Source organism: Picosynechococcus sp. PCC 8807, from assembly GCF_001693295.1.
Lineage (GTDB): Bacteria > Cyanobacteriota > Cyanobacteriia > Cyanobacteriales > MRBY01 > MRBY01.
Genome location: NZ_CP016483.1, coordinates 1,367,226 through 1,824,511, shown reverse-complemented (window position 1 = coordinate 1,824,511; position 457,286 = coordinate 1,367,226). Strand labels below are relative to the sequence as shown.

At 49.3% G+C, this 457,286-nt stretch carries 434 protein-coding genes, 5 tRNA genes, 3 rRNA genes and 2 pseudogenes (2 of these 444 cut by a window edge); 189 read left to right on the top strand and 255 right to left on the bottom strand.

The features are described from left to right. On the bottom strand, positions 1-661 hold the 5' portion of the coding sequence (gene mltG, locus AWQ24_RS08790; RefSeq protein WP_232318796.1) for an endolytic transglycosylase MltG. Its footprint begins 428 nt before the window's first position; the window shows 661 of its 1,089 coding nt (coding positions 1-661); its start codon is at positions 659-661; its stop codon lies beyond the left edge, outside the window. Next, positions 651-1,241: a DUF3727 domain-containing protein gene (locus AWQ24_RS08785; RefSeq protein WP_030007472.1), complete on the bottom strand. Its 591-nt coding sequence runs from the start codon at positions 1,239-1,241 to the stop codon at positions 651-653. Before AWQ24_RS08785 ends, mltG begins: the two co-directional genes overlap by 11 nt. Positions 1,242-1,373: 132 nt before the next feature. On the opposite strand from AWQ24_RS08785, the gene AWQ24_RS08780 reads away from it, so the two are divergent. The 3 genes from AWQ24_RS08780 to metK all read left to right on the top strand — a co-directional run bounded on the left by AWQ24_RS08780 (position 1,374) and on the right by metK (position 4,190). Then, positions 1,374-1,721 (top strand): hypothetical protein, encoded by a 348-nt coding sequence (locus AWQ24_RS08780; RefSeq protein WP_012307328.1) that lies wholly within the window; start codon positions 1,374-1,376, stop codon positions 1,719-1,721. 89 nt (positions 1,722-1,810) lie between these two features. Beyond that, positions 1,811-2,803, top strand: coding sequence for a UDP-glucose 4-epimerase GalE (galE, locus tag AWQ24_RS08775; RefSeq protein ID WP_065716585.1), 993 nt, complete (start codon positions 1,811-1,813; stop codon positions 2,801-2,803). Between the two features lie 133 nt (positions 2,804-2,936). Next, positions 2,937-4,190, top strand: coding sequence for a methionine adenosyltransferase (metK, locus tag AWQ24_RS08770; protein ID WP_065710854.1), 1,254 nt, complete (start codon positions 2,937-2,939; stop codon positions 4,188-4,190). A gap of 38 nt (positions 4,191-4,228) precedes the next feature. On the opposite strand, the gene AWQ24_RS08765 is transcribed toward metK, so the two are convergent. Next, positions 4,229-5,428, bottom strand: a complete 1,200-nt coding sequence (locus tag AWQ24_RS08765; protein ID WP_062434541.1) for a YihY/virulence factor BrkB family protein — start codon at positions 5,426-5,428, stop codon at positions 4,229-4,231. A 685-nt stretch (positions 5,429-6,113) separates the two neighbouring features. Between AWQ24_RS08765 and AWQ24_RS08760 the strand changes: the two genes are divergently transcribed. Both AWQ24_RS08760 and AWQ24_RS08755 read left to right on the top strand, forming a co-directional pair. Further along, the gene (locus tag AWQ24_RS08760; RefSeq protein WP_232318795.1) at positions 6,114-6,650 is read left to right on the top strand and encodes a hypothetical protein; all 537 of its coding nucleotides are present in this window, start codon (positions 6,114-6,116) and stop codon (positions 6,648-6,650) included. Between the two features lie 213 nt (positions 6,651-6,863). After that, positions 6,864-8,012, top strand: a complete 1,149-nt coding sequence (locus AWQ24_RS08755) for a hypothetical protein (protein ID WP_157096844.1) — start codon at positions 6,864-6,866, stop codon at positions 8,010-8,012. Between the two features lie 29 nt (positions 8,013-8,041). Here the strand turns inward: AWQ24_RS08755 and larC are convergent, their stop codons facing one another. Next, positions 8,042-9,280, bottom strand: coding sequence for a nickel pincer cofactor biosynthesis protein LarC (gene larC, locus AWQ24_RS08750; RefSeq protein ID WP_065716582.1), 1,239 nt, complete (start codon positions 9,278-9,280; stop codon positions 8,042-8,044). Between the two features lie 13 nt (positions 9,281-9,293). On the opposite strand from larC, the gene AWQ24_RS08745 reads away from it, so the two are divergent. Continuing rightward, positions 9,294-9,965: an L-threonylcarbamoyladenylate synthase gene (locus tag AWQ24_RS08745; protein ID WP_012307321.1), complete on the top strand. Its 672-nt coding sequence runs from the start codon at positions 9,294-9,296 to the stop codon at positions 9,963-9,965. Between the two features lie 116 nt (positions 9,966-10,081). Here AWQ24_RS08745 and phoU read toward each other — a convergent pair whose 3' ends face one another. The 5 genes and pseudogenes from phoU to AWQ24_RS08725 all read right to left on the bottom strand — a co-directional run bounded on the left by phoU (position 10,082) and on the right by AWQ24_RS08725 (position 14,482). Beyond that, the gene (gene phoU, locus AWQ24_RS08740; RefSeq protein ID WP_065710849.1) at positions 10,082-10,750 is read right to left on the bottom strand and encodes a phosphate signaling complex protein PhoU; all 669 of its coding nucleotides are present in this window, start codon (positions 10,748-10,750) and stop codon (positions 10,082-10,084) included. Positions 10,751-10,909: 159 nt separating this feature from the next. Further along, complete coding sequence (locus tag AWQ24_RS08735; RefSeq protein ID WP_065716581.1) at positions 10,910-12,424, bottom strand: DEAD/DEAH box helicase; 1,515 nt, start codon at positions 12,422-12,424, stop codon at positions 10,910-10,912. Continuing rightward, positions 12,408-12,701, bottom strand: coding sequence for a hypothetical protein (locus AWQ24_RS16710; protein WP_315862037.1), 294 nt, complete (start codon positions 12,699-12,701; stop codon positions 12,408-12,410). The genes AWQ24_RS08735 and AWQ24_RS16710 overlap by 17 nt, the downstream gene beginning before the upstream one ends. A 162-nt stretch (positions 12,702-12,863) precedes the next feature. Beyond that, positions 12,864-13,289, bottom strand: a pseudogene (gene rnhA, locus AWQ24_RS16705) (ribonuclease HI); the annotation flags it as partial. A 53-nt stretch (positions 13,290-13,342) separates the two neighbouring features. Continuing rightward, on the bottom strand, positions 13,343-14,482 hold the full coding sequence (locus AWQ24_RS08725; protein WP_065716580.1) for a tetratricopeptide repeat protein: 1,140 nt from the start codon (positions 14,480-14,482) through the stop codon (positions 13,343-13,345). A 170-nt stretch (positions 14,483-14,652) separates the two neighbouring features. Here AWQ24_RS08725 and dnaX point away from each other — a divergent pair, with 170 nt between their 5' ends. Continuing rightward, positions 14,653-17,292 (top strand): DNA polymerase III subunit gamma/tau, encoded by a 2,640-nt coding sequence (gene dnaX / locus AWQ24_RS08720; protein ID WP_065716579.1) that lies wholly within the window; start codon positions 14,653-14,655, stop codon positions 17,290-17,292. Between the two features lie 44 nt (positions 17,293-17,336). After that, positions 17,337-18,428, top strand: a complete 1,092-nt coding sequence (gcvT, locus tag AWQ24_RS08715; protein ID WP_012307315.1) for a glycine cleavage system aminomethyltransferase GcvT — start codon at positions 17,337-17,339, stop codon at positions 18,426-18,428. Positions 18,429-18,436: 8 nt separating this feature from the next. Here gcvT and AWQ24_RS08710 read toward each other — a convergent pair whose 3' ends face one another. The 5 genes from AWQ24_RS08710 to AWQ24_RS16445 all read right to left on the bottom strand — a co-directional run bounded on the left by AWQ24_RS08710 (position 18,437) and on the right by AWQ24_RS16445 (position 22,874). Next, entirely contained in the window at positions 18,437-19,045 is a 609-nt protein-coding gene (locus AWQ24_RS08710) for a TerD family protein (RefSeq protein WP_065716578.1), read from the bottom strand. A 21-nt stretch (positions 19,046-19,066) separates the two neighbouring features. Further along, a complete protein-coding gene (prfC, locus tag AWQ24_RS08705; RefSeq protein WP_065716577.1) occupies positions 19,067-20,683 on the bottom strand; it encodes a peptide chain release factor 3 in 1,617 nt (538 codons plus the stop codon). Between the two features lie 41 nt (positions 20,684-20,724). Then, a complete protein-coding gene (locus tag AWQ24_RS08700; RefSeq protein WP_065716576.1) occupies positions 20,725-21,489 on the bottom strand; it encodes a PD-(D/E)XK nuclease family protein in 765 nt (254 codons plus the stop codon). Positions 21,490-21,554: 65 nt separating this feature from the next. Next, the gene (locus AWQ24_RS08695) at positions 21,555-22,142 is read right to left on the bottom strand and encodes a DUF4087 domain-containing protein (RefSeq protein WP_065716575.1); all 588 of its coding nucleotides are present in this window, start codon (positions 22,140-22,142) and stop codon (positions 21,555-21,557) included. A gap of 198 nt (positions 22,143-22,340) precedes the next feature. Beyond that, positions 22,341-22,874, bottom strand: coding sequence for a DUF29 family protein (locus AWQ24_RS16445; protein ID WP_232318794.1), 534 nt, complete (start codon positions 22,872-22,874; stop codon positions 22,341-22,343). A gap of 273 nt (positions 22,875-23,147) precedes the next feature. Between AWQ24_RS16445 and leuS the strand changes: the two genes are divergently transcribed. Next, a complete protein-coding gene (leuS, locus tag AWQ24_RS08685; RefSeq protein WP_065716574.1) occupies positions 23,148-25,706 on the top strand; it encodes a leucine--tRNA ligase in 2,559 nt (852 codons plus the stop codon). Between the two features lie 184 nt (positions 25,707-25,890). Here leuS and AWQ24_RS08680 read toward each other — a convergent pair whose 3' ends face one another. Next, positions 25,891-26,142: a hypothetical protein gene (locus AWQ24_RS08680; RefSeq protein ID WP_062434491.1), complete on the bottom strand. Its 252-nt coding sequence runs from the start codon at positions 26,140-26,142 to the stop codon at positions 25,891-25,893. 359 nt (positions 26,143-26,501) lie between these two features. Between AWQ24_RS08680 and pyrR the strand changes: the two genes are divergently transcribed. Continuing rightward, positions 26,502-27,035 (top strand): bifunctional pyr operon transcriptional regulator/uracil phosphoribosyltransferase PyrR, encoded by a 534-nt coding sequence (pyrR, locus tag AWQ24_RS08675; RefSeq protein WP_065716573.1) that lies wholly within the window; start codon positions 26,502-26,504, stop codon positions 27,033-27,035. Between the two features lie 74 nt (positions 27,036-27,109). On the opposite strand, the gene purH is transcribed toward pyrR, so the two are convergent. Further along, on the bottom strand, positions 27,110-28,660 hold the full coding sequence (gene purH / locus AWQ24_RS08670; protein ID WP_065716572.1) for a bifunctional phosphoribosylaminoimidazolecarboxamide formyltransferase/IMP cyclohydrolase: 1,551 nt from the start codon (positions 28,658-28,660) through the stop codon (positions 27,110-27,112). Positions 28,661-28,751: 91 nt separating this feature from the next. After that, complete coding sequence (locus tag AWQ24_RS08665) at positions 28,752-29,210, bottom strand: molybdenum cofactor biosynthesis protein MoaE (RefSeq protein ID WP_065716571.1); 459 nt, start codon at positions 29,208-29,210, stop codon at positions 28,752-28,754. A gap of 62 nt (positions 29,211-29,272) precedes the next feature. Here AWQ24_RS08665 and upp point away from each other — a divergent pair, with 62 nt between their 5' ends. The 3 genes from upp to AWQ24_RS08650 all read left to right on the top strand — a co-directional run bounded on the left by upp (position 29,273) and on the right by AWQ24_RS08650 (position 30,744). Next, complete coding sequence (gene upp, locus AWQ24_RS08660) at positions 29,273-29,929, top strand: uracil phosphoribosyltransferase (protein ID WP_065716570.1); 657 nt, start codon at positions 29,273-29,275, stop codon at positions 29,927-29,929. A 153-nt stretch (positions 29,930-30,082) separates the two neighbouring features. Continuing rightward, positions 30,083-30,385: a hypothetical protein gene (locus AWQ24_RS08655; protein WP_065716569.1), complete on the top strand. Its 303-nt coding sequence runs from the start codon at positions 30,083-30,085 to the stop codon at positions 30,383-30,385. 92 nt (positions 30,386-30,477) lie between these two features. Next, entirely contained in the window at positions 30,478-30,744 is a 267-nt protein-coding gene (locus AWQ24_RS08650) for a YggT family protein (protein WP_012307299.1), read from the top strand. A 5-nt stretch (positions 30,745-30,749) separates the two neighbouring features. Here AWQ24_RS08650 and AWQ24_RS16240 read toward each other — a convergent pair whose 3' ends face one another. The 7 genes from AWQ24_RS16240 to AWQ24_RS08620 all read right to left on the bottom strand — a co-directional run bounded on the left by AWQ24_RS16240 (position 30,750) and on the right by AWQ24_RS08620 (position 38,937). Next, the gene (locus AWQ24_RS16240; RefSeq protein ID WP_157096843.1) at positions 30,750-30,941 is read right to left on the bottom strand and encodes a hypothetical protein; all 192 of its coding nucleotides are present in this window, start codon (positions 30,939-30,941) and stop codon (positions 30,750-30,752) included. Between the two features lie 10 nt (positions 30,942-30,951). After that, positions 30,952-31,365 carry a type II toxin-antitoxin system VapC family toxin gene (locus AWQ24_RS08645; protein ID WP_065716568.1) on the bottom strand — a complete coding sequence of 138 codons (414 nt, stop codon included), beginning with the start codon at positions 31,363-31,365 and terminating at the stop codon, positions 30,952-30,954. 2 nt (positions 31,366-31,367) lie between these two features. Further along, a complete protein-coding gene (locus AWQ24_RS08640) occupies positions 31,368-31,610 on the bottom strand; it encodes a hypothetical protein (RefSeq protein WP_065716567.1) in 243 nt (80 codons plus the stop codon). Positions 31,611-31,640: 30 nt separating this feature from the next. Beyond that, the gene (locus AWQ24_RS08635; RefSeq protein ID WP_065716566.1) at positions 31,641-33,491 is read right to left on the bottom strand and encodes an ATP-binding domain-containing protein; all 1,851 of its coding nucleotides are present in this window, start codon (positions 33,489-33,491) and stop codon (positions 31,641-31,643) included. Between the two features lie 67 nt (positions 33,492-33,558). Further along, positions 33,559-36,174, bottom strand: a complete 2,616-nt coding sequence (gene acnB / locus AWQ24_RS08630; protein ID WP_065716565.1) for a bifunctional aconitate hydratase 2/2-methylisocitrate dehydratase — start codon at positions 36,172-36,174, stop codon at positions 33,559-33,561. A gap of 121 nt (positions 36,175-36,295) precedes the next feature. Beyond that, positions 36,296-37,747 carry a serine/threonine-protein kinase gene (locus AWQ24_RS08625; protein WP_065716564.1) on the bottom strand — a complete coding sequence of 484 codons (1,452 nt, stop codon included), beginning with the start codon at positions 37,745-37,747 and terminating at the stop codon, positions 36,296-36,298. A 65-nt stretch (positions 37,748-37,812) separates the two neighbouring features. Continuing rightward, the gene (locus AWQ24_RS08620; protein WP_065716563.1) at positions 37,813-38,937 is read right to left on the bottom strand and encodes a class I SAM-dependent RNA methyltransferase; all 1,125 of its coding nucleotides are present in this window, start codon (positions 38,935-38,937) and stop codon (positions 37,813-37,815) included. 131 nt (positions 38,938-39,068) lie between these two features. On the opposite strand from AWQ24_RS08620, the gene AWQ24_RS08615 reads away from it, so the two are divergent. After that, positions 39,069-39,662 carry a Uma2 family endonuclease gene (locus tag AWQ24_RS08615; RefSeq protein WP_065716562.1) on the top strand — a complete coding sequence of 198 codons (594 nt, stop codon included), beginning with the start codon at positions 39,069-39,071 and terminating at the stop codon, positions 39,660-39,662. Here the strand turns inward: AWQ24_RS08615 and AWQ24_RS08610 are convergent, their stop codons facing one another. The 13 genes from AWQ24_RS08610 to AWQ24_RS08550 form a co-directional block, all read right to left on the bottom strand. Continuing rightward, positions 39,663-40,244, bottom strand: a complete 582-nt coding sequence (locus AWQ24_RS08610; protein ID WP_030006946.1) for a Uma2 family endonuclease — start codon at positions 40,242-40,244, stop codon at positions 39,663-39,665. Between the two features lie 74 nt (positions 40,245-40,318). Then, on the bottom strand, positions 40,319-41,191 hold the full coding sequence (gene rsmH / locus AWQ24_RS08605) for a 16S rRNA (cytosine(1402)-N(4))-methyltransferase RsmH (protein ID WP_065716561.1): 873 nt from the start codon (positions 41,189-41,191) through the stop codon (positions 40,319-40,321). 76 nt (positions 41,192-41,267) lie between these two features. Continuing rightward, positions 41,268-42,044 carry an enoyl-ACP reductase FabI gene (fabI, locus tag AWQ24_RS08600; RefSeq protein ID WP_012307288.1) on the bottom strand — a complete coding sequence of 259 codons (777 nt, stop codon included), beginning with the start codon at positions 42,042-42,044 and terminating at the stop codon, positions 41,268-41,270. Between the two features lie 204 nt (positions 42,045-42,248). Further along, a complete protein-coding gene (locus AWQ24_RS08595; RefSeq protein ID WP_065716560.1) occupies positions 42,249-42,467 on the bottom strand; it encodes a hypothetical protein in 219 nt (72 codons plus the stop codon). Then, positions 42,457-43,167 carry a lysozyme gene (locus AWQ24_RS08590; protein WP_065716559.1) on the bottom strand — a complete coding sequence of 237 codons (711 nt, stop codon included), beginning with the start codon at positions 43,165-43,167 and terminating at the stop codon, positions 42,457-42,459. Before AWQ24_RS08590 ends, AWQ24_RS08595 begins: the two co-directional genes overlap by 11 nt. Positions 43,168-43,184: 17 nt before the next feature. Continuing rightward, complete coding sequence (locus AWQ24_RS16440) at positions 43,185-44,000, bottom strand: hypothetical protein (protein ID WP_198161441.1); 816 nt, start codon at positions 43,998-44,000, stop codon at positions 43,185-43,187. Positions 44,001-44,002: 2 nt separating this feature from the next. After that, a complete protein-coding gene (locus AWQ24_RS08580; protein WP_065716557.1) occupies positions 44,003-44,281 on the bottom strand; it encodes a hypothetical protein in 279 nt (92 codons plus the stop codon). A gap of 3 nt (positions 44,282-44,284) precedes the next feature. Further along, entirely contained in the window at positions 44,285-44,650 is a 366-nt protein-coding gene (locus AWQ24_RS08575; protein WP_157096842.1) for a hypothetical protein, read from the bottom strand. Beyond that, positions 44,650-45,009, bottom strand: a complete 360-nt coding sequence (locus AWQ24_RS08570) for a hypothetical protein (protein ID WP_065715700.1) — start codon at positions 45,007-45,009, stop codon at positions 44,650-44,652. Before AWQ24_RS08570 ends, AWQ24_RS08575 begins: the two co-directional genes overlap by 1 nt. Before the next feature lie 63 nt (positions 45,010-45,072). Continuing rightward, a complete protein-coding gene (locus AWQ24_RS08565; RefSeq protein ID WP_157096841.1) occupies positions 45,073-45,426 on the bottom strand; it encodes a hypothetical protein in 354 nt (117 codons plus the stop codon). 117 nt (positions 45,427-45,543) lie between these two features. After that, entirely contained in the window at positions 45,544-46,341 is a 798-nt protein-coding gene (locus tag AWQ24_RS08560) for a hypothetical protein (RefSeq protein WP_065716554.1), read from the bottom strand. Positions 46,342-46,343: 2 nt separating this feature from the next. Continuing rightward, positions 46,344-48,152, bottom strand: a complete 1,809-nt coding sequence (locus tag AWQ24_RS08555; protein WP_065716553.1) for a hypothetical protein — start codon at positions 48,150-48,152, stop codon at positions 46,344-46,346. Positions 48,153-48,240: 88 nt separating this feature from the next. Then, entirely contained in the window at positions 48,241-48,609 is a 369-nt protein-coding gene (locus AWQ24_RS08550; protein ID WP_065716552.1) for a hypothetical protein, read from the bottom strand. A 214-nt stretch (positions 48,610-48,823) separates the two neighbouring features. Here AWQ24_RS08550 and AWQ24_RS08545 point away from each other — a divergent pair, with 214 nt between their 5' ends. Beyond that, positions 48,824-49,414: a site-specific integrase gene (locus AWQ24_RS08545; protein ID WP_065716551.1), complete on the top strand. Its 591-nt coding sequence runs from the start codon at positions 48,824-48,826 to the stop codon at positions 49,412-49,414. On the opposite strand, the gene AWQ24_RS08540 is transcribed toward AWQ24_RS08545, so the two are convergent. The 4 genes from AWQ24_RS08540 to AWQ24_RS08525 form a co-directional block, all read right to left on the bottom strand. Next, positions 49,411-49,659, bottom strand: a complete 249-nt coding sequence (locus tag AWQ24_RS08540) for a hypothetical protein (protein WP_065716550.1) — start codon at positions 49,657-49,659, stop codon at positions 49,411-49,413. The two genes, AWQ24_RS08545 and AWQ24_RS08540, sit on opposite strands and share 4 nt — an antisense overlap. A 52-nt stretch (positions 49,660-49,711) precedes the next feature. Continuing rightward, on the bottom strand, positions 49,712-49,966 hold the full coding sequence (locus tag AWQ24_RS08535; RefSeq protein WP_065716549.1) for a hypothetical protein: 255 nt from the start codon (positions 49,964-49,966) through the stop codon (positions 49,712-49,714). A gap of 16 nt (positions 49,967-49,982) precedes the next feature. Next, positions 49,983-50,417, bottom strand: a complete 435-nt coding sequence (locus AWQ24_RS08530; RefSeq protein WP_065715694.1) for a hypothetical protein — start codon at positions 50,415-50,417, stop codon at positions 49,983-49,985. Between the two features lie 105 nt (positions 50,418-50,522). Next, on the bottom strand, positions 50,523-50,768 hold the full coding sequence (locus tag AWQ24_RS08525) for a helix-turn-helix domain-containing protein (RefSeq protein ID WP_065716548.1): 246 nt from the start codon (positions 50,766-50,768) through the stop codon (positions 50,523-50,525). A 139-nt stretch (positions 50,769-50,907) separates the two neighbouring features. On the opposite strand from AWQ24_RS08525, the gene AWQ24_RS08520 reads away from it, so the two are divergent. The 7 genes from AWQ24_RS08520 to AWQ24_RS08490 all read left to right on the top strand — a co-directional run bounded on the left by AWQ24_RS08520 (position 50,908) and on the right by AWQ24_RS08490 (position 56,805). Then, the gene (locus tag AWQ24_RS08520) at positions 50,908-51,813 is read left to right on the top strand and encodes a hypothetical protein (protein ID WP_065716547.1); all 906 of its coding nucleotides are present in this window, start codon (positions 50,908-50,910) and stop codon (positions 51,811-51,813) included. Between the two features lie 117 nt (positions 51,814-51,930). Beyond that, positions 51,931-52,170: a hypothetical protein gene (locus tag AWQ24_RS08515; RefSeq protein ID WP_065716546.1), complete on the top strand. Its 240-nt coding sequence runs from the start codon at positions 51,931-51,933 to the stop codon at positions 52,168-52,170. Next, entirely contained in the window at positions 52,160-52,435 is a 276-nt protein-coding gene (locus tag AWQ24_RS08510) for a hypothetical protein (RefSeq protein WP_065715691.1), read from the top strand. Before AWQ24_RS08515 ends, AWQ24_RS08510 begins: the two co-directional genes overlap by 11 nt. A 294-nt stretch (positions 52,436-52,729) precedes the next feature. Further along, positions 52,730-54,070 (top strand): transposase, encoded by a 1,341-nt coding sequence (locus AWQ24_RS08505; RefSeq protein WP_065716545.1) that lies wholly within the window; start codon positions 52,730-52,732, stop codon positions 54,068-54,070. A gap of 164 nt (positions 54,071-54,234) precedes the next feature. Next, on the top strand, positions 54,235-54,966 hold the full coding sequence (ntcA, locus tag AWQ24_RS08500; protein ID WP_232308876.1) for a global nitrogen regulator NtcA: 732 nt from the start codon (positions 54,235-54,237) through the stop codon (positions 54,964-54,966). Between the two features lie 52 nt (positions 54,967-55,018). After that, complete coding sequence (locus AWQ24_RS08495; protein ID WP_012307286.1) at positions 55,019-56,389, top strand: DUF3084 domain-containing protein; 1,371 nt, start codon at positions 55,019-55,021, stop codon at positions 56,387-56,389. 14 nt (positions 56,390-56,403) lie between these two features. Beyond that, entirely contained in the window at positions 56,404-56,805 is a 402-nt protein-coding gene (locus tag AWQ24_RS08490; RefSeq protein WP_012307285.1) for a pre-16S rRNA-processing nuclease YqgF, read from the top strand. A gap of 54 nt (positions 56,806-56,859) precedes the next feature. Here the strand turns inward: AWQ24_RS08490 and alaS are convergent, their stop codons facing one another. From alaS to AWQ24_RS08470, 4 genes are all read right to left on the bottom strand, one after another. Then, positions 56,860-59,493, bottom strand: coding sequence for an alanine--tRNA ligase (gene alaS, locus AWQ24_RS08485; RefSeq protein ID WP_065716544.1), 2,634 nt, complete (start codon positions 59,491-59,493; stop codon positions 56,860-56,862). Positions 59,494-59,628: 135 nt separating this feature from the next. Further along, the gene (locus AWQ24_RS08480) at positions 59,629-60,177 is read right to left on the bottom strand and encodes a Uma2 family endonuclease (protein ID WP_065716543.1); all 549 of its coding nucleotides are present in this window, start codon (positions 60,175-60,177) and stop codon (positions 59,629-59,631) included. A gap of 140 nt (positions 60,178-60,317) precedes the next feature. Continuing rightward, positions 60,318-61,448: a site-2 protease family protein gene (locus AWQ24_RS08475; RefSeq protein WP_041443516.1), complete on the bottom strand. Its 1,131-nt coding sequence runs from the start codon at positions 61,446-61,448 to the stop codon at positions 60,318-60,320. Between the two features lie 456 nt (positions 61,449-61,904). Then, positions 61,905-62,612, bottom strand: coding sequence for a hypothetical protein (locus AWQ24_RS08470; protein ID WP_065716542.1), 708 nt, complete (start codon positions 62,610-62,612; stop codon positions 61,905-61,907). 105 nt (positions 62,613-62,717) lie between these two features. Here AWQ24_RS08470 and AWQ24_RS08465 point away from each other — a divergent pair, with 105 nt between their 5' ends. The 4 genes from AWQ24_RS08465 (at position 62,718) to AWQ24_RS08450 (ending at position 66,138) form a co-directional block, all read left to right on the top strand. After that, positions 62,718-62,948 (top strand): type II toxin-antitoxin system HicB family antitoxin, encoded by a 231-nt coding sequence (locus AWQ24_RS08465; protein ID WP_065716541.1) that lies wholly within the window; start codon positions 62,718-62,720, stop codon positions 62,946-62,948. Beyond that, positions 62,948-63,169 carry a type II toxin-antitoxin system HicA family toxin gene (locus AWQ24_RS08460; RefSeq protein ID WP_065716540.1) on the top strand — a complete coding sequence of 74 codons (222 nt, stop codon included), beginning with the start codon at positions 62,948-62,950 and terminating at the stop codon, positions 63,167-63,169. Before AWQ24_RS08465 ends, AWQ24_RS08460 begins: the two co-directional genes overlap by 1 nt. 61 nt (positions 63,170-63,230) lie before the next feature. Continuing rightward, complete coding sequence (gene purL, locus AWQ24_RS08455; RefSeq protein ID WP_065716539.1) at positions 63,231-65,522, top strand: phosphoribosylformylglycinamidine synthase subunit PurL; 2,292 nt, start codon at positions 63,231-63,233, stop codon at positions 65,520-65,522. A 49-nt stretch (positions 65,523-65,571) separates the two neighbouring features. After that, complete coding sequence (locus AWQ24_RS08450) at positions 65,572-66,138, top strand: Uma2 family endonuclease (protein ID WP_012307278.1); 567 nt, start codon at positions 65,572-65,574, stop codon at positions 66,136-66,138. A gap of 41 nt (positions 66,139-66,179) precedes the next feature. Here AWQ24_RS08450 and AWQ24_RS08445 read toward each other — a convergent pair whose 3' ends face one another. The 3 genes from AWQ24_RS08445 to AWQ24_RS08435 form a co-directional block, all read right to left on the bottom strand. Further along, positions 66,180-67,802, bottom strand: coding sequence for a serine/threonine-protein kinase (locus AWQ24_RS08445; protein WP_012307277.1), 1,623 nt, complete (start codon positions 67,800-67,802; stop codon positions 66,180-66,182). A gap of 69 nt (positions 67,803-67,871) precedes the next feature. Beyond that, a complete protein-coding gene (locus tag AWQ24_RS08440; protein WP_012307276.1) occupies positions 67,872-68,315 on the bottom strand; it encodes a hypothetical protein in 444 nt (147 codons plus the stop codon). A gap of 287 nt (positions 68,316-68,602) precedes the next feature. Continuing rightward, positions 68,603-69,382, bottom strand: a complete 780-nt coding sequence (locus AWQ24_RS08435) for a COP23 domain-containing protein (RefSeq protein WP_065716538.1) — start codon at positions 69,380-69,382, stop codon at positions 68,603-68,605. A gap of 132 nt (positions 69,383-69,514) precedes the next feature. Here AWQ24_RS08435 and AWQ24_RS08430 point away from each other — a divergent pair. Together AWQ24_RS08430 and AWQ24_RS08425 are read left to right on the top strand one after the other, a co-directional pair. Then, positions 69,515-69,595, top strand: a tRNA-Leu gene (locus AWQ24_RS08430). A gap of 31 nt (positions 69,596-69,626) precedes the next feature. Beyond that, complete coding sequence (locus tag AWQ24_RS08425) at positions 69,627-69,959, top strand: hypothetical protein (RefSeq protein ID WP_065716537.1); 333 nt, start codon at positions 69,627-69,629, stop codon at positions 69,957-69,959. A 4-nt stretch (positions 69,960-69,963) separates the two neighbouring features. Here AWQ24_RS08425 and AWQ24_RS08420 read toward each other — a convergent pair whose 3' ends face one another. The 4 genes from AWQ24_RS08420 to AWQ24_RS08405 all read right to left on the bottom strand — a co-directional run bounded on the left by AWQ24_RS08420 (position 69,964) and on the right by AWQ24_RS08405 (position 76,126). Further along, positions 69,964-70,776 carry a segregation/condensation protein A gene (locus AWQ24_RS08420; RefSeq protein ID WP_065716536.1) on the bottom strand — a complete coding sequence of 271 codons (813 nt, stop codon included), beginning with the start codon at positions 70,774-70,776 and terminating at the stop codon, positions 69,964-69,966. 22 nt (positions 70,777-70,798) lie between these two features. Continuing rightward, positions 70,799-71,260 (bottom strand): LapA family protein, encoded by a 462-nt coding sequence (locus AWQ24_RS08415; protein WP_065716535.1) that lies wholly within the window; start codon positions 71,258-71,260, stop codon positions 70,799-70,801. Positions 71,261-71,411: 151 nt separating this feature from the next. Further along, the gene (pyk, locus tag AWQ24_RS08410) at positions 71,412-73,208 is read right to left on the bottom strand and encodes a pyruvate kinase (protein WP_012307271.1); all 1,797 of its coding nucleotides are present in this window, start codon (positions 73,206-73,208) and stop codon (positions 71,412-71,414) included. 203 nt (positions 73,209-73,411) lie between these two features. After that, positions 73,412-76,126: a cation-transporting P-type ATPase gene (locus AWQ24_RS08405; protein WP_065716534.1), complete on the bottom strand. Its 2,715-nt coding sequence runs from the start codon at positions 76,124-76,126 to the stop codon at positions 73,412-73,414. Positions 76,127-76,514: 388 nt separating this feature from the next. Here AWQ24_RS08405 and proS point away from each other — a divergent pair, with 388 nt between their 5' ends. The 3 genes from proS (at position 76,515) to AWQ24_RS08390 (ending at position 80,230) form a co-directional block, all read left to right on the top strand. Next, positions 76,515-78,320, top strand: a complete 1,806-nt coding sequence (gene proS / locus AWQ24_RS08400; protein WP_065716533.1) for a proline--tRNA ligase — start codon at positions 76,515-76,517, stop codon at positions 78,318-78,320. Positions 78,321-78,378: 58 nt separating this feature from the next. After that, the gene (locus tag AWQ24_RS08395; protein WP_065716532.1) at positions 78,379-78,819 is read left to right on the top strand and encodes a DUF29 domain-containing protein; all 441 of its coding nucleotides are present in this window, start codon (positions 78,379-78,381) and stop codon (positions 78,817-78,819) included. 211 nt (positions 78,820-79,030) lie between these two features. Beyond that, a complete protein-coding gene (locus tag AWQ24_RS08390; protein WP_065716531.1) occupies positions 79,031-80,230 on the top strand; it encodes an HhoA/HhoB/HtrA family serine endopeptidase in 1,200 nt (399 codons plus the stop codon). Between the two features lie 64 nt (positions 80,231-80,294). Here AWQ24_RS08390 and fmt read toward each other — a convergent pair whose 3' ends face one another. Continuing rightward, entirely contained in the window at positions 80,295-81,281 is a 987-nt protein-coding gene (gene fmt, locus AWQ24_RS08385) for a methionyl-tRNA formyltransferase (RefSeq protein WP_065716530.1), read from the bottom strand. A gap of 138 nt (positions 81,282-81,419) precedes the next feature. After that, on the bottom strand, positions 81,420-82,946 hold the full coding sequence (gene bchB / locus AWQ24_RS08380) for a ferredoxin:protochlorophyllide reductase (ATP-dependent) subunit B (RefSeq protein ID WP_012307265.1): 1,527 nt from the start codon (positions 82,944-82,946) through the stop codon (positions 81,420-81,422). A gap of 303 nt (positions 82,947-83,249) precedes the next feature. Between bchB and AWQ24_RS08370 the strand changes: the two genes are divergently transcribed. From AWQ24_RS08370 to AWQ24_RS08350, 5 genes are all read left to right on the top strand, one after another. Beyond that, entirely contained in the window at positions 83,250-83,654 is a 405-nt protein-coding gene (locus tag AWQ24_RS08370) for an Npun_F0494 family protein (protein ID WP_065716529.1), read from the top strand. Between the two features lie 54 nt (positions 83,655-83,708). Continuing rightward, on the top strand, positions 83,709-85,196 hold the full coding sequence (locus AWQ24_RS08365) for an AAA family ATPase (protein WP_062434376.1): 1,488 nt from the start codon (positions 83,709-83,711) through the stop codon (positions 85,194-85,196). Positions 85,197-85,374: 178 nt separating this feature from the next. Next, the gene (locus AWQ24_RS08360; RefSeq protein WP_030006969.1) at positions 85,375-85,887 is read left to right on the top strand and encodes a Fur family transcriptional regulator; all 513 of its coding nucleotides are present in this window, start codon (positions 85,375-85,377) and stop codon (positions 85,885-85,887) included. Positions 85,888-85,902: 15 nt separating this feature from the next. Next, a complete protein-coding gene (locus AWQ24_RS08355) occupies positions 85,903-86,922 on the top strand; it encodes an ABC transporter ATP-binding protein (RefSeq protein WP_065716528.1) in 1,020 nt (339 codons plus the stop codon). An 11-nt stretch (positions 86,923-86,933) separates the two neighbouring features. Further along, positions 86,934-87,410, top strand: coding sequence for a CRR6 family NdhI maturation factor (locus AWQ24_RS08350; protein WP_065717341.1), 477 nt, complete (start codon positions 86,934-86,936; stop codon positions 87,408-87,410). A gap of 94 nt (positions 87,411-87,504) precedes the next feature. Here the strand turns inward: AWQ24_RS08350 and AWQ24_RS08345 are convergent, their stop codons facing one another. The 7 genes from AWQ24_RS08345 to AWQ24_RS08315 all read right to left on the bottom strand — a co-directional run bounded on the left by AWQ24_RS08345 (position 87,505) and on the right by AWQ24_RS08315 (position 92,877). Beyond that, positions 87,505-88,002, bottom strand: a complete 498-nt coding sequence (locus tag AWQ24_RS08345) for a hypothetical protein (protein WP_065716527.1) — start codon at positions 88,000-88,002, stop codon at positions 87,505-87,507. Then, positions 88,002-88,352 (bottom strand): hypothetical protein, encoded by a 351-nt coding sequence (locus AWQ24_RS08340; protein WP_065716526.1) that lies wholly within the window; start codon positions 88,350-88,352, stop codon positions 88,002-88,004. The genes AWQ24_RS08345 and AWQ24_RS08340 overlap by 1 nt, the downstream gene beginning before the upstream one ends. Beyond that, positions 88,339-88,905, bottom strand: coding sequence for a hypothetical protein (locus tag AWQ24_RS08335; protein ID WP_065716525.1), 567 nt, complete (start codon positions 88,903-88,905; stop codon positions 88,339-88,341). The genes AWQ24_RS08340 and AWQ24_RS08335 overlap by 14 nt, the downstream gene beginning before the upstream one ends. 148 nt (positions 88,906-89,053) lie before the next feature. After that, entirely contained in the window at positions 89,054-89,791 is a 738-nt protein-coding gene (cysE, locus tag AWQ24_RS08330; RefSeq protein WP_012307259.1) for a serine O-acetyltransferase, read from the bottom strand. 113 nt (positions 89,792-89,904) lie between these two features. Then, positions 89,905-91,533: an AarF/ABC1/UbiB kinase family protein gene (locus AWQ24_RS08325; protein ID WP_012307258.1), complete on the bottom strand. Its 1,629-nt coding sequence runs from the start codon at positions 91,531-91,533 to the stop codon at positions 89,905-89,907. Between the two features lie 155 nt (positions 91,534-91,688). Next, positions 91,689-92,603, bottom strand: a complete 915-nt coding sequence (locus tag AWQ24_RS08320; protein WP_012307257.1) for a M23 family metallopeptidase — start codon at positions 92,601-92,603, stop codon at positions 91,689-91,691. Positions 92,604-92,667: 64 nt separating this feature from the next. Continuing rightward, positions 92,668-92,877, bottom strand: coding sequence for an Hfq-related RNA-binding protein (locus AWQ24_RS08315; RefSeq protein ID WP_062434363.1), 210 nt, complete (start codon positions 92,875-92,877; stop codon positions 92,668-92,670). Positions 92,878-92,918: 41 nt separating this feature from the next. Between AWQ24_RS08315 and dapF the strand changes: the two genes are divergently transcribed. After that, a complete protein-coding gene (gene dapF, locus AWQ24_RS08310) occupies positions 92,919-93,764 on the top strand; it encodes a diaminopimelate epimerase (RefSeq protein WP_065716524.1) in 846 nt (281 codons plus the stop codon). On the opposite strand, the gene AWQ24_RS08305 is transcribed toward dapF, so the two are convergent. Together AWQ24_RS08305 and AWQ24_RS08300 are read right to left on the bottom strand one after the other, a co-directional pair. Next, positions 93,761-94,999: a GAF domain-containing sensor histidine kinase gene (locus AWQ24_RS08305; RefSeq protein WP_030006977.1), complete on the bottom strand. Its 1,239-nt coding sequence runs from the start codon at positions 94,997-94,999 to the stop codon at positions 93,761-93,763. The two genes, dapF and AWQ24_RS08305, sit on opposite strands and share 4 nt — an antisense overlap. A gap of 155 nt (positions 95,000-95,154) precedes the next feature. Beyond that, a complete protein-coding gene (locus tag AWQ24_RS08300) occupies positions 95,155-95,907 on the bottom strand; it encodes a YebC/PmpR family DNA-binding transcriptional regulator (RefSeq protein WP_065716523.1) in 753 nt (250 codons plus the stop codon). Between the two features lie 171 nt (positions 95,908-96,078). Here AWQ24_RS08300 and AWQ24_RS08295 point away from each other — a divergent pair, with 171 nt between their 5' ends. Beyond that, the gene (locus tag AWQ24_RS08295) at positions 96,079-99,243 is read left to right on the top strand and encodes a hybrid sensor histidine kinase/response regulator (RefSeq protein WP_232318902.1); all 3,165 of its coding nucleotides are present in this window, start codon (positions 96,079-96,081) and stop codon (positions 99,241-99,243) included. A gap of 62 nt (positions 99,244-99,305) precedes the next feature. Beyond that, on the top strand, positions 99,306-100,898 hold the full coding sequence (locus tag AWQ24_RS08290) for a SpoIID/LytB domain-containing protein (protein WP_065716522.1): 1,593 nt from the start codon (positions 99,306-99,308) through the stop codon (positions 100,896-100,898). Here AWQ24_RS08290 and AWQ24_RS08285 read toward each other — a convergent pair. Further along, positions 100,895-101,191 carry a hypothetical protein gene (locus AWQ24_RS08285; protein WP_030006981.1) on the bottom strand — a complete coding sequence of 99 codons (297 nt, stop codon included), beginning with the start codon at positions 101,189-101,191 and terminating at the stop codon, positions 100,895-100,897. The genes AWQ24_RS08290 and AWQ24_RS08285 overlap by 4 nt on opposite strands. A 205-nt stretch (positions 101,192-101,396) precedes the next feature. Here AWQ24_RS08285 and hisF point away from each other — a divergent pair, with 205 nt between their 5' ends. Then, a complete protein-coding gene (gene hisF, locus AWQ24_RS08280) occupies positions 101,397-102,179 on the top strand; it encodes an imidazole glycerol phosphate synthase subunit HisF (protein WP_065716521.1) in 783 nt (260 codons plus the stop codon). Here the strand turns inward: hisF and AWQ24_RS08275 are convergent. Further along, the gene (locus AWQ24_RS08275) at positions 102,169-103,341 is read right to left on the bottom strand and encodes an S-layer homology domain-containing protein (RefSeq protein ID WP_083993512.1); all 1,173 of its coding nucleotides are present in this window, start codon (positions 103,339-103,341) and stop codon (positions 102,169-102,171) included. The genes hisF and AWQ24_RS08275 overlap by 11 nt on opposite strands. Positions 103,342-103,558: 217 nt before the next feature. Here AWQ24_RS08275 and AWQ24_RS08270 point away from each other — a divergent pair, with 217 nt between their 5' ends. Further along, on the top strand, positions 103,559-104,476 hold the full coding sequence (locus AWQ24_RS08270) for a LysR family transcriptional regulator (RefSeq protein ID WP_012307245.1): 918 nt from the start codon (positions 103,559-103,561) through the stop codon (positions 104,474-104,476). Between the two features lie 107 nt (positions 104,477-104,583). Here the strand turns inward: AWQ24_RS08270 and apcB are convergent, their stop codons facing one another. Then, positions 104,584-105,093, bottom strand: coding sequence for an allophycocyanin subunit beta (gene apcB, locus AWQ24_RS08265; protein WP_012307244.1), 510 nt, complete (start codon positions 105,091-105,093; stop codon positions 104,584-104,586). Positions 105,094-105,665: 572 nt separating this feature from the next. Between apcB and glnA the strand changes: the two genes are divergently transcribed. Next, positions 105,666-107,087 carry a type I glutamate--ammonia ligase gene (glnA, locus tag AWQ24_RS08260; protein WP_065716519.1) on the top strand — a complete coding sequence of 474 codons (1,422 nt, stop codon included), beginning with the start codon at positions 105,666-105,668 and terminating at the stop codon, positions 107,085-107,087. Positions 107,088-107,206: 119 nt separating this feature from the next. On the opposite strand, the gene AWQ24_RS08255 is transcribed toward glnA, so the two are convergent. Then, entirely contained in the window at positions 107,207-107,494 is a 288-nt protein-coding gene (locus AWQ24_RS08255; protein WP_012307242.1) for an RNA-binding protein, read from the bottom strand. 263 nt (positions 107,495-107,757) lie between these two features. On the opposite strand from AWQ24_RS08255, the gene AWQ24_RS08250 reads away from it, so the two are divergent. After that, positions 107,758-108,660 (top strand): histone deacetylase, encoded by a 903-nt coding sequence (locus AWQ24_RS08250; protein ID WP_065716518.1) that lies wholly within the window; start codon positions 107,758-107,760, stop codon positions 108,658-108,660. Here AWQ24_RS08250 and urtE read toward each other — a convergent pair. The 5 genes from urtE to crtD form a co-directional block, all read right to left on the bottom strand. Further along, positions 108,657-109,382, bottom strand: a complete 726-nt coding sequence (gene urtE, locus AWQ24_RS08245) for an urea ABC transporter ATP-binding subunit UrtE (RefSeq protein WP_030006985.1) — start codon at positions 109,380-109,382, stop codon at positions 108,657-108,659. The two genes, AWQ24_RS08250 and urtE, sit on opposite strands and share 4 nt — an antisense overlap. Before the next feature lie 120 nt (positions 109,383-109,502). Next, positions 109,503-110,027, bottom strand: a complete 525-nt coding sequence (locus AWQ24_RS08240; RefSeq protein WP_065716517.1) for a peptidylprolyl isomerase — start codon at positions 110,025-110,027, stop codon at positions 109,503-109,505. A gap of 90 nt (positions 110,028-110,117) precedes the next feature. Then, positions 110,118-110,387 carry a Txe/YoeB family addiction module toxin gene (locus AWQ24_RS08235; protein ID WP_062434333.1) on the bottom strand — a complete coding sequence of 90 codons (270 nt, stop codon included), beginning with the start codon at positions 110,385-110,387 and terminating at the stop codon, positions 110,118-110,120. Beyond that, positions 110,368-110,640, bottom strand: a complete 273-nt coding sequence (locus AWQ24_RS08230; RefSeq protein ID WP_065716516.1) for a type II toxin-antitoxin system Phd/YefM family antitoxin — start codon at positions 110,638-110,640, stop codon at positions 110,368-110,370. The genes AWQ24_RS08235 and AWQ24_RS08230 overlap by 20 nt, the downstream gene beginning before the upstream one ends. A 74-nt stretch (positions 110,641-110,714) precedes the next feature. Continuing rightward, complete coding sequence (gene crtD, locus AWQ24_RS08225) at positions 110,715-112,214, bottom strand: C-3',4' desaturase CrtD (RefSeq protein ID WP_065716515.1); 1,500 nt, start codon at positions 112,212-112,214, stop codon at positions 110,715-110,717. A gap of 169 nt (positions 112,215-112,383) precedes the next feature. Between crtD and ffh the strand changes: the two are divergent. The 7 genes and pseudogenes from ffh (at position 112,384) to ilvA (ending at position 119,807) form a co-directional block, all read left to right on the top strand. Next, positions 112,384-113,819, top strand: a pseudogene (gene ffh / locus AWQ24_RS08220) (signal recognition particle protein). Between the two features lie 52 nt (positions 113,820-113,871). Then, positions 113,872-114,246 carry a group 1 truncated hemoglobin gene (locus AWQ24_RS08215; RefSeq protein ID WP_012307234.1) on the top strand — a complete coding sequence of 125 codons (375 nt, stop codon included), beginning with the start codon at positions 113,872-113,874 and terminating at the stop codon, positions 114,244-114,246. A gap of 79 nt (positions 114,247-114,325) precedes the next feature. Then, on the top strand, positions 114,326-115,144 hold the full coding sequence (locus tag AWQ24_RS08210; RefSeq protein ID WP_083993511.1) for a Dam family site-specific DNA-(adenine-N6)-methyltransferase: 819 nt from the start codon (positions 114,326-114,328) through the stop codon (positions 115,142-115,144). A 122-nt stretch (positions 115,145-115,266) separates the two neighbouring features. Continuing rightward, the gene (locus AWQ24_RS08205) at positions 115,267-116,448 is read left to right on the top strand and encodes a HEAT repeat domain-containing protein (RefSeq protein ID WP_065716512.1); all 1,182 of its coding nucleotides are present in this window, start codon (positions 115,267-115,269) and stop codon (positions 116,446-116,448) included. 75 nt (positions 116,449-116,523) lie between these two features. Next, positions 116,524-117,588 (top strand): anthranilate phosphoribosyltransferase family protein, encoded by a 1,065-nt coding sequence (locus AWQ24_RS08200; protein WP_012307231.1) that lies wholly within the window; start codon positions 116,524-116,526, stop codon positions 117,586-117,588. A gap of 302 nt (positions 117,589-117,890) precedes the next feature. Then, entirely contained in the window at positions 117,891-118,214 is a 324-nt protein-coding gene (locus AWQ24_RS08195; protein WP_012307230.1) for a hypothetical protein, read from the top strand. Between the two features lie 81 nt (positions 118,215-118,295). Then, positions 118,296-119,807 (top strand): threonine ammonia-lyase, biosynthetic, encoded by a 1,512-nt coding sequence (gene ilvA / locus AWQ24_RS08190; RefSeq protein WP_065716511.1) that lies wholly within the window; start codon positions 118,296-118,298, stop codon positions 119,805-119,807. Positions 119,808-119,816: 9 nt separating this feature from the next. On the opposite strand, the gene AWQ24_RS08185 is transcribed toward ilvA, so the two are convergent. Then, positions 119,817-121,007: a glycosyltransferase family 4 protein gene (locus AWQ24_RS08185; protein WP_065716510.1), complete on the bottom strand. Its 1,191-nt coding sequence runs from the start codon at positions 121,005-121,007 to the stop codon at positions 119,817-119,819. A 497-nt stretch (positions 121,008-121,504) separates the two neighbouring features. Between AWQ24_RS08185 and trxA the strand changes: the two genes are divergently transcribed. After that, positions 121,505-121,828 carry a thioredoxin gene (gene trxA / locus AWQ24_RS08180; protein ID WP_012307227.1) on the top strand — a complete coding sequence of 108 codons (324 nt, stop codon included), beginning with the start codon at positions 121,505-121,507 and terminating at the stop codon, positions 121,826-121,828. 87 nt (positions 121,829-121,915) lie between these two features. Here the strand turns inward: trxA and AWQ24_RS08175 are convergent, their stop codons facing one another. The 3 genes from AWQ24_RS08175 to AWQ24_RS08165 all read right to left on the bottom strand — a co-directional run bounded on the left by AWQ24_RS08175 (position 121,916) and on the right by AWQ24_RS08165 (position 123,602). Beyond that, positions 121,916-122,374: a hypothetical protein gene (locus tag AWQ24_RS08175; protein WP_065716509.1), complete on the bottom strand. Its 459-nt coding sequence runs from the start codon at positions 122,372-122,374 to the stop codon at positions 121,916-121,918. A gap of 84 nt (positions 122,375-122,458) precedes the next feature. Next, positions 122,459-122,932, bottom strand: coding sequence for a hypothetical protein (locus AWQ24_RS08170; protein ID WP_030006998.1), 474 nt, complete (start codon positions 122,930-122,932; stop codon positions 122,459-122,461). Between the two features lie 64 nt (positions 122,933-122,996). Then, positions 122,997-123,602 carry a GNAT family N-acetyltransferase gene (locus AWQ24_RS08165; protein ID WP_041443511.1) on the bottom strand — a complete coding sequence of 202 codons (606 nt, stop codon included), beginning with the start codon at positions 123,600-123,602 and terminating at the stop codon, positions 122,997-122,999. Positions 123,603-123,871: 269 nt separating this feature from the next. Here AWQ24_RS08165 and AWQ24_RS16235 point away from each other — a divergent pair, with 269 nt between their 5' ends. Next, a complete protein-coding gene (locus AWQ24_RS16235; RefSeq protein WP_156785471.1) occupies positions 123,872-124,048 on the top strand; it encodes a hypothetical protein in 177 nt (58 codons plus the stop codon). A gap of 61 nt (positions 124,049-124,109) precedes the next feature. Here the strand turns inward: AWQ24_RS16235 and hemC are convergent, their stop codons facing one another. The 4 genes from hemC to mraY all read right to left on the bottom strand — a co-directional run bounded on the left by hemC (position 124,110) and on the right by mraY (position 129,453). Next, complete coding sequence (hemC, locus tag AWQ24_RS08160) at positions 124,110-125,075, bottom strand: hydroxymethylbilane synthase (RefSeq protein WP_065716507.1); 966 nt, start codon at positions 125,073-125,075, stop codon at positions 124,110-124,112. Between the two features lie 146 nt (positions 125,076-125,221). Continuing rightward, the gene (gene tyrS / locus AWQ24_RS08155) at positions 125,222-126,403 is read right to left on the bottom strand and encodes a tyrosine--tRNA ligase (protein WP_315862300.1); all 1,182 of its coding nucleotides are present in this window, start codon (positions 126,401-126,403) and stop codon (positions 125,222-125,224) included. A 93-nt stretch (positions 126,404-126,496) separates the two neighbouring features. Then, complete coding sequence (gene mrdA, locus AWQ24_RS08150) at positions 126,497-128,302, bottom strand: penicillin-binding protein 2 (RefSeq protein WP_065710770.1); 1,806 nt, start codon at positions 128,300-128,302, stop codon at positions 126,497-126,499. 56 nt (positions 128,303-128,358) lie between these two features. Next, positions 128,359-129,453: a phospho-N-acetylmuramoyl-pentapeptide-transferase gene (gene mraY, locus AWQ24_RS08145; RefSeq protein WP_065716505.1), complete on the bottom strand. Its 1,095-nt coding sequence runs from the start codon at positions 129,451-129,453 to the stop codon at positions 128,359-128,361. A 124-nt stretch (positions 129,454-129,577) separates the two neighbouring features. Here mraY and AWQ24_RS08140 point away from each other — a divergent pair, with 124 nt between their 5' ends. Together AWQ24_RS08140 and psbQ are read left to right on the top strand one after the other, a co-directional pair. Next, entirely contained in the window at positions 129,578-130,429 is an 852-nt protein-coding gene (locus AWQ24_RS08140) for an alpha/beta fold hydrolase (RefSeq protein WP_045441910.1), read from the top strand. A 123-nt stretch (positions 130,430-130,552) separates the two neighbouring features. Beyond that, a complete protein-coding gene (gene psbQ, locus AWQ24_RS08135) occupies positions 130,553-131,011 on the top strand; it encodes a photosystem II protein PsbQ (RefSeq protein WP_223209910.1) in 459 nt (152 codons plus the stop codon). A 92-nt stretch (positions 131,012-131,103) separates the two neighbouring features. Here the strand turns inward: psbQ and AWQ24_RS08130 are convergent, their stop codons facing one another. The 9 genes from AWQ24_RS08130 to AWQ24_RS08090 form a co-directional block, all read right to left on the bottom strand. Beyond that, on the bottom strand, positions 131,104-131,634 hold the full coding sequence (locus AWQ24_RS08130; protein WP_052349659.1) for a GspH/FimT family protein: 531 nt from the start codon (positions 131,632-131,634) through the stop codon (positions 131,104-131,106). A gap of 41 nt (positions 131,635-131,675) precedes the next feature. Next, positions 131,676-134,516 (bottom strand): prepilin-type N-terminal cleavage/methylation domain-containing protein, encoded by a 2,841-nt coding sequence (locus AWQ24_RS08125; protein WP_065716504.1) that lies wholly within the window; start codon positions 134,514-134,516, stop codon positions 131,676-131,678. Positions 134,517-134,585: 69 nt separating this feature from the next. Continuing rightward, entirely contained in the window at positions 134,586-135,128 is a 543-nt protein-coding gene (locus AWQ24_RS08120) for a Tfp pilus assembly protein FimT/FimU (RefSeq protein ID WP_065716503.1), read from the bottom strand. Further along, positions 135,103-135,642, bottom strand: a complete 540-nt coding sequence (locus AWQ24_RS08115) for a hypothetical protein (RefSeq protein WP_065716502.1) — start codon at positions 135,640-135,642, stop codon at positions 135,103-135,105. The genes AWQ24_RS08120 and AWQ24_RS08115 overlap by 26 nt, the downstream gene beginning before the upstream one ends. 2 nt (positions 135,643-135,644) lie before the next feature. Beyond that, positions 135,645-137,138: a hypothetical protein gene (locus tag AWQ24_RS08110; RefSeq protein WP_065716501.1), complete on the bottom strand. Its 1,494-nt coding sequence runs from the start codon at positions 137,136-137,138 to the stop codon at positions 135,645-135,647. Between the two features lie 281 nt (positions 137,139-137,419). After that, complete coding sequence (prmC, locus tag AWQ24_RS08105; RefSeq protein ID WP_065716500.1) at positions 137,420-138,295, bottom strand: peptide chain release factor N(5)-glutamine methyltransferase; 876 nt, start codon at positions 138,293-138,295, stop codon at positions 137,420-137,422. A 21-nt stretch (positions 138,296-138,316) separates the two neighbouring features. Then, positions 138,317-139,159, bottom strand: a complete 843-nt coding sequence (locus tag AWQ24_RS08100) for a Tic22 family protein (protein ID WP_099238604.1) — start codon at positions 139,157-139,159, stop codon at positions 138,317-138,319. Between the two features lie 408 nt (positions 139,160-139,567). After that, positions 139,568-139,641: transfer RNA gene (locus tag AWQ24_RS08095), tRNA-Pro, on the bottom strand. Between the two features lie 53 nt (positions 139,642-139,694). After that, the gene (locus AWQ24_RS08090) at positions 139,695-140,201 is read right to left on the bottom strand and encodes a GNAT family N-acetyltransferase (protein WP_030007011.1); all 507 of its coding nucleotides are present in this window, start codon (positions 140,199-140,201) and stop codon (positions 139,695-139,697) included. A 235-nt stretch (positions 140,202-140,436) separates the two neighbouring features. Here AWQ24_RS08090 and AWQ24_RS08085 point away from each other — a divergent pair, with 235 nt between their 5' ends. From AWQ24_RS08085 to AWQ24_RS08075, 3 genes are all read left to right on the top strand, one after another. Next, entirely contained in the window at positions 140,437-141,159 is a 723-nt protein-coding gene (locus tag AWQ24_RS08085; protein WP_030007012.1) for a hypothetical protein, read from the top strand. A gap of 85 nt (positions 141,160-141,244) precedes the next feature. Further along, a complete protein-coding gene (locus tag AWQ24_RS08080; RefSeq protein ID WP_065716499.1) occupies positions 141,245-142,132 on the top strand; it encodes an alpha/beta fold hydrolase in 888 nt (295 codons plus the stop codon). 84 nt (positions 142,133-142,216) lie between these two features. Beyond that, on the top strand, positions 142,217-142,531 hold the full coding sequence (locus AWQ24_RS08075) for a DUF6679 family protein (protein ID WP_012307207.1): 315 nt from the start codon (positions 142,217-142,219) through the stop codon (positions 142,529-142,531). On the opposite strand, the gene AWQ24_RS08070 is transcribed toward AWQ24_RS08075, so the two are convergent. From AWQ24_RS08070 to AWQ24_RS08065, 3 genes are all read right to left on the bottom strand, one after another. Beyond that, the gene (locus AWQ24_RS08070) at positions 142,528-144,180 is read right to left on the bottom strand and encodes an MBL fold metallo-hydrolase (protein WP_065710758.1); all 1,653 of its coding nucleotides are present in this window, start codon (positions 144,178-144,180) and stop codon (positions 142,528-142,530) included. The genes AWQ24_RS08075 and AWQ24_RS08070 overlap by 4 nt on opposite strands. Positions 144,181-144,310: 130 nt before the next feature. Further along, the gene (locus AWQ24_RS16665) at positions 144,311-144,433 is read right to left on the bottom strand and encodes a membrane protein (protein ID WP_041443506.1); all 123 of its coding nucleotides are present in this window, start codon (positions 144,431-144,433) and stop codon (positions 144,311-144,313) included. Between the two features lie 154 nt (positions 144,434-144,587). Then, positions 144,588-145,166, bottom strand: coding sequence for a DUF1997 domain-containing protein (locus AWQ24_RS08065; RefSeq protein ID WP_012307204.1), 579 nt, complete (start codon positions 145,164-145,166; stop codon positions 144,588-144,590). A gap of 254 nt (positions 145,167-145,420) precedes the next feature. Here AWQ24_RS08065 and psaC point away from each other — a divergent pair, with 254 nt between their 5' ends. Beyond that, the gene (gene psaC, locus AWQ24_RS15915) at positions 145,421-145,666 is read left to right on the top strand and encodes a photosystem I iron-sulfur center protein PsaC (protein ID WP_012307203.1); all 246 of its coding nucleotides are present in this window, start codon (positions 145,421-145,423) and stop codon (positions 145,664-145,666) included. Positions 145,667-145,901: 235 nt separating this feature from the next. Here the strand turns inward: psaC and AWQ24_RS08060 are convergent, their stop codons facing one another. After that, complete coding sequence (locus AWQ24_RS08060; RefSeq protein ID WP_065716498.1) at positions 145,902-146,456, bottom strand: hypothetical protein; 555 nt, start codon at positions 146,454-146,456, stop codon at positions 145,902-145,904. Between the two features lie 462 nt (positions 146,457-146,918). On the opposite strand from AWQ24_RS08060, the gene AWQ24_RS16050 reads away from it, so the two are divergent. Continuing rightward, a protein-coding gene (locus AWQ24_RS16050) for an IS5 family transposase (protein WP_157096829.1) occupies positions 146,919-147,712 on the top strand; the annotation gives its coding sequence in 2 pieces (ribosomal slippage) (positions 146,919-147,252 and positions 147,252-147,712; 795 coding nt in all). A 132-nt stretch (positions 147,713-147,844) separates the two neighbouring features. Here AWQ24_RS16050 and AWQ24_RS08050 read toward each other — a convergent pair. Further along, a complete protein-coding gene (locus AWQ24_RS08050) occupies positions 147,845-148,249 on the bottom strand; it encodes a universal stress protein (RefSeq protein ID WP_012307201.1) in 405 nt (134 codons plus the stop codon). A gap of 158 nt (positions 148,250-148,407) precedes the next feature. On the opposite strand from AWQ24_RS08050, the gene AWQ24_RS08045 reads away from it, so the two are divergent. Next, entirely contained in the window at positions 148,408-149,604 is a 1,197-nt protein-coding gene (locus tag AWQ24_RS08045) for a phosphoglycerate kinase (RefSeq protein WP_065716497.1), read from the top strand. Positions 149,605-149,687: 83 nt separating this feature from the next. Here AWQ24_RS08045 and AWQ24_RS08040 read toward each other — a convergent pair whose 3' ends face one another. The 5 genes from AWQ24_RS08040 to AWQ24_RS08020 all read right to left on the bottom strand — a co-directional run bounded on the left by AWQ24_RS08040 (position 149,688) and on the right by AWQ24_RS08020 (position 153,995). Next, positions 149,688-150,749 (bottom strand): D-alanine--D-alanine ligase family protein, encoded by a 1,062-nt coding sequence (locus AWQ24_RS08040; RefSeq protein WP_065716496.1) that lies wholly within the window; start codon positions 150,747-150,749, stop codon positions 149,688-149,690. A 29-nt stretch (positions 150,750-150,778) separates the two neighbouring features. Beyond that, positions 150,779-152,104 carry a (Fe-S)-binding protein gene (locus AWQ24_RS08035; protein WP_065716495.1) on the bottom strand — a complete coding sequence of 442 codons (1,326 nt, stop codon included), beginning with the start codon at positions 152,102-152,104 and terminating at the stop codon, positions 150,779-150,781. 136 nt (positions 152,105-152,240) lie between these two features. After that, positions 152,241-152,705, bottom strand: a complete 465-nt coding sequence (locus AWQ24_RS08030; RefSeq protein ID WP_143596765.1) for a hypothetical protein — start codon at positions 152,703-152,705, stop codon at positions 152,241-152,243. 143 nt (positions 152,706-152,848) lie between these two features. Next, positions 152,849-153,145 carry a hypothetical protein gene (locus tag AWQ24_RS08025; RefSeq protein ID WP_232318792.1) on the bottom strand — a complete coding sequence of 99 codons (297 nt, stop codon included), beginning with the start codon at positions 153,143-153,145 and terminating at the stop codon, positions 152,849-152,851. 106 nt (positions 153,146-153,251) lie between these two features. Next, on the bottom strand, positions 153,252-153,995 hold the full coding sequence (locus AWQ24_RS08020) for a hypothetical protein (RefSeq protein ID WP_065716494.1): 744 nt from the start codon (positions 153,993-153,995) through the stop codon (positions 153,252-153,254). Between the two features lie 188 nt (positions 153,996-154,183). On the opposite strand from AWQ24_RS08020, the gene nfi reads away from it, so the two are divergent. Then, on the top strand, positions 154,184-154,864 hold the full coding sequence (gene nfi / locus AWQ24_RS08015; RefSeq protein WP_062434234.1) for a deoxyribonuclease V: 681 nt from the start codon (positions 154,184-154,186) through the stop codon (positions 154,862-154,864). A 51-nt stretch (positions 154,865-154,915) separates the two neighbouring features. On the opposite strand, the gene AWQ24_RS08010 is transcribed toward nfi, so the two are convergent. Together AWQ24_RS08010 and lipA are read right to left on the bottom strand one after the other, a co-directional pair. After that, positions 154,916-155,428 carry a hypothetical protein gene (locus AWQ24_RS08010; RefSeq protein WP_030007023.1) on the bottom strand — a complete coding sequence of 171 codons (513 nt, stop codon included), beginning with the start codon at positions 155,426-155,428 and terminating at the stop codon, positions 154,916-154,918. 129 nt (positions 155,429-155,557) lie between these two features. Beyond that, positions 155,558-156,460, bottom strand: coding sequence for a lipoyl synthase (gene lipA, locus AWQ24_RS08005; protein ID WP_065716493.1), 903 nt, complete (start codon positions 156,458-156,460; stop codon positions 155,558-155,560). Between the two features lie 318 nt (positions 156,461-156,778). Between lipA and AWQ24_RS08000 the strand changes: the two genes are divergently transcribed. From AWQ24_RS08000 to AWQ24_RS07985, 4 genes are all read left to right on the top strand, one after another. After that, complete coding sequence (locus tag AWQ24_RS08000; protein WP_062436596.1) at positions 156,779-157,288, top strand: response regulator; 510 nt, start codon at positions 156,779-156,781, stop codon at positions 157,286-157,288. 85 nt (positions 157,289-157,373) lie between these two features. Continuing rightward, complete coding sequence (locus tag AWQ24_RS07995; RefSeq protein ID WP_065716492.1) at positions 157,374-157,574, top strand: hypothetical protein; 201 nt, start codon at positions 157,374-157,376, stop codon at positions 157,572-157,574. 60 nt (positions 157,575-157,634) lie between these two features. Continuing rightward, positions 157,635-158,852, top strand: coding sequence for an AI-2E family transporter (locus tag AWQ24_RS07990; protein ID WP_232308872.1), 1,218 nt, complete (start codon positions 157,635-157,637; stop codon positions 158,850-158,852). A gap of 57 nt (positions 158,853-158,909) precedes the next feature. Further along, a complete protein-coding gene (locus AWQ24_RS07985; RefSeq protein WP_012307188.1) occupies positions 158,910-160,172 on the top strand; it encodes an efflux RND transporter periplasmic adaptor subunit in 1,263 nt (420 codons plus the stop codon). 12 nt (positions 160,173-160,184) lie between these two features. Here the strand turns inward: AWQ24_RS07985 and AWQ24_RS07980 are convergent, their stop codons facing one another. Then, positions 160,185-160,685, bottom strand: a complete 501-nt coding sequence (locus AWQ24_RS07980) for an HNH endonuclease (RefSeq protein WP_065716491.1) — start codon at positions 160,683-160,685, stop codon at positions 160,185-160,187. A 147-nt stretch (positions 160,686-160,832) separates the two neighbouring features. Here AWQ24_RS07980 and AWQ24_RS07975 point away from each other — a divergent pair, with 147 nt between their 5' ends. The 4 genes from AWQ24_RS07975 (at position 160,833) to AWQ24_RS07960 (ending at position 163,639) form a co-directional block, all read left to right on the top strand. Continuing rightward, entirely contained in the window at positions 160,833-161,756 is a 924-nt protein-coding gene (locus AWQ24_RS07975) for a TIGR01777 family oxidoreductase (protein ID WP_065716490.1), read from the top strand. Between the two features lie 84 nt (positions 161,757-161,840). Next, the gene (locus tag AWQ24_RS07970; protein WP_012307185.1) at positions 161,841-162,125 is read left to right on the top strand and encodes a DUF2470 domain-containing protein; all 285 of its coding nucleotides are present in this window, start codon (positions 161,841-161,843) and stop codon (positions 162,123-162,125) included. Positions 162,126-162,399: 274 nt separating this feature from the next. Then, positions 162,400-162,633, top strand: coding sequence for a hypothetical protein (locus AWQ24_RS07965; protein WP_223209913.1), 234 nt, complete (start codon positions 162,400-162,402; stop codon positions 162,631-162,633). 136 nt (positions 162,634-162,769) lie between these two features. Next, positions 162,770-163,639, top strand: coding sequence for a M48 family metallopeptidase (locus tag AWQ24_RS07960; protein WP_030007031.1), 870 nt, complete (start codon positions 162,770-162,772; stop codon positions 163,637-163,639). A gap of 137 nt (positions 163,640-163,776) precedes the next feature. Here AWQ24_RS07960 and AWQ24_RS07955 read toward each other — a convergent pair whose 3' ends face one another. Together AWQ24_RS07955 and holA are read right to left on the bottom strand one after the other, a co-directional pair. Further along, positions 163,777-164,262: a DUF4168 domain-containing protein gene (locus tag AWQ24_RS07955; RefSeq protein ID WP_065716489.1), complete on the bottom strand. Its 486-nt coding sequence runs from the start codon at positions 164,260-164,262 to the stop codon at positions 163,777-163,779. A 120-nt stretch (positions 164,263-164,382) separates the two neighbouring features. Next, entirely contained in the window at positions 164,383-165,363 is a 981-nt protein-coding gene (gene holA, locus AWQ24_RS07950) for a DNA polymerase III subunit delta (protein WP_065716488.1), read from the bottom strand. Between the two features lie 68 nt (positions 165,364-165,431). On the opposite strand from holA, the gene AWQ24_RS07945 reads away from it, so the two are divergent. After that, entirely contained in the window at positions 165,432-165,953 is a 522-nt protein-coding gene (locus tag AWQ24_RS07945) for a photosystem I assembly protein Ycf3 (protein WP_065716487.1), read from the top strand. A 52-nt stretch (positions 165,954-166,005) separates the two neighbouring features. Continuing rightward, a complete protein-coding gene (gene gatC, locus AWQ24_RS07940; protein WP_062434216.1) occupies positions 166,006-166,299 on the top strand; it encodes an Asp-tRNA(Asn)/Glu-tRNA(Gln) amidotransferase subunit GatC in 294 nt (97 codons plus the stop codon). Between the two features lie 50 nt (positions 166,300-166,349). Here the strand turns inward: gatC and AWQ24_RS07935 are convergent, their stop codons facing one another. Both AWQ24_RS07935 and AWQ24_RS07930 read right to left on the bottom strand, forming a co-directional pair. Further along, on the bottom strand, positions 166,350-166,697 hold the full coding sequence (locus tag AWQ24_RS07935; RefSeq protein ID WP_065716486.1) for a type II toxin-antitoxin system HicB family antitoxin: 348 nt from the start codon (positions 166,695-166,697) through the stop codon (positions 166,350-166,352). Further along, complete coding sequence (locus AWQ24_RS07930) at positions 166,694-166,948, bottom strand: type II toxin-antitoxin system HicA family toxin (protein ID WP_065717338.1); 255 nt, start codon at positions 166,946-166,948, stop codon at positions 166,694-166,696. The genes AWQ24_RS07935 and AWQ24_RS07930 overlap by 4 nt, the downstream gene beginning before the upstream one ends. Before the next feature lie 229 nt (positions 166,949-167,177). Here AWQ24_RS07930 and queF point away from each other — a divergent pair, with 229 nt between their 5' ends. The 5 genes from queF (at position 167,178) to psbC (ending at position 171,784) form a co-directional block, all read left to right on the top strand. Further along, on the top strand, positions 167,178-167,582 hold the full coding sequence (gene queF / locus AWQ24_RS07925) for a preQ(1) synthase (RefSeq protein WP_065716485.1): 405 nt from the start codon (positions 167,178-167,180) through the stop codon (positions 167,580-167,582). Next, entirely contained in the window at positions 167,579-168,451 is an 873-nt protein-coding gene (gene lgt / locus AWQ24_RS07920) for a prolipoprotein diacylglyceryl transferase (protein WP_065716484.1), read from the top strand. The genes queF and lgt overlap by 4 nt, the downstream gene beginning before the upstream one ends. A 36-nt stretch (positions 168,452-168,487) precedes the next feature. Next, positions 168,488-169,045, top strand: a complete 558-nt coding sequence (gene cobU, locus AWQ24_RS07915; RefSeq protein ID WP_065716483.1) for a bifunctional adenosylcobinamide kinase/adenosylcobinamide-phosphate guanylyltransferase — start codon at positions 168,488-168,490, stop codon at positions 169,043-169,045. A 314-nt stretch (positions 169,046-169,359) separates the two neighbouring features. Continuing rightward, positions 169,360-170,418: a photosystem II D2 protein (photosystem q(a) protein) gene (gene psbD, locus AWQ24_RS07910; RefSeq protein ID WP_012307174.1), complete on the top strand. Its 1,059-nt coding sequence runs from the start codon at positions 169,360-169,362 to the stop codon at positions 170,416-170,418. Next, on the top strand, positions 170,402-171,784 hold the full coding sequence (psbC, locus tag AWQ24_RS07905) for a photosystem II reaction center protein CP43 (RefSeq protein WP_030008145.1): 1,383 nt from the start codon (positions 170,402-170,404) through the stop codon (positions 171,782-171,784). The genes psbD and psbC overlap by 17 nt, the downstream gene beginning before the upstream one ends. A gap of 100 nt (positions 171,785-171,884) precedes the next feature. Here the strand turns inward: psbC and AWQ24_RS07900 are convergent, their stop codons facing one another. Genes AWQ24_RS07900 through AWQ24_RS07870 form a run of 8 tightly spaced genes read right to left on the bottom strand, consistent with a single transcriptional unit; the run spans position 171,885 to position 177,655 of the window. Further along, positions 171,885-172,748 (bottom strand): NAD(P)-dependent oxidoreductase, encoded by an 864-nt coding sequence (locus AWQ24_RS07900; RefSeq protein WP_065716482.1) that lies wholly within the window; start codon positions 172,746-172,748, stop codon positions 171,885-171,887. Positions 172,749-172,785: 37 nt separating this feature from the next. Then, entirely contained in the window at positions 172,786-174,243 is a 1,458-nt protein-coding gene (locus tag AWQ24_RS07895) for a hypothetical protein (RefSeq protein WP_232318791.1), read from the bottom strand. A 57-nt stretch (positions 174,244-174,300) separates the two neighbouring features. Further along, positions 174,301-174,756 carry a methyltransferase domain-containing protein gene (locus AWQ24_RS16545; RefSeq protein ID WP_232318790.1) on the bottom strand — a complete coding sequence of 152 codons (456 nt, stop codon included), beginning with the start codon at positions 174,754-174,756 and terminating at the stop codon, positions 174,301-174,303. Beyond that, a complete protein-coding gene (locus AWQ24_RS16540; protein ID WP_232318789.1) occupies positions 174,753-175,004 on the bottom strand; it encodes a hypothetical protein in 252 nt (83 codons plus the stop codon). The genes AWQ24_RS16545 and AWQ24_RS16540 overlap by 4 nt, the downstream gene beginning before the upstream one ends. 53 nt (positions 175,005-175,057) lie before the next feature. Continuing rightward, positions 175,058-175,768, bottom strand: coding sequence for a biotin/lipoate A/B protein ligase family protein (locus AWQ24_RS07885; RefSeq protein ID WP_232318788.1), 711 nt, complete (start codon positions 175,766-175,768; stop codon positions 175,058-175,060). Next, positions 175,768-176,796, bottom strand: a complete 1,029-nt coding sequence (locus AWQ24_RS07880; RefSeq protein WP_065716480.1) for a mannose-1-phosphate guanylyltransferase — start codon at positions 176,794-176,796, stop codon at positions 175,768-175,770. Before AWQ24_RS07880 ends, AWQ24_RS07885 begins: the two co-directional genes overlap by 1 nt. A gap of 13 nt (positions 176,797-176,809) precedes the next feature. Beyond that, entirely contained in the window at positions 176,810-177,016 is a 207-nt protein-coding gene (locus AWQ24_RS07875) for a hypothetical protein (protein WP_012307167.1), read from the bottom strand. A gap of 39 nt (positions 177,017-177,055) precedes the next feature. Continuing rightward, on the bottom strand, positions 177,056-177,655 hold the full coding sequence (locus tag AWQ24_RS07870) for a tRNA-(ms[2]io[6]A)-hydroxylase (protein ID WP_065716479.1): 600 nt from the start codon (positions 177,653-177,655) through the stop codon (positions 177,056-177,058). 151 nt (positions 177,656-177,806) lie between these two features. On the opposite strand from AWQ24_RS07870, the gene AWQ24_RS07865 reads away from it, so the two are divergent. After that, positions 177,807-178,052, top strand: a complete 246-nt coding sequence (locus AWQ24_RS07865) for a hypothetical protein (protein WP_012307165.1) — start codon at positions 177,807-177,809, stop codon at positions 178,050-178,052. A 12-nt stretch (positions 178,053-178,064) separates the two neighbouring features. Next, positions 178,065-178,913, top strand: a complete 849-nt coding sequence (locus AWQ24_RS07860; RefSeq protein WP_065716478.1) for an alpha/beta fold hydrolase — start codon at positions 178,065-178,067, stop codon at positions 178,911-178,913. Between the two features lie 146 nt (positions 178,914-179,059). Here AWQ24_RS07860 and gcvP read toward each other — a convergent pair whose 3' ends face one another. Continuing rightward, complete coding sequence (gcvP, locus tag AWQ24_RS07855) at positions 179,060-181,954, bottom strand: aminomethyl-transferring glycine dehydrogenase (RefSeq protein WP_065717336.1); 2,895 nt, start codon at positions 181,952-181,954, stop codon at positions 179,060-179,062. Positions 181,955-182,180: 226 nt separating this feature from the next. Between gcvP and AWQ24_RS07850 the strand changes: the two genes are divergently transcribed. The 4 genes from AWQ24_RS07850 (at position 182,181) to purQ (ending at position 185,459) form a co-directional block, all read left to right on the top strand. Continuing rightward, positions 182,181-183,320, top strand: a complete 1,140-nt coding sequence (locus tag AWQ24_RS07850; RefSeq protein WP_157096840.1) for a response regulator — start codon at positions 182,181-182,183, stop codon at positions 183,318-183,320. 22 nt (positions 183,321-183,342) lie between these two features. Further along, positions 183,343-184,362: a permease gene (locus AWQ24_RS07845; RefSeq protein WP_030008153.1), complete on the top strand. Its 1,020-nt coding sequence runs from the start codon at positions 183,343-183,345 to the stop codon at positions 184,360-184,362. Positions 184,363-184,454: 92 nt separating this feature from the next. Then, on the top strand, positions 184,455-184,709 hold the full coding sequence (purS, locus tag AWQ24_RS07840; protein WP_065716476.1) for a phosphoribosylformylglycinamidine synthase subunit PurS: 255 nt from the start codon (positions 184,455-184,457) through the stop codon (positions 184,707-184,709). Between the two features lie 57 nt (positions 184,710-184,766). Beyond that, on the top strand, positions 184,767-185,459 hold the full coding sequence (purQ, locus tag AWQ24_RS07835) for a phosphoribosylformylglycinamidine synthase subunit PurQ (protein WP_065716475.1): 693 nt from the start codon (positions 184,767-184,769) through the stop codon (positions 185,457-185,459). Positions 185,460-185,544: 85 nt separating this feature from the next. Here the strand turns inward: purQ and AWQ24_RS07830 are convergent, their stop codons facing one another. Next, complete coding sequence (locus AWQ24_RS07830; protein WP_065716474.1) at positions 185,545-186,207, bottom strand: hypothetical protein; 663 nt, start codon at positions 186,205-186,207, stop codon at positions 185,545-185,547. A gap of 697 nt (positions 186,208-186,904) precedes the next feature. Between AWQ24_RS07830 and AWQ24_RS07825 the strand changes: the two genes are divergently transcribed. Further along, the gene (locus tag AWQ24_RS07825) at positions 186,905-189,178 is read left to right on the top strand and encodes a ribonuclease R family protein (protein WP_065716473.1); all 2,274 of its coding nucleotides are present in this window, start codon (positions 186,905-186,907) and stop codon (positions 189,176-189,178) included. An 85-nt stretch (positions 189,179-189,263) separates the two neighbouring features. On the opposite strand, the gene AWQ24_RS07820 is transcribed toward AWQ24_RS07825, so the two are convergent. Genes AWQ24_RS07820 through AWQ24_RS07805 form a run of 4 tightly spaced genes read right to left on the bottom strand, consistent with a single transcriptional unit; the run spans position 189,264 to position 191,603 of the window. Continuing rightward, entirely contained in the window at positions 189,264-189,953 is a 690-nt protein-coding gene (locus AWQ24_RS07820) for a hypothetical protein (protein ID WP_232318787.1), read from the bottom strand. Between the two features lie 43 nt (positions 189,954-189,996). Continuing rightward, on the bottom strand, positions 189,997-190,410 hold the full coding sequence (locus AWQ24_RS07815; RefSeq protein WP_065716471.1) for a DUF1824 family protein: 414 nt from the start codon (positions 190,408-190,410) through the stop codon (positions 189,997-189,999). A gap of 49 nt (positions 190,411-190,459) precedes the next feature. Next, positions 190,460-191,128 carry a hypothetical protein gene (locus AWQ24_RS07810; protein WP_012307154.1) on the bottom strand — a complete coding sequence of 223 codons (669 nt, stop codon included), beginning with the start codon at positions 191,126-191,128 and terminating at the stop codon, positions 190,460-190,462. Positions 191,129-191,150: 22 nt separating this feature from the next. Further along, the gene (locus AWQ24_RS07805) at positions 191,151-191,603 is read right to left on the bottom strand and encodes a tetratricopeptide repeat protein (RefSeq protein ID WP_065716470.1); all 453 of its coding nucleotides are present in this window, start codon (positions 191,601-191,603) and stop codon (positions 191,151-191,153) included. A gap of 118 nt (positions 191,604-191,721) precedes the next feature. Between AWQ24_RS07805 and AWQ24_RS07800 the strand changes: the two genes are divergently transcribed. Next, the gene (locus AWQ24_RS07800) at positions 191,722-194,235 is read left to right on the top strand and encodes an O-antigen ligase family protein (RefSeq protein ID WP_065716469.1); all 2,514 of its coding nucleotides are present in this window, start codon (positions 191,722-191,724) and stop codon (positions 194,233-194,235) included. Here AWQ24_RS07800 and AWQ24_RS07795 read toward each other — a convergent pair. Next, the gene (locus AWQ24_RS07795) at positions 194,232-195,746 is read right to left on the bottom strand and encodes a site-2 protease family protein (RefSeq protein WP_030008128.1); all 1,515 of its coding nucleotides are present in this window, start codon (positions 195,744-195,746) and stop codon (positions 194,232-194,234) included. The genes AWQ24_RS07800 and AWQ24_RS07795 overlap by 4 nt on opposite strands. A gap of 161 nt (positions 195,747-195,907) precedes the next feature. Between AWQ24_RS07795 and AWQ24_RS07790 the strand changes: the two genes are divergently transcribed. The 5 genes from AWQ24_RS07790 to glgA all read left to right on the top strand — a co-directional run bounded on the left by AWQ24_RS07790 (position 195,908) and on the right by glgA (position 201,160). Continuing rightward, positions 195,908-196,573, top strand: a complete 666-nt coding sequence (locus tag AWQ24_RS07790) for an MBL fold metallo-hydrolase (RefSeq protein WP_065716468.1) — start codon at positions 195,908-195,910, stop codon at positions 196,571-196,573. 195 nt (positions 196,574-196,768) lie between these two features. Then, positions 196,769-197,425: an ATP-dependent Clp endopeptidase proteolytic subunit ClpP gene (gene clpP / locus AWQ24_RS07785; RefSeq protein ID WP_030008130.1), complete on the top strand. Its 657-nt coding sequence runs from the start codon at positions 196,769-196,771 to the stop codon at positions 197,423-197,425. Positions 197,426-197,466: 41 nt separating this feature from the next. Beyond that, positions 197,467-198,798: an ATP-dependent protease ATP-binding subunit ClpX gene (gene clpX, locus AWQ24_RS07780; RefSeq protein ID WP_012307148.1), complete on the top strand. Its 1,332-nt coding sequence runs from the start codon at positions 197,467-197,469 to the stop codon at positions 198,796-198,798. 5 nt (positions 198,799-198,803) lie between these two features. Then, complete coding sequence (locus tag AWQ24_RS07775; RefSeq protein WP_065716467.1) at positions 198,804-199,652, top strand: alpha/beta fold hydrolase; 849 nt, start codon at positions 198,804-198,806, stop codon at positions 199,650-199,652. Positions 199,653-199,723: 71 nt separating this feature from the next. Then, a complete protein-coding gene (glgA, locus tag AWQ24_RS07770; RefSeq protein ID WP_065716466.1) occupies positions 199,724-201,160 on the top strand; it encodes a glycogen synthase GlgA in 1,437 nt (478 codons plus the stop codon). A gap of 8 nt (positions 201,161-201,168) precedes the next feature. Here the strand turns inward: glgA and menD are convergent, their stop codons facing one another. Continuing rightward, positions 201,169-202,896, bottom strand: a complete 1,728-nt coding sequence (gene menD / locus AWQ24_RS07765; protein WP_065716465.1) for a 2-succinyl-5-enolpyruvyl-6-hydroxy-3-cyclohexene-1-carboxylic-acid synthase — start codon at positions 202,894-202,896, stop codon at positions 201,169-201,171. Between the two features lie 71 nt (positions 202,897-202,967). On the opposite strand from menD, the gene AWQ24_RS07760 reads away from it, so the two are divergent. Beyond that, the gene (locus AWQ24_RS07760; RefSeq protein ID WP_065716464.1) at positions 202,968-203,531 is read left to right on the top strand and encodes a Uma2 family endonuclease; all 564 of its coding nucleotides are present in this window, start codon (positions 202,968-202,970) and stop codon (positions 203,529-203,531) included. Here the strand turns inward: AWQ24_RS07760 and AWQ24_RS07755 are convergent. Next, a complete protein-coding gene (locus AWQ24_RS07755; RefSeq protein WP_012307143.1) occupies positions 203,528-203,935 on the bottom strand; it encodes a hypothetical protein in 408 nt (135 codons plus the stop codon). The genes AWQ24_RS07760 and AWQ24_RS07755 overlap by 4 nt on opposite strands. A 306-nt stretch (positions 203,936-204,241) precedes the next feature. Between AWQ24_RS07755 and AWQ24_RS07750 the strand changes: the two genes are divergently transcribed. Continuing rightward, positions 204,242-205,072: an HAD family hydrolase gene (locus tag AWQ24_RS07750; protein ID WP_045442534.1), complete on the top strand. Its 831-nt coding sequence runs from the start codon at positions 204,242-204,244 to the stop codon at positions 205,070-205,072. On the opposite strand, the gene mreD is transcribed toward AWQ24_RS07750, so the two are convergent. From mreD to AWQ24_RS07720, 6 genes are all read right to left on the bottom strand, one after another. After that, positions 205,045-205,587, bottom strand: a complete 543-nt coding sequence (mreD, locus tag AWQ24_RS07745; protein WP_045442536.1) for a rod shape-determining protein MreD — start codon at positions 205,585-205,587, stop codon at positions 205,045-205,047. The two genes, AWQ24_RS07750 and mreD, sit on opposite strands and share 28 nt — an antisense overlap. After that, positions 205,568-206,368: a rod shape-determining protein MreC gene (gene mreC, locus AWQ24_RS07740; RefSeq protein ID WP_062434141.1), complete on the bottom strand. Its 801-nt coding sequence runs from the start codon at positions 206,366-206,368 to the stop codon at positions 205,568-205,570. Before mreC ends, mreD begins: the two co-directional genes overlap by 20 nt. Positions 206,369-206,400: 32 nt before the next feature. After that, positions 206,401-207,450, bottom strand: a complete 1,050-nt coding sequence (locus AWQ24_RS07735) for a rod shape-determining protein (RefSeq protein ID WP_012307139.1) — start codon at positions 207,448-207,450, stop codon at positions 206,401-206,403. 236 nt (positions 207,451-207,686) lie between these two features. Then, a complete protein-coding gene (locus AWQ24_RS07730; RefSeq protein ID WP_030008139.1) occupies positions 207,687-207,956 on the bottom strand; it encodes a TIGR02450 family Trp-rich protein in 270 nt (89 codons plus the stop codon). Between the two features lie 51 nt (positions 207,957-208,007). Continuing rightward, on the bottom strand, positions 208,008-208,883 hold the full coding sequence (locus tag AWQ24_RS07725; RefSeq protein ID WP_065716463.1) for an ABC transporter permease: 876 nt from the start codon (positions 208,881-208,883) through the stop codon (positions 208,008-208,010). Further along, a complete protein-coding gene (locus tag AWQ24_RS07720; protein ID WP_012307136.1) occupies positions 208,873-209,331 on the bottom strand; it encodes a hypothetical protein in 459 nt (152 codons plus the stop codon). Before AWQ24_RS07720 ends, AWQ24_RS07725 begins: the two co-directional genes overlap by 11 nt. Before the next feature lie 153 nt (positions 209,332-209,484). Between AWQ24_RS07720 and obgE the strand changes: the two genes are divergently transcribed. Next, positions 209,485-210,549: a GTPase ObgE gene (gene obgE / locus AWQ24_RS07715; RefSeq protein WP_065717334.1), complete on the top strand. Its 1,065-nt coding sequence runs from the start codon at positions 209,485-209,487 to the stop codon at positions 210,547-210,549. On the opposite strand, the gene AWQ24_RS07710 is transcribed toward obgE, so the two are convergent. The 23 genes from AWQ24_RS07710 to AWQ24_RS15905 form a co-directional block, all read right to left on the bottom strand. Further along, on the bottom strand, positions 210,512-211,147 hold the full coding sequence (locus tag AWQ24_RS07710; protein ID WP_315862299.1) for a putative colanic acid biosynthesis acetyltransferase: 636 nt from the start codon (positions 211,145-211,147) through the stop codon (positions 210,512-210,514). The genes obgE and AWQ24_RS07710 overlap by 38 nt on opposite strands. Before the next feature lie 17 nt (positions 211,148-211,164). Continuing rightward, a complete protein-coding gene (locus AWQ24_RS07705) occupies positions 211,165-211,575 on the bottom strand; it encodes a hypothetical protein (protein WP_065716462.1) in 411 nt (136 codons plus the stop codon). 33 nt (positions 211,576-211,608) lie between these two features. Then, on the bottom strand, positions 211,609-211,998 hold the full coding sequence (locus tag AWQ24_RS07700) for a hypothetical protein (RefSeq protein WP_065716461.1): 390 nt from the start codon (positions 211,996-211,998) through the stop codon (positions 211,609-211,611). Between the two features lie 35 nt (positions 211,999-212,033). Further along, positions 212,034-212,633: a YdcF family protein gene (locus tag AWQ24_RS07695; RefSeq protein WP_065716460.1), complete on the bottom strand. Its 600-nt coding sequence runs from the start codon at positions 212,631-212,633 to the stop codon at positions 212,034-212,036. 36 nt (positions 212,634-212,669) lie between these two features. Then, positions 212,670-213,470: a glycosyltransferase family 2 protein gene (locus AWQ24_RS07690; RefSeq protein ID WP_065716459.1), complete on the bottom strand. Its 801-nt coding sequence runs from the start codon at positions 213,468-213,470 to the stop codon at positions 212,670-212,672. Further along, positions 213,463-214,644, bottom strand: a complete 1,182-nt coding sequence (locus AWQ24_RS07685) for a glycosyltransferase (RefSeq protein ID WP_065716458.1) — start codon at positions 214,642-214,644, stop codon at positions 213,463-213,465. The genes AWQ24_RS07690 and AWQ24_RS07685 overlap by 8 nt, the downstream gene beginning before the upstream one ends. A 30-nt stretch (positions 214,645-214,674) precedes the next feature. Continuing rightward, on the bottom strand, positions 214,675-215,760 hold the full coding sequence (locus AWQ24_RS07680) for a glycosyltransferase (protein ID WP_198161437.1): 1,086 nt from the start codon (positions 215,758-215,760) through the stop codon (positions 214,675-214,677). 54 nt (positions 215,761-215,814) lie between these two features. Continuing rightward, complete coding sequence (locus tag AWQ24_RS07675; protein ID WP_198161435.1) at positions 215,815-217,020, bottom strand: hypothetical protein; 1,206 nt, start codon at positions 217,018-217,020, stop codon at positions 215,815-215,817. A gap of 133 nt (positions 217,021-217,153) precedes the next feature. After that, complete coding sequence (locus tag AWQ24_RS07670) at positions 217,154-218,290, bottom strand: glycosyltransferase family 4 protein (protein ID WP_065716455.1); 1,137 nt, start codon at positions 218,288-218,290, stop codon at positions 217,154-217,156. Between the two features lie 15 nt (positions 218,291-218,305). Further along, complete coding sequence (locus tag AWQ24_RS07665) at positions 218,306-219,100, bottom strand: FkbM family methyltransferase (RefSeq protein WP_065716454.1); 795 nt, start codon at positions 219,098-219,100, stop codon at positions 218,306-218,308. A gap of 98 nt (positions 219,101-219,198) precedes the next feature. After that, positions 219,199-220,149 carry a glycosyltransferase family 2 protein gene (locus AWQ24_RS07660; protein ID WP_065716453.1) on the bottom strand — a complete coding sequence of 317 codons (951 nt, stop codon included), beginning with the start codon at positions 220,147-220,149 and terminating at the stop codon, positions 219,199-219,201. Between the two features lie 100 nt (positions 220,150-220,249). After that, positions 220,250-220,669: a type II toxin-antitoxin system VapC family toxin gene (locus AWQ24_RS07655; RefSeq protein WP_065716452.1), complete on the bottom strand. Its 420-nt coding sequence runs from the start codon at positions 220,667-220,669 to the stop codon at positions 220,250-220,252. Then, a complete protein-coding gene (locus tag AWQ24_RS07650; RefSeq protein WP_065716451.1) occupies positions 220,666-220,911 on the bottom strand; it encodes a hypothetical protein in 246 nt (81 codons plus the stop codon). The genes AWQ24_RS07655 and AWQ24_RS07650 overlap by 4 nt, the downstream gene beginning before the upstream one ends. A 33-nt stretch (positions 220,912-220,944) precedes the next feature. Next, positions 220,945-221,835: a glycosyltransferase family 2 protein gene (locus AWQ24_RS07645; protein ID WP_198161433.1), complete on the bottom strand. Its 891-nt coding sequence runs from the start codon at positions 221,833-221,835 to the stop codon at positions 220,945-220,947. A gap of 17 nt (positions 221,836-221,852) precedes the next feature. Further along, positions 221,853-223,073, bottom strand: a complete 1,221-nt coding sequence (locus tag AWQ24_RS07640) for a glycosyltransferase family 4 protein (protein ID WP_065716449.1) — start codon at positions 223,071-223,073, stop codon at positions 221,853-221,855. Between the two features lie 286 nt (positions 223,074-223,359). After that, positions 223,360-224,523: a glycosyltransferase gene (locus AWQ24_RS07635; protein WP_065716448.1), complete on the bottom strand. Its 1,164-nt coding sequence runs from the start codon at positions 224,521-224,523 to the stop codon at positions 223,360-223,362. Between the two features lie 31 nt (positions 224,524-224,554). After that, entirely contained in the window at positions 224,555-225,514 is a 960-nt protein-coding gene (locus tag AWQ24_RS07630; RefSeq protein ID WP_065716447.1) for a GDP-mannose 4,6-dehydratase, read from the bottom strand. Next, positions 225,511-226,761 carry a glycosyltransferase family 4 protein gene (locus AWQ24_RS07625; protein WP_083993510.1) on the bottom strand — a complete coding sequence of 417 codons (1,251 nt, stop codon included), beginning with the start codon at positions 226,759-226,761 and terminating at the stop codon, positions 225,511-225,513. Before AWQ24_RS07625 ends, AWQ24_RS07630 begins: the two co-directional genes overlap by 4 nt. Positions 226,762-227,020: 259 nt before the next feature. Then, positions 227,021-228,580 carry a lipopolysaccharide biosynthesis protein gene (locus AWQ24_RS07620; protein WP_065716445.1) on the bottom strand — a complete coding sequence of 520 codons (1,560 nt, stop codon included), beginning with the start codon at positions 228,578-228,580 and terminating at the stop codon, positions 227,021-227,023. Between the two features lie 299 nt (positions 228,581-228,879). Continuing rightward, positions 228,880-229,443 carry a Uma2 family endonuclease gene (locus AWQ24_RS07615; RefSeq protein WP_065716444.1) on the bottom strand — a complete coding sequence of 188 codons (564 nt, stop codon included), beginning with the start codon at positions 229,441-229,443 and terminating at the stop codon, positions 228,880-228,882. 71 nt (positions 229,444-229,514) lie between these two features. Beyond that, positions 229,515-229,946 carry a DUF29 domain-containing protein gene (locus tag AWQ24_RS07610; RefSeq protein ID WP_065716443.1) on the bottom strand — a complete coding sequence of 144 codons (432 nt, stop codon included), beginning with the start codon at positions 229,944-229,946 and terminating at the stop codon, positions 229,515-229,517. A gap of 98 nt (positions 229,947-230,044) precedes the next feature. Continuing rightward, positions 230,045-231,352: a glycosyltransferase family 4 protein gene (locus AWQ24_RS07605; RefSeq protein WP_065716442.1), complete on the bottom strand. Its 1,308-nt coding sequence runs from the start codon at positions 231,350-231,352 to the stop codon at positions 230,045-230,047. Between the two features lie 415 nt (positions 231,353-231,767). Further along, a complete protein-coding gene (locus AWQ24_RS15905) occupies positions 231,768-232,259 on the bottom strand; it encodes a hypothetical protein (RefSeq protein ID WP_071932319.1) in 492 nt (163 codons plus the stop codon). A gap of 551 nt (positions 232,260-232,810) precedes the next feature. Here AWQ24_RS15905 and AWQ24_RS07600 point away from each other — a divergent pair. The 4 genes from AWQ24_RS07600 (at position 232,811) to rplI (ending at position 238,840) form a co-directional block, all read left to right on the top strand. Next, positions 232,811-234,103 carry an SLBB domain-containing protein gene (locus tag AWQ24_RS07600; protein WP_065717333.1) on the top strand — a complete coding sequence of 431 codons (1,293 nt, stop codon included), beginning with the start codon at positions 232,811-232,813 and terminating at the stop codon, positions 234,101-234,103. A gap of 47 nt (positions 234,104-234,150) precedes the next feature. Beyond that, a complete protein-coding gene (locus AWQ24_RS07595) occupies positions 234,151-236,421 on the top strand; it encodes a polysaccharide biosynthesis tyrosine autokinase (RefSeq protein ID WP_012307114.1) in 2,271 nt (756 codons plus the stop codon). A 343-nt stretch (positions 236,422-236,764) separates the two neighbouring features. Beyond that, on the top strand, positions 236,765-238,324 hold the full coding sequence (locus AWQ24_RS07590) for a diguanylate cyclase (protein ID WP_065716441.1): 1,560 nt from the start codon (positions 236,765-236,767) through the stop codon (positions 238,322-238,324). A gap of 57 nt (positions 238,325-238,381) precedes the next feature. Then, the gene (gene rplI / locus AWQ24_RS07585; RefSeq protein WP_012307112.1) at positions 238,382-238,840 is read left to right on the top strand and encodes a 50S ribosomal protein L9; all 459 of its coding nucleotides are present in this window, start codon (positions 238,382-238,384) and stop codon (positions 238,838-238,840) included. Positions 238,841-239,003: 163 nt separating this feature from the next. On the opposite strand, the gene cysH is transcribed toward rplI, so the two are convergent. After that, the gene (cysH, locus tag AWQ24_RS07580; RefSeq protein ID WP_012307111.1) at positions 239,004-239,753 is read right to left on the bottom strand and encodes a phosphoadenosine phosphosulfate reductase; all 750 of its coding nucleotides are present in this window, start codon (positions 239,751-239,753) and stop codon (positions 239,004-239,006) included. 275 nt (positions 239,754-240,028) lie between these two features. Next, on the bottom strand, positions 240,029-240,925 hold the full coding sequence (locus AWQ24_RS07575; RefSeq protein WP_065710699.1) for a rhodanese-related sulfurtransferase: 897 nt from the start codon (positions 240,923-240,925) through the stop codon (positions 240,029-240,031). Between the two features lie 131 nt (positions 240,926-241,056). Here AWQ24_RS07575 and AWQ24_RS07570 point away from each other — a divergent pair, with 131 nt between their 5' ends. Beyond that, positions 241,057-242,286, top strand: a complete 1,230-nt coding sequence (locus AWQ24_RS07570; RefSeq protein WP_065716440.1) for a CCA tRNA nucleotidyltransferase — start codon at positions 241,057-241,059, stop codon at positions 242,284-242,286. Between the two features lie 82 nt (positions 242,287-242,368). Here AWQ24_RS07570 and cysC read toward each other — a convergent pair whose 3' ends face one another. Further along, positions 242,369-242,902: an adenylyl-sulfate kinase gene (gene cysC / locus AWQ24_RS07565; RefSeq protein WP_012307108.1), complete on the bottom strand. Its 534-nt coding sequence runs from the start codon at positions 242,900-242,902 to the stop codon at positions 242,369-242,371. A gap of 76 nt (positions 242,903-242,978) precedes the next feature. Between cysC and AWQ24_RS07560 the strand changes: the two genes are divergently transcribed. The 5 genes from AWQ24_RS07560 to AWQ24_RS07535 all read left to right on the top strand — a co-directional run bounded on the left by AWQ24_RS07560 (position 242,979) and on the right by AWQ24_RS07535 (position 247,198). Further along, positions 242,979-243,215 carry a hypothetical protein gene (locus tag AWQ24_RS07560; RefSeq protein ID WP_065716439.1) on the top strand — a complete coding sequence of 79 codons (237 nt, stop codon included), beginning with the start codon at positions 242,979-242,981 and terminating at the stop codon, positions 243,213-243,215. 30 nt (positions 243,216-243,245) lie between these two features. After that, positions 243,246-244,226: a hypothetical protein gene (locus tag AWQ24_RS07555; protein ID WP_065716438.1), complete on the top strand. Its 981-nt coding sequence runs from the start codon at positions 243,246-243,248 to the stop codon at positions 244,224-244,226. 42 nt (positions 244,227-244,268) lie between these two features. Continuing rightward, on the top strand, positions 244,269-245,732 hold the full coding sequence (locus AWQ24_RS07550) for a phosphoglucomutase/phosphomannomutase family protein (RefSeq protein ID WP_065717332.1): 1,464 nt from the start codon (positions 244,269-244,271) through the stop codon (positions 245,730-245,732). An 84-nt stretch (positions 245,733-245,816) separates the two neighbouring features. Next, positions 245,817-246,350, top strand: coding sequence for a hypothetical protein (locus tag AWQ24_RS07545; protein ID WP_065716437.1), 534 nt, complete (start codon positions 245,817-245,819; stop codon positions 246,348-246,350). Between the two features lie 485 nt (positions 246,351-246,835). Further along, the gene (locus tag AWQ24_RS07535; protein WP_030007142.1) at positions 246,836-247,198 is read left to right on the top strand and encodes a hypothetical protein; all 363 of its coding nucleotides are present in this window, start codon (positions 246,836-246,838) and stop codon (positions 247,196-247,198) included. Between the two features lie 164 nt (positions 247,199-247,362). Here AWQ24_RS07535 and AWQ24_RS07530 read toward each other — a convergent pair whose 3' ends face one another. Continuing rightward, positions 247,363-247,713, bottom strand: a complete 351-nt coding sequence (locus tag AWQ24_RS07530) for a hypothetical protein (protein ID WP_152550995.1) — start codon at positions 247,711-247,713, stop codon at positions 247,363-247,365. Positions 247,714-248,019: 306 nt separating this feature from the next. On the opposite strand from AWQ24_RS07530, the gene AWQ24_RS07525 reads away from it, so the two are divergent. The 3 genes from AWQ24_RS07525 (at position 248,020) to AWQ24_RS07515 (ending at position 250,607) form a co-directional block, all read left to right on the top strand. Beyond that, positions 248,020-248,493, top strand: a complete 474-nt coding sequence (locus AWQ24_RS07525; protein WP_083993571.1) for a cupin domain-containing protein — start codon at positions 248,020-248,022, stop codon at positions 248,491-248,493. A gap of 67 nt (positions 248,494-248,560) precedes the next feature. Beyond that, on the top strand, positions 248,561-249,700 hold the full coding sequence (locus tag AWQ24_RS07520) for a hypothetical protein (protein ID WP_232318786.1): 1,140 nt from the start codon (positions 248,561-248,563) through the stop codon (positions 249,698-249,700). Continuing rightward, positions 249,690-250,607, top strand: coding sequence for an oxidoreductase (locus AWQ24_RS07515; protein WP_065716433.1), 918 nt, complete (start codon positions 249,690-249,692; stop codon positions 250,605-250,607). Before AWQ24_RS07520 ends, AWQ24_RS07515 begins: the two co-directional genes overlap by 11 nt. Before the next feature lie 9 nt (positions 250,608-250,616). Here the strand turns inward: AWQ24_RS07515 and AWQ24_RS07510 are convergent, their stop codons facing one another. Continuing rightward, the gene (locus AWQ24_RS07510; RefSeq protein ID WP_065716432.1) at positions 250,617-252,074 is read right to left on the bottom strand and encodes a PPC domain-containing protein; all 1,458 of its coding nucleotides are present in this window, start codon (positions 252,072-252,074) and stop codon (positions 250,617-250,619) included. A 465-nt stretch (positions 252,075-252,539) separates the two neighbouring features. Between AWQ24_RS07510 and AWQ24_RS07505 the strand changes: the two genes are divergently transcribed. From AWQ24_RS07505 to AWQ24_RS07495, 3 genes are read left to right on the top strand one after another with little or no spacing between them, the layout of a single operon-like run. Continuing rightward, positions 252,540-253,922 (top strand): efflux RND transporter periplasmic adaptor subunit, encoded by a 1,383-nt coding sequence (locus tag AWQ24_RS07505; RefSeq protein ID WP_065716431.1) that lies wholly within the window; start codon positions 252,540-252,542, stop codon positions 253,920-253,922. 13 nt (positions 253,923-253,935) lie between these two features. After that, positions 253,936-254,652, top strand: coding sequence for an ABC transporter ATP-binding protein (locus tag AWQ24_RS07500; protein WP_065716430.1), 717 nt, complete (start codon positions 253,936-253,938; stop codon positions 254,650-254,652). A gap of 2 nt (positions 254,653-254,654) precedes the next feature. Then, entirely contained in the window at positions 254,655-257,024 is a 2,370-nt protein-coding gene (locus tag AWQ24_RS07495; RefSeq protein ID WP_065716429.1) for an ABC transporter permease, read from the top strand. Between the two features lie 8 nt (positions 257,025-257,032). Here the strand turns inward: AWQ24_RS07495 and AWQ24_RS07490 are convergent, their stop codons facing one another. Next, positions 257,033-258,214 (bottom strand): DUF1176 domain-containing protein, encoded by a 1,182-nt coding sequence (locus AWQ24_RS07490; RefSeq protein ID WP_065716428.1) that lies wholly within the window; start codon positions 258,212-258,214, stop codon positions 257,033-257,035. Between the two features lie 63 nt (positions 258,215-258,277). After that, entirely contained in the window at positions 258,278-259,180 is a 903-nt protein-coding gene (locus tag AWQ24_RS07485; protein WP_157096838.1) for a hypothetical protein, read from the bottom strand. A 559-nt stretch (positions 259,181-259,739) separates the two neighbouring features. On the opposite strand from AWQ24_RS07485, the gene AWQ24_RS07480 reads away from it, so the two are divergent. Continuing rightward, positions 259,740-260,039, top strand: a complete 300-nt coding sequence (locus AWQ24_RS07480) for a hypothetical protein (protein ID WP_030007153.1) — start codon at positions 259,740-259,742, stop codon at positions 260,037-260,039. Positions 260,040-260,189: 150 nt separating this feature from the next. On the opposite strand, the gene AWQ24_RS07475 is transcribed toward AWQ24_RS07480, so the two are convergent. The 4 genes from AWQ24_RS07475 to AWQ24_RS07460 all read right to left on the bottom strand — a co-directional run bounded on the left by AWQ24_RS07475 (position 260,190) and on the right by AWQ24_RS07460 (position 263,622). Next, on the bottom strand, positions 260,190-260,402 hold the full coding sequence (locus tag AWQ24_RS07475) for a hypothetical protein (protein WP_065716426.1): 213 nt from the start codon (positions 260,400-260,402) through the stop codon (positions 260,190-260,192). A gap of 27 nt (positions 260,403-260,429) precedes the next feature. Further along, positions 260,430-260,627 carry a hypothetical protein gene (locus AWQ24_RS07470; protein ID WP_012307091.1) on the bottom strand — a complete coding sequence of 66 codons (198 nt, stop codon included), beginning with the start codon at positions 260,625-260,627 and terminating at the stop codon, positions 260,430-260,432. 48 nt (positions 260,628-260,675) lie between these two features. Beyond that, on the bottom strand, positions 260,676-260,885 hold the full coding sequence (locus AWQ24_RS07465; RefSeq protein WP_012307090.1) for a chlorophyll a/b-binding protein: 210 nt from the start codon (positions 260,883-260,885) through the stop codon (positions 260,676-260,678). Between the two features lie 214 nt (positions 260,886-261,099). Next, on the bottom strand, positions 261,100-263,622 hold the full coding sequence (locus tag AWQ24_RS07460; RefSeq protein WP_065716425.1) for a sigma 54-interacting transcriptional regulator: 2,523 nt from the start codon (positions 263,620-263,622) through the stop codon (positions 261,100-261,102). Between the two features lie 113 nt (positions 263,623-263,735). Here AWQ24_RS07460 and AWQ24_RS07455 point away from each other — a divergent pair, with 113 nt between their 5' ends. The 9 genes from AWQ24_RS07455 to AWQ24_RS07415 all read left to right on the top strand — a co-directional run bounded on the left by AWQ24_RS07455 (position 263,736) and on the right by AWQ24_RS07415 (position 274,168). Then, a complete protein-coding gene (locus AWQ24_RS07455) occupies positions 263,736-264,698 on the top strand; it encodes an aldo/keto reductase (protein ID WP_065716424.1) in 963 nt (320 codons plus the stop codon). A gap of 64 nt (positions 264,699-264,762) precedes the next feature. Then, a complete protein-coding gene (locus tag AWQ24_RS07450) occupies positions 264,763-265,230 on the top strand; it encodes a hypothetical protein (RefSeq protein WP_065716423.1) in 468 nt (155 codons plus the stop codon). Positions 265,231-265,387: 157 nt separating this feature from the next. After that, entirely contained in the window at positions 265,388-266,575 is a 1,188-nt protein-coding gene (locus tag AWQ24_RS07445; RefSeq protein WP_232318785.1) for a CapA family protein, read from the top strand. Between the two features lie 111 nt (positions 266,576-266,686). After that, positions 266,687-267,166, top strand: a complete 480-nt coding sequence (locus AWQ24_RS07440; protein WP_065716422.1) for a hypothetical protein — start codon at positions 266,687-266,689, stop codon at positions 267,164-267,166. 196 nt (positions 267,167-267,362) lie between these two features. Beyond that, positions 267,363-267,713 (top strand): hypothetical protein, encoded by a 351-nt coding sequence (locus AWQ24_RS07435; protein ID WP_065716421.1) that lies wholly within the window; start codon positions 267,363-267,365, stop codon positions 267,711-267,713. Between the two features lie 240 nt (positions 267,714-267,953). Further along, on the top strand, positions 267,954-268,559 hold the full coding sequence (locus tag AWQ24_RS07430; RefSeq protein WP_012307083.1) for a fasciclin domain-containing protein: 606 nt from the start codon (positions 267,954-267,956) through the stop codon (positions 268,557-268,559). Between the two features lie 205 nt (positions 268,560-268,764). Next, a complete protein-coding gene (uvrA, locus tag AWQ24_RS07425; protein ID WP_065716420.1) occupies positions 268,765-271,590 on the top strand; it encodes an excinuclease ABC subunit UvrA in 2,826 nt (941 codons plus the stop codon). 124 nt (positions 271,591-271,714) lie between these two features. Next, positions 271,715-273,451 (top strand): AIPR family protein, encoded by a 1,737-nt coding sequence (locus AWQ24_RS07420; RefSeq protein ID WP_012307081.1) that lies wholly within the window; start codon positions 271,715-271,717, stop codon positions 273,449-273,451. Between the two features lie 147 nt (positions 273,452-273,598). Next, on the top strand, positions 273,599-274,168 hold the full coding sequence (locus AWQ24_RS07415) for a Uma2 family endonuclease (protein ID WP_065716419.1): 570 nt from the start codon (positions 273,599-273,601) through the stop codon (positions 274,166-274,168). Positions 274,169-274,184: 16 nt separating this feature from the next. Here the strand turns inward: AWQ24_RS07415 and ribD are convergent, their stop codons facing one another. Next, a complete protein-coding gene (gene ribD / locus AWQ24_RS07410) occupies positions 274,185-275,300 on the bottom strand; it encodes a bifunctional diaminohydroxyphosphoribosylaminopyrimidine deaminase/5-amino-6-(5-phosphoribosylamino)uracil reductase RibD (protein WP_065716418.1) in 1,116 nt (371 codons plus the stop codon). A gap of 200 nt (positions 275,301-275,500) precedes the next feature. On the opposite strand from ribD, the gene AWQ24_RS07405 reads away from it, so the two are divergent. Beyond that, entirely contained in the window at positions 275,501-276,688 is a 1,188-nt protein-coding gene (locus tag AWQ24_RS07405; protein ID WP_065716417.1) for a methyltransferase domain-containing protein, read from the top strand. A gap of 36 nt (positions 276,689-276,724) precedes the next feature. Continuing rightward, a complete protein-coding gene (arsS, locus tag AWQ24_RS07400) occupies positions 276,725-277,723 on the top strand; it encodes an arsenosugar biosynthesis radical SAM (seleno)protein ArsS (RefSeq protein ID WP_012307077.1) in 999 nt (332 codons plus the stop codon). A 109-nt stretch (positions 277,724-277,832) separates the two neighbouring features. On the opposite strand, the gene AWQ24_RS07395 is transcribed toward arsS, so the two are convergent. Further along, a complete protein-coding gene (locus AWQ24_RS07395) occupies positions 277,833-278,459 on the bottom strand; it encodes a DedA family protein (protein WP_012307076.1) in 627 nt (208 codons plus the stop codon). A gap of 176 nt (positions 278,460-278,635) precedes the next feature. Between AWQ24_RS07395 and AWQ24_RS07390 the strand changes: the two genes are divergently transcribed. The 4 genes from AWQ24_RS07390 (at position 278,636) to opcA (ending at position 284,681) form a co-directional block, all read left to right on the top strand. After that, positions 278,636-280,018 carry an efflux RND transporter periplasmic adaptor subunit gene (locus AWQ24_RS07390; protein WP_065717330.1) on the top strand — a complete coding sequence of 461 codons (1,383 nt, stop codon included), beginning with the start codon at positions 278,636-278,638 and terminating at the stop codon, positions 280,016-280,018. 436 nt (positions 280,019-280,454) lie between these two features. Then, positions 280,455-281,600 (top strand): transaldolase, encoded by a 1,146-nt coding sequence (gene tal / locus AWQ24_RS07385; protein WP_065716416.1) that lies wholly within the window; start codon positions 280,455-280,457, stop codon positions 281,598-281,600. Positions 281,601-281,695: 95 nt separating this feature from the next. Then, positions 281,696-283,225: a glucose-6-phosphate dehydrogenase gene (gene zwf / locus AWQ24_RS07380; protein ID WP_012307073.1), complete on the top strand. Its 1,530-nt coding sequence runs from the start codon at positions 281,696-281,698 to the stop codon at positions 283,223-283,225. A gap of 118 nt (positions 283,226-283,343) precedes the next feature. Continuing rightward, positions 283,344-284,681 carry a glucose-6-phosphate dehydrogenase assembly protein OpcA gene (gene opcA / locus AWQ24_RS07375; protein ID WP_065710675.1) on the top strand — a complete coding sequence of 446 codons (1,338 nt, stop codon included), beginning with the start codon at positions 283,344-283,346 and terminating at the stop codon, positions 284,679-284,681. 17 nt (positions 284,682-284,698) lie between these two features. On the opposite strand, the gene AWQ24_RS07370 is transcribed toward opcA, so the two are convergent. Then, positions 284,699-285,361 carry a Crp/Fnr family transcriptional regulator gene (locus AWQ24_RS07370; RefSeq protein WP_012307071.1) on the bottom strand — a complete coding sequence of 221 codons (663 nt, stop codon included), beginning with the start codon at positions 285,359-285,361 and terminating at the stop codon, positions 284,699-284,701. Positions 285,362-285,506: 145 nt separating this feature from the next. Between AWQ24_RS07370 and AWQ24_RS07365 the strand changes: the two genes are divergently transcribed. Beyond that, positions 285,507-286,250, top strand: coding sequence for a hypothetical protein (locus AWQ24_RS07365; protein WP_065716415.1), 744 nt, complete (start codon positions 285,507-285,509; stop codon positions 286,248-286,250). Between the two features lie 305 nt (positions 286,251-286,555). Here the strand turns inward: AWQ24_RS07365 and AWQ24_RS07360 are convergent, their stop codons facing one another. The 11 genes from AWQ24_RS07360 to AWQ24_RS07310 all read right to left on the bottom strand — a co-directional run bounded on the left by AWQ24_RS07360 (position 286,556) and on the right by AWQ24_RS07310 (position 298,086). After that, complete coding sequence (locus tag AWQ24_RS07360; protein WP_030007174.1) at positions 286,556-287,665, bottom strand: ABC transporter permease; 1,110 nt, start codon at positions 287,663-287,665, stop codon at positions 286,556-286,558. 37 nt (positions 287,666-287,702) lie between these two features. Then, positions 287,703-288,197 (bottom strand): salt stress protein, Slr1339 family, encoded by a 495-nt coding sequence (locus tag AWQ24_RS07355; protein ID WP_065716414.1) that lies wholly within the window; start codon positions 288,195-288,197, stop codon positions 287,703-287,705. Positions 288,198-288,255: 58 nt separating this feature from the next. Next, positions 288,256-288,843: a leucyl/phenylalanyl-tRNA--protein transferase gene (aat, locus tag AWQ24_RS07350; RefSeq protein ID WP_012307067.1), complete on the bottom strand. Its 588-nt coding sequence runs from the start codon at positions 288,841-288,843 to the stop codon at positions 288,256-288,258. 51 nt (positions 288,844-288,894) lie between these two features. Then, positions 288,895-289,563, bottom strand: coding sequence for a response regulator transcription factor (locus AWQ24_RS07345; protein ID WP_012307066.1), 669 nt, complete (start codon positions 289,561-289,563; stop codon positions 288,895-288,897). Beyond that, complete coding sequence (locus AWQ24_RS07340; RefSeq protein ID WP_065716413.1) at positions 289,529-291,040, bottom strand: cell wall metabolism sensor histidine kinase WalK; 1,512 nt, start codon at positions 291,038-291,040, stop codon at positions 289,529-289,531. The genes AWQ24_RS07345 and AWQ24_RS07340 overlap by 35 nt, the downstream gene beginning before the upstream one ends. Beyond that, complete coding sequence (locus AWQ24_RS07335) at positions 291,040-291,402, bottom strand: hypothetical protein (RefSeq protein WP_065716412.1); 363 nt, start codon at positions 291,400-291,402, stop codon at positions 291,040-291,042. Before AWQ24_RS07335 ends, AWQ24_RS07340 begins: the two co-directional genes overlap by 1 nt. Before the next feature lie 107 nt (positions 291,403-291,509). After that, the gene (locus tag AWQ24_RS07330; protein WP_065716411.1) at positions 291,510-292,502 is read right to left on the bottom strand and encodes a phosphotransferase family protein; all 993 of its coding nucleotides are present in this window, start codon (positions 292,500-292,502) and stop codon (positions 291,510-291,512) included. Between the two features lie 2 nt (positions 292,503-292,504). Then, positions 292,505-294,337 (bottom strand): ABC transporter ATP-binding protein, encoded by a 1,833-nt coding sequence (locus AWQ24_RS07325; RefSeq protein ID WP_065716410.1) that lies wholly within the window; start codon positions 294,335-294,337, stop codon positions 292,505-292,507. Positions 294,338-294,343: 6 nt separating this feature from the next. Next, positions 294,344-295,510: a glycosyltransferase family 4 protein gene (locus AWQ24_RS07320; RefSeq protein ID WP_065716409.1), complete on the bottom strand. Its 1,167-nt coding sequence runs from the start codon at positions 295,508-295,510 to the stop codon at positions 294,344-294,346. Continuing rightward, positions 295,507-296,748 carry a glycosyltransferase family 4 protein gene (locus tag AWQ24_RS07315; protein WP_065716408.1) on the bottom strand — a complete coding sequence of 414 codons (1,242 nt, stop codon included), beginning with the start codon at positions 296,746-296,748 and terminating at the stop codon, positions 295,507-295,509. The genes AWQ24_RS07320 and AWQ24_RS07315 overlap by 4 nt, the downstream gene beginning before the upstream one ends. 36 nt (positions 296,749-296,784) lie before the next feature. Further along, on the bottom strand, positions 296,785-298,086 hold the full coding sequence (locus tag AWQ24_RS07310; RefSeq protein ID WP_065716407.1) for a glycosyltransferase family protein: 1,302 nt from the start codon (positions 298,084-298,086) through the stop codon (positions 296,785-296,787). A gap of 380 nt (positions 298,087-298,466) precedes the next feature. Between AWQ24_RS07310 and AWQ24_RS07305 the strand changes: the two genes are divergently transcribed. The 3 genes from AWQ24_RS07305 to AWQ24_RS07295 all read left to right on the top strand — a co-directional run bounded on the left by AWQ24_RS07305 (position 298,467) and on the right by AWQ24_RS07295 (position 304,466). Beyond that, positions 298,467-298,856 (top strand): hypothetical protein, encoded by a 390-nt coding sequence (locus tag AWQ24_RS07305; protein ID WP_065716406.1) that lies wholly within the window; start codon positions 298,467-298,469, stop codon positions 298,854-298,856. A gap of 987 nt (positions 298,857-299,843) precedes the next feature. Beyond that, positions 299,844-303,380 (top strand): pyruvate:ferredoxin (flavodoxin) oxidoreductase, encoded by a 3,537-nt coding sequence (nifJ, locus tag AWQ24_RS07300; protein WP_065716405.1) that lies wholly within the window; start codon positions 299,844-299,846, stop codon positions 303,378-303,380. A 69-nt stretch (positions 303,381-303,449) separates the two neighbouring features. Next, positions 303,450-304,466 carry a dihydroorotate dehydrogenase-like protein gene (locus tag AWQ24_RS07295; protein WP_062433959.1) on the top strand — a complete coding sequence of 339 codons (1,017 nt, stop codon included), beginning with the start codon at positions 303,450-303,452 and terminating at the stop codon, positions 304,464-304,466. Positions 304,467-304,472: 6 nt separating this feature from the next. On the opposite strand, the gene AWQ24_RS07290 is transcribed toward AWQ24_RS07295, so the two are convergent. Then, a complete protein-coding gene (locus tag AWQ24_RS07290; RefSeq protein ID WP_065716404.1) occupies positions 304,473-305,063 on the bottom strand; it encodes a triacylglycerol lipase in 591 nt (196 codons plus the stop codon). Positions 305,064-305,128: 65 nt separating this feature from the next. On the opposite strand from AWQ24_RS07290, the gene AWQ24_RS07285 reads away from it, so the two are divergent. The 3 genes from AWQ24_RS07285 to AWQ24_RS07275 are packed head-to-tail and all read left to right on the top strand — an operon-like array spanning position 305,129 to position 306,816. Continuing rightward, positions 305,129-305,797 (top strand): HEAT repeat domain-containing protein, encoded by a 669-nt coding sequence (locus AWQ24_RS07285; protein ID WP_030007187.1) that lies wholly within the window; start codon positions 305,129-305,131, stop codon positions 305,795-305,797. 3 nt (positions 305,798-305,800) lie between these two features. After that, positions 305,801-306,337, top strand: coding sequence for a peptidase C15 (locus tag AWQ24_RS07280; protein WP_065716403.1), 537 nt, complete (start codon positions 305,801-305,803; stop codon positions 306,335-306,337). After that, positions 306,334-306,816: a DUF4112 domain-containing protein gene (locus tag AWQ24_RS07275; RefSeq protein ID WP_065716402.1), complete on the top strand. Its 483-nt coding sequence runs from the start codon at positions 306,334-306,336 to the stop codon at positions 306,814-306,816. The genes AWQ24_RS07280 and AWQ24_RS07275 overlap by 4 nt, the downstream gene beginning before the upstream one ends. Here the strand turns inward: AWQ24_RS07275 and surE are convergent. The 5 genes from surE to AWQ24_RS07250 all read right to left on the bottom strand — a co-directional run bounded on the left by surE (position 306,813) and on the right by AWQ24_RS07250 (position 311,150). Next, positions 306,813-307,496 (bottom strand): 5'/3'-nucleotidase SurE, encoded by a 684-nt coding sequence (gene surE / locus AWQ24_RS07270; RefSeq protein WP_065716401.1) that lies wholly within the window; start codon positions 307,494-307,496, stop codon positions 306,813-306,815. The genes AWQ24_RS07275 and surE overlap by 4 nt on opposite strands. Further along, the gene (locus tag AWQ24_RS07265; RefSeq protein WP_012307050.1) at positions 307,496-308,260 is read right to left on the bottom strand and encodes an ABC transporter ATP-binding protein; all 765 of its coding nucleotides are present in this window, start codon (positions 308,258-308,260) and stop codon (positions 307,496-307,498) included. The genes surE and AWQ24_RS07265 overlap by 1 nt, the downstream gene beginning before the upstream one ends. A 53-nt stretch (positions 308,261-308,313) precedes the next feature. Next, positions 308,314-308,940 (bottom strand): signal peptidase I, encoded by a 627-nt coding sequence (lepB, locus tag AWQ24_RS07260; protein ID WP_065717329.1) that lies wholly within the window; start codon positions 308,938-308,940, stop codon positions 308,314-308,316. A gap of 205 nt (positions 308,941-309,145) precedes the next feature. Continuing rightward, positions 309,146-310,369, bottom strand: coding sequence for a DNA double-strand break repair nuclease NurA (locus tag AWQ24_RS07255; RefSeq protein ID WP_065716400.1), 1,224 nt, complete (start codon positions 310,367-310,369; stop codon positions 309,146-309,148). Between the two features lie 76 nt (positions 310,370-310,445). Next, positions 310,446-311,150, bottom strand: coding sequence for an SIMPL domain-containing protein (locus AWQ24_RS07250; protein WP_065716399.1), 705 nt, complete (start codon positions 311,148-311,150; stop codon positions 310,446-310,448). A gap of 253 nt (positions 311,151-311,403) precedes the next feature. Here AWQ24_RS07250 and AWQ24_RS07245 point away from each other — a divergent pair, with 253 nt between their 5' ends. From AWQ24_RS07245 to AWQ24_RS07235, 3 genes are all read left to right on the top strand, one after another. Further along, positions 311,404-312,288, top strand: a complete 885-nt coding sequence (locus AWQ24_RS07245) for an RnfABCDGE type electron transport complex subunit D (RefSeq protein WP_065716398.1) — start codon at positions 311,404-311,406, stop codon at positions 312,286-312,288. Positions 312,289-312,296: 8 nt separating this feature from the next. After that, a complete protein-coding gene (locus AWQ24_RS07240) occupies positions 312,297-313,637 on the top strand; it encodes a DUF2330 domain-containing protein (protein ID WP_065716397.1) in 1,341 nt (446 codons plus the stop codon). A gap of 127 nt (positions 313,638-313,764) precedes the next feature. After that, on the top strand, positions 313,765-314,226 hold the full coding sequence (locus AWQ24_RS07235) for a thiol-disulfide oxidoreductase DCC family protein (RefSeq protein WP_065716396.1): 462 nt from the start codon (positions 313,765-313,767) through the stop codon (positions 314,224-314,226). 59 nt (positions 314,227-314,285) lie between these two features. Here the strand turns inward: AWQ24_RS07235 and AWQ24_RS07230 are convergent, their stop codons facing one another. Then, positions 314,286-314,492, bottom strand: a complete 207-nt coding sequence (locus AWQ24_RS07230) for a hypothetical protein (RefSeq protein WP_012307043.1) — start codon at positions 314,490-314,492, stop codon at positions 314,286-314,288. Positions 314,493-314,663: 171 nt separating this feature from the next. On the opposite strand from AWQ24_RS07230, the gene AWQ24_RS07225 reads away from it, so the two are divergent. Genes AWQ24_RS07225 through AWQ24_RS07215 form a run of 3 tightly spaced genes read left to right on the top strand, consistent with a single transcriptional unit; the run spans position 314,664 to position 316,421 of the window. After that, positions 314,664-314,876, top strand: a complete 213-nt coding sequence (locus AWQ24_RS07225; RefSeq protein WP_012307042.1) for a DUF2555 domain-containing protein — start codon at positions 314,664-314,666, stop codon at positions 314,874-314,876. Then, on the top strand, positions 314,877-316,088 hold the full coding sequence (gene coaBC, locus AWQ24_RS07220) for a bifunctional phosphopantothenoylcysteine decarboxylase/phosphopantothenate--cysteine ligase CoaBC (protein ID WP_065716395.1): 1,212 nt from the start codon (positions 314,877-314,879) through the stop codon (positions 316,086-316,088). Positions 316,089-316,109: 21 nt separating this feature from the next. Beyond that, positions 316,110-316,421, top strand: a complete 312-nt coding sequence (locus AWQ24_RS07215) for a DUF2499 domain-containing protein (RefSeq protein WP_012307040.1) — start codon at positions 316,110-316,112, stop codon at positions 316,419-316,421. On the opposite strand, the gene AWQ24_RS07210 is transcribed toward AWQ24_RS07215, so the two are convergent. Both AWQ24_RS07210 and AWQ24_RS07205 read right to left on the bottom strand, forming a co-directional pair. Further along, on the bottom strand, positions 316,418-317,896 hold the full coding sequence (locus AWQ24_RS07210) for a carotenoid oxygenase family protein (protein ID WP_065716394.1): 1,479 nt from the start codon (positions 317,894-317,896) through the stop codon (positions 316,418-316,420). The genes AWQ24_RS07215 and AWQ24_RS07210 overlap by 4 nt on opposite strands. A 74-nt stretch (positions 317,897-317,970) precedes the next feature. Then, a complete protein-coding gene (locus tag AWQ24_RS07205) occupies positions 317,971-319,725 on the bottom strand; it encodes a hypothetical protein (protein ID WP_065716393.1) in 1,755 nt (584 codons plus the stop codon). 44 nt (positions 319,726-319,769) lie between these two features. Here AWQ24_RS07205 and AWQ24_RS07200 point away from each other — a divergent pair, with 44 nt between their 5' ends. Next, on the top strand, positions 319,770-320,663 hold the full coding sequence (locus AWQ24_RS07200; RefSeq protein WP_232318888.1) for a glycosyltransferase family 2 protein: 894 nt from the start codon (positions 319,770-319,772) through the stop codon (positions 320,661-320,663). A 7-nt stretch (positions 320,664-320,670) separates the two neighbouring features. On the opposite strand, the gene murQ is transcribed toward AWQ24_RS07200, so the two are convergent. The 4 genes from murQ to AWQ24_RS07180 all read right to left on the bottom strand — a co-directional run bounded on the left by murQ (position 320,671) and on the right by AWQ24_RS07180 (position 324,468). Further along, complete coding sequence (murQ, locus tag AWQ24_RS07195) at positions 320,671-321,576, bottom strand: N-acetylmuramic acid 6-phosphate etherase (RefSeq protein ID WP_065716392.1); 906 nt, start codon at positions 321,574-321,576, stop codon at positions 320,671-320,673. 47 nt (positions 321,577-321,623) lie between these two features. Beyond that, positions 321,624-321,938, bottom strand: coding sequence for a Dabb family protein (locus AWQ24_RS07190; RefSeq protein ID WP_012307035.1), 315 nt, complete (start codon positions 321,936-321,938; stop codon positions 321,624-321,626). A gap of 46 nt (positions 321,939-321,984) precedes the next feature. Then, positions 321,985-323,643, bottom strand: a complete 1,659-nt coding sequence (locus tag AWQ24_RS07185; protein ID WP_062433913.1) for a CTP synthase — start codon at positions 323,641-323,643, stop codon at positions 321,985-321,987. A gap of 228 nt (positions 323,644-323,871) precedes the next feature. Further along, on the bottom strand, positions 323,872-324,468 hold the full coding sequence (locus tag AWQ24_RS07180) for a hypothetical protein (RefSeq protein WP_062433910.1): 597 nt from the start codon (positions 324,466-324,468) through the stop codon (positions 323,872-323,874). 102 nt (positions 324,469-324,570) lie between these two features. Here AWQ24_RS07180 and AWQ24_RS07175 point away from each other — a divergent pair, with 102 nt between their 5' ends. Continuing rightward, on the top strand, positions 324,571-324,894 hold the full coding sequence (locus AWQ24_RS07175) for a hypothetical protein (protein ID WP_065716391.1): 324 nt from the start codon (positions 324,571-324,573) through the stop codon (positions 324,892-324,894). Positions 324,895-325,046: 152 nt separating this feature from the next. On the opposite strand, the gene psbA is transcribed toward AWQ24_RS07175, so the two are convergent. Further along, positions 325,047-326,129, bottom strand: coding sequence for a photosystem II q(b) protein (gene psbA / locus AWQ24_RS07170; RefSeq protein WP_012307032.1), 1,083 nt, complete (start codon positions 326,127-326,129; stop codon positions 325,047-325,049). Positions 326,130-326,242: 113 nt separating this feature from the next. Here psbA and cofG point away from each other — a divergent pair, with 113 nt between their 5' ends. Then, a complete protein-coding gene (gene cofG, locus AWQ24_RS07165) occupies positions 326,243-327,259 on the top strand; it encodes a 7,8-didemethyl-8-hydroxy-5-deazariboflavin synthase subunit CofG (RefSeq protein ID WP_065716390.1) in 1,017 nt (338 codons plus the stop codon). Between the two features lie 17 nt (positions 327,260-327,276). Here cofG and AWQ24_RS07160 read toward each other — a convergent pair whose 3' ends face one another. Beyond that, a complete protein-coding gene (locus AWQ24_RS07160) occupies positions 327,277-330,048 on the bottom strand; it encodes an SGNH/GDSL hydrolase family protein (RefSeq protein WP_065716389.1) in 2,772 nt (923 codons plus the stop codon). Between the two features lie 130 nt (positions 330,049-330,178). Between AWQ24_RS07160 and AWQ24_RS07155 the strand changes: the two genes are divergently transcribed. Together AWQ24_RS07155 and ppc are read left to right on the top strand one after the other, a co-directional pair. Continuing rightward, entirely contained in the window at positions 330,179-330,367 is a 189-nt protein-coding gene (locus AWQ24_RS07155; RefSeq protein WP_143589350.1) for a hypothetical protein, read from the top strand. A gap of 146 nt (positions 330,368-330,513) precedes the next feature. Then, the gene (gene ppc, locus AWQ24_RS07150) at positions 330,514-333,501 is read left to right on the top strand and encodes a phosphoenolpyruvate carboxylase (RefSeq protein WP_065716388.1); all 2,988 of its coding nucleotides are present in this window, start codon (positions 330,514-330,516) and stop codon (positions 333,499-333,501) included. Between the two features lie 78 nt (positions 333,502-333,579). On the opposite strand, the gene AWQ24_RS07145 is transcribed toward ppc, so the two are convergent. Next, the gene (locus AWQ24_RS07145; protein ID WP_012307027.1) at positions 333,580-333,816 is read right to left on the bottom strand and encodes a NifU family protein; all 237 of its coding nucleotides are present in this window, start codon (positions 333,814-333,816) and stop codon (positions 333,580-333,582) included. A gap of 174 nt (positions 333,817-333,990) precedes the next feature. Between AWQ24_RS07145 and AWQ24_RS07140 the strand changes: the two genes are divergently transcribed. From AWQ24_RS07140 to AWQ24_RS07120, 5 genes are all read left to right on the top strand, one after another. Beyond that, on the top strand, positions 333,991-334,731 hold the full coding sequence (locus AWQ24_RS07140) for a HEAT repeat domain-containing protein (RefSeq protein WP_065716387.1): 741 nt from the start codon (positions 333,991-333,993) through the stop codon (positions 334,729-334,731). A gap of 34 nt (positions 334,732-334,765) precedes the next feature. Further along, on the top strand, positions 334,766-335,395 hold the full coding sequence (locus AWQ24_RS07135; RefSeq protein WP_065716386.1) for a flavin prenyltransferase UbiX: 630 nt from the start codon (positions 334,766-334,768) through the stop codon (positions 335,393-335,395). Between the two features lie 171 nt (positions 335,396-335,566). After that, on the top strand, positions 335,567-336,691 hold the full coding sequence (locus AWQ24_RS07130) for a PQQ-dependent sugar dehydrogenase (protein ID WP_232318900.1): 1,125 nt from the start codon (positions 335,567-335,569) through the stop codon (positions 336,689-336,691). Between the two features lie 53 nt (positions 336,692-336,744). Continuing rightward, positions 336,745-337,314, top strand: a complete 570-nt coding sequence (locus AWQ24_RS07125) for a Uma2 family endonuclease (protein WP_065716384.1) — start codon at positions 336,745-336,747, stop codon at positions 337,312-337,314. 80 nt (positions 337,315-337,394) lie between these two features. Continuing rightward, the gene (locus AWQ24_RS07120) at positions 337,395-340,043 is read left to right on the top strand and encodes a trans-splicing intein-formed DNA polymerase III subunit alpha N-terminal partner DnaE-N (RefSeq protein ID WP_065716383.1); all 2,649 of its coding nucleotides are present in this window, start codon (positions 337,395-337,397) and stop codon (positions 340,041-340,043) included. On the opposite strand, the gene AWQ24_RS07115 is transcribed toward AWQ24_RS07120, so the two are convergent. Beyond that, positions 340,030-340,806 carry a UPF0104 family protein gene (locus AWQ24_RS07115; protein ID WP_232318887.1) on the bottom strand — a complete coding sequence of 259 codons (777 nt, stop codon included), beginning with the start codon at positions 340,804-340,806 and terminating at the stop codon, positions 340,030-340,032. The two genes, AWQ24_RS07120 and AWQ24_RS07115, sit on opposite strands and share 14 nt — an antisense overlap. Positions 340,807-341,132: 326 nt before the next feature. Between AWQ24_RS07115 and purD the strand changes: the two genes are divergently transcribed. Beyond that, positions 341,133-342,398, top strand: a complete 1,266-nt coding sequence (gene purD, locus AWQ24_RS07110) for a phosphoribosylamine--glycine ligase (RefSeq protein WP_065716382.1) — start codon at positions 341,133-341,135, stop codon at positions 342,396-342,398. Between the two features lie 70 nt (positions 342,399-342,468). After that, positions 342,469-344,487: a two-component system sensor histidine kinase NblS gene (gene nblS, locus AWQ24_RS07105; protein WP_065716381.1), complete on the top strand. Its 2,019-nt coding sequence runs from the start codon at positions 342,469-342,471 to the stop codon at positions 344,485-344,487. Here the strand turns inward: nblS and AWQ24_RS07100 are convergent. The 4 genes from AWQ24_RS07100 to AWQ24_RS07085 form a co-directional block, all read right to left on the bottom strand. Continuing rightward, a complete protein-coding gene (locus tag AWQ24_RS07100; RefSeq protein ID WP_065716380.1) occupies positions 344,484-345,041 on the bottom strand; it encodes a CAP domain-containing protein in 558 nt (185 codons plus the stop codon). The genes nblS and AWQ24_RS07100 overlap by 4 nt on opposite strands. 26 nt (positions 345,042-345,067) lie before the next feature. After that, positions 345,068-345,547, bottom strand: a complete 480-nt coding sequence (locus AWQ24_RS07095) for a Mov34/MPN/PAD-1 family protein (protein WP_065716379.1) — start codon at positions 345,545-345,547, stop codon at positions 345,068-345,070. A gap of 87 nt (positions 345,548-345,634) precedes the next feature. Next, a complete protein-coding gene (gene thrC / locus AWQ24_RS07090) occupies positions 345,635-346,744 on the bottom strand; it encodes a threonine synthase (RefSeq protein WP_065711667.1) in 1,110 nt (369 codons plus the stop codon). Between the two features lie 165 nt (positions 346,745-346,909). Beyond that, the gene (locus AWQ24_RS07085) at positions 346,910-348,550 is read right to left on the bottom strand and encodes a Ppx/GppA phosphatase family protein (protein WP_065716378.1); all 1,641 of its coding nucleotides are present in this window, start codon (positions 348,548-348,550) and stop codon (positions 346,910-346,912) included. A 92-nt stretch (positions 348,551-348,642) separates the two neighbouring features. On the opposite strand from AWQ24_RS07085, the gene AWQ24_RS07080 reads away from it, so the two are divergent. Next, on the top strand, positions 348,643-349,524 hold the full coding sequence (locus tag AWQ24_RS07080) for a 4-hydroxybenzoate solanesyltransferase (protein WP_012307014.1): 882 nt from the start codon (positions 348,643-348,645) through the stop codon (positions 349,522-349,524). A gap of 160 nt (positions 349,525-349,684) precedes the next feature. Here AWQ24_RS07080 and rrf read toward each other — a convergent pair. The 10 genes from rrf to ruvB form a co-directional block, all read right to left on the bottom strand. Then, a 5S ribosomal RNA gene (gene rrf / locus AWQ24_RS07075) occupies positions 349,685-349,802 on the bottom strand. A 79-nt stretch (positions 349,803-349,881) separates the two neighbouring features. Beyond that, positions 349,882-352,693, bottom strand: a 23S ribosomal RNA gene (locus AWQ24_RS07070). A 206-nt stretch (positions 352,694-352,899) separates the two neighbouring features. Then, positions 352,900-352,975 (bottom strand) — tRNA-Ala (locus AWQ24_RS07065). Between the two features lie 39 nt (positions 352,976-353,014). Further along, positions 353,015-353,088 (bottom strand) — tRNA-Ile (locus AWQ24_RS07060). A 121-nt stretch (positions 353,089-353,209) separates the two neighbouring features. Beyond that, positions 353,210-354,698: ribosomal RNA gene (locus AWQ24_RS07055) — 16S ribosomal RNA — on the bottom strand. The 16S, 23S and 5S rRNA genes sit together here with 2 tRNA genes alongside, the layout of an rRNA operon. Before the next feature lie 508 nt (positions 354,699-355,206). Then, positions 355,207-356,652, bottom strand: a complete 1,446-nt coding sequence (gene gltX / locus AWQ24_RS07050; RefSeq protein ID WP_065716377.1) for a glutamate--tRNA ligase — start codon at positions 356,650-356,652, stop codon at positions 355,207-355,209. Positions 356,653-356,821: 169 nt separating this feature from the next. Further along, positions 356,822-357,034: a photosystem I reaction center subunit IV gene (locus AWQ24_RS07045; RefSeq protein WP_012307012.1), complete on the bottom strand. Its 213-nt coding sequence runs from the start codon at positions 357,032-357,034 to the stop codon at positions 356,822-356,824. Between the two features lie 99 nt (positions 357,035-357,133). After that, a complete protein-coding gene (locus AWQ24_RS07040) occupies positions 357,134-357,751 on the bottom strand; it encodes a DUF6391 domain-containing protein (RefSeq protein WP_062433864.1) in 618 nt (205 codons plus the stop codon). Between the two features lie 62 nt (positions 357,752-357,813). Further along, positions 357,814-359,310, bottom strand: a complete 1,497-nt coding sequence (locus AWQ24_RS07035; RefSeq protein WP_012307010.1) for a site-2 protease family protein — start codon at positions 359,308-359,310, stop codon at positions 357,814-357,816. A gap of 103 nt (positions 359,311-359,413) precedes the next feature. Then, positions 359,414-360,505: a Holliday junction branch migration DNA helicase RuvB gene (gene ruvB, locus AWQ24_RS07030; protein WP_065716376.1), complete on the bottom strand. Its 1,092-nt coding sequence runs from the start codon at positions 360,503-360,505 to the stop codon at positions 359,414-359,416. Positions 360,506-360,667: 162 nt separating this feature from the next. Between ruvB and AWQ24_RS07025 the strand changes: the two genes are divergently transcribed. Continuing rightward, positions 360,668-361,897 (top strand): sugar phosphate nucleotidyltransferase, encoded by a 1,230-nt coding sequence (locus AWQ24_RS07025; protein ID WP_012307008.1) that lies wholly within the window; start codon positions 360,668-360,670, stop codon positions 361,895-361,897. On the opposite strand, the gene AWQ24_RS07020 is transcribed toward AWQ24_RS07025, so the two are convergent. After that, positions 361,874-363,331, bottom strand: a complete 1,458-nt coding sequence (locus tag AWQ24_RS07020; protein ID WP_065716375.1) for an ankyrin repeat domain-containing protein — start codon at positions 363,329-363,331, stop codon at positions 361,874-361,876. The genes AWQ24_RS07025 and AWQ24_RS07020 overlap by 24 nt on opposite strands. Before the next feature lie 158 nt (positions 363,332-363,489). On the opposite strand from AWQ24_RS07020, the gene AWQ24_RS07015 reads away from it, so the two are divergent. Further along, positions 363,490-363,960, top strand: coding sequence for a DUF4079 domain-containing protein (locus tag AWQ24_RS07015; RefSeq protein WP_065716374.1), 471 nt, complete (start codon positions 363,490-363,492; stop codon positions 363,958-363,960). Here the strand turns inward: AWQ24_RS07015 and AWQ24_RS07010 are convergent. Then, entirely contained in the window at positions 363,944-364,720 is a 777-nt protein-coding gene (locus tag AWQ24_RS07010) for a DUF1997 domain-containing protein (protein WP_143589351.1), read from the bottom strand. The two genes, AWQ24_RS07015 and AWQ24_RS07010, sit on opposite strands and share 17 nt — an antisense overlap. A gap of 145 nt (positions 364,721-364,865) precedes the next feature. Between AWQ24_RS07010 and AWQ24_RS07005 the strand changes: the two genes are divergently transcribed. Together AWQ24_RS07005 and AWQ24_RS07000 are read left to right on the top strand one after the other, a co-directional pair. Further along, on the top strand, positions 364,866-365,528 hold the full coding sequence (locus AWQ24_RS07005) for an SDR family oxidoreductase (RefSeq protein ID WP_065710620.1): 663 nt from the start codon (positions 364,866-364,868) through the stop codon (positions 365,526-365,528). Between the two features lie 146 nt (positions 365,529-365,674). Further along, positions 365,675-367,678, top strand: a complete 2,004-nt coding sequence (locus AWQ24_RS07000) for a DICT sensory domain-containing protein (RefSeq protein ID WP_065716373.1) — start codon at positions 365,675-365,677, stop codon at positions 367,676-367,678. Positions 367,679-367,965: 287 nt separating this feature from the next. Here AWQ24_RS07000 and AWQ24_RS06995 read toward each other — a convergent pair whose 3' ends face one another. From AWQ24_RS06995 to AWQ24_RS06985, 3 genes are all read right to left on the bottom strand, one after another. After that, entirely contained in the window at positions 367,966-368,547 is a 582-nt protein-coding gene (locus tag AWQ24_RS06995) for a thioredoxin family protein (protein ID WP_012307002.1), read from the bottom strand. 62 nt (positions 368,548-368,609) lie between these two features. Then, positions 368,610-371,669, bottom strand: a complete 3,060-nt coding sequence (locus AWQ24_RS06990; RefSeq protein ID WP_065716372.1) for a PAS domain S-box protein — start codon at positions 371,667-371,669, stop codon at positions 368,610-368,612. Positions 371,670-371,798: 129 nt separating this feature from the next. Next, entirely contained in the window at positions 371,799-373,403 is a 1,605-nt protein-coding gene (locus AWQ24_RS06985) for an iron ABC transporter permease (RefSeq protein WP_198161536.1), read from the bottom strand. A gap of 184 nt (positions 373,404-373,587) precedes the next feature. Here AWQ24_RS06985 and AWQ24_RS06980 point away from each other — a divergent pair, with 184 nt between their 5' ends. Continuing rightward, on the top strand, positions 373,588-373,830 hold the full coding sequence (locus tag AWQ24_RS06980; RefSeq protein ID WP_041443478.1) for a hypothetical protein: 243 nt from the start codon (positions 373,588-373,590) through the stop codon (positions 373,828-373,830). 15 nt (positions 373,831-373,845) lie between these two features. Here AWQ24_RS06980 and AWQ24_RS06975 read toward each other — a convergent pair whose 3' ends face one another. Further along, positions 373,846-375,621: a S8 family peptidase gene (locus AWQ24_RS06975; protein WP_065716370.1), complete on the bottom strand. Its 1,776-nt coding sequence runs from the start codon at positions 375,619-375,621 to the stop codon at positions 373,846-373,848. 85 nt (positions 375,622-375,706) lie between these two features. Continuing rightward, on the bottom strand, positions 375,707-376,498 hold the full coding sequence (locus tag AWQ24_RS06970; protein ID WP_065717327.1) for a YaaW family protein: 792 nt from the start codon (positions 376,496-376,498) through the stop codon (positions 375,707-375,709). A gap of 106 nt (positions 376,499-376,604) precedes the next feature. Between AWQ24_RS06970 and AWQ24_RS06965 the strand changes: the two genes are divergently transcribed. Beyond that, complete coding sequence (locus tag AWQ24_RS06965) at positions 376,605-377,579, top strand: NAD(P)/FAD-dependent oxidoreductase (protein WP_065716369.1); 975 nt, start codon at positions 376,605-376,607, stop codon at positions 377,577-377,579. An 11-nt stretch (positions 377,580-377,590) separates the two neighbouring features. Here the strand turns inward: AWQ24_RS06965 and hmpF (AWQ24_RS06960) are convergent, their stop codons facing one another. Together hmpF (AWQ24_RS06960) and hmpF (AWQ24_RS16615) are read right to left on the bottom strand one after the other, a co-directional pair. After that, entirely contained in the window at positions 377,591-378,865 is a 1,275-nt protein-coding gene (gene hmpF, locus AWQ24_RS06960) for a pilus motility taxis protein HmpF (protein WP_250637205.1), read from the bottom strand. Positions 378,866-378,897: 32 nt separating this feature from the next. After that, complete coding sequence (gene hmpF, locus AWQ24_RS16615; protein ID WP_250637204.1) at positions 378,898-379,284, bottom strand: pilus motility taxis protein HmpF; 387 nt, start codon at positions 379,282-379,284, stop codon at positions 378,898-378,900. A gap of 469 nt (positions 379,285-379,753) precedes the next feature. On the opposite strand from hmpF (AWQ24_RS16615), the gene AWQ24_RS06955 reads away from it, so the two are divergent. The 6 genes from AWQ24_RS06955 to modA all read left to right on the top strand — a co-directional run bounded on the left by AWQ24_RS06955 (position 379,754) and on the right by modA (position 386,730). Continuing rightward, positions 379,754-380,941, top strand: a complete 1,188-nt coding sequence (locus AWQ24_RS06955; protein WP_065716368.1) for a response regulator — start codon at positions 379,754-379,756, stop codon at positions 380,939-380,941. A gap of 258 nt (positions 380,942-381,199) precedes the next feature. After that, the gene (locus AWQ24_RS06950; protein WP_012306993.1) at positions 381,200-381,595 is read left to right on the top strand and encodes a response regulator transcription factor; all 396 of its coding nucleotides are present in this window, start codon (positions 381,200-381,202) and stop codon (positions 381,593-381,595) included. Between the two features lie 61 nt (positions 381,596-381,656). After that, positions 381,657-382,193: a chemotaxis protein CheW gene (locus AWQ24_RS06945; RefSeq protein WP_030006571.1), complete on the top strand. Its 537-nt coding sequence runs from the start codon at positions 381,657-381,659 to the stop codon at positions 382,191-382,193. Between the two features lie 140 nt (positions 382,194-382,333). Continuing rightward, positions 382,334-385,042, top strand: a complete 2,709-nt coding sequence (locus AWQ24_RS16535; protein ID WP_065716367.1) for a methyl-accepting chemotaxis protein — start codon at positions 382,334-382,336, stop codon at positions 385,040-385,042. Positions 385,043-385,147: 105 nt separating this feature from the next. After that, positions 385,148-385,942, top strand: coding sequence for an MlaE family lipid ABC transporter permease subunit (locus tag AWQ24_RS06935; RefSeq protein WP_012306990.1), 795 nt, complete (start codon positions 385,148-385,150; stop codon positions 385,940-385,942). Further along, positions 385,939-386,730: a molybdate ABC transporter substrate-binding protein gene (modA, locus tag AWQ24_RS06930; protein WP_065716366.1), complete on the top strand. Its 792-nt coding sequence runs from the start codon at positions 385,939-385,941 to the stop codon at positions 386,728-386,730. Before AWQ24_RS06935 ends, modA begins: the two co-directional genes overlap by 4 nt. On the opposite strand, the gene AWQ24_RS06925 is transcribed toward modA, so the two are convergent. Both AWQ24_RS06925 and AWQ24_RS06920 read right to left on the bottom strand, forming a co-directional pair. Then, positions 386,720-387,316, bottom strand: a complete 597-nt coding sequence (locus tag AWQ24_RS06925; protein WP_065716365.1) for an Npun_F5749 family FMN-dependent PPOX-type flavoprotein — start codon at positions 387,314-387,316, stop codon at positions 386,720-386,722. The genes modA and AWQ24_RS06925 overlap by 11 nt on opposite strands. Positions 387,317-387,358: 42 nt before the next feature. Beyond that, entirely contained in the window at positions 387,359-387,682 is a 324-nt protein-coding gene (locus AWQ24_RS06920) for a DUF2605 domain-containing protein (protein ID WP_012306987.1), read from the bottom strand. A gap of 191 nt (positions 387,683-387,873) precedes the next feature. Here AWQ24_RS06920 and AWQ24_RS06915 point away from each other — a divergent pair, with 191 nt between their 5' ends. The 5 genes from AWQ24_RS06915 (at position 387,874) to AWQ24_RS06895 (ending at position 392,302) form a co-directional block, all read left to right on the top strand. Further along, the gene (locus AWQ24_RS06915) at positions 387,874-388,536 is read left to right on the top strand and encodes a TIGR00266 family protein (RefSeq protein WP_062436573.1); all 663 of its coding nucleotides are present in this window, start codon (positions 387,874-387,876) and stop codon (positions 388,534-388,536) included. Positions 388,537-388,545: 9 nt separating this feature from the next. Beyond that, positions 388,546-389,223: a TIGR00266 family protein gene (locus tag AWQ24_RS06910; protein WP_012306985.1), complete on the top strand. Its 678-nt coding sequence runs from the start codon at positions 388,546-388,548 to the stop codon at positions 389,221-389,223. Positions 389,224-389,262: 39 nt separating this feature from the next. Further along, positions 389,263-389,961, top strand: coding sequence for a TIGR00266 family protein (locus tag AWQ24_RS06905; protein ID WP_062433810.1), 699 nt, complete (start codon positions 389,263-389,265; stop codon positions 389,959-389,961). A 98-nt stretch (positions 389,962-390,059) separates the two neighbouring features. Next, positions 390,060-390,989, top strand: a complete 930-nt coding sequence (locus AWQ24_RS06900; RefSeq protein ID WP_065716364.1) for a substrate-binding domain-containing protein — start codon at positions 390,060-390,062, stop codon at positions 390,987-390,989. Then, the gene (locus tag AWQ24_RS06895) at positions 390,989-392,302 is read left to right on the top strand and encodes a cell wall metabolism sensor histidine kinase WalK (RefSeq protein ID WP_012306982.1); all 1,314 of its coding nucleotides are present in this window, start codon (positions 390,989-390,991) and stop codon (positions 392,300-392,302) included. The genes AWQ24_RS06900 and AWQ24_RS06895 overlap by 1 nt, the downstream gene beginning before the upstream one ends. Before the next feature lie 198 nt (positions 392,303-392,500). Here AWQ24_RS06895 and guaA read toward each other — a convergent pair whose 3' ends face one another. Beyond that, positions 392,501-394,123 (bottom strand): glutamine-hydrolyzing GMP synthase, encoded by a 1,623-nt coding sequence (gene guaA, locus AWQ24_RS06890; RefSeq protein WP_012306981.1) that lies wholly within the window; start codon positions 394,121-394,123, stop codon positions 392,501-392,503. 279 nt (positions 394,124-394,402) lie between these two features. On the opposite strand from guaA, the gene moaA reads away from it, so the two are divergent. Then, positions 394,403-395,392: a GTP 3',8-cyclase MoaA gene (gene moaA / locus AWQ24_RS06885; RefSeq protein ID WP_065716363.1), complete on the top strand. Its 990-nt coding sequence runs from the start codon at positions 394,403-394,405 to the stop codon at positions 395,390-395,392. Positions 395,393-395,539: 147 nt separating this feature from the next. Then, positions 395,540-395,986 carry a hypothetical protein gene (locus AWQ24_RS06880; RefSeq protein ID WP_062433798.1) on the top strand — a complete coding sequence of 149 codons (447 nt, stop codon included), beginning with the start codon at positions 395,540-395,542 and terminating at the stop codon, positions 395,984-395,986. A gap of 34 nt (positions 395,987-396,020) precedes the next feature. On the opposite strand, the gene AWQ24_RS06875 is transcribed toward AWQ24_RS06880, so the two are convergent. Continuing rightward, the gene (locus AWQ24_RS06875; protein ID WP_012306978.1) at positions 396,021-396,629 is read right to left on the bottom strand and encodes a rhomboid family intramembrane serine protease; all 609 of its coding nucleotides are present in this window, start codon (positions 396,627-396,629) and stop codon (positions 396,021-396,023) included. A 73-nt stretch (positions 396,630-396,702) separates the two neighbouring features. Continuing rightward, on the bottom strand, positions 396,703-397,209 hold the full coding sequence (locus tag AWQ24_RS06870) for a DNA uptake protein (protein WP_065716361.1): 507 nt from the start codon (positions 397,207-397,209) through the stop codon (positions 396,703-396,705). 272 nt (positions 397,210-397,481) lie between these two features. On the opposite strand from AWQ24_RS06870, the gene AWQ24_RS06865 reads away from it, so the two are divergent. Together AWQ24_RS06865 and AWQ24_RS06860 are read left to right on the top strand one after the other, a co-directional pair. Further along, positions 397,482-398,000 (top strand): NYN domain-containing protein, encoded by a 519-nt coding sequence (locus tag AWQ24_RS06865; protein ID WP_012306976.1) that lies wholly within the window; start codon positions 397,482-397,484, stop codon positions 397,998-398,000. A 391-nt stretch (positions 398,001-398,391) separates the two neighbouring features. Then, positions 398,392-399,993: a 2-isopropylmalate synthase gene (locus AWQ24_RS06860; RefSeq protein WP_065716360.1), complete on the top strand. Its 1,602-nt coding sequence runs from the start codon at positions 398,392-398,394 to the stop codon at positions 399,991-399,993. Positions 399,994-400,195: 202 nt separating this feature from the next. Here AWQ24_RS06860 and AWQ24_RS06855 read toward each other — a convergent pair whose 3' ends face one another. Then, entirely contained in the window at positions 400,196-402,538 is a 2,343-nt protein-coding gene (locus tag AWQ24_RS06855; RefSeq protein ID WP_065716359.1) for a sensor domain-containing diguanylate cyclase, read from the bottom strand. Between the two features lie 595 nt (positions 402,539-403,133). On the opposite strand from AWQ24_RS06855, the gene AWQ24_RS06850 reads away from it, so the two are divergent. Both AWQ24_RS06850 and leuC read left to right on the top strand, forming a co-directional pair. Continuing rightward, positions 403,134-404,252, top strand: a complete 1,119-nt coding sequence (locus AWQ24_RS06850) for a HAMP domain-containing sensor histidine kinase (protein ID WP_012306973.1) — start codon at positions 403,134-403,136, stop codon at positions 404,250-404,252. A gap of 49 nt (positions 404,253-404,301) precedes the next feature. Then, positions 404,302-405,705, top strand: a complete 1,404-nt coding sequence (leuC, locus tag AWQ24_RS06845) for a 3-isopropylmalate dehydratase large subunit (RefSeq protein WP_062433780.1) — start codon at positions 404,302-404,304, stop codon at positions 405,703-405,705. 239 nt (positions 405,706-405,944) lie between these two features. Here leuC and fba read toward each other — a convergent pair whose 3' ends face one another. From fba to AWQ24_RS06830, 3 genes are all read right to left on the bottom strand, one after another. Next, on the bottom strand, positions 405,945-407,018 hold the full coding sequence (fba, locus tag AWQ24_RS06840) for a class II fructose-bisphosphate aldolase (protein WP_030006557.1): 1,074 nt from the start codon (positions 407,016-407,018) through the stop codon (positions 405,945-405,947). A gap of 292 nt (positions 407,019-407,310) precedes the next feature. Next, positions 407,311-407,778: an SsrA-binding protein SmpB gene (gene smpB / locus AWQ24_RS06835; RefSeq protein ID WP_012306970.1), complete on the bottom strand. Its 468-nt coding sequence runs from the start codon at positions 407,776-407,778 to the stop codon at positions 407,311-407,313. Positions 407,779-407,929: 151 nt separating this feature from the next. After that, the gene (locus AWQ24_RS06830; RefSeq protein ID WP_083764441.1) at positions 407,930-410,239 is read right to left on the bottom strand and encodes a ribonucleoside-diphosphate reductase subunit alpha; all 2,310 of its coding nucleotides are present in this window, start codon (positions 410,237-410,239) and stop codon (positions 407,930-407,932) included. A 280-nt stretch (positions 410,240-410,519) separates the two neighbouring features. Between AWQ24_RS06830 and AWQ24_RS06825 the strand changes: the two genes are divergently transcribed. Next, entirely contained in the window at positions 410,520-412,124 is a 1,605-nt protein-coding gene (locus tag AWQ24_RS06825) for a radical SAM protein (protein WP_065716358.1), read from the top strand. 6 nt (positions 412,125-412,130) lie between these two features. On the opposite strand, the gene trpC is transcribed toward AWQ24_RS06825, so the two are convergent. Then, positions 412,131-413,015: an indole-3-glycerol phosphate synthase TrpC gene (gene trpC / locus AWQ24_RS06820; protein WP_065717326.1), complete on the bottom strand. Its 885-nt coding sequence runs from the start codon at positions 413,013-413,015 to the stop codon at positions 412,131-412,133. A 96-nt stretch (positions 413,016-413,111) separates the two neighbouring features. After that, a complete protein-coding gene (locus tag AWQ24_RS06815) occupies positions 413,112-413,228 on the bottom strand; it encodes a photosystem II protein Y (RefSeq protein ID WP_012306966.1) in 117 nt (38 codons plus the stop codon). A gap of 204 nt (positions 413,229-413,432) precedes the next feature. Here AWQ24_RS06815 and AWQ24_RS06810 point away from each other — a divergent pair, with 204 nt between their 5' ends. The 3 genes from AWQ24_RS06810 to sat all read left to right on the top strand — a co-directional run bounded on the left by AWQ24_RS06810 (position 413,433) and on the right by sat (position 418,076). Next, positions 413,433-414,377, top strand: a complete 945-nt coding sequence (locus tag AWQ24_RS06810) for a permease (RefSeq protein ID WP_198161519.1) — start codon at positions 413,433-413,435, stop codon at positions 414,375-414,377. Between the two features lie 514 nt (positions 414,378-414,891). Beyond that, positions 414,892-416,826 carry a DNA primase gene (dnaG, locus tag AWQ24_RS06805; protein ID WP_065716356.1) on the top strand — a complete coding sequence of 645 codons (1,935 nt, stop codon included), beginning with the start codon at positions 414,892-414,894 and terminating at the stop codon, positions 416,824-416,826. Between the two features lie 83 nt (positions 416,827-416,909). Next, the gene (sat, locus tag AWQ24_RS06800) at positions 416,910-418,076 is read left to right on the top strand and encodes a sulfate adenylyltransferase (RefSeq protein WP_065716355.1); all 1,167 of its coding nucleotides are present in this window, start codon (positions 416,910-416,912) and stop codon (positions 418,074-418,076) included. Positions 418,077-418,163: 87 nt separating this feature from the next. On the opposite strand, the gene gyrB is transcribed toward sat, so the two are convergent. The 5 genes from gyrB to AWQ24_RS06775 all read right to left on the bottom strand — a co-directional run bounded on the left by gyrB (position 418,164) and on the right by AWQ24_RS06775 (position 423,476). After that, on the bottom strand, positions 418,164-420,086 hold the full coding sequence (gene gyrB / locus AWQ24_RS06795) for a DNA topoisomerase (ATP-hydrolyzing) subunit B (RefSeq protein WP_065716354.1): 1,923 nt from the start codon (positions 420,084-420,086) through the stop codon (positions 418,164-418,166). A gap of 287 nt (positions 420,087-420,373) precedes the next feature. After that, positions 420,374-420,967, bottom strand: coding sequence for a hypothetical protein (locus AWQ24_RS06790; protein WP_065716353.1), 594 nt, complete (start codon positions 420,965-420,967; stop codon positions 420,374-420,376). A 23-nt stretch (positions 420,968-420,990) separates the two neighbouring features. Beyond that, positions 420,991-422,331 carry a DUF4335 domain-containing protein gene (locus tag AWQ24_RS06785; RefSeq protein WP_065716352.1) on the bottom strand — a complete coding sequence of 447 codons (1,341 nt, stop codon included), beginning with the start codon at positions 422,329-422,331 and terminating at the stop codon, positions 420,991-420,993. A gap of 9 nt (positions 422,332-422,340) precedes the next feature. Then, positions 422,341-422,976 (bottom strand): DUF3038 domain-containing protein, encoded by a 636-nt coding sequence (locus AWQ24_RS06780; RefSeq protein ID WP_012306959.1) that lies wholly within the window; start codon positions 422,974-422,976, stop codon positions 422,341-422,343. A gap of 197 nt (positions 422,977-423,173) precedes the next feature. Beyond that, entirely contained in the window at positions 423,174-423,476 is a 303-nt protein-coding gene (locus AWQ24_RS06775) for a DUF2288 domain-containing protein (RefSeq protein ID WP_062436565.1), read from the bottom strand. Positions 423,477-423,624: 148 nt separating this feature from the next. On the opposite strand from AWQ24_RS06775, the gene AWQ24_RS06770 reads away from it, so the two are divergent. Next, a tRNA-Gln gene (locus tag AWQ24_RS06770) sits at positions 423,625-423,696 on the top strand. A gap of 114 nt (positions 423,697-423,810) precedes the next feature. Here the strand turns inward: AWQ24_RS06770 and AWQ24_RS06765 are convergent. The 3 genes from AWQ24_RS06765 to AWQ24_RS06755 form a co-directional block, all read right to left on the bottom strand. Next, on the bottom strand, positions 423,811-424,137 hold the full coding sequence (locus tag AWQ24_RS06765) for a YbjQ family protein (protein WP_065716351.1): 327 nt from the start codon (positions 424,135-424,137) through the stop codon (positions 423,811-423,813). A gap of 63 nt (positions 424,138-424,200) precedes the next feature. Beyond that, complete coding sequence (locus AWQ24_RS06760; protein WP_065716350.1) at positions 424,201-424,599, bottom strand: TIGR03792 family protein; 399 nt, start codon at positions 424,597-424,599, stop codon at positions 424,201-424,203. 37 nt (positions 424,600-424,636) lie between these two features. Beyond that, complete coding sequence (locus AWQ24_RS06755) at positions 424,637-425,674, bottom strand: hypothetical protein (protein ID WP_065716349.1); 1,038 nt, start codon at positions 425,672-425,674, stop codon at positions 424,637-424,639. 198 nt (positions 425,675-425,872) lie between these two features. Between AWQ24_RS06755 and AWQ24_RS06750 the strand changes: the two genes are divergently transcribed. Beyond that, the gene (locus tag AWQ24_RS06750) at positions 425,873-426,754 is read left to right on the top strand and encodes an ABC transporter permease (protein WP_065716348.1); all 882 of its coding nucleotides are present in this window, start codon (positions 425,873-425,875) and stop codon (positions 426,752-426,754) included. Positions 426,755-426,822: 68 nt separating this feature from the next. Here AWQ24_RS06750 and AWQ24_RS06745 read toward each other — a convergent pair whose 3' ends face one another. Further along, positions 426,823-427,947, bottom strand: coding sequence for a TMEM43 family protein (locus AWQ24_RS06745; RefSeq protein ID WP_065716347.1), 1,125 nt, complete (start codon positions 427,945-427,947; stop codon positions 426,823-426,825). Positions 427,948-428,266: 319 nt separating this feature from the next. On the opposite strand from AWQ24_RS06745, the gene AWQ24_RS06740 reads away from it, so the two are divergent. Further along, entirely contained in the window at positions 428,267-429,418 is a 1,152-nt protein-coding gene (locus AWQ24_RS06740) for an alanine--glyoxylate aminotransferase family protein (protein WP_065716346.1), read from the top strand. A 175-nt stretch (positions 429,419-429,593) separates the two neighbouring features. Beyond that, positions 429,594-430,613 (top strand): methyltransferase, encoded by a 1,020-nt coding sequence (locus AWQ24_RS06735; protein WP_065716345.1) that lies wholly within the window; start codon positions 429,594-429,596, stop codon positions 430,611-430,613. A 129-nt stretch (positions 430,614-430,742) separates the two neighbouring features. On the opposite strand, the gene AWQ24_RS06730 is transcribed toward AWQ24_RS06735, so the two are convergent. From AWQ24_RS06730 to AWQ24_RS16425, 5 genes are all read right to left on the bottom strand, one after another. Further along, positions 430,743-431,684 (bottom strand): DUF1517 domain-containing protein, encoded by a 942-nt coding sequence (locus AWQ24_RS06730; protein ID WP_065716344.1) that lies wholly within the window; start codon positions 431,682-431,684, stop codon positions 430,743-430,745. 84 nt (positions 431,685-431,768) lie between these two features. Next, positions 431,769-432,344, bottom strand: coding sequence for a hypothetical protein (locus AWQ24_RS06725; protein WP_065711662.1), 576 nt, complete (start codon positions 432,342-432,344; stop codon positions 431,769-431,771). A 5-nt stretch (positions 432,345-432,349) separates the two neighbouring features. Further along, entirely contained in the window at positions 432,350-432,985 is a 636-nt protein-coding gene (locus AWQ24_RS06720) for a ParA family protein (protein ID WP_065716343.1), read from the bottom strand. A 106-nt stretch (positions 432,986-433,091) separates the two neighbouring features. Continuing rightward, positions 433,092-433,835 carry a nucleotidyl transferase AbiEii/AbiGii toxin family protein gene (locus AWQ24_RS06715; protein ID WP_065716342.1) on the bottom strand — a complete coding sequence of 248 codons (744 nt, stop codon included), beginning with the start codon at positions 433,833-433,835 and terminating at the stop codon, positions 433,092-433,094. Then, positions 433,832-434,065, bottom strand: coding sequence for a hypothetical protein (locus AWQ24_RS16425; RefSeq protein ID WP_065716341.1), 234 nt, complete (start codon positions 434,063-434,065; stop codon positions 433,832-433,834). Before AWQ24_RS16425 ends, AWQ24_RS06715 begins: the two co-directional genes overlap by 4 nt. Before the next feature lie 81 nt (positions 434,066-434,146). Between AWQ24_RS16425 and AWQ24_RS06705 the strand changes: the two genes are divergently transcribed. Then, a complete protein-coding gene (locus AWQ24_RS06705) occupies positions 434,147-436,849 on the top strand; it encodes a CBS domain-containing protein (protein ID WP_065716340.1) in 2,703 nt (900 codons plus the stop codon). Here the strand turns inward: AWQ24_RS06705 and AWQ24_RS06700 are convergent, their stop codons facing one another. From AWQ24_RS06700 to AWQ24_RS06685, 4 genes are all read right to left on the bottom strand, one after another. Then, positions 436,850-437,326 carry a cupin domain-containing protein gene (locus tag AWQ24_RS06700; protein WP_065716339.1) on the bottom strand — a complete coding sequence of 159 codons (477 nt, stop codon included), beginning with the start codon at positions 437,324-437,326 and terminating at the stop codon, positions 436,850-436,852. It lies immediately after the preceding gene. Positions 437,327-437,410: 84 nt separating this feature from the next. Next, the gene (locus AWQ24_RS06695; protein WP_083993504.1) at positions 437,411-437,791 is read right to left on the bottom strand and encodes a HEPN domain-containing protein; all 381 of its coding nucleotides are present in this window, start codon (positions 437,789-437,791) and stop codon (positions 437,411-437,413) included. Continuing rightward, positions 437,788-438,111, bottom strand: coding sequence for a nucleotidyltransferase domain-containing protein (locus AWQ24_RS06690; protein WP_065716337.1), 324 nt, complete (start codon positions 438,109-438,111; stop codon positions 437,788-437,790). Before AWQ24_RS06690 ends, AWQ24_RS06695 begins: the two co-directional genes overlap by 4 nt. Before the next feature lie 99 nt (positions 438,112-438,210). After that, the gene (locus AWQ24_RS06685; RefSeq protein WP_065716336.1) at positions 438,211-439,941 is read right to left on the bottom strand and encodes a diflavin flavoprotein; all 1,731 of its coding nucleotides are present in this window, start codon (positions 439,939-439,941) and stop codon (positions 438,211-438,213) included. A 118-nt stretch (positions 439,942-440,059) separates the two neighbouring features. Here AWQ24_RS06685 and AWQ24_RS06680 point away from each other — a divergent pair, with 118 nt between their 5' ends. From AWQ24_RS06680 to AWQ24_RS06665, 4 genes are all read left to right on the top strand, one after another. Next, positions 440,060-441,199 (top strand): chromate transporter, encoded by a 1,140-nt coding sequence (locus AWQ24_RS06680; RefSeq protein WP_065716335.1) that lies wholly within the window; start codon positions 440,060-440,062, stop codon positions 441,197-441,199. Between the two features lie 65 nt (positions 441,200-441,264). Next, positions 441,265-441,567, top strand: a complete 303-nt coding sequence (gene ureA / locus AWQ24_RS06675; protein ID WP_012306939.1) for an urease subunit gamma — start codon at positions 441,265-441,267, stop codon at positions 441,565-441,567. 185 nt (positions 441,568-441,752) lie between these two features. Next, entirely contained in the window at positions 441,753-442,373 is a 621-nt protein-coding gene (locus tag AWQ24_RS06670; protein ID WP_303396470.1) for a MotA/TolQ/ExbB proton channel family protein, read from the top strand. Further along, on the top strand, positions 442,363-443,070 hold the full coding sequence (locus AWQ24_RS06665) for a biopolymer transporter ExbD (protein WP_065716334.1): 708 nt from the start codon (positions 442,363-442,365) through the stop codon (positions 443,068-443,070). Before AWQ24_RS06670 ends, AWQ24_RS06665 begins: the two co-directional genes overlap by 11 nt. Here the strand turns inward: AWQ24_RS06665 and tmk are convergent. From tmk to AWQ24_RS06635, 6 genes are all read right to left on the bottom strand, one after another. Beyond that, positions 443,024-443,683, bottom strand: a complete 660-nt coding sequence (tmk, locus tag AWQ24_RS06660) for a dTMP kinase (RefSeq protein ID WP_065716333.1) — start codon at positions 443,681-443,683, stop codon at positions 443,024-443,026. The two genes, AWQ24_RS06665 and tmk, sit on opposite strands and share 47 nt — an antisense overlap. Further along, positions 443,683-444,900, bottom strand: coding sequence for an FAD-dependent oxidoreductase (locus tag AWQ24_RS06655; RefSeq protein WP_065716332.1), 1,218 nt, complete (start codon positions 444,898-444,900; stop codon positions 443,683-443,685). Before AWQ24_RS06655 ends, tmk begins: the two co-directional genes overlap by 1 nt. A 57-nt stretch (positions 444,901-444,957) precedes the next feature. Beyond that, a complete protein-coding gene (locus AWQ24_RS06650) occupies positions 444,958-447,186 on the bottom strand; it encodes a molybdopterin oxidoreductase family protein (protein ID WP_065716331.1) in 2,229 nt (742 codons plus the stop codon). 207 nt (positions 447,187-447,393) lie between these two features. Beyond that, the gene (locus AWQ24_RS06645; protein WP_065716330.1) at positions 447,394-448,998 is read right to left on the bottom strand and encodes an MFS transporter; all 1,605 of its coding nucleotides are present in this window, start codon (positions 448,996-448,998) and stop codon (positions 447,394-447,396) included. Between the two features lie 326 nt (positions 448,999-449,324). Beyond that, positions 449,325-449,798, bottom strand: coding sequence for a photosystem II reaction center protein Psb28 (psb28, locus tag AWQ24_RS06640; RefSeq protein WP_065716329.1), 474 nt, complete (start codon positions 449,796-449,798; stop codon positions 449,325-449,327). Between the two features lie 74 nt (positions 449,799-449,872). Continuing rightward, the gene (locus AWQ24_RS06635; RefSeq protein WP_012306931.1) at positions 449,873-449,992 is read right to left on the bottom strand and encodes a PetM family cytochrome b6-f complex subunit 7; all 120 of its coding nucleotides are present in this window, start codon (positions 449,990-449,992) and stop codon (positions 449,873-449,875) included. 207 nt (positions 449,993-450,199) lie between these two features. On the opposite strand from AWQ24_RS06635, the gene dcd reads away from it, so the two are divergent. The 3 genes from dcd to AWQ24_RS06620 all read left to right on the top strand — a co-directional run bounded on the left by dcd (position 450,200) and on the right by AWQ24_RS06620 (position 453,970). Then, positions 450,200-450,796, top strand: a complete 597-nt coding sequence (gene dcd / locus AWQ24_RS06630; protein ID WP_062433702.1) for a dCTP deaminase — start codon at positions 450,200-450,202, stop codon at positions 450,794-450,796. 133 nt (positions 450,797-450,929) lie between these two features. Next, entirely contained in the window at positions 450,930-452,984 is a 2,055-nt protein-coding gene (gene thyX, locus AWQ24_RS16700) for an FAD-dependent thymidylate synthase (protein WP_065716328.1), read from the top strand. Positions 452,985-453,220: 236 nt separating this feature from the next. Then, positions 453,221-453,970: a response regulator transcription factor gene (locus tag AWQ24_RS06620; protein WP_012306928.1), complete on the top strand. Its 750-nt coding sequence runs from the start codon at positions 453,221-453,223 to the stop codon at positions 453,968-453,970. Positions 453,971-454,004: 34 nt separating this feature from the next. Here the strand turns inward: AWQ24_RS06620 and AWQ24_RS06615 are convergent, their stop codons facing one another. The 3 genes in view from AWQ24_RS06615 to AWQ24_RS06605 are tightly spaced (at most 52 nt apart) and all read right to left on the bottom strand, a layout consistent with a single transcriptional unit that may run on beyond the window. Continuing rightward, a complete protein-coding gene (locus AWQ24_RS06615) occupies positions 454,005-454,682 on the bottom strand; it encodes a hypothetical protein (protein WP_157096837.1) in 678 nt (225 codons plus the stop codon). A gap of 36 nt (positions 454,683-454,718) precedes the next feature. Further along, positions 454,719-455,483, bottom strand: coding sequence for a hypothetical protein (locus AWQ24_RS06610; RefSeq protein ID WP_157096836.1), 765 nt, complete (start codon positions 455,481-455,483; stop codon positions 454,719-454,721). Positions 455,484-455,535: 52 nt separating this feature from the next. Further along, positions 455,536-457,286: the 3' portion of a hypothetical protein gene (locus tag AWQ24_RS06605; RefSeq protein ID WP_065716325.1), read on the bottom strand. Its footprint extends 982 nt past the window's final position; only the last 1,751 of its 2,733 coding nucleotides appear in the window; its start codon lies beyond the right edge, outside the window — the gene reads right to left on this strand; the stop codon is at positions 455,536-455,538.

Sequence of the window (457,286 nt, the reverse complement as noted above, 5' to 3'; positions counted from 1 at the left end):
GCACCGTTTCGGCCTCATAGAGGGGCAAGACCACCGCCTCAAATTGGCCTAACATCTGCTCAATAATCGCTGGGGGGCTGGGCTGGGCGGTATCGAGAAAATAGGTGTCGGGAAATAAAAAGCCTTCTAAGGAGGTTAAATCTGCTGGCAACCAGGGAAATTGCTCGCGGGGGATGGTCTGGGTCGCCGCAATAAACTCCGTGGCCGGAAAAAACCCCAAAGCTTCAAAACGGTTTGCCATCTGTTGGATCGTCCAACCTTCGGGGATGGTCACGCTCGTCTGTACCACGTCCCCTGACCAAATTTGCTGGGCGATCGCCGGGAGATCTTGGTTGGGCGGAAATTGGTAGGTACCCGCCTTGAGACTGCCGCCTCGATCCGTGAGCCTGAGCCACTTTACCCAGATCTGCCACGCCTTGGGCGATTGGATTAAACCCAAAGCCGTTAAATCTTCGCCAATTTGGGCTGCGCCTGTACCGACTGGAATGTCGAGTTGTACCGTCTGGTCAGCATTTTCCCCAGGGGCGATCGCCCACCGCCACCAGGCCCAACTCTGCCAAAAGGCGATCGCCACTGTCAGGGCGAGGATCCCAGAAAACCAAGGAAAGCCCCGTTTTCGCTGTGCTAAGGGTTGCGTTTTGGGGGGCGCATTAGTCGGCATCTTGGAGCAGGAGCGTATCAACTAAACTTTGGATCATCGGATCCCCAGGTTCGAGGATCTCCATTTCTTCATCCTCAGTCACCTTCACAAAAATAGGAATCGGCTCTAGGGGCGTGTAGATGCTATACAGTTGGTCGAGGTGGTAGAAGCGCGCTAATTCCTGTAACTCTTCGGCCTCTAGCTCTTCGTCTTCAAAGTCATCATCTTCAATCTCTAAAGAGAGAATTTTATCCTCTTCCAGGGGGGGCAACTCACCACGAACGGTCATCACATGGGCTGTATCCTGGAGGATTAAATCATGTTCTGCCAAAACAGCCTTGGCATCGGGGAAAATTTCTGCAAGTTCCTCTGGATCTTCAACCAGTTCCGTTTCCGGTAAATCGCTCTCCTCGGCTTCATCTTCGTCCCAAGCGAGGATCACCACTGGCTGGTCTACTGGCATCAAAAAATAGTATTCAGTGCCATCCTGGGTAATTTCATTCTCAACGTAACAATCTAGCGATCGCCCCATGGCATCGGTGAGGGTAACGATGTCCTGAGCATCAAGCTCCCGTCCGGAATCAAAAGAAGGCGAAGACATAGACAGTGGCTGGCAAAAAAGGAACAGAAATAATTTCTCTCAGAATATCACGCAGTGGGCCAAAGTTTTGATTTGTACAGGCCCCCTAAACTCCCACTATGATGTTTTCAATGCGCCCATTGTGATCTGCCCATGTCCAAAGCCCCAATTACTGTCCAATCCGAGGTTACAGCCCCCCTCACAAAAACCGTCCAGGAGCAAGAATTTGAAGAGAAACGCCTCCAGGATATGTTGCTGCTCATTGAAACCATGTTTTTGCGGGAAGAGACCACGGTCAAACTGGTTTTAGAATGCCTCTACGACATTGGCTCGGTGAATTTAATCAACAAAAAAGTCCGCCGCCGCCCCCTCAATCGCTTGGCGAAATACATTGCCCGATTTTCTAAGCCTATTTTTCGGATTTTGGCCTGGCGTTGGTTTATGAAAAATTGCCCGACTCTCCTGGTAAATTGGCTCCATGGGAAGGTGTCTAAATTCTAGTTTCTGAATTTGAGAAAGGATTTGATGCCGAACCAGTTAATTGCACGAATGTTCTAGCGGTCATTTAGAAGATAAACAGGGGGACAGCCATGGCAGACAAAACAGTTTTAGTCACGGGGGGAGCGGGTTACATTGGCTCCCAGGCGGTATTGAGTCTGCAACGGCGCGGTTATCGGGTCATTGTGCTAGATAACTTGGTCTATGGTCACCAAGATTTAGTGGCGTCGGTGCTCAAAGCGGAACTGATCGTTGGGGACACAGGCGATCGCCCTTTGTTAGATCAAATTTTTACAGATCACAAAATCGATGCGGTGATGCACTTTGCCGCCTATGCCTACGTGGGGGAATCGGTCACAGCGCCCGCCAAATACTATCGCAATAACGTGGTCGGGACTTTAACACTCCTGGAGGCGATGATCGCAGCGGGAGTCAAGCAGTTTGTCTTTTCTTCTACCTGTGCCACCTACGGCGAACCAAGCGAAATTCCCATCCCCGAAGCTCATCCCCAAAACCCAATCACCCCCTACGGCATGAGCAAGCTGATGGTGGAAAAAATGCTCTGGGATTTTGACCGGGCCTATGGCTTGCGGTCGGTGATGTTCCGTTATTTCAACGCAGCGGGAGCTGATCCCAATGGTCACCTAGGAGAAGACCACAACCCCGAAACCCACTTGATCCCCCTGGTGCTCTTTGCGGCCCTCGGTCAACGGGAGCATATTTCCATTTTTGGCACCGATTATCCTACCCCCGACGGCACTTGCGTCCGGGATTATATCCATGTGAGTGACCTCGCCGATGCCCATGTTTTAGGTCTGGAATATTTACTGCAAGGCGGGGCAACCAATGCCTTTAACCTCGGCAATGGCAACGGTTTTTCGGTTAAAGAGGTAATTGAGGCCGCCCGCAAAATTACCGCCAAAGAGATCAAGGCGATCGCCACCGACCGTCGCCCCGGTGATCCCCCCAGCCTTGTGGGAAGCAGTGAAAAAGCCCGTACAGTTCTGGGTTGGCAACCCCAATATGCTGACCTGGAAACTATTTTGCAACATGCTTGGCACTGGCACCAACGGCGGCATGGTTAACCTAGCGGTCAGGAAAATTGGCGATCGCCCAGCAGAAACTCCCGAATTCTGAAAGAGAAAGGAACTCAACCAGATAAAATAAAAAGCCACTACCCCGCTTGTCCACTTTCTAAACTCAAGAGGATATACAACATTGTCTCGTCGTTATCTCTTTACCTCCGAATCCGTCACCGAGGGACATCCCGATAAAATTTGTGACCAAATCTCCGATGCAATTTTAGATGCCGTACTTGCTGCTGATCCCAGTAGCCGTGTTGCTGCTGAGGTTGTGACCAATACCGGTTTGGTGCTGATTACGGGTGAACTAACAACCCAAGCGAATGTGAATTTTATCCAGGTGGCTCGCCAAAAAATCAAAGAAATTGGCTACACCAATGCCGATAATGGCTTTTCTGCCAATAGCTGCTCTGTGATGGTTGCCCTGGATGAACAATCCCCCGACATCGCCCAGGGGGTCACCAGCGCCCAGGAGCAACGGGACAAACTCAGTGACGACCAACTCGATGAAATTGGTGCCGGAGACCAGGGGTTAATGTTTGGCTATGCCTGCAACGAGACACCCGAATTCATGCCCCTCCCCATTAGTTTGGCCCATCGTTTGTCTCTGAAATTGAGCCAAGTGCGCAAAAGCGGTGAACTGCCTTACCTCGGCCCCGACGGTAAAACCCAAGTAACGGTGATCTACGAGGACGGCAAACCCGTGGGGATCGATACGATTTTGATTTCGACCCAGCACACAGAGACCATTGGGGCACTCACAGACAATACGGAGATTCAGGCCAAGATCAAGGCGGATCTGTTGGAAAAAGTAATTAAACCTGTTTTTGTCGGGGCAACGGTGGGTTTAAGTGACAGTACGAAGTTCCTGGTAAACCCCACTGGTAAGTTTGTCATTGGTGGCCCCCAGGGAGATTCTGGACTTACGGGCCGCAAGATTATTATCGATACCTACGGTGGCTATTCTCGTCACGGGGGCGGTGCTTTCTCCGGCAAAGATCCCACTAAGGTAGACCGCAGTGCTTCCTATGCTTGCCGTTATGTGGCGAAGAATATTGTCGCAGCGGGCCTTGCGGAAAAATGTGAGGTGCAGGTGAGCTACGCGATTGGGGTGGCTCGTCCAGTGAGTGTGATGATCGAGACCTTTGGTACTTGCACTGTGGATGAGGATCGGTTGCTCGAAGTCGTGCAGAAACATTTTGAACTGCGTCCGGCGGGGATTATCCAGGCTTTCGATCTGCGCAATTTACCGAGCCAACGTAATGGGCGTTTTTATCAGGATGTGGCCGCCTATGGACATTTTGGTCGGACAGACTTAGATCTTCCCTGGGAACGTTTGGATAAGGTAGATATTCTCAAACAGGAACTGGCCACGGCAACAGTTGCCTAGTTTTCTTGCGTACTGACGTCCTAAACCTAAAAAGCTAATTAAATTTCCCCTGGTGCTTCTTCTGGCAGTGGGGGATTTTTGTTGAGTTGGCGATCGCCGCGTTTGAGGGCATCTGCAAGCATGGCTTCGCCGACAACGACATTAAGCTGATCCCCTAGGAGCATCACCAGGGCGCTGAGTTGGAGCCAGAGCATCAGAATAATCGCCGTCCCCACAGCCCCATAGACACGGTTATATTGGCCAAAGTTGGCAACATAGAGGCGAAATAGAGAAGAGATAATCGCCCAGGAAACAGCTCCCAGAACGGCACCGGGCAAAATGGGCATCCCTTTAATCAGGCGACTAGAACCCATGCTGTAGATAAAAGCAAAGGCAATGGAAACGATCGCCAAGGCGACGGGTAAACTCAAGAAACGCCAGAGAATAACCAACAGATTTGCCAGATCATAGTTGATCTCCATATCGACAATCAGATTTTGGATAAAGAGAATCGAAAAACACAGGGCGAAAAAGGCAATGAGGGCGATCACTAAACCAAAGGACATCTGTTTGAGCTTGCGCAGGGGATGACGCCGATCGGGGGGGCTCGTCAGAATGTTAATCACCATCGCAATAATGCCCGTCCCTAACCCCAATGCTAACGGGAAACTCAACAGCCGCCAGAGGGTGACCAGCACGTTGACCCCCGTCGTATCTACAGGTAAGCGCACAATTAAATCGAGTCCGACTTTAATGACGCTATCGCCCACCAGCACCAAAAATGAGGCAAAAATCAAAAGGGCGATCGCCCCCAGGGTAATAAAAATCGACATCAACTTTGCTTTCCAGAAAGGACGCCGTTGTTCCGGGGGGATTTCGTGGATTTGATCGAGGGCATTCATTGCCGCACTCAGCGCCCCGGACGAGACCCAGATCGTCGCTACAAAACTCACCGAAAATAAACTTCTACTGGGAGTTTTGCTAATTTCTGCCGCGAACTCCCGCAGGAGCGTCCATACCGACACCGGCATCACATCTTCGTAATAGCTCGCCAACTGTAGAATGGTTTGGTTATCGAGGGTGGCCGTGAATAAGCCCAGGGCCGTCAACGCCATAATGATCGTCGGGAACAAAGACAGCATGACGTTAAAGGCAATCTCCGCCGAAAGCCCCAACAGTCGCCGTCGTAACGCCTGGCGGATCGTCCAATACAGCGTTCGGTGATTAAGAAATAAAAAAAATCGCAAAAAACGTTTCATCGCCTGACCGATCGGGGCAACATATCTTTTGAAGCGTGTTTATGCAGCTGCATTTGCTGAAACATTTTGAGATTCCAAGAAGTACAGTACCACTACCTATTAGTTTATCGGTCAAAACTCCCTTGGCGATCGCCTCGCTTCTCCCCCCAAAGCACAAAGCCACGTCAGGCCGCTGTCGCACTACCCAAAAATTATCTGGTCAGCTGACAGGATTATCAAGTACATCTTTATGACGAAAATCACGCCTAAAGTTTACCAATGGTGCGATATTTGATAGATTGTTGCCGAAAAAAAAAATCTTTTTCAATCTTAATAAAAAGTAGTGAGAAAATATCAATAAAAAAAATATAGAAATACGACCCAAAACTTTTTATTTTTCTCTGGGTTATAAATCCTTTAAAAGAGTCAAATGATCCCCGAATGTGGGGAATTACCCCTCAACCCCATCGGGTCAAGCCTTACTTTCTAAAGCGATTTTTCTGGTTGATGGCTTAAATCCTCTGTTTTTAAGGACAATTCTCTTATTGAATAGTTTTTAAATCAGTTAAAAAATAAGATAAAGAAAAAATTAAATTTTTTAAGCCATTTGTTATTACTTTTTATAAAAATAAGCCGTTGTTGCAGGGAAAAATAGCGACAATATTATTAGCCCTACATTACTTTTTCGATGGTGGAGGTAACTGATATGTTACACCCTACAATGCACCAATCCCTAAGTCTGTTGCTAGTCCCCCTCGGTTTAGTCCTGGCCACAGCCCTAGGCCCCCAGAAAAATCTCAATGCCCAATCCTGCAACGTCTATATGGGTCAAGCGGTGACTGGCGCGAGTATCAATGTGGATCGTTGTTCCATCCGGCGGGCCAGTGAACGAAGTGTTAACTTTACGTACTACCTCGGCCAAATGAAAATTAATGCCCAGGCCCATTGTTGGGATAACACCTGGACGAGCTTCCATGATGGTGTGACCCATGGTCCCAGATCCACGGCCACCCAAAATATGCTGAACTTTGTCTGTGATGGTAATCCTGGTAATACGGGCGCGAATGATACTGCTTTTGTCTTTGCTCCCCCCTCGAATGTCCGCACTTACCCCAATGGGCCAATTTTGTGCACCGTGCGATCGCGCCAAACCATCAACCTCTACGGCAACCAAGGAAATTGGTTCTATACCGATGTCTGCGGCGGCATGGGGATGATTCACTCTAGCCAAATTCGCTTCTAGGAACGGATAGTTAAGACTCAATGTTGAGGCCCAATCTTGGGCAAGGGGTGGGGAATTTTTGGCCTTGGGTTGACGCCTCGCTCAATGGAAAAATTATTTCGGTAATTTTTCGGCGGTTTCGTAAAAGATCAACAACGCAATGTAACAAACCCCAGGGGAGAGATACACTACATGGTAGCGCTGGGGTTATTTGATCAAATCAGTGAGGAAAGCATGCCCATCAATAACGCACCACAATTAGAGCGTCTACTCTCTTTAGTCAAGGAAGGTCAGCTTACCCAGGAAGAGTTTGGTGTACTCCAGGCTCACTTTGACCTCAAAATAACTCCCACCCCTCAAGGTACGACGAATCAGGCGACTGCAGCCCCAAAGTCTCCATCGACGGAAGAAAAAACCGCCGATTCTTTTTGGAAGAAGCCGATTTTTGGCAACAAGAGCTTGGTGGAGAAGGTCACAAACTATTTTGCGAAGCCTGCGGTTCCCCCTTATTCTCTTGATCGCTATGGGCAGCTTTGGAAGCAACTTGAAACGAAGGCGATCACTCTCCAGGGCTTGGAAAATCGAAAATTCGGCAATCAGGAGTTCCTTGATTTCTTTCGGATTCGGATTTTAATCGATCTGAACATGGGCACCTTTAAAAACCTCAAGAATACGATTGATTTGTTTGAGGTGATGTTATTTTCCCTTGAAAGCTTTGTCTTGATTAACGAAACGGAATTTCTGTATCGCAGCCCGACTCAGCTTAAGGTCTACGAGGCGATCGCCGATATTTTAGACCATCACACCGACAGCACCGAAATTGTCCTCGAAATGAAAGCGAGAGTCACCCCTTTCCTCAAGGAATTTAAAACCGATGAGGGCCTGCGGGTCACCAAAAACTATATTTTGGCGATTAAAGAGGTTAGTCGCTACAAAAGTGGCGTGAAGTTGCTGAACATTTTGAGAAACCTGAAATCCCGCTATTCTCTGCTGTTATCAACCTTTAAACTGGCCCAGGAAGTGTTAACACAGCCAATTGGCACCGATCTAGAGGTTTTGGAACAGCGGGTTTCGGAGATCGAGGAAACGGTTTACACGCTGTGTTCGGCGATGGGGATGCCGAGGAACCAAAATAACCTTTTGGGCCACGTCAAAGTGTTTCACTTTCTCGCATTGAACTATCGCAATAAAAATGCAGGGGCTGAGTTTAAGGCTCTCCTGGGGGATCTCAGAAAGTGGGAGCAAATTGCCGGGGAGTTACAGACGATTAAAGACACCTATCCCCCCAATGATTATGATGTGCCGGATATTTTTAAGCAGGATTTCCCCGGTTTACCCCTTTATCAGAAATACCAGCGTTTTTTGAATATTCGTAAGGCATAGGGGACGACGGTGCTGGATTTTTTGAGGGGTCAAGACTCGGTGTGGAATTGGCAAAGGGCTTGTTGGGCGATCGCCTGCCAGGATTGTCCAGTTTGTTGGGCGATCGCCTTAACGTCTTCGTATTCCGGTTGGACGTTGTAGATTTTGTCGCCCCGGTAGCCGATTTTCAGTTGAATCTCTCCAGCAGGGGTGGCAACAGTTTCAAAGCGCCGCTGGAGAATTGACCGGGTTTGGGTGTGGCGACGGATGCCGAGGGTGCTGGTTTCGGTAAACAGAATTGCTTCGCAAATCTCGACCAATGCCACGGGACAAATCACCGTTAGGAGAGTGCCTAGGCGATTTTTTTTCATCGTGATCCCCTGGGTGAAAACGTCTAACGCCCCGGCCGCTTGTAATTTTTCGCAGGCATAGGCGATCGCCTGGGGATTGAGATCATCAATTTGGGTTTCGAGGGTAACTATGGTTTCCAGATGGGGCGTTTCTGGCTGGTGGCCGATCCAGAGCCGCAATAAATTCGGCAAGGGTAAATCAATGGTGCCAGAACCCAGGGCAATTTTTGCGAGGGTCATGGCGGGTGGCCGACAAAAGTCCGTTGCTAAAGTGGTGGCGATCGCCGCGCCGGTGGGAGTGACTAATTCTTTTTCGATGCCATTGCTATAAACCGGAACCTGGCGTTGTTGCCAGAGTTGGAGCACCGCTGGTACCGGGACGGGCAAAATTCCGTGGGCTGCTTTCACCGTGCCGCCACCAGTGGGCATCGGCGCACAATATAATTCATCAATTTCTAACCAATCTAGTCCTAAACAAGTCCCCACAATATCTACCAGGGCATCGGTCGCACCAACTTCGTGGAAATGTACTTGCTCTGGGGTTGTACCGTGAACCGTTGCTTCGGCGATCGCCAAATTCTGAAAAATCGCCAAACTCCAGCGTTCAACCCGCTCTGGTAAGCCTGCCCCTTTAATCATGACCTGAATTTCTGGCAGATGGCGGTGGGGAGCATGGTCAGCATGATGGTGATGAGTCTGATCCTGGGAATGATCATGGTCATGGTGAGCTGCCTTAGTTTTGAGATCCACAAAGACCTTTGTCGCCCGCTGTCCTTGACGAATCACCGTTTCCGCCCGAAGATCGTATTCAGCGGCGATTCCCAAGCGATTTAGCTGATTTTTGAGATATTCCAGCGGTACGCCCCCATCTACCAATGCACCGAGACACATATCTCCTGCAATCCCCGTCGGGCATTCGAGATAGGCAATTTTTTTCATAGCGGCAAAAACAATGGCTAATTATTATTCACTCCACCCGAAAAATCCCCAACAACGGGATTTAGAGGCGATCGCCCAACAACTCCGGGCTGGGGCCGTGATGTTATATCCAACAGATACAGTGTACGCCATTGGTTGTGATCTCACCGCAAAGCAAGCCGTGCAAAAAGTGCGCCAGCTCAAGCGCCTCGCCAATGACAAACCCCTCACTTTCCTCTGCTCGTCCCTGTCGAATATTTCTGAATATGCCCTCGTCAGTGACGAAGCCTACCGGATTATGAAACGGGCAATTCCTGGCCCCTATACCTTCTTACTTCCCGCCACAAAACAGGTGCCAAAGCTGGTGATGAGCCCCAAACGCCGCAGCACCGGGATCCGCGTCCCCGATCATGCCATTTGCCAGGGTTTACTCCAGGCCCTCGGCAATCCGATTATTTCCACCTCGGCCCACTTGCCTGATGAAGATGGTGAACCTTTTACCCTCGGCCTCGAAAAAGCGCGCCTCTTTGATGCCCTAGAACCCCTTGTGGATATCATCATCGACAGTGACAGCGAGCCCGGCACCAAGACTTCTACAATTCTCGACTTTTGCGATCGCCAACCGACCCTCATCCGTAAAGGCCTCGGCTGGGATGCCCTCGAAGGCTGGCTTGACGTGGTTGATCTCTCCGACGCCACCCAATAAACCCACTATCCTTCCCTGGGGAAGGTGGCCGCTAGGCCGGAAGGGGTTACTTCCCTTGAGGGGAGCTAGAGGGGTGTCAATACTTGAGAAAAGCTAGAAGGGTATTCTTTCTATCGTTAGCCCCGTTGTCCAGTAATGATATAAGAAACGCGCTGGGCAATATTTGTCGCGTGGTCCGCCATCCGTTCTAGATCTCGGATAATCAACGCCATCAGAATAAACGGTTCAATCACCCCAGGCTGATTTTGCTGCTGGGCCAGGGCTGCATAAATGCGATCATAATCATCATCGACCCGATCATCTAATCTCTTTACATAAGCACCGGCATTGGGATCTAAATCCGCTAGGGCCACCAAGCTTGTGGACAACATCAACTGGGCATGTTCCGACATCCCTTCAATATCCGCCATTAGAATGTGGGTCGGATAGGGGACTAAACGCATCGACTTTTCCGCCAAATCCTCAGCATAATCAGCGATCCGCTCCAAATCTCGCACCAACTGCATAAACGCACTCACAAACCGACAATCTTGACTCACTGGGGCCTTCAGAGTCAGCATTGCCGAGCAATCAGCTTCAATCCGGCGATAGTAGCGGTCGATTTCTTTATCTAAGGCCCGGAGCGTTTCATAGGCCTCTAAATCTTCTTTAAACAGACAATTATGACCCAAACGAAAGGCTTGCTCGACCAGCGCCCCCATCCGCAAAACTTCTTGTTCTAAACGTTGTAAGGAACGTTCAAATTGCGTTCGTTCTCTTTGGGGTGGCTGATGAAACAATTGCATAGATTTTAAATTGCGTTTCTTTATATCGCTTTTTATAGAGACTATTCTTACATTATAATTCCAAAGTTTAAAAAAGATTAAGTTATAATTTGGTTAACGATTTTTCTGAGCAGTTTTCTTTGTAAAAAGAGGCACTTTATGGGCAAAATCAAGGGCATTTTAGTCGTTAGGAAGACCTAGATCTGGTGGAACTTTGGGGGGTGTGGATTCTCCTGGAGAGTTTGCTCTGTAAGGATTCTGGGATTCTGCAACCCGTGGTAAATTGCTGTTTAAATTAACAGAGGTAAGTGGTTGCTTTGTTTGGTTAAGGGGAGAACGTCGCCGTTGGGAAAGTTGCTCTTCATTTGTATTTTCTGCTACCAATTCATACAAAAGGGCCAACTTTGTCGATGATTTACCTTTGCGTAAAATTCGCCCTAAACGTTGTACATATTCTCGACTCGAACCACTACCGGAGAGAATAATCGCCACCCGGGCATTGGGCACATCAACCCCCTCATTCAAAACATGGGAAGTCACCAGGATATGGTATGTTTCGCGACGAAATTTTTCGAGGATTTGGTGCCTTTCCTTGACTGGAGTCTGGTGGGTAATGGCGGGAATTAAAAAGTCCTGGGAGATACGATAAACAGTGGCGTTATCGTTGGTGAAAATCAGAATTTTTTCGGGGTAATGACGCTCGATCAACTGGGCGAGGGTGCGCAATTTTCCGGCGGTGCCAGCGGCGATATCTTTGGCCTGACGGTGGGCTAACATAGCACGGCGACCCGCAGCAGAACGACAACTGAGCGCAACAAAATTTTGCCAACCTTCCAGGGAACCCAGATAGATATTATTGTCCTGGAGAAATTGGTTACGGGTGGCGATGAGTTGTTGATATTGGTCGGCCTCGGTGGTGGTCAGAGGAATTTTGAGTTGAATAATTTGGTGCTCGGCTAGGGCTTTCCCGGAAAGGGAACTGGGGGTACGGTCATATACGACAGGCCCAATGAGGTGTTTTAGATCCTGCTCACGGCCATCGCTCCGGTCGGGGGTGGCGGTTAAACCGAGACGATAGGGGGCAATGGAATATTCGGCGATCGCCCGGAAAAAGTCACTGGGTAAATGGTGACATTCATCGAAAATAATCAGGGCATATTGGTTTCCGAGGGTTTCTGCGTGGATCGCGGCGCTGTGGTAGGTGGCAATCAAGATAGGGGTGCGATCGCGGGAACCACCCCCCAACAGACCCACATCAATGTTCGGAAAAGCGGTGCTGAGCTGGGCATACCATTGGTGCATCAAATCGAGTGTAGGCACCACCACCAAGGTTGTGCGGGGGGTGCTGGCCATGGCCAGTTGGGCGAGGTAGGTTTTTCCGGCAGCAGTAGGTAAGACCACAACCCCCTGGCGATCGCCTTTTTTCCAGGCTAACAAGGCTTCCCGTTGGTGGGGATAGGGTTCGAGGGGAAAGGCCGGATCAAAATCTAGGGGTGAAAATTGTTGGGCTGCATCGATAAAATCTACCCCTTCGTTTCGTAACCGTTCCACGAGGGGGCGATAATCCTGGGCCGAGAGCTTAAATTTTTCAATGCGATCATCCCAAGTGACGAAATCTAGCCAAGTTTTACCCTGGGGTGGGGGATGGAGGATCAGGGTGCCCCGGTCATAGGTGAGTTTAGGTCGTCGTCTCATCACCGATAATGCGGTCGAGTTGCCAAAGGATCTGATTACCTTCTCGTTTGACCCGGGAGACAATCCAATTGCGCCAAGTCCATTCATGGCCCCGACTGGTGACGGCACTGGCATTTACATCCATTAGATCTGCCAACTCAGAACTACTAATAAAATAACCATTTTCCGCAATTTCATCGGCAATACGGAGACTTTCGATGAGGTCTGTTAAGCGCTTAACTCGTTCATGGTAGGGCAGGGTAATGTCTTCAGGGGCAAGGCTGGTGAGATCTGTCATGGGCTCTTGGGGAGATGGATTCGGCGTTACAACGTTAGATTTTGGGTAATCTATCGTCAATTGTGGCGGGCTGTTGGTGCTCGTACCTCTAGATTTTGGTAGATCTTTGGTTGCATTGGGGCTGCGTAGGTTAGGGGCTTGACCCCGGGCAAAGCCATTGGCGATCGCATCGGCCCGTTCATTCCCTGCCTCACCGCTATGGCCTTTGACGTGACACCAAGAGATGGTCGGTTGGTTCAGTTGGTTCAGTTGTTGCCAGAGGTCTTGATTTAAAACGGGGTTGCCAGTGGCGGTTTTCCAGCCCTTTTTTTGCCAGCCTTTAATCCATTTGGTGATGCCGTCGATGACGTATTTACTATCGGTAAAGAGGCGTACTGGTTCTGGCTGGGGACAGTCGCGGACAAATTCGAGGGCCTGGATTGCGGCTTGCATTTCCATGCGGTTATTGGTGGTTTCGGGTTGGCGATCGCCCATTTCCAGAACGGTGCCATCGGTAAACTGGATCACCACTCCCCAGCCACCGGGGCCGGGATTGCGAATACAGCCACCGTCGGTATAAATGCGGTCAATTGTGCGTTGTTGTGCCATGAAATACGGGGAAAGAACAATGGAGATGGGGACAGAGCAGTGGCCGCGCTTAATTATTCAGCCCAAGGATCTGTCGGTAGCGGTGAGGACGGGGCATTGAGCACTGCTTCGATGGCCTCTAAACGCTCCTGGGCCTGGGCAAAATCCGGCGCAAGATGCAAGACGCGACGGTAGTTGATTTGGGCGTTTTCTAGTTTGTTGAGTTGTTCGAGGGTGAGGCCCCGCTGGTACCAAGCTTCGGTGAGGTCTTCTTGCAATTCGATGGTGGTATTCCAGCTCTTGAGGGCCGCTTGCCACTGTTCAAGGGCCATGAGCACATAACTGTGATCGCGCCAAATGAGAACGTTATCGGAGGCTAACAGAATTGCTTGTTTGAGAGATTCGAGGGCTTGGTCATATTGCTTGAGGCGACCAAAGGCACTGCCCCGGTTATGCCACACGGCCGCGATAGTTGGATTAAGTTCAATTACCTCATCCCAGGCGGCGATCGCCCCGGCAAAGTCCCCCTGATCGGCTTTTGTCAGACCAGCCTGAAATAAGGCCTCGATTGTTTGAGTGGTGTCCTCGGTCGTGGTTTCTTGGGTGAATTCCTCTGGTGCCTCTTGGGTTGGCGGTTCTGATGCTTCTGGATTGATCGTTTCCGGAGTTTCAGGCAGGGGCTCCGCCATCATTTCTGCTTCGGGGGTGACAACTGGCTCTGTTACTTCTGGGGACGCTTCTTGGGGTTGTGCTGATGTTGGGGTATTTTCTGGGGCCACTTCTTGCTCAGCGAGTTGATCGGCACCAGCATATTCCCAAATTTCAATGGCGATTTTTCCGCGTCCGGTCACTAATTGTTGCCCTGTATCCCCGAAAGCACGGGCGAAACGCTGTAGCTTTGGTGAGTTTTTAAAGGCATTACTGATATAGAGCAGTCGTGTGCCAACCTGTTGTTGTTGGGGGGGTTGTGCCTGTGCTAGTATTTGCGTACTGTAGCGTTCTAACCATGCTTCCCAGGCGGTGACTTTACCGCGAATCCCCAAATCAGCGATAAATACTTCTAGGCGATCAGGCTGCCATCCCCGCGAGATTCCCTGGAGGAGCTGCGCCAATAAAAATTCAAAATCTGCGTCGGTGAGGGGGGGAAGGTCTACGGTGGGTGTTTGGCCCCGACCCTGAGAGGGAGAAAATAGCTTTTTTAACCAACCCGCCATATCCTTAATAATCCTTTTGCTTGCTCTAGTCGTTCTTGTACTCACCCATTTTATGTTGTTAACCCCCAGATATTAGACATTGGACGTTAGATATCGATTCTTTATCGTTGCTGCTGGATCCATAACTGTTTACTGATCGCCGTCCTTTACCGAATTTTTCGTTGTTTCCCATGGCCTACGAACCGCTCCACCACAAATATCGTCCCCAGACTTTTGCGCAGTTGGTTGGCCAAGAGGCGATCGCCACAACCTTGAGTAATGCCCTCGAACAGCGACGCATTGCCCCAGCCTATTTATTCTCAGGGCCACGGGGAACAGGGAAAACCTCCAGTGCGCGGATCTTGGCTAAGTCTCTAAATTGTCTAAATGCAGCCCAACCGACGCCCCACCCTTGCGGCGAGTGTGAAGTTTGTCGGGCGATCGCCAACGGGTCAGCCTTAGATGTGATTGAAATTGACGCCGCGAGTAATACGGGCGTTGATAATATTCGCGAACTCATCGAGCGATCGCAGTTTGCCCCAGTGCAATGTCGCTACAAAGTTTATGTAATTGATGAATGTTTAACCGGAGATACTTTAGTCACTACTCGCAAAGGGTTAATGCGGCTTGATGATCCAAATCTTAAGGGTCAGGACGTTTTAAGTTTTTCTGAAACGACGGGTAATTGGGAATATAAAAAAGTTCTCCGTTGGCTCGATCAAGGGCAAAAACGAACCTTAACGATCAAAACTGCCAATAGAAAAATTCGTTGTACAGATAACCATTTAATTCGGACAGAACAAGGATGGGTTCAAGCCAAAAACGTCGTCGCCGGAATTAAAATCCTCTCTCCCACACAACAAGTTAATCAATGGACTACAAATTTCGAGACAGTTGAAGCCGTCACATGGGGCGAAATTGACTCTGTTTACGATATTGAAGTTGAAGAGAATCATAATTTTGTCGCTAATGGGCTATTGGTTCATAACTGCCATATGTTGAGTGTGGCGGCGTTCAATGCTCTATTGAAAACCCTCGAAGAACCCCCTGCCCACGTTGTATTTGTCCTGGCAACAACGGATCCCCAAAGGGTTTTACCAACGATTATTTCCCGTTGTCAACGGTTTGACTATCGACGCATTCCCCTCGATGCGATGGTCACCCACCTACGGAAAATTGCCCATTTAGAAAATATCGATATTCCCCTCGAATCGGTGACGTTAATTGCGCAAATTGCCAACGGAGGGTTGCGGGATGCAGAAAGTTTATTGGATCAGCTGAGTTTGTTGTCCGGTGAAATTACTCCTGATAAGGTCTGGGATTTAGTAGGGGCCGTGCCGGAGCGGGATCTATTGCAATTACTCCAGGTGATTCACAGCAATGATCCAGAGGCAGTTATTCAACAATGCCGGAGCCTGTTAAACCGAGGTCGGGAACCCCTGGTTGTGCTGCAAAATTTGGCGAGCTTTTATCTAAATTTGCTCATTGCCAAAACTGCCCCCCAACGGGGAGATCTGATCGCTGTGACCCAACCGACTTGGGAAATCCTGTGCCAGGAAGCCAACCAGTGGGAGCTTTCCACCATTTTGCAGGGACAGCAACACCTCAAAGAAAGTGAATATCAACTCAAAAATACGACCCAACCGCGTCTGTGGTTAGAAATTACCCTGTTGGGATTACTTCCCGCTGCTTTTGGACAGACCCAAACTACTCGAACCGCGACCACTCCTTTAAATACTCAGATCAATCTACAAACGCAGCCTACCGCGACACCGCCGACTTCTCCGCCACCTCCACAGGACATCCCCCATCCCTTTGGGGAAACACCCCCTGCAACCAATGGCCACGGCTCTGGAACGCCCCCCTCTCCGGTAGACACTCAAGTTCACCAAGTTCCTCCCAAACCCGAAGTTCCCCAAGTTCCGGCCCCTGTACCAGAAGCAAAGGCGATCGCCAAAGCGCCACCGTCCCAGGATGTAATCCCTCCAACGGTTCAGCCCACCGAGCCACCCCCTTTATCACCGTCACCTCCTGCAACCACCAGCCCGACAATTTCGGCCCTGGAACGGGAAGAATTGTGGCAAGGCATTGTGCGCCAACTGCCCCTGTTGAGCCAGTCTTTGTTTCGAGACCATGGCAAACTGCTCCAGCTTACGGATCACAGCGCTCTCATCGGCATTAAAAGCGCCAACTTACTCAAAATTGCCAAAAATAAAACCCTCCAGCTTGAGGCGGCCTTTGAGAAAATCTGTGGCAACCCCCTTAAGGTGACCTTACAAGTGGGCCATGGTTTAGAAAATGGCCAGGGAGGAACATCAGTAACCCCGATTTTATCTACGCCTGCACCAGCACCAACAGTTATTTCTCCGGCGCAAAATCCTATCGAGATGCCTCCGCCCCCGGTTGCGGAAACCCCGCAGCCCATGGCCCCACCGCCCCTAGGGTCGCCAACCAAACCAGCACCAGATCCAAAACTTCCGGAACCAACACCAACGGCGCACCGCAAAGCGGATCTCGGAGAGATCACCCCGCCAGCCCCAGCGGTTCCTCCCCTCGTTGAGTCAGCATCAGCGTCTGAACCCACAGCCACAGCAGAGATCCCAGAAACGACCGATGATATTCAGGCGATCGCCCAACAGTTTGCAGAATTGTTTGACGGAGAGGTGATCGAACTGACTCACTTTGTCCCCCCAGAAGAAACGGACGTGCAGGTTGTGCTTCCTCCCGAACCCGAAAAACCCCCACCACCTGTTCCCGAACCGCCGACCATCCCCGTTGTTCAAGGTCGTCCACCCGTGCCAGTGGCCCCAGACGATGAGATTCCGTTCTGAGAACCTCGTATCATTGATGGTGATGTCTCTTGGATGAAGCCCCTATGACTTTACAGCGCACGCCCCTCCATGACCTCGCCATTGCAGCGGGTGCCAAATTTGTACCGTTTTCCGGTTGGGAGATGGCCGTGCAATACAAAGGCCTAAAGGTGGAGCATCAGGCGGTGCGCACAGAGGTGGGAATGTTTGATATTTCCCACATGGGCAAGTTTCAGTTGGCTGGGGAAAACCTCATTGCAGCCATGCAAAAACTGGTGCCTTCAAATCTGGCACGACTTGCTCCCGGTCAAGCGCAATACACAGTGCTACTCAATGACCACGGCGGCATCATCGATGATGTGATCTATTATCACCAGGGCGATCGCCAGGGCTTTTTGATTGTGAATGCGGCCACCACCCAGAAGGATTGGGACTGGTTAACGCACCATTTGACAGCGCAGGGGATCACTTTAACCGATGTCTCCCAAGAAAATATCTTGCTGGCGATCCAAGGCCCCCAGGCGGAGAAAGCCTTGCAACCTGTTGTGGAAAATTTAGATTTGGCGACCCTAAAGCTGTTTAACCACGGCCAAGGACAAATTTTCGGGGAAACGGCTTTTATTGCCCGGACTGGCTACACTGGCGAAGATGGCTTTGAGGTGATGGTCGCGCCGACAGCAGGGAAAAAACTTTGGAGCGCTTTAATCGATGCGGGGGTGATGCCCTGTGGTTTGGGAGCACGGGATACGCTGCGACTGGAGGCCGGGTTACACCTCTATGGTCAGGACATGGACGACGACACAACCCCTTTGGAAGCGGGTTTGGGGTGGCTGATCCACTGGCAAGAAAAAGATGCGTTTATCGCTAAGGATATTTTGCAGACCCAAAAAGCAGCAGGTGTTCAACGGCGTTTGGTGGGCCTAGAGATGCAGGGGCGCGGTATCGCCCGCCATGACTATTCTGTTCTCGTCAATGGTGAAGCAGTGGGCCTTGTGACCAGTGGTACGATGTCCCCCACCCTCGAAAAGGCGATCGCCTTAGCTTATCTCCCGTTGGAATTTAGCAAAGTAGGTCAAGCTGTCACCGTAGAAATCCGCGGGAAACAGTACCCAGCCCAGGTGGTGAAAAAACCTTTTTATCGTGCCAGCAAAAAATAGCTGATCAGTTAGCGATATTTTTTGAGCAGATTTTCAGAATCCTGGGGGTCAAGGCCATCACCAAGGGCAGTCATGGCCCAGCCATTTTCCTCCCGACGTAACTCGGCCATCAACATCCCCGTTTTGCCTTGGTAGGTTTCCCCAGACAGTTTGTAATGGGCGATCTCTTGGTTGTTGCTCAGGTCAACGAGGCGCACGAAGGCATTTTTAATCTGGCCAAATTCCTGGCCCCGTTGTCGGCCTTGGTAAATGGTGACGGTAAACAACAGACTCTGGATCGTCGCAGGCACCTGCTCTAAATCGACAAAAATTTGCTCGTCATCCCCTTCGCCGGCGCCAGTGAGGTTGTCCCCTTGGTGGGCGATCGCCCCGGATTTGTGATTAAGATTGGCGTAATACACAAAGTCACTGGCACTGTTGAGTTTCCCTTGGGAATCTAAGCACAGAACCCCGGAGTCGAGGTCAATGCTACCGGCGGGCTTTTTAAAAATGCCGAGAAAACCGCCCCCTGAATTGCTGGTTGCCATGTCCCAGCCGAGGCCAAGCATCACTTTCTTGAGGCCAGGGGCTTCTTTTTTGAGGGAAATGCGGTTGCCTTTTTTCAGTTGAATTGCCATGGGCTTTTACCAAGCGAAACATCATTTAACAGAAGAACCAATGGGGGCGATCGCCGACAATTTTAGGTGCGGATGATCCCCTTGAATTTGGTGAAGATTCCACTCATTTTTAAAGAGAATCACTGGCCGTTCCCAGAGATCTTTGACGATCATCGTATTAAAGATTTTGCCCGCTTTTTCCAGGGCTTCCCAACCATTGGTGACCCAACGCGCCACACTATAGGGGATCGGTTCGAGCTTGCTATCTACGCCATATTCGCTTCTGAGACGATGTTGCACCACCTCAAATTGCAGTTGTCCCACCGCTGCAAGGATGGGTTCCCGCTTAAATTCATCGGCGGAATACATGATTTGCACGGCGCCTTCCTCCTGGAGTTCCTTCACTCCTTTTTGGAATTGTTTAAACTTCGAGGGGTTCGGATTTTTTAAATAGGCGAATAGTTCCGGCGAGAAGCAGGGAATGCCTTCATATTCCAATTTTTTGCCGCAATAAATCGTATCGCCAATGGCAAACACCCCCGGATTGTTCAAACCAATTACATCCCCCGCATAGGCTTCTTCGAGGGATTCGCGGCCCTGGGCAAAAAGCTTCTGGGGACGAGATAGACGCACTGTTTTTCCGGTGCGGGCATGGCTGACGGTCATATCCTTTTCAAATTTCCCGGTACAGACTCGCACAAAGGCAACGCGATCGCGGTGTTTGGGATCCATATTTGCCTGGAGCTTAAAGACAAACCCAGTAAATTCCGGGTAAGTCGGTTCCAAATCACCGAGGCTAGAAGCACGGGGCTCCGGCTTCAAGGCATATTCTAGGAACGCACTGAGGAAAAGTTGCACCCCAAAATTGGTCATTGCACTGCCAAAGAAAATGGGGGTTTGTTTGCCTGCGTGAATCGCTTCTAGGTCAAAGTCGGCACCAATTTCTTCGAGAATTTCTAATTCTTCCTGGAGTTGCTCGTAAAGATCTGCCTCTAAAATACCTGCGAGGGCCGGATCATCAATTTTATAAACGGTTTCCGTGGCGGCCTTGGTGCCGTGGGCTGTCCGTTCAAATAGATGCACTTCCTTTAACCGTCGGTCATAAACTCCCTGAAATCTGTCTCCCATGCCAATGGGCCAATTTACCGCATAGGTTTGCAGACCCAGTTCCTGTTCAATTTCATCGAGGAGTTCTAGGGGTTCCCGCCCCGGACGGTCTAGCTTATTGATAAAGGTAAAAATGGGCAGCGATCGCAGTTTGCAGACCTCAAATAATTTACGGGTTTGGGTCTCTAGACCCTTGGCCGCATCCACCAGCATTACCGCATTATCCGCTGCTGCGAGGGTACGGTAAGTATCTTCACTAAAGTCTTGGTGACCAGGGGTATCCAGCAGATTAATTTGATAGCCGTTATATAAAAATTGCAGCACCGTCGAGGTAATGGAAATCCCCCGTTGTTGTTCCATCTCCATCCAGTCAGAGGTCACTTTGCGCTGTTCCCGGCGGGCTTTGACGGCCCCGGCTTCGTGAATGGCACCTCCGTACAACAAAAGTTTTTCGGTGAGGGTGGTTTTACCTGCGTCCGGGTGGGAGATGATCGCAAAATTCCGTCGCAATCGGACGGCTTCTTCTAGCTCTGTGTGCAATTCTGTCGCCATAAATCTGGTCTGGGGTTTGTGCTTCTGGATGAATGGTGCGTCTACAATTGTACTGCTTCAATCTCCCCCAGAAAGTCCTCTAGGCTTTTCCCGCTGAGAAAATCCAAGGTTTCAGCCCTAGACAAATGCTGGTGGGGTGGGCAATGGGGACAAATTTGGCGATCGCCATGGTGCAAAGGCGTACCGTCTTGAAAGTATTGCTCTAAATCCCGTTGCAGTTGGGTCAGCAGGGCGACCAGTTCAGTGTGAATGTGCTGATGCCAAGTCTGATCATATTGAAACGTCAGGGATTGGGGCGGTTGCCCTGGGGCGATAAACCAGTAAGTCATCGCGAGTTGCTCCGGCGGATAACCCGTGGTCTCGGCCATGACATAAAGATAGAGCTTCGTTTGCCAGTGGTCTTTTAGATCATCGCTTTGACGGGGTTGACGGTAGGTTTTCCAGTCGTAAATTTGGAGGGTATCAGCACCAAAATTGATCCAATCGCAAATAATCGTGAGCAGGAAATCGTCCATCATCAGGGTGCGGCGGTATTCGGCGGCAGTTTGTTGCTGTTGGTCGAGGAGTTGGGGTTGGGCGGTGAGCAGGGCTTGGAGACTCTGGTGGAGATTGGGGTCGGTGGTAATTTGCGCTGGGGGCAAGCCTAGCTGGAGTTGTTGCATCGCCTGGTGAAACCGGATGCCCCATTGCTGATTTTCCAGATAATTGGGGTTGTTGGGGGCCGTCAGTTGCTCTAGGTAAAGGGCTTGGAAGGCTGGCGGGCAGCGTTGGAAGCGTTCGAGGTGGGCTTGGGATAGATAAAACATGGAAAATTTGAAGGTTTTTTGAGGGCGATCGCCTTTCCCCTAGATTACAAAATCGGACATGAATTTTAAGGGAAAAGATTTGCCCAGCGATTGAGGGCTGGATCCTGCTGACAAATGGCGATCGCCTGGGCGCGCACATTGTGGATGTCATTGATCGTGCCTGTTGCTGGGTTTGCCTGCACATCCATACAAGCGCAACCATAACCGTAACTGCCGACATTGGTCACCACCCACTGATCCGGCGCAAAATTCGGCCAGTCCCAATCTGTTGCTACCTGGTGTCCCCCTTGAACGCCAATGATCCATTCCCGGTCGGCATCATAGAGAGAAATATTGCCTGGGGTCGGATTCGAAAACCAGCCACAGCGGGTTTCAAAGCTGGTGGAGGTTTGAGCAATGGGTTGTGGCGGCGATTGGGGTTGTGTCTGGGGTTGCGGTTGCGGCGGCCTTGATGTTGCGATGCCGCCACCTGTGCCTATTTCAGCAACGCCTTCATCACTAGCCCCAGAACGGGTTGCCGTATTGGTTGGTGGATCTTGGGCGGTCACGTCTTCTGTCGGGGGCGTTTGCGGATCAGATCCAATGGTTACTTCACAGGCGCTTAAACCCAACAACACAGCGACAATCCCTAGCCGATAAATGTGCTTCACCATGGGTAATCTTCTCCAACATTTCCAGTGATTGACGAAAAACTGTCTATTTCAAAAAGTGATTCCCTAATTATCTAGCATCACCTGAGTTTCTTTCAAATAATTTTTTACTTAATTTTTGGAAATCAAGAAGATTAAAGATTCAAGTTTTTTAAATTATCAGATAATACTTGACTAGACTGTAAATATAAAAAAAACAAATCACGCCTTGCCTAAAATAACAAATATCGACCAAGGACATTCTTTTGGTAGTTGGCGTACAGCAGCTTTATTTTCTTTTTTAAGAATTTTGATAGCACCTTGGTAAGCTGATTTTAACTGGATCTCCATTTCTGCTGGGTCTAGCTCCTGGGAATCTAGCATTTTGATTGCTTGGATTTTCTTACGGGTAAAATCAATAATGACCTTCAGGTTATCAAGATCTGGGTCAAGTCTATATTCTGACTTTAATAAAGCGACCAATAAAACTTGTAAATATTGCTGCAATTCTTGCTGTTTTAATATCGCTGATTCATCCTGGGCAAACCACTGATCTAATTGGTCTTTTGCGGCGGTTCGATGTTCTGGTTTGATATGTTGAAAAAATGTTCCAAGGGTAACAATGAGAGCACTAAAATCATCTCCATAACCCACCACTGGCAGAAAATCGGTGACCGCATCCAGGGGCATGATGAAATAAGCCAGTACCGCAATGATCGCCCCTTTGATCTGAATCGGTGTTTCTGGATCTTTCAAGCAAAAGTACAAAACCAAGGCATTTTCCAGGATCGGCTTGCCGATGTTACGGGGTTGTTTCTTGATCTTTGCCCAAAAGGAAGGTTCATCAAATTGGCGATCGCTTGGCGACATCTTTTCTCCTGTGGCCCTATTGTCCATTGTGCCCGATCTTTTTCCGAGGCGAGAATAAAGGCGATCGCCTACGGAAAAATCCTCTTCTTTTCTGGGCAGCAACCCACCCATTCGGAGGTTAAAATAAGCCACTGACCCTTACAACACGGAGAACCAAGAGTGGAAACGCGATACAGTGCCGCTGATATTGAAGCAAAATGGCAACAACAATGGTTAGCGCTCGGCTTAGACAAAACCCCTAGCCAAAGTGACAAGCCAAAATTTTACGCTCTGTCGATGTTTCCCTATCCCTCCGGCAAGCTCCACATGGGTCATGTGCGCAACTACGTGATCACCGATGTCATTGCCCGCTACAAAAAAATGCAAGGCTATCGGGTGCTCCATCCCATGGGTTGGGACGCCTTTGGATTGCCCGCAGAAAATGCTGCCATTGATCGCGGTATTCCGCCCGCAAAATGGACTTATCAAAACATCGCTCAAATGCGCGAGCAGCTTAAACAGTTGGGCCTTTCTATCGACTGGGATCGGGAAGTCGCTACTTGTTCGCCAGACTATTACAAATGGACGCAATGGCTCTTTTTGCAATTCTACAAAGCCGGTCTCGCCTACCAAAAAGAAGCTGCAGTAAACTGGGATCCCATCGATCAAACGGTTTTGGCGAATGAACAGGTAGACGCAGAAGGCCGTTCCTGGCGATCGGGGGCGATCGTTGAGAAAAAACTACTACGCCAATGGTTCCTGAAGATCACCGACTACGCCGAAGAACTTCTTCAGGATCTCAACACCCTGGATGGTTGGCCAGAGCGAGTGAAGTTGATGCAGGAAAATTGGATCGGCAAATCCACTGGAGCCCACCTAGAATTTCCCGTCGTGGACAGTGATGAAAAAGTGGCTGTCTTTACTACTCGCCCGGATACGGTATTTGGAGTCACCTACGTTGTCCTCGCGCCGGAACATCCCCTTGTCGCAAAGGTGACAACCTCTGAACAACAAACCGCCGTGGATGCGTTTATCGCTGAGGTAAGCAAAGAAAGCGAGCAGGATCGTACCGCAGATGATAAGCCAAAGAAGGGCGTTGCGACCGGGGGCCTGGTGACCAATCCTTTCACGGGGGAAGCAGTGCCCATTTTAATCGCCAATTATGTGCTGTACGAATATGGGACAGGGGCGGTAATGGGGGTTCCGGCCCACGATAGCCGTGACTTTAAATTTGCCAAGGAGAATAATTTACCGATCAAAGCGGTGATTATCCCGGAAGAAAGGGATGCCACCGCAGCACTAACGGAAGCCTATACCGAGCCTGGAATTATGGTGAATAGCGGCCAGTTTGATGGCTTAGTTTCTACCGAAGGGAAAAAGGCGATCGCCAAATTTGCCGCCGAAAACGGTTTCGGTCGAGAACAAATTCAGTATCGCCTGCGAGATTGGCTGATTTCTCGACAGCGGTATTGGGGCTGTCCGATCCCGATGATTTACTGTGATGACTGTGGTGTGGTGCCTGTGCCGGACAGTGATCTCCCCGTTGTATTGCCCGAAGATGTGGAATTTTCGGCGCGCGGTGGTTCACCCTTGGCTCAGATGGCCGACTGGCAGGCGGTGGACTGTCCCTGTTGCGGGAAAGCAGCCCGCCGGGAAACCGACACGATGGATACTTTTATTGATTCATCTTGGTATTTTCTGCGCTATACCGACGCGGGCAATACTGAAAAACCCTTCGCCCTCGATCCAGTCAACGATTGGATGGCCGTGGATCAGTACGTGGGCGGCATTGAACACGCGATTCTCCACCTGCTCTACTCCCGCTTTTTCACAAAGGTGGTGCGCGATCGCCAACTGGTGAGCGTAGATGAACCCTTTAAGCGTTTGTTAACCCAGGGAATGGTGCAGGCGCTGACCTACAAAAATTCCCGCACGAATAAATATGTACCCGCTGATCAAGTTGATCCCAATGATCCCAAAGATCCAGAAACCGGCGAACCGCTCACAGGCTTCTACGAAAAAATGTCGAAGTCGAAATACAATGGCGTCGATCCAGCGTTGGTCTTAGACAAATACGGCGCAGATACGGCGCGGATGTTCATTCTCTTTAAAGCGCCCCCCGAAAAGGATCTCGAATGGGACGATGCTGATGTGGAAGGGCAATTCCGCTTTTTGAACCGGATTTGGAATTTAGTCGCTAGCTACGAAGCGGCAGAAACTAGCGTTAAAGCGACAGGCGAACTGTCTAAGGCAGAAAAAGATCTGCGCCGGGCCGTGCACACTGCGATCAAAGAAATCCAAGAAGACCTCGAAGGGGACTACCAATTTAATACGGCGATCGCCGAACTGATGAAGCTCAATAACGCGATCAAAGACGTGAAATGCGTGGATTCTCCTGTGTACAAAGAGGCGATCGAAACGCTGATTTTACTACTGGCTCCCTTTGCGCCCCACATCGCCGATGAACTTTGGTCAAATCTCGGTCACAGTGAATCGATCCACACCGTTCCCTTCCCACAGTTGGATGAAGCGGCCCTGACAGTGGACGAAATTACCATCGTGATCCAGATCCTCGGTAAAACCCGGGGGACAATCCAAGTACCAGCAGGGATTAGCAAAGCGGATCTAGAGAAAACTGCCACAGCTTCCGACATTGCCCAACGCTATATTGCGGGCAAAGAAATTAAGAAAGTGATCGTTGTCCCGAACAAATTGGTGAACTTTGTGATTCCTAAGTAATCGGCCAAATTGATTTGTAAGGAAATAGAGGGTGCCGTGAAAGTTAGCTCACTGGCCCTCTTTTTTTATGGCGATTTCTGTGGCTAATTTCCTCACTGAGCATAAAAAAACTCTCCCTTAATCCACAACAATGACGGGGAGAGCCTCAAAAGCTCAATGGAATTTTTTTAAAAAGAAGACCCACTTAACCCGTTGTCGCAGCGGCAGACAAATGCTCTGGCATCGGGACATTGGCGCGATAGTGGGGATCAATCCAAGCTTTGGGGAGCGATTCCCCCGAAGGGAAAATAAGTTCAGCTTTCGGATAAAATTCCGGATCTTGCATTTCTTCCCCGGCATGGGCACGGGCCCAAACTTTCGTTTTGAACGGATCCCATAATTCGGGCAGGTTCAGCACTTCGATCAAGACCTGTTCTGGGGCGTGGTTGAGAAACATTGGAAACCTCCGTGGCAACTTCAAAGTGGTTGAGGTGCAACAAGGCTCAGGCGTGTCTGGGATTTATCGACAAAATCTACGTTTCATTTAAGGTTAATCAGCTTAATATCTGGCCTAAGCCCAGGATTGATTAAGTAAAAGGCGATCGCCTTTCGGCAGCAGCTTTTATCTTATTTGCTAGGTCAAAAAGCAGAAAAATCGAGCGTTACTGCCCCCTAATCTACCTCTAGCATGGCATTTCCGCCGCTAAAACGCCGTGCTTTATGAATTTTTCTAACGGTTACAGCCCCGTCTCTTGTTGATTCCCATCGACCCGAAACAAGCTCTACAATGGCAATACTTTTGCTTAGAATGAGCCCATGACAAAGAGCGTCATCGAAATTTTATCCGCCGAAGAGATGCGTCGCACCATCACCCGTCTCGCCTCACAAATTGTCGAAAAAGCGGGGGATTTGACTGACTTAGCCTTGCTGGGAATCCATACCCGTGGTGTTCCCCTTGCTGAAAATATCGCCAAGCAAATTGAAACCCTCGAAGGCATTGCGGTGCCCGTCGGTGCCCTTGATATCACGTTTTATCGCGATGACCTCGACCAAATTCGGGTACGCACACCCTCAAAAACAGATATTCCCTTTGATCTGAATGGCAAGAATCTCGTCCTGATTGATGATGTGATTTATAAAGGTCGCACCATCCGCGCCGCCCTCAATGCCGTGAATGATTATGGTCGTCCGGAAGTGATCCGCCTAGCGGTTTTAGTGGATCGGGGTCACCGCCAACTGCCGATTCAGCCAGATTTTACCGGGAAAAAGCTCCCCACCGCCAAAGACGAAAAAATTAAAGTTTATCTCCAGGATTTAGATGGCCGCGACGCTGTAGAACTGATCAAGTAGGCTCAAATAGGCAATAAAAAAGGTGCATCAAAAGTTTTACGACACACCTTCTCGCTTTATTTCAGTAAAAAATCCTAGTGGAGGAAATGGCGGGCACCTGTGAACATCATGATCAGCCCCAACTCATTAGCCGCCTTGATCGAATCTTCGTCCCGAATGGAACCACCCGGTTGAACGATCGCCTTAATCCCTGCTGCGGCCGCACTCCGTACCGAATCGTCGAAGGGAAAGAAAGCATCACTGGCCAGGTACGCACCCTGGGCCTTTTCGCCCGCCTGTTCAAAGGCAATTTTTGCGGCACCGACTCGGTTCATCTGGCCTGCGCCCACACCGACGGTGGTGCGATCTTTGGAAACAAGAATTGCGTTGGATTTAACGTGCTTGCAGAGCTTCCAGGCGAAGAATAATTCCGCGAGATCCGCTTCGCTGGGCTGCTTCTCCGTGACGCACTGCCAATCCTTGGGGTCTTCAATTTGAATGTCGGCATCCTGAGCTAAAAAGCCACCGGCGATCGCCTTTAGGGTTTGGGTCGGGCCAGTGAGCAGATCGGGGAGGGTTAAAACCCGCAGATTTTTTTTCTTCGCGATAATTTCTCTGGCTTCTGGGGTGCAGTCAGGGGCGACCACACATTCTAAAAAGACTTTCCCCATGGCTTCGGCAGTAGGGCCATCGAGGGGTTTATTGAGGGCGACAATGCCCCCAAAAGCAGACACAGAATCAGCGGCAAAAGCTTTTTCGTAGGCTTCTTGTAACGTCGAACCCAGGGCAACACCACAGGGATTAGTGTGCTTGAGAATTGCCACGGCAGGATCGCCATCGGGGAATTCCGCAATGATCCGTCGTGCCGCTTCGAGATCCACAAGGTTGTTGTAGCTGAGTTCCTTGCCCTGGAGTTTTTCAGCGGCGGCCCAACCACTAATTTGGGTGCCGGTCTTGTACCAAGTGGCTTTTTGGTGGGGGTTTTCGCCGTAACGGAGGGTTTGCACTGCTTCACCACTCATTCCCAATCGTTGAGGTAAGTCAGCTTCAGCATTCACCGTGCTAGCAAAATAACTGGCGATCACCTGGTCGTAGGCACAGGTGAGGGCAAAGGTTTCCCCGGCCATGCGTTGCCGAAATTCAAGGGTTGCGGTGCCGCCATTAGCACGAAGTTCCGTTAAATATTCGTCGTAATAGCGGGGATTAGAAATGACCGTAAGGCTCCCAAAGTTTTTCGCCGCTGCCCGGAGCATGGCGGGGCCACCGATATCAATTTGTTCAACGGCTTCGGGAACAGTTACACCCGCTTTGGCAATGGTCTGCTCGAAGGGATAAAGGTTAACCGCGACGAGGCTGAGGGGCCGAATATTATTGTCGTCTAAGTCTTGTAAATGTTCGGGGAAGTCCTGACGAGCGAGGATGCCCCCGTGGATCTTGGGATGGAGAGTTTTTACACGGCCACCGAGGATTTCTGGGGAACCGGTGTAATCGCTGACTTTGGTGACGGGGACGCCTGCATCCTTGAGGGCTTTGGCGGTGCCGCCGCTACTGATGATGTCAAATTCAAATTCTTCTACGAGTTGCCGGGCAAATTCAACGATGCCAGTTTTGTCTGAGACGCTCAATAGTGCTAAACGACGTGCCATATCCGCGATTTCCTTATGTGAACCAGCGTCCCATCATACGCGATCGCCTAAACTTTCTTCAAACAGTTACAAGGGCATCTGTCAGGAAGGATTAACAGTCCTCAGCAGTGCGGCAACCCTGCACCCACTCGCTGGTGCCCCCGGCAAAAAATTCCTTCTTCCAGATCGGGGCATTGTGTTTGATCGTGTCGATGCCATAGCGACAGGCCGCGAAGGCTTCGGCCCGGTGGGGACAACTGGCGGCGACAAGGACGCTAATTTCGCCGATTTCCAGTTTGCCGATGCGGTGGTGAATCACGACTCGATTTGTGTCGGGCCACTGTTGGCGGATGTCGTGGGCGATCTGCTGGAAAATGGCGATCGCCATCGGTTCGTAGGCTTGGTATTCGAGATAATGGACAGCCTTACCATCGCTGCGATTCCGGACAGTACCGCTCATCACCACCACAGCCCCACTACCGGGGTCTTCGGCGAGACGGTACACCGCATCAAAGGAGAGGGGAGCAAAGGCGATCGCAAACTGATCGTGGGGATAGGTGGGGACGCGCATCGGGTTTCACACAAAAGCTTATGCTAGTCTAAAGGACGGTTCTTTCTTGATGCAAAACGTCTATGGCTTCGCAACTCCGGGTTTTTGTGCCTGATCATCCCCTCCTCAAGCATTGGTTGGCGATCGCCAGGGAAACCAATACCCCCACCCCCCTGTTTAAAACGGCCATGAAAGAACTGGGGAAATGGCTCACCTACGAAGCCTGTCGCTATTGGCTGCCCACCCTCGATGCCGCCGTTGAAACCCCTCTCGCCCAGGCCCCAGCCACCTTAATCCATCCCCAAACGCCGATTATTGCAATTCCCATTCTGCGGGCCGGACTTAGTTTAATGGAAGGAGCCCAGGAGGTGATCCCCAACATTGCGGCCACCTATCACCTCGGCTACAAGCGAGACGAAGCAACCCTTGAAGTGGCTTGCTATCTAAATAATTTACCAGAGCAATTTGCCCCAGAAACTCGCCTGCTGCTCCTCGATCCGATGTTGGCGACGGGGGGGACGATCACGGCGGCCATGGCTGAAGTGACAAAACGCGGCATTGCCATGGAGAATGTGCGCATTGTTTCTGTGGTTGCGGCTCCGCCAGCTCTCCAGAAACTGAGTTTAGACTATCCCGCCCTACAAATTTATACGGCAATGATCGACCAAGAACTAAATGATCAAGGCTTTATCGTGCCCGGTCTCGGAGATGCCGGCGATCGCACCTTTGGTACTCACTGACCTCTAACGCTGACTCGCCAAGGGACAAGGAACAAATCTCCTGGCAAGGGTCATTCCCTGGCAAAAATCTTTGCAAACGCACCCTAGTCAAGAGCGATCCCCAACCGTTAAGCTTAAGGTAGCACTGAGAAGAATCAAGGGTTTTGGTTTCCTATGAGTCAACGCGATGGATTTGGGACGGGGTTCCTGTTAGGCACTATTTTTGGTGGTGTTGTGGGGGGCATTGCCGGGGCGATCGCCGCTTCGAAAGTCAAAAACAATTGCGCCCCGCGTCAGACCGAGTGGTCAGAGGAAGAAGAACCCCTCAGCTTTGACACCGAAGAAGGGATGGAAATGGCCCGTCGCAGCCTTGAAAACAAAATTGCCCAATTGAACGGTGCCATTGACGATGTCCGCCAACAAATGACGGTGTTGCATCCCCACAATGGTCAGGAGCCACTGAACCCCCATTCTTGATATCCGTACCCAAGCAATTTTGCAACATCGGTTAAGATGAACGACAAAGACCCCATTGTCAGGTCTTCAGTTTTTTATACGGTAACAGGAATATGGCAGCCGAACTATTACGAGTCAGCCTCGGAAACTTTATCCAGATTTATCTTCTGCTTCTTATTGTCCGCATTCTTCTCAGTTGGTTTCAGACCGCAGATTGGGCAATGCAAGTGATGGGTTTTCTGAGCCCTGTGACCGACCCCTACCTTAACCTGTTCCGCTCGTTTATTCCGCCCCTGGGAGGCTTGGATCTATCTCCTATTGTGGCAATTTTCTTACTCCAGGCGGTTGGTGGCGTCCTGGGCGGTGGTGCTTTATTCTAAAGGTCTTAAAATTTTCGGCGATCGCCCCCATTGTGATTTTCTCCAGTTGGGGGCATCTGCTTTGACAGATTTTTTAAAGTTTTTTCCACAAAAACAGTTCTTTTTCCACAAAAATCCGAAAGTTTTCCACAAGAAACCCGGCTGAATCTTAAGGAAAGATAAAGAATTCCTTTGGCGATCGCCTGATATTTTTCCACTGTCGAAATCTTACTGAGGGACGCAAATGACGCCCAGACCTGCCATCTGTCGAATATGCTCATCAAAGGCAAAAATCTCTGGTATTTGAAGCAGCTGAGACATAACTAACAATGAGCAGTCTGTGTAGCTCCATTTCTTATCATCGTATTTTTTAAAGGTTTCCCAAATGGCATCATCATCACTGTCAGACAAATGACAATATTGATGTTCTGTACGCAAAATCTCACCCAATTGCACGGAAGCCTTTCTAGAAACTCGTGTACGGAACCATGTCACGGTTTCATCAAAGACTGTTTCTAAAATCACCCACTCCTTTTCTGGGTAACTCTCTACATATTTTCTTGCTGCTTTGTTATGGGTCTCTGTTTTGATGAAAAAGGCAATCAGTGCAGAAGTATCAACAAGGATTTTTGGTTTGGACATTTCTAATATAAGTCTCGATCCAGATTTTCTGCATAGTTTGTCGAACCTGTTTCATCTGTCGACTCTGAAGGATGAGGATTTGTAACCTCAAAAGCTCCACATAACTCCCATGTCTTTGTTTTTACAGAAGACCTTTTTTCTAAATATTCATTAATTGCTTGCAGAAGAAGAGATTGAAGAGGCTGATCTTGCTCGGCTAACTTTTGCATCATATCCTCTGGAATATTTATAGTGAGTTTATTCATGGCTATTATCTGATCTTTCCAGAACTATGTTTAATTATTAAGATGATGTCTATTCATGTATCCAGCAGATATACACATTTCAGCAAACTCATGAAGATTTGAGTCTAGATTATAGACAGTTAAGTTTTTCTGGCTTCTAGTAACAGCAGTATAGAGTAATTCATATTTTGTTTTTTGTTGTTCTTTTGAAGTTGAAGGATTAAAAATCACAAATATATTGCTAATTTCCCATCCCTTAAAACTGTGAATAGTAGATAATTTTATTTTTCCATTCCTCATCCAAAAATTGGTTTTATATCCTCTGCTCAATTGAGTTAAATTCTGCTCCAATTTTTCTCCACTATATGATTCTCGCAACTTCTTATATTCATCATAAGTTTCAAATGTTGAATCATATGGCAAATGTAAATCTGGAGAATTTTGAAGTAATTCTTGAACTCGCCAACCATCATCATCATATCTTTGATGACTTTCATTCATGAGACCAGTTGTACAAACTAAGATTGCGATATCTCCACGAGCATTTTCTGGACTTTTGATTAATTGTGAAAGATCAGCCTCTAAAGCATTTAAACAGATATCAATATTTCTGCAATCAAACCATGTATTGCTGATGAGTATATTGGGCTGAAAAGACTCTTCTGTCTCTACTTGTGAGGATTCTTCTCTATTCTCTTTTTGTATATATGAAGCTAACTCATTCGCAATTTTAACTACTGAGTCTGGTAGTCTCCTGCTTTTCTTTAGTTCATTAGGGCGACCTATTAATGGTATTGACTCTTTCCCATATATATTTTGTCTTCTGTCTTCACAAAAAAATAAATGATAGCGATTATTACAAACAGACTTTAGTGTCTCAATCCATTTCCTTTCGAAATCTTGTCCTTCATCAATAAGCAAGACATCTATTTTTTCTTGTCTATTTCGACGATCTTTAGACGTATCTTCATTTGGAAAAAAACGATGAAAATGTCCGATTTCAATATGGTTTAAACAATGACGACTTTTTTTCTCTCGTGCTAGGCAAACGATAAGATCCCGGAGGTAGTTTGCCATTGTAATATTGAAACATACTACTAAGACATTTTTCTGTTCTAAAGCAGCGCTAACAGCTTTATGGGCAATCAAGAATGTTTTACCAGAACCAGCAGAGCCTTTTAATCTTTTTTCTTCCCCTAGAATATTTGGAAGAAGTCTCATTTGATCAGGATCAGGCTCTCCTGAAAAAAACTCTTGAATATTACCATATTCCGGATATGCTAAAGCATTAGCTAAACGCGAATTAAGATCTATTTCTTTCGATAATTTATCAATATCTAAATTAAGTTGCAGTGTGTGCTGGTTCTTGAGATATAATTGCAGATTATTAATTTCTTCAGAACCCATGAGATTACAGTATTTACGCTTTTTCTCAGGAATATTTTCAATTATTGATTTTATTTTGTCCCTTGAAGATTGATGAAAATAAACAAAATTCTGAATATATCCATAAACATTCTTATTTAAAATTTGTTTACTACTTAGGATAGGGATTTCCCAATTAAAAATAGATTGTTTGTATTTTTCTACTTGTTCTAAGGGGCATTCATTTTGTTTGGGTATCCATCTCTCTCCATCAAATACTTCCCATTCATAATATTTACCATCAGACTCAACTCGATAAATATCTAAATTCCAGTCTTTTACTTCAAAAATTGCTATTTTTCTATTCTCACTAAAAATAATGATGTCAGGTCTCAGTCCATTTAGATATGGTTGCACATAAATTTTCCAACTATCATCCAAAATCTCTAATAGAGCCTCCATTAATGTTCGCTCACCATCCGTTAGTGGAGGCTGAAAATTATTGATTTCATCAATGTCAGGAATTAGAGTTGTCATTTTGACTTTGTTTGACTAAAAAAGGTGAGCCATTTTTGACTCACCTCAATTATAAAATTAGATTCGTCTATTTCGCCCCTACTGGCATACCGAGGAAGTCTTCGATCTTCGGCATATCCTCAAGGGCAATCACGCGACCCTCATCCTCAAAGCCATCAATCTCATTGAAGTTGAGGTAACGGTACAGATCACCCTTAAACGGATCAATCTTTTCAGAGACGATCGCCTGATATTCTTCCACCGTGGGGATCTTACCGAGGAGCGCACAAACCGCTGCCAACTCCGCAGAACCAAGGTAAACTTGTGCCCCCTTGCCCATGCGGTTATTGAAGTTACGGGTGGAGGTGGAAAAGACCGTTGCATTATCCTCCACGCGAGCTTGGTTCCCCATACAGAGGGAACAACCAGGCATTTCTGTCCGTGCCCCTGCCGCCGCAAAGACACCGTAAACCCCTTCATCCCGGAGTTGCTTTTCATCCATACGCGTGGGCGGACAAATCCAGAGACGACCTTTGACAACACCTGCCCCTTCAAGAATTTTCGCAGCGGCGCGATAGTGACCGATATTGGTCATACAGGAACCGATGAACACCTCATCAACCTTGTCCCCGGCACATTCAGACATCAGTTTGACGTTGTCAGGATCGTTCGGAGCCGCAACGATGGGTTCCTTGATCTCATTTAGGTTCACCTCGATCACATCCGCATATTCCGCATCAGGATCAGCAGACATCAAGGAAGGATTCGCGAGCCATTCCTCCATCTTCGCAATCCGACGCAGCAGAGTCCGGGCATCGGAATAACCACGGGCAATCATGTTCTGCATCAGGACAACGTTAGACCGTAGATATTCCGCCACAGTTTCTTCGCTGAGTTTAATCGTCGAACCAGAACAGGAACGCTCGGCAGTGGCATCAGTCAATTCAAAGGCTTGCTCCACCTTGAGATCCGGCAGACCTTCCATTTCCATGATCCGACCGTTAAAAACATTGATCTTGTTCTCTTTGCCGACGGTCAGTTTGCCCTGTTGCATCGCCACCCAGGGAATCGCATTCACGATATCGCGGAGGGTGACACCGGGTTGCAATTCGCCCGTAAATTTCACGAGGACAGATTCCGGCATATCAAGGGGCATGACACCGAGGGCCGCTGCAAAAGCCACCAAACCAGAACCCGCCGGGAAAGAAATCCCCAAGGGAAAACGGGTATGGGAGTCACCACCAGTCCCCACGGTATCGGGTAATAACATCCGGTTCAACCAAGAGTGGATAATGCCATCACCGGGTTTGAGGGCAACACCGCCACGGGTCGCAAAGAAGTCGGGCAGTTGCTTGTGGGTAACGACATCAACTGGCTTCGGATAGGCGGCAGTGTGACAGAAAGTTTGTAGGGTCAAGTCCGCATTGAAACCGAGACAAGCCAGCTCTTTTAGCTCATCGCGAGTCATCGGGCCAGTGGTGTCTTGGGAACCCACGGTGGTCATGATCGGCTCGCAGGATGTCCCAGGACGAACCCCTTCTAAACCGCACGCTTTACCCACCATTTTTTGTGCCAAGGTAAACCCTTTGTGGGTATCTTCTGGCAGGGAGGGACGCACAAACACCGTCGTCGGTTCTAGTCCGAGGGCTTCACGGGTTTTGTCGGTGAGTGCCCGACCGATCAGCAAAGGAATTCGACCACCAGCCCGCACTTCGTCGAGGATCGTTTCAGGCTTCAGTTCAAAAGTCGAGATTGTTTCACCCGCTTCGTTGGTAATTTTGCCTGCGTAGGGATGAATGGTGATCACATCGCCTGTTTTGAGCTTGCTGACATCACACTCAATGGGCAGTGCACCGGAGTCTTCAGCGGTATTGAAGAAAATCGGGGCAATTTTACCACCGAGGATATAACCCCCTGCTTTTTTGTTGGGGACAAAGGGAATGTCGTGACCGAGGTGCCATAGTACAGAGTTGATCGCTGATTTCCGGGAGGAACCGGTACCGACCACATCACCGACATAGGCAACGGGATGACCTTTTTGTTTCAGTTCGGCAATGGTTTCTAACCCCTCTGGCATTTTTGATTCCAACATTGCGAGGGCATGGAGGGGAATGTCGGGGCGGGTCGTGGCGTGGGGCGCGGGAGAAAGGTCATCGGTGTTGGTTTCGCCGGGAACCTTAAAGACAGTAACGGCGATCGCCTCGGGAACTTTGGGCTTGCCAATAAACCAAGCGGCTTCTGCCCAGGCATCAATTACTTGTTTGGCGTAGGGGTTGGTATCAGAGAGTTCGAGGACATCGTTAAAGGCATCAAAAACCAACAGGGTTTTACTCAGGGCAGTGGCGGCGGCACTGGCAATATTGCTGTCGGGGGATTTGAGGAGTTCGACGAGGGATTGGACGTTATAGCCACCGACCATTGTGCCGAGGAGTTCGACCGCGCCTTGGGGGCTGATCAGGGGACAGGTAATTTCTTTTTTGGCAATGCCTGTGAGGAATCCGGCTTTCACATAGGCGGCTTCATCAACACCGGGAGGCACGCGATCGCGCAATAAACTCAGCAGTTCTGCTTGTTCTGCTTGTTCTGCTTCGGGGGGATTTTTGAGGCGATCGCAGAGTTCAGAGGTTTGTTCTGCGGTTAGCGGTAAAGGGGGAATTCCCAATTGGGCGCGTTCGGCGGCGTGTTTGCGGTAGGCTTCTAGCATAGGGAGATCTATCGGTTATCTAACGTTTTAGATACTCTATTGTAATGCCCGCTGTAATGGCGCTATGGGTGAACAATCTCAGTCTTGGATTGTCCATAGAAGTAAGGCAAAGCTGGGCTGTTTAAAGAATTTTTTGGAGCAAACGGTAAATCAGGGTAAACAAGGCGATCGCCGCCACCAAGCCCGCCCCAACTAAAACAGCAATCATTGCCAGGGTGGTAAATTCCATAGTTTGCACCAGGAAAAAAGCTGCCCCCAGGGTAATGACACCGAGGATCACCATTTCCTTCAGTTCGAGGATGCGTCGGGCGATCGCCAAAATGATTAACCCCATGGCCGCCCCCCAAACGCCCATGCCCACATTGCCCGCCAGGAAAGTCCCCACAAGGAGCATTAATAATACTCCCTGAAAGCCCGTAAACCCTACCCCAATCAGGAGTGGCACCACAGAACCAGTGGCGGCCTGGTTCCCAGTCGAGGCTTTCGCAGGAGGTGGCGTTTTTTTAGGTGGCGCAAGGGGTGGCTGTTTTTGTTGTTTAGGGGATTTTGCCGGGGCTGGGGGCTGTACCCTTGTGGCGGCGGTGGCAGGTTGAGCGGAGCCTTGTTGCTGGTTAGGCAAGTCTAAAAGTTTGAGGGCGACCTGGGCAGATTTTGGGCGATCGCCTGGGGTGGGTTCCAACATCAAATCCAAAAGTGCCCCAAAGCGCGGTTCAATTTTTTGGATAAATTTGCGCCACTGCCATTTATTCTGATATCCATCAAACAATGTTTCCGGCGTTTCCCCCGTGAGCAACACAATACAGGTCACTGCCAACGCATAGAGATCCGTCGCTGGATAAACCTGCGCCCCCCGCATCTGTTCCGGTGGTGCATAGCCCGGTGAATAAATCCCCGTCGAACGTTGGGACGCACTGGCCGCCCCTGCCCCTGCCGTGACTTCCTTTACTGCCCCGAAGTCGAGCAGATAAAGTTCTCCGTCCACATGGCGCATAATATTCGACGGTTTAATATCCCGGTGGATCGTGCCCTGGTCGTGGACAAAGGCCAAAACCTTCAACATCGACACGAAAATTTCTTTAACTTCCGTCTCTGGTAACTTGCCCCGTGCCGCTAATTCCTGTTCTAGATCTTTCCCCTCGATGTACTCTTGCACGAGATAAAAATACTGGGCCGTTCCCTGACCCTGGGGTTGGGGCACGATCAACGGGAAAAAGGCAAACAAATCCGGAATTTGGGGGTGACGGTTGCCGATTCGTTCTAAAACATGGGCCTCCCGCTCAAACAATTCCTGGGCCATGGCCAACTGCTGATCATCTAAATTCCCCATGGGCTGAAACTGTTTCACCACGCACAGGCGCATGGTCGGCGTATAGCGATCGCGCGCCAAAAAAGCCGTCCCAAAGCCCCCCTGACCAAGAAGTTTTTGGGGAAGGTAGCGGCCACCCAAAATTAAATGCATCCCGCAACTGGTGCAATATTTCTGCTGGGCTGTTTTTAGGTGGGTTGGATCATCGAGATCACTAAAATGATTTTGGGGATGGTGACATCCGGGACGAGTGCAGAGGATCTCCATGCCAAGGTTTAAAAATGAGGTGAAAAAAGAGCGTCAATTTGCCCCCCATCCTAACAGAGAACCCTTTAGTAGAGTTCGTATTTCAGCAGGCGACATTCCAAGCCACCGTTATAGACCACAAAGCGTCGCGACGCCCGCAGTCCGACTCGTTTCGCCAGTTCTGCATTGCCCGTGAGAATGTAGCCCGTCCAGCCCTTAAACCGCTGTTTGAAAATATCGCCAATGCGTTTATAAAGCAGCCCCAAATCTTCATCGGCACCGAGACGATGGCCATAGGGCGGATTGCAGATAATCACGCCACGGTCAGCAGGGGCTTCTACTTGTTCCAGTTCCCGACAAGCCAGTTGGATATGGTCGGCAACGCCACAATTTTCCGCATTCGTCCAAGCTTGTTGAATCACTTCTTGATCGCGGTCTTGGCCAATGATTGGCTGTTGCAGTTGGTCTTTGGTGGCATATTCGGCCTCGTTGAGGAGGGTTTGCCAAAGCTCGGCATCAAAATCTTGCCAATGCTGGAAGCCAAAATCCCCCTGGAAAAGGCCGGGGGCAAAATTCAAACTTTTTAGGGCGGCTTCAATGACAAAGGTGCCGGAGCCACAGAGGGGATCCACGAGGGGCAGATCAGGCGTCCATTCGGCGAGATCCAGGAGACCAGCGGCAAAATTTTCCTTGAGGGGCGCTTTCCCCATGGCGGGTCGGTAACCCCGACGGTGCAAACTATGGCCGGAGCTATCGAGGCTGAGGGTACAGCGATTGTCCCGAATGTGGGCATTGATCAGTACATCAGGATCTTCGACATTGACACTGGAGCGATCGCCAAATTGATCCCGCTGTTGATCGATGATCGCATTTTTTACTTGGAGGGCGGTGAAATGGCTGTGATTGAGATTTTTATTTTTACCGGTACAGGTGACGGCAATGGTTTTGTTGGGCGCGAGGTATTCAGACCAGTCAATGCTTTGCACGCCCCGATAGAGTTCCTTGGCGGTGAATGCTTTAACTTTTTTAATTTGTACCAGCACCCGAAACGCTAACCGTGACCAGAGATTAACCTTGTATAACAATTGGCGATCGCCTTGAAAAGAGACCCCGCAATATTCTGTTTTCACCGCCTGGGCACCGAGGTTTGTCAGTTCCTGGGCCGCAAGCTCCTCAATGCCCTGGGCTACCGTTGCAAAATAGGTTTGCATTCTATATCTATCGCCTGAAATTGTTTGCCGGAAAGATTATCCCCCAGTGTAAGGGATGGGGCGATCGCCTTTTTCCTAATCCGAATTCGGTAGGATAGAACATACCATCACCCAGCACGAGGGACGATTTTATGACCGTTGCCACGAGCCGCCCCGTCCTCACCGAAACCCAAAGCTTAACCCTCCCTGGCCGCTACAGTTGGGAAGAATTCCAGGCGATCCAAACGGCGATCGGTCAAGCTTCCAGCCTGCGGATCACCTACCTAGACGGAGTAATTGAACTGATGACCCTGGGGGAATACCACGAATCCATCAAAACCATTATCGGCTTTCTCGTAGAACTATATTTGTTCAATCAAGGGATCGAATTTCATCCTGTCGGGAGTGCCACCCGTGTCTCGCGAGAAAAATCCGTTTCCTTTGAACCAGACGAATCCTATTATCTCGGTGAACAAAAAGAACATCCCGATCTCGCCATTGAAGTCAATGTCACCAGCGGTAGTCCCCAGAAACTCGAAAAATACCAACGCCTCGGCATTCAGGAAGTTTGGCTGTGGCAAGCGGAAAAATTTTCAATTTATGTCCTCGAAGAAACTACCTACCAAGCTTTACCCAAAAGTAAATTGCTGCCAGATCTTGACTTTGAACTGTTAGCGCAATGTGTGTTAATGCCGTCGCGATTAGAAGCAATCCAGACCTTTACGGCCCAATATCCCCAAAAATAATTAATCCAGATGCCAAATGGGGTTTAAATCCAGCTCAAAGCCTAATAAAACTTGTTCTCCAGAAAGACAATTTGGTTGCTCTAAAATTTCTGGGGCTTGGTTTTCTCGATAAATTTCTACCCGCTCCGTGGTCGGATCAATCAGCCAGCCTAATTTTGCGCCATTGTCTTGATATTCCTGCATTTTTTCTTGGAGCGTTTGGAGGCGATCGCTAGGGGAACGAATTTCCACAACAAAATCTGGACAGAGGGGCGGAAACTTCGCTTTTTCGGTAGCGGTGAGGGCATCCCAACGGTGACGGCTTACCCAGGCCGCATCTGGAGAACGGTGGGCACCATTGGGCAACTTAAAGCAAGTGGAAGAATCAAACGCAACGCCTTGTTGATTTGTAGTACTCCATATTTCCAGGCGGGCAGATAGCTTAATATTGCGTCGTCCAGTTTCTCCGCCCGTCGGTGGCATGATAATCAATTCTCCTTGGGTACTGAGTTCAAAGCGGCAGTCCGGATTGTTTTGGCACAACTCAAAAAATTGTTCGCCACTGAGCCTGCATGTATCGGGAAGACTGAGGGTGAAATTCATTACGCTAGACCCCATCGCCAGAAAATTGTGTCTGCATCCAGCTTAGCTTGTCTGTTTCAGAAAAAGGCGATCGCCTATTCTGTTGTTTCTTTCAACTCGGCAAAGCGTAATTTTGCGGATCGTGCCCGGGGATTTTGGTTGATTTCCGTTTCACTGGCAACCATCGGCTTTTTTGTTAGAACCCGCCAAATGTCACGCTGCCGGAAGGCATTTTTGACGAGACGATCTTCTAAACTATGGAAACTAATAATCCCTAATCGGCCTTGGGGTTTAAGCCATTGGGGGGCATTGATTAATAGATATTGCAGCGCATCGAGTTCACCATTGACGGCAATACGTAATGCTTGAAAGACCCTTGTTGCCGGATGAATTTTCGCTTTTCTGGCCTTGGGATGATAGGTATAAAACACAATTTCTTCTAATTCTTTAGTTGTCTGAATCGGGCGTTTCATAACTATTTTTTTCGCAATTTGTCGTGATAAGCGTTCATCACCATACTCATAGAATAAATTCGCCAACGCCTTTTCCTCATAGGTGTTGACAATATCCGCTGCTGTTAATGTCTGTTGCTGATCCATGCGCATATCCAAGGGGGCATCAAAACGAAAACTAAAGCCGCGATCGCCTTGATCAAATTGCACCGAACTCACCCCAAGATCGGCAATAATCCCATCAAATTTTTCTCCCTGGGGATTAAACTCGCCAAAATTTGACCGCACCGCCCGGAAGCGATCGCCAAAGGATTTTAATCGTTCCGACGCCGCGGCGATCGCCTGGCTATCTCGGTCTACCCCCGTCACCCGCACATCGGGATATTGCTGCAAAATCAATTCTGTATGGCCACCTCCCCCCAGAGTTACATCGAGGTAATGACCCCCTGGTTTTACTCCCAAGCCCGCTACCAACTCCTCTCTCAATACCGAAATATGCTTAAACTCTGCCGCCATGAATCCATCCAATAAAAAACAAAATCCCCCTATCACTGAGGGGGAACCCAAGGGTGATCGCCACTAAACCAGGACATTACATCCCCATAATTTCGTAGCCAGAATCCACATAGAGCACTTGACCCGTGACCCCACTCGAAAGATCACTACAGAGGAACGCCGCCGCATTACCCACTTCCTTTTGGGTTACAGTCCGACGCAGAGGAGCCGTTGCTTCCACATGGTGAATCATATCGAGAATGCCACCCACCGCCGAGGAAGCCAAAGTCCGGATCGGGCCAGCCGAAATGGCATTCACACGAATATTACTGGGGCCAAGATCCGCCGCCAAGTAACGCACACTCATTTCGAGGGCCGATTTTGCCACACCCATCACATTGTAATTAGGGATGACTTTCACCCCACCCAAATAAGTCAGGGTCACAATGGCGCCCCCTTCGGTCATCACGGTTTTAGCCCCCCGGGCCAGACGCGTTAAAGAATAGGCACTAATGTCAAGGGCCGTATTAAACCCATCCCGTGAAGTATCACTAAAATCACCCGTCAAATCTTCGCGGTTCGCAAAGGCAAGGCAATGGATCAAAATATCTAACTTGCCCCACTCTTTTTTGACAGACTCAAACACTTGATCCACCTGGGCATCATCCTGCACATTACAGGGGAGGAAAAGAGAAGGGTTGAGGGGCGCCACAAGCTCACCTACTTTTTTCTCAAACCGTCCCTTATCATCGGGGAGATAGGTAACCCCAATATTCGCCCCGGCGGCATGTAATTGTTGGGCGATCCCCCAGGCAATGGACTTATTATTTGCAATCCCAGTGACTAGGGCATTTTTTCCGGTTAAATCAAGCATATGGGTTCTCAAAAAGTATAAAAAATTAAAGCCAAGAAGCCAGCGTATATTATCTTCGCGCTCTGGTGACTTCGATGCAAACGGCTACTTTAGGGCAAATCAGGGAAAATTCTGCAAAATGCCTGGGAACTAACCCAGAAATCCATAATTATTTTGAAGCAAAAAGTACAAAATACTATACCAGAGTATCCCCTATACGTTGAGTTATGATTTCCGCTTCAATACCTGTGTGGTGGCAATGGTAGACCCGCCCAATAGGAATTTAATATCGCTGGCTACTTCCCGCGAAACATCACCCCATATCAATGCCCAGATACACACACCACTGATTGCTACAGGGGCGATCGCCTGTAAGAAATAAATCCAATCATAGAGATTGATTTTCCCGTCACCATGGGCAAGCTCTAGCAATTTATCGGGCATTCCAGCTTCTCACCTCATCTTCTCTGCGATTGATCAGCCCTTGGTTAATCTTGCCCGCCGCCCGATTATATAGCCTCAATGCACGGGGAACGCCCGCCCAATCTTTAGCCCGCAATGCCCGCGTGATGGAATTAAAATTACTGTTCCCATAGAAGGCCGCCCCAAGATTCCAAGCGAAAGAAGCCAGGGCCGCTTGCTGACCACCGCTCATCTCATTCCAATGGGGGATAGCCTGTAGCTCAGGCAGAAAATCACGGTTAAAAACCTGAATTAATAGCTGCTCTGCTTCTGCCTTGGAATTAAGGCGATCGCCTTTCCTCACCTTCCTACCATCAAGCATATAAGTGCAACCGTAACCGATTGTCCATTTTGCGGCGGAACAAAGATAAGCAACTAATCGCAACCCTTCCCATTTTCTGATCAGCGATAGATCTACTTTGGCGGGTGATTTTGTCGAGTCTGTTGGTGTTCTGAGATTTTTGGCGATCGCCTCTACCAGAGCGTCTAAAGTTGTTGGCCCCATCTCAGATGGTCGGGTTAACTTTTGGTCTTTCTTAAATTGAGCAAATATCTGCTTTGTTTCCGGGCCTAAAATGCCGTCAACTGTCAAATGATAGCCCGCTAGAAAAAGGCTTTTTTGTAATGCAGAAATCTGCCCAGAATTTAGCTCAGTAAGCTTTGTTGCTGTCGTTGGAAACATGATAATTTAACTCCTATTCACAATCTAATTTTTTTAATTACTTGGCCATTACTGCCAATGCAGCATCGATAATCCCGATGATCACAGGGACAAGACCCCGGTGGACATTGGCTGTCATCTTCAAGGCGCGCCCAATCAGCACAGTTACTTAAAATGATTTCCTGATCGCTTTGATCTGAATAATTAATTCTTATTTTGCAAGGGGAGTTTTCAGAAGAAATGTTAGGGGCATCAGTTTGTGTTCTGCTACTAGCATCCCCCGTATCAGTTTCCACTGTCCAAGTGCAATCCGCGCTACTGTGTCGCGACACAGAAACGGAAATTGTCCGATATTGTCCGGGCGAGGCATATTCTACCGGCTGCCCATCGTAATAGGTTTGGTATCCGTGGGTAATGATTGAGCATTGTCCGCAATAGGTGCGAGTTTGTGGCCCAAAAAGGCTAAAAACAAATGGCTTGCCGCCAGAATTTGCGTTTATCCCTGTTGGACGAGTGGGTATAGCTGGATCTCCACAAACCGGGGGAGTGTTGCAGGGATTTTTTGCGTTCTGAACGGCCGAAAACATTGCTCCAGAGTTACCCACTCGCCACCAGCCATAGCGAATTTGTGGCCCCACAATTAGATCCTTTCGCAGAACGAACCACTGAGTTGATCTATTTGCTGATAAAGTCCAAGTTTCTCCCTCTAAAATATCAACATCACCACCACCCCAATCAACGCGAACGCCCCCAGATTGTGGGTTAGCACTGGCATTAATAGCGGTCTTATTGGCGGGAACCTTAAACCGCCCCGTCACTGTATCGCCATTGCCCCAGACCACCACTTGACCCATGGCTATGACTCCTCAAAGCTGACCGGAACAGGTTTTGCAACAGCAGCAACCAATTTTTCCAACTGGGAAAGGATCGCCCGTGCTGACCGGGCTTCTTGGTTCTGATTGTTTTCGAGGCGCACGATCCGGCCTTCTAATCCCGGCATTTGGGAGGCGATCGCCAATTCGATTTTGTCTAGCCTTTGGTCTAACCGCCGCTCCATTGCCCCTATCTGCTGAAACAGAGCCGCCACCGTCGAACCAGAGGCGATCGCCACCGTAATCAATATGCCAAAATCCATGATCTAACCGTAATAAGTGAACGGGTTCAGGTAGGGGCGGGCCTCGACCACGAGGGTATATGGCCCTAACCATCCCGGCGGCTCGTACCTAATCAAGCTTTGGGCCACGGGTTCTACTTCGATCAAGGTGGGGGTATCGAGGTTAATCCAGTTATTCCGGGAAAAAACGAAAATATCGCCCCGATCCCAGGCTTGGAACACCCGACCACCCCGAACCCAGGGCTTTTCCTGCTGATTAATCACCGACGCAATAATTAGATCCGCCGCAAAACTCAGGGGAATTTGGGCCTCATAGCCAAATTGATCCGGGGGGCTGTTCACCACCCCGATCACCTGAAAATTCCCCTCAGTCGCCGGAAGTCTAAGCACTACGCAAAGGAGGCAGACTGACGGGTGACAACGGCCTCAACAACTCGGCCCTGTACCGTTTTGCCAATGATGTCAGCGTCAAATGTATCTTTTTGGTCAGAGTGCAGAATCTTGATGTACCGCGTCCGGCCCCCAGTGGTTCTCACCCGCAGATACTTACGCTTGACCTTGCCAGATTTCACCAGTTCTTCAACCTTGCAGGTAGGCATATTCACCTCAGCATCAGCCAAAGTCGCATCAACACCCGTTTCAGTGGTTAGCCCGGTGTAACTGCCTTCAGGGGCAAGGAAAAAGAAGTCATACGGCTCAAGTTCTACAACCCCAGAAACCGTAATTTTATGTTTTACAAAACGTGCCATTAGAACAAAACTCCTATAAAAGATAAATCCCGAAACAATCCCTAGACGATCAAGAGTTGACCTCTACCCCAAGCGGCGACGACGGGGAACACCCGCAGACCGCACCTCATTACCCCGGTAGGTCAAACCAGGGAGCCGACTGATCGCGGTTCTTACCTCAGTGACCGAGCACAAAACCCGCGCCGATTTAGACCGACCCGTAGTCGCATCCCGCACCGTCAAACGCAGACGCACAAGCTGACCATCTTTCAGCCCATCAGAAACGCCCATGGTGTTTGTAATGTCTGCCGCCTGTTCCGGCGTGATTTCAGTAATCCCAACCGCTGAACCGATGCCGTCATAAACGTCAGGGAGCCAAATCTTAGCGTTCTCACCATCCAACTGGACGACGTGCCATTTCTTCTCAAGGCTTGCCATAAAACAAAATCAAAAAACTACGCCCCCATAGTGGGGTTAAAAAAATCTGTTGTAGGCGACTGGCAAACCTTAAGGGTTCGCCTCTCGCCGCTAAATTCCAGAACCCACCCAAACGCCCTAGAAAAATGTGGCATTTTGCCGGGGGGAACCATTGGTATAAAGAATCTTGTTTTTCGGCATTCCCCAGACCGATAACTCTGCTGTCTGGAAATAAACCCGCCCCGATGGTCGCTTTTTCGGGATACGGTGCAGCTCACCTCCTACGCGCACCGTCCCTTCGAGCAGTGGTAATGGTTCGGTGTACTCAGACTTGGTGAGGTTATCCCAATCGGGCGTATCAAAGTTTAGATCCAGCAGCTTATTAATCACGTCCTTGGCATCGGCCTCACCCGCCGCCGCCACTACCAGGGAATAACCTTTTTCTGGATCTCGGTAGCTGAACTTAAAACGGCCTTTGTCAAAGTAGTGGGTCGGGGTGTCGAAGATTTGAAAAATGCGGTTTTCGAGTAGGGCCAAATCTGCCGCGCTGGTGACATCGCCCCGATAGCGCACGGCATATCTCGCCCGCAGGGGATAGCGGTTATTGGCGCGGGCAATGTCGGCCCTTTCCCGGTAATGGATGATGATTTGGGGCAGATATCGCACCTGCTCCTGGAAGGCAGTCACAGGGAGGCCGAACACGGCGGGCTTTAGATGTACCTGCTGGACGACATACCGAAAAGTGAGAATTTTGAGTAGGGCGCGGTTTTGGGATTCATTGGGGAGAATCAAACAGGCCCGCTTGGTGGCATTCCGGCCCGTGGTGTTATCGCCAATAAAATCCGGATCGATATCCCTGAAATATTCATTTACCTCCCTATTGTGAGTCCTCCGCAGGAATGACCGGGTAAAACTCCATTCATCTGATACAGCCATCGTTATTCCTCCGGCTCCGGTTCAAATTCTGCTAAGTCATCAACGCTAGGGGTAGGGCTTTCGCTTTCGGTTTCCTTGGTTTGCTGCTCAGTGGTTTGGGTGGTTTCATCGGTCTGTAGGGTCTGGTCAAAGCTGGCTTTTGCCTGCCTTAATTGGGTGACAGACTCGGCGATCTCTTGCCCGCTGGCGACCGTGGCGTAAATGTTTTCTGTAATTTCCTCGGCGCTCTCTAGTGTGTTAGTGAGTTTGTCTAGCCCGGTAATGCGAGTAATCCCCACGTTTTCCCGCATCCAAGGCCATTTCCTATCCGTCACTACCCCATCGTCCTCTAGGCCGTTCCCAATGCGGGCCACCCAAGTATTGAGGTTTTCGACTCCCTCGGCGATCGCCCATTGGATATTACGCAGACTCATCACCACCCCAGCACCCGCGCTAATGATCCGGTTCCAATTGCGCCAATCTTCAGACAGGTTATTAAAAGCTTGTTGCCCAATCATTCCCACGATTAGATCCTGAGCAGATCGCCCTAGGATTGCGTTTAGGTTGTAGGGCTGCCCGTCCGGGTCTTTTAGGCCAATAATCCCCAGAGTTTCCCCAATGGTATCGAGCAAGCTGGCGGCCAAATTGCGGGACAACATGGCGGCATTATGGATCGTCGCGGCGGTGGTAATCACCCGCAGAATCCGATCCATTTTCATGTAATCCCAGAGCTTATTAAATCGGTCTACCAGTTTGTTGTAGGTCTGATCTAATCTGCTCTGAATGCCGTTTAGCTTGGGTAATAAATTTCTGTTGTTCCAATCAATAACTGGATCGGTAACATATCGCCTGATGTCTGTTACTACACGGGTATTTACTGACCCGATCAGGCTTTGTAAGCGGCCAATTTGCCGGGATAATGGCCCGGTGACATAGGTTTGAAGCCGAGAGTTTAGGCCATTGTTAAAGGTGCGAAACTCTGCTCTAAATTGCCCTAATTGGCTATTTAATGACCTCACCTGTCCATTAAGTGCCGTAACTCCTGAATTATTACCAATGGCCGCCCGGGTAACGGCGTGTTGACTGTTTACGTTCCCATTGATTGAGCCTCGCGTCTGTCGATGCTCTGAACGGATCAGCGCTTTGATGCTGGCGGCGTTGCGATTGTTCATGGCCTCTACTTGGTTAATGCGGGTCAGGGCAAACAGGGCGCGGCCTGTGGCGTAACTTAACCCGGCCTGGGCTGCTAAAATTGCGCGTTCGGCGTTGCTCATGCGGCGGGTGAGCTGTACCAATTGGTAAATGCTGTATCCGGTGAGGAAAAAGTCTAGGATTCTCAGGAATGGGGCGATATGTCTCAGGAATGGGGCCAGCTTCCGTAATAAATCATCAATCCTGCCTTTTAAGGAGTTGAGAAGCTTGGATCGCCTTAATAAATTATCGCCAAATCTTCTGATGTTCCCTTGGAGTTTTCCTAGTAGTCCATTGGTTCTCTTGATTTGATTTTGTGCGGCTCTGATGGCCTTAGAGTTCTGCTGAGTAGTAACTTTAATTTTTCTAACGTCACTTTGGGTGTCATAGATTTGCTCTCCCCAACGCCCAATCTCGTAAGAGAAATTCTTCACAATTGGCTTGGTTTGCTTCGTCACCTCACTGTTGATCAGCTTCCCCAGAGACGGAATTTCACCGCCCCCAGCAAAATAAGAGCCAATGGCAACCGTTAAAATCGCAGGGTCAATCGTTGGGCCTTTTTTTAAACTGGCTATTTCTGCTTTTAGCTTCTTGATTTCTGATTGGAAAGCGGCGGTAGTGACTAAATTTTCGCAGGACATACAACCGACCCCGGTATTAATTGAACTTGGCTAAAGGGCGATCGCCTTTTTTGATGGCATGAATTTGGCGATCGCCTTTTGATGAGGCTTAGTCGTTATCGTTTACCGCGTTGGTGGCGTTCACCACATCAGCCTTCATCCACAGGCGGATATTTGGGATGTATTCCAACTGAGTTTCCGTTACCGTGGCGTCTGCATTTTCCCGGCTGACAAACTGGTAATTCGGGCTGTCAATGTCGAGGGCATCCGCGTTGCTGACCGGTGCATCGAGATCCGTCCGTTTTCCGGCGGCGGTGGCTTCGATCGCCAAAATGAATCCCACTTCGATCTGTTCTTCATTGGTGGGAACCGCTGGGATTTTGTCGGTATAGGCGGCATTGGTGCAATCGATGGTCAGTTGCCGGGAAACATCATCGAAAGTGGCGGCGGGAATAGAAACGAGATTGAAAGTAGCCATTGTATTTTTTTGTGGGATGGGGTAGGACTTTATTAAGCACCAATTTAGCGGTTATAAATTGGCTTTGAAAGTTCTACTAATACCTATTTCCAGAACCTAAGTAAAATCGCTGCAATGCTTGTTATCCTTTAATTGTGGCTCGATTACCTATTGTTTTTATGCGAGAAAGTTCCGGTTAATCCCCCATTTCATCCTTAAACGAGAACCCAGAAAAATGGAAAAGTCTACCCAAGGAAAAGCGGCTTATATCAGCAGAAAAGAAGCGGCGAAAATCCGATCTTTTTTAACTTTGGAGAGTCATCGACTGATGTGGGACATTGCCCGCTACACAGGGGAGCGATGGGGGGCGATCGCCCAACTGAAAGTGACTGATATCTGGAGTGACCCAACACGGCGATATTTGCGGGAAACCATCGTATTCAGAAAGGAAACCCGGAAACGAGGCGGCGGGAAAGAGGCGATCGCCCGTGAAATTGAGATCCATCCGGAATTACATCGAACCTTATCTGCTTACATTCCGCCAACGGTCGGATGGTTGTTCCCTTCTCCCTCAGACTTGCTTCATCATGTCACCCTGAGAAGCTGTGATAAGTTCTTGCGGCGGGCGGTGACCTTGGCGGGCCTGAGTCACAAGAAAATCAGCACCCACAGCACCCGGCGATCGTTCATCACTGACTTATCCCGCAATGGGGTTGATCGGCGGGTGATCAAGGAACTGACCGGGCATGGTAGCTATGAAATGCTGGATAAATACATTGAGAGTGACCCGCAAGCGCGGCGGCGGGCCTTGGCTTCATTGAGTTAAACGAAAAAGGCGATCGCCACTGCAATCGATAGGCAAAACACCCAGACGAGGAGACAGCCTTGTGTAGAGTCATTCTCCTCAACTTTTTTGTGAACACTGATGAGCTTATCAACGATGTAGGTAATGTCCTCCATGATTTGAGCTTCATTGTCACCCAAGGTCTTTGATTCTGCTTCAAGCTCTGATATTTGCTTTCGCAGTTTGAGAAGTGCCTTGATGATTTTTTCGTTTTCTGTTGTCGCCATAGAATTTCAAAGGGAAAAGTTAGGGAGCATTTTTCATACCCCCTATCATCGTTCAGTTTGGTTTGCTCCCTAAATATTTTGATTTGAGTTTTCCGTTTTCCCGCCATCGTTCATACAGGTAAACGCGGCCTTTGATTTTCTTCTCCTCGATATACCTGCCTTTGATTTTTTGGCGATCGCCTTTTGGCTTGGGGCGGCTACCGGGAAACATATAATCCGGATCATCAATCTCTTTACCATCATGCCCATCTTCTTTCACCACAATGGGCGGTTCATATCCGAGAATGTCAAATAATGGCTCTGTCATAATTTCCGCTCCCTAACTAATCCAAGGGAAATTCGATTACTTCCCCAATGTCATCATCCCAACTGAGCATATTTTCAAAAGAGTCATGGGCTAAGAACGCCCAAAATCGATAAGGGACAAGGGAATTTTCGATTTTAGGTGGAGAAATTGCGTAAGGCTCAGGATCTGCCAGGAACAATAAAGCAAGATATTCCCCTTGATGGGAAACAGGATCCGCAAAATTCGGCTCCGTGTATTGAATTTCTCCTTGGCGGGTTTCAATTTGCCATTCGGAGATATCAGCGGCGTTAAATTCTTTGATGGTCATCTGTCTGGATACCATCTTTTTGACCCAAGCAACGGCATCACTGAGAAGTCTCTTATCCTCTCCAATGGGGATAGGGGGATCTTCTCCCTTTGCGGCAAGGTAAATGTATTTGTAGCAGTCCTCATTTTCGTATCCGTACGTCATATTTTTGGCCTCCACTGTGCCAATTGGCTAAGTTATTAGGGCAAGGGATATACAAACTCACTGTTGCGATCACAAAGCCACCCCAAGTTATGAGGTGGCTATTTTTTATTGATCGTCAGGGACTCCTGTTACGTCTTTCCCGAACAGGGTTAAGACCTCCTTCAAAGAAACTTGCAGGATACGAGCCATGGAGATCAGCTTTTCTGATGGAATGTCTACCCCGTCCGATTTGTACGAGTAAAGAGCAGAAACACTAATCCCCGCTGCTTTGCAAAATTCCTTGATGTTGTAACCAGATTTTGAAATCACAGCATTCAAGGCTTTTCCCTCTCTATGTTTTGGGTTTTTCATAAATCATATCAGTGATTCCAACATCTTGGATTGACTTTATTGGGTCTTTCCAATATCTTGGAACCAATAGCAAAGGACATTCCCCCTCACCGTGCGAAAGAGATAGGGGACTGTCTCAAGTATCTATCACTGAATAACTATGACTTTTGTAGACCTGATACAAGGGGCGGATCTCGAATATGCCCCCCAATGGCTAAGGGACTTTTGGGACGAATGCCAATGGCTCAAAGAAGAGTCAGACGAATGGCAGGATCTCAATGGTGACTATTCCGCCATGGATTTTGTAACTGAATTCCGTAAGCAATCCTACGGCTATATCAAAGCTGGGATTATCGCCCATCAGATCCGAACCAAGCGCGTTTACGCAAAAATTAGCCAATCATTCACGGCCTTCTGTGAAAAGTGGCTAGGCCGCTCGATCTGGCAAGTGAATCGGATTATTGATGCCGCTGGAGTTGCGATCAGGCTCATTGGCATGGGCTTTACTGAACTCCCTGCTACTGAATCTCAATGCAGGCCGTTGGTAAAGCTGATCGACTTTGACCTAGAGAACGTCTGGAGTCGAGTTTGTCGGTTCATCCCAGAGAAGGATCGCACTGCGAAAAACATTGAGGCGATCGCCTGTCGGTTAAACGATGTTGACCCCGATTACCAGGGAAAAGCACCCTCTAAACGCATCGAACTCCCTAGAGAACAATGGGATCTCCTCACCGAAAAGGCCGCTAGATACGGCATGAAGCCTAAGAAATATCTGGAAATTTTGCTTCAAAAAGACTTAGGTGACGAGCCAACAGAACCCCTAGAAGAACCCGAACCTAAGCCTAGTAAGCGTTCTAAAGGTTTTGGTGGGTTTTCGTTCGCCGGAAATCTCCCTAACTTGCTCCCTAACATTTTCCCGAACCATGCTCAAACCGCTGAGAAAATCCGAGATGAGAGACAGGACGATTCTACTGGCACTATTGAGGCCGGAATTGATCCAAGCTTTACTCAACCGTTATTCCCTAGGGGATGCCCCGCCTCACCCCCCATGGATCAATCCCGATGATTCTGAGGCTTGGGAGATATTTGCAGAACTCGCAGAAAAAATGAGCGTAAAAAATCGGGGTTTTGCCGCTTTCCGCAACGAAATTATCCACACTTTTATCGTTTCCCCTCAAGATAAATGAGTAAATTACAACGTCAAGCCATGCTCACCAAAGCCACCATCAGATTTAACTCTGTCTTGCATGAGATGGATCTGCCGATTCAGTTTGAAATGGTTTTCGAGTTACCGCCGGATGATCCAGTATTGGCCTATCAACAGGCTAAAGAAGCGGCGATCGCCTGCTTGATGGATGATGGCGCGCAAATTGACCTGTCCTATCCCGGCTTGGGGAACCGTGAGGATCATCATGTTCACTAAAATCCCATCGGTCTACCCGCTATTCTTGCCCGCCATTGAACGCGATCGCATTCCAGCTCGCTGGTTAAACCTTGCCCTGATAGAAGAAATCACCCGTAGTAAAGCCAGCGGGCAATACGTGATTTTCCTATCCAGCGGTCATTCCAAGGAAATCCCAAACCTATGGGCCAAGATGATTTTTGCTGAATTTAAGCGGCTTGAGATGGCCCGCCACCAAAAAGGCGATCGCCCCCACATCAAGAAACGCAGTTCAACCCCCACCTGATGAGATTGACTCACTACCAATCGAAACCGGGTAACTTATCCCGGTCGTGGGAAGTGTCCAAAGCTTTTCACCTCCGATAAACAGGGAATTATCGGGCCTTGCCAGAGTAACAGGCTCTTTTGGGCCTTCAATCTTACCTAGGCTCAGGTTCCCAAGGTATCGGGGTAAACCAGGGGCGGTATTTTTACCGTTTTTTGCTGTGACAGGGTATTTGGCTCCCAGTTGTGTGGGCTATAGGGTGATACGTCGGCTTATCCCTTGGTTTTTTGGAACAATGCACCTTTTCTGAGCACCATGAAAATTTTAGGAATTGATATCGGGCGCAATACCGCTACGTGCTGCCTATTGGATCATCTCCCAGACAATCCCAGAGAATATGCTTTAGATGGCGTACAATACCGCCAATTTACCGCCAATGCTCAGGGGATTAAGGAGATATTGGCCTATGGAGCAGACATCGCCATTTTGGAGCCCACAGGCACAAATTACAGCAAGCTTTGGGGCACTCACTTAGCCCGCAATGGCGTTGAAGTGAGGCTAGTGGCTCACCACAACCTAAAGCAGCACCGGGAATTTTTGCGCTTTCCCGATAAAGATGATGAATTTGATAGCTTTGCCCTTGCCCATTACGGATGGACACATCTAAACGAGTCAGAGTGGTTTTTACAAGTGAGAGATCCAGTGATCGTCAAGCTCAGGGAATATGTTCTAAGGCTTGCCCATTTAAACCGGGTACAATCCCCGATTATTTGCAGGCTAAAGCAGGACTTAGCATGGCAATTCCCGGAGATATCCGAGAAGGATTTATGCAAGCGTTGGGGGCGATCTGTGCCGTTGTGGTTGCAATGGTTAGCGGGTCGCAAGAAATCCAAGGCGAAAGATGCCATGCTTGCTAAAACTTGCGGCCTAGGCCTGAACGACAACACCCGCCGCCATGCCGCCCGCCTGTGTGATCTGATTGCTGAAGAAATCCAGATAGAGAAGGAAATTAACCTGATCAAGGCCGGTCCGCGCTTTGCTCCCTACCTCGCCGTTTTTGAAGTTTTCGGCATGGGCGATCGCCTACAGAATATCCTGCTGACTCAGATTTTCCCCATTGAAGGCTTTTTGAATGATGACCTCAAACCGATCATCATCCACAAGAAAGGCCGCTATTCCAAGAAACAGACCAAACGAGAAATATCCCGCCGTCGCTTTGAGAAATCCCTTGGCCTTGCCCCTAGTCGAGAAAGCTCAGGGCAGAAAGACAACCGCCAAATCGTAGGGGGGTCTGACCTGTGCCGTACTGCCATGTGGATGTGGATTTTCACCCGCGTATCCATCGAGAAACAACGGAACGCAAATGCGATCGCCCAACTGATTTATCTATGGATGAATCACCCCAAGCGAGCTGGTACACCGATCAGGCTACTCAGAACAAAAACCGCCGCCTATGCTTCCCGGTTACTGTTTAAAGCCTTGGTGGGATATGTCGTTAATGGGGAATATGTCGATTTAGCCAGCTACCACGCCACCCCCACGGGTCACTGTTCCCAATGTGGCGATCGCCTTAAGGATGAGATATGCGATCGCTGTGAATTCCTAAAGGTGAGGTTAGAGCAGACATGGATCGCCGTAAATAAGGATTCTGAGTAGATAAAAACGCCCTGGTTAACTCCTAAAAGCCAGGGCGTTTGTTTATGAGAAACAAAAATCTATTACAGGGTAAGATTTAGTTTAAGGGGAATGCTCATGGTCTCTGCACACTGAGCGCTGATATTTCACCCATCACGGTGGGGAACTGTTGCCCAACAGAATCTATGATGTACAACCCTGATTTCAACCAACCTCCTTTCTCTTCTGCCAATCCAGTGCCTGAACTACCTGCGACTCAAATTACAGACCTTGCGACAGCGTTTCGTCAGTTTCACAGTGGCCCCTTCCCACCTGTTGTGGAGAACTATGACCGGGGCAAGACGATCTTTTTTCCGGGGGACCCAGCGGAACGGGTTTATTTCCTTCTGAAAGGAGCTGTCCGTTTGTCTCGGGTCTACGAAGCGGGGGAAGAAATTACGGTGGCCCTACTCCGGGAGAATAGTGTCTTTGGAGTTTTATCGCTACTCACGGGACAAAAGTCGGATCGCTTTTACCATGCGGTGGCTTTTACCCCTGTGGAACTGCTATCGGCTCCCATTGAGCAGGTGCAAAAGGCGCTTAATGAACACCCAGAATTAGCGATGTTAATGCTAAAAGGGCTGTCGTCACGGATTTTACAAACGGAGATGATGATTGAAACCTTGGCCCACCGGGATATGGGCTCACGTCTGGTGAGTTTCTTGTTAATTCTCTGTCGAGATTTTGGGGTGCCGACCGATGAGGGGATTCGCATTGATCTCAAACTGTCCCACCAGGCGATCGCCGAAGCAATTGGTTCGACACGGGTGACAGTAACGCGCCTCCTGGGAGAACTCCGGGAACAGGACATGATTTCGATTTATAAGAAAAAAATTACCGTCCATGACCCCGTAAACCTGAGTCAACAGTTCGCTTAACGCTAAAGTAGAGAAGTCATACTTGTGTGTTTGGATGTCACCTTTTTGTTAAATGACCAGTGCTTTTGTACTAATCTTTTCAGTTTTAATCTTGGGGGGCATCCTGGCGGCACTGGGCGATCGCCTTGGTAGTAAGGTCGGCAAAGCGCGGCTTACATTATTTAATCTGCGGCCAAAACAGACGGCGGTGGTCGTCACGGTAATGACGGGAACAGTGATCGCAGCTAGCACCTTGGGGTTATTGTTTGGCTTGAGCAAGTCCTTGCGCCAGGGGGTTTTTCAGTTGGATGAAATCCTCGCCCAGCGGCGGCAAGAGTTGATGGATGTGACGGCGGAAAAGGAAAAGATTGAAAAAGAGTTACAGGCCGCGAGGGATGATCGCCTAGAAGCAGAACAAGATTTACAGGAGATTGAAGCAAAATTTGAAACGGCCCAAACTCAACTGGCGGGTTTTCGGGAACAAGCCAGCGAACTTCAGGCTGATATTAATGCGCTCACCACAGAGCAAACGACCTTGCGGCAACAGCGCGATCGCCTCCAAGCCCAAAGTGAAACCCTCCGCGCCCAGCTCAATCAACAAAACACCATTATTGAGGAACGCTCCCAGCAGATCGAAGCCCTAGAAGCCCAACAAAGTGAGCTCCAAGCCGAGATCAACCAGCGCGATGGTCGCATTGCCCAACTCGACCAGGCGATCGCCCAAAAAGATCAAGTGCTCACGGGCCTAGAAAATCAGATTGGCTCCCTAGAACAGCAAATTGATATCCTCGAAGCCAACTACATCAATTTCCGGAGTGGGAATGTCGCCCTCACCACAGGGCAAGTTTTAGCCTTTGGGGTGGTGCGGATTATTGATCCCAAAGCAGCCAGCCAAGCCGTTGATCAGCTGCTCCGGGAAGCGAATCGCAACGCGATCATTGCCACCGGAGGCGTTAATCCTGACTTTGAGGCGCGGGTGGTGCAAATTACCAATGCCCAAGTGCAACAACTCCTAGGGCAAATTGCCGATGGTCGGGACTACGTGGTGCGCCTCCTGGCGGCGGGGAACTACCTCCAGGGGGAAGGTTCCGTCCAAGTGTTTGCGGATGTGACTTTAAATGAGCAGGTTTTTCGCGCCGGGGAAGTGATTGCCACTTTGTCCCTAGAGGAGCTGAGTGTACAAAATCCTACTGCGGCCCGGCGTCCAGTGGATTTTCTGTTGGGGGCAGCGCAATTCCGGGCGCGGCGAGCCGGGGTTCTCGGAGATATTCAAGTTAAAGATGGCAATGTCGGTCACATTATCAATTTTGTCGAAGCCCTCAACAACTCACCAGAACCCGTGACAGAAATTCGGGCGATCGCCATCGAAAATGGTTTTACGGCTGGCCCCCTCCGCTTAGAATTAGTGGGCCTCAGTAACGGTAGAATCGTCATCAGACAATAGGACAAGAAGAGTACATGAGCGTTTATCTTGGGTTTGACCCAGGCCGTGACAAATGTGGCCTTGCGGCGCTGGATGACCAAGGGCAATTGTTGAACCATGGCGTCATTGCAGCGGATCAAGCGCCCAACATCGCCAAGGAATGGTGCCAAAGGTATGGTGTTTCCCTGGTGGTCATGGGCAATCAAACGACGGCTAAAGAATGGCATCAAAAGCTTACCGCTGTTTTGCCCCCAGACATGGCGATCGCCTTTGTCAATGAACGCAATAGCACCCTCGAAGCCCGCGATCGCTATTGGCAGATGTATCCGCCCAATTTGTTCCAGAGATTGCTTCCCCAGGGAATGCGCTTACCTCCCCGACCCATTGACGATATTGTGGCGATTTTATTGGTCGAACGCTATCTCAACCCAACCTAAACAGCAAAAAAGATGGGCCAGAATCCGACCCATCTCGACGATTGGGGTGTGAGCTTAACCTAGAGTTTCACGAAGTTGCTGTTTTGCAGTGTGGAGGGCTTCGGGTAATTTACTGGCATCCCGTCCCCCGGCTTGGGCTAGGTTGGGACGACCGCCGCCGCCACCACCGCAAAGTTTGGCAATGCCGCCGATAAATTTACCCGCTTGTACTTTTTTGCCTTTGTAAATCCCTTCGCTAAAGGCGGCCACCAGGGAAACCTTGCCATCTTCTGGGGTTGACCCCAAGACCACTGCTGCCTCACCCAGTTTTTGTTGGAGCCGTTCAGCCGCAGTCTGGAGGGCCTTGGCATCGAGATCGCCCATATTTTCCACGAGGATCTGAAATTCGCCGACGGTTTCCGCTTGGCTCACGAGGGCTTCGGATTTGGCGATCGCCAGCTCACCTTTGACCTTTTCTAATTCCTTTTGGGTGTTGCGCAGTTCCGCCTGGATATTTTCTACCCGTTCGGTGATTTCTTCCGGTTTGGCTTTAAATTTATCGCCGAGGTCTTTAACCACCTGATCGCGCACCTTGAGGTATTCCAGTACCGCTGGGCCAGCCACAGCTTCAATGCGGCGGATCCCAGAAGAAATGCCCGTTTCGGAAATGATTTTAAACAGGCCAATTTCAGCGGTATTTTTCACGTGGGTGCCACCACAAAGCTCCATGGACACCCCAGGAAAATCCACAACTCGCACTTCTTCGCCATACTTTTCGCCGAACATGGCCACGGCTCCCTTCGCTTTGGCCTCCGCAATGGGCATCACTGCCACTTGGCCTTCGTGGGCTTCGGCAATCCAAGTATTGATTTGGGCCTCAATTTGGGTCAATTCGGCAGCCGTTAACGCCCTAGGGCAATTAAAGTCAAACCGCAGGCGATCAAAGTCCACTAAAGAACCTGCCTGGGAAATGGAGTCATCCACAATGTTTTTAAGGGCTGCTTGCAATAAATGGGTTGCAGTGTGATTCGCCTGGGCGCGACGACGACAGGCCCGATCAATGGTGGCATTAACTGTGTCGCCGACCGTTAAACTGCCCCGTTCCACCTTGCCGTGGTGGACAAAGAAACCCGACTCTTTCTGGACATCGTTAATGCGGACGACGAGTTGATCGCCGGAGAAATAACCGCGATCGCCAATTTGTCCCCCAGACTCTGCGTAGAAAGGTGTTTGGTTACAAATTAGTTGCACCACTGCCCCGGCTTCGGCGGTTTCTACCCGGTGGCCATCCACGAGAACGGCTTCAATTTTGACCTGGGATTGCAGATCCGTATAGCCTAAAAACGCCGTCGGATGGATGTGTTCAGCTAATTCATCAAGGCTGCCTTGGACGGTGAGGTCAATGGTTTCGTGGGCGGCCTTAGAGCGTTCCTGCTGCTTTTTCATCTCCGCTTGATAGCCTTCAGCATCAACCGTTAAACCGTTCTCTTCGGCAATTTCTTGGGTGAGTTCAAAGGGGAACCCAAAGGTATCGAATAGCGTAAACGCATCGACCCCAGAAATTTGTTTTTCTTCCTTGGCGATAATATCTGCGAGGAGTTTTTCGCCCCGTTCGAGGGTCTTGAGAAAATTGTTTTCTTCCCGCTCTAATTCCTGTTTAATGAAACTTTCCCGTTCGCGGGTGTTGGGGTAGGCAGCTTCTGAGAGTTGAATCGCTGTTTCTGCCACCTGGTTAATAAAATTCCCGTCAATGCCGATCAGTCGACCGTGACGCACCACCCGTCGAATTAAGCGCCGCAGCACATAACCCCGATCCGTATTGGAGGCGGTAATCCCATCGGCAATCATGTGGACGACAGAACGCACATGGTCGCCAATCACTTTTAAGGAAACCTTTGTTTTTTCGTCGGCTTTTTCGTAGTGAATCCCGGCGGCTTTGGCGGCCGTTTCAATAATCGGAAAGATCAGATCTGTTTCGTAGTTGTTGGGCACCTGTTGGAGGATTTGCGCCATGCGCTCCAAGCCCATCCCCGTATCAATATTTTTGTTTTGTAGGGGTGTTAAATGACCTTCGGCGTCGCGGTTATATTGCATAAAGACAAGGTTGTAATACTCGATAAACCGGGTATCGTCCTCTAGGTCAATGTTGTCATCGCCGAGTTCCGGCTTGAAATCGTAATAAAGCTCAGAGCAAGGCCCACAAGGCCCCGTTGGCCCGGATTTCCAAAAATTATCTTCTTCTCCCATGCGGATGATGCGTTTGGGATTTACGCCGACTTTGTCACGCCAGAGTGCAAAGGCTTCGTCATCTTCGCGGAACACACTGACGACAATATTTTTCGGGTCAAGCTGAAACACTTTCGTAGAGAGTTCCCAGGCCCAGGCGATCGCCTGCTCTTTGAAATAATCCCCGAAGCTAAAATTCCCCAGCATTTCAAAGAAAGTATGGTGCCGGGCAGTGCGGCCCACATTTTCGATGTCATTGGTGCGGATACATTTTTGGGAGGTAGTAGCGCGGGGGCTAGGGGCGTCCTGCTGACCGAGGAAAATCGGCTTAAACGGCAACATTCCCGCAATGGTGAGGAGTACCGTCGGGTCTTCCGGCACCAAGGATGCACTGGGGAGGATGGGGTGTTGCCGCTGGTTGAAAAACTCTAGAAATTTTGACCGAATTTCACTTCCGCTCAGGACAAGAGGCACACTAGACATAGGAGTTACGAAAAATTTTTGCGCTACAAACTTTACTGTCTGTATTGTGACATTCTTTGCGGTGGATTCTTGGGGAAAACCTCAGAATCAGGCGATCGCCCCAGGAACTTTTGTGCTTCCAAAAGGCGATCGCCCCTATGCAAGCAGGTTGTCAACCGATACCGCCACATCGGGAAAACGAAGCGGAGAAATTAGGCCCGTCTTTAGCGTCTGCTCTGTCGTGTAGAAAGCATTTTGGAGATCTTTAAAGACGATTAACTGGTGATGCTGTAAATCAATTACCCAATATTCTTGAATCCCAGCTTCCGCGTAAATGCTTTTCTTTTCGGTTAAATCTTTTGTGAGCGTGGCTTGGGCACATTCAATAAGCCAAAAAATATTTTCAGGGTAGGGGTGATGGTTCAGGTATTCCCGTCCTAAGGGCTGCACGATCGCCACATCGGGTTCCGGTTCAGAATTATTCGGCAACGTAATGGGATGGGCTTCACTGACCAAGGCGCGATCGCCCAATAATCCTTGTAAATAGTGACTAATACTACGGGTGTAGTAAGCATGGGGTTCTCGCTCTGGCGCCATGACAACTAAATTACCTCGGAGTAACTCCACCGCTTCATCAACAAAGAGACCCGCCTCAATTGCTTGATGGTAGTTTGCCACTGTCCACTTGTAGGTTGCCAGAGTCATCGGTGTTTAATCTCTGCGTTCTGTTTCGATTGTAGCTGGTACTTTAATCTCCACTTATAAATATTGAGGGCGATCGCCCTGAGAACTTTTATGCTCCCAAAAGGCGATCGCCCAAGTTGATTTTGATTGTGAGTTAGAGATTAAGCAGACTGAACTTTTGTATCCTGTTGACTACTTTGCAGCCGTTGAATAATCGCTGATTTCTCTAGCAGTCCCACGAGGGTGCCATTGGTCTGGATGACCGCAAGGGCCTGTAAACCTTGTTGTTCCAATTTAGCGGCCACGTCTAGGAGTGATAGATCAGACTGGACTTGATTTTCCGCAGGGACAGATTTGATGAAATCGCGCACCTGATTGTGGGGCCAGTCATTGGTAGGCACTGCACGAAGAACATCAAGGTGCACTTCACCAAGCAGTTGACCTGTTTCATCCTGGACTAGGAAGCGTTTCCACTGGTTACCAGAGCGAATGGCACTGTTGGCTAAATCCCGTAGCGTCGTTTCTGCGGAGATGATCGGACTATCTTCAACCACTGCATCAGCCGCCGTTAAGCCAGAGAGGGCCGATTGAATGGTGGCAGATTGGGCAGAACGACCCGCGTTTTGAAGCAAGAACCAACCGATGATTAGTGTCCAGAAGCTACCCACATTAGAAATACCAAGGATAGATAATGCACCGAGAATAATCGCTGTCCAACCGATAAACTGACCGACACGGCTGGCCCAGATGGTTCCGGTGAAACGATTCCCCGTCAATTTCCAGACGATGGATTTGAGGACATTCCCACCATCAAGGGGGAGACCTGGGATCATGTTAAAGGTGGCCAAGATTAGGTTGATGTAAGCCAACAATCCGGCGATCGCCGCTGGCGGCCCACTCAGCACACCACTACCTGTTAAGAGAAAGAGTGCGATAAAGAGAGCCAAACTCACAAGCGGCCCTGCTACAGCAATCCAGAATGCACCACCGGGCGTTTTCGCTTCCTCATCAAGGTTGGCGAGTCCCCCGAATAGGAACAGGGTAATGGAGTTTACACCAATGCCTTGGCGAATTGCTGCATAACTGTGACCCAGCTCGTGGAGTAACACAGAGGCGAACAGGAGCAGACCTGCTACCAATCCTAAAATTAATGCGTTAATGCCGAGGCCTGGAAACTGGGACGACAGGCCGCCGCCAAAGTTCAGGGTGACGAGTACCAGAACAATGAACCAAGAAATATTGATGTAGAAGGGGATGCCAAATAAATTCCCCACACGAAAATTGCCGTTCATAAATGAACCTCCCGAATCGTTGCTGAGGCCCAAAAAGACTTACGTTTAGCGCTATTGAAAACCTTTTTGTCCGCTTTCATTGCTTACATTGTAACAAAATGTAAAGTGCTTACTTTACTCACTGGGTAGTGAAACCCGCCGTTTTGGGTTCGGTTCACTCGGAATTGCTTGCTTTTGATGGCACTGGTTGAAAGAAAGGCGATCGCCTACAAGTTTTCAATGTTTCTGGTGCAGAAAACTCTTCTAAATATAATCGAGTCACTTCTTACAATCTGGCGATCGCTGCTTCGATTTAATTTCCTCTGAATTATTTTATTCTAGTATGCGTTTTTTGTTGAGAAACAACTTCTATCATCTGAACTAAAAAAAGCTATTGTTGTACGATTCAATAAGTAAACAAATCAAATCCTTTTGAGGATCAAAAAATCCAAATAATTTATTTGACAAGACTTTAATTTATATTTTACCTTCCAGTTTCATTTTTTTATATTCCTCAAACGTTGCATTTTTGATATCATGTTGTGCGGATGGATGTAATTGATGATCTCTAAATTGAATCCATAAATAGAAATTTTCCATCTGTAAAAAATGCTTTTCGACAATTTCAATGATGGGTACTGATTGATTTTCTCTGAGATATTTCTTGATTTTTGAATTCCAGTCAAAGTCTCGTATATCATCAGAAATTATTTCAAATTTAAATTCAAGATCAAAGACAGGCTTTTCGGCTATCAGTGTCTTTTCTTGTGAACAATTTCCCCTAAAATGCAATGTAGGAACTGGCATTTTTTTATGTTGCACATATCTACGTAAATCAGCAATAAAAATATTCTCAAAAGAGTCTTTTAAAGATTCCTCTAGTTTCTTCTTGTATTCATATTCAAAATTCCTGACATCTAATTCTTTGTTTTTTTTAAGTTTATTGTTGATTGCATAAGTATTCTCCTTGAGAGAATACCAAGCTGTTGCATAGTTATGGAGCAGACGAGCAAGCTCACGACTAGCATGATGGGTAAATCCAAATGGCTCAAATAGTCTATTTAAGTTTTTTTGATTTTCTTCTATTAATTTACTATAGCTCTTAAAGGCCTCTATTAATTCAATATAATTTCCTTCAAAAATATAGAAGCTATAATATATAACAGAAAAAAAGTTCTCGCCCATAGCTTTTATCTTTAACGTATTGTTTTTGACATAGTTAGCTGGGGTAGTCTAATCCAAAATGATTATATTGGCAATGTCTAAATTGAATAATATCTTAGGTGTCCGATGAAAACATTGATTCATCTCAAAATCGAGAAACTTCACGAAGCAGGGCAGGATTACTATTTGGCGACCAGTGAGGATGTACAGGGTTTAGTCGCCGAGGGGCAAACCATTGAGGAAGTGATTGAAATTGCCAGTGACTTAGCCAAAATGCTACTGGAACTGCATCAACAGAATGAACAACCACCCGCCTTGCCGAATATATTCCAATATCCGCTGATTTTAGAAGTTTAATGGGTCGTTTATCAGGATTTTCCTATCGAGAAGTCACCAAAAAGCTCCGTCGAGCAGGCTTTGAATTCTATCGCAGTGGTAAGGGTGACCATGAAATTTGGTTTAATCCAGCGACAAAACGCACTACAACAATCCCACACCATAAAACCATTAAAGAGGGAACATTACGCGCCATCCTGCAACAAGCACAGATTTCCGTAGAAGACTTCCTTAATCTTTAACTGCCGCTCGTCTCCTGAAGCCTTACAATAACGCTGTTACAGAAAGAATCGACGTAAAATTATGACCACTTGCCCCTTCACCCCCGAAGAAATTGCATCTGAAGGCATCAAACCCGAAGAATACGAAGAAATTGTGAGCCGTCTCGGTCGTCACCCCAACAAGGCTGAACTGGGGATGTTTGGCGTGATGTGGTCGGAACATTGTTGTTATAAGAATTCCCGCCCATTGCTGTCTGGTTTCCCCACGAAAGGCGATCGCGTCCTCGTCGGCCCCGGTGAAAATGCGGGCGTGGTCGATATGGGGGATGGTCTGCACCTCGCCTTTAAGATCGAATCCCATAACCACCCATCGGCGATCGAACCCTTCCAAGGGGCAGCAACTGGAGTCGGCGGCATTCTCCGCGATATCTTCACGATGGGGGCGCGTCCCATTGCCTTGTTAAATTCTCTACGCTTCGGCAGCCTCGACAATGCCCAAACTCGCCGCATCTTCCAAGGAGTTATAGAGGGCATTTCACACTATGGTAATTGCGTGGGTGTGCCGACGGTGGGCGGTGAAGTCTATTTCGATAAAGCTTATTCTGGCAATCCCCTCGTCAATGCGATGGCGTTGGGCTTGATGGAAACCGAGGAAATTATTAAATCGGGCGCCTATGGCATTGGTAATCCCGTTCTCTATGTCGGCTCCACCACCGGACGGGATGGCATGGGGGGCGCAAGTTTCGCCAGTGCGGAATTAACTGATGAATCCATGGACGATCGCCCTGCGGTTCAGGTGGGGGATCCCTTTACCGAAAAATCGCTGATTGAAGCCTGTCTCGAAGCCTTTAAAACGGGGGCAGTTGCAGCAGCACAGGATATGGGTGCGGCGGGCTTAACCTGTTCGACAGCGGAAATGGCAGCCAAAGGTGGGGTCGGTGTCTTGCTCGATCTCGACAAAATTCCGGTGCGAGAAACGGGCATGGTTCCCTACGAATATCTGCTCTCCGAATCCCAAGAACGGATGCTTTTTGTTGCCCATAAAGGACGGGAACAGGAGTTAATTGATATCTTCCATCGTTGGGGTTTGCAGGCGGTTGTTGCGGGGGAAGTAATTCCTGAACCCATCGTAAAAATTATGTTTAAGGGTGAAGTCGCGGCGGAAGTTCCGGCAACGGCGCTATCAGATAATACGCCCATTTATCATCGGGAATTGATGGCAGAAGCTCCCGAATATGCACAAACCGCTTGGGCTTGGTCGGTGGATTCTTTGCCGAATTGTGATGGGAATGGCATCGCTGAAAAATCTTGGAATGAGATTTTATTAACCCTGTTAGATGTGCCGACTATTGCATCGAAAAAATGGATTTATCGCCAGTACGATCATCAAGTACAAAACAATACGGTCATTTTTCCCGGTGGTGCAGATGCCGCTGTTGTGCGGATTCGTCCGGTCAATGGTAAACCTGATGCGTCCACAATTGGTGTTGCTGCTTGTACCGATTGTAACCCCCGTTATGTGTATTTGAATCCGTTGGAAGGGGCAAAGGCAGCAGTCGCTGAAGCAGCCAGAAATTTAAGTTGCGTCGGTGCTGAACCCTTGGCAATTACGAACAATTTAAACTTTGGTAGTCCCGAAAAACCTGTGGGTTATTGGCAGTTGGCGAATGCTTGTAAAGGGATTGCGGAAGCTTGTCGGGAATTAGATACGCCTGTCACGGGTGGTAATGTTTCCCTCTACAACGAAACCCTTGATAGTGATGGTAAACCGACCCCCATTTATCCAACTCCTGTTATCGGGATGGTGGGACGAGTTGAACATATTAACAAAGTCTGTGGTTTAGCCTTCCAAAATGTCGGCGATCGCCTCTATATCCTCGGTACTCAAGCAACCACAAGTCTCGGCGGTTCTGAATATTTAAATACGATTCATAACACCGTCGCTGGTATTCCGCCCCAAGTGGATTTTGCCCTCGAAAAAGCCGTCCAAAAAACCGTGCGCGAGGCGATCGCCGCTGGATTATTAAGTTCTGCCCATGACCTTGCGGAGGGTGGTTTAGCCGTTGCCCTTGCGGAATGTTGTATCGGTGGGAAGCTCGGCGCAACCGTTGAAATTACTGGCACTGACCGTCTCGATGCCATCCTATTTGGCGAAACCTGCGGCAAAATTATTGTCTCTGTTGCTCCCGACAAACAAGCTCAATTTGAAGCCCATCTGACGCAATCCTTGGCGGACAATTGGCAGGTGATCGGCTCTGTGAGCAACACCAATCAGTTACAAATTACCGTCAACAATCAGGCTGTAATCGCGGTTTCTGTCGAGGATATGACCACCAACTGGAGTGAGGCGATCGCCCGTCGTTTACATCCGTAATCTAATTAACTGATTACAATAGAAAGTACAAATCCAGTGGGTAAGGCTAATGACAACAATGACCCTTGCGCTAGAACCCGTTTTCACCTTAAGCAATGAACAATTTCAGCAACTTTGTCTGGTTAATCCAGAGCTTCAACTGGAACGTACAGCTAAAGGAGAATTGGTAATTATGCCTCCCACTGGTGGCGAAACTGGGCGGCAAAACGCTAACCTAATTTTTCAAGTACAACTCTGGAATCACAAATATCAATTAGGAGAAGTTTTCGATTCCTCAACGGGTTTTATTTTGCCCAATGGTGCGACCCGTTCTCCTGATGTTTCTTGGCTTGAAAAATCTCGTTGGCAAGCATTAACAGCCGATCAGCGAGAAAAATTTGTTCCCCTCTGTCCTGATTTTGTCATTGAGTTAGTTTCGCCTAGTGATGCTGTCCAAAAAACAAGGGATAAAATGGAAGAATATCGAGACAATGGTTGTAGTTTTGGGATATTAGTTAATCGCAAGGAAAAACAAGCAGAACTCTATATTGCTGATTGCGAGCCTCAAACTTTATCTCTACCTCATAAAATTTTGGGTATTAATATCTTCAAAGATCTTGTACTAGATTTAACATGATTGATTGGCGATCGCCTTTTTAACGAAGATTAGAGATGGCTTTAAAATTCCCCAAGGTTACTGTTCGTCCGGGAGGCAGCTAACTTCATTAAGATTTTGCTCTTGCTTTTCTCGTATTCTTTTTTCAACGTTTGCTTACTTACCACAGGATTACTGGCAGGCAATCGCTGACCTAAATCTGCCCAGCGGGTAAGCTGTTCCCGTTGCTTCAGGGAAATCGTTGCCTGGGTGATGTGAAAATACCGCTGGGGTTGCCCTAAGGCAAAAAGCAGAATTCGATAGTTCCCTTGGCTGGCTAAGAGACGCGCCATCTGTTGGCCAATCTTCGTTTTCAAGTCCAGATAGCAAGGCAACCAACGGGCTCCTTCACTGCTGTTGTACAGCACCGTGATCCACAACAACATCGGATGGGGGGCCTCAATGAAGAGAAATTGATTGTAACGGGTATCAAAACGGCGTTTGCCCAACTCCTCAGCTTCTAACATCGCCCAAAGACTGGCGATCGCCGTCGGTTCAGCCGGTAAAATCCGTGGAAAAACAATCTTATTTTGGGGTTTATCCGCTGGCCAGGACTGGGCCGCACAAATGGTATCGCTAAAGGTTGTATTCAGTTTGTCTGTAGGCCTTCCCTGGCGATTTACCGTTGAATTACGAAAGCTGGGGGCCGTGGTGGCATTGTTAATCCGGGTCGGATCATTGGGGCCTGCCACCGGAGATGTTGCTTGGAAATTTTGCAGATTTTGGGACGTGGTAAAAAAGGATTTCCTGGTTTCTGCGGCTTGTTGCTCGTAATATTTGGCGATGGGGGCCATGGCTTGCCAAATATCATTGACGGTCTGGGGGCGATCGCGCGGACTTTTCGCCATACAACACATGATAATTTCAGCCAGAGGAACCGGAATCCGCAGACTTTTATCAAAGGGAATTGGTGGTGTGTCATGGTGCGCCCGGTACCAACCCCCAAAGGAATTATTTTCAGGCATCACGGGCATATCCCCCGTAAGCATCTCGTACATCGTAATCCCCAGGCTATAGATATCAGAGCGTTGATCTAATTCCTTGCCTTCCATTTGCTCTGGGGAACAGTAGGCGAGGGTGCCCATAAACGATTGGGTCTGGGCAGCTCCGGCTTGGCTGAGACGTGCAATCCCAAAATCCAGAATTTTTACCAATTCCCCTAGGGACGCATCCTGCATGATCAGAATATTGCTGGGTTTAATATCCCGGTGAATAATTAAACATTGTTCCCCCTTGAAGGTAATCCCTTGGTGGGCTGCTTCCATCCCCAAACATATTTGCCGCACGACTTGAAAAAAACGCGGTAAACCGAGGGTAGCATGGGCAATAATATCGCTTAGACTTTCCCCCTCTAAATATTCCATGACATAAAAGGGCACATCCTGGTCATCGACGCCATAGTCTTTTACCCGCACGATATGGATGCTTTTTTCACTCAGGAGGGCGCAAATGGTTGCCTCCCGCTCAAAGCGTTGGCGCATTTTGTCGTTGAGCAAGGTCTGGGCTAGGAACTTTACGGCGACCGTGACTCCCCCTAGGACTGTATCTTCACCCCGGTAGACACGCCCCATAGCCCCCTGGCCTACGAGGTCTACCAGGCGATAACGGCCGGCGAGAAGGCGATTGATATTGGGATCGGTAGTCATAGTTTGGGGTGGACGAACAAAACAATCAAAACAACAAGAGACCGGACAAAACTTAAAAGATTAAAGCTATTAAAGCTGACGGAGGAGAGTCCCTTCAATGGTACTGGTGAGGTAATGGCCGGCGAGGATGCCCCCAGAGTAGCGATATTCATCGTCGTTAATCTGGTAAAACATTTCAAAGCCACTGCGCCGTTGGCGATCGCCAAGCACCCAGTATCGCTGAACGATTGATTCTGAGCCAACCCAACCTTCTCCTTCCACCCGTCCCAAAATACTCTGTTGCAACACATAGGTATATTGTCGCTCACCGCTATCTAAACGCCCTTTGTATTGATAGGAAATTTCGGGGCGATCGCCGTCTTGAAACGTTAACTTTGTCACCATCGTAAACCAATTATTTTGGCCCCAAGCAACAATTGTTTTACCCCGAATGAGAATGGGGGGCTGATTTCGTTCGATCCAACTACCATTTAACGTCCAGCGACCTGCTTCCAACAAAAAACTATGGGCCACAATGTATCTTGCTCCTTGGGACTACGAGACGAATCAATGTCATTTGACCCTGTTCTAGTTGACCAAAAACCTTGATCACACACAGTGGGGATTCGTGACGAAACCTCCTTCTATTGTAAGGAGTTCTGCCCCATTCCGAAAAAGCCAGCGACCCGCTTTACTAGATTGTTAACGATCGAAATATTAAAGACTAGAAAAAACCCTAGGCGATCGCCTAGGGAAAAATTACACAGTAGAGGACGCTTACGGGCAAAACTAAATGCTCTGGGGCCTAGATGCTAAATGATCTAACGGAAGAGATCGGTGTTGAGTCTGAGGCCATTGTTGCTTGGGTTCGGGTTCGACTGGCCTGCCGCGCGACCCTGGGTTAAATATTCTCCGGTACCACCATCGGCGGGATCGAGGAAGGGCTTGAGGCTAATACCACTGTTTGAGTAACCTTGGGCTACGGGACTAGGGGTAGAAGAGGTAGAGCGGCCGCCAAAAATACTTTGGAGTTGTCCCAGGAGGCTATTGGTCGAGCCAGTGCCCATGAAGGTGTTGACCCCACGGGTTTGGAAACCGCTGTCGGCACTGAGGAGATTATCGAATACTTGATCCCGTGTGGCGATCGCATTTTGGCCCCGGGGCACCGTAAAGACGATTTGGCAGGTGGGGTTCAGTTCGGTGGTCACACAAACGATGTCGTAACCATTTTCGCGGCCAGTGGTGAGCTCGACGAGACCATCACCCCGGTACAGTTCCAAGCGGCGGGCAATTTCTTCACAGCGACGCTCTGCATTCCAACCGCCCCCCATGGTACGGGGAATCGCCCAAGGATAAACTTCCCCGGGACGACTTTCGGGCTGGTACATTACGGTGTATTGTCCCTGGTCGTACTGACACACAAAACGGCGATCGCCAGAATTGTAGATCACATCACCAGGCGTATTCCCCGCATTGGAATCTGTGTCCACAACGATATCCGGCGGTACCTGGGCGATCGCACTGCTGGCGGCAAACCCTAAAATTTCTAAGCCGACAATACCGATTTTTAACCAAGTTCGAGTCTGCAAACCTTTACTCATCTTCAAATTTCTCGTGCGTCACAGTGAATTTTAGGGGGATCCTATGGGTTTTGATGACGGGATAAGCTGACTTTAGGTTCCCCTTGTCGGCCGGAAAATGGATGTGATATATTTACTGAGCTAATTAATTTTGCGGACGTGGCGGAATTGGTAGACGCGCTAGATTTAGGTTCTAGTGTCCTAGACGTGAGAGTTCGAGTCTCTCCGTCCGCATTCACAAAAAAAGTTCCTGGGGTTTGGAGTGATGGCACTTTCCCACACTGAATTTGAGCAGGCGATCGCCCAAGTGGAAGCTGACCTTGCCGCCCTAAAAGACCGTCACGCCCAGGTCAAGGCTGCCGAAGCCCGCATCGCAGAGCTGAAAGCAGAACAAGAGAATCTCCAGGCAGAGCCAGAAACGATCCAAAAACAAGCCTCCCTCAAAACAGAACTCAACCTCATTGCCGCCGAAATCGCGAAGTTAGAACTGCAACTCGAAAGTCAGTTGCTCAAGTGGCAGGAACCCTTTTGGCAAATTGTTCGCTTCACAGGGGTGGGCATTTTATTAGGTTGGGTGCTGAAATCGTTTACGGTTTAGGGTTTCAATCCCCTTGTGGTCGCCCTGGATAAAGCGGGCGTACCAACACCGGCGTATAAAAATCGTCCTGGGAAAGCACCACCTTTGATTGAGCCGATAACAGAAGTAAAGCCCAAAAGATCCCGACCTTTTCGTGGCGATGTTGTTTGGCGGTGATCTCCTGGGGGAAAAATTCGTTGGCTTCTTTGTAGGCGATCCACTGACGGATTAAATCGTCTAATGCAAAAACCACGGGGGTTTCTGGATCAGGGGGCATCTGGGTCTGGAAAAATTGTTCTAGCTGGGCAGCCAATTCCGTGAGATTTTCATCATGGGCCAACTGGGTAATCTGTTTAATGGCCGCTTTATTGGACAGTTTACGTGGCGTTTTGAGGCGTTTTTTGGGGGTGTGATCTTCGATTTCGTTGGCAATTTGCTGGATTTGCTCAATAAATTCCTGGAGGGTGACCCGCCGCCGTTTTGGGGGAGGTGCCGTAGCCCGTCGCCGGAGTCTTTTTTCGAGCTTGAGGGGGAGTCGTTCCGTATCGCTTGCGTCCCAATCTTCGTAGAATTCTTCTTCCTGAACCTCTGCTTCAATGGCCGTTAAACTTTCGAGGGTGTCGGCCTTGAGGAGGACAAGTTTAGAGGCCCACAGAAAGGTCTGACCCGATTGGGGTAGGTCGGCCTCCCTGAGCATTGGGTCTGTATCCCCGGCAAGTCCTAGTTCACTGAGGAACTGATCGATAACATCGATGACTTGCACATCCCAGGGATCAATTTCTCCCTGTTGGGCTAGTTCAATGAGGGTGGCGATCGCCGCTTGGGGTTGGGTGGCCATGGCTTTATCGAAGGGTCAAAAATTAAGCCGTTTGCTCAGGTTGAGACTCTTCTAGGGATGCTTCAGCGGAGTCCTGGGTGTCTCCTGTCTCGGTATCGGGAGAAGTTTTAGGTTCAGGCGCCGTTTTGTCTGCGGTGGATGCGGTCGTCGCACTGGGGGAATCTGCCGATGATTCTGCGGCGTTTTGTTGGGCGGCCTGCAGTTCAGCCAAAGCTTTTTCCAATTCCTCAATTTTTTGACTCTGGAGCTTCAGTTCCCGTTGGGCTTTCCATGATTCAATTTGCCGCTGCAATTGATCCCACAGGCTAAACATCCAGGCTAGAATCGCCCCTGTGCCTACCGCCAGCAGGAGTTCGATGGAGAGGGGCGCTTCGGCTTGGAACCCCGGAATGATGTTAATCCCGACGGGTTGCGTATTTTCGATACTAAATAGCGCTAGGGCTAAGCACAGGGCAAAAAACAATAAAAAATTCAGTTGCCGCATGATCTCTCCACAGGATGCATCGCGTGGCGGATCTCGATGGTGATCGCCAACACACCCCCTAGGATATCGTAATTGTTCCAACCCAAAAAAATTGCCCCAAACATTGTTGGGGCCGCCGGATGATAAAAGTGATAATTGCGATCGCCTGGGCTTAAGCCAGGGACATTTTGGTACCACCCACAGCATCCCCAAGGCTCACATTTACCCCAGAATAAACAGTGCCTCGACGGGCATCAATGGAGATAATCGAGCCATCCCGAATTAACTGGGTTGCTTCCTTAAAGCCGACAATCACCGGAATACCCAACCGCATCCCCAAAGTTGCCGCGTGACAATTTTGATTCGGTTCTTCGATCACGATGCCGCTGGCCTTACGGATCATCTCCACATAGGCCGCATCCGTAGACCGAGCAACGAGGATCTCCCCTGGCCCAAAATCATTAATATCTTCACTTTGATTCACGACCCGGGCACGACCACTGGCCGCCCCTTGACCAATGCCAATGCCTTCTCCGAGCACCGCCTGCACCATTTCGACTTTGATGAGATCTGTAGAACCAGATACCCCTTGGAGCGTCCCCGCTGTCATGATCACCAAGTCCCCTTCATGGAGAAAACCGCTCTCCTGGGCCACATTAATCGCCGCCTTAAAGGTTTGGGTTGTCGATGGAGAATCCATAACAAGGAGTGGCTTTGCCCCCCAGACCAACTGGAGACGACGGGCCACATCCACATGGGGGGTGACAGCAAGGATCGGCGTTGCTGGGCGAAATTTAGAGACGTTTCGGGCCGTTGCCCCAGACTTGGTGAGGGTCATGATCGCCGTTGCATCTAACTGTCCAGCAATGTGGCTGACGGCGGCAGAAATAGCATTGGGAATCGATTTTTTATCAGAAGGTTGTTTTTGAATGCCGTCGGGTTCCTTTTCGATGCGCTTGGCGATGGTTGCCATGGTCGCCACAGCTTCTACGGGGAATTCACCCACAGCAGTTTCGTTAGAAAGCATCACCGCATCGGTACCATCCAAAATCGCGTTGGCCACATCGGAAACTTCGGCGCGGGTGGGGCGAGGATTACTCACCATGCTATCGAGCATCTGGGTGGCGGTAATCACAGGAATCCCGAAGCGGTTGGCGGTGGCAATGAGTTTTTTCTGGAGAATGGGCACGTCTTCGGCGGGCAGTTCGACCCCAAGATCCCCCCGGGCGACCATAACACCATCGGAAAGGGACAAAATAGCCTCCATCTGTTCGATCGCCTCGTGTTTTTCGATCTTGACGATCACAGGGACATTTTTCCCGGCATTGGCGATGAGCTCTTTGATTTCCAGGACATCCTGGGGATTGCGCACAAAACTGAGGGCGACCCAATCGACCCCTTGGTCAAGGCCAAACATGAGATCTTCGCGGTCTTTGTCGGTGAGGGCTTTAACGGAGAGATAAACCCCAGGAAAATTGACCCCTTTGTTATTGGAGAGTTTGCCACCGACGACCACGCGACAGTGGAGATTTTTTGCGGCAATATCGACCCGTTCGACCTTCATTTCTACCTTGCCATCGTCGAGGAGGATGGTGGAGCCTTCGGGGACTTCTTCCGCTAGCTTGTCATAGCTGACGTAGCCCACTTCTTGGGTACAGGGTACCTCACGACTTGTGATGATGTAGGGATCGCCGTTTTTGAGGGTGATAAAGTCGCTCTCATAGCGACCGAGGCGAATTTTTGGCCCCTGGAGATCCTGGAGGATACCAACGGGTTGGTTCAGTTCAAAGGCGGTTTGTCGAATCAGACGGATGTTGCGTTGGTGGTCATCGTGGGTACCATGGGAGAAATTTAGCCGTAGAGTGGTTGCCCCTGCTTCGATGATTTCCCGGAGAACGTCTGGTTTGCTAGTCGCAGGGCCAATGGTGGCGACGATCTTGGTGCGGCGGGGCATTTCTCTAGAGGGCATAGTGAACTTTCTCGGGTCAGTTGGGAAAACAAGCCTCATATTATCCCAAAAGTTGACGTTTCTTTCTATACGTGGCAGGGGAGTTCTGGGAGATTTTGGGAATCTCGATGGGATCTACTGTGGGGTCTGTTGGTGGAAGCTTTTGGTGGACAAGGGGGAAGCCAGAGAATCTTCCCTTTACTTTTGTGGTTTTCCTTCAGGTCTCAGGTGTCTAAATAGTTAGCGGCGATCGCCGTGGGGATCATCGGTAACATCGGCAGTACACAGATTAATCCCTGTTGCCAGGTGAGGGGAGCTGTCTGAAAGAGTTGATTCATCAGGCCCCATTGACTAAAGGCAACCTGCAAAGCGACGGCGACGGCAATGCCAACCAACAGGAGCGGGGCTTGGATGATGGTTTTTGTTTGGCCGCTGATGTAGCGAAGGAGGCTACGGCCTAGTTGACTGATGCTCAGTAAATAGATGATCCGAGCGGCAACGAGGGCTTGGATCGCCATGGTGCGGGCGAGGGCGAGATCGCCGGTGCTGGTTTTGATCCATTCAAAAATGCCAAAGATCAGAATCCAGTTAAAGATGGAAATAATCCCGATCCGTCGCAGCAGCTTGGGGGTGATCAGGGGTTCGTTGGGATTGCGGGGGGGCGATTGCATAATCCCGGCGGGCTTGGCTTCAAAGGCGAGGGGCACAGTCATGGTGATCGAGTTGATCATATTCAGCCACAGCACCTGCAAAGACAGAATGGGCAAATCCCGCGCCAACAAGACACTGATCAAGATTGTCATGGATTCACCGCCATTGACGGGCAAGAGGAAGGCGATCGCCTTGCGGAGATTGCGGTAAACGGTGCGTCCTTCTTCGACGGCGGCTTCAATGGAGGCAAAATTATCATCGGTGAGCAACATATCAGCGGATTCCCTGGCTACCTCGGTGCCGCCTTTACCCATGGCGATGCCAATGTCGGCTTGTTTGAGGGCTGGGGCATCATTCACGCCATCGCCAGTCATCGCGACGATATCACCTTTTTTCTGGAGGGCTTCGACGAGGGCAAGTTTTTGGGCTGGGGCAACCCGGGCAAAGACCGACCCGGTTTCGGCGGCCTCGGCCAGACTTTGAGGATCCATTTTTTCGAGGTCTTGACCCTCAAAGGCAATGACTGTTTCTCCGGTGCGAATTCCCATGCGTTGGGCGATCGCCTTGGCGGTGGCAATGTGATCACCGGTGATCATCTTGACGTTAATTCCTGCTGTTTGGCAGGCATGGACAGCGGCGATCGCCTCCGGTCGGGGGGGATCAATCATTCCCTGGAGCCCTAAAAACTCAAGGCCCGTGGTGAGATCCTCATGGTCAACGCTGTGTTGGTGACTGCTGACTTCTTTTTTCGCAAAGGCGAGAACCCGTAATCCTTTGGTGGCCATGGTCTCTACCACTGCTTCAATGGCCGCAGGATCGAGGGCGATCGCCTGACCATCGTCCAGTAACATCGTTTCACAACGGCGCAACAGCGATTCCACCGACCCTTTGACATAGATTGTCCGCCCCGTGCCATCATGGAGCGTCGCCATGTACTGATATTCCGACTCAAAGGGAATCGAATCGAGCCGGGGCCGCTGGGCGTCTAAACCCACCTGACTGAGGCCCGCCTTCGCCGCAGCAGTAATCAAGGCTCCTTCCGTTGGATCGCCCACCACAGACCAATCATCGCCCGTTTGTTTCAGTTGGGAATCGTTACAGAGCAACCCTGCGGTGAGACATTCTGCCAGGACTGGGGGCAAGGTTTCAAAGCTGGCGTCCCCATCATCACCGGTTGCGGCCAGGTAAACTTCTCCCTTCGGACTGTAGCCACTGCCACTCACTTTGAAATGAACATCCCCGGCATAGATCGCCTGGACAGTCATCTGATTTTCCGTGAGGGTGCCCGTTTTATCAGAACAGACCACCGTGGCACTCCCAAGGGCTTCTACAGCGGGTAATTTACGAATAATGGCGTGGCGGCGGGCCATCCGGTTCACTCCAATTGCCAGAGTAATGGTGACTACGGCAGGTAATCCTTCGGGAATCGCACTCACGGCCAGGGCCACGGCGGCTTCAAACATTTCGGCGAGGTTGCCCCCCCGGCCCCAACCAATGGCAAAGGTGAGGGTCGCTAGGGTCAAGATTACATACAGCAGGGAATGGCTAAACTTGGTGAATTTTCGGGTCAGTGGTGTAGTTAAATTGACCTGCTTTTCCATGGATTGGGAAATCTGTCCCATTTCCGTTTGATTGGCGATCGCCACGACGATGCCTGTGCCCTGGCCAAAGGTGACAAAGCTTCCCGCATAGGCCATATTGCGGCGATCGCCGAGGGGTGTGTCTAGGGGTAAAAGACCTAACTTTTTCTCAACGGGCACCGCTTCCCCCGTCAGGGCTGACTCATCAACTTGGAGGTTCCGCACCTTGAGTAACCGCAAATCCGCCGGGACTTTATCCCCGGAAGTCAACAGCACAATATCGCCAGGCACCAAATCCCGCGACGGAATCCGCAGGGTATTGCCTTCCCGCAGAACCATTGCTTCGGTGGTGACTGCTTTGGCGAGGGAGGCGATCGCCCCTTCCGCCTTAGCCTCTTGGATATAGCCAATCACCGCATTAATGAAAGTGACTCCCCAGATAACCCAAGCATTCGTCCAGGAACCCAAAGCCGCTTTAATACTTCCGGCGATGATTAAAATGTACAGAAGTGGTTGGTGGAACTGCAACAGAAAACGCAACCAAGCTGGTTTCCCAGCCCGAAACTTCAATTCATTCCAACCATACTGCTCATAACGCTGGGCCACTGCCTCTGGCGATAATCCCCGTTCTGCATCGCTCTTTAGGGATTGAATTAATTCGGCCTCTGATTGGGTATAGCAGGGAGGAGGTGATGATGACACTGGCATAACTTAAGCTGAAAAATTAACCTGCAAATTTGATCCTCCAAATTCTAGCAATTTAGTTCTATAAAATTGTGTAGTTAAATCATTAAATTTTCCTTGAAAAATCTAATTTTTAACTTGTTAATAATTTCTTTGTGGACTTTTTTGTTGTCAAATCCTCAGTGATAAAGCCTGTTCGGTTTCTTTGAAGCTAATTTTTGAAAATCCCCAAAAGTGATTTCTTTTTATCTCTTTATTGCCAATTAAGTTCTTGAGCCCCCTTGTTTTTTTAAGGAGAAAAGTTGGCTGCCGACAACATTTTGACCAGGCCCCCGATTCTAAAATGGCAGCAAGTAATCCATAATGGGCGATGGTTCATTCCATTAGCTGTCACGAAAAACTCAAAATAACCATGCGCCTTTCCCAAAGTCTGTTCGTTACCCTCCGAGAAGATCCCGCCGATGCGGAGATTCCTAGCCACAAGCTCCTGCTGCGGGCCGGCTATATCCGGCGGATTGGGCGGGGGATTTATGCTTATCTACCGTTGATGTGGCGCGTGCTCCAGAAGGTATCCCAGATTGTCCGGGAAGAGATGAATGCCACCGGTGCCCAGGAAACTCTGTTACCTCAGTTGCAACCCGCAGAAATTTGGCAAGAATCGGGCCGTTGGGATACCTACACCCAGGCAGAAGGGATTATGTTTTCTTTGCGCGATCGCCTGGATGGAGAATTAGGTTTGGGGCCAACCCACGAGGAAGTGATTACCACCATTGCCAAGGACATGATCCGTTCCTATCGGCAGTTACCCCAGCATTTGTACCAGATTCAGACGAAATTCCGCGATGAGATTCGGCCCCGGTTTGGTTTGATGCGCGGGCGGGAATTCATCATGAAAGATGGCTACTCGTTCCATGCTTCTGATCCATGTCTGAAGCAAACCTACGCAGACATGGATCAGGCGTATCGTAATATGTTGCGTCGCTGTGGTTTACAATTCCGGGCTGTAGAGGCAGACTCTGGAGCCATTGGTGGTTCTGGTTCCCAAGAATTTATGATCCTCGCCGATGCCGGGGAAGATGAAATTCTCTACACGGAGGATGAAAAGTACGCCGCGAATACCGAGAAAGCCGTGTCTTTGCCCGTTGAGGCGATCGCCTCTCCCTTCAACAGTTTTGAAAAGCGTGAAACCCCAAACACAGCTACCATCGAATCCCTGTGTAAGTTCCTAGATTGTTCCCCCACCTGTGTCGTTAAAAATGTCCTTTATCAGGTAGTTTATAACAATGGCAAAATAGTTTTAGCTTTGATCTCAATTCGGGGCGATCAAGATGTCAACGAAGTCAAATTGCAGAATGAGTTGACAAAACTAGCGTCTAATTACGATGCAAAAACTGTCATTTCCTTAACGGTGCCCGATGCCGAAGCCCAACAAAAATGGGCCGCAAAAACATTACCTTTAGGCTACATTTCTCCGGCTTTAGCAGATGATTTTATTGCTAGAAATAAAGCGGTTTCAGGCGAATTTTTACGCTTCGTTGATCCCACTGCGGCGACATTAAAAAACTTTGTCACGGGTGCCGATGAAACAAATTACCACGTCCTCGGCGCAAACTGGGGTACAGAGTTTAAGCTACCGGCATTGCAAGTGGATGTGCGGTTAGCAAAGGCCGGCGATCGCGCTGTCCATGATCCAACCCAAATCCTCCAAACGGCGCGGGGCATCGAAGCGGGCCACATTTTCCAACTGGGAACGAAATATTCCGAAGCCATGGGGGCCACCTTTACCGACGAAAATGGCAAGGAACAACCCCTGGTGATGGGCTGTTATGGGGTTGGCGTTTCCCGTCTGGCCCAAGCAGCCGTGGAGCAATCCTACGACGAGAATGGCATTATTTGGCCCGTGGCGATCGCCCCTTACCATGCCGTGGTAGTGGTGCCCAATGTTAAGAGTGAAGAACAGATGGCAGCAGCGGAAAAACTCTATGCCGATCTCAATGCCGCTGGGGTCGAAACGATCCTCGATGACCGCAACGAACGGGCCGGGGTGAAATTTAAGGATGCAGAACTGATTGGCATTCCCTTCCGGGTTGTCACAGGGAAATCCCTTAAGGATGGCAAGGTGGAAGTGGTGCGCCGCAAAGAAGGCGATCGCCAAGATCTTGATCTTGATGATGTGGTTGCAACCTTAAAAAATTGGGTCGAAGCCGCAGGCCAGTAAGCCCCTGGGGGAATCGTTATAATGGCCCTAGGGTTAAGCGGTTTCCCCTTTTTTAGCTATGGTTCAAACGCCTAGGATTCCCGACATCACCTACGACCAAGATTATCAACTCTGGTTGCAACAGACCCTCGAAAAATTGCGCCTCCGGGATTATGGGGCTGTCGATTGGGAACATCTAATTGATGAAATAGAATCGATGGGTAAACGCGATCGCCACCGCCTCAAGAGTAATTTGATCATTTTGTTGATGCACTTACTGCAGTGGGACTTTCAGGCAGAGAAACGTTCTGGTAGCTGGGAGTCAACGATCATTGAGCACCGTCGCCGCATTATTGACGATTTAGAAGATTCTCCGAGTCTGCGGCCCTATTTACAGCAGATTTTAGCCTCTGCCTACACTACGGCACGGCAACGGGCAAAGGCAGAAACAGATTTATCCCAAGACAGCTTTCCCCAGGAGTGTCCCTACGATCTAGACCAGATTCTTGGTTTGGGTTAAGCCATTACAATCTCTATTTTTGTGAACCAAAGCCAGCAAATTTACGTCAAAAATTGTGACTCAGGGTTTAGTAATGGCGGGGAAACCCACCTAAACCGGGAGAATTCAATTGCTAAGATTGACGATAAAACCCCCTGCGGTGTCTCCCCAACGCCCGGCTTGATGTGGCCATCATCCTAAAACTTTATACAGACTGGATAGAAAAACTTCTATGAGACGATCAAAATTTGTCCAACGATTTACAACCCACATTGTTGCCCTCTGTGTGGGCTGTGCCATTACCTTCGGGGCAATGCAAGGCTCTAGCCAAACCCTCAACCAACCCCTCGCTGATACCAATCCGCCCCAGGAAGTAGCGGCGGTACCCGTGGCAGCAGGGCGGAGTTTTGTCGCTGACGCGGTGGCCAGGACAGGGCAAGCAGTGGTGCGTCTAGATACAGAAAAAACTGTGGTGCGCCGCTTCCAGGATCCGTTTATGAATGATCCATTTTTCCGGGAGTTTTTTGGCGATCGCTTTGGGATGCAATTTCCCGATGAACAGCGTCAGGTGCTCACCGGACAAGGATCTGGGTTTATTACAGATCGGTCTGGGGTGATCCTCACCAATGCCCACGTTGTGAGCGGTGCTGATCGAGTTACCGTAACGCTAAAAGATGGCCGCAGCTTTGAAGGGGAAGTAAAGGGTACCGACGAAGTAACTGATTTGGCCGTCGTGAAAATTGACCCCAAAAATGAGTCTATTCCCGTGGCTCCCCTCGGTGATTCTGGGTCTGTGCAGGTGGGTGACTGGGCGATCGCCGTAGGGAACCCGGTCGGCCTGAACAATACTGTTACCCTCGGCATTATTAGTACCCTGGAGCGGTCTTCGGCCCAGGCAGGAATTCCCGATAAGCGGGTCGATTTTCTCCAGACCGATGCCGCCATTAACCCTGGTAACTCCGGTGGCCCCCTCCTCAACGCCGACGGTGAAGTGATTGGGATTAACACCGCGATCCGCCGGGATGCCATGGGCATTGGATTTGCGATCCCGATCAACAAAGCCAAGGATCTTGAACCCACCCTCGCCGCTGGGAAAGAAGTACCCCATCCCTTCATCGGGATTCGGATGGTGAGCCTCACCCCAGAAATGGCCAAGGAAAATAATGCTGACCCCAATTCCATCGTGCTCTTACCGGAAGTGAACGGAGCGCTGGTGCTGGGTGTGGTGCCGGGTAGTCCAGCGGAAACAGCGGGTCTGCGTCGGGGCGATGTGATTACAAAAATCAACGGTAAGGCGATCGCCAATGCCCAACAACTCCAGGAAACTGTTGAAAAGAGCGGCGTTGATGCCAGTTTGAAAGTGGAACTGCGCCGGGGCGATCGCACCTCAGAACTCACCTTGAGAACGGCACAAATGCAAGGGGTTTCCTAAGTTCTTTTAGTTGAAATTTCCCCCAAGGTCTCCGGGTTCACAACCTGGGGACTTTTTTTGCGCTCTAGCCTAGAGATTCACCGATGGTTAAGCGCATCCCGTTGACCATATCCCAACCGGACTGGGGTTTTTTGCCGCTGGGTTGCACCTGTTTGAGCAGTAGGAGTCCGTCCCCCGTTTGGATGATGGGGCCAAATTTTTTGGCGATCGCCACAATTTCCCCAACCTTCCCTGTGTTCCCAACAAATTCCTTGAGGGGTTTGTATGCTGCGGGATATTGCGCAAAACATTCCGGCACGAGGGGAATCGTTTCTAACACTTTTAAAGGTTTATCGCGGCAGGTGGTGAGGCAGTTGGGATAGAAACCGCGCACTTGATTATGTAAGGCGATCGCCCCTTTTTGCCAATCTAGCTGAAAATCTTCTTTCTGAATCAACGGCGCATAGGTGGCTTGGTCTGGATCCTGGGGGATGGGGGTGATTTTTCCTTGAGCCAGTTGAATGAGCGTTTCTGTCAATAAAGCCGCCCCGGAGGTCGCTAATTTCACTGCCAAGTCATGGGCATTGTCCCAAAGATCAATGGGCGTTTCAGCCTTGAGGAGCATTGCCCCGGTATCCATCCCCTCATCCATGAGCATGGTGGTCATCCCCGTCACCGTTTCCCCCTGGACTAAGCTCCACTGGATCGGCGCGGCGCCGCGATATTTCGGCAACAGGGAACCATGGCCATTGACACAGCCGAGCCGGGGCATCTGGAGGATTTGCGGCGAGAGCAACTGCCCGTAGGCGACCACCGCAAACACATCGGCTTGGAGGTTTTCGAGAATCGCTAAGGTTTCAGGATCTTTTTTGATGCGCTTCGGTTGCCAGACGGGGAGATCATGGGCGATCGCCACCTTTTTTACCGCCGACGGAATCAGTTGACTGCCCCGACCCCGCCGCTTATCCGGTTGGGTGACGACCCCCAGCACTTCAATGTCCGGGTGATTCAAAAGGGCTTCTAGGTAGGGCACTGCAAACTGAGGCGTACCGAAAAAGACAACTTTAAGCATGGGCGAGATTCACCAATCACAAATCGGCTTTTCACTTTAGCGCAGATCTCCCCCGACCTTAGTGATTATGCAAACCTCATCGGTCTTTTGAACTGCTCCTAAATCTCCCCCAAACTGGGGGCAGGGGGGCCTCGTTAATTAAGCACCGACAGACTCCTTAGCGGCGTAGAGCACTTCCAGGGAAATTTCACTCAATCCCTGGGCGCGGGCATATTTTTCGGTGTTACGCTTCACCTTGCCCCGCACAAATCCGGGGACTTTGTTCAGTTGTCCCTGGGCTTCCGTTGTCCAATTCAGATCAGAACTGGCCGACATGGTTGTGGTAATGACTTCCTTGGTATCGTGGCCGCCGAAAATTTCGAGCAAATGGTCTTCCATGCCTAGGGTAAAGGAGTTATAAACCAGATCCGCGATTTGGTTAGTGCCCTCATAACCCACGAAAGGCCGATAACCAATGGGGAAGTTTTGGATGTGGATCGGGGCGGCGATCACGCCACAGGGAATATTCAGCCGTTTACCCACGTGGCGTTCCATCTGGGTACCGAAAATGGCAGCAGGTTCTAGGCGGGCGATCGCATCAGCAATTTCGCCATGATCTTCGCTAATTAAAATCTCATCACAGTATTCGCTCACCTCTTGACGGAACCAGTCAGCATCATATTTACAATAAGTTCCCGCCAGCACCACATGGATGCCCATTTCCCGCGCCAGAATTTTCGTCATTGCGACAGCGTGGGTATTATCCCCAAAGACAATCGCCTTTTTGCCCGTTAAATTTTGGCAATCAATGGAACGACTAAACCAAGCGGCCTGGGACACATGGAGGGTTTGTTCTTCGATAAAGGCTTCATAATCTGCCGTGGCTCCCTGGTCATTAATCGCTCCCTGGATCGCGCGGATGCAACGGGCCGTTTCCACAACGCCCATCGGTGTAATGTCTACATAGGGTTGGTCAAATTCTTGTTCTAAATATTTTGCCGTGGGCAGGCCCAATTCCCGGTAGGGCACAAGGTTAAACCAGGCCTGGGGCAATTTTTTCAAATCGTGGACAGAGGCTTTGTCAGGAATGACCAAATTCACACTAATCCCCAACTCGGCCATCAAAGTCTTCAGTTCACGGATGTCGTGGTTGTTGTGGAAACCGAGGGTGGAAATCCCAATAATATTTACCGACGGTTGCGGGGTTTTCTCAGTGGCTAAGTCACCTTTTTTTCTTGCCTTATTGATATAAAACTGGACAATTTGCTGGAGGGTGCGATCGCCAGCCTGGAGTTCATTAACCCGGTAGTGGTTCACATCCGCCAAGATGACATCACCCTGGGCATCTAATTGGGCGCGGGCGACGAAATTTTCGAGGTCTTCCTGGAGAATGCTTGAAGTGCAAGTGGGGGTCAAGACAATTAAATCGGGTCGTTCCTCTTGATCCTTGCGGACAATATTATCAACAACTTTTTCTTGGGAGCCCCGCGCCAGAACATTTCGATCCACAATGCTGGCGGTGACAGGGGTGAAATTGCGTTCCCGTTCTAACATCGAACGCATCACATTAAAGTAATCGTCGCCTAGGGGAGCGTGCATAATCGCATGGACATTTTTAAAAGAACTGGCAATGCGTAATGTGCCGATGTGGGCTGGGCCTGCATACATCCAATAGGCAAGTTTCATAGGTATTTTTACTCCCAAAAAAAACTGGTTTGTGATCAAAAGTGATCTCAGTCAGTGTCATTTTCGCAAATGATTTTCGGGTTCTCGGAGAAGAAAACAAAAGTCAATAAAACGATGTATCTCGCAAAGAAAATGGTTTCATTTCAAGGGATATCTCTACGAATAAAGGGTCATCATCTGTTTCTTTCAATGAATTTCAAGCTTTGCCTCGATGATGATTCGCCGTCAAGAACTTTGGGGAAGGATATACAATGCACTTTATTAATGAATTTCGTTTGATTGCAATTGTCTCTGCTCCTAGCCATGACCCAAGTTTTTACACCAAAACCCATTCAATACGCTCCCGAAACGATACAGCGGGCATTGGTGGCTTTTGCTTGCACACCGCTCCGGTGGGAACTACTGGCAGCGATGAAAGATCAGAGTGTGGCACTCCCTGATATTGCTGGAGAAGCTGGACTCCGGGCGGGTTATAGTGAACGATCGCTGCCGGAAGGGGCCGTGGAAGAGTTGATGATGTGGCTGATTCAAGTGGGATTGCTCCGGCGGGAGGTTGATGGTCAAGGTTTGACAGATAGTTTTCGCTTAACGCCTTTGGGTCGTCAGGTGTTGGCCCAATGGCAAGCGGCACCCCAGGCGGTAAAGGTGTCGTGGTTGGCTCGGTGCCAAAATGCTTTACAACGTTGGCTGAGTCGGTTTTCGGTCTAGACTGTACAATCTAAATCTATGCATCTATCTTTCGGTTTAATGTGAGGAAGCTTCATGCGGGCGATCGCCATTTTTAGCCCTAGTCGTCGGTCTGGAAAATCATGGTTAATTACGGCGCTGGCCCGTTCCCTAACTCGGCAAGGGTTGCGAGTTGTTCCTTTCCAAAGTCAAACGGAAATCACAAAAGGCTATCGGGTCAGTGCCGACGCAGAAGTCAGTCAATCAGCGGCTTGGCAAGCGTGGGCCGCAAAAATTCAACCAACAACCCATCTCAACCCAGTTTTACTAAAAGCCTGTAGCCCCCCTGGTGAGTCAAAGCCCAAATTTCAACTGCTGATTCAAGGGCGGGGGATTGGTACTGTCAAACGAACGGCTTACTACGATAGCTATTACGATATTGCGCGACCGCTGATTCGAGAATGTTTGATGGCATTGCCGCCGAAATACGATGTGCTGCTATTCGATAGTTATCGCGACAGTCTTTACCATCCCCTCACCAGCGATACCGACCAAAATTTTGAGATTCTCAAGGGTTTAGAGGCGCCCGTCACGGGTATTATTTTGATTGACTGCACCCATGAAGGGGCCATCAATCAGCTCTGGGGCCTCTGGCAACGGCTTTCCCCAGAAAATCGTCAACTGATTCGGGGGGTAATCTTCAATCAGTGGCAAGGCGATCGCCCCCAAGAAACCCAAACCAGTCAATGGGTCAAAACACATCTCAAACGACCCGTCCTCGGCTATATTCGGCCCCTCCAAAATCTGGCCTTTGACCCCGAAAGCCTCTGTACTACCGTTGCCCATAACCCTGTCAATTTGCCTCAAAATAAACTGCGCTTGCAGGTAATCCAGCTCCCTCACCTCTGTCCCTATGCAGACTTTGATGCCCTGATGGGTGAGGCTTCGGTACAGTTGGAATTTATTAATCCGACCGAGACCCTGGGTTATCCCGATGCGGTGATTGTGCCCCACACCAGCCAGGCGATCGCCGACCTCGACTATCTCCACAAATACGGCTATCCCCAACAGCTACAGCAATATGTCAATGCAGGCGGCACGGTGTTAGGGATCGGCAATGGTGCCAATCTCCTCAGTAAAAAAATTGCCCTCCCTAGTGGCGATTTTCAACCAGCCCTCGGTTTAACGCCCTTTGATAGCCAACCCCATACCAAGGCCGCCCTCTTCCCCGCCGAAACATTTTCGCGCTTCCCCTTTCCAAATCTTCCCCTCAACGGCATGACCCTCCCCTGTGACATCCTGAACTATGCTCCCAGTAGCGGTTATACCCAACTCTTTGAAACCCCAAATCTGGGTCTTGTTAACCAAAGTCAAAACATCTGGGCCGTCTACTTGCAAGGTTTGTTTAATAATGGCCCCTGGTGTCGCTTTTGGCTCAATGCCCTCCGCCAAAAACGGGGCCTCTCTTCTCTACCGACAGGTATTGCCAATTTCAACGAACGGCAAGAAGCAATCCTCGAAGCCCTCGCCAATCACCTTGAGCAATATGTTGATCCGACGATTTTATTAGAGGATGCCGATTAATCGTCCTCGGTTGATAGAAAAAGGGGCAATATTTTTGTTGGCGTAGATTACAGCAGGCGATCGCCTTTTGGGGCCGATGGTGACCTGAATGTTAGTATTTATTTGCAATAAGGCCAGATTGTTGCAAAAGTAGAAAAGGGCGTTTATTATTGTCAATAAGCTGAACTTGTTGAAAAATATGCTGGTACCTTCCTACGACGTAAGCGCCCTCAAGACCGAACTCAATGCTAAAGGATGGCGGTTAACGCCCCAGCGGGAAAAAATTCTCCGCACCTTTCTAAATTTGCCGAAGGGTGAACACCTCAGCGCTGAAGATTTGCACAATGAGTTATTGGAGCAACAGGAAAAAATCAGTCTCTCGACGGTGTACCGTAGCGTAAAACTCATGACTCGCATGGGCATTTTGCGGGAGCTGGAGCTAGCAGAAGGCCATAAGCATTATGAACTGAACCAGTCCCAGGCGCACCACCACCATTTAGTCTGTGTCCAGTGCAATAAAACCATTGAGTTTGAGGATGTCGCGATCAACAAACACAGCATTGCTCAATGCCAACAGCAGGGATTCGAGTTACTCGATTGCCAGTTAACGATCACCACCATTTGTCCGGAGGCTCGCTTGATGGGTTGGCCCTCGGCGCTCCCCCACGATTGGGTCTGTTCGCGGGAAAAAGCCCAAACCCACCTCCATTAATCGAGGCGATCGCCTTTGACGGTAACATTGCAACCCCAATCGCCTTTGTTGGTTACGGAAAATTTAACGGTGGGCTACCAACGGCGGGCCTTACTTCAGGATTTGAATCTGGCGATCGCCCAGGGTCAGTTTGTTTGTTTAGTGGGCGCGAATGGATCAGGAAAATCCACCCTAATTCGGACATTGGCAGGTCTTGAAGCTCCCCAAGCAGGTCAAGTTTGGCTGAACGGTACACCACTGACGGCCCTCAATGCGGCCCAGCGTGCCCAACGCCTCAGCTTAGTTTTAACGGAGCGGGTTGATCTCGCCTGGATGTCAGTTACGGAATTAGTTGCCTTGGGGCGTTATCCCTATACCGATTGGCAAGGGCGTTTGGGACCAACGGATCGACAGATTGTCCGGGAGGCGATCGCCGCCGTGGGTTTGACAAATCTCCAGGCCCAACCCCTGAACAATATTAGCGACGGGGAACGACAAAAAGCGATGATTGCGCGGGCCTTGGCCCAGGCGACGGATTTGATGTTGCTGGATGAACCGACGGCCTATCTTGACGTGCCCCGCCGGGTGGAAGTGATGCAACTGCTGCGGTTTTTGGCGCACCAACAAGGGCGCACCGTTTTGATGTCGACCCATGACCTCGATTTGGCCCTGCGGAGTGCGGATCAGCTCTGGCTGATTACCCCCAGTCAAAGGTTAGTGGTGGGGACACCGGAGGAGTTGGCCCTAGAGGGATATTTGGGGACAACCTTTAGTAGCGATCGCTTTTATTTTGATCAAATGAGTGGTCAGTTTCAGTTACAGTACCAGCGGCGATCGCCCATTCAATTTATGGGTCAAGGCTTGGCGGCCACCTGGACAGAACGGGCCTTAACGCGTCTGGGTTTTGAAGCGGTACAAACGCCTTGTCCATTGCGCCTCGATCTCCAGGAACAGCCGACCCGTTGGCTTTTGTCCCAGGGCGATCGCCAAGTGCAATTCATGAGCCTTGGAGCACTCAGCGCCCATCTCCAAGCTTTACAATGGGAAGGCTGTTGACCAAAGCAACCATGGCAGAGATCAAAATTCCCCAACGCGACATCCTCAGTCTTAATTTGGCCCCCCTGAAAACCCTGGTGCAATCGATCCTGCTCGATGAGGCCCTCGCAGACCATGAGCAAAAGTTTCAGTTAAAGATCGATTTTCCCCAGGAAGCGAATGATCCCCGTGAACTCTCAGAAATCCCAGAAATTCGTCTCTGGTTTGTGCGTCTCGATGCGATCTTTCCTTGGTTTCCGTTCCTCCTCGACTGGAAAGCAGGAGAATTAGCCCGCTATACGGCGATGCTCGTGCCCCATCAATTTCATCGCACCGAAGGGATTCAATATAACCCCGAAGCCCTCGAAATTTTTGTGATGAATAAAGTATTTTGCCTCAGCGAAACTTTACCAAAATTCGGCATTCAACCCCAGTCACGGGTAAAGGCGATCGCCCAATTACTAGGCTACGAACTAGACAACGACTTTTTAAATAGTCTTGAAATGTAGTGAATACTCAATTTTAAATTATTTATTCTTTGAAGACCAATTTCAGTTCCGATTATGTTATTAAATTTTTTTGAGTACATTAATCCGTATTGATCTATAGGGGATAATATCTTTTAAATGCTTCGTTTTTTAGATCTTTAATATATGCTTTGGCTTGTTCTATTCCATAAGCATTATTGTCTCCTTTACTCATATTACATTTCCAACAAATTACTTCTAAATTATTATATTCAAACAACAATTCTGGACAGCGAGCTTTATTGATTTTGTGATCTAAAGTCACGTAATTTGGATGAAAGTATAGTTTGCCAGCTCGATTAATATATTTTTCGCCTGTTTTTTTAATATATTGATAACCTCTAGAAATTGCCTCTTGTTCTGACGTAGTGCTATATAGATGCTTTCCATGAGTCATTTTTTGGGCACAAAATGGACATGGTTTACCAAAGAACAAAGACCTATATTTACTGGGACTGATTAGCCCTAGTTGTGGATGTTGAATTACTGGCTGATTTTGCCCCCACTGCCAAACATCATCTATTTGCGATGTTCTGTATAAAGTAGAGAGAAATTTTTTGTCGTTTTTATACATTACAAGACTTGATACTTTGATTTTGCTTTTTGTGCAATTCTATGAATTTCTTTTCCTTTTGACTCTACTTTTTGAAATGCTTCTTGTGCAACTTTTATTGCGTTTTCTGCTTCAAGAATAGTATGGTTAATAGCACTTTGTATGTCACCATCACGCAGCTTTTTTTCGAAAAGGGTTGTAAGTTTAGAGTATTGTTTTAAAATTTGCCATGATTTTTGTACGTGAAGCCAACCAATGTTTCTATAACCTTTCTTTCTTGCTTCTTTTTTTTCTTTAGGGCTAAATTGAGAGAATAAAGCTGTGTTTCGTTTTTGCCATTCTCGATAGCCGAGACCTTCAACCTTTTTCATTATCCAGACCTATAGTATTGAACTTTCGTTTGATATCCTCCCAAGTTGAGTTTCCGTAATTATTTTTAATGTAGTCTGAAACTGCCGATAACTGATTTCTCAGACTATCAATGGTTATTTCTAAAATTTTAATAGTCTCTTTTGCTTCATCACTAATGGCTGTCGCTTTATCGTCTATTTCATCAATAGTATCTTGCAGTCCTTCTACAGCGTCGTTATAGTCTTCTGTATGAACTAGGTTTTGTTCCTGAAGTTGATGTCTTCGCTCTAAACCCCGTTTAGAGAAAGCACTGAGAAGCCATTTCCCTGCTGCAATAATTTCAGAGTTCTCAGGACTTAAGAAGGCTTTGAGCTTATCGTTAGCAGCCTTTGTTTTCTGGGCTTGACAATAACGATTGTAATTTACAGACTTTCTAAGAATATAAATGATATCTAGGTAACGAACTAATTCTAGAATTTGCTCATCTGTGAGTTTTTTGTCGAGAGCGTATCCAGCAATTCCCGTAGTCCGACTAATTTGTCTGATAAGCTGTTTCCGTTCAAGTATATCCATTGATTACAGATATAGAATGCACAAGTTAGTTTAGTTTACAGCATATTTTGTATAGAGTACACTGTTTATCTGCAAGATAGACAATGGGCGATCGCCCAATTATTAGGCTACGAACTAGACGACGACTTTTTAAATGATCTCAGCTAAATTAAATTCCCGCACCATCTAAATATTGTTGAATTTCCCGGTCAGACAAGCGACAGCTATCTTTGTGATTTTGACGACGGTGGGCTGTTACGAGATCCGGCTGCTGTTGACCTTGGAGGGTTTGTACTTGTTCTTCTAGGGCTTCAATGCGGTCTAAGAGAGTACGAATCACCGTTGCTTCCGAATCGGGTAGGCTGCCGTGTTCCAAAGGATTCACCTTGACCCCAGAACGATAGACGATCCGCCCCGGAATGCCGACCACTGTGCAATCCGAAGGCACATGGCGTAAAACCACTGATCCCGCGCCAATACGCACGTTATTCCCAATTTCAATATTGCCGAGCACCTTGGCTCCCCCACCAACAACGACATTTTCACCGAGGGTCGGGTGGCGTTTTCCACTCTCTTTCCCTGTACCGCCGAGGGTGACGCCTTGGTAGATCAAACAATAGTCACCAACAATAGCCGTTTCACCAATAACAACGCCCATGCCATGGTCAATAAAAACTCCGTGGCCAATGCGGGCACCTGGGTGAATTTCAATTCCCGTTAAAAAGCGGGCGATATGGGAGAGAAACCGGGGGATAAACGGCAGACCAGAGCGATAGAGGGCATGGGAGACGCGATGAAACAACAGCGCTTGGAGGCCCGGATAGCAAAATAGAACTTCAAGCCAGTTACGCGCAGCGGGATCTCGTTCAAAAATAATGCGGAAGTCGGCGAAGAGGGTGGAGAGCATAATGAATTCTAATCAGAGCGATAATTCATGCCAAAGGTCAAGGCCATTTTCTATAGTATCCCTTGGTTGTTCTGCCTGGGGCAATTTTTTAGATTTCATCACCCAGGGGATATTTACTTTAGGCGTCCTGACCGCAAAATACTAATGATTAGCCACAATCCTAAAAGACTAGCTGCCGCAAACAAAATTTCATTCACAATCATTAACTGACGGTTCGGCGAAATGGTAATGATTGCGGCTCCCATGATTAACGATCCCACCACAATACTGAAGGATAGGCGATTAGCGGAGTCGTCAATGCTACGGCGCAGGCCATCGAGTTCCCGCAGGTTTAAATTCCACTGGAGGGTTTCTGAGCTGAGGCGGTCGAGAATCACGTCAATCTGGCGCGGCGATCGCAAAGAAATGGTTTTCAGATCGAGAACCGTGCGGAACATGGTCTGAAACGGGGTGTCTCCCACCAATTGCCGCCGGAAAATATCAGTAATCAGGGGTTTAATTTCATCGAGTAAATTAACCTCTGGATTAAAACTGCGGGCGACCCCCTCCAAATTGGCGAGACTTTTGGCATACAAACCCAAATTTCCCGGCAGTTTAACCTTATTGTTGCGGGCTACCTGCAAAATTTCATAGAACACCTCACTAAAATTTAACTGCGTTAAGCTCCGGTCGTAATATTTACGCAGCAGGCGATCATAGTTGGCTTCTAGGCGGGCTAAGTTCGTCGTGTGCGCCCCTTCGGATAGTTCTAGGGTCAACTGGGCACAGCTCTGGGCATCCATATCCACAATGGCCAGTAGCATCTCTGTCAGTAGTTTTTGGGTGCGCGGATCGAGGCGGCCAATCATCCCACAATCAATTAACGCCACCGTCTGACTATCGAGGTAGAAAATATTACCGGGGTGAGGATCAGCATGGAAAAAACCATCCACAAAAATTTGCTGGAAAAAAGCCCGAAACAAAATTGTCGTGATTGCTTGACGTTGTTTTTCTGAAGTGACCTCCGCTTCCAGCAAGGGCTTGCCATCGAGCCATTCCATAACCAGCAGCTTTTCGGTGGTCAGCTCCCAATAAATTTCTGGAATCGTCAGTTTTTGTTGATCAAACCAACTGCTTTTCGCTAAATTGCGCCGGAGCTGATCGGTATAACCTGCTTCAGTACGAAAATCGAGCTCCGCCTGGACAGCTTTTGTAAACTCTTTCGCGAGGGCAATTACATCATAATCTTGGCCAAATTCTGTGAGAGCAGCGAGTTCTGCAATCCCTTTGATGAGGGCAATGTCCTGGGCGACGATTTGATCGATGCCTGGCCGTTGTACCTTCAAGGCGACAGCTTGACCATTCCGCAGAACCGCCCGATGGATTTGGGCAATGGAACCCGCTGCAATGGGGTTGGGATTAATTTCTTGAAAAACGTCTTCGAGGGGTTGGGAAAGTTGCTGACGAATGGTTTGCTCAATTTCAAACCAAGGCACCGTGGGGACTTTGGCTTGGAGAGCAGTGAGGGCCTCAATGTATTTCGGGGGTAGAAGATCGGGCCTAGTGCTCAGAAGCTGTCCGAGCTTGACATAAAAAGGCCCTAGCTCCACCAGAATATTGCGAAAAACTTCAGGGGGGGGGATCTGTGGTTTATCGGCTTTACCACCAGTCAGGAGACTCTTCATGAAGTCCCAACCATTACTGAAAACAATTTCAATAATTTCCCGCTGGCGTGAACTGCTCTGGGTCAGAGAAAAAACCATGGAACACCCGATGTAGAATTAGCTTGGTCTCTACTATACGTTAGTTTTTTTAGAGGGAAGCGCCTCCATCAAGTTATTCATTTGTCCCCAAAAATGCCTAGCCCAGACTTTACCTTGGGCTCCAGAACAAATGGCAGCAGATTTTTGTAAGTAGGTTATTGAACCGTTTGGTTACGCCACAGTTCTGGATCGATCGCCACGCCATTGACATAGAGTCCCCAGTGGAGGTGAGGCCCGGTGGAAGCACCACTAGAACCGACGGTGCCGATCGCTTGACCTGCTTGGACAAAATCTCCTTCCTTGAGGTTGCTGGGAATACTGTTGAGGTGTAGGAAAACGCTAATGACGCCCTGGCCATGGTCAATACCGACGGTATTGCCGTGTACTTTAAAACCATTTTTCTCGAAGTCAATCAGGGCCACTTTGCCAGGGGCAGGAGCGACCACCGGGGAACCATAGCCTGCTGCATAGTCAATGCCGCGATGGTAGTAATCCTGGGCAAAAACGCCATTGTAGTAGCGCCGTACGCCAAAAATCGTTGAAACGCGACCACTATTCGGCCGCAGGAAAGGGCCATTCCAATGTTTTGTGGGGGAGACGATAGCTTTGAGGGCGGCGACGCGGTCAAGTTCGTATTGGGTTGCAGGGCCAGAGCCACTGCCAGAAAGGGTAATGCGCTGGGTCGGAAAACGGCGGTCTTGGATCCAAACGGCGAGGTTGCGGGTTTCGTTGCCATCACTCACCTGGAGGAGGGTTTTGCCGTGGGATTCGAGGGGAGATGTCGGAATTAAAGCTCGGTAGCGATCGCCGGCCGGATCGAGGGGGAAAACAGGATAAGTATCGGCCTGGGTCGCGCCACTTTTAGTAAAGCGTACCGTTAAAGTATCGGCCTGTTGGGGATCGAGGGTGCCGGGGGGATCAATAATTACGGCCATGCTCTCCCCAAGTTTGGGACTGCTGGGATTGACTGTGACTTGGAGTTGCGGTTCGCTGGTGGCTGATTCTGAAAACCCCACAACTAGGGCAAGGCTGGCAACGAGGGGGAGAAAACGGGGGAAAGAAACAGTCATGGTAAATTGCGTTAGGTCAACAGATTACAGGGACGGATCGCAGACGAAAAAGTTTACCGACAGTTTAAGCTTTGACGTAGGCGATCGCCTGGCGAGGAATCATAAATTCCCTAGTGGAGCTGCGGTCTACGACACAAAGACAGTGGGGATCTTGCCATAAAATTTTGCCAATGATGACATCATTGGTAAGGAGTTTAATCTCCACTTCCCCCTTTACTTTGACGAAGCTCTGGATGCGACGCACACTCGGATAGCCCGTATTAAATTCTGTCATAATGGCGAATTAACTTTTATTGATTAGCTTAACCGACAAGTATGGTGCTGGAATTTACGAAATATCAAGGTCTGGGTAATGATTTTATTCTGCTGGATAATCGCCAGCAAACGACGCCCCTCGTTACCCCGGAGCAAGCCATTCAACTGTGCGATCGCCACTTTGGCATTGGTGCCGACGGTGTAATTTTCGCTCTGCCAGGCCAGGCTGGTGCCGACTATACCATGCGCATTTTTAATTCCGACGGCTCTGAACCGGAAATGTGCGGTAATGGGATTCGTTGTCTAGCCCGCTTCATTGACCACCTAGAAGGGGGAAATCCGTCCGGTAAAACCTACAGCATCCATACCCTAGCGGGGATGATTCGACCCCGTTTAGAAGCCGACGAACTGGTGCGGGTTGATATGGGTGAACCGATCCTCACAGCAACAGATATTCCCACTACCCTCAAAGACGGTAACGCTCAGGCGGTGAATCAACCCCTCGACGTCGCCGGAAAAACCTGGACGGTGACCTGTGTGAGCATGGGGAATCCCCACTGTATTACCTTTGTCGAAGATGTGGCGGCGATTGCCCTAGAGGTGATTGGTAAAGATTTTGAGCACCACCCGGCTTTTCCCCAACGGATTAATACTGAATTTATTGAAGTAGTCCGTCCCGACTACATCAAAATGCGGGTCTGGGAACGGGGCGCGGGGATTACCCTTGCCTGTGGGACAGGGGCCTGTGCGTCGGTGGTGGCTGGGGTCTTAACGGGCCATTGCGATCGCCTTTGTACCGTAGAACTACCGGGGGGCTGTCTCCAGATCGAATGGTCAGCAGCAGACAATCACATCTATATGACCGGGCCAGCAGCCATTAGCTTCCAAGGTCAAGTGACCCTCTAGGCCCTTGGGGCGATCGGCAAGCGAAACGAAAACGTCGATCCTTCCATCCAACGGCTTTCAATCTCTAGGGCCGTGCCCATCTGGTTGAGGTAAGTCTGACAGAGCAATAACCCCAGGCCAGTCCCTTTTTCATTGTCGGTGCCTGGGGCTGACAGTTGATAGCTATGGCTACGAATTTTTTTAAGGGTTTCGGGCTTCATTCCCAGCCCCGTATCCCGAACCCCCAATTCCACATATTGACCACTCCGGCGCGCGAACAAGGTGATCGTTTCACCATGACGGGAATATTTCACCGCATTGCCCAGGAAATTACGCAGCACAACCCCGATAAGTTCCAAATTTCCTAGGACTTGTAATTGGGGTTCCAGCTCAACTTGTAAGGTCACATTTTTTCGTTGGGCGCAGTCCTGGCACCAGGGCAACACATGGTCGGCGATCGCCTCGACTTTGATCATCTCAATGGGAACCACTTCTGTCTGGAGTTGCTGCTGCGCCCATTGCAACATCTGCATCACCTTCATTTCCGTTTGGTCAAACTTGTTGCAGACTTCGGGAATTAAAATTTCTAGCTCCTCCGGCTCTAGGGCTTGGGCGGCCAAGAGTTCTATCACCGACCGGAAACTAATCAGGGGACTGCGCAGATCGTGGGACAACACCGCTAACAGTTGATCCTTGAGGTTATTGCTTCGATCTAGGGATTGTACTTGCACCGTGAGCAGCTTAATTTTGTTTTGCTTGCGTTTTAGATTACGGCGCAAACGGAGCAAATCTTCTACCTGGTGCGCCAGCATTTGCAGCAGTTCCCGTTCAGTGGCCGTCAATTTACGGGGTTGTTCATCAATTAAACACAGGGTACCCAGGGGATAGCCGTCCCCAGAGCGGATGGGATGACCCGCATAGAAACGAATGTAGGGTTTTCCAGTGACAAGGGGATTGTCCCAAAAGCGTTCATCGGCCAAGGTATCCGGGATTTCAAAAATGTCTGCCTCTCGAATCGCATGGCCACAAAAGGAAACATTGCGGGGGGTTTCCGTTGCCGTTAAGCCGACCTTAGCCTTAAACCACTGCCGACAATCATCCACGAGGGAAATCAAAACGATTTTGACCCCAAACAGTCGCGCCGCGAGGTTGACAATGCGATTAAATTCAGGCTCCTGGGGGGTATCTAAAAGATCCTGTTGGAACAATGATTTGAGGCGTTCTGCTTCATGGGGCAAAGGTTCGGGGGTTCGCATCACTTCAGGATTTCCTTACTGCTGTGAAAAGATTATTTTCTCTCTCCAAGGTACCCAAACTAGAAATATTTTGTGCGCCCCTGAAACCTCAAAGGAGCCTTCAAATCAAGTCTCTGTCGCTAGGGGATCACTTTGGCTCAATTTTTAAATGACCTTTAGAGGGTCGCAAAGGCTGGGGCGATCGCCAAATTACTGGTGACCGTTTGCACATCATCAAGGGCTTCGATCGTTTCGATCATTTTGAGGATCGTTTGGATCTGTACTTCGTCGGTGAGGTTCATTTCTGTCTCCGGGAACCAGCGCAACTCCGCCTCTTTTACCGTAAAGCCTGCATCCTGCAAGGTTTGGTTGAGGTGTTCTAGGTTCTCAACGGCACTGAGGACTTCCACTTCATCGCTGTCTTCGATGGCACTATAGCCTTCTGCTTCGCCGATCAAAGATGCCTCCAGCAGTGCCTCTTCATCAATGTCGCCCGTGAGAGTCACCACACCTTTGTGGCTAAACATCCAGCTCACACAACCCGTTTCTCCCAAATTGCCACCATTTTTGCTAAAGGCAGAACGTAAATCCGCCGCTGTGCGGTTGCGGTTGTCGGTGAGGGCTTCGATCAAAATCGCCACGCCCCCGGCCCCATAGCCTTCGTAACGGATTTCTTCGTAATTGGCTTCGCCATCATTGTAGGTACCCGCTCCCTTGGCGATCGCCCGTTCGATATTTTCATTGGGGATACCCGCAGCCTTTGCCTTTTCAATGGCAGTACGGAGTTGAAAATTCCCCGCCGGATCAGGGAGACCATGGCGCGCCGCAACAATGATCGCCCGGGATAACTGAGTAAACGTTTTCCCCTTCTTGGCATCAACCCGTGCCTTTTGTCGTTTAATATTTGCCCACTTACTATGTCCAGCCATGGTGAATGCTCATCAAATCATCACTGTTGCTTTCTTCTTAAACCATAACAGGCCACCAATACACAGCAGATTTTGAACCTGTCAGTAAAACTTTACCTTAGGTAATCCACCCGAAAGATTAGGTTATCCTGATTGTAGTTGACAATTCCTGTATTTTTTGACCAGCGTTGGATGGGGGCACCAGTGAGCAACAACAGTCATAATGAAGCGCATAACTATCAAGATTCCGAGTTTGAAGACGAACTCCTAGAACTGTTTGAAGACCTCGACGCAGAAACCTCTGCCCCCCCAGCGACCGATTTTCCCAAGGAGATCGATCCGAAAGTTTCATTTATCAGCTTCGCGAATAACTTTGAAGAACTTTTAGCCTTCGAGGAAGTGACCTCCCCCCAGTCCCAAACGCCTCAGCAAGCCTCGTCCCAAAACGAAGCCGACCTCGAAGCCGACTTAGAAGCTCTCCTCCAAGATACTGATCCCAACCAACCCTCTGAAACAGAAACTTACGCCACCGAGAGCGAACCTTATTTTCCCCTCGAAGATCCCGTTTCCCCGCCCCTCAAACGCCCCAAGGCCATTTCCTCCCAGATCTCCCCGGTTACCAACGGTCAGATCACCTACTACCCTCCCCTAGAGGATCTCGGTCAATACCTAGAAGTGTCATCAAGCTCGTCGGCCAACTCTGTTGACTGGCAAGCCCTCACCCAACTCATTGAACAAACTCCGAGCGCTCCTAGCCCTAATCCCTCCCCCAAAAAACGCCCCCAAATTGCCATTTCCAAACAGACGGACTTTGGTGAATTAGAAGCCCTGCTCCAACAAGCAGACACCATGGGAGGGCCTCCTATTACCACCACCAGCGGCCCTAGTACAAATCGTCAACGCTCCCAAAAGGTCAACAGCTTTGAGCAGACCATGCGGATTCCCGTCAAGCAACTCGATAACCTCAGTAACTTGATGGGAGAACTCGTTGTCAACCGCAATACACTCGAACAAAGCCAAGAAAAACTCCGGCAATTCCTCGACAATCTCACGGGCCAAGTGCAGCGGCTCAATGACATTGGTAGCCAGATGCAAGATCTTTATGAACGTTCTCTCCTGGAGCGTTCCCTGCTGGCCAGTCGTGGTCAAAGTAGTGAATATCACTTTCCCCCAGGTTTCACCACCGATAAGGCAGATGCCCCCGGTCGCCATCGTTCCCAAGAATATGACCCCCTAGAAATGGATCAGTTCACCGGCTTTCACCTCCTCTCCCAGGAGATGATTGAACTGATTGTGCGGGTGCGAGAATCTTCTTCGGATATCGAATTTCTAGTCGATGACAATGAACAAGTTGCCCGTAATCTCCGGCAGGTCAGTACGCAGCTCCAGGAAGGCTTGACTAAATCACGGATGATTCCCTTTGCCCAAGCAGCCGATCGCCTGGTGCGCCCCGTCCGGGAAATTTCCCTCAAACTCAATAAGCGAGCCTCCCTCAATGTCGAAGGTCGAGAAGTGCTCATTGACAAAATGATCCTAGAGCAGCTCTATGATCCCCTGACTCACCTGATCAACAACGCCATTACCCATGGGATTGAGTCCCCGGAAGTACGCCTCAGTAAGGGTAAGCCTGCGGCGGGGGTTGTCTCCCTCAAAGCCTATATTCAGGGGAATCAAATTGTAATTGCCATTGCCGATGATGGTGCGGGGATGGATTCTGAAGCCCTCGTCCACAAAGCCCTCGAAAAAAACCTGATTACCCCTGATCAATTATCGGATCTCAGTCAACAGGATATTTATGATTTTATTTTCCATCCTGGCTTTACCACCAAGGCGCAGGCCGATGACTTTTCTGGTCGGGGAGTTGGCATGGATGTGGTTCGCACGGCCCTCGGTAGTATTCGAGGCACGATTACCATTGACTCCGCCCTGGGTAAAGGTACAACGTTTACCATCCGGCTACCCCTCACCCTCAATATCTGCCGCGCTTTATTTTGTCTCAATCGCCACGCCCGCATTGCTCTGCCTATGGATGGGGTTGAAGATATGCAAACCTACACCCTCGACCAAGTGGAACAGGAAGGCCGCAGACGTTATATTCGCTGGCGAGATTCTCGATTGCGGGTGTATCCCCTCAGTAATCTATTGACGCTCCAACGACAAATTGGGCGGGGCTCAATTTATGGAGGGGTTGGGGATCCTGACCAAATTCCCGTTGTGATCCTGCGCAGTGCGGGCAATCTCCTGGCGATTCAAGTGGATCAGGTGCTAGGGGAACAGGAAATCGTGATTAAACAGATCGAGGGGCCGATTCCGAAACCAGCGGCGATCGCCGGAGCGACAGTCCTGGGGGATGGCACAGTTATGCCCGTGGTTGATGTGTTAGAGCTGATCGAACTTGCGGCCCAGGGACGGGTCAGGGCCAAGGCTACCACCTGGCAAGATAACCCGGCCTTACACTTGCTCGTGCCAGAGATGGTACAAACAGAGCCCATTGTGTTGATTGTGGATGATTCGATCACGGTGCGCGAACTCCTCTCGATGAGTTTCACAAAGGCTGGCTATCGGGTTGAGCAAGCCCGGGACGGCCAGGAAGCTTGGGAAAAACTGCGGGGAGGCTTACCCTGTGAACTGGTCTTTTGCGATATTGAGATGCCGCGCATGGATGGCCTAGAGCTATTATCTCGCATTCAAAAAGACCCGAATTTAGAAAAAATTCCGGTGGCCATGCTGACATCAAGGGGGGCCGATCGCCACCGACAAATGGCCGCTGAACTGGGGGCAAGTGCCTATTTCACGAAACCCTATTTAGAAGAAGTGCTGTTGGATGCGGCCCAAAAAATGCGCCAAGGAGACGTGTTACTGCCGGGCAGTACGAAACAGCCCACGGTCTCGGAGCCTGGGGACGGGATGGGTGATTTTGAACCCCTAGATGACGCGTCGGTAAAAATAACGGCCCCAAGGATTTTGATTGTGGATGATTCGGTGACAGTGCGAGAATTGTTAGCCATTACCTTCCAAAAGGCGGGCTACCATGTGGAGCGGGCCCGGGATGGAGAAGAGGCTCTAGAGCAGTTGTTGGAAAATCCCGATTTTAGTTTGGTGTTCTGTGATATTGAGATGCCGCGCCTAGATGGTTTAGCGTTGCTCGAAGAAATTCAACAATATCCTGAATTGGCCCATATTCCCATTGCGATGTTGACCTCGCGCGGGGCCGGACGACACCGGAAAATTGCGGCGGCACGGGGGGCAAAGGCCTATTTCACAAAGCCCTATGTGGAAGATCATTTGCTAGAAGCAGCGGCCCGGTTAATGGCTGGGGAAATTTTACTAGACGAAAATGGTAAGGTGGTGGCGTAACTTTGGGATGGCGATCGCCGTCTATATTTTCATCAATTGTTTTAGGTGTCAGGGGACTCGCCATGGTGCGCAGTGCTAAATTTCAGGGGCAGTGGCTCGGATTGGGGCTATGGATCGGACTTGGACTATGGGGGCCGGGGGCTTTGCCCGGTAATGCCGTTGAGATCGAAGTGGGCATTGTCCAACGATTCGGAGAAGAGCAAAACGATACTTTGACCATCTCCAGTCTGCCGGGCGATCGCCTTGAGGTGGACATTATCAGCGGCGGCCAACAACAGACGCTCCAGACCAATCAAGTCACCCTAGAGGTCGCCCAGCAACCCTTGCCCCAGGCGGAATTAGCGGAATATATCGTCCTCAGTGACCAGGGTACCTTTGAGACGGCAGAGGACAGCGCAAAATTTTGGCGTTCCCTCGGCATTGAAGTAGAAATTACCCAACCCGGTCGCTGGCAAGTGTGGGCGAAACGGGATGTCTACCAAACGCCCCTCCTCCGGCGGCTGTTACTCCAAGAATTAAAAGCGAAGGGTTACACCACCCCTTACCTCAGTTCGACGGTGCGTACCGAAAAGGCGATCGCCTCCTTTGTGGTGGGGGGGTACCGGTACAATCGGGCTAATGTGACGATCCGTTCGCGCAACGGTTTGTTTAATGTCCAAGAAGACGGCGGCCCAGAAAGTCGCTTTGCCGGGGAACTCAGGCTCCAGTCCAACGCCTACGGCACTTTTACCCTCGTTAATGATGTCGATATTGAGGTGTATCTGCGAGGTGTTGTCCCCCACGAAATTGGCCCCAATGCCCCCGATAATGCTGTCGAAGCCCAGACAATCATTGCCCGCACCTACGCCCTGCGCAATTTACGGCGTTTTGAAGCTGACAATTACGAACTTTGTGCCACGATCCATTGCCAGGTTTATAAAGGTCTCCAGGGCACCAGTCCCCGCATTGACCAGGCGATCGCCCGCACTAAAGGTTTAGTGCTCACCTACAACAATGAATTAGTCGATGCCCTGTATTCCTCTACCACTGGCGGCGTAACCGCTTCCTTTAGCGATGTGTGGGATGGGGCAGAGCGGCCTTATCTCAAAGCCGTGATTGATTCTCCAAATCCAGTCTGGGATCTAAAAGGCAACTCCCTCGCCGATGAACAGGCTTTTCGGAAATTTATCGCCCTCAACCAAGGCTTTAACGAAACGGGGCGGACTGTCTTTCGCTGGGAAAGATCCGCCACTCTCCAGGAATTAGCCACAACCCTGCAAACTTACCTAGAGCGCACCCAAAATCCCCTCGCGGGCATCCAAACGGTACAAAAACTAGAGATTAAGCGGCGATCGCCTTCGGGTCGTGTCCTGGAGTTGGATGTCACCACCGACCGGGGCATCGTCAAACTCCTGAAAAATGAAATTCGCAGTGCCCTGGGGCCGCCCCGCAGTACCCTGTTTTACCTACAGCCCAACCTCAATCCCCAAAATCAACTCACGGGCTATACCTTTGTGGGCGGTGGGTTCGGCCATGGGGTCGGCATGAGTCAATATGGCTCCTACAATCTCGCTAACTTGGGCTGGTCAGCAGCGCGGATCCTCCAGTTTTACTATCCTGGCACCACCCTCCAACCCTTAGATGAGTCCATTGTCTTTTGGCGAGAAACCCCCTAGAGATAGGTGGCAACAGCGCGTAAAGAGTCAGGGATGGCGATCGCCTCAGGAAATTCTAAAGTTGTTTCCGAACTGCCGAGGTACCCGGAGGTGGTAAAGGCCATCAACATCCGCCCTAAAGCAACCCACACCACCCGATCAAATTCCCAATCTCCCTGGCGCGGCGTGTAGCAAGCAATGGATTTCAACGCCCAAAAATAACTATTGCGCACCACCGAGCCGCCTTTTTTGTAGGGGGGCAGATCATCTTGGTGAATACAGAGAATGTCATCCTGGAGAGCTACAACACGCATAGAAACTGATCGGCGAAACACACACAGGCCCATTTTAAATCACCGCAAAATTCTCAAGGTCAAGCCAAGAAGCTGCATCGGTTGATTGCCGCAATAAACGATTCGTGAAATTTCTGCTAATTTCTTGGGGGCGATCGCAATTGTAGTGTTGCGAGCAAGGGGTAAAATATGACCTTGCCCCCCGACCTAGGAGACCCCCTTTAAAATGCTCGCCAAACGAATTTTGCCTTGCCTCGATGTGAATGCTGGACGGGTTGTCAAAGGTGTGAATTTTGTCGATCTCAAGGATGCTGGCGATCCGGTGGAGTTGGCGAAGGTTTATAACGATGCGGGGGCTGACGAATTGGTTTTCCTCGATATTACCGCCACCCACGAAGACCGCGACACCATTATCGATGTGGTCTACCAAACCGCAGAACAGGTCTTTATTCCCCTCACCGTCGGCGGTGGCATCAGTACCACGGCCCAGATTAGAAACCTCCTGCGGGCCGGGGCGGATAAAGTCAGTATCAATTCTTCGGCGGTGCGGAACCCGGATTTTATCAATGAAGCAGCCGAACGATTTGGCAATCAGTGTATTGTGGTGGCGATTGACGCCCGACGTCGGCCAGATCCGGTAAATCCGGGTTGGGATGTTTATGTGCGGGGCGGCCGCGAAAATACCGGCATTGATGCCCTGGGCTGGGCGAAGGAAATGGCCCAACGGGGCGCTGGGGAACTGCTTGTCACGAGTATGGATGCCGATGGTACCCAAGCGGGCTATGACCTCGAACTGACAAAGGCGATCGCCAATGCTGTCGAAATTCCAGTTATTGCCTCCGGGGGAGCGGGCAACACCCAGCATATTTACGAAGCCCTGACAACGGGGAAAGCAGAGGCCGCCCTTTTAGCCTCGTTGCTCCACTATGGTCAACTGACCGTCGCCGAAATCAAGACCTACCTCCAACAGCATCAAGTGCCCGTGCGCCCAACCCAAATCACTCAGTAAGGGGCAGTAATCGTTGGCCGTAAACCAAGGCTTGGTGGCAATAAACTAAGCCTTCGGCTCGGCTGGCGATCGCCAAAGGTTTGAGCATTAATTTTTCCTGGGGGAGCACACCAATTTTCGCTTGGAGAGCTGCCGCCACCGCTGCCTGGGCATAGGGGGGAATTTCACCATAATCTGCGTAGTGTTCTGTTAGAGCGATGTCCCCTGGTGGTAAACGCAGGCCCTGGGCGATCGCCACGAGGAGATGGACGCGCCGTAGGGGTTGCTGGGGTTGGAAAGTGTGGTCAGGAAAACCAGAGAAAAAACAGCCTTGATATCCCTGTTGAATGGCCTCGGCGGCAGGCAAATGGGACGGCACATCGAAAAATTGTTTCCGGGGCCGTCGGGGACTAGGGTGAAATATGGCCTGGATCCACAGGGCAAACTGGGCGCGATTGAGGGGCTGATCGGGGAAAAATTGGCCCTGGGCTGAACCGTGAATGTAGCCAAGATTGGCGATCGCCTGGATAAAGGGTTTGGCCCAGTGGTTTTGCACATCGCTAAAGGTCGGCAAATAGGGCAGCGGATCGACCAACCCAGGCGCAGCCAAAACGGGTAATTCCCCCTGTAAAACCAAGGCTTGGTGCAAAAAAGCGGCCATTTCCCCCCAGGTGATTCGCTGGAGGGGTCGCAGATCAACTTGGGGCTGGGTCACGACCAAATGGTGTTGAGTTGCAGCGGCGATCGCCCCCATCACCGTCGAAGGAATCTGGACATAGTCTCGAAAAGCCCGTAATACCGCTGGATTCCCTGGACTCAACCCTAAACCCCGTACCAACGCTTCTAGCACTTCAAACCGTTTCAGCACAGCTTGGGGGCGAAAGGTGTTATCGGGATAACCCGTCAAAAATCCCATGGAGACCGCTTGGGCGATCGCCGCTTGGTCTTGGCGCGCAACATCTGGGAATTCCGGCACAAAAGTGCCCCAAGGTCGTGGCAGATCAAAGCATTGGGCTAGCACCCTGGCAAACTCAGTCCGGGTCAGTGGTCGAGCCGGATCAAACCCAGACCCAAACCAAGCTCCTAAACCTTTGACGGTGGCAAGCTGATTACTAAACGGCATGGCCCAATGGTCAGGGGGAGGAACCAGGGGATCAGGATTAGAGCGATTCATATTAGGCATAGCTAGAGATGCAACCGAGGCAAATCACTCGGCCACAGATTGAACACAGGCGCAAATTGTCCCCATGATAGATTCTTCCGCAGGACTTGCCAGATTTTTGAGTTCTGGCCCTTTTCCTTTCTTGAGGTTTGTAACATCCGGAACAAAAAGCCCCAAAATCAATGCAGTAAACTCATTGGGCACATGACAGGAAAACATTTAACCAAGGGGATGACCCATGCGCCTGGAGCAATTGCAAGCATTTTTGGCGATCGCCGCCACCGGAAATTTTGGTCAAGCAGCCCAGCAATGTGGCGTCACCCAATCCACCGTCAGTCGCCAAATTCAAAGCCTTGAGGCCGCCGTCGGGATGCCCCTTTTTCACCGCAGTGCCCAGGTTAAACTCACCCTGGCGGGGGAACGGTTTCTGCCCTATGCCCGCAAAATTTGTAGCAGTTGGGACAATGCCCGTGCCGAAATCAATGATCTCCTCGCGGGTAATCAATCGGAACTCTGTGTCGCTGCCATTCACTCCGTCTGTGCCTACCATCTGCCGCCCGTACTCCAACAATTTTGTCGGATGTACCCCCAAACCCAACTGCGAGTCACCGCCCTCGGTAGCGATCGCGCCCTAAAAGTGCTGCGGGATAGCCTTGTGGATGTGGCCATTGTCATGAATAATCGCTTTCTCACCGCCAGCCCCGATATGGTCGTGATGCCCCTCTACAAGGAAAGCGTTGAAGTCCTCCTCAGTAGACATCATCCCCTCGCCCAGAAGGAAAAATTAAGCTGGATCGATATCGCGAGCTACCCTCAAGTGGTCTTTAAGGACGGCTACGGTATGCAACGTTATGTGCAAGATCAGCTCGCCAACCACGGCCTCGCCCCCACGGCCACCGTTGAACTCAATAGCCTCGATGCCTTCCGTGGCCTGGTACGCCAGGGCGATATGATTGCGCTCTTGCCCCAATCTGCCCTCGTCGAAGCCCGTACTGATTCTGCCCTTGTGGTCAAACCTTTACCCGATGCCATGGATATGCGGGAAGTTGTTCTCGTCACGACTAGCGATCGCCTAGAGATTCCCCCAATTCAATATTTTTGTAGTCTCATTACCCAACTTCTTTCCCAACCGCGCCTCGATACCCTTAGTGCCTAGGTCTCAGTTTAGAAAAAGACCCATAAAAAAATTGCCCCGACCAGGGTCAGAGCAAGGAACTGAGGTGACAACCCACCATTGGTGTAAGTTAGTTGTCGTCAACTAATTTAGAGATCCACTTCGCTCAGTTCACGGGTCATGTGGTCAAACGGTTCATCGATAAAAGCCGTATTCGCAATGCCAGCCGCCGCCGCCATTTCTTTAATCGCATCCTTAAGGAATTGAATTCCCCGAACCGTCGGTGCAATGGGCACCCCTAGGGAATTATAGGTTTCTCTCAAACCCTGTAGGACTCGCTCGTTGAGAACGTCCATATCCCCAGCAATTAAGGCATAGGTGCCATAGCGGAGGTAGTAGTCCATATCCCGCAAGCAAGCAGAAAAGCGACGGGTCGTATAGGCATTGCCCCCAGCTAAGAGCAGTTCAGGGACCGCTTCAAAGAGACTATTGGCCGCGGCCTTGACGATCTCCGCAGATTGACTATTGATCATCGCCGCAACGGTGATTCGGTCATTCCCCGAAGCAAAGTAGTCTTTGAGGCTCTCGATGGCATCACGGTCAAAGTAACGCCCGGTGGTATCGTAATTTCTGATCAGACTTGTAACAGCGTCCCGCATTAAATTTTCTCCGAACAGCAGTTTTATTAAGCGCGTTTAGAAAAGGATCATCCCAGGGGGATGAGAAGCTTCGTTTTATATTGACATACTCCCATGACTGAAGTACATGGTTTTTCCTTCGGGTAAAGACCCCAGGACGAGCCTGTTTTACGTCGCCCAAAGGAGTGGAGGATGTCTTCTCTCGTAATTTTATACGGCATTTATAATCCCAGGTTTCGGGGCGTATTGATTACATTTCTTTAAAAAAAATAATAAAACTGCTCTAAATCTGAGATCTAAAAGACGATTTTTGTTTTTCCCAAGCTGTACCGAGGCTGTGGCCATCCATGCCAGATGGGGCGACTTTCTGTAAATATTTTGGTGAAATTTTGGCGATCGCCTGACCCAGAGCTTTAAATCTAACCTACCCTGACAGTAAACAGTTCCTGGGCCGCAGCCAGTGGAGATGTGACCCAGACTACAACGAACTGCCATAACTCTTTCTAGGATCAAGCGAACTGTGTCGGCGTGAATCCCATCGCTTGCCGGATCCTAGCAGTGAAGATTAAGAATTGTTTGTGAGGCACCCCACCATGACCCAGACAGCAACCGATGTTTTACGGCTGATCCAAGAGGAAAACATTCAAATTATTGACCTCAAGTTTGTTGATCTGCCAGGCATTTGGCAACATTGCTCGTTTTACCAAGATCAACTGGACGAAGCTTCCTTTGTTGATGGGGTGCCCTTTGACGGTTCAAGCATTCGAGGCTGGAAAGCGATTAACGAGTCTGACATGGCGATGGTGCCTGATCCCACAACTGCTTGGATCGATCCATTTTGTAAAGAAAAAACCCTCAGCCTCATTTGTTCGATCAAAGAACCCCGCACAGGGGAGTGGTACAGCCGTGATCCCCGCAGCATTGCCCAAAAAGCCGTGGACTATCTCACAGCCTCTGGCCTGGGTGATACTGCCTATTTTGGCCCCGAAGCAGAATTTTTCGTGTTTGATGATGTGCGCTTTGACCAGACGGAGAATAAAGGGTTTTATTACGTTGATAGCATCGAGGGTCGCTGGAATTCAGGCCGCAAAGAACCGGGGGGCAATCTCGCCCACAAACCGGGCTACAAACAGGGGTATTTCCCCGTACCACCAACGGATACCCTCCAGGATATGCGCACAGAAATGCTGCTGACCATGGCGAAATGCGGCGTTCCCATCGAAAAGCACCACCACGAAGTCGCCACCGGGGGCCAAAATGAATTGGGGTTTCGCTTTGCAACGCTCCTCAAGGCCGCAGATTATTTGATGACCTATAAGTATGTGATCAAAAATGTCGCCCGTAAGTATGGCCGCACCGTGACATTTATGCCGAAACCACTGTTTAACGACAACGGCTCCGGGATGCACACCCACCAATCCCTCTGGAAAGAAGGTCAACCACTATTTTGGGGCGATCGCTACGCCAACCTCAGTCACCTGGCACTCCATTATATTGGTGGCATCCTCAAACATGCCCCGGCCCTGCTCGCTTTTTCTAATCCCAGCACCAATTCTTACAAGCGTCTCGTTCCCGGCTTCGAGGCCCCGGTTAATTTAGCCTATTCCCAAGGAAATCGTTCGGCGTCGGTGCGCATTCCCCTGTCTGGGCCAAACCCCAAAGCCAAACGCCTTGAATTCCGTTGCCCTGATGCCACGGCCAACCCCTATCTAGCCTTTGCGGCGATGCTCTGTGCGGGCATTGATGGCATTAAAAACGCCATTGATCCAGGTGATCCCCTAGATGTCGATATCTACGATTTGACCCCAGAGGAACTGAGCAAAATTCCTTCAACCCCCGCTTCCCTAGAAGCTGCCCTCGAAGCCCTCCAACAGGATCACGACTTTTTAACAGCAGGCGGTGTCTTTACGACAGATTTCATTGAGAATTGGATTGAGTACAAATTAGACGCCGAAGTGAATCCCCTCCGGTTACGGCCCCATCCCTACGAATTTGCCCTTTATTACGATTGCTAAACGGCAACCTAGCTCCATAAAAAATCCCACTACCGATGGCAGTGGGAAACAAACTAATTTATTTGTGACGACAGCTAGACTAAATGGCTATGTCGAGTAGTAATGCTACGAAAAATGCTTTAGTAGCGGCTACGGCCACCCCCACGGGAAGCCGGACGACGGTCTTCACGGGGTTTTGCTTTGTTAACCTTGAGGTCACGACCCATCCATTCAGCACCATCTAGGGCTTCAATGGCCGCATTTTCTTCGTCTTCGCTAGACATTTCCACAAAGGCGAATCCTCTCGGTCTGCCAGTTTCCCGGTCAGTGGGAACTTGGACACGGTTTACCTTGCCATATTCGGCGAAGGTTTCTTTTAGGTCCTCATCAGTAACCTGATAGGACAAATTTCCAATGTAAATCGACATAATTAACGAATATTCTTCCGAATCGGAGAATCGTAGAGGGCAGAGATTCGGAAAGCTACGCAGTCAGGAAAACTTTAGACAATCTTACTTAACTGGATCAAATCCTTATCTTGTTACGTCTGATTATAGCTGCTCGATTTGATTTTTAATCAGATGTTTCAATTTTTGAGGGTCTTGGGCAGGGAAAAGTTAATCCTACGACTCTTACTGCAAAAATTCTTTACAATCCTGGGAGGATAAGTTGCTGATTTGGGGGGCATTGTATGGGGTTTCCGGTTGTTTATCATCCTGATTATGTGACGCCGATTCCGGAGGAGCATCGTTTCCCGATGCCGAAGTTCCGGTTATTGCATGGATTGCTGTTGGGGGATGGGGTGATTCAACCGGAGCAAGTTTACCAACCGCAATTGCCAGATCAAGCCTGGCTAGAACTTGTCCACGAGCCGGACTATGTGATGGCCTATTGCCAGGGAACCTTGACCCCAAAGGCCCAACGGCGCATTGGTTTGCCCTGGAGTGCGGGGGTCGTCCAACGGACTTTGACGGCGGTGGGAGGAACGATTTTGACGGCGCAGTTGGCCCTAGAGCATGGGTTGGCCTGTAATACGGCAGGGGGGACACACCATGCTTTTCCGGGCTATGGGTCAGGATTTTGTATTTTGAATGATTTGGCGATCGCCACCCGGACAATTCAGCAACGGGGCTTGGCGCAGCGGATTTTAATCGTCGATCTCGATGTGCACCAGGGGGACGGCACGGCGTTTATTTTCCAAGATGACCCGACGGTATTTACCTTTTCGATGCACTGCGAGGTGAATTTTCCCAGCCAAAAGCAGCGCAGTGATTTAGACCTCGGCCTACCGGAAGGATTGGACGACGATGGCTACCTGCAAATTTTGGCGCACCATCTAGAAGATCTTTTGAGTCAGGTGAAGCCGGATTTAGTGTTTTACGATGCGGGGGTGGACACCCATGTGGGCGATCGCCTCGGTAAATTAGCGATGACGAACACGGGTCTGTATCGGCGGGAACGGCTGGTGTTGAGTACCTGTTTGGCGGCGGGCTATCCCGTGGCCTGTGTGATTGGTGGCGGCTATGCAAAAAATATCCATGACCTTGTATATCGCCATTCCCTGCTCCATCGGGCGGCGCGGGATGTTTATTAAACGGCCAAAAATTCCTGGATGACAGCCTGGCTGAGTTCATGGGTACTCCCAGAAGCGACAATGCCTCCTTTCTGCATCGCGTAGTAACGGTCAGCTTGGCGCACAAAATGTAAATGTTGCTCGACTAAAAGCACTGAAATCCCCGTTTCCGCAATAATTTGTTTCACAGCCGCTTCGATTTCTAAAATGATCGACGGCTGAATTCCTTCGGTGGGTTCATCTAGGATTAGTAACTTTGGTCGACCCATTAAAGCGCGGGCGATCGCCAACTGCTGCTGCTGACCCCCACTCAGATCGCCCCCCATCCGGTGCAGCATCTCCTTAAGCATCGGGAATAAATTCAAAATTTCTGAGGGAATATTGCTCTTATTACGACGGCCCTTGGGTAAAGCTTCTAGGCCGAGGAGGAGATTTTCCTTGACCGTAACCCGGGGAATAATTTCTCGTCCTTGGGGAACATAGCCAATCCCAGACCGGGCACGGCGATCCGTCGCGAGGGAATTAATTTCCTGGCCCATAAAACGCAGTTTTCCGGTGCGGGGCGGCAACAATCCCATAATTGTTTTCAGAAGCGTTGTTTTGCCGACGCCATTGCGACCAATTAGACAAACCATCTCCCCTTGGGGCACATTCAAATCCACATTCCGCAAAATGTGACTTTCACCATAATAGACATTGAGATCAGAAACATTCAGAACTGGGGCATCGTTAGCTTGGGTCATGGCCTTTAACAATGATCAAAAAAGGGGGAATATTGGCTCCCTAATCATAGACAGGAATTCTCCCCCCATTTCGTAACAAAAACAGCAGTATTTTTTTAAATGCTTCCCGCGCTGCCAGATTTAGAGCTCACCACAATCGGCGATCGCAATTTCCTGTTTCGGGGCACCACTACCAGAACCTTGGGCTTCCATGGCTTTGACTACATCCATACCTTCGATAACCTTACCGAAGACCACGTGCTTACCATCAAGCCAATCGGTTAAGGTCGTGGTGATAAAGAACTGGGAACCATTGGTATTGGGGCCACGGTTCGCCATACTCAGCAACCCAGGTACGTTGTGGCGCAGTTCAAAGCTTTCGTCTTCAAAAGTGTCTCCATAAATGGATTCACCGCCGGTGCCGTTACCGTTGGTAAAGTCTCCCCCTTGGCACATGAATTCAGGGATCACCCGGTGAAATTTAGAGCCTTTGAAATGGAGGGGCTTGCCCCGTTTGCCGATGCCTTTTTCACCAGTGCAGAGAGCGCGGAAATTTTCAGCGGTTTTGGGGGCAACGTCGGCCCGTAGTTCAAAAACAATGCGTCCGGCACTTTCGCCGCCGATGGTGATATCAAAAAAAACTTTGGGGTTGGGCTGTTCGCTCACGATTACTTGTCCTAAAAAATGTCGTCTCTTTAACCAAATGGTACTGCAAGGGTGGTCAGGGGCGATCGCCTCTTCATTGAGTCCAATGCACTAGAACGACTCATAATGCCCACCAATCGCAAAGATGTAGACGGCTTGGTCATCAAATTTGTAAATTAGGCGATCTTTTTGACTGATACGTCTTGACCAAAAGCCCGACAAGTTGTGTTTAAGGGGTTCTGGTTTTCCGATGCCAATGCTTGGATCGTCTCGCAACATATCTTTTAGTACTTTACGTAGTGATTTGTGGAGGGTTGGATTTTTCTGGCGCAATTTTTCGTAGATTTCCCATGTATTGCCCTCAAAAACCAAGGATCTCATCCATTTCCTCCGCGTTGGGTTGATAGCCTTGTTGTTTCGTGTGGGTTTCGAGGGAGTCTTTAATTTGTTGCATGAGAACGTTATTTTGCAATATGTAAAGCGTTTCCTGCTCTCTCTCCCAATCTTCAGCACTGATCACAATAAAATCTTTGCCATTCCGCCGAGTCACCTTAAGGGGAAGATGATCAGCAATTACGGTCTCCACAAAAGATTTCAGGTTTTCACGAAATTGATTGACGCTGACTGTATCCATACTTGTGTGTGTTCAAAAATAAATGTACGGAACTACCGTACATAGTAAGAGATAATTTCGATGGCGATCGCCTTTTAGCTGACCTGTTCAATTTGGCGTACAGCGGTCAGGGCAGAATAACTTACCCCCGCCGTACCTTCCCCCGGATGGACAGAATCTCCCACGAGCCAAACATTTTTAAACGGTGTTCTGGTGGCGAATCCAAAGGGCGCAAAGGTAGAAATTCGCTGTCCCACACCGCCAACAAAGCCTTTGTGTCGGGCCGTATAGAAAGCAAAGGTGCGCGGCGTTCCGGCTTCTTGAACAATGATATTTTCTGGGGAAAGGTCAAAATAGCGGCCTAATTTGGCGATCGCCTCCTGGGTGTAACGCTCCTTCCGTTCGGCGTAATCTTCCCCAAACCAAGGATCAGGATCGACAAAAGAGGAGGCGATAATCGTCCGATGACCCTCTGGGGCGCGGCCATCATTGAGTTTACTCACGGAGACAAAGAGGGAATTATTCTCGCCAATTGCTTGGTCATAATCATAGAGAAATTGCAGGTGAGGTGGACAATTCTTGGGAATTGCCGCTTCCTTGACCCCTAAGTAAACAACAAAGGCTCCCGATGGATCTGGCAAATTTTCAATGCGTTTTTGATAGATTTTTTTGAAAATTGATTCGGGCGGGTGCTCTGAAATTTTAATTAAATCTTGAACCGTGGTGTTCGCGACTACGTGATCAAAGGCTTGTGTAACAATTTCATTTTGACGCTGATCAAAGACTGTTAGTTGAGGCTTGGTTTGACCCAAGTTAATTTCCTTAATGCGGTGGCGAGTGAGTAATTTTCCCCCATGTTTTTCGAGGGCCTCAATGAGGTGATCGCTCAAGGCTTGCATACTACCCTGGAGATGAAATAAACCTTGGGGCGTTTGGGAAACGGCGAGGGCTGTTGCGCCGTAGAGTAGTGCGGTTTCGGAACTATCAACTTGGGAGTACAGCTTTAACTGCAAATCCAAAAAAGTTTTTAATCTTTGATCTGCCGCAGCACCACATAATTTCAACGCGTCTAAAACCGTCATCAAAGCAAAGGGAACTGTGATCAATGTATCTAAACGAAATGCCTTGATTAACTGCCAAATATCCCAAGGATTACGGGGTGGCACCACCGGATCGCGGCCTTGAAATTGCCAACTCGCCGCAAATAAAATCTTTAATAAATGCCAAAATTTTTCACTCTTGGGGAATTGTTTGAGTCGTTCAGCTTCCCACTTTTCGGCATCACGCCAAACATTAATGGGTTCTGTTTCGCCCGGTAAAAACACCGCACAAGCCGGATCACAAACCGTTGCTTCGGGTAAAGCGACGCCCAATTCTTGAAAAATGCGCTGGTGAATCCCCCCTACTTCTAAGCCCGCCACCTGGGTCGCCCCTACATCGAAGGTAAAACCCCGACGCTTAAAAGTGGACGCACAGCCCCCGGCGATCGCCGCTTGCTCATAGACCGTGACATCGTAGCCCCGTTTCGCCAACAGAGCCGCCGCCGTTAAACCGCCAATGCCCGCCCCAATGACCGCAATCTTGCCCTTACTCATCCCGAAACATCCGTTACAATTCTTTACCTTTTCCTATTGTCCAAAATTTTGCCTTTCTTGACAAAAAGGCGATCGCCCCTGATAAAGAGAGATTGCCGAACCTGCTACAGTCCGCAACTTGGTAAAGTATTTAGACAGTCACTAAACAGCCCACCCAGAGAAAAGACCTATGTTTGACGCCCTAGCCGAACGCCTAGAAGATGCCTGGAAATCCCTCCGGGGCCAGGACAAAATCAGCGAATCTAACATCAAAGAAGCCCTAAAGGAAGTTCGTCGCGCCCTCCTCGAAGCCGACGTCAACCTCCAGGTGGTCAAGGGCTTTATTTCTGATGTGGAAAAAGCGGCAGTCGGTGCAGAAGTTATTTCTGGCGTTAACCCAGGGCAACAGTTCATCAAAATTGTCTACGACGAGCTCGTCAAAATCATGGGGGAAAGCAACGTTCCCCTCGCCGAAGCAGAAAATAAGCCCTCCGTAATTCTCATGGCCGGGTTGCAGGGGACCGGGAAAACCACTGCCACCGCCAAGCTTTCCCTCTATCTCCGCAAGCAAAATAAAACCGCCCTGATGGTTGCAACCGACGTTTACCGTCCAGCGGCGATCGATCAGCTCAAAACCCTCGGTGAACAAATTGACGTGCCCGTGTTCGACCTGGGCAGTGACGCCAATCCCGTTGACATTGCCAAACAAGGGGTTGAAAAAGCCAAAGAACTCGGTGTTGATGTCGTCCTCGTGGATACGGCGGGTCGCTTGCAGATCGATGCCGACATGATGGCCGAACTGAAGCAAATTAAAGAAAGCATCAATCCCGACGATACTTTGTTAGTCGTTGACTCGATGACGGGCCAAGAGGCTGCTAGTTTAACCCGCACCTTCCACGAAGAAATTGGCGTTACCGGGGCCATTCTCACCAAGATGGATGGGGATACCAGAGGTGGTGCGGCCCTATCTGTGCGAATGATCTCTGGCCAACCGATCAAATTTATCGGGGTTGGTGAAAAAGTAGAAGCCCTAGAACCATTCTATCCAGACCGTTTAGCGTCCCGTATCCTCAACATGGGCGATGTGCTGACCCTCGTTGAAAAGGCCCAGGAAGCCGTTGATCTGTCCGACGTCGAGGAAATGCAGGCCAAGTTACTCGAAGCCCGCTTTGACTTTGATGACTTTCTCAAACAGATGCGCCTGTTAAAAAATATGGGCTCCCTGGGCGGCATGCTGAAGCTCATCCCTGGCATGGGTAACAAGATTGATAAAAATATGCTCGAACAGGGGGAAGTGCAACTGAAGCGCGTGGAGACCATGATCAACTCCATGACCAAGGAGGAGCGCAAAAATCCGGATGTATTAGCCCAAACGCCCAAACGTCGCACCCGTATTGCCAAGGGCTCTGGGTTATCAGAAAAAGATGTCTCAAAACTCATCGCTGACTTTACCCGGATGCGGAAAATGATGCAGCAAATGGGTCAAGGGGGAGGTTTACCCGGCATGGGAGGACTCGGTGATCTGTTCGGTGGGGGAATGCCTGGGATGGGCGGACGTCCCGGTCGTGGTGGCGCACCGAAGAAAAAGAAAAAGGCGAAAAGAAAAAAGGTTTTGCTGACCTCTAGGTTTTCGTTGCTACGATGAATGAAATGGTGCCAAATAAACGGAGATTCGTCCATGGCTAGTTTGTATGAAAAGTTAGGCGGCGCAGCGGCAGTTGATCTGGCGGTGGAGAAATTCTACGGTAAGGTTCTGGCCGATGAACGAGTTAATCGTTTTTTTGTCAATACTGACATGGCCAAACAGAAGCAACACCAAAAGGATTTTATGACCTATGCTTTTGGGGGCACGGATCGCTTTCCGGGTCGTTCAATGCGGGCTGCCCATCAGGACTTAGTTGAAAATGCGGGTCTAACGGATGTTCATTTCGATGCGATCGCCGAAAATTTAGTGTTGACGCTCCAGGAATTAAATGTGTCCCAAGATTTAATCGATGAAGTCGTCACCATTGTGGGTTCAGTGCAGCACCGCAATGATGTTTTAAACCGTTAGTCGTTAGTATCGATCGACCATTGCACAGTGAAATCAGACGATGGATGGGGAACAATGACCAAAAAGCCCCATCTTTTTTATGGCTATGATTAATTCAGAGCAGTTAAAACCACCCCTAAAGTGGGCTGGGGGTAAGCGTTGGTTAGTCCCTAAATTACGGTTGATTTGGCAAGGCTACCAAGACTATCAATTAATTGAGCCGTTCTGTGGTGGCTTGGCGATCGCCTTGGGTTTGGTTCCGCAAAAAGCAATTTTAAATGACGTTAATTTCCATTTGATTAATTTTTATCAGCAACTCAAAAAAGGCCTAAAAAGTAGTATTTTAATGGCAAATGATGCTGATTTATATTATCAATGCCGAGACCGTTTTAATGAATTGATTGAAAATAATCAAAGCGAGACCCAAGAAGCCGCTATTTTATTTTATTATTTAAACCGGACTGGGTTTAATGGTTTGTGTCGATTCAATTCCCAGGGAAAATTTAATGTCCCTTTCGGGCGATATCGTTCGATTAACTATAGGGATGATTTTTTTTCCTACAAAAAGTTATTTCAAGCTTGGCAGTTTCAGTGGGGAGATTTCGAGAAAATTCCAGTTGCTGGCCATAGTTTTATTTATGCTGATCCGCCCTATGATGTGGAGTTTCGTCAGTATGCCGCCGGGGGGTTTAGTTGGGCCGATCAAGAGCGATTAGCCACCTGGCTAGCAGCACAAACCGCGCCAACAATTGCTTCTAATCAAGCCACGCCCAGAATTTTAGATCTATATCAAAGTTTAGGCTTCACCGTGACGACCTTAAGCGCCCCACGACGCATTGCCTGCAACGGCGATCGCACTCCGGCTCAAGAGATGCTCGCCTTCCGTAATTTGGCAGCAAAAGATTTGTTGAATACATAGGGTTCATGCAATTTCTGCAACCATTTCAGGCACCCTGTAAATTGTGATACCAGTTTTCCGGCGAGAGGAACTTACCTTGAAGGTCTGTCAACTTTTTATGTCTTGGTAAGGGGAGTGAATTCATGGGGCGAAGAAATACAGCACTGTCTGATGTTGCCCAACAGCCAACACTCCAGGAATTTTTGCAGTTATGTACAACGGCGGATCTTCGCCAGGAACCCACCGCCCAAGCCTGGGCTTTTCAGTTACTCCGGGAAGGGACATTTCAAGAACGCTGGCGACTGGTTAAGGTTTTTGCAAAATTAGGCCCAACAGCGATCGCCCCTCTCCTGACCATCGCTGAAGATCACACCGCTGAAACAGAATTACGTTGGTTTGCGATTCGTATCTTGGGACAATACCAAGATCCTGAGGCGATCGCCCGTCTGATCTTGCTCATTGACCATTGTTCAGAAGAATTCCTCCTCGAAGAAATCATGAGAACGTTGGTACAGCTCGAAGGAAAGGCCGTGGATTATTTAGTGCCGCTGTTGACCAAGCCAGAAAGTCGTAGCCTCACCGTAAACGCCCTTTGTAAATTACGCTATCCGCAAATTATTGATCCCCTGCTGACGGTCATTGATGATCCAGATCCGCAAATCCGTTCCCTAGCCATTGAAACCCTCAGTCAATTTCGCCAACCAGAAATTTTTACCGCCCTGTTGTCTGCCCTCACAGATACGGCGGCCCCAGTGCGTCGGGAAGCAGTTAAGGGTTTGGGCTTTTGGGGCCAGTCCGTTGATCCGGTTTTGTTGTGCGAAAAAGTCCAGCCGTTGCTCTACGATTTCAACCTGGAGGTTTGTGCCCAGGCCGGGTTTACCCTCAGTCGTTTTCCGATTCCCCAAGCTGCCGAGGCGATCGCCACCGTGCTGCAATCCCCCCATACGCCCGAACCCTTGCAATGTAACCTGATCCAAGCCCTCGGTTGGTTAGCCATTCCAGAAAGTCTAACCCGGCTCGAACCCTTGCTTTACCATGGGGCTGACGCAGTAGTTTTAGAAACTCTCAAGGCATTTGGCCGAATCACCGAACCTAACCTGCGGGGGCAGGGGACAACAATTTTGCTGCAGTTTTGGCAAAAGGTTTCCCAGCCCCAACCTTTGGCAGTTCAACAAGCATTCATTTATGCCCTCGGCCAGCTCCAGGATCTCCGCGCCCAGGCTTTACTAACTGCCTTTAGCCAAAGCCCCGACAAACCGATCCAACTCCATGCGATCGCCGCCCTGAAAAAAATTGGCATCGCCGCAAGTTCCGAAGTTAGCTGATTTTTAGAAGCCAATCAGTTAAGCTAATTATTTCTTAATCTGAGAACATCCATTCCCCACCCACAGCAAGGCCCCATGAGTACCGAATTTCGTGAGCTACTGAAGAAAGTTGGCAGCGGTAAACACACCAGCAAAAGTTTGACCCGTGCCGAAGCGGCGATCGCCCTAGACATGATGCTCGATGGTACCGCGACTCCCGCCCAAATCGGGGCCTTCCTCATTTCCCAACGGATTAAACGGCCTACCGGGGTAGAACTAGCAGGGATGCTCGATGCCTATGACCGCCGCAGCCAAAAATTAGACCCCCTCCCCAACGGAGAAAAAGTATTTATCCTAGGGATTCCCTACGATGGCCGCACAAAAACAGCCCCCATTGCACCAATCACAGCTTTGATCCTTAAAACCGCTGGGGTGCCCGTGCTCATGCATGGTGGCGATCGCCTGCCGACGAAATATGGCCTCCCCCTCGGAGAAATTTGGCAAGCCCTGGGCCTCGATTTCCAAGCCCTCAGTTTTGTGCAACTACAAAGCTACTTCCAGCGCACCCACTTTGCCTGCTGCTATACGCCGACGCTCCTGCCCGCTAGCCAAACCCTGATTTCCTACCGTGAAGAATTAGGCAAACGCCCGTCCCTGGCAACCCTCGAATTGGTCTGGTCGCCCTCTGGCGATCGCCAAGCCCACACCATCGCGGGTTATGTACACCCCCCCACCGAAGCGATTATTCGCGATACTTTTACCGAGCGGGGCAATCCTCCCTACACCCTGATCAAGGGCTTAGAGGGTAGTGGCGATCTACGGATTTCCCAGACCACCATTGTGGTCACCAATCAAACCGAATCCGCCGATGGATTTGTCTATCTCAAACCCAATCCCTATGACTATGGTTTAGGGGGTGAAGACATTCACTTAGAAAGCCCGGAGCAATACTATCAAGATCTCGCCGCGCTTCTCCAGGGACAGCCTTCACCGCTAACCGATTCTGCTGTGTGGAATGGGGGCTTTTATTTGTGGCATTGTGGGCAAGTCAAAGATCTCCAAAGTGGTTTAGATTTAGCCCAAACCTGGGTCAAAACCGGAAAATTACAAGCAACCCTCACGGCCCTCAAGGCTGATTTAGGGGCAAGAATCGCCTCCTAAAATTTCAACAATCACACCGATGAATGCCATCTAATATTTTTATTGTTCACAATCTTAAAAATTTGTAAAAACAACATTTTCCGTCTAGACTAAAGGGAAGATACCGGAATAATACTTTTTCGTTAATAAAAGAACTGGGCTTGTTTTTTGTGGCGGCCCATCGTTATATATGTGAATGTGAGAAATTTCGCCTGGCGTTTTTCTCAACCATTGATACCAAAAGCCAGTCTTGTTTTTTGGTGCATTTAGTAAAGGGTAATGTGATCTTGTAATATTCGTTGACATTAGGGAGGCAGAGTCAGATGATGACAAACCATGCTGTACAACGGTTGGTGGAATTGGCCGAAGGCATTTACATCGAAACTGCGATCCCTAGGGAAAGTCATCCTGCGCTGCGGTCTGGCTTTGCGGGTTATCCCAGTAATCCCCGTTGGAATGTCCGCAAATATCAGGCTTGGAAACAAGGCAAACAATGGCGACAAGCTTTAGATAATGGGCAACTGGTGGTTGAAGAGCAGCACCTAGTCCCCGTGGTACAACCGGAATGCCAAGCCCCACCTCTCCCCAAGAAAACAACGCGAGATTGGCGATCGCCCCTCAAGAAATTAACCTTTTCGTTGAACTAGGCTTTCGTGGATTGACGGGATGGGGTTACAGTAAAATCCTCACACTTTATCTGTCCTAAAATTCCCGTTGGCGATCGCCCTATGCATTGCGATTATTTGATCCAAATTTTAAATGCCCGCGTTTACGACGTAGCCCAAGAAACTCCCCTCGAAATGGCCCCCAATCTTTCGCGCCGCCTGCACAACCATGTGCTATTGAAGCGGGAGGATATGCAGTCGGTCTTTTCTTTTAAGCTGCGGGGCGCGTACAACAAGATGGCGCACCTAACCCCAGAGCAATTGCAATGTGGCGTGATTGCTGCCTCCGCCGGAAACCATGCCCAGGGGGTGGCCCTTGCCGCGACAAAGTTGGGCACGAGGGCAGTGATTGTAATGCCTGTGGTGACGCCCCAGGTCAAGATCAATGCCGTTAAAGCCAGGGGTGGCGAGGTGATCTTGCACGGAAATGCCTATGATGATGCCTACGCCCACGCCCGCAAACTCTCGGAGGAACAGGGCTTAACGCTCATTCATCCCTTTGATGATCCCTATGTCATCGCTGGCCAGGGCACCATCGGCATGGAGATTTTACGCCAGTGCCAACAGCCCATCCACGCGATTTTTGTGGCGATTGGCGGCGGCGGATTAATTGCAGGCATTGCGGCCTATGTGAAGCGGGTGCGGCCGGAGATCAAAATTATTGGCGTCGAACCTGTGGATGCCGATGCTATGAAACAATCCCTTGCAACAGGGGAACGGGTGCAGTTATCCCAAGTGGGGTTGTTTGCCGATGGGGTGGCGGTGCGCTATGTCGGGGAAGAAACATTTCGCCTGTGCCAGGAATATGTCGATGAAATTATTCTGGTATCCACCGATGATACCTGTGCAGCCATTAAAGATGTATTTGAGGACACCCGCTCTATTTTGGAGCCGGCTGGGGCATTGGCGATCGCCGGGATGAAAGCCTATGTGGAGCGGGAAGGCATTCAGGACGAAACCTTAGTAGCCGTTGCCTGTGGGGCCAATATGAACTTTGATCGCCTGCGGTTTGTGGCCGAGCGAGCCGAATTAGGGGAAGGGCGAGAAGCAATTTTTGCCGTGACGATCCCGGAGCAACCGGGCAGTTTACGAAAGTTTTGCCGTTGCATGGGCGATCGCAATTTAACGGAATTCAACTATCGCATTGCCGATGAACAGGAAGCCCATATTTTTGTGGGGGTACAAATTGCTGACCGCAGTGAAATTAAGACCCTCGCCGAAACCTTCGAAGCGAATGGCTTTAAAACCCTCAATCTCACCGATGACGAACTGACGAAATTACACCTGCGTCACATGGTCGGTGGCCGCAGTCCCAAGGCAACCCATGAGTTGTTCTATCGCTTTGAGTTTCCTGAATATCCAGGGGCGTTGATGAAATTTGTCGATACCATGAGCCCCCATTGGAATATCAGTGGGTTCCACTATCGCAATAATGGTGCTGATTATGGACGGATTGCGATCGCCGTCCAGGTGCCCCCGGCAGAAATGGACGATTGGCAAACGTTCCTCGACCAACTCGGTTATCGTTACTGGGACGAAAATCAAAATCCCGCCTACAAGCTCTTTTTGGGCTAAGGTTTTGTCCTACTCCCACACCACGGCAGCCCGCTCTTGAACCACACGTTGGTAAACCTGCTCCGTGGCGATCGCCAATTTTGCCCAATTAAAACGTCGGGGCAGATCCGCGTAGGCATTTTCTACGAGGATTTTGGCATATTCCGGGTGTTGTAAGACCTCCAAAATTCCCCAGGCGAGGGAACTGGCCACATTCGCGTAGGTGACAATGCCCGTTTCACCGTGGGTGACCACCTCCGGTAAGCCTCCCGTATTGGAAACCACCACGGGAACTTTCGCCGCAAAACTTTCGAGGGCAACAATCCCAAACGGTTCATACAAACTAGGGAACACGGCACAATCGGCGATGGTTTGGAACTTATCTAAATCCTCGTCGGACATAAATCCCGTGAAATTACACTGTTCCCAGATGCCCAAATTCCAAGCCTGTTCCTTCAGGCGATCGCCATTGCCCCCCCCAATAATCACAAACCGGACTTTCCCCCGCATCACCTCCAGAATCCGAGGCGCCGCACTCAGGAGCACATTAATTCCTTTTTCGTAGGTTAAACGTCCCACATAATAGACAATTCGATGGTCATCGGGGGCAAACTGACGACGAAAAGACTGACGGTCAAAACTAACCGCATGTTGTTTTTTTTCTGGCCGAATCCCATTAAAAATCACATCCATTTTCGGCCAGGGGGTTTGCAAGGCCCGCTCTAGCTCGTGGCGCATGTATTGACTACAAACGATCACCCGCCAGGCCTCGTGGGACAGCATTTTTTCCTTACGGGCGATGTAGCGGTGGGTGTCGGTGTGAATGCCATTGTGGCGACCATATTCCGTGGCGTGAATGGTGGCCAATAGGGGAATTTTAAACTGGTGTTTGAGGGCGATCGCCGCATCAGCGACTAACCAATCATGGCTATGGATCAACGCACAGGAGCCTGTTTTTTCTAAAAAAGCAGCACCATAGGCCAGCATTTCCCGGTTCATCGCCCCCACCCACTGGAAAAAATCAGGGTGATCCGGCACGACGACCCGATGCACATGGATACCCTCGACAATTTCATAGGCTGGCGCTAACCCTGTGGCCAAGGTCAACATATGCACTTCATGGCCCAGGCGGACAATTTCTGGATACAGTTCCCCCACATGGCGAGCAATCCCACCCACAACCCGGGGGGGAAACTCCCAACTGAGTACTAAGATGCGCATTATTCCATCTCCTTCACCGCTTGCAAAAATACCCTTTCTTTCCCCATTCATTTAATCCCTTAAAGAAATTTCACAGCTCGCCGAGTGGGTCTGAACAAACGCTCTTTTTTCCTTTACAATAGAGGTGGGCAAAAACTTTTGCGATAAAGAATGAAAGTTTTTGTTCACTCCTCACACCATACTTCGTCCGAATCGCCATAGTATTCGGGCGTTTTTTTTGTCAGTAATTTAACCAGATTGTTGCGCTCAAAGTTGCCGACTCTCCCTGGGATCAATCACATTTCTTGGTAGGGTTTGCTGCTGTCATATTCCCCTAAGCGATGGAGCATAGAAAAAGCTCGCTATATCCTAGCATTGGTTTTCCTTCAGTTTTCAAGAAAGCATCAAACGCAAAATTTTCTATCATTTTGCCTAAAGTTCCAGATGGGTCGGAGCCTTTATGCTAGAATCCCTAGGTATCCTCAGAAAAATCTTGTATAAATTAGGAATTTAGAGGCATGTCAAAAACTGCCGCAGTCACAGACGCAACCTTTCAAGAAGAAGTCCTCGAAAGTGACGTCCCTGTACTCGTCGACTTCTGGGCTCCTTGGTGTGGTCCCTGTCGTATGGTTGCTCCCGTCGTGGAGGAGATCGCCGAACAATACCAAGATCAAATCAAGGTGTTTAAGCTCAATACTGACGAAAACCCTGGTGTCGCCAGCGAATATGGTATTCGGAGCATCCCGACCTTGATGATTTTCAAAGGGGGCAAAAAGGTCAGCATGGTAGTCGGTGCTGTGCCCAAAACAACCCTCGCTGCTGCGATTGATAAAGAACTTTAAAAAAATTCTCTTAAGAACTTCAACGCACTACGAGCCACCAACGGCATCATTTAACATCCGGCTTTTGCACTCAGCCCTAGCGTATTCCTAGGGTTTTTTAGTGTCTGGCTGGGTGGCGATCGCCTTGAGTTTTTGATAGGCATCGGAATTTGCTAACTCCGGTGGTGGCGAAAAGGTGGCAATGCCTAAACTTGGGGACGGTAGTGCTGAAGCGATAGAGGCTTCGGGGCGAGATTGTGCAGGCGGAGTGGGGGCGACTTTGGTCGGCAGTTCGGCACAGATCAGGCTTTCAAATTCTCGATTGAACTGGACTTGGGGCTTTTCCCAGCGTTGCCAAACCCGCAGGATTGCTGTGACCGAAATTTTTTTATAGCGCCCCCGATATAGGGCTTCGAGGACAGCTAGACGAACCCAGGCGACGGGACTATGGGCACACCATTGCTCAATGGTGGCTGCAGCGGTCTGACCATTGAGTTCAAAGCCATAATATTCTAAGAGGGCAATCGTTTCGGCGATCGCCTGCTGTTCTGGGATGCTCTCCCCCATAGCAACTGTTCTCCTCTTGGTGACTGGTTTCTATCATCCCCTAAAGGTGAGGTTTACAACAATCTAAAGGTGAACATTTTGCTGTCAAATTTCTGAGCGGTTAACACGGTTACGCACTTTAGCAATGGTTTGGGGCAGTACCCCGACCAACTCAGCAAAGACATCATCGGACAGTTGGGCGGCTGTGTCGAGGTCAAACCAATTTTCAAACTGATTTAAAATAATTTGGGCTCGCTGTTCTGGTACGGGTTTGTCGGTGATCTGCTTCAGGAGTCGGACCCACTGCCGCCGAATGAGGTAGGCTTTTTCCCGCTCAGTACCGGGCGCTGGCACCAACAGAGACAGGGCACCCACGGGAATTACCGATTCTACATCTTGATCGAAAACGCCACCAATGATCGCCCCTGGGCCAGCAAAATCGCCGTGGTAGGCTTTGCGCAAAATCAGTCCATTTTTACGGCGGGGGTTCACCATCAAAAGCTCTCCCTGCTTCAATTGGGCCAAAATTTCAAGATGGTCTATGGGAGAATTTGTCGTTGAGGGGGGAGTAGAGCCCATGGCAAAGGATAAAGAACGATGGCGATCGCCACATCAGCGGCGGTGAACTAAGAAACAAAAAGACTTAGGGAGATAAACTCTTTTGAACAAAGAGACGGCGCGGCCGACGCAGGAGCCAAGCACTTAGGGGACGTTCTGCATATTTAATATCATACCCACAACTGAGATAGAGTTGTTTGGCAGCTTCATTATTTTCCAAGACATGGAGGGCCACACTGCCGTAGTGCCAGTAACGCACTTGGGTTTCACAACGGGCCAAAAGTTTTCGGGCAATGCCCAAGCGACGGTATTGGGGATTTACTGCCAAATTAGAAATATAGGGGGCTTTGGCGGGGGCGATCGCCAGCGCATTTAAATAACGTACAGAGATCTCCACTGTGCCGACAATTTCCTGGGCTGTCGCCGTTTGCATTGCTGCCACAAAACAAGCGTGGTGCTCTTTGGTCTGTTTGAGACGATGGTGTAAATCTTCATAGACCCCCAGGCGCAGGAGAGGCGTCAGCCAGCCCCAAGTGCCTTGGTAGTGATGGAAACTATGGGTCAAGACCGTTGCCAGGGCGCGGGCATCCTCCAGAGTAGCAGGCCGAATACTCAGGGTACTCTGGCTGAGGGCCACATCGACTGAGGATAGTTGCGGGATATTCCAAACAGAAGAAAGACGAGGATTCACCAAGCCTCCGGAAACAAGGGTAAAATTTTTCTAGAAAAACTTGAAACCACAAACCATTGTGCCAATTTTATGAATGGCTTGTCGAGGGATAGATTTTGCCAATCATCTGTAAGGCTCTAAATTTGTGGGCCACCATTCTGATCATGATGTCCACCGACAATCGGTAAACAAGTCTTAAATGAAGGGCGTTTGAGTAACGGAAGGCAAGCCGATGCCATCTTCAATGCACGTTTGAAAGCGGCACTGCATATTGTGAGGAAATCTTCACCATGGGACGAAAATCTAAACTAAAAAAACAGCGTAAAGCGATCGCCCAAAATCCATCCGCTGCCAAGTCTCCATCACCCAAGGGGGATATCGAGACCCTGAATCAGCTTGGCTACGGCGAACATAATCGACTGCGATCGCCAGAAATTCCCGCCGATCGACCAGAACCCCAGTTATAAAGCTGTAATAAAAATCCCCCCTCGCCTGGAGGAGGGGGCAATTCATCACTCAACTACGGAATTAGGCGCGGTTCGCCTCATTAATTTCAGCCAAAATCTTGTCTGCTCCCTGGGCGATCGCCTTTTGGGCTAATTCAATGCCCAACTTCTCCGCATCGGCGCGGCTACCACTGACCTCATCGCGGATGAGGGTTTGGCCATCAAGGCTCGCAACCATCCCCACTAAAGTTAGGCGATCGCCTTCAATGGTTGTGTTGACCCCAATCGGTACTTGGCAGCCCCCCTCCAACTGACGCAGGAAAGAGCGTTCTGCATAACAGCGATCGCGGCTCTCGGCATGTTCGAGTACAGGCCGCAACAGACCCAAAATCTCCTCATCCCCATCCCGGCATTCGATACCCAAGGCCCCTTGGCCCACGGCATGGAGGGAAATATCACTGGAAATAATCTGGTGGATGCGATCGCCAAAATCAAGCCGTTGCAGACCCGCCGCCGCCAAAATAATCGCGTCATACTCGCCCCGGTCTAACTTCGCTAGGCGCGTATTCACATTGCCGCGAATATCTTTAAATTCCAAATGGGGGAAGTGGTGCCGTAGTTGGGCCAGACGCCGTAGCGAAGAAGTGCCAATCACCGAACCGCTTGGGAGGGTTTCTAGCTTTTGATCCCGATGCTTCTCGTTAACCACCAGGGCATCCGCCGGGTCAACCCTCTCCGTGACACAGCCGAGCATCAACCCCTCAGGCAAATTCGTGGGCAAATCCTTCAGGGAATGCACCGCAAAATCTGTCTCTCCCTTCAACATGCCGTCTTCGAGTTCCTGGGTAAATAGCCCCTTATCGCCAATTTTCGAGAGGGCCACATCCAGCACCTTATCCCCTTGGGTTTCCATGGTTTGGACTTCAAAGGTGATCTCTGGGTAAGCCTTTTGGAGCTCATCCCGTACCCAATAGGTTTGGACTAAAGCAAGTTGGCTTTTGCGGGAGCCAATCCGCACAGTGCGTTTCGAAGGGGTCTCAGCGGTCATATCAATTCGGATTTATAAAAATGATCTTAAAATTTTGACTCAAACTAGGGTATCGCGTTGTCCGTCCTTAATCGCAGAATTTTTTCTGAGAACAGCCGGAAATGTTACAACTGTTCACGAAATCCCCAACAATCAGAGTCCCAATCCTAGGGCACGAGACGGACAAATTTCTTTTTCCCCACCCGGAGCACCTTATCTACTAATTGCTCAGGCTTCTCAAAGGCGAGATTCATGTCCGTGATCCGCTCATCATCGAGGCGAACTGCTCCCCCTTTAATTTGGCGACGACCATCCCCACCGCTGGAACACAGGCCAGAAGCCCCCAAAATATAAAACAGAGGCGAGGGGAATTCCACTGCGCCCAGGGAAAATTCGGGAATATTGGCGGCGGCGACATCCTGTACAGCTTTCTCCGCATCTACCGCCGCTTCAGCCCCATGGAACTGAGTAACAATCTCCCGGGCCAGGAGTTTTTGTTGGTCACGGGGGTTTGTCGGCAAGGTTTGCAGGTCTTGGTTAGTGAGCAGTTCAAAATAGTCCTTCAGCAAGCTATCGGGGGTATTCTGCAACTTTTGGTACATGGTGTGGTGATTGTCCTTGAGGCCCACATAGTTATTGAGACTTTTGGACATTTTTTCTTTGCCATCGGTACCGATCAAGATAGGCAGCAATAGGCCGAATTGGGGCTTTTTCCCAAAGTGTCTTTGCAGATCCCGCCCCACGGCAATATTAAATTTTTGGTCAGTGCCCCCAAGTTCTACATCCGCATCCACGGCCACCGAGTCATAGCCCTGCATTAGGGGATAGAGAAACTCATGGATATAAATCGGGTTTTCGCTTTGGTAACGTTTGGCAAAGCCTTCTTTAGCCAGCATTTGCTGCACCGTCATTGTCGCCAGCAGTGCTTGAATTTTGGCTAAATCTAAATCCTTGAGCCATTCGGAGTTATAGCGAATTTCGAGGCGGCCTGGGGTCTCAAAATCGAGGATTGGTCGCAGTTGCTCTAGGTAAGTTTCGGCATTTTGTTGCACGTCGGCGGCACTGAGCTGTTTGCGCACTTCTGATTTGCCGGTGGGGTCGCCAATCTGGGCGGTAAAGTCACCAATAATCACCACTGCGGTGTGGCCAGCGTCTTGGAATGCACGCAGTTTACGGAACGGAATACTATGGCCGAGGTGGAGATCTGAACCCGTCGGATCAATGCCTAATTTGACCCTCAAGGGGCGATCGCCTGTCTGGAGAACCTGGGCTAAATTTTCTTCAGGATTATCCGGAAAAATTTCGCTGGTGCCACGGGTTAGCCACTCAAGATTCGCAGACATATTCACAGGGGATTTTGTTAACTCAATTGTGGAAATTTAAACCTGCCTATTGTGCCATATTCTGCTGAGATTATTGAATGCAGCGAAGCGATAAGCTGCCTATTCTGGGGTTGCGGTTGTGGCTTCAGGATTTTCGGCCTTTTCCTTCAATTCAAAATAAGCCGCCATCACATCGCGCACCATCGGCCCAGCCACAGAACCACCACCACCACCAGAATGTTCTGCAAAGGCGACGACAACGATCTCTGCCTCGTCATAGGGAGCAAAGGCACCGAACCAAGCATGGTTTTCCCGGGGGGGAGCTTCAGCCGTGCCACTTTTTCCCGCTGCCGTCGGAATTCCAGGAATATTGAGCACTGTACCAGTACCGTTAGTGACCACGGCCCGCAAGCCTTGACGAATAGTTTCTAGGGTACTGGGGGCCATGTTGAGGGACGTTTTCACCGGAGTATCAGTTTGGACGAGGTGGGGTTGCACTAAATAGCCCCCATTCGCTGTCACCGCAAACATCTGGGCCACCTGTAGGGGGGTCGCCAACGTTAAGCCTTGACCGATGGACATATTTACGGTGTCTCCCACATTCCAGGGGCGCTCGAGGCGCTCTTGGGTCCAATCATCATCCGGAATTAGACCGCTAGTTTCTTCGTTGAGTTCAATGCCAGTGGGGGCACCAAAGCCAAAGCGGCGCGACCAATCAATCAGGGTTTCACCGCCAACACCCCGCCCCACCTGGCCAAAAAAGGTGTTACTACTCCAGGCCATCGCTTTCACGTAGCCAGCGGCCCCAAAACCAGCCCGGTTCCACTCATAGAAACGAACCCCGGCAGCGGCGAGGTAAGGACTGGTGCTCAACACTGTATTGGCTGGATATTTGCCGGATTCCATCCCGGCGGCGGCGGTCACAACTTTAAAAGTCGATGCTGGCGGAAACCCACGAATGGCACGGTTAATAAAGGGATCGCCCTGGGCAGTGACGGCGGCCCATTTTTCGGGGGAAATGCGATCAGAGAAGATATTCGGATCAAAGTTGGGGTAGCTCGCCATCGCCAAGACATCGCCATTGCGCGGATCGAGGGCAACGATCGCCCCTTTGCGTCGTCCCAAAACCCTCTGGGCAACCTTTTGAAGTTCAGCGTCTAGGGTAAGACGCAGATCTTCCCCGGCCTGGGCTGGTTTTTCTCCCAGGATTTTCACAAACCGACCATCGCGGTCCACTTGAATTTCTTGGCCGCCCCATTCCCCACGCAGACGGGATTCTAGGGACGCTTCTAGACCTAATTTACCGATGTAATCCTGGAGGCGATAGCCTTCTGCTTGGCGGGTCTCAAATTCTTCGGGGGTTAATTCTCTCGTGTAACCGAGGACATGGGAGGCCGTATCACCTTCGGGATAGTAACGCACCGGTTCGATGATCACCTCTACTCCGGCAAGGGTCTGGTGATGTTCTTCGATGGCGGTGACTTGGGCAAGGGTCAAATTGCGGGCGATCGCCAAGGGTTCAGTGGCGTAGATATCTTGGGATTCTAGGCGCTTTTCAATTTCGGCAGGGGCGATGCCTACCAACTGGGAGAGCAATTGTTTCGTTTTTGGCCAATCGGGTCTCGTGCGGGCTACGGGCCACACATAGACGGCATGGGCAAGTTTTGTGGTGGCCAGCACCTTGCCATGGCGGTCAAACATATTACCCCGGATCGGTGGCTTGGGGGCAATGCGGACACTATTGTTCCGGGCCGTTTGTCGCAGTTCATCTCCCTTAACGAGTTGCAAAAAAGCCAAGCGGGAACCAATGCCGCCCAGGAGTGCCAAGCTAACGGCAAACATAATTCCCCAGGGACGAACACCCCGGCCAACGGTGCGACCCGATTCTTTGCGTGAGGCTTTTGCAAGGGGAGAAATGAGGGTCATGGGTGCCTAGGAAAAAAGGAAAATTGATTCTAATTTTAGCGTGCGCATTTGGCTTTTTAGGTCAAGACAAAACTGAGCAGGACTAAGCCCAGGTTGATTAGATAAAAAGCACCAACAATCTGGGTTTCGGGCCAGCCACTGAGTTCTAGGTGATGGTGAATCGGGGCCATTTTGAGAAGTCGTTTCCCTTGACCGGTTTCGTCTTTGGTGGCTTTGTAATAACTGACCTGGGCAATGACAGAGACGGCTTCAATACAAAAAATGCCACTGATAATCAGCAGCCCCCAAATGTTGCCGCTCAGGATTCCCGCTGCGGCCAAACCTCCCCCCAGGGCGAGGGAACCGGTATCCCCCATGAAAACTTTTGCGGGATTGCGGTTGTGGTAAATAAAACCGAGACAAGCCCCACTCAAGCAAGCGCAGAGTAAGCTCAGGCCAGGATGTGCGGGTAAAGCGAGGGCACCCACACCAAGGAAGGCGATCGCCCCTGTGCCCCCGGCCAGCCCATCGACACCATCGGTGAGGTTCGTGGCATTACTTTCGGCGACCATGGCAAAGCCAGCCAAGGCCCAAAAGAAAACACCGAGGGGTAAACTCAGTCCCGCAAAAAAGGTAATTGTCGTCAGTTCCGGAGCAGTGAGGGCAAGCCAAATACAAAACACCACGGCGATCGCAATTTGCAGGATCAGTTTCATCCGGGGGGAAATGCCTTTATTGGACTTGAGACGCAGCACTTGCCAATCGTCCACCCAACCAATCACCCCGTAGGCGAGGGTCACAAGGGCCACGGCGATCGCCTCTGGATCGAACCCCGCAACGATCACCCCAGCAATTAGACCAACAGGCAGAAAAATGAGGCCGCCCATGGTGGGAGTTCCTGCTTTTTTGAGGTGAGCCTGGGGGCCTTCTTCGCGAATAATTTGACCCGTCTTCAGCCGCCGCAGTAGGGGCACGATCCACACCCCAAAGATCCCCGCCACAATCGCCGAGACCAAAACCGGAATCCACAGGGGCAAAATATTGCTAGGGTTCAGTTGGGGCTGATGGCTAATCAACACAGCGAGGCCCACGAGCAGGGTGCTCAAGAGACCTAGCAGTTGGGTGCCAGAGGGTTTCTGAAAAAAGAGAGGCAGTGACGATTTGCTTTCCACGGGGTTATTTGGCGTTGATCAAACTCCCCAAAAAGATAGCATCTCCCTGGCTCTATCTCGCTCTACTTAGGGGACTTTGTTTTGGTCGAGGAGTATGCCACAGTGAAAATTTCATCTAACTGTTATGGGGGCTAATCAAACCATGGCGATCGCCACAGAAAAAATTACCGTCGGCAACCTCACTTGGTTCTACCGCGAGACCGAAAAACAAGACAATGGCCGCCTACCGATCCTCTTTCTCCATGGACTGCCCGCCCACAGTTACGGTTGGCGCGGTGTGCTGGAACGTTTAGGGGCGGCAAATTTTCACTGTATTGCCCCGGATTGGCCTGGATCTGGTTTTTCGAGCTACCCCAGCAGTCGGGAGTTTTCCTACCGAGCCGAGGCGTTTCAAGGGGCATTAAAGGATTTTCTCGCCGCTTTAAAAATTGAGCGTTGCCACATTGTCACCCAGGGATTTCTCGGCCATGTGGGGGTTTTATTTGCCCTCAACGAACCGGAATTGTGCGATCGCCTGGTGATTCTCAATAGTCCGATCTTGCCGGGGAGTAAACTGCCCTGGGTGATGCAGCAGTGGGGCTTACCCCTCGCTGGAGAGATGCTCACCCAGGATCCACTGTTGGTAGACCGCACCCTCGAAAAAGGCAGTGGCTTCGTGATTGGTGATAGCGACCTCGCCACCTACCGCAAACCCTACAAAACCAGTTCTGCTGTGGGTCGTGCCCTGATGACGACGGTGCGTCGCTTTGAGTTAGCCAAAGTTTTGCCAGACTTGGGCGATCGCCTCAAAAATCGGCCTGCGCCGACCTTGTTTCTTTGGGGGACTCAAGATCCTTGGTTAGACAATGGGCAGATCGAAAACTGGGTCAAAACAGAAACCGCCCACCGTTGGGAAGCCTTGCCCGAAGCGAAACATTATCCCCAGGAGCATTTTCCGGAGGCGATCGCCCCTGTACTGAGTGAATTTCTTGCTTAGAAAACTAAGGGGGCCATAAAAAAATATGAATGGCACCAGCAGAAAACCTAATCTCAGTCCTATTTGTGAGATGATGTTGGCAATTGAAAACCTGATAACGTCATTAAGCTTTAATACATAACCATGATGCTACGTTTGCGGTCAGTTTTGTCCTTGCTGTTAGTGGTCATCACCACTTTTCTCGTCAGTTGCTCTAGCCCTGCGGTCAAAGTACCTGATACCTACACCCCCGACCGGATTTCCCAAATCCAAACCTATATGGTGCCTGTTAGCGAAGCCCGCGAAGGCATGGAGACCCTTGGGGAATTCGTTCAAGCCGATAACTGGGTAGATACACGCACCTATATTCACGGGCCTTTCGGGTTCCTACGTCGTGATCTGACCTATCTTGCGAATACCCTGCTGCCGAATGACCAAAAAGCAGCTAAGGATCTCATCGATGAAATCTTTGCTCATTTAGAACGTCTAGATGTTGCGGCCCAAGCCCGGAACGCAACTGCGACCACAACGGAATATAGAAATGCCCTTGCGGATTTTGATGCTTTCTTACAGTTGATCCCAGGTGATGCTGAAGCAAGCTAATTAAAATTTATTCGGTTTTAAAAAATTCCTTGTAAAAGTGATGAGGCGGTCAGGCGATCGCCTTTTTTTATTACCTACTTTTTTCCAATAAATTAACCTGTTGTCTCACAAGAACTGGCGGAAACTGTGCCTGAAATATCACCAACATAAATCCCTTTACGAATCACGCCAATCCCATTGGAAATAATTAAACAACGTTGGTATTGAGACTGGGTATCCGCAAGGACAATAGTGCGCAGCGGACTGGTGTTACCTCGGTAATTAAAGTTAATCGCTTGGTTACTGGCATTGTTATATTTGATCACAACATTTTCAAGTACTACATCCTCCGTTACCCGACAGTCAGAGGATACTTTTGCATTTTCACTATTGTTAGTGGGCAAAATTACCCGACAAGTGCGACTCTGGCGAATCGCTTCCTGTTGAGTCCGTTGTAACAAACCCTGCAAAGCCGTAAAGTCTTGTCTTGCGCCTGCCCGTGCCAAAAAGCCGAGTAGTGATGGCGTTGCGATTCCTGCCAAAATGCCGACTAATAGCAAAACTCCCAACATTTCAAAGAGAGTGAATCCTTTGTCTTGGGAGTTTTTAAAGGGTGCTTTGAACTCAGAAAATAATAGTGACATGACGCACAGTCTAAGTAGATCTAACTACAATTTCCATCATATCAATTATTGTAAGTACTACCTGAGCGTATACAAACGCGATCGCTCATATCACTGGTCAACCCTCCCTGTTTGGCTTTAATCCCAAAACAGAACCAAGTAGTGCTATCATTTTTGTCGGTTAAATTTCCAAATGTATAGTTTGTCGCTGCAATATTAGGAACAGTTGCTGTACTTGGTAGTGTACAGTTATTGCCTTGGCAACGGTAAAGGTCAAATGTTGTCCCTCCATCCGGTGCTAACCAATCAATTCTGAGATCTGTATCAGAGCCATTATTGCCGACAAGATCTCTTCGACTAAAGTTAATCGTATTAATCGTCGGTTTCGATAAACCTTGTTGGGCTCCACAAACTTGATTACTTGCAGGGCTAACAATTGAACTTTTAGTGGCCTTAACTGCAAAACACCATTGATTACCGACACCTGGATCGCTACTCGGTGTAAAGGAAAGATTGGTGGTATTCGTTGTACTCCCTGATAATGGGTCGCAATTTAATCCTTGGCAACTAAATACCCGATAACCCGTTGCCCCGGTCACGGCTGACCAGTTCACAGTTGGTCTCACTAAAGATGAGTTATTCAAAGTAATTACGGGTGCCGCTAGACTGGTTTCGAGGGTTGTACAGGTTTGACGACTGGTGGTTTGGGTGCCGTCAGTCACGTCAATGGCATAACAGATGTTAGTTCCTTCAGCAATGCCAGAAACACTATCAGTGAAACTACCGCTGCCCGTATTTTGTGTCGTTCTAGTAGATCTCGCCGTGGTGGGTGTACAGTTTTCTCCAGTACAACGTTTCAGAGAAAGATTATAGGTCGGTGATGCCGTACTGCCCCCTGTAATCGAACTCCAAGCAATATTTGCTTCCGAAGTATCTGGATCAATGGTGACAACAAGGCCGCTCAGCAACAGGGGATCAATTTTAGTTTCACATACAGTTTCTGTTTGGTCTGTTGTCCCGTCTGCATCGCTGACTTGAACTGCGTAACAAACGTTTCGGCCTCTAGCAATGCCACTAATACCATCTGCATGCACTGACGTAACATCAGAAGTCAGCAAGCTGGGCGTACAGCTACTATTGGCTGTATCGCACCGATAGAGATTGTAGGTATAGTCTGGAGTGCCACCTGTTGCATTAGGCCAGGTAATGTCCATCTCTGCACTACTAACATCAAGGGTTACTGTTAGAGAATCTGGCGCAGTAAGGGGAGCATCTTTAACTAGACATTCTGTTGCGCCAATGCTGGTGGCAGCGCTACTGTCTGTCACTTGCACGGCATAGCAAATTTTACTACCACTGGTAACCGCTGCAATATTATCTCCAGAGAAACTTTTATCTTGGGTCGCTAAATTGAGAGGTGTGGTCGGAGTACAGTCTGGAAGATTAATAATACCAAGTATAGACGGGCTGACACAGCGCAATAGATCGTAAGTATAGGGATAGTCGCCACCAGAGGCGCTTAACCAAGTTAGATCGACGGTGTTATCAGCTTGTTCCGTAATTGTTTTGATTGGTGGTGCAGAGAGGGCTTGTCCCTTGATGATACATTTCGGGTCACTCTGGGCTTCGCCACCTGCTTGATCTTTGACAACGACGGCATAGCAAATTTTTTGACCATCGCTGATCCCTGTTAGTGGATCGGGGAAGTAGGAGGTATCGGCAATTTCTGGATCGCGCACCAATGTTGTGGGGTCACAATCATCTGCATTCCCTGCAACATCGCAACGCTTCAGACCATAGAGGTAGCCGGGATCACCGCCAGAAGCAGCTTGCCATTCAAGGCCCACTTCTCCTTGGGATTCCCAAATATCTTCAATTTGCGGCGGGATCAGCTCATCAACAATTTCAACACAAACAGGATTACTCGTGCCAATATCTCCTTCTGCATCCGTGACTTTGACAGCATAACAAACGGTATTTCCCTGGGATAAGCTGGAAATATTATCGGTGTAGGTTGTGGTTGTTAAGCTACTCGCAACAGTATCGGAAGTGGCAATATCAATGGCGCAGGTGTCTGGCCCTTCGCTACAACGATAAAGGGTATAGGAATAGGGTTGTGTCCCTCCGAGGGCTTCACTCCAGTTGACGGTTGCGGTCGTCAAATCACTACTTAAGGTCACTGAAGTAATGGAAGGATTTTTCAGAAAGCCTCCTTCTGGACTGAGACTCCGGGCAAAAGCAGCACTATTAACACTCAAAACTTCAGATGTATTATTGCTACCATCAAAGTCATTCACTTCACCGTAGAGTGCTAGATCGACTTTAAAAACATCATTGCCCGTTGCGGATGTACCTACTTCTAAGCACGCTCGGAAACCAGCATTGCCAATCGCAGTTCCAGAGGCGCAATCAATGGTAAGACTCGTGTTTTCAGAAATAGCATCAACGAGAACTGTCCAGTTACTAGGGTCATCACCTGTTCTATAATCTCGTCGCCGCAGCACCATCGGCCCGACCCAAGGGGAATTCGCATCTTTTTCTGCGATCGAATATTCAATGGTTCGCGAACTAGCATTATCCCCTGTGGTTGGAAAATATTCTAAAACCAGGGTGTCATTGGGGGTGTCGTCATCTGTGGTGGCAACGGAAAGAAAACGCGATCGCCGGACGTCTTCTGTGATGTAATCAATGGCGCGGTTAAGTTGAGAACGGCGCTGGGTCCGGGCTTCGGTACGATTGCTGGCATTGAGGGTGGCGACCATGGCAGTGCCAAGACCGGCAGCCACGATCCCACTCAGGGTGATCGCCAGGAGCACTTCTGTAACAGTAAAGCCTCGGCTACCTTGTGAGGTCGATCGTCTATTGAGCAAATTAAAATAATATTTTAGGAGCCAACGTCTCATCGTTTTGCAGGCCTCAAACCGGTAGTAAGATAAAATGCCATAATCACACCTCAATGATACCCAAAAAAGCTATTGCAAAACACATTTAGCTGAGTCTGTTGAACTGTCTCCAGATGGGTAATTGCCACTACGGACTAAGCCCAAACCACGGGAAACAATGACACATTTCTGATTACCTAAATTGCCATTTTTTGTGAGGATCAGCACTAAATCTCCCGTGAGCAGATTGCTGGTCATATCACTAGTTCTTCCCCGAAAGTCGAATAAAAAGTCTCCTGCCTTGACGGTGGCTCCATTGTGACGAAGCGTGATCCCCTCTAAACTGCGATCGCCTGTAACAAAACAATCACTGTCAAAGGTCGGGTTGATGGCAGGACTTGACGGCAAAATAAACCGACAATTAATACTCCGACGGATCGCCTGACGCTGTACTTCCTCTAAAGCACCAAAAAGCTCACTCCTTGCACTGGTTAATTTACTACGATTGACAAAACCAAACATCACAGGTGCAGATATGGTTGCCAAAATGCCTGCCATAAAGATTGCGACCATCAACTCAATGAGTGTAAATCCGGTGCTCTTTTGTTTAGTTTCGGCAAGCGAAGGAAGCATCAGGCACAATCTCCGAATAATATTCTGCAATTTGTCGCCCACTGTCCGGATCAACAACACGATAACCAATTTGCATCGTATGATATGGGGCCTGGTTAAAAACACTCAAAGTTCGAGTCATAGTGTAGCTTTTATTGACCAGAGAAACCGAACTAGAGACTTCCCCTGTCTGGTTATTAGATTGGCCCAAACTGTCTTTGATTTCTGTGATCAAAGCCTGGGCATAGCCATCCGTTGTGGCTGCAGCATCGCAGACAGGGGAGGCTTGCGAAAAGGATAAAGCGGCCAGATACTTGATTTCGTCAAAGTCCGACTGGATCGCATTCATCGCTTCGGATGCACGCTGGGCCTGTACTCTCAGGACAACACCAATAAATGTAGCCTGGGCTGTCACAAGCACAAAGATTGTCGAAACGATAATCCCTGCCAGGACTTCAATGAAAGTGAAGCCCTGTTCCTTTTGCTGTGTTACATGACTAGAAGATTTGTCGATCTTCCGTTGAGCGTTAATCATCACTAGTTAGTCGTTCTCTGGGGTAGAGACGTTACCTCCTGTCTTTCCCATTCAACCACACCACTATTTTCAAACTTCTCTGTGTAGAGAGAGACATTTTCAAAAGTCATCCCGAAGGTATTACCAAGAGCCTGGGGCGCACCAGGGGGAATATTAACCACAGCACCGCTAGCATTTGAGTTGGAAGCATCCCAAATCTTACCCCAAACAACACCGTTCATGCCGTCACCATTGCCACCACCATTGATCCCTACCTGGGCATCAGGGGCATAAACAAAGAATGTCGAACTAGCTGTCCCATTGATGCGAATATTCTGCGAAGCTGTGCCTGTGCCACTATCTGGTTTACCAAAAATTGCAAAGTCACCAAAATCGCCTTCATGAATAATTTGGCGGCTTCCAGAAATTGTTAAATCACCAGACAAAAAGACAACGACAGGCGCATTTGTTGTGTTGATAGTCCAGCTTCTAACGCCACCACCAATTGTCAAATTATTGGCTTTATAGACATAGGCTTGATAAGCTTGGGCTGGGCCATTTCCATCGGGGTCGAAAGAAACTGTTGCGTCACTACCGCTAGGCAAATCCCGAACACTATTACCTAAATCTGCAGTAATTGTTTGTGGTGCTACAGGTAAATCTGGCAGGTTGGGTCTCCCCAATCGAGGGATAACATTTGTTAGGGTTGAATTATTCTGGGCCCCCATTGCACTACTGTGAATATAGCCTTGGTAATCTGCTTCAGAAATACCAGCAGCACAAGCATTTTCTTTCGCGGACTCTGAAAATTGGCATTTTGCACAGATTACACTGCTTTTTTCATTGGGATCAGCATTGACATTAGGAATCAAAGAAACATCATTATTCCCTAGTTCAATGAAGTTTTCCATAAAGAGGCCAGGAAAACTGGTTGGTACTTCATCAAGGTAGTTGTCAACATAAATTGATGCTTGTAAGCGCGCCGTTCCCTGGGTTGCATTGCCCTGAGCATCCTGGAATTCTCCCTCGACAATGAAAGTACCCGTGTTGGTTTGGGGATTGTAATCATAGGCAAGGAGTTCATAGTTGCCATCGCCAGTACTATTGGTGGTCAAGCCACTAGGGACGCTAACTTCTACATCACCAGAATTACCACTGCAACCACCATCGAAAACAGAGGTTTTGAGAACACGTTTATCGGCATAGGCTGCGTCTTCCCACTCGTTGATACCGCTACCTAAAAGATTATTGGGATCGTAGTCAAGTTTTAAGAAAAGACTGTTGTTATCAGAACGAAGTACCCCAAGCACTCGATTTAGACCTGCTTCGGCGATCGCGATATTTTCTAGATTGTGTTGTTGCAGAGTCGAGGCGACTTGATCGTCATTGGAACGGAGGATCATCGTTGCGCCAGTGACCACCATGAAAAGACCTAGCCCTAGAGCAACCACGAGACTAAAACCGCTCTCCTGAGTCTGCTTTGTTTTTAGAAGGAACTGGAGTAAGAATGTATACATGGTGGTTTTTAACCTCGCAGTGTTTGTTGAAATTCCGCAATATTCTAAGCAACGACCTGGGCAGCACTGCTTCTACCTCTAATTATTAGAGTGCCCACAACTTGAGGTGTTTGTAACATTTTACAGATTAAATTTTATGTATCAGTTTTCCCAACTGAGACAATTAACCAAAAGTTACGTGGGGACAACGCGTTAAAGATAAGCTGCCTTAAGTTAAATTTAAGTCTAAAGGTAGATGTTATCAGTGATTTTAATCACGAATGACACTTACGTAATTTGGCTTAGATACGCTGAGCAGATACGTAGCGATCGCCCCCAGCAAAGTCATGAATGATCTGAATTTGAGTGTAATGACCATTGTCTGCGAGTAATTGCGCCACCGCTTCCCCCTGGCCACGCATCATTTCAATGATCCAAATACCACCAGAAATCAGATAATCCGGCGCTTCATTCACCAAAATTCGCAGGTCGGCTAATCCATCTATGCCCCCGTCAAGGGCGCTATGGGGTTCGTGGCGATAAACCTCTGGCTGTAAATCCGGCAGTAGGGCAGCGGGAATATAGGGGGGATTGGAAACCATACCCGCCACCTTACCCCGCAAATGTTGTAGCGGCTCCCACCAACTGCCTTGATAAAACTGAATTCGATCTTGTAATCCGTAGGCGATCGCATTTTTTCGGGCGACCTCAAGGGCGGCGGCACTCTGATCAACGGCATGAATCTTTCCGTCGGGAAAACTGTCGGCCAAACCCAAGGCGATCGCCCCACTGCCCGTTCCTAGATCGACCCAATAACCTGCGTGTAAATCATGATGACTCGCCTGAGCCAGATCAATTAAATATTCCGTTTCGGGTCGAGGGATCAAGACCGCAGGAGAAACAACTAGCTCAAAATTGCGCCAAGGGGTTTTCCCGACGAGATATTGCACCGGGATTTTTTCTTGGCAGCGCCGTTCCCAGAGTCGTGAAAGTTCAACCAAAGACACCTGACTCTGCACAGCTTCCCGAATCCCCAGCCGCAAACTCAACCGATCCACGGTGGTCAGCCCCTGGAGAAACCAATCTACTTCCTCAACAGAAATATCGGTGGCGATCGCCTGGGTTTTGGCCCACTGTCGCCACCGTACTAAATCCTGAGCCGCAATAATCTCACTCAAGAATCAACCGTTCCCAATACCCTATTGTTGTTGCCGTTGCTGCTCAATGACAGCTTGGATCAACTGGGCCGATTCCGTCGAGGGAATTAGGGTCATCGACTCCAAAAATTCCTGCTCCTCTGCGGGTAGATCCTCATCGAGCAGTTTTGCGATAAATACCTCAAGGGGCATTACATTAATACTCAGCTCTTCATCTTCCGGGAAAGCATCTAATTGCTCAAGAATCGGCTGCACTTCAAAGAAAACAGGGATCTCACCGTTGCCATTGTTGTCATCCCCTGCCAGAGTTGGGAAAGAAACAATATCTTGTCCGTTGGCATCCTTTTCCTGAATCGAGAGGAAAAATAAAGGCACACCGGGGAAGTTTTCCTGTTGCGTCACTTGGGCCGCCGCATTTAACTGCGCCATGGTCGGCAAAAACTTAAAGGTCAAATCTTCTGCTTCATCGCTTTGGGCAAACTGGTAGATCTTATCTAAACCGATGGGAAGAACATTAGCCTCTTGCCACAGGGCCGCTTGAGCTTCTAGTTCAGCGACAATTTGGGGATCGGCATTGGGTTTTGCCCGTTCCGCATCGAGGAGTCTTTTCGATTCTGTTTGGCGGGCCGCCACGAGGTTTTCAGCATCCGAAAGACTCACAAAAACGCCCGTAACCCCCGACTCGCCACCATTCTGGTCGGTGACTGTCGCAAAAATGGGCTGCCCTTCGTCGTTGATCAGCATATACATCGGAATTGGCCGGAGCTTTTCGACGACGGCTGCCTCAGGGAGCGCCAACACACTGCCATTAACACCTAAGATTGTTCCGGCGATTACCGTGCCCATCAGTAGGGCTTTTTGACCCAAACGAACCAGACTTTTCATAAATAAAACCTCAAACAAAATAACTGCAAGATTAGAAAAATTAATTCTAAAAAAATAAGCCGTCAAAATACTTTGGTTTACGTCTTAGAAATCTCCATTAAAAAAGCGGCAGTCTACGCCATGATCTAGATGAACTCGGGTCTCCCATGGATGACGGATGTTGCAGTTTATCAATGTATTCTAGAGACGTGACTCCGTAAATTGGAGTTCCATTTCGTAAATGTTTATACTCAAGTTCCATTGCAGATAGAAAAGTATCGGCATAGGCTGGCCAACGACTTCGACTCTAACACAAAAAATTCAATTATTCTGGGGCGATCTAGGCTTTTGATTGAAGTGTCTTGGCTGACCTGGGATGGTCAAATTAATGGCGGCGATCGCCACCAGAAAGTCTTAAAACTTAAAAAATCGGGATGACAGGATTTGAACCTGCGGCATCCTGCTCCCAAAGCAGGCGCGCTACCAAGCTGCGCTACATCCCGGTGAAATACCTCAGCTAGTATAACTTAGCTGCAGGCGGTTTGCGAAATCATTTTTAGCTTGGATACCAGAACATCCCTTTAATCCCTTCTGGATCAAGGATAAAACCCAACCGCCGATAAAACTCCACCACCTGGGGATCAGCAAAAAGCGTAATATTGCTAATATCTGACTCTCGCAGTTTTTTGATAATGAACTGCATCAGGCCTTTACCTAAACCCTGGCTCTGGAACTGGGGATGAATCACCACATCCCACACCGTCGCATTGAAGGCACAGTCAGAGGTGGCCCGGGCAAACCCAATGAGACGCCGCCGTTTACTATTGCGCACTTCCCAGACGGTGACCACCAGAAAGCTATGTTGGATCGCTTTGCGGACTTTACGAATCGGGCGTCTGGCCCAACCGACTTGATCACAGAGTTCTTCTAGTTCGTAGAGATCTAGGTCGCGATCTAGGCTAAAGAAAATACGCGGTTGGCCAGCAGACTCAAGTTGTGAATCACTGATCTGGACATTTGGAACATCAACGGTGGGATTAAATAGTCGTTTTAGGAAACCCATGCTCATTTTATGGGGGCGATCGCCTCGGATGAAGTCGCAGGACATGACAAATAAATATTCTTGATAATCTTACAAGATCTTTTGCGAAGGCTGACTGTGGGCTGCCGGGGCACTAGGGAGCAGAAAGAGCAAAATTCCTGGAGTACACTGTAGAAAATAAGGGTTATTCGGAGATCACAAACGCATCATCGTCTTTATCGTTGAGTATCTTTAGCCCCACTGCCCCCCATTAACTATGGCCGCCACCCTCAAATCTTCTAATTTAGATCTACTGAAACGTTTCAACCGTTCATTTCCCGAATTTTACGAACAATTCGTCAGTAGCGAAGCGCAATTTCAAAATCTTCAGTTAGCCTACCAGCTCTACCGGGCCAAGAAGCCGATTGTTGAGATTAGTCCCGAAGGCAACCGGAGCGTCTTCCAGTTTGCCTACCGAAACCAATCTTTTCTTTTAAGTGACATTTTCGGGATTCTCTTAGCCTACGGTTTGAAGATCCATAGCCTCAGTCTGTATGGACAAATCCAAGCGCCGATGCTCGTTTTTATTAAGATTAGTCTTGATCGCAATAATCAGCCCCTTGCCCCAAATACCGCCGGAAACGTCTGTCGAGCAGTGCGAGAAGCCCTGGCTGGGCGCTTTGAAGTAGAGGAAATGTTGGCCGTCGAGTTTGATTTTGCAGAAGGACTCGCCGAGGTGCATACGGAATTTTACATTGACCCTGTTTTCCATCTACCGACTCTAATCATCGAAGCCAAGGAACAGGAAGGTTTGTTATACCGGGCCATGTATGCGATTTGGCAGGAAGATTTGTTAGTGATTAACGCGAATTTGGTGTCTTGGCGCGGCAATACAAGGCTGATTTTGTATCTTTTTGGCCCCAATGAAAGTGCGATTCCTGAATATTTAGGTCAACGGATTGCGAGTAATGTGCGCGATCGCCTGCTGCACCTTTCATGATGTCCCTAGACAGGGCAACATGGGAGAACGCTCTTGGGTAAGATAAAGGATGGTAGAACTGTGAGCCCATTGGTAACAAGATTTTATGGCAACAACGGTAATTCGCGATGTGCTCCATGCCTATGACTTTACCCCCAGCGATCGCCCCGCAGATCCTGCCGGAGAAGAGACCGAATATCCCACTCTTGTTTTTATCCATGGTTGGCTTCTGAGTCGTGCCTATTGGCAGCCCCTCATTGATCTTCTAAAACAAGATTATGCTTGTCTCGCCTACGATCTCCGAGGTTTTGGGGAATCTGCTGCTAAGACCCAAGGTGATCGCTACCCAGACCAAGGCTACACTCTCCAAGATTACGGCACCGATCTCCAACATCTACTCGACACCCTCAACCTCAAAAACGTTTGGCTTGTGGGTCATTCCCTTGGGGGAAGTATTGCCCTGTGGGGGGCCGCCATTTGTCCCGAACGGGTGCGGGGAATTATCTGTATCAATGCTGGGGGGGGCATTTATCTCAAAGAAGACTTTGAAAAGTTTCGCAATGCTGGCCAGAACCTCGTCAAAAATCGCTGGCCCTTCCTGAAACATTTACCTTTATTGGACTTATTTTTTGCCCGGTTAATGGTGCATCGTCCCCTCTCAAGACAATGGGGAAAACAGAGAATTCATGACTTTCTCCAGGCCGATGCCACTGCCGCCCTCGGCGCTCTCCTCGAAACAACCACCGAACAAGAAGTGCATTATCTACCGCAGTTGGTGGCGCAATTAGGCCAACCGGTTTATTTTTTGGCAGGACAGCAAGATCCCGTCATGGAACTGAAGTATGTGCGCCATTTAGCCAGCTTTCATCCTAGTTTTGGTTGTATGGGCAATAATGTCCGAGAAATTGATCACTGCGGTCATTTAGCGATAGTTGAACAAGTCGCCTCAGTGGCAGAAAATATCCGCAAAATTTTAAATCAATATCACCCCTAAAAAGACTGTAAAAGTGCAGGGAGATTGTCTACAATGCTTAGTAGAGAAATGTTACTGTGCTCTGCCCAAACCTTGGAGAAGCTTATGCTACACCGCAAGATTAACCAAATCTGCAACGACGAAAAAGAAGTTTGTATATTCTTGCGGGATCAACAGCGCTGGATTGAAAATGCAACCATTACAGCGTTTGAGGGAGAAATTCTCACAATCCGTTATGAAACGGAAGAAGATGACGAAATTTCCTCCTGGGAAGAATTAGTACGCCTAGAAAGCGTCGGTGCCATTACCCAAAAACTCGCTTCGGTGCCGAAGATGGACGTGGAACTGGCGATCGCCGAAGATTGCCCAGAAGCGGAGCAAATTTTCCCCCATTTCCCCGATTCCAAAAATCAAGACTAAATTTCTTCCGACAGATCTGGAGCCTGGGCGATCGCCTGAAACTCTGGACAATACCCCTCTGGTGTCACCTTAAAGCGATACAGGGGGGATTTTGGTTGTTGGCAGCGCAATCCTTTTTGGAAACGGCAGTTGAGGCAACAATCTAAGTTGTTAAATCGTTGGGCATCGACATTATGGTGCAGCAGTTCCCGCTCGTTAATGCCCCGCAGTACGAGTTCTTCCCCTTGCCAGCGCGCTTCCACCAGGCCCGTATCTGCAAAGGTTTGCCAACGGGGATCATCGTTGAGGCTATTGGGCAAACTGATGGTGATCCAAGCTCCCACTTCATTGATTTCCCCTTCGTATTCTGTGCTGTGAGGGCCTGCTGGTTGGATAAAAGTGGCCCCAATGGGAAGCTCAACTAACTTGCCAGCGGCGGGACAATGGAGTTGGTAGCGGCTTTGGAGTTCTTCGAGGGCGGTGAGATCCTCTAAATCTTGGGAAGAACCGTGGAAAAAGACAACGTGTTGGGGCCGCAAGTTATGGATTAACTGGGTGGTATTGCGACCGTCGCTGTGTTCGGCGAGGAGATAGGTTTCGATTTGAACGTGTTTTTTAGGGGCGATCGCCGCGAGGGGAGGCGCTTCAATGTCTAACCAAACCCCCGGATGTTCCGGTAACAAGAGTAAACAAGAACATTCCTCTGCCTCACAATATTTGGCGAAATCATTGGTGTAATCGGTGATGATCACATGGTTGCCCTGGTGTAGATCTGGATATTCACCTGGAGCGAGGCGGTGCATCCGGGGGTACACCCGGTCATCCCAAAAGAGGGCTTGGTGACGGGCAAAATTTTGCACTGGATTTGGCAGTTCGGGCAAAATCTCTAGATACAAATCACAACCACGGGCCACTTGACCTTCCACCCAAATATCGACTTTTTTGCCCGTAAATTGGTGGTGCGATCGCAGTAATTTCAAGATTTCTTGGCCGAGGCCGAGGCGCGGTACTGGCAAAATCACCGATTGACCAGCGTCTAGGGCGTCGAGAATCCGTTGGGTGAGATATTTTTCCTGTTGACGGCGGTGGGGGTGACGCATGGTGCCATAGCTACCCTCGATGATCAACACATCGGGCTGGAGACCCCGCAGGGCCTCGATAGACAAACCATTCACCAACTGAAAATGGGAAACGGAAAAATCCCCCGTATAAAATACCGTGTAATCTCGCTCTGGGGTATGGAGCGTAAACAAGGCCGCCGCCGCCCCTGGTAAATGTCCAGCGGGGAAAAGTTGCAGGGTTAAATTTTTTGCAATTTCTACGGGCGATCGCCAGGGCAGCACTTGACCCAACTCAGCGGGAACTTTTGTCCCAGGCCAATTGAGGGGCAACAATGCTTGGGTCGCAGCACTGAGGTAAATGGGGACTGCGGGAAAATGGCGATGTAGAGCGAGAATTCCTTCAGCGTGATCCCGATGGGCATGGCTGCAAAAAACAGCATCGGGCATTTTGTCCTGGGCCAGAAAATGCTCAAAATCTTTGACACCACAGTCGAGGAGCAGTTGATAAGGCCCCAATGTCAGAAGCAGACAAACACCTTCTGCTTGTTGGCCAGTGGCGTAGGGCAGGCAGGATAATTGGGGCAAATCAGGCGCGACGGCAGGGGGCATTGGGCACAAAAAATCCTAGAATCCCAAGGAGGCGATCGCCGCAGGAGATCCTAGAGTATCTCAACGAACAATAAAAGACATAGTTAAGGGAACTTGTGGCGAAACTCCCCCAAAAATGTGGGTAGGGGCATTAGTGGGCAGAACCATTGCCGTGGTAATCATCGGAATCATAAAAACCATTTTGGGTACCGAAAAAGAGACAAGCCACGGTAAAGACACCAGTCAAAGCCAATAAAAGTAATTTGATATCCATAGGGTTAGGGTAACTGTACATTCAGTTTCATCATAGCGATTTTTCCAGAGAGCGGAAATTAACTTTTGTGGCGGCAAAATCTGCTATTTTATCGGAAATTTTTGGATTTTACGGAATTTTTATCCATGGCACCAGGGTGTATCCTTCGGGAAATTTACGGGTGAGTTTCAAGGCGATCGCCACAGGCAGAATTTTCGCGGGTACCATTGGCCCAAACTTGGTAGTCACGCACTAACTGGTCAAGGAGTTGCCCCTTGATGCGTTGGAGAATTTCCCGCAAAAGGCGATCGCCCGTTTTTTTCACCAGTGCTTTGGGGGTAAACCAGAGGGGCGGCGGCAATTCGAGTTTAACCTGGAGATCCGCTTCACCTTCGAGTAACCATTGCTCCTGTTCATCGGCGATGGGTTGTAACCGACCAGTCACATCGAGTTTAAAGCCCTTCATAAAGGGTTCTAGACCCCGCAACTGGTAGTCCAAACTTTTGATATGGACTTGGTAGTGGCGATCGCACCAAATTTTTAAGGTCACAATGGGCTGAAATTTGTACAGATCTAAAAAACCAATGGGCCGCATTTTGAGTTGGTATTGATCCGGGGCAATTTTTTCGGTGCGTTCTGGATCGGCGATCGCCCCCACCAGACAATCAATGTCTTGGAGATACTCTTGAATCGGACGGGGTGCCTCTGGTACGGAGAGGGCAACAACTTCGAGAGCTTGGAAGCGGATGGCCATAGTAAAGTTTTGTTCCTAAAATTTTGTAGTCAACATCGAATCAATAGAAACCTTGGTCTTGCCCCCAAAAAGCACCCCAGAAAATTTCAAAAAACGCTCAAAATTGCCTAGAGACGCCGGTTTTTTAGGGATATGTAACGCAACGTAAACTTATATCACCTTTTCGCCAAGGGACTTCTAGCCCTGCGGTAAACTAACCCATAATCCAGAATGCTGACATAATCAAACCACATTCTTGTAGGAGTTAACACTCAATGTCTCATAGCGTTAAAATTTACGACACTTGCATTGGCTGCACCCAGTGCGTCCGTGCCTGTCCCCTTGATGTCCTAGAGATGGTTCCTTGGGATGGCTGCAAAGCGGGTCAGATCGCATCTTCTCCTAGAACGGAAGATTGCGTTGGTTGTAAGCGGTGTGAAACTGCTTGCCCCACCGACTTTCTCAGTATCCGGGTTTACCTCGGTGCCGAGACAACTCGTAGTATGGGTCTGGCCTACTAAACTCGCCCATTTAACACAAGCCTTTTTGTATTGGGTTATATTAAAACACTATCCCATTAACGTTTTCAACCATTCTGGTCATTTCCGGAGAGGCATTTTAGTCCTCTCTTTTTTTATTGTCCGCTACATTACATTTGTTTCGCCATTAGAATGCGGCGATCCGCGTAGATGGCGATCGCCATGGGTCAGACTTTTTCAGGATTAAGTTCTATTTTTTAAAACAATCAAGAGTAAATTAACCAATCCAGTTAATTTCTGTGGGATCAGTCTCCTTGGCCGTGTTTAGGGTCTCTTTAGAGAGTGGGGGTTGAGTCGCTTTCGCGTTGGGCTGCTGGGCGAGAGATGTTTTGGGATGATGGGTGGTCTGCCAAAATCGGCGATCGCCAACATGTTGATTTAGGATACGACGCAGGAAAAAATTCAAGGTTTTCTGGGGAATATAACCTTTCAACACCGCTAAACTGCCGAATAACATATGGTTTAGTCGTTGCTCATCAAGAATTAGAGCGAGCTGCTCGGTGGTCAGTAAATCCGCTTCAAGTAAATAATCACCAAGCCGTTTGTTATCAATTAAGATCAACTCTTGTTTAGCATATTTTGCAAAAAAATCAGCCGTGGGTTGACGAATCCAGCCCCGCAAAGTCAAAATTTCACCAAATTTTAAATCGCTGTAAATTTGCTGATCAAAAAGAGCCGTTTGTAATTGGGCTTCGGAAATTAAGCCTGCATCTTCAAGGACTTCGCCAATCAACTGAATTTTCGGACTATTATTGGTAGATGCTGCATTCATAAGCGCTATTTCAACCTACTGTGACGATGCAAGAACAATACTTTACAGACCCAGTGATACTCATTGCCGTTAAAAGATTACTCTTTTATTTTTTATTTTTCCCATAGAAATATAACTAGGTATTTATTGTTTTGATTGGGATACTACAGTACCTATTTTACTCAGTCTTAATGCAATCATAAGTGATGAATGTTAATTTCGACTCCTACTTTCGCCATAGACAAGATGATCAATTTTTTATCTGCGAAAGTTGTCGCAATTTTGATCTGGGTTTAATCATTCTCTGCTCAGAGACAGAAGCGCTGGAATAACTATAAATACTTAATGATTTTTTGAGTCTTGCTTCATTAAAAATCAAAATTCTGAGAGGGTATTTATAAAGTAAAGATAAAAAAGATGAAAATTGGAAAAGATAGAGGCTAGATTGGTTGGTAACTGAGCGTTGTGGTGAGGCTTTGACCCATGACAGATAAAGTCTATCCTAGCGACCTGAGCGATGCAGAATGGGCCTTAATCCAACCCTTGATTCCCCCCGCCAAACCCGGTGGTCATCCTCGGACTACTGACATGAGACGGGTTTGCAATGGTATCTTTTATCTCCTCAAAACAGGCTGTCAGTGGCAATATTTACCAAAGGATTTCCCGCCCTCCCCAACGGTGTACTACTACTATCGAAAATGGCAAAGGAAAGGGGTATGGGAAAGCATTAACCATGCTCTGCGCGGCCTATGTCGACAACAAGTAGGTAAATCAGTACAACCAAGTGTGTTAATCGTAGATGCTCAGTCGATAAAAACGACGGAAAAAAGGGGGAGGTATTTGGCTTCCATGGAGGCAAAAGAGTAAAGGGAAGATGCCGGGGCCTGTTGGTGGATAGCTTAGGTCTGGTCTATAAAGCCATGGTGGCAGAGGGGAATGCCTCAGAACGAACCTTAGCAAAGGCGGCGGTGATGGAGTTATTAGAAACACAGCCAAAGTTGTTAGAGAGAGTGAAATTAATGTGGGTCGACGCCGGATATCGTGGCGAGGTCTTTGGACTGGGGATTTGGCTGATGATACAGGCGACAGTAGAAGTAATCAAAAGAGAGGGGCGAGAATTTCAGATGCTACCAAAACGGTGGATTGTGGAGCGAACATTTGGGTGGTTGAATTGGTATCGTCGTCTGAGTAAGGAATATGAAAAATTCCCCGAAGTATCGGAGGCGGCAATTTATGCTTGCATGACTCGCTTAATGCTACGGCGATTGGTTACCTAAAGATTTACTTTATAGATAGGCTCTGACATTGCCATGGGCGAAAAGGCTGAACATCAAAAGGCGATCGCCTCCGCCCTGTAGAAAAAAAGAGAAGTGATCTCAAGCTGGATATTTAACTGGCAGAGCAAATCCCTAGGGGATGATCAAGACCGGACAAGGAGAAAGATTCGTAACTTTGCTCGTGACACTTTCGGCGACTCCTTCTTGGGTTAAGCCCATACCCCGACAGCCCATCACGATTAAATCAGCCTCAATTTCATCGGCCACATCACAAATGGTGAAAGATGGCATCCCTTCCCGTTCAATAATCTCCGCTTCGATCCCCGCTTGAGCAAAGAGATCATGGGCTCCCTGGAGGAGCTTGGCCACCGCTTCTTCGGAATTCATCACCCCCTGGCGTTCCTCTGGCTCTGTCGGTTCGACCACGGAGAGCAGGACTAAACGACTTTGGAAGGATTTCACAAGCTGAATCACGGTCTCCGCTGCTTCACGGGCTTCACGACTTTTATCAACGGGAAAAAGAATGGTTTTAAACATGGTAGCTCTACCTCCTAGACACAGGCTCCGGTAAAATCTGCATGGAGATATTTTTCTGGATTTGGAACTTCTAGTTCAATTTTCTCGGAAAAATGGTCTTCTTCTGATGACAAGATGACAGAACTTTATAAAAAGCAAGCATTTGGAGGATCCTAATTGTGGCTAAGAAATCAGTTGCAAATTTAACAGAGGCAGATTTAAACGGAAAGCGCGTGTTTGTCCGGGTTGATTTTAATGTACCCCTCAATGAGAGTGGTGTAATCACTGACGATACCCGGATTCGGGCAGCACTCCCCACCATCAAATATTTGACTGAGAAAGGTGCCAAGGTAATTCTTGGGAGCCACATGGGTCGTCCGAAGGGTCAGGTGGTTGATTCGATGCGCTTAACGCCTGTGGCCGCTCGTTTGTCTGAATTGTTGGGCCAATCTGTCACCAAGTGTGATGATTGCGTTGGAGATGCCGTGAACCAGGCGATCGCCAACCTCGGCAATGGTCAAGTAGCGTTACTAGAAAACCTCCGCTTTAACCCCGGCGAAGAAAAGAATAATCCCGAATTTGCCAAGCAACTCGCGGCCAATGCAGACATTTATGTCAACGATGCGTTCGGGACGGCTCACCGTGCCCATGGTTCCACTGAAGGCGTAACCCACCATGTTAGTACTTCCGTTGCGGGTCTTTTGATCGAAAAAGAACTCCAGTTCCTCAAGGGCGCCATCGAAGCCCCCAAACGTCCCCTCGTGGCGATTGTTGGCGGTTCTAAGGTATCCAGCAAAATTGGCGTCATTGAAACCCTCCTCGAAAAGTGCGACAAGCTCTTGATCGGCGGCGGGATGATCTTTACGTTCTACAAAGCTCAAGGGAAATCCGTCGGTGGTTCCCTCGTCGAAGACGACAAGATCGATTTGGCAAAGAGCTTAATGGAAAAGGCCCAAGGGAAAATTTTGTTGCCCACTGACGTGGTTGTCGCAGACAAGTTTGCCCCCGATGCTGAAGCTAAAACTGTCAGCGTTGACGCAATTCCCGATGGCTGGATGGGTCTCGACATTGGTGCCGATTCTGTGAAGGTCTTCCAAGAGGCTCTTGATGGCTGTGGCACAGCGATCTGGAATGGCCCAATGGGGGTATTCGAGTTCGATAAATTTGCCGTGGGTACCGAGGCGATCGCCAAGACCCTTGCTGGTGCGACTGAAACTGGTACGGTCACGATTATTGGGGGTGGAGACTCCGTTGCGGCCGTCGAAAAAGTTGGTGTTGCAGACAAAATGAGTCACATTTCCACCGGTGGTGGTGCCAGCCTCGAACTGCTCGAAGGAAAAGAGCTTCCCGGTATTGTTGCCCTCGATGATGCCTAAACTTTTAACCGTTCTTTTGCTCTAACAAGTACCCCCCTAGCTCAATTCAGGGGGGCTTTTTTACAGAGAATTTTCCGAAAATATTAAGCCTGTGGGACATCCTCCAGGGCAAATTGCACCAGGCGATCCACCAATTGAGGGAAGGGAACGCCGCTCTGTTGCCACAATTGCGGGTACATACTCAGGGCTGTAAACCCAGGCAGGGTATTAATTTCGTTAATTAACACCGTCTGGGTCGCTTCTACATAGAAAAAATCCACCCGGGCAATGCCACGGCAATCAAGAGCTTGGAAGGCTTTAATGGCGAGTTCTTGAATTTGTTGGGCGATTGCCCCTGGGATCTCAGCAGGAATGTGCATACTAGATTTCCCGTCGGTGTACTTCGTTTCGTAGTCATAGAAATCACTGTCAAAGCGAATTTCCCCCACCACCGAAGCTTTGGGCTGATCATTCCCCAAAACGGCACATTCTACCTCGCGGGCCGTTACCCCAGCTTCAACAATAAGCCGACGGTCATATTCTGCTGCGAGATCCAGCGCTTTTTCCAGTTCGTCACGGGTGCGCACTTTACTAATTCCCACGGAAGACCCCAGATTTGCGGGTTTGACAAACATCGGGTAATCAAGCTGGGCTTCAATTTTGTCGCAGACCTTTGGGAAAACACAGGGGCCAGACCAGACTTCAGAACGCAACACGCCCACATAATCTACCTGGGCTAAACCTGCTTGGGCAAAGACCATTTTCATCGCCAGCTTATCCATACCTGCCGCCGAACCGAGCACTTTACTCCCCACAAAGGGCTTTTCCATGAGGGTCAGCAGGCCTTGGAGGGTGCCATCTTCACCGTTGGGCCCGTGGACAATGGGAAACCACACATCAATGCTGGGGGCTGCCTGAGGAAATTGCCAGCGACTGGCCGGATCAACGGTTTCTACGGGGAGGGCTTTGCCGGCAGTGAGTACCTGTTGGGAAACTTCGGGGTCGTGCCAAATACCGTTACGGTCGATATAAAACGGGAGAAGTTCGTATTTTTCGGGGTTGTTTTCCTGCGTGAATGCTTTGGCGATCGCCGCCGCTGAAACGATGGAAACATCATGCTCCCCAGATTTCCCGCCAAACAATAAACCAACCCGTTGCCGTGCCATCACGTTCTCCACCATAGATATCGGGATCATTATAGGGGCAAGGGGACGCCGCGAATGGCAAAATCGAGCAGTTCCATCGGATGCCACAGGGGAATCGTTTGCCCTTGCTGCTGGAGATGGTTTTGGATTTGCAGACTACAGCCTGGATTCGCCGAGGCGATCGCCTTTGCCCCAGTATTTAGTAAATTTCTGGCTTTGCGATCTCCTAGTTCAGCGGCAATTTCCGGTTGAAGGAGGTTAAATACCCCGGCACTGCCGCAGCAAAGATTATGTTCAGCGGGTTCCCGGAGCTGCACATTGGGAATTTGTCGGAGCAGATCGCGCGGTTGGGCGGCAATTTTTTGGCCATGGAGCAGGTGGCAAGCGTCCTGATAAACCAGGGGAAAAGCTTCGGACGTTAAAGGATTTAAAGGGGTGGTTAGTCCCACCGCCGCAAGAAATTCCTGAGCATCGCGCACTTTGGCCGCAAAATCCTGGGCTTTTTGGGCGTAATCTGGGTCATCCTGTAAAATTCGCCCATATTCCTTGAGGGTATGGCCACAACCGGCGGCATTGATAACGATGTAATCGAGGTCTTGATCGGCAAAACTATCGATCATCTGCCGGGCGAGTTCTTGGGCTTGTGCCGTTTGTCCTTGGTGGGCCGGAAGCGCCGCACAACACCCCTGACTTTGGGGAATCACAACTTCGCAGCCATTGGCCGTTAAGACCCGCGCCGTTGCTTCATTCACCGGGGAAAAGAATAGCCGTTGGACACACCCCAGCACCATGCCGACGCGGTACCGTTTTTCCCCCTGGGCTGGAATCAGGGTGGGTAATACTTTTTTGCTGGCCTGGAGATTAACTTTAGGCAGAATCAATTCCATTGCCGCCAACCGGGGAATCAACTTCAGAATCCCTAATTTACGGACGAGCCATTGCAGACCCGAATTTTGGTAAACCCACAACAATGGCAGCAGCAATTTTAAGCGCAAAGGATAGGGGAACAGATTGAAAATCAGCCACCGAAATAGGCGATCGCCGAAGCTTCTGGTGTAGTTGCGCTCAATTTGTGCCCGCATCGAGGCCAGCAGTTCGTCATAACGGACTCCCGACGGACAAGCCGAAGTACAGGCCAAACACCCCAGACAACTGTCGAAATGTTGTACCGTCGCGCTGTTAATTTCCGCCTCCCCTTTGGCGATCGCATCCATCAGGTAAATACGGCCCCGGGGAGAATCCATCTCCGAGCCGAGCACCCGATAGCTCGGACAGGTATCCAAACAAAAGCCACAATGCACGCAACTGTCGATCACTCCCTGTTCTGGGGGAAGCTGCGGGTCAAAACCACCTAATTTTGTGTCAGAAAGGGTCATTGCTCGTCCAAAAACTGCCTCAGATCACTATAAAAGTTTGCGGCTCCGAGAAAAAACCTCCCAGGATAGGGAGGCGGAAAATCAACATAATTCGTAACGTCTAAAGGCTTAATGGGTAATCCTTTAAGATGAAAACTTAACGGTTTCGGGGGAAAACGTAGCCAACCCCTAGGGTAAGGCCCACATCTGCATCATCGGAAAAACCGACATTAAGCCCCACATTTCCGACAAAATCCCGTGAGAAACGGTAGTCAAAGCCGCCAGTGGCCAAGAAATCTGTATCGCCAGAATCTGTGACGATGCCGCCGCCAACATAGGGATTGACGCGTCCCCGACCCGCAAAGTCATAGGTGATTGGTAGCGTCACAGAGGTATCATCCCCGAAATTGACGCCAGGGCGGAAGGATAAATTATTCAGAATCGCGATTTTACTAATGACCGTGACCCCATCATCGGCAACACTACGATCGGGATCTGTTAAACCGACATTACCAGCAACGCCAATGTAACTGTATTGATTTGTGGGAGTGATTTGGGCCTGGGCTGCACCGGCAGTGAGCATAACGCTACCGAGGCTAAGTAAAGCAATTATTTTTTTCATGGTTGAGCACTCCTCAAAACGCTTGAAACTTGCCTGAAAAAGTCTCGCTTAGGAGACAGAAATCAAGGGTTTGCCAAGTTTCTTTACATCTCCATTGTAGGATTTCCATCCAGGAATTGGGTTTCTAGTGGAGAAGGACGGCTCTATTCGGGGGTAACGCTGTCTCGTTGCCAGGCACCATAGCGTCCGGCGTAGAAGGAAAGAATTGCTTCAATTTGTTGGCGATCGCCTTGGGGAAGATCCGCCGGATAACGTAGATGCATTTTCCCAATTTGACTGTGGAAATAATTAAATTTTGGCGATCGCCGCAACTCTAATTCCACCTGTACTTGGGGCACCTGTTGCAGATGGGCCGCCACCTCCTGATAAATTGCCAGGGGTAAATCCTCCCGCCGCAAACGTTCTGTGATCAGTTCTGTTACAGTGCCCGGAGTTGTCACAATCGCTATCCTTTTTCACATCAAACTTTAGGAGCATTGTACCGTTTTGTTCGCTCCCCTTGGGGGGTAATATCTCGATGGTGGTTGGCCTGTTTTTTGAACGAGCTTAACCTTCTTCTAAGGTCGGCACAGTGCGTTCGCCAGGATTACTCGCCACCGAAGTTTCATTGAGTTTTTTCTGAATTGTCATGCCATACTGCTCCAGGGTGACCACGGGAACGCCCCGATTAAAGGCGATCGCCTTGACGAGTACCTGGCCATTGGCGACGTAGTCTCCCACCTTCACATAACGGCTAAAACGCTCATCGGGGGATTCCACCATCACATAATCAATACCATTGATCTGTACGACCCCTGTCACTTTGGTGTTATTTGCGGCAGTGGGTTCTGGTAGGGATGGAAGAATGGGGCTAAAGTCTAGAGGTGGTGGCGGTGGGGCGATCGCCACGCTCCCAGGAGCTGTACCAGGGGTGGTTTGTCCAGGAGTGCCAGCGCCATTGGCCGTGCCAGGGGCACCCGGTTGTGCACCAGAAGTAGTTGGTGTCGGAGCTGGGGGAGGTGCTAAAGTCACCTGGGGCGCAAGGGAAAGATCCGCAAAGGGATCGGGGCGGCCTTCTGTGGTAGCCCGACGACGGGCATCAGGGTCAGTGGATGGGATCAGCACAGAAGACAATGTTTCTGTTGTCGGGGGGGCAAACAATTCAGCGTCTGGCTCCGGAGCGGGAGTCGGTGCTGTGGTTTGGGGGGTTTCCGGGGTCGGTTCATCATCGCCACCACCGGGCAATAAAGAGCAACTCCCGAGCGTTAAACCCACGGCAACAAGGGGCAACAACAGAAATACTTGACGCATGGCGGAAACCTCGACACAAAATGCTGGGGTAGGGGGTGGATGAAAATGAAGTTTTAAAAAGTTGCTTCCAGTGTAGAGGAAAGTGCCAGATTGATTCTCAATTAATTGGTGAAATTTAACGGTTACTTGTTAATTGTGCCAAAACTTTTCCCGTAAACCCCTCGAAATGCAGATGAGGAATTATATAAATGCTTGTTTTACACCACAGTCATCCTTGGGATGTTTCCCCTGGGGTGGCCCGGGAGATTCAAACGTCTTTAAGGCAATGGATCGTGCTTCAAGATGACTTACCAACGAACGTCAAAACCATTGCGGGGGTGGATGTGGGCTTTGAGGCGCGCTTCTCAATCACACGGGCGGCGGTGGTGGTTTTGTCCTTTCCCGATCTAGAGATCCTCGAAACGGCGATCGCCCGCTGTCCCACTTCTTTTCCCTATGTACCGGGATTGTTATCTTTTCGGGAAGTGCCCGCCATTTTGGAGGCATTAGAAAAAATTACGCATCTACCAGATTTATTGTTCTGTGACGGCCAAGGTTACGCCCATCCACGCCGTTTAGGGCTAGCCTCTCACTTGGGGGTCTTGTTAGATTTACCGACGATTGGGGTGGCAAAATCCCGCTACATCGGTACCCACCAAGAGGTGCCCCTCGAAAAAGGGCAGTGGGTGCCTTTACAGGATCACGGTGAAACCATTGGTGCAGTGCTCCGGAGTCGGACGAAGGTGCGTCCCCTCTATATTTCTGTGGGTCATCGGATCAGTTTAGCCACAGCCCTTGATTTCGTCCTCGCCTGTACGCCGAAATACCGTCTGCCAGAACCAACGCGCTTGGCGGATAAATTGGCTTCTCGAAAACCTAATTTCCCATAAAAAAACCGCCTTGGGGCGGCATCGATTTGTTTAAAAAACTGAATGGACGATTTAGGCGATCGCACAGGCCCGACGGTAGCACCACCGCAGCAAAGTGATCCCCAAAACAAATTTCGCGGCTTCTAAGACCCAATACAAACTGTGCCACACGGACATTTGCAAAGGCATCGTTGCCGTGCCATTGAAGCCGGACATTTCTAAGCCAAAGCCAGCCAGTTGAGGCGTAATCAAATAGGTATAAAGCAAAGCAATATTTAACAAAATACTGGCAATGACGAGGGCATTTAAGGCTTGGCGATCGCCAAAGAGATGTTCAAATTTAAACCCAAAAAAGATCGTTAGAATTCCGGCGGCACAGACCACCTCTAAACGATTAAACACCTCAAACAAAACATAGCCAGTGCTAATAAAACCGCTGTCGGCCATCATCCCGGTCATGGACAATACAGGAATGATCACAAAATCGAGGAGGAAAGAGGCACTCAACCAAAACCCCAAGATGGTCATGACAATAGCCGATAAGTTGAGGGAAAACGGTTGCTTTTTGAGGGCATAGTTGAACATAGTTTCTTCTCCCGAAACTGGGCCTTACTTTTTTAGCTTAAAAGCTTAGGGAACCCCATCGGTAGCATTGTCCCAAAACGACATAATCTAGTAATACTCTTTCATAAATCGCAATACTCTCAGCTGCTTTTAGAGCGATTCACCAGCATGGTAAGAACTACGCACCAGAGGCCCTGAACGCACATGGGAAAAGCCCATTTCCTTGGCGATCGCCCCTAGGTGTTCAAATTCTGCCGGTGTCCAATATTTTTGTACGGGTAAATGGGCTAGGGATGGGCGCATATATTGGCCTAGGGTAAGGCGATCGCAGCCCACGGCCCGTAAATCCCGCAACGCTTCGATAATTTCTGCCTCCGTTTCCCCGTGACCGAGCATTAAGCCCGATTTCGTTGGGATCTCAGGATTGCACGCTTTCACCAATTCCAAAACCCGGAGCGATCGCCCATATTTTGCCCCCCGCCGCACAGGGCCCTGGAGCCTTGCCACCGTTTCAATGTTGTGGTTGTAACAAGCCGGTTGCGCTGCCACCACCGTTTTTACCCGTTCTGTCTGGGCTGTTTCTGCCCCTTTCCCACTCCAAAAATCTGGGGTCAGCACTTCAATTTGTGTCCCTGGATTTTCAGCCCGGATCGCGGCCATTACCGCCACAAACCAGCCAGCTCCCCCATCGGCAAGGTCATCCCGCGCCACCGAAGTCAACACCACATAACTCAGTCCCAACAGCTGCACCGACTCCGCCACTTTTTGGGGTTCCTCCGGGTCAAGGGGGAGGGGGATTTGGCCTTTATCCACCTGACAGAACGCACAGGCCCTAGTACACACTTGCCCCATCAATAAAAATGTTGCGGTTTTATTGGCGTAACACTCACCCCGATTTGGGCATTTCCCTTCCTCGCAGATAGTGTGAATGCCCCGTTGCTTAACGATTCGCTGGACTGTCGAGATCTCACTGGCTTTACCGAGGGGAGCTTTGACCCAACTGGGCATGGGCAAAATCGGGGCGCTGGAGGAGTGAGACGCAGAAGAAGCCATAATTTTTATAAAAACGCTGTTGAGGAAAGTTCTGGGATTTTTAGAATTAGTTTACTGAAAATCTAGTTAACCCAACATCCCCAGGTACGGGGCTAACCCAGTGATCAAAGTCACGGTGGCTTCAGGTCGATGAGTATGTCAAACTGAGGAAAACTCAATCGCTTAACTTCTAGATGATCGTAAATCTTGGTTGAAGCTTTTAAAATTTTTACCAAGCTCACGCCATCATAGAGACGACCCAGCCAGCTATTTTATGTTGTGAAGGAGTATGTTGTGACCCACAAAATCCTAGTGATTGACGACAGCAAGGTGATCCGTATGCGGGTCAAGGATATGCTGCCAGAGGGGAATTTTGAAGTCATTGAGGCCAAGAATGGACTTGAGGGCTTCAATCTCATCAATACGGAACATCCCAATCTGATCATGTTGGATTTTCTGCTGCCGAAGATGAGCGGCTGGGAAGTATACCAAGAAATTCAAAAACGCCCGGAACTAAAGGCAATCCCTCTCGTGCTGATGTCTGGCCGCAAGGAAGAAGTCACCGAAAAGCTCCCGGAACCCTTTGAACTGTTTTCATTCATCGAAAAGCCCTTTGACCAAAAGCAACTGATCAACGCGATCAAAGATGCGATGGCGAAGGCGAAAAAACAGGCCCAAACAATCCCAGAAGTTTCTCCTTCTTCCCTCAGCGCGAGCACAACGGGAAACCCAATGGCGGCAGAAATCGTGGCGTTACAGGCGAAGGTAAATGCCCTCCAAGGAGAAATCGATCTGCTCAGAAAACAAATGGGACAGTTGGTCAATTTCGTGAAACAGAAGTTGAAGTAGAATCGCTAAACTTGACCAATATTTGTATTTGTTGAACTGCCGACCAGATGATCATTGGCGAAAACATCAAGGGACAATAATTTCGATGGGTGCACAGCTTTCTTCTTTAGTTAAGGTGTTGGTGATTTCGGCGGTGGGGGCAGCGTTAATCAAGTATGGTCTGCCCTATGGTTTCAACCTAGCGGTGATCGCCCCATCTAATGGCGGTGCTTTGGCGGCAATTTTACTCCCAGCGATGGTGATGGCCGGGCTATTGTGGTGGCGGAGTACGTCCCAGACTTCCTAAAAGGGCAAGGGTTAGTCAAAACTAAGACATAATCAAAACAACAGCACTAACTTGAGGCGTGTGAGTAACGTGGATTTTCGGAAATGGAGTGGCTTCATTGTTCTTCTGAGTTCCCTGTATATTCTCTGGCAAATTAAAGCGTTTTTACTGTTGTTGCTCACGGCAGTGATCCTGGCTAATGCCCTCAATGTGCTGGTGATCAAGCTGCAAACCTGGGGCGATCGCCTTGCGGCCCGTTTCAACCAACCGTTACTGCGAATGGGGCGTTCCTTCGCCGTATTTACTGCTCTGTTTATGGTGGTATTGATCCTCTGGCTCGCCTTCACCATCGTCATTCCGCCTTTTATTGGCCAGTTCCAAATTTTGTTTAGCAAGCTTAACACAGGCTTTTATGAAATCGATGAATGGTTAGATTCCCAAATTTTCAAAATTGAAGAAAACTTTGGTCTGCCGATCAGTGAACAACTGCCGAATCTCGATGAGGTGATCCCCCAAATCCCGACCCTGCTCAATGAGCTGCTCAATCGCGGCTGGAGTTTATTTTCCGACTCCCTCAAGGTACTTTTAAATGTCTTGCTGCTCACGGTTTTAACCTTGATGTTTCTGGCAGATCCCCAACCCTATCGCCAGGGATTTATCCGTTTGTTTCCTTCTTTTTATCGCCGTCGGGCAGACGAAATCCTCACCCTCTGCGACGCCGATCTCAAAGGCTGGGTCGCAGGCATTATGTTCAATATGTTTTGTATTGGCATCCTGAGCTATGTGGGTCTTTCGATTTTGGGGCTGTCATTGGCTCTGCCCCAGGCGATTTTGGCTGGTTTACTGACCTTTATTCCCAATATTGGCCCGGCTTTGAGCGTAATTCCTCCCATCCTCATTGCTCTGTTAGAAGCCCCGTGGAAAATCTGGGCAGTTTTAATCTTATACTTTGTAATTCAGCAGGTAGAGGGAAATGTTTTAACCCCTTGGGTAATGGCCCGGCAAGTCTCCCTACTCCCTGCCGTAACGCTTTTGGCCCAGGTTTTGTTTGCGGTGACATTGCAGTTGGGGTTTTTGGGGCTGTTCTTGGCGTTACCCCTAGCGGTTATCGGTCAAGTGATCGTTCGAGAGGTATTGATCAAAGATATTTTAGACCCTTGGCAGGCGAGGGAAGAAGGCCAAGTGCTGGCGATGGTCTCCGGAATTGTGGGTATTGAAACCAGCCAATCCGTAGCGCCAGAACCGGAAGCAAAAACGCCCGAATTGCCGACGGATCATCCGCCGGAGTCCCCCAGTTAAGGGAAACTTTGTGTACCCTTATTAGGAGTGATTTTATTCTGGTTGAGGAATTGATGTATGGGTGCGTCCCGGAGTGATTGGCGATCGCCAGTGGTCTTAGGTCTAGTTGTCAGCTGTGCCGTGAGTCTTAGTGGTTGTGGTGGGCCACCGCCCCAAGCCCAAACTCCCCAGGGAGTACCAGTAAAATTTGAAACCTTAGATTCAGATCTGCTCGCCACTACCACTGAATACGTGGGGGTTTTAGAAGCGGATAATCTCGTGACCCTCAAACCAGAAGTAGACGGCATTATTCAAGCCATTCAAATCCAAGAGGGGGATACTGTCACGGCAGGAACGCCCATTTTGACCCTCAAATCAGAACGCAGTCAGGCTTCTTTGCAACAGGCGATCGCTGGGGTAGAAGCAGCCCGGGCCGCCCAAGCAAATGCCGAAGCCCAACTCAGTGCTGTCAATGCGGAAAAACTAGAGACCCAAGCCGACTTAAAACTCCGGGAACAGGATCTCCAACGGATTAAAAGCCTAGTGGATACCGGGGCTTTACCCCAGCGGGATCTCGACCAGAGCCAACGGGATCTAGAGGTGGCCAAGGCGCGGCTAAATACCATCAATCAACGGATCAAGGCTGCCCAAGCAAGTGTAAATCAAGCCAAAGCCACCCTCCGCCAATCAAGCAATACGGTGGCGATCGCCAATGAAGATCTCCGGGAAACCCAAGTAACAGCCCCCGTTGCGGGCACCATCGGCGACTTAACCGTGCAACAAGGAGACTACCTCGAACAGGGAGCCACCATTGCCACCATTGCCCAAAATACACGCCTGAGTCTTAACTTTTTTGTGCCCATCGAGCAGGCCCCCGATCTGCGTCTCTCCCTCCCCGTCGAGCTGATCGATTATCGCACCCTCGAAACCGTGGGTCGGGGTCAAGTAAGTTTTATTTCCCCAGAAGTAGACTTTACCTCCCAAACCATCTTGGCGAAGGCCAGCTTCGATAACCCTGACAATCGCCTTTTCACGGGGCAACTGGTCAAGGCCAAACTGATTCTGAGTCAGCAAACCGGGGTTTCGGTGCCTGTCACGGCTGTATCCCGCATTGGCGCAGAAACTTTTGTCTTTGTCACTGCCCCCAATCCCGACGCCCAAGGGGAAAACGATCCCCCCCTGATTGCCGTCCAAAAATCCGTCACGTTAGGTGCCATTGAAGGCGATCGCTATCAGGTGTTAGAAGGATTAACCACCGGGGAACAGGTGATTACCACGGGCATTCTCAATTTGACTGATGGCACCCCTGTCTTCCCCCAAACCGAAGAAGTCTTCCAGTAAAGCGTTAGGGATTTAGTTAATGCCGATCACATATTTGCGCCATTCGTGGTTAAGGTCATCCCGGGTATATTTCAAAAGCTCGAAATAAAGGCTACTGTGGGGTTTGCGCGGCTGGATCAGTAACTCCATTTCCGCTTCTTTAGGAGTGCGATTACCCTTACGCACATTACAACGCATGCAGGCGGTGACGAGGTTTTCCCAACTGTCTATGCCACCCCGCGATCGCGGAATAATGTGGTCAAGAGTCAGTTGCTCGCCACGCTTACGGCAATATTGGCAGGTGTGGCGATCGCGTTCCAGAATATTTTTACGGGTGAGGGGAATCTCGCGGTAGGGCACCTTAATGTAGTGGCGCAGGCGAATGACGGTGGGGAGAGGAAAATTCTGGTAAATGACGCGGCCATTGTGTTCTAGGCTTTCGGCCTTGTCTTTGAGCAACAGCACCACTGCCCGACGCCAACTGGTAATGTTGAGCGGCTCATAAGAGGCATTTAGCACCAATACCTTGGCCATATTTTTCCCGTAATCTTTGTAAAAAAAGACGCTAGACTCAATATTTCCGCCTATGCTAGCACAGCTCTCAAAGACAGGGGGCGTTGTCGCCACTGGGGCCATTACGCCACAATTTGTGTATATCCTTGATGATTTAAACTTTTTTCAATGAAAATTGCGATTACTGGTGCAACAGGTCTTGTGGGGCAACGTTTGGTTGAGCGTTTGTACCCTGCCCATGAGCTTTTAGTCTTGACCCGCAGTGAGGCCAAAGCCCAAGGCATTTTTCCAGCCTCTACCTATCCAAAGCTCAAGATTGTGGCCTATACCCCCACGGAGTCAGGCCTCTGGCAGGACTGTATCTCTGGCTGTGATGCGGTGGTGAATCTGGCTGGGGCTCCCATTGCGGAACAACGGTGGACACCCAGCTATAAGCAGGAAATTCGCCATAGTCGCCAGGGGGGGACAGAAAAGATCGTCGAGGCGATCGCCAAAGCTGACCAAAAACCCCAGGTACTCATTAATCCCTCTGCCGTCGGCTATTACGGCACCAGTGAAACCGCCATCTACACTGAAACGAGCCCTCCCGGTAACGACTTCCTCGCAGACGTTTGTCAAGCATGGGAAACGGCGGCCCTAGAAGCCCAAAACCACGGCATTCGTACCGTCATTCTCCGGTTTGGGATTGTCCTCACCAAAGAAGGAGGAGCCCTCGCCAAGATGATTCTCGCTTTCAATACTTTTGTCGGCGGCCCCCTCGGCACAGGTAAGCAGTGGGTTTCTTGGATTCACCGCGATGATCTCGTTAGCTTGATTGAAATGGCCCTTACTCAAGTCGATTGGCAAGGCACCTACAACGGCACTGCCCCCAATCCAGTCACAATGGAAACCCTCGCCCAAACCCTAGGCTCTGTAATGAAACGTCCTGCTTGGCTCCCGGTACCAGGCTTTGTTTTAGAATTACTCCTCAGCGATGGTGCGAAAGTCGTATTAGAAGGGCAAAAAGTGCTACCCAAACGAACTGAAGAGGCTGGCTTCCAGTTTAAATTTCCGGATCTCAAAGCTGCCCTGGTTGATTTATTGGCACATTAATCTTTCAACAGGATGGCAATCCATACTTTTTTGTTTGGCACCCTATCATTTTTGATAAAGATTTATCGTATTTTTTTACAAACCATGTCTGAAATTATTACCTCCGCCGTGAGTGATCGCATTTGTAACCACATGAACAAAGACCATGGCGACGCGGTTCTCCTGTACGCGAAACATTTTGGCCAGTGCCATCGCGCAGAAGCCGCAAAAATGTTGTCCCTGGATGAAACGGGGATGGCCCTTGAAGTGACTGATACCACCGGCACAGAAGCGGTACGCATCCCTTTTCCAAAAACTTTAGCCAATGCTAAGGAGGCCCACACTGTTTTAGTGGAAATGATGCAAGCAGCCCAAGGCAATCCCACCTAAACAAACTCCCAGCAACTTACACCATAATTTGTCTAAAGTCGTCTATCCTAAGCGTTCTGTGGGGATGGGCGGCTTTTTGGTGGTCTGGCATATCTCAAAATTTTATAAACATTTAAGAATCATGTCCTTTATAGTATGCATTCCGTTTAATTGGCTACTCTAAAGTCAGCTCAACGCGCCATATCCTAAAGAAAACGAGTGCTTGTGCCTAAGGATCCCCTGACTTATGAAAGCGACCCCTAGATTTTTTCCTTCACTGTGTATCACCGTCACGATGAGCTTTTTGGCACCGATGGTGGTTTGCGGTTTACTTTTGACCCTCTGTGCGGCGGTGGGGATTTTCCCTGGGGTAACTGTTGAATTGTTAACGGATGCCTTTGGGAATGTGCTAAAAGTTTTTGGTAATGGACGCATTTGGGAAGGGGTCTTAGTCATTGCGATCGCCTGTGGTTTCGTCGGCGGTATGTTTGAAACCTTTAACTTTTACTATTACCAAAACATGAATTAAGGAACTAAAGTCCTGGGGGCGACCGTCTGAGAACATAACGGAAAATTGCGATTGGTTACTATAGAAAAAGACAAGCCTTCGGTTTGTTAGCCAATCTACCTTCCCTATTCAAAACAGCCACAGGAACACAAGCATCATGTTGCATCGTCGAAAAAACCGCTGGATGTATGGCCTATTAGCCTGCATTGTCGCGATCAGCGTCAACCTTGCGACACCCACCGTTAGCCAAGCGGGTTTTTTTGAAAATCTTTTGCGGGGCGTTCTAATTTGGGGGGTGCAGAGTTATCAAATCTCCAATCTCTCAGATGCCCAGGAACAAGACTTTGGTCAACAAATTCACAATGAACTGACCCGTTCTGGCCAGGTTAAACTCTATCAAAATCAGCGGGTTGTGAGCTACATCAACGAAATTGGCCAACGTTTAGCGCGCCAAAGCACACGCCCAAATTTAAATTACAAATTCTTTGTCGTCGAAGATGACAGCGTGAATGCCTTTGCCACCATGGGGGGCTACAACTACATCAACACAGGGCTAATTAAAACCGCCGCTAATGAGGCAGAACTTGCTAGTGTAATTGGCCATGAAATTGGTCACATTGCGGCGAAACATTCCCTAGAACAGATGAGAATGCAGGCCCGGAACCAGGGGATTTTGGCGGCGACGGGCTTGGATAGTAGTCAGATTGTCCAGTTGGGGGTGGCGATCGCCGTTGATTATCCCAACAGTCGCAGTGACGAAACGGAAGCGGATGATCTTGGTTTTAATATGTTGACCCGGGTCGGCTATGCCCCAGAGGCGATGGCTTCATTTATGAAAAAGTTGATGGCAGCCAACAGTGGTGGTGGTCGTCCCCCGGAATTTTTGAGTACCCACCCAGCCACCAATGATCGAATTGTGCGACTCCAAAATAAAGCCGCCCGTTATTCGGGGAATCCCCAAGGTTCGCTCTATGCGGAGGGGTTAAATCAGCAACGTTATCGGAGTCGTCTGTCGCCCCTGCTCTAAATGGTTGGTTTTTAACTCAGTTTTTAGGCGATCGCTTTCCTTGGCGATCGCCTTTTGTGTGTTGTACCTATGGGCAAAAAAATCCCCCCATGGTGCTGGGGGAAGGGAATTTTGTTCGATATATGCGGGCGAGTTAGTTAACGGCCGCCGCCCTGTTTTTGTTTGAGGATATCGAACATGGCATCCTGAATTTGTTCCTGGAGAGTCGGATTATTGGGCAACTGATTACTAATGCGATTAAAGGTGCTGCGGGGCATAATGTCGTCAATGAGGTTGGGCAAGACATTGTTGCAGTAGTTACGCACCTTCCCAATGGCGGCACGGTTATTGAGACGGTTAATACTCTGGGGCTGATCGCAGCGAATTTCCCAGTCCGGTTTGCGGCCAATGAGATTTTCGACTTCCAACAAGAGATTATCCATGCTGTTGTTGCCGTAGATCGCCAGATAGGCTTCGGCATAGCGATTAATGTCTGCGGTGCTCGGTTGTTGGGCGATCGCCTGATTTTGCCAGCCAAGAATTTCCGGTTTGAGGGTTAATTGGGGCGCTAGCCCCAAGCCCAGGGCGCTGAGGGTAAGGCAACTGCCCAGCAAATAATCTTGGAAGCGACGGGGTAAAAGCATAATGACCGATGGGGAATAAAAATCAGCGATGGCAAATTTTAAACGTATTTAATATTAAAGAATAGGTTTTAGGGAGGGAAGTTCCAGGGGGCAACTTTTTTCTGCCATGGTTGCAAGGGTTTAGCGGAAATGCTGACAGAGTTCGAGAATTTTAGTCGGGAGAATTTCCTCGGCGATCGCCCCTTGTTTCAGTCCGGCTTCGAGTTCTAACAAAATCGGTAGGGTTTTGAGGAGTTGCTGACCCCGCAACCGGGAAATTTCCTTTTTCAGAAAATATAATCGTTTGGGATTCTTGAGATCCGCGAGTTTGGCGATCGCCTGATCGTCCCGTTCCCCAGCTTCGATCATTACCTTAATAATTGTCCACATCCGGAATTGACCGACCAACGTCGCCACAATCCGCAGGGCAGGCTCATTTTGCGCCAACAGTTCCCCCACCAATTGAATCGCTAAACCACCATTGCCTTCCCGGATCGCCTCACAGAGTTGCAAGCTATTTTGGTTCGTTGCTGCCACCAGTTGCTGAATTTCTACTTGTGTTAACGGTTGTGTCCGGCTCCCCTGATAAATCTTGAGCTTTTCTAACTCATTCCAGAGTCGTCGCGTATCATTACCCACCGCTTCACCGAGCAATTCCGTTGCTGGTCGATCTAAATTCACCCCCAATTCCCGCGCTGTTGCTTTAACGCGATCTGCAAGGGCTTCCGTCTGCCACGGGGGAATCGGCGAAAACTCCCGTACTTTCGCGTGTTCCTGGATAAATTTTGTCGATTTTAGCCGCTTATCTGGTTTTTTACGGCTCGTCATTAACAGGTGTGAACTTTCGGGAATCACGGGTAATGTCCGGTGCAATTCCTGCAAAAGACTATCCGAGCAAGATTGGCACAGGGTCGCTTCATTCAGCCAAATTAACCGTCCTCCCATACCAAAGGGCGGCGTCATTACCTCGTTCAGCGCATCGATGATACTTTCCTCTTTACTGCCGTCGTAGGTCTGAAAATTAAACGATAGCCATGCCGGATCTAAAACCGATTGCTTAATCTGATCCACCGCTTGGGCGATCGCAAAATCATCCTCTCCCCAGAAAAAATACACCGCCATCGCAATCCGCTAAAATCACAAACAAATCAAGGTAAAGTAAATAGAGCATCCCTCGCAACGTAACCATTATGCCCAGAACACAGCGCAACGATAATTTCATCGACAAAAGCTTTACGGTGATGGCCGATATCATCCTCAAAATTCTGCCCACCAATAATCGTTCCAAAGAAGCCTTTGCTTATTATCGCGATGGGATGTCGGCCCAAGCCGATGGGGAATATTCCGAAGCCCTCGAAAACTACGAAGAAGCCCTGAGGCTTGAAGATGACCCCAATGATCGTAGCTATGTCCTCTACAATATGGGCCTAATCTATGCCAGCAACGGCGATCACAACAAAGCCCTAGAACTCTACCACGAAGCCATTGATCTCAATCCCCGGATGCCCCAGGCCCTAAATAATATTGCGGTGGTCTATCACTACCAAGGCGAAAAAGCAAAGCAATCTGGCAATGAAGACGAATCAGAAGCGCTCTTTGATAAGGCCGCAGAATATTGGAAGCAGGCGATCCGCATCGCGCCGAACAACTACATCGAAGCGCAAAACTGGCTGAAAACCACCGGCCGCTCGGAAATGGACGTCTTTTTCTAACTGAGTTAGTGATCGAAACTTTAAAGTAAGCATTTACATTGAGAATTTAAACATGATTGATCTTGAACAGGTTCGCAAGGTTGCCCATTTAGCACGTTTGGAATTAACGCCAGAAGAGGAACAGCGCTTACCCTCCCAACTCAGCGCGATTTTAGACTATGTCGAACAACTCAGCGAACTGGATACGGACAATGTGGAGCCGACCACCAGAGCCATTGACGTGAGTAATATTACCCGCGCCGATGAGCAAAAAACCTTTGGCGATCGCCAACTTTTACTCGATAATGCCCCAGACCGCGAAGATGATTATTTCCGAGTCCCCAAGATCCTCGGCGAAAGCGAATAATTAAAATTTATGTTTTTGCTCAATTCCCCTGTCAGGTGACGGGGGAATTTTTATTGGGCATAATCAGTAGATTGCACCGCTTCTTGCAGAACTTCGGTAATCCACCTATTGATGCTGGTATTTTTGCTGGCCGTCAAAATCGCGATTTCACGGTGTAGCTCTGGTGAAACTCGTAGGTTAAAGCGTCCTGAATATTCTTTGATGGGGCTAATGCCTTTTTCCTTACAAACTTCGAGAAATACTGCGAGGGAATTTTTAAATTCCTGGCGGAGTTCTTCGGGATTGCGGCCATAGAAATCTGCGCCACCATTTAACCCCAAGATTTCACCGCGAAATAAGTCAAGTTCTGGGTCATACTCAATTTTTGCTCGATAACCATCAAGAATCATCATGTTCATGGCTTTACTCCGTGGGATTCTAACCATTTCCGAATACTGGCAACGGCTCCTTTATCAGTTGTAGGGGAAGGGTGAGGTCGATGAAAAACCCGCACTTCACCAAAGAGAATCACCGCAACTCGTGAGCCACTCCTCTCAGAAATGTCTGCTCCTAGTTCCAGAAAGAGTGCTTCGATGTCAGACCAGGCAATGTTGCCACTGATGGGCCTTTGGAAAATAAGCGCTAGGGTTTTACTGTTTCTACGCTTCATTTTGTTAAGCACCTCGATGGTACTACAAAAAAGTACCAAAATATGATGCCAGAACATAGCGCCACAGTAATTTCATCGTGAGGAGTGTCGCAGTTAAAATATATGCCTGGTCATTTTGACTGGGGGTCTTGGCTAAGTGATTACAAGGAAATTGCCTAGAGGCCCAAGACTTCAGCAAAGATTTGTACAATACAATACGGTTTCTTTAAAAAATATTAAGGTTTTATCCATGGGCCAGACCACAGAAGCGCAAACCCTAAAGTACGGTGAGCGGGAAATTGAAAATGGCGAACTCATTACCTTCCCGAACCCCCGCCCCGGACGGCGCTATACCATTAACATCACCCTGCCAGAATACACTTGTAAATGTCCTTTTTCTGGCTATCCGGACTTCGCAACGATTTACATTACCTATGTACCGGATCAGAAAGTAGTAGAGCTAAAAGCGATCAAGCTTTACATCAACAGTTACCGCGATCGCTATATTTCCCACGAAGAAGCAGTTAATCAAATTCTCGATGACCTGGTCGCGGCCTGTGATCCCCTCGAAATGACGATCAAAGGAGACTACCAACCCCGTGGTAATGTGCATACTGTCATTGAAGTCACCCACACCAAAGAACAAGCATTATGATTTTCGCTTGGCAGTTCCAATCCCCTGGCCCCATTTTGTTTGAGGTGGGTAATTTTGCAATCCGTTGGTATGGTCTTTTGATCGCGATCGCCGTGTTGATCGGTGTGAATCTCTCTCAATTTTTGGCAAAGCGACGGGGGGTTAAACCGGAGTTACTCGCCGATTACGTCATTTGGGGAATTATTGGGGCGATTCCCTGCGCGCGACTGTATTATGTGCTATTTCAATGGCGCAGCTACGTCGATCGTCCCCAGGATATTATTGCGATCTGGCAAGGGGGCATTGCGATCCACGGGGCGATCCTTGGCGGTGTGATTGCGGCGTTGATTTTTTGTCGCCTGAATCGTCTTTCTTTTTGGCAACTGGGGGATTTAATTGCGCCTGCTTTGATTTTGGGGCAAGCTATTGGTCGCTGGGGAAATTTTTTCAATTCGGAAGCCTTTGGGGCACCAACCGATTTGCCTTGGAAGCTTTATATTCCCCTCCAAAATCGCCCTTTAAACCTTGTGGAATATGAATATTTTCACCCGACTTTCCTCTATGAATCTGTCTGGAATCTTGGGGTTTTTGCATTACTCCTCTATTTATTTTTCTGGGGTTTGCGCCATGGTGATCGCCTCAAAACAGGCACAATTTTTCTTACCTACTGGATCGCCTACAGTGCTGGCCGCGTCTGGATCGAAGGCTTGCGCACTGATAGTTTAATGCTTGGTGGGATTCGCGTCGCTCAATTAGTCAGTTTGACAGGAATGGCCCTCGGTATTTTGGGATTAGTCTGGTTATATGTTCTAAAACGACGCTTACCCGATGTGCGATCGCCGAGGGAATTACGAGAGGCAGAAGCTATCCCAGAAAATTCCGAGACTTAAACCGTTACCATTGCTCCTCTAGTGACAACATTATCCATGGGCCAAACCATCCTCGTTACGGGCGCCGTCCGCTCTGGCAAAAGTGAATGGGCCGAACACCTTGCACTCCAGTCCCAACGCCCCGTCACCTACATTGCGACGGCTGTTGAAGATCCTGACGATCCCGAATGGATGGCCCGGATCCAACACCACCGCGATCGCCGCCCGAAAAATTGGGGATTTATGGGTGAGTCAGTCCATCTAACCGAAGCGATGCGACGTATCCCCGAAGACCACTGCATCCTTGTAGATTCCCTCGGTCTGTGGGTGGCCAATCATTTAGAAACAGAGCCGGCTCCTTGGCACCAGCTCACCACAGCATTTTTGGAGGCGATTAAAAATTCCCCACGGATGCTAATTCTTGTCGCCGAAGAAACGGGTTGGGGCCTCGTCCCCACTTACCCATTAGGACGCTTATTTCGCGATCGCCTGGGCCGTTTGATCCGCGAAGTGGGCCTCGTTTCTGATCAAGTCTATTTATTGGTGGGTGGTCATGCCTTGGATATCAAAACACTAGGACATCCCTTGCCTCCGGTAAAAACGCCCCTCAGCTGAGGTTGATTGTATCTTTTTGTAACAAAAACTCTGCTAGATATTAAGAAAAGTGTTTACACTCAGGTTATGAAATCCTTCAGAAGGCTATATGCCTATGGAGTATGTGTTATTTTAAGAAACGTTAACCATCTGAAATAGCCTATATTTCACAAGGTTGACCCGCTTACATGATTCTCGGAAACTCCCCTGACCATAGGATTTATACCTATTGGCTTTTGCTCATTTGACAGGGAGAATCCATAACAAGGAAACTAGCGTAAGCCATTTAATATCCAACCCTTGTTCATTCATATAGACAAGAGGAATTAAAAACTATGACTATTGCAGTCGGACGCGCGCCCCAGGAACGAGGCTGGTTTGATGTCCTCGATGACTGGTTGAAGCGAGATCGATTTGTCTTCGTCGGTTGGTCCGGTATCCTCCTGTTCCCCTGCGCCTTCATGGCTCTCGGTGGCTGGTTGACTGGTACCACCTTCGTTACTTCTTGGTACACCCACGGATTAGCATCCTCTTATCTCGAAGGGTGTAACTTCCTGACTGTTGCTGTATCCAGCCCTGCTGACAGCCTCGGTCACTCCCTCCTTTTCCTCTGGGGCCCCGAAGCCAACTGGAACTTTGCCCGTTGGTGCCAACTCGGTGGACTCTGGAGCTTTGTTGCCCTCCACGGTGCTTTTGGTCTGATCGGCTTCATGCTGCGTCAGTTTGAAATTGCCCGTCTGGTGGGTATCCGCCCCTACAATGCGATCGCCTTCTCTGGCCCCATCGCGGTATTCGTCAGTGTATTCCTGATGTACCCCTTGGGTCAGTCTAGCTGGTTCTTTGCCCCCAGCTTTGGTGTCGCTGGTATCTTCCGTTTCATTCTGTTCTTACAAGGTTTCCACAACTGGACGCTCAACCCCTTCCACATGATGGGGGTTGCAGGGATTCTCGGTGGTGCGCTGCTCTGTGCGATCCACGGTGCAACGGTAGAGAACACCCTATTTGAAGACAGTGACCAAGCAAATACCTTCCGCGCTTTTGAGCCGACCCAGGCAGAAGAAACCTACTCGATGGTGACCGCGAACCGTTTCTGGTCTCAGATTTTCGGGATTGCGTTTTCCAACAAGCGTTGGTTGCACTTCTTCATGCTGTTTGTGCCGGTGACTGGGCTATGGATGAGTTCTGTGGGGATTGTGGGTTTAGCATTGAACCTGCGTGCCTATGACTTTGTATCCCAGGAAATCCGCGCGGCGGAAGACCCCGAATTTGAAACGTTCTACACGAAGAACATTCTGTTGAACGAAGGTATGCGTGCATGGATGGCACCGCAAGACCAAATTCACGAACAATTTGTATTCCCTGAGGAGGTATTACCCCGTGGTAACGCTCTCTAATGCGCCCATTTCCGGTGGTCGTGATATCGAATCGACCGGCTTTGCGTGGTGGGCTGGTAATGCCCGCCTGATCAATCTCTCCGGTAAGCTCTTGGGTGCCCACGTTGCCCATGCTGGCCTTATCGTATTCTGGACTGGTGCGATGACTTTGTTTGAAGTCGCTCACTTTGTCGCAGAGAAGCCCATGCACGAGCAGGGTTTCATCCTGATGCCTCACCTCGCAACCCTTGGTTGGGGTGTCGGCCCTGGTGGTGAAGTGATTGATACTTTCCCCTACTTTGTCGTTGGTGTATTACACCTGATCTCTTCTGCGGTTCTCGGTCTGGGTGGTATCTACCATGCTGTCCGTGGCCCTGAAACCCTCGAAGAATATTCCAGCTTCTTTGGTTATGACTGGAAAGACAAGAACCAAATGACCAACATCATTGGTTATCACCTCATCCTCCTGGGTTGTGGTGCGTTGTTGCTTGTCTTTAAAGCGATGTTCTTTGGTGGTGTATACGACACCTGGGCCCCTGGTGGTGGCGACGTACGGATCATCAGTAATCCAACTTTGAACCCGGCAGTAATCTTTGGTTATCTGTTCAAAGCACCCTTCGGTGGCGAAGGCTGGATGATCGGTGTCAACAACATGGAAGATATTATCGGTGGCCACATCTATGTGGGTCTGATTTGTATCTTTGGTGGTATCTGGCACATCCTCACCAAACCTTTCGGTTGGGCCCGTCGTGCGCTCGTTTGGTCTGGTGAAGCTTATCTTTCCTACAGTCTCGGTGCGCTGTCTTTGATGGCCTTCATCGCGACTTGCTTTGTGTGGTTTAACAACACTGCTTACCCCAGTGAATTTTATGGCCCGACTAACGCTGAAGCGTCCCAGTCCCAGGCTTTGATCTTCTTGGCCCGTGACCAATCTATGGGTGCGAACGTTGGTTCTGCCCAAGGTCCCACTGGTCTTGGTAAGTACCTGATGCGTTCTCCTACCGGTGAAATCATTCTCGGTGGTGAAACCATGCGCTTCTGGGATTTCCGTGGTCCTTGGCTGGAGCCCCTCCGTGGCCCCAATGGTCTTGACCTCGATAAAATCCGCAATGACATTCAGCCTTGGCAGCTTCGTCGTGCGGCTGAATACATGACCCACGCCCCTAATGCTTCCATTAACTCTGTTGGTGGGATTATTACGGAGCCTAACTCCTTCAACTTTGTGAACCTTCGTCAGTGGTTGGCTGGTTCTCACTTTGTTCTTTCCTTCTTCTTCCTCGTTGGTCACCTGTGGCATGCTGGTCGTGCACGGGCGGCTGAGGCTGGTTTCGAGAAAGGTATTGACCGTGAGACTGAGCCTGTACTGAACATGAACGAGCTCGACTAAGAATTTGTTGAGACTTCAGTTCAGTCACTGAATTTCACTAATGAAAACTCCTGCCCTAGGGTAGGAGTTTTTTGCTTGGGGCGTACCAGCTTTAGAAGAATCAATACGAGCGGAACATGGCTTGGGTGCCTTGTTCGAGGGCATCAGCTAACTGGGCGGTGTCTTTAAATTTTTGGGTTGCTAAAGTTACACCGGGTAGTTTGAGATCTGCAAGACTTTCATTGACTAGGCGGAGGTCTTTGATGATGTGTTTGACCATAAAGCCCGGTCGAAAATCCCTGGCGGTAATTTTGTGACCGAGGTTGGCGATCGCCCAGGAACCAGCCGCCCCAGTCTGGCAAACTTCGATCATTAAATCTGGGTCAAGGCCTTGGGATTGAGCCAACTGAATCGCTTCACAGAGGGCCACCATGTGGATTGCACAGAGGACTTGGTTGCACATTTTCACAGCCTGGCCACTACCTATCTCCCCGCAGTAGTAAATATTTTTTCCCATGGCTTCCAGGCATGGTTTGACCTCGTCAAAATCCGGGCGATCGCCCCCGACCATAATCGTCAAGGTGCCATTTTCTGCGCCAACATCGCCGCCACTGATGGGGGCATCGAGGAATCGGAGATTTTTTGTTTTGAGGGTTTTGGCAATTTCTTGGGCTGCCGGTTTTCCAATGGTGCTGAAATCAATGATTAGGGCATTGGGTTTTGCGTCGTGGATTACCCCTTCTTCTCCTAGGAGAACCGATTTCACGTCGGGGACATCGCTCACACAACTAAAAATGTAATCTGCATCATCTACCGCAGTGGCGATCGCCGGCGCAACAGACAAACCTGTAGCGGCGACCCTAGCTAAGTGGGGACTGGCAGCGGAACGGTTCCACACAGTGACTTGATAACCTTTTTTCTGGAGGTTGAGGCTCATCGGTGCCCCCATGACCCCCATACCGAGAAATGCAATTTTTTTCGTCATCGTTTAAGTATCAATGATGATCAAGATCGCCTCTAGGTTACTCCGGGAACAACTGAATTTCCGGAGACTCTAGATCATCTGTGCCTTGTTTTAAGGGATCTGTCTCTGGAAAAATATCTGCCTCTGGTACTGCGGCACTGGACTCAATCCCTTCCTCAGACGAACCTTCAGCCGTTTCCGAGGGAGAAGCCGCTTCTGGTTCTAGTGTTGATTCGGGAGCGGTTGATTGTGGGGTTTCAATCTCTGGAGTATCTGGAGGGACTGCTTCAATTTCGGGCGCGGGAGCAGGTTGTTCAACCTCTAGCACTGACTCAGATTGATTCGGGCTTGCCTCCTCGACAACCGCAGCGGGTTCTTCTTCCTCATTTGGCATTGCTTCAGGGAGATCAGGAGAAGGGCTGGATTCTGCTTCTGGTGCTACCTCTTCTTCTAAGGTTGGCAAGGTTTCTTCTGGAGCAGGGGTCATTTCTGTTTCTGCTGGTGGCGTCGCTTCATCAACTTCCGGAACAACAGTTGGTGCTGGCTCTAATGTTTCTTCTGGGGCAGCCGTTTCGACTTCGGGCGCAAGAGGTTTGGTGGTGACGAGGCGTTTCGCGGTTCTGAGGGAGAGTTTGTTTTGGACGAGCTTGGCAAGGGTGTCGTTGAGCTTCGGATCGTAGTTAATAACGCGGACAGGGCTATTGTAGGTATTTTCTAGCAGTTCCCCTTGGTCATCGATAAATTCTAGCTTGAGCCAGTTTTCGCCTTTCTTGAAGCCTTCGAGGTAAATGGGATGCCAGTCATCGAGAATAAAGCTCTCACCATTGATGGTGATCCGGATACGCCAGTCATTCACATCATCACTATTGTCGGCCTGGGCAATGAAGTGCAGCGGGGCATTGGTCAGATAAAAATCCAACATGATCGGCTCGGCACCGTAGGTTCCCTGGGGGCGACTATAGGTGAGGAGGGGCTGTTGGAAATCAGGAATATTGTTATTACTTTTGGTGAAAATATTAAAAGTGGTTTCGGCGTAGGCTCCTTCGTTTTTAAAGCTTTCGTGCCAAGGACGGGAAGCAAAGGCGCGGATCAGGTGGCTACCGGGACTGAGGTTTTCGAGGGTGACGGGTTTGCTGATGTCGTAGACGGCAATGTAGGGCTGGTCATCGACAAAGAGGTGAATGTGCGGCCCCATGCCTAGTTCTTCGTCTTTGAAAATGGGTAGGTCATTGACCTGGAGTTGGACGTCGATGGTGGTGCTGTTAAAGGTTTCGTCGGGACGGGGACTGAGAATTTTGACCTGGGGTTGGTACTGGTCTAATTCTTGGCGCAGTTCGGTAATGAGGCTGGGCGTCGCCACTTCTGTGAGGGCTTGGGTGGTGACGGGCGTCGGTTCGCGATTGAGATCACTGGCGAGGCGGGCATCGAGGCGATCGCCACAACTCCACAGGCCCAATGCCAAAATAACGAGGAGAATAATCCGCTTAAACATTTCCCACAGTCCTTGATAAGCCACGCTTTTTATCTTCTCACTGACCTGACAAACCGCCAACATCCAATCAGAAGAATGGCTTTACCAGCGAATTTTGTAGAGATGGAACAGTTCGCCCGATTGTTCTTTGACGATTTTTGCGCCGGATTTTTTGATCAGGGCTTGCCAGTCGCTTAGGTCTTCGAGGAATACTTCCGCGCCCAGGTAGGTTTCGAGGATTGACCAGTCTTCGGCCATGTCTTGGCTTGGGTCAATCACATCAAAGACAAAAAAGCCTCCTGGTTTGAGGACGCGCCGGACTTGTTCTAACACGGTTTCCCAATATTCCAAGGGATAGTAACAGCTAAATCCGGTGGCGATCGCCAAATCGAAAAAACTGTCCTGGTAGCTTTCGAGGTGATGGGCGGGTTTGTTCGAGATGCCTTTAAACAGTTTGGAATTGAGTTGGGGGGCGCGGGATTGGAGGATTTCTGTGGCAACTTTGCTGATGTCTTGGCCATAAAAATAGGCATTCCAGTCGCGCCAAGGGTAGATCAAAAAGCTGATCCCGCAACCGAGATCGAGGCAAGCTTGGTTTTTTTCGGTTGGGCCAGTTCCCAAAACTTCGAGGTAACGCGGTTCTGGAGTTTGCCGGATTGCCAGTCGAGGAAAATGGGTAGGGCTTGCACTTCGTCGGGGAGATCGGGCTTTTGGTTTTGATATTCTGCGTCGAAACGTTTGGCGATCGCCTCCGTGAGGGTAAACCAATTTAATTCGCGGTTGTCGGTGGGTAACTGGGAAAACATGGGCCGCCCCGAAGTTTAGAAAATTCAAACCATTCCATTGTACAAGTCTCAATCTACAGGGAATCCGTCATCGCAAGTTGGGGGATAAAGTCAGTTTCAACAAGGCGGAGATTAAGGCTGAGTTGTAGTTGCTGGCAGAGGGTATTGATCATGTTTTGGATGTCATCGGCCACAAACGTAAGACCGGGGATTAGAGGCTCGCCAAAAACTTTTTCATATAGTTCTGGATCGGAATTTAGACGAATCGAACCGTGCTGCAAAATTGCCCCTTGGCGACGCAATTGCGCTGATCCAATCAGTTTATAACCAGATTCCGTTACCAAATCTGCCTTGGTATGGGTGCGAAAACAGCTATCAAAATGCCCGTAATTTCGTTGCTGGTGGCCATAACTTAAAGGAATTCCCAATTCCCCAAACCCAGCGATGAGAAATTGGCAGAGGGTTTCGTAGTTTGTTTGGCGATCGCCTTTTAACCCAGACGTAATAATCGCGTAGGTGAGGTCTCCCTGATGAAGCACTGCTCGTCCACCGCTCGGACGCCGCACCAGATCAATTTTTTTGTCTTGGTAGGTCAAATTTTCCCAAAAATCAGGATATTTGCGCTGGTGGTAGCCCAGGGAAATCGCCACAGGTTCCCAGGTATAAAATCGCAGTACGGAGGGGATTTTGCCCTGGAGATGCTGATCCAAAAGCCAGGCATCGATCGCCATTTGGGTTTCCCCAGACGCTTCGATGGGCGGAATATAGTGCCAGACTCCAGCCATTACAAAAGATTTTTCGGGAGATAGCCGAGGATTTTTTTAATGTCCTGGGTGCGGTGCTTATCCACAATCAAAGTCACATCCCCCTGGCGCACCACCACCACATCCGCAACTCCTAGGGTTACTACCGTTTCGTCGGGGTTGTCACTGTAGACAATCGCCCGTTCCGTCTCGAAGGCATGGTGATTCCCCACACAAACATTCGTCACCGCATCGGGGGGCAACAATCTTTCGAGCGATCGCCAATCCCCCAGATCATCCCAACCAAATTCTGCAGGCAATACATAGGCGTGCTCGGTTTTTTCCATTAGAGCGTAGTCGATACTAATTTTCGGCAAGCTATTGTAAGCGTCGATGCCTTGATTTTGAAGCGGTTCTAGGATCTCCGGGGCGTAGCTGGCGAGTTCCTGGAGGACTGTACGGATCGAAAAGAGAAAAATCCCGCTATTCCAGCTAAATTTGCCCGTTTCCAAAAAAGATTTCGCCACAGCCGTACCGGGTTTTTCGTAGAACTGATTCACCTTAAAAATGCCCGTTTCAACCGCTTCCCCCTGCTCGATGTAGCCGTAACCCGTGGCGGGATAGTCCGGTTTGATGCCGATGGTGGCGATCGCCAATTTATCTTTGACAAAATTCGCCGCTTGGTCGAGGGTTGCCCGGAATTTATCTGGGTCGCCAATCCAATGATCCGCCGGGAAAAAGGCCACCACCGTATCCTCTGGGTAGTATTGCGCCAGCTCTAAACAAGTCCAGGCGATCGCCGCGGCCGTATCCCGTCGTTCTGGTTCTACCAAAATATTACGCTGGGGCAGTTGGGGTAGTTGTTCCCGCACCAGATCCGCAATTTGCGCCGCCGTAATCACCCAGAGATCTGTCCAATTGTCCTGGGAAACTAAACGATTTGCCGTCGCCTGAAGCAAACTCACCCCAGACCCATCGAGGCTGAGGAACTGTTTCGGGCGGTCTTGACGACTGAGGGGCCAAAAACGTTCGCCCTTGCCACCAGCCAAAATTACGGGGATGAAAGTCATAGGTTGGGAGTGCTTAATTACGGTAGGCCTTCGCCGAAGCGCGAATCCAGGTTACAGCAGCAATGGTAAAGGGGATCAAGAAAAATAAAAAGCCAAACCAGAGGGAATTTGCCCGCACAAAGGGCTGGCTAATCATTAGGGCAATGATGAGGCCACAGTACACCAGCCCCGCCACGGGTAAGCCCAAAACCAGCAAAATAAATTTTGTATCCCGATCCATCCTGCCAAATTCCCTTGGTAAATACCGTTGCCGTTGATTCTAGCTATGGATCCGGGGTTCCGGGTGGAGGGTCGAGAGAATTTCACTTTCGGCGATCGCCAATTCCTCAAGCCGCTGATTGACTATACCTTGCTCGTAATAAGTCGTTGCCAATACCCAATAAGCCCCGTAATGCCGCGCTTCCGAGGCCATTAACCCCCGATAAAATTTTGCCAAATCCGGCTCCGGGCAATGTTCTCCCAAAAGTCCTAAACGTTCGTGGGATCGGGCTTCGATTAACGCCGAAATTAACAAAGAATCCAACAGCCGTTCCGGTTCCTGGGGCCGGATCAATTTGCGCAACTGGCCGCCATAGGGGGGCGCATTCAACGGCGCGAGGGGAATATTTTTCCGTTCTAGCCACTGGTTCACCAGCTCGAAATGCTCTAATTCTTCCTTGGCGATCGCCGTTAATGCTTTCACCAGTTCCACCGCCGAGGGATACCGGAACATCATATTGAGGGCGACCCCTGCCGCTTTCCGTTCACAGTGGGAGTGATCCAGCAAAATCGTATCCAAATTAGCGAGGGCGAGTTCGATCCATTCCGGGCGGGTCGGCTCCTGAAGAAACTTGATCCGGGGTAAAGTCGCAGCAGTCATAGATTTGGGGAGATGGCGGACAACTCAACAGTATATAGTTTCCCCAAGCCCGATGCAGAATAGCCGCTATCGAAAGCAAGTTTCCTGCGAGAACGGCCACAACTCTTTATAATTTTTGGAGCAAAATTTACCGTAGCAAAGGCGATCGCCCATGAATTTTAATGTCAGAAAAAACAAGTTGACTTGGTACATTACTGCCCAGATTGGGGTTTTGATGTTTCCCTTTGGCCTCTGTCTCCTGGGGGAATCGATCACCCGTCGCATTAATGGTGAACCCTGGTTTTGGTGGGGGACGGTGAGCCTAATTGTCGTCAATGCTGGCCTGGGGCTGATGATCGAAAGTGGCCTGATTGGTGGCTTTCCCCGCAATAACAGCGACGACAAAGCAGAATCTTAGACTTTTTTTACCATGACTTTTATTCCCCCAAAGAAACATACTGCGGCAATTAACGGCCTCCCCTTGAGCTATTACGAATGGCATCCGGGTGGTGAACCAGTGTTATTACTCCATGGTCTCGCGGATCATGGTTTGGTGTGGGCCAGCTTGGGGGAAAGTCTAGGGGAAAAATACCATGTGGTTGCCCTGGATCTGCGGGGTCATGGGGACAGTGGCAAACCGGAAACGGGTTATACTTTCGCCGATTACAACGCTGATCTAGACGGCATTTGTCAGCATTTCGGCTGGTCAAAGGTGAATCTCCTTGGCCACAGTTGGGGAGCAAAGATTGCTACTGTTTGGGCAACCCAAAATCCTGAGAAAGTGAAAAGCTTGATTCTCGCTGATCCGTTTTTTATGGGACAACTGCCCCTATGGTGGCGCTATACCTTCCCCATTGGCTACCGGGTGCTGCCTTTTTTAAAACTGTTGGGTCAGTTCGAGAGCTATCACCAGGCCGAGGCGATCGCCAAAAAACTGAAGCAATATCGCGGCTGGAACGAGTGGCAACAGGCGATTTGTCGGGAAAGCTTTCTGGAAAATCCCGACGGCACCTGGACAAGCAAATTCGTGAAACGCGCCTGTGACGAAATTTTCCTCGATATTCTCCGGGTCAATGGCCTCACACAACCCCTAGGGATGCCGAGCCTGTTTGTGCGGCCAGAGGGAGGGTTAAATCGCCTCGAATTTCAGCTCAAGCCCTACCGTCAATATTTAACGAATCTCCAATGGCAAAAAGTCCCCGGCAACCACTGGGCCCACATGGTCGAACCGGAACCTTTTAATCAGGCGATCGCCAATTTTCTCACTAGAAGTTTATAAATATCTCACACCACACCATCGTGATCTTTTCAACGATGAAAATATGATGTGTCATTAATTTTGGGAGTCAATATCCAATCCAAAAGGCGATCGCTCCCTAATCATGGCAGGGGTTCACCAGCGTCAACCCCGACTAACAGGAGCAACTAACTTTCCTTGTATGCCTCCATCCCCTCACAGGAACACACCAAATTTCTGTCCCCATAGGCATTATCAATCCGGCCCACCGTCGCCCAGAACTTATGCTGTTTCAGCCAAGGGGCAGGATAGGCCGCCACCTCACGGGAATAGGGATGATGCCACTCGCCACAGATGATGGATTCTGCGGTGTGAGGCGCATTTTTCACCGGATTATCTTCCTTAGAAATTTTGCCCGCTTCAATCAGGCGAATTTCCTCCCGAATCGCAATCATCGCCTCACAGAAACGGTCTAACTCCTCTAAAGATTCACTTTCAGTGGGTTCGATCATCATCGTCCCCGCCACGGGCCAAGAGATTGTCGGCGCATGGAAACCATAATCCATCAAACGTTTTGCCACATCCTCCACCGTAATGTCTGCCGATTTCCGCAGATCCCGCAGGTCGATAATGCATTCATGGGCCACGCAACCATTGGTTCCTTTAAACAACACCGGATAATGGTCATCCAAGCGTTTAGCGATGTAGTTGGCACTGAGGATTGCCGCTTTTGTCGCTTTCGTTAAACCCGCTGTTCCCATCATCGCGATGTACATCCAAGAGATCGGCAGAATACTCGCACTCCCAAAAGGAGCTGCCGAAATTAAGCCAATATTGTCGGTATTCCCGTCTAAATTGGTCTTGGGCAGATAGGGGACGAGGTGGGCGGCGACACCAATCGGGCCAACCCCAGGCCCCCCGCCACCGTGGGGAATACAGAAGGTTTTATGTAAATTCAGGTGACAAACATCTGCACCGAAATCCCCCGGTCGACAAATGCCCACCATCGCATTCATGTTTGCGCCATCGAGATAAACCTGGCCGCCGTTGTCATGGATCACTTGGCAGATGTCTTTGATACCCACCTCAAAAACCCCGTGGGTCGAGGGATAGGTGACCATTAACGCGGCGAGATTCTCTTTGTATTTTTCGGCTTTAGCTTTGAGATCCTCTAGTTCAATATCCCCTTGGCTACTGCAACATTTAATCGGGATCACCTTAAAACCACACATCACTGCACTGGCTGGGTTTGTGCCGTGGGCGGATTCGGGAATCAGACAAATATTCCGCTGGCGATCGCCGTTTTTGATGTGGTACTGACGAATCACCTGTAACCCCGCATATTCCCCCTGCGATCCGGCATTGGGTTGGAGAGAAACTCCGGCAAAACCCGTAATTTCAGCGAGCCAATGTTCTAACTGGTCGCACATCTGCTGGTAGCCCTTGGTTTGGCTGCGGGGCGCAAAGGGATGCATCTTGCCAAAACTCGCCCAAGTGACCGGCATCATTTCCGCTGTGGCATTGAGTTTCATCGTGCAGGAACCCAACGGAATCATCGAGGTGGTCAGCGATAAATCTTTGCTCTGGAGGTGGTGAATATAGCGTAGCAACTCCGTTTCGGAACGATAGCGATTAAATACGGGATCCGTTAAAAAGTCACTGGTACGGCGGAGCGTTTCAGGGAAGTTCGGCGTAAAATTCTGGGCGAGCTGGGCGTAGGTAAAGGGAATTTCCGCATGATTAAAAATTGCCCAAATGGTTTCAATCTCGCTGGCGACCGTGGTTTCATCGCAACTGATGCCGATATTACCGTCCGCAAAGTAGCGGAAATTATAGCCCTGTGCCTCGGCGCGTTGGCGAATGGCTTGCGCTTGCTCTGCCGTGGTTTGAACTTTAATGGTGTCAAAAACGGGTTCGCGATTCACCGCAAAACTGAGTTTATCCAAGCCTGTCGCCAGAATTTGCGTGTGTTGCTGCACTTGGGTGGCGATCGCCTTCAACCCAGCCGCCCCGTGGTAGACCCCATACATCGAAGCCATCACTGCCAGCAGCACCTGGGCCGTACAAATATTACTGGTCGCCTTGTCCCGTCGGATGTGCTGTTCACGGGTTTGCAATGCTAGCCGTAAAGCGGGTTGACCCTGACTATCCTTTGAGACGCCGACGATGCGCCCCGGAATTTGCCGTTGATATTTTTCTTTCGTCGCAAAATAAGCCGCGTGAGGCCCACCATAACCGAGGGGAACCCCAAACCGTTGACTGGTTCCCACCGCAATATCTGCGCCCATTTCCCCCGGCGGCGTAAGTAAACATAAACTCAATAAATCCGCTGCCACCGTGGCGATCGCCTTTTGGTCGTGAGCTTTTTGAATAAACGCCCGATAATCAAAAATTGTCCCATCCGTCGCCGGATATTGCAGCAACACTCCAAACACAGCATCAGTCATCTCAAAGGTGCGATGATCACCAACGATCACCTGAATGTCTAAGGGAATCGCCCGTGTCCGCACCACCTCAATCGTTTGCGGATGGCACAATTCCGACACAAAAAACGTATTCGCCTGCTTCTTCTTACAGAGTCCATAGCTCATCGCCATCGCCTCCGCCGCCGCTGTCCCCTCATCCAACAACGACGCATTGGCAATCTCCAGCCCCGTCAACTCGATCACCATCGTCTGGAAATTTAACAACGCTTCTAGACGACCTTGGGCAATTTCCGCTTGATAGGGTGTATAAGCCGTGTACCAACCCGGATTTTCTAAAATGTTGCGCTGAATCACGGGCGGGGTCACACAGTCGTAATAGCCCATCCCAATAAAATTTTTGTAAACCTGATTTTGGTTGGCGATCGCCGCCAGGGTGTGTAAAGCCTCTTGTTCCCCCTTCGCGGCGGGTAAATTCATTGCTAATTTTTGGCGAATCTTGGCGGGAACCGCTTGATCAATCAAGGTCTCCAACGCGTCATACCCTAAAAATGCCAGCATTTTTGCCATTGCCCCATCACTAAGACCAATGTGACGGCGAGCAAAAGAATGATCCTCAGAAGCATGAGAAAGCGGCGGCAACTGTTGCAAATTAACCATGAAATCACCAGAAAAAAGCAGGCTTAAGCACTTATCATAATAGGGAAAAATTACCCCCCACGGGCTGCTGATGTGGTTCTCCAACCTAAGATTTCCCATCACAACATCCCCCAACCCCAGCGTAAGGTCGCCCACCCCATGTCCCTAATGTCTCTCCGGGCGGGACTGTGGGCCCTAGGCCATACCCTTTTCCCTCAACGCTCATCCGATGGAGGTTCTACACTTTGTGGCGACCATTTTAGTCATTGAAGATGAACTCAGTGTTTTAAATATTTTGCGGGACATTCTAACCGCCGAAGGGTTTGCTGTAATCACAGCGACCGATGGGCAAATCGGCTTAGAAATGGCCTATGCGCAGCTCCCCGATCTCATTATTTGCGACGTAAATTTACCGCGATTAGACGGGTACGGTGTTCTCAAAGCACTCCATAGCAACCCAACCACCACCACTATTCCATTTATTTTTCTGTCAGCCCGCGCTTCCCGTTCCGCCCAACGCCAAGGGATGGATCTAGGGGCAGATGACTACATTCCCAAGCCCTTTACCCGTCAGGAACTGCTCAATGCGATCCGGGGACGCCTCAGTCGCCGTCAGGGTCTCGCCCAACATTCAGCGCAACAGTTAGAGCAACTGCGGCGCAATTTAACCATGGCCCTCCCCCATGAGCTGCGCACTCCCCTCCAAGGCATCATGACCTCAGCGGAGTTGCTGGGGGAATGTTGGGAAACCCTAGACCGCCAAGAAATCAGAGAAATTAGTGAGAGCATTCGTATTTCAGCCAGTCGCCTCCATAATTTAATCCAAAAGTTCTTGCTATACACCAAGCTTGATTTAGCCACCCACGATCCCGATGATTTTCACCTCTGGTATAGCCCTGTCACTGAGAAAAGTGACACGATCATCACTACTTTGGCCCGACAAATTGCCAAACAATACCAGCGACCAGAGGACTTGAAGCTGGAGTTATGTGCGGCGAAGGTTGCAATCTCAGAGAAGTGGCTTGTTACCCTGGTGCAGGAAATTGTCGATAATGCGTTTAAATTTTCGGAGCACACTTCCCAAACCAAGAAACGCATTCTGCTGAAAAGTCGGATCAATGGCAATGTATGGCAGTTAGCGATCAAAGACCATGGTCGTGGCATGAGCCCAGAGCAGATTCGGGCCTTGGGGGCCTATATGCAGTTTGACCGTCAACAGTATGAACAGCAGGGGTCTGGTCTCGGATTGGCGATCGCCGAACGGATCGCAAAAATTTATAATGGGACGGTGACGATTAAGAGTACTGTAGGGACAGGAACCACGGTGATTGTCACATTTCCGACTGCGACTTCGGAACAAATTCCGACAGAAAACCGCCTCAGTTAGTGCCCGCTGTTATTTTTTCTCCATGAGTCAATTACACAATGCCTTTACCCTGTTTGTCAGCCTGTTGGTGGAGGCGATGCCCTTTCTGCTACTGGGGGTAATCCTTTCGAGTGTGCTGTTGGTGTGTGTAGATGAACGCCAACTGATCCAGCGTTTACCGAAAAATCCAGTTTTAGGGGCTTTTATGGGCAGTTGCATCGGGTTTTTGTTTCCGGTGTGTGAATGCGGCAATGTGCCCGTGGCCCGTCGCTTTATGCTCCAGGGAATCCCCACTTCCGTGGCGGTAGGTTTTTTGTTGTCGGCCCCCACGCTAAATCCGGTGGTAATTTGGTCGACTTGGATCGCCTTTCGGGGCCAACCGGAAATCGTCCTCTATCGGGTGCTGGGTTCCTTGGCGATCGCCACCATCGTCGGGACAGTGTTTAGCGTCGAATCAGACCCCAAAAAGCTGCTCCAACCGAAACTGGCCCAACGCTTAAAATTTGTCCAGCAGGTCAACGAAAACCAGGCCCAGGCAGCGAACACCAGTCCTCTGCTCCAATCGGGGACATTTTTCCTCGGTGCCCAGCAGACAGTCCCCCTCGAAACAGTGGCGACCCAAATGCCAGCACCAGCGACGACCCAAGACCGGAGCTTTAAAACCCTCTTTGGGGCCTTGATTAACAATATTTCTGTGGAATTGCGAGAACTGGGGGCGGTATTGATTTTCGGCAGTGCGATCGCCGCGTTGATCCAAGTCTTTGTGCCCAGGGAAGTGGTCTTGAGCCTCGGCCAAGGGACGATTACCTCCATTGTGGCGATGATGCTCTTGGCGGCGATTGTTTCCATTTGCTCCACGGTGGATTCTTTCTTTGCCCTATCCTTCGCCTCCACCTTTACGACGGGTTCTCTGCTGGCCTTTTTAATTTTTGGGCCGATGATCGATATCAAAGCAGTTGGCCTGATGCTCTCAATTTTTAAACCTCGCTTTATCCTGTATTTTTTCCTCTTGGCGGGTCAACTCACCTTTCTCTTTGCCCTCGGCTATAGCTATTTCCTTTAGGGGGCCAGGGAATTTTGCCGGGGAGGCACGTTTCAGTTTTCCAGAAGTCCGCCGCAACGTACAATAAAAACCGTCTTCACAGTTTGAGTTCTATGCAGTACCACGCACAAGTTTATGTTACTCTCCGTCCCTCTGTTCTTGATCCGGCTGGTGCCGCTGTCGAATCAGGTCTAAGTCAATTGGGCCATGGGGGCATCTCTGGGGTACGCATTGGGAAGTATATCGAATTAAATCTTGCCGCCGCTGACGAAGCAGAAGCCAAGGCGAAAGTGGATCAAATGTGCGATCAACTGCTTACCAACCCAGTCATTGAAAATTATCGCTTCGACCTCACCCCCCTGAAATAACGATAAATTTCCGCCCGATCTTCCCTTGCAATCCTTCAATTAATTGGTAACGACACGATGAAATTTGGTGTAATTGTTTTCCCTGGCTCAAACTGTGACCGTGACATGACAATGGTGACGGAAGGGATTTTTGGGCAGCCGACACGGATGGTCTGGCACCAGGAAACAGATATTACGGACATCGATGTGATTGCGGTGCCTGGGGGCTTTAGCTACGGGGATTATCTCCGCTGTGGGGCGATCGCCCGCTTTTCTCCGGTGATGCAGAGCGTCATCGATCACGCCAACCAAGGAAAATACGTGTTGGGGGTTTGTAATGGCTTTCAGGTGTTGACGGAAGTGGGTCTGCTGCCTGGGGCTTTGGTGCGTAACCGAGATCTGCACTTCATTTGCGATCGCCAATATCTCCGGGTTGAAAACAATGATCGGGTCTGGACAAGGGGTTACCGCCAAAACCAGGTGATCAATATTCCCATCGCCCACGGAGAAGGACGCTACCATGCCGACCCCGAAACCCTCAAGGCGATCGAAGATAAAGGTCAAGTTCTCTTCCGTTACTGCGACGCCCAAGGCAATGTAAATGAGGCTGCCAATCCCAACGGTTCTCTCAATAACATCGCTGGCATTACCAACCAAGCTGGCAATGTTTTGGGGATGATGCCCCACCCAGAACGGGCCGCCGATGGCAGCCTCGGTTTAGTAGACGGGAAAGGTTTATTTGAAGGGCTCTTAAACCTTGTTGCCGGATAGCTTGAAGATTAGGCGAAAGCAGCAAAAAAACGCTCTAGACGACCATTAAGGTGCTTAACGAGATCTAACTGCCCAATCCCAAAAATTAAGATGGCGTCGGTTGAGACTCCAGGTAGCGTAGAAATTCTAGCAACTCATCATCGGATAACAATTGGCGCGATCGCTTGCCATAGGTTTCTAGCAAATAAGTGCGGCCCTGCTCACTAGACCAGCGCAAACGTTTGAGCTCCACATCGGTGCGGGCAATAATCTCAGAAAAATCTAACGCATCTGTCGAGCTGCCTGCTGACCCTAAATCTAAGCTCGTATCGGGTGTCGCTTGGGGCTGCTCTAGGGGAATTTGGGGAGTCTGGTCTACGACCTGAGCCGGAGATGGCAAGGGCAAATCATTTTGATGGCTCGGTATTGAGACTGGATTTGTCGGGGTTGCAACCGTTGGTGTGAAGGTAGCCATGACAGGTGCTGGTTTTGCAGAGACGACCGGAGCTGCTGGAGGAGATTGAACGGGCATGGTCTGCTTCGTGGGGGCTGGTGCCGGAATTGCCCCAGATCCCAAAAGATTTAACGCCCGGATTCTTGCTTGATCCTCCGCCTGTTCCACAGAGGGGGCTGCCGCCAAACCACTGGCGAGTTTTTTCCCTTCCAATTCCACCACAACCCGCACAATAAACTGGCCATGTTCAATGGCTGCCAGTTCACTGATTAAGCCCCCGTAGGGATAACGCTGCCGAAAAATCTCTGGTGTCATGGAACGTAATAGGAAAAATTTGACTCAATTTATTAGTTGAGTGCAATTGTACCCTTATTCTTCCTAATTCAGGGCAATTTGCTGGTGAATTCCCCGGAGGCCATGGAGAGAATTCCCTTGACAGGGTACAATATCGAAAAAGCATTGTGACAAGATAGTCAACACATACGTCTAGTGGCTTGGTCATTTAGATTTTGCCCTTGTCCCAGCCGCGATTGTATCGGACGATCCTCCTTTAATCACATTGCTTGTTTTTCCGTCGGGTTTGCTTAGCCACAGGCAGTCCCTGCTCTTTTCCTGAAACACGTCTTTTTGGGTCAGTTTCAGAACCAAGTCCCCGCCATAGCCGTTTCCTAAACGTAATGACCTCTAGAAGGGTTGGTGTGGGAGCTCCCCTGTTCGATGTTTGCTCAAGTTTTTCGACTGTGTACTTGCGAACTTGTCATTTCCTGAGGTGTTATCGGCCTCGCCCCCATTAGGCTTTGTTTCTTTTGTGAAACGGGCCATCCTTTCGGAAAGGGCATTGTTTTGATCAGTCAACCTTGGGGTTCCTGGGGAATTTGTGGCGTTTCCCATCAGAAATACAGGTCTGTTGACTGTCTAGGTTTAATGATAGCGACAAACAACGGGCTGATACTGCTTTTCTGGTGGACTGTTGTCGTTTCACTTTACTTTCTAACGAAAAGGATAGTTTTGCATGGATTTTTCAATCGCCACACTGCTGTCTTTCTTTACAGATGACAAATTGGTTGCCGGTAAATTCCTCGAAAAGAAATTAGAGTGTCGCTCTGAGGAAGATACAGAACAGCTCCAGATTATTCTTGATGCCCTAGAGCGCTCGAATATTTTGGTGAAGGAACGGGGTAAATACCGCCGGGTGCCGGAAGCGGATGTGGTCGAGGCAAAGCTACGGTGTTCGAGTAAGGGTTTTTGTTTTGCGATCCAGGATTCTGAAGATGCTGATGATATTTATATCCGGGAAAGTTATCTCAGCAATGCTTGGAATGGCGATCGCGTTTTAGTCAAAATCATCAAAGAAGGAACGCGGCGGCGATCGCCAGAGGGAGTAGTCCGTTTAATTTTAGAACGGGCCAATCCTTCCCTCCTAGCGCGGGTGGTCCAAAAAGACGAAGGCTTCCGGGCAGTGCCCCTCGACGATCGCCTCTTGTTTGAACTTGAACTCCAGGACGAAACGGATCGGCTCCAGCAGGCCATTGATCACCTCGTCCATGTTTCGGTGGTGCAATATCCCATCGCCCAGTACCTCCCCCAGGGGTCTGTCACTAAGGTGTTGGGGAGTGATGCCGAGGCCGCCGCTGACACCGATATTGTCTGTTGTAAACATGATTTACTGCGCCAATTTCCCGAGGAGGTTTTGGCTGCCGTTAAGGACATTCCTACAAAACTAACCAAAAAAATGCTCGCCAAGCGGCGGGATTTTCGCGACCAATTAACCATCACCATCGAGGATGAAATTCACCTCACCCCAGAAAACCAAGCTTTCATTGAAAATGCATTTACACTGCAAAAAACCGAAGCTGGACAGTGGCAACTGGGCATCCACTTAGCGGACGTGGCAGAATTCGTTCCGGCCCAGGGTGTTTTGGATCGGTGGGCGAAAAAACACGGCACGGCGGTGTTTCTCGGTCAAATGACCATTCCGCTATTTCCGCCAGAATTTAAGGAGAAAGTAGAGCTTCGTCCTGGGGCAGATCGACTCACCATGTCCATTCTCCTCACCTTTGATGATCAGGGGAACGTGGCAGAATTTGAAATTACCCCCAGTGTGATCCGCGTTGACCAAAGCCTGAGTTACCAAAAGATTCAGCATCTCCTCAGTAGTGGGGAAACCGCAGAGGCTGAACTGGCCGATGTCGCAACCCTGCTGAATGATTTAATTTTTAACCTCAGTCCTTTAGTCAAAGCCCAGCGCCTGCAACGGGGCGGTTTCCAGATTTCTCTACCCGAAGTAACTTCTGCTTTTAAAGATGAAGGGCGTTTCGGAACGATGATTGTTTCACCGAGTTTGCCGGTGCGGTCTCTCTTGGCAGAGGTGATGATCCTGGCGGGTCGAGCCGTAGCCCAACATATGCTGGCCCTAGAACTGCCAGCCATCTATTGCTACCAAGCGAATCCTGATTTTGAGAGCCTCGAAAATCTCATTAAATTGGGCAACAATCTGAACCTCAAGCTTAAGCTCGAATCGGAAGAGGAGCTGTTACCCCACGATTATCAGCACTTTATCCAAGAGTTCAGCCAGACGGATATGACCAAAATCCTGAACTATCTACTTCAGGAAACCCTCGATGTTCCCCGCTATGGTGCCCATCCCCACCCCCATTTTGGCTTGGCTTACCGGGACGGTTATAGTCGTGTCTGTGCGCCGGGGCAACGCTATGGTGACTTGGTGATGCAGCGCATTTTAAAACTCATTTTCTCTGAGGGGCGCGATCGCCGTTCGAGTCGCGTCAAGGTTGGGGTTAACCTCGGCAGCAGTACCTGCCACAATCAAGTCAATTGGAAGGTATTGCCAACGCCAATCCAAACAGAACTGGAAGAAACCATTGCGGGCTTAATTTTGCAACTCAACGATCAAGAAAAGGTGGCCGATGACGCCGAAAAGGATCTCCAGGGACTCCAGAAGGCTGAAAAAATGAAGGCCCACACGGGGCATACCTTTAAGGGATTGATCACCGGGGTGCAGTCCTATGGTTTCTTTGTGGAAATCGAGGATCTGCTCGTGGAAGGTCTTGTCCATGTCAGCTCCCTCAAGGATGACTGGTACGAATATCGCGCCCGACACAGTTGTCTGGTGGGTCGGAAAAATCGTACTGCCTATCGCCTCGGCAATACCGTCGATGTGGAAGTGAAGAGTGTCGATTATTATCGGCAACAGATTGATCTGGCGATCGCCAAAAATACCAATTCAGACCCAGATGGCGCGGCTGCGGAAAATTGGGAAGAAGAATAATCACCCGTCTATGACTCAGCTGATGGAGGAAGCGTTGCATGCTTCCCTCTTTTTTTGTGACGATACGGCCCCCGGTGGCCTAGGCCTAGGGCATCCACTCCAGGAAAAAACCCACCTTACTTTCCTTTGCCGCACTCGAATTATGTTTTTGAATTTCCGTCGCCGCCCGCCAGTGGGATGTGAAGGCATAGCCGGCTCCTAGGGTCGTGATCCCCATTTCCTCTGAGGTCGCTAAGTTAACAAACTGTTGACTCAGGCTAATGGTCGAGGCCCCAGAGCGCGACAAATTAAGCTGCAACTTGGCGCCCACCTCTAGGCCTTCTCGTTCGTAATCTGGGCCAGAAAAGGATTGATAGCCGAGACTAGGGGCAATATTAAAGCGGTTGCCGAGGGGAAGTAAATAATAGTTGGCACGAGCGGCCACCTGAGTGCGATCGCCACTAAACAGGGTATGACCTTCGGCACTGAGGGTCAGCGGAAAATCAGGCTTTACAAAAATATCTTCAACGCCGACACTGATGCCCCCCTGGCGATCATTGCTGGGAAATTGGGCGTACCCAAGCCGCCAGCGGGTCTGAAAACTCGGTTCGTGGCGAATGCTATGGAGCACATCGGGGATCCCTTCTTCGCTCCACCGTTGCAGTACGGGGCTATTGTCAAAGGTTTCTGGGGGCAAATCAAGTTGCTCTGGGGTGAGGGTTTGGGCTAGACCTAGAGGAGCAAAGGCGATCGCCAAACTACTGGCCAGCACAACGTTCTGTAATCCGTTTCTCAAGGTTAATGCTCCCCACCACAACAAATATTTTTCCTATCCTAGACTATCCCGCAAACAGATCGAGGGGGAAATGGCCATAGGTACCAGCGAGTTCCGGTTCAGGGGATTGCAGCGCCACCAAAACGCCCCGATACTGCCCCACATAATCATCGAGGTAATGGCTCATTTTCTGGGTATTAAATTTTAAATACACCGGGCGATCGCCCCATTCGCCTGGATCAATGGCGATCGCCCCATCGTAGCCTAAACCCCGGAGATACTGCTGCACCGTTGTTGTGGCGACGGCAACGTTATCCGCGCAGATGCCAATATTTTCCCAGTCCGCCGCCTGACAAGCCAAACGCAAATTTTGCCGGAGGGTTTCCCGTTCGGCTTCTGATTCTCGGACGGGGGTAGTCACACAGCTTTTTTGCTGCAAAAGGGCGATCGCCGCCGCCAACTCTGGGGAAATACTCATCGCTTACGTCACAAAATAGACTCGATTTAGCCTAGCAGACTCCCTGGGGCTAGATCCATTCCTCATCCTCGTCGAGATCTACCCTAGGGGAGGCTTCCTCTTCGGAAGTGTAGGGGGGCGTCAAAATTCGATAGTCGGCGTCATAGACAGTACCCGTGTCATCCTGGGTCTTGGCAGATTTTGCAGGCGATTTGGGCGTCGGTGGCTTTGGCATTGCCGCCTCTGGGCCGGGACTAGGACGGGGACGCTGGGGTTTGGGTTGGGGGCGAATTTGTGGTTCTTCTTCACCCGTTGGGGGGGGCTGGGGACGGGTCGGCTGTTTGGGGGGTGATTCGATGTCCCAGGTTTCTTCGTCCTGGGTTTCTAGTTCTTTATCGGTCCAATCATAGTTAGCGCGGCTCCGTTCCCAATCTGAACGACCGGTGCGGCGATCGGGCTGGCGGGGAGGGCGTTGTTTCAGGCGTTCGAGGCGAGGATTTGGGCGATCGCCTCGGCTATTGGAACTCGGATTTGTCCCCTTTAAAAAAAGCTGCAAGAGCAAACTCAGAAGCAACCCAAGCAAGACCGCTGCGATAAACCAAATGCTGAGGGGCAACTGCCAAGGAATCGTGCGGTTAAATAAAACGAGACCCAGCGCCTGACTATTTTGCAGTAGCAGAACAGTCCCTCCCCCCAGGAAGAGGAGCAATAGGAATAACAGTGGCGACCTAGACTCCATAAACAAGCAAAAAGGCGATCGCCTAGGGCGTTTCCGGAGCTTCAGTGGGAGACTGGGCCGGATCTGTCGTGCCAGTGCGTGCCAAAGCCTCGTCCACTTGGGCTAAGAGATCCTTGAGCACCTGTTCGTCTGGATATAATTCCACTAACCGTTGCAAATGGGGACGCGCTCCTGCTAAATCCCCCAGGGCTAAACGGGCCTGTACCAAACCTTGCAGCGCATTTGTATTGTCTGGCTCCCGTTCTAAAACCGCCAAAAACCCGGCTTCTTGTTGTTTCAGTTGGGCTTCTTGATCTGCCTGGGGGTTCCGAGCGACTTCATTTGTCGGTTGTCTCACGCTGTCAATGATGCCTCCGATCACTGGCACCATCGCAGTTCCCGCAAAGGAACCCGCACCAATAAATAGGATCACTTTTGTCCAAAATTTCTGTTTCTTTTGTTTGCCTGTGGCAGCTTTATCAGAAAAAAGAGGCATGGGTTGAGGGGGATGACTTAAAAATCCTATCTATTTTAGCCCATGGCCATGGGAGTTCTGGAAAATGGGATTTAATGGGAAAGGCTGCCATTTCCCAATGTTTTTGAACCCTTGATCTATGTCTGCTCCTAAGTCTCCAGCCCCTTTGTTAGCTTACTTCACTGCTTTTTTTTACATCCTGTTTAGCCTGATTCCTGATAGCCACAGCATGATGGTGGCTTGGTCTTGGGTGTTTGTGTGGCAGGTGGGTTTGTTCTGTCCTTTGTTGTGGTTTTTAGTGCAACTGTGGGATAACCGCCGCCTCTATCTATTGGGTAATGGGTTTGATCAGGCTTTAATCGCAATTTTAGTCAGCTTGGGGATTTCCACCCTGGGGGCGGAGTTTCCCCAGCAAGCTCGCTGGCAAGCCTGGGCCTGTTTAGGGTTTATCGCCGCACTCTACCCCATTAGTCGTTGGCTGAATAGTGTGACTGGTCGTTATCGATTATTTTTGGGGCAAGGATATTTAAGTTTGGCCTTCGTTGCTTTTAGTTTGGCGCTGTGGCTGAGTCGGACATTTTTGCCGGAAATTGAGCGGCTCCGGGATTTGGGCGTTGATGGGGCGGTGCAACAGTTTGATTTTTCGTTGCTGGAACTGCGTAACTGGGCTCCCTTGGGTCACCAAAATTATGTGGCCGGTTATCTCATTCTTTGTTTACCGACCCTCCTGGGCTTGGCGATTTTACATCGGGATTGGCGGCGCTGGCTTTGGCTGACGGGGGTGGTGATTGGGGCGGTAGATCTCTATACCACGAGCTCTCGGGGGGGGTGGCTTGGGTTGGCGATCGCCTCGGTGGTGGCCTTCGGGTTTGCTTGGGGGTTTAGTCAGATTCGCAAATTTTATTTACTGCTAGCGGGGATTATTTCCACGGGAGTTTTAGGGATTTTTGTGCTGACCAATAACCGCCTCTACAATCTCGTGGTGCCGATTTTGCAGGGGGAATTTGGGGAATTAAATTACCGTTGGGTCAATGCCCAGGTGGGTGGGGCCATGGGTCTCGACCATTGGTGGACGGGGGGTGGTTTAGGAAATGCGTTCCTGTTGTATCAAAATTACCGCCCAATCACAGCGGGTCGCCTTTCGGAAATCATTTATCAACTCCACAGTACCCCGGTGCAACTCTGGGCAGAAATGGGCATCTGGGGCTTGGGTTTATTCTTTGGTTCGATTGTTTTTCTGGGGGTAATCCTCTGGCGACTGTGGGGCCATGTTAAAGGGATGGCACGGGAAGACCGCATTTTGTTGGGCAGTATTTACACCGGGCTAGTCGGCTATTGGGCCTTGAGTTGGACCGATTACCAACTGGATAATGTGGCCATTAGCGGCATCATTACAATTCTGGTGGCCCTGCTCGCGGCGATCGCCCGTCAAGATCAACCCCAAATATCTCTCCCGTCCCAGCCAAACCCAGAAAAATTTTTAGGGAAACCCCGTCTCGTCGCCCTTGGTCTAGTGGGGGTCTACGGCGCTGTGGCCATCTGGTTAGCACCGATCCAAGCCGCCTGGGAGCGATCCAGCACCGGATTTTTAGCATTGCGTCAGGAAACCCCTGATTATGACCGTTTTGTGGAAAATTTGACCGCCGCCCATGACCTCGCTCCCTGGGAACCTTACTATTCCTATCAGTTGGGTTGGAACCTCGGTGAATTAGCTCTCCAGACCACAGACTTAGAACAACGGCAACGCTATCTCCAGGAGGCGATCCAATGGTTTGACCAGGGCAACCAAGCATCTCCCTACCGGGAATTTGGCCGCAGCAACATGGCCTGGCTCCACATCGCCAACAATGAACCCAATCTAGCAACGGCGGAATTTTACCAATCGGCCCAGCTTGTGCCCGCGAAACGAGGCATTTTCTACGGGTTGGGGTTAAGTTTGTTGGCCCAGGACAAAACAGATCTTGCGGTCGAGGCGATCGCCTTAGAAATTCTCCGGGATCCCCCATTTATCACCAGTCCCATTTGGCGAGGCGGGGGATTGGGGGAGCTTTATCCAGCGGTGGTGGCGCGGGTGATGAGTCACTACGAACAGCTACTGGCGCAATATCCCGATGATCCGTTGTTACATCGCTGTCGAGGTGGCATCGCCTGGTGGATTGGGGATTTTGCCCTGGCCGAAACGGAATTTCGGCAATATTTCGACGCCACGGCCCTCGGTTTACTCCCCGGTCGGGAAGCCCTAGGTCAGGAAACGGCGATCGCCCAATTACAAGCCACCTGGGACAACCCAGAAAAACGCTTAGAACTCCTAGAGGAAGCCTGGGCTAAGGTTTCGCCCCAACAGCCCCTCACCGATCAACAGCGGCAAGAATTTTTAGCCACCATGGCCAATAGTCCAGATTTTGCCACTTGGATTCGCGTTGGTGCCCCAGTCCTCCAGTACCGTCGCCAGCGCAGTGGGTTTAATGTGAACAGTCGCCACATTGACGGGGACAATCCCACGGATTTTTGGACGGTGAGCGAAAACCTCGCAATTAACACCTGGTTCGGCGAATTTTTCCCGTCCGTTGTCTATGAACCTAGGTTTGACTTGCAATTACAACCCCTCAGGGACAGTCTCTATGCTGCCCTCGAAGTCGATATTAACCCCTAAAAATTGAGCCAATTACTCAGGCCAGCGGGTAACGGCAAGAAAATTAACGCCACAAAAACCAGGGTAAACATTCCCAACAGGTCGCGGCGATTGTCCAAATCCGTCACATCGTTAAGGGCGGGCTGGTTCGCGATGGGCATCAACAGGGCGAAAATCGCCAGAAAGAGAAAATTTGGCTGCACAAAGGCGATCGCAATCATACAAATCCTTGTCACCTGGGCAATAATGCTCGCCGTCCGCTGGCCGAAAACGGCGTGGGTCATCAAACCACCATCCAATTGACCGATGGGCAAGAGTTGCAACCCCCCCAACATCAGGGCCACATAACCGGCGATCGCCACCGGGTGTAAATCCAGGGCCATATCCGGGGTGAACTGACTTCCTAGGGCCAAACGGCTCATCAGTCCCAGGAGAAGGGAAAACCGTGGATTAAACTCATTAAAGGCCAACAGTGTTGATTCCTCTGGCAAGGGCACCACTTGGGACAGACCCAGGCCCACCCACAAACAAGGCAGGGTCAGGAGCATCCCCACCCAAGAGCCTGCCACCGCAAAATCAAACAAAGCTTGGCGATGGGGAATGGGGGATTTCCGCTGGGTATAGGCCCCCAGGGTACCGATAAAAAAGGGAATCGGGACGAAATAGGGGAGCGTTGTTTTAATTTTGTAATAGGCCGCCGCACCGTAATGGCCCAGTTCATGGCAACCGAGAATTGCGACTAACAGCAGACCATAGGGTAAGCCCTGCCAAAGCATACTCGGATTCTGTTGGATCACCTCCGGGGCGACCCCCTGCAATTCCAAACCCATGACGGTGGTAGTAAATAAAGTAATTAACACTAAGGCGATCGCCAAATCCGGGCGCGTTAGGGGTTCCTCTTTGGTTTGGGATTGTTGGGCCGCTTTCCAAGGGTTGGGAACAAGGGCAAAAAACGGTTGCCCCCGCAGACTTTCTTGGAAGACCACAATAAAGCGATCGCCAAAGAGCTGTTCGATATTATCCCGAATTGTTTGGTAGGCTTCCTGGGGGACCGCTCGCAACTTGCCTCGACAGAGGATCGCCTGAGGATAGTAGTCAATATTCTGAAGATAATAAACCCCCCAGGGAAAACAATCCCGGAGTGCTTTTTCTTCCTTGGTACTGATCGGGCGGAGCTTAGAGCCTTCCTTTTTCAGGGCAGAAGCTTGGTCTAATTTTTCTAAATCTAAGCTTGGGGTTTGGGGCGCAGCAGGCGGCGGGCTGGGATCAGCAGATTCGTCCGGTTTAGGTTTACCCCAGTCCAACAAACTCCAATACATAAACGGCGAAAGGATCAACAGTGGCAACATCAGCAACAAGGGCATCGGCTGGGTCGCCCCAAAAATTAAAATCCAGACTAGCCAGGCGGAAGCAGGCAACATCATCACCAGCCAGAGTAAGCTTAATGGTGCTTTATTTTCTGGTGGTACAGTGCGGCGGATGAGGGCGTAGGTCAACACCCCCATAACGAAGAAAAGCAGCCAAACTTCCATGAACTTTCAATTGAATCCTTACTAGAAAATGTGTGGCACAAGCAAAATGATTGCCCCTGCTTTGTGGCGATCGCCCCTAGAGAGAAAATTGTCGAAACCTCACCCCAATGCAACAATGGTAGCGACTGTTTAACATTTCAACATGAGTAGGGACTCCCCCCGTGCAGACTCCCCCCAAACCGCCCCGCAAACTTTTTGAAGACATCTACGCCTTTGCCCCTAATCGAGAAACCCTCGGTGGCACAGCCTACTTTATCGCAAAAGCCGGTGGTGGTCTGTTGGTTGATTGTCCCCCTTGGCACCCAGAAACCCTCAACTTTTTGCAGGCCCAGGGCGGCGTCAAAACCCTCTACATCACCCAGCGGGCCGCCATCAGTAACCAAGTCGCGAAAATTCAACAGGCCCTCGGTTGTGCGATTGTGATCCAAGAGCAAGAAGCCTACCTGATACCAGAGGCTGACGTGACGCCCTTTCGGGATGATTGGCAGGATGGTGATTTTCGCGGCATTTGGACACCCGGATTTTCCCCTGGTGCTTCCTGTCTCTATTATGGCCAATGGGGAGGCTGTCTGTTCACGGGGCGGCATCTCCTCCCCAACCAAAAGGGTGAAATTCTCGCCCTGCGCACCGCCAAAACTTTCCACTGGGGCCGCCAACTCAAAGGCATCGAAAAGCTGATTGAAACGTTTAAAAATCAGCCCCTAGAATATCTGCTGCCCGCTGCAAATACGGGGTTTCTCCGGGGGACAGGTTATCTAGCGGGGGCCTACCCCCAATTACAACAGGTGATCGCCTTGTCCCAGGCCCAACCCCTTGTCCATCTCTAAAGCGGCCAATCTTAGTGAAATTAACCAAGGGGCGATCGCCCTCTGCTGGTGGCTCCCATCTCAGGCAATGCGACTATATAATAAAGGCTATGTGGGAAATCATTGCCCGGCCTCACCCAACGGTCATCAAGGTCTGCCCCTGATTTTCTCTGTTTTTTTCCTGTTCATCCCCCAAAACATTAGCATCGAGCTTCCATGGTTCAATCAACTACCTCCTATCAACACCTTTCTAGCCAAGCCGTCCCCTACAGCTACTCCATGGGTGGGACGGTGGTGCCGATGGTTGTCGAACAATCTGGCATGGGAGAACGGGCCTTCGATATCTATTCCCGCCTGCTACGGGAACGCATTGTATTCCTCGGTACCGCCATTGATGACACCGTTGCTGACTCTGTGGTGGCCCAGTTGCTCTTTTTAGACGCCGAGGATGCCGACAAAGACATCCAACTCTACATCAACTCCCCTGGTGGTTCCGTTTATGCAGGGATGGCGATTTACGACACCATGCAACAGATTCGTCCTAATGTGGTGACCATTTGCTACGGCATTGCTGCCAGTATGGGGGCCTTTCTCCTATCAGGGGGCACCAAGGGTAAGCGGATGGCCCTGCCCAGTTCTCGGATTATGATTCACCAACCCCTCGGTGGTGCCCAAGGCCAAGCGGTGGATATCGAGATTCAAGCCAAGGAAATCCTCTACATCAAAGATAAATTAAATACGTTGATCGCCGACCATACGGGTCAACCCTTTGATAAGGTGGCAGAAGATACCGAGCGGGACTTCTATATGTCCGCCGAAGAGGCTTGCCAGTATGGTTTGATCGACCAAGTGATCGCCCCGAACGCCGCTTAACCCCATCGCTCACGTTATCCAGAGGCCCTACTCCAAAACCCATGTCTAAATACGACTCCCATCTCAAATGTTCCTTTTGTGGTAAGTCCCAAGAACAGGTTAGAAAGCTCATTGCTGGGCCAGGGGTCTATATTTGTGACGAATGTGTCGAGCTGTGTAACGAAATCCTCGATGAGGAGCTGATGGAAAATGCAGCAGGCATGGGGATGGGACGATCGCCTGAAAAAAATCCCCCCAAGGCTCCCCCCGAAAAAATCAACTTTGAAGACATTCCCAAACCCAGGGAAATTAAGCATTACCTCGATGAACATGTCATCGGCCAGGATGAAGCGAAAAAAGTCCTTTCCGTGGCTGTCTACAACCATTACAAGCGCCTGAGTTTGATGGAAGATGACGACGCTGATCCCGTCGCCGATGGCATCGAACTTCACAAATCCAATATTCTTTTGATCGGGCCAACGGGCTGTGGTAAAACCCTCCTCGCCCAGACCCTCGCGAAGATCCTTGATGTGCCCTTTGCCGTCGCCGATGCCACGACCCTCACCGAGGCGGGCTATGTGGGCGAAGATGTCGAAAATATTTTGCTGCGCCTCTTGCAGGTGGCCGATCTCGATGTGGCCGAAGCCCAGCGGGGGATTATCTACATTGACGAAATCGATAAAATTGCCCGCAAAAGTGAAAACCCCTCCATTACCCGTGATGTGTCCGGGGAAGGGGTACAACAGGCCCTGTTGAAAATGCTGGAGGGTACCGTCGCCAACGTGCCCCCCCAGGGAGGCCGAAAGCACCCGTACCAAGATTGCATTCAAATTGATACCCGCAATATTTTATTTATTTGTGGTGGAGCCTTTGTCGGTCTCGATAAGGTGATTGAGCGGCGGGTCGGCAAAAAAAGTATGGGCTTTGTGCGGCCCGGGGAAGAAGGTAGTGCCAAGGAACAACGTACCGCTGAATTACTCCAGCATCTTTCTCCAGAGGATCTCGTTAAGTACGGGATGATTCCAGAGTTTATCGGGCGGATTCCGGTGATTGCGTCCCTCAGTCCCCTCGATGAGGAAGCGCTAGTTGAAATTTTGACCCAACCGAAGAATGCCCTCGTCAAGCAATACAAAAAACTCCTGAAGATGGACAGTGTGCAGTTAGAGTTTGAACCCACGGCCATCCGGGCGATCGCCCAGGAAGCTTACCGCCGCAAAACCGGAGCCAGGGCGCTCCGGGGCATTGTCGAAGAATTAATGCTCGATGTGATGTACGAACTGCCTTCCCGTAAGGATGTCAACCGCTGCACGATTACACCGGAAATGGTCGAAAAACGCTCCACAGCTGAGTTGTTACTCCATCCGTCCTCCTTACCCAAACCAGAATCTGCTTAGGGCCAATGGCGATCGCCCAGGTGCGGGGAGTCCCCCACTATTACGAATGGATTTGTTGCGGGGGCCGCGATCTTCCCAAACCAGTGATGTTATTTGTCCACGGTTGGGGCGGGTCGAGCCATTATTGGCGCAGCACTGCCACGGCCTTCAGTGAATCTTTCCACTGTCTGATCTATGACCTGCGGGGCTTTGGTCGTTCTGAGCTCCCCGTCGATTACAGTGGTGACTATGCCCTAGACGATTATGCTCTGGATCTAGAAGTACTGCTGCGGCAGTTAGACATCAACGGCAAAATGATTCTCAATGCCCATTCCATGGGGGCTTCCATCGGGGCAATTTTTGCGGCGCAGTTTCCCCAACGCCTAGACCGGGCCATTTTGAACTGCAACGGGATTTTTGAATATGATGCCCGCGCCTTTGGGACGTTTCAGAAAATTGCTGGCACCATTGTGCGCCTACGGTTTCCGTGGTTGCGTCAGGTACCGGGGCTGGATCGGTTGGCGATCGCCCGTTTTTTGCAGCAACCAATTGCGCCCACGGAACGGCGGCAATTCCTGGAGGATTTTTTGAGCGCTGATAATCGCGCCGCCGCTGGCACCCTGCTAGCTTCGGTGAATGAAATGATGGTGACCCGCTTGCCCCAGGCATTTCGCAATATCCAATGTCCGACCCTGTTCCTCGCCGGGGAAAAAGATCAAATTATTCCGGCGGCCATGGCCAAAAGGGCGATTGCCTTAAACCCAAACTTTCGATACATTGAAATTCCCCAGGTGGGACACTTCCCCATGCTTGAAAATCCTCACCTCTACCAGACCGAAATCCAGCAATTTCTCAGGGACAAATTTCCCGGATAGTATTTATTCTTGGGATCCCTCAAAGAATGATACGCTCTAACAGAACCTCAAAAATTGACGAGAAAATTCTGATGCGTATTTTGTTTGTTTCTGCCGAGGCTGCTCCCATCGCTAAAGCTGGAGGTATGGGAGATGTGGTGGGATCACTGCCCAAAGTTTTACGGCAGTTAGGACATGACGCGAGAATTTTCTTACCCTATTACGGCTTTCTCAACGACAAACTGGACATCCCTGCGGAACCCGTGTGGTGGGGCAGTGCAATGTTCAATACGTTTGCCGTGTATGAAACCGTATTACCCAATACCGATGTCCCCCTTTATCTGTTTGGCCACCCTGCCTTTGATGGACGACATATCTATGGTGGGCAGGACGAATTTTGGCGCTTTACCTTTTTTGCCAATGGGGCCGCTGAATTTATGTGGAACCACTGGAAACCCCAAATCGCCCACTGTCACGATTGGCACACGGGCATGATTCCGGTGTGGATGCACCAATCGCCGGACATCAGCACAGTATTTACGATCCACAATTTGGCTTACCAGGGGCCTTGGCGGGGTTTCTTGGAGCGCAACACTTGGTGCCCTTGGTACATGGACGGTGATAATGTAATGGCCTCAGCGCTGATGTTCGCCGATCAAGTGAATACCGTATCTCCCACCTATGCCCGACAGATCCAAACTAAAGTCTATGGTGAAAAATTAGAGGGTTTATTGTCTTGGATCAGTGGCAAAAGTCGCGGCATCGTCAATGGTATTGATGTGGAACTGTATAACCCTTCTAACGACCAAGCCCTGGTAAAACAATTTTCTACCACCAATCTTGAGGATCGGGCCGCCAACAAAGTGATCATCCAAGAAGAAACGGGGCTAGAGATCAACTCCAAGGCTTTTTTGATGGCGATGGTCACCCGCTTAGTGGAACAAAAGGGAATTGATCTGCTGCTGAATATTCTGGAGCAGTTTATGGCCTACACCGACGCCCAGCTCATTATTCTCGGCACTGGCGATCGCCACTACGAAACCCAACTCTGGCAAACCGCCTACCGATTTAAGGGGCGGATGTCCGTGCAACTACTCTACAATGATGCCCTCTCCCGCCGGATTTACGCTGGATCCGATGTCTTTTTGATGCCGTCACGCTTTGAGCCCTGTGGCATTAGTCAAATGATGGCGATGCGCTACGGTTCTGTGCCCATTGTGCGCCGCACCGGGGGTTTGGTGGATACGGTCTCTTTCCATGATCCGATTCACCAAACCGGGACAGGTTTTAGCTTTGACCGCTATGAACCGTTAGATATGTACACCTGCATGGTGCGGGCTTGGGAAAGTTTCCGCTACAAAAAAGACTGGGCTGAACTACAAAGACGGGGCATGAGCCATGACTTTAGTTGGTACAAATCCGCCGGGGAATATCTCAAGATGTACCGCCAAAGCATTAAAGAAGCCCCGGAATTAACGACCGATGAAGCCGAAAAAATCACCTATTTAGTGAAAAAACACGCCATTTAAAAATGACTTTAAAAACCTTGGAATAAATCTTTCAGCCAAGTCATCGCTTGGTTACGGTTTGTTTTGACTTCCAGTAACCTTACTCCCCTGGGTGGCAAAGTAGCACAGGTTTGCATCAGGTCAGCTTTGGTTTGGATCGCCTGATATTCAATGCCATATAAATCGCATACTTTAGAAAATTCAACGGTTTGGGGCGTCGCAAAATAATCCTCAAAAATATCTTTTTCTTCGGCGATGGGTAACATTTCAAAAATACCACCGCCTTGGTTATTGATCACAATAATCGTCAGGGAGCCGGTAAATTTTGATAATGTCAAAAAGCCATTGGTATCGTGGAGGAGAGCGAGATCTCCAGTGAGTAACACAGCAGGCGAATGATTCTCCGCAATGCCCAAAGCCGTTGACAGGGTACCATCAATACCATTGGCACCCCGGTTAAAGTAAGGCAAAATTTGTTGATCATTCAACTGCCAGAAAAATTCGGCATAGCGCACCACCATGCTATTGGCAAAGAAAATAGCTGTTTCCTCTGGTAATGCTCTGGCTAAACAGTAGGCGATCGCCGCTTCGTTGAGATTTTGTTCTGCCTGGAAAACTGCGGCTAATTTGGCGCGAATTTTTGCATCTTGGGTCTGCCATAGATCCAAGTAGGGCAAACCTTTTTCGTTGTCGGGAAAGATCCCCAAATACTTCATGGTGCGAAGATTAACGGCGAGATATTGATGGGGACGATGGAGGGGGTCAAAATTATCGGCCCGCTCGCTCAAGATATAGGTTTGAATCTGCTGCTTTTCGAGCCAGGCCCGCAAAATTTTACTGGTGGGCAAAGCGCCAATTTGAATCACAATTTCTGGTTTGAGGGTTTCTGCTAGATTTTGATCCCGCAAAATAAAATCGTAGGTGATGACTAAACCCTGGGGAAAATAATGGGCATAATTCCGCACGGGGGAGAGGGCTTCGGTTAAAACTGGAAAACTCAAATAACCCGACAACTGGGCGATCGCCTGACAATATACATCGGGATCATCGGGCTGATTCACCCCAGCAATAATTAGCCCCCGGGCATAATTTTTCCAAGCTTCCGTGGGCAAAATATCCGCAGAAAATTCTGCCTTTTCCAGGGGCTGAATCCCGGCAAAAAAATCCGCCTTGAGCACATCTTTGAGGGGCGTCACTGAGCCATCGGCAATGGGGGCAAGGGGATCCCGAAACGGACAATTGAGATGCACGACTCCTTTCTGGGGAAACTGCGATCGCCGCCAAGCTTGCACCATGGTTTGTCGGGCATAGCGCAACATTTCAACAGTGCCCAGGGGCGTCGCCATTTCACTAAACCACTGGGCAAAATTTCCAAATAACTTGATCTGGTCAATGGTTTGCCCCGAATGACAATCCCGCAATTCCGGGGGGCGATCGCCTGTGAGGATAATTAAAGGCACCGCACTTTGGTAGGCTTCGATCACCGCTGGATAGAAATTGGCTCCCGCTGTCCCCGACGTACAGACCAGCACCGTCGGTAAACCAGAACTTTTCGCTAAACCCAGGGCAAAAAACGCCGCCGAGCGTTCATCTAAAATCGGGATCGTTTTAATCTGGGGGTGACGGGCCAGGGCAACGGTGAGGGGCGTAGAGCGGGATCCAGGGCAAATCACCGCTGATTGCAAACCTAGGCGCGCGAGGGTTTCTACCATCACACCCGCCCAGAGACTATTAAGACTACTAAAATCTAGACCCATACCTTTCGTGCTAAATTATGCTCCCAGATCAACCAGGGTACAATTAAAGCACTGATTTTCAGTCTTTTGGCATGATTGCTTTACCCTCTGGTTTTTCCCCTCAGGCATACCTCGAACTTGAGTCCGAAAGCACAATTCGCCACGAGTATCGCCAGGGATTGGTTTATGCGATGGCCGGTGGTATTGATGACCATAGTCGCATTGCCATTAATTTTTTAACGGTGCTTAATTTGCATCTCCGGGATGGCCCATGCCGATTTTTTGCGGGGGACGTAAAAGTTAATTATCGAGACCAGTTTTTTTATTATCCTGATGCTTTTGTCACTTGCGACCCCAGGGATCAACAAAATCGCTATGTAAAACAATTTCCCAAGTTAATCCTTGAGGTTTTATCTCCAGCCACAGAGAACTTTGACCGCGCAGAAAAATTCCAAGATTATCAACGGATTACGACCTTAGAAGAGTATGTTTTGATTTCCCAAACGCAACAGGAAGTAGAGGTTTGGCGGCGATCGCCCCAGGGTTGGACGAGTCAAATTTACCGGACGATTGATCCGGTCAAGCTCACCAGCATCCACCTTGAAATGCCCATATCAGAACTGTATCGGGGCACCAGTCTCGAAAGCTTCATTTAAGATGCCGTCGGATTTTTAGCCCGGGCTTCGAGATCGTCAAGGGTTTGCAAGACTAAACGTTTTGCTTCTAGTTGCCAACCCCAGCGTTGAATTTGGATGGCTGCGGGCAGGGCGATCGCCGGGGCGAGGAAATCGAGGGGCTGCTGGAGGGAAATGCCGAACAGTAAACCCAAACCCGCAATGCCCCAAAAAGGTAAAGCGACTGTCTGTCGATTTTCCAGCACCATTTTTCCGAAAAATCCCTGGGGCATCTGGGCCAAAAGTTCATCTTTAATCTGCTGCTGTTGTCGAGGATTCAACATAAACGCAAATTTGCGGCGCAACTTTTCAATCTTGCGGGCGTCGGTACTGTATTCTGTCAGTTCATTTTCCGCCATCTGAATCAATTTCTCTAGCTGAGCCATGGTACTTTGGGCCTCTCTCTTTAAAAATCTCTGTTTATTGTGGCATTCCCTGGGATTTTCTCCCCGGCTCCCAAAAGGCGATCGCCATTACTATTCAGCTTCGTTTATCATCAACCCCTAATTTTTTCATCATTCCGACGGTTTTTTCTACCGCTGTTTCGATAAAAATTTGCTATTGTAAAGAAAGTTTAAGTAAGTTATCCAAATTTATAAACAAGTCTACAAATCACCAATAAATGTGTGACGCAGACAACAAAACCACAAAAGTAAATCATGCTAAAGATAGAGCATTGACCGAAAAGCACCATGAGTATCCCAGGCTTGTTCCAGAGAACCGCTGCCCGTTTTCAAACTATGAACTCTCCCACCGCAAGACGTCTCCGTTTGACGCTATTTTGTGACTTCGATGGGCCATTGGTCGATGTTTCGGAGCGATACTATGGTACGTACCAAGCCGCTCTCCAGCATACGCAACAGATTTACGCCCAACAGGGCATCGCCATTCCCCTCAAATACCTCGGCAAAGACCAATTTTGGCAAATGAAGCGCCAACGGGTCAGTGATATCGAAATTGCGATACAGTCCGGGCTCCAGGAAGAGCAAATTGCCTTTTTCCTCGACCATGTCCGCACCATCGTCAACGATGAAGCCCTACTCCACCTCGACAAAATGCAGGGGGGCGTGAACTGGTCTTTGGCCTTACTCCATTCCTACGGGGTGAAATTGGTACTGGTGACGCTCCGGGAAGAACAGCAGGTGCGGAAAATGCTCGATCAATATGGCCTAAAACGTCTATTTAGTGGGATTTACGGTAGCGACGATCGCCACACGGCCTATGTGAATAATGTGGATGTGAAAACTGCCCTCCTCAAGGAGGCGATCGCCGAACAGGGAGAACTAAGCGATCAATGGCTTATGGTGGGCGATACCGAAGCAGATATTATCGCCGCAAAAAATATGAATATTCCGGCGATCGCCGTGACCTGTGGTATTCGCGATACGGCCTACCTCAAAACCTATCAGCCCGATCATTATTGCAATGATCTTCTCTCTGTGGCCCATTTTCTGGCGGAGCGCTATGGTCACTCTCCCAAGCCCCAGGGCCATCACTACTGCCTATCGAGCATTCTCACATAATCCCACCAGCGCACCAGAGGCGTACAAAGGAGCGGTGCCCAGAGGCTACTTAAAATTGCCGTTGCGAGGCCGATCCGTTGCAGTTCACCCCAGAGCATCCCTGGGGAACCCAACCCCCACAGCAGATATTGAAATGCCATAATCACTTCTGCGGCTAGGGTCATCACGAAGACCAGTAGCGCCAGAATAATAAAGTCTTCCTGGAGATAGCGTTGTTGTCGCCAGCGGGAAACAAAATAGGCGACCAGCACGAAGCCTGGAAGGTGGGAGGGCAAAGCACTCACCATTAAGCTGTCATGGATCCAAGCAGCGGCGATCGCCCCCAGGAGAGCATAAATCATCTCCCGCTTCACACTCCAAGCAATCACCCACATCAAGAGCCACTGGGGACTAAAACCGAGGATTGTCATCCCAGGAATGCGGAGTAACAAAAGCTGGCTACACAGCAGCAGCGAGCCAATGCTCACCAAACCATTCATCCAGGGCAGTGCCCCTCTAGGGAGTTTGCGAAACATCTTGCTCCGGTTGCAGCTCAAAATTTAAGGGCTTCTGCTCAAAAGGTGCCACCAATACCCATTCCAGCGACCCCAGCGGTACCGTCAACTCCACCGTCGCGATGGGGGCTGGCCCCGCATTAAAATCAATTGCGGCAATGCGACCAATGGGGAGGCCTGGGGCGTACAGGGTGCTCAGGTTTGAGGTGGTGACCATATCTCCCACCTTGACATCTGGAACCTTCTCATAGAAAACCATCTGGGCCTGTTGGGGATCGTTTTGGCCCCGGAGGTAGCCCTGGAAACGACTCCGGGACAACATCACACCCACTTGTTGGTTGAGGTCACTCACCAAAGCAACGCGACTACTGTGGGGGGTAACTTGTACCACCCTGCCCACAAGTCCACCGATGCCAGTCACGGTGTCCCCGACCTTGATCCCGGCTTGACTCCCCTGGCCGATAATAATTTGCTGCCACCAAGCATCGGCACTGCGACCAATGACCGGGGCAGCGATCGCCTCTGTCTGGAGCGTTTGTCGATAATCCAATAAGTCTTGTAGCTGTTGGTTCTGGGCTTCGAGTTCCTCGACTCGATTTTGCAGTTCCCGCAGCTTACTGTTCTGGAGCAAAATTTCCGTTTCAGCGGCGGTGAGATTGCCCTGACGCCGGAAGAAAAGCCCATAAAATTCCTGAATTGCGCCCCCCTGGGTCTGGCGCAAAAATAAAGCAGCCGAAAGGCCAACCCCAATAAAAATTAAGGTCATCCCATAGCGTTGCCACCAACGGCGGAACATTAACATTCACTCAAGAAAACGACGTAATCCATCCTAGGCTATTCGTAGCGAGTATGGCTCTTAAAGACCCGCTCCATATCCTTATCTTTAAAGTTTTCCAAAACACGACCTGTACCCAAAGCAACACAGCTTTCAGCATTGGCCGCCACGTGGGTAACGATGCCTGTTTCGTGGCTAATCAGGGTATCGAGTCCCTTGAGCAGGGCGCCCCCCCCGGCCAGCATAATTCCTCGGTCAATAATATCAGCCGCCAATTCTGGCGGAATTCGTTCTAGGGTACGCTTCACGGCTTCAACGATGATCGAAAGCGGTTCAGACATACTTTCACGGATTTCAGGGGCCTTGATGGTGACGGTGCGGGGTAATCCGGAAAGTAAATGCAAACCACGCACTTCCATGATTGGTTCTTCTTCGTCGGTGGGATAGGCAGATCCCAGTTGAATTTTGATATCCTCGGCGGTGCGCTCCCCAATGACCAAATTGTGGACTTTTTTCATGTAGAGCATAATCGAGTCGCTGAGTTCATCCCCCGCAACCCGTACCGATTCGCTCAGAACAGTGCCCTGTAAACTTAAAACGGCCACTTCTGTGGTGCCGCCACCAATATCAATGATCATGTTACCGGTGGGTTCAGAAACGGGTAACCCAGCACCAATGGCAGCGGCAACGGGTTCATCAATGAGATAGACATCGCTGGCCCCAGCTTCTTTGGCCGCTTCTTCGACGGCCCGCCGTTCTACCCCTGTAACCCCACTGGGAATCCCGATCACCATCCGGGGCCGAATCAGGGGATTGCGGTTATCGTGGACGCGCTTAATGAAGTGCTTTAGCATCGCCTCGGCGGTGTCAAAGTCCGCAATTACCCCATCCCGGAGGGGACGAATGGCAATCACATTGTCGGGGGTGCGCCCTAACATGCGCTTGGCTTCTAGGCCGACTGCCAGGACTTCTTGATTATTTTTGTTGATGGCCACAACAGACGGTTCCTGAAGGACAATCCCTTTACCAGAGACGTATACAAGGGTGTTGGCGGTACCGAGATCGATACCCATGTCCCGTGAAAATGAAAAGCGACTAAATAAACCCACTTGTACGCTGACCCCTTATCTGCTGTGTGTTGAGCTGGTTTTGAACCTTGAACACATTTACATGATTTATATCGATGTATTGTGTCGGCGGATCTTTAGCGAAAAATTATAACTTTTGGATTTTATTATGTTTGTTCACCGGCGTCTAGCGTCTATGGATAGCTCCCGCGGGGATCAAGAGATCAAGGCGATCGCCTATTTGTCGCCAATTTTACAGGGCATTTTATTCGCCATGACTAATCTTGCCAGAAGGGGACTTCGGGGGGCTGATTCATCTCTTCGAGGGTTTTCCAGCCCGCTTCCCATAGTCGTTGATCCTTGAGTTGTTTGGCATTGATCCAAAATCGGGTGTCAGGGTCACAGGAGGATACTAATTCGGCAAACACCCATTTCCCTTCATTGCGGCGGTTCATCACCTGGAAATGTCGCCAACCGAAAGTCTTTTGGGTTGCGGTCCATTTAGACCCAAGGAGATGGGGAAAGCGTTGTTTTTGTTTCTTCGCCATGGCTGAATTGATGCTCGAGCACACCCTAAAATCGGGGTCGTTTATTCTAGCTTAGTGGGACGCGCTTTTCGGATCAAAGGCGTCTCGGAGGCCATCGCCAAGGTAATTTAAACTGAGCACTGTCAAAAAAATCGCTAAGCCTGGAAATAGTGCCATGTGGGGAGCTGTGGTGACGAAATTTTGGGCATCATACAGCATCCGTCCCCAAGTCGGAATGTCCGGTGGAAAACCCAAACCAAGAAAGCTGAGGGTTGATTCGGTGATGATCGCGTTACTCACGGACAGGGTAGCGGCGACGGCAATGAGACTGACCAGATTCGGCAGAAGATGTGTCCGGAGGGTGCGGAGGGGATTGGCCCCCATGGCCTGGGCAGCGGTCACAAATTCTCGGTTTTTGAGGGTCAAGCATTGGGCGCGGACTAACCGGGCGATCGCCATCCAATTCAAGCTACCGATCACCAGCACCACGAGGAGAAAGGTGCCCCATTCTGCCCCGGTGATCGCCCGGAGGGATTCTCGAAACAGATAGACCACCAGGAGTAACACCGGGAGTTGGGGGAGGGACAAAAACAGATCTGTCAAGCGCATCAGCAGTTGATCGAGCCAGCCACCATAAAAGCCGGCGATCGCCCCAATCACAGTGCCTAAACTAATGGCCACGGCCATCGCTGCCAGCCCGACCGTTAGGGAAACCTTGCCCCCAAACAACACCCGCGCCAATTGATCCTGTCCGAGGTCATCGGTGCCAAAGGGATGCTCCCAACTTGGTGCAAGGGCACTTCTGGCAAAGTCAATGCCATCGATGGGTGTCTGGTAAATCAGCGGTAGGCCAAAAACCAATAAGGCGATCGCCCCCAGGACAATCCCCCCAAGTACCGCCAGACGATTGCGACGAAACCGCTGCCAACTGCGCGTCTTATTCCACATCCTCGTTATCGTAATAGAAGGGACGGACTCGGGACGTAAACCCAGATGCCTTAAATTTTTTCAGTTGGAGGGGTTCCGGCTGATTGGCAGCGACCGATACCGGGATTTGAAACTCACTAATGCCCGGTGGTACTTCCAAAATGGTGCCCACACGACCGCGATTCTCAAAGGTCGGCGAACCATTGGCATCATAAATGCGCCCAAACACATCCGCATCAACAATATATTTACCCGATGTGTTTTTCGCTTTGCCTTTAATCATGAAACAGTTTGCATCTTCATTGGAGCCGCTGGTCACAATTCCCTGCATCTCTGCGGGACAGCGCTCATAGCTCAAGTCAGACAACTGAATCGGCGTGAGGGCCAAGGCCTGGCTGAAGGGAAATAACCCCAAACAAAGCCATAAACATCCCGCGAGAAAGCTTACGATGATGCTGCGTCGTTCCATGGATTTCCCTCAATGTCGAAAATTTCCTCTAGCATAACAATTCTATTTTTTTCCCAAGACTTCCGCTAGATTACAGTTCCAATCTGGCGCATCCGATGGCGGAAAAGCAGAGTATAATAATTGATTGCCCAAAATCACCAGATTCTATTTCCCATGCAATTTATTGACCACGCTGAAATTGAAGTTATCGCCGGAAAAGGGGGAGATGGAATCGTTGCCTTTCGTCGCGAAAAATACGTGCCTGCTGGTGGCCCGGCGGGGGGGAATGGTGGCTGGGGTGGCTCAGTAATCTTCCGGGCAGAAGAAAACTTACAAACCCTCCTCGATTTTCGTTATGCTCGCACCTTCAAAGCACCGGACGGCGAACGGGGTGGCCCCAATAATTGCACCGGAGCGTCTGGGGAGGATCTGATTGTGGATGTGCCCTGCGGTACGGTGATTTACGACCGGGAAACGGACGAAGAAATTGGTGATTTAGTCTTCCACGGACAAACCTTCTGCGTCGCCAAAGGCGGTAAAGGAGGCCTGGGAAACAAGCATTTTCTTAGTAATAAAAACCGCGCCCCAGAATACGCTCTCCCCGGTTTGGAAGGAGAAATCAAGCAACTGCGCCTAGAGCTGAAATTACTGGCAGAAGTGGGCATTATCGGCCTCCCCAATGCCGGAAAATCGACCCTAATCTCTGCGTTGTCGGCGGCTCGGCCCAAAATCGGCGCTTATCCGTTTACAACTTTAATCCCTAATTTAGGCGTGGTAAAACGGCCAACAGGGGATGGCACGGTATTTGCGGATATTCCAGGCTTAATTGAGGGGGCACACCAGGGGGTGGGCTTGGGCCATGAATTTTTACGTCACATTGAGCGCACGAAGGTTTTGGTGCATTTAGTGGATCTCAATGCGGAAGATCCAATTAAAAATTACGAAACGATCCAAGGAGAACTAGAAGCTTATGGTCGCGGTTTGCCAGAACTCCCCCAGATCATTGCCCTCAATAAACTCGATGCAGGCGATCGCGAATTTGCGGATTTCATCACAGGGGAATTACGGCAGCTGACCGACGACAAAATTCTGACCATTTCAGCGGTATCCAGAACCGGTCTAGAACAGTTGCTACAAGAGATTTGGGACGTCTTAGACCACCTCAAAGAGATCAGCCGAAATGAAGCCCCCGAAACCTCAGTTATGGATCTTGACAGTCTTCACATTGCAGATGAATAATGCGGGGTTTTAAGGCGATCGCCGGATTGCCACCATAGATAGTCATCGGGTCGAGCGATCGCAAGGCAACACTCCCTAAACAAAGCACCGCCCCTTCGCCGATGGTGACACCGGGGGCAATACTACTGCGGGCCCCCAGCCAACTGCCCCGTTCAATGTGGATGGCACGGGTGATTAGTTTAAAGGTGGGGTCGCTCCAGTCGTGGTTACCGGTACAAAGATAGACATCCTGGGAAATACAAACATGGTCAGCAAGGGTAATTGGCGCCAAGTTATCAAACCAAGTGTTTTCGCCAATCCAGCAATGATCGCCGATGGTCAGTCGCCAAGGAAATTTAACGCGCACGCCGGGTTTAAGCCTTACCCCTTGACCAATGGTGGCGCCAAAGCGTCTCAATACCCAAACTTTAAAAGAGGATAGGGGAATCAACCGAGTTCGCACCACAGGATCACCGATAAAAAACCACAAGAGTTGCCTTAGAAAGGAAGCGCCGGGAGTGTAGTTTCCGGTGGTATAGCGGTCGAGATGGATAAAACTCACAACAGCAATTTTTAACAAAGGCAGGGATGGTGATAATGCTTTAATGGCCGAAGACAAAAAAGGCGATCGCCTTTTTACTCCCCATATTCCTGAAGAAAACTGAGAAAGTCTGCTAGGGCTGCTCCGGTTTCTCGGCCAGGGGTAAGTTGATACCGTGTTTGGAGAATAAAGCCTCGATTTTGGATTCGAGCACGGCGAGCCGCTCGTTCTCTTTCTTGATTTGCTCGGTCTCTTTCTCGATTTGCTTCGTCCTCTGCTCGTGCTCTCTCGTTCTTTGCTCGAGTTCCAGCGTGCCACTCAAGGCCGAGATTAGCCAGGAGAGCCGTTGTCCCCAACGTGAACGCCAGGAAACTCCACTGGAGGATGGTGAGGGGGAAGAGTTGGATGGGGATTGTATCGGTGTTGGCATAGAACCTCAGGAGGGCAGCAACGGCATAGAGAAAGGTGGTGAGGGCACGGGGCAGTAGAGCGAGAAAACTAACCATGGTTTTAGTTTAGCCAAAAGGCGATCGCCTTCTTTACTCCCCATATTCCTGAAGAAAACTGAGAAAGTCTGCTAGAGCTGCTCCGGTTTCTCGGCCAGGGGTAAGTTGATACCGTGTTTGGAGAATAAAGCCTCGATTTTGGATTCGAGCACGGCGAGCCGCTCGTTCTCTTTCTTGAGCTGCTCGGTCTCGTTTTTCAATCTCTCGGTGTCGGCTTCGATTTCCAGCGTGCCACTCAAGGCCGAGATTAGCCAGGAGAGCCGTTGTCCCCAACGCGAACGCCAGGAAACTCCACTGGAGGATGGTGAGAGGGAAGAGTTGGATTGGGGTGGTGTCGGTGTTGGCATAGAACCTCAGGAGAGCGGCAACGGCATAGAGAAAGGTGGTGAGGGCACGGGGTAACAGGGCTAAAAAGCTTACCATGATCCCATTTTAACCTTTCTGATTTGGTGCAATACTTACAGGTTGCTTGAAGGAAATGCTGCTCCCAACTGGGGATGTAGGCTGGCTCCGGTACGGCCGGTGATGATCCAGAGAATTGCTCGCCCGATATCACGGGAGACATGCCAGAGGGTTTCGTGAGGTTGGTTGGAGGGAATGGGGATGGGGGTGGTAATAATGCCGCGACTACCGAAAACAAAGAAGGCGATCGCCTGGGCGCGGCGCATGTGAAAATCAGAGGTGATCAGGTAAACGTGCTGGATGTGGCGATCGCCAAACTCTTTGACAAGGGAGGTGAAATTGGTGACGGTATCGATGGCGCGATAATCGAGATGAATGCGATTGCGATTGATGTTTGCGGCTTGAAAGATATCCTTGGCGATTTGACGAGATTGACCGCTAGAAACCCAAATATCGAGAGTTGGGTGTTGCTGGGCAAAGCTTGCGGCAAATTCTTCCCGACCTAAACCACCTCCAAGGGCTAGGATGGCTTGAGGTGTAGGAGCTTGAATCTGTGCGAAAATTAAGCGGACGGGAATAAACCCAATAAGAAAAATGAGGCTCGTGGTAGTAAAGATTACCCACGGTTTGCGGTAGTTTTTTGCGCAACGCAGCATCGAATTTCGGCTGATAAAGATGGTCAGCGTACTTCTCTAGTTTAGTTTTTGTGGGGGTCGAGTCGTCATAGAAAGGCTAGACAAGTCAGCTTCGATGAGGCGTAGACTAAGGAGGGTTTCGGCAAAGACGCGCTGAAAGGCATAGTACCAGCCGTGCCAACCATCGAAAATGCCGCCTTTAAAAATGAGGCAATAGAAAAAGATGATGATAGGTGCAAGGATTTTTTGTTTGCGGAGGCGATCGCCCCAACCTAATTCTGATAGGGGAGTTTTCTGAAGCTTTTTAACTTCGAGCACCATATAGCGATCCTGTGCCCAGAGCCAGCGACTAAGGGATTTACGATCATCATGAAGAATAGGGTTTGATAAGGACTCAGACTGCCCTTGAACCACTAAAAGCTGGGTATGTCCATCGTCAATGTAATGTGATCGCCCTTTACGGAAGAGAGCCTGACGAGGAGGAAGAATGGTGCCGCGCAGTGGTTTTCCAAAAACGCAATATTTAAAGGGAATAAAATAACCATCGATCTCTGGAGAGGGAGACAAGATTTTGAGTTCATCAATAAGGGCATCAGTGAGGGCATAATCAGCATCGAGGGAAAGTCCCCATTCGGATTGAATCTGTTCAAGGCCAAAGTTCCATTGCTTGGCGTGGGTATCGAATTTTCGCTGGAATATTTCTACTTGGGGATAGCGCTTAAGAATCTCAAGGGTAGCATCTGTGCTGAAGCTATCAATGACCACAATGCGGCTTGCCCACTGGAGTTGTTGCAGGGTACGCTTGATATTTGGGGCTTCGTTATAGGTCAGGATCAGTGGTGTAATTGACTCAAGCATGGAGATGGGGCAAGGGTTGATTCTGGATGATGGCGTCGTATATTTCGACTAAATTCGCGGCGATTTTGTCCCAGGTGTAGTTTTCAAAAATAAACTGGCGGGCTTGCTGGCTCATTGCTGAGGCATCTTCTGGATTAGCTAAACACCAATGCAGCGCCTGAGCGATTTGCGCTTGATTAACGGGGACGATTTTAGCCACTCCTGCTGCTTCAGGGAAATTACAGGCATCGGTAAAGACACAGGGTAAACCACTAGCCAAACCCTCTAGGATAGATATGCTGAAGCCCTCGGAATAGGAAGGAGCAACATAAACACTAGCGGCAGCTAAAGCAGAGTACTTGAGATCACCATTAAGCATCCCTGTAAAGGTAGCCGCGTCTTGACAACCCGCGTCCCGGAAAAGTTTTTTGGCGATGGGTAAATAACCGATGTTATCGGGGCCAGCAACAACCAGATGGCTATCGGGGAACTGTTGCTGGATTTGAGCAAAGGCAGGGGCCAACAAATCTAGTCCTTTTTTCGGATCAATACGCCCCAGGAAGAGGATCAACTGTTTGTCTTGTAGGTGAGGGAATTCTCGCCAGAATCGCTCAGCAGTTGCAGGGGGATCAAAATGATGCCGATGGATGCCATTGGGCACGGTCACTAGGGGAGCTACCAAATCGAGAGGGTAAATTCGTTCAGCTTCGCTGGCCGCTAAAACTTGAATTGCACTGGCTTTTTGTAGGGCAGGACGCTCCAGAAGGTTAAAGTAAATACGTTTTTTCCTGGCTTTATAGGACAACGCCCAGGGTTCGAGCATGCCACGGGGGGTAACAATGTAGGGCACCTGATGAAACTGGCAAGCCCAGTAAGCTGGTAAGTTGGTGAGGGAAAAAACCGCATTAATGTGAACCAAATCATAGTCTTTAATATGCTGGAATAGCGATTTTCCCAGGGCAAAGCTCCATTTATAGTCCTGCCAGCCCAGATACGGAAAGTACTGGATGCGGATATTGTTACATTCAGTCCAGGTGTGGAGGGGAACGTCTAGGGTTTGGTCGCCGTTGGCATTGGTGGTAATTAAATCCACGCTAATACCTTGCTGGGCCAGAGCTTCGGCTAATTCAATCACGCTTTTGGAGGGGCCACCATAAACACTGCCAATGGCTGGAATGACCGTGAGGATTTTCATATTTTTAGGCGTTAATGGACTGCTCTCTGCTTACTTGGGACTCCGTTGGCTAAGGGCGCAGTCAATAGCTTGCTTGAGGCCTTGGGCAAAGTAGTCGGGAGAATATTTCTGAATGTGTTTGAGGGAAGCTTGACCCATGGCGTCTAAATCAACCTCTCCCGAACTCATTTTTAGCATGAGGTTGGTTAATTGTTGTTGATTTTCGGGGTCAAAGCCAAAGCCATTGATTCTTTCGAGCACCAAGTCTTCAAAGCAACCACAACGGTTAGACACCAGCACCGGCAAACCGGCAGCCATCGCTTCATTTACCACCAATCCCCATTGCTCAGTAGTGCTGGCATGGATAAAGCACTGGGCATGGGCAAAGTAGGGGAGAAGTTCTTCTTGCTGGAGAAAGCCAGGTAGATGAACATGATTTTCTAATTGATATTGCTTAATTAGAATTTCTATCTGAGGACGCAATTCTCCGTCACCACAGAGCACTAAGTCCCATGCATTTTTTCTTGCTTGTTGAAGATATTGGCCATAGGCAGTAATGAGTAAGGGTAAATTTTTTTTTCTGACAAAGCGGTTAATACTGAGGAAGTAGGGCGTGGAGAGTGGTTCAGATAAGAGTTTAATCTTATCGGGATGGAAAACGCTATTGTCAACTACATCGTAGCCAGGGAAAATCTTTTCAGAAGCCATGCCCAATTTGATTAGATATCGAGTATGGGGTTTTCCTCCGACCAGTGCTGAGGAAAACTGCTGGACAATTAAACGTTTAATAAATTCCCGAATCGGCTTTCGGGTGAAATCATATTCAGTGGTTTCAGACATTAGGATGGCTGGTTTACCCTGTTGCCGGCACCAGAGTAGGGCTGTCAACATTGCTGGTCGAGAATAACCGGCGATCGCCACAACATCAGGGGAAAGCTCATGGAGTAATCGCCACAGTTGGACACATAGCTTACGGTTCGAGATTGTCTCTAGGGGTTGACCTGTCACAACGGAATAAAGCTTGAATGGAAGCTCATCAGTCGTTGTGTGCCAAGGATATTCATTTTCTTGGCGGGCTAGCTCAATGCCGATGATAGATTGAGAAGATGTCTGGCTCAGTCGAGATGCTGCACTCAATCGAGCAATATGGTACGGCCCATAATTTGCAAATAAAACAGCGATCTTCATTATCTATTGATGTAGGGATTGTTCAGAGGTGGACTGAGCTGCAATCCATTGGGGAGGATCAGCATTTTTTTGTCTGGCATACCGGGAGACAAGAGTGATCAGGATGACCTGAAAGATGGCTTCTTGTAGAAAGCGGCCAATGCCATGGGTTAGGCCGACCAAAGCGGGACTGACCAGGCCAATATATAAAATCTGGCTGTAGATGCTTCGGAAAGAGACAGCAGCAACCCAGAGATTTTTGAACCAATAGGCGATGAGCGCAAAAATGAAGCAACCAAAATAACTAAATTCTCGGAACGAATCGCCGACCCCTGTGAGCGTTGTGCCGGTGGGAGTATCATAGCCAAATAAATCAGTTAGGCTGAAATTAGTTAAATTAATATATAAAAATTCCTTCACATCGTAGCCGACAAGCTGTCCGGGAACATATTGAAAAACAATGCTGTTCCAAAATCCGGTGCCATAACCATATTGATTTGTTCGACTTGCTGCTTCAGCGATCAGCGCTGCGTTGCGTAGTTCTAATGTTTGTCCTTCTAAAAGATTGTTGAACGCTAAACGCAAGTCATTAATCGCTAAGTTTCCCGTGAATAGCGCATCCCAAAAGCCACCTCGTAACTGGCCAATGAGAGGAATCAGAGATGCAGATAAAATAACAAGTCCGAGCACTAACCATCGAGGTGGAGTGATATTGCGCGTAAAATATAATCCTAGGCCAATGATGATCAGAACAGTCGCGGTTGGCTGACGACGACCATATTCAATCACAGAAAATAACGTCGGCCAGAGAGCAATACCAACGCCCAGAAGATTAACCCAAGGACGATAGCGATCGCCAAGGGCAACGATAAGTAGAATGGCGGCTCCAATTAGAGATGTCTGGGAAAAAAAGAGCAAAATAGTGGCTGGCCCTGTCCAAGTACCGGCTCCCGTCGTTTGAATTGTAATTTGTCCTAAAAGAAAAGAGCATACTCTGCCAAACAGAACTAATACCCATGCGGCTTGAGTTAGCCTTCTGATATCCATGGGGACATTGATTTTGGCAAGCCATTTTAGTTTTGGTTTAAAGAGGTAACCCAACCAGCACATTGCTACACATAAACAGCTATGGATGAGAATGCGATCAACTGCTTGGGGGCTGACAAAACTAGGATTATTCGTCAGGGCGATCGCCTGGGGTACCAGAAATGAGAGAAAGATCCCTCCCATGAAAAACGGGTATTGTAAGACGCGATCGCGTTTGACTAACCCCCACAGAAGTAAAGCAATGCAAAGCCCGATTAGGCAAATGACCCAGATATTTGTCATTTAAATGTATGAATTCTGTAAGCTGTTGTTAGATTTAGGGTGCAGAACCCTCCAAACAACAATGAAACATTTTTAGATAGTGGGGTGCAAGCGCTGACCAACCGAAAGTGGTCTCCACATACCTGCGTCGCTCACGTCTCTCTTTTTGTAAGTTAGGAAAATCATTCATAACTTCTGTTAATTTAGCCGACAAATTACCCGGTATTGATAAATCAGTAAATATGCCATGGGATTTTAGGACGTAGCGCATCACGGGATGATCATGGACAATGCAAGGCAAACCATAGATTAAGGCTTCGAGGAATACGCGCCCAAATCCTTCGCTCAAGGAAGCTAAAGTAAAGATATCTGCTACTTGGTAATAATCTTTTACATCTTCAGGTTTGACAGAACGAGCGGTATAGTTTTCTTTCCCTAATAATTTATCAGCCTGTTCAATTATGGTTTTACTTTCGGGGGGCATATGTCCGAGTATTACCAGATAAGGACGAGGTTCGGGGAGCATCGCCATTTCCTCAACCAGATAATCCATCCTTTTATGGCTATTGGGGTCAATTGCCCCCACACTAATAACGATTTTTTGATCAATGGGTAATCCTAGTTTTTTGCGTAAATTATTTACAGTAGTTTGAGCGCCAATTAATTCATCACTGGGCACATTAATGCCGTAGGGAACTAGAATATGTTTTTCAGGGGACTCCCCTGCGTCTAATGCCTTGTCTCGATATAAAGGAGCGACCTGATGGACAAAGTCAGTACGATTAAAAGGAGGACTACAGGGGGCACCATTGGAAAAAAGTAACTTATAGGGGACACCGATTTGCTGTCGCCAACGGTAAAGCTGAAACCCTAAGTTAGAATCACTATAAAAAATTAGATCAGGTTTTCCTTTTCTGATCTCTTGCACAAAAGGAAGAAAAGAAGATAATTGTTCCACTACATAACCATTTCGGTTAACAGTTTTACCTAAAAAATTTGCTAAATTGCTTTCACGGGAAATATTCCACAAAACTTTTTCTTTCGGCTTTTCCTCCCCTGCTCCCTTAAATAAGGTAATGTCTAATTCTTCGATGTTTTTTAAACCATCAAAACATTCACGAGCAAAGGTTTCGATCCCACGATTGATAATACCAACACCAGTACAAACAAGATAAATTTTTAATTTATTCATAAATGTTAACAAAAATTAAGTGGATACCCAATTATCCTTATCAAGCGTTGTTCTCGGTAAGTATCGAGAGTTGTTTTTTATAAACAACAGATCGGTTTGCCAAAGAAAGCCATCACCTCGACGAATTTGTGAACAAAAATCGAGAACTCTAAAATCATGTCCTGCCATGAAGGAAATAACTTCAGACATAATTGGGCAACCCTTATTTACGGGAATCAGAGATACTTCCATCAAAACAAGTTCTACTTTTTCCAGTAGTTTTTTAGCACCCCTCAACACTTCCAATTCATAACCTTGAACATCAATTTTCAAGAAGTCAGCACACTGAAAGTCAGGATGATTTTTCAAAAGCGTGTCTAGTGTAACTGTTTTTTTACTTATGTAATCTCTTTCGTAAGGACTTGATTCTTCAAAGACCGAGCTACCTGTTTCCATTTCTACGAACCGCACTTCTTGCTCATCTTCAGAACTTAAAAGCGCCATTTCATAAAATACATTCGGAGAATATTGCTGAGAAACACCTTTTAAAATATCCTCTTTACTTTCCTGCGCTTCTATCATTAGAATATTACTTTCAGGAAAAATCTTTTTAATCATGGCAGTCCATTCACCATGATATGCCCCAATATCAATAATATTGATAGAATTAAACCCAATCTGTTTAAGATTAATCAAAGAGTTAATCAAGTCAGGATAAGATTTAAAAGGTGATTCTCCTAGATAATGCCCCACATAGTAACAAAGCCTTCTTAACGACTCAGGAAGTAAAGACTTTGTTTTTTTCACAAAGTTTATGATTTTTATTTTCATACTCTGTTTAATTACTTATTGATTTTTGCAGTGGAGGAGCTTTTGCCTATGTAGAAACTGCAATCGTTAATTTTACATTCATAGTTGTATAAATTGGTTCAAGAAAGCTCTTGAATTAATAATTGCTGAACATCTTCTGAAATGGGTTGAGGTTGCACATCTAAGGAAAAACGAGGACGTTTAGCATCTAAAATCGGTAACAGAAAAGAATGAACAAGTCTCTGGGCTAACCGAATATGGGCGGATCTTAAATGATTGCTGAACTGATAACGGGGCAACTCCTCCCCTTCGTTCCAATATTTGAGATCTGGGTTATTGTTACTCATTACCACTTTACGCCAATCCGCCTCTGACCAATGATGTTGTTCCGGTCTTTTCCAGTTTTTACGATTGGTTTCATCCGCCATCATAATTGCCCTTAATTTATAACGTCTAGCTAATTGTACGGGATCTCGGTGAGGATAGTGACGAATGGGTAATCGCTCCTTTGCCAAGAATCCCGCATTGTAAGGAAACGAAACCGCCTCTGACCATTGCATGGTACTGCGATATTTACAAAGACGAGGCTCACTGTAAATACTAGGGGTAAAATAGCGACGACGTTGCTCAATGGGGCGTTGCCTATCCGCTAAAGTTTCTTTCCCTTCTTCCCATGCTTTTAACTCAGCTTTGGTAAATTGGAAATCATAATATTGATGATAAACAATGGTTTCATGGGGTTTGAGATAAGTTTTAACAAACTCAGGGGGGAGGATATGGTGGAACTCATCAGCATCCACTCGCAAAAACCAATCTCCGTCCTGCATCTGTTGTCGAGCAACATTAAACATATAACCCCTTAACCTCGTATCCGAGAAATAAACAGGCTCTTTACGGATGGGAACAATTCGCTTATCTTTACTGACAAAGTCTTGAACAATTTCCCAAGAATTATCAACACTACCAGTATCAAAAACATAAATTGAATCCGCCCATGTTAAGAGGTTTTGTAAACATTGACCAATAATATCGGCTTCATCTCGAACAGGTAAAAGTGCGTGAAATTTCATAACTTTATTTAATTAAATTTTTGTTAGCAAATAATACATTTATTCGCCCAAGATTTCCACTTGATTGAGTTGTAGAATTTTGAGAGAATAAAATAATCGGTCAGATGAGAAGTAAATTTTCAAAAGTATTAATACTATTCCAACGATACACTGAAAAATCCCGAAAATCAGTGGTAAGGATTCTTCCCTCCTTTAATTCCTCAGCTAAAACCACCAAAGACGCATCAGCATAATCCATAGGCAAATTTTGATATTGACTGATTAGTAATGCAGTTCTATGAAAATGTTTAGAACTGAACTCAAAAATTTTAAATGCTTCGTCGGCTACATCTTTTAAAAATTGACATTCTTGTTTAGTTCCTCCTCCTCTAGTAACAAGTAAATAGCAAGTTTCTGTAATCACTGGATGGGTGGTAATTAAAGATTCACTGAGACTGTACAAAGTATTTCGAGCTTTTAAGTGATATTTGTCATTGAGGTTGAATAAAGCTAAAAAAAAGCCCGTATCTGCAATAATCATTGATTTTCTAGGAAATTATGGAAAATTTCTTCACACTTTTCCGATAAATCGGCATCCCCTTCAAAACTAGCAATTAAAGGACTTTGTTTGAGTCGTGCCAAGGGATCTTCTTGAGTTTTTAATTGTTTAAAATAAATTTCAATAGCCGTAATGATTGAAGACTCTATATTTTGATGAGTTTTTTCTTGAATATATTGGAGTTTTTCTTGATTTTCTTGGTTCAAGTTAATAAAAGTTTCCATGATTATTTAAATAAATACTTATATGTTACAGGGTTAAATATTGAAAGTTTGTTTTAAATCTTCATAATCATAAATTGGTTGTCGAGCAAGTTTCATCCAATTATAGTAAATATGCCAAGAGATAGGTTGCCTATGACTCAGACATTGGGTAAGTCCTTTTAATGCAGACAACCACCAAAGGGGTTCTTGAATTGCCCAACTCAATCCTTCGGTACAGGCATATTGAAATTGCCTAAAGATGCGAAAAAGAGAAACAGGAATTAGGTAGGGAAAAGGACACCGCATCCATACACTCCAAAGCTCATTTCGAGCATTTTGATGATGACGACGAACTGGTTGTCTTTGAACAGGAGACATATGATGTCTGATTGTCAATGATGGTTCAAGCCAGACTGCATAGTTTAGAGAATAACACTGTAAAGCATAGTCTGTTTCCTCATACATATGCTGGAAAAACAGAGGAAAATTTTCCGATTTAAAATACAAATCCCGTCTCATGATAGCAGAGCAATTAGGGTAAGCCGAAACATAATGTCCCAAAGAAGTAGAGCTTTTATCCTCGTTAGCAAAAACATTATTGTTGCGTAACTCAGGAAATGTAATGACTCCTGCTTCGGGATGATCTGCCAAAATTTGAGATACCTTTTCCAGAAAATTAGGATCGAGAGGATAACTATCATCATCTAAGGAAACAACAAACTCTCCCTTTGCTAAATTCAGAATACGATGACGAGAGCCAACCGAACCAATAGACTGCTCATTCTCAATTAAGGTAAACGAAGGAAACTCTTGTTTGACCATTTTTACTGTATCGTCCGTACAGCCATCCGCACAGATAATGACCTCATCAGGGGGAGGAGATAATTGGCTTAATACCCCACAAGTGCGACGCAAGTCATCCACACGATTTTTCGTAGCGATCATTATCGTGAATTTCATATTTAATTCATCATGTTTAAGGTTTCTATTAAACGTTGTTGGTACTTATCCCAAGTAAAATCTTTTGCTCTTTCACGGGCGGCAACGGCCATTTGATCCCGTTTTGATCGATCTTCCACAATCGAAGCAATGGAATTGGCAAGAGCAGAAGTATCTTTCTCTGGAATAATATAACCTTGAATGCCATTTTCAACCACTGAACCAGCAGCCTTAGTCGTGACAATAGGAAGGCCCGTCGCTAAAGCCTCGTAGGTGACACCCGCAGACCCCTCCGCCAGAGAAGGTAACACAAAAATATCCGCTTTAATAAATTCCGCTTGGATTTCATTTCTAGGGATACGATCCAGAAAAGTTAAATGCTTACAAATCGGTTGATTTTTGATTTCTGGGGTGACATCACCCGCTACTCGAAATTCATAGTTATAACCTTGCTGATGCAGTTGTTCCGCCGCCATTGCTAGATAATGAATACCTTTGCGTAAATTAGCCGAGCCAACAAACAAGATTCGCCGAGGAATCGGTTGAGGATTTAATTCTAACCAATCAGGTTTCACTCCATAGGGAACAACTACAGTTTTTTGGGGTGAAATGCCATAGTTATCAATTAGGTCTGTTTGCACTGCCTCCGATGGACAAATAAAAAAATCTGTACGAGTCAGTAAAACTTTTTCTGGGAATAATTTTTTGCTAATTTCTTCATAATTAGGAGGAGACTCTTCCCAGCCTGGAAATTCTTTTCTTTCTGCTTCTAAAATTTTATTGGTACTAAGCATGATATAGACATCAGAGGCAATTTTGATGCCTCTCTCATTGGCGGCAACTAATAAAGGTGCAAATTCTCCTAACATGGAATAAAGATGGGTAGCATTGCCAAAACCATGGTTGATCATTGCCTGACCGGATTCAATAGTTCTTAGACAATTAAGATAAAATTTTGTTTCCTCATCTTTAGATGATAACCAATTACGCCAGAGGAATTTAAAGTAAGGAATAGCAAAAGTATGGGTGTGGGGAATTAATTCTGGGGGGACTTGTCGCCCTGCTAATCTACTGAGGGGCTTACCAATAACCGGTAAACTTTTACCTTGAGCAAAGATTTTACCAAATCCTACATTACCGCAAATATCAGTGTAAAAATATTCTAAGAGTCCCGCTTGAGCGAAGAAATAAGGAAGTGCATAACTATGTCTGGCTCCATTATGAGCCACAATAAACTTTTTCATAAAAACAGATTAAATCTCAAAATCAGCTTTTTTATAAGCCTCTATCATGGTTTTTTATTTCGTAAAAATAAACGTAATCGCTGAATATGTCGTCTATTTTTTTTACTCCCTAATTTAATTATTCTAAGTTTAGTCCTAAAGGCGATCGCCGACGGTGACCATTGGTTTTGGGCGAAATTTAGTTTCTTCTTTTAATCGGGTCTTTTTACCGCCATAGAGAATGGCAACAGAGATTTTAGTGATTGCTGTACCTTGGTTATTTTTTGTTAATATATCAGTCGTTTTTTTAAGTCAAAAGATACGATAACCAAAGTTTTTTGAGAACATTATAAGAATAATTATCAAAATAGAATTGTTGCAATCTTGGTTGGTTGATTTCTCCTGTTGCCAACTTTTCAGCCATGACTTGTACATTTGTCAAAAAGGCTTTAATTTCTCCTGGAGGTGATGTGGTTGTATATTCCCTCGCCTGAGAGGTTAAGCAAGGCTCTGGTAGAACAACGATGACATCGGGGTTATTGTCACCATAATCAGGAATTCCTCCTACTCCATAGGCAACAAAGGGCACGCCACAAGCCATTGATTCTAGCAATACTAATGGTGATCCCTCAGCACCAATGGTTGGCAGTAAAGTCAGATCGTAGCTACTGAGTAAGTCAACATAGGCCTGCCCATCAGGATATCTACCAAAACATTTAACTTTATCTCCGATTCCTTTTTCCTCAATATAATCTCTAATTAAACTCTCTTCCGATCCACTACCATGAATATGTAATTCATCTAAGTGATTTTTCAGGAACTCCCATTGTTGCACTAGCCAAAAAGCTTGTTTATGGGGTGCTAGACGACTAAAAAGAGCCGCCTTTGCTTTGCCTAAAGGAATAATTTTTGGCTCAACTTTGGGTAATTGAGCCGTGATTTCTAAGGGTTCAGGAAATGCCGGTAGTACAGGAATTTCTTTTTGCCAATTAAATGTTTCACTAAAATTTTTAGCCACATCACTAGCTTGAGCGCAAACATCAGTAAAGAAGTATTTAACACCCCAACGAGGATCTTTCTTAGTATGGGTTTTACCAGACATGACTTCATGAAATACTTTCTTTGTTTGAGACGGTAAAAACAGACTGATCAATGTCATATACCAGCCCGTACCAACCCCAAAAAAGAGAGCAGGGGAAAATTGCCTTGCTTCCCGAATTAAATTTATCTTCCTGAAAATTTGAGATAAAATAGTTTGCTTTTTGTCAGTATATTCATACTCTAAAGAAATAATTTTTAAGCTAGGATTGAGTAACTCTTTCTCTACAAAAGCTCCACCCTGAAACTTGATCAATCGAGGCGTAATAATTAAAACTTGGCAATCTGACTCTAATAAAGTTTTTGTCAACCAATATGTATGGGTTTGAATTCCCCCATGTCCTGAAATCAAACCAAAAATAACGATCTTCATTATTTAGATAAATTTTATGTCAAAAATCCCTTTACAGTTTAGCTTTGATCATCATTTTCACCACATCTTGCACTTTATATTTTGCTTCCCACCCCAGTTGACTTTTTGCTTTACTCGGATTTGCTCTACCAAATGTCAAATCTGTCGGGCGAAACAAACTTTCGTCGACAATCACATTTTCGTCCCAGTTTAAATCTAAAAACTCAAAGGTATATTGAACAAAGTCTTGCAAAGAGCAAGTTTCTCCTGTAGCAATAACATAATCATCTGCTCGATCTTGTTGCAGCATCAAATACATTGCTTCTACATATTCTTCTGCCCAACCCCAATCTCGATGAATGTTAGTATTGCCTAAATATAACTTTTCCTGACTTCCTTGCGCAATACGACAAGCGGTAGCAATAATTTTTTGGGTAACAAATCTTTCTGGTCTTAGGGGAGATTCGTGGTTAAACAGAATACCAGAACAGGCAAATAAGCCATAGGCTTCCCGATAATTAGCTACTTGCCAAAAAGCCGCAGACTTAGCCACTGCATAAGGACTACGAGGACGAAAAGGCATTGTTTCATCAGCAGGATGATTCCCTGTATCGCCAAAACACTCACTCGATCCTGCACTATAAATTTTAATGGGTTTATCTAAAAATCTGACGGACTCTAATAAATTTAGAGTGCCAATGGCAATACTATCGAGTGTTTCCACGGGTTGCTCAAAGGATAAACCCACAGAACTTTGTCCTGCTAAATTATAAATTTCATCAGGCTCAACTTTTGTGATCACTTGTAAAACACTCCGAAAATCGGTCAGAGCCATGGAGATTAGCTTAACTTGTTCTTTAATGCCTAAGATATGGAGGTTACGGAAACTGGACATTTGCGCGTCCCTAGAAGTTCCCCAGACAATGTAACCTTTCTGAAGGAGTAGCTTGGCTAAATAAGCCCCATCTTGCCCAGAGATGCCACAAATTAATGCTGTTTTTGATTTTGTCATTGATTTTTATGCTTAAATTTGTCCTGTGCTAATTGGTAAAGTTGTAAATAATCTTGAGCTTTTCTCTCCCAAGTAAATTCTGTGGTTGCAACTTCATAATTGATTTCACCTAATCTGATACGTTCATTAGGATTATCTAATAAATAAATGATATGATCTGCTAGTCCTTGAGCAGTATCTGCGATTAACAATCCTTTTTTCTGGGATTCCGTCAAGGCTTCAGCACCTATTGTTGTTGCAACTATAGGTTTACTCAAATACATTGACTCGAGAATCTTGGTTTTAAACCCACTTCCAAAGCGGAAGGGCCAACAATTTAATGTGGCTTTAGCCGCAAAGTCACTAATATTATCAACGGTGGGAAATGCTTCAATCCATGAGAATTTTTGAGATAATCCAAGAATTTCATCAGAAATATTTCGTCCTGTTAATAATAATTTTGTGTCTGGATGTTTAATTAAAACTCTAGGTATAATTTCATTCACTAAAAAGCACAAAGCATCATGATTCCATATCTGTTCTAAAAATCCATAAAAGGTTATTACTTTATCAGTATTTTGATCCAAAAAGTTACAATGCTTAGTTTCAATATCACTACCAAACGTTACCACATGAATTTGACAGTTCGAATTGATTTTCGTTAAAATTTTTTTGTCAACAGAAGAAACAACGGATATTGGATTAGTCGAATAAATTGAAGCTATGTTTCTTTCGATTCTAATTGTTTTAAATAAATCTACAATAGAAAATAATAGCTGCTTAAATCTAAAGTTTAATAAATGATACTTAAGTGCTCTTATTTTATGATTAGTAAAGCTGTCAACCAAATCAATAACTATTGGTTTACTTGGTAAATCAGTCAAAAAATAAGAAGTTCTAAGTGATAAACAGTGAATAATATCAATTTTGAGATTTTCAAAGGCAGTTTCTATAATTGATTGAAATTCATTTTTTAGATTTAGATTTTGATTGGCTATGAGCTTAATGGGATTGGCGATAAACCAGAAAAGTAGTTTAGATATTCCAGAATATTGAGTTTCATCATGGGAAATGACAAAACATCCAAGGCTAAAAATCCCTGATGCTTCTAATTCTGATTTTATTTTTGAATGATTCTCATGACTAGCAACGGTTAGACAGGCTATTTCATGTCCTTGACTAACAAAAGTTTTCATTAAACCCATTGCTTGTTTTTCAAAACCTCCTTTGCCAAGAGGGTTATAGTAGGATATAAATAAGATTCGCATTCCAATAATTGGTTGAGTATTTTAGCTGCAGTGGCTTTGTAAATTCTTGGGATTTTTCGAATAAAAATAAAAGTTTATGGATGTCTTTCCATGGAGATTTTAAAATCAAGACAAAATCTGGCTTGGCTATATATAGGGGTATAGATATAAGGAAGTCGCTTATTGATGGTTTCTTGGATTTTTGTCGCTGTTTTTTGTCAGAAATTTGTTTAGTTTATATATGCTTTTTAGTCAACATAAATGATACATTAAAACTATCTCAGTCAAATCTAGACAACATTTTTACTTTGGATATGAGTTTATTTTTTTGGTGAGATGTTAGAATTTTATGCCAGAAAAAAAGCAATAATAAAATTCCATTTATAAGCACAGAAATGATAATAATATGCAAATCAGAATTTGATTGTAAATTCTTTAAAAATGCTTGACTGAGTTTTGTTAAAGAATACGAAGAAATCAAGAGTATTAACCACCAACTAATTATATCATTCAAATAACTAAGGAAATCTAATTTTAGACGCTTTACAGGGCGATAAACAGCATACCAATTATTAGTGAGCATTTGAGCAAACATTGTTCCCATTGCTACTCCTAACAAACCAAAAGGCTTAATAAGTAGCCATGTAAAGATTATATTCAAAATCCCAGCAGATAATGTCCAAGGAGCATAAACTTCATCTTCGGTTGCTCTACCACTATAAACAAAAATAACATTCTGGGCTTCTAAAGTTAACATGATACAGAAGATACTAATAACTCCGTAGCCAATGAAGTTCTCGTTACCAAGCCAAATGTTAACTAAACTTTTTCCTGTACTCATAATAAAACCAACACTAACAGCCATTAGAGACAAGCCAATTTGGGCATTACGAAAAGTTAAATGGCGTATGAATTTTAAATCTCTTGCTTGCCATGCTTGACTAAGGAAGACCGATGAGCTTGCTGCAAATGAAATGGCCAAGGAATAGGGAGTTGCAATTAAGCTATACGCAGCTTGATATTTAGGTAAATTATCAACTCCTTTTAAAATCGAAATAAAGTATGCATCTGTTCTAAGAATCAAAAAAGATCCTAAACTCGTCAACCAATATAAAAAACAGGGCTTAATGATAGATTTTGCATATTCGTCTCTCCACTGTCCCTGAAAAATAAACAACTGCGGTTGACGCCAACGTAAAAAACGAATAAACACAAAACGATTTGCTAAACCACTTACCACCGAGATAGTGGCTAAGGCAATTAATCCCCCTCCCATTAACACAGCCACAATATTTGCCCCAATTGTCACCACTGCCAAAATTGTAGCGATCAAACTATCCCAACCCACATAACCGATTCCCTGTAACCAACACCCAAGATAAGCCACCCACACATTGATCGCATAACCCAAGCACATCAACGTCCAAGCCCAAAAGACTGTTTGGGGGGATACTTCCTCTAGTTTTAGTTCTCTGATTAAGCCATAGCCTGAAATCCAAGCGACAAAAAAGATAATAACTGCTAACCATTGCAAAATTATTTTACCTGTGACTACCCAATCGCCAATATCTTGTTTGCTTTCTTCCGTTAATTCTGCATCGGGATTTGAGCCGCTTTTACCTTTAGCAAAGGCAATCCTACGGGTTAAGGTGGGAGCGATGCCCATGCCTAATAAGCCCAAAAATGCCTGAGAGTTACCTAATAAAAACCATAAGCCTAATTCTTCTTTGCCCATAAACCGAAATAAAATCGGCATGAGTAATAAACCGGATAAAATCCCGATCGCACGACTAATCCAAGAAATGGTAACGGCGATCGCAATGCGCTTAGAAGCGGACATGACTACGATAAATCTCGAAATAAATTGAGGAAACTATAGAGGATTTAAACACAATTTACAGCTTGTAGATGCTCCACTCAGTGACTTTGTCGAACAATGGACGAGCTAGATAATGTATCTACAATTACAATATGAGAATGAGTCAGTCTTGGTCATAGAACCTCAAAAAGGCGATCGCCTACCATCACACCAGCAGCAGGGCAGTGGAGGATAAGTTCATTTTCAGGGGAAATTTTTTTGGCGAGCGCTGCGATTGCTGAGCGAAAAACTAAGGCCAATAATTGGTATCTCGAACTTGTTCAGTCTAGGCTGATGCTTAGCCCAGGTAAAATGTCTTCTCCAGATAAGGTCGCCGGTAAATTGACGATTTGTATGGTTTGATTTGGGCGATAGATTTCAACCTGTTGTTGTTGTTGATTAATCAACCAACCTAGCCTCAAACCAGAGCCTAGGTATTCCTGCATTTTATTCTGTAAGGGTTTTAAGCGATCACTTTTTGACCTCAGCTCAATGACAAAATCCGGACAAATTGGCGGAAATCCTTCTCGTTCTGCGTAGGTTAGTTTTTCCCAGTTGCATCGGGAGACCCAAGCCACATCGGGGGAGCGATCGCCACCCTGGGGCAAGCTAAATATTGTTGAAGAACTAAAAACAACTCCGAGTTGACTCTGATCATTCCAGAGAGAAACTTTGAAAATAAGGCTCGCTTCTTGGGCACCGCTTTCCCCCCCAACTGGAGACATAATAATGAGCTTTCCTTGGGGGTCTCTTTCTAAGTTGAGGTCAGGATTGTTTTGGCAGAGCTGATAAAATTGCCCTCGATTTAACGAAACAATTGGCTGAAGGTCTAAAACGGTAGCCATAATGATGCAGATTAGAAGAGTAAGCTAATTTTAACAACTTGTTTTCATTGAGGCGATCGCCCTCTAGAGGATCACTCACCAAGGGAAATAACGCGACTTAACACATCTTCGATATCGTAGGGGCAATCTTTAGGAAAATCTAAATCCGTTTCCCGGATCGCGTCAGCACGGGCAAGCCGATACATTTTTGCTAGGGATACCTCATCATTAAGATAGCGCCGCAGACTCGGACTGTCCTCAAGATATAGTTCAATATTACTTCGTTCTCGATCAATCGTATTTCGCCAACTGCGAGACCGTTTTTGGGGCTGATGATCCCACTTTAATAGGTAGTGTAAAATCAGCCGGATACTGCTAAGAAGGCGATCGCGTTCTCGCTTGGACAAATCCCGCACCTCTTCTACCAAGTTTTCAATATCAAGGGCCATAAAATCCCCAGCGGCAAGAAGATCGGCCATCGTTTCTGCCCATTGACTAAAGTCTTTTTCGTACAGTTGTTCCATGGGAGTACCAATGCTGCATTCATCAAAGGACAGAAGAGATGCCCCTATTTTAACGACTCATTTAAAAGCCAAGAATGGAAATAAAAAGCGATTGCTCTCTACCGTTTGACGGAATTTTGCAACACCTCTAAATATTGCGCCGCAATTCGCTGCGGTGTGAAGTTTTCTTCTAAATATCGGCGTCCTGCTTGGCCCATGCCCTCTGCTAGGGGGCGATCGCCTGCCAACTGCCGAATAAAATCCGCTAGCCCTTGGCCATCCCCATTGGCGATCGCCCGGCCACAATTTGTTTTCTGCACTAGATCCTTTAAATAGCTCTTGGGCGGACAGACCACAGCGATCGGCCGACCCGCTGCCAAGGCCGAATAGAGCTTACTCGGCGCTAACAGGCGTTCCATCCCCGGACTCAAACTCACCAACGACAAATCACAGGCCGTCAAAGAGTAGGGCAGCACTTCTTTATCTTGGTAAGGCAGCAGCAGCAGGTTTGATAACCCCAACTGTTCGCGCTTTTCCATTAACACCTGCCGCTTGGCACCATTGCCAATACAGACAAACTTAATCGGTTCATCCTTGAGTAAAATGGCCGCTTCGAGGAAGGTTTCAACATCGTGGCAACGGCCCAGATTGCCAGAATAGAGCACCGTAAATGGCTGAATCAGTCCGTACCGCAGGGCAAACCAATTTTCTTGTTTGGGGATCGGCACGATCAAGTCCGGATTTGCCCAACTGTGAATGACGCTGACTTTTGCCTCGATCTCCGGGCAGAGTTGGGTAATGTGTTGCTTTTTCGCCGGACTTAACACCACGATGCCCTTTGCCCGTCGCCACACCCTGAGGTTCATGTTTTGCCAAAATCGTGTTAGCCAATGTTGTTCTGAGATCACACCAAGCTTAACGGCAATATCGGGGTAGAGATCATAGAGCAGACAAACATAGGGCACTCGGAAAATCAGGTTCGCAAAGTAACCCACGATGGGTAAAAAGGGAGGGGCCGTCGTAATCAACAGTAGTTCTGTTTTGCGCCCACATCCGACGAGATGGAGCACTGTCCGCAATAGGAACAAAATGCCATTGATCGCTTTGCCGCGAATCCGCTGGGGCCAGAGCTGGGCTGTCCGCGATCGCCTGAAAGTCAGGCTATCTACTTGTTCAAGGCGTGGAGCATCTGTCGCTTGAAAGGCGTATCCGGGTTGCCCCGTAAAGATATCAACATCTAAACCTTGCTGGCTCAGGTGCCGTGTCAATTCCTCGATGAGCTGACCTGTCGGGGCAAAATCAGGGGGGAAAAACTGGGTGAGCACCATTAAGCGGAGTTGTGGTTCATTCCTCGGCCCAGAAGGCTGATCAATAGTTGGCTGGGAACGGCTAGAAACCAAGCGCTTGAGGTAATGAACAAACAACATAGATAAACTTTTTTAGAGAGGAGATAGAGCGAAAGATTTGGATCGGCGAAGCAATGAACCCATGCATTTTTACTTCATCTTCACCATTAGGCGATCGCTGAACCATTAACCAAAAAGGCGATCGCCCTATACGCAAAGCTTTCTGGGCAATGTTTTTAGTGATCCCCTTGTAGCTGGGAGATCGTTGCGCGGCAATGCAGCAAGCTTGGGTTGTGAAAAAATAGACAGACGAATCCTGGGACTGTTCTACCCTGGATGCCGAACTGATGGCATTGCTAGTAGTAGAAGCAGGGTAGAGAAACTGAGATCAAATAGACCATCGAAGCTCACTCTACGGTGGGAAGCTTTCATCGCTCCCTCATGCTCTCTTCATCATTTCTTCACACTGTATCCTATCTACGCCAATTGGTCGAGGTCAATTTACGAAGCGGAAATCTTTGATTATGGTAGAACCCTGACATTGCGATTGGCGGCGCGTAAACTCGCTGACAGAAGGATTACCTTGAACAGAAATTACGCCAGTTGCCTGTTGCCATAGTTCAGGAGAGGCCAACGATAACTGATATTCGCGATCGCATTTGCGGACATGGTACCATTTCGTTTCTTGACAACACTTACACCAAAAGGCTTCTAGCCACTCCCCATCTAAGGGCACAGTCGTTTTTGTTGCAACGAGTAAAAGTGCCTTGCGCCGACTTAGCCCCCGGCTTTGGAGATGATCCGGTTGGTCGGCGTAAATTCGGTGTTTCTGACTCACACTATCTAAGTAGCACTGGTGAATCGGGCAAAAGATAGCACGGCGCTTGGAACGCTTACGGTGGCGATCGCGGCGCTTGGTCGATGATTGTTTGCCTGAACTTCTATTGTCTGGGGAGACAGGATGAGAATTCCGGTTGATTGGTTTCATGACGCAGAATGAATGTAGACCCAATTGCCGAGACAACTTGATTGGTAAACAAAACGCTAACAGGATAGTGATTGCTTGCCACTTAACACATACTACTCATCGACACTATTCCTAAGTGTCTAATTTAGAGATTGGTATCAGTCTCAACCATTAACATTAGCCTGGCTCATCTAATCGTTATACTGACAATTTTAGAATAAGCACCTATAATGTCTGGCGTCTGGATTGAATTTGCTTTCTTTTTGTCATCGGTTGCTCACTTTTAAACCTGTGCCCTATGGTAGTGACACTTTACAGTAACTTTACAATAGGATTTAGATAAATTTTCTCCCTTTTGAATCAATCAGCATTAGCCTGCCCCTAATTTGGGGTCGTCTGTAGATAGCTGTGTTGTTAGTAGATTCTGAATCCTTGGGTCAGAATATAAATTCCAGGAGCCTTGCTCAATGCAATTTTTTATCCTGTTTTGTACGTCAGTCTTCATCCTAATTCCTGGTAGTTTCAGCGCTGCCGCTGCTGCCGACAGGTCTAATTTTTCAGAAGATGGGGCGATGCAAGCGCAAACTCCACAACGGATCAACCTATCGTCGAGTGCTTTGCCGGCAATGGGCGTTGATCGAAACTACATTCTCGGTGTGGGTGATCAGTTAGAAGTTGAAGTCTTTAATGTGCCTGAATATAGCGGTAGTCAACGGGTGCTAGCTGATGGCTCCCTTAATCTCCCGGCCATTGGTAAGGTGCCGGTTGCGGGTTTAACCATCGAAGCAGCAGAAACGGCGATCGCCACCCGCTACCAGTCAGAATTACGCTATCCCAGAATTACCCTTGTCCTGCAGCAACCCCGTTCTTTCCAAGTGACCCTCTCCGGAGAAGTCAATAGTCCCGGTGCCTATACCCTAGACGGAGGTCAGTTTCCCACCCTGGTGCAAGCCATTCAGGCTTCGGGTGGGCTCACCTATGCCGCCAATTTACGACAAGTGCAAATTCGTCGCCTCAGCCCATCTGGTGCAAGGCAGACCGTCGCCGTTGACCTCTGGGAACTGTTACAAAACGGCGATGCAAGCCAAAACATCGCCCTGCGAGATGGGGATGCGGTTTTTGTACCCGCAGTAGAAACGGTGAACTTAACCGAGTCGGCTCAACTAGCAGCCTCAAATCTAATTGGCACCCCTGAAACCTTAGACATTGGTGTTGTCGGCGAAGTATTTCGTCCAGGTATCTATCGATTAACGGGCGGCGAATCCCAAACCAACCCCACCGTCTCCCAAGCCATTCGGGAAGCAGGTGGAATCAAGCCCTCCGCTGATATTCGTCAAATTCAAGTGCGACGTCTGACCCGCAGTGGAACATCCCAAACCATTGACATTGATTTTTGGGAACTGTTTCAATCAGGAGATTTGACCCAAGACTTAGCCTTACAACAAGGGGATACCATTTCTATCGCCACCGCTGCGGCCCCATCCGATGCCGAAGCGGCCCAAATTGTGGCCACTAACTTGTCCCCCGATCAGATTCTCGTTAATGTGGTCGGTGAAATCGAGAGTCCTGGTGCTGTTCGCGTTCCTGCAAATACGACATTAAACCAAGCCGTGCTGGCCGCTGGAGGACTGACAGATCGCGCCCGCAACGATGTGGAATTAATCCGTCTCAATCCCAATGGCACCATTGTCCAGCAGCAGTTTGAAATTGATTTTTCTCAAAACGTCAATGCCGAATCCAACCCAATTCTTTGGAACAACGATGTCATCATCGTGGATCGTAATGCAACGGCTAGCTTTACAGATGGACTCTCACGCATTTTAAGTCCACTGCGCAATCTTTTGCCTTTCGGTTTCTTATTTTAAAGATGAATTTTTAAGAATTAAATTTATAAATTAAGCGCGAAACTACCATGGATAAACAAGATACCAATAACGCTGTTCTCGAATATCAAAATAACGGCCATAAAAAAAATGGCGCAGTCGCCCCAATACCGTATCCTGTCTCTCCTCTATTGCAACCAGTAGACTACGGCGATGACTTCGATTTCCGCCAGTTTTTATCCGTGATGCGGCGGCGAGCTTGGTTAATTCTGGGGGTGATAACCGTTGGCATGGGGGCGGTTACCTTCAACACATTTTCCCAAGAAAAAATCTATTTATCGAAGTTTCGTTTGTTAGTTGAACCCGTCAATTCCGACAATAGTGTTTCTGACCTAGCCCGGAGCCTGCCCGGAAACTTTGGTAGCGGATCCGGTGAATTAGACTACGCTACTCAAATTCAGGTTTTACGCAGTCCCGAATTACTGCAAAAAGTGATTCAACCACTGCAGCAACAATATCCTAACCTTAACTACAATACTCTACTCAGTAATCTCAGTATTACCCGACCGGGAGAGACAAAAATTCTCGAAGTCAGCTATCAAAATCCAGACCCTGATCAAATTGAAGCGGTGTTAGAACAGCTTAGCTCGGTGTACCTGGAGTATAGCTTGGCCGACCGCCAAACCAACGTTAGACAAGGTCTGCAGTTCATTGATGAACAATTACCCGACCTCCAACAGGAAGTGGATACTCTGCAGGCAGAGCTTCAACAGTTTCGTCAAAACTACAATTTCACCGAGCCAGAAATTCATTTCAATCAGCTTGCCCAGAAAGCAGCAACCTTAGAGCAGCAGCGCTTCCAGTTGCAACAAGAGATGGCCCAGGCCCAAACCCGCCTCCAATCCCTCCAAGGGGGTAGTGGAGCCTTAGCAGCCCTCGAAAATTCAGAAACCTATCAGCAGGTTCTTGGTCAACTGCGGTCGGTCGAGGCGAACATTGCCAAAGAATCGACACGTTTCCAAGAGGGGAGCTTAAATATTCAAGTGTTGAGGGAAGAACGCCAGAATTTATTGCCGATTCTGCAACAGGAGGCGGAACGGGTGGGGGCAACCCAAGTGACAGATGCCGCCAATCAACTCCGCATCTTACAAGCTCGGATTCCATCCCTTAATCAAGCTCAAGCTGAAGTCGAGCAATCCTTTCAGAATCTCGCTGTCCTAAATCGGCTATATACCGATCTCCAGCGGCGACTCGGAATTTCAACGGAAGCATTGACAGAGCTCCTAGCAAGACGCCAAGCTCTACAAGTGCAAGCGGCACAAACGGAGATTCCATGGGAAGTCATTGAAGATGCCACCCGTCCTAACTTACCGATCTCCCCCAATATTCAACGGAGCTTGATGCTGGGCTTTATTGCTAGTTCGGTCTTGGGTGTCGGCGCTGCTTTGCTGCTCGACAAGCTCACTGATGTTTATTACTCTCCAGATGATCTGAAGAATCGGACAAAGCTACCACTCTTAGCCAATATTCCCTACGAAGAACAACATGGAATGGCCGGGACAACGGCATCGTCTTTGCCACCAATGCTGCGTGTCCAACGTTGGCTAGCTTCTTTGATTCCGGCTTCAACGACTCGGACATGGCAAAAAATGACCGGTGGAGATCAGCCCTATGGCTATGGCTATTATGGTGCGTCTGCCTTTTCTGAATCCCTACGGGTGCTACATACCAATCTAAAATTACTGAGTGCCGATCGCCCTTTACGTTCGGTGATTATTGCTTCGGCTCTACCGGGGGATGGCAAATCAACAATTGCCCTGAATTTGGCACCAACGGCAGCGATTCTCGGTCAGAAAGTATTGCTCGTTGATTCTGATATGCGGCGTCCCCAGGTTGCTCAACGTCTCAATTTAAATCAAAAGCAGGGTCTCAGCACTGTAATTACAAACAATAGCAACGAGACTGAAATCGATAACTATTTACAGAAACCAATGCCTTTGGTGGATTTTTCGGTGCTGCCAGCGGGGGATCTGCCTCCTGATCCAGCAAAATTACTCGCCTCTCAAAAGATGCAGCATTTGGTTAAGGACTTTGAGCGTACCTTCGACCTCGTTGTCTACGATACGCCGCCAGTGCTTGGACTTGCGGATGCCAGTCTGTTGGCCTCACATACTGATGGTGTGATTTTAGTGGTCACTTTGAATAAAACTACGCGTTCAGCCGTTTCCCAGGCGATCGCCACCTTTAAGCAAGCCAATATTCCAATTTTAGGACTCGTTGCTAATAGTCAAACAAAAGGTACATCTAGCAGTTCTTATTCCTATTCCTACTACGGTTCCCAGTCCAAGAAACGTCAATAATTATTTGTCTTTCTAGGCGATCGCCCACTGATCTTTTATAACCCTCTCGCACCAGGAGGGGAAATTTGTATTTCCAGCTTTTTTCTGGGGAACAGCTGGGACTGAGGAAAGTTCTACACTTGCACTTGAGCAACACCCAAGCAGAGCAATTCACAAAACAGGGTACTACTCAACAGCGCTCAAGATTCGTTGCTGAAAACCCCCAACCGATCCATGGCCCGCCTATGATGGAAAAAAGAGTCATAAATACTTCTAGGCACCTTCATTCCAGTTGCTTTAGTCGTTGTGGCCCATTGCAACAGGTCATTTTTTCTTCAGGGCAAACTTTTGTCGCGTTTTACCTATGCTTGATCTCACTTCCTACAAATCCGTTGAAAAATGCCTCATTAAAGACCCCATTATGCTCGCGGCGGAGACCACCTTGCTTGAAGCGGCAAACACCATGGCGAGTTTAAAGCGCACCTGTGAGTTACAAGACAAAACAAGCGATACCCTAGAGGTCAATAGTAGCCGCGCCAGTTGTATTTTGGTGATGGCAGGCCAACAATTACAGGGGATTGTGACCGAACGCGACCTCTTGAAATGGGTCATCCTAGATCAAAATTGGCAGCAGATCACCCTAAAGCAAATTATGACGACCCCTGTCATCTCTCTGACTTGGGATCAGTCTTTAACACCCCTGCATATTTCTCAACTGTTGCAAAAACATCGGATTCGTCACTTACCAGTTCTAGACACAGAAGGTAAGCTATTTGGCTTAATTACCCACCGCTTATTGCGTGGTGTCATTGAACCGGTGCATTTGCTGCGCCTGCGATTTGTCACAGAAGTAATGGTGAGTCGCGTGGTCTACGGTGCCCCCCAACAATCCATGTGGCACTTGGCTAAGGTGATGATGGAATGTCGTGTGGGTTCAATTGTCATTGTTAAGCCCCATCCGACCCTCGAACAGGCTTGGTTTCCCCTGGGAATTGTCACAGAACAGGATATTTTGCATTTACGTTCCCTGGATGTGGATTTGCAAAAAATCACAGCGGAACAGACCATGACCCGGCCGACCAAAATTGCGGTGCATCGTTCTTTGATCGAGGCTAAACAACTGATGGAACGGCACCAAACCCACCGCTTGATTGTGGTTGGGGAGCACCACGAACTCCTGGGGTTGGTGACCCAATCGAATTTGCTGGAGGCGATGAACCAAAATGAGATGTACGGGCTTGTGAGTTTTTTAGAGCAGCAGATCAAAGAGCGCACCCAGGAACTAGACCGCCTCAATCAAAAACTTCGTCAAGAGGTGCAGGAACGGAAAAAAGCCGAAAATCGCATTCGTCAACTGTCTCTCACGGATGAATTGACAGGCGTTTACAATCGTCGGGGTTTCTTTATGCTCGTCGAACAGGAATTATCCTTGCTGGAGCGCCAAAAGTTGCCTTTCTCGCTCTTTTTCTTTGATGTGGATAATCTAAAGATGATTAATGATCACCTGGGCCATGGGGTAGGCGATCGCGTCATTGTCGATGCAGCCCAGATTCTGCGGGACAGCTTCCGGAGGGCAGATATTCTGGCCCGGCTGGGGGGCGATGAATTTACCTGTTTTGCGCCGGTGAACCAGGCAGAAGCGGATCTGATTTGCCAACGTCTCCAAACGGCGATCGCCAACTTCAACCAACAACAACAGCGTCCCTACCAACTCTCAATCAGCACTGGTTACGCCAGTTATACCGAATTTCCAGCCAATGCCTCCCTACGCACCCTGTTGAAACAAGCTGACGAGAAAATGTATCGGAATAAGCAGCAGCGGAAACAAGGGCGACAATCTGCCGGTGACGACAACCCCCGCCCCAATACCACAAAACAGAACACAGATCCGGACTATTTGCCTAAACAATCCCTTAACTTGTAGAATTTAAAGTTCTGGAAGCTAACAGATTTCTATAGAAAAAATTATTCTGTCAATATTATGAGTAAGCGTTTACAGGTAGTCCTAAATCAGGACGTGCGCAAGCTAGGCAACAATGGTGACCTCGTTGAAGTTGCCCCCGGCTATGCCCGTAACTACCTCCTCCCCCAAGGCATTGCCTCCCTCGCCACCCCCGGCATTCTTCGCCAAGTTGAACAGCGCCGCGAAAAAGAACGTCAACGTCTGCTTGCAGAACTCCAGGACGCCGAAGCGCGTAAAGTTGCCCTCAAAACTGTGGGTAAACTCATTATCCGTAAGCAAGTTGGTGAAGAAAATCAAATTTTCGGTACCGTAACCACCCAGGATGTGGCCGACGCCATCAAAGAAAGAGCAGGCCAAGATGTAGATCGTCGTGGCATTACGCTCCCTGAAATTGGCAAAACTGGTAGCTACGAAGCCCAGGTTAAATTGCACCCCGAAGTGACCGCAACGGTTCAATTCGACGTAATCCCCCTCTAGATAGCTTTAAATCAAAGGATTGCGGCATTTATTTTTTGTCATCCAATCAAATTATTAACCCCTGGGGCGAATCATTATTGATTCGCCTTTTTTTAGTCTCTGGGATGGACAATTGCTCTGTTGTCTAGGGCTTGCCATGGCAAACTCGACTACCGCCACTTGATCAGAGGCCGCTGGAGTCTAAACTCTGGGCTTCTTCGGAGGTGCTGGGAAGGTGTAAGCCACATTCTTGTTTTAGGCCCCGGAAACGCGTATCCCGTTCGCTTTCATCGCCTGCCATCAAAGGCCGACTAGAGTGCCAATCCCCAACGGTGACATAGCCTTTATCAAAATAAGGATGGTAAGGAAGATCGTGGGCCATTAGATACTCATAAACGTCCTTAGAAGTCCAGGTCAAAATTGGGTGAATTTTGTACTGCTTGCCTTGTTTGGCGACGTAACCGAGGGTCTTGCGGTGGTCAGTTTGGCCTTTGCGGAGTCCGGCGAGCCAGGCCTTGGCGTTTAATTCCTTGAGGGCCCGTTGCATGGGTTCGACTTTGCGGATGTAATCGTAGCGGTTAAAGGCTTCGATGTTGTCCTGTTCCCACAGTTTGCCGTAGAGGGCTTCCATCCGCGCGGGACTGAGGGGGGACTGATAGACTTTGAGGTTGAGGTTGAGGCGATCGCCTAATTCTTCAGCAAAGCGATAGGTGGCTTCTGGGAGATAGCCGGTGTCAATCCAAACGACGGGAATATCAGGGATGACCTGGGTGACGAGGTGGAGCATTACCGCCGACTGAATCCCGAAACTGGTGCTCATGATCAGTCCTTCGGGAAAGGTTTGGGACGCCCATTGGACGACTTCAACGGCATTGGCTTCGCTGAGTTTTTCGTTAACGGTCGCTAAATCAAGATCTGGCATCATCCCACCCATTTGAACATCTCCCATTGGCATTGATTGTGCTTGGGGGTTGGCGGTTTGCGCGCGGGGGTCGAGGTGGGAAAGATGCAGTTGTGGCATACTTTTACGGGTAAGTAAGGGTGATTTAGTAAATGGTGCGGTTGACTAGGGGCGATCGCCAAAGATTCGATCCTTTGGGAATTACCAAAAATCAACGCGGCAATGTCGTTACGTCATGAATGCTGGCAAAGAATTAGCCCCATTGTAGTCGAGAAGTTCCCCAATTCTGCTGTGGATTCCCTGACGATCTAACTGGCTTGGCAGGCTTTCATCTGTTGCCGTTGTTGCCATTTTGCCTCAAAGCGCGATCGCCGTTCCGGGGTCAGAGCTTCAATACAGTAGGGACAAGACACGCCAATCTCATAATCCACCGACGTTTTATCCTCAGCATCAATGGGATGGCCACAGGCATAGCACAGTTCATAGTGACCCGTTTCTAAGCCATGTTTGACCGTGACCCGCTCATCAAACACAAAGCATTCCCCTTCCCAGAGGCTTTCTTCGACGGGGATTTCTTCGAGATATTTTAAAATGCCGCCCTTGAGATGGTAAACTTCCTGAAACCCTTGGTTTAAAAGGTAGGAAGTTGCCTTTTCACAACGAATCCCCCCTGTGCAAAACATCGCCACCTTCGCATTTTTCTGGGGGTCTAGATTTTCGGCGACATAATCGGGAAATTCGCGGAAGGATTTGGTATTGGGGTTAATGGCCCCTTTAAACGTACCGATGCCCACTTCATAATCATTGCGGGTATCCACGAGGGTCACATCGGGATTTTGGATCAAGTCATTCCAATCCTTGGGGTCAATGTAGGTGCCGACGGTATTGTTTGGATCAACGTTCGGCTGGCCTAGGGTGACAATTTCTTGTTTGAGTTTGACCTTGAGACGTTTAAAGGGCTGCTTGGGGGCCGTCGAAACTTTGTAGGTGAGATCTGCGAGGCGAGGATCTTGATGCAGAAAGTTCACCATGGCATCGAGGGCTGTTTGGGTCCCTGCAATGGTGGCATTGATGCCTTCGTGGGCCAACAGAATAGTGCCAATGATGTTTTGTTCGTCGGCAAAGTTAAAAATAGGTTGTTGCCGTTCTTTGTAGTCAGGAAAGTCGAAAAATTTATAAAAGGTGATGACAACAAAGTCTTTCATTTGGTCGGTGCCCTCAAACAGCAGACCCTATTTTAGCCTGTGTTTTTGCGCTTTTGAATTTCCCCACCCATAATCGGAGGGGGAATGATATTCTCATTAATCGTGCTTATTCTAATCGGGTTTCGTCATTGATGGTTTTGGACTCTCCCAAGGAGCGTTTAGCTGAATTTTTACGCCTTTTGCCATTTTCTGTGGCGGAATTGCCAGCGGAGGCTTGCTTGGTGGGCGGTGCCGTGCGGGATGCCCTCTTGCAGCGCCAGAGTGATTATATTGATTTTGATTTCGTCGTCCCCAAAAAGGCAGTGGAAACGGCCCGTGCCATTGCAAAAAAATATCAAGCGGGTTTTGTGGTGCTCGATGAGATGCGTCAAATTGCCCGGGTGGTCTTCCGGCAGGGAACGTTGGATTTTGCCCAACAGGAAGGGGACAGCCTAGAGCGGGATCTGCGACGGCGGGATTATTGCGTAAATGCGATCGCCTACCATATCCGTTCTGATTGCTTAGTCGATCCCCTCAATGGCCTCGCTGATTTGGAAAATAAGGTGTTGCGGATGGTGACGCCGGAAAATTTGGCCGATGATCCCCTGCGGTTATTGCGGGCCTATCGTCAGGCGGCGCAGTTGGGCTTTACCTTAGATGCGGCCACCAGGGCACAAATTCGCGAGTTGGCCCCTTTGATTAAAAATATTGCAGCCGAACGAATTCAGCATGAGTTGAACTATTTGTTGCACCACCCACAAGGCGATCGCTGGTTAGAGTTAGCCTTTCAGGATGGCTTGTTGGCCCATTGGTTGCCCGCAGCGGATCAAACGAGCTTAGACCGCATGCAACGGTTAACGGCCATTGGTCAAGAATTCGCCGCAGTCTACCCCGAATTTGCCACGGAGACAGCCTGGCTCGCCCTGGGGAAATTGGCCTGTTTGGTGGGCAGCGATCCAGAAAAAGCCCAACAGGCGATCGCCCGCTTGAAATATCCCCGGTACGAACTACGCACCGTCAGCACCGTCATCGAAATGCTCCCCCAACTGTTAGCCAGCCAAGCACAACCCCTGAGCCTGCGGGAACAATACTTTTTCTTCCAAACGGTTAAGGGCGCTTTTCCGATCCTCGCCCTGGTTGCCCGGAGTTTTGGCCTTAGTGCCGCCCCGTTAGCGCCATTACTGCAACGGTATTTCACCGCCCATGATCCCGTCGCCCATCCGGTTTCGCTTTTATCAGGGAAGGATCTCATCCGTGAGTTGCACCTTTCCCCCAGTCCCCAAATTGGCCATCTACTCACCGAAATCCAAGTGGCCCATGTCGAAGGAAAAATTCACACCAAAGCCGAAGCGATCGAGTGGGGGCGATCGCAACTGCACTAGCCACAAAACACAAAAAAATGCAGCCAAGCATCATTCTGGACTGCACCTTTAGATTATGAAATTTTGGGACTTCAACAAAAATTTAGGGGGTGATGTAGCCCAGTTCGGTGAGCTTCTTCATCACTTTTTCGATGCTTTCTTCGAGTTCTTCGAGGTCAGTGCGGCACTCCACTTCAGGATTCGTGGGAGCTTCATAGGGATCATCAATCCCGGTAAAACCTTTAATTTCACCTGCTCTTGCCCGTTGATAAAGACCTTTAACGTCCCGCCGTTCACATTCTTCGAGGGGGGCATTGACGAAAATCTCGACGAAATCACCAATTCGTTGCCGCACTTCTTCGCGAATTTCCCGGTAAGGAGAAATAGCAGAAACAAAGACAATCACGCCGTTGCGGGTGAGCAGATGGGAAACAAAGCCAATCCGACGAATATTTTCATCGCGGTCTTCTTTGCTAAAGCCTAGGCCCTTGGTGAGATTTGTCCGGACAATGTCGCCATCCAGGATTTCTAACTTACAGCCAGCCGCTTTTAAACGTTCCGCTAGGGCATGGCTAATGGTGGTTTTCCCTGCACCACTCAGACCGGTGAACCAAACTGTGACGCCACGATGCTCCATGTGACTTTTTTCCCTCAGAAACAAAACATAAACAGTTTAATGGGAGAAGGGTTTTTTTGAAATTTATCTCCTCACTGTGGCGCGTTCTGAACCAGATCAGCCGCTTTTTTCGGGATTGTCTTTTGTTGCCGCCGACGGCCTACAGCTACTAATTGTGAAAAAAAGCAAGCTTGGGGTTGCGTCCTGGCCAAAGGGCATTAGGATTGTAGAGATATTTCCACATCTTGAGCATGTGGCACTCATCTCGACGCTGCACCATGGGCTGATCGCTAATTTCGGCACGGTTAGGTGGCGAGATCCTGATTACAATTAAAAGCAATTTTTCTGCCCCCCTCTTGGTGATATGAACGAACTGCGCACAACTTCCTTGGATTCCCTAGAATCTGATTCTTGGTCTGCTGAAGCAGAGGCTAACCGTCTCATGGATGATGTGTTTGCGGATATCGATCAGCTCTTAGGCGATCGCCAACCGCCCCAATCTTTTAGGCGATCGCCAGAGCCAGAAATCAGACCGATGCAATCGGTATTAGTCACCCAGGGAGACCTTATGGGGCCGCCTCCTGAAGAACCCCCCTTTCCACCAGAAGAGATCGACGCAGAATTGGTGGTCAAACGGGGCTGGGGCTATTATACAGAGCGACTTCTATTTATCTGCTCCTGTGCTTCTTTAGTGGGCGGTATTCTGTGGTTAGCGGCGAATGATCAGTTAAAAATGCCGCAATTTCTCAGTCGTTCTACCCCTGCTGCGACGGAGACAGTCCCCCCAGAAAACCCAGAGCCGGGAACAGAATTTGCCAACTATATTCAGCGAGCGCTCGACAATATTGACCGCCAAGCGGATACAGAAGCACCAGCATCAGAGGCAAATTCCGGGCCACAGGTCATTGAACGCATTTATATTCCGGTCTATCCACCGAATGCGGGCACCAATGGCAGCGCAAATTTATCCCAGGGTCTAGCCTTATTGCCGCCGCCCCCCAGTGTGGAACCCCCCGTGGCGATCGCCCCCCCACCACCACCCAAACAAAATTCAGCCCCCCTGGCCATTGTGCCGCCCCCTGCACCCCGCGCCGCGACTCCGACCGTTAATGATGTGCCAGCTCCCCCCGCAGCGCCAAAGACGATGTATAGCCTCGTGGGGGTTTTAGAAGCGGGCGATCGCTCCGAAGCTTTGTTTAAAATCAACGGCACTACCCAGCGGTTCCGCCTTGGGGAAGAATTGGGTAGTTGGAAACTGATTGGTGCCCAGAGCAACCAAGTCATCCTGGAACGGGCGGGTCAAACGCGTACTATTTATGTTGGTCAAGACTTCCCCAGCAATTAAACTGCTAAAGGACGTTTTTAAGTTTTTGAGGCAGAGATTGTGTTGGCGTTTGGGAATCAACAGCCGATTCGGTTCGGCACAGACGGTTGGCGTGGCATTATTGCGGCGGATTTTACCTTTGAACGGGTGCAACGGGTGGCGATCGCCACAGCCCATGTTTTAAAAGAAAATTTCGCAGACCAAGCCATTGATAACACGATAATCGTCGGCTACGACCGGCGGTTTCTCGCAGATGAATTTGCCCTTGCTGCCGCCGAAGCGATCCAGGGGGAAGGATTTCCCGTACTTCTAGCCAATAGTTTTGCGCCAACCCCAGCCCTGAGCTATGCCGCCCACCACCACAAGGCTCTGGGGGCGATCGCTTTAACGGCGAGCCATAATCCAGCGGGTTATTTAGGATTAAAAGTGAAAGGGGCTTTTGGCGGCTCGGTTTCTGAGGAAATTACGGCTCAGATTGAAGCGCGACTGGAGGCGGGCAACAAACCCCAAGCTTTAACAACGGGCAGTTTAGATTATTTCGATCCCTGGCAGGACTACTGCGCCGGACTACAGCAACTGGTTGATTTAGAAAAAATTCGCCAGGCGATCGCCGCTGGTCGTCTCCAGGTCTTTGCCGATGTAATGTATGGCGCAGCGGCAGGCGGTTTGACACAGTTACTCAATGCGGCGATCCAAGAAATCCATTGTGAACCAGATCCTTTGTTTGGCGGCCGCCCACCAGAGCCTTTAGAAAAACATTTGTCTCAACTGCAACGCACCATTCGCGCCGCCCATAATCAAGATTCAGAGGCAATTCAGGTGGGATTTGTCTTTGATGGTGATGGCGATCGCATTGCTGCTGTGGCTGGGGATGGTGAGTTTTTCAGTTCCCAAAAGCTAATCCCGATTTTGCTGGCCCATTTGTCTCAAAATCGCCAATATCAAGGGGAAGTGGTAAAAACCGTCAGCGGCTCTGATTTAATCCCCCGTTTGAGCGAATACTACGGTTTGCCAGTCTTTGAAACACCCATCGGCTACAAATACATTGCCGAACGAATGCAACAGACCCAGGTGCTTCTTGGTGGCGAAGAATCCGGCGGCATTGGCTACGGCCACCACATTCCCGAACGGGATGCGCTGCTGGCGGCATTGTATCTCCTAGAGGCGATCGCCATTTTTGATCAAGACCTCGGCAAGATTTACCAGAGTCTTCAAAGCAAAGCTAATTTTTATGGCACCTACGACCGCATTGATTTACATTTGCGGGACTTTTCCAGTCGCGATCGCCTTTTAAAGATCCTCGCGACAAATCCCCCCAAGGCGATCGCCAACCGTGACGTAATTCACTGCGACCCCAAAGATGGCTATAAATTCCGCCTTGCTGATCAAAGTTGGTTACTGATTCGCTTTAGCGGCACCGAGCCTGTACTGCGGTTATATAGTGAAGCGGCCAATCCTAAAGCCGTACAAGAAATCCTGACCTGGGCGAAAACCTGGGCTGAGGCTGCCGACCAAGCCGAAGGTTAGACTAAACAGACAGGGAAGATGAAATATTTTTCCCTGCTCTGCCTGGGTTCACTGCCGAGCTAACGCCTTTGCACTACTGAAAATATGATGTTCAATCGCTCCCTCGCCATTTATTTCACATTAATTTGCGGCAGTTTCGGGATCTGCTCCACGAAGGCGATCGCCCAACCCCAGTGCAACGCCCCCTTAACAGAAATTGTGCCCCAACTCCTGGAAGATCTACCCAGCTATGGTAATCGGGTCATTCAACGGGCGCGTAATTTAGACCGTACTGAAGATAGTTTTAGTTATATTGTCATCGCCAGTCCAGGAAATTTAACTCCTCTGCCCCTCAAAAATCGTCAATATACGCCGACGGTTCCCGACACCACAGAGCAGATTTTTTTCACCACCTTAGAAACCCAATACAACAACAGTCAAAAAATCAGCTTTGAAAACTACTATTGGTTGTTTCTAACCCCTACGAAAAATGGCTGGGCGATCGCCAATGTCGTTTCTAGCCTTGCCAATCCTGATCCTAGCCAACCAGCTAACCCTCCCCGTGATGCGTCCCGAGGTTCCGTGGGCCAAGCTGTTAAACTTTGGCTCCGCGATTTCCATGCGACCTGTTCTACCTAGGACTCTTTCTAAGGCGATCGCCACGTTTCTCAATGACGACGATTATCTCCACAAGAGGTTAGATCATCATTCTTAAAGTCAAAAAACCGCTTATTTTATATAGCTATAAAGTATTTTATTTATATATCTAAAGATGCTATGGCTCAGATATCTAACCAAAACTTTATTCAAGACTTATTAATTCAACAAAAAATTACTTTTTTTTAATATTGGATTCTCTTTTTTTGAAATTTAGCCTGTAAAATGAATGTATGCAAAGGCCAGTCCCTTGGTACAGTTAAAAAATTAATATTTCGTTTTTGGGGATCTCACTTAATCTTTGATCTAATCTGTATTCTGAAGTTAAGTGAAAGAAAAAACGAAGGTAGCTTGTTACGTCCATACTTTGCTGCGTCTCCAAAATTAATTGACTTGATTACTCTTTATGCAATGCATTTTTTTAAGATGCAGCTTATTAGTTTGAGTACAAATAAAGGAGAATTGACATGAATAAAATGTTCTTATTTGTCGGCGCTAGTATTTTTGTTCTTTTGGGAAATATGGCACAAGCTAACGAGATGTCACGGACAAAAGAGGCAAAGGGGAAACTCCTGTATATGCAGCCTGCTGGTTATGTTTGTGTAAACAATCCCAGTCCACAATGTGCTTTCCCCATGGAAGCTCTGACAATGGGTATGGGAGGGCAAATGCATGCCTTAGACAGGGAACAAGCCGCAGAACAACATGGGCCAGGCAAGCATCGTCATTTGTCTGAAAATCATCTTTGTTTGAATAATCCAAATCCTGAGTGTGCTAATCCTGTTCAGAGTGCAGATACCCGACAAAATATTCCGCCTCGGCTTAGATAGAGTTCGGTCATCTAGGTAATAAAAAAGCGCCGTCCCTTGAGGGCGGTTTTTTATGGTTGATATATGTCTTTGAAATGGTGGATTGCCCTCTAAAAAACAGACTATCCACGCATGATGAGAAGGTGGATAGTTGAGTTAAAAAATCTTCAGAAACGTCCTATTGATTATGGTGTAAAGTGCCAGTTTTCAAAGGTTTGGGGTCGTGAATTGGGGGGAGTCGGTTCTGGTTTTGGATCACCCAAGGAGGAATCTACTTCGTGAACTGTTGCGGGGACTGGTTGCGGGTCACCACCAGGATTGGCAATGCCGCCATGATCCTCACAAAGGGCTGGCCCCACGGTGCCGAGGCCACTGGAGCTGCCTGCATAGCTGTGGAGTGTGCCGTCTGCGCATTCAATGGCCCAGATATCTCTCCCATCTTTGTTATAGAGATGATAAGCGTTCCAGGCTAAAACGGACTGTGGCATTAAGGACAAGGCCATTGCCGGAATCATTAGGAAAGTGAGTGTTTTCATCAGAGGCTACCTCTTTTTATTCAGTTGTAAAACAGTCAATACTGGGGATTAGTTGCGGCGTATTAATCCCGATGCAGTATGACCCAGTGACAAGTGGCTTCAAGGGAGCCGTCAAGTGAAAAGAACTGCTTGGTGATATTTGGTGTGGGTCTGTTTCGATCATAACCGACAGGAAAAGCACTAATGGGGCGTCTGTTTCTGGGCGCTTTGCAACTCAACTTTAAATTGTTGTTTCAGTTTGCTACTGGGAAAAGTTTTTTCTTCTATCCTTTGGCCATAAGTCCTAATGCTTGGGAAAAAAATTCGATGGCGACAATTCGTGGAAAAGCTTGTGCCGGTTTTGCCTTGGCGATCGCCAGTGTGCTCACCCAGCAAGCTCTAGTCAAAGCCCATCCCCCTGAACATTTCTCCCATCCATCTGAGATTGCCCAACAAAGCACTGGTATAGATTTACCACCGGGGCCAAATACAATGTTACGGGCGCCGGTGAGCATGGCAGAAAACCTCGAAGTGATTATCTCAGACGTGATTATTCCGCCGGGGAGAAGCTTGCCCCTCCATTACCATCCCGGTGAAGAATTTATCTATCTGCTCGAAGGCTCTGTGATTCATATCGAAACCGGAAAACCCAACCAAATTCTTGTAGCAGGCGATACCTATGTGATCCCGCCCTATGCCCAGCACGCTCCCCAAGGAGGCCCAGAAGGTGGGCGAGCTATTGTTTTTCGGGTGCATGTAAAAGGAGAGCCAGAGCGTATCCTAGTAGAAAATGAAGAATAAGTTCTCCATCCAGGGGCAAAAATAGCTTGAGATAATGAAATTATTGAATCGATTCATTGGGGGTCTGATGCTAGTCTGGCTTGCCCAGGGGACTAAAGCCGCAGCCTTTATGACCCACTTAATTCCCGGCCACGAATACCTCACCCTTTTTGCCCTTGAACAATTGCAAACAAGCCCCGATCCCCTGACGCGCAACTTCTATGGCACCCCCGTCGGCTCCATTGATCGTCAAGCCCATCCTTTATTTAATGGCAATACCCTGGTGGATTTTCCGGGGCTAGATCGTCCCTTTGCCGAGCAGTTGATGCAGATCTTAGTCGGGCCAGAAGATTGGGAAGTTCTATCTGAAGCGGAACGGGATGAATTATTAGCGGGCATGATTCGCCACGATGACAATCGCTCCCAAATTACAAACTTCACGCGCAATTATCTGGGGAACGCCCAAGAAGAATCCGTCAGTGCCCATGAATCCTGTGGGTTATCCCATAATTTCATCAAAGACACCATTATCCATGGCGTTATTTCCATGGCCGGGCCATTGTCCCCACAGCCAGACTCCGACAGTTTTGACCAGCGACATCGAAAAATGACGGGCCTTAAATTTATTGGGGCTGCCCTCCATACCTTGCAAGACTCTTTCTCGAAGGCCCACACCCAAAGGCACCCGGACACATGGCTCATTGAAGATATTTGCAGTTATCGCTTTGCTTACTTCGGCCGCAATGAGGCTTCTGGCTATTCGGTGGGCTGTGTCCATACCCATTTTCCCTTTGAGGAAGATTTTGGTGGGGGGTCGTTATTAATCGACGATCAGGTGTGGGATCGCGGTCAAGCGGGCTGTGAAATAGGAGCAGACGGTCAATTGATCAAAAGTTTTGCCTGCCTCAAAGATGAGACCAAGATGGCGGTCGTGGTCACGCGGGATTTGCTGGCATTATTAGTGCCTTTTTTAAACCATGCTCTCTGGCACCAAGAGGTTTTGCAGACTGATCTAGAAACGACTTTGACGGATTTTTTGCAGACTTATCACCCAGATCCAGCGTTAAGAGCAGCCGATCAAGGGATTATGAGCTGCGATCGCCTGGTGGATTTTTCACCCCACACCCGTTTCGATGCCCACCCCCCAGAAATTCAACCCGTTACAATCGACTTTGAACCAGTGCCGTTCCAGCAAAATTTAATGGAGATATTTTTGAATGACCTTTAAGCTCGATAGCCTGCCTTCACAACAAGGCAAAAAAGCCATCGTTACCGGCGCAAATACAGGGCTTGGCTTTGAAACAGCCATCGGTTTGGCAAAAACAGGCTGTCATGTGACTTTGGCCTGTCGGGACATGGACAAAGCAGCGGCGGCCGCAACTGAGATCCGTCAGCAGATCCCCGACGCTAACGTGGAGACAATGGCGCTAGATCTGAGTCAATTAGCCTCTGTTAAAGAATTTGCTACAGCCTACCGTCAACGGCATCAAACTTTAAATCTCCTCATCAACAATGCGGGCATTATGTTCCCTCCCTATAGCCAAACGGTAGATGGTTTTGAAAGTCAGTTTTGTGTGAATTATTTAGGCCATTTTCTCTTAACGGCGCTCTTAATTGATCTGATGCCCGACACCGCAGAATCACGGGTTGTTTCGCTCAGTAGCAACGCCCATAAATTCGGCAAAATCAATTTTCAAGATCTACAGTCCGAGCAAGACTATTCGGCAACAGCGGCCTATGGCCAGAGCAAGTTGGCTTGTTTACTATTTGCGGTGGAGTTGCAACGGCGACTAGCAGCAAAAAATAAAAACATTCTCTCGGTGGCGGCTCACCCAGGCATCGCCCCCACGGAACTTGGCCGCTACATTCCGGCATTTTTAGCGGGCCTGATCCGTTCGATTTTTGTGCCTTTCTTCGCAAATTCCGTCGAACAAGGCGCATTACCCACCCTGATGGCCGCCCTCGAACCCACGGCAACCGGAGGCGACTATTTTGGCCCCCAGGGCTTTGGGGAGATGTCCGGCACACCAGGACGCGTTGAGAAATCAGACCAAGCCAAGGACGAGGCGATCGCCAAACAATTATGGGAGACTTCTGAAACGCTGATCAACTGTCCATTGACGATCCCAGACTAACGACGATGGTCAATTCCGTGGGTCATGTTCGCATAAAATGCGGTCTAGTCCTTCCAATTGGCTGCAATCTATCGGGTTACTCCCAGCATTCCCGGTAGAACCATTGGCACTACCGAGCGAAACGCCTTTGAGCAGAGACATACCCTTAAATCCCGATTGTTGATTATTCGCCCAACTGCTCGGATGACTGTCGCCAATGGTATAGTTGCCTGCTTTTAAGGTGACATTCGGGCGCACAATCCAATAGGCATTGGGCACGCCCCCTTGACCCGGTTGGGTCGTCGCTTGCCAGGGGCCATAGGTTGTGCCGTCCTGATGGGTCAGCCACATTGTTCCAGGAGCTTGACCCCGGGCATCGTTCCAGTGGTAGTTCATGAAATAGGTCAACCGTGCCGCATTCGGTAAAGAAAACTGTGTGGCACTACTTGGACTATTACGAACACCATAAATATTATTGTTATCAAAAAGAGTTACCTCTTGAAGGGCCACTTCTGGGGAGGCTGTTGGTGCTTGGGCAGCGGAATTATTTTGATTGAGACTGAGAAGATAGTCCCCTGTTTCGCCGGCTTCATAGCTATTAACAACGATGGTATATTCCCCCGTATCGGGTAGTTTAATGACTAATGTTTCCTTCTCGCCTTTCCAGTTGTCATCAATTTGTGCGATTGCTTCTCCTTGGGGATCAACCAAAATCAACAATCCATCAAAAGCTTGGGTTTCAAGGGTAATTTGGATCGTATCTCCGGCTTGCCCCGTAAATAGATGCGCATTGTAAAATGTCCCATCATCGAAAACCCGACTATTCCTCGTTAAGGTGCCTCGCCATTGCCTTGAATTTGCACCTGTTTGGGTCTGGCTCGGTGTAGATGACTGGGTGGCGCTGTTATATTTATTTGCTGAAACGATGCAATAGGCGTAGCTGTTGCGGAACGTGTCGGTGTTGCGCACCTGTACCCAACTGGCGGTTCCTTCGACATAGTAGGGCAGCGGGCCTTCGATCATCCGCACTTGGCGCGTTTGGGGGCCAAATTCTAGCAGATAACCCTTGCCCGCCCTGAGATCAAAGGGGCCAGTAACTTCCCAGATCCCATTATTTTGAGTCCAGTTAGGCCGCATTTCTGAGGTGATCATTGAAAAAATGACGTACACAGGCCCAGGGTTTTGGGGGCCATCATTGAGAGCTTCTTGGTAGGGCGTCCATTCTAAAGGCCCCTGAAACGGTAAACCATAGTTCCCACAGGAAAGGGCCACATCACCGCCATCTTCCTGGGACGTATTTTGGGAACCGGACTGACTACAGGGAACTTCCACAAGGCGACAGTTGTACTGGTCACAAACTTGCTCAAAACAGCGATTTTCGAGATTATCGAAGGGGTTGGCTGCGGTGAGGGTCGCCCCTTGGAACATCAGTAGGGCTCCGAGAAAAACAGTCCGACTACTAAAATTAGCAACCTGTTGAATCTTCATTTGTCTTCCCCCTGTGTTGAGAATGGGGACATTGCTTTGAGATTTAGAAAAAGGCTTTTTTAGGAATAGTCAATCTATTTGATCACTGGCTAAATTCGTTGCGACTTTAACAATTGAATTGTTGCTTTTTTTCTAGATCTCTCCTTATTTTCATTGTATCAAAGGAATTTCAGGGCCATAGGTAATGTTTTAGACTTTACTTTAGAGTTTAATTTTTTGGTCAATAAATATTAACTTGTGTTGATAATTTTAAATTAAAACCAATAGGGTTTTGCTAGGGAACAGTAATGATTGTCGTCCTCAGGTTTTGCAAAGAGAATCTGGCTCAGAATCAGGCGATCGCCAAATAATTGACGCAGTATGATTTAGCGAAACATTACTATACCGGGCTGATGTAAGTGGCAATGGCTACCATGGAAGTAGGCTCCCAGACTTATAACCTGACTCCATCGGTTTCATTGCGTCGTGGCCACAAACGCTGTCATATCCTCAAAAGTCTTAGACCTTCAGCTCAAACCATGGCTGTATGGTTTTGGGATCATCGCCGTTGCTGGAATTTGTGTTGTCCTCTTCCGCCCAAAACCGATTCCGGTAGAAGTGGTGACCATTAAACCGGGGCCTTTGCAAGTGATGGTCATTGAGGAAGGACAGACCTACCTTGAGGATCGCTACCTGGTGTCTACCCCCGTTGCAGGTTATGTGCCCCGACTGGATCTTGAAGTTGGTGATCCGGTGAGCCAGGATCAAGTAATCGCCCAGATTGATCCCCTCGAATTTGATAATGATGTGTCGGCAATCTTGGCCCAAATCAACGCCCTCCAAGCCGAAAAAACAGGCGTTGCCACCCTCCGACCAAAGACAGAGAGTTTGACCCAAGCAGAAGCCAAGATCAAGGCGGTTGAAGCGGAAATTGCAGCGGATCAGGCGATCGCCACGGAATTGAAAATTCGTTTAATCCAAGCGCAACAGGAACAACAACGGGGGGAATTTCTCTACCGCAATGGGGCCATCTCGAAACAAGCGCTGGAAACATTGGCACTGAATACCAAGGCGATCGCCCAAAATTCAGAAGTGGCACAACAAAGACTGAACCAAGCCCAGGCGAATCTGCAAGAGGCGATCGCCGCACGGGATGAACTGCGGGCCACCCAACAGGATCCTGATTATTTGCTCGAAGTTTATGATGCCCAAATTCGCAGTTTAGAGGCAGAGCTTGCCAACCGCACCGACCAAGTCCAACGCACCGCGATCAAAGCGCCCATCAGTGGTCAAGTGCTGCGTCTCTACCAAAAAAATTACCAATATCTGGAAGCGGGACAGCCCCTGCTAGAGCTTGGAGATCTACAAAATTTAGCAGTGATGGTGGATGTACTCTCTAGTGAAGCGACCCAGATTCAACCCGGAAATCCCGTCATCATCGACCAATGGGGTGGCGATCGCCCTTTGACAGGCCAAGTGAAACGCCTTGAACCAGCGGCTTTTACCAAAGTGTCGGCCCTCGGCGTCGAAGAACAACGGGTAAATGTGGTGGTTAGCCTCGATGACATTCCCGCCAACCTGGGCGATCAATATCGGGTCGAAACTCAGATCGTGGTTTGGCAAGCCAGAAATGTATTGCAGGTGCCCCTTAGCGCCCTATTTCGCTGCGATGAGCAATGGTGTGTGTTTCTCATGGAAGCGGGACAGGCCCAAGCAGTGGCGGTGGAGATTGGCCACAAAACGGAACAGAATGCCCAGGTCAAAAGCGGTTTAGCTGCCAATGATCAAGTGATCCTTTATCCCTCTGGAGATCTTCAAACTGGGCGTCGAGTACAGCCCCAAGCAGACCGTGCAGCGCCAACAAACTAGGGGGGCAATAATTATGACCGACTCACCCATCGTTCTTTTTTGGATTCAACACCTTTCCAAGACCTATTACATCGGTGATGTGGCCGTACAAGCCCTAAAAAATATCGATTTAGAATTATACGAGGGGGAATTTGTCGTGCTGTTGGGCGCTTCGGGGAGCGGCAAATCAACCTTGCTAAATATTTTGGGGGGTTTAGATATTCCGAGTACGGGCGAAATTTTTTTTCGGGGCAAAAATCTCACCACCGCCAACGAAGCGCAACTCACCCATTACCGCCGCAACCATGTGGGCTTTGTGTTCCAATTTTATAATTTGATCCCAAGTCTGACAGCGTCAGAAAACGTGGCCCTCGTAACGGATCTGGTGGCCCATGCCATGGCTCCCACGGAGGCTTTGACCTTAGTGGGTTTAGAGAATCGCCTCGATCATTTCCCAGCTCAACTATCGGGGGGCGAGCAACAACGGGTCGCGATCGCCCGGGCGATCGCCAAACAACCAGAGGTTTTGCTCTGCGACGAACCGACGGGCGCTTTAGATTTCCAAACCGGGAAACGGGTGCTGCAGGTGCTTGAACAGATTAATCGCGACCTGGGCACCACCGTCGCCGTGATTACCCATAATGCCGGGATTGCAGCCATGGCCGACCGGGTCTTGCGGATGCGTAGTGGGGAAATTGTCGCCATCGAAACGAATGCGATTAAACAATCACCATTGCTTTTGGAGTGGTAGGGATGGTTGCACCGCTGGATCGGAAGTTATGGCGAGACCTACAGGCCCAGTGGGGTCAACTTTTGGCGATCGCCCTCGTGGTGGCCTGTGGCATTGCTTGTTTTGTGATGATGCTCAGTGCTTACCACTCCCTGGTGCTGACCCAAACGGCCTACTATGAACGCTATCGGTTTGGGGAAGTGTTTGCGGAACTGAAGCGCGCGCCCCAAAGCCTACAATCACAAATTGCCGCCATCAACGCAGTTCAGGAAGTACAAACCCGAATTGTCGCTGATATCACCCTCAATGTACCAGGACTCTTAGAACCGGCCACAGCGCGGTTAATTTCCCTGCCTCCTAGACGCGAGGGGATGCTCAATGGTTTGTTTTTACGCAGTCCAGGCACCTTTCCCGATCCTCAACAACCAGAGGAAGTGCTCATCAGTGAGGCCTTTGCGATCGCCAATCAGATCCAAGTGGGCGATCGCCTGGGGGCAATTCTCAATGGTCGCTGGCAAAACCTCCGGGTCACGGGCATTGCCCTCAGCCCTGAATATATCTATGCGGTTTCCGGGGGGAATATTTACCCAGACGACAAACGTTTTGGTATTCTCTGGGCCAACGAAACCGCCTTAAGTCACGCCTTTGGCCTTGATGGTGCTTTTAATAGCGTGGTGCTCACGTTGACCCCTGGGGCTAATGAACGGGCCGTGATTACCCAGTTAGATCATCTCCTCGAAGGCTATGGCGGCTTGGGGGCCTATGGTCGCCGTGATCAGTTTTCCCACCGGATTGTGAGCGATGAAATTCAGAGTTTAGAAGTCTCTGCCACGATCCTACCGACAATCTTTTTGGCGATCGCCGCTTTTTTGCTCCATATTTTAATCTCCCGCCTGATTGCCATCCAAAGGGGACAAATTGCCGTGCTCAAGGCCTTTGGCTATACCAATGTCCAAGTGGGCTGGCATTACCTCAAATTCATGTTGCTGGTTTTTAGTGGTGGTGCTGTTTTGGGGTTATCCTGCGGGCTTTGGCTCGGACAAGGTTTAACCCAACTATACGCAGACTTTTTCCATTTTCCTTTCCTGCGCTATGAAGCCAGTGCCCTGCTTATCATCACCGCCTTGCTTATTAGTGGCGGTGCGGCCTGTATTGGTGGATTGATGGCGGTACGGGAAGCGATTCTCTTACCCCCAGCCGAGGGCATGCGACCCAAACAACCCGTGACATTTCGCGCCACCATGGTCGAAAGATTGGGCTTACAACGGTTTTTTTCGCCAGCCGGACGGATTATTCTCCGCAATCTCGAACGTCGTCCCCTCCGCGCTAGCTTATCGATCCTCGGTATTGCTGTGGCTGTGGCTATTTTACTAACGGGGTTTGGCCTGCAAGGATCCATGACGGCTTTAATGGATATCCAATTCCAAACCGTGCAGCGCGAAGACATGACCTTAACGTTTAATCAACTGTTGCCCTATCGCAGCCGCTATCACCTGCGCCACCTCCCAGGCATTCTCAAGACAGAGGTTTTTCGGTCGGTGCCAGTGCGGTTACGCCACGGCCACTATCAATATCGCCTGGCGATTACCGGCCTCGAACCCCAAGGGGAATTACGACAACTCGTTAACCGTCAACTGCAACCTGTATCTTTACCACCAGCAGGTCTGGTCTTGGGCACAAAGTTGGGGGAAATCCTTCATATTCAACCCGGCGATCGCCTCGGAGTCGAAGTCCTTGAGGGGAAACGCCAACAAACAGAAACCTGGGTGATGGGCTTAGTGGATGAACCGATTGGTCTATCGGCCTACATGAATTTAGCAGCGCTGAATCAAATGCTGGGTGAAGGCCAGGTCATTTCCGGAGCCTATGTTCTCATTGACTCCCAAGTAAAAGAACAACTTTACCAAGCCCTAAAACAATTACCAGCCATTGAAGGAATTGCGTTTCGGGAAGCTCTGTTAGAAAGTTTCCAAGCCATTAGCGGCGAAAGCCTCCAGATTATGACCGGCATTATTGTCCTCTTTGCCTGCATTATCACTTTCAGTGTGGTTTACAATTCAGCGCGCCTTGCCCTGTCCGAAAGAAGCCACGAGTTAGCCACTCTGAGGGTGATGGGATTTACCCAAACCGAAATTGCTTTTATCCTCCTAGGGGAACAAACTCTGCTCACATTCATCGCCATTCCCTTGGGTTTGGGGCTGGGGGTACTGCTGCTCTGGCTGTTGGTGCAAGCTTACAATACGGAGCTTTATCGTCTACCGTTAACCCTAAATTCCGGTATCTATGGGCTGACGGCTTTGATCGTCATTGTCACGTCTCTCATCTCCAATCTGCTCATTTATTCCCAGCTTCAGGCCCTGAATTTAGTGACCGTCTTAAAAATTCAAGAGTAGTCCCTCAATCAATATTGGGTCAGCCAAATGGAGCCGATGGCGGCATGGTCTTCGTATTGGGTGGTCGTTTGATAGCTGTCTTGGCGATCAGGATAAATACCTGCGTAATCGCTTAGGGTCCATTGATTCGAGCGGAAAAAGAGCCAGGATGTTTGGTCAGTGTTGAAAGGGGAGTCGGCAAATTGAATCAATTCTCGACTTTCATTTTCTGTGCTGTAGCTGAGGGTTGCAGGGCCATAGGCGGCGATCGCCTCGGATAGGAGAGTGCCAGGGCCAACTCCTGCCGCGGTACGGTAGCTGGGATTGTCCACCATAATCCGAATAATTTTGTCCTGGTCACCGGGAAGATTGTCACCACTGTCCCCATCAAAGGCCACCACAAACTGGGCTGCGCCATAGAGATTTACTTGCCAGCCGGTGGGCAGATCAACCCCCAAAGGCACGGCTTCCAAGGTGGCCGCTTCGGGAAGTTGGGCTTTGAACTCTCTAAAAGTCATTCCTAGACGGGCAGGCCCGACCCCCTCGGCGGTAATTAGATAATCTGCACTGGGCGATCGCACACCGAGATCTGCACAGCCATTGGGGACACCATCGATCAAACTGGCAGAGATAAGTCGCAGGCTATAGCCATCCCAATAATATTCAGAGTCCTCTAGGCAAGTCCCTGCGCCGTTAAATTTATAGCCATTGCTGAGAACGCTGGTTTTTGGGTCAAAGGTGGGAAAGCCAGCGAGGGCCAAACGGGAATGGGTGATAGTTTCACCGTCAACATAAACAAATTCATAGGCTCCCTGATAAGCCGCCATAAAGCACAGCACACTCACCAAATATTGATCTTCGCCCTGTTGATACACCGCCGCATCATCGAGATTCGCAGCTAAATTATCGTTGTCCAGGCAGAGGCCAAGGCTGGCTTGCTGATCCACCACCCGCTGAAAAATACTGGCTTTTTCCGATCCCGTCACCGTGCGGGCGATCGCCACTGGGATTGGTGGAGTGATCCCTGGCTCTGGGGTAGGAAGACTCGGCTCAGGTTCAGTTGGGGTTTGTTTTAAAACAGCACCAAAGCCCGGTTGGGGCAGCGAGGGCTGAATACTGGCGGTGGTGCGGTTCCCAAAAAACTGATAGGCGGAGATCGCACTGAAAACAAAGGCCGTGGCGGGGAGGGTGTAATAGTAAAATTTTTGCATGGTGGGCAGGGCTCCTGGGTAATCACTTTAAATTTCAGTCAAACATTCCAGCCAACAAAAACGCTAGAGACAGAGTTGTGCTGAATAGGTCTGGGAACCCCGACCCGGTTGACAGCGCCAGGTCACTTGGCGATCGCTGACCGTCCAGGTGCCATTGGCATTTTTATTGAGGGAAATCGTAAACCGTTGCCCCCGCACCGAATCATCCAACAGACCTTCTTGGGTGATCGTCACCGTAGAGCGTTGGGGGTTTTCCACCGTATCGTTTTGTCGGTCGATGCTGACCCGAAAACTCTCTGGAGTGTAACCAAGGCCTTTTGCCGTTGCCAAAGCCACCATGAGCGGATCCTGGGCCGCCCCCTGGTTGTTAGCAAATAGGAGTGGCTCGCTCGCCTGGGCCAATAACGTCGCCTGATCAAATAAATTCACCAAAGACGCCTTGTTCACGCTTTGCACCTCAACGATCCCCGGCACATCCGGCGCTTCGTACCAACCATAGGCCACATCAAACTGGCTTTGAATTTCCGCAAAAACCACATCAATGCCATTAATTGATGCCCGACTGACCTTCGGATTTGGCCCCACGGTGCGCCCCTGGGCAAATTCTTGGAGGGTTAAATTTTGGGGGTTGGGTTGCCGCCGGAGGGTCTGGGGATAAATCGCATCTGTCCCTAGCACGGGCGTTCCTTGGGCAAGGCAACGAATCAAATTAAAATCTCCCGGCCTGAGGATTGAAATGCTGCCATCATTGCGGAGCATCGTCCGAAAATTTCGGGGAATTTCCAGTTGGATACCAAATTGCTCGAACTCAACAATACGGGTTGCATCAACGGCGCTTAAATCATTCGTATTCCGACAAACCCCTTGGCTGGTGGCCGGTGGTAGCTGTCGTGAAATGCCAATTCCCCCAAGGGCGATCGCCCCAGCGATCATTAAACAATTGCCAACTAATTTTTTGTTCATCATCACACCTTTGCCGATAACCTTCTGACTTCAACAGATTTAAAATTCGGAGATTTATTTACACCGACGATCCCAAGCCAAAAAAGTTTTTCTCGTTTACTAATGCTCCCAGCTTAAACAGGATTTTTCTGGCCTCAACGATGGTTACATTTTTTGTGACATAAATTCGAAAGCCACAAGGCAATTGCCTACACAAATCCGAAAGACAAGATTAAGATTTCTTAAGAGCATTTTCTGGCTCATTGAAGACTTCGATGACAAGTTGTTAACCTAAATTTATCGATTTTTTATAAATTTCTCCCCTGCAACTAAACAATTAACCCCTAGAAAAAATGCAGACCTGGCGCACTTCCTGGAGTCATATTTAAAACGAATCAGCCTGACATAAAAATTTGGCTCAGAACAACCAAAAACTTCAATATTTTTTCTATACTTGATTTAGTGTGGAGCGATCTACACAACGCTATCTGACCACGACGTAACAAATTTCAGCAAATAAGCGGACTTTGTTTACCCGGCCTTGATCAACAATTGAAGCGCAGTCGAACAAGAGGAGAAAACAATGAATTTACCCAGCAATAAAGACGAGCTAGTCACCCAACTGCACCAGCAAATTGACGAAGCCTCTCGCAATATCGATGAATTAAAGCTCCAAGCCAATCTTGCGAAGGCGGAAGCGAGATCTGCTTTTGAGGCGAACATTGCCGCCCTCGAATCCCAGAAAGTTAAGTTGCAAGAACAGGTCAATCACCTGAAACACAGTACAGATAATGCCTGGCAAGAACTCGCAGAAGGATGTCAGAAGTCATGGCATGAGTTTCAAAGTGCGGTGCAAAAGGCGATCGCCCAGTTCAAGGCATAACTCTCCATATTCATTGAGAACGCCTTTTAATCTCTCCCATAAAAAAACCCTAAAACCCCATCCCACCGGAGTTTTAGAGTTGATGATCACGATTGCTCGTGTAGAGGAGAATAAAACTTGAACAAACTTGTAGAAAACTTATAGATAACCCTAGAGGGCATTCACGGTGATCGCCCCGATGGTACCCGTCCCGAGCAACCCTAAGATCTTCATCCCTAAGGCCCCAAGACTTGCCCCCTGCTGGGAACGTCGTTTGAGAAAACTGTAGATGTGGGGCGCACCAGCTAGGAAAAAGAGAATCGCAACAATACCCGCATTTTGAGAAGCTGGGGTTTGTTTTTTGGTGATTGGTTGACGGGACATAGTGAGTACCTAAGAATGCAACGGAGTTTAGGCCATGAAACCTAGGCGGTGGCCATTGGATTTCGCGAGGCGAATTAGATTTTGTCGCGTTTTTGCGTCGAGGCCGACGGTGTTGCAAAAGTTGGTGATTGTCTTGCAATGAAGACCAATGACCTTACCACGAGTTTTGTTAAAACGGGCTGTACCCATGACTTTGCGAATCAAGATAACCAGGGAACCAAACATTGCAACTAGCCTCGTAAAACGACAAATAACTGGGAAAAAACTAAAAAATTAGAGTTGGAACAAGAGATTGATCAGGGTATCGCCACCAATCAATTCCGTTGCGATGAGCGCCACAAAACCAATCATTGCCAGGCGGCCATTTAACTTTTCGGCGTAGGCTGTCCAGCCGGCGGTATGTTCTGTATCAACGTAGACTTCAGGCTCGATTGCAAAGCTGTTGAGTTGACCGAATTCGTTGGAAGTATAACCAGTAGCCATTGAGGGAACCTCGTGCTTGCTTACATGAATAAATATAACAAAATGTAAACAAATATTGCAAGTTATTGACGAAAAAATATTTTTCTGGGGTGTGAGCCATCAAAGTCCTATTTGCCCCAAACAGTAGTAACCCCAATCCTTTCAGGGGATCGGGGTAGAGCAATAACGGTTGAAAAAATGGTGTTAAGCCCTGGGGTTTTGTAACAAAAATCTGTTACAAACCGACAATAATCTGAGCCATCGCCCAGGCGAGACCGAGACTTGTTAGGTACTGGGGCAACAGCGATCGCCAGGATTGTTTACTCATTTTTTTCGTGAGCACAAAAGTACAGAGCGTTGCAAAGATTAGAGTTGAACCCTGGAGAAAGGCAATCACGGCGGGATGGGCGACAACAATTGGCAAGGTGCTGCCCTGGAGACCGAAGGTGGCCATGGTTACGGGTAAAATTTGGCCAGCTTCCCCTAAACCGAGGCGGAGATAATGGGCGAGGCTCCCCCCCAAAACCAAGGGTAGATAACCATAGGCCAATTGTAAAAAGGGTTTTGCCTTGGGGGGAGAGTTTAAAAATTGCACCACGGCCCCTGTTAATAGGACTACTCCAGCGGGCACTCCCAAGGCGGCGATCGCCAATCCCAGGTGGGGCCAAAATTGACTGAGGTCTAAATTTAAACCCAGGACTTGATTAATTTCTGGCAGCCGATGGAGAAAGATTCCCCCCAGCAGTAACAGTAAAAGGGCCACTTCATAGGTGCGGGGTCGGTGGGTTGTCCAGAGTTCAATGGCTGGGGGGCGTAGATTTACCGCTACCGATCGATGGGGACAAGCCTTAAGACAGGTCATGCACAGTACACAATCGCGGTTGTCCTCTAGTTGGGCCGGGTGGGAATAGAGGGGACAGCCCGCCGTTTCTAAGCCTTCACCCTTTTGGGGGCCGCCTTTATAACATTGATAGGTGCTACATTCCGCCGAACAAGTGCCCTGTTGTGCCCGTAGTTCTGTCATCGACAGTTTTGCAAAGAGGCCATTCATGCCGCCGATGGGACAAAGATAGCGACACCAAAACCGCCGCTCAAAGATCGCCGAGCAGATCATCGCCCCGGCAGTAATGATAATCAGCAACCAAGCCGAGAGATAAGCCGTATTTTGTAAATCCCACAGTTCTTCCCAAAGGAAAATCAGGGCAAATAAGCCAAAGAGAAACCAACCGCCCCATTTTTCTGCCTGCTGACGGGGCCAGGGTTTGAGGTCGCGCTTTAGGAGTTCGGTGGTAATTTTCTGGGTAATTTCCCCGTAGATCATAAACGGACAAACGGCACACCAGAGGCGACCGACAAAGGGAAAAGCGAGAAGCACCAGGGGCCACCACCAAGCCCAAAAGAAGTTCAACGCAAAATTTTGGTCACGGGTTTGGGGGGCGAGAAATAGAACAGCAATAATTAATGGAAAGGCGATCGCCGTAAAACCATAGTTAATGCGGTCGGGCCACCAAGCACTCCGGAGAAAGCGGCGAAAGGCAGGGTAGGCATTGAGTAAATTGAGGCGAAAGCGTTTTTGTTTCCCCTGGGCTGACCAAAAAATTTCTTCGGTGAGTATTGACCCTTGATCTGATTGAACAATGGCCCGTTCTACGAGGTTTTGCAGTTCGCGGATATTGTTCGGAAAATCATAGGACTGGAGGCGACGGAGGGCTTCGGGGGTGAGGGTCGGTTTATCGAGGCCCTTCGCCCGGCAAAATAAGCTGGTGTAATATTCTACCTGGGCCGCGAGATCTGCTTTGCGCACCCGCAGCGGCGGCACTTTAATTGTTTCGGAAAAATGGCGGGCCACGGCGGGGAGTTGTCGTTCGGCGATCGCCACCAATTTTGCCGCCGTTTGTTGGGGGACAGGTTCTGGATCACCGGGGCGACTGATGGGGGTATAGGTCTGGGTTTCGATTAACGTGGCGACTTTATCGATCAGTTCCGGGGGCAATTCTTCAATTTTGTTGAGAATTAGGGTGCCTTTTCCCAGCCATGCCAAGAGACCTTTTTTGCCATCGGTGCGGCCAAAGAGTTCAGCACCACTTTTTTGGAGAATACTGCAATCGATTTTAATAATCGGCTGTCGGCGTCGGGGCGAACCGTAGTGAATCAAGGCGGCTAAATTATCTTTTTCTAAACCCGGTTCCCCAAAAATGTAAATGGATCGATCATGGGTGCCCGCCTCACGAATTTGTTGCCGCAGGCGTTTAGCGTAGCGACTTTTGCCCACGACCCCCCGTTTTGCTTTGGTGACAAGGTAGGGGCGCAAAATTTCCTGCTGTTGCTGTTCCTGTTGGAGAGCTTGGGCGACTTCTGCCAGCTCCTGGGCGAGATCCTGGGAAAAGGCCTGGGTAATTTCAGGATAGTTTTGGATCAGGTCTTGCCACTGTTGGCGCGGCATAAACCACACTTCTGTGTCGGTGACGGTGGCGATCGCCTCCTGGGAAGCTTCATTAAGGAGTAAAGGCCGCAGATTAATCGTACTGCCTCTGGTTAATGGGTTGGTCTCTGGTGCAGCCGCGCTGTTGTGGCTGATCACCTCCCCGGAAATCAGGATATACAAACCTTGGGGATGTTGGTCAATCTCGCTGAGGGTCTGTTGGGGAGGGAGGGTTTGCCTCTGGAGTGCCGTGGCGATCGCCCCTAGGGTTTCCAGCGACAGACAACCGAGGCTGGTGCGCTCCTGCAACCAAATCAAACGTTCCTGGATGGTCATGTTTATTTTCCTCCAACCCTTGCTCCCCCAGCTTATCGAATCTGACGGAGTAGATTAATTCCCCAGCGGAACAAGCTACAGTGGAACCAATGACCCGCCAGAAAAACGAGCTTATGAAAACAAGACAACTAGGCCAAAGTGCCGTCCAAATCACCCCGATTATTCTCGGTACTTGGCAAGCGGGCAAGCGCAATTGGGCGGATATTGACGACCAAGAAATTGTGGCCGGGATCCGTGCCGCCATAGATGCAGGCATTACGACCATCGATACCGCTGAAATTTATGGCGATGGGGATTCTGAACGTCGGGTCGCCGAGGCGATCGCCCCCCAACGGGATCAAGTGACCCTATTAACGAAAGTCTTTGCCAATCACCTCCACCACGACCAGGTGATCACCGCCTGCGAAAATTCCCTCAACAGGCTCCAGACAGACTACATCGATCTGTATCAAATCCACTGGCCAGCGGGAACGTGGAATTCTGACCTGGTGCCCATCGCTGAAACCATGGCCGCTCTGAATCACTTGAAAGAACAGGGCAAAATTCGCGCCATTGGTGTGTCTAATTTTTCCTTGGCGCAACTCCAGGAAGCCATGGAACACGGCCAAATCGATAGTATTCAACCGCCCTATTCTTTATTTTGGCGGGCCATTGAACGGGAGATTCAACCTTTTTGCGCGGCCCAGCAGATTTCGATCCTCGCCTACTCTTCCTTGGCTCAGGGTCTGCTCACGGGGAAATTTGGCCCCGATCACCAGTTTGCGGCGGGGGATCACCGCTCCCACAACCGTCTCTATGCTGACCCAGAAAATTATCAACGGGTACAAACGGCCCTCGGACTCCTGAAACCGATCGCCACGACAAAAAATTGCACCTTAGCTCAACTGGCGATCGCCTGGCTGATTCGGCAGCCCCAAACCAATGCCATCGTCGGCGCGCGCAATGCCCAACAGGCGATCGCCAATGCCCAGGCCATCGATGTCGAGTTAACGGCTAAAGATCTCGAAGCCATTGACCATATCGGGCGGACAGTAACCGATCCTCTAGACGAAAATCCGCTCCTATGGAACTGGTAAGCACCAGGAAATTCAAATCCTTTGGCTATACTGAAGGCAAGTTTCAGCGCTCTGCATCAACCCAATGAAAGCTTTAATTTTGGCCCTGGAGATTTCCTGTCTGGCGATCCCCGTCGCGGCCCAGGGAACCTGTCTCCGGATTAGCGATTTTTATACCACCTGCCAAGATGGTCGGGGCAATCAATACAGTATCCAGACCTTTGGCCCCAATACCTTTATCAACGGCAATTCCTACTACTCCCGCTCGCCCTATTACCATAGCTACCCTGGGTCTAGCGCCCATCGACGACCAGGCGATCGCCCCTGGAAACCAGCCCACTACCGACGGCCGACTAGCCACCATACTTATTCTTTTAGCAATACTTTCAAAAGCAAGAAAAGTCGCCCTTGGCAATATGAACCCTATTGGCAACAGCCTTGGAAAAAAGAGCCTAGTTCATCACCCCAATTCAGCACCTATTGGCAGCGCAACCCCTGGCAACGGCCCACCTACCGCAACGACCAAAATCTCTACCTCGACACCCGCTGGTAAATACATTTTTAACGACCCCAAAAGTTCGCCAACAATTAAGAGTTAAGAATCAGGATAAAAAAAGGCGATCACCACCGGTGATTTATTTTCTGTGTCTCCTAAACATCGAAGCACCAAAAATCCAGTACGATAAAGCGGTACTTTTGCGTCCGTTGCTATGGCACAGTTTCCTTTATCTACTGTTTCCCTGCGCCGTTGGTTGCCCTGGGGTTTAGGTGGCCTAACAATTATCACTTCCCTTGGCATCCTCGGATTTAGGCATTATCAACGCCAACAAGTCTCTTTTATCAGCACTTCCGTCGCCATTAGCAACAGCACCCTCGCCACAATTGCCACCGATGCGGCCAAGGCGATCGCCCCCATCCCCCAAACCAAAACGACCGTCATCACCCTCAAGGCCGTTGGGGATATGGCCCCAGGGACTCGCTACTCTAAAACGCCCCAAGTCGCACAGAAAATGCAGATGTTTGCCGGGGTCGAAGGCCAGCTCGGTTGGAGCGACCTCCTTATCGGCAATCTAGAAACCACCCTTACCAATCATCCCTACGCCGCAAAAGATATCAGTCGCCCCAATGTCTTTGCTTTTCGGACGGCCCCTAGCTATGCCAATCTCCTCAAGGATGCAGGGTTCCAAGCCCTTAGCATTGCCAACAACCACACCTTCGACTACGGACAAACAGGCTTTCAAGATACCCAAACGACCCTTGCAGACACTGGCATTGCCCCCATTGGCGTTAAAAACCAAATCCATTACCACCAACACAAAGACCTCACCGTCGCCCTCATCGGTTTTAGCACTTACCAATATCACAATACGGTTCAAGATCTGAATGCCGCCGTCGCTCTGGTCAAGGAAGCCGACGCCAAAGCCGACATTATCGTGATCTCTGTCCATGCTGGTGCCGAAGGTACGGGGGCAAATCGCGTCCGGCCTGGTACGGAATGGTTTTTTGGGGAAAACCGTGGCGACCTCCACAAATTTTCCCGGAATCTGATTGATGCCGGGGCAGATCTGATTGTTGGCCATGGCCCCCATGTACTCCGGGCAGTAGAACTTTACCAAGGCCGTTTGATCGCCTATTCCCTCGGTAATTTCGTCGCCGATGGTGCCCTATCAGTGGCCAGTACCCTCGCCGAAAGCGTCATTTTAGAGGTTTCGATGAGTAGTGAGGGGCGTTTTCTGAAGGGGAAACTTCATCCTGTGCGTCTCAACGGTCAGGGATTTCCGTTTTACGATGCCACGGGGACAGCGATTAAGCGGATGCAACAACTGACCCAGCGGGATTTTCCGGAGACTCCTTTAACGATTCAAGCAGATGGCCAGCTTTTACCAAGAACGCTGTAACCCTTGATGGTGAAGGATTTTCAAAAAAGTTGCGCTCCAAACTGCATAAGCAAAATTTTCGGTCACTATCACCTGGCAACACACAACAATCAATCAACAGGTAACTGACCCATGACTACTTTCGCTTTCTCCCGCCCCCAGTCCCTCAAACTTGCTGCCGCTGGTGCTTTCCTTGCCCTCGGTGTCCTGAGTATCGCTCAACCCGCTAAAGCCGATAATGTCTCTAGCAGCACAATGATTTCTGAACAGACCAGTGCCGCTGTTGGCGTCGGCAACTCTACTTCTAACACCATGGGCCAATCAAATTTCCAAAACCAAAGCGGTTTCTTTAGTGGTGGTAACAACGGCGCCCAGTCTACAATTGTCGGTTCCCAGACTGCTGTGGCTGATGGCTTTTTCAACAACGTCAATAACAACCTTGGTCAATCCAGCACTCAGCTCCAATCCGACGCCTTTGGGTTTGGCAATAATACCAGTGTCGCCCAGGTGGGTGCAAGCCAAACAGGTGCGGGAATTGGTTTCGGCAACAGCGTCAACAACAGCAGCTTCCAGAACAGCTTCCAAAACCAAAGCTCTCTCTTCTCTTTTTAAAAAAGGCGATCGCCAAGGTGGTGGTGTGATGGCACAAAGCACATCATTGCCTTGGTCAAAACCTGCCAGCACAATCTTCTCCCTAACATGGCTAATCTGTTAGGGGGCTTTTGCGGTGGGTAGATAAATAAAATACTGCATCTGTTCTAGGACGTGGCAACTATCAAGCAGTACCACAACAGAGCAGGCCAGTCCGATGATTATCACTACTTTTCTCCGTCACCACTCCCTCAAACTCGCCCTTACCTTCGCAATCTTTGGTTTCTTATGCTGGCTTTATTGCCTTTCGCCCCTGGCCCTCAACTTTAGTCAACTCCAGCAAGTCGCCATCTACATTGGCCTCGAAGTTTTGTATGATATGCTGCGCCACTGGTGTTTAAAGTTGGTACAAAGTGGTTGCGATCGCCTCCGCCATGTCTCTCCCTTTGTGAACGATTTGTTTGCAGTTGTGACCAAACTGGCAACCGATGGCCGTAATTTTAAAATTCATCTCCCCACGGTTACGGGACAAATGTGGACGATTTATCCCCTGCGTGTTCTTTCTTAAAAAGTCAAGTCTGCTCTAAGCTTTGTGGCCTGTGGTATCGCCAACAAATTTCAAAAATAGCTGTTCTTAGACTGTCGTTTTCCCCAGAAAGTTCCGCCATTTCCCGATAAATAGACCTTTCCAGACAATTCCTGCCAAAACGAAAAATACTTGCTACAGTGAGGAGGATTGTAAAGTTTGCTTTACAAAACACTACGAAAAGAAACAACTTTATTGTTCGCTCACAGACAGGAAGTATCTATGCGTTTTACAAAAACCCTCGCCCTCAGTCTAGCCCTTGGTAGCACCCTTGGCTTTAGTACCGTTGCCCAAGCAGGGGACTATGGTAGCTACGGAGATAAAACAAAGCCCATGACCGAGGCTGAAGCGCCTGCACCCGCAGCGGCAATGACAGCACCGACCATTGTGGACATTGCTGCTAGCAACGATGCTTTTTCGACCCTCGTAGCGGCAGTTTCTGCGGCTGACCTCGCCGAGACCCTTGCTGGCGAAGGCCCTTTTACTGTTTTTGCTCCCACCAATGATGCTTTTGCAGCCCTGCCCGATGGCGTGCTCGAAAGCCTTTTACTCCCTGAAAATAAGGAAATCCTCACTCAAATTTTGACCTACCACGTGGTCAGCGGTAATGTCATGTCCACTGATCTCAGTGCTGGGGCTGTCACCACCGTTGAAGGTAGTGATGTGGTGATCTCCCTCGATGATGGCGTGAAAGTCAACAATGCAAATGTTGTCATGGCAGATATCGAAGCTAGCAATGGCGTTGTCCATGTGATCGATACCGTGATTGTGCCCCCTGCATTAATGGCAGAATTGGAAACATCTAGTGAAACTAGCGAGAATCTCTAGGTTGATCTCAGCATAGTGATTTAACACCACAACCATTTAGGTTATCTGTGAAACCACGGCATCGGGCTGTGGTTTTCTTTTTGACTCATTTAAAACCCAACTGTGGTTTTGCCGCTGAGGATCTGGCCTGGAAAGGGTTCTGAAATTCTCGACAGGTCTATTTATAATGTTTAGGCACTTTTCTCGAAATTGGCGATCGCCCCCCATGAGCAAATCCGACCAAATCCGCATCCGTGGCGCAAGACAGCACAACCTAAAAAATGTGGATCTCGATTTGCCGCGTAACCAGTTGATTGTGTTTACGGGGGTGTCGGGTTCGGGGAAGTCGTCCCTAGCGTTTGACACGATTTTTGCGGAGGGACAGCGCCGTTATGTAGAATCCCTCAGTGCTTACGCCCGCCAGTTTTTGGGGCAGTTGGATAAACCTGATGTGGACGCGATTGAAGGTTTGAGTCCAGCGATCTCCATTGACCAAAAATCCACCTCCCATAACCCCCGCTCCACCGTCGGCACGGTCACGGAAATTGCCGATTATCTGCGGTTACTCTTCGGGCGGGCGGGAGAGCCCCACTGTCCCCACTGCGATCGCCCGATTGCGCCCCAGACCATCGATGAGATGTGTGATCGGGTGTTGACATTGCCGGATCGAACGAAATTTCAGTTGCTTGCACCGATTGTGCGTCACCAAAAGGGAACCCATAAAAAGACCCTTTCTAGTATTGCCGCCGAAGGGTTTGCCCGGGTGAGAATTAATGGCGAAACCCGTGAACTCAGTGACAATATCACCCTCAATAAAAATCACTATCACACCATTGAAATTGTGGTGGATCGTCTGGTGAAAAAAGAGGGAATTCAAGAGCGTTTAGTGGATTCTTTGAGTACCTGTTTAAAACATTCCGAAGGAACAGCAATTGTTGATTTAATTGAGACGGGTGAACAGATTATTTTTTCCGAAAATTTTGCTTGCCCCGAACATGGCGCAGTCATGGAAGAGTTATCCCCCCGTTTGTTTTCTTTTAACTCCCCCTATGGCGCTTGTCCCGCTTGCCACGGGCTAGGCAGTCATCGCCGTTTTTCCCCTGATCTCGTCATTCCCGACCCAAAACAACCCCTCTATGCGGCGATCGCCCCTTGGTCAGAAAAGGAAAATACCTATTATTTATCGTTGCTGTATAACCTCGGGCAAAACTTCGGTTTTGAGATTCAAACACCCTGGGAAAAACTCAAAAAAGAACACCAGGAAATTTTACTCCATGGCACTGAAGAACCCATTTGGTTTGAGGAGGAATCCCGCTACGGTGGCGGCAAAGGTTACTATCGCCATTATTCGGGAATTTTAAAACTATTAGAACGCAATTATGAAGATACAAATTCCGATGCGATCAAAGATAAACTGGAAAAATATTTAATTAATCAACCCTGCGAAGTTTGCCACGGAAAACGCCTTAAACCAGAAGCATTATCCGTCCGTTTAGGGCAATATAATATCGACGAATTGACCAGCGTTGCCATCCGCGACTGTCTCGAACGGGTCGAAAATTTAGAGTTAAGCGATCGCCAAAAATTGATCGGGGAATTAGCCCTAAAGGAAATTCGGGCGCGGTTACAATTCCTGCTGGATGTTGGTTTAGATTACCTCACCCTTGATCGGGCGGCGATGACCCTCTCCGGCGGCGAAGCCCAGCGCATCCGCCTTGCCACCCAGATCGGCGCAGGGCTAACGGGGGTGTTGTATGTACTCGACGAACCCAGTATCGGCCTCCACCAGCGGGACAATGAGCGACTGTTGCAAACCCTCAAAAAATTGCGGGATCTCGGCAATACTTTAATTGTGGTCGAACATGACGAGGACACGATCCGCACCGCCGATCACATTGTTGATATTGGGCCAAAAGCGGGGGTACATGGCGGCGAAATCGTTTTTCAGGGCAGCTTTGACAAATTTCTGAAGAACAAAAAATCCCTCACCAGCGCTTATCTGTCCGGCAGACGGGCGATCGCCACCCCCCCAGAGCGACGGGAAGGCAACGGCGGCAGATTACGCCTCGAAAATTGCACGAAAAATAATCTCAAAAATATCACCGTAGAAATTCCCCTCGGCAAATTGGTGTCAGTGACGGGGGTTTCCGGTTCGGGGAAATCGACCCTGATGAATGAATTGCTTTATCCGGCGTTGCAACATAGCCTCAATCGGAATGTGCCTTTTCCCAAGGAGTTGGGCGGTGTCAAAGGCTTAAAATCCATTGATAAGGTGATCGTCATTGACCAATCTCCCATCGGCAGAACCCCCCGATCCAATCCAGCGACCTATACGGGCATTTTTGATCCGATTCGGAATTTATTTGCCGAGACTGTAGAGGCGAAAACGAGGGGTTATAAAAAAGGACGGTTTTCGTTCAACGTGAAAGGCGGACGGTGTGAAGCTTGTGGTGGTCAAGGAGTAAATGTGATCGAGATGAATTTCTTGCCGGATGTCTATGTGCAGTGTGAGGTATGCAAGGGGGCACGCTATAACCGTGAAACGCTTCAGGTGAAATTTAAGGGCTATTCCATTTCGGATGTGTTGAATATGACGGTGGAGGAAGCTCTGGAAGTTTTTGAAAATATTACGACGGCGGCAAATCGCTTGCAAACTCTGGTGGATGTGGGCTTAGGATATATTCGCTTGGGACAACCAGCACCGACCCTCTCCGGCGGAGAAGCGCAACGGGTGAAACTGGCTTCAGAATTGTCGCGGCGGGCAACGGGTAAAACCCTTTATCTAATTGATGAACCGACGACGGGTTTATCGTTTTACGATGTGCATCACCTGTTAAATGTGTTGCAACGGCTGGTGGATAAGGGAAATTCGGTGTTGGTAATTGAGCATAATTTAGACGTGATTCGCTGTAGTGATTGGTTGATTGATCTGGGGCCAGAGGGTGGCGATCGCGGTGGAGAGATTATTGCGACGGGTACACCGGAGGATTTAATTAAAGTCAAAGAATCCTATACAGGTAAATTCCTCAAACCGCTATTAACGAAGAAATAATAAACGGTGATCGCTCTCCTGACTTCTTCTTTATATTTAAAGTTTTTTGTGTTTTTGATAAGATGAAATATGTTTTTTGAATCAGTCGGTCATTGTAAACTTTTTTAAAAAGGAAATTTTAAGTATGTCCAGTTGGCAGTCAGCTTATCAGTCTATAAACGAATTGGACGCATATAAAGATAATGCTTTAGGTTTATTTGCGCTAGCACTGAAATTTGGTCTTGAGGATCTTCCTAGTGTTGCTGCCGATTGTGTTACTGATGGTAGTGATGACAAAAAGCTTGATATTGTTTATCTTAATCAAGAAGAGAAATATGCTGTTATTGCACAGTGTTATTTTTCGTCGAAAGATAAAGATAAAGCTCCTGCAAATAAGGCATCAGATTTAAATACTGGCATAGGCTGGCTACTACAGCGAGAAATCAATGATGTCCCTGAGCGAATTAAATCATCCGCCATTAATTTAAGGGAAGCGATAAAACAAGATGAAGTTGAAAAAATATATGTTTGGTATGTTCATAATCTACCTGAATCAACAAATGTAGAGGAAGAACTAAAGACTGTGCAACAGACAGTTTCCAATACTCTAAACAGCAGTTTTTCCGAGAAAAAAATACAAGTTATTTATTGTGAAGTTGGAACAAATTGTTTACAAACTTGGTACGAAGAATGTCAAACTCCAATACTTGTAACAGAAGAAATTTCATTCGATTGTAAGTCTGGCTATGAAATTGAAGGAGAAGATTGGAAAGCTTATTGCACCGCAGTTTCTGCAGAAAAACTATACCAACTATATAGAAAATATCAAACAAAGATTTTCTCTGCTAACATTAGAGACTATCTAGGATCTAGAGCATCCGACTCCAACATTAACAACGGAATCAAGAATACAGTAGAGAATGATGCTGGAAATTTTTGGGTTTATAATAATGGACTAACTATTATTACTCATTCTTATGATGTAAAGGAAGGTGAAAGTCGAAAAATCATTGTAAGTGGACTTTCAATAGTCAACGGGGCTCAAACCACTGGTGCGATCGGCTCTTTGAAAGTACCTCCAGGTAACAGTGCAATGGTTCAAGCTCGATTTATTGCTATTAATCAGGGAAATCCTGATTTAATTCAGCAAATCATTCAATTCAATAATAGTCAAAATAAAGTGGAAGCTGCGGACTTTAGGAGTACTGATAAAATTCAAAAGCGACTGAAGACAGAAATGCAAGAAATTCCTGATGCTGAATATGAAGGTGGACGCAGAGGAGGAGCTGGTGATGCTATTAGACGTAGACCAAATCTTCTTGCTTCTTATTCCGTAGGCCAGGCATTAGCAGCTTTTCATGGCGATCCAATCACTGCATATAATAAAAAGTCAGGTATTTGGATTAACGATAGACTTTATTCAAAATATTTTAATGAAAGAACGAAAGCATCTCATCTAGTTTGTACCTATTCATTAGTTAAAGCTATTGAGACTAAGAAGGAAGAATTAATTAAAAAGCAAGAACTGACAACAATTCAGTCGAATGTATTATCTTTCTTTAGAAAGCGCGGTTCAATATATTTGTTTACATATGCCATTTCCTCTTGTTTGGAAGTCTTTTTAGATCGAAAAATCCCTGACTTATTCAGTGTTTCTTTTGGAAAAAAGTGCTCTCCCATCCAAGCAAGAGAAAACTGGAATCTTGTTATTGATAAGTTACTACCCTTCTGTACTCAGTTAAATACTGCATTAGACAATAGCTTAAAGAATATTGGAGAAATTGAGGCTGCCATTAATAATCTTCGATCTTTAGTAGCTGCAACCCGTGATTCTAATCAAGAAATATACAGTGAATTTGCTGATTGTATAGAAATCAAATAATACTTGATAAGCTAGTGGTTTTGTTTTGCTCTATAAATTGGCCATTATTATTGAGTAAATTCATGACGTTTTGGAGCTATTACTGCTGCGATGGCTTTTCAATAATGGTGAAAATAATATTTTGTTACGTAAATAGGAGAAATTGCAATGACAATCACCACAGTACAATCTCAACAATATTCTTTGCCTGAGTTTTTGGCATTACCCGAAACCAAACCAGCAAGTGAATATATCAACGGGAAAATTCATCAAAAACCCATGCCCCAAGGAAAGCACAGCACATTACAAGGTCGTTTAGTGGCGGAAATTAATCGCGTTGGACAGTCTGAAAAATTAGCCTATGCTTTTCCTGAATTGCGCTGTACCTTCGGCGATCGCTCCCTTGTACCTGATATTGCGGTGTTCGAGTGGGCCAATATTCCTGTAGACGAAAATGGCGAAATCCAAAATCGGTTTTCTGTTGCCCCAGATTGGGTAATTGAAATTCTCTCTCCAGAACAAAATCCACCCAGAGTCATCGAAAAAATTCTTTTTTCTCTGCAACAAGGGACAAAACTTGGTTGGCTCATTGCCCCAGAGGACTACTCAGTCACCATTTTTTACCCTGATAAACTCGCTGAATTCAAAGAACAGGATGATCCGCTTCCCGTTTTGCCAGCGATCGCCCCTTGGCAACTCACCGCCACAGAATTATTTTCCTGGTTACGCCTCGTCTGAAGCCTAGTGCGACAAATTATTCCTTCAAATTGGGGAGATCGCCAGTTAACAGAAAATCATGGCCGATGGATTGAAGCTGGACATTTTCGAGGGTGATCGCCTCGTCCATGAGCGTCAAACCCAAATTCCCCACGGGCGTCGGTGCCCCTTGGCCACCAATAATTTTCGGGGCGATAAAAGCCATCACCTTTTGGATACTGCCAGAGGCGATCGCCGCCGCCGCGAGGGTGCCGCCGCATTCCCACAACACCTGCAAACAACCCCGATCATAGAGATATTGCATCACGCCTTCAGGGGAAACCGGATCGAGGTGTACCACTTCCACGCGCCGTTGCTGGAGGAAAGCCTGCATTTCTGGATTCGCTGTGGCCTGGGTCAAAACCACCGTCGGGGCAGCGGTCACATCCCACAAATGGCGATCGCGGGGCAAGGTTAACGTTTGGCTCACAACAATGCGCAAAGGATTGTGGTCAGCGGTACCGTGGGTCGTTAAATAAGGATTATCAAGGCGCACCGTATTTCCTCCGACAACCACTGCATCACACTGGGAACGAAGATCATAGACCTGGTTGCGGGTTTCCTGGTGAGTGATCCAAGCACTGTGGCCCGTGGTCGTGGCAATTTTTCCATCGAGGGTCATGGCATATTTCAAAATACCGAGGGGACGCTGATGCAGCATCCGCCAAATAAAACCTGCATTTAACTCTCGACAAGCAGCCTCCTCAACACCCGTTACAACTTCGATGCCCGCATCCGTGAGGGTTTTTAAACCGCCCCCCGCCACTAAAGGATTCGGATCGACCATGCCGACTACGACCTTAGAGATGCCCGCTTTAACCACCGCCTGACTACAGGGGGGCGTTCTGCCGTGGTGGTTACAGGGTTCTAGGCTGACATAGAGCGTTGCGCCTTGGGCGGCTGCCCCTGCCTCCCGGAGTGCAAACACCTCTGCATGGGGTTGACCTGCCCCCGGATGAAATCCTTCACCAATAATGTTTTGATCTTGAACGACCACAGCGCCCACCATTGGGTTTGGGGCGGTTTTTCCGGCTGCCTGCTTTGCTAACGTAATACAGCGTTGCATCATGGCACGATCAAAGTCAGTTCCAACGGGGGCAGCGTTTGAGGTCATGGGGGAAGGCAACATTTAAACTTAAAAATTCTTTCCCATTGTAGGCAAGAACCGAGGGGCAAACATAGGGTCAAAGGTTAACCGATGGTGGAGAAATTCAGGTGATTTAGCTGTATTTGCGCCATTAACTCAGGTGATTTTCATAAATCATCGATATGATGATCAACACATACGCGCTGATCTGGGGTCGAAACTCACCAATGCCCGAACAAAGTATTACACCGACTTACGATGTGGAGAATGCAGTTCTCAGTCGCTACCAAGCGGGAGCCCAGACCCACGAACCCAGTCTGTGTTGCCCGACAGAATACCAGGATGTCCATTATCTGGATGTGATTCCCGATGAAATTTTGACGAAGGATTACGGCTGTGGTGATCCGACTCGCTATGCAATCCCAGGAGATACCGTCCTTGATCTGGGGTGTGGAGCTGGCAAAAATTGCTACATGGTCGCCCAAAAAGTGGGGCCGACGGGGAAGGTGATTGGTGTTGATTTTAATGATGTGATGTTAAATCTCGCCCGCAAATATCAAGGGGCGATCGCCACGAAAATTGGCTTCCAGAATACCGAATTTGTCAAAGGGAAAATCCAAGACCTTAAACTTCCCCTTGATCTGCTCCAGGCTTGGCTCCAGGCAAATCCCATTACCACCCTAGAAGATATTGCCCGCTATGAAACGGAAGGCGATCGCCTCCGGGCAGAGTCCCCCCTAATTGCCGACGAGAGCATTGACCTCGTGATCTCTAACTGTGTTTTAAACCTCGTCAAACCCAGCGATAAACAACAACTGTTCCAGGAAATTCACCGGGTTCTGAAAAAAGGGGGCCGCGCCGTCATCTCGGATATCGTCTGTGATGAGCCACCCACCGAAAAAATCCTCAATGATCCAGAGTTATGGAGTGGTTGCATTGCTGGCGCTTTTCTAGAAGCCGAATTTTTGCAAATGTTTGAGGCGGTGGGTTTTTCTAGCGTTGAAATCCTTAATTACGGGGCTGAACCCTGGCAGACTATTGATGGCATCGAATTTCGCTCTATGACCGTCCGGGCCTATAAAGGCGAAAAAGCAATTGGTCGCGAACGGCACCAAGCCGTCATTTACAAAGGCCCATGGAAGCAGATCCAAGATGATGCGGGTCGCACCTATTTTCGAGGTGAAAGAATGGCCGTGTGCGATCAAACCTTTCAGCGCCTGACGAATCCCGATGGCCCCTATGCCGGGCAATTTATCCCCGTTGCCCCCTACCAAGCAATTCCTCTGGAAACAGCCGCCCCATTTAACTGTCACCCAGAGGCCCGCCGTGATCCCCAGGAGACCAAGGGCGCAGATTACCAGCTCACCCAACTGACTGAAGACGCCGCCTGTTGTCGCACCGATAGTTGCTGTTAACTAAAAATTCATCCCTGTTCTGTTATCCCAATCACCATGGTTCAAACCCCAACCCAAACCACCATCCCCGCTTTTCAGAAAACCTTGGGTCAACCCCTAAGCAAAACCCCTATCAACACTCTCCAAATTAACCTCGGCAAAAAATGTAACCTCGCCTGCACCCATTGCCATGTTGAGGCCAGCCCGAAGCGCACCGAGGCACTCAGCCCAGAAATTTGTGCCCAATTGATCCAACTGATTCGCACCTTCCCCCAAATTCAAACGGTGGATCTCACGGGGGGAGCGCCGGAAATGCACGATGGGTTTAGGCAACTGGTGGCTGCAGCACGGGAAACAGGGAAAGATGTGATTGTGCGCTCAAACCTAACCATTTTTTTCGTGCCTGGGTACGAAGATTTACCCACCTATTTTGCAGAAAATCAGGTGCGAGTGGTGGCTTCCCTGCCCTGTTATTTAGAAGATAACGTCGATCGCCAACGGGGTGCGGGAGTGTACCAAGATTCCATTGCGGCCCTACAAAAATTAAATGCCTTGGGTTATGGTCGAGATCCCGCCCTAGTCTTGGATTTAGTTTACAATCCGCCCGTGCCCCGAAACCAAGACTTTTCCCTCACGCCCAATCAAGCGGCCCTAGAACAAGATTACAAAGCTTATTTAGCACGCCATTTTCAAATTCAGTTTAATCACCTGTTTACGATCACAAATTTACCCATTGGCCGCGTAAAAAATTATCTCCAGGCCCACGCGCTCTATAAACCCTATCTCAGCTTTTTGGCGGCACATCACAACGGGACGACAGTGCCTAATCTCATGTGTCGTAGCCAGCTTTCTGTGGATTATGAAGGCAATATTTTCGATTGTGATTTTAACCAGATGGAATCTCTCCCAGCCCGCACTCCCGACGGCCAACCGGTAACGGTGCGGCACCTCCTAGAGGCAGAATCCTTAGATGTCATTGAAACGGTGGCGACGAAACCCTATTGTTATGGTTGCACAGCGGGAAGTGGCTCGAGTTGTGGTGGTGCTTTGAGCTAAGAGACTATCCACTGAATCATTAGGGGTGACTAGCGCGCAATTTTTCTGCTAGTTAATCTGGTCAGATTGCGGCTTGCTGGGGTAAACGCGAAAACTTGCTTATCGCGGCTTATTTTTCTGGTTGGTTGCGGGGGCGATACTCCAACCACAGGGGAACAATAATCCAGGCTGCGACGAAGGCAAAAACAAGGAGACCGAATTTCGCCATGAACCGCAACACATCCGCCAGGGGCATGATGCGTCCGAGGAAATAGGGGAGTGTCACCGTCACTGTTCCCCAGGCGATCGCCCCCGCTAAATTGCACAACAGAAAGATCGGCCAGGCCATCCCCACAATGCCGGCGAAGGGAGCGGCAAAAATCCGAAAAAAGGTGATAAACCGACCAATAAAAACAGCTTTAGGAGCATTTTCTAAAAACTTTTGTTTAGTTTCGGCGAGCTTTTCGTCACTAATTTTAAAAAAATGGGCTACTTTCTGGAGCAGCGGCAACCCACCCCACTTTCCCACCAGGTAGCCGATATTATTGCCGATGAATGATCCGGCGATCGCCCCACACAAAACCCAGCGGTATTGCAGCTCGCCACTCCCGGCAAAAAAGCCCCCCAGCAGGGTTAACGCTTCTCCGGGGAGGGGGATACCCATATTTTCCAGGCCGATGCCGATAAAAACAGACCAATAGCCATATTCTGTGACGAGGGTTTGCAGGGTTTCTAGGGAAATCAACTCAAGGGTCATGGAGAAAATTTAAGACAATGTTTATATTTTGACACTCCTTTTCGGCGGACGGGGGCCGCTACTGTAACTTTCGGGGTAGGTTGTCACCCAAGTTGCCAGGGACTTCTGGCGAAAGCCACCAAATCAGCCCAAAATTTTTTAAGATAATTATTAAGCAATATTACAAATATCCCATCGTGACCCAACTCGCCCCGAAACCAGATCCGACTGATAATCCAGCGATCGCCTCTCAATCGAAGCGGCTACCCTGGCTTGGTTTGGTGGTCGGAATTTTGATCGGGGCGATCGCCACCTATGTGGGGGGGCAATTTTCCAGCTCCCAACCGGAAGAAACCTCATCCGCCCCAACGACAAATCCCAATCAAGCCCCTGGGCGAGCTGTCACGACCTTGACCCTCGAACCCCAGGCGATCGCCAAAACCATGGCGATTGTGGGCACCGTTACCCCCGCCGAGATCGTAGCGGTTACGGCGGCCCGTTCGGGTCTCCAGATCACTAATCTCCTGGTGGATGAAGGGGACAATGTCCAAGCCGGTCAACTGCTGGCCCAACTGGATAATGCCACCCTCCAGGCAGAACTCCGCCAAGCCCAAGCCCAGGTCGCCCAAGCCCAAGCCCGCCTCGCCGAACTCAGAGCCGGAGCCCGCTCCGAAGAACTTGCCCGCGCCCAGGAACAAGTGAACCAAGCCAGGGCGGCCCTCGGTCGGAGCCAAGCGGATCTCAAGCTGAGCGAACAACGCCTACAACGGAACCAAGAATTATTTGAAGCTGGGGCGATCGCCGCCGATACCCTCGATGAAACCCGCACCCGTCGCGATGGTGCCGCCGCCAGTGTCAGTCAAAATCAGGCCACATTACGGGAAGCCGAACAACGCCTGCAAGAATTGCGCCGTGGCCCCCGTCTTGAAACCCTGGCCCAGGCAGAAGCCCAACTACAACAGGCCCAGGCCCAGGTTAGCCTAGTGACCACCCGGTTACGGGAGACCCAAGTCCGGGCACCGCGCCCCGGTAAAATCCTCGAAAAATTCGCTCAACTCGGTGATCTCAGTACCGCCAATGAGCCGTTATTTAATCTTTTAGAAGCAGGGCAATTGGAACTCGAAGCAAACATTCCCGAAACCCAACTGAATCAGGTCGAAATCGGTCAAACCGTTGAAATTACCAGCGATCGCGATCCCAATCTTCAGCTCACGGGGCAGATCCAAGAGATTGTCCCCACCGTTGACCGACAATCCCGCCAGGCGACCCTAAAAATTAGTTTGCCCCCAGGGACAGACCTTAAGCCAGGAATGTTTTTACGGGGCAATATCATTCTGGCCCAGGCCCAGGGTTTAGGGGTGCCCACGGAGGCTGTGATTCCCCAGGATGACGAGCAGGCGACGGTTTTCCGGGTGAATGCGGACGACACTGTTACCGCCGTCACCGTCCAACTTGGGGAGCTTTTAGACGATGACCAGATCGAAGTGCTAGGGGGGGTGCAAGCGGGCGATCGCCTAGTGGTAAAAGGAGCCCCCTATCTTAAAGATGGGGACGCCGTCGAGATCCAACCCTTCCAATAGGCATTTTTTAGCTAGCGAAAATCAAGGTGGTGAAATCTTAAGTTTTAATGTTTTTTTCTAAAGAAAAATTTTCACTGAAGACGTAATTTTATATTTGTTTAAGAAATGCCAAGGGTTGGGGGAGATTAGCCGCCAAAAAGAGCTTTTCTATGGTCACAACACTGAGCAAAGCAACGCTTTAGGGAAAATTTAACCTGTTTAAAAACAGCCTTTAAAATAATTCTTTCGTCCCGGTAATCCAGACCCCGGCCCTTGAGGTGAGGTAATCCTCACAAATCAGGTCAAGATTTTTTCAAAAAGTGAAAACTTCCTCAACAATCCCCGGCCACTTTTAAAAAGATCTTGTAAGTTGAGAGTAGTGCCCCCACGCACTGTATCAAAACATTAATACCCACTGCTTGGGGGCGATCGCCGCACACAAAAGGAGTAATGACCTATGGCTACCGCAAACCCGATTATTGATATTGAAGACTATGGTCAAAGTATCTGGATGGATAACCTCAGTCGGGATTTAATCACCTCTGGGGAATTGGCACAATTGATCGACAGTCGGGGGATCCATGGGATTACCTCTAATCCAGCAATTTTTGAAAAGGCGATCGCCGGCAACGAAATTTACGACGAGGCGATCAAGCAGGGCATTGCGGCCGGAAAATCCACCCTCGAAATTTACGAATCCATTGTGTTTGAGGATATTGGCAACGCCTGCGATATTTTCGCGGGGGTCTACGAAAAAACCGACGCCCTCGATGGCTATGTGAGCATCGAAGTCCCCCCCAATATCGCCAAAGACACCGAAAGCACGATCAAAGAAGCCCGCCGCTATTTCAAGGAAATTGGTCGTCCCAACGTAATGATCAAAATCCCCGGCACCCCCGAAGGTTTGCCCGCCGTCACCGAGGCGATCGCCGAAGGGATTAACGTCAATGTCACCCTGCTATTTTCTGTACAAGCCTACATCGACACCGCTTGGGCCTACATCGAAGGACTCGAAAAACGCGCCGCTGCCGGAGAAGATATCAGCAACATTGCCTCCGTTGCCAGCTTTTTCCTCAGCCGCATTGACGTCAACATCGACAATCAACTCGATGCCAAAATTAAATCCGGGGTCAGCGAAGATGTCGCCAGCAAGCTGATCGGTCTCAAAGGAAAAGTGGCGATCGCCAACGCAAAAATTGCCTACCAACATTACCTTGAGATTTTCAGTAGCAACCGTTGGCAAGCCCTCGCCGCAAAAGGCGCGAAACCCCAACGACTCCTCTGGGCCAGCACCGGCACCAAAAATCCCGACTATAGCGATGTAATGTATGTCGATGAACTCGTCGGCGCTGACACCGTCAATACCTTGCCCCCTGACACCATCGAAGCCTGTGCCGACCACTGCGATCCCGCCAACCGCATTACTGCCAACGTCGCCCAAGCCAAACAAATCATTGCCGCCCTCGGTGACGCAGATGTGGCGATCGATCTTGACGCTGTAATGGCCGAACTCCTCGAAGAAGGGATCGAAAAATTTATCAAGCCCTTCGAATCCCTCATGGATTCCCTCGAAACCAAAGTCAAACAATTGGCCACTGTCTAACCAAACCCACCCCTAAAGTCTCCTCAAGAGGGGATTTTAGGGAGATGTTAAAAATCCCTTTCTGATTACCCCATTGCTCCTTCAAACCCAGCCCTATGGTTGCCTTACAAGAAAATCCCCTTAGAGTCGGACTCCGCCAAGAACGCACCCCAGACCCCCTGATCATCGTCATTTTTGGCGCATCCGGCGATCTCACCCAGCGTAAACTCGTTCCCTCCCTCTACGCCCTCAAAAAAGATAATTTATTGCCACCGGAGATCACCATTGTCGGTGTCGCTCGGCGGGACTGGAGCCACGATTACTTCCGCGAACAAATGCGCCAGGGCATTGAGGAATTTTCTGACGGCATCGGCAGCGAAGACCTCTGGAACAACTTTGCCGAAGGGCTTTTTTATTGTTCCGGCAATATGGACGACCCCGACAGTTACCAGAAACTTAAAACCTTTTTAGACGAACTCGATCAAAAACGAGGTACCAGAGGTAATCGCGTCTTTTACCTTGCGGTCTCTCCGAAGTTTTTCCCGCCTGGCATCAAAAATCTGGGGGCGGCTGGGATGCTCAATGATCCTCTCAAACACCGCCTCGTCATTGAGAAACCTTTTGGCAAAGATCTCAGTTCTGCCCAAGTTTTAAACAATGTCGTTAAAAACGTCTGCCGTGAGGAACAGGTTTATCGCATCGACCACTACCTTGGTAAAGAAACCGTCCAAAACCTATTGGTCTTTCGCTTTGCCAACGCCATCTTTGAACCCCTCTGGAATCGCCATTACGTCGATCACGTGCAAATTACCGTCGCCGAAACCGTCGGTGTCGAAGATCGTGCTGGTTACTATGAAACCTCCGGCGCCCTGCGGGATATGTTGCAAAATCACCTGATGCAACTGTTTTGTTTAACGGCGATGGAAGCGCCCAATGCTTTAAATGCCGACAGTATTCGCAGCGAAAAAACCAAGGTATTACAGGCCACCCACCTCGCCGATATCCATAATCTTGATAAATCAGCGATTCGAGGACAATACAAAGCCGGTTGGATGAAAGGCAAACCCGTCCCCGGTTACCGGGAAGAATCCGGCGTCAATCCCGAATCAACGACGCCCACCTATGTGGCGATGAAATTTATGGTAGATAATTGGCGCTGGCAAGGGGTGCCTTTCTATCTGCGCACCGGCAAGCGTTTGCCCAAGAAAGTTTCAGAAATTGCGATTCAATTTAAGCAGGTGCCCCTGGCGATCTTCCCATCGGCAGCAAAACAGGCGAATCCCAATACCCTGGCCCTGCGAATTCAACCCAATGAGGGCATTTCCCTACGCTTTGAGGCCAAAATGCCCGGCGCAGATATTAGAACCCGCAGCGTGGATATGGATTTTAGCTATGGAACATCCTTTGCCATGGCTACCCAGGATGCTTACACCCGACTGCTTTTGGATTGTATGGTCGGTGATCAAACTCTCTTTACCCGGGCCGATGAGGTGGAGGAGGCTTGGCGTGTGGTGACACCAGCTCTAGCGGCGTGGGATGGGCCAGCGGATCCTAGCAATGTGCCCCAATATGAGGCGGGGACTTGGGAACCGACAGAAGCGGAATTTTTGATTAATCGGGATGGTCGCCGTTGGCGTCGGTTGTAGAGGCGAATTTCCAATTTTAGGGAACAGATTTCGGCTCTCAGTGTTTGTTTATTTTTGATTTTTTAATTCTTTTCGCACGCAAATTTCGCAAAAAACTCTCTAAGCAATCTCTGGAAAAATTATGACTATTTCAGCACCCCTTGTTTCTTTGCAAGCTCCGAAGGATGTCTCGATTGAGGAGATTGAAGCGGAACTGGCACAACTCTGGCAAAATTACCGCTCCGATGAAGGCATGAGTGCCACCAGGGCCACCACCTTTAGTTTTTTGGTCTATGAGCCGGACGACTCCCAAGCATTGTTGGCAAGTTTAGGATTTTATTCGGGGCCAATCGATGGGATCGCTGGTTCGCGGACGGTGGCAGCCATTCGCGCCGCCCAAAAAGCCTATGGTTTTGAGGAAACCGGTAAAATTTCACCGGAATTACTCGCGAAGCTCCGGGAAATGTGGGAGTGCCAAAGTCAGGATCAAGGCTGCCAACCGTTGACCTATTCGGCCGATTTGAGTAGTTCTGGGGTTGCTGATGCGATCGCCGCTGCGAATCCCTGTCGAATTATTACCCTTTGTCCCACCACCGGTGAAGATGAAGGCGTTTCCGCCCAGGTTTCCGCCTATTGTCCGATTAATAAACGGGGCGGTAGCACCCTTGTTTGTTGCGAGTACATTACCCTGAGTGGCACAGCGGCAGCCCTAGAGCGCATTGGGGGCCTAATTACGGCTTTGATGGTGCGGGATTTGCCAAAATTCATCTGGTGGAAGGCAGTGCCAGATAGCAACTATGGCCTCTTTCAACGGTTGATGGCCGAAGCAGATACCCTCATCCTCGATTCCAGTGGCTTCCGGGATGCCGAAGCAGATCTCAAGGTTGTGTGCGAACTGTTGCAGCAGGGCACCAACACCGCCGATCTCAATTGGAGTCGTTTAGCAGCTTGGCAAGAGTTAACCGCCGCTGCCTTTGATCCCCCAGAACGACGGGAAGCCATCTGGGATGTAGACCATGTGACCCTCAACTACGAAAAAGGGAATGCCACCCAAGCGATTTTGTTTTTAGGCTGGCTCGCCAGTCGCCTCGGCTGGAATCCGACGGACATTGAACGGGAATCAGGGGATTATGAGATTCACCGCATTCGTTTTGGCGATCGCCACAAAAAAGCAATTACGGCTGAACTAGTAGGTCTACCCATGGCCGATGTGGGGGATATCGTCGGCGATCTCGTGAGCCTCAAACTCACCTCCAATAACCTTGATGCCGATTGTTGCACTGTGATTTGTTCAGAAACCTCTGGCTGTATGCACATGGAATCGGGTGGTGGTGCGCAATCCTGCCGCATTGAACAGGTCACCCCCTTGGCTGATCAAGCAACCGAGCATCTCCTAGGGCAACAGCTCCAACGCTGGGGCAAAGATGTTCTCTACACCGAAACCATGGAACAGGTGCGTCAAATCCTCGCCCTTTAACCCTTTCAATTTTATGGTCAGTGGCTGAGGCGAACCTGAAACCGATCCGCCTGGGTGAGTTGAATTTTATCCGCTTGCATGAGTTGTTTGAGGAGGCGATTGACCGTTACCTGGGTGGCCCCCAGAACCTCAGACAATTGCTTGCTGGTGAGGGGAAACGGAATCATCATTCCTTCCGGGGAAGGGTTGCCGTGGGTACGCCCCAACATTTCTAGGTATAGCCACAGCCGATCAATGGTTTTGCGTTGGCACAGGAGGGTCTGCTCTAGGCGCTGGTGTTGCTGCTGGTGCCGGAGTGCTTGTAATACATTGTTTTTTAGGGTGGGCCACTGGTCGAGATCTTCCCAGTAGAGCCAAAAGACTTCTGTTTGATCTACCTGGGCGATCGCCTGGAACGAGATCATCGGACTGCGGTAGATATCAATGGGTTGATCGGCCCCAATAAACGCCAAAATTACCGGCTGCCCATCCAGGGAAAGGGAAGGTTGGAAATGCCGGAGACGACTTTCAAGGCGCACAAATCCTTTCGTGACAAAGTAGAGCAAACCGGGTCGGGTAGGAATGGTTTCTTCCTGGAAAAACGTCCGACTCCGGCAGTGGGCGATCGCCCATTCTTGCAAAAACTCTGTGATTAAAGGCGAGTGGGGCTTAATTTCGTCAAGGGCAAAGAACTGAGACATTACTTAATAGATACACAAAAATACGCAAAAAAAGAGTGAATATGAGTGAGCTGATCTTGGGTCGGTTTTAGGGGCCATTAATACGGGCAAAAGCTGCGGAAAGCTCTATCATCCTAAAAGATCCCCCTAGTCCAGGCAAGCTGCAATGGCGTCCATTTCAGTCATAACCCAGGATGGCAATTTAACCAACGATCTTCGCGTACACCTCGCCCAGGCGGGAGATCTTGCCAACGTCAGTGAAGTTCCGCTCCAGCTCTGTTTTCAACGGCAAGGCATCGGTTTTCGGTCGGCGATCGCCTTAAAATTGGCCGCCCACAGCCACCAGCCTCCCCAGACCATTGCCCAGGCATATCTCGCTCGGCTCATTGCCCCAATGCCGCAATTAGATTCAAAACATCAAGCTGCAACGGCGGTATTCACCTATGAGGCGATCGCCACCCCCCAGGGTTGGTTAGAATTTTTTTTGATGCCGACGGAGATCGGCCGCTGGCTAGATCAAATATTACAGCGAGAAAATCTGATTTTCCCTCAGTTGCCCCCAGATCTTTTATTCTCTTGCCATTACCTACAGCAACGATTTTATGACCTCAGTCACCTCGCCACTGACTACACTGCTGATACGCCCCAATGGAATTTTGAAAAAACTCTTTTGCCCGCCTGGGAGCAAGCTCTCCTAGAGGCGATCGCCCGTTGTGTCCTAGGGAGTTTCCATCGCTCACCCAAACCTCACTTTTTTGCCACCCTCGAACAAACTCTCTGGGAATTACAGCGCCGTTGCCCTCTATTTTATTTTCTCCGTGAAAATCCCACCCAAGGCCATCATTATTGGCAGTGGTTTGCCTATCTCGCCCAATTTTTAGCCCATTATCTCCCACAATTAGAAAATTAATTCACAAGACTCAAAGGCAGTGGGACGTTAGCTTTCACGCTTTTTTTGATTGGTCTATTTAAAATTTTCGACACAAAACTTGAAAAAAACATGGCAGTTTGAGAAAAGATGGTCTACACTTACAGGTGTGTGAGGAGCGAACCAGAAAGAAGACCGAGACGAAACACGGAAAGTCGCCGGTCTTTTTTCTGTGCCCAACACAAAAATATCCCAGGGTTACATCGCTACGAACAATCACCCCAGGATTCACAATAGTCTTTCGTTTTCTTAAATCAATACACCCTAGCGGCTAGTCGCAACAGGGTCTAATCTTGGCGGTTTTGGAGGCTCTTTGGATCGAGGGCATCCCGTAGCCCGTCACCGAGCAGGTTAAAGGCCAGCACCGTCACGATAATCAAAATTGCGGGTGACCACACTAGCCAGGGTTGCAAGACCAAAATAGACGCATTGGTACTCAAAGAGAGTAGATTGCCCCAACTGGGGTCAGGCTGTTGAATGCCGAGGCCAATCAAGCTCAATACCGATTCGGCAATGATAAATCCTGGTACGGCGAGGGTTGCGGAGATAATCGCATAGCTCGCCGTTTGGGGCAGGATATGTTTGGTGATGATGTAGAGCGATCGCCCCCCCGTTGCTTGGGCCGCCTGAACAAATTCTTGGTTTTTAATCGAGAGCACTTGACCCCGGATCACCCGCGCCAGGCCAGACCAGCTAATGAACGAGGTAATCAGCACAATCAAGAGGAATCGCTGGGCGCTGGTTAAACTCGCGGGCAGAATCGCCGCCAGGGAAACGAGGAGATAAATCCCCGGAATAGTCATCAACACTTCCACAAAGCGCATCAAGACCGCATCGATCCAGCCGCCAAAATAGCCAGAAATGCCACCGATGAGCATCCCCAAGGGAAAGGAAATAACAATCCCCACCAGGCCAATGAACAGGCTAATGCGGCCCCCATGGAGTAAGCGGCTAAATTGATCGCGCCCCTGTTCGTCGGTGCCGAGGAGATTAAAGCGGGCCTCGCCGACCACCCCAAATAAATGGCGATCGCCCCGGATGCCCGGAAAGATAATTTTTTCCTCGAAGGTCGGGGGCACGGGCAATTTGATCTGGAACAGTTGGTAAGGATCGCCTTTCACAAAGAGGCGCAGCGGTTGGGGGTTATCGGTATCAACAATCAGTTGGCGATCGCCCGTGTCGAGATCCGTCGGCCCCTGGCTGGTGGGATAAACATGGGGGGTGCCATTGCGCCAGTGGATCGCTGTGGGCGGCATCAAAGAGCCATCGGCCTGGGACACATAGGGGTCATAGGGGGCAAAAAAGTCAGCACCAATGACGAGGACATAAAAGGTGATCAGGATAATTGCGCCCAAACGCGCCAGGGTATTATTTCGAAGTTTGCGCCACCAATCCATAGTTACTGCCAGGGTTGCCAAAAATAATTGTGTCCCCTCATTCTAATGCCTGCAGATACTCGATCGCGGCGGCAAGCTGGGAGTCATAGCCCTCGGCAAAGTCCATAAACCAGAGCCCTTCATTGGAGAGGGGATCTAGTTGCTTAAGCCAAGTTTCGGCTTTGGTACGCCAATATTTAGCCTGGGCCTGTTTTTGCTTTTCAGCGGCGGCGATCGCCTTGAGGTCTGTTTCCGGGAGGGGCTGTTGGGCTTGCTTTTGCTGTTCGGCAATCAGTCGGTTAATGTCTTGGTACAGACGGTGATTTTTTTCACAATCTTTAAGTTTGTTGGCGGTCGTTTCCTGTTCGAGGGCCTGCAACATGGACGAAAGGCGATCGCCCTGGGATGACTTTTCTCCAGTTGGCTGCGGGCGGGCTTGGTATTCCTGCTGGAGGGCCGCTAGGGTTTGATCCAGGCCATTGTCCGGTGGCTGTGGTGCTGCCGCGCGATGTTGATTTTCTAAATCCCGTAGCAAATCATCAAGGGAAGCCATCGTTCAATCCATTGCCGAAGAAATCTCACCTTAATTATAAAAAGATCTTTCCCCTTCTTTAATCCGGCGCAAACTGACACCGCAAACGCACCGCCTGGGCTAACAACCGTCGATAATCCTGGTTATCAATAACGTAGGAACCAAATCGCTCTAGGTGTGGATTTTGTAGCTGGGCATCAAACAGAATAAAGCCTTGCCGTCGCAGATGTTCGACTAAAAGAACCATTGCCACCTTGGAACCATTGGGAATTTGAAAAAACATCGACTCCCCGATAAAGGCCCCACCAATGGCGATGCCTAAAATCCCCCCAGCTAATTGATCCCCCCGCCAGGTTTCAAAACTGTGGGCCCACCCCGCCCGGTGCAACGCCCGATAAATGTCTAGCAATTCCGGCGAAATCCAGGTCACGTCCCGGTTGGCACAGCCAGCACACACCGCCTCAAAGGCTTGATTAATTTTGGGGGTAAAAATCTGTTGATTGAGCGATCGCCTCAGGGATTTGGGATAACGAAACCGACCATCTAGGGGAATCAAAGTCCGTTGCCGACTCGAATACCAACCCAAATGCTGTTGCTCATCCGCCATCAGAAAATAGCCCTGGGAATATCCTTCTAAAATTGCTGGCAGATTAAAACGGCTGATCATACATTGCCCACGACGGAATTTTTCAACTGTACCAGGCGATCTCCCTGACATTTAGGTCTTGAGGCGATAACCAATGCCCCGCACCGTCTCGATGAGATCACTGCCCAACTTTTTACGGAGATAGCCAATGTACACATCGACGATATTCGAGCCTGGATCGTAATCATAGCCCCACACCTGATCCAAGAGCTGCTGACGGCTGAGGACTTGGTCGGGATGACGGAGCAACGTTTCTAATAGGATAAATTCACGGGTGGGCAACTCTAACCAAACATCCCCTTGCCTGACCCGCCGCGCCTTGAGATCTAGCTCCAACGTCTGGGTTTTCAGACACATCGGTTCCGGGGTCGCCCTTGGGGTAAAGGTGCGTAACCGCGCTTGGACACGGGCCAGGAGTTCTTTAAAACTAAACGGTTTACCCAAGTAATCGTCGGCACCAAGGTTTAAGCCAGTTACTTTGTCATCGAGGTCATCGCGGGCCGTGAGGATAATAATTGGGGCCGTAACCCCCTGGCCGCGCAGATCATGGAGCACCTCTAAACCATCAGCATCGGGCAAGCCTAAATCTAAGATCAACAGGGCAAAGGGATATTGTAAGGCCCAATCCAAGGCTTCTTTGGCGGTGCTAGCGATGGTCACCGTAAAGCCTTCGCTCTTAAACCCCTTTTCAAGGAAGGAAGCGATTCTAGGTTCGTCTTCGATAATCAGAATCTGGGTCATAGGGAATCGTCAGGGTAAATGTACTGCCTTTGTTTAACTCGCTTTCGACGGTAATGCTGCCGCCATGGGCGATTGCCACCTGTTTAACGATGGCTAACCCCAGGCCTGAGCCTTCTGTACCCCGTACTTGGCGGCCCCGGGCAAACCGTTCAAAAATCCGTGTTTGGTCAGCGGCGGCAATTCCCTGCCCACTATCTTGTAACCAAAATTGTAAATTTTTCCCGGTGCGAGTGACCCCTAGGCAAATTTCGTCATGGGGTTGGGTGTGTTGAACGGCGTTTTGGGCGAGGTTAATTAGCGCTTGGGTTAACCGTTGGCGATCGCCCCAGAGAATCCCCGTCACCATTCCCTGCCGTTGCCATTGGCGGGGACTAGACGTTAAAGCCGTAATTTTCGTGTAAAGCTCTTCTAAAAATGACTCTATATCAATCGGCTCATAATGCAAAAAATTGGGCCGCTCCAACTTCGCCAACAGGATCAACTCTTGCACCAAGCGGCCCATGCGATCTAGTTCATCTACAACCAAGTCCACCGTTTTTTGTTCTTCGAGGGGAAGATTGGCGATCGCCATCAGTTCCAAATGACCCCGAATAATCGTGATCGGCGTACGCAGTTCATGGCCCACATCATTGAGAAACTGCCGCTGATTTTCAAAGGCCGTTTCCAGTCGGTCTAGCATCGAGTTAAAAGCCTGGGCTAAATTGGCCAATTCCCCCTGGGTAGTGATGGGAATCCGTCGCGTCAGGTTGGATTCATTAATGCTTGTTGCCGTTTTCAAAATTAAAGTTAAAGGCGCTAAAACCCGCCCTGCAATCACCGCACTCACCGCGATGGACAAACAAAAAACCCCGATCAACGTCGCAAAAACGATTTTCAAAGAAGCTAAGGTTTCATTGTGTTCCCCCGCCACGGCATGGACAGCAATAAAGCGCCCCAGAATATCCCCTGCCCCATTTTCGATGGGGAGCGCCACATACAAAATATCCCCCGTTTCCGAATTGGGACGCGGATCAACTCCCTCTTCCCAGCGGTTTACCTGGGCCAAGCGTTGCAAAAGAGAAGAATCTGCCTGGAGGGTCGGCGGTAGTGCTTCGGGGCTAGAGCGATAAAATTCCTCAGCAATCACCCCAACGATAAAAGTGTCGTCCTCCGGTACCCGACGGGCCAGATACAGATTAAACAAAGAAATCAAATCCGCCGGGGTAGAGAGGGGCAAAATCTCGGTTTCTCGGAGGGCAAGCCGTTGTTTCACTTGGGGGTCATTGTTAAGTAAACCCTCAAACAAATACACATCTTCCTTGAGATCATTTCTGACCCGCTGGTTAATGTTGCTAAATACCAAGTGCAACATCAGGGGAAAGGAAATGGCCAGGAACCCCGATAACAGCAGTAAATACCAGAAAAAAACGCGACCCCGAACCGAGAGAAAATGGATTCGCAGCAGTTTAAGCCATTGTTTGGGGGAAAAGACGACCATTAACGCTGGAATAGGGAGCGTTGGGGTAGGGGGCGTTCAATAATACCGACCACTTGGGTCGCGGCATTGAGATTAAGACTCAGGGCTTGTTTTGCCCAAATATTACCTTGAATCACTGCGCCGTTGGCAATGAGGGTGCCTCTGGGTTGGACGACGACATCACCCCGTACGGTAGTTTGCCGGAGAATGCAGGTGGCTCCGGAAGGGACTTCGAGATCCCCAATGGTGATCGCCCCTAAACTTCCTTTACATTGGGTCGCTTGGGCGAGTACGGGGAAGAGTCCGAAAACCCCTATGGCAAAGGCCACGCCCAGTCCCAGTCGGCAAAATGGGGATTGTAAATAATGCTGATACTGACCCATGGGAAAATAGCCAATTTTTAAAGGATAGGGATTGTCGGGCAGATTGCTTCAATTCTAAGGATGACCGAGAGCAATGAAACAACATTGAAAATTCCATGAGAAGTTTCTCATCTAACCTGTTGTAGTTGTTCGGCAAGGCGATCGCCACACAGTTCGATCAGGGTGGGAATATTCGGGCGACGCTCTGGAATACGCCAACTAATGGCAATATGCCGTAGGAGAGTGAGGTTAGCGTAGATATCAATAGCTTGACTCAGATGGGAGCTTTCTGAGGACTGTTTTGACAAAAAAGCCGTCTTTAAATCCTGTTCCTGACTAACCATGGCACCGGGATCACCCAAAGTGCGGAGGCTCTGTTCGGTCATGTGGGCGATAAAATTCCCCAGATCAACGGCGGGATCCCCCTGGCAATAGAGGTCGAGATCCACCAACCAGAGGCGATCGCCTTCTACCAAAATTTGATCGGCGTAAAAATCCCGGTGAATTGTTGTCAAGGGACGGGGGTGCTGTTCTAAGATTTGTCCCAGCCGTTCACTCTGGGCGATGAAATGTTGAATTTGTGTTTGCCACTGAGGTTGCTGGTGGGCAAAATCCCGGAGGCGATCGCCAAGAATTTGTAATTCGTCAGCAATGGTATGGGTTTTGGTGGTAGGGACAGAATGACTGTGGATTTTATAGGCTAGGGCGGCAATTTTTTCCGGCAAGTCGGGTCGGGTAATCAATAAAGTTGTCGCAGGTTGACCGGGAACCCATCCTTGGAGCCACATCTGCCAGGGTTCAACAATGCCCAAAGGTTTTGGCACCGATAATCCATCTTCGCTCTGGCCATGGAACCCATTTTTCCATAACGCTCGCTGGTAGCCATAACTTTTGTAATCTGTTCCCTTGGCGCGAATTTTGCCGAGAATAATCTGTTCCCCTGCGTCGGTTTCCAGATGATAAGCAATCAAGGCCCGGCGTCCGATTTTATGGCGTAGCAGTTCGGCCTTTATCACCCTCCGCACAGTGGGAAAAATGGTAGTGAAATGCGGCTGGGCTAACTGGGGATCGAGGACAAACGGTAGCCAGGGCATTTTAGGATCAGGGTAAAGTTCGGTCATCGTTAATGTTGCAAGGATTCGCTGAACGTTGCGAGGGTTTGCCGTTGGAAAAGGTCGGCATAGGCTCCCTGGCGAGCCAGTAATTCGGCGTGGGTGCCCTGTTCTCGGATTTGCCCTTGGTCGAGGTAAAGGATTTGGTCGGTGGCGATCGCCAACTGGAGATTGTGGGTGACCAGAAATGTGGTGCGATTTTCCGCTAACCGTTCCAAGGCTTCAAAAACCAACTGTTCATTAACCTTATCCAAGCCGCTGGTGGGTTCATCCAGGATCAAAATGGGGGTTTGTCGCATGGCGGCCCTGGCGATCGCCAATCGTTGCCGCTGCCCACCAGAAAGGGTTGTACCCCGTTCCCCCACCACTGTGTCGTAGCCCTGAGGCAGTTGCAAGATAAAGTCATGGGCATTGGCTAAACGGGCTGCCGCTTCGATATTTACCATCGTTGCGTCCTCGATGCCATAGGCGATATTTTCCCGGATCGTTGCCGCAAACAGTAAGCTCTCCTGCAACACCACCGCCATTTGGTTCCGTAAGCTCGTCAGTTGATAATCCCGCAGATCCTGACCATCAATAAGAATTTTTCCTGCTGTTGGGTCATAGAGGCGCAACAACAAACTGAGAAAGGTCGATTTTCCACTGCCGGAAGCACCAACGAGGGCAATTTTTTCGCCGGGTTGCACCGTTAAATTTAGCCCCTTAAGAATTCCTTGGTCGGGATGATAGCCAAAGGAGACATCTTTAAATTCAATCAACCCCCGGAGAGATGGCGTGGCGATCGCCCCTGGTTTGTCTTGAATATCGGGGGTTTCCGCCAAAATATTTAAAATCCGTTCCCCCGATGCCGCCGCCTTTGCCAGACGCCCAGTATATTTCGCGAAATTCTGCACCGGTTTATAGGCATTGCGCAGATAGGTTAAAAACACCAAGACCGTTCCCGGAGTGAGGGCATCTTCGATCACCAGATGTGCCCCGTAGCCCATCACCAAGGCTGTTCCCAGGGCAATCAGCACGTCCACCACCCGTTCCAAGTTGGCGGCTAACCGTTTAGTTTCAATGCTTTCCTGGAGACTTTGTTGGTTCTGGCGACTAAAAAGATCCGCAAAGGCCTGCTCTAGGGAAAGGGCTTGCACCAGTTTGATCGCGGCGAGGGATTCGGCGGCGGTGGCAGCGACGGCTCCTTCCCGGTGGCGTTGGGTGAGGGAAGCACGGCGAATTTTGGCACTTAAACGGCTGGCAGCAAACCAAAACAGCGGAAAAGTCACGAGAGATAAGAGGGTGAGTTTCAAATCAAGCCAGGCCATTACCCCAAGCATTCCCCCCAGGGTTAACAGGCTAACCACCAGGGGCAACGCCGCCGTGAGCAAAATTTCCTGGAGACGGTTCGCATCGCTACTGACGCGGATAATTAGATCGCCGCTGCGGGCTTGGTAGTGGTAACGCAAGGAAAGCCGTTGCAGATGGCCATAGAGTTGATCCCGCACCTGGGCCATGACGCGACTACCGACGATCGCCAAGCTGACGGTATTCCAATAGGTGGCGATCGCCCGACTGACGGCAATGATGATCACCCCAGCAGCAATTAAAACTAACAGCCAGGCAGGATCGAGATTTGTAAAGCCGAGAAAAGCCAGGGTCGGTTGAGTTTGAGCCGGAATCAGCACCCCATCAATGAGCAGCTTGAGGGGCCAGGGTTCCAATAGCCGCAACCCCACATCCGCCAGCAAAGTCACCATCGCCACTAGCAAAAGTCGCCACTGGGCACGAATTTGGGGCCAAAAGGTGGTGATTACAGCCCAGAAGCCAGGGACAGCTTGGGTCATGGGGGAGGCACGGTGCATATTTTCCTAACTTTTAACCTCAACGTTAAAAAATGAGGCTTGGGCGATCGCCAAAATTTGGGTGGCAATGTGATCCCAGGTATGGTGTTTAAGCACGAAACCACGGGCAGCCAGACCTAACTGTTCCCGGTACTGGGGCGATCGCCAAAGATGTTCGAGGGCTTGGGCAAGGGCGGTTGGCTCTCCCGGTGGACACAAAATCCCCGTCACACCATCGTCAATAATGTCCGGCAGTTGACCGATGCGACTCGCCACCACGGGCAACCCTGCCGCCATGTATTCCACCACCTTGAGGGGGGAAAAATAAAAATTTTCACTGGCGGGATAGGGGGCCACAGCCACGCTCATCTGGCTTAACCAGTGGGGGACTGCCTCTGGAGCCATGGCACCTGTCCATTGCACCTGGGCCGTTAACTTGCGCTGGGCGATCGCCTGTTCAAGGGCTTGCCGTTGGGGGCCATCGCCGATGATCAACAACTGGGCTTCCGGGACAGTTTGTCGCAGTTGAGCAAAGGCTTCAATGAGGCAATCTAGGCCATGCCAAGGCTTGAGGGAACCCACAAAACCCACCGTAAACGGCTTTGCGGCGGACGGCTTGAAAACCTCCGAAAATCGGTCTGGATTCACGCCATTGGGCAGCACAAAAAGGCGATCGCCCGGCACCCATTGCTGTAAATAGGCCTTTACCCCCTCGGACACGGCGATTAAAGCTGTTGCTTTCCCAAAGGCTGTCGCTGCGACCTGCAATGCTAAATCCCGGTCTATTAAACCCCGGTGTGTGGCTTGCTCTTCAATTAAGGGTGCATTCACTTCTAAAATGCAGGGAATCTGCCAGTTTCGCGCAAAGGTCATCCCCGCCTGGCTCCAGAGGGAATAACGTTCATAGACGAGATTGTAGGGGGCCGCCTGGGTTAATAAATTTTGCAACGTCTGATTTTGTTGAAAGAGTCCCTGCTCACGGCTTGCCAGATCTCCTTTGGGAACTTTGGGTAAGCAGTAAACGGGTAAATCGGCCAAATCTGCGGGCGGTTCACCTCCAAGCCTCGCGGCAAATAGCGTTACCGTTGCCCCCTGGTTCTGAAAGGCACGGATCATCTCCTGGACATGGATCGAGGCCCCTTTACAGCCAAAGACCGGAATGCCTGGATCGGCGCAGACATAGGCAATTTTCATCGTTGGGCCTCCCCTTGGTGGAACAGTTGGCGGAGTTGGGCGGCATTGCGCTGGAGATCAAAGGCTTGTTCTAAACGCTGGCGGGCAGCCTGGGCGAAGTGGTGACGTAAATCCGTTTGGTTTAAAAGAATTTGGAGGGCTTTGGCGAGTTGTTCTGGATCATTTTGGGCCACTAGCAACCCCGTTTTCTGGTGAGCAATAATTTCAGGAATTCCCGTCACATCCGTCCCGACGCAGGGAGTTCCCAAGGCGATCGCCTCTAACAAAACTGTAGGTAAACCGTCCCGATTGCCATCTTTCCCAATGACATAGGGAGCCGCAAAAACTGTCGCCTGTTTTAGAAGCTGAAACACTTCTCCCTGGGGTTTGGGGCCAGTGATTTCCACCCAAGGTTCTAGTTGGTGCTGGGCAATTTGCGATCGCAATGTCGTTTCTAGGGGGCCACTCCCCACGATTTGACAGCGGAACGAACAATTCCAACGGCGCAGCAGATCACAGGCGGCGATCAGATAGGTTAAGCCTTTCTTTTCCACGAGGCGCGACACTGACACAATTAACGGTGGCTGTGGATTTTCTAAAGGAGGTTGGTAGGGAAGTTCCGTTAAATCCATGCCGTTGTAAATGCGTTTGACCTTAGTTGCTACTTCCCCATACTGTTGCTGTAAATAGGCACGGTTATAGTCGCTGACAGTCACCACAGCGCAGGCATCTTGGAGTTTGCGGCTAAAATCTGCCGGATCAACGCTCTCGTGGAAAATATCTTTTGCGTGGGCCGTAAAGCTGTAGGGAACCCCGGCAAAGTGGGCGGCTAACCGGGTAACGCTGGTGGCGACGCTGGCAAAATGGGCATGGAGATGGGTGATCCCCTGGTGGCGGACGGCTTGGGCGAGCCAGAGGGCTTGATACAGAACACTGGAACGTTCTCCGGCGGCGTAGGCTAATTTTTCCCAGAGGTCGGGGATCAGGGCGGCGGTAGCTTGGATTTCTGCCCAGAGGTAACTGGCGGCGGTGGGATTTTGCCCCAATAAATCGGGGTGCGATCGCCCTTGGCTGGGTTTTTGAATGTAGGTGACAGGGGCCTTGACCCTGGCAATTTTGTCCTGGAAATGACTATCCACCGGGGGCCGTAGGGCAAAAATTCGCACGTCTAAACCCGCTGCTTCGTGGGCGAGAATTTCATTGACGATAAAGGTTTCTGAATAGCGGGGATAGCGTTTAACAACGTAGGCAATGGCCATGGCACATTGAACAAATAATGGAAATAAGGTGATGGACTAGGAAGCTTGGGCAGTAAAACCGCTAGAAGTCTTGAGCATTTGACCTAAAAGGAGGGGCAACTGTTCGGTGGCCTGGAGATTGAGACCAGCGCTGTGCTTGGGGGGTTTTGGATCACAACGGAGCCAAGCCACTAGATTCTGAGGATTAACCTGGTGGGGATGGAGCACATCCACCAGACCCAATTTTTTTAAACGGGTCGCCCGCAGCCATTGTTCCTGGCGGGGTTTTATCCGGGGAATAATCAAAGCGGGTTTCTGGAAGGAAAGAATTTCACAGGTGGTATTGTAGCCGCCCATGGCAATCACCCGTTCGGCGGCGGCCATGAGAATCGTCGGTTCGGGACAGTAGGGAAGGATCGTCAGGTGGGGATTATGTTGGGCGATCGCCCCTAGGGTTTGGCGCACGGACTCCGGCATAAAAGGCCCCGTGAGTAGCACCCCCGGATTTTCGGCGGTGAAGGGAATTTGGGCAAAGGCGATCGCCAGGGTTTCCCCATCTTGGCCGCCACCCACCGCACCGAGGACGAACCGGGCGGGTAAATCCCACGCTTTTAAGGTTTCTTGCCAGGATTGCCCTAAATACTGGAGGCGATCGCATTGATTGAAATAACCGAGGGGCAGCATTTTTGCGACCACCTCTGGGGAAAAATCATATTCCCGCCGCAGATCGTAAACCTGGGGATCGCCGTAAATCCACACCGCATCATAGTAGCGACGAATGGCCGTTTCGTTGTCCGCCCGTTGCCAATCCCGCCGCACCACTGCCGGGTCGTCCAACACATCCCTTAGCCCCAAAACACAGCGCATCTTGGGCTGTTTCCGGATGTATTCCAGGCTGGGGTCTAGTTCCCGTTCTGCCCCCCTGGGGACATTATCGACGATGAAAACATCCGGTTGAAATTGTTGAACAGCGTTTAAAATTAGCTGTGATCGCAACCCAATGATGTCCCGTAAAGGCAAAGCTAAATGACGCGCTCTGTAGGAACCATCCCGGCTTTTTTTCAAGGCTGGCAAACTTAAACAATCGATCCCCGCACGGGCCAGCCCTTCATTGCCATCGCCCATGCCACTGATGAGCAAAATATCTAGGGGCAAAGCTGATCGTTGTAGGGTCTGCGCAATCAACACATTACGCCGTTTGTGACCCAAGCCCATGGTGTCGTGGGAATATAGCACGATGCGGTGGCGAGGAGCTGGCGGCCTAGATCGGGGGGCTCGTTTCCCAGAAACGGGGGTTGGGCTAGAGATCCCCTGGGGCGATCGCCATTGAACATTCCGTTGTCGTTGGGCGGGTTCCATGGGCAAAAACCTCTCCTTTGGGATCTGACCTCGACACTGCTCGCCAGATTCTTGACGATTATGGATATCTTGACCCGCTTCCCTAAACCCCTGGTGAAGATTCCATGAGAAAACCTTCATGGAAAAAGCCTAGATAATAAAGTTTCTCTATGGCTTATTTGCACTGAGGATTACGGCAGCTTGGGGGAAATGTAGGGTTAAAGACCGCTGAAAAATTCAAACATCAGTAGATAATAAATCCAGAGTGAGCGTCAAAAATTTAGACAAACTGCATCAGTAAAATTTTGTGGCCACTACTTATCCCCAGCAACCTGACCTAATCGTTCCAGAATGCTTCAGTCTCTAACTTTTCTAGTTTTCCCTCACGGGAGGTTTGTTCCATGTTTCTGAAAAAAGTTTCTCTGACGGTCTTGTCTTCTCTTCTCCTGCTCGCGGGTGCCTCGATACCCGTAAAAGCCCAGGTCTATGTCAATGGCGAATATATCCAGGGCGAAGATTTGATGATCCTTGAGTATCTGGCTGGCGACTCGATTCCTGCGGGGAGTTACTGGCTGGATTACTACACTGGTGCGTGGGGCTATGCAGGCGATTACACGGTGCAAGGCTACCTTGGCGCTGGCAGTAATAATTACGACGGCAGCTATGGGAATGATTCTAGCGGCTATGATTCCTACTACAGCACTGGTGGCGCTGGGGGCTACGGTTCCTATGTCTCCGATGGTGACTGCGCCTATTTCTCATCGGGAGATATCTCAGTTTCTACCTGCTAAAGATCAAGAGGGCGATCGCCATAGCGATGAGCGTGAGCTAAACCGTTTTCCCTAGTGGCGATCTACTTACTCCTTGCCAAGACCTCTTTATCCTCGGCAATAACCATTTCTTCGTCTCAAAGTACAGCTTTATGGTTACTAATCACTCTTATATCTTTCCTGCTGGCAATAATCTAGCATTTTGGGAAATTCCAAAAGATTCTGGATTGATTAATGTTTTTGCTGCTTATCCAGTCTATCCTGTACGTCCTCCCAACGTCGAAAAAGACTCTAATTGGGAACTTCCACAGATATTTCTGTAATAGTTCTCCTTCTTGGTTTGATTATTACTTGTGTTTTAGTCCTTTGCTTTAACCAACCAAATGGACGTTGAGATTGAAATCTCTACAATCTTCTAGATTGACTAGGTATAGGCGAAAGATTGGGGTTTACGCGCGAAAACTTCAGCCCAAGGCCAATTTTCCTAGGTAATTCTTTAATTCTTTGAATTCTCGTGGGCGATCGCTAAACCGACGAGATTTTTATACTGGCAATAGGCCCGGCTTCTTGGCCAACCACCGACAGTTTTTCTCTATTGCCGAAGGTGTCATAATCAATCTCTACTAAAAAAGTTGGCACCGAAACCATGCCCAAGATCGTTACAAAAAAAAGCAAAAAATAACTTTTCTTATTTAGCTTCCCCTAGGATTTCAACGAAATTTAAACCTTCACTGATTTTTATCATTTTCTACAGCAGAACAACCCAAGACAGCAAGAAATGTCTCTAAAATTAGAAGTGTAAATATTTCCTTGATTTTCCGGATCAAGCCAATCAAATTCTATTTTTTCTTATAACTTTTAGCAAGCATTTTGTTGTTAAAGTCAACAAAGTATCAGGCTCAAAAATAGCTAACATCAATCACTTTTTCCACTGCCTCGACTCACAAAAACAGATCATCACCCACGATTTCCACCCAGTCACCAGCAAAACATTAGAATTTTGAGATTATGGCTACTAACACAATTGCCACCCTCGATGCGAATGAAGCCGTCGCCAAAGTTGCCTACAAACTAAACGAAGTCATTGCCATTTATCCCATCACCCCCGCTTCACCGATGGGCGAATGGGCCGATGCCTGGGCCTCCCAAGGACAGCCAAATCTCTGGGGAACCGTGCCCAGCATTATCGAAATGCAGAGTGAAGGTGGTGCTGCCGGAGCCGTCCACGGCGCACTGCAAACGGGTTCTTTAACGACAACCTTCACCGCCTCCCAAGGGCTACTGTTAATGATCCCCAACCTCTACAAAATTGCAGGGGAACTCACCTCAGCGGTGATCCATGTTGCCGCCCGCTCTGTTGCAGCCCAAGCCCTCTCCATTTTTGGTGATCACTCCGATGTAATGGCTGTGCGGGGGACGGGATTTGCCCTGTTGTCGTCTGCCTCGGTGCAGGAAGCCCACGATATGGCGTTGATTGCCCAAGCGGCGACGATGAAAGCCCGTGTGCCCTTCATCCACTTTTTTGATGGGTTCCGCACCTCCCACGAAATTCAAAAAATTGAATTACTCGATGAATCGGTTTTACGGGATTTGATCGACGATGAAGATGTCTTTGCCCACCGCGCCAGAGCCTTAACCCCCGATCATCCAGTGGTGCGCGGCACAGCCCAAAACCCCGATGTCTTTTTCCAAGCGCGGGAATCGGTGAATCCGTTCTATGAAAAATGCGGTGCCATTGTGCAGGAAATGATGGATCGCTTTGGGGCACTGACAGGACGCGCCTACAAACTGTTTGAATATGTGGGTGCGCCGGAGGCGACGCGGGTAATTATGCTGATGGGTTCCGGTTGTGAAACCGTCCATGAAACGGTGGATTACCTCAATGCCCAAGGGGAAAAAGTTGGCGTTTTAAAAGTGCGTTTATATCGTCCTTTTGATCCTGCTGCGTTAATTGCTGCGCTACCAAAATCTGTTGAAAAAATTGCGGTTTTAGACCGCACGAAAGAACCCGGTGCAAATGGTGAACCGCTCTATTTAGATGTGGTATCGGCACTGATGGAAGCTTGGGAAGGCACAATACCGAAAGTTATCGGGGGACGTTATGGTTTGTCTTCTAAAGAGTTTAACCCGGCGATGGTGAAGGGGATTTTTGATGAATTAAATCAAGCTAAACCGAAGAATCATTTCACCGTTGGCATTAATGATGATGTTAGCCACACTTCCCTTGCCTATGATCCGAGTTTCTCTAGTGAGCCGGATAGCGTGGTACGGGCGATGTTTTATGGCTTAGGTTCCGATGGGACGGTGGGCGCGAATAAAAATTCGATCAAAATTATTGGCGAAGAAACGGATAATTACGCCCAAGGTTATTTCGTCTATGACTCAAAAAAATCAGGGGCAGTGACGGTTTCCCATCTGCGCTTTGGTCCGAATCTAATTCGCTCAACCTATTTAATTAATCAGGCGAATTTTGTGGGCTGTCATCAATGGTTATTCCTCGAAAAATTAGATGTGCTCAGTGGCGCAAAGGATGGTTCAATTTTTCTTTTAAATAGTCCCTATGCTCCGGAGAAAGTGTGGGATCAATTGCCCCTTGAGGTGCAGGAACAAATTGTTCGCAAAAATTTAAAATTCTATGTGATTAATGCGAATAAGGTGGCCCGAGAAAGTGGCATGGGCGGAAGAATTAATACGGTGATGCAAACCTGTTTCTTTGCTCTCTCTGGTGTCCTGCCAAAAGAGGAGGCGATCGCCAAAATTAAGGAATATATCCAGAAGACCTACGGCAAGAAAGGCGCGGATGTGGTCACCATGAATATTCAGGCGGTGGATAACACCTTGGCGAATTTGTTTGAGGTCAGGATTGGCGAGGCAAATAGTCCCATTCGTAAACCGCCAGCGGTGTCTCCCAATGCGCCCGACTTTATGCGCAATGTCCAAGCGCCGATGCTGATCAAAGAAGGCGATCGCCTACCGGTGAGTTGTCTGCCCTGCGATGGAACCTATCCGACTGGAACCTCGAAATGGGAAAAACGCAACGTTGCCCAATTCATTCCAGAGTGGGATCCAGAGGTTTGTATTCAATGCGGTAAGTGCGTGATGGTCTGTCCCCACGCGACGATTCGCGCCAAAGTTTATGAACCCAATCTGTTAGGAAATGCGCCGGAAAGTTTTAAATCCATTGATGCGAAAGACAAGAATTTTTCGGGGCAGAAATTTACAATTCAGGTGGCTCCGGAAGACTGTACCGGCTGTGGCGTTTGTGTGGATGTTTGTCCCGCGAAAAACAAGGCGCAACCCGCCAAGAAAGCAATCAATATGGTGGAACAGTTGCCCCTGCGGGAACAAGAGCGCACCAATTGGGATTACTTCCTCAGTTTGCCTTTACCGGAACGGCGCGAGTTAAAACTCAATCAAATCCGCGAACAGCAATTGCAGGAACCGCTCTTTGAATTCTCTGGTGCTTGCGCCGGCTGTGGCGAAACCCCCTACATTAAATTGGTTTCCCAACTATTTGGCGATCGCACAGTGATTGCCAATGCGACGGGTTGTTCCTCCATTTATGGCGGTAATTTACCGACAACGCCCTACACCACCAATGCCGAAGGAAAAGGTATTGCTTGGTCAAATTCCCTCTTTGAAGATAATGCCGAATTCGGTTTAGGATTCCGCCTCTCGATTGATAAACAAGCCCAATTTGCGGCGGAATTATTACAACGCTTAAGCGGTGAACTTGGTGATAATTTCGTCAGTGAATTATTAACTGCCCGCCAAGCCGATGAAGCCGACATTTGGGAACAACGGCAACGGGTGCGAGAACTGAAAAATAAACTCGCAAGCCTCAATTCCCCTAATGCGAAACAGTTAGCTTCCCTCGCCGATTATCTGGTGAAAAAATCGGTCTGGATTGTTGGGGGTGACGGTTGGGCCTATGACATCGGTTTCGGCGGTCTGGATCATGCGATCGCCAGCGGGAAAAATATCAATATTTTGGTGATGGACACCGAGGTTTATTCCAATACTGGCGGACAATCCTCCAAAGCCACCCCCCGCGCCGCTGTTGCCAAATTCGCCGCTGGTGGGAAACCCGCCCCGAAAAAAGACCTCGGTTTAATCGCCATGACCTACGGCAATGTGTACGTCGCATCGGTGGCAATGGGAGCCAGAGACGAACATACCCTGAAAGCCTTCCTCGAAGCGGAAGCCTACGAAGGCCCCTCCCTGATCATCGCCTACAGCCACTGCATCGCCCACGGCATTAATATGCAAACCGCCATGAGTCACCAAAAAGAACTCGTCGAAAGCGGGCGTTGGTTGTTGTACCGCTATAACCCCGACCTCAAGGCAGAGGGTAAAAACCCCCTCCAACTCGATAGCCGTACCCCCAAAGGCAGCGTCGAAAGCTCCATGTACAAAGAAAATCGCTTCAAGATGCTCACCATGACCAAACCCAAAGCCGCCAAGGAACTGCTCAAACAAGCCCAGAGCGATGTCGATACCCGTTGGCGAATGTACGAATACCTTGCCAACCGTCCCGAAGCCTAACGCCTCAAGTCCCCCTTACTTCAGGGGGATTTAGGGGATGTAAAACCATTAACCTACCGGAGAACCACCATGGATTTAACCACACAATATCTAGGTCTGACCCTGCGATCGCCATTAATTGTTGGTGCAGCCGCTCCCTTAACTGAGGACATCGATAACATTAAACGGATGGAAGATGCCGGAGCCGGAGCCGTCGTTTTACATTCCCTGTTTGAAGAACAAATTCGTAAAGAAAAACTTGAATTACACCATCATTTCACCTATGGCACAGACTCCTTTGCGGAAGCCTTAAATTATTTCCCAGAGAATGCTTCCGATGTTTTCCATGTGGGTGTTGAAACCTATTTAGAACATATTCGGACTGCTAAATCCGCCGTCGATATGCCGATTATTGCCAGCCTCAACGGTTCCCACCAAGGGGAATGGGAACACACCGCCAAACTGATGGAACAAGCCGGCGCCGATGCCATCGAATTGAACATTTATTATGTCCCGACGGATATTAATAAAAATGGTTCAGAAGTAGAGTATGAATATATTCAAATTGTGCGGACAGTGCGGGAAAATTTAAATATTCCCGTTGCCGTAAAGCTGAGTCCGTTCTTTAGCAACATGGCAAATATGGCGAAACGGTTAGTTGATAATGGAGCGAGTGGCTTAGTTTTATTTAACCGTTTTTATCAGCCGGATATTGATATCGAAAACCTGGAAGTCACCCCGAATTTAATCCTCAGTAGCCCCTTGGATATGCGTTTGCCGATGCGCTGGATTGCAATGCTCTATGGACGTTTGGATGTGGATTTTGCGGCGACCAGCGGCATTCAACGGGGAACCGATGCGATCAAAATGTTAATGGCGGGGGCAAAAGTGACGGCTTTAGTGGCGACTTTACTACGCCACGGCATTCATCACATTGAAACCATTGAAACGGAAATGGTGCAATGGCTCGAAGAACATGAATATCTATCCCTTGAACAATTACGGGGCAGCATGAGCCAGGTTAATTGTCCTGATGAAAGTGCCTTTGAACGAGCTCAATATATGCGGGCGATTCAATCCTACCAACCAGAGCGACATACACTTTGAGGTTTGCTATTGCTGCAGGGCCTTGGCGATCGCCTTAAGGGCACGGGGGTCAGACAACATCCAAGGATGTAAAGGTACGGGCAACTGCACGCCGGTGCCAATGGGGAGCTTCGTGCTCTTGGCGGGGAGAATCATGAGATCAAAGGGAGTCCATAGCCAAGTGACTTTTACAGGTTCTAGGGCAGTGGCCACATCACGGTTTAAATCCTGAAGCAAGTCACTATCCGGGCGCATCTGACGAATCCCTGGAAAGGGCAAACCATAGGCTGATAACGTGCCATTATTGGGGGCCGAAATACTCACATAACGTTCCACCCGTTGATTGCCGCCGAGCCGTTGCAAATAGTAGCGGGTCACAATGCCCCCCATACTAAATCCCACGAGATCGAACCGCTGGATCGCCCCAAAATGTTGGTGGACATAGGTTTCGATTTGGCTGGCTAAAATGGGCAGTGCTTGACGGCCATCATTGGGTTGTAGATCAAGGGCATAAATCTCCCAACCTTGTTGACCAAGGTACCGGGTTAAAGGTTTAAATACGGTGTGGCGGTCTAAAAAGCCATGGATCAACAACACCGGATTGAGAGGGTGGGTCATGGTTTATTGAAAAATCCTGAGAATCTTGATTACAATTTTATTAAGAACTTTTACAAAATTTGGTTATGTCTCACCCCAGCTTAGCGACACTTTCTCAACAACTCGAAAGTGAAAACTCCAAGGATCGCATGATTGCCCTGGCCCAATTGCGGGATGTAGCCCCCCTAGAAGCGATGCCCCTCATTAAAAAAGTATTAGATGATGAGGTGCTGCAAATTCGCTCGATGGCGGTTTTTGCCCTGGGGATTAAGCAGACAGAAGAGTCCTATCCAATTTTGATTAAGCTGCTAGAAACTGACGGCGATTATGGTATTCGGGCTGATGCAGCGGGTGCTTTAGGGTATCTCCAGGATGAGCGGGCTTTAAAACCACTGCTGCGGGCTTTTTACGAAGATACCTCTTGGTTAGTGCGTTTTAGTGCGGCGGTTTCTTTGGGGAATCTCGGTCGTCCGGAAGCGAAGGATGCCCTGGTTCAAGCCCTCGATAGTGGGGAAGCCATTTTAGAACAAGCAGCGATCGCCGCCCTGGGAGAAATTGGTGCCGTAGAAACCGTGGATCGCCTTGTAACCTTTGTTTCCTCAGACAATTGGCTAGTACGGCAACGACTCGCAGAAGCCCTAGGCGCACTTCCTTGTGAAAAGAGTCTTGCGGCGGTCAAGTTCCTCGCCAAAGATGATCATCCCCAGGTGCGAGAAGCAGCCCAATATAGCCTCGACAGACTTAGTGATTCGTAGCGCGTGCGCGGCAAAATTTTACTGACCTCCTTTCAACCCTGGCTGGAGCATCACACTTCCAATGCCTCGGATGATCTGCTCTGTCAGCTTAAGGCGAGGCAGTTAGCCTTTGCGGATTTTTTATTTCTGCACCATCTGCCGGTGGAAACGGCGATCGCCTCCGCAAAAACGATTCAAGCCATTGCCGCTTATCAGCCGGATCTGGTGCTCTGCTGTGGCATGGCCGAAAAACGCGATCGCCTCACGGTGGAATCCCAAGCTTTTTACCAGGGGCAGCAGTTACAAACGCGCTTGGATCTCAGCGCCCTCACGGCTCCCCTAGAATTTACGGAGATTAGCGACGATGCGGGTAAATTTGTCTGTGAAGGGCTATATTTTCAAGTGTTAAAGCATCTCCAGCGGCAGCAATCCCCAGCGCGGGCCTTATTTCTCCATGTGCCTCTGCTCACGGCGGCCAATCGACCCTTAATTCTGCGGGACGTTGAAACCATGCTCCACTGGCTGCTGCACAATGTTCTGGCTTTCCCCATTGACCCATGACTGCCACCAAAACCCCGAACCCGAAGACGTTAAAACGCATCCGCACCCTGAGTAAGCTGCTCGACAGTGCGATCGCCATTCCGGGGACAAAGTACAAAATCGGCCTCGATCCGATTATCGGCTTGGTGCCAGCGGTGGGGGATTACCTGAGTTTGATTCTCTCTGGCTATGTGATTTTCGAGGCGGCCAAACTGGGGGCAAAACAGGATACCCTCGTCAAAATGGCCCTCAATCTTCTTGTGGATAGCGTTGTTGGGACGGTGCCCGTGGCCGGCGATCTCTTTGATGTGGCCTGGAAAGCCAACGAGGCGAATTTAAAGCTTTTAGAACAGGATTTGCCCGACCAGACTGACCTTGACAATGCCTCCATTGATTGGCGTCCCCTGATTTTAATTTTCGGGGCGATCGCCTTGGTGATTCTTTTGGGCGGTTTGTTGACCCTGTGGCTGCTGAAGCTCGTGTTTAATGCCCTTTTCTAGATCGAAATTTGGGTCACAGCAATATTTCCCGAAAAACACACATCCACATCGGTACCAACGGCCCGGGGGCGCTCAGGGTAGGAGCCGACATAATGGAACTGTTGATCCCGCGCTTCGTAGCGCACTTGCATCGGGTCGGTGCTGCGCTCACAGAAAATAATTTCCGGGTCAGAAGTCGCCGTTAAATGGGGAAAATTCACATTCCAAAAATGCTTTTCCGGCAGTTCCTGGGTCAATAATTGCGCTAAAAGTTTCCCCGTCCAGTGGGTGACGAGCTCCCAGTCGATTTCTAAAGGCCGCTGGATGAAATGGGAAAAGGCGATCGCCCGCTTACCGAGGATTGTCGCTTCTCGCACTGCCGCCACCGTTCCTGAAGTGTAAATATCCACGCCGAGGTTTCCCCCTGCATTTACCCCCGACAGCACCCAGTCAACATCTGCCGCAAACTGCGTGAGACCCAAGCGCGTACAATCCGCCGGCGTACCTGCCACCGCATAGGCATTGTCTGTCCGTTGCTCCACCGGGATCGGCGCATAAACCGTAAACCGATGGCCACATTCCGACATCTGTGTTTGGGGGGCCACCGTCACTACTTCTCTCGCATGGGGGGCGATCGCCTTTTGTAAGGTTGCAATCCCAGGGGCATCAATCCCGTCGTCATTCGTTAATAAAACGCGCATTACGATCCTAAATAAGCCTCTAAAACCTGTTCATTACACTGGATATCTTCGGGGGTTCCGTCCGCCAAATTACTCCCCTCTGCCAATACCCAGATGTGGTTACACAAGGACATGATCACATCCATATTGTGCTCAATGATCAAAAAGGAAATTCCCTGTTGGTTCCAGCGGACAATGTGTTCACAAATTTGGTTGATCAAAGTGGGGTTCACGCCCGCCGCAGGCTCATCCAACAAAATTAACTGGGGATCACTCATCAATGCCCTGGCCATTTCCAGGAGTTTGCGTTGTCCCCCCGACAGAGCACCAGCGTAATCCTGGGCTTTTTCCCCTAGACCGACGGATTCTAAGATGGCGATCGCCTTTTCCCGATTCGCCTTTTCTTGGCGACGAATTTTCCCCTGTTGCCACACCCGCAGGAAGTTTTCCCCCGTTTGCTGTTGGGCCGCCAGCAACATATTGTCTAGTACCGATAACCGTGATAACACCCGCGCCACTTGGAAGGTACGCACAAAACCCCGTGCCGCAATCTGATGGGACGGTAAGTGCTGCACTTCCTGGCCGTTAAAAATAACTGTCCCCCGATCCGGCGTAATAAAATTCGAGAGCAAATTAAACAACGTCGTTTTGCCCGCCCCATTGGGGCCAATCAACCCCGTAATCTGTCCACGGGGCACCGTAATCGAAGCATTTTGCACCGCACGGATGCCACCGAAACTTTTATGGAGACCTGATGCTTGCAGCAAAGGGGATGGTTCACTCATGGTTGCCGGGATAGGGAGTCGCCCTATATCCTAGCGGTCTCTGGGATGGGACGCTAGGGTGTAATCGGTTCTTCGTCGGCAAATTGCGGCTCTTCGTTGAGGATGCCCACGCGATTAAAGGGCCAAAAACGAATAAAGGCTTTCCCCACAAGCTTTTCACGGGGGACAAAACCCCAATAGTGGGAGTCATAGCTATTGTTGCGGTTATCGCCAAGGACGAGGTAGTGATCTTCTGGAATCGTCACGGGGCCGTAGTCATATTCTGGAGCTTCGTTGATATAGTCTTCTTCGAGGGCTTCCCCATTGATAAAAACGGTGCCGCCGCTGACTTGTACGGTATCCCTGGGAATCCCGATCACCCGCTTAATAAAAGCATCCCGATAGTTTTGCTGCTGGAGGATTTCTGTTGGGTTAAAGACCACCACATCGCCCCGTTGGGGATTTTTGAAGTGATAGCTGATTTTTTCAATGATTAGGCGATCGTTCACTTCTAGGGTCGGCAGCATCGACTCGGAGGGAATGTAGCGGGCCTCGGCGACGAAAGTGCGGATCCCAATGGCCAAAATACCAGCGGTCACAAGGGTCTTGATGGTCTCTACCCAGGGGTTTTCTTCGTGCTGTTGCTCCGTGCCACTGGGTTTCTGGGTCGGTTCAACGGGAAATTGAGAGTTTTCGGGCATTTCGGGCATTATCGGTTCGCGCAGAAGTGACTAATGGAAAGAATAGTGTGGCAGAATGCACGACGTGATGATGACGACAATTGTGCCTGCCTGGGAAAAAGTGCTGATGCTTGTTTATTGTATGCTCTCCGATGGGGGATTGGGACTGGCTTAGGGGAGTTTCAGAATTCTCCTGAAAAGTCTTTGTGGGGGGAGAGCATGCTCTTTAAGCCACGGAACCCCGCTTGCGAGTTTCTTTGTAAGAGATACCTACGTTGGTTAACCCTGCTTTGAGGAGTTGTTGTTCGAGGAGGGCAAAAAATCGGGCGCGATCGCCACCCCGGATCACGGCTTGATTGTGGGCTTCGGCGATCGCCACGGGATACCCAAACCCCTTTTGCACTTGGCCGAGGACAATCCCTAGGGTTTGATCGAGGAGTTGAGGATCTGCCGCGACCCAGCGGGGCATCTCGATCCGCGCCACCTCCGTCCCCACATGGAGATAACAAAAACAAACCTGATCCGCTTCTGGATAATGATTTAAAATGCGCGCTTGACTGAGCCAAAGCCCACTGCGATCGCCCGGTTGCAACAGTTGCTCAAAAAGAGTGCTATCCCGCAACGGTTCAATGGTTTGGCAGGGAAGAGTTTCGCGAAATTCTGCTTTACGTTCCTTGGTTTCGCCGTCGAGGCAATGGCTTTGACAATCGGGTTTGTCGTGGGGGCAAGCCTGGAGCCGCAGGAAATGGACGGCCTCTACACTGCGGGTGGAACTAATGTAGCCAATCAGCGGAATACGGGTTTCTCGGAGTTGTTGCCAGGCCCCTAGGAGGGGTTCGAGAATTTGTTGGCGGGCTTCGGCGGGCAAATTTTCTAAAAACCAATAGACCAGAGAGCCATCCACCATCGCCACATTGGGAATATGACCGTGGGCACCGGGGGGTAACACCCATTTACAGGCCATCTCAGCGAGCACTTCAGCTTCGGAGGCGGTGCGGCGATAACCGAGCCATTCATCGGTGCGGATGCCCCATTTGCGGGAGGTGTACAGATCTTCGCTGCGATAGAAAATCTCCGGCAGATGATCCAGCAATGGGTGCAAGCTTTGGCCGTAGTGGAGCATCACTCGACCAATATTAATCAAATAACAATAGGCAATTTCATGGTGAGACGGAGCAATTTGGGAGCCATCCGTGGCAAAAACGGTGTGGGCTTGGGAAGGGGGCGAAATGGGAACGCGAGTCTCCAGGGGTTCGAGGGGAATGCCATGGTTAAAAATGAGGCGATCGCCCCAGGTTTGTTGGTGGGCCTGGAGGGTCTGGAAATCCGCCTGGGCTTCCCGGAGCAGAGAAATTCCCCGCTCGATTCGTTCTCGTCCCGTGGCAGCCTGTTCCTGGAGGTGCGCCCCCATGTCTGGCAGTTGTCCCGCAAGTTTGATTAGATCTAACATTCCCTCAAGTTTCGCCCCTATCCCACAAGGCGATCGCCCCTAGGTTTAAGCGTAATTTAGCCCAAAAAGCAGAGTGTTAGTAACGAATCGTCAGGGTTACGGAAGCATTCACCGTCTGTTCACCCCCTTCTACCGGAGAAGGCGCTGCACTTTCAAAGGCGATTCGTGCCGTATCCATGGTTTTAAAAATGGGGGTTGGCGGCGTCGCCCCATTGACCTGGATTTGGACAATTTCTTGGGGACTCAAACCCAAGGCACCGAGGACAGTTTGGGCCTGGGTGCGCGCATCCTGGGCGGCTTCAGCGAGGGCAGTTTTTTCTGCTTCAGCGAGGGCGGCTTCGGTGGCTCGGAAGGAAATTCCATCAATGCGGGTTGCTCCGGCTTTGACAGCTTCATCCATTAGGCTCCCGGCTTGGGCGGTGGGCACTTCAAAGCTCACTGTATTGGTGGCCAAGTAACCGATGAGGCGGCGATCGCCATTATTGTAATCATATTCCGGCTGGAGGTTAATCCCCGTGGTGGTGAGCTTGGCGACATTTTTGGACTTGAGGAAATCTACCACTTGGTTACTGCGCTTGGCGATATCTGCCTGGACTTGGGTTGCCGTTGCCCCCCGCACCTCGACCCCAAGGCGTACTTCAGAAAGACTCGTGGCAATGGCTTCTTCGCCGCGCCCCGTGACAGTGATCGTGCGCAATAGTTCTTCGGCGATCGCCCCAGAGGTTCCCCCCAGGAACAACATTCCCGCCAACAGTGGCACAAACAGTTTTTTCAGTTGCATTTTTTTTCATACTCCTACACACAGGTGCAAGATCACAGGGACAATTGTGTTTGACGCTCTAGAAATTTATTAGTCAATCAAATTCACATTTTTTAATATTAAACAGCCCCTGGAATCTTGCCTTGACTCTAGTTTACGACTGCCACAAGTCTCAAGGTTTTCTGTTACAAAAAAAGAAACCTTTTCGTCATCCCTGGACTTGTCTTTCATACTTTAGGCAACTTATTTCTTGCTTAGTCAGGGAGGATTTTCAATGCCCTTCAGTGATGCCCGTGATTATCAAATTGCAATTCTGACGACGTTTCTCCTGCTGGGAGTTTACACGCGAGACTGGACGTTAAATTTAACCTGGGTTTTGCTGGCGATCGCCACCTGTATTTTGACCCAATGGAGCTTCAGTGCTTGGCAAGCCTATCGTTGCCGACAAGAAACCCCTCTACAATGGCAACCGCTACTTATTTCCGGGGCGCGGAGTGCGGCGATTACTGGCTTGGGCCTTTCCCTGCTCCTGCGGGTAAATCATCCCCTCGTTTTAGTGGGGGCAGCGGTCGGGGCGATCGCCAGCAAATTTTTATTTCGTTACCAAGAAAAACATTTTTTTAACCCTGCCAATTTTGGCATTATTCTGGCTCTCCTATGGACAGATGGGGCTTGGGTTTCTCCCGGTCAATGGGGCACTGATTGGTGGTATTTATTGCTGTTTTTTAGTGCCGCTGGCCTCGTGCTCAACCGCGTTGGCCGTTGGGATACTTCTATCGCTTTTCTCGCGAGTTATGGCGGTTTAGAAATTCTCCGTAACTTTTGGCTGGGTTGGAGTTGGGATGTGGTTGCCCATCAGTTAACCAGTGGTTCGTTGCTGCTCTTTGCGTTTTTTATGCTGACGGATCCACGCTCAATTCCCAATGGGAAACAGGGACGAATTTTTTGGGCCATTAGTATTGCCCTGCTGACCTTTGTTTTACAACATGGCCTCTATAGTTCAACGGCAATTTTTTGGGCGTTATTCTGTCTGGCACCTAGCACCATTGTGATCGATAAAATTTGGCGATCGCCCCGGTTTCAATGGCAAGAAAAAGCTCAACCGAAGGCCTCCTCTAGCAATGTTTCCCTGAACCTACAAACTCGCCCCGTTATCTAAGGAAAATCATGTTTAAAACGATCTTGCAATATGTGCGCGGCCTCGCCATTACCTGCATTGGTTTACTGCTGCTGGCGCAACCCGCCTGGGCCTTCTGTGGTTTTTACGTCGCCAAAGCCGATACCGAGCTCTATAACCAAGCGTCCCAAGTAATTATTGCCCGGGATGGCGATCGCACCGTCCTCACCATGGCCAATGACTACGAAGGGGAAGTCTCAGATTTTGCCCTGGTGGTGCCCGTCCCCGTCGTCCTGAAGGAAGAACAGGTTCATGTGGGCGAAGCAAGCATTATCAAACGCCTCGATGACTTTAGCGCCCCCCGCCTCGTGGAATATTTCGATGAAAATCCCTGTGCTGTAAGGAGATTTGATGATGGTTTTGGGCTCCTGCAAAATGCGGCGCCACCGATGCCCATGGCCGCAGAATCCATGCGCGAAACAGCAGCCGATCTCGGCGTCACCATCGAGGAACAATTTAGCGTCGGCGAATACGACATCCTCATTCTCAGTGCCAAAGAATCCGATGGCCTCGAAACTTGGTTACGCCAAAACGATTACCAATTGCCCCAGGGGGCCAGTGAGTTACTACGACCTTATATCCGGAACAAACTGAAATTCTTTGTGGCCAAGGTCAACCTCGAAGAATTTGACCGGAGCGGCGTGAATCAATTGCGTCCTCTGATGATGGCTTTTGAGTCTCCGAAGTACATGCTGCCGATTCGCTTGGGGATGATGAACGCCCAGCAAGCCCAGGATCTGATTGTCTATATCCTTTCCCCCAAGGGCCAGGCGGAAGTTACCAACTATCGCACGGTGAAAATTCCCTCAAATGTGGAAATTCCTGAGTTTGTAGAAGCGGAGTTTGGTGATTTTTATACCACCATGTTTGAGAAAGATTACCAGCGCCAGGGCCGGGATGATATTTTCCTAGAATATGCCTGGGATATGAGCAGTTGTGATCCCTGTTCTGCGCCTAATTTAACGAAGGCAGAGCTTAAACAGGCCGGAGTCTTTTGGGATGAAGATCAATATCTACCGAGGGTCTTTATCACCAGACTCCATGTGCGTTATGGCCGCGACAAGTTCCCCGAAGATCTCCGCTTCCAAGAAACGGCCAATCGTCAATTTTTCCAAGGACGCTATGTGATTCGTCATCCTTACCGTGGGGAAATGACCTGTAGTGCGGCCCAAGCCTATCGAGAACGCACCTACCAACGCCAAGAAGCGGAGGTACAAACCCTGGCGAAGTTAACGGGTTGGGAGCCAGCCGACATTCGCCGCAAGGTTGACTTTATCGAAACCAACGGCCAAACGCCGACGGATGATACTTGGTGGGATTCTATTTGGTAATTGGAGAGTGAAAGACTGGGGCGATCGCCAAATCATCTGAGCTAGACCAAGGTTTCCTTGGCGGTTCCCCAGGCCCCCGCAAAAAATCTTTACAATAGAGTTAAGTTTTTCACCCCAAAATTGCGCCATGTCCTCCACCCCATCCTGGAAAATTAAATTGCTCTATGACGGCCAATGTCCCCTTTGTCTGCGGGAAGTCAACTTTTTGCGGCGCAAGGATAATGGTCGCGGTTTAATTTGCTTTGTGGATGTCGCCGCCGATGATTACGACCCCAGTCGCCATGGTGGTGTGACCTTCCGAGCTGCCATGGAACGAATCCACGGGGTTTTAGCCGACGGCACGGTGCTCCAAAATGTGGCGGTTTTTCGGTCTGTTTACGAAGTTCTGGGCCTGGGCTGGGTCTACGGCATCACGAAAATTCCTGGCGTTGGGCAATTGGCCGACTGGGTTTATAGCATCTGGGCGAAATATCGCCTCCAACTGACGGGTCGCCCCGATTTAATCACCTTGATCCAAAACCGGGAAGCACGGCAAACCTGTAGTGTCGGCGATCGCTGTCGTCTCGAAACGTCAGTAACGAACACCTAAAACTCTTTCTCTGAAGGCGATCCGCCGAGAAAATACCTGATTTTTCCCAATTTTTAGCGTCAGACATCGTAGCTCATCAGCTGTTCGACGGGCACAAAGACTTCTCGGGGCAGAAGGATAGACCGTTCACGAAAGCTGACAAATCCCTGGAGTGTTTTGGGATTTACCGAAACCCCAGTGACATATTGGGAGCGCACGGGATGAACAGCAACATATTGGTTATAGATCTGCTGGGCAGCTCGCAACACGCTGGGTTCAATTAACATGGGAGGCTGACTCCTTGGGGAACAGAATCTCCCCTTAAGATACGTCTAGTTTACTCGACAAATCAAGCCGACAATAAGAACGGTGACAGGCCATTGTTTTGGGGATTTCTAAGAGTAGAATAAAGAATGAACAGAACCTAAAAGAACGTGCAGCGTCAGGGAGGTCTTATTATGACAGTCTTAACAAAAACCCCCCAGGAAATCGCCCACATGGACGAAACGGATGTGGCTCAACTCGCCGCACGATTAGAACAGGACGATTATGGGACTCCCTTTGAAGCCCTCCAGGATTGGCATTTGTTGCGGGCGATCGCCTTTCAACGGCAAGAATTAGTCGAACCCTACTGGCACCTCTTGGACATCGAAGCCTACGACGAATCGTAAATGCTCAACGAAAAAAAGATTGTCGTCGGCATTAGTGGGGGCATTGCGGCCTACAAAGTTTGTGAAGTCATTTCCCAACTGTTCCAGGCAGGGGCAGAGCTCAGGGTCGTTCTGACAGATTCGGCCCAACGTTTTATTACGCCCCTCACGGTCGCCACCCTCAGCCGTCACCCAGCCTATACAGACGAAGATTTTTGGGATAGCCACCGCCCCCGCCCAGTTCATATCGACCTGGGGGAATGGGCAGATTTAATTTTGCTGGCTCCCCTAACGGCGAATACCCTCGCAAAAGTAAGTCTGGGCCTTGCAGATACGTTGCTGACGAATATTATTTTGGCCTCCACTTGCCCAGTTTTAGTTGCCCCGGCGATGAATACGGACATGTGGCAACAGCTCTCGGTGCAGTCCAATTGGCGGCGACTCCAACAGGATCAGCGCTATCACATCCTCGACCCAAATAGTGGTTTGTTGGCCTGCGATCGCCAAGGCAAAGGACGCATGGCAGAACCCGTACAGATTATTAAAGCGGTTCAAGCACTGATCCACAGTCGGGGCCAAGCGGATCTCGCAGGCAAAAAAATTCTCGTCAGCGCCGGAGGAACCAGGGAGCATTTTGACCCTGTGCGCTTTATTGGCAATCCTTCGACGGGAAAAATGGGTTTGGCGATCGCCGAGGCAGCGGCCTACCGGGGGGCGACTGTAACCCTTATCCACGGGCCAATCGAAAGCCGTTTGCTGGAAAATTTGCCAAACATCAACCGTTTTTCCGTTACGAGCGCCGCTGAAATGGAAAGGGAAATGTTGTCCCAGGCAGAACAATTCGATTGGCTCATTCTGTGTGCAGCGGTCGGCGATGTGCGGCCCACGGTCAATTACGACTACAAGCTCGCTAAAGCCGAACTGCCCCAAAGCCTTGCCCTCGAAGAAATTCCGGACATTGCCGCTCAACTAGGTCAAAGCAAGCACCCCAACCAAAAACTGATCGGTTTTGCCGCCCAAACGGGAGAAATTACGGCCCCAGCCCTGGCCAAACTGCAACGAAAAAATCTCGATGCGATCGCCGCCAATGCCGTGGATCAAGCTAATTCTGGTTTTGCCAGTGAAACCAATCAACTGATTTTTCTCGATAAAGAGGGTCGCAAGGCGACAATTCCCCAGGCCAGCAAGGGGGCGATCGCCCATCATCTACTAGACTTTATCAAGCAACTTTAAACAAAAATTTCTGCCCCTGCGATGAATGCCCTTTCCTTTCCCACTTGGATTGTCCACATCTCTAGCGTTTTAGAGTGGATTTTGGCTATTTGGTTGATCCAAACCTACGGCAATCTGACCCAAGACAAAAGCTGGTCGGCCCTCGCCTGGGGAATGTTGCCGTCCCTCGTTAGCGCGATGTGTGCCTGCACTTGGCACTTTTTCGACAATGCACCCAGCCTCGAATGGCTCGTCACGATCCAAGCCGCCCTCACTCTCCTGGGTAACTGCACCCTGTGTTTAGGGGCCTGGTGGATTTGGCGATCGCCTGACCCCAAAGAATCGGTCGACTAGAAATTCACAAACACTTCCGGCGTCCAACTACCATGCAGGCCATAGGGAATATGCTGCTTTAAATGTAGGGTTGCCAAAGGTTGAGCAAAATTTTGCGCATCAAAAATCACCACATCCGAGCGATGCTGGGCCGAATCATAGACCATCAAGAGAACCCAGCCTTCGTCTTCTGCCGTAGCTCCTGGACGGGGTACAAAAATCGGCTCCCCCGTAAATCCGTCTGGCGCAAAGGAATAAACTTGAGAATCCTCCCCTTGGTGATCCACTTTCCACACCGCCTGCAACGGTGCATTGCCTGTTTTGGCGTGGGTCGCCCCGATGTAGGCATAACGATAGTCCCGTCCCACATGCTTTGGATGCACCACCGGGAATTCACAACAGCGGGTAGCCAATAGTTCCCGCGTCACCTTTTTTGTCTCTAAATCTAGAGTAAAGCGCCATAACTGCCCTGGATCTAGTGCATCAAAATCAACATTTTTATAGTTCACATCCGCCTGCACTTGGGGAATTGACTGATAACAAACCGAATCGACGATAATTTGCTTATCTCGCTCAAAGGCATTGGCATGGTGAAACACAAAGCCGGCTTCTGCCTCTAGGGTTTGCACATCATTCCGCGCTGGATCCCTCGGAATCACAATCATCTGTGTTGGTTTATTCGCCTCGAATTTCACGCATTCACCAGCTCCCTTAAACCCCAAAACATAGGGCAAAGGATTAAATTTCACCGACGCTTGGAAAAAAATGACGTAGTTGGGCGTAATCACGAAATCATGGATAAACGCAAAGCCTTTAGCTTCATGTTCTCGATAGCGCAGTAATTTGCCTGCCGGACTAATTTCATAGATCACCAAGCGCGTCGGCAAACCTGGTTTAACGGCAAAATTGACTAAGCAAGGTTCGCCCCCATCCCAAATACTCGCCGGATCAATACGTGGATGGGCCGAGAAACTATCCCCAGGCTTGAGCGTTTCCCCTAAATAATCCAGGCCGCGCGTTTCCAAATTTTCAGGATTTAAACTGTGGGGTTCCGCCGCTTCCCAGAGGGCTAACAGTTTTTTTCCCCAATAGATCACGTTTGTGTTTGCGATATTTTTCAACCGCAAGTCAAACATATTATTGAAAATGCCCCCCGGTTTTTGCGTCCCAAATACGCCTCGATAAATAGGTTGACCAGCTTTTTGTTCCGCCACAAACCCTGCTGTCTGCACAAAGCGATTCTGGAAATAGGCCCGCCCTTCCTGAAAGCTGACTGAGCAGACCATTCCATCACCATCGAAAGGATGCTTAATCGGCATGCCACCAATGTCTAAGAGCCCAGGCCCGTTACGAAACAAGGTTCCCATCAATTCGACAGGGATCTCGCCGTCAATATCTGTGACTTCATAGGCAAGTTCCTGTCGCTGGGATTCATAGCCTTTTTGCCACGCGGCTTGATTGTAAGATTTCGTTTTGTTTGGAAAGATGGAAGTCATACCCTAGAACAGGTTTTATTAACTTTTATTAAGTTCATTCTAAGTCTAACACTGATCAAATAATGCAGGTAAGGCTAGTTTAGCTCTTTAGAAATCCAGTCTAGGATGCAGTCCGAGCTCACTACATTTATATCTTGATCAGTAAAGATGGTGCATTGTTTTTGGACTTGCCACAGAGCGATCGCCTCTTTATTTAACTTAACTTGATGAATAGCATTGCTGGCTTGAGGTTGGAAATGGTTAAACCATCGATTCGCTTCTAAGAATTTGACGCTAAAAACATCAGAATTAACCAACCATAAATCAATTTTTGAATCATAAATAAATCTCTGCAGTACTGTGGGATCAATATTGTAATGGGCTGTAATTAAATCCTGAGTACGTTGGCGAAACTGGTCATAATATCCCACATGGTAAGGGATGCCATATTCTGCCGCTACGAATACACTCCGTTGCGAGAAAGATGGTATGTTGCTGGCCTCATCGGCAAAAGAAGCAACCAGGGTATCTTTTGGAGTTTGTTGTAAAAATTGATATAAATTATGATATTTCCCAGTGATATATCCAGTACTAGGAAAGTCTTTATCAGTTAATGGATCAACAAGTAAAGAAAAAGCAATAGAAAACAAAGCAAATACCAGAAAGACTAGCCGCACAGTCCTTAAAGATCTTTCTCGACATAAACGAACTAGCTTATCCAATAAAATCACCAAAGTCAGACCACAAAGAATGGTTAAACTAAAACGCAAACTATGCAAACTATAACGACTAGGCAAATAAAGTTTAAATAGGAATAAATGAGCCAATGTGTATAGGACAAATCCGCTAATTAGTAGTTGGTTCAACACAAACAATCGGCGAATGTCTTGAGTTAAAGGAAAATGTTTTTTATATAAAAAAATAATCGGCAATAATAAAGAAATATAGACTAAATCAGGTCGTAATGCCGCAGTAAGACGAATCCCTGTACGACCACCATTGAAAAGGTAATCCCACCAGTTAGTTTGAAAAAAACTTGCTCTTCCTCCTGGTTCAAATTCTGGCAGTTGTTTTGCTTGAGTAAGGGAGATTACAGGTTCGAAGTCAGAATTACTAAGGATGTGGGGCAATAACACGACAAAGGCAACTAGCAATCCAGAAATTGCTAAATTTTTATCACGACGATTGTAGTTAAGCTGAAGTTTTCCTTGATTTAGAGTAAAGTATTGACAGACTAAGACTCCTGCTGCAACTAACACAAAAGATCCATAAAACAATCCTAGAAAAACTATTGATCCTATTGTCCAGAAAAAAGACTTACGTATTACTGCCCAAAGAAATAATAAAAAAATAGGAATCAAAAAAGCTTTCGCAGTTCCGGAAGTTAGTCCGTCTTGAAGCCAGAGATTTTGTATCAGAACTGTACTAGACAGAAAAGCAGCAAAGGGAATTGGTAATATTTCTAAGCAAAGGATAAAACTTAAAAATACTGTCAGAGGACTGAGTAACAAAGGTACTATTTTAGATAAGAAATCAGGGTCAACACCCAATTTAGCAAGACAATAATAAAAAAAAGATACGCCGGCTGGAGAAATTGAGTTGTAATAATCCGCAATTAAATCATCGGAAAATAATTCTGGATCTAAAAATCTCGCCATCCAAAAAATATGTTGTCGAGCATCATCTTGTATCCAGTGAAGCTCTCCGGAAATTTTAGTCAGGGCTAAAATTGGATATAGAAGGCCAAGAAATAGTGCGAATAGAAGCCAGAATAGAGTAGTACGATCACATACTTTTTTTGAGCGAGTCAATAAAAATTGACTGACTCGATCTAACAGGTTTAAACTCATTTATAATTAGCAAAATAAACAATTAACTTTAGACTTATTCTGTGATGGCAGTAGTACCTGAGCCCATGCCACAATCTCCGTCTCCAGGGGTTTCGATTATTATCCCTGTCTATAATGAAGAAGGGGCGATCGCCGAAACATTGGAGCAATTAAAGACAATTTTTTCCCAAGTAGAACAAGTCTACGAAATTATTGTGGTTGATGATGGTTCCATTGACAATACTGCAAAAATTTTAGAAGAGCAACCGGGAATTCGTCTTTTAAAACATCCGACAAATCGAGGCTATGGTGCAGCCCTTAAAACAGGCATTATCCATGCTCAATATGATTTGATTGCAATTACTGATGCTGATGGGACTTATCCGAATGAGCGATTGCTAGATCTGATCAGTTTAGGAATGAGCGGTAGGTTTGATATGGTGGTTGGCTCTCGCACAGGGAAAAATGTTACTTACTCTAACATCCGCAAGATTCCAAAATTCTTTTTAGTTGGCTTTGCTGAGTGGATCGCCAAACAAAAGATTCCAGATCTTAATAGTGGCATGCGAGTCTTTCGTAAAGAAATTGCTCAGGAATTTATCCATATTTTACCTGATACTTTTAGTTTTACAACAACTATTACATTAGCAATGCTGACCAATAATTATATTGTTCACTATGAACCAATAAACTACTTTCATCGAGTTGGAAAAAGCAAAATAAAGCCCGTTCAAGACACGCTGCGTTTTTTTAAATTAATTCTAAGAACAGGAATTTATTTTGCGCCAATTAGAATATTTGTGCCGATTGCTAGTCTTTTTTTTCTGGGTTTTTTAATCTCCCTTGCTCAGGATATACTTAGAAAAGACTTGACAGAATCTACTTTGATTCTCTTTGTTGCAGCAACTCAACTTGCGGTTTTTTCTTTACTGGCAGACATGTTAGATAAGCGCTTATAAAATAAGTTTATGACTTTAACGCTGTTCGGAGACTGCCTTGATGGACTTTTAATAAATGCTCTGCTTCTGAGGCATCTACATTTTTCCAATGCATTAATAATGCTATTTTGACGCGACGCTGGGATTTTTCTAGAAGGATGGCCGCTTCTTCACGGCTTAAATCTGTTAGGTCTTGAAGGATGCGGAGCGCTCGGTCATGGAGTTTATGGTTCGTGACGGCAACATCAATCATGCGGTTACCGTAAACTTTACCGAGCTTAACCATGACGCTAGTCGAGAGAATATTTAAGGCCATTTTGGTGACAGTTCCAGCCTTAAGACGGGTCGAGCCTGCCAGAATTTCGGGGCCAGTCAGTAGACGAATATCAACAGCGGCAGCAAAGGGCACTTGCTCGGCCGGAACACAACTGATGAAAATAGTTTTCGCTCCGCGCTGTTGGGCGGCAATCAGGGCCCCTTGGACATAGGGAGTGGTTCCCCCCGCAGTAATACCGACAACGACATCTAATTCGGTGATCTGTCGTTGGGCGATCGCCTTTTTACCATCTTCAGCCCGGTCTTCGAGATCTTCTGAACTGCGCACGAGGGCACCGGCTCCCCCGGCAATGATGCCTTGGACGAGTTCGGGGGGTGTACAAAAGGTGGGCGGACATTCCGCAGCATCTAAAACACCGAGGCGGCCACTGGTGCCAGCCCCCACATAAAATAATCGGCCACCGCGCATCAGAGCATCGCTGATGATCTCGATGGCTTGGGCTAGGGCCTCGCGAGCATTGGCGATCGCCTCCAGGGTTTTTTGATCCTCTTGGTTAAAGAGATCGACCAATTCCAAAGCCGACATTTGATCTAAATTTTGACTCTGGGGGTTGACCTGTTCTGTAAGTAAATGGCCGCGACTTTCGTAGGAATTCAAGGAATTGCCCTCGCACTAACGCATGATAAATAAACAAAGTTAACCATCTACTGTCCGAAGAAATCAACCACCTGAACTTTCGTCCATTTGCTCTTATGTCGCTTGAGAAATTCTTGGTGGTTGGGGTGAGGCCCATAGGTATCAAGGGCTGCATTACTTTCTAACTGCACATACAAAGCCAATTGATAATCCTTAATGTGGACATCCCGATCTGACCGGGCCTTTAACCCCAGATCAACTTTCAAAACCCCAGGGATTGCCCCCAAGAGAGTCAGGCCATCTTCAATAATCGTTTGGGTTTCAGCAGTCCCAGTTGCTGCTGCCAATTCAAACAGAACAATATGATGTACGGAATTTGCCATGGTTTTTATCGTTGTGATCAAGTTAATTCATTACAGGTTCTTCGCCCTAGGACAGAGAAATAGACATCTCCGTACTCTGGTTATCTAGCTCATCAGAAATCGGTTGGGACTTGTGGTTTCCCGCCGCTTGAATAAACCCGAAAAAGAGGGGGTGGGGATGGTTCGGACGAGATTGAAATTCGGGGTGGAACTGGGTCGCAATAAAGAACGGATGGTCAGCATATTCAATAATTTCTACCAAGCGACCATCGGGGGAAGTTCCACTCACTTGATAGCCCGTTTCTAAGAACAAACTCCGGTAGGCATTGTTAAATTCGTAGCGGTGACGGTGACGTTCGTAGATCACCTCTTGGCCATAGAGTTGATAGGTCAGGGTGTCAGGGGTGAGCCGACAGGGATATAAACCCAGGCGCATGGTGCCACCAAGATCCACCACATCCCGCTGTTCTGGCAAAAGATTAATCACGGGGTTTTTCGCTTCGGGGTTGAATTCGGCGCTGTGGGCATCCTCTAATTTGGCAACGTTACGGGCCCATTCAATCACTGAAGATTGCATCCCAAGACAAAGGCCCAGGAACGGGATTTGATTGAGCCGGGCATATTCAATGGCCGCTACTTTTCCATCAACGCCCCGTAAACCAAATCCTCCGGGAACGACGATCCCCGCCATATCCGCAAGATACATGGACGCGCCGTGTTTTTCGATATCCTCAGCGTTGACCCAATGGAGTTTGATGTCCATGTCATTGGCGATCGCCGCATGGCCGAGGGATTCTACCACGGATAAATAAGCATCATTGAGTTGGACATATTTACCGACAATGGCGATATCCATGTGGCGGCTGGGGCGCTTCATCCGTTCAATGAGGTTTTGCCACTGCGCCAAATTCGGTTGCCTGGGTTCCATCCGTAGCAGTTTTAGGGTTTGTTCTGCCAAGCCTTCCCGTTCCAACATCAGGGGCACTTCGTAAATGCTGCTGGCATCCTGGGAGGTGATCACCTGTTCTTCGGGAACATTACAAAACTCCGAAATTTTTTCCCGTTGTCCCTGGGGTAAAGGGCGATCGCAACGACACACCAGCACATCCGGCTGAATCCCAATAGAGCGCAATTCTTTTACAGAATGTTGGGTGGGCTTCGTTTTCATTTCCCCCGCCGACGAAATCCAGGGGATCAAGGTTACGTGCATATACAAAACATTGTCCCGGCCAGCCTCTTTGCGGAACTGACGAATCGCTTCTAGGAACGGTAAAGATTCAATATCGCCGACGGTACCGCCAATTTCTGTGATCACAAAATCAGGATTCGTATTCTCCGCCACGCGAAAAATTCGTTCTTTAATCTCGTTGGTAATGTGGGGAATGACTTGAACCGTCCCCCCTTGATAATCGCCCCGTCGCTCCTTATTAATCACCGCTTGATAAATGGAACCGGTGGTCACACTATTAAGGCGAGACATGGAGGTATCGGTAAATCGTTCGTAGTGGCCGAGGTCGAGGTCTGTTTCTGCACCATCCTCGGTGACAAAAACTTCCCCATGTTGGAACGGGCTCATGGTGCCAGGATCGACGTTAATGTAGGGATCGAGCTTCAGGATCGACACCGAATAGTCACGGGACTTGAGTAAACGCCCCAAACTTGCTGCCACAATGCCTTTCCCGATGCTGGAGACCACACCACCGGTGACAAAGATAAATTTAGCCATTAACCGATACCCGTTCCGTTCACAATGTTTTTAACCTGTTCATTTTGCCATACTCCTTTCGATAGACAGAGAAAATTTACTGGCAAAGGCTGAACCCATGTTGAGTTGTATTGTATTTTCTTTCGTGAAAATCGGTGTAACTTACCCAGAAAATATCTGGGCGATCGCCTAAATCGAACAATCTTAGTTGGTTTTTAACTCAACAAAACAAGTTTATTCTGGCAGTTTTTAGGTGGACTTGGGACGGCTCGAAAATACGGGTTGCGCATCAGGCCCCGCTTGACCGCGAATTGTTTCTAGTACCTTTGCGGCAGTGGCAGCATCGGTCGGGGTGAGTCGCTCAAATTGATAAACACGGTAGACGCGATTCTCCGGATTTGCAGCTCGATTATCGTAATGATAAAACCGCACCGTATGGAAATTTTGGTCGCGATAAATCACGATTTCTTCGTTTTCTGGTACCGGAATCCGACTAATTTGGGTTTGCCATAGATGCTGCACAATGACGGCGTGGGTTGGGGTCACGATGTAATTCGTCGCCTTGAGGGAAGAACGAACAACCTTCGGCATGACAATGAGAAAAGCAAAGGCGATCGCCAAGCTTAATCCCAAAAAAGTAAGCCAAATGCCGAGTGCTTCCCCTAGTTCATCCCAATTTGCCAGCCCAATTAATAAAAAGAAGCCAAACGTAAATAAACCAAAATAGCCAAACGCTTGAATAATTTTCAGACTCCAGGGCGATGACCCGGCCGCCTGGGGCATGCCTTGCCAGAGAATTTTTTCTTGGGGTTCTAAAAAAACTGAAAGATCATAAATATTGCTCATTATTATTAGATTTTTTCATGCATACCCCCATAGTTATAGCGAAATTTCGATTTTATAAAACCTAAAATAGAAGCATTTATATTACCGAGTGGAAGAATTTTCATGAAACTATCGGTTAAGACTCCCTTGGTTTTAATGGGCTTGGTTGCTTGTACGGGCGCTGCCCAGATGGACAATGGTGTTCTAACAGGAACTGTGGAACGGGTCTGGGAAGATGGGTTTAGTATCAACACAGGCGATCGCAGCATCCGAGTCGATTCTTGGAGCGTATGTGGCGACAACACCAGACAGAACATCTCAGTCGGCGACGAGCTAACGCTAGAAGGAGAATTCAGTGGTGGCGAGTTTGACGCCTCAGCCATTACAAACGTGAATGATGAGAATATTTGCTCAGCAACATCTAGCCAAAATCCCAATTTTCCTTAGCTGAAGATATCGACAGCAAAGTAATTTCCCAAAAAAAAGCAAGCAAAAACCCCCACCATCTTTGGTAGGGGCCTTCGCCAATCATTACTTATTCAGTTTTACTGTCAAAGCAATCATCTTTTCTCAACTAAGCCCTATGACTCAATCCGGTATTAACCGTTGATTGCAGGTGCTTGCAGAGCCACAGGTGCTTGCTCGCCAGCTGCTAAGTCTAAGGGGAAGTTGTGAGCGTTACGCTCGTGCATTACTTCAAAACCGAGGTTCGCACGGTTCAGAATGTCCGCCCAGGTGTTGATTACACGACCTTGAGAGTCAAGGATGGACTGGTTGAAGTTGAAACCGTTCAGGTTGAATGCCATGGTAGATACACCAAGAGCAGTGAACCAGATACCGACTACAGGCCATGCACCCAAGAAGAAGTGCAAGGAACGGCTGTTGTTGAAAGATGCATATTGGAAGATCAAACGACCGAAGTAGCCGTGGGCTGCAACGATGTTGTAAGTTTCTTCCTCTTGACCGAACTTGTAACCGTAGTTCTGAGATTCGGTTTCAGTGGTCTCACGTACCAAAGAAGAGGTTACGAGAGAACCGTGCATTGCGGAGAACAAAGAACCACCGAATACACCAGCCACACCAAGCATGTGGAAGGGGTGCATCAGGATGTTGTGCTCTGCCTGGAATACGATCATGAAGTTGAACGTACCAGAAATACCCAAAGGCATACCATCAGAGAAGGAACCTTGACCGATGGGGTAGATGAGGAATACTGCAGTTGCTGCTGCTACGGGAGCAGAGAACGCAACACAGATCCAGGGACGCATACCAAGGCGGTAAGAAAGTTCCCACTCACGACCCATGTAGCAGAAAACACCAATGAGGAAGTGGAAAATTACCAACTGGTAAGGGCCACCGTTGTACAACCACTCATCTAAGGAAGCAGCTTCCCAGATGGGGTAGAAGTGGAGACCAATTGCGTTAGAAGAAGGTACAACTGCGCCAGAGACGATGTTGTTACCGTAAAGAAGAGAACCTGCGACGGGCTCACGGATACCGTCGATGTCAACGGGGGGAGCTGCGATGAACGCAATGATGAAGCAGGTAGTAGCAGTGAGAAGGGTAGGAATCATCAGGACGCCGAACCAACCGACATAGATGCGGTTCTCGGTGCTGGTGATCCACTGACAGAACTTCTCCCACAAGGAAGCGCTTCCGCGCTGTTGTAGTGTAGTAGTCATATCGTTATGATTGCTATGAAATTATCAAGGTGCTTAACCTTAGTAGCTATATTAATGAAACTATTGCTTTTTGTAAAGTGTTTTAAGGAAATGTTTTGATTTGCGGAGGGGCCATGCTGGATCTGTCAAGGGTTGATCGCCCGGTAGGCGGCGGCAGTAACCAGGCAAACGCTGTTGTGACCTACAGTCCAGCTTTCACCTTGGTGCCAACTTACGAATGTTTCAATCGCTGTTCATATTGCAATTTTCGCGTTGATCCAGGTCAGGATCGTTGGTTGACCCTAGTGGCGGCCCAAGCTCGTCTAGAAAATCTCCGGGGGCAAGGCATCCGAGAAATTTTGATTTTGAGTGGAGAGGTGCATCCGGCTTCAGGGCGGCGATCGCCTTTGATCCAGCTTATCTATGATTTGTGTCAGTTGGCCTTAGATTACGGTTTTATTCCCCACACCAATGCTGGCCCCCTGAGTCGTACTGAAATGGAATTGTTAAGGGATGTAAATGGTTCCATGGGGCTGATGTTAGAACAAATGCACTCGGGTCTCCCCGTCCATCGCTACGCCCCCAGCAAAGATCCCCAGGTGCGATTACAACAATTGATTCTAGCCGGAGAATTGAAAATCCCATTTACAACAGGGCTGCTGTTGGGAATCGGTGAAACGCCCCAGGATTGGCGGGATACATTAGAGGCGATCGCCTTTGTGCAAGAACAATATGGCCATATCCAAGAGGTGATTTTGCAGCCCCACCGTCCTGGGCAAACCCAGGACTATTTAGGTGAAGCCTTTTTGCCTGAGCAACTCCCAGCGGTTATTCAATTGGCCCGTGACATTTTGCCACCGGAGATCACGATTCAAATTCCCCCTAATCTTGTGGCCGATCCCCAATGGCTTTTAGGTTGTCTGCAGGCTGGGGCGAGGGATCTCGGCGGTATTGTCCCCAAGGATGAAGTCAACCCCGACTATTCCCATCTCCACCTCGATCAATTGCAACTCCTCCTCGCGAATCAAGGCTGGCAATTACAACCCCGGCTCGCCGTTTATCCGGCCTATGATGGATGGCTAGCTTCCCAGGTGAAACAGGTCGTTGAGCGCCATCGTCGAGCATTGACAGAGACCGAAGCCTTGTCCTGAAAAAAATCAGAAGAAAATTAGTCTGAAGTACTTTGTGGCCAGGGAATCGTCGAAACTTTAGCTAGTTCTTGGGCCACTTGCGCCGCACCAAACTGATTGAGATGGCTCGGATCCGAAAACCATTCATAATGGCCTTGCCAGGCTTGTTGGTGGACAAAATCAACAAAATCAAGGTTCTCTCGGTTAGCTAACTGGCGAAAGTATTGCCGAAACTGCCGTTCATAATCCAGACGTACCGGATCGAGGTAGTAATCCGTCAGGGGCTGATTCAAGAAGATCAAGTGAATTTGGTGAGACTCGAAATGGTCTAACAACTCCAGGAAAGTTTCATGTTGCGTTCCCCGGAGATTAAACGCCGCATAATCCCCGTCATAATTTCCCGTTACTTGGGTGTGATTTTGGTAGTAAGTTTCTGGAATGAAGCGACGGTCGAGGGGCAAAAAACCATCTAAATTAAACTGCTGCCCTGACTCAGTAGAAGTCATTGGGGATGCTGCCTCTGTTGTAGACACCCAGGTGTGGAACGGCGCTAGGGTTTGGTCAAAAAAGCGTTCTTTGAAAAATTGTCGCTGGTCATAGACCTGGGAGATTTTTCCCAGCCATTGGGTGGTGATTTGTTCTAGATCAGGAATAACAGAAGTTATTGCCTGATGTTTGGGGATGTCTTGAGACAACAGTTGAGAAAATGTACCTGCTTCAAGGGCTTGGAAACCTGGGGAACGGGTCATCAGTTCGTAGGTCAAATCCTGCCGACCGCTATTAAAAGCACGGGCTCCGTCGGCAAGGATAATTAACTGGGGCAGTTGCTCCGGAGGGAGAATTTGCCGCAGCAGTAGATCAAAGATCTGGACAGTGGCACCATTAATCCCGAAATTAAAAATATCAAGGGGCGGATGGCCTTTCTCGGTGAGGGCCATTTGCAGGGCCAGGGGATCGAGGCCACGCAGGGCACGGGAACTACCAATAATAAGAACGTCAGGTACACCATTTTTGGCGATGCGCTCTTGGTAGAGGGCGAGTTTTTCGTCTAGGAGCGGATTATCAAAGGAAGGATAGGGGCTAGTTAGGGGAGGGGCGATCGCCTTTGGGGCTGTGGTTGGCCAATTGGTGACTGGAAGCTGGGCCTCTAAGACTTCTGAGCGGGTTGCCGGATCGGTTTGGGACATGGACACAGGTTGAGGTTGAACCAGATCCCGCCGGAGCCATTGGCCCGCCAACCAATCGGTTTGGGCCGTGACTAAAATGCCGCCCAGCAGCCACAGGCAAGCCACTCGCCACCGCCGCTGCGGGGAAAAGACGTTTCGCTCGGATTCACCCTGGTGTAAAACCAGACCACAATTATCCGGTATTGGCTGCCAGAGGCGACTACGCTGGAGGAGATTACGGGCACCTTGGTTGAAGCGTTCTAGGGGAGAAAGACTGGGGTCAGTTTCGACGGGGGGAAGGGCGGTTTCCGTTGGCGTCTGTGGTGATGTCCTGGCTGGGGTAATAGTGTTGAATTTTAATGATTGTTGCCAGAGGGCTTTGCTTTGGCCCGAACGGCGGCCATAGACCTTTAGACGACTAAAGGGATGGGGTTCTAAATGCCGAAAAAGAGTGGCGATCGCCTTGAGCGTTGCCATTTGGGGTGGACAGGCGATCGCCTCCGTCATGATGTAGAGGGTGTCATCCTTTTGGCGGAGGGTAATGTGGATGCCGCCAGTGGCTAAACGTCTTGTCAGATCAGGATTCAGGCAACGTTGGAGCAAAAACCGCCACGCCTCCAAATCCCCCTGTTGGGCCAACTGTCCGGGAGAATCATGGTGTACCCCTGGCTTATCCCCCGGCAACGACCATTCACTGCGCCAGAGTTCTTCATTGTGGGGAGCTGATTTCGCACGGATTAGCGCGCGCTGTAACCCCTGGGGCGCGAGGACGTCGAGAATGTCTTGGATGGTCTTGAGAATGTGGGCCTGGGCTAGGGAAATATTGGGGGCCAGGATGCACTCCAGGGACAACACAGCATCGGTTACAGCCGCCCGAATGGTGAGGGGGTGGGCTTGGAATGACTGGGTCAAAATCTGGGAGATCGCCTCAGGATCTCCCCATTGGCCCCACTGCCGCAACATGACATCGGGGGGCGTCAGATCAACCCATAGCAACCATTCTGGCTTTTCTTCCCCACGAATTTGACAGCGGATTGCCCCATCGCGAAAACCTTTGATTTCCAGTTCCCGGAGTCGCTGCACCAGAGATTCTGTCAGCAAGCCATAGTCCGGGCTGTAGTCACATTCACAGGTAATCCAGAGACGCTGTTGCCCTTGGTGGGGGGCTGTATTCGCTAGGGTCTGGGTTTCAACCCGAATATTAATGCCCAATTGGCTGAGATTTTGACTTAAATATTGGGCGATCGCCTGGGGATAACCGAGGCGGGCCTGATTTTTTCGATTGAGCTGGAACGTCTCCGGGTTCGACGATGGGGACGACTGACCCAGGGGAATTAGGCTTAACCAGAGGCTTTTTTTCTCTTGGCGGAGGCGACCATAGACAATGAGACGGTGAATTGTGATTCCAGGGGTCGGCTCTAGGAGTTGCACAGGGGGAGGTTGACGGCGCATTCTCCGTAAAATGGCTTGGGTAATCTCTTCTTTTTCCGTGGGACAACTGGTTTCACAGAGGATGTGGAGCGTATTCCCCCGCAGTCGCACCCGCAACCGCAGATACCCTCCCAGGGGCACCGCCAGGCGAATGGCATCCTGGAGCCAGGGTGCTAAATGAAAGTGAAGATCCGTGGAGGTTGCAGTTGTCACAGTAACAATGGAGCGTTTTTAGGGTGGCCGGGTGGGGACAATTCACCCCTAAGATAAACGAAAGTCCCCAGAATTGTTCTCCCATAAATAGACTAGTAGGATAAGGATGCCCTGTCGTGTCTGTAGCCCGATGAAAGTTCAGTTACCTGTGCCCTCTAATCTCCTGGTTGGGTTATTAGCCCCAGCCTATTTATTGACCCACCGTTGGGGTGAAGATCTCGCCCAGACCCTAACGCAGGCAGGGGTTTGGAGTGAAGAAATTTTCCGGGGCGATCGCCTACCATCTTTACCCTTTCCCGATGTTGAGACGTCCGATTAGCCTGCACCGCCACCGCCACCCCCCAAAGGCGATCGCCCGTTCCGTGTTCCACTGCACTACCCCGATCGAACCTTAACCCTTACAATCATCAAGATCTTCTTTCACAGCAGACAGCCCATTTTCCTAGCCCCAAACGTCTAAGTACCATGAACCAAGTCATGCATCCCCCCAGTGCCGAAGCTGAACTTTTGTCCACTTCCCAATCTCTCCTCCGGCAACGCCTCACGCTGGTTGAAGACATTTGGCAGGCGGTGTTGCAGAAAGAATGTGGTCAAAAACTCGTCGAACGGCTCAATCATCTCCGGGCAACCCGAACCGCCGATGGCCAAAGCCTAAACTTCTCTCCAAGTAGTATTTCTGAGCTGATCGAAACCCTAGATCTAGAAGATGCGATCCGGGCAGCACGGGCTTTTGCCCTCTATTTCCAGCTGATCAATAGCGTCGAGCAACATTACGAACAGCGCGAACAACAACAATTTCGGCGGAACCTCGCCTCTGCCAATGCCAGCGAAGCCAACGGTAACAGCGTCCATACAGAAATTGCCCCCACCCAAGCCGGCACCTTTGATTGGTTGTTTCCCCATCTCAAGCACCAAAATATGCCGCCCCAGACGATCCAGCGTCTTCTCAATCAGTTGGATATTCGACTGGTATTTACGGCCCACCCCACGGAGATTGTCCGCCACACGATTCGCAATAAGCAGCGGCGGATTGCGGGGATCCTACGGCAACTGGATCAAACCGAAGAAGGGCTGAAAAGCTTGGGGACAAGCGATTCTTGGGAAATTGAAAATATTCAGCAGCAACTTACCGAAGAAATTCGGCTCTGGTGGCGCACCGATGAGCTGCACCAATTTAAACCCCAGGTGTTGGACGAAGTGGATTATGCGTTGCATTATTTTGAGGAAGTTCTGTTTGACACCCTGCCCGAATTATCGGTACGGCTCCAACAGGCCCTAAAAGCGTCTTTCCCGACGCTTAAAGTACCGACCACCAATTTTTGTAATTTTGGCTCTTGGGTTGGGGGCGATCGCGATGGCAACCCTTCTGTCACTCCTGACGTTACGTGGAAGACAGCCTGCTATCAACGGGGTTTGGTGCTGGAACGCTACATCGCCTCGGTGGAATCCCTCTCGGATGTGTTGAGCTTATCGCTGCACTGGAGTAATGTGCTGCCGGATCTGCTGGATTCGTTGGAGCAGGATCAAAATATTTTCCCCGACATCTACGAAACCCTAGCTATTCGTTACCGCCAAGAACCCTATCGTCTCAAGTTGGCCTACATCAAGCGGCGCTTGGAAAATACCTTGGAGCGCAACCGTCGTCTAGCGAATATGCCTGCCTGGGAAAACAAAGTAGAAGCGGCCGATGACAAGGTTTATATCTGTGGCCAGGAGTTTCTCGCTGACCTAAAACTGATCCGCGAAAGCCTGGTACAGACGGAAATCAACTGTGCGGCCCTGGATAAACTCATTTGCCAAGTCGAAATTTTTAGCTTTGTGCTCACTCGCCTTGATTTTCGCCAAGAATCAACGCGCCACTCCGATGCGATCGCCGAAATTGTTGACTACCTAGGGGTGTTGCCCAAATCCTACAACGACCTAAGCGACGCAGAAAAAACCGCTTGGCTAGTGCAAGAACTTAAAACCCGCCGTCCCTTGATTCCGAAGGAAATGCACTTTTCGGAAAGAACCGTCGAGACGATCCAAACGCTCCAGGTGCTGCGCCGTCTCCAGCAGGAATTTGGCATCGGCATTTGTCAGACCTACATCATCAGCATGACCAACGAAGTCAGTGATGTCTTAGAAGTGCTGCTCTTGGCCCAGGAAGCGGGTTTGTATGACCCCCTCACAGGGATGACCACTATCCGCATTGCGCCCCTCTTTGAGACGGTGGATGATCTGCGTAACGCCCCGGAAATCATGCAGGCGTTGTTTGAAATTCCCCTCTATCGCGCTTGTTTAGCTGGTGGCTATGAACCCCCTGCCGATGGCCGCTGTGATGAAACCTTTGGCGATCGCCTGGTGCCGAATCTCCAGGAAATTATGCTCGGCTATTCCGACAGCAACAAAGATTCCGGCTTCCTGAGTAGTAATTGGGAAATCCACAAAGCCCAGAAAAATCTCCAACAAGTGGCCGATCCCTACGGCATTGACCTCCGCATTTTCCATGGTCGCGGTGGTTCCGTTGGTCGGGGTGGCGGTCCTGCCTACGCCGCTATTTTGGCCCAACCGCCGAACACCATTAATGGCCGGATTAAAATCACCGAACAGGGGGAAGTGCTGGCGTCTAAATATTCCCTCCCAGACTTGGCGCTATACCACCTCGAAAGCGTCTCTACGGCGGTGATTCAATCGAGTTTGTTGGCCAGTGGCTTTGATGATATTCAGCCCTGGAACCGGATTATGGAAGACCTCTCCCAGCGATCGCGGGCGGCTTACCGGGCGTTAATTTACGAAGAACCCGACTTCCTCGACTTTTTCATGTCCGTGACGCCGATTCCGGAAATTAGCCAACTGCAAATCAGTTCCCGTCCGGCCCGTCGGAAAAAGGGCAATAAAGATTTGAGTAGTCTCCGGGCGATTCCCTGGGTCTTTAGCTGGACTCAAAGCCGTTTCCTTGTTCCCGCTTGGTATGGTGTGGGTACGGCGCTCCAGGGCTTTTTTGAAGAGGATCCCGTCGAGAACCTGAAGTTAATGCGCTATTTCTACAGTAAATGGCCTTTTTTCCGGATGGTGATCTCAAAGGTAGAGATGACCCTTTCCAAGGTGGACTTACAAATGGCGAGCCACTACGTCCACGAACTGGCAGAAAAAGAAGATATTCCCCGATTTGAAAAGCTTCTAGAGCAGATTTCCCAGGAATACAACCTCACGAAGCGGCTAATCCTCGAAATTACGGAAAATGAAGCCCTCCTCGATGGCGATCGCCCCCTCCAGCGTTCTGTCCAACTGAGAAATGGCACCATTGTCCCCCTCGGTTTCCTGCAAGTCTCATTGCTCAAACGGCTACGTCAATACACTAGAGAAACCCAAGCCAGTATCGTTCACTTCCGCTATAGCAAAGAAGAACTCCTGCGGGGTGCCCTTTTAACCATCAATGGCATCGCCGCCGGCATGCGGAATACGGGTTGATCTCAAACAGCCCTGTAAACATAAAGTAGGGGTTCACCATGGCAAACCCCTACAACCCTAAAGAAAGTGAAAAGCGATTTAGAAAACCTGTTCTACTTCTGCAATTTCCGGAATATTTTCCCGTAAACGCCGTTCGATGCCCATCCGTAGGGTCATGGTTGAACTGGGGCAAGACCCACAAGCGCCCTGGAGACGCAGTTTAACCACGGGGCCATCAATCTCTACCAACTCAACGTTGCCGCCGTCGGCTTTGAGGTAAGGACGCAATTCATCAAGGGTTGCTTCGACGTTTTCGGTCGTGAGTGCTAATGCCATAATTTTTTTGGTGAACGAAGGGATCGCCTTCTATTATAAAGTTTCCGTTTTATTCCTTTGCAAAGAAAATGCTCTCCAGTAGACTTTGAGGCGATAATGTTGGCGATCTCGGAGAGATCCGCTACCCACCCAACAGTTGCCCCTAGAACAACAACGGTAGTAGGGTAATTAATTATGCCAAGTCCAAACGACCTTAACCTAATTGACGAAACCTTGGGTGAACAGCCGCTTCAGGAAGGCACCCCAGACGGAGCAATGGCGGCAGAATCGATGCTCCGGATGCTTACTGCTGCCGATAAAAACCAACGCATGATCGCTGCCCGCTATTTTTGCGACCACCGGGATGCGCGCGCGGTAAATCCCCTCATTGAACTGCTCCAGGGAGATGTTTGTCCCCTCACCCGTGTCAGTGCTGCCTATGCCCTCGGTCGTAACGCCTCAGAAACAGCGGTCCCGGCTCTCATCGATGTGCTTGCACAAGACTGGAATGGCTATGTGCGCAAAGGGGTTGTTTGGGCCTTGGGGAACTGTGGCGATCGCCGCTCCGTTGATCCATTAGTCCATGCCCTCCAAAATGATATTTCTGCTGTCCGTTTATGGGCTGCCAGCAGCCTCGCCCAGGTGGCCAAACTCCAGTACGAAGACATTTCCCGTGCGATTCCGCCCCTGATCCGGGGGTTGCGCCGCGATAAAATGGCCGCCGTCCGCAGTAACTGCGCTTGGTCATTAGGGCAACTCTGTCGCGAAATGCCCTCCAATGTGATCTATGCCACCGCCGTTGATGCCCTCATTGAAGCTCTCGTTGAAGATGAAGATGTCGGCGTGAAAGAAGATGCCCGGGCCGCCCTGCTGCGTATTGGTGATCCCAATGGCCTGCAAATGATCGAAGCGTTAGAATTTGAAGGTTTGATTTAAAAAAACTTTACAAACCTTACAGTCAAAATTTTCTATGGATCGACCCCTCACGGTAGGTATCAGTGGTGCATCGGGGCTTATCTATGCGGTGCGGACGCTCAAATATTTGCTTGAAGCCAACTTGACAGTGGATGTCGTCGCCTCAAAAGCATCCTTTATGGTGTGGCAAGCCGAAAATGGCATTACTATGCCCGCTGATCCCGATCGCCAAGCTAAGTTTTGGCGTGACCAGGCAGGGGTTCCAGAAAAAGGCATTTTGCGTTGTCATCGTTGGGGTGATGTAGGAGCAGGCATTGCCAGTGGTTCCTACCGCACAAAAGGAATGCTGGTCATCCCTTGTAGTATGAGCACCGTTGCAAAAATTGCCAATGGCCTCAGCTCTGATCTCCTTGAACGGGCGGCAGATGTCTCCATTAAGGAAGGTCGTAAAGTGGTCATTGTCCCCAGGGAAACACCTTTTAGTTTGATTCACTTGCGGAATTTGACCCAACTGGCTGAGGTGGGCGTAAAAATTGTCCCGGCGATTCCGGCTTGGTATCACCAACCGCAAACGATTCATGATCTGGTGGATTTTGTTGTTGCTAGGGCCTTGGATCAGTTTGAGATTGACTGTGTTCCCCTCAAGCGTTGGAAAGAAGAGGCCGCCAGCCAAAAATCAGAGTGATGATCTACCCTAGGGGTATTTCTCGCGGAGTATCTATTACCCATGAACACTCGACTTAAGCTGCTACTGACGGCCCTATGGTGGAGTGCCTTGCCTCTGGTGGGTTGTTCGTCCCAATCCGTTTCGATGCCCGATGAAACTTCACCTCTAACCGAAGCAACGCCGACGCTCATGAGTCCCCAGGCGGAGGATTTAGCGGTGGATGCCGTGACAGTGACGCCAATTGTTGAAGGTTTGGAACGTCCCTGGGGGGTTGCGTGGTTACCCAATGGGGATATGTTGATCACAGAGCGGCCGGGACGGTTGCGCCTGGTGCGGGATGGGGTGTTAGAACCAGAGGCGATCGCCGGGGTTGCAGAAGTCTCCGCCGCCGAAGCCCAACAACTGTTTGCTTCGAGACAGGGGGGATTGTTAGATATTGCCCTTCATCCAGACTTTGAACAAAACAATTGGGTTTATTTCACCTATGCCTTTGGCACCCAGGATGCAAACCGCACAAGGGTTGCCCGGGCCAAATTTGACGGGGAAAAATTGACGGATTGGGAAGTGATTTTTCAGGTGGCGCGTACCAAACAAGGGGGACAGCATTTCGGTTCTCGGCTGACTTGGCTCCCGGATCAAACCTTACTCATTTCCATTGGTGACGGTGGGAATCCCCCCCTGGAGCAGGATGGCGAGTTCATTCGTAATCAGGCCCAAAACCTCGATAGCCATTTGGGGAAGGTGGTTCGCATTAACGATGATGGCTCAATTCCTGACGATAATCCCTTTGTAGATGAGCCGGGCGCTTTACCGGAAATTTGGAGCTACGGCCACCGCAATATTCAGGGACTGGCCTTTGACCCAATGACTCAACGGGTTTGGGCGACGGAACACGGCTCTAGGGGCGGTGATGAAGTGAATCTGATCCAGGCAGAAGCCAATTACGGTTGGCCCAAGGTTTCTTTTAGTGCGGAATATGCGACGGGGCGACCCGTGGCCCCCGCAACAACGGCCCCAGGAATTACGGATCCCCAGCGGGTTTGGACACCTTCGATCGCCCCTTCTGGGTTAGCGATTTATACAGGCGATCGCCTTTTGGATTGGCAAGGGAATTTATTTGCAGGGGGCTTGGTTTCCCGGGATATTCGCCGCTTAGAAGTTGACGAACGGGGAAATGTGATCGCCGAGTCGCGGATTCCCATTGGCCAACGGGTGCGGGATGTGCGCCAAGGCCCCGACGGTTACCTCTACGTTCTGACGGATGCAAATTCAGGTCAACTGTTACGCCTCGCACCCCAGAGTGAAGGTTCATAACCATCCCTCAACTCTTTTGCCACAATGGAATGGTGCGCTGACTGAGATTTGCCATGATTGCCCTTTCTGACTACCAACCCCTCACTCCAGAAGAATATTTAGCCCTTGAGCAAACGAGCGAAATTAAGCATGAATATATCGATGGTGAAATTTACGCCATGGCTGGGGGCACGGGCAATCATAATCTGATCAGTAGTAATCTCTTAATTCTCTTGAAAAATGGACTCCGGGCTGCGGGCTGTCGGACTTACATCTCGGATATGAAAGTTAATGTGGGCGATCGCCGTCGTTTTTTCTATCCAGATCTAGTTGTCACCTGTGACCAGCGAGACGAGCCACAACTCAGCTATATTCAATTCCCCACGGTGATTGTAGAAGTGCTTTCCCCCTCAACAGAATCCTTTGATCGGGGGCGCAAGTTCGAGTTTTACCGGGAAATTCCCAGTCTGCAAGAGTATCTCCTCATCAATGTGGATCAATACCTGGTGGAATGTTTTCGTCGCCAAAAAGCTGATATCTGGCTTCTACAAACCTATAAAGGTCTAGAGGCGATCGCCCACATCGAAGCCCTAAATCTGGATGCCCCCCTCCAGGAAATCTATGGTGACGTTCCCCTAGAATAATCCCGGCATTTCCCCCGTCATAGTGAAAGGCGATCGCCTAAAATGAGGGTCTACTTCCCCTACTAGAGTGCCCCCTCGCCATGTCTTTTGTCGGTCTCCACATCCACAGTGATTACAGTTTGCTCGATGGCGCGTCCCAGATTAAACCCCTCATTAAACGGGCCGAAGAACTGAAAATGCCGGCGATCGCCTTAACGGATCATGGGGTGATGTACGGGGCGATTGAACTGCTCAAAACCTGTCGCAATAAGCGGATCAAGCCGATCATTGGCAACGAAATGTACGTGATCAACGGCGACATCGAAGACAAAACCCAACGGTTTAAGAAGTACCATCAGGTCGTTCTGGCGAAAAATACCCAGGGCTACAAAAATCTGGTGAAACTGACCACCATCTCCCACCTCAAAGGTTTTCAAGGTAAAGGGATTTTCGCCCGCCCCTGCATTAATAAAGAACTCATTGAGCAACACCACGAAGGGCTGATTATGACCAGTGCCTGTCTCGGTGGGGAAGTGCCCCAATGTATCCTCAAGGGCGAATATCAGCGGGCGCGGGAAGTGGCGAAGTGGTACAAAAATATTTTTGGCGATGACTATTACCTCGAAATCCAAGACCATGGCTCCCAGGAAGACCGCATCGTCAATGTGGAGATCGTCAAAATTGCCCAGGAACTCGACATTAAAATCATCGCCACCAACGACTCCCACTTCATTTCCTGCTACGACGTGGAGGCCCATGACGCCCTGCTATGTATCCAGACTGCTAAATTAATCACCGAAGATAAGCGCCTCCGCTACAGCGGCACCGAATATCTCAAATCCGCCGACGAGATGCGTAAACTTTTTCGGGATCACCTCGACCCAGGGATTATTGACCAGGCGATCGCCAATACCCTCGAAGTTGCCGCCAAGGTCGAACCTTACAAAATCCTGGGGGAACCCCGCATTCCCGATTACCCCGTCCCCGAGGGCCACACCGCTGACAGTTACCTCGAAGCAGTCACCTGGGACGGACTCCTCAAACGCCTCAAATGCAAAACCCAGGCCGAAGTCGATCCCACCTACAAAGAACGCCTCGAATACGAACTGCAAATGATGCAGCAGATGGGCTTTTCCACGTACTTCCTCGTGGTATGGGATTACGTAAAATACGCCAGGGACAATGATATTCCCGTCGGGCCAGGGCGCGGTTCTGCGGCGGGTTCCCTCGTGGCCTATTCCCTGGGCATTACGAATATTGACCCCATTCACCACAGTCTGCTGTTCGAGCGGTTCCTCAACCCCGAACGAAAATCCATGCCGGACGTTGATACGGATTTTTGTATCGAGCGGCGGGACGAAATGATCAAGTATGTCACCGAAAAATATGGTGAAGACCGGGTCGCACAAATTATTACTTTTAACCGCATGACCTCCAAGGCCGTGCTCAAAGATGTGGCGCGGGTGCTGGATATTCCCTACGGAGAAGCGGACATGATGGCAAAAATGATCCCTGTGGCCCGGGGCAAACCGGCAAAGCTGAAGGTGATGATTTCCGACGATACGCCAGAACCAGAATTTAAACGTCGCTACGAAACCGATCCCCAAGTACGCCGCTGGGTCGATATGGCGATCCGCATCGAAGGAACAAACAAAACCTTTGGGGTTCATGCCGCCGGGGTGGTGATTTCTTCAACGCCCTTAGATGAAGCGGTACCGCTCCAGCGTAACAATGAAGGGGCGGTGATCACCCAATATTACATGGAAGATGTGGAGGCGATGGGGCTGCTGAAAATGGATTTTCTCGGCCTAAAAAATCTCACTACCATCAAAAAAGCGGCGGATTTGATCAAAGAATATCGCCACGTAGAACTGGATCTCGATCAGTTACCCCTCGATGAACGCAAGGCCCTAGAAATCATCAGTAAAGGCCATGCGAAAAAGTTACCGGGTGATATTGATAAAACCCATGATCTGTTTGGTCGGGGAGATCTAGAGGGGATTTTCCAGCTTGAATCTGACGGCATGAAAAAAATTGTCCAGGATTTGCGCCCTTCCGGCATTGAGGACATTTCCTCTGTCCTTGCCCTTTACCGACCTGGCCCCTTGGATGCGGGCTTAATTCCGATTTTTATCAACCGCAAACATGGCGTCGAAAAGATTGAATATCAGCACGAGCTTTTGCAGTCGATTTTGAATGAAACCTATGGGGTCTTGGTTTACCAAGAACAGATTATGAAAATGGCCCAGGATTTGGCGGGCTATTCCCTCGGGGAAGCGGATCTGCTGCGGCGGGCGATGGGGAAAAAGAAAATTGATGAAATGAAAAAACACGAGGCCAAGTTCGTGGAGGGGGCGGCGACCAATGGGGTTTCGGAGGCGATCGCCAGGGATTTGTTCGACCAGATGGTGAAATTTGCGGAATATTGCCTCGCCGGGGGCACACCTGTTGTTACGGTGGAATATGGGGTACTGCCAATCCAGACCATTGTGGAACAGGAATTGCTCTGCCATGTGTACAGTGTTGATGCCCAGGGCTTGATTTACACGCAACCCATTGAACAGTGGCACCAACGGGGCGATCGCCTTTTGTATGAATATGAACTGGAAAATGGCCAAATGATTCGGGCGACCCCAGACCATAAATTCCTGACCACCACCGGGGAACTGCTACCCATTGACGAGATTTTTACCCAAAATTTAGACCTAGCCGCCTGGGCAGTACCAGATTTCTTGCCTAGAACTGCTTAGGTTTGCGAGTTTGGCGATATTCAAACAACAGTAAAGCGGCAACGGCGATCGCAAAGGGCAACAGATAGTACAGACCCCGAAAAACAATTAAGGTGGCTAAAATGACCTCCTCTGGCTGGGTGTCTTGCAAGAAAAAGAGAATCACCGTCTCAAAAATCCCCAAACCACCGGGAATTGTACTCACTAGGCCGGCGACCATCGCTAGTACATAAACTCCGAAAAAAACAGGATAATTGAGGGGTGGCGCCAACAGAGAATGCAGTGCTAGAGCGGCAAATCCCCAATCCAAACTAAATACAAGAACCTGCTGAAGAGAAAGTTGCAATGAAGGAAATTTAAACTGATAATTACGCCACTGCAATGGCTTTTTAAACACACAAGAACCCAGCACATATAAAGCACTAATCCCTAAACAAAGAATGCCAAATCCCTGTAATGATTTTGCAAAAAAAGGCAATTGAATGCCCGTTGGTAGGGGAAACTTAAAAATCGTAAAAATAATGCCACTAATGGGCAATAACCCGACCCACAAACTTAAATTGGTAAAGGCAATAACCTGAGCAATTTCTAAATGGGACACTTGCCACTGACGATAGAGGCGATAGCGCAACATACTCCCCGACAGAAACGCAAAACCCACGTTTGGACTAATGGCATAGGTGATCAACCCTGTAAAGGCGATTTTATAGGTATCTAAAGTTTTTTGGAGATATCGAAATGCCAAAAGATCATAATTGGCGATCGCCCCGTAACTACACACCACAAAAAAGCTTGCTAGTCCTAACTGAGCTCCAGAAAGATGATTCAAATTTTCCCAGACAAGAGGCCAATTAATACGTCGAAATTCCTGCCAAATCACCCCCACTGCCACCGCACAAATGACGAGACTTATGCCCGATAGAAAATGCTTTTTAAAAAATCTTTGACGGTCACTTTTACGATCTATCACTGGGCTAACCCAAAAATATTTTGCCAAAGTTCATTTTGTCTGCCCTTACCATTGCCAGAACTTTACCATAGCCTCCAATGGGGGAATCTCTTCCGATAGAATAAAAGATTGATCAATTAACAAAGGTTGAATTAGTAACAATGAATGTACTCGTGGTGGGTAACGGCGGCAGAGAGCATGCGATCGCCTGGAAACTGCTCCAATCTCCCAACGTCCAGAAAGTCGTTTGTACCCCCGGAAATGGCGGCACCGCTCTGTTAGAAAATTGCCTCAATCTGCCTATTGCCGTGGATGACTTTGCGGGAATTGCCCAAGCCTGCTCTGACCACGACATTGCCTTTGTTGCCGTCGGCCCAGAAGTCCCCCTTTCCCTCGGTCTCGCTGACTTTCTCTCAGAACGCAAGATTTCCGTATTCGGCCCGAAAAAAGATGGCGCAATCATTGAAGCCAGTAAAGCTTGGGCCAAGGACTTAATGAACGAAGCAGGGGTTCCCACCGCCGCCGCTGGCACTTTTAACAATCCCCAAGCCGCAAAGGACTACATCAAAACCCAAGGCGCGCCCATCGTTGTCAAAGCCGATAGTCTCGCTGCCGGAAAAGGGGTGATCGTCGCGGAAACCTTAGAAGAAGCCTTAAACGCCGTTGATCGCCTCTGGGCCGAAGGGTACAAAACCTTGGTCGTCGAAGAATTTCTCATGGGTCAAGAAGTCTCTGTCCTCGCTCTCACCGATGGGAAGACGATCCGCCCCTTGCTGCCCTCCCAAGACCACAAACAAATTGGCGAAGGAGATACTGGGGAAAATACCGGGGGCATGGGGGTTTACGCCCCAACGCCCATCGCCACCACCGAGATCATGGCCCAAGTCCAAACCGATGTTCTGGAGGCCACTCTCAAAACTTTACAAAATCGCGGCATTGATTACCGGGGGATTCTCTACGCAGGTCTCATGGTTGCACCAAATGGCGAGGTTAAGGTGCTGGAATTTAACTGTCGCTTTGGCGATCCAGAAACCCAGGCGGTTTTACCCCTCCTCGAAACACCCCTTGATGAGATTATGCTCGCCTGCATTAATCAAACCCTGGCTGAACTGCCTCCTTTGCAGTGGTATGACGGTAGTGCAGTTTGCGTCGTGGCGGCGGCGGCGGGCTATCCCGGTGCCTATGAAAAGGGCAAGATTATCACAGGTATCCAAGCAGCTGAAGCTCTAGGTGCGACAGTTTTCCATGCAGGGACTAAATTAGAAGGAGATACCCTCGTCACCAATGGGGGTCGTGTCCTTGGCATTGTTTGCCGTGGTCACAGTTTTGAGCAGGCGATCGCCAATGTCTACCAGGCCGTTCCCAAGGTTCAGTTCCCAGGAATGTACTATCGTCGCGACATTGGCCATCGCCTCAAAAAAGCGTAACTTGCAACAAAACGTTACATTGTATTTAATAAAGCAAACTTGATCTGGTAAGTTCACCCCCGAAAACACCTTGCTAACCCTCATCACCAAACTCCGCAATATCCTTTCCCGCTGGTGGTCAGAATTCACATTGCAGACCAAACTGATGGCTGCAGCCACCCTCGCCGTGTCCCTGCTGATGAGTGGTTTTACCTTTTGGGCGGTGAACTCAATCCAGCAAGATGCCCGCCTGAATGACACCCGTTTCGGCAGCGATCTGGGCCTTTTACTGGCAGCGAATGTCGCGCCCCTTGTCGCCGACCACAATCTTTCTGACCTCGCCCTCTTCACCAATCGCTTTTACAACAGCACCGAAAACGTCCGCTACCTCATCTATGCCGATCCCAACGGCAAAATTGTCTACGGTATTCCCTACTCCGAAGCCGAAGTCCAAAACAGCCTCACCATCGAACGGCGCATTACCCCACCAGACGATTACAATCCCGCCGGATTTTTCCCCGTTGCCAAGCAACATTTAACCCCCAACGGCGAAATTACGGATGTCTTTGTACCCCTCCACCAAAATGACGAATATCTGGGCATTCTTGTGGTGGGCATCAATCCCAATGCCACCGTTGTTGCTTCTTCTAATCTGACGCGGGATGTTACCCTCGCCGTGTTTGTCTTTATTTGGGTCATGGTCATCCTCGGTGGTGTTTTTAACGCCTTGACCATTACGCGCCCCATTAAAGAACTCCTCGATGGCGTGAAAAATATTGCCGCCGGAAATTTCGAGCAACGGATCGATCTTCCCTTTGGCGGGGAACTCGGTGAACTGATCGTAAACTTCAACGAAATGGCCGAACGGCTTGCTAGCTACGAAGAGCAAAATATTGAAGAACTCACCTCCGAAAAAGCCAAGCTCGAAACCCTCGTCACCACCATTGCCGACGGAGCAATTCTCCTCGACACAGACTTAAAAATTATTTTGGCCAACCCAACGGCCCGCAAGATTTTTCACTGGGACGAAAAATCAATCATTGGCACCACTGTCCTACACCACTTACCCGCCTCTGTCACCACCCAAATTACCCGGCCGCTCCATCAGATTGCCGCTGGCGAAAACCTAGATTCAGACTTCCTGATTGAGCACCATGCTGTCCAAGGCAATGCCGAAGAAATTATTCGGGGAAATGAATTTAAAATCACCCTTGAAGATATGGTGGACAACGTGGCAGAAGCCACAACGATTCGGATTTTGCTGACTGAAGTGCTAGACAAGAGCAAAATCAATGTGCGGGGCATTGCGATTACCGTTCAAGACATCACCAAAGAAGCGGAGCTCAATAAGGCCAAAAGCCAATTTATCAGTAACGTTTCCCATGAATTGCGCACCCCACTCTTTAACATCAAGTCTTTTATTGAGACCCTCCATGAATATGGGGATGACTTGACAGAACAGCAGCGGCAAGATTTCCTCGAAACCGCCAATAACGAGACCGATCGCCTTACCCGTCTGGTGAATGATGTTTTAGATTTATCGCGCCTTGAATCTTCCCGTGTTTATCGCCTTGATGAAGTGGATATTGCCCAGCCCATTGAGCAAACCCTGAGAACCCACCAACTTAACGCCCGGGATAAAGAAATTACCCTGACCCATGAGTTAGCAACTGATCTACCGATGATTTTGGGTCATTATGATTTGTTGTTACAGGTACTAACAAATCTCGTGGGGAATGCACTCAAATTCACCCAAGCAGGGGGCTGTGTCAGTGTGAGAGCCTATCCTGTTCCCCACGATCCAGAGCGGGTGCGCATTGAAATTTCAGATACAGGGATTGGCATTGACCCAGAGGATCAAGAGGCAATTTTTGACCGTTTCTTCCGGGTAGAAAATCGTGTGCATACCCTCGAAGGCACGGGGCTTGGGTTATCAATCGTGAAAAATATTATTGATAAACACAATAGTCGGATTCACCTCATCAGTGAAGTGGGCATTGGTACCACGTTTTGGTTTGAGCTGAACGTTGCCCAAGGGACGCCGGAATTACAGTTGCTCGACAACCAGCACCATGTCCAGGATCAATCGATAGAAGTCAGCAGTAATTAGCGGCGCTTGAGAAAAAGCTGCGTGAAATAGTAGACACCTTCTTCATTTTTAACGACACCAATGCCTGTGAGATCGAAGTCGCCAATAATATTTTTGTGGTGGCCGGGACTGTCGATCCAACCTTCTACGGCCACGGTGGCAAGGTCATCATAGCCTTGGAGAAGCGCGAGATTTTCGGCAACACTGGCATATTTTAAAGCTTGTTTTTCAAGGCTAGCGGCCCGTTCGTCAAAACCATCATGGGAAAAGCTGGTTTCACCGGAGGCCATTTTGGCACTGTATTTGCGGGACTCATTCGTAATCCGGTAGTCCAACGTTAAAGGTTCTAGGCCCAGACTGACTCGATAGGCGTTGATTTGGGCATGAATCTGCTGTTCGATGGTTTCAGTATTGGGATTTTTGACGGGTTGGGGGGTGAGGGGTTGTTCCTGTTGGGCGACCGGCTGATTCGCTGTGGAGGAAATGGTTGGTCGCTCTGTCTGCTGAAAGACGAAACGGGCACCGAAATAAAACAAGATGGGAACCACAAAACGTGACCAACGCTGGTGTCTCATGGGAAAGCCTCTGGGGAAAGTTAGCTCTATTGTAAGAATTCAGAATCTAAATGCTGAATCTGGATCGGTTCTTCTTGAAATTGGCGATCGCCATCGAGTTGCCAACTGCGATAGTCAGCGACGCGCCGCTGGTGGACAGAGAGAATGAGGTAAGAATAAATGTCCCAGGCGATCGCCCGGTCATATTCAGACGGAATTGCGGCATGGTCAGGGTGCGAATGGTAGATGCCAATGATCGCTAGGTCTTGGGCGCGGGCGTATTTCTGGGCTTTGAGAATTGCGGCAGGGGCGATCGCAAAGCGGTCATGGCGCGACTGGGATTGGGGATTTTGGGGGAGCAATTCCGGCATTGCTTGGCTAAACGCCAGCGTCCAAGTATTTTCTGTCGGCCAGATTTCCTGGACTATTTTATTTTGCCCCAGTAACAGACCACAACACTCCTCCGGATAGCAGGTCTGGGCGTGGGTGATGAGTTGTTCGATTTGAGAAGGAGTCAAGCTTAACATGATGGCCTTGTTGCTTTGTTGCCGAAAAAAACGCCCAAATCCTTAGCAGATTCAGGCGCAGTTTTGTTGAAGTGATTGAATTACAGCCTAGAATCCCATTGCCTTAGCCACCGCTGCCATATTTGCAGGAATTCCAGTTTGACCTTTTGATAAACTGTGGGCGATCGCCGCATCGGGATCCTTCAAACCATTACCCGTCAAGACACAGACCACTGTTGCTCCTGTTGGCACTTGATCTTTGACTTTCAAAAGTCCCGCCACCGAAGCTGCACTGGCAGGTTCACAGAAAATGCCTTCGTTAGCCCCAAGCTTGCGATAAGCTTCGATAATTTCTTCGTCGGTCACCGCATTAAAAGACCCTTGGCTAGCCGCTTGCACCCCGTGGGCTTTGTCCCAGTTTACCGGGTTGCCAATGCGAATTGCCGTTGCCAGGGTTTCCGGGTTATGGACAGGCCCTCCCTGGATAAACGGTGCCGCACCAGACGCTTGAAAGCCCATCATCCGGGGGAGCTTCGTCGCTTTATTTAGTTCATGATATTCACAAAATCCCATCCAATAGGCCGTGATATTCCCTGCATTGCCTACGGGGATACAAAGCCAATCTGGCGCTTCACCGAGGGCATCAACTACTTCAAATGCTGCGGTTTTTTGACCCTGGAGCCGGTAGGGATTCACAGAATTGACCAGTGTTACAGGGTAATTTTCCGACATTTGTCGCACGATGCTGAGGGCATTATCAAAGTTGCCTTCAATGGCGATCACTTCAGCCCCGTATAACAAAGCCTGGGCTAATTTTCCTAGGGCCACATAACCATCAGGAATTAGGACAAATGCCCGTAGACCTGCCCGCCTAGCATAGGCAGCAGCAGCAGCAGATGTGTTACCAGTACTCGCACAAATTACGGCTTCGGCCCCTGCTTCCTTGGCTTTGGTAATTGCCATGGTCATGCCCCGGTCTTTAAAGCTCCCCGTGGGATTTAGGCCGTCATATTTAGCATAGACTTGCACCCCACGACCAATTTCTGCGGCAATACTGGGAATGGGAATCAGGGGAGTATTGCCTTCGTAGAGGGTCACCACGGGGGTGCTGTCGGTTACGGGGAGATATTGGCGATACGCATTAATCAGGCCCGGCCACTTAGCAGCATGGTGGGTCGGAAAGGGAGCAGAGGTCGGATCGGCTTTAGGAGTACTCAGAACCACAATTGTTCTCTTAAAGTTTAGAAAGTGTAGTCAAACAAACGAAATCTTCTCTAAAGGGTAGCAGTAAGGGGCTATCTGGGCTAGTCACAGGGGCGATCGCCGCCGCATTGGTACAGGGATTTTAAGAAAAGATTAACGTGGATTAACTATTCTAAGAGTTTAGGGGCATAGATGGGCGGCCACGGTCACTGCAAATTCTTCTTCAAAGATCTCCTTGTTATAGTTTAAACTCCAGAGCTCTAGTTCGCAGGCATCATCCCTATGGGTTGGGGTCAGCTTGAGGGTGAGTAAACGCTGTTTCGCATCGAAGTCACACTGAATTTCGACGATCGCCCCCACCTGGCGTCGGTCAAGGGCCACCGCAAGCCGCATGATCGCACTTAGCTCACTCACCATCTGTCGGTGTTCTTTGTGGATGAGATTTTGATAATTTTCGTGTTTTTTCTTCGGCTTGCTTTTGCGGTGGTAGCGGGCGAGGTTCGCGACGATTTCTAATTGGGTCTCATTGAAACCGAGGAGCTCTGCATTACGAATCAGATAGTAGGAATGTTTATGGTGGGCCGCATGGCTAATGTAAAGACCACAGTTATGAAGGATCGCCGCCGCCCAGAGCATTTCCCTCGCTTCGGTGTCCCATTGATGCAGCCCCCCCTGGAGCTGATCAAAAAGACTCAGGGAAAATACGGCAGTGCGTTTACTGGCGACCAAATCAACGCGATATTTTTTGGCGATCGCCATCACACTCCGTTCCCGAATCGAACTTTGGTATTGCAGGCGACTTTCAATCAAACCATGGGAAAGCATCCAGTCGACGATCACCCCTTCCCGCAACGCCCGTTCACAGAGGGTAATTTTCTTCAGCTGTAATAGATCCATCGCTTCTTGGAGGATGATTGCCCCTGCCAGGATAATTTCTGCGCGCTTATCGGACATCCCTGGTAAATTTGAGCGCTCCCGACAATTAAGCTCCCGCATCTGTTGGATCAGTTTGCCCAAGTCTTGACGCGAGAACGTGTAGCCATGGAGAGGACTCGGCACGCTTCCCAAATCAGCCATCGCGTGCATTGCTGCCAAGGTTTCAATGGTGCCAGAGGTACCGATCATTTGTACCTGTTCTTCCGGGAAAAGATGCTCTTGTAGTTCTTCAATGGGACGCTCTAACATCCCCCGAATATAAGCTTGTAGGGCCGCAAATTCCCGGTTGCTAATTGGATCAGTATTTACAAAGTCCTGGGTTAACCGCACCGCTCCCACCTTTGTGCTGCTGAGAAAGCGTGCTTCATGGCTTTCTACCAAGCTAATTTCTGTCGAACCGCCCCCAATATCAATTAAGACATGGGGTTGTTGGTTAAAGTCAACGGCTGATAAAACACCGAGATAGATACGGCGCGCTTCTTCTTGGCCGGAGATTAGATCAACTTCTAAGCCTAGTTCTGCTTCAATCCGTTGTAAAAATTCTCGACCATTGGGGGCTTCTCGCACGGCACTGGTTGCCACTGCTACTAAAGAATCCACCTGAAAACTCGTCGCTAGATCCTGACAACGACGGAGGGCATTTAAAGAACGATCCATGGCGGCTTCCGTCAGGTTTCCTGTGAGGCGATCGCGATGACCGAGGCGCACCGTATCTTTTTCCCGGGCCACAATTGTAAATGCGGGCAGGCTGGGTTGAATTTTGACAATCACCATGTGAATTGAGTTGGTGCCGATATCAATCGCTGCTAGGGTACAGTCCTCCCCTTGGGTGACATTCGCAAATTGAGTGGAATTCGTTTTAAGCTGATAGACGGAAGTAGCCATAGATTTATGTCTGTCATCTTTGCTGACTTCTCTATTATTAAGGATTACCTCCGATTTACTGATTTTTTATGACATCTCTTCTTTGAACATCTATGGTTTCTGAACCTACCTGGAAAAAAATTATCTATTTATTACGCTGGGATAAACCGGCAGGTCGCTTAATTTTAATCATTCCTGCCCTATGGGCTGTCTTCTTAGCGGCTGAGGCCAAACCCGACTGGAAACTGGTCTTAGTGATTATCCTTGGGGCAATTACCACCAGTGCTGCGGGCTGCGTTGTGAATGATTTATGGGACCGGGATATTGATCCCCAAGTGGAACGCACAAAAGTTCGTCCCCTCGCTTCTAAAGCTCTCACGGTCAAAGTGGGAATTATTACGGCGATCGCCTTTTTTCTTTGTGCCGCTGGGTTAGCGTTTTATTTCAATCCCTGGACAAATCCCCTTAGTTTTTGGCTATGCGTCGCCGCAGTGCCCGTGATTATTGCTTATCCTCTAGCAAAACGTTTTTTTCCGGTACCGCAACTTGTTTTGGCGATCGCCTGGGGCTTTGCCGTTCTCATTAGTTGGAGTGCTGTGACCCAAAATTTAACTGCTGCCACCTGGCTGTTATGGGGTGCAACAGTTTTCTGGACTTTAGGTTTTGATACCATCTACGCTCTCTCCGACCGGGATGATGATTTGAAAATTGGCATTAATTCTAGCGCTATTTTTTTTGGTAAATTTGCCCCCGAAGCCGTCGGTATTTTCTTTGTCTTAACAGCGACTTGTCTTGCTATTCTAGGCAAAACATTAAATATTAATCTTTTGATTTACGGTATTGCTTGGGCGATCGCTGTCGGTCTTTGGTTTAAACAATACTTAAAAATTCGGAAGCCCAATCTTCCCCGCAAAGCCTACAATCGACTCTTCGAAGAGAACGTTACGATTGGCTTTATTCTCCTCAGTGGAATGATTAGTAGCTTTATATTTTAGACTTCTCAGTTACTCAGAAAATATCATAAGCTGTCTTTCCACCATGACAGCTTCACTCTAGTTCTACGCGACAAATAAAGCTCTCAATCTGTAGATTGAGAGCTTTGATTAGAATATAAAGTTGAAGAATAAGATATTCAGTTTTTCATAAAAGAGAGAAGCTTGGCATTGAGCTATTTTCCCGGTAGGCTACCCCACAGGTATCGTCGCCGCTATAGCGTTTCACATCTGAGTTCGGGATGGAATCAGTGTGGTTCCACTATGCTAGAAACACCAAGCAGTGGTGTGGTCTCACACCCTCAAGACTGCACAAAATACTCATTAGTTCATCGAAATACTTAGTCTAACCATCTGTTTAAGGACAAGCCCTCGGTCTGTTAGGACATCTCGGCTCCATATGTTGCCACACTTCCACCTAATGCCTATTAACGGGTGTTCTTCCCGTGACCTTACTGGATTAACTCCATGAGAGCACTCATCTTGAGGTGGGCTTCCCACTTAGATGCTTTCAGCGGTTATCCGCTCCGCACTTGGCTACCCTGCGTTTACCGTTGGCACGATAACAGGTACACCAGCGGTGCGTCCTTCCCGGTCCTCTCGTACTAAGGAAGACTCCTCTCAATGCTCTTACGCCTGCACCGGATATGGACCGAACTGTCTCACGACGTTCTGAACCCAGCTCACGTACCGCTTTAATGGGCGAACAGCCCAACCCTTGGGACCTACTTCAGCCCCAGGTTGCGATGAGCCGACATCGAGGTGCCAAACCTCCCCGTCGATGTGAACTCTTGGGGGAGATCAGCCTGTTATCCCTAGAGTAACTTTTATCCGTTGAGCGACGGCCCTTCCACGCAGCGCCGTCGGATCACTAAAACCGACTTTCGTCCCTGCTTGACTTGTAGGTCTCGCAGTCAAGCTCCCTTCTGCTTTTGCACTCGATGGCTGATTTCCAACCAGCCTGAGGGAACCTTTGTGCGCCTCCGTTATCATTTAGGAGGCGACCGCCCCAGTCAAACTGCCCACCTGATACTGTCCTTTCACCGGCTTCACGGTTTAAAGTTAGAATTCTAGCCTTGTTAGAGTGGTATCTCACCAGTGACTCCATTACTCCCACAAGAGTAATCTCAACGTCTCCCACCTATCCTGCGCAAACAAAGCCCGAACCCAATACCAAGCTACAGTAAAGCTTCATAGGGTCTTTCTGTCCAGGTGCAGGTAGTCCGTATCTTCACAGACAATCCTATTTCGCCGAGCCTCTCTCCGAGACAGTGCCCAGATCGTTACGCCTTTCGTGCGGGTCGGAACTTACCCGACAAGGAATTTCGCTACCTTAGGACCGTTATAGTTACGGCCGCCGTTCACCGGGGCTTCAGTCGTCAGCTTCGCCTAAGCTAACCAACTTCCTTAACCTTCCGGCACTGGGCAGGCGTCAGCCCCTATACGTCCTCTTACGAGTTTGCAGAGACCTGTGTTTTTGGTAAACAGTCGCCTGGGCCTCTTCACTGCGACCAGCTCTCGCTGGCACTCCTTCTCCCAAAGTTACGGAGCAATTTTGCCGAGTTCCTTAGAGAGAGTTACCTCGCGCCCCTCGGTATACTCTACCACCCTACCTGTGTCGGTTTCGGGTACGGGTCCTATGCTTTCAACACATAACTAGCTTTTCTAGGCACTATCCTTTACTACGCGGAGACCGTAGTCTCCTCCCAATCCATTCAGGGTGTAGCTATCTTTCATGCGTCATAGTTATGCTCCCACACAGGAGTTGAGGAATATTAACCTCATGTCCATCGACTACGCCTTTCGGCCTCGCCTTAGGTCCCGACTAACCCTCCGCGGACGAGCCTTCCGGAGGAACCCTTAGGGTTTCGGGGTATGTGATTCTCACACATATTTTCGCTACTTAAGCCGACATTCTCACTTCTATACAGTCCACATCTGCTCACCGCTAATGCTTCACACCATATAGAACGCTCCCCTACCACTCTTTCGAGTCCGCAGCTTCGGTAACTTGCTTAGCCCCGTTCATTTTCGGCGCAGGAGCGCTTGACCAGTGAGCTATTACGCACTCTTTCAAGGATTGCTGCTTCTAGGCAAACCTCCTGGTTGTCTATGCACTCCCACCTCCTTTATCACTTAGCAAGTATTTTGGGACCTTAGCTGGCGGTCTGGGCTGTTTCCCTCTCGACGATGAAGCTTATCCCCCACCGTCTTACTGGCTGAATTTTACATGGTATTCTTAGTTTGTCTCACTTTGGTACCGCTCTCGCAGCCCGCAGCGAAACAGTGCTTTACCCCCATGCAAGGAAACCAACCGCTGCGCCTAAACACATTTCGGGGAGAACCAGCTAGCTCCGGGTTCGATTGGCATTTCACCCCTAACCACAGCTCATCCGCTCCTTTTTCAACAGAAGTCGGTTCGGACCTCCACTTGGTATTACCCAAGCTTCATCCTGGCCATGGTTAGATCACCCGGGTTCGGGTCTACAAACTGTGACTAACGCCCTTTTCAGACTCGTTTTCACTTTGGCTTCGGCTTTTCACCTTAACCTGCCACAGCCTGTAAGTCGCCGGCTCATTCTTCAACAGGCACACGGTCAGACGTTAAATCGTCCTCCCATTGCTTGTAGGCTAACGGTTTCATGTTCTATTTCACTCCCCTCCCGGGGTTCTTTTCACCTTTCCCTCGCGGTACTTTTACACTATCGGTCACACAGTAGTATTTAGCCTTACGAGGTGGTCCTCGCTGATTCAACCGGAATTTCACGTGCTCCGGCCTACTCGGGATACAGTTAGGCTACTTCGATTTTCGACTACAGGACTTTCACCTTCTTTGGTGTAGCTTTCAACTACTTCATCTAACCTCTATAGTCCACATCACTGTCCCACAACCCCAACCGCCTAAGCAGTTGGTTTAGGCTCTTCCCGCTTCGCTCGCCGCTACTAAGGGAATCGATTTTTCTTTCTCTTCCTTCAGCTACTAAGATGTTTCAATTCGCTGAGTTGGCTCATACCATCCTATATATTCAGATGGCTGTATTTAGGGTTGCCCCATTCGGAAACCTCCGGCTCAATGCTTGCTTCCAGCTCCCCGGAGTATATCGTCGGTAACCACGTCCTTCATCGCCTCTGTGTGCCTAGGTATCCACCGTTAGCCCTTTGTAGCTTGACCTTTTTTCGAGGTCAGACTCTTGGCTATTTTTGGATTGCTTGTACTTTCGTACTTTCCTACCTAGCTATTATTTCGACTATCTAATATTCTTTTGTGCAGTTTTCAAGGTGCTTTGCTGAAATCTCTTTCAGCATTCAACAACATCTTTCGTCTTTTTTTTTAGACTATGGTGCTGATGCTGAGTTCGTTTCATTATTTCGTGGTTTTGGTGGAGGTAAGCGGACTCGAACCGCTGACATCCTGCTTGCAAAGCAGGCGCTCTACCAACTGAGCTATACCCCCATTGATATCAACAATTGATGATTATCAACGGTTGATAAGTGGGCCATCCTGGACTTGAACCAGGGACCTCACCCTTATCAGGGGTGCGCTCTAACCACCTGAGCTAATAGCCCATGTCCACGAACCTAAATTTGAAAGTGACTCCCGTTTCTCCCCCTCGCACGACCTTCGAGATGACCTTACTGCGTTCTATTTGCTGATTGCTTTCAAACTTCAGTAGGTTAGGTCTCCCTAAAAGGAGGTGATCCAGCCACACCTTCCGGTACGGCTACCTTGTTACGACTTCACCCCAGTCACTAGCACTGCCTTCGGCGCCCTCCTCCGCGAACGGTTAGAGTAACGACTTCGGGCGTTGCCAGCTTCCATGGTGTGACGGGCGGTGTGTACAAGGCCCGGGAACGGATTCACCGCAGTATGCTGACCTGCGATTACTAGCGATTCCTCCTTCATGCAGGCGAGTTGCAGCCTGCAATCTGAACTGAGGCCGGGTTTGATGAGATTCGCTTGCCCTCGCGGGGTTGCTGCCCTTTGTCCCGACCATTGTAGTACGTGTGTAGCCCAAAATGTAAGGGGCATGATGACTTGACGTCATCCCCACCTTCCTCCGAGTTGTCCCCGGCAGTCTCCCTAGAGTGCCCAACTTAATGCTGGCAACTAAGGACGAGGGTTGCGCTCGTTGCGGGACTTAACCCAACATCTCACGACACGAGCTGACGACAGCCATGCACCACCTGTCTCCGTGCTCCCGAAGGCACTCTCGCATCTCTGCAAGATTCACGGGATGTCAAATCTTGGTAAGGTTCTTCGCGTTGCATCGAATTAAACCACATACTCCACCGCTTGTGCGGGCCCCCGTCAATTCCTTTGAGTTTCACACTTGCGTGCGTACTCCCCAGGCGGGATACTTAACGCGTTAGCTTCGGCACTGTCCGGGTCGATACAGACAACGCCTAGTATCCATCGTTTACGGCTAAGACTACAGGGGTATCTAATCCCTTTCGCTACCTTAGCTTTCGTCCCTCAGTGTCAGTTACGGTCCAGTAGAGCGCTTTCGCCACCGGTGTTCTTCCCAATATCTACGCATTTCACCGCTACACTGGGAATTCCCTCTACCCCTACCGTACTCAAGTCACACAGTTTCCACCGCCGATCCACAGTTGAGCTGTGGGCTTTGACAGCAGACTTGCATGACCACCTACGGACTCTTTACGCCCAATAATTCCGGATAACGCTTGCACCCTCCGTATTACCGCGGCTGCTGGCACGGAGTTAGCCGGTGCTTATTCCTCAGGTACCGTCAATATTCTTCCCTGAGAAAAGAGGTTTACAATCCAAAGACCTTCCTCCCTCACGCGGTATTGCTCCGTCAGGCTTTCGCCCATTGCGGAAAATTCCCCACTGCTGCCTCCCGTAGGAGTCTGGGCCGTGTCTCAGTCCCAGTGTGGCTGCTCATCCTCTCAGACCAGCTACTGATCGTCGCCTTGGTGGTCCCTTACACCACCAACTAGCTAATCAGACGCGAGCTCATCTTCAGGCCAAAAAAGATTTCACCTCTCGGCATATCGGGTATTAGCAGTCGTTTCCAACTGTTGTCCCCGTCCTGAAGGCAGATTCTCACGCGTTACTCACCCGTCCGCCACTAAGCCCGAAGGCTTCGTTCGACTTGCATGTGTTAGGCATACCGCCAGCGTTCATCCTGAGCCAGGATCAAACTCTCCATATTAGACTTTTTACTCATTCCTTAGAATTTTCATTTGTCTTTAGCAAGAGATGTTTTTTAAGGCTCTCTTTATCCTTAACTAAAACTAAGCTCCTTGGTATCGATTGTTTCAATCTCAACCAGCTCACTTGTTATAATCTTGTTTAAAACAAGGGGGCGGATAGTCACTTTCAAATTCTATTCTTTTGTCTCGGTTCGGGGCGGCGGTTCAGTGCGTCTCTCTCAACCGCGCTTAACTATATTAACCACACAACCTGGAGATGTCAACACCTTTTTCCAATCTTTTTTCGCTATTTGGATGAAAAATCCCTGGAATGCACTCAGGACAAGGGGTTTGGTGGCTGGAAAAATTTGGGATTTTAAGTTCTTAAGCCCCTCAATCTGGATTTGACAACCACGTTCTATTCCTCTCGATTAGGTGAGATATTAAAAAAACCTCCTTCCTCATTTCACTGATGAGTACCAGAGGTCTTTTTGTTGGATTTGAAAACCAAATCCCTACGTTGGCGGGTTAGATCGAGGCGATCGCCTGATTGAGTCTTTCGATATCCCAACCTTTTTGGTGGAGGAGTACCCAGGATTGCATGAGATCGGGGCCTTGGAGTTCACCCATCAGCCCGGCACGCATGGATTTCATGACGACGCCTTTTTTGACGCCATGGGCTTTGGTGACTTGGTTAATGAGTGCTTTTGCTTCATCGGGGGTGAAATTAGTACTGGCTTGGATGTTTTGGAGGATTTCCTGGAGAATCGCTTTAACGCCCTCGGTTTGGAGTTGGGCCGTGGCTTTTTCGTCTAAGGTGATGCTGTCACCAAAAAGAAGTCGGGTTTCTTGGGTAACATCGGCCAAGCGGGTGAGGCTGAGCGCAACGAGGGTGATGAGGGACTCTAACCAGGGGCGATCGCCTAGATAATCTTCGTAACCTGCTGCTTGTAAATAAGGGATAAGCAGATCCGTCAGGGCGGGGATCGGCATTTGGTGGAGGTACTGGGCATTAATCCAATCGAGCTTGTCCCAGTCAAATTTTGCGCCAGCTTTATTGACCCGCTCTAGGGAAAATTCCTTTGCGGCTTCTTCGAGGGTAAAAATTTCTTGGGTTGAGTCGGTCGGCGTCCAGCCCAAAAGACTCATATAGTTGGCGATCGCCTGGGGGAGGAATCCCATTTGGCGAAAATCATCAATAGATGTCACCCCATCCCGTTTCGACAATTTACGTCCCTCTTGATTGAGGATTAAGGGCGTGTGGGCAAACTGAGGTACTGCCGCGCCAAGGGCTTCATATAAAAGAATTTGTTTAGCAGTATTGGCGATGTGGTCTTCCCCCCGAATCACATGGGAGATTTGCATATCAATATCATCAACCACCACCGCAAGATTATAGAGAGGCTGACCAAAAGACTCATTCCCTTCAGGAGTGCGGGCAATCACCATGTCACCACCGAGATCGCTACCTTTCCAAGTCATGGTGCCTCGAATCAGATCTTGCCAAACGATTTGCTGAGCATCGTCAATTTTGAAGCGAATTACGGGTTTACGACCTTGGGCTTCAAATTCAGCTCGCTGCGCCTCCGTTAAGTTGCGGTGACGATTGTCATAGCGGGGCGCCTGATTATTCGCTTTTTGTTGTTCCCGCATCGCCTCAAGTTCTGCGGGGGTACAGTAACAACGATAGGCAAGACCTTGATCTAAAAGGGTTTGGATTGCTGCTTTGTATTGATCCAGCCGTTGGGTTTGGAAAAAAGGGCCTTCATCCCAGTGCAAACCGAGCCATTGGAGACCCGTTTTAATGTTTTCGGTGTATTCGGGCTTAGACCGTTCCAAATCGGTATCCTCAACCCGGAGGACAAAGGTACCGCCATGGTGATGGGCAAAAAGCCAATTAAAGACAGCAGTTCTAGCTGTCCCGATGTGGAGATTTCCGGTGGGACTTGGGGCAATACGAACGCGAACAGTCACGGGGTTAATCCTTTGTTGTAGTGGTTTAATTTAATCTTTGTGGTGGCTATTTTCCCATTGTCCTTTAGGAATTTGAAGGGGCATATAAAAACACCGCCCCCGCAAAGAGACGATGTTGGTTGTGTGTTTAATATCAAAAATGGGTTTTTAAAAAGAGGGACAGAGGGGCTTAGCCGACGACTTCGAGTTCATGCTCAGCGAAGTTGTTGGTGTTTAGACCACCAGCACTACCGCTAAAGCCGTTGTAGTTGACTTTGTTAAAGCGAACAATGACGGGATAGATAATACCGCTTTTATCAATGCTTGCTACTGTGCCGACATCGCCGTACCAGTAGGATTCTTTCCGGAGAATTTTAACTTTGGATCCGCGTTCGATAGCCATGCTTATGTTCCTTTAAAGCGATTACTAAAGAGTGTAGTTAGACTTAGATAACAGCCTACTATCGGATAGGGGTTTTCAGGCACTTGAAGTGTTTAAGTTTTATTGCGCGTCCTGCCACCGTAATCGGACAAAATGGCTTGGATTTCCACTCTCGTCCGTGTTTTCTTGGATTTCTTCGAGGGCGAGATTGAAGGGAATCGCGGTGGTGATGTGCTGTTGGGCATATTTACCGAGATCAGGGGCGATCGCCCAGGCTGTGGCAGCAGCAGTCCCCATACCAAAGAGTTGGGTGAGGGGATCTTTGGGGAGCAACCAAGCGGCTCCACCAGCTAATCCTGCTGTTAGTAGTAGAGTGACAGAGATATTGGTGCCGCAGCGAGGATGAATCGCTAAATTCCATTCCCCAGACCGGAGGCGATCGCCGGCTGTACTGACCGCCCGGTAAAGATCGGTTTTATCCACGCCACCAAATAAATAAAACCCTTGCCCCGTGGACATTCCACTTAATTCCGCGTAGTGGTGACGCCAGGCCGTTGGGTAGCGTTCTGCCAATTCTGTAAGCACCCAGACCGTTCCATGTTCGAGGGCATGGGCCTGGCGAATAAAGAGCAGCTCCCTCAGACCGGGCACAAAATCCAATTGCGCGATTAAATTTTGATCTTGACTGGCCTGCGGTGAAAACCAGTCACCATCCCAGAAAAAATTATGCGCTGTCATTGCTGTTGTTATCCTTTACTGAAAAAATTTTGTCCATCAAAGCTTGAATTTTCCCCAAGAGGTTATGCGCCGATCCCCAATTGTCCCGCCAAGCTGGGACTCAAGGGAATTAAAGTCACCAGCATCAAAAATAAAGCGACTAATCCCAGGATCGCCCGGGTATCGTTAGGTTCCAATAGTTCATTGAGGCTGGGGCGTTCTGCTTCCCGTTGTAAAAAAATAATAATCAAAGCCCAGTAGAGGGGAATGGGGTTTGCTGGGTTAAACAAAGCCACTAGCCCCAATACCACGAGGGTAGCAATGGTAGTACGACGAGCTGTTTTACGGCCATAAATAGCCTGGATAATGCGGCCTCCGTCTAAACAACCTGCGGGGAGTAAATTTAACGCTGTAATCACAAGGCCCAACCAGCCCAGAATCGTCAAGGGATGAATCGCCACAATCGCTTGTTGCAACCCATCGCCTAGGAAAATGCGCGCCAGGGTACCCACCAACACTGAACCCTGGAAAAATTGACTGGGAACTTTAAATAAACTATCCGGGTTAGAGAGTCCGAACCCCCCCAAGAGGAGCAAAAGGGAAATTAGCCCCCCTGCCGCTGGGCCAGCAAAGGCAATGTCAAAGAGTGCTGTCCGGTTCGGGAGCAGGGATTCAAAGCGGGTAATCGCCCCAAAAGAAGCAATCTGCCAGTTGGGGAGGAAAAAAGGAATGCTGAGTTTGACATTATATTTTCGGCTCGTGACCCAGTGGCCTAGTTCGTGAACGCCCAAGATGAGCCACATCCCTAGGCTGAGGGGCAAGACCTCGGTATAACGCTGCCAATTGCTAAAGAAATCAAAGCCTTTAAGGACACCAATCGCTTCTAGGGTCGTCGCCAGGGTGGCAACAAGTAAGACTAAAGCGACATTTTTCTGGGCGAGACTCGTGGTTTTTGGGTCGTTACTGCTCGGTAAGATGACAATCACTGGTTTGCCTTCTGGGTCTTCGACTAAGAAAAGGCGGTATTTATCCCCCAGGCGATCGCCTAATTTTTCCGTCAGCTTTTGGTGGGCCTCTTCGGGTTCCCCCCGCAAATTTCCCTTGAAAATGGCCCCTTCTTGGTAGGGAATTGCTTCTGTGGCAAAAAATGTGTCAATGCCAAAAATACCTTTAATGGTTTGGAGATCCTCTGGATTAATGGGTTGAATTTCGGGTTCGGTCGCCAGATCTGCTGGGGCTTGTGTCGAGGATTCTGTGGCTTGAGTTTCAGTTTGGAGGCGTTCTAGGGCCTGTTTGCGAATCATCTCCCCCTGGCCTGCCTCTCGGCGTAGATTACCTAAATAGATATAGGCTCCCGCCGAAGCCACCAAAATCAGCACCACACCAATGAGATCCAGGCTCACCCCTAAAAGAATGCAACTCAATAGCACCAACCAGGGAACCGTAATCGCGAGGGATTGTCCCCAGGCCAATAACCCTAAGCGTCCCGCTTTTTGCGATCGCCGATAGCCCCACAAAACCGTACCCAAAGCCGCGAAAATAAGCAGTATTAATGCTGAGGTTGCCGGGGAAAAATCCATAATAAAGTTGCGTTGATCGTCCAAATTTCAAGTGTTTTCCCTATTTTAGAAGGATTTCTCCAGAAAGAAATTTCGAGGCCGCCACCCGCAAGACTCGTTAAAACTAGGGTAAAAAGTCGAGTTGGGTGCTTTGTTCCACCGGGATTAAACCGAGATGCTGTCTCGCTTTTGCGCTCACTATCCGTCCCCGGGGCGTGCGATTTAAAAAGCCAATTTGGAGTAAGTAAGGTTCGTAGACCTCTTCAATGGTCTTGCTGTCCTCACCAGTAGCCGCGGCGATCGCCTCTAAACCCACCGGGCCACCCCCAAAATGATTGAGCATGGTTTCTAGGATTAGACGATCTGTCCAGTCCAATCCCAAAGCATCAACGTTGTACAGATCCAAAGCCGTTGCCGCCACCGTTTGGGAAATTTCTCCATAGCCTTTGACCTGGGCATAATCCCGGATTCGCCGTAACAGACGGTTGGCAATGCGAGGCGTCCCCCGCGCCCGACGGGCAATCTCTAAAGCGCCCTCTGGGGTAATGGGCTGCTCAAGGATCAAGGCACTGCGATGGACGATGGCAATCAATTCATCGACCTCATAAAAACGTAACCGTTGAATCAAGCCAAAGCGATCGCGCAGGGGAGATGTTAATGCCCCCACTTTGGTTGTCGCGCCAATCAAAGTAAAAGGCTTCAGGGGAATACTACGGGTTCTGGCACTGACTCCTTTGCCAATGGTGACATCTAAGCGGCCATCTTCCATCGCTGGATAGAGCAATTCTTCGGCCATACGATTGAGACGGTGGATTTCATCGATAAACAAAATGTCGCCAGCCTCTAGGCCCACCAAGAGGCCACTAATATCACGGGGGCGTTCCAGGGCCGGGGCAGCGGTAATTTTACAGTTCACCCCCATTTCTGCGGCTAAAATCAAGGACATGGTTGTCTTCCCTAACCCAGGGGGGCCATACAGCAACATGTGATCGAGGGGTTCGCGGCGGGCTTTGGCAGCGGCGATCGCAATACCCAATACTTCCTTGAGATCCTTTTGACCTAGGTAATCTCTCAGGCGTTGGGGACGAATGCGATCCTCATTGGCCGATTGTTCCTGGTCTTCGGGCAGGGCTTGACTCGTGGTGAGGGCATCTCTACCCAAAGCCGGATCACGTTTAGGCGGGAGACCATGGCCTTGGTTGCGTTTAATCGCCATTGCTGTAGACAGAAAACAACTGTCACTCCATCCTAAACTGAATCTTTTGGGAAATGCGGGCATTTAGGGAAAGGAACACCTTTCGGTAAAATAAAGACCAATCTTCCGAGGCTTTGCGCCATTTAGCCTGAAAACAGTCATTGTTCGAGGACAATACCATTCATGAAAGCCATGATTCTGGCAGCGGGTAAAGGAACCAGGGTTCGTCCGATTACCTACACCATCCCCAAGCCTCTCATCCCAATTTTGCAAAAACCCGTGATGGAATTTTTGCTGGATCTGCTCGCCCAACATGGCTTTGATCAGATTATGGTGAATGTGAGCCATCTCGCCCACGAAATTGAAGGCTACTTTAAGGATGGTCAACGCTACGGGGTACATCTGGCCTATTCCTTTGAAGGTAGTATCCAAGACGGAGAATTACAGGGGGCTGCCCTCGGTTCCGCCGGGGGGTTGCGGAAGATCCAAGATTTTCATCCATTTTTTGACGATACTTTTGTGGTGCTTTGTGGTGATGCTCTGATTGATCTAGACCTCACCGCAGCGGTGCGATGGCATCGCGAAAAGGGGGCGATCGCCACCGTAATCACCAAATCTGTCCCCAAAGAAGCGGTCTCTAGCTATGGCGTTGTGGTCACAGATGATGAAGACCGGATTCTCAGTTTCCAAGAAAAGCCCAGCGTTACCGAAGCTCTCAGCACGAAAATTAATACCGGGATCTATATTTTTGAGCCGGAAGTAATCGATTTTATTCCCCCCAACTGCGAATTCGACATTGGTGGTCAACTGTTTCCAAAGCTTGTGGCGGCCAATGCACCTTTTTACGCCCTAGATATGGACTTTGAGTGGGTAGATATTGGCAAAGTCCCTGACTATTGGCAGGCGATTCAGAGCGTGCTCCAGGGCAAGATCAAAAATGTGCCCATTCCCGGCATCGAAGTCAAACCAGGAGTTTATACAGGCCTGAATGTGGCCGTCAACTGGGATAAAGTCGAGATCCAAGGCCCTGTCTACATTGGCGGCATGACCCGCATTGAAGATGGGGCAAAAATTATTGGCCCGACCATGATTGGCCCCAGCTGTTGGATTTGTGCAGGCGCGACCGTTGAAAGTAGTGTAATTTTTGAATATTCCCGCTTGGGCTCAGGGGTACGCCTCAAAGATAAATTGGTCTTTGGGCGCTACTGTGTTGATAAAACGGGGGCAACCATTGATCTGCAAAAAGCAGCCCTGGACTGGTGGATTACGGATGTACGCCATGCGCATCCCCCCACGGCACCGGTGAAAAATCCCCATGTGGTCGAATCCTTGGAAATTGAAGAATTTTTAAATAGCTCTGGCCTAGCGGAGGACTGTCCCCAATCGCCATCATCTCGCCCCAGCAGCCTTTAAGAGCTTCACAACGGTCTTACATTGGTTAAACTGGGCAATTTTAAGGGCTGTGTCGCCCCGTTTGTTTTGGGCATTGAGATCTAAATCTGGACACCGTTCGAGGAGCAACTGAACAACGGCATGGTGATCCCGGTGGGCTGCCCACATTAAGGCTGTGGCTTGGTGTTTATCTTTGATATTGGCATCGGCTCCCGCCTTTAACAGCACTTCAATGACTGCTTGATAACCGCGATCGCCCGCTTCCATCAGGAGGGTTTTGCCGTTGGGGAGACGTTCATCAGGATTAGCTCCCCTCGCGAGGAAAAGTTCGAGGAGTTCCAGCTTGCCTTGGTTGAAGGCGATCAGGAGCGCATTTTCTCCTTCGTTTTGGTAGTGGAGGTCTGCACCTTGGTCGAGAAGAAGTTGGGCGATCGCCCTTTGCCCCTGGTAGGCAGCAACCAGGAGGGGGGTATCACCTTGGTGGTTGGCTAGGTTCACCGCAGCATTTTGGCGGAGTAAATATTCGACAATATCGTAGTGGCCTTCGAGGGTTGCTAAATGGAGAGTTGTGTCGCCTGCTGCATCGGTGCTATTGGGATTTAATTGATGCTTAAGCAAATATTGCACCAAGGCGAGATTGCCAGCAGCCCCCGCAAGAGGCAAAATATCCGGCTGAGTCAGGGTTGCCCCGGCCTGAACCAGACGTTGTGTGAGGGGCAAATTCCCCTGTTCGACGGCAAAAATAAGGGCCGTATCCCCATCGAGATCCGTGGCATTGACCGCCGCCCCAGCAGCCAACAGCATATCAACGACCTCATCGTAACCCGCAATAACTGCGTGCATGAGGGGGGTCTTCCCGTCACTACTGGGGAGATTCACATTTAACCCGGCCTTGAGTAGAACTTCTAAACTGGCGATCGCCCGCTCCGACACGGCCACCGTCATTGCCCCTAGGCCTTGGTAAGGGTTAGCCCGCTGGGCCAGGAGTATCTGCACCACCACCGGGTGTTGCCCTTGAATCGCTAAATTGAGCGCCGTATCCCCATCAAAATCTTCGTGGTTAATCTTTGCCCCGGCCTTCAACAAAATTTCTACGGTGGCGATCGCCCCCCGATAGGCCGCCACCATCAGCGCGGTACTGCCGTCTTCATTAGTTGCGTTAGGATTCGCGCCTGCCCCAATCAAAAAATGTAGGACTGCCGTTTGTCCTGCCGCCGCCGCCACCATCAGCGCCGTGAGGCCATATTTTCCTCGTAATTCTAAATCTGCGCCGTGGGTGAGGCAGAGTTTAACGAGATCCAAAGCCCCAACTTGGCAGGCATACATCAAAGGACTTGTGCGATCGCAATCCAAAATATTGACTGATACCCCCTGGGTGAGCAAGGCGGCCACTCGATCCACATTTTGGGCGCGAATTGCCTGAAATAACTGGGCGCGGTCCACGGGGGCTGTCATCGCGAAACATACAATAAAGGTTAATTTCTATTGTAGAAGTATCCCGGATCGATCCTGTCCCAAGCCGTCCCAGATTCTAGTTGATAATTTCCATTTGCCAGGGGAATCGGTTAAGTTTTATAAAGATTTCAGCATCCTGAACGAAGGAGAAAGCACCCATGAGTTTTGAAATTCCAGAGTCCGTCAAAGTCTGGTCCCAGTTTGGTCACCCCATTATGATGTGGGTCTTGTTTGGGCTTTGTATTTATGCGATGTACCTCGGCATTCAGATCCGTCGCATCCGGAGTGCCGATAAAGAAGTCCGCAAAGAATTGGTAAAAAAACAATTTAACTTCAAGCACCACCAGGTGGGTTCGGCCCTGCTGGCATTTATGGTTTTGGGCACCATTGGCGGGATGGCCGTCACCTACATCAACAACGGGAAATTATTCGTTGGCCCCCACCTCCTTGTCGGTTTAGGAATGACCGGTTTAATTGCAACCTCGGCTTCTTTGGTGCCTTTTATGCAACGGGGCAACGACTTGGCGCGGGTAACCCACATTGGCTTGAATACGTTGTTGGTGGCTCTGTTTGGTTGGCAGGCCGTGAGTGGTATGGATATTGTGACGAAAATTATTGGCCGTCTGTAGGTAGCGTCCAGGCAAAATTTTCGGGGGGGACAGGGGCACTGTCCTCTTTTTTGTGGGTTTCTGGATTGTCTTCGGGGGGACGAATGACGGTACAACCCCGGCCACTCTTGAGGGGTAAGGGGAGATTGAAACAGTCGTGGAAGTCTTGCTGGACTTTTGTGGTGAGGCGCGGCGAAACCTGGGAAACAATGGTCGCGAGGAGGCGATCGCCTGTGGTTTTCAATAGACCCTGGGGCAACTTGTAGATAAACCGGGGAAACTGAACCAGCACCTGTAAATGCAGCTCCCAATTCACCTGGGTAATCACCGGCGGCATCGGGCGATCGCCGAGTAGTTTGCGTGCCTGGGCATCGTTGGCAAGTACCTGTTCCCAGGGGAGATGGTCGAGGCACATCAACGCATCATAATCAATGGCATAGCCCTGGGATTGGGCCTCAGGGAGGGGCACATTGTACATTCTGTAGGCATTTTCAACGGGGGGATCAAAAACCACCGCCAGTTTTGGTTCTACTTCATAGCCAAAATTGCCAAACTTGCCCACCGTCAGAATATAGCCATTCTCGGTGAGGGGTTCTACCTGCATCGGTTTTGCACAACGGTGGAACCAACCGCCATGGCGATCTAGGTACGCCGCGACTTCCTCTAGGGGCGCGTACATTTGCATGATCCCTCGATAGTGGGTCTCAAAATGCATCGGTGGCGTTTCGGGGTTACCGTCACCAAAGGCCGTGAATAGACGAGACGATTCCGCAGGGTTCATAGCAGCAAAAGACAAGAAATAAACTTGTTGTACCTAAAATCATGCCCGCTTTTCTGTAAAGTTGCACCCCAAGACCGAGGAATTCAGGGTAATAATTGTAAATCGAAGGCAAATTTCCGCCAGCGATTTTAGGAGGTTAACGAGGATGAAAGTTTTAGTGGTCGGGGCGACGGGGGAAACGGGACGGCGCGTTGTCGAAACCCTAATCGCCCAAAATATCCCGGTGCGGGCCATGGTACGGGATCTCAACAAAGGCAAAGAAATTTTGCCCTCAGACGCGGAATTGGTCGTTGGCGATCTCCTCGATAAAAAATCCCTCCCAGGGGCGATCGCCGACTGTGACCACATCATTTGTGCCGCTGCGGCTCGACCCAGTTTGAACCCTGCCGCATTTTTTCAAGTGGATTATGTCGGCACCAAATCGCTGATCGATGCTGCCGTGGCCCAGGGAGTTAAGCAATTTGTCCTCGTCACGTCCCTTTGTGTATCTAAATTTTTCCATCCGTTGAATCTATTTGGTCTGGTGCTGTTCTGGAAAAAACAAACCGAGGCTTACCTCATCAACAGTTCCCTCAATTACACGATTGTCCGTCCCGGTGGCTTGAATGCCGAAGCCGCAGCGCCCCTGGTACTCGCCCAAGCCGATACCCTGTTTGAAGGACGAATTCCCCGGCAGCAGGTGGCAGAATTATGCGTGGCTGCCCTTGATCATCCCCAGGCAAACCGACAAATTATTGAAGCGATTACGGATAGTGACCGTGAGCCTCAGCCGATCCCTGACCTGATTCGTGCCTTGGGCTCTGCGTAATGGCGATCGCCTCGTCACCATTCATTCAGTTGCCAAATCCCCTAGAAAAATTGATCAATATTGGGTGATCAAGGATAATCTAGGGAATTCCTCTGGTCCATCGTTCGTAGAAGGCGACTATTCCTTTCGGGAAAAAGCATTTCTTAATGAGTATTCAAACCTCGGTTGTCAAACAATTATTTGAAGCCGTTCCCCATGGGCGATCGCAACTCTATTTCAAATCTTCCCTAACGGCACTCTCCCACGCGATGGAAGATCAAGTCCTTGCAGGTCAAGATTCCCCCTTGGTGATCGCCAGCTTCCAGCAAGAAAGATACTACCGCCAGGAAGCAACCCGTTATCGTCGCATTGCCGATAAATCCCAACAGGTTTACGTCCTCGCGGCCCCAGAAACAGAATTTGAAAACGCTTCTGACACCTACGAGCGCATTGCCTTTACGCCAGATGATGCCCTAAGCGAAGAGTGGCACCTAGTGGTGATTGGGGAGAATTTTGCCAGTTGTCTCCTCTGCCGAGAAAAACACAACAATTCTGAAAAGGGAGATCACTTCGCCGATAATGCCCGTCGTTTTGAAGGTATTTGGACCGAAGACCGCAACATTACCGAAAAAGCAGCGGAAATCCTCCTCGATCGCATTGCCCAATATCGCCCGGAGCTCCAGGAAAAAGTTCAAGCGGCCAAGGAAACCTACCTCCAAAATGGTCACCAAGATCTAACAGAACATCAGCCTAATTCCACCGCCGATCCCTTTGTACAGCGCTTGGTGAACTATCTCCAGGCGGGTCAATACAAAATCCTCAAAGCCAACCGCTCCCTAGCGAATAAAGAACAAAAGGAGCGTTTAATTAATACGGTCACAGCGGCCATTCGGCGATCGCTCGACACCGAAGACATCTTGCAATTGGCCGTCGAAAAATTGGGAGAAGGTCTCGGAGTCTGTCGCTGCATTATTTACCGTTGCAAAGAGTCGGACGAACAAGCCCAGATCCAGCATGAATTTCTCCATGGGGATCAAATTTCTGTAAAAGGTCGCAATTGGCCCCTGAAGGATAATCCCCTCTTTCAAAAAGTTGTCTCCCTGGGGGAAGCCCTCGGCATTGATAATACCGAGCAAGATCCAGACTTTATCAAAGACCAGCTAGAAACCCTCACCCAAACCTGTTCCATTGTCTCCTGGCTACTGGTGCCGGTACTCTACCAAGGGCGACTGATCGGCATGATCGAGTTACATCACTGCCACCCAGAGGCAATCCACTGGCGACAGGAAGATATTGCCCTTGTCGGGGCGATCGCCATCCAAGTAGGTGTGGCCCTAATTCAGGCCGAAGCCTACAACAACCTCGAAGAACTCAACGAACAATTGGCGGCCCTTGACCGTACCCGTTCTAACCTTGTGGCGATCACAGGCCATGAACTCCGGACACCTTTATCGACGATTCAAGTCTGCCTAGAAAGCCTTGCCAATGAGCCGGATATGCCGGAGGAACTGCGCCAGGTGATGCTAGATACCGCCCTCCAGGATGCAGAACGTCTGCGCACCCTCGTCCAGGATTTTCTGACCCTGTCCCAGCTCGAAAGTGGTCGGGTGGAGTGGAATATTGAACCCCTGATGCTCTATGAATGTGTGGAGCTGGCCATGAGCCACGTGCGGGCCAAACGTTATCAAAGTGGCGGTCAACCCCTGCCCCAACTGATCAATCAGGTTTCACCCGATTTGCCCCTCGTCCAAGCTGACGGAGAATGGCTCGTGGAGGTCATCGCCAAGTTGCTGGACAATGCCTGTAAATTTAGCGATGCCAAGCAGGGTCAAGTGGCGATCGCCATCACCGCCGAAGATCCCCATAAACTCACCGTGAGCATTATCGATAATGGCCGGGGCATTGAACCTAAACGCCTCGAAACCGTCTTTGATCGCTTTTACCAAGAAGAAGGGGCATTGCGACGGAGCGCTGGCGGCACTGGCTTAGGATTAGCGATTTGTCGCCAGATTGTCACCGCCTGGGGGGGAGCGATCTGGGCAGAATCCGAAGGCAAAAATCAGGGGAGTCAATTTTCCTTTACGGTGCCGGTCTTTGAAGAACCCAGCCCACCGAAAACGAACCAGACCAGCAAAACAAAAACGAAAACGAAGCGTTCCCGGCGTCGCTAACAAACGCTCACAAAACTGAGCAATTCACCTTAAGCTTTGTGAATATTCCCAACTAAATATCAGCATGGGCCTACAGAGGACTAAGGGCGCAGGACAATAAAGATAGAGGGACACCACAGAATCCACAGACTCCCTATCTGAGCGAGAGATCCCTAAGTGAAGTCCCAAGGAGGCTTTATGTTAAGCACCTATTTATTTCCAGATGGCACCCTGTACATTTTAGTAAAACTGCTTGTCCTGGCCCTCGTCATTTTGCTATGGCTGACGGTCAAGTCGTCCCCTGTGGTTTAGCCAAAATAACTGGGGGCATTGCCTGGTTTCCATTTGATATTGCAACCAAGGCTAGGCTTTTGGTTCGGATCAGGGGTTTCTTTTGCCAAAACAGCGGCGATCGCCTGGCGAAGATCAGCTCCCGTCACGGGCTTGTCATTACCGGGGCGGGCGTCGTCCAATTGGCCCCGATAGACCAGCTTTAAGTCCTGGTCGAAAAGGAAAAAATCAGGGGTACAGGCCGCTTGATAACTTTTGGCGATCGCCTGGGACTCATCATAGAGAATCGGAAAATTTAATTGGAGTGCTGCCGCCATTTCCTTGAGCTTTTCTGGGCCATCATCCGGATAATTCTCTGCATCATTGGCACTAATGGCGACAATGCCTAGATCCTGGGGGACGAAATCTACTCCCAACCGGGCTAGCTCATCCTGGACATGGATCACAAACGGACAGTGGCGACACATAAAAATCACGAGCAAACCCGCTTTCCCCCGGAAATCTCCAAGGCTAACGGTTTTTCCGGTGGTGACATCCGGTAGGGCAAAATCAGGAGCCGGAGCACCCAGGGGAAGCATGGTGGATTCAGTGCGAGCCATAAAAAATTACCTCAATAATTGTGTGTAAGTTGCTGGGACTGACGCAAACCATCAAAATCAATTTAGCGATCGCCTTCATAAACCCAAGTGAGATGAAGATGGGTCTGAAGCATCTCCAATAAATTTGAAAAATCCAGTGGTTTTTCTAAAAAAGCATCAAAATCCGAATTTATATTATGCCAACCATGATCCAAAACATCCCCGGACATGGCGAAGATAGGGATTGTCCTAAATTTTTCGAGCTGACGAATCTGGTGGGCCATGGCTTGACCGTCCATCCGAGGCATCACCATCTCTGAAATGATGAGATCCACTGGATGGGCTTCTGCCACCATCAAACCATCTTTTCCGTTTTCGGCTTCGAGAATCTTAAAACCCAAAGGCATCAAGAAGTGTTTAATCACAGAACGATTAACCCAACGGCTATCCACAATCAGAATGGTCTGCCGACGGCCCACATAACCAATAATTTGTAGGTGATCACGGGTCGCTTGATCATCAGCAACGAGGGGAGGACTAACGAGCACCTCCGATAGCTCTAGGTCAAAGGAAAAACAACTCCCTTTGTTCGGATAACTTGTTAACTGGAGTTCACCCCCCATCATCGCCACTAATTTTTGGCTGATCGCTAATCCTAAACCTGTACCGTGGGGACGACTGCGGCGATCGCCTACCTGCTCGAAGGGTAAAAAAATTTTCTGATGGTTTTCGGGGTCAATACCGCAGCCTGTATCCCGAACCGCGAAGTGTACTCTGTGCCAATGGTGCTTAGGAGATTTGGGGGGAGTCTGCGGGGGCTGGTTTAATTGAACGTCTAAAACAACGCTTCCCTGGTGGGTAAATTTAATCGCATTGCCCAATAGATTCAGCAACACTTGCCGGAGACGTTGATCATCGACCAGTAAATAATCGGGAATATCTGGATCAATATCGTAATTAAGGAGGAGTTGTTTTTCTGTGGCCTTGATCTGACAGGTTTGGATAATATCCAGAATAAAGTAATGGAATTGTACCGCCGTTGGAATTAGTTCTAGGCGTTGGGCTTCAATTTTAGAAAAGTCAAGCACATCAGCAATCAAACTCAAGAGATGATGGCCGCATTGTTCAATGATTTTGAGGCTGCTTTTTTGCTCTGTACTCAAGGATTCATCAAACATCAAAATTTGCGTATAGCCCAAAATGCCATTTAAGGGTGTGCGCAGTTCGTGGCTCATATTGGCAAGAAACAGACTTTTTGCCCGGTTTGCTTCTTCGGCTTGTTTTTTGGCGGCTTGGAGGGCGACTTCATTGGCCTTGCGGTCCGTAACATCCATCGCCATGGTGATTTGCAATTTACGTCCATCGGGCAAGGTTCCAAGGGGAGCACTACTAAAATCCCAAATACGTTGGTCGCCGCCTTTGATCAGGATGGCGTATTCACCGTCATGGGTGGAATTTTGGATCTCATAAACTTTCTCGATCCCCTGTAGAGCCGTCAGATATCCTTCACCGTAAGCCTTCGCTGCCCAGGCTTCGATTGTGGGTATTTCAGTGATGCTGTAGCCTGTCAACTCTGTCCAAGTGCGATTGAGTTGCAAAATTTCACCATCACTGGCGTAGAGCAGAATTGGAAAGGGCGCGTCTTGAATTGCCCTGTAGAGGCGTTTTTCACTTTCGCTGAGGGCGGCGTTGGCTTGTTTTTGTTGGGTGATGTCTTGGACAAAGATGAAAAATCGGCTTTGATCGGCGCTGAGGTCAGTGGTCAAACTTAGTTGCATCTCAAGGATTTGGCCTTTGTGATGTCGCCACTGTTGATGAAGCTTGAGTTTGCGGCGATCGCCCCATTCTGTGAGCAGTTGTGCGGGATCGAGGTCGTCGGTAATGAGCAGATCAAAAATTGAGCGTTGCAGCAATTCATCGCAGTCATAGCCTGTCATTTCACCCAGGGCCACGTTAACTTCGAGAAAATAGCCCCGATCATCTAAAACAGCATAACCATCAATGGCAGTTTCAATGGCCGTTAAATAACGGGAAGCACTAGCGGCACGGATCTGTGCTTTTTCGATTTCTGCTTCCCTGGCGATCGCCTCTAACTTAAAGCGATGTAACCGCAGCATTTGGTAGCCCACCCAAAAAACAACCCCGATCAGTAAGCCCGATAGACCACTAATGGCGATCGCCAACTGACGAAAAGGGGCATTAGCCTCCCGGAGATTGACCTTATAAATCACAATCCAAGGGGCTTGGGTCGTTTCAAAGGAAGCCCCCACAACAGGAATATCCCGGTAATCAGTGCCCCGCACCAAACGCCGAGACTGCAAAATTGCTTGGGTTGCGAGGAGAGAATCTTGATCCAGGGAACGACTTAACCGTAATGGTGGATCACTGGCAAACCGTAGGGGATTGAGGTAACGAATATTATTGCCTTCACGACGCACCAATAAAGTTTCAGCGGTGGTACTAGCATTGGCCGCTCGGTCTAACAGACTATATAAAAAATTCTGGGGATCTTTTTCTAAATATGCCGCCCCAATAAAATTATTTTGCTCATCATAGATGTAGGCTAAAACACCATAAACGGGCAAGTCTTGATTATTGACTTTTAGGAGATTCAAGTCGATCAAGCGCACTTCTCCCCCAAGACTGGTTTGGTGATCTGCCTCCCTAAAAACTGTATTAATTTCCTGGGGTAAGGGATTTTGCACCCCCGTTTGCCAAACAGTTTGTCCCTGGCGGTTAAAAAAAACGATGCGTCGGTAATCGTAACTGGTTTGCACATCGAGGGCCAATTGGGTTAAATTCGCCTGTTGCTGTTGGACGATGGCGGAATTCGGCTCATTCGTCGCAAAGGCTTTGAGAGCATTAATGGTCGTGGGCCTTGAGGCAAGCACCCGGGCATCGCCTTTGCGTTCTAATAACCATTGATCAATTTGGGTCGCCTGGAGTTTAGCCACTCCCAAGAGATTGTCCTGTAGATCGAGTAACAGTTTTTCACTGAACCAACGAAAGCTAACAATACCACCAGCAACGACACCAACAACGGCGATCGCCAACCCCCAAGATAAATACCGGACATTGAAGCGCGCTTTGTACGGACTTTGATGTGACTGGGAATTCGGCAGCTTGGGGGAATCCTTGAACATTTGTCTGGGAAGCCGACTAGGATAACGATGATTTTTGTAATGAATAAAATCAATCTTCTAGAAGTCACCTTACCCATTCTCACCCAGCTATTAAAGATTTGTAGCGAATTTCTTACATTTGTTATCCATTCACTCGTTGCGGACGTGGGCAATGCGCCAACTGAGAAAAATCACCGGAATCAAGCCCACCGCCAAAATCGCCAGGGCGGGCACGGAAGCTTCAACTAACCGTTCATCGGAAGCGTATTGATAAACCTTCACGGCCAGGGTATCGAAGTTGAAGGGACGAATCACCAGGGTCGCCGGGAGTTCCTTCATCACATCCACAAACACCAACATCGCAGCGGTTAACAAACCACTCCACATCAGGGGAGTATGCACACTCACCAGGGTACGAATCGGGGTATAACCGAGGCTGCGGGAAGCGTCGTCTAGGGTAGGCTTAATTTTGCCGAGGCTCGTTTCGACGGCCCCAAAGGACACTGCCAGAAAGCGCACCAAATAGGCAAAAACCAAGGCGGTAATGGTGCCACTCAGGAGTAAACCCGTGGAGATATTGAACTGAGCTTGGAAAAAATTGGCGATCGCATTGTCGAGTTTCCCCATGGGAATCAGAATCCCCACCGCAATTACCGAGCCGGGAATGGCATAACCCAGGGAAGCAATCCGCACACCCAAGGCCATCCAGAGGCTGTGATTCAATCGTTGACCGTAGGCCAAAATCAAGGCGATCGCCACCGCTAAAATTGCCGTCACACTCGCTAAGACGAAACTATGCTGGGCAAACTCCCAGAACTGTGTCCGAAACCGCGCCTGGGGACGATTAAAGGCCATTTCCAAAAGAGTACCGACAGGCACAACAAACCCAAAAAAAACCGGAATCCCACAGGTCATCGTGGCGACCCCAGCCCGCCACCCCCGCAACTCATAGGCCTGGGGTTTGTCGTAGTTATTACTGGTTTGGTAATACTGGGCTTGGTGCCGTGACCATTTTTCGAGAACCAGTAGCCCCGCAATAAACAGCATCAATACCGCCGCAAGTTGCGCTGCTGCCTGGGGTGCCCCCAACCCAAACCAAGTGCGATAGATCCCCGTGGTGAAGGTTTCGACGCCAAAATATTGCACGGTGCCAAAATCATTCAAGGTTTCCATCAGAGCCAGGGCCAGACCCGCCGTAATCGCTGGCCGAGCTAAGGGTAAGGCGATCGCCCAAAAACTTTTCCAGGGGCCGCAGCCCAAAGCGCGACTCGCCTCTAGGGTTGTGACCGACTGCTCTAAAAAAGCCACCCGTGCCAGCAGGTAAACATAGGGGTAGAGCACCAAGATCAACATAATGATTGCCCCCCCCAGAGACCGAACCTCCGGAAACCAATAATCCTGGGCCGATTGCCAACCGAATATCAGTCGCAAAAACCGCTGCACCCAGCCGAAGTAGTCCAAAATATCCGTGTAAATATAAGCCAACAGGTAAGCCGGAGCGGCAAGGGGCAAGAGTAACAATACCTCCCAAAAACTTTGGCCCCGAAAGCGACACATCGTCACCAACCAAGCCGTGGCCACCCCGACAACTGTGACCCCCACGCCGACCCCAAGCATCAACCATAGGGAATTGAACACATAACGCCCCAGCACCGTGTCGACCAGGTGACGCCAAATCTCGCCAGAATCCGTGAAAACGCTCCCCAATACAGAAAAAATCGGTAGGGCAATCAAAGCGGCGATCGCCAGAGTCATCGGAGTCCAAAAATTAAGCTGTAAACGTTTCAAGGGATTCACAATCAGGAGAGGTACTAAAATCCCATTGTGGAGTGAAGGGGAAAACTAATGCAACTCATTTGCACCAAAGGCCACCCCGTCGGGACGATAAAATAGGCAACATTAATCGCTATTGCCCACAGCAAACCCCAAGCCATTAGTTATGAATCAACCCAACTTCCTCACCCCAGAAGAATCCCTCGATGTCGACGCCGCCCTCTTAAGTAGTCCAGAGAAATTTCTCGCTCGTCTGACCATTTCTTCCCAACGGTTACTGGGGATCATTGCCCAAGATCTCGACTGCCCCATCGAAAACCTGAGCCACAAAGAAATTATCCAGTGGTTTGAAAAGGACGCCAAAACACGCCAGGAAGAAGGCCCAGAAGCGGCTGTTTTAAAATGGTAAATTTTGACAGATTTCTTAATTACTGGTTTTTAACGGTTCCGTCAGCATTAATTTCGCTAGGGCCACACACAGGAGTCCGTTAATCCCTAAAAATACCTGGGCTAAAATACCCGATCCCAAACCCCAAACTGTCGGTGCGGCGATCGCACTAACCCAGAGACAACTCGCCACCCCCAAACAGAGACCAACCCCAAAGCGTTTTCCCCCTTCCGTACCAGCAAACAGGAGCAACACCCCAAAGGGAATTAACACACTAGCAAACAGCGGATTTAAAGCAGGATTTCCGTTGATGGCATTGCCCAATTCTGGGAGAGAACTGCCCAGAAGCCGAAAAGAGGCCTGGGGCAAATCAAAAATATAAATGCCCTTGAGGAAAAAGAACCCCGAACTGCCAAAAACCAAGCCACTACTGAGGGGCCAACCCCACCCAAAGGGGAAGTAGTTCCGCAGCAGAAAAGCGAGAAGATAGGAACCCAAAACCATCGCTAACTTCGGTAAAAGAGCTACTGTCCCCCCATCAATCCAGAAACGAGGATTCAGATATCCATTATCCCGGAGCCAGCGGAAGAAATCTTTGACGGTGATTTTGCCTTTAAGAGCTTCTGCTACTGCTTGTCCCGCATTGAGATACCCGGCACCGTAGTGGTTTAAAGGATCTTCGGTCACCTTGTGGGCCGATTGGGTTAAGACCTGTAAAACTTCGGCTGGTTTAGTCACACCAGTCGCTTTCACCATGGCCGCCACGCCAGCCACATGGGGCGCTGCCATACTGGTGCCTTTGTAGTCGATAAATTCTGGTTTGCCTGTTTTTGGGTTAAGGATTTCCTGGAGAATGCCTCCCGCTTCACTGCCTCCAGGAGCCGCAAGATCAATTCCCGCCCCGTAATTGGAATAGGGCGCTTTTTTGCCAGCCGCATCGGTGGCCGCAACGCCGATCACCTTGGGATATCGAGCTGGATAGGCAGCAGCATTTTTGTTGGCATTCCCCGCAGCGGCAATGATCACCACGTCTTTGCGATAGGCATAGTCAATTGCTTCTTGCATCAACTGGCTCGCACCAGCACCCCCAAGGCTGAGGTTAATCACATCGGCCCCTTGATCGGTGGCAAAACGGATTCCCTCGGCGATGTCAGCGACGGTTCCCCCACCATTAGCGGCAAGGACTTTAATGGGCATAATCTTCGCTTTATAGGCAATGCCCGCAACACCGTAGTTATTGTTTGTCGACTGGGCAATTGTCCCGGCAACGTGGGTACCATGGCCCACATCATCTAAAGCTTCCGGGCGATCGCCCACGAAATCGTAGCCCCCAACAAAGGCGGTTTGTTCTAAATCTGGCACAGGGCTAACCCCAGTATCGATAACCGCCACGGTGATCCCTTCCCCTTGGGTTTCTGACCAGGCAGCTTCGACATTAATGCTGCGTAAATTCCATTGCTTTGGGTAATCTGGGTCGTTTGGTACCCCATAGGCCCGGTAAATGTAGTTGGGCTCGATGTATTCCGTTGCTTTTTTGATTGGATCAGATTGGCGCAACCACTGGAGCATTTCTCGCTTGCCCTCGATAACGTAGATCTGGTCAGCGGCGGAAAATTCACTATTGAGCCGGGGGATGACGTTGAATTGTTGGGCGATCGCCTTTAACTGTGCCTCAACGACACTGGTTTCTACGGTTTCGCGAAAATCCAAGATTAAAGAGTTATATTCCCCTTGGGTCGCCAAGCTCGGCGATCGCCAAAGGCCAAATCCAAGACCAATACAGAACAGCAGCAAAATTAAAAATTTACGCATGGGGAAGTTTTGCCAAATCTATTGCCCCAGCCTAGCTCAAACTTCTGTGAAAACGGGCCAATGTAACAGAGTTAAACCAGGGGTTTTAAGCAACAACCAGGGGTTCTCTAGTGAGGCGAATTTGGGCCAAGGTGACAATCATCGGGATAATACGCCCGTAATTAGTGGCGATCGCCCGCCAACCGAGATCGACAAGAAACCAACTCCACAAGGCCGGGACAACAGCCCCCAACACGCTACGGGTGAGGCCATAACGCAGGGCAGTTTGGGTCAACATCAAAGAACCCAGACGAGTTGTGGTTGTTTTTAGGGCTTGGCCCGTCGCAAAATGTAGCGCCAACTGTCGGGCAACCTGCTTCATTAAAAATGATTTCAGCACACTACTAATCACCAAGGTGCTACTGCCTTTAAGGAAAATTCTCAGGGGGTTATGTTGGAGTTGGACGGGCAAAGCTTCCGGTAAATCCGTTTGGGCCAGCGATCGCCTCACTCGATCAATCAGAGCGCGTTGTTCTTTTTGGGGGAGTTTATCCCAAGCGCGGCTGGTCAAGGCGAGGAAAATTTCTGCTTCAAGCTCAATGGTATCCAGGGCAGTCCCACAGGGAATATCGAGGAATTCTCCTACCTGGAACAGGATCTGGCGGTAGGTGAGGGCTTTGGTTTGGCGACGGAGCACCGTGACCCCATCGGCGGCTAGAAAACGGAAGCGGGTTTCGATGTGCTGAATTTGGCGATCGCGGTCTTGACTACGAATGGCGCTGGGTTGGGGCGTTTGCCAATAGTCGAGGGGATTAAATTTACGGCTAAAGAGCAGTTGAGTGAGGTGGTGCAGTTCCTCATCCGTTGCTAATTCCAGGGCTGTCCGTAGTTCATCCACAGCAAACATCATCTCCACGCTTGATGCTGCCTATTGTAATCTAGCTTTTCCCTGGTCAACTTTTTACAATGGGGCGCGGACAGAGAACGTCAGGAAATGTGATCAAATGTTGGATGTGGCGATTATTGGGGCAGGCTTAGCGGGGATTCATTGTGGCCGAAAAATTAAACAGGCAGGCCAACAGGTCGCACTTTTCGATAAATCCCGTGGTGTGGGTGGTCGCCTCGCAACCAGACGGATTGCAGCACAGCCCCTCGACCATGGTTTACCCTACTGGGAGGTTTTAGGAGCCCATACAGCAGCTTTAACGGAAACTTTAGTTGCAGCCGATCTTTTAAAACCCTGGTCGGTGGCAACGACCAATCGCCTTGATCCAGAGATTTGGCAAACCCTTGCGGGGGAACAACGGTGGATGGTGCCAGCGGGAATGACGGCGATCGCCAAATATTTAGCCCAGGATTTAACGATTCATCGGAGTCAACGTCTGATCCATCTCGAAGAACGTTCAGGTTATTGGCGACTGACCTTTGAGCAAGGGGAAACAGTCCGCGCGAGGCAGGTGGTTTTGGCGTTGCCTCTACCCCAGGTGATCACACTCACTTATTCTTTTATTACCGTGCGCGATCGCCTTGCGAAAATTTTCTATGCGCCGGCCCTCTCTCTAATGGTCGGTTATAACCAGTTTGATTGGAGATTTCCCTGGCAAGCGCTCCGCCTCACCCAACATCCCCGATGGCGCACGATTAGCTACGAAGGCCAAAAGCGATCGCCCGAAAACTTCACCCTAGTCTGTCAAACGACGGGAAATTTTGCCCAAAATTATTTAGAGACAGCGGATCTAACCCCCGTCGCCACCACGCTATTGGATGAATTGAAAAATCTTCTTACCTTACCGACACCCCAATGGTGGCAAATCCAGCGTTGGCGCTATGCTCTCCCTGCAACGAACTATGGCCAAGCCTACCATCGTTTTGCCACGGATTCTCCCCTGATCGCCTGTGGAGATTGGTGTTTAGGGAATGGTATCGAAGGGGCGATCGCCTCTGGGCTAGCCGTGGGTGATGCGCTTTTATCAGCGTAAATTCTATAAGTTTATGGGGAGTGAGTCGCCTCAGTCATGGTTTGTTCGAGTTCCTGGGCGAGCTGTTGCTGTTGTTCGTTAACCTTTAGGAACTGGTGAATTAGATTTTCCAGGGTGCGTAGGGACTGGATAATTTGTTCTAAAGCGTCCTTGAGGGGGAGCAACTCTTCCTGATAGAGCTGAATTTTTCCCTGTAATTGCGCCTGTTCCCGCTGTTTGGCTTCGTATTCGGCTTGTTTTTGCTCTAGATCCTTTTGTTGTTGCGTTAACTCCCGTTCCTGGGGCATGAGGATATTTTCAAGCTGCTGAATCGTGTGGTGCATCGCCTCAATTTCGGCTTCAAGCTTCTGCTTTTGGGCTTCATCTTCCCCTTGGTAATCTTCGAGGTAGGCGATCGCCGGACTCAGATCAATATTTTGCTCTACTTCTACTTCAATAATTCCCTGGCGGCGTTTGAGAATGCGTAAATGCTGTTGTAATGCCCCTTGACGTTCCCGGAGGGTGCGTCGCTGACCCACTAAAGTCTGGTTGAGCATCCCTAATTTTTCTTCTTCGTCCCTGAGTTCTTCTTCGAGCTCTTGGAGTTCCATCACGTTGTCTGGTTCAACTGTCGCCAAAGACGCTTTAATTTCTCCTACCGCCTCATGTTGGAGGGTGAGTTCTTCTTCCTGGTCATTGACAAAGCGAACTAGCTTATCCAAATCGTCCCGCAATTTCTCGACAGTGGTTTCGAGTTCTCCGAGGGGCATGGCTTCGATCGCCGCTAAATCTACCCCATAGTGCTCGATGCCCCCCATTCCGGCAGCGAGATTATTGAGCAAATCCTGCATATCTTCTTGGCGTTGACGTGACGTAGCCAATTGGTTGAGGTGGCTTTGTTTAGCCTGTAGAAGTTGCCGTTGGATCTGGAGCTGGGTTTTGGCGTTTTCTAGAGCTTGACGTCTCTCTTCAACGTTGGTGGTTTCGGTCTGGACTTGGGTGGCGATCGCCGCGAGTTGGGTCTCTAGTTCCTGAAGCTGTTGGGGATATTGCGCGAAGGTTTGAAAAAGTTCTTCCTGTTGCGTGAGTTCGTCGAGCAACTCATTTAGTTGGGTGCGTACTTCATCCGTGGGGGCATTATTACTTTGGCACTGGACGAGAATTTGCTGAATTTTTGTGGCGATCGCCGGGCTTAATCCCTGTCCATCGGTTTCTTCCTGGAGATTGGCTAGCCGTTGTTGCTCTCCCCGAAGCTGCTGCCAAGCACCCTCTAATTCTGCTTGCTTACGGGCAAATTCTGCTTTAATTTCGTCGGCCTCGGCCTTAAGTTTTTCAAAGGCTAGTTTTTCGTCTTGGAGCTTTTGCTTTGCAGCTCGGCTTCGGTTTCTTCAATTTGGTCAAGGCGACTATTCATTTCCTCCTGGCGACGATTGAGTTCATCGGCTTGGTAGGTCAGGGACTGCCGCCATTGTTCAATTTCTTCCTCTTGGGATTTGGATTTGTCCATGAGGCGAGAAAAGTTCTGGAGCACCGTCAAAAGGCGGTTTGTGGCGATTTCGGGGGAGCCTTGAATCGTCCGATTATTGCCAAGATTGACGACCACGAGGGTTCCGTCATTGAAATTACTCAATTCATCGGCAGGGACTAATTCTTCCCCAGGCACCGTGCTCCAACTGCGATCATTACGTTCACAGGCAAGCAATTTGATTTCGGTCTTGCTTCCCATGAATCCTTTCGTTTTTTTGACCTCTGCAAGGTATAGCACGTGAATGTATTCCCCCTGAAACTGCTAGTGCCTGAGCGAAGTGGTGATGAGTCATGGATAGAGTGTAGTGCGTAGGTGACCTAACTTTAAAGCCTTAGGCGATCGCCATTGGTTGGGACTGACCGGAGGACTGCCATCACGAAACATTTTTAGGATTACCCATGGTCAAGGGGGCACTTACGACTGGAGTTGACTCACCTTCAATGATTTTAGAAGATCATTGTACTGGCTTAATCTTCTTGGCTAGGAGTGTAATTTTTCGTGATTTTCTGACATAGCAACGAACGACTTGTCTTACCCTAAAGGGAAAATGATAGGCCAGTTAGTCTTGATACTTGTCCACGACAGTGAATTGCGCCTGGGATTAGTTAAGCTTTAAATCCAAGGGCGATCGCCCTGTTCCCATGATCCCAATGATCCCCAAAAAAGTATGCAAGGGAATCTCAATGAAATTGATCTCCGTAGTATTTTGCAGCTCCTTGAGCTGGGACAACGGACTGGGCAATTGTGGATCGAAGCTCGACCATCGGGGGCCGTTGATGATTTGAGTTGGCAGTTTCCACAAGCGCCGCGTTTCCAACACTCACTGCCTTTGTCCACCTGGTTAGTCTTTTTTGTGAATGGTCAAATTGTCTACGGGACTGATGACTATTCTCCCCAGATGCACCGTTTGCAGGATTACCTTGTCCATTACCATCTCACCCACAAGCTAGGGGATCTTGATCGGGGGGCGATCGCCGAAACTACAATTCCTGAATATGCAGCCCTATGGCGACTTTTAGAAACCCAAACAATTACCGTTGATCAGGCGCGGCATATCCTTCAGGCAATGGTGCAAGAAACTTTGTTTGATCTCCTGAGTCTCCACCAGGGTCACTTTAATTTTCAGTTGGGGACTCCCTTTGGGCCACAGCTAAGCACCTATGCAGTGACTTCATTGCTGTTCGAGACGGTTAAAAAAGTCCAAAAATGGAAGCAACTCTATCCCCAGATTCAATTTCCCCAACAACGTTTACTGCTGGCCCAACCCGAAAAACTTGCCGCCGCGCTACCGGCGATCGCCTACCAAAAATTAGCCCAGTGGACTACTGGAGAAACAACCCTCCGCCAACTGGCCCGTTACCTCAATCGTGACCTCGTTGCCCTTGCGAGAGCCTTGCTTCCCTATATCCAAAAAGGTTGGCTCCAAGTTCTAGATCCTCTCCCTCCCCAAAGTTTGTCACGTCCCAGTGAAATGTCGTCTCATCAAACCTGGCGAATTCTTTGCATTGATGATGACTTCACCATCGGTAAAGCCGTAGAGCAAATCCTTAGCACCCAGGGATATCAAGTGCACCTCGTCCAAAATCCCCTAGAGGCAATTCAAGCGGCCTTTGCTGAGGTGCCCCACTTAATTCTCTGTGATATCGCCATGCCTCACCTAGATGGCCATGAAATTTGTATGATGCTGCGTCACAGTAAGCGATTTCAAAACGTTCCTATCATTATGCTGACGGGACAAGAGCAGTTTATTAACCGAATTCAGGCAGATTTTGCTGGGGCAACGGATTATTTAACAAAACCCTTCGGCCAGCAGGAGTTGTTAACCCTGCTAGAAAAATATCTCCCAAACCATTAGCCAGTGCAGATCTCCCCAGGCGATCGCCCCCGGAGTGAAAAAACAAGCTATGATGGCGATGGCCTAACCCTTAGTCCCCATCGCACCCTTGCTGAATACCAAGATTCACGGCAATTCCCCAGAAATTTTTCAAGAAATAAACATTTTGTAATCCCCCTCCCTGATAAATTAAAGTCTGTCCGTCCCAGGGCATGTTTTTGACAATGTTGATGCTACGGTGATTATTACGCCGGTGATTTTATTGCTAGGACATTTGTAATGAGTAGAATTTTGGTTGTTGAGGATAGCCTCTCTCAACGGGAAATGATTTCAGAATTACTGAAAGGCAACGGCTTGACAGTGGATGTTGCCGGTGATGGTCTTGAGGCGTTAGAAACCCTCAGTCAAATGGCTAAAAATGCGGCTGAAACCCTGCCCAACTTAATTGTGCTCGACATTGTTATGCCACGGATGAACGGTTACGAACTCTGTCGTCGCCTCAAATCCGACCCAAAAATTCAAAATATCCCCATTGTGATGTGCTCTTCAAAGGGGGAAGAATTTGACCGGTACTGGGGCATGAAGCAGGGAGCCGATGCTTATATCGCGAAACCCTTTCAGCCAGCGGAGTTAATTGGCACCATCAAGCAACTCCTACGCAGCAATAAAAAGTAAGTTAAGCCCTGGGGAATAGCCGTTTTTGGCGAAACCTGAATTGTCTGTTTTCTTTCGATCTATGTCTACACCTGATGACAGTTCCTTACAACAAAACCTGACGTCCTTAGAAACCCAGTTACAGGGTTTAGAAAGCCCGGAAGGGGAGTTACACCTCAAGTTTCAGCTTCCTTCAGGGACTGGATTTGTGCTGCCGGCGTTTGGCATCCGTGAAGTGATGCAACAATCACCGGATCGGATTACCCCGATTCCCAATGTTTCGCCACTGCTGCTAGGGACGATTAATCTCCGGGGTCAGGTTATTTGGGTGGCAGATTTGGGGCAATTTTTGGGCGATAGTGCTCCCTTACGGACAGACCGTGCCGAAATTCCGGTGATTGCCATAGAAGATCAAGACATGCTCCTGGGTTTAGCCGTCGAAGAAATGCAAGGGATGCAGTGGCTTGCCGCGGAAACGTTGCAGATTCAGCTTAGTGATCTGTCGGATGTTATGGCCCCATTCGTCCGGGGGATTTGGACGGATGGTGATGATGCCAGTAAATCTTGGCATTTATTAGACCATGTGGCGATTTTAAAATCGGCCCGTTGGGCAACATAAGGGTGTTAATACTTACTGCGGTGGTGCTGTGATCTGCGAGAAAGTAGATTACATTAAAAATACGTTTTGCATCCGTTAAAAAGTTTGTGCAGCGCTCAGTAAGATAATCCTAAAAATGTGCCAGTCCAGGAGGGAACCCGATGCCGCCCAGCACCACTGATTATTCAAAGGAGTATGCTGAGGCCCAGAAGGCCTATTATCAGAATAATTTGCCTGAAGCAGAGGCGATCGCCAATCGGTTACTCAAAGATTACCCGGACGATCCCCATTTACTGCTTTTGAGTGGCCATATTTCCCTTGGTTTACAAGATTTAGGGCGGGCTTCCGCGTTCTACCATCGGGTTTTGGATGTCACTAACCAGCGGGATTACCATGAATATGCTCGCCAAGGTTTGACCCAGGTCAATGCCTACAGCGATCAAGTCAATGGTCACCGGGAAACCAGCGGTGGACAGCCGACCCTCACCCAGCCAGAAGATTATCCGGTTGCAGCAGAATACAACTCCCCAGAAAACTTTGTCACAGCAGCGGGGGAACAACCAATTTCGGCGGATGATTATTCAGAACAATGGGCAGAACCAGAGTTGCCCTTGAGAAATTTCCCGGAAGATGAAGAAACTTTTTTAGTGCCCCACCCCGGCGATCGCTCCCCTGAACCAGGTTTAAATCAGTCCCTTAATGATCCTTTTTTCGAGGCAGAGGCTGGCGAATTCATTGAATTTAACGAAGACGAATTGGTTGAATTCGACAGTGCAGCCGGCCTAGAAGAAGACGGAGATTTCCTAGGAGGCGAAGATACATCTCCTTTCGATTTAGATTGGTCACCGACCCAGGAAAATGGCAGAATTTCAGCAGATCAAGACCATTTTGATGCAGTGGATACTGCACCACTCGGCTTTGAAGGTGAGTCCCCCACTTGGCTCGAAAATCCTCCTTTAGCCGATGCAGACGCATTGACATTTGATGAGCCAGCGCACCCAAGTTTTGCACCTGACTCCCTCTCCCCTGATGAGGCGGCAGATTTTGACGATGAAATTAGCTTGGGTAGCCTTGGGGCAGAACTATTTGATGAAGAACCAGAAGCGCTACCAAAACAGGATGAAGGGGGCTTTTTAGAGGAATTTGGCATTCTCAACGAACAGGATCTAGATGATTTTGGTGATCTCGGTTCGGATATTCTCGATGATGACCAAAAAATGCCAGATACAGGTCTGTTTGAAGCGCCCCTAGAAACACCGACGACCTCAGGGGAATTTAATTTTGATGATTTTCCCGAAGAATTGGGCCTCACCGAAGACGACAGCCTATTTATCACCCTAGGGGAAGATAGTCTCTCTGGCGGTCTAGGGACAGATTTTACTGTTTCTGATAAACCCCAGGAAATTGTCGCGGAAAACCCCAAGGGTTATTTGGCTTGGTTTGAAAATGTGCCTCTCCAGAAAAAACAATTGTTCACTGCGACTGGCGCTGCTGCCGCATCGGCGATCGCCACTTTGATTGTGACAGTGGGCGTATTTCAAACCACCCCAGCTGAACAACGGCCCCAAACCCTCTGGCCCGTGGCCAAAACAGGTTTACTCACCAGCTTATTGGCCGGGGCAGCCAGCTTTGGTACGACCCTCTTTTTTGGGAAGTTAACAACTCGGCAGATCAAACGTAGCACTGACAACCTACAAAACCAGTTCGACGCGGTTTCCCAGGGGAATCTCAATGTCAAAGCAACGGTTTTTGCGGAGGATGAGTTTGGTGCCTTAGCCACGGGCTTTAATAAAATGGCCCGGGTTATTTTAAATACCACCAGTGAGGCCCAGCGGCGAGCCGAAGAAACAGAACAGTCCAAAGAAGACCTCCAGCGCCAGGTGATCCGCCTCCTTGATGATGTGGAAGGGGCCGCCCGGGGAGACTTTACCGTCCAAGCAGAGGTCACAGCCGATGTTTTAGGGGCCGTCGCCGACGCCTTTAACCTCACCATTCAAAATCTCCGGGAAATTGTTCAACAGGTTAAACAAGCGGCGCGCCAGGTGAATAAAAATGCTGCCGATAGTGAATCCTTTGCCCGGGGTCTATCCAGTGATGCTCTCCGTCAAGCTGAAGAATTGGCCGTTACCCTCAACTCCGTACAGATGATGACCGATTCGATCCAGCGGGTTGCAGAAAATGCCCGGGAAGCGGAGGAGGTGGCCCGAACTGCTTCGAGTACGGCCCTCAAGGGGGGAGAATCCGTAGAGCACACCGTGGCGGGGATTTTACAGATTCGAGAAACGGTGGCCGAAACAGCCCGCAAGGTAAAACGTCTAGCCGAATCTTCCCAGGAAATTTCTAAAATTGTTGCAGTGGTTTCCCAGATTGCGTCCCGGACGAACCTCCTGGCGTTAAATGCGTCCATTGAGGCGGCCCGGGCAGGGGAGTCTGGTAAAGGATTTGCGATTGTCGCCGATGAAGTCCGTCAGTTGGCAGACCGTTCTGCCAAAGCCCTGAAGGAAATTGAGCAAATTGTTTTACAAATTCAAAGTGAAACAAGCTCGGTAATGATTGCAATGGAGGAGGGCACCCAGCAGGTTATTGACGGGACTAAACGGGCTGAGCAGGCGAAACAATCCCTAGAGGATATTATTCAGGTCTCGAACCGCATTGATGCTCTGGTGCGTTCGATTACGGCGGATACCGTTGAACAGCGGGAAAATTCCCGTGCTGTGGCCCAGGTCATGCAATCGGTGGAATTAACGGCCCAGGAAACCTCAAGAGAATCCCAACGGGTGGCCGGATCGTTACAAAAGTTGGTGGGCATCGCCCGGGATCTCCTGGCTTCTGTGGAGCGATTCCGCATAGAATCCACGGATGAGGCGTAATATGGTTTGGCAATGGCGTTAGTGCCCATAAAATTTGCATAAAGTTTGGCGATCGCCTTTTCCCTTTGCCTTTTTTTTATTTTCAGTTGTCCCATCCGATCACCTATGACCAGCCAACGCAGATCAAAAAGTTCCCTTGGGAAATGGTTTGAGCGGTTAGTTGCCGCAACCCTTCTAGGGGGGCAAGTCATCGTACATCTCCTGCGGGGGCGTTTCAACCGACGCATTACCATTGAACAGATGGCGGCGGTGGGGCCTGATTCCCTCCTCATTGCCCTGGTCACGGCTGGGTTTGTCGGCATGGTATTTACCATCCAGGTGGCGCGGGAATTTATTTACTTCGGCGCAGGCACGGCGGTGGGGGGCGTTTTAGGTCTTTCCTTGTCCCGGGAATTAGCCCCTGTATTAACGGCGGTGGTGTTGGCGGGGCGTGTCGGCTCGGCCTTTGCAGCGGAGATTGGCACCATGCGCGTCACTGAACAAATTGATGCGTTGCATATTTTACGCACAGATCCCATTGATTATTTGGTCGTCCCCCGCTTCTTGGCCTGCTGTTTGATGTTGCCTTTATTGACTGTTTTATCGCTCCTCACGGGGATGGCTGGCGGGTTAATCATCGCCATAAATTTGTATCAAATTCCCCAGTCTATTTTTATCAACTCGGCCCAGAGTTTTTTAGAATATTGGGACATTATCAGTGCAATGATTAAATCTGTTGTTTTTGGGGGCTTAATTGCCGTCATTGGCTGCAGTTGGGGCTTGACAACAACTGGGGGAGCAAAGGGCGTAGGACAATCGACAACAACGGCTGTTGTTACATCTCTACTAGCGATTTTTATTGCTAACTTTTTCCTATCTTGGTTGATGTTCCAGGGTTTAGGTAGTGCCTTAGTGGGATGAAATTCAAACTGCCACATTTTGTTTTGGGTCTAAGCATTGCCCTTGTAATCAGTCTACATGGTTGTACTTTTGGTAATTCTGGGCAAACTTTAGTGGTGGCGATCGCCGCTTCCTTGACCGATGTCATGGCAGAGATTCGCACCGAGTTTCAAACACAGTATCCAGACATTTCAATTCAATTTAATACCGCTGCTTCCGGGACGTTGCAAAGGCAAATCGAGCAACAAGCTCCCATTGACATTTTTGCTAGTGCGGCCCTAGAACCCGTTGAATCCTTGGCCCAAAAAGGGTTTGTCGCAGCAGAGGCAGTCCAAATTTTTGCGGAAAATCAACTCGTTCTGATTCAAAATCAACAAAGCCAACCGCAACTGAATCGTTTGGAAGATTTAGCGGGTGAGGATGTTCAAAAAATTGCCCTGGGTAATCCAAAAACAGTACCAGCGGGACGATATGCCGCCAATCTTTTAGAAAAATATCCCCAGCTTTACCAAACCCTAGAGCAGTCCCAAAAATTAGTTTTTGGGGAGAACGTGCGGCAAGTTTTAACCTATGTCCAAAATCAATCGGCAACGGCGGGGTTTGTCTATCAAACAGATATTTTCCAGCAATCTAATTTGCGAGTGATTGAATCTTTTGCGCCAGAATTAACAAGTTCAATCTTGTATGCGATCGCCCCAATTAAAGTCTCACCCAAGCAAACCCAAGGACAACTTTTTATCGATTTTATTCTGGGTCGAAAAGGTCAGGCCATTTTACAAAAATATGGCTTTCTGCCCCCTAGGGATTAACTGTTTTTTGCTGCCAAGTACCGTCGGCTGTGAGGTCATACAAAAAGCGATTTTGGGGATTGCCCCGCAGTTCGAGGTGATCGATCTTTGTCACCTGAAACAGGAGAAGCACGAAATTAGAAATAGGCTCTTGATCATTCACTGCGGTTGGCTGGAAATCAGCTAAATTTTCACCACGGCGATCGCCAGGCTGGGGCCAGAGAAATTGAGCCCGGGCCGCATCCGAAAGGGCTTGCCAGGTCTGTTGTCTAGCGCGATTTAGCGGTGATGGCGGACTTGCTGCTGTAACCAGCTTAATCTGACCACTAAAGCGGAATTGTTCCCGGGTTTTGGTGAAATACCAAGCAATTTCGGCATCGGGGCAAGTAGTGAGGTGACTTATTTTTTCACTGCGCTGATCCGTAATAATTTTGAGGTCATTGCTTCCTTCGAGGAACCCCCGAAAAACCACCGTGCGATTCCTGGGTTTTCCTGTCGGCGTTACGGTGGCCAACTGAAAAAAGCGGTGGTGGGGCTGACTTTTATTCCGGTGTAAGGCCCGGGCTAGGGGCGATCGCCAAGGGGCCAATTCAAACGTCACAGGCATGATTGTTTACGGTAGGGCCAAGCATAATCCAGTATCGAATAATTAGGCCTCTCCTTCTAACTGACGTCGCTTTTGGGCCACTTGCCAACATTCAGAAACCAATTGGTGCCAGGGCATCAGCACCTGAACATCGACTCCAGCATTGCCATCGGTGGCTTGGAAAAGAGACTTGGTCGCCATTACCTCCCCCTGGGCCTGGCGAATGCGGGCGATGAGGTCTTCCTGCTCGGCGGGGGCCATAAAACTTAAGGATTTTTTTTCGAGGGCCGTTAAAGATAGGTCAAACCAATAAAGAAAATCATCCAAAAGCGGGGCCAGTACAGCCTTTAAAAGTTGCTTTTCATCGGCGGGTTCTGGAGAAAACATAGATATTTTTAAAAATGAGACTTTCTTCACATATCTTAACATTTTGAGGTGATCGCCGCTGTCGAGGATGATTTCCTTGAATATTAAGCAACCTTAACAAACATTTCTTCACTTCCATTGCCCTGCTAAAAATAAGGGGAATTAGCTTGTATTGGGCTAGTTTATTCAAACTCTTATCAGGTAGAGTCACGGTGAAATACGAAATCCGCTATAAACCCGCCTTTGCTTGTCTATTTGTCACCCTCGAACCCGGCGAACAGGTCACAGCCGAATCCGGTGCAATGGTAAGCATGGATGGTGGAATCTCAATGAAAACTGAATTTTCGGGGGGATTTTTCCCGGCGATTCTCCGTCGGTTATTTGGGGGAGAATCCCTGTTTGTGAATGTTTATCGCAACACAAGTCAGCGGCCCCAGACCGTCATTTTAACCCAGTCAATGGTGGGTGATATCCACCGCATTGATTTGTCCCAGGGGCCGATCTGTTTTCAGCCCGGTGCTTACATTGCCCATACCCCCGGCGCAACAATGGGAATCCGTTGGGCTGGCTTTGCCAGTTGGTTTGCGGGGGAAGGCCTCTTCAAACTGCAATTCACAGGTAGTGGCCGGGTCTTTTACGGGTGCTATGGCGGCATCATCGAAAGACAAATTGCGGGGGAATTTATCGTCGATAACAGCCACCTCGTTGCCTACGATCCAGGCATCACCATGAATATCCGGATGTCTGGGGGCTTATTTGGTTCCCTCACCTCCGGCGAAGGCCTGGTGAATAAACTCAAAGGCCGTGGCCGAATCTACCTCCAATCGCGGAGTGTGTCAGGTCTTGTGGGCTTTTTACGTCCAAAATGTCGTTAGGGGGTAGCTATGGAAATTAAACTCTTACATCAACCAGATAATGCGATCGCCCATGTCACCCTCGACGCTGGGGAAGAAATCATTGCCCAAGCCGGCGCCATGGTTGCCATGAGCGGCAATATCAATGCCAGCACGACCCTCCGCAAAGGCAAAGGGGGCGGCATCATGGGAGGGCTAAAACGGATGCTTGCCGGAGAATCCCTCTTTCTGAGCGTTTTTCGAGCACCCTTACCCAATAGTGAAATTTGGTTTGCCCCCAAGCTGATGGGGGATCTCCTCCTGTACGAAATGCGGGGCGATGAATTTGTTGTCCAAGCCTCTTCCTACCTTGCCTCTGGCCCCAATGTGGACATTGATCTCGGTTGGCAAGGCTTTAAATCCTTCTTTTCAGGGGAATCTATCTTTTGGCTCAGCATCAGTGGCCAAGGGCCTTTGCTGGTGACGTCCTTTGGGGCCATTTACGAAGTGGATGTGGATGGCGAATACGTCGTGGATACGGGCCACATCGTTGCCTTTGAAAAGAGCCTGAGCTTCACCGTGGGTAAAGCAAATCCCTCTTGGATTGGGGCATTCCTCGGTGGAGAAGGGTTAGTCTGTCGCTTCCGAGGCAAGGGCAAACTGTACTGCCAAACCCATAATCCCGGAGCCTTTGGTTCCCTGGTTGGTTCCCAATTACCACCCCGTTAAGTTGTCCTTTGAAGCCAGTGCTGAAAGTGCTTAAAAATTATGTCTCAGTTTGAATTTCGCGTTGAAAATAATCCCTCCTATGCCTCGCTCATTGTGACCTTACCGCCCAACCAAACCCTACTCGTAGAGGCGGGGGCGATGGCGGCAATGGATGCCAACATTGAGATGAAGTCGAAGATGCGGGGGGGTTTGATGAAGGGCATCGGGCGGATGTTCAGTGGAGAATCCCTATTTATCAGTGAATTTACTGCTAGAAATACTGCCGGGGAACTCTATATCTCGCCAGGGGTGCCGGGGGATGTGACCTACTACCATTTGGACGGTTCTAAAAGTTTAATGGTGCAGTCTTCGGGCTTTGTGGCTTCTAGTCCCTCGGTGGATCTTGACACCAAATTCCAAGGGCTGAAGGGTTTCTTTACGGGGGAATCGATCTTTTTCCTGCGGGCATCGGGCCAAGGGGATTTTTGGTTTAGTTCCTACGGGGCGATCATTGAAATTCCCGTAGAAGGGGATTATGTGGTGGATACGGGCTACATTGTCGCCTTTGAGGATACGCTGCAATACAACGTGGAAATGATTGGGGGCTTATCTTTCCGGAGCCTGCGCACAGGCATCCTCGGCGGAGAAGGCTTAGTTTGTCGTTTCAGTGGCAAGGGTAAGCTCTGGGTACAATCGCGGAATCTTTTCCCCCTGTTGAATTTCCTTTATCCGTTCCGCCCCGTGCCGAATAATAATTAACTGCGTTTCTAGGAAAATTGATTAGCTGCTGTGCGGTGCGCCTTCGGGGTGATTACGGTATCCTGGAGGCAAATTCCATGCACGCAACAAGAGCAACCATGGCCCAAAAAAATGATACGTTGCCCCTGATGCTGGCCCTCGTCGTTACCCTAGGCATTCTGGGGGGCGGTGGTTGGTGGTTTTTAAATCGTTCTGGCTTCCAGGGTTTGGCCCCAAATGGCGCAGAAACGGGAACTAATGATGGGGCGATCGCCCCAGGTTCCCAAGCCACAGATAATCCTTTCAGTCCACCGGCAACAGTGGCCCCAGGGACAGTGGTCAAAATTTCTGGCTCTACCAGTATGGTGCAGATTAATACCGCCCTAAAAAATCGGTTCGAGTTGCAATATCCCCAGACCCGTGTCGAAACTACTGCTAATGGGTCGAGTAAGGGACTTGAAGATCTGCTGGTGGGAAATATTGACCTCGCGGCGATCTCCCGCCCCCTCCAGCCGGAGGAAATGCAACAGGGCCTCAAGGCGATCGCCGTTACCACCGATGCCGTCGCCATTGTAGTCGCCAAGGAAAATCCCTTTAGTACAGGGCTGACTGGGGAACAGGTACAGGGCATTTTCCAAGGGAATCTCACCGATTGGTCAGCGATTACCGATAAAGCGACGGGAACAATTCGGGTTATTAATCGCCCTCCGGTGAGTGGTACTTACCAAACTTTCCAAGAAACGGTACTCAACGGCTCAAACTTCGGGAATGGCCCTAATTTCACCAATCTGGAACAGGACGCTACCACGCCGATTTTGCAGACCCTGGGCGCAGACGGGATCAGTTATGCCACCTACAGCCAGATCGCCAATCAGCAAACCGTTAGAACAGTGCCCATTGATGGGGTAACCCCAGAATCAGACCTCTATCCCTACACCCGCACCCTTTATTACGCCTACCAAGAACCTGCTTCCCCCCAGGTGGAGGCTTTCCTTGGTTTCGTTGGGACTCCTGTGGGAGCAGAGTTGATCCAAGCGGCGCAGCAGTAATGTTTCAAACCACCCGTAATCGTCTGGCCCTCTGGTACACGGCGATCACCGCAGTGTTGCTTTTGGTTTTCGCGACGGGGGTTTATTTTTACGTGCGCTATACCCTGATTGAACGCATCGATGACACCCTAAAGCATGTAGTGGAAGTGGTAGAGCGATCGCTGATCATTGAGCCAGATGATCCTGTGGGCTATCACATCAATTTAGAAGCCAGCTTTCGGCAACAGTCCCCCACCGTCGAAGATGACCGCATTGACCTCGAATTTTTCAACCCAGCCGGAGAATTGCTCTGGTCTACTTTTTCTGAACCATTAGTCTTGCCCCTAGAGTGGCACCCCCGGGGGGAAACGGTACGTCTGGGTGATGATTATCTTCTGCGACAAATCACCGATCGCCTCGAAGTGGATCGCTATGTTTTGGGGTATCTACGGGTGAGCCATCCTTGGTTTGAGGTGACGCGACCAATTCGCAAATTAGTCCTTGATCTCAGCCTGGGGATCGCGATCATGATTACCTGTGGGGCGGTGATTGGCTGGTTACTGTCTGGTATTGCCATCGAACCGGTAAAGGATTCCTATCAACAATTGCGGCAATTTACGGCGGATGCGTCCCACGAGTTGCGTAATCCCATTGCGATGATCCAAACCAATGTCCAAATGGCGATCACCTACCCAGATCCCGACCAACGCCAACAAAATCTCAAGGTGATTGAGCGACTCACCCAACGGTTGGGCCGTTTAGTGAATGATCTCTTATTTCTCGCCCGCAGTGATAGTGGGGTGCTTCAGGCGGAATTTGAACAATTACCCCTGGATGCTCTATTGCTGGAGGTTATTGAAGAACAACGGGCCATCTGCCGCCAGGAAAAAATTGAGTTGCAGTTGGATATTCAAGGGGATGCCACCGAAGAAGCCTATCTCATCTTGGGAGACTGGGATCAGATGGCGCGCCTCTTTACAAATCTGATCGGCAATGCGATCGCCTATGCTTTTCCAGGGGACTGGGGCGACAAACCCAAGCAAATTACCGTCACCATGGCCCTCAAGGAGAAAACAGGGCGGACAACCGGAGAAACCCTCCAAGTGACGGTTAAAGATAATGGCATCGGTATTCCTGCCGAAAATTCAACCAATATTTTCGACCGTTTTTATCGTCTTGATCCCGCCCGGACAAACCCTGGGGAAAGTAGCACTGGTTCAGGTCTTGGCCTCGCCATTGCGGCGGCGATCGCCAAAAATCATAAAGGCAAAATCACCGTCGAAAGCAAAGATCAAGGCACAACATTTTCCGTTTTTTTACCACGAGCGACTTAAGAGCTTATTTATAAAGCCTTCCTGCCCTCAGTCTGGGGAAAATTTTCGGACAATCAATTAGGATCAAAGTCCCCCAAAATGAAAGTCTCTAAATCCCCAGCAAAAAATTTTCAAGAAAAAAGCCCCAACAGTTTTAACCTGCGGGACTCTCAATCTCCCCTTGAGGGGTGTTCCTGAAGGGGAGCTAAGGAGGTGTAGTTACTCCCACTCGATGGTGCCAGGAGGCTTAGAAGTGATGTCATAGACCACGCGGTTAACCCCTTTCACCTCATTCACCATGCGATTAGAAATGGTTTCCAAAAGCTCATAGGGAGGGCGAGCCCAATCCGCTGTCATCCCATCTTCACTGGTAATCATCCGCAGTACGACGGGGTGAGCATAGGTGCGCTTATCGCCCATCACACCCACACTACGAATCGGTAGTAAGACCGCAAAGGCTTGCCAAAAATCACTGTAAACCCCTTGCTTTTTGATTTCATCCCGCACAACCCAGTCTGCATCCCGGAGAATATTTAACCGTTCTGCAGTGACTTCGCCGATGATCCGAATCGCGAGGCCAGGGCCAGGGAAGGGGTGACGGCGAATAATTTCTTCGGGCAAACCAATGCTGGCTGCTACCTTACGCACTTCATCTTTGAAGAGTTTGCGGAGGGGTTCAACCAATTTAAAGCGCAGGTCTTCTGGTAAACCGCCGACGTTGTGGTGACTTTTAATTTTGACCGCGACCCGTTCTCCCGTTTTGGGGTCAACGTTGGTATCCGCCGATTCGATTACATCGGGATATAGAGTCCCCTGGGCGAGGTAATCAAAGGGGCCAAGGCGTTTTGATTCTTCCTCAAAGACGGCGATAAATTCGTGGCCAATGAGGCGGCGCTTTTCTTCGGGATCGGTAACCCCTTTGAGCTTGTCGATAAAGCGATCGCGGGCGTTGATATAGGCGACAGGAATGTGGAATTGCTCATCAAAAATTTCCACAAGGCGTTCCGGTTCCCCTTTCCGCATAAAGCCTTGGTCAATGAACATACAGGTCAGTTGATCACCGATCGCTTGGTGGAGCAAAAAGGCCAAGGTAGAAGAATCGACGCCTCCAGAAAGGGCGAGGAGTACCCGTTGATCACCGACCCGAGCTCGGATCTCACGAATTGCTTCTTCAACGAAGGCTTCTGTGGTCCAGGTGGGTTCACATTTACAAATGTGATAGACGAAGTTGCGGATCAGGGCCATACCATCCTGGGAATGAACCACCTCTGGGTGGAACTGCACCCCGTAAAGTTGGCGGCCATGGTGGGCGATCGCCGCGCAGGGGGTATTGTCCGTGTGGGCTAAAATTTCAAACCCTTCGGGCAGGTGCACACAGGAATCCCCGTGACTCATCCACATGGTGGAACCTTCCTCCACGTTGGTCAGCAGATCGGTGGGATCATCAATAAAGATTGATGCTTTGCCATATTCTGCGTGCTTGGCGCGCTCGACGGTACCGCCGAGTTGTTTCACCATTAGCTGCATCCCGTAGCAGACCCCAAGGACAGGAATCCCAAGATTCCAAATTTCAGGGTCACAGGCCGGGGCATAGTCGTCATAGACAGAGCTGGGGCCACCGGAGAGGATGATGCCGCTGGGATTAAGTTGCCGCAATTGTTCGGCGCTGGTGCGATAAGAAATGACCTCAGAGTAAACTTCCGTTTCGCGAATTCTTCTGGCAATCAGTTCAGAGTATTGGGAGCCAAAATCTAAGATAACGATGATTTGGCGTTGAAGACTATTGCCTGTATTGGTGGCGTCAATCGGTTTTTGGAGTGGAGTCGTAGTCACGTTCAGCAAAAAATCCCTAGTGGAAGTTAACAGATAAAACAAGCCAGGGAAAAATCCAAGGCCTCGTATTTCCCAGCACCAGCGATCGCCGGGTTGCTGTGGAGATTGGGGAAAATTGTGAATGCTGAAGAGAGATTAAAAACGGTATTTTATAGAGCAAATAAATATTCCGAACAAAATAACACAGATCGATATTTTTTTAAAGTCTGATCTGAACCAGACAGAGGATCGTCATCTTCTGTATCCTCAAAGGAAGCTTGTCCTTTATTTGTCGTGGTAGCAGTAAGCATGAATCCGGTAGATTATCTCCGCATTAGCTTGATTGATCGATGTAATTTTCGTTGCCATTACTGCGTCCCAGATGAAGCGAGCCTCCAATATTTGCTGACCTCAGAGCAGTTGAGCAATGGGGAAATTCTCACGCTCCTCGAACAGGTGTTTATTCCCTTGGGATTTCGTAAATTTCGCCTCACGGGGGGAGAGCCTCTCCTACGCCCCCAGTTAGTCCCCCTCGTCCGGGCGATCGCCCACTTGCCGGGGGTAGAAGATCTATCGATGACCACAAATGCTTATTTACTAGCGGATCTGGCTCAGGATCTCTACGATGCGGGTCTGAATCGTCTCAATATCAGCCTAGACTCTTTGAATCCTGAGACCTTTGATCAAATTATTGGTAATCGGGGCAAGAGTCGCTGGCAGCAAACTTGGGAGGGCATCCAAGCGGCCCATCGGGTTGGTTTTGACCCCCTCAAGCTCAATGTCGTGGTGATCCCTAGGGTAAATGATCGAGAGGTATTAGATTTAGCCGCGTTGACAGGCGATCGCCATTGGCACGTGCGCTTTATTGAGTTTATGCCCATTGGCAACGACAAATTATTTAATGAACGAGCCTGGATTCCTTCGGAAGAATTACGCCAACGGATCCGGGCAAAATGGGGCTTAGAAACGGCAGTCGTTCAGGGCAATGGCCCCGCAGATATTTTTAAGATTCCCGGAGCAAAGGGGACGCTTGGGTTTATTTCCCAGATGTCTGAATGTTTTTGCGATCGCTGTAACCGGATGCGCCTCTCAGCGGATGGTTGGCTGCGGCCTTGTCTATTGAATGAAGCGGCACAAATGGATCTCAAAACATTACTCCGGACTGGGGTTACCCCTAGGGAAATTCGGGCGGCAGTCAAAGCACTCCTCGACCAAAAACCGGAGATTAATTTCAAAATGCGCGATATGGGAACCACCACGGGTCAATATGGCCGCACCATGTCGCAAATTGGTGGCTAAAGGGCAGTATTGTCTAGGATTCATTACATTTCGCGGCACAAAACGTCAATAAACGTGAATTAGGTTCCCCAAAGGGAGCTTTTTTTTCTAGAATATTTGTAGCGAATGTTACCGAATAAATTTCGATTTGTGCATCAGTCCAAACCTATGATCAAAGAACGCCTTACTACCTGCGAAACCCTCCTCTACCGTTGGCTCCATTTTCACCAAAACCAAACGAAGCCAGAGGAGCTGAATTTACAGTATTTTCAAGTCTGGACCGCAGAATTTCTTACGGAAAAGGCCAGTGGCGAGGATATTGATCAAGCTCTGCTGCGGTTGATGCAATTGCGCCTGATTTATCTCAACGATGGCGGAACATTGGCGATCGCCCCAGAAGAGCAACCGGGCGTACAAATGGCTCCCCTCCCCCGGAAATTTTGGCAAGCGTGGTCTTGGGAGCACCATTTGGCGGCAGGCAGTTTAGCGATCGCCTCGGTGGTTTTGATGGCCGTCTCTGCCTTTGCCCTGTGGCAAAACACCAACGCGCCCTTAGACATGACAGAATCAGCAACCGTTACGGAACAGGTGCTTGGAGAAAATGACCCAGAATAACGGTACTAGGGCAAGCACAAACTGGTGCAATCCATTAGCGGCGAAGGGAACGGGGGTTGAGATATTTTGCGGCGATCGCCCCGCCGATGAGTCCGAATAAATGCCCCTCCCAAGACACCCCTGGGGTCGTCGGCAGAACACTCCAAAGCACCCCACCATAGAGAAAAAATACCAAGAGTGAAACGGCAATGGATGGGATATCCCGCCGAAAGTAGCCCCGAAACAATAGAAATCCCAAATATCCAAAAATTAAAATACTGGCCCCAATATGCACAGAATTTTGGGCACCAATCAGCCATACCCCCAGGCCGCCGACAAGCATTGTGATCAAGGTGACCGTAAAAAAGTCACGGATGCGGTCTAGCATCACGAGCCAGCCCAACAGCGCAAAGGGGATTGAGTTGGTGACGAGGTGCTGAAAACCACCATGGAGAAAGGGCGCAAAGAAGATTCCCCTAAGTCCCAGCAGTTGTCGGGGCAGAATGCCGAATACATCTAGACCACCCCGCCAAAGATTTTGAAAAACAAACTGATCACTAATTTCTAGGCCCCAAAAACTCGCAAGAAACAAACCCAAAATCATGATTTGCTGCTTTAATTCCTGGGCAACAGCCTGGGCTTCGGGATCGCGCTGGTGGGTCATGGATTCGGCGAAAAGTTAGTTGTAATATTCCTTCCCACGTTAACAAGTTTCGCGATCAATGGGACGACTGCATTCACGAAAAGCGAAACAAGTGCAACCACTGCATGATCTGAGCGCCAGAAAGCTGCAACCGACTCTGTAAATCTGCAAAATCACGATACTGGCCCCGTTGCCGCTCTGCAATGATCCGTTGGGCCAGGGGAGCCTCGACGCCAAAATCGACTAGCGCCCCAAGGTCAGCGCGGTTTAGGTCAATTTGTACTGGGGCTAGCTCTGGGGCATAGTAAGCAAAACTGAGGATCGCGGCCAAGGGCTGGAGACGTTGACTGGGAACCCCTAGGGCCGCTGCCACATCGTCGAGGCTATAGAATTGCACCCCCTGGCTGGTGAGCTGCACGAGCGATCGCCCCTGGTGAATGGAAATACCTGGTAGACGGAGCCAATCATCGACGGTGGCTTGGTTGACATCGATCTTGATTCCCATGGCCGCAGCGAGGGCGACTTCTTCGAGGGAACGAAGGCGGTAGTAAGGATCCTGGCGTAGACGTTGCTGTAATTGCTTTTTCCGGAGAAAATTCATGGTCTTTTGCGGGCCTCAATCTTGTTTACTCTACAGGCGATCGCCTCTATTTTTTAGCATTGCCGAAAAGATCCCTTAGCCTTTACAATAGGCCGATAGACTTATTTTTATGCTTTATTCCGTAGGAATGCCTGGCCCAGTCCATCTGCTAACCTACACTATATTTCTCTTTTATTTTTATTGCGAGGGAACAACTTCCTTCCCTTTATTTAAACCCAAACTAAAACCCTATATTTAAAAAATCACCCTATTATTTTAGGGCTAATTTTGCTATGAACTTTTATCAGCGTCGCCTGTCTATTTTTGTAGATGGGAATAATATGTTTTATGCACAACAGAAAAATAATTGGTTTTTTGACCCCCGTCGTGTTTTAGATTATTTTACTTGCGATCCCACCGTGCGCCTGATCAATGCCTTTTGGTACACAGGCCTAAAGGATTCCCAAGATCAGCGTGGTTTTCGCGATGCCTTGATCAGTCTGGGTTATACAGTACGCACAAAAATACTCAAAGAATACTATGACGATGTCTCCGGTCGCTACTCCCAGAAAGCAAATTTAGACATTGAAATTGTGGTCGATATGTTTAATACAGTCGATCAATATGATCAAGTTATTTTGTTTAGTGGCGATGGTGATTTTGAACGGGCCATTGAACTTTTGCGCTCAAAAAATACCCACATTACCGTTGTTTCGACGGAAGGAATGATCGCCCGGGAACTGAGAAATGCCACAGATTGTTACATTGATCTAAATAATCTGCGGGCCGAAATTGAAAAAACAGAACCTTAACTAATTACGGCAATTGTAAAAGCTTTCAAATTTCTTAAATTGTTGATTATTGATCACTATTGTTGACTAAACTCAGGCCAAAAACGAGTGTTGTGCTCTAGTAGTGTGGGTGTCCTCAATAACTAGCAACCATAATTCTCCTCTTGTCCGATACCAATATTCTGGACTAGCTGCCTGTGAGGGAAGCAACCTGTTGCGCCTGACCATCTGTTATGCCTTGGCCTAATGCCACTAATCCTTTTTTACGGCAGAATATCTAATTCCTAAGGAATTGGTTTATCCTAGGGAGATAGCTATGGACTCTTTTAAAGTGGAGCATAGCCAGTACTTTTATTCCAATCAACATAGAGTTTTTATTTAGACTATTTTCACGCTAAGGGAGCGGGAAATGATGAACAACCAAGACGATCGCATTATTATTTTCGACACAACATTACGGGATGGTGAACAATCTCCGGGGGCAACCCTAAATGGAGACGAAAAGCTGGCGATCGCCCGTGCCCTGGCGCGACTTGGTGTAGATGTCATTGAAGCGGGTTTCCCCAGGGCGAGTCGGGGTGATTTTGATGCTGTGCAACGTATCGCCGCCGAAGTCGGCACAGAAAATGGGCCAACGATCTGTGGTCTAGCCCGGGCCACCAAGGGAGATATTGAAGCGGCAGGCAATGCCCTGAAGCCAGCTTTTAAAAATCGAATCCACACCTTTATCGCCACCTCCGATATTCACCTCGAATACAAACTCCGCAAAAGCCGCAAGGATGTGTTGGCGATCGCCCCGGAGATGGTTGCCTACGCCAAAACCTTTACCAACGATGTGGAATTTTCCCCCGAAGACGCAGGCCGCTCGGATCCTGAATTCCTCTACCAAATCCTCGAAGCCGTCATTGAGGCCGGGGCAACCACCGTTAATATTCCTGACACCGTCGGCTACACAACCCCCGCCGAATTTGGCGCTCTGATCAAAGGCATCAAAGAAAACGTCCCCAATATTGACCGCGCAATTATCTCTGTCCATGGCCACAACGATTTGGGCCTAGCGGTGGCCAATTTCCTCGAAGCCGTAAAAAATGGCGCGCGACAATTAGAATGCACCATTAACGGCATTGGCGAACGGGCCGGGAATGCCGCCCTCGAAGAATTGGTGATGGCCCTCCATGTGCGCCGCCAGTATTACAATCCTTTCCTCGGTCGGCCTGCTGACTCAGAAGCACCTTTGACCAACATCAATACCAAAGAGATCTACAAAACATCTCGCTTGGTATCTAACTTGACGGGGCTTTCTGTCCAGGCCAATAAAGCGATTGTGGGTTTGAATGCCTTTGCCCACGAGTCAGGCATTCACCAGGATGGCGTCCTGAAAAATAAGCTCACCTACGAGATCATGGATGCCCAGTCCATTGGCTTAACTGATAATCAAATTATCTTGGGCAAACATTCTGGTCGGAATGCTTTCCGTACCCGCTTGGCAGAATTAGGGTTCGATTTGTCTGACAACGATCTCAACAAAGCTTTTCTGCGCTTTAAAGATCTAGCCGATAAGAAAAAAGAAATTACTGACTGGGATTTAGAGGCGATCGTTAAGGATGAAACCCAGCAACCGCCGGAATTATTCCGTCTGGAGCTGGTGCAGGTTTCCTGTGGTGACCATGCCCAACCCACAGCCACCATTACGATTCGCACTCCCGGAGGAAAAGAATTAACCGATGCAGCCATTGGTACCGGGCCTGTAGATGCCATCTATAAGGCGATCAACCGGGTCGTTCAGGTGCCCAATGAATTAATTGAATATTCCGTACAGTCGGTGACGGCGGGCATTGATGCCATTGGTGAAGTCACGATTCGTTTGCGGCACGAGGGACGAATTTATTCTGGCCATGCTGCAAATACAGATATTGTGGTAGCGTCGGCCCGGGCGTACATCAGCGCCTTAAATCGTTTATATGCTGCTCTTCAGGAAGATGTGTCGGCTAATCCAGCGAAGGCTTCTCTGTAGTTGCTGCGACAGTTAACCTGCGCGCTTTTTCCCAGCTCTTTTTCAAGGGGACTTTTTCTCTAATTAATTGGGGAAAAGTCTCTTTATTTTATGCGTGGGATTTAAACTGCGCCTCAGAGCTTATTGACACAGCCCTCCTGCCCCCAGTTGGGGGGAGATTTTTTTAGTTATGGTCTCTCAGGCTAGCTGAAGTGGGCTAAATTCAAGGTAATTCAAAGACTTCTGAACGCGCGCGTCCCTTGGCTTTGGCATGGTACATCGCTAGGTCTGCGTCGCGTAAAATGCCCGTCGCCGTCAGATAGCGATCAAGTTTAGGTAAGACACCAATGCTCACCTTTACAAATAGGGACTGGCCTGCGAGTTCAAAGGGGGTTTGTAGGGCTTTATGGATCCGCTGACTAACTTCAAAGGCGGTCTGGGGCTCGGTTATTTCTGTGAGGAGCACGACAAATTCGTCTCCCCCCAAACGGGCCAGGGTATCCACATCCCGGAGACAATGACAAATGCGTTTGGCAAAGTCTTGTAGGAGCTGGTCGCCAACGAGGTGGCCGAGGCGGTCATTAATCGCTTTGAAATAATCTAAGTCAAGGAATAAGAGGGCGTTGTGGTGCTGGGGATAGCGTTGTTGTTGTTTGATGACTTGCTCGAGGCGCTCTTCTAGGAGGGAGCGATTGGGGAGGCCGGTGAGGTGATCATAGAAGGCTTCTTGGACAAGGCGCTGTTCTATTTGTTTGCGATCGCCAATGTCTACCATTTGCCGAATTACATGGAGGGGTTTGCCTTCGGCATCGCGCACGAGGGCGACTTGTTCTAGGATGTGAATTTTTTGGCCATCTTGGGCGATGTAGCGTTTTTCCCGCTGAAATTCCTGGCGATCGCCTTGCTTGAGAATTTCATTGAGGCGTTCATCTTCGGCTTGATCATCGGGATGGGTTAACTCTAGATAGGTTTTTTCTAAGAGGGTCTCTTGATCGTAGCCAGTGATCCGACACCAGGCTTGGTTGACCCGTTCATAGTGGCCCCCTAAGGTAGTGATCGCCATGCCAATGGGGGCGAGTTGGAAGGTTTGGTGAAATTGCGCTTCGGTTTTCTGGAGGTTAGCCGCGGCGGCCTTTTCGTGGCTAATATCCGTTTGGATCCCAATAAAGTGGGTCAAATAACCGGCAGGATCTCGTACCGGAAAAATGTGGAGGGCATTCCAAAAGGGTTCACCGTTTTTGCGGTAGTTCCGGAGGGTGACGTTACATTCTTGGCCCTTGAGGATCGCAGCCCGCAATTCTGTGAGGGGAGGCTGTCGGTGATCGCGGCCCTGGAGAAAATTGCAGTTACGACCAAGGATTTCATCTGCGGTGTAGCCAGTAATTTTTTCAAAACCTTGGTTGACATAAATAATTGGATTATTCTCTTCCCGGGCATCGGTGATTACCACTCCCTGGCGGATCACATTGATCGAGCGGTGTAAAAGGTTCATGTCCGCTGCCTGGCGATCGCGTTCGATACTACTAGACAGAACATGGGCGATCGCCTGGAGAAAATAAGTCTCATCCCCACTGAAATGACGTTCTTCGGTACTATAAACCGCCAGTACTCCCCAGGGGTTATCTACTGGGCCAATGGGCATACTAATTCCACTGACTACTTGATAATTGTGCAGTAGCGTTTCGCCCCGAAAGCGACTTTCAACGCGCAAATCCTCGATGCTGATCGCCTGTTGTTGGGTCAGGGTGTAGCCAACGTGGCTATCTGGAGTCGTACTTACTGTGACCGCACCGATGAGATCGACAGGCCAACCATAACCTGCTTCTAGGGTGCAAATAGAGGTCTTTTTTTGTTTCAGATAGAGGCAGCTATAGGGAACATCCAGGGTGCGGGCCACAAAAATCACTGCTTGACGAAATAATTTCGCTAGATCTGATGTGTTGAGGCTGATGCTCCCTAATTTGGCGATCGCCGACTGTTGGCGCACCTGTTGGCGGAGTTGTTGTTCCGTGAGGAGTTGCTCGCTCTCGTCGAGAATACACATCAAGATTTGATCCGGAGCAATAAACACATACTCCACCCGGAGGTACAAATTTAAGCGAATAAATTGCAATCGCTGACTGTTCGAGACCTCCCGTTTGAGGCAATTTTCTAGGTGGTGGTAGAGGGTGGGTAACGCAGCAAAAATTTTCTGGGGTCGTTGCCCAAGATTCAAAGAAGGCTGCTGGAGTGCTTGGCTGTTGAACCGTGCCGCCGCCGGATTAAAGTCCGATAAATAAAGCTCTCCCTCAATGGCTTGCCAACGATAGCAGGGCAGGGGCAACGAAAAATATTCTTGGTACTGTTGACTGTATTGGTGATCGTATTGCTCTTTTAACTGATGGTATTGCTGGAGTGCCTCTCGATATTGGTTGGCGAGATGATCTTTTTCACGTTCTAAAGTTTCGATCTGGGCCGCTTGATTTTCTAACAGGGCGATCGCCTGACCATAGGCCTCAATTAACCACGCAAAACTGCCGATTCCCCTCGGTGGTTGCCCCCCTTGATCTGGCGATTCATTAATCATAAAATCTCTATTCCTAATCCAATGTTCCTTCTGTTCTTGTTACACAATCTGCTCTGATGGTGTCTATGGGGGGCGCGTGCGAGGGGAGCTGAAAATTAGTAACAAAAAGAGGACTTCTCCGTACTGCCTGTTAACAATTGTTCAAAGGAAAGATTTGATCCCGTAGCCGTTATCTAAAGCCATTATCTAGAACTAAACCGTTGACCTGTGACAAAACTAGTCTCTCTATCCTACCAAATTTCCTTTGTTTTCTCGGAAGAATCAAGGATTGATCGGCCTAAGATTACGGCTTTTCTAGGGGAATCTTTTTTGAGGGGATAATGCAGACTGAAATAATTTAAACCACTGAGGAGCGCCAGTATCAACTAGATAAAATCATTTCTAAATAATTGGTGGGCTTGAGCCAAAAGGGGCGATCGCCCTATCAAAGAAATTAAGTATTTAAACTTATTAATTGCCCCATTTCCCTGCAATGACCTGGGTATAATGAAGCCAAAGAAGCAACGCCGTAACCGCCATCGGGTTCAACGTTTAAAATAGGGGATTCCGCTGTTCAACCAGCAGTTGAGTCGAAATTAACCTGGGGTGATGTGCCATGTTTTCGCTGAGCAACCGTGATCGCGTTCTGGTCGTGGATGATTCGCCGGATAATTTATTGTTGATCCAGAGCATTTTAGAAGATGAAGATTTAGACCTGGTGACGGTTAATAACGGCCAAAAAGCCCTGGAGCTTGTGGCACAACAGCCTTTTCACCTGATCTTGCTCGATGTGATGATGCCCCATATGGATGGCTTCGAGATTACACGGCACATTCGTAACGACCCTGACATCCCCTACATTCCCATCCTGTTGATCACCGCCCATGCTCAACCGAGTGTTGCCCTAGGTTTGGATATTGGTGCTGATGATTTTATCCGCAAACCCGTAGAGATTGATGAACTGATTGCCCGGGTGCGATCGCTGCTGCGGTTTAAGCATACCGTTGATGAGAAAAATATGATTGTCCGGCAACGGGAAGACTTTGCCTCCCGGTTGACCCACGATATGCGTACCCCCTTGATTGCGGCGGATCGGATGCTCAATCTCCTTTTGCAGGGGGCTTTGGGGGAACTGTCGGAAGCAATGCAAGAGGTTTTACGCACCATGTCCCGCAGTAATGCCAACCTGTTGGAGATGGTGAACAATATTTTGGAGGTTTATCGCTACGAATCCGAGCGGAAAACGTTCTATTTTAGTCGGGTGGATCTCAAGACCGTGATCACCAATGTGCTTGAGGAATTACGTCCCCTCGCCCAGGAAAAACAACTGCAACTCCAGGGGGAACTCCCCGAAGTCTCTGTGTGGCTCGAAGGCGATCGCCTGGCCATGCATCGCGTTTTAGTGAACCTGGTGAGCAACGCCATTAAATTTACCGATCAAGGCCACATCACTGTTAAATTGACCCCAGTCGATCAAGAGCAAGTGCAAATTCAAGTAATCGATACGGGGAGCGGCATTAGCCCGGAAGATCAATTAGAAATCTTTGAGCGATTCCGCCAAGGCAAGCATTACAACGGGGGCAGCGGCCTGGGGCTACACCTTTCAAAACTGATCCTCGAAGCCCACCAAGGTCAGATTAGTCTCACCTCCCGTCTCCAGGAAGGTAGTACCTTTACAATCACCTTGCCCCTCTCCCAAACCCCTGCCCAAAGCGAGGAAAAAAAAGTTGTATGATTGAAGCTCTGCACAGAATATTATTGGCGTACTTGAGCAATTCAGTTCTATGAGCAAAGGCACTCTTTTTGATAAGGTTTGGGACTTACACACCGTTAAAGTTTTACCCTCTGGCCAAACGCAACTATTTATCGGACTGCACCTGATCCATGAAGTGACCAGTCCCCAGGCCTTTGCCATGCTCAGAGACCGCAATCTCCAGGTCATGTATCCAGAACGCACGGTCGCTACGGTGGATCACATTGTCCCGACGGAAAATCAAGCGCGACCCTTTGCGGATCCCCTCGCCGAAGCGATGATGCAGGAACTGGAAAAAAATACGGCTACCAACAAAATTCGTTTTTATAATGTCGGCTCCGGGGGCCAGGGGATTGTCCATGTGATTGCCCCAGAACAGGGATTAACTCAACCGGGCATGACCGTTGCTTGTGGTGATTCTCATACTTCTACCCACGGCGCTTTTGGGGCGATCGCCTTTGGCATTGGGACTTCCCAAGTGCGGGATGTGCTCGCCTCCCAAACCTTGGCCCTGGCAAAATTGAAAGTTCGTAAAATCGAAGTGAATGGTGATCTCCAGCCCGGAGTTTATGCCAAAGATGTAATCCTACACATTATCCGCAAACTGGGCGTTAAAGGGGGCGTCGGCTACGCCTATGAATATGCCGGGACAACCTTTGAAAAAATGTCCATGGAAGAGCGGATGACGGTTTGTAATATGTCCATCGAAGGGGGCGCCCGCTGCGGCTATGTCAACCCCGATTCAGTAACCTATGACTATTTGAAAGACCGTCCCTTTGCGCCTAAGGGAGAAGCCTGGGAAAAGGCGATCGCCTGGTGGGATAGTCTCCGCAGTGAAGCCGACGCCGAATATGACGATGTGGTCACCTTTGACGCGGCAGACATTGCCCCCACCGTCACCTGGGGGATCACACCGGGTCAGGGCATTGGCGTTGATGAATCGGTGCCGACCCCAGAAATGATGGCCGAAGATGAACAGGCGATCGCCGCTGAAGCTTACAAATATATGCAGCTTCAACCAGGTCAAGCGATCCAAGGCACCAAAATTGATGTCTGCTTTATTGGTAGTTGCACCAATGGTCGCTTGAGCGATCTCCAGGAAGCCGCTAAATATGCCAAAGGCCATCACGTTGCTCCGGGAGTAAAAGCCTTTGTCGTGCCCGGTTCTGAGCAAGTGAAACAACAGGCTGAGGCCGAGGGACTTGACCAAATTTTTACCGAAGCAGGCTTTGAATGGCGGGAACCCGGCTGCTCCATGTGTCTCGCCATGAACCCCGATAAGCTCGAAGGCAACCAGATCAGCGCCTCTTCTTCGAACCGCAACTTTAAAGGACGGCAGGGTTCTGCGACGGGGCGCACCCTACTCATGAGTCCGGCGATGGTTGTTGCTGCCGCTGTGACGGGTCAAGTCACCGATGTGCGCACCCTTAACTAAATTATTTCTTCCCCCAAGGTTACTCTTTCACCGAAGATAATACCCTCCGCCTTCAGCACCTCCCTTCATCAAAGTCAATTTTTTAATGCTTTTCCACTAGAGGGGCTAGGGGAGGGTTATTGAGTAACTGTGGAGTTAAGCAAAAAAAAGTGAGCCCTATCTCCACTGGAACAGGACTCAAATTCAAGCTAGCTTAGGGAATAAACCCTAAGACTGGCGAGAGTTACAACTTATACAACTTAGGCGTTAACTGCAGTTTTTGCTGCGAGTTCACCGCTGGCATATTTCTTCGCAAACTCATCTAAGGGGATTTGCTTGATCTTGCTAGCGTTACCAGCACACCAGAATTGCTGATAGCGATCGCTACAAACCTGCTTCATGTACTTGATCGAAGGCTTGAGGAAGTGACGGGGATCGAAGTTCTTCGGATCCTTCATCGCTGCTTCACGAATTGCCGCAGTGATCGCCAGACGGTTGTCGGTGTCGATGTTGACTTTACGCACACCGCTCTTAATACCCTTTTGAATTTCTTCTACGGGTACACCGTAGGTTTCGGGAATGGCACCACCGTACTCATTGATCATGTCGAGCCATTCTTGGGGTACAGAGGAAGAACCGTGCATTACCAAGTGGGTGTTGGGGAGTTTCGCGTGGATTTCAGCGATCCGGCTAATGGCGAGGATTTCACCAGTGGGCTTCCGGGTAAATTTGTAAGCACCGTGGCTGGTCCCGATGGCTACAGCAAGGGCATCTACTTGGGTACGCTCAACGAATTCGACAGCTTCGTCGGGATCGGTTAGAAGTTGTTCTTTGCTGAGAGCGCCTTCAAAACCGTGGCCGTCTTCTGCTTCACCCATCCCTGTTTCGAGGGAGCCAAGGCAGCCGAGTTCCCCTTCGACGGAAGCACCAACGGAGTGGGCCACTTTCACAACTTCAGCAGTCACACTGACATTGTAGTCAAAGCTCGCGGGGGTTTTGGCATCGGCTTCGAGGGAACCGTCCATCATCACAGAGGTGAAACCGTTACGGATCGCAGAATAACAGGTGGCAGGGCTGTTGCCGTGATCCTGGTGCATCGCAACGGGGATATGGGGGTAGGTTTCCACGGCGGCAAGCACGAGGTGACGGAGGAAGTTTTCCCCGGCATAACTACGGGCACCACGGGACGCTTGGAGAATTACGGGGCTATCGGTCTCATCAGCGGCCTGCATGATGGACAGAATCTGTTCCATGTTGTTGACGTTAAACGCAGGAATGCCATAACTATTTTCTGCAGCGTGATCTAAGAGCAAACGCATTGGGACGAGAGCCATAGATGTCCTCCTATCTTACTTGCTTATTTTATTCGTGATTTTGTCAAGAAAATTAATTCTCTTATCTGACAATCTTAAGATACATTCACCCTTTTGACGAATGCTTTTGTTGAGTTTTGGCGATCGCCTTTATTGTTTGGGATTTCTTATCACTGGGTTTAACCCCACTAATTATGCAAAAGGATGACCGAAAAATATTGGTATTTCCCAGGGCGATCGCCCGACAATTCACTTTCCCATTTGATGCGACATGGAGTTTTCTTTGGGAAAACTTTCCATGGTTCAATTTGGCTTAATAACGTTTCAAGGCCCGCGCCATTTCCCGGCTATCCTGGCGACGTTTAATCGTTTCGCGTTTATCGTGGAGCTTTTTCCCACGGCCAAGCCCCAGACTGACTTTCACTAAGCTGCCCTTGAGATACATTTTTAAAGGAATCAGCGTCAATCCCTTTTGTTCTAGTTGACCGATCAAGCGGCGAATTTCTTTACGGTGCAACAGCAATTTGCGATCGCGCTTGGGTTCATGGTTAAAGTACTGGCCACTGGCAGTATATGGCGAAATATGCACATTGAGCAGCCAAGCCTCGTTGTTGCGAATTAACACATAACCGTCCCCTAGGTTCACCTTGCCCGCCCGCACCGATTTAACCTCCGTTCCCTGGAGCTGAATCCCGGCCTCTAAGGTTTCAAGGATTTCATACTGGAAACGGGCTTTACGATTATCACTAATGATTTTGATCGGTTTTTTGGTGTCTGCCATAGGGTTTTGAACAACTGCGGAACAAGAAATATGTAATCTCTAATCCTAACAAATTCCCCGAAACCCCTGATCCCTTTCCCACCAGGCGCTTAATGAACCGCAATGGTCAGCAAAAGTGCCCGATCAGCCCATCGTTGTCGATACAGGTTTTTTAATTCGCGCAGGCAACACACCCTTCTGATCCCTCTTTAAAATCATCTTTTTGTACGGTGCGGATGTAGTAAATTGCCTTGCAACCTTCAGCCCAAGCCAGCATCAAGATTTCAAAAATATCCTTTGCTTTTAAGGCCCGTTCTGGTTCGTTCGGGAAATAAATGCCTTGGTTGAGATTGAAAATCAATTCCATCGAGATGCCCGTATCGATCCACTTTTGCATCGTCGCAACGGCTTTGACCACAAGACGCTGATCCATGCTTTTGTTTTCTTGGTAGAACCAGAAAGATTTACCGATAAACGGTGGGGCAATGGGAACGGTGCCTTTTGCCCATTTGTCATAGAAAAATTTGCTGTAGGTCGGCAAAATACTCGCGCTACAACCTTGCACTAGGGAAGAGGAGGTATTGGGGGCGATCGCCGTAATGTGGCTATTGCGGATCCCGTACTTTCGTACATCTTCACTGAGGCGTTCCCAGCGGTCTACTGCGTGGGCATTTTCCCGATACCAAGTAATCGGTTTCGCGCCAATCAGATGTCCCTTACTCCATTCACTACCCGGAAACCCAGGGTAAGCACCCCGTTCTTGGGCGAGGTTTACAGAGGTGCGGGTGCAGTAGTAGCCAATGTCTTCAAAGAGGCGATCAATGGCCTCAATATTTTTATAGGAAAGCTTATTTTTCGCGAGCCAATCTGCCAAACCCATCGCCCCCACACCAATGGTGCGGTAACGCTGGTTGTGGATGCTGCTGTCTTCAAAGGGAGTGTTGGTAATTTCGATGGTGTTATCAAGGATGCGCACCGCCACTTCGCAGGCATCGGCTAATTCATCAGCTTCAATATTCGCCAAGTTTAAAGAGTCGAGATTGCAGGTGTGGGCGAGCTGACCCGGCACCACATTGGAAAAAGATTCGACGCACAAGTTGACCCCAGGAATGTAGCCCTCGTGTTGGTTCGGGTTAGCGCGGTTGATGGTGTCTTTAAAGGCGATGTAGGGCATCCCAGTTTCGATCTGCGATCGCATAATTTCCTTAAACAGGTGCCGGGCATCGACTTTTTTGTAGAGCTTAATGTCTTGGTCTAGGCTTGCTTCGATTTGACGGTAGGCCGCGTCGAATTTTTCGCCCCAGAGGGCCGCGAGATCAATGCCGAGATTTTCTTTAACTTCGTAGGGATCCACCAAAGTCCACGCTTCTTTGTGTTGTACCCGCCGCATGAACTCATCGGTGACTACCAGTTGGGGAAAGACATCGTAGGCTTTGCGCCGCTGATCCCCGTTTTCGGTCTGCATTTCGAGAAATTCTGGCACATCTAAATGCCACACATCGAGGGAAACAGTAATCGCCCCGGCGCGGCGGCCCCCCTGATTAACGGCGATCGCCGTATCGTTGAGGAGTTTAATCCAAGGAATAACGCCCCCGGAGGCATTGGCCTTGCCCATCACGCGGCTCCCCGTGGCGCGGATCCGACTGACATTACAGCCGACCCCGCCGCCATTTTTCGAGATCCGGGCGGCATTGGTGATTTCGCGGAAAATACTTTCGAGGTTGTCTTCCATGCCAATGATGAAGCAGGAAGAAAGGGAGCCATTGGGAATCCGCAGGTTGGCGAGGATCGGCGTTGCTAAGGAAATCTGCCGCTGGGCGATCGCCTCGTAGAATTTTTTCGCCCACTTGAGCCGATTTTCTGGTTTTTCCGGGAGAGCCAGGAGGAGCGCACAAGTTAAAAAGGCTTCCTGGGGCAGTTCATCATCCAGCAGATAACGCTTTGTCAGTAACACCGCTCCGGCATAATCATAATCCATATCCCAATCGGGATTGATCCAGCCATTGGCAATTTCTAGCTCCGCCGCACTGTATTGTAATAGCCGCTCGTCGTAGGCTTTTGCGGCTACTTTATCTGCCACGAGCTGGGGGTATTGACCATACTGATAACCACGCGCCACGAGGGTATCTTTCCAGAGGCTCCAGATGTGGAGACGCCCAGCCACATAACGCCAGTCCGGTTCTTCGGGACTGCACATCTCCAGGGCACATTGAATTAAATTTTCTTGAATTTCGCGGGTGGTAACCCCATCTTTGAGGCGTGTTTTTAGACCGGCTTCCAGTTCGATGGTGTTGGCTTCTAAATCTTGACAGGCCCACTGCACCACGTTGCGAATTCTGGTGACATCGAGGGGAGCCCGTTTGCCACTCCGTTTGATCACATAGGTCTGGGGTTTCGTCGGTGTTACCGCCCTGGAAGCAGAGTAGGTAGCCGTAGCGCTGGGGGTGCTTCTGGAGAGGGCAGTATCTTGACGGAGATCCATAGGGCAGACGGGATTAATGGGGTGAAGTGACAAAAAAATCCTGTTCAGAGATAGCACCATATTTATGGTGAAAAACAGGAAGCCTGCATATACTAACACTAGATAAGCTTGGGAAACAAATAATTTTTTTACAGAAATTTTCAGTCAATTTAGGGTATCTGCGCTAGGAAACGTTAGGAGAAGATCCGTCATTTTCTGTCCTCTTTGCGGCGATCGCCAATCGCTGAGGGGACTCCCTTACAATGGCAAGGGTACAAAACTTTTTCTGACCCTGACGACTTTGTTTGACCAAGAACGCCTCCTTTTTGATCCTGTAACACCGACGGCCAACGCGATCCCTTTGATTTTTGCCTTTCCGAATACCTACACCGTGGGGATTACGAGCTTGGGCTACCAATTGGTGTGGGCAAAATTTAGCCAACGGCCCGATGTGGATGTGCGTCGTTTATTCACAGATTTAGAGGAAAAACTGCCGTCTCAGCCAGAAATTGTCGGCTTTTCTTTTTCTTGGGAACTGGATTATACAAATCTCTTTAGCTTGTTAGAAAAACTAAAAATTCCGCTGCGGGCAGCCGAGCGTGACGAACAGCATCCCCTTGTGTTTGGGGGTGGGTCGGTATTGAGTGCCAACCCTGAACCCTTTGCGGACTTTTTTGACGTGATCCTCCTGGGAGACGGGGAAAATCTCCTGGATGAATTTATCGATCAATACCAAGGAATGCGCCAAGGCGATCGCCAAAGCAAATTACGTCACCTCGCCCAAACGCCGGGGATCTATGTGCCTAGTCTGTACGAAGTAACTTACCGGGAGCCGACGGGGGAAATCGAAACCATTCGTCCCAAATATCCTGATATTCCTGAAAGTGTTGAAAAGCAAACTTACCGGGGGAATACCCTCTCGGCCTCGATGGTGGTGACGGAAAAAGCCGCCTGGGAAAATATCTACATGGTAGAAGTGGTACGTAGTTGCCCAGAGATGTGCCGCTTTTGCCTCGCTAGCTATGTTACCTTGCCCTTCCGGACGGCCAATTTAGAGCAGTCCTTGATCCCGGCCATTGAGCGGGGCCTTAAAGTTACGGATCGTCTTGGTTTGCTCGGTGCTTCCGTGACCCAACACCCGGAATTTGAACAACTATTAGACTACCTTTCCCAACCCCAATACGCCGATGTGCGTTTGAGTATTGCCTCGGTACGGACGAATACCGTCACAGAAAAACTAGCCCAAACTCTTGCGGCACGGGATACCCGTTCGATCACAATCGCTGTAGAAAGTGGTTCGGAACGGCTCCGGGAAATTGTCAATAAAAAGCTCACCAACGACGAAATTATTACCGCAGCAGTGAACGCAAAAGCAGGCGGCCTCAAGGGGATTAAATTCTATGGCATGGTGGGCATTCCAGGGGAGGAGATGGAAGACGTAGAAGCAACCATTGCGATGATGCAGGCTGTGAAAAAAACAGCCCCAGGCTTGCGCTTAACCCTCGGTTGTAGCACTTTTGTCCCCAAAGCCCATACGCCTTTTCAGTGGTTTGGAGTAAACCCAGCGGCCAAAAAACGGCTGCAATTCCTCCAAAAGCATCTCCGCTCCCAGGGCATGGAGTTCCGGCCAGAAAGCTATAACTGGTCTGTGATTCAGGGGTTGCTTTCCAGGGGCGATCGCCGCCTCTCTAGCCTTTTAGAATTAACCAGGGATTACGGTGATACCCTCGGCAGCTACAGGCGGGCCTTTAAGGAACTGAAAGGCAAAATTCCCCCCCTAGATTTCTATGTGCATCAGGATTGGGCGACAACTCAGGTCTTACCCTGGCAGCACTTGAATACGGCGATCCCCAAGGCCACCATCGAAAAACATTTCCAAACGGCAGCAGTGCCCCTCCAGGTTTAGCCCAATCTAAAATTGAAATAAGTCGGCGATCGCCTTACCAGGATCCGGCTGTTTTACAAGGGATTCGCCGATTAACACTGCCTTGGCCCCGGCTTCCCTGACGAACTGGAGATCCAGGGGCGTATGTAAGCCCGATTCACTGACAACGCGGACACCCTTAGCCTGGAGTTCGGCGCGGCGACTATCCATCAACATGGTGGTTGTTTCTAAATCGACAGAGAAATCTTCTAAATTGCGATTATTGATCCCCACGAGGCTCACCCCCTCAATGGCGAGGACGCGATCAAGTTCCGCGAGGGTATGGACTTCCACCAGGGCGGTCATCCCTAAGCTGCGGATAATTTTGACGAAATAGGCGAGGTCTTGGTCACTGAGGATCGCGGCGATCAAAAGAACCGCATCGGCACCATGGCTGCGGGCCTTAAAGATTTGATAGGGATAAATAATAAATTCTTTGCAGAGCAGGGGCAGATCCACCGCATCGCGCACGAGGCTCAGGTTTTCGAAGCTGCCCTGGAAAAACTTGTTATCGGTGAGGACTGAGAGGCAACTGGCTCCCCCGGCGGCATAACTTTTGGCGATCGCCACAGGGTCAAAATCTTCCCGAATTACCCCCTTACTAGGCGAGGCTTTTTTTACTTCAGCGATGAGGGCTGGCTGGGTCTTCCCATGGACTAAGGCCCCCAGAAAATCTTTTGCAGGCGGCACCGTTGTGACCCGCTGACGTAGCTCTAGCAGAGAAACCTTATCGCGTAGTTGCTCCACTTCTTTTTCTTTATGCCAAACAATTTCTTCCAGGATATGCTGGGGTTTGGCATCGGGCACCGCCACTTGGTACTGCAAGATGCTGACGTTAACGGGACGGCTGGGGTGGAGACGACGGATTTGCACAGTCATAGATTTGCTGGGGATGAAAAAGCAACCCCTAGGGGCTGCTCCTGTCAAAAACAAAGGGTAATTTACGCGAAAAGCAGTAGAGATAAAGACTTATTTCTTCGTTTGCATATTGCGGAGTTGGTTCAGGGCAGCCGCAGCAATGTTAAAGATTGCCCAAGAGCCAGCGATGATTACGGGAGCTAAAACAACAACAACTCGCCAATCCATGGTTTGATTCCTCTCAGTTAAAAAATGATGATAAACAAAGTTTTTCAATTCTATACTAATAACCCATTAAGCTCCTTTTTCCAAGGGTTGCAAGAAGATCCCCAGGGGGGTGTCTGACCGGGGCGATCGCCGCTCAAAATCGAGCAAAAGACCAGGGATCGGTTAGGGTAAATGGAGCAATTTTTCTGGAATTTAGGTGTGGTAATGGTCGCTTTGCAACAGTGGTTTACCCTGATGATCGCCCAATGGCTGATCCTTTGGCCCTGGCTTTTTGTGGGGGTATGTCTCTCGACGGTGGCTTTAATTTTTACGCCCCGTCCCTGGTGGGAAAAAGTCCTTCCCCAAAGCGCCTGGTTACAATTACTGGCTGGTCTTGGCCTCGGCTTTATCTTACCTGTGGGTCAAGTGGGCGGGCTGCCCCTCCTGCGACGGCTCCTGTGGCAATCCGGCTCCTCGGCGGGGGCGATCGCCTTTTGGTTGGGGACTGTTTCCCTGAGTCCCTTTGTGCTCGCTAAATTCTGGCAGCAGCTACCTGGTCGGGGAGGACTTGTGTTGTTCTATGGCAGCCTGAGCCTAGGGATTTTGCTTTTAATTGCCAGTATTTTTGTGGGGGCGCGTCAACAGCGCAGTTACCAACAGGGAGATCTAGACACTTTTTTGTATCCGGCGATCGCCCGTCCCAGTTCCCACCGCATTCCCAATACCCAACCAGAAACCCTGGCGCCACCGAGTAAATTAACCATTCTGCCCACTTCTCGCCGATTTCGATCCCTCATGGCGAGCCAAAACCTTATGCAAGAACTGCTGGAATGGTCGGTTTGGCTCCTGATCGCCTGTGGTGTGATGGCTTGTGGCCAAGTCCTTTTCCCCCTAGAAACATTACTCAGCCACGGTATGACGGGTCTATTTGGCGCGGGGATCTTGTACGCTGTTCAACCGACACAAATGGCGGCGATCGCCGATCTGATCTTAGGGAATAATAGCCCTGGTGTTGCCCTTGGCTTTCTCCTGACTGGGACTTTCTTCAATGGCATCACCCTAATTTTGTTGATTAATGTTGTCCGCTGGCAGGCCTATTTTTATCTCAGTCTGCTTTTGGGGTTGACCCTCCTGGCCCTGGATCTATGGCTGAATTTTTATGTTTTTTAATCTTTTGTAAGTGCCTACTTTTAGTGGCCCAAAGAAAAATCACGTTCCCCCAGATCTCCTAGATTGGGTGATATCGTTAGAGGCAAGAAGCAAAGCGCTTCTCCTGGCAGATTAAACAGCTTAATCTAAACAATAGAAAAAAGAGGTGAAAACGCTGTTCCAAACCACGTCTGTCCATCCATATCCAAAAGCAATAATCCTCACGAACATTCGCTATTTTCCAGAGTGCTGAACAGGGGAGTTTGATCAAGGCTAGTTCTTTGGCAGCTCCAAGATTTTCTGAGATAGATTCGGAAAAGCAAGCTTGAGTATTCGGACTGGATTCTTGTTTTTGTCATGAACTCTCTGTTACACATTCGTTTATCAACTGCACATTCTCTAAGCTCACAGTTTGTGGGCTTTTTTTGTGGGGAGAAAGCCAAGGACAGATCAATTTATTGGTTGTAGCGGCGCACCTGGAGATTTTCTTTTATCTTTAAGGATGCATTCTGTTTAGATTTTTGCGACGTAATCTATGGCCTACCCCTCGATTCATCCTGACACCATCGAAGAAATTCGCACCAAGGTTGATATTGCGGAGGTGGTATCTGATTATGTGGTGCTCAAAAAGCGGGGCAAGGATTTACTGGGGCTTTGTCCGTTCCATGATGAGAAGACCCCCAGTTTTACGGTGAGTCCGACGAAGCAGTTCTATCACTGTTTTGGCTGTGGGGCGGGGGGGAATGCGATCAAGTTTTTGATGGAGATCAATAAGTCTCCCTTTGCCCAGGTGGTGCTGGACTTGGCCCAACGGTATCAAGTTCCAGTCAAAACCCTCGAACCAGAACAGCACCAAGAGATCCAGAGGGAACTGTCCCTGAAGGAGCAGCTCTACGAAATTGTGGCGATCGCCAATGATTTTTATCAATATTCCCTACGGCAACCGGAAGGGCAAACGGCCTTAGCTTATGTCCGCGAGCAACGGCGATTAACGGAAGCAACGATTCAAAACTTCGGCCTGGGCTATGCACCGGGGGGCTGGGATACCCTCTATCACTACCTTGTGGAACAAAAACGCTATCCCATCGAGTTGGTCAAAAAAGCTGGGCTGATTAAACCGCGCCAGTCGGGGAATGGTCATTATGATCAGTTCCGCGATCGCCTGATGATCCCGATCTACGATGTCCAGGGTCGGGCGATCGCCTTTGGCAGCCGCACCCTCACGAACGAAGAACCGAAATATCTCAACTCCCCAGAAACGCCTTTATTTGACAAGAGCCGGACTTTATTTGCCCTCGATCAAGCGAAGGGGGCGATCGCCAAACGAGATGCTGCCGTGGTCGTAGAAGGTTATTTTGATGCGATCGCCCTCCACGCAGCGGGTTTTGAAAATGCGGTGGCTTCCCTCGGTACTGCCTTTACCCAGGGGCAGATTAAACAACTGCTGCGCTACACTGATTCTAAGCAAATTATTTTCAACTTTGACGCAGATAAGGCGGGGATCAAAGCCACCCAACGTACCCTCACAGAAATCGAACCCCTCATTTACAGTGGCCAGGCCCAGGTGCGGATCCTCAATCTCCCTGGAGGGAAGGATGCGGACGAGTTTTTGCAAACAGACCAAGGCCCGGCGCAGTATCAAACGGCCCTTACAACGGCGCCCCTCTGGCTCGATTGGCAACTGGAGCAAATTTTGCTGGGCCAAGATGTCACCCAAGCCGACCAATTCCAAGGGGTGATTAAACAAATGATTCGCCTGATCGCCAAAATTGATCATCCGAGTTTTCGGAGCCACTACATCGCCAAGGCCAGTGAACTCATTAACCACGAAGATTCCCACTACAAAAAACAATTGGAAGCGACCCTCCTAACCCAGGTAAACCGTTTCCGCAAAGCCCAAGCCCGGAATCCAACGGTGACCCCGGAGGTGCAACCAGAGGCGATCGCCCTTTCGTCCCAAACCATTGTCCTCGCCCAGGCCGAAGAATTGCTGCTACGGATCTATCTCCACAGTCCGGCCCAGCGTCACCCCATCGAAGCGCGCCTCGCCGAAAAGGAAGTGATGTTTAGCCTGTCCCACCACCGTTGGCTCTGGCAACAAATCCTTGAAACCTCCCTGGAAATCAAACAAAACCATGTCCATAACCAATTGTTGGGTCGGATGCTCGATATTTTGACCCACCACCCCGAACGGATGCATAGCCTCGGTTCTCTGCTCTACCTCACCGAAACCACCGAAATCGATGTGCGTCGGGCCACCTTAAATATCCATGCGGCGATCGCCACCCTCGAACACGTCAACTGGACCCAGCATCGCCGTTATTGTCAAGAGAAATGGCAAGGCCTCGATCCCCAGCACCCGGATTTTGCCTATTACCTACGGGAATTTGAACAGGCCGACCGCAAACTGAAGGCGATCGCCCAGGAACGGCAATTTTCCCACCTGGAGATCCTCCACTACGAAACATAACTCGCCCCATTCCCACAATGGAAAGAACAGAAACTGATACCATGAGAGCTTGCAGATAGCCATGCTTTTATATCCTAAATTTTATGAGTACCCCATCCGGTCTAATTGCGCCCCACGGTGGCCAATTAATTAACCGCATCGCCTCCGACGCCGAAAAGCAAGAATTCCTCGCCCAAGGCGATCGCCTGCCCCGCATCACCCTCGATGCCCGCGCCCAATCCGACCTCGAAATGATTGCCATCGGTGGCTTCAGTCCCCTCAAGGGTTTTATGGAGCAAAAAGACTACGAACTCGTAGTTGAAGAAATGCACCTCAGCAATGGCCTGCCCTGGTCTGTGCCTGTCACCCTCTCTGTTTCCGAAGAAATTGCTGATCCTCTCAAAGAAGGCAATTGGGTACGCCTCGACGATGCTAATGGTCGCTTTATTGGTGTCCTCGAACTGACCGAAAAATACCACTACAATAAAGCCCACGAAGCGATCAACGTCTACCGCACCGACGAAGAAAAACACCCCGGTGTCAAAGTGGTCTACGAACAGGGTGCCGTAAATCTCGCTGGCCCCGTCTGGTTACTCGAACGAGATGATCACCCCCTTTTCCCCAAATATCAAATTGATCCCGCCGCTTCCCGGGCCGCTTTCCAAGAGCGCGGCTGGAAAACCGTGGTGGGCTTCCAAACTCGAAACCCGATCCACCGCGCCCACGAATACATCATCAAATGTGCCCTCGAAACCGTCGATGGTTTATTCCTCCATCCCCTCGTTGGTGCCACCAAGAGCGATGATATCCCGGCTGATGTGCGGATGCGCTGCTACGAAATTATGCTGGAAAACTATTTCCCCCAGGAGCGCGTGATTTTGGCGATTAATCCTTCGGCGATGCGTTACGCTGGCCCCCGGGAGGCGATCTTCCATGCTCTGATTCGGAAAAACTACGGTTGTACCCACTTCATCGTGGGCCGTGACCATGCTGGTGTTGGCGATTACTACGGCACTTACGACGCCCAAAAGATCTTTGAGGAGTTTGATCCCCAAGCCCTCGGCATCACCCCGATGAAATTTGAACACGCCTTCTTCTGTAAGAAAACAGAACAGATGGCGACCTCGAAAACCAGTCCCAGTGGCCCTGAAGATCGGATCCACCTCTCTGGCACGAAGGTTCGGGAAATGCTCCGTCGTGGAGAATTACCACCGCCACAGTTTTCCCGTCCCCTCGTTGCGGCTGAACTTGCGAAAGCGATGCATGATTAATTGCTGAATTGCTAATTTTTTAAGAAAAAACAAAACCTCCTTTTCGTAATGATGAGGAGGCTTTTTGTCTGGTTTTGAAAATGCCAATTAAATATCGAGATCGTCCATGTTGAGTTTGGGGGCATTCATCTCGATAAATTCTCGCCGGGGGGCAACGCGATCGCCCATCAATACCGTAAAGATTCGATCCGCTTCCGCCGCATCCTCAATTTCAACGCGTTTGAGGGTACGACTTTCTGGGTTCATCGTGGTGTCCCAGAGCTGTTGGGGCATCATTTCCCCCAGACCCTTAAAACGTTGGATATTATATTTCGCGTTATCAGGAAGCTGGCTAATTTGATCTTGCAGTTCGCGATCGCTGTAACAGTAGGCGTGATTTTTACCCCGTTCCAGCTTATAGAGGGGCGGGCAGGCAATATAAATGTAACCCTGATCAACCAATTCCCGCTGATACCGATAGAAGAAGGTTAATAGGAGTGTCCGAATGTGCGCTCCATCCACGTCCGCGTCGGTCATGATCACCACCCGATGGTAACGGAGTTTTTCCGGGTTAAATTCCTCCCCTTTAATCCCTAAGCCCAATGCCGTGATCAGAGACTGAATTTCATTATTTTTATAGATTTTGGCGTCGTCGGTTTTCTCAATATTGAGGATTTTTCCCCGCAACGGCAAAATCGCTTGGAAGGCGCGATCGCGGCCCTGTTTCGCACTACCGCCCGCAGAATCTCCTTCCACTAAATAAATTTCTGTCTTCGCCGGATCTCGTTCACTACAATCGGCTAATTTACCGGGGAGCAAAGAAGACTCTAAAACGGATTTACGGCGCACCAATTCCCGCGCCCGCCGTGCTGCTTCTGCTGCCTTAAAGGCTTGGATTGCCTTTTCTAAAATCGCATCAACAACATTTAAATTAAATTCAAAATATTCCGTTAACACCTCGCCCACAAAGGAATCAACAATCCCCCGCACTTCGGAGTTGCCGAGCTTCGTTTTCGTCTGCCCTTCAAATTCTGGATCGGGCACCTTCACCGAAATTACCGCCGTTAAACCTTCACGAATATTTTCACCCGCTAAATTTGAATCATTATCCTTGAGCTTATTGCGTTTGCGGGCAACGGTATTCATCGTCCGGGTGAGGACACTTTTTAAGCCTTCAAGGTGTGTCCCGCCATCAACGGTGCGAATATTGTTGGCAAAGCCCAGCAGGTTATCGCTATAGGCATCGGTACACCATTGCAAGGCTACTTCTAGCTGGACACCGTTCTTTTCGCCCGTCACGTAAATGATTTCTTCGTGGAGGGGCGATTTTTCGCGGTTCATGTAGGCGACATATTCTTTGATGCCTCCTTCATAAAAATAAGTATTGCTGGCCTGTTTTTCGGAGCGATGATCCGTAAAGACAATTCTGACGCCAGCATTTAGGTATGCTAATTCTCGCAGGCGTCCGGCGAGGGTATTGTAATCAAAAACAGTAGTTTCGGTGAAAATTTTCGCATCGGGCAAAAAACAAACGGATGTTCCCGATAAATGCTGCGGGGCCGGGGCTTCGGTGAGTTCGCCTTGGGGGACGCCCCGTTCGTACCGTTGTTTGTAGGTGGTTTCGTCGCGCCATACGGTAACTTCGACCCATTCGGAGAGGGCATTGACCACAGAAACGCCCACCCCGTGAAGACCACCGGAGACTTTATAGCCGCCTGCGCCAAATTTTCCGCCCGCATGGAGCACGGTCATCACGGTTTCGAGGGCTGATTTTCCGGTACTGGGGTGCACATCAACGGGAATGCCACGCCCATTGTCGGTAACAGTAACGGAGCCATCAACATTAATTTCAACGTTAATTTCTGTACAGTAGCCGGCAAGGGCTTCATCGACGGAGTTATCAACCACTTCATAAACGAGGTGATGTAAGCCACGGGGACCAGTGGTGCCGATGTACATTCCGGGACGTTTGCGGACAGGTTCTAATCCTTCGAGAACCTGGATCTGCTGGGCACTGTAATTACTGGTCATGGACGAACTCCGAATTTTGGGCGTAAAAACTCTGTAGCCTGTTTTTGGGTTAAATCAGGCAAAAATTATACCATAAAAGGCTTCTGGGAGGAGTGGGCTGAATTTGCAGCAAGATTTACCAAGGGGGTGGAGCGGGGATTTTGCGGCCCAAAAAAATATATGGAAATTAAGCAAAAAATAAACTCGGGGCGATCGCCATAAAAAGACTCAATGAAGCGGGAAGAAATTAGTACGTCTATTTCACAATTTTAGCGCAGGGGCGAGGGATCAGAAAAAATGTTTGGGAGCTAGAAGATGTTGAGATGTTGGGGTTGTCCGGCGGCGGCAATGAGGCGATCGCAGCCAGATTTGGGGGCGGCCCAGCGGTAATGACATTCCTTTGGGTTGCCCCAGCAGAGGGCGAGGTAAAATTCACCGTGGCCCACGTCTAATTCCGCCCATTCAGCGAGTCGACTGGCCCGCTCTAGCTCCGTAAAAGTCAAGGGAGAAAGTTGATGATCGACTAACTGCCAGAGGTTTAAGCCAGTGGTGATGTGGTGCCAAAAGTCGAGGACGTTTTGTTTGGCTGCCCGGAGAATTGCTTTGTCGCTGTCGATGGCAATGAGTTGCTGATGAATTTCCGGCAGGCGCAGTTGGCGATCGCCGACGGTGATTTCCCGCCAAACAATGCCGGAAACATGATTTTCCCGTTGGTATTGATGAATCTGTTGGGTAAAGTCCTGACAGGCAAACACTTTTCCCAGTTGGTCTTGATCGAGGGCCATGGTCACGATCGGTACCCCCACCCGCGCATCGGGGGAGAGCAAAAGGCGATCGCCCCGGAGAGTTGCCTTTAACTCTTGGTTGAGGATTTCAATTAAATCTTGGGTGCTGTAGACCATGGCTTTCAGGTGGTCGCTTTCTTCTAACGATAACCTGCCCAGGGACTCACTTCGATCACGCCGTTGGGTTGAAAGACCACATTCACCTGGGTCAACGGTTCCGTGGGCAAGATGGTTTTGCCAGGGACAATGCCCGCCGCCGCTGGTTCGACCAAGGCCGGGAGGGGGGTCTGATCAAGGGCTGTTTTTGCAGCGTTATTATCGGCGACGACAATGGCGATCGCCCCGTCGTTGGTTACCCCTAGGGTATAGGCCAGGGTTTGGGGGATGGTGGCATTTTCTCGGTCAAACTCAGCGGCGATGGTGTCTTTGACCTGTTGGATCAATTGTCGGAGCGTTTCTCCTTCTACTTCGCGGGAGTCAAAATCCAATTCGCTAGAACTTTGAAAGCCATCCCAGGGGCTTACTTCCAGGACATTCCCTGCAAAATTCACCCGAAACTGAGCCATGGCTTGTTCGTTGGCGATCGCCGCTACCTCTGGAGTATGACCCAACTCACCCAAGGCCGTTGTTCCCGTTGTCACCGCAGCACTATCTAAGGGTTGCACCCCCAAAAGACGACCATCGGTTCCCAAGGCCAAGCGATAGGAAGCATTCTCTGTGGTATTGCGCTCCGTCCAGGCCGAGTTCAAAGTGCCATAGAGATAAGCTTGCATTAACTGAAGATCGCGGTCTGTGGCAATGGTGGGTAAGGTTTCACCAAGGCGATCAAAATCAGCTTCCGTCCAGAGGGCTGTATCCGGTAAAGTTGCGCTAGCGAGTTGTTCCGTTTCTTCCCCAGAGCTAACTTGTTCACTGTCGGTACGTGTTGTTTCCGGTGCTGGGACAAAGAATAATGCAAAGGCCGTTAAGGCTAACCCACTGACACCAACCAGGGGTGGCACTGCTCGATCCGCAAAGGATTCTTCTGGTACGCAATGGCGACGACTCAGGGGCGTTAGGGGCAAAACAAAATCCGGGAGGGTCAAACCATCGGCCAGGAATTGATCAATGGCTTCGGTTAAATCAAACAACTCCGCCGTGGTTAGTTCGAGGGTTTCGGCGGCACTGCCATCGGGTTGTTGCCAATGGAGATGATGGGTATAGGTTGCCGTGGCTGTTTCTAAGCGAACTTGGCCTTTTGCCTCGAGGATTTCGGGGGGGCGTTGGAGGCCGCTTAAAATACCCTGGGCATATTCACTCACGGCTTGGACGAGGTGATCAAAGAAAATTTTCCCACCACTGAGCACTTTCTGGGAGGTAGTAAAACGACATTCCACATTGGAAAGAATGGTCAGGGTGTCGAGGAGTTTGCCGCTTCCATCATCGAATCCTTCGAGGGTGAGGGTGCAGTTGGGGAGGTTGTATTGGCGACGAATATTCATGGTAATTGTTTAGCTCACTTCTCCATCAAAGAGGCTGACCCATAGCCGTTGGGTGCCAACGGTGCCCGTGCAAAACAGCAGTTTTTCGAGGAGGGCGATCGCCAGTTCGTTTAAATCTTGTTTTGACTGGTTGTAGAGGGTGACACGGACGCGCCGGGGATTCATCCGACTCCGGAAGTGGGCCCGAAACCGCTCTAGGTATTCCGAAAGGCGGAAATGACTATCTAAGGGGAGATTGCGTTCCCGGAGGTGCTGGGCGGCGGGTAAAAGTTGTCGCAATAAAGCCAGTAAATTCTTGGCGCGATCGCCAATGATCAATACCAACGCCTTTGCTTCTGTGGGGGTCAGGTGGCCGTGGGTATGGGAACGTCGCCAGGGGTTGGTGCGCCGTAATCGCCAGAGGACGACCCGATTCGGGATAATTTCTGTCAATTCTAGTTTTTGGGCAGAGCGCAGCATTAGTTCTGAGCCGCCCAATTCCAGCGCTTCTAGGGCCAAGAGGAGCAGGTCAATTTGCTGTTGTGCCCGGCGCGGGAACACTTTTCCCTCCGGTAACAGATCCGGCAGATTTTGCAACAGGTAGGGTTGTCCTGGGGATACCGATGGGGAACTAGGATTGGGCATTACGCTCACAGAATCATTCATACTCTCAGAAAAACAAGCTTGGTTCGCTGCAAACCCACGACGGGAGATGATTGCTATCTATCGCCAGACCATCAATGAGGCTCAAACCCGATCATACGCGATGATTAGGGGTCTCACACCAGGGTAATGGATTGTTCTCAATCAGTTTACCCCACAAGACCCGTCGTCCCAGCGAAAAAATTCCGGGCGATCACCCCTTAAATTTCTGGGCGGTCACCACTGATCAGCACAAAGGGCTGCACAATTAATGTCGCAAATACGAGGGTCTGGGTTGCTTGGTTCCAGCGTTCTAGTTCTTCTTTTGTGGGCTTACGCACTAGGCCACCGCTCATCCATTTGCCCACTAGGGCCGCATTATCCGTGGCGATCGCCTCTCCCACCTGCAATAAATCCAGGGAAGGGTGTACCACAATCAGCGCATCACGGGCCGCATGGGGCGCGAGGTCATGCCACTCACTATCGCCAAAACTGGACTGGAGTTGTTTAATCAAATCTGACATCAAAAAATAATGAGGTTTAAGGGCAACGGTTAAGGTTTACTGGATTTTTGGGTTTTTGACAATTATCCAGGGCCACCCAAAAAAGATTTGATGAGACTGTTGACGCTTCCGAAAAATTGGTGTTATATTTCTAAAGGCTTAAACGCAATGGGGTGTCGCCAAGCGGTAAGGCATCGGATTTTGGTTCCGACATTCCCAGGTTCGAATCCTGGCACCCCAGTTGAAATTATCGGTTTTGAATAACCCCAAGACTCTCGGGCTTCCAACATTACTAACCCGTTTTAGCACGTTTTGTTTTAGAGAGTTTTGTTTGGGAATTGGCGGGCAGAAATCCCTACCCCAGTTTTACGGCGGTTCCGGTGGCAGTGATCAGCAACAGAACGCCTTTATCGTCGATATTAATTGTGCCTGTGTCCATGCTAATGCCAATCACGGCATCGGCTCCACACTTTTTAGCATTGCTTTCTAGTTCCCGCAGCGCTTCCTGGTGGCCTTTTTCAAAGATTCGCTCGTAACTAGCGGTGCGACCGCCGATCATGTCTCGGATGCCCGCAAAAAAATCCCGTAGGGCGTTGGTGCCATAGACCACTTCAGCGGTGACGACCCCCTGATAACTGGCGATGGTTGCTCCTTCGATGGTGTTGGTGGTGCTTAGAATCATGTTTTTTATGAATATTAATGTGACAAAAATTTAGGGAGGCGATCGCCTCTGTTTCTTTCAATGTCAATTAGTCGTAGAGAGATTGCGGAATTCCTTCTTTTCGAGGATCGGGTAACTTTTGCCCATGGCTTTATCAAAGGCTTTCTCAGCGGCCTCAACTTCCTCTGGGGAAACGACTTTCCGTAGGGCTTGGCTCGACCAAGACACAACAACGGTGAGCTGATCCGGGTGGTCGGCATCTTGCCAAATTTCTTTGCGTACAAAGGCAGGCGATCGCCGATCAATTGGATTCCAGATTTCCAGTTCCTTTGCGATAAATTTTGCTTGGTCGGCTTGGGGTACCGCAAAGGTCAGCCACTCAATCACAGGCCCATCTGTTGGGACTTCAGCAAAACTCAGCTCTTGTCCTAGCCCCAAAAATAATGCAAGTACTAGGGCGATCGCCCCGAACCATCTCCCCATCGGCTCCGCTACTCCTAATTGAAAGTCACCTGCTATTTTACTCTTCTCCTAAAATGCGAATCCGCACACTACTTTCGCCGGAATCATCTAAATCGACTTCTAAAACCTCACCACTCAAGGCATCTAAGGTACCTAACATTGACCGTAAATAGGGATTGCTCGCCCCCGTATCCACATAAAGGCGATCGGCTAATTTTCCTAGGCGCTTCCAGGTGGTAAAGAGCTTCACCACACATTGCTCCATCTGGGTGGCCTGTTTCACCAGATCGGCAGCAGTACCCAGACAATCTAAGCGCAGCGCTTCTTCGAGGGCCATTTCTAGGTCAAGATTCGCCTTGCGGAGGGTTTGCACTTGGGCGGCGGCATCGATATATTTCGCTAAACTTTTCGCCTCACGGGTCATGGCTTTGACGGTGTCAGTGTTGGGAGCTTCACGGATTTCTTCTTGGATCGCTGTGACGTGGGTTTCTGGTAATTTCTCTAGTTCTTTGACTAGAGGGGAAAGAAAACGACTGGGGAGGGCACCGCTGGCGGCCTGTTCTTTAACTTCATCGGGGAGCAGCTCCGAACTCATGCTCGTCCATTCGTCGGCCAACTGTTTTACTTCCCGCCTGGTAATGCGATCGCCTTTTTGGGCGGCATCAGCGACGAGTTTTTGAATTTCGGGGGCCGATTTCGCCGTTTCGACGAAAGCATTTTTACTAAAGTTATTAATGCTGTTGGGGTCTAGTTGGCCCTCGGCGAGGAGAGTATCAGCACTGTTAGCCAGTTCAATGAGGCCATAGGCTTGACTCTTACTAATTTCCCGCTGTTTGAGCCAGTTTAAAAAGCCTGTCCCGCGCCCGTCGCCGCCGCGTTTTTCCCGATCTCGCACGGCCCGCATAATCCGGCCCCGCCAAATGTCCGTTTGCAGGTCAAAGCGATCGCAAATTTGCCAGACCCGCTCGATCTGGGTATCAAATTCCGCGTCGTGGAGTTGATCATCCTCTGGATCGGGCAGCTCCAAGTTAAAGTCAACGTCAGTGGTCAAGGCGGCGGCAAGGTCTGCCGTTGAAATGTCGGTCAAGCTGGTCATAAAGGCGATCGCGTTTAAAAACGACAGGGAGTAAAGGTTTAGCTTTCGTTAAGCCCCACTGATTTTAGAGGGAATTTCCCCACCCGACAAGGCGCGTCCTAACGGCGATGAAAGCCATGATTTGGGGTGAAATACGTTAATCTAGTCCTGAGAAAAGAGCCAAAATCTGCGCCTATTTGGTGACGCGAAACAACCGTTATGAGTCAATCTATCTTTACGCCCAACTCGATTCTGTCCCCCACCGCTAAGGTCAATGTCTCTGAGAGCGATGGCTGGCAGGATTTTTTTCAGGAAACGGTGGCCCTCACCCAACGGCTGGTGATTCAACTGCAACGGCGACCAACCACCCTGATTGCGGGCATTATTCAACCGTTTATGTGGCTGATTTTGTTTGGGGCCTTGTTTTATAAAGCGCCCCAGGGACTGTTTGGCAACGACATCAACTATGCCCAATTTCTCGCCCCAGGGATTATCGTGTTTACGGCCTTTTCAGGAGCATTGAATGCAGGTTTACCCGTGATGTTTGACCGGGAATTTGGCTTTTTAAACCGGCTTTTGGTGGCTCCTTTAGCGACGCGCTATTCCATCGTGGCGGCTTCGACGATTTACATCATGGGCCTGACCTTGATCCAAACGGCGGTGATCGTTGGGGCCAGTGCTTTATTGGGGGCCGGTTTGCCCAGTGCCTTGGGTCTGGGGGCGATCGCCTTAGTGGTTTTCCTCATTGTTTTGGCGGTGACGGCTTTAAGTTTGGGCCTGGCCTTTGCGCTGCCGGGACATATTGAATTGATCGCCGTTATTTTCGTGGTGAATTTACCCCTGCTCTTTGCCAGTACCGCTCTAGCGCCCTTGGATTTTATGGCGAACTGGTTGCAGCTTGTCGCGAGCTTAAACCCTTTGACCTATGCCATTGAGCCGATTCGCTATTTGTATATGCACAGTGATTGGACATTCCAGAGTGTGGTCTTCAGTGCCCCCTGGGGAAATGTAAACTTTGGGGCTGTGCTCGGAATTTTGACGGGCTTTGGGGCGATCGCCTTGGCGACCATTCAACCACTACTCAAACGTCGTTTGGGCTAATTTTTACAAAAAAAAGGAACGATTGCCGTTCCTAAAATCTTGTTGATTTTTACTTGACCAAGGAGAACCTAAGCCAGTTGACCCTTGGTCTTTTTGCGTTTTGTCCAGCGGTAGACAATGAAGCCACAGAGGCCGAGGGCCAGAAAAATCATGACCGGGCTGTGGAGAATAATCGACACAATGATCGTTAACCCAGACAAAATCGCCGCCACAATAAACGTGGCAAACCCTGTGGCGGTGCGGGTTAAATCTCCTAAAAAGGGAATGACATCTAGGACAACACCGAGGGGTTCTACCACCAAATTTAAGCCGATCCACATCAGCAAAAAGCCCCCAAACCGTAGGCCCCAGGTGATCAGCTTGTGTTGGTTTGCCAAGTTGGCGATCGCCTGGTCACGGGTACCGGGAAAGAGTCGATAAAAAGTCACATTTTTCCGGCCTTGGTGGGGCGTGAGTTGGTTACTGCTGCCCAAATCACCGAAGACCGTCGCTTGAATATTTTTGTTTAGGGCTTGATAACTGAGGCGCAGATCACCAATTTCTGGACTGCCGAGGCTACCTGTCCCAAAAAATAAATAACTGCCGTTGAGTTTGTTTTTTGATTCTGCCGGGATCTGGGCCGCCGTTAAATTAACGGGTTGGTTGATGGGAAACTGCAATTGATTTACATCCAGTTGATAATCACCCACCTGGGCCTGGGAAACCCGCAGTTCTTGACTTTCGATGCTTTTGGCTGGATTATTATGGCCCGTTGGATTCTTAAAACGAGAAGAATCATCGGGATTTTCGGCCCACTCCTTGGCGTAGGTATAGGTTGTCGTTTTCGTTTCTGAACCCCCGGCATTTTTCTGGGTGGTAGTGCGGCTATTTTCTTCCCAAGCATACATCTCTGTTTTACGCCGGAGGGCAATGTATTCACCGGGTTCTAAATAGGGGCGATCGCCGAGGGTTTCCGGGCTGCTTAGGTTACCCGTAATTGATACAAAACTATTGGCTTTTACCGTGGCGGTGCCGGTGGCGGGAATTTCCGTGGCTGTGGCCGCAATTTTCGAGAGGTCTACTCGGCCTTCATTCCAGTAGAGCACCCCAAAGGACGCTAAAAAGAGAACGACGCCGAGAAAAATCCCCACAAGCGAATTGCCGAGGCGCTGAAAATACCCCGTTGTTTTTTGTTCAACAAATTGGTCACTCATTGGCTTTGGAACAGTACAAAACATTGCCTTTCTATCCACCTCAGCCGAGGGAAAGCTTTCGGTTAATCGGTGAATTAAGGTGCTTTCAGGATATAACTTGGGCCTCGTTTTTTTGGACTTTGTGATGCTTCTCAATCATCCTTAACGTTTTCCGTTGCTGCTCTGCGAAACTTTTGCTTTTCGTGAACAAATAGACAGCATCTCAGTGGCTTGATCTGGGCGATCGCATAGGATAGGATTTAGCTTTTGCGGAACGTCCCTAGACTTTTGGGGATTAACGGCATTTTCAATCACGGTCTAAGCGAAGGACAAACACACCATGGAAGACAAACATATGCTGATGATTCCCGGCCCGACCCCTGTGCCGGAGCAGGTTTTGCTAGCAATGGCCAAACACCCCATCGGTCACCGGAGCGCCCAGTTTAGCGAAATCATGGCCGAGGTCACCGCGCAACTCAAATGGCTCTTCCAAACTCAGAACGATGTGTATTGCCTCGCCGCTAGCGGTACCGGCGCGATGGAAGCGGGTTTGATCAACTTTATTAATGCGGGCGATAAAGTCCTCGTCGGCGATAACGGCAAATTTGGTGAACGTTGGGCGATCGTCTGTGAAACCTACGGCATGGACGTAGAACGGGTCAAAGCCCCTTGGGGTGAAGCCCTCGATCCTGAAGTTTTCCGCGCCAAACTCGAAGCCGACACCGCCAAAGAAATCAAAGCCATTGTCGTCACCCACTCAGAAACTTCTACTGGCGTCCTTAACGACCTCGAAACCATCAGCCGTTACGTCAAAGCCCACGGGGCCTTGATGATTGTCGATGCGGTGACTAGCCTAGGGGCCTGCAATGTCCCCACCGATGAATGGGGCCTTGATGTGGTCGCCTCCGGTTCCCAGAAAGGCTTTATGATTCCGCCGGGCTTGGGCTTTGTTTCCGTCAGCGATAAAGCTTGGGCGGCCTACGAAAACGCAACAATTCCCCGTTTCTACTTTGATCTCAAGGCTGCGAAAAAGAATTTAGCGAAAAACACCACCCCCTTTACACCACCGGTGAATTTAATCTTTGCGCTCCAGGCAGCCCTGGGGATGATGCAACGGGAAGGCTTAGAGAATATTTTTGCCCGCCACCAACGCTTAACCGATGCCACCCGGGCCGCAGTCAAGGCTTTGGGCCTAAAGACCTTTGCACCCGATGGTAATGCCAGCACAGCGGTGACTGCCGTTGATCCTGCCCCCATTGGCGCAGAAGATATCCGCAAGGCGATGCGCACAAACTTTGATATTGCCCTCGCGGGTGGCCAGGATGATTACAAAGGAAAAATCTTCCGCATTGGTCACCTAGGCTTTGTCCATGACCGAGATGTGATTACGGCGATCGCCGCCCTCGAAGCAACTCTCCAAGGGTTGGGTCACGGTGATTTTGAGTCTGGGGCTGGGGTGAAAGCGGCTGCTGCGGTGTTCCAAAACGCCTAGAACAATTAACTTTCTAAACTTCACACTGAAATTTTCGTCTCTGGTCTGTAGTGCCGGGGGCGGATTTTTTTGCGAGATCCCGTTTCGTGAATAAATCCTACAGGGTGGCTAGGGACAGGGACAGAATTTCTAAAATTGCAGTGATTTCCTTACTTAAATCAGGATTTTTCACGCTATGGAACCGCCAACCCTCCCTCTCCATACCCAGCTGCTCCAAATGGCCTCCGGTTATTGGCTTTCCCAGTGCATTTATGTGGCGGCGAAATTGGCGATCGCCGATCACCTCAAAGCCGGAGAACAACCTTGCCGTGCGTTAGCCCATCTCACCGAAACAGACGAAACGGCTTTGTATCGCATTCTCCGGGCCTTGGCCAGTGTGGGTATTTTCCAAGAAACAGCCCCCCAAACCTTTGCCCTGACACCGCTAGCCGATTTTCTCCGCAGTGATCATCCCCGATCCATGCGAGGTTCTGTGGTGATGTTGGGGGAACCAGAGCATTACGAAGCCTGGAGTAATATTCTCCACAGCGTTAAAACCGGCGAACCTGCCTTTGACCATCGCTATGGCCAGGGGGTGTTTGAATATTTCGGCAATCATCCAGAAGCGGCTGCCATTTTTGAAGAGGCGATGAACAGTTTCTCCAGGAATGAAGAGCCGGAAATTTTGGCCCATTATGATTTTTCGGCTTTCTCAACCATCGTTGATGTGGGTGGGGGCTACGGGGAATTGCTCGGCAGCATTTTGGCGAAATATCCCCAATTACAAGGTATTTTGTTCGATGAAGATTATGTGGTGGATAATGCGGCCCCGACGTTAAACCGCCATGGGGTCGGCGATCGCTGTCAACGGATTGGCGGCAGTTTCTTTAGAACAATTCCGGCAGGGGGCGATGCTTATTTGCTCAAACACATTATTCACGATTGGGGTGATGACCAGGCGATCGCCATTTTGCAAAATTGTCGCGCTGTGCTGCCGGATGGCGGCAAAATCTTGATCTGTGAAGCGGTGGTTCCAGAGGGAAACCAACCTAGTGGTGCAAAAATGCTCGATATCAATATGCTGGTGATGTGTCCCGGTGGAAAAGAACGCACTGCCGCTGAGTTTGAAACCCTGTTGGCGGCGGCGGACTTAAAACTGACGCGCATTGTTAGAACCGCCGAGGAAATTTGCGTCATTGAAGCCTGTAAAGCTTAACAAAACCAATTCACTCAGGAGGATATTTGCCAGGGCAAATTTCTATAAAAATCAAAAAAAATCCCCTGTATTGAGGGGATGCTTTAAATCGCCATGATTTGCGTTGAATTGCTTTAGATTTTGGTCTAGTTATACGAGATTAATGTCGGGGTAATAGGTCAAAATATCGTCAGTGCTCAGGGTGTCACCGATAGCCTGGGGCGTCCATAAAACTTCGAGGGCCAAAAGGCGATCGCCACCAAGGGCGCCAATTTGCCGGATCGCTTGTTCGAGGGATTGGGAATCGGTCACTTTCGGTAAATCCACTTTTCCCATGGCCCCAGCAATGATCGTTACCATGATGTACTCGTTTGGTGTGCCGTCACTTTTGACCAAATCAGCACTTGCACTCTTCCCAGCCACGTCCCGTTCGTTGTCAACGTTACTGAGGGTCTCGGCGGTAAATTTACTCCGCTCGTTCAGGGCCAATTGATTAAACTTGGCTTCGGCAGCATCAACCCCAGCTTCAAGGGATTCGCTCGCACCATAGACCCAATATTCTGGGTGGCGCAACAGGGCCAGAGTCGATTCCTGTAGAACCTTAGCGCGTCCGGCCGGGGTTCCGGTATCAGCGGTGCTCGCCAGGCGATTTAGATCCTGCTGGAGATCCCGTGCTTGGGCCAACAGCCCCACCTGTACTTTCGCCACAGAAATTTTGCTACTGGGGGCGGAGTAACCGAGACTGTCGCCCTCATTCATGCCACCCCCCATCACGTTCTGGAAGGTGCGGACAAGGAAGCCGGCGATCGCCAACATAATGAAAAGACCGAAAATGCCGCTAAAACCACCGAATCCGAAGAAAGGCAGCAGGAAGGGGAACCCAAATCCACCCCCAAATCCGTAGCCATAGCCACCCCCAACGGGAGCCCGTCGTGCTGGGCCAGGGGAAAAACTGCGGCTAGGGGCACTGCGGAAGGAACCGCCACCAATACGTCCTCCACTGCGGGCCGCCCAAGCATTATCCGCTGGGGTAAAGATCAGGGTAAAGGCCAAGATAATGGCGATCGCCCCATAAAAAAACCGTTTAATCATGATTGAGTTGTTAAATGTGCTGCGTAAAAATCCTGAGATCTATTCTATCAAGCCCCAGAATTCCGAGCATTGGCGGTTTTTCCCCTAATCAAACCAACCGATTTCCTCATCGGGGATGCTGGAGGGGGGCTGATCGGGAAATTGCAAATTTGCTTGGTAACTGGCAATGCGGGCCAGTACAAGGGCGCGGTCTTCCTCAACGGTGCGTTCTATGGCGGCTTCTTTTTCCGTCTGTTGCGCTTCGAGGCTCTGGATTTGACCGTATAACTTTTCGACGAGGCCCCGTTGTGCGTCTAATTCTTGTTCGAGCTTTGTCTTTTCAGAAGAATCCGCTTCGAGGGTCTTAATGGTTTTCTCTGCATTGGCGATCGCCTTTTGTTGGGCGGCAATTTTTTCTTCCAGGGCTTTTACTTCCCTCGCCAAGGTTTCCTTCTCCGTGAGCAATGTTTGATCAACAGAATCTGTCGCGACCGTTTCCTGTTGGGCGTAGAGGGTTTCAATGTGGGCCAGTAATTGCGCCTTCGTCATCCGGGAAAGGGCCGTTGGTGAAGGTTTCTCCGGTGTATCATTAACCGCTGTTTCGGGGGCAGCAGCCTTGGTTTTGTCCTGCTTTGCCTCCTGCCGTAACAAGTCCGATAAATTTTGTTTGCTGCTAGCCATAACCGTTAAGTCCAATCTCGTTGCAGTTCATCCGCGACACGACGATAATCCGTTTCCGCATCCTTAGCCTTTTTACCACGCATTTGGGTCATGGGAACGCCTGCGAGGACAGCTTGCTCGTGGGCTTTATAACTGCGCACAAAGGCATGGCACACCGGAATCCCTAACTCAATCAAGGTATTTTGGGCATCAATACTCTCCCGGAGGCTGCGACTATCGACTTTTGTCAAGAGCACTCGGTGACTAATTTCAACGGGATTAATGGCCGTTTGAACCGTTTCAATTAAGGCGCTTAAGTCCATCGGCGCTGGTGGTGTCGGCAAGATCACATAATCCGCAATCCGGAGGACGGTCTTGAGGGCCTGCGATCGCAAGGCTGGGGGGGTATCCACCACGATCAAGTCATAGCCTTTAATGTGTCGGAGATTTTGAAGTAAATCTGGCTGATGTTCTCTACTGACATCCAGTTGCCATTCATCGGGGTTACGGTCTACCCACCAAGAGGCCGATCCCTGGGGGTCGCTATCCACCAAGAGAACCTGCTGTTTTTCGGCAAAAATGGCCGCAAGGTTAACGGCGGTTGTTGTTTTACCAACGCCCCCTTTACCATTCACAACTGCTAAAATCCGCTGGGATGCCACGATAGATTTGTTTTTTGCTTATTAGCCTTGATTTATGGTGAGACATTATAGCGGCTCTGTTCCCACTCCCTAGTAAATGCAACGTTTCTTGAGGGAGCAGTTGCCATCAGAAAGGCGATCGCTCTTCCCAATATGTTCTGGTGGTAGGGGCAAGTTCTAGATCAGCACTGAGCAAATCCAGGCCATCAATCACATCGGGCCAAAAGTCTCGTTTTATTTGAAGACTTTCAAAACATTGCTGGCGATAATCAGGGTTTGTTTGAAAGGATTTAATCGCATCACCCAGGGGACGGAGCACTTCATAGGCATTTTCTGCTTTGGCGATCGCCTCGCGGGAAAGCCCTGTGTGTAACCGTAAAACAGCCAAATCGATTAGATCGCGGGATTCAACGCTTCTATCCATGTAGCGATCAGCATTTGCTAATAATTTACTGGTTAAACAGTCGTTCAAACTCAGACAAGGGACAGGGGACCACGGAGGAAAGCGCGGCTCATCCAGTTCAAAACGGACTTCAGCAATGATTTCTAATTTAATCGGCACTTGATTGATTTCTACCAACAATCGCACGCCATACTGATCAGTGGTTGCTCGTCTAATTGTTAACGAAGAATTTTTATTTAAAAATAAACCTTGGTCCCCTGTCTGATATAAATGGGTACGCAGTTTTTTGTAACCTTGGGAAGTAACAGAGCAGATAAGATCAATGTCTTTACTCCAGCGATATTCTTTCATATCTAAAGCGAGAAGTGTTCCACCACCAAAATAAGCCTGACAATCGAGTAATAATTTTGGATCAAGGGATTTGAGAATTTCTAAAATGTAATTATGGTGGGGGATTTTAAACTTCACAGCTGAGCCTGGAGCCAGGAATGATATTGTCTTGCAAGACGTTGGACAAACTCCAACTCTTCTCCTTGAGGAGGCTGAAAAATATCTTTATAACGCCAACCTCGTTCATACCGTGACAGCATTTGTTGGGGCGTGAATCGATAAACATCTTCTGTTTGCCAGCAAATCGCCTCTAAAAATGGCAAATATTGAGGATGATCAAGATTTTGAGATCGGGTTTCTTTGGCCATAGCTTAAGTAAGAAACATGACTCATAATGTTATTTTAATCACAGTATAGCCTACCCAAAATATTCCTTTCCCTGCAATTTTATGGATGTTATTCTCTGTCACCAAACCGTTGATTTTGATGCCCTGGGGGCGGCGATCGGCTTGGCTTATCTGCGGGTTGGGGCGCGGGTGGTGCTGACTGGCGGGGCACATCCAGGGGTGAAACGGTTTCTGGCACTGTATCGGGGGGAATTTCCATTTATTGAGATGCGCTCAGTCCATCCGGAGCAGTTGCGGACGATTATGGTGGTGGACAATCAGCAGCGACAACGGCTGGGTAAGGCCCAGGAATGGCTAGATCGACCCCAGGTGAAGCAGATCGAAGTTTATGATCATCACCTTGATCAGGAGCGAGACATTCCGGCGACCTACGTGGAAATTGAAGACGTGGGGGCGACAACGACGATCATTGCCGAAAAATTGCAGGCGCGGGGGGTAGAACTCGATCCCTATACGGCGACGGTGATGGCCTTGGGGATTCATGTGGATACCGGGTCACTCACCTTTGACCAAACAACGGTACGGGATGCCCAGGCTTTGACGTGGCTAATGGGTCAGGGTGCCATGGTGAAAATTATTGCGGAGTATGCCGAACCCGGTTTTTCGCCCCAGGTGCAACATTTGTTTTCGGAGGCGATCGCCAACCTGGAGCGGGAAAATGTTGATGGCCATCGGGTAGCGCGAGTCTTGTTAAAAACAGCGAATTTTGTGCCGGGACTATCGAATCTCGTCGAGCAGATGATGCAGATGACGGATCTCGATGCGCTGTTACTGGGTCATTTTTATCATCAGACCGATGCGGAAGGGAAAATGGTGATCATTGGGCGATCGCGAATTGTAGGGACGAGCCTCAATCGACTGTTTACGCCCTATGGTGGTGGTGGTCATGATCAAGCCGCGTCCCTAAGCTTGCGCCTCAACAAACCAGAGGCAATGTTACACAAAATTTATGCCGAATTCATTGCCCAGGTGCCCCCTGCCCTGACAGCGCGGGATTTAATGACAGCGCCAGTGCGTACGATTTTGCCCCAAACTTCCATCGAGGAAGCCCAGCGGGTGTTGTTTCGCTACGGCCATTCCGGGTTAGTGGTGGTGGATGATCAGCAACAACTGGTTGGGGTCATTTCGCGGCGGGATCTAGATTTGGCGATTCACCATGGCTTTCACCATGCCCCCGTTAAGGGTTATATGAGTCGAGAGGTGCGCACAATCCAGCCAGACACGACCATGCGCGACATTGAAACGATTATGGTGACGGACGATGTGGGGCGATTACCAGTGATCGAGGGTGATCAACTTTTGGGCATTGTGACGCGGACGGATGTTTTGCGACAACATCACCAGGACGAGCAGCTTCTTGATCTGTTACCCACTCCCAAGGATGACAAAAATCGCTATCCTTTGCGGGAAATTTTTGCGGAACGGCTGGCCCCTTCCCTGTGGCAGTTATTGCAGGGGGTGGCAACGGAAGCCGAAAAACGGGGCTGGCACTTGTACCTCGTCGGTGGGGCGGTGCGGGATGTGTTGCTATCGGATTCCGATGAAGAATTACTGCTCCAGGATATTGATTTGGTGGTGGATGGCTTCCATACGGCGGCGGATGTGGGGGCTGGGGTAACTTTGGCAAATTACATTTGCGATCGCCAACCGAACGCGCGGTTATCGGTGCACGGGGAATTCCAAACGGCGGCGATTTTGTGGCATAAAGATCCGGTGTTGGGTTCCCTGTGGCTGGACATTGCCACGGCCCGAACGGAATTTTATCCCTATCCAGCGGCGAATCCGGAGGTGGAGGCGAGTTCGATTCGACAGGATTTGTATCGGCGCGATTTTTCGATCAATGCCCTCTGTTTGCGCCTGACGGAACCCCGGTCGGGGGAATTGCTCGATTTTTTCGGGGGGCTTTGGGATCTCAAAAAACGCCAAATTCGGGTGCTCCATGCCAACAGTTTCATCGAAGACCCGACGCGCATCTATCGGGCGGTGCGGTTTGCGGTGCGGTTAAATTTTCAGCTAGAAGTGCAGACGGAGGAATATATTCGCTATGCGATCGCTTCTGGCATTTACGACAAATTGCACCACGAAAAACCCCAGGCCCCAGCACTCACGACGCGATTACGGGCAGAATTAAAATATCTTTTAACGGCAAAATATTGGAAGCCCGCATTGCAATTGTTGGACGATCTGGGCGCGTTGAAATGCATCCATAAAAATCTGGCTTTAACAGATGCGGTTTGGTGGCAAATTCGCTGTGTGGATCGTTGGCTGCGCTATCATGACCCCGATTATGAATTAGAACATTGGCGTCTTCGCCTGGAAGCTTTGTTGTTAAATTTGACCACAGCAGAACGCTTAAAAGTGGGCGATCGCCTCCAGTTACCGAAGGATAGTTTGCAACGGTTAGAGACAATTTCCCAGCATGAAGCGCAAATTTTGCCCAAACTTTTCCAGGCCACAAAGCTGAGTGAAAAAGTCTTTGCCCTTAAGCATTTATCCTTGCCAGAAATTATCTTGCTAGCCGCCATCAGCCCGAAAAAAATGCGTCACGGTTTATGGCATTATCTCCGTCGCTGGCAATTTATCCAAGCACCCCTTAATGGTTTTGATTTAAAAGAATTAGGCTATAAACCAGGGCCACAATTTCGCGATATTTTGTCAAATCTTCTCAAACAAACCCTCGACCAAAACATTGGCGATCGCCCCTCTGCTTTAGCTTATTTAGAAATCCACTATCCTCTCAATTAACTATTCTTCCATGAGGATTGCTTTCGGTTCCCCGATGGTCAACAAGGAAGTGGCGAGCAAAATAACTGGGTCAGGGGTTTCATTTTGGCCAAAATGTACCATTCCCTCGGATTCTGTTACCGCATCCCCAGGTTTGAGGAGGGTTTTTTGTCCCGCAGTTAAGGTTTCTTTTGTGCCATCCGTGCGGGTAATAAGCGCTGTTCCTTCGATCACTGCATAGGTCAACAAGCCAAATTCCACCCGGGCGATTTGCAAACCAGGATGGATGTGGGGTGGCAGGGTCGCAAAGGGGGGAATTTCATAACGCACCAACTCCAAAATTTGATTGGGGGCCGCTTCCGGCAACCCTTCAGCTAGAACAGTGCGAGTGACGGTTTGGGTATATTGATTTTTGGATTCTGATTCAGCTAGAGCCGCTGGGAAGACAGAAAAACAGCTACAGAGCAGGAATGAAGAAAGAAAATAATGGGGTTTCACAGCGAACGGAACTCACTTTTGTTAAAAGACGATAGTTGCAGTGTAAAAGTCTCTTTGGCGATCACTTTCTAGGCAACATAATTCTTAAAATTCTTTGAAATAATCCCTAGCAAAAGTAAGAAATTTTGTAGCATTTTCAATTTGTTGATTCGCTTGGTATGCAGAAATTGCCTGGAACTTTCCATAGTCACCTGTCTGTCGAAGAGACTGGGCATCAATAAGAAAACGATGAAATTCCCGTGGCACTTTACCTAATTTAGCAAAATCCCGACCAAAAGCAGAAATCACAGCAGCATGACTCGAAAAAGTTTTTGCTTCTCCTTCTAAAAAAGCTTCGGCTAAGTAAAATATTGTGTAGTAAGCTCGCGAAACCGAATAATCAAAGTATTGATTGTCTCGTAATAATTTGGTTGCTTCTAAACTTTCAGTTGCCTTACTCATTAAGTTTTGCTGCTGGCAATTCACAAATAAATACCTTCTCGCTGAATATTCCGAATTAGAGCACTCCGATGTTTTTCAAAATATTCATTGTCCATAAAAATGCGGTTGATTAAAATGTCATATTCCAAGCAGATATCAGCAATTATAACGCTGGTTTTTTCTAATTCTTGATCCAAATCAAAATTGTGTTTTAAAACAATGGCAATGTCAATGTCTGAGTCTTCTTTTGCCGTATTTTTCGCCTGTGACCCGAATAGGATTAAGTCTTTGAGTTCTGGCCCATAGATTCTTTTGAGAGAGTCTCGCAGTCGTTCAAGAATAGCACTAAGAGCGGGATGAACCATGGCGATCGCCTGCAATGTTTACTGTTTTATTTTAATCCAAGAAAAAAAGGAGTAATCAAAAACGAATACTCCCCTGTAAAAGTTAGAAATTCAAGTTAGTTAGTAATAATTACCCACTTTGCGGTGGTGAACAGCAGTTAAACCATCGGGGTTGGAGACGCGACCCGCAGCGACTTTGCTATACACAATCCAGTGATCACTACATTCCATCCGACTGACCACTTCGCATTCGAGGTAGGCCAGGGCATCATTCAAAATCGGGGAACCATTTTTCGCGGTTTGCACTTTTACCCCTTCAAAGCGGTCTGCGCCGGGGGGAAAACGCTTGAGGAAATGTTTCATCAAAGGTTGGTATTTCCCTTCCTCGAGGATATTCAACACAAAGCGATCGCCTACTTGCATTAGGGATTCAATCGCTCGGTCTTTTGCTACGGCTACCGTAAAACCGGGGGGGGCAAAACTGGCTTGGGTCACCCAGGAGGCGACCATCGCCCCTTTCATGTCGCCTTTCTGGGCGGTGATGATGTACAGGCCGCCACTGATGCGTCCCATCGCTTTATCGAGTTCAGTATCGATATTTTTCCGTTGTTTGAGCTTTTCTTTTTGGGTAAGCAATTGGCCGAGGTCAGTACCAGATTCTTCACAGAGCTGATAAAGACCTTCGCTGGGTTCATCCTTGACGCGGATCGAATCAAAAGCTTTGGTCAGGCCAGCATCCCGGAAGCGCATCAGCAACGGATCAATGGGTTCGTCGTTGCCGCCGTAGGATTCAAATAGTCCCACAACTTGTTTGTCCTTTGAGGCGGCGAGAATGGTGCCCACGGCTTTACTCAATTCGGCGTTGTAGGCGCTGTCGATGGGGGGCATGCCAATCACTAGCCCTGCGGCGCGACCAACGATTTCGTGGACATCCTGGGGATCTGCGACTTTGAGATCGACCATTTCTACGGCAACCCCGGCTTTGGTAATCCCCTTGGCGATCGCCTGGGAAATACGGTCACTGTAGCCATAATCAGAGACGTAAAATACCGCCGCCATTTTATCGCCCTTGGTTTGGGCCTCACTCCACTGGCGATACCACTCCATCATTTCCTTGGTGTTGTGCTTCAGCAGCGGGCCATGGCCATTGGCAACTAAAGTGATTTCCCCGTCGAGCTTGTCCACCCGTTTCATTGCACTCAGTACCGAGCGGGCGTTGGGAGCCATCAAACATTCGTAATAAAAGCGGTAATCCGGTGTGATCGCCTGGAGATCTTCGTCGTAGGTGGCATCAGAACAATAGTGCATCCCGAAGGCATCGCAGGTAAACAGAATTTCGCTTGCCGGATCGTAGGTAAAAATCGTGTCGGGCCAGTGGAGGTTCGGTGCACTGACAAATTCAAGGTTGTGACCGTTGCCTAAATCGAGGCGATCGCCACTTTTTACTTCGATAAATTCAAAGGGATCATGGACTAAATCCTTAAGGAACTTAATCGCAATTTTTGCGCCGACCACCACTGCTTGGGGGGCAATTTTCAAAACATCTTTAACGAGGCCACTGTGATCTGGTTCCGTATGGCTAATGATCAGGTAATCAATGGTTTTCGGGTCAATTTCGCCAGTGAGCGCATCGAGGTATCGCTGCCGAAACTTCGCGTGGGAGGTATCCACGAGGGCAACTTTTTCGCCCCGGATGATGTAGGAATTGTAGGTGGTGCCATTTTGCAAACCGAATTCAATGTCAAAGCGATCGCGGTCCCAGTCCAGTGAACGAATCGTTGTGGTGTTGTTGTTAACCTTTTCTGTCTGGATCGTTAACCGCTTTTCGGTTTTAATTGGCGTAGCAACCATAGGTAACCCTCCTACACTTTGATGCAATAGTCATCTTTCACTTATTGTGGCACGAATTTATTAGGGGTTGTGGCCTAGGCAGAGGGGGAAATGATTAAACATTTCGATAACATTCATCATGGCGCAATGGTCTGAACTGCAGGAGATTTCTCGATTATTTTTGCGATTAGGTTTTACGGCGTTTGGCGGCCCTGTGGCTCACATTGCAATGATGCATGACGAGGTGGTAAAAAAACGCCACTGGCTTACGGAACAGGAATTTCTCGACATTCTCGGCGCAACAAATTTAATTCCTGGCCCCAATTCCACGGAAATGGCAATCCACCTCAGTTTTAAGCGCGCCGGTTGGTGGGGTTTGCTCATGGGGGGCCTTAGTTTTACGGCTCCGGCGGTGGGTTTAATGCTGCTCTGTGCGATCGCCTATCAGCAGTTTGGCACAACACCCCAGGGGACATGGCTGCTCTATGGGGTCAAACCAGTGGCGATCGCCATTATTGCCCAGGCCCTATGGAAGCTTGGGAAAAAGGCAATTAAAGATAGATTTGGGATCGGCTTAGCGGTATTTAATGTGGTGCTATCCCTGGTCGGTCTCCATGAACTGTGGTTGTTGTTTCTGAGTGGCTTCATTGGCCTAGGGAAAAAACTAGGGGGCCAATGGCTAAAAACAAAACAAACCCGTAGCATTGTTCCCGCTCCGTTTCTGTTGCTATTAAATGGCACCCCTACAAATTTCAGTTTGGGCTGGCTTTTTTTAATGTTTCTCAAGGTGGGGGCGGTGCTCTATGGCAGTGGTTACGTCCTCGTGGCTTTTTTGCGGGCAGATTTTGTGGAGCGCCTCGGTTGGCTGACGGATCAACAGCTTCTTGATGCGATCGCCATCGGTCAAATCACCCCAGGGCCTTTATCTTCGACGGCGACGTTTATCGGCTATTTGCTCGGCGGAGTACCGGGGGCCGGGGTTGCCACCTTGGGGATGTTTTTGCCTTCTTTTTTATTTGTGGCGATTCTCAATCCAATTTTGCCGAAACTGCTCCAGGCCAAATCATTCCGGGCCTTTCTCGATGGGGTGAATATTGGTGCGCTGAGTCTCATGACCGTTGTCACCGTGTTTCTGGCGCAATCTTCTTTAGTTGATCCTCTGACCATTGGGGTGGCGATCGCCACTTTATTTCTCTTGATCAAATACAAAATCAATTCTCTCTGGCTGGTCTTGGGTGGAATGGCGATCGGGTTACTGTCTCCTTTTTTGCCAAGCTAGTGGGTTTGAATTTAGAGGAGTCAAGGTAGACTAAAATCACATTCATCTGCGTATCAGTCCAAACCATGCAACTCTCGCCCCAGGAAAAAGACAAGCTGCTCATTTTCACGGCCTTTTTAGTGGCGGAACGCCGGAAAAATAAAGGACTCAAGCTCAACTATCCTGAAGCGGTGGCCTACATTTCAGGCTTAATCCTGGAAGGGGCAAGGGAAGGTAAACTTGTCGCCGAACTGATGAGCGAAGGACAGACTTGGCTGACCCGTGATGATGTCATGGCCGGGGTCGCCGAAATGGTGGATGAAGTACAGGTAGAAGCGACTTTTCCCGACGGGACAAAACTGGTAACGATCCACAATCCGATCCAATAATCAAAAAATCCAGAAACTTCCCTAAAAATTTCTGCCCTCCAACAGACGAATAAAACACCATTAAAAACCTTAGAATTGGAGCAGTCTTTTTTTTGGTGTGACCGGAGTGAGGTGCCTCGGTGAATGTTCTAGATATCCTAAACCGTGGGGGGCCAGCGATGTGGCCCTTAGTACTCTTGTCGATTATGGCTCTGAGTACGATTATTGAGCGGCTGTGGTTTTGGTGGAAAGTGATCCAACAAAGCCAGCGGGTCCAGGACAAAATTTTGGATGCTGCCCATTACCAATGGCAAGCGGTGAGCGAAATTGCCCGCACCTGCCAAAAACATCCCCTTGGTCGCTTCCTCTATGCTCCTTTGAAGCAACAGGCCACCGACCCAGAAATTTTCCACTTGGCCCTCGAAGCGGCGGCAGACGAAGAATTGGCGAATATGCGTCGCGGTGAAAAGGTCTTAGAAGCAGTCATTGCCCTCTCGCCTTTGTTGGGACTACTGGGAACTGTTTTGGGCTTAATCAACTCCTTAGGATCAATCCAATTGAGTGATTTAGGTACAGATTCGACCACGGGGGTGACCTTGGGGATCAGTGAGTCGCTCTTTTCGACGGCGATGGGTTTGATCGTCGCGATTGTGGCCCTAGCTTTTTACCGTTTGTTCCAAGCGCTTTCGAGCAATCAGGTGCGCCTTTTCCGTCAAGCGGGCAGTGAACTAGAAATGCTCTATCGCCAAAATTATCTCGAAGGATTACCTGCTTCTGTTGACAATGTAGATGCAATGCTCATTGAAGGAGACCAAAATGAAGCGTGAGCCAATTAAGCCAGAAACTTTGGGTTTAAGGCCGTTCCAACTCTGGCAAGAAAATTCTGCGCCGGATCTGCGCATCGAAATTATTCCGCTGATCGATGTGATTTTTTGTGTGCTGACCTTTTTTATCCTGGCGGCAGTGAATTTATCGCGACAGCAAGCGATTAACTTAAATTTACCTGTGGCGGAGAGCGCAACGACCCAAATGCCCGATATGGTCATTGTAAGTTTGACGGACTTTGGGCAAATCTACGTGGAAAAACAACTGATTGAGACCCAGGCTCAATTTTCACAAATTGTTGAGGATTATTTAGGGCGCAATCCTAATGGTGTCGTTGTGCTCAATGCGTCGGAAAAGCGGCCCTATCAGGAAGTGATTCAGGTTTTAGATTGGCTCAAATCCATTGGTGGCGAACGGGTCGCCTTGGGAACAGGCGCAGGCACCCAGGGAGAGCAAGCCCTCGATTCTTTCTTTGAGGGTCAACAAACTCCGGGCTTGAATCCCAGCTCGCCGACGATTCCCCAGGTGCCGGGAGTCAATCCGAATAATGATTTTCAGCTTGAGCCCCTCGATAGTGGCACGCCGCTACCGCCGCCCAATGGGAATGGGTTTGATTTGGAGTTGCAGCCCCTAGAGGAGTTCGGGACGCCACCTAGTCCGACCCAGATTCAGGAGCAGTTACAAAATAATCAGCAATAGTTTGGAGAATTTGCTGGTGGATGGTTTCAGGGGGTTGGGTAGCATCGAGTTGTTGCCAATTCCCTGGATAGGTTTGAAAAATTTGTTGGTAGTTTTGGCGCACTTGGGTAAGTTTGGCTTTGGTTTCGTAGATTTCTTGGTGCGATCGCCTTTGGACGCGCTCTAGGGCCACCTCCACGGGAAGATCGCAATAAAACACCAGATCGGGATTGGGAAAATCTTGGTTGAGACGGTAAATAAATTCGTATTCGGCGGCATTGTTGGCGTTGTAGGCGAGGGAAGAAAAATAATAGCGGGTCGTAATCACCTGGATACCAGCGGTGAGTTGTTTGAAGACGCCGTCAATTTCGTTGTAAAGGTGATCATGGCGATCGCCAGCGAAGAGATAGGCCAGTTGCCGATTTAGTTGGGTTGGATCGGTGGTAAAGCGCAGCCGTTGCCGTAGAGTTTCCCGAACGAGGTTGCCGATAATGCCGTTGGAGGGTTCAGGGCTAAGGACGGCGGGGATATTTTGTCGCTGAAAATGTTGGTACAAAAGCTCGGCTTGGGTAGAGCTACCGGAACCGTCAATCCCTTCAAAAACGATAAATTTTGCTTGGGTTTCACGCTGCATCACCACACCATCTCCGCCAAAAGGCCCGCATTTTCTAGGAGATTGTCCCACGTCTGGAAAGGTTTTTTAGTTTGAATCAAATCACGGCAATGGTAAATCAATTTGCCGGAGCGATCGCCGAGGATGGTGGCCCCCAACAGTTGATCTTGGCCATCGAGCCACAATTTAAGCGTTAAGTCTTGGGGAAATTGCAGTTGATCAACGCGATCGATCATCAGAGTTTTACTCAGGATTTTCGCGTCGGGGGGCAGATTTTGACCTTGGGCACCCACATGATCAAAAGGTAGCGGTTCAAACAAACGATAGGGAACTTCAGCGTAGACACAGGGCATTTTCCGGCGCTGGGCCATATTGTTCACGAGGGTTGTCGCTTCGGCGATCGCCAATTCCGGCAAAGCATAACCGCCAAGCACTGGCCCGACCCCATAAATATTGCTGCGGGGCGTTCTAAGCTCAGGATCAACCCGTAGCCACATCTGGGGCGGCTGACAAAAATCGGGGGGCAAATTCAGTTGCGTCGTTAAACCCCGGCGCTCTTTGGCCCAAATGACGGCCTTATTTTCCTGGTTAAAAAGGTCTGGGATGATCCCAAACTGGAGCGTTACCCCCGCCACTTCGAGGCAAGTCTGTAACCGTTGGACGCAGTCTGGATCCTCCGTGGGCAGTAGGCTTTTTTCGCTGCTTAACGTGACCGTTTTTCCCAATTTTGCGAGGCAGTAGGCAAGGGTAAGGCAATGGGGATCGTGACCGACAAGGACAATTTTTTCTGGCAGGGTGCGCCAAATTTCTGGATTTAAGAGGTCAGTGGGGCTTAAAAAACCATCCTGGGGAGGGGTAACCCAAGTGGTGCCTGTGGCGATCGCATAATATTTGCTTTGGAGGCGACGGGTTGCGGTGACAAAATAGGTGTTGGGTTTCCAGACAAAACTGCCCATTTCTGAAATTACATCAACGCCCGCTTCTGCCAGATGTGCCAAGGGTTCATAGAAATCATCAGAGGCGATCGCCCCCTTAACCCAAGCGAAAATATCCATTGGTTGGGGCTGTTCGGCCAGGTGTAGCAAGGTTTTTTCGAGGGCGAGTACCTGTTGATCCTGGAGTGGCTGCCCTGTTTGCTGCACTAAAGCAACTTTTTTGCCAGAGGCGATCGCTCGTTTTGCCGTTGCGATGCCGGCCCCCGTTGCCCCAATCACCACCAAGTCGTAGTCCATTGCCATACCAACCCCAATTGCTCACGTTCAAAAGGGATATCATAACCCAGGTTTCGGATCGTCCTAAAGCTGCTGCAATACAGGCTCGGCTGTCGCTTTTTCCTGGGGAATAGGGCCGGTGATTTTTTGCACATTCACGGCACAGGCTTTTAATTCCGGCTGCAATGAATCGGGACAGGCTTCGGCATGGCTCAGGGCATTGGCTTCGGTATCTTCTCCCCACAAAGCGCCCCAGTGCATCGGCGCAAAAACGGTGCCAGGGGTAATATTTTTCGTGATCAGCGCTGGAAATCGGGCCGTACCGCGCGGCGATCGCACTTCCACCATTTCCCCGTCGGTAATGCTGAGACGGTCTGCATCGCGGGGGTGAATTTCCAGGAAAGGATTTGGGTGCATTTTTTGGATTTTTTTGATTCGTCCCGTGCGGGTCATCGTATGCCAATGGCCATAAAGTCGTCCAATGGTCAGCACAAAAGGATAGTCGGTGTTTGGCGGCTCTGCCAGACCCCGGGAGTGGTACGCCGCAAATCTGGCCCGGCCATCGGGGGTATGGAACCGTCGGTCGGTGTAAAGCCGTTTGCCCTTGAGGGGTTCGTCCTGGTGGAATAATTTTTGCAATAAACCCCGGTTGTCAGCTGTTGTTTCTGGATCGCTCTTGGTCTCATTGGCGGGACAGGGCCATTGGATCGGGCCTTCGGTGGCCAAACGTTGGTGACTTAGCCCCGTCATATCACAGGGGCGATCGCCTGTGAGCTGTACAAATTCGGCGTAAACCTCTGCCGAGGATACCGCCCGGAACTGTTGCTGAAATCCAAGGCGGCGTCCTACCTCGGCGAAAATCTCCCAATCAGCCCAGGCTTCACCGGGGCGATCGCGGAACTGGGGACAATAGGTCACAACTCGCTCCGAATTGGTCATTGCGCCTGTTTTCTCGCCCCACTGCAACGCTGGCAAGAGGAGATGGGCGTAGTTAGATGTTTCCGTGGGGTAATAGGCATCCTGGCAAATGGTGAAAGGGGATTTTAACAATGCGGCCTTGGTGCGCTCCAAGTCGGGCATACTCACCGCTGGATTCGTCGCCACCACCCACAGCAAACCCACTGTCCCCATATCTAGCCCCTCGATCATCGCCCAAGCATCTTTTCCGGGCAGTGGAGAAATGGTTCCTGGGGGTAATTGCCAGGCTTTTTCTAAGGTGGCGCGGTGCTCTGGATTTTTGACGAGGCGATATCCCGGCAGTAAATGGGCCAGTCCTCCCGCTTCTCTGCCCCCCATGGCATTGGGTTGACCCGTGAGAGAAAAAGGCCCGGCCCCCGGCTTGCCAATTTCCCCGGTCATTAGGTGCAAATTAATTAGGGTGCGTACCTTGGCTGTGCCCTCGGCGGATTGGTTCATCCCCATCGACCAAAGAGATAAAACATTGTCCGCATTGGCCCAATATTTTGCGGCTTGTTCGAGGTGATCAATGCGAATCCCACAGCGTCGGGCCACCGTTTCGGGAGTATAGCTCTGGATGAGCATCGCATATTTAGAAAAGCCCTTGGTACATTCATCGATGAAGAGGGTATCGATTTTGCCCCATTTCAGTAATAGATGCGCAATGCCGTTGAGTAAATCAATATCAGTGCCGGGTTTGATCGCCAGGTGAAGATCGGCCACTTCGGCGGTTTTGGTGCGGCGGGGATCAACGACAATTAACTTTGCTTTAGAGCGTTTATGGTGTTCGCGTAGGCGATTAAACACAATCGGGTGACATTCGGCGGTATTGCTGCCGATGATAAAGGCGCAATCGGTTAATTCTAGGTCTTCGTAGCAAGGGGGCGGCCCATCGGCCCCAAAGCTCTGGATATAGCCCGCCACGGCAGAGGACATACAAAGGCGGGAGTTGGCATCGAAATTGTTAGTGCCGAGGCAGCCCTTGAGGAGTTTTTGGGCGGTGTAATAGTCTTCGGTTTGGAGTTGTCCGGAGCCATACATGGCAATGCCTTCAACGCCGAGGGTTGCCTTTACCGTTTTGATCTGTTCCACAATTAGCTCAAAGGCGTCATCCCAACTGATGCGCTGGAATTGATCCTGTAGCGATCGCCGATACATGGGGTAGAGTAAACGGTCTTGATCGAGGGATTCGGCAATGGTCGCGCCCTTAACACAGACTTTACCGAGGCTGGATGGATGTTGGCGATCGCCCATGACTTTGAGGGTGGGTTGTTCATTTTTGATCACCTCAGAAACTTCGAGGCCACAACCAACACCACAATAGGGACAAAGGGTTTTCGTTTTGCGTTGATCCATTGCTAAACCGCTAACTTTAAGACTTCAATAATAGAGTTAAAAAATGCCAGAAAATTAAATGGCATTCATTAAGGAAAAAATCCCCTGGGGCGATGATCAAGAGAGACTTACCATGGCCCCAAAGCGCGTAATAGAAAAAACCTGTAAAACGCCATTACTTGCCATGACTTTTGTTTTACAGGTTGTGCCTAAACTAATCTCAAAAACCTAATAGGTTGCTTCTTCCTCAACGGGAGGAGTCGCTGTCATTTCCGTTTCGCCTTCATGGAACTCAGCAAAGGAACCCTTGGGTTCTTTGAGGAAAAAGGCACAGAGGAAACCGACGATCAAGCCTGTGATTCCAAGCACTTGGAAGAAACCGGCGTTGACCGTGGCCATCACGGGTTCGCCCCCATTGGCCCCTGCCGAAGCTTCGGTAAGCAACAATAGCACTGTCAAATAGGCCACTGCTCCCACATTGCCGTAGGCGCCAACGTTTCCAGCAATTTGTCCGGTAATGCGTCGTTTGACGAGGGGAACAATCGCAAAAGTTGACCCCTCTGCGGCTTGCACAAAGAAGGAACAGGCCATCGTTAACAAAACGGCGATCGCCAAGGGCCAAGTTCCCGCCACCGAACTCATCAGGAGATAACCAATCCCCATACCCACCGTGAGGACGACCATTGTCCATTTTCGGCTGCCCATCTTATCGGAGATCAAGCCTCCCCCTGGGCGAGACATCAAGTTCATAAACGCATAGCTAGAAGCAATAATCCCCGCCGTTGCCTTGTCTAAACTAAAGGTGCCTTCAAAGAAAGCCGGCAACATGGTCACCACCGCAAGCTCAGAACCGAAATTCACAATATAGGTCAGTTCTAAAATGGCCACTTGGCTAAAGTCATAGCGATCTTCCGGGGCATAGCGTTTTTTCCCGGTCATTAAGTCCTTATTCACAGTCCAGCAGTTGTAGGTCTGGAACAGGTAGAGACCCACTAGCGCCAGGATGGCGATCGCAAAGCCAGTGCCATTTAAAAAATTCACCTTTTGCAAACGCCAAGCCAGCACCATCAAAATCAAGGTCAAAGGCAAATTCATAGCCAACAGGAACCAGAAATCCTTTTTGGTTGTGACTTCCATGCCCCGGGCACTCTTCGGGCGGTGGTACGTTTTCCCAGGGGGGGTATCACTCACGCTGAAGTAATACAACATCCCATACAAAGCCGCGATAATCCCTGTACCGGCGATCGCCGCCCGCCAATTCAAAATAGCCGTATTAAATTCCGGGAAAAAGAGAATCTTAAAACTTTCCGGCTGGCCGAAATTAAACGCACCGGGGAGGAAGGCCAAAATGATCCCAAAAATCACCATGGTAAAGGCCGAAAATGCCGAGCCAAAGTTACCCCAGCCCCCATAAATGCCTTCTGCCGTACCCACATCTTTGGGGGGAAACCATTCTGCGACCATCCGAATCCCGATCACAAAGCCAGCCCCAACAATCCCCATTAAGAGGCGTCCTAATACCAGTTGATTAAAGCTCTGGGCTGTCGCGAAAATCAAACAAGGAACCGCAGCGTAGATCAACAATAATGAGTAGGTTAACCGGGGGCCGTATTTATCTAACAGCATGCCGATAATGATCCGTGCGGGCACCGTCAAAGCAACATTACACAACCCGATTGTGCCTAGTTGAGCATTGTCTAAGCCAAAGTCCTGGGCGATGGTGGTTGCGAAAGGTGGAAAATTAAACCACACCACGAACGACAGGAAAAAAGCAAACCAGGTCATGTGCAGGATCTTATACCTGCCATTAAATGACCACATTTCTCCAAGCATTGTTTACCATCCTAAAAAGAGTATTCTCAAGCTGCAGGTCAGACTGTCAATTTTCGACCTTATGGGAGTTCGAACTAATCAATTAATTATGAATATCAAGAAAATAAACGAGGGAATTATTCTTTCCCATTGTGAGGAGACCAATATTATTTGATTCCGACAATTGTTTATTTTCCTGCTGATAGTTCGAATGGCCTAAAAATCTCTCGCCACCGCAAGAAGTTGTGATAAAGAATCACATTCTTTCTTCGCTAAATTCGTAACCGCTGATACTCTTTATGGGGATCGATGCGCTTTTGGGATGATAAGGGGCTTAATCCTGCATCCTAAGCTTCTGAATCTGTTTCTGATGCTAATGGAGATGGTTCATCGGACGTTTCAGCACTTTCACCATAGGCAAAACCATGTTCATCGGCGTAGCGGTGCATGAAACGCATGAATCTTTCCCAGTGGTCAGCATTGTCAATTTCAAAGCGACAAATGACGCCCCGCAGTTCGTCTCCTTCTTCACCACCAAAGACGATGCGGCAACTGGAGGGGGTAACGGCGATGTCTCCTTCTTCGTCGATCAGTCGAACAATGCCATTAGAACCAGCGGTAAAGCTCTGGAAACGGTCGAGGGCATTGAGTTGGGCAAAGGTCATGGAGACAGATTTAACGCCCGTTTTAGGGTTGCGCTGCAGGCTAACGTTGCTGAGTTCTTCGCTGATGCCGTTGAAAAATTCGATCCGTGGTGTTGGGTCTTGCGGCGGGGGAGGGGCGGCTGGTTCGGTTTGCTTATTTTTAAAGAAGTTAAACATGATTGTGGGGGGGCGATCGCCAGTGAGGGAGGGATATAAGGCTATACCCCTATCCTAACAATCGTGTGTTGAACCTATTCGGCTTTGCCTGCTTTATTTTGGATTTTGAGGATCAAAAATCCCCAAGCTACACCAAAGAGGACTGCGGTGATGGCAATGATAAAGCCGTTGAACATCATGCTTTCTGCGCTCATGGAAATACTCCTTATGTCTGGTTGTAATGGGTTGATTTTAAAGCGATTTGGCCACAAACGGTATTTTAAAGCAGGGAGTGTTTTTTTGCGGTTGGGGAATTCCGGGGGCGCGGTTGGGATATTCCAGGGGCGATCGCCTGGCCGTAGGCCTATAAATTTGTAAGCAGTTGTGGGAATATATAATGTCTAATTTTTGCCGTAGGGAACATGCTGAAAAACGATATTTGGATCCTCGAACAAGCCCAACAGGGGATGATTTCTCCCTTTGAAGCCTCACTGATCCGCAAGATCCAACTGTCCCCCCAGCAAACTGTACCGGCCCTCAGCTACGGCCTGTCTAGCTATGGCTATGATATTCGCCTCAGCCCCGAAGAATTTCTCATTTTCCGCCACATCCCTGGCACCGTTGTAAACCCCAAAGCCTTCAGCCCGGAAAACCTTGAACGGGTTGACCTCAAGCGCGATGAATACGGTGACTACTTTATTATTCCGGCTAATTCCTATGGTTTGGGCGTGTCCCTCGAAAAAATTCAGATGCCCCCCAATGTCACCGCGATCTGTCTTGGTAAGTCCACCTATGCCCGTGTCGGTCTGATCGCCAATACAACTCCCCTAGAGGCTTCCTGGTGCGGTGCAATCACCCTTGAATTTAGCAATGCCTCTAGTACCGACTGCCGTATCTATGCTAACGAAGGGGTTGTGCAACTACTTTTCTTTGAAGGTGATCCTTGCAATACCACCTATTCTGATCGGGGGGGCAAATACCAAAACCAAGCCGGAAAAGTCACTTTGCCCAGGGTCTAGATAGATTCTGAATGTGTTTGGCGATCGCCCCAATTTTTATTACAACCCCCATGGACATCGCTTATTTTTGTCTATGGTGAAATCAAATCTTTTCTTTCCCTACATCTCCATTTGCTCCTGAGTTTGAATTGTCATGGATAAATTTCGCGTTGAAGTGCTCCGCTCTACCCCCAACCCCCAGCAAACTATCTGGAGTGCCATGCACCAGGACTACTGCGAGGAATTTGTGTGGGAACAACAGAGTAATTTTCCAGACGAACAAAAAGCAGGGGAGTTAATTGTCAAACATCTTTTGGCGGGTGGTCGCGGTCACTATGGCCCCCTGGAACATCCTCAGATTGTTTTTAATGTGGGCTATTTTCCCCACTCGATGATGCAGCAAATCCGGACTCATCGCGTGGGCGTCTCCTTTGATGTACAGTGCCTCGCCGGAGATACAGAAATCACCTTTGTCCAAGCCTCTGGATCTCTCCGCAAAATTAAAATTAGCGATCTCCATGACCTCTGGCACAACGGAGAAAAAGCCATACGGGAACGCAAAATTCGTGGTCGCAAAGGTGAACAACCAGGCTTTTACCGCCGCGACTGTAAAACTCGCTTGCGAAAAATGTCATTAAGGGTGCTGAATGAGGACACTGGTAATTTTGAAATTGGCCATCTCCAAGATGTAATGAGTAGCGGTGAGCAGCCCGTTTATCGCCTGACCTTAGCCGATGGAAAAACCCTTGACTGCACCGTTAATCATCGTCTCTACACGACCCAAGGCTGGCAACGTATGGGCGAAGCCCTGGGTTTAATGACCGATGAAGATCATCAAGTCCTAGCAGTGACAAAAACCTGTGAAGTCATGACCAACGGCGTTGTCCGTCCCGATGCTCTCTACAGTCAGCAATCTTGGTTAGCCGCACAGGCAAAACAAGGGTTAACAGCTCAGCAAATTGCTATTATTTGTGACTGCTCCCCAGACGTGATTCGCCATTGGGCCAAGAAATTTCAATTAAAACTTCCTGCGGGTCATCGGCGAGGGCTAAAAACAGTTGTCGGTAATGGCTGTTATCGCAGTTGTGCTTGGCTACAACAGCAACATGAACGAGGGTTACATGTCGATGAAATTGCTGCTTTAGCGAATTGCTCTATCGAATCTGTGAAAAAGTGGAGCTACCATCATGGCCTCCAACTCAATAAACGCTCCCCTGGAACCAAACAACCTTGGAATAAAGGTTTAACGGGTTATCGTCTTACATTGTCTGAGACAGCTATGGAAACACGGCGACGGAATGCGCAACATTTCACCAAACGTGGTGCAGATTCTCACTTTTGGAGAGGCGGCACTGCCACAGAGCGGCAACAGATTGGGGCCTGGACACGACAAATTGCTCCACAAGTCCATGCAAAATTCGACTATATTTGTCAGTCTTGTGGCCAACAAGGTAAACAATTACATGCCCATCATCTCGTACCCGTTTTTGCGGATAAATCCCTTGCCTACGAATTTGAGAATTTAGTTTCTCTTTGTCAGACTTGCCATCAATCTCTACATCAAAATCACCTGGAAGAGGATTTTGCCAGACGATTTCACCCCATCCGAAAACCTGAAATGTGGGCGGCAAAACCTAAATCTAAGGGTCGTCGTTTAAAAGCGCATCCGGTGAAGGTGGTTGCCGTGGAATATCTTGGGATCCAGCCCACCTACGATCTGGAAGTACAAGGGCCTTGGCATAATTTTGTGGCGAATGGTGTTGTTGTGCACAATTCTTTCCGCTATACAGGACAGCGGATTATTGACGTAGCAGAAGGCAAGCGGGACGTAGAAGAGGTCTTTTACCTACGGCCTGTGGGTAAGTATGACAATCGTCAAGGGAAAAAATATTTTTACTCAGAAGAACAACGCCAGGCGGATAAGGAATGGTGTCTGGCTGCCTGCGATCGCTATCGGCAACGAATTGAAGAAGGCTTGGCAGAGGAGCACGCTCGGAGTTTGATTCCTTTTGATGCGCGGCAACACTTTGTTATGAGTTGCAATGTGCGATCGCTGATGCATTTGTTAGATTTGCGTTGGAAAAAAGACGCCCAACTAGAAGCCCAACAACTTTGCGAATTATTATTTGTTCACTTTGAAACTTGGTGTCCAGAAATTGCAGCTTGGTACCATAAGAATCGCGCCCAAAAAGCACGCTTGTCGCCTTAAGATTTTCTTTAGATTTTTGAGGCTGAGTGCCGATAAATTTACGCAAAAGTTAACATTGCTTGGTAATCTGTAATGTTCTTTCTAAATAGATCGAGTGGATGAAACCTTTGAAAATCAAAGAATAAGGCTGATTATCCATAAATTTTGATTGTCATGACCGGGGAATTTTGTGAAAATTCCTTAATCCTTTTGAATTTTCCTTTTAAGATAGAAGCAGTTGCTTTAGCTTGGTTGTGATGCCTCGAATTTTAATTATTGATGATGATCCGGCGATCGCCGAATTGGTTGCGATAAACCTTGAAATGGCGGGTTATGACGTCAGTCGTGCCGAAGACGGTATTAAAGGTCAGGCATTGGCGGTGCAGCTACAACCCGATTTGGTCATGCTGGATCTGATGTTGCCGAAAGTGGACGGGTTTACCGTTTGTCAACGGATCCGGCGGGAAGAACGCACAGCAGATATCCCCATTTTGATGTTAACCGCCCTGGGGCAGACCCAAGATAAGGTAGATGGCTTTAACGCGGGGGCCGATGATTACCTCACGAAGCCCTTTGAAGTCGAAGAAATGTTGGTGCGGGTGCGGGCTTTATTGCGACGGAGCGATCGCATTCCCCAGGCCGCCAAACACACAGAAATTTTAAACTACGGCCCGTTAACGTTAATCCCAGAGCGATTCGAGGCGATTTGGTTTGATCAGACCATCAAATTGACTCACCTTGAATTTGAATTGCTCCACTGTCTCCTGCAACGTCACGGCCAGACCATTTCTCCCAGCGAAATCCTCAAGGAAGTGTGGGGTTATGATCCTTCCGATGATATCGAGACCATCCGGGTGCACGTTCGCCACCTGCGCACGAAGTTAGAGCCGGAGCCCCGTCGTCCCCAGTACATCAAAACGGTTTATGGGGCGGGTTACTGCCTGGAGTTGCCGTCGCGGGTGAACCACGGGGAGACAACTCAGGTCTCGGAGCCAATGAACTCCTAGGCCCAAGTTTGCTTTGGCGTTAATTGATCAGCGCTCAAAGGTAATGGAGCCAGCGGAGTCCCCAGTTTCTCAGGCGATCGCACTGGGCAAAGCGGCCATAAAGTACCTGGGAGAGCAACCAGCGTTTTAGGGGATATCGCCATTGTCGTAATAAGGTCTGCAATCCCCAGCCGAGCAGGCCCAAGACGATGGGAACGAGAATCCATAGTAAGGGTTGCATCATCAGCGTTGACCAACCCAAGATCACAGAGATTAATACAAAGGCGATCGCCAAGGGCCAGGCAAGATAACTGAAGCCATACTTTCGTTGTCGCCAGGGTAATTGCGTCAATAATTGCCCAATAAACCACCCTTGAATTTCTGCTAACTGTTGATAGAGGGAAGGCGACGGCAGTAGATCCGCTACCACTTGGTGCAACACACCGCCATCAAGTCCAATTTGAGTCTTTAAAACGTTGATCCCTTCGTAACGCAACAGAAAAGAGAGGGACGCCTGGGGCCAGTCACCTTTCCGAAAAAGCACATATTTTCGCCAAGCGAGGTTGAACTCATCGGTAAACGTTAGGGTTTGCCCTTGGTTTTTGAGCGCCAGGAGCTGCAAAAGGTCATCATGATCCAACACAAATAAAACCCCGTGGCAGAGTGTGGACTGCGGTGGCGGCGTTAGCTGTTCTTGATCCAGTTGGATGTAGGGGTGTGCGGAAACAGTCACGGGAGAAAGGGCAAAAAGCGTAAATGACAGAGAAAACTATTGGGGCTTGGCAAGAGACGCTCTGGGGAGACTTGGTCGGGCTTTGGACGTTTGTGAACTCGGTTTGGGTTGTTGTTTGAACGTGCCTTGAATGAGACTGATAAAAACTCTTAAGAGTCCCTGCCAGTGCTGTTCGCTGGTTTGGATATTGTGCTGGTGGGCCTGGAGGATTGTCGTGCAGTGGGGATGGCTCATCAGGGCTTCGGTGTAGGTATTCGCAATGGTGCCATCCAGTTGCAGGATTGTTTTCGCGTAAATAATGCCTTCGGGGAGGGGCTGTTTCGCTTGTTGGTGCTGTCGTTTGCGTTGGTCAAGGGCAATTTTTAGTTCTCCTAGTTTGCGTAGGCAACAGAGAAATTGGTGATCGCCAAGCAGATTTTGAATTTGCCGCTGATCTTGGGCATCGCCCGTGGGATTAGGGAGTGGAGGTAGAGGGCCGGAGTTTTCGCCATGATACAAAGGGTGTGTCGGTTCCCTGAGGAGGGCATGGTATTGTCGCGCCAGTTGCGATCGCAACTGGCCGTAGGCCGCCTGTAAATCGGGGGAGTAATGCTGCTGGCTGAGCGTATCCTCCCTGAGATAATACAAATCTTGGTAAACCTCCTGGGGAATGAATCGCTGACCATCAATGGCATCGACCACCATCGTACTGACCTCTAAGGTGGTTGCATCCAGAAAAACCTGATTTAGAGCCTGGATAAATGGGTCCATAGCAACAGGCTGGGGCTGAGGGGATTTGGCTTCGGGAGCAGAACGATTCATGGGAGACCAAAAAATGGGATGAAACAATTGAGAGCGTCGTTAGCAGTAAAACCTAGGACTCTTCTTCTAGAAAAAGAGGCGCCTCGTCTCCAAAATCAAAATCATCAAAGTCCTTGCTATCAAAGGCACTCAGTTCTTCTAAATCTGCTAGCGCTTCTTCTAAATCTAGATCCCCATCGGGGGCGATCGCCGCATCGCTGGCGGATAGATCAATGGCACTGTCTTGATCCAAATTATCGAGGCTGGTGATATCTATCGCTGAATTTTCGTCATCAAGGGCAAGATCGAAATCAGGATCTAGTTCACCCGACAGATCAAGTTCCTCTAACCAACTATCATCGCTGAAATCATTGGTCGGGGCGGCTGTTGCGTCATGGTGATGATTGGCCTCGCTGGTGCCGTTGCTTTCATCTCCTAGGGAAGGGAGATCGGCTGTAAGGTCAAGATCATCATCCCAAAGGGCCATGGCCTCCGGTGGCAAAGTCTGGGGGTCAAGATCAAGGTCTAAGTCGTCAAAATCCAGGGCTGCAGCATCTTGCGGACTAAGATCATCTGGCTGTTGAAAATCTGCCTGAATCACAGTCTCTTTGCTGAACTCACCGGCCTCAAAGTCGTGGGAATTTTCTTGGTGATCAAGGGCTTCGATTTCAAGTTCGGAGAGATGGTCTTGATCAAGGTCAAAGTCAAGCAGTGCTGCCTCATCGAGTTCCCCTAGGTTAAAGATATCGGCATCTTCTTCCTCTGGGTCGGCTCCCTCTGACAGCCAAGCGTCGGGATCCGTCGTGGATTCCGGTGGGGCATCAGGATCAGCAGGGGCGACGTGAATATCCTCGGTGAAGTCTTGTTGTTCTAGATCTAAATCAAAGGATGTATCGAGGGGATCAAGGGCCATTTCCCCAGAGAGATCCATCTGGTCGAGGTCAAACTCAAAATCGTCAAATTGCTCAAAATCTTCTTCAGATAGAGCTTCTGGAGCTTCTAGGGAATCGGTATCTGACCCAGAATTATCACTAATATTGTTGGAATGATCAATGGGTCCGAGATCAAGCTCAAAATCACTGGGCAGATCGAAGTCTTCCTCGGCTAGAGGATCTGCCGTTGCCAAGGGATCCGCCCCAAGCTCAAAATCGGCATCAAAAGCATCGGGATCGAGGTCTAGGTCTCCGTCGTCATCTAATTCTAGATCCAAGGCTAAGTCTGAACTGCCAAGGTCTGGGGCATTTAAGGGGCCGAGGGTATTTTCGTCTAAATCTGTGGGGAAGAGGTTGAAATCAAAGGCGTCCAAATCCTCTAGATCCGTGGGTAGGTCTTGGTGATCTGCAATGGTTTCTTCGGGGGCGATCGCCGCATCTGCTTCGGTGGTTTCAATGAGCGTTTCTTCATTACTCCCCAGAAGATCGTCCAAGTCAGCGGCGGCCAAAGTCTCTAAACGTTCTAAATCAGAGTCCGTAAAGTCTAATTCTTCTTCGCTGAATTCCTCGCTGGGCGAGGCATCATCTGTCGTCAACCCTGATGAGGCTTCCGGGTCACTGTCAAAATCGGCGGTGGTGACATCCGGGAAGGCTTGGCTTAGGCGATCGCCAAGTTCATCTTCCGGGAGTTCGCCGAGGGCCAGATCCTCTATGAAAATATCCTCCCCAAAGTCAGCGATGGTTTCATTGAAGTCCCCTAAGTCTGCTTCACTATCACCATCATTAGCTTCGGACTCTGCCAGATCAGGTAAAGCCTCTGCTTCTGCGGCCAGTTCCTGCTCCAACCAATTTTCCGGAAGAGGAGGTAAAGGCAATCGGTCTGTCTCCGGCC

What these genes read in the sequence shown, in the direction of transcription:
- AWQ24_RS08785 (WP_030007472.1), bottom strand. Translation starts at nt 1,241, where the DNA reads ATGTCTTCGCCTTCTTTTGATTCCGGACGGGAGCTTGATGCTCAGGAC.
- AWQ24_RS08780 (WP_012307328.1), top strand. Translation starts at nt 1,374, where the DNA reads ATGTCCAAAGCCCCAATTACTGTCCAATCCGAGGTTACAGCCCCCCTC.
- galE (WP_065716585.1), top strand. Translation starts at nt 1,811, where the DNA reads ATGGCAGACAAAACAGTTTTAGTCACGGGGGGAGCGGGTTACATTGGC.
- AWQ24_RS08765 (WP_062434541.1), bottom strand. Translation starts at nt 5,428, where the DNA reads ATGAAACGTTTTTTGCGATTTTTTTTATTTCTTAATCACCGAACGCTG.
- AWQ24_RS08760 (WP_232318795.1), top strand. Translation starts at nt 6,114, where the DNA reads ATGTTACACCCTACAATGCACCAATCCCTAAGTCTGTTGCTAGTCCCC.
- AWQ24_RS08755 (WP_157096844.1), top strand. Translation starts at nt 6,864, where the DNA reads ATGCCCATCAATAACGCACCACAATTAGAGCGTCTACTCTCTTTAGTC.
- larC (WP_065716582.1), bottom strand. Translation starts at nt 9,280, where the DNA reads ATGAAAAAAATTGCCTATCTCGAATGCCCGACGGGGATTGCAGGAGAT.
- AWQ24_RS08745 (WP_012307321.1), top strand. Translation starts at nt 9,294, where the DNA reads ATGGCTAATTATTATTCACTCCACCCGAAAAATCCCCAACAACGGGAT.
- phoU (WP_065710849.1), bottom strand. Translation starts at nt 10,750, where the DNA reads ATGCAATTGTTTCATCAGCCACCCCAAAGAGAACGAACGCAATTTGAA.
- AWQ24_RS08735 (WP_065716581.1), bottom strand. Translation starts at nt 12,424, where the DNA reads ATGAGACGACGACCTAAACTCACCTATGACCGGGGCACCCTGATCCTC.
- AWQ24_RS16710 (WP_315862037.1), bottom strand. Translation starts at nt 12,701, where the DNA reads ATGACAGATCTCACCAGCCTTGCCCCTGAAGACATTACCCTGCCCTAC.
- AWQ24_RS08725 (WP_065716580.1), bottom strand. Translation starts at nt 14,482, where the DNA reads ATGGCGGGTTGGTTAAAAAAGCTATTTTCTCCCTCTCAGGGTCGGGGC.
- dnaX (WP_065716579.1), top strand. Translation starts at nt 14,653, where the DNA reads ATGGCCTACGAACCGCTCCACCACAAATATCGTCCCCAGACTTTTGCG.
- gcvT (WP_012307315.1), top strand. Translation starts at nt 17,337, where the DNA reads ATGACTTTACAGCGCACGCCCCTCCATGACCTCGCCATTGCAGCGGGT.
- AWQ24_RS08710 (WP_065716578.1), bottom strand. Translation starts at nt 19,045, where the DNA reads ATGGCAATTCAACTGAAAAAAGGCAACCGCATTTCCCTCAAAAAAGAA.
- prfC (WP_065716577.1), bottom strand. Translation starts at nt 20,683, where the DNA reads ATGGCGACAGAATTGCACACAGAGCTAGAAGAAGCCGTCCGATTGCGA.
- AWQ24_RS08700 (WP_065716576.1), bottom strand. Translation starts at nt 21,489, where the DNA reads ATGTTTTATCTATCCCAAGCCCACCTCGAACGCTTCCAACGCTGCCCG.
- AWQ24_RS08695 (WP_065716575.1), bottom strand. Translation starts at nt 22,142, where the DNA reads ATGGTGAAGCACATTTATCGGCTAGGGATTGTCGCTGTGTTGTTGGGT.
- AWQ24_RS08680 (WP_062434491.1), bottom strand. Translation starts at nt 26,142, where the DNA reads ATGTTTCTCAACCACGCCCCAGAACAGGTCTTGATCGAAGTGCTGAAC.
- pyrR (WP_065716573.1), top strand. Translation starts at nt 26,502, where the DNA reads ATGACAAAGAGCGTCATCGAAATTTTATCCGCCGAAGAGATGCGTCGC.
- purH (WP_065716572.1), bottom strand. Translation starts at nt 28,660, where the DNA reads ATGGCACGTCGTTTAGCACTATTGAGCGTCTCAGACAAAACTGGCATC.
- AWQ24_RS08665 (WP_065716571.1), bottom strand. Translation starts at nt 29,210, where the DNA reads ATGCGCGTCCCCACCTATCCCCACGATCAGTTTGCGATCGCCTTTGCT.
- upp (WP_065716570.1), top strand. Translation starts at nt 29,273, where the DNA reads ATGGCTTCGCAACTCCGGGTTTTTGTGCCTGATCATCCCCTCCTCAAG.
- AWQ24_RS08655 (WP_065716569.1), top strand. Translation starts at nt 30,083, where the DNA reads ATGAGTCAACGCGATGGATTTGGGACGGGGTTCCTGTTAGGCACTATT.
- AWQ24_RS08650 (WP_012307299.1), top strand. Translation starts at nt 30,478, where the DNA reads ATGGCAGCCGAACTATTACGAGTCAGCCTCGGAAACTTTATCCAGATT.
- AWQ24_RS08645 (WP_065716568.1), bottom strand. Translation starts at nt 31,365, where the DNA reads ATGTCCAAACCAAAAATCCTTGTTGATACTTCTGCACTGATTGCCTTT.
- AWQ24_RS08640 (WP_065716567.1), bottom strand. Translation starts at nt 31,610, where the DNA reads ATGAATAAACTCACTATAAATATTCCAGAGGATATGATGCAAAAGTTA.
- AWQ24_RS08635 (WP_065716566.1), bottom strand. Translation starts at nt 33,491, where the DNA reads ATGACAACTCTAATTCCTGACATTGATGAAATCAATAATTTTCAGCCT.
- acnB (WP_065716565.1), bottom strand. Translation starts at nt 36,174, where the DNA reads ATGCTAGAAGCCTACCGCAAACACGCCGCCGAACGCGCCCAATTGGGA.
- AWQ24_RS08625 (WP_065716564.1), bottom strand. Translation starts at nt 37,747, where the DNA reads ATGGAGATCCTCTGCACTCGTCCCGGATGTCACCATCCCCAAAATCAT.
- AWQ24_RS08620 (WP_065716563.1), bottom strand. Translation starts at nt 38,937, where the DNA reads ATGCAAACCTATTTTGCAACGGTAGCCCAGGGCATTGAGGAGCTTGCG.
- AWQ24_RS08615 (WP_065716562.1), top strand. Translation starts at nt 39,069, where the DNA reads ATGACCGTTGCCACGAGCCGCCCCGTCCTCACCGAAACCCAAAGCTTA.
- AWQ24_RS08610 (WP_030006946.1), bottom strand. Translation starts at nt 40,244, where the DNA reads ATGAATTTCACCCTCAGTCTTCCCGATACATGCAGGCTCAGTGGCGAA.
- rsmH (WP_065716561.1), bottom strand. Translation starts at nt 41,191, where the DNA reads ATGGCGGCAGAGTTTAAGCATATTTCGGTATTGAGAGAGGAGTTGGTA.
- fabI (WP_012307288.1), bottom strand. Translation starts at nt 42,044, where the DNA reads ATGCTTGATTTAACCGGAAAAAATGCCCTAGTCACTGGGATTGCAAAT.
- AWQ24_RS08595 (WP_065716560.1), bottom strand. Translation starts at nt 42,467, where the DNA reads ATGCCCGATAAATTGCTAGAGCTTGCCCATGGTGACGGGAAAATCAAT.
- AWQ24_RS08590 (WP_065716559.1), bottom strand. Translation starts at nt 43,167, where the DNA reads ATGTTTCCAACGACAGCAACAAAGCTTACTGAGCTAAATTCTGGGCAG.
- AWQ24_RS16440 (WP_198161441.1), bottom strand. Translation starts at nt 44,000, where the DNA reads ATGGGTCAAGTGGTGGTCTGGGGCAATGGCGATACAGTGACGGGGCGG.
- AWQ24_RS08580 (WP_065716557.1), bottom strand. Translation starts at nt 44,281, where the DNA reads ATGGATTTTGGCATATTGATTACGGTGGCGATCGCCTCTGGTTCGACG.
- AWQ24_RS08570 (WP_065715700.1), bottom strand. Translation starts at nt 45,009, where the DNA reads ATGGCACGTTTTGTAAAACATAAAATTACGGTTTCTGGGGTTGTAGAA.
- AWQ24_RS08565 (WP_157096841.1), bottom strand. Translation starts at nt 45,426, where the DNA reads ATGGCAAGCCTTGAGAAGAAATGGCACGTCGTCCAGTTGGATGGTGAG.
- AWQ24_RS08560 (WP_065716554.1), bottom strand. Translation starts at nt 46,341, where the DNA reads ATGGCTGTATCAGATGAATGGAGTTTTACCCGGTCATTCCTGCGGAGG.
- AWQ24_RS08555 (WP_065716553.1), bottom strand. Translation starts at nt 48,152, where the DNA reads ATGTCCTGCGAAAATTTAGTCACTACCGCCGCTTTCCAATCAGAAATC.
- AWQ24_RS08550 (WP_065716552.1), bottom strand. Translation starts at nt 48,609, where the DNA reads ATGGCTACTTTCAATCTCGTTTCTATTCCCGCCGCCACTTTCGATGAT.
- AWQ24_RS08545 (WP_065716551.1), top strand. Translation starts at nt 48,824, where the DNA reads ATGGAAAAGTCTACCCAAGGAAAAGCGGCTTATATCAGCAGAAAAGAA.
- AWQ24_RS08540 (WP_065716550.1), bottom strand. Translation starts at nt 49,659, where the DNA reads ATGGCGACAACAGAAAACGAAAAAATCATCAAGGCACTTCTCAAACTG.
- AWQ24_RS08535 (WP_065716549.1), bottom strand. Translation starts at nt 49,966, where the DNA reads ATGACAGAGCCATTATTTGACATTCTCGGATATGAACCGCCCATTGTG.
- AWQ24_RS08530 (WP_065715694.1), bottom strand. Translation starts at nt 50,417, where the DNA reads ATGACGTACGGATACGAAAATGAGGACTGCTACAAATACATTTACCTT.
- AWQ24_RS08525 (WP_065716548.1), bottom strand. Translation starts at nt 50,768, where the DNA reads ATGAAAAACCCAAAACATAGAGAGGGAAAAGCCTTGAATGCTGTGATT.
- AWQ24_RS08520 (WP_065716547.1), top strand. Translation starts at nt 50,908, where the DNA reads ATGACTTTTGTAGACCTGATACAAGGGGCGGATCTCGAATATGCCCCC.
- AWQ24_RS08515 (WP_065716546.1), top strand. Translation starts at nt 51,931, where the DNA reads ATGAGTAAATTACAACGTCAAGCCATGCTCACCAAAGCCACCATCAGA.
- AWQ24_RS08510 (WP_065715691.1), top strand. Translation starts at nt 52,160, where the DNA reads ATGTTCACTAAAATCCCATCGGTCTACCCGCTATTCTTGCCCGCCATT.
- AWQ24_RS08505 (WP_065716545.1), top strand. Translation starts at nt 52,730, where the DNA reads ATGAAAATTTTAGGAATTGATATCGGGCGCAATACCGCTACGTGCTGC.
- ntcA (WP_232308876.1), top strand. Translation starts at nt 54,235, where the DNA reads ATGATGTACAACCCTGATTTCAACCAACCTCCTTTCTCTTCTGCCAAT.
- AWQ24_RS08495 (WP_012307286.1), top strand. Translation starts at nt 55,019, where the DNA reads ATGACCAGTGCTTTTGTACTAATCTTTTCAGTTTTAATCTTGGGGGGC.
- AWQ24_RS08490 (WP_012307285.1), top strand. Translation starts at nt 56,404, where the DNA reads ATGAGCGTTTATCTTGGGTTTGACCCAGGCCGTGACAAATGTGGCCTT.
- alaS (WP_065716544.1), bottom strand. Translation starts at nt 59,493, where the DNA reads ATGTCTAGTGTGCCTCTTGTCCTGAGCGGAAGTGAAATTCGGTCAAAA.
- AWQ24_RS08480 (WP_065716543.1), bottom strand. Translation starts at nt 60,177, where the DNA reads ATGACTCTGGCAACCTACAAGTGGACAGTGGCAAACTACCATCAAGCA.
- AWQ24_RS08475 (WP_041443516.1), bottom strand. Translation starts at nt 61,448, where the DNA reads ATGAACGGCAATTTTCGTGTGGGGAATTTATTTGGCATCCCCTTCTAC.
- AWQ24_RS08470 (WP_065716542.1), bottom strand. Translation starts at nt 62,612, where the DNA reads ATGGGCGAGAACTTTTTTTCTGTTATATATTATAGCTTCTATATTTTT.
- AWQ24_RS08465 (WP_065716541.1), top strand. Translation starts at nt 62,718, where the DNA reads ATGAAAACATTGATTCATCTCAAAATCGAGAAACTTCACGAAGCAGGG.
- AWQ24_RS08460 (WP_065716540.1), top strand. Translation starts at nt 62,948, where the DNA reads ATGGGTCGTTTATCAGGATTTTCCTATCGAGAAGTCACCAAAAAGCTC.
- purL (WP_065716539.1), top strand. Translation starts at nt 63,231, where the DNA reads ATGACCACTTGCCCCTTCACCCCCGAAGAAATTGCATCTGAAGGCATC.
- AWQ24_RS08450 (WP_012307278.1), top strand. Translation starts at nt 65,572, where the DNA reads ATGACAACAATGACCCTTGCGCTAGAACCCGTTTTCACCTTAAGCAAT.
- AWQ24_RS08445 (WP_012307277.1), bottom strand. Translation starts at nt 67,802, where the DNA reads ATGACTACCGATCCCAATATCAATCGCCTTCTCGCCGGCCGTTATCGC.
- AWQ24_RS08435 (WP_065716538.1), bottom strand. Translation starts at nt 69,382, where the DNA reads ATGAGTAAAGGTTTGCAGACTCGAACTTGGTTAAAAATCGGTATTGTC.
- AWQ24_RS08425 (WP_065716537.1), top strand. Translation starts at nt 69,627, where the DNA reads ATGGCACTTTCCCACACTGAATTTGAGCAGGCGATCGCCCAAGTGGAA.
- AWQ24_RS08420 (WP_065716536.1), bottom strand. Translation starts at nt 70,776, where the DNA reads ATGGCCACCCAACCCCAAGCGGCGATCGCCACCCTCATTGAACTAGCC.
- AWQ24_RS08415 (WP_065716535.1), bottom strand. Translation starts at nt 71,260, where the DNA reads ATGCGGCAACTGAATTTTTTATTGTTTTTTGCCCTGTGCTTAGCCCTA.
- pyk (WP_012307271.1), bottom strand. Translation starts at nt 73,208, where the DNA reads ATGCCCTCTAGAGAAATGCCCCGCCGCACCAAGATCGTCGCCACCATT.
- AWQ24_RS08405 (WP_065716534.1), bottom strand. Translation starts at nt 76,126, where the DNA reads ATGCCAGTGTCATCATCACCTCCTCCCTGCTATACCCAATCAGAGGCC.
- proS (WP_065716533.1), top strand. Translation starts at nt 76,515, where the DNA reads ATGCGCCTTTCCCAAAGTCTGTTCGTTACCCTCCGAGAAGATCCCGCC.
- AWQ24_RS08395 (WP_065716532.1), top strand. Translation starts at nt 78,379, where the DNA reads ATGGTTCAAACGCCTAGGATTCCCGACATCACCTACGACCAAGATTAT.
- AWQ24_RS08390 (WP_065716531.1), top strand. Translation starts at nt 79,031, where the DNA reads ATGAGACGATCAAAATTTGTCCAACGATTTACAACCCACATTGTTGCC.
- fmt (WP_065716530.1), bottom strand. Translation starts at nt 81,281, where the DNA reads ATGCTTAAAGTTGTCTTTTTCGGTACGCCTCAGTTTGCAGTGCCCTAC.
- bchB (WP_012307265.1), bottom strand. Translation starts at nt 82,946, where the DNA reads ATGAAACTTGCCTATTGGATGTATGCAGGCCCAGCCCACATCGGCACA.
- AWQ24_RS08370 (WP_065716529.1), top strand. Translation starts at nt 83,250, where the DNA reads ATGACCCAAGTTTTTACACCAAAACCCATTCAATACGCTCCCGAAACG.
- AWQ24_RS08365 (WP_062434376.1), top strand. Translation starts at nt 83,709, where the DNA reads ATGCGGGCGATCGCCATTTTTAGCCCTAGTCGTCGGTCTGGAAAATCA.
- AWQ24_RS08360 (WP_030006969.1), top strand. Translation starts at nt 85,375, where the DNA reads ATGCTGGTACCTTCCTACGACGTAAGCGCCCTCAAGACCGAACTCAAT.
- AWQ24_RS08350 (WP_065717341.1), top strand. Translation starts at nt 86,934, where the DNA reads ATGGCAGAGATCAAAATTCCCCAACGCGACATCCTCAGTCTTAATTTG.
- AWQ24_RS08345 (WP_065716527.1), bottom strand. Translation starts at nt 88,002, where the DNA reads ATGTATAAAAACGACAAAAAATTTCTCTCTACTTTATACAGAACATCG.
- AWQ24_RS08340 (WP_065716526.1), bottom strand. Translation starts at nt 88,352, where the DNA reads ATGAAAAAGGTTGAAGGTCTCGGCTATCGAGAATGGCAAAAACGAAAC.
- AWQ24_RS08335 (WP_065716525.1), bottom strand. Translation starts at nt 88,905, where the DNA reads ATGGATATACTTGAACGGAAACAGCTTATCAGACAAATTAGTCGGACT.
- cysE (WP_012307259.1), bottom strand. Translation starts at nt 89,791, where the DNA reads ATGCTCTCCACCCTCTTCGCCGACTTCCGCATTATTTTTGAACGAGAT.
- AWQ24_RS08325 (WP_012307258.1), bottom strand. Translation starts at nt 91,533, where the DNA reads ATGGTTTTTTCTCTGACCCAGAGCAGTTCACGCCAGCGGGAAATTATT.
- AWQ24_RS08320 (WP_012307257.1), bottom strand. Translation starts at nt 92,603, where the DNA reads ATGACTGTTTCTTTCCCCCGTTTTCTCCCCCTCGTTGCCAGCCTTGCC.
- AWQ24_RS08315 (WP_062434363.1), bottom strand. Translation starts at nt 92,877, where the DNA reads ATGACAGAATTTAATACGGGCTATCCGAGTGTGCGTCGCATCCAGAGC.
- dapF (WP_065716524.1), top strand. Translation starts at nt 92,919, where the DNA reads ATGGTGCTGGAATTTACGAAATATCAAGGTCTGGGTAATGATTTTATT.
- AWQ24_RS08305 (WP_030006977.1), bottom strand. Translation starts at nt 94,999, where the DNA reads ATGCGAACCCCCGAACCTTTGCCCCATGAAGCAGAACGCCTCAAATCA.
- AWQ24_RS08300 (WP_065716523.1), bottom strand. Translation starts at nt 95,907, where the DNA reads ATGGCTGGACATAGTAAGTGGGCAAATATTAAACGACAAAAGGCACGG.
- AWQ24_RS08295 (WP_232318902.1), top strand. Translation starts at nt 96,079, where the DNA reads ATGGGGGCACCAGTGAGCAACAACAGTCATAATGAAGCGCATAACTAT.
- AWQ24_RS08290 (WP_065716522.1), top strand. Translation starts at nt 99,306, where the DNA reads ATGGTGCGCAGTGCTAAATTTCAGGGGCAGTGGCTCGGATTGGGGCTA.
- AWQ24_RS08285 (WP_030006981.1), bottom strand. Translation starts at nt 101,191, where the DNA reads ATGCGTGTTGTAGCTCTCCAGGATGACATTCTCTGTATTCACCAAGAT.
- hisF (WP_065716521.1), top strand. Translation starts at nt 101,397, where the DNA reads ATGCTCGCCAAACGAATTTTGCCTTGCCTCGATGTGAATGCTGGACGG.
- AWQ24_RS08275 (WP_083993512.1), bottom strand. Translation starts at nt 103,341, where the DNA reads ATGCCTAATATGAATCGCTCTAATCCTGATCCCCTGGTTCCTCCCCCT.
- AWQ24_RS08270 (WP_012307245.1), top strand. Translation starts at nt 103,559, where the DNA reads ATGCGCCTGGAGCAATTGCAAGCATTTTTGGCGATCGCCGCCACCGGA.
- apcB (WP_012307244.1), bottom strand. Translation starts at nt 105,093, where the DNA reads ATGCGGGACGCTGTTACAAGTCTGATCAGAAATTACGATACCACCGGG.
- glnA (WP_065716519.1), top strand. Translation starts at nt 105,666, where the DNA reads ATGACCCAGACAGCAACCGATGTTTTACGGCTGATCCAAGAGGAAAAC.
- AWQ24_RS08255 (WP_012307242.1), bottom strand. Translation starts at nt 107,494, where the DNA reads ATGTCGATTTACATTGGAAATTTGTCCTATCAGGTTACTGATGAGGAC.
- AWQ24_RS08250 (WP_065716518.1), top strand. Translation starts at nt 107,758, where the DNA reads ATGGGGTTTCCGGTTGTTTATCATCCTGATTATGTGACGCCGATTCCG.
- urtE (WP_030006985.1), bottom strand. Translation starts at nt 109,382, where the DNA reads ATGACCCAAGCTAACGATGCCCCAGTTCTGAATGTTTCTGATCTCAAT.
- AWQ24_RS08235 (WP_062434333.1), bottom strand. Translation starts at nt 110,387, where the DNA reads ATGAGATCCTTGGTTTTTGAGGGCAATACATGGGAAATCTACGAAAAA.
- AWQ24_RS08230 (WP_065716516.1), bottom strand. Translation starts at nt 110,640, where the DNA reads ATGGATACAGTCAGCGTCAATCAATTTCGTGAAAACCTGAAATCTTTT.
- crtD (WP_065716515.1), bottom strand. Translation starts at nt 112,214, where the DNA reads ATGAGTAAGGGCAAGATTGCGGTCATTGGGGCGGGCATTGGCGGTTTA.
- AWQ24_RS08215 (WP_012307234.1), top strand. Translation starts at nt 113,872, where the DNA reads ATGGCTAGTTTGTATGAAAAGTTAGGCGGCGCAGCGGCAGTTGATCTG.
- AWQ24_RS08210 (WP_083993511.1), top strand. Translation starts at nt 114,326, where the DNA reads ATGGCTATGATTAATTCAGAGCAGTTAAAACCACCCCTAAAGTGGGCT.
- AWQ24_RS08205 (WP_065716512.1), top strand. Translation starts at nt 115,267, where the DNA reads ATGGGGCGAAGAAATACAGCACTGTCTGATGTTGCCCAACAGCCAACA.
- AWQ24_RS08200 (WP_012307231.1), top strand. Translation starts at nt 116,524, where the DNA reads ATGAGTACCGAATTTCGTGAGCTACTGAAGAAAGTTGGCAGCGGTAAA.
- AWQ24_RS08195 (WP_012307230.1), top strand. Translation starts at nt 117,891, where the DNA reads ATGATGACAAACCATGCTGTACAACGGTTGGTGGAATTGGCCGAAGGC.
- ilvA (WP_065716511.1), top strand. Translation starts at nt 118,296, where the DNA reads ATGCATTGCGATTATTTGATCCAAATTTTAAATGCCCGCGTTTACGAC.
- AWQ24_RS08185 (WP_065716510.1), bottom strand. Translation starts at nt 121,007, where the DNA reads ATGCGCATCTTAGTACTCAGTTGGGAGTTTCCCCCCCGGGTTGTGGGT.
- trxA (WP_012307227.1), top strand. Translation starts at nt 121,505, where the DNA reads ATGTCAAAAACTGCCGCAGTCACAGACGCAACCTTTCAAGAAGAAGTC.
- AWQ24_RS08175 (WP_065716509.1), bottom strand. Translation starts at nt 122,374, where the DNA reads ATGGGGGAGAGCATCCCAGAACAGCAGGCGATCGCCGAAACGATTGCC.
- AWQ24_RS08170 (WP_030006998.1), bottom strand. Translation starts at nt 122,932, where the DNA reads ATGGGCTCTACTCCCCCCTCAACGACAAATTCTCCCATAGACCATCTT.
- AWQ24_RS16235 (WP_156785471.1), top strand. Translation starts at nt 123,872, where the DNA reads ATGGGACGAAAATCTAAACTAAAAAAACAGCGTAAAGCGATCGCCCAA.
- hemC (WP_065716507.1), bottom strand. Translation starts at nt 125,075, where the DNA reads ATGACCGCTGAGACCCCTTCGAAACGCACTGTGCGGATTGGCTCCCGC.
- mrdA (WP_065710770.1), bottom strand. Translation starts at nt 128,302, where the DNA reads ATGACCCTCATTTCTCCCCTTGCAAAAGCCTCACGCAAAGAATCGGGT.
- AWQ24_RS08140 (WP_045441910.1), top strand. Translation starts at nt 129,578, where the DNA reads ATGGGGGCTAATCAAACCATGGCGATCGCCACAGAAAAAATTACCGTC.
- psbQ (WP_223209910.1), top strand. Translation starts at nt 130,553, where the DNA reads ATGATGCTACGTTTGCGGTCAGTTTTGTCCTTGCTGTTAGTGGTCATC.
- AWQ24_RS08130 (WP_052349659.1), bottom strand. Translation starts at nt 131,634, where the DNA reads ATGTCACTATTATTTTCTGAGTTCAAAGCACCCTTTAAAAACTCCCAA.
- AWQ24_RS08125 (WP_065716504.1), bottom strand. Translation starts at nt 134,516, where the DNA reads ATGAGACGTTGGCTCCTAAAATATTATTTTAATTTGCTCAATAGACGA.
- AWQ24_RS08120 (WP_065716503.1), bottom strand. Translation starts at nt 135,128, where the DNA reads ATGCTTCCTTCGCTTGCCGAAACTAAACAAAAGAGCACCGGATTTACA.
- AWQ24_RS08115 (WP_065716502.1), bottom strand. Translation starts at nt 135,642, where the DNA reads ATGATTAACGCTCAACGGAAGATCGACAAATCTTCTAGTCATGTAACA.
- AWQ24_RS08110 (WP_065716501.1), bottom strand. Translation starts at nt 137,138, where the DNA reads ATGTATACATTCTTACTCCAGTTCCTTCTAAAAACAAAGCAGACTCAG.
- AWQ24_RS08100 (WP_099238604.1), bottom strand. Translation starts at nt 139,159, where the DNA reads ATGAAAAGTCTGGTTCGTTTGGGTCAAAAAGCCCTACTGATGGGCACG.
- AWQ24_RS08090 (WP_030007011.1), bottom strand. Translation starts at nt 140,201, where the DNA reads ATGGGTTTCCTAAAACGACTATTTAATCCCACCGTTGATGTTCCAAAT.
- AWQ24_RS08085 (WP_030007012.1), top strand. Translation starts at nt 140,437, where the DNA reads ATGGCCGCCACCCTCAAATCTTCTAATTTAGATCTACTGAAACGTTTC.
- AWQ24_RS08080 (WP_065716499.1), top strand. Translation starts at nt 141,245, where the DNA reads ATGGCAACAACGGTAATTCGCGATGTGCTCCATGCCTATGACTTTACC.
- AWQ24_RS08075 (WP_012307207.1), top strand. Translation starts at nt 142,217, where the DNA reads ATGCTACACCGCAAGATTAACCAAATCTGCAACGACGAAAAAGAAGTT.
- AWQ24_RS08070 (WP_065710758.1), bottom strand. Translation starts at nt 144,180, where the DNA reads ATGCCCCCTGCCGTCGCGCCTGATTTGCCCCAATTATCCTGCCTGCCC.
- AWQ24_RS16665 (WP_041443506.1), bottom strand. Translation starts at nt 144,433, where the DNA reads ATGGATATCAAATTACTTTTATTGGCTTTGACTGGTGTCTTTACCGTG.
- AWQ24_RS08065 (WP_012307204.1), bottom strand. Translation starts at nt 145,166, where the DNA reads ATGGCCATCCGCTTCCAAGCTCTCGAAGTTGTTGCCCTCTCCGTACCA.
- psaC (WP_012307203.1), top strand. Translation starts at nt 145,421, where the DNA reads ATGTCTCATAGCGTTAAAATTTACGACACTTGCATTGGCTGCACCCAG.
- AWQ24_RS08060 (WP_065716498.1), bottom strand. Translation starts at nt 146,456, where the DNA reads ATGAATGCAGCATCTACCAATAATAGTCCGAAAATTCAGTTGATTGGC.
- AWQ24_RS08050 (WP_012307201.1), bottom strand. Translation starts at nt 148,249, where the DNA reads ATGTTTAAAACCATTCTTTTTCCCGTTGATAAAAGTCGTGAAGCCCGT.
- AWQ24_RS08040 (WP_065716496.1), bottom strand. Translation starts at nt 150,749, where the DNA reads ATGGCACGGCAACGGGTTGGTTTATTGTTTGGCGGGAAATCTGGGGAG.
- AWQ24_RS08035 (WP_065716495.1), bottom strand. Translation starts at nt 152,104, where the DNA reads ATGACCCTTTCTGACACAAAATTAGGTGGTTTTGACCCGCAGCTTCCC.
- AWQ24_RS08030 (WP_143596765.1), bottom strand. Translation starts at nt 152,705, where the DNA reads ATGAAAAAAATAATTGCTTTACTTAGCCTCGGTAGCGTTATGCTCACT.
- AWQ24_RS08020 (WP_065716494.1), bottom strand. Translation starts at nt 153,995, where the DNA reads ATGCGTCAAGTATTTCTGTTGTTGCCCCTTGTTGCCGTGGGTTTAACG.
- nfi (WP_062434234.1), top strand. Translation starts at nt 154,184, where the DNA reads ATGCTTGTTTTACACCACAGTCATCCTTGGGATGTTTCCCCTGGGGTG.
- AWQ24_RS08010 (WP_030007023.1), bottom strand. Translation starts at nt 155,428, where the DNA reads ATGTTCAACTATGCCCTCAAAAAGCAACCGTTTTCCCTCAACTTATCG.
- lipA (WP_065716493.1), bottom strand. Translation starts at nt 156,460, where the DNA reads ATGGCTTCTTCTGCGTCTCACTCCTCCAGCGCCCCGATTTTGCCCATG.
- AWQ24_RS08000 (WP_062436596.1), top strand. Translation starts at nt 156,779, where the DNA reads ATGCGGGTCAAGGATATGCTGCCAGAGGGGAATTTTGAAGTCATTGAG.
- AWQ24_RS07995 (WP_065716492.1), top strand. Translation starts at nt 157,374, where the DNA reads ATGGGTGCACAGCTTTCTTCTTTAGTTAAGGTGTTGGTGATTTCGGCG.
- AWQ24_RS07985 (WP_012307188.1), top strand. Translation starts at nt 158,910, where the DNA reads ATGGGTGCGTCCCGGAGTGATTGGCGATCGCCAGTGGTCTTAGGTCTA.
- AWQ24_RS07980 (WP_065716491.1), bottom strand. Translation starts at nt 160,685, where the DNA reads ATGGCCAAGGTATTGGTGCTAAATGCCTCTTATGAGCCGCTCAACATT.
- AWQ24_RS07975 (WP_065716490.1), top strand. Translation starts at nt 160,833, where the DNA reads ATGAAAATTGCGATTACTGGTGCAACAGGTCTTGTGGGGCAACGTTTG.
- AWQ24_RS07970 (WP_012307185.1), top strand. Translation starts at nt 161,841, where the DNA reads ATGTCTGAAATTATTACCTCCGCCGTGAGTGATCGCATTTGTAACCAC.
- AWQ24_RS07965 (WP_223209913.1), top strand. Translation starts at nt 162,400, where the DNA reads ATGAGCTTTTTGGCACCGATGGTGGTTTGCGGTTTACTTTTGACCCTC.
- AWQ24_RS07960 (WP_030007031.1), top strand. Translation starts at nt 162,770, where the DNA reads ATGTTGCATCGTCGAAAAAACCGCTGGATGTATGGCCTATTAGCCTGC.
- AWQ24_RS07955 (WP_065716489.1), bottom strand. Translation starts at nt 164,262, where the DNA reads ATGCTTTTACCCCGTCGCTTCCAAGATTATTTGCTGGGCAGTTGCCTT.
- holA (WP_065716488.1), bottom strand. Translation starts at nt 165,363, where the DNA reads ATGGCGGTGTATTTTTTCTGGGGAGAGGATGATTTTGCGATCGCCCAA.
- AWQ24_RS07945 (WP_065716487.1), top strand. Translation starts at nt 165,432, where the DNA reads ATGCCCAGAACACAGCGCAACGATAATTTCATCGACAAAAGCTTTACG.
- gatC (WP_062434216.1), top strand. Translation starts at nt 166,006, where the DNA reads ATGATTGATCTTGAACAGGTTCGCAAGGTTGCCCATTTAGCACGTTTG.
- AWQ24_RS07935 (WP_065716486.1), bottom strand. Translation starts at nt 166,697, where the DNA reads ATGAACATGATGATTCTTGATGGTTATCGAGCAAAAATTGAGTATGAC.
- AWQ24_RS07930 (WP_065717338.1), bottom strand. Translation starts at nt 166,948, where the DNA reads ATGAAGCGTAGAAACAGTAAAACCCTAGCGCTTATTTTCCAAAGGCCC.
- queF (WP_065716485.1), top strand. Translation starts at nt 167,178, where the DNA reads ATGGGCCAGACCACAGAAGCGCAAACCCTAAAGTACGGTGAGCGGGAA.
- lgt (WP_065716484.1), top strand. Translation starts at nt 167,579, where the DNA reads ATGATTTTCGCTTGGCAGTTCCAATCCCCTGGCCCCATTTTGTTTGAG.
- cobU (WP_065716483.1), top strand. Translation starts at nt 168,488, where the DNA reads ATGGGCCAAACCATCCTCGTTACGGGCGCCGTCCGCTCTGGCAAAAGT.
- psbD (WP_012307174.1), top strand. Translation starts at nt 169,360, where the DNA reads ATGACTATTGCAGTCGGACGCGCGCCCCAGGAACGAGGCTGGTTTGAT.
- AWQ24_RS07900 (WP_065716482.1), bottom strand. Translation starts at nt 172,748, where the DNA reads ATGACGAAAAAAATTGCATTTCTCGGTATGGGGGTCATGGGGGCACCG.
- AWQ24_RS16540 (WP_232318789.1), bottom strand. Translation starts at nt 175,004, where the DNA reads ATGTTTTCCCAGTTACCCACCGACAACCGCGAATTAAATTGGTTTACC.
- AWQ24_RS07885 (WP_232318788.1), bottom strand. Translation starts at nt 175,768, where the DNA reads ATGGCTGGAGTCTGGCACTATATTCCGCCCATCGAAGCGTCTGGGGAA.
- AWQ24_RS07880 (WP_065716480.1), bottom strand. Translation starts at nt 176,796, where the DNA reads ATGACTTTCATCCCCGTAATTTTGGCTGGTGGCAAGGGCGAACGTTTT.
- AWQ24_RS07875 (WP_012307167.1), bottom strand. Translation starts at nt 177,016, where the DNA reads ATGGATCGGGATACAAAATTTATTTTGCTGGTTTTGGGCTTACCCGTG.
- AWQ24_RS07870 (WP_065716479.1), bottom strand. Translation starts at nt 177,655, where the DNA reads ATGACTGCTGCGACTTTACCCCGGATCAAGTTTCTTCAGGAGCCGACC.
- AWQ24_RS07865 (WP_012307165.1), top strand. Translation starts at nt 177,807, where the DNA reads ATGAATTTTAATGTCAGAAAAAACAAGTTGACTTGGTACATTACTGCC.
- AWQ24_RS07860 (WP_065716478.1), top strand. Translation starts at nt 178,065, where the DNA reads ATGACTTTTATTCCCCCAAAGAAACATACTGCGGCAATTAACGGCCTC.
- gcvP (WP_065717336.1), bottom strand. Translation starts at nt 181,954, where the DNA reads ATGGTTAATTTGCAACAGTTGCCGCCGCTTTCTCATGCTTCTGAGGAT.
- AWQ24_RS07845 (WP_030008153.1), top strand. Translation starts at nt 183,343, where the DNA reads ATGAGTCAATTACACAATGCCTTTACCCTGTTTGTCAGCCTGTTGGTG.
- purS (WP_065716476.1), top strand. Translation starts at nt 184,455, where the DNA reads ATGCAGTACCACGCACAAGTTTATGTTACTCTCCGTCCCTCTGTTCTT.
- purQ (WP_065716475.1), top strand. Translation starts at nt 184,767, where the DNA reads ATGAAATTTGGTGTAATTGTTTTCCCTGGCTCAAACTGTGACCGTGAC.
- AWQ24_RS07830 (WP_065716474.1), bottom strand. Translation starts at nt 186,207, where the DNA reads ATGACACCAGAGATTTTTCGGCAGCGTTATCCCTACGGGGGCTTAATC.
- AWQ24_RS07825 (WP_065716473.1), top strand. Translation starts at nt 186,905, where the DNA reads ATGGATTTTTCAATCGCCACACTGCTGTCTTTCTTTACAGATGACAAA.
- AWQ24_RS07815 (WP_065716471.1), bottom strand. Translation starts at nt 190,410, where the DNA reads ATGAGTATTTCCCCAGAGTTGGCGGCGGCGATCGCCCTTTTGCAGCAA.
- AWQ24_RS07810 (WP_012307154.1), bottom strand. Translation starts at nt 191,128, where the DNA reads ATGGAGTCTAGGTCGCCACTGTTATTCCTATTGCTCCTCTTCCTGGGG.
- AWQ24_RS07805 (WP_065716470.1), bottom strand. Translation starts at nt 191,603, where the DNA reads ATGCCTCTTTTTTCTGATAAAGCTGCCACAGGCAAACAAAAGAAACAG.
- AWQ24_RS07800 (WP_065716469.1), top strand. Translation starts at nt 191,722, where the DNA reads ATGTCTGCTCCTAAGTCTCCAGCCCCTTTGTTAGCTTACTTCACTGCT.
- AWQ24_RS07795 (WP_030008128.1), bottom strand. Translation starts at nt 195,746, where the DNA reads ATGGAAGTTTGGCTGCTTTTCTTCGTTATGGGGGTGTTGACCTACGCC.
- clpP (WP_030008130.1), top strand. Translation starts at nt 196,769, where the DNA reads ATGGTTCAATCAACTACCTCCTATCAACACCTTTCTAGCCAAGCCGTC.
- clpX (WP_012307148.1), top strand. Translation starts at nt 197,467, where the DNA reads ATGTCTAAATACGACTCCCATCTCAAATGTTCCTTTTGTGGTAAGTCC.
- AWQ24_RS07775 (WP_065716467.1), top strand. Translation starts at nt 198,804, where the DNA reads ATGGCGATCGCCCAGGTGCGGGGAGTCCCCCACTATTACGAATGGATT.
- glgA (WP_065716466.1), top strand. Translation starts at nt 199,724, where the DNA reads ATGCGTATTTTGTTTGTTTCTGCCGAGGCTGCTCCCATCGCTAAAGCT.
- menD (WP_065716465.1), bottom strand. Translation starts at nt 202,896, where the DNA reads ATGGGTCTAGATTTTAGTAGTCTTAATAGTCTCTGGGCGGGTGTGATG.
- AWQ24_RS07760 (WP_065716464.1), top strand. Translation starts at nt 202,968, where the DNA reads ATGATTGCTTTACCCTCTGGTTTTTCCCCTCAGGCATACCTCGAACTT.
- AWQ24_RS07755 (WP_012307143.1), bottom strand. Translation starts at nt 203,935, where the DNA reads ATGGCTCAGCTAGAGAAATTGATTCAGATGGCGGAAAATGAACTGACA.
- AWQ24_RS07750 (WP_045442534.1), top strand. Translation starts at nt 204,242, where the DNA reads ATGAGTATCCCAGGCTTGTTCCAGAGAACCGCTGCCCGTTTTCAAACT.
- mreD (WP_045442536.1), bottom strand. Translation starts at nt 205,587, where the DNA reads ATGTTTCGCAAACTCCCTAGAGGGGCACTGCCCTGGATGAATGGTTTG.
- mreC (WP_062434141.1), bottom strand. Translation starts at nt 206,368, where the DNA reads ATGTTAATGTTCCGCCGTTGGTGGCAACGCTATGGGATGACCTTAATT.
- AWQ24_RS07730 (WP_030008139.1), bottom strand. Translation starts at nt 207,956, where the DNA reads ATGGCGAAGAAACAAAAACAACGCTTTCCCCATCTCCTTGGGTCTAAA.
- AWQ24_RS07725 (WP_065716463.1), bottom strand. Translation starts at nt 208,883, where the DNA reads ATGTGGAATAAGACGCGCAGTTGGCAGCGGTTTCGTCGCAATCGTCTG.
- AWQ24_RS07720 (WP_012307136.1), bottom strand. Translation starts at nt 209,331, where the DNA reads ATGGAACGACGCAGCATCATCGTAAGCTTTCTCGCGGGATGTTTATGG.
- obgE (WP_065717334.1), top strand. Translation starts at nt 209,485, where the DNA reads ATGCAATTTATTGACCACGCTGAAATTGAAGTTATCGCCGGAAAAGGG.
- AWQ24_RS07705 (WP_065716462.1), bottom strand. Translation starts at nt 211,575, where the DNA reads ATGGTTAGTTTTCTCGCTCTACTGCCCCGTGCCCTCACCACCTTTCTC.
- AWQ24_RS07700 (WP_065716461.1), bottom strand. Translation starts at nt 211,998, where the DNA reads ATGGTAAGCTTTTTAGCCCTGTTACCCCGTGCCCTCACCACCTTTCTC.
- AWQ24_RS07695 (WP_065716460.1), bottom strand. Translation starts at nt 212,633, where the DNA reads ATGCTGCGTTGCGCAAAAAACTACCGCAAACCGTGGGTAATCTTTACT.
- AWQ24_RS07690 (WP_065716459.1), bottom strand. Translation starts at nt 213,470, where the DNA reads ATGCTTGAGTCAATTACACCACTGATCCTGACCTATAACGAAGCCCCA.
- AWQ24_RS07685 (WP_065716458.1), bottom strand. Translation starts at nt 214,644, where the DNA reads ATGAAAATCCTCACGGTCATTCCAGCCATTGGCAGTGTTTATGGTGGC.
- AWQ24_RS07675 (WP_198161435.1), bottom strand. Translation starts at nt 217,020, where the DNA reads ATGGGAGGGATCTTTCTCTCATTTCTGGTACCCCAGGCGATCGCCCTG.
- AWQ24_RS07670 (WP_065716455.1), bottom strand. Translation starts at nt 218,290, where the DNA reads ATGAATAAATTAAAAATTTATCTTGTTTGTACTGGTGTTGGTATTATC.
- AWQ24_RS07665 (WP_065716454.1), bottom strand. Translation starts at nt 219,100, where the DNA reads ATGAAAATAAAAATCATAAACTTTGTGAAAAAAACAAAGTCTTTACTT.
- AWQ24_RS07660 (WP_065716453.1), bottom strand. Translation starts at nt 220,149, where the DNA reads ATGAAATTTCACGCACTTTTACCTGTTCGAGATGAAGCCGATATTATT.
- AWQ24_RS07655 (WP_065716452.1), bottom strand. Translation starts at nt 220,669, where the DNA reads ATGATTATTGCAGATACGGGCTTTTTTTTAGCTTTATTCAACCTCAAT.
- AWQ24_RS07650 (WP_065716451.1), bottom strand. Translation starts at nt 220,911, where the DNA reads ATGGAAACTTTTATTAACTTGAACCAAGAAAATCAAGAAAAACTCCAA.
- AWQ24_RS07645 (WP_198161433.1), bottom strand. Translation starts at nt 221,835, where the DNA reads ATGATCGCTACGAAAAATCGTGTGGATGACTTGCGTCGCACTTGTGGG.
- AWQ24_RS07640 (WP_065716449.1), bottom strand. Translation starts at nt 223,073, where the DNA reads ATGAAAAAGTTTATTGTGGCTCATAATGGAGCCAGACATAGTTATGCA.
- AWQ24_RS07635 (WP_065716448.1), bottom strand. Translation starts at nt 224,523, where the DNA reads ATGAAGATCGTTATTTTTGGTTTGATTTCAGGACATGGGGGAATTCAA.
- AWQ24_RS07630 (WP_065716447.1), bottom strand. Translation starts at nt 225,514, where the DNA reads ATGACAAAATCAAAAACAGCATTAATTTGTGGCATCTCTGGGCAAGAT.
- AWQ24_RS07625 (WP_083993510.1), bottom strand. Translation starts at nt 226,761, where the DNA reads ATGCGAATCTTATTTATATCCTACTATAACCCTCTTGGCAAAGGAGGT.
- AWQ24_RS07620 (WP_065716445.1), bottom strand. Translation starts at nt 228,580, where the DNA reads ATGTCCGCTTCTAAGCGCATTGCGATCGCCGTTACCATTTCTTGGATT.
- AWQ24_RS07615 (WP_065716444.1), bottom strand. Translation starts at nt 229,443, where the DNA reads ATGGCTACCGTTTTAGACCTTCAGCCAATTGTTTCGTTAAATCGAGGG.
- AWQ24_RS07610 (WP_065716443.1), bottom strand. Translation starts at nt 229,946, where the DNA reads ATGGAACAACTGTACGAAAAAGACTTTAGTCAATGGGCAGAAACGATG.
- AWQ24_RS07605 (WP_065716442.1), bottom strand. Translation starts at nt 231,352, where the DNA reads ATGTTGTTTGTTCATTACCTCAAGCGCTTGGTTTCTAGCCGTTCCCAG.
- AWQ24_RS15905 (WP_071932319.1), bottom strand. Translation starts at nt 232,259, where the DNA reads ATGAAACCAATCAACCGGAATTCTCATCCTGTCTCCCCAGACAATAGA.
- AWQ24_RS07600 (WP_065717333.1), top strand. Translation starts at nt 232,811, where the DNA reads ATGCAAGCGCAAACTCCACAACGGATCAACCTATCGTCGAGTGCTTTG.
- AWQ24_RS07595 (WP_012307114.1), top strand. Translation starts at nt 234,151, where the DNA reads ATGGATAAACAAGATACCAATAACGCTGTTCTCGAATATCAAAATAAC.
- AWQ24_RS07590 (WP_065716441.1), top strand. Translation starts at nt 236,765, where the DNA reads ATGCTTGATCTCACTTCCTACAAATCCGTTGAAAAATGCCTCATTAAA.
- rplI (WP_012307112.1), top strand. Translation starts at nt 238,382, where the DNA reads ATGAGTAAGCGTTTACAGGTAGTCCTAAATCAGGACGTGCGCAAGCTA.
- cysH (WP_012307111.1), bottom strand. Translation starts at nt 239,753, where the DNA reads ATGGGTGGGATGATGCCAGATCTTGATTTAGCGACCGTTAACGAAAAA.
- AWQ24_RS07575 (WP_065710699.1), bottom strand. Translation starts at nt 240,925, where the DNA reads ATGAAAGACTTTGTTGTCATCACCTTTTATAAATTTTTCGACTTTCCT.
- AWQ24_RS07570 (WP_065716440.1), top strand. Translation starts at nt 241,057, where the DNA reads ATGGTTTTGGACTCTCCCAAGGAGCGTTTAGCTGAATTTTTACGCCTT.
- cysC (WP_012307108.1), bottom strand. Translation starts at nt 242,902, where the DNA reads ATGGAGCATCGTGGCGTCACAGTTTGGTTCACCGGTCTGAGTGGTGCA.
- AWQ24_RS07555 (WP_065716438.1), top strand. Translation starts at nt 243,246, where the DNA reads ATGAACGAACTGCGCACAACTTCCTTGGATTCCCTAGAATCTGATTCT.
- AWQ24_RS07545 (WP_065716437.1), top strand. Translation starts at nt 245,817, where the DNA reads ATGATGTTCAATCGCTCCCTCGCCATTTATTTCACATTAATTTGCGGC.
- AWQ24_RS07535 (WP_030007142.1), top strand. Translation starts at nt 246,836, where the DNA reads ATGAATAAAATGTTCTTATTTGTCGGCGCTAGTATTTTTGTTCTTTTG.
- AWQ24_RS07530 (WP_152550995.1), bottom strand. Translation starts at nt 247,713, where the DNA reads ATGAAAACACTCACTTTCCTAATGATTCCGGCAATGGCCTTGTCCTTA.
- AWQ24_RS07525 (WP_083993571.1), top strand. Translation starts at nt 248,020, where the DNA reads ATGGCGACAATTCGTGGAAAAGCTTGTGCCGGTTTTGCCTTGGCGATC.
- AWQ24_RS07520 (WP_232318786.1), top strand. Translation starts at nt 248,561, where the DNA reads ATGCTAGTCTGGCTTGCCCAGGGGACTAAAGCCGCAGCCTTTATGACC.
- AWQ24_RS07515 (WP_065716433.1), top strand. Translation starts at nt 249,690, where the DNA reads ATGACCTTTAAGCTCGATAGCCTGCCTTCACAACAAGGCAAAAAAGCC.
- AWQ24_RS07510 (WP_065716432.1), bottom strand. Translation starts at nt 252,074, where the DNA reads ATGAAGATTCAACAGGTTGCTAATTTTAGTAGTCGGACTGTTTTTCTC.
- AWQ24_RS07500 (WP_065716430.1), top strand. Translation starts at nt 253,936, where the DNA reads ATGACCGACTCACCCATCGTTCTTTTTTGGATTCAACACCTTTCCAAG.
- AWQ24_RS07495 (WP_065716429.1), top strand. Translation starts at nt 254,655, where the DNA reads ATGGTTGCACCGCTGGATCGGAAGTTATGGCGAGACCTACAGGCCCAG.
- AWQ24_RS07490 (WP_065716428.1), bottom strand. Translation starts at nt 258,214, where the DNA reads ATGCAAAAATTTTACTATTACACCCTCCCCGCCACGGCCTTTGTTTTC.
- AWQ24_RS07485 (WP_157096838.1), bottom strand. Translation starts at nt 259,180, where the DNA reads ATGATGAACAAAAAATTAGTTGGCAATTGTTTAATGATCGCTGGGGCG.
- AWQ24_RS07480 (WP_030007153.1), top strand. Translation starts at nt 259,740, where the DNA reads ATGAATTTACCCAGCAATAAAGACGAGCTAGTCACCCAACTGCACCAG.
- AWQ24_RS07475 (WP_065716426.1), bottom strand. Translation starts at nt 260,402, where the DNA reads ATGTCCCGTCAACCAATCACCAAAAAACAAACCCCAGCTTCTCAAAAT.
- AWQ24_RS07470 (WP_012307091.1), bottom strand. Translation starts at nt 260,627, where the DNA reads ATGTTTGGTTCCCTGGTTATCTTGATTCGCAAAGTCATGGGTACAGCC.
- AWQ24_RS07465 (WP_012307090.1), bottom strand. Translation starts at nt 260,885, where the DNA reads ATGGCTACTGGTTATACTTCCAACGAATTCGGTCAACTCAACAGCTTT.
- AWQ24_RS07460 (WP_065716425.1), bottom strand. Translation starts at nt 263,622, where the DNA reads ATGACCATCCAGGAACGTTTGATTTGGTTGCAGGAGCGCACCAGCCTC.
- AWQ24_RS07455 (WP_065716424.1), top strand. Translation starts at nt 263,736, where the DNA reads ATGAAAACAAGACAACTAGGCCAAAGTGCCGTCCAAATCACCCCGATT.
- AWQ24_RS07450 (WP_065716423.1), top strand. Translation starts at nt 264,763, where the DNA reads ATGAAAGCTTTAATTTTGGCCCTGGAGATTTCCTGTCTGGCGATCCCC.
- AWQ24_RS07445 (WP_232318785.1), top strand. Translation starts at nt 265,388, where the DNA reads ATGGCACAGTTTCCTTTATCTACTGTTTCCCTGCGCCGTTGGTTGCCC.
- AWQ24_RS07440 (WP_065716422.1), top strand. Translation starts at nt 266,687, where the DNA reads ATGACTACTTTCGCTTTCTCCCGCCCCCAGTCCCTCAAACTTGCTGCC.
- AWQ24_RS07435 (WP_065716421.1), top strand. Translation starts at nt 267,363, where the DNA reads ATGATTATCACTACTTTTCTCCGTCACCACTCCCTCAAACTCGCCCTT.
- AWQ24_RS07430 (WP_012307083.1), top strand. Translation starts at nt 267,954, where the DNA reads ATGCGTTTTACAAAAACCCTCGCCCTCAGTCTAGCCCTTGGTAGCACC.
- uvrA (WP_065716420.1), top strand. Translation starts at nt 268,765, where the DNA reads ATGAGCAAATCCGACCAAATCCGCATCCGTGGCGCAAGACAGCACAAC.
- AWQ24_RS07420 (WP_012307081.1), top strand. Translation starts at nt 271,715, where the DNA reads ATGTCCAGTTGGCAGTCAGCTTATCAGTCTATAAACGAATTGGACGCA.
- AWQ24_RS07415 (WP_065716419.1), top strand. Translation starts at nt 273,599, where the DNA reads ATGACAATCACCACAGTACAATCTCAACAATATTCTTTGCCTGAGTTT.
- ribD (WP_065716418.1), bottom strand. Translation starts at nt 275,300, where the DNA reads ATGACCTCAAACGCTGCCCCCGTTGGAACTGACTTTGATCGTGCCATG.
- AWQ24_RS07405 (WP_065716417.1), top strand. Translation starts at nt 275,501, where the DNA reads ATGCCCGAACAAAGTATTACACCGACTTACGATGTGGAGAATGCAGTT.
- arsS (WP_012307077.1), top strand. Translation starts at nt 276,725, where the DNA reads ATGGTTCAAACCCCAACCCAAACCACCATCCCCGCTTTTCAGAAAACC.
- AWQ24_RS07395 (WP_012307076.1), bottom strand. Translation starts at nt 278,459, where the DNA reads ATGACCCTTGAGTTGATTTCCCTAGAAACCCTGCAAACCCTCGTCACA.
- tal (WP_065716416.1), top strand. Translation starts at nt 280,455, where the DNA reads ATGGCTACCGCAAACCCGATTATTGATATTGAAGACTATGGTCAAAGT.
- zwf (WP_012307073.1), top strand. Translation starts at nt 281,696, where the DNA reads ATGGTTGCCTTACAAGAAAATCCCCTTAGAGTCGGACTCCGCCAAGAA.
- AWQ24_RS07370 (WP_012307071.1), bottom strand. Translation starts at nt 285,361, where the DNA reads ATGTCTCAGTTCTTTGCCCTTGACGAAATTAAGCCCCACTCGCCTTTA.
- AWQ24_RS07365 (WP_065716415.1), top strand. Translation starts at nt 285,507, where the DNA reads ATGGCGTCCATTTCAGTCATAACCCAGGATGGCAATTTAACCAACGAT.
- AWQ24_RS07360 (WP_030007174.1), bottom strand. Translation starts at nt 287,665, where the DNA reads ATGGATTGGTGGCGCAAACTTCGAAATAATACCCTGGCGCGTTTGGGC.
- AWQ24_RS07355 (WP_065716414.1), bottom strand. Translation starts at nt 288,197, where the DNA reads ATGGCTTCCCTTGATGATTTGCTACGGGATTTAGAAAATCAACATCGC.
- aat (WP_012307067.1), bottom strand. Translation starts at nt 288,843, where the DNA reads ATGATCAGCCGTTTTAATCTGCCAGCAATTTTAGAAGGATATTCCCAG.
- AWQ24_RS07345 (WP_012307066.1), bottom strand. Translation starts at nt 289,563, where the DNA reads ATGACCCAGATTCTGATTATCGAAGACGAACCTAGAATCGCTTCCTTC.
- AWQ24_RS07340 (WP_065716413.1), bottom strand. Translation starts at nt 291,040, where the DNA reads ATGGTCGTCTTTTCCCCCAAACAATGGCTTAAACTGCTGCGAATCCAT.
- AWQ24_RS07335 (WP_065716412.1), bottom strand. Translation starts at nt 291,402, where the DNA reads ATGGGTCAGTATCAGCATTATTTACAATCCCCATTTTGCCGACTGGGA.
- AWQ24_RS07330 (WP_065716411.1), bottom strand. Translation starts at nt 292,502, where the DNA reads ATGACCGAACTTTACCCTGATCCTAAAATGCCCTGGCTACCGTTTGTC.
- AWQ24_RS07325 (WP_065716410.1), bottom strand. Translation starts at nt 294,337, where the DNA reads ATGCACCGTGCCTCCCCCATGACCCAAGCTGTCCCTGGCTTCTGGGCT.
- AWQ24_RS07320 (WP_065716409.1), bottom strand. Translation starts at nt 295,510, where the DNA reads ATGAAAATTGCCTATGTCTGCGCCGATCCAGGCATTCCGGTCTTTGGC.
- AWQ24_RS07315 (WP_065716408.1), bottom strand. Translation starts at nt 296,748, where the DNA reads ATGGCCATTGCCTACGTTGTTAAACGCTATCCCCGCTATTCAGAAACC.
- AWQ24_RS07310 (WP_065716407.1), bottom strand. Translation starts at nt 298,086, where the DNA reads ATGGAACCCGCCCAACGACAACGGAATGTTCAATGGCGATCGCCCCAG.
- AWQ24_RS07305 (WP_065716406.1), top strand. Translation starts at nt 298,467, where the DNA reads ATGTTTCTGAAAAAAGTTTCTCTGACGGTCTTGTCTTCTCTTCTCCTG.
- nifJ (WP_065716405.1), top strand. Translation starts at nt 299,844, where the DNA reads ATGGCTACTAACACAATTGCCACCCTCGATGCGAATGAAGCCGTCGCC.
- AWQ24_RS07295 (WP_062433959.1), top strand. Translation starts at nt 303,450, where the DNA reads ATGGATTTAACCACACAATATCTAGGTCTGACCCTGCGATCGCCATTA.
- AWQ24_RS07290 (WP_065716404.1), bottom strand. Translation starts at nt 305,063, where the DNA reads ATGACCCACCCTCTCAATCCGGTGTTGTTGATCCATGGCTTTTTAGAC.
- AWQ24_RS07285 (WP_030007187.1), top strand. Translation starts at nt 305,129, where the DNA reads ATGTCTCACCCCAGCTTAGCGACACTTTCTCAACAACTCGAAAGTGAA.
- AWQ24_RS07275 (WP_065716402.1), top strand. Translation starts at nt 306,334, where the DNA reads ATGACTGCCACCAAAACCCCGAACCCGAAGACGTTAAAACGCATCCGC.
- surE (WP_065716401.1), bottom strand. Translation starts at nt 307,496, where the DNA reads ATGCGCGTTTTATTAACGAATGACGACGGGATTGATGCCCCTGGGATT.
- AWQ24_RS07265 (WP_012307050.1), bottom strand. Translation starts at nt 308,260, where the DNA reads ATGAGTGAACCATCCCCTTTGCTGCAAGCATCAGGTCTCCATAAAAGT.
- lepB (WP_065717329.1), bottom strand. Translation starts at nt 308,940, where the DNA reads ATGCCCGAAAACTCTCAATTTCCCGTTGAACCGACCCAGAAACCCAGT.
- AWQ24_RS07255 (WP_065716400.1), bottom strand. Translation starts at nt 310,369, where the DNA reads ATGTTAGATCTAATCAAACTTGCGGGACAACTGCCAGACATGGGGGCG.
- AWQ24_RS07250 (WP_065716399.1), bottom strand. Translation starts at nt 311,150, where the DNA reads ATGCAACTGAAAAAACTGTTTGTGCCACTGTTGGCGGGAATGTTGTTC.
- AWQ24_RS07245 (WP_065716398.1), top strand. Translation starts at nt 311,404, where the DNA reads ATGCCCTTCAGTGATGCCCGTGATTATCAAATTGCAATTCTGACGACG.
- AWQ24_RS07240 (WP_065716397.1), top strand. Translation starts at nt 312,297, where the DNA reads ATGTTTAAAACGATCTTGCAATATGTGCGCGGCCTCGCCATTACCTGC.
- AWQ24_RS07235 (WP_065716396.1), top strand. Translation starts at nt 313,765, where the DNA reads ATGTCCTCCACCCCATCCTGGAAAATTAAATTGCTCTATGACGGCCAA.
- AWQ24_RS07230 (WP_012307043.1), bottom strand. Translation starts at nt 314,492, where the DNA reads ATGTTAATTGAACCCAGCGTGTTGCGAGCTGCCCAGCAGATCTATAAC.
- AWQ24_RS07225 (WP_012307042.1), top strand. Translation starts at nt 314,664, where the DNA reads ATGACAGTCTTAACAAAAACCCCCCAGGAAATCGCCCACATGGACGAA.
- coaBC (WP_065716395.1), top strand. Translation starts at nt 314,877, where the DNA reads ATGCTCAACGAAAAAAAGATTGTCGTCGGCATTAGTGGGGGCATTGCG.
- AWQ24_RS07215 (WP_012307040.1), top strand. Translation starts at nt 316,110, where the DNA reads ATGAATGCCCTTTCCTTTCCCACTTGGATTGTCCACATCTCTAGCGTT.
- AWQ24_RS07210 (WP_065716394.1), bottom strand. Translation starts at nt 317,896, where the DNA reads ATGACTTCCATCTTTCCAAACAAAACGAAATCTTACAATCAAGCCGCG.
- AWQ24_RS07205 (WP_065716393.1), bottom strand. Translation starts at nt 319,725, where the DNA reads ATGAGTTTAAACCTGTTAGATCGAGTCAGTCAATTTTTATTGACTCGC.
- AWQ24_RS07200 (WP_232318888.1), top strand. Translation starts at nt 319,770, where the DNA reads ATGGCAGTAGTACCTGAGCCCATGCCACAATCTCCGTCTCCAGGGGTT.
- AWQ24_RS07190 (WP_012307035.1), bottom strand. Translation starts at nt 321,938, where the DNA reads ATGGCAAATTCCGTACATCATATTGTTCTGTTTGAATTGGCAGCAGCA.
- AWQ24_RS07185 (WP_062433913.1), bottom strand. Translation starts at nt 323,643, where the DNA reads ATGGCTAAATTTATCTTTGTCACCGGTGGTGTGGTCTCCAGCATCGGG.
- AWQ24_RS07180 (WP_062433910.1), bottom strand. Translation starts at nt 324,468, where the DNA reads ATGAGCAATATTTATGATCTTTCAGTTTTTTTAGAACCCCAAGAAAAA.
- AWQ24_RS07175 (WP_065716391.1), top strand. Translation starts at nt 324,571, where the DNA reads ATGAAACTATCGGTTAAGACTCCCTTGGTTTTAATGGGCTTGGTTGCT.
- psbA (WP_012307032.1), bottom strand. Translation starts at nt 326,129, where the DNA reads ATGACTACTACACTACAACAGCGCGGAAGCGCTTCCTTGTGGGAGAAG.
- cofG (WP_065716390.1), top strand. Translation starts at nt 326,243, where the DNA reads ATGCTGGATCTGTCAAGGGTTGATCGCCCGGTAGGCGGCGGCAGTAAC.
- AWQ24_RS07155 (WP_143589350.1), top strand. Translation starts at nt 330,179, where the DNA reads ATGAAAGTTCAGTTACCTGTGCCCTCTAATCTCCTGGTTGGGTTATTA.
- ppc (WP_065716388.1), top strand. Translation starts at nt 330,514, where the DNA reads ATGAACCAAGTCATGCATCCCCCCAGTGCCGAAGCTGAACTTTTGTCC.
- AWQ24_RS07145 (WP_012307027.1), bottom strand. Translation starts at nt 333,816, where the DNA reads ATGGCATTAGCACTCACGACCGAAAACGTCGAAGCAACCCTTGATGAA.
- AWQ24_RS07140 (WP_065716387.1), top strand. Translation starts at nt 333,991, where the DNA reads ATGCCAAGTCCAAACGACCTTAACCTAATTGACGAAACCTTGGGTGAA.
- AWQ24_RS07135 (WP_065716386.1), top strand. Translation starts at nt 334,766, where the DNA reads ATGGATCGACCCCTCACGGTAGGTATCAGTGGTGCATCGGGGCTTATC.
- AWQ24_RS07130 (WP_232318900.1), top strand. Translation starts at nt 335,567, where the DNA reads ATGAGTCCCCAGGCGGAGGATTTAGCGGTGGATGCCGTGACAGTGACG.
- AWQ24_RS07125 (WP_065716384.1), top strand. Translation starts at nt 336,745, where the DNA reads ATGATTGCCCTTTCTGACTACCAACCCCTCACTCCAGAAGAATATTTA.
- AWQ24_RS07120 (WP_065716383.1), top strand. Translation starts at nt 337,395, where the DNA reads ATGTCTTTTGTCGGTCTCCACATCCACAGTGATTACAGTTTGCTCGAT.
- purD (WP_065716382.1), top strand. Translation starts at nt 341,133, where the DNA reads ATGAATGTACTCGTGGTGGGTAACGGCGGCAGAGAGCATGCGATCGCC.
- AWQ24_RS07100 (WP_065716380.1), bottom strand. Translation starts at nt 345,041, where the DNA reads ATGAGACACCAGCGTTGGTCACGTTTTGTGGTTCCCATCTTGTTTTAT.
- AWQ24_RS07095 (WP_065716379.1), bottom strand. Translation starts at nt 345,547, where the DNA reads ATGTTAAGCTTGACTCCTTCTCAAATCGAACAACTCATCACCCACGCC.
- AWQ24_RS07085 (WP_065716378.1), bottom strand. Translation starts at nt 348,550, where the DNA reads ATGGCTACTTCCGTCTATCAGCTTAAAACGAATTCCACTCAATTTGCG.
- AWQ24_RS07080 (WP_012307014.1), top strand. Translation starts at nt 348,643, where the DNA reads ATGGTTTCTGAACCTACCTGGAAAAAAATTATCTATTTATTACGCTGG.
- AWQ24_RS07045 (WP_012307012.1), bottom strand. Translation starts at nt 357,034, where the DNA reads ATGGCTATCGAACGCGGATCCAAAGTTAAAATTCTCCGGAAAGAATCC.
- AWQ24_RS07040 (WP_062433864.1), bottom strand. Translation starts at nt 357,751, where the DNA reads ATGACAGCGCATAATTTTTTCTGGGATGGTGACTGGTTTTCACCGCAG.
- AWQ24_RS07035 (WP_012307010.1), bottom strand. Translation starts at nt 359,310, where the DNA reads ATGGATTTTTCCCCGGCAACCTCAGCATTAATACTGCTTATTTTCGCG.
- ruvB (WP_065716376.1), bottom strand. Translation starts at nt 360,505, where the DNA reads ATGGCGATTAAACGCAACCAAGGCCATGGTCTCCCGCCTAAACGTGAT.
- AWQ24_RS07025 (WP_012307008.1), top strand. Translation starts at nt 360,668, where the DNA reads ATGAAAGCCATGATTCTGGCAGCGGGTAAAGGAACCAGGGTTCGTCCG.
- AWQ24_RS07020 (WP_065716375.1), bottom strand. Translation starts at nt 363,331, where the DNA reads ATGACAGCCCCCGTGGACCGCGCCCAGTTATTTCAGGCAATTCGCGCC.
- AWQ24_RS07015 (WP_065716374.1), top strand. Translation starts at nt 363,490, where the DNA reads ATGAGTTTTGAAATTCCAGAGTCCGTCAAAGTCTGGTCCCAGTTTGGT.
- AWQ24_RS07010 (WP_143589351.1), bottom strand. Translation starts at nt 364,720, where the DNA reads ATGAACCCTGCGGAATCGTCTCGTCTATTCACGGCCTTTGGTGACGGT.
- AWQ24_RS07005 (WP_065710620.1), top strand. Translation starts at nt 364,866, where the DNA reads ATGAAAGTTTTAGTGGTCGGGGCGACGGGGGAAACGGGACGGCGCGTT.
- AWQ24_RS07000 (WP_065716373.1), top strand. Translation starts at nt 365,675, where the DNA reads ATGAGTATTCAAACCTCGGTTGTCAAACAATTATTTGAAGCCGTTCCC.
- AWQ24_RS06995 (WP_012307002.1), bottom strand. Translation starts at nt 368,547, where the DNA reads ATGGCTCGCACTGAATCCACCATGCTTCCCCTGGGTGCTCCGGCTCCT.
- AWQ24_RS06990 (WP_065716372.1), bottom strand. Translation starts at nt 371,669, where the DNA reads ATGTTCAAGGATTCCCCCAAGCTGCCGAATTCCCAGTCACATCAAAGT.
- AWQ24_RS06985 (WP_198161536.1), bottom strand. Translation starts at nt 373,403, where the DNA reads ATGACTCTGGCGATCGCCGCTTTGATTGCCCTACCGATTTTTTCTGTA.
- AWQ24_RS06980 (WP_041443478.1), top strand. Translation starts at nt 373,588, where the DNA reads ATGAATCAACCCAACTTCCTCACCCCAGAAGAATCCCTCGATGTCGAC.
- AWQ24_RS06975 (WP_065716370.1), bottom strand. Translation starts at nt 375,621, where the DNA reads ATGCGTAAATTTTTAATTTTGCTGCTGTTCTGTATTGGTCTTGGATTT.
- AWQ24_RS06965 (WP_065716369.1), top strand. Translation starts at nt 376,605, where the DNA reads ATGTTGGATGTGGCGATTATTGGGGCAGGCTTAGCGGGGATTCATTGT.
- hmpF (WP_250637204.1), bottom strand. Translation starts at nt 379,284, where the DNA reads ATGGGAAGCAAGACCGAAATCAAATTGCTTGCCTGTGAACGTAATGAT.
- AWQ24_RS06955 (WP_065716368.1), top strand. Translation starts at nt 379,754, where the DNA reads ATGCAAGGGAATCTCAATGAAATTGATCTCCGTAGTATTTTGCAGCTC.
- AWQ24_RS06950 (WP_012306993.1), top strand. Translation starts at nt 381,200, where the DNA reads ATGAGTAGAATTTTGGTTGTTGAGGATAGCCTCTCTCAACGGGAAATG.
- AWQ24_RS06945 (WP_030006571.1), top strand. Translation starts at nt 381,657, where the DNA reads ATGTCTACACCTGATGACAGTTCCTTACAACAAAACCTGACGTCCTTA.
- AWQ24_RS16535 (WP_065716367.1), top strand. Translation starts at nt 382,334, where the DNA reads ATGCCGCCCAGCACCACTGATTATTCAAAGGAGTATGCTGAGGCCCAG.
- AWQ24_RS06935 (WP_012306990.1), top strand. Translation starts at nt 385,148, where the DNA reads ATGACCAGCCAACGCAGATCAAAAAGTTCCCTTGGGAAATGGTTTGAG.
- modA (WP_065716366.1), top strand. Translation starts at nt 385,939, where the DNA reads ATGAAATTCAAACTGCCACATTTTGTTTTGGGTCTAAGCATTGCCCTT.
- AWQ24_RS06925 (WP_065716365.1), bottom strand. Translation starts at nt 387,316, where the DNA reads ATGCCTGTGACGTTTGAATTGGCCCCTTGGCGATCGCCCCTAGCCCGG.
- AWQ24_RS06920 (WP_012306987.1), bottom strand. Translation starts at nt 387,682, where the DNA reads ATGTTTTCTCCAGAACCCGCCGATGAAAAGCAACTTTTAAAGGCTGTA.
- AWQ24_RS06910 (WP_012306985.1), top strand. Translation starts at nt 388,546, where the DNA reads ATGGAAATTAAACTCTTACATCAACCAGATAATGCGATCGCCCATGTC.
- AWQ24_RS06905 (WP_062433810.1), top strand. Translation starts at nt 389,263, where the DNA reads ATGTCTCAGTTTGAATTTCGCGTTGAAAATAATCCCTCCTATGCCTCG.
- AWQ24_RS06900 (WP_065716364.1), top strand. Translation starts at nt 390,060, where the DNA reads ATGGCCCAAAAAAATGATACGTTGCCCCTGATGCTGGCCCTCGTCGTT.
- AWQ24_RS06895 (WP_012306982.1), top strand. Translation starts at nt 390,989, where the DNA reads ATGTTTCAAACCACCCGTAATCGTCTGGCCCTCTGGTACACGGCGATC.
- moaA (WP_065716363.1), top strand. Translation starts at nt 394,403, where the DNA reads ATGAATCCGGTAGATTATCTCCGCATTAGCTTGATTGATCGATGTAAT.
- AWQ24_RS06880 (WP_062433798.1), top strand. Translation starts at nt 395,540, where the DNA reads ATGATCAAAGAACGCCTTACTACCTGCGAAACCCTCCTCTACCGTTGG.
- AWQ24_RS06875 (WP_012306978.1), bottom strand. Translation starts at nt 396,629, where the DNA reads ATGACCCACCAGCGCGATCCCGAAGCCCAGGCTGTTGCCCAGGAATTA.
- AWQ24_RS06870 (WP_065716361.1), bottom strand. Translation starts at nt 397,209, where the DNA reads ATGAATTTTCTCCGGAAAAAGCAATTACAGCAACGTCTACGCCAGGAT.
- AWQ24_RS06865 (WP_012306976.1), top strand. Translation starts at nt 397,482, where the DNA reads ATGAACTTTTATCAGCGTCGCCTGTCTATTTTTGTAGATGGGAATAAT.
- AWQ24_RS06860 (WP_065716360.1), top strand. Translation starts at nt 398,392, where the DNA reads ATGAACAACCAAGACGATCGCATTATTATTTTCGACACAACATTACGG.
- AWQ24_RS06855 (WP_065716359.1), bottom strand. Translation starts at nt 402,538, where the DNA reads ATGATTAATGAATCGCCAGATCAAGGGGGGCAACCACCGAGGGGAATC.
- AWQ24_RS06850 (WP_012306973.1), top strand. Translation starts at nt 403,134, where the DNA reads ATGTTTTCGCTGAGCAACCGTGATCGCGTTCTGGTCGTGGATGATTCG.
- leuC (WP_062433780.1), top strand. Translation starts at nt 404,302, where the DNA reads ATGAGCAAAGGCACTCTTTTTGATAAGGTTTGGGACTTACACACCGTT.
- fba (WP_030006557.1), bottom strand. Translation starts at nt 407,018, where the DNA reads ATGGCTCTCGTCCCAATGCGTTTGCTCTTAGATCACGCTGCAGAAAAT.
- smpB (WP_012306970.1), bottom strand. Translation starts at nt 407,778, where the DNA reads ATGGCAGACACCAAAAAACCGATCAAAATCATTAGTGATAATCGTAAA.
- AWQ24_RS06830 (WP_083764441.1), bottom strand. Translation starts at nt 410,239, where the DNA reads ATGGATCTCCGTCAAGATACTGCCCTCTCCAGAAGCACCCCCAGCGCT.
- AWQ24_RS06815 (WP_012306966.1), bottom strand. Translation starts at nt 413,228, where the DNA reads ATGGATTGGCGAGTTGTTGTTGTTTTAGCTCCCGTAATCATCGCTGGC.
- AWQ24_RS06810 (WP_198161519.1), top strand. Translation starts at nt 413,433, where the DNA reads ATGGTCGCTTTGCAACAGTGGTTTACCCTGATGATCGCCCAATGGCTG.
- dnaG (WP_065716356.1), top strand. Translation starts at nt 414,892, where the DNA reads ATGGCCTACCCCTCGATTCATCCTGACACCATCGAAGAAATTCGCACC.
- sat (WP_065716355.1), top strand. Translation starts at nt 416,910, where the DNA reads ATGAGTACCCCATCCGGTCTAATTGCGCCCCACGGTGGCCAATTAATT.
- gyrB (WP_065716354.1), bottom strand. Translation starts at nt 420,086, where the DNA reads ATGACCAGTAATTACAGTGCCCAGCAGATCCAGGTTCTCGAAGGATTA.
- AWQ24_RS06790 (WP_065716353.1), bottom strand. Translation starts at nt 420,967, where the DNA reads ATGGTCTACAGCACCCAAGATTTAATTGAAATCCTCAACCAAGAGTTA.
- AWQ24_RS06785 (WP_065716352.1), bottom strand. Translation starts at nt 422,331, where the DNA reads ATGAATATTCGTCGCCAATACAACCTCCCCAACTGCACCCTCACCCTC.
- AWQ24_RS06780 (WP_012306959.1), bottom strand. Translation starts at nt 422,976, where the DNA reads ATGAATGATTCTGTGAGCGTAATGCCCAATCCTAGTTCCCCATCGGTA.
- AWQ24_RS06775 (WP_062436565.1), bottom strand. Translation starts at nt 423,476, where the DNA reads ATGTCAGATTTGATTAAACAACTCCAGTCCAGTTTTGGCGATAGTGAG.
- AWQ24_RS06765 (WP_065716351.1), bottom strand. Translation starts at nt 424,137, where the DNA reads ATGATTCTAAGCACCACCAACACCATCGAAGGAGCAACCATCGCCAGT.
- AWQ24_RS06760 (WP_065716350.1), bottom strand. Translation starts at nt 424,599, where the DNA reads ATGGGGAGATGGTTCGGGGCGATCGCCCTAGTACTTGCATTATTTTTG.
- AWQ24_RS06755 (WP_065716349.1), bottom strand. Translation starts at nt 425,674, where the DNA reads ATGACCAGCTTGACCGACATTTCAACGGCAGACCTTGCCGCCGCCTTG.
- AWQ24_RS06750 (WP_065716348.1), top strand. Translation starts at nt 425,873, where the DNA reads ATGAGTCAATCTATCTTTACGCCCAACTCGATTCTGTCCCCCACCGCT.
- AWQ24_RS06745 (WP_065716347.1), bottom strand. Translation starts at nt 427,947, where the DNA reads ATGAGTGACCAATTTGTTGAACAAAAAACAACGGGGTATTTTCAGCGC.
- AWQ24_RS06740 (WP_065716346.1), top strand. Translation starts at nt 428,267, where the DNA reads ATGGAAGACAAACATATGCTGATGATTCCCGGCCCGACCCCTGTGCCG.
- AWQ24_RS06735 (WP_065716345.1), top strand. Translation starts at nt 429,594, where the DNA reads ATGGAACCGCCAACCCTCCCTCTCCATACCCAGCTGCTCCAAATGGCC.
- AWQ24_RS06730 (WP_065716344.1), bottom strand. Translation starts at nt 431,684, where the DNA reads ATGATTAAACGGTTTTTTTATGGGGCGATCGCCATTATCTTGGCCTTT.
- AWQ24_RS06725 (WP_065711662.1), bottom strand. Translation starts at nt 432,344, where the DNA reads ATGGCTAGCAGCAAACAAAATTTATCGGACTTGTTACGGCAGGAGGCA.
- AWQ24_RS16425 (WP_065716341.1), bottom strand. Translation starts at nt 434,065, where the DNA reads ATGGCCAAAGAAACCCGATCTCAAAATCTTGATCATCCTCAATATTTG.
- AWQ24_RS06705 (WP_065716340.1), top strand. Translation starts at nt 434,147, where the DNA reads ATGGATGTTATTCTCTGTCACCAAACCGTTGATTTTGATGCCCTGGGG.
- AWQ24_RS06690 (WP_065716337.1), bottom strand. Translation starts at nt 438,111, where the DNA reads ATGGTTCATCCCGCTCTTAGTGCTATTCTTGAACGACTGCGAGACTCT.
- AWQ24_RS06685 (WP_065716336.1), bottom strand. Translation starts at nt 439,941, where the DNA reads ATGGTTGCTACGCCAATTAAAACCGAAAAGCGGTTAACGATCCAGACA.
- AWQ24_RS06680 (WP_065716335.1), top strand. Translation starts at nt 440,060, where the DNA reads ATGGCGCAATGGTCTGAACTGCAGGAGATTTCTCGATTATTTTTGCGA.
- ureA (WP_012306939.1), top strand. Translation starts at nt 441,265, where the DNA reads ATGCAACTCTCGCCCCAGGAAAAAGACAAGCTGCTCATTTTCACGGCC.
- AWQ24_RS06670 (WP_303396470.1), top strand. Translation starts at nt 441,753, where the DNA reads ATGGCTCTGAGTACGATTATTGAGCGGCTGTGGTTTTGGTGGAAAGTG.
- AWQ24_RS06665 (WP_065716334.1), top strand. Translation starts at nt 442,363, where the DNA reads ATGAAGCGTGAGCCAATTAAGCCAGAAACTTTGGGTTTAAGGCCGTTC.
- tmk (WP_065716333.1), bottom strand. Translation starts at nt 443,683, where the DNA reads ATGCAGCGTGAAACCCAAGCAAAATTTATCGTTTTTGAAGGGATTGAC.
- AWQ24_RS06655 (WP_065716332.1), bottom strand. Translation starts at nt 444,900, where the DNA reads ATGGCAATGGACTACGACTTGGTGGTGATTGGGGCAACGGGGGCCGGC.
- AWQ24_RS06650 (WP_065716331.1), bottom strand. Translation starts at nt 447,186, where the DNA reads ATGGATCAACGCAAAACGAAAACCCTTTGTCCCTATTGTGGTGTTGGT.
- AWQ24_RS06645 (WP_065716330.1), bottom strand. Translation starts at nt 448,998, where the DNA reads ATGCTTGGAGAAATGTGGTCATTTAATGGCAGGTATAAGATCCTGCAC.
- psb28 (WP_065716329.1), bottom strand. Translation starts at nt 449,798, where the DNA reads ATGTTTAACTTCTTTAAAAATAAGCAAACCGAACCAGCCGCCCCTCCC.
- AWQ24_RS06635 (WP_012306931.1), bottom strand. Translation starts at nt 449,992, where the DNA reads ATGAGCGCAGAAAGCATGATGTTCAACGGCTTTATCATTGCCATCACC.
- dcd (WP_062433702.1), top strand. Translation starts at nt 450,200, where the DNA reads ATGCTGAAAAACGATATTTGGATCCTCGAACAAGCCCAACAGGGGATG.
- thyX (WP_065716328.1), top strand. Translation starts at nt 450,930, where the DNA reads ATGGATAAATTTCGCGTTGAAGTGCTCCGCTCTACCCCCAACCCCCAG.
- AWQ24_RS06620 (WP_012306928.1), top strand. Translation starts at nt 453,221, where the DNA reads ATGCCTCGAATTTTAATTATTGATGATGATCCGGCGATCGCCGAATTG.
- AWQ24_RS06610 (WP_157096836.1), bottom strand. Translation starts at nt 455,483, where the DNA reads ATGAATCGTTCTGCTCCCGAAGCCAAATCCCCTCAGCCCCAGCCTGTT.